Here is a 341975-nt window from a genome sequence, read left to right as displayed (position 1 = left end):
TATCGATAAGCGGATGACAACCGATTTGGTGTGCAAAGTATTAATGAAAGCCTATAACCTGCGCCAACCGCCTAAAGGCCTTGTATTTCACAGTGATCGTGGCTCACAGTATACCAGCAAGCGATATTGTAAGCTGTTATAGTATCCGAGCTAGTATGGGCGATGTGGGGTCATGCTGTTGTAGAACGCTTCTTTGGTAGCTTGAAACACGATTGGCTTTTTAAGGTGAGTCAGCCAACGAGGAAATTTATGAAACAAGATGTGGCGGCTTATATGAAGTATTACAACATAGAGCAGACTGCATTCTGCCAATGGTGATTTGTCACCCATAGAGTTTGAAAATTCTCAACTAAATGTGTCCAATTTGGGTTGACCAGTACAGTCGCGACAGGTGCACTGGATGGCGATGGCTTAGGTGGCGCTTTCTCTGCAAGACAATCGGTTTCCATGGTGCTTCTTCTGAACCATTTGCGATGCAGGAAAAGGCTAACAGCAAGAGCTAGGGGGAGTCACGCACGCAGCCGAGGGGGGCATTGGCACAATCTATACTCATCACAAACTATTTTTATATGCAATTAACCTGAAGGACAATCGTTGAAGTATGCTATATTCGTTGTTTGTTATATTGGTAGCTAATTAAAAGAATAGACTTTTGCTAAGTTATGCTGAAAAAGATACTATATATCACCTTTACCTGTAATTGGTATAAAAAGTATAAGTGATTTATTTTTATACAGTGCTTAATTTACTTTTAGGAGAAAAGTATAAAATAGGCTTAGGGATTGAGCAGTAAGCCGCCTTGTGAACTATTTTGGTTAATCTAATCTGTAAAGTTAGTAGACTTTATCAGCTGATTTCAGTCAACACTCTGCTCATCAAAAAAGTATAGAAATATAAGTTAATTATAAGTGTGGGTTAAGATGTGTTAATCAAGATGCAGAAAGAGCAAAGAATTAAATATTATAGTATTAATAATTATGAGTGTATTCCTCAGGTACGCTTGCTGAGTGATGAGTTAAAGTATGCGATTAATGTAGTAGGAAAAGTACTGCCTTTTCGTATCAATAACTATGTCGTTGATGAGCTGATTGATTGGACAAAAGTACCTGATGATCCAATGTTTAAGCTGAGCTTTTTACAGCGCGATTTCCTTTCTCCAGAACAGTTTAAAAGCGTTGAAAATGCTATTAAGCGTAAGGCTCGTACAGCTGAGTTTAAATACTTGATTAACCAAATTCGACTACAACTTAACCCGCATCCATCAGGACAACTTGAACATAATACTCCTACGCTGGAAGGTATACCAATACCTGGAATCCAGCACAAGTATCAAGAAACGGTGTTAGTTTTTCCTGCTGCTGGTCAAACCTGCTTTACTTACTGTACCTTTTGCTTTCGTTGGCCGCAATTCACTGGAGATAACAGTTTAAAATTTGCAAGTAAACAGTCTCCAAGTTTCTTTGAGTATATAAGAAAACATAAGGAAGTTACTGATGTATTGATTACAGGGGGAGACCCTATGGTCATGAACTTTCGAAGAATTGAATCCATTATCAGACCTTTACTGGGTGTTGGGTTTGAGCATATCCAAAATATTCGTATTGGTAGCAAAGTGTTATCACTGTGGCCATATCGTTTTATTTCTGATCAGGATGCCGATAACTATTTAAAGTTGTTTGAAGATGTTAACCGCTCTGGCAAGCATTTAGCATTTATGGCTCATTTTAATCATTGGAAAGAGTTAAATACTGAGGCTACGCGCAAAGCAGTTCAACGTATTTTATCTACAGGCACGAATATTCGGTGTCAATCTCCAATGCTTAAGCATATTAATGATGATGCAGGTATATGGAAAAAAATGTGGCAAACACAAGTTCAACTTGGCATGATTCCTTATTATATGTTTATTGAACGAGATACCGGGCCTAAAGCCTATTTTGAAACACCTTTAGTAAAGGCTTTTGAAATATTTAGAGATGCTTATCAAGATGTTTCAGGACTTGCACGCACGGTGAGAGGTCCGTCGATGTCCGCGACGCCTGGTAAAATTACCATAGAAGGTATAGATGAAATTGCGGGTGAAAAAGTAATACAGCTAAAATTTCTCCAAAGTAGGACGCCTGACTGGTGCAATAAGATTTTTTTCGCTCAATATGATGAGCGAGCTTGCTGGTTTGATGAGTTAGTACCGGCCTTTGGGAAAAAGGAATTTTTTTTCGAATCGAATGCGTTTAAACCACTATCAAGTAAAAGGAAGCGTTTAGATGTTACCCCAGCTAGTTTGTCTTACTAAAGCATTAAATAATTTAAACATTCCATTCTCACAACTTGATTATGATGGCAACCTCATTAGAGTAGAGCTTCCAGGTCAGCACTATTTGTTCCAAAAAAGCTATACGCCATTTAATTCAGAGTCTGTAGGAAAAATTTGTTTGGACAAGGAACATACCTATCACATACTAAAAAATGTTATTGAAATGCCTAAAACACTGGGTTTTTTAGATTTTAGTGTGGCAGATAGTTATCCAGAGTACGTACGTTTTAAAAATTTAGATGAAATGGTTGAGTCTATTGAACAGCAGCTAGTTTACCCCATGGTAATAAAGAAAAATAGTGGTGCATTATCAAAGAATGTATTTCTTTGTAATGCTAAGCAAGAACTCGTTCTGGCTTTAGAAACTATTTTTGATAAAAAATCAAACTCATACGACTACGTTGCTTTAGCCCAAACATTTATCCATACTCAAGAGGAGTATAGAGCCGTTTTCTTTAACAAAAAACTGGTTTTAGCTTACGAACGTTATACAGACCAAAAAAACTTTAAAGCGGGTTATTGGAACTTGCCTGGTGGTTGTTCAAAACATATAACGGATCCATCTCTTTTAAAAGAACTACAGACGTTTATTGAGCCTATCTTTCAGCATATACCGGCCATTATGGTCGGAGTGGATATCATTAGAGATATAACGGGTAAACTTTTTCTGATTGAGTTAAATTCTGGTGCGCGTTTTAACCACTTTATTCAGTTTAATGGAGAGAATCCTGTTATACAAATGTATGAAAATATTTTCCAACAGTTGTTAGGGCCTGTTAACACTATTTGAATATCACTGTTATGACGGTAAAAGCGCTAATCTAGGCGCAAAGCGTGAAGTTTAGTTGTTCTAAATGAACTATAAATAAACGGTGTGACTCATAGATTCAATCCCACCATTATAGTCAAATCGATTTCATCAGTTGTTTATTTAAATGAAGGGGTTCAGCTCAGGTCTTTTAAGACCTGAGACTTTGAGTCTTATATTATTTTTCCCACTTATTCAATATTTCCTGTAGTTTGCCATTCAATCTCATTTTATCTATAGCACTGGAAATTTTTGTATTGATCTCAGTAGGGAAATGTAAGTTGGCGGCAATATATATCTTTCTTATGTCTCCAATAGGAATAAAGCTGAGATCATTTACATTATAACCAGACTGTTTCCAATTATAAATGTCTACATATTGAGACTCTGCGATAGCATCAATTCTATTAAACTTTAATAATCTTGAGTTGGTAATTGCATTTTTAACGTAAATAATATGTTTAAAACCTAATTGTTTTAAAAGTGGAATGTGAGCTGAAGCCGTAATAATGCCAACTTGTTTATTGAGTAGCTGCTCTAATGTGACTGTTTTAGAGGCTTTATATAATGAAATCCTGGTTTGGTAAGTAAAGAGCATAGCGATCCACGTATAATTTTTTTCTCGTTCTTGAGTACGTGTAAAGGGAATGATTGCAACTGGTGTATTGCCCGCTTTATGGATGAGATGCTGGGCCCTCTTCCATGGTAAGCCAAGTTTATAGTTAAACGTAGGTGCACCATGTTTGGTTGCTTCTTCTAATATTTCAAATGCCATTCCACTATTTTTATACTTTGTACCATTGCTGGTTTTGTCCAATATGAGTCCATTAAAAGGCATAGACTCGTTACCGACAACGGTCACTTCAGTGGCGTCAGATATTGAAGCGGTTAGTGCTACTATTAATAGAAACTTACTCTTCATGTGTTTATTTGTTACTTTTAGTAAGATAAACAGATTGCTTACAATAATTAGAATAGAACAAAATGCACCTACATCCATAACTAATGCTTCTTTTAATAACCAACTGACTAAAATAATTTTTTTAAGAGGGTAGCTGTATTTTATAGTTGTTCAAAAAATCTACTTTGTAGAACAACTTTATTTAAATGTTTTAAGAGGTTGATTTGAATCATAAAATGATGAAGGGATTATAAGTAAATTGGCTGTTTTTTACAGGTTAATTTAAGGTTATAGCTGTGACATTGTATGCTACAAAACTATCTGTACTGGCGTTTTTAATATTTTCCTCAAAGGTATTTGCAAATTGGACTAATGTGTTATGTGTAAAAGCATATGATGATCAGCATTACGTTTTAAAAAATGGTGATGGAACTAAAGAAACGATTTATGGTGAGTGGAAACTAATTGAACGAAATACTAAAGGTATTTTAACATTTGAAGTAACAGAGGATGATTACCTTGCAGTAGCAAGCCAGTGTAATAATGGATATTTACCTCAGCCTAAGCATGAGAATGGAGAATTTTACATTTTTAAGATAATAAAGAATGACGGAACATTCGGCTTAGCGAAAGGTAAGTATACAGGCACAAAGTTACCCTACAGGTGTTATTTGAGTCCTACATCGTGCTTTAAGTAATACCCATTAGGATTTACTTTTATATGATGTTCTATTCTTTGCGCTTAGCCTATAAAGTGTTAACAGGCCCTAGCAAAACTGTACTCATTTTTTATCCACATATTAATATGAAATGGTAGAATTTGTCTATCATGGTGGGTAGGGCAAAGGTTTCTATCAAACATACTTTAGGCATATTTGCCGCATCATTGCGGCAAATAGTTCAACGTATGTTATCCAGCCTTTTTCTTATCAAGATCATACATCAAAATATCATTATTGTTAATTTAAACGTGATTGGATTATTGTAAAAAGTAGGTTTGCAATGAATTTGTTTTTGAAACAGGTGCTGGGAACACTGCGAACTATAGAGGCTAAGGACGTTTTTCTACTGTGGAAAGAATAAATTAATTTATGCATTGGTACAATCGCTATTCACCACAAACTATTTTTAGATGCAATTGCCCTGACAGCGTTACCCTGTGGTTTCCTTTTTTGATAATACAATCAAAATCCTTCGGTGTGGGTATATACCCCTTTGTAAGTATGTTAAAAATAATTATTAAAGCTATTTTTTGTTGTTTAAATTTTTTTGTTTTCGGTTAATGAGTTTTGTTTGGTTATTATATGTTTGTTAAATCTGGTTTGTAATACTGCTTTATTTTGTCTGAAGAATGACAGTTTTTGTACATAAATTTAATGTGGTCCAAAAGAAAAATTTTTTAATAAACTTTGAATGAAATCTAATTTGACGACCATAAATTCACGGTGTTCTCTTTTGTATTGTTTTGTTAACTGACGAGTATTGCATTTGAGATTTTTAGCTAAATGCTCATGCTTAAACTATAACAATAAGTCTTATATGCCCTTTGCAAAAAATCAGCGTGGATTGTACGGCTTTATATAGGGAGTCTTCGATGAAAGAGGAAAATGGTAGCACATCACTCGAAATAAGGCCTCAAGCGCAAAATCGTCGTTTGTTTTATTTTCCTATTGTTCATACTGTTCAGGATATGGGTAGCTTGGCCTCTCATGTTAAGGAAAAACATAAATCTAAAGACAATCGTACCCATGTCGCATCGATAGCTCGTTTTTGGGATTTGGTGGAAGAGGAAGCATTGTCACTTTTACCGTGTAAATGCACGGTACGTATTTATCAGGATGCATTACCTATTTGTGACCATGAACTGCAGATCGTCAGTGACTTAGTTAAGCAGGGGAGCCGTAATCATACCATTGTACAGCACTTGATGGATAACGGAGCTCAAGTGATGGGAACAGAGTCTCCTGACTTATTGTTAGAGGAGTACCATTTGGCTAAGCGGGTGATGGAACAAGGTGGACAATCAATAACTGATGGTAAAGCTGCTGCAGAAATTTTACGAAAGCGTGATCAGTTTATTGCAGAAAGAATTAATAAAACCTTGGCTGCTGGAGAGGTTGGTATTGTTTTTTTAGGAATGATGCACTGTATTGAAGCAGAACTCAGCAGTGATATCGAGATTATCTATCCTATTGGCAGGCCCGAAGCAAGTCAGGGAACAGCAAAATGATGCAAAAGCCGATATTAATTGTGGATGATGACAGTGATCTATGCCAGATGTTGTCTATGGTCTTAAACCGAGAGGGGATGAAAACCTGCATTGTTCATAATGGTGACGCCGCTTTAAGCTGGTTGGCTAATCGTCAGGCTGCAGCCGTTTTACTGGATGTGAGATTACCCGACAAGAGTGGTTTAGATGTAATACGAGCCATAAAAAGTCTTCATTATGAAGTACCGGTCATTGTCATAAGTGCTTATGCCGGTGTGTTGGATGCTGTGGGTGCTTTTAAAGCGGGGGCTTTTGATTATTTACCGAAGCCTTTTGAAAATCAGCGACTTATTTTGGCGGTTAATCAGGCGTTATCCAGTTATAAGGCGTCAGTTGATGTAGAACGAGAAAATACAAAACAGTCTGTGCAGAGTGAACCTGGAGAGTCTTTATCTGAATTAATGGGTCCAAGCGCTGAAGTAAATGTACTTAGTCGAGAACTGGAACGGGTAGTAGCCACCGACTATTCTGTAATTATTCAGGGTGAGACTGGCACGGGTAAAGAGCTTATTGCCCGTTATCTTCATCATCATAGCTTACGTGCTGACGGACCTTTTGTTGCGGTAGATTGTGGAGCCATTTCAGAAAGCTTAATGGAGAATGAGTTTTTTGGGCATGAAAAGGGTGCTTATACTGGTGCGGACAGGCAGCAATGTGGACGCTTTGAAGCTGCTAATGGTGGTACGCTGTTTTTGGATGAAATTGCTAACCTTTCCTTCAATGCACAGGCTTTGTTATTGCGGGCATTGCAAGAACGGGTAATTCGCCGGGTTGGTGGGGTTAGAGATATACCTATCAATGTCCGGGTATTGGCTGCCAGCAATGTGGATTTAGAACAGGCCGAAAGGGAAGGCCATTTCCGAGAAGACCTGCTGTATCGTCTCAATGATTTTAGCTTGCGTTTGCCGAGCCTTCGTCAGCGTCGTGATGATATTCTATTTTTAGCTCACCGTTTTTTAAAAGAATGTAACCAAGAATTGAATAAATCCGTTAAAGGATTTACGCCAGAAGCAGAACAAAAATTGTTGGATTTTTCCTGGCCGGGCAACGTACGAGAGTTGCGCGGTGTAATCAGACGGGCTGTTTTGAATGTGACGCGAGAAGTGGGTGTGAGTGATATCAGGCTTCGAAAGGATGATCATTGCCTTGATGAGATGCAAGTGTCTCAGCACTTACCCATAGAGCTTGGGCAGCGATCACTCAGACAAATGGTTGCCGATTATAAACAACGACTTGAAGCTGCCATTCTTAGACAGGCGTTAAATCAAACAGGAGGTAATAAAGCAGAGGCAGCGCGTCTGCTTCATATCGACTATAAAACCATTCATACCAAACTCAAAAAGTTAGGTATTTGAGGGGAGAAAAGGAGATGAGTGATAAAAAACATAAGTCGGTTGGTGGCGTTGAGGGCATTCTACGCGGGTTGGGAGACTTAGTAGAAAAGTTAGGCGACTTGGCAGAAAAAGGTGAACAGTTAAAGCAAGGCGGTGAATTTGAAAGTAAAACCCATGATGGTCGAGATATTAAAGGATCCTATGGTGTTTCAGTCAAAGTAGGGCTCACCGAAGATGAACAACAGGTGACGCCTTTTGACAAGGAAGAAGACACATCGAGTATGAGTGAGTCAGCCGTGAGAGAAACCGCTGAGCCTTCTGTCGATGTGTTTGATGAAGGTGACATCATTCAGATTATTGCTGAGTTACCTGGTATTGGTCCAAATGATGTGACATTAAATCTTCATGGCGATGTACTGACGATCCATGCCGAAAGGGACAATAAAAAGTATTACAAGGAGTTGTTACTACCACATGAGTGCAGCAATGAGGGTATTAGCACCCAGTGTAATAACGGGGTTTTAGAGGTGTTATTGAAAAAACGGGTGGAAAGCAATGAGTGATGCAATAACCCTAAAAGTCGCAGAAGCACTCTCTAAAGATGTGGGAAGAGCCAATGCGCGAATTGATCCGTCGGACATTGAACGGCTTGGGGTAAAAATTGGCGATATTATTCAAGTGAAAGGCGACAGAGGTAGTGCTGTTGCCCGCGTGATGCCTGCGTATCCAGATATGCGTGGACAGGGTGTGATTCAGCTTGATGGTATTACTCGTGCTAATGCCAGTGTAGGGCTGGGTGAAAAAGTTCAGGTGGAATCTGTGGCGTGGGTGACAGCGGATAAAATTACGCTTACACCAACAACTGTAACGCCAAAACCAAAAGATATGGATTATATCGGCAGTTTATTAGATGGCTTACCTGTACGGCAGGGAGATCTTATTCGGGTGTCGCTGTTTGCCAGCCGTTCTGCTGATTTTCGTGTGCAAAAGGTTTCCCCAGGAAGAACTGTTGTTATTCACCCAACGACGACATTAATAGTGGGTCAAGCTGTTGATAAGAGTACAGATACTGCACAACGACTGTCTTATGAAGATGTGGGTGGACTTCGCCGTCAGGTTAATCGTATACGGGAAATGATAGAGTTACCGCTTCGTTACCCTGAAGCATTTGCCAGGCTTGGTATTGCTCCTCCTAAAGGTGTATTGATGCATGGACCTCCTGGCTGTGGTAAGACGTTAATTGCTCGTATTATTGCCCAGGAAAGTGATGCTCGTTTTTTCTCTGTCAGTGGTCCGGAAATTGTTCATAAGTTTTATGGTGAAAGTGAAGCGCATCTTCGTAAAATTTTTGAAGAAGCCAGCCGTAAAGGTCCCAGTATCATTTTTTTGGATGAAATTGATGCCATAGCACCACATCGGGAAAAAGTAGTAGGCGATGTAGAAAAGCGGGTCGTTGCGCAGTTATTAGCGTTAATGGATGGCTTAACCCGGCGTAACAATGTCATTGTGATTGCGGCCACGAACTTGCCCAATAACCTTGATCCTGCATTACGGCGACCAGGTCGGTTTGATCGGGAGATTAGCATTCCTATTCCTGATCGAGATGGACGACGAGAGATACTGGAAATCCACAGTCGTGGTATGCCATTAGCGGATGAAGTGGATTTAGATCACTTGGCAGATCTGACTCATGGCTTTGTAGGGGCAGATTTGGAAGCACTTTGTCGTGAGGCAGCCATGAGTGCGTTAAGAAAGCTGTTGCCTGATATTGACTTTAATCTGGCGGAATTACCCTACCGACAGCTCTCGCAAATGTTTGTCTCAATGGATGACTTTCTCTGTGCTTTGCGGGATGTTGAGCCTTCCGCTATTCGGGAGGTGTTTGTCGAGGTCCCCAATGTTTCATGGGACGATGTGGGTGGACTTAATTATGTGAAGCAGCGATTGGTCGAAGCGGTTGAGTGGCCATTGAAATACCCTGAATTGTTTAAAAAGGCGGGGGTGCAACCACCCAAGGGACTATTACTTGGAGGGCCTCCAGGTGTGGGTAAGACCTTAATTGCCAAGGCAGTAGCCAACGAGAGTGGCGTCAATGTCATTTCGGTGAAAGGCCCTGCGCTGATGTCGCGCTATGTGGGAGAGTCAGAGCGAGGGGTGCGGGAAGTTTTTCATACTGCTCGCCAAGCAGCACCTTGCATTATCTTTTTGGATGAAGTGGATGCTTTGATTCCTGCTCGTCATGCAGGAGGAGCAGATTCTAATGTCTCTGCTCGGGTATTGAGCCAGTTTTTAGCAGAAATGGATGGCCTGGAAGAACTGAAAGGTGTCTTCGTCATGGGGGCAACGAATCGGGTTGACCTGATTGATTCAGCGATGTTACGACCAGGACGTTTTGATGAAATTGTCTCGTTGCAGTTACCCAATCAAAAAGATCGGGAAGCCATTCTGGCGGTGCACTTGCGTAATAAACCTTTAGCGGCAGGTATTCAACCGGAAGCACTGGCAGCACGTACCCCTGGAGCCAGTGGTGCTGAGTTAGCAGCAGTATGTAATCGTGCAGCACTGTTTGCGATTCGACGAGCCGTGGAGAAGTCCTCAACAGGCAAAGTGGAGGATCTACAGGTAACGATTTCTGCTGAAGACTTTGAAACAGCCCTGGCAGAAGTGTTTCCTGCAAAAGAGGAAGAGTCGTTATCTTAGTAAGTAGCTAAACCTGCACCAGGAAAAGGAGTGCCTAATGCAGGCGATTCAACTTGCACCTGATGAAGCATTATACCTCTATGGTTTTCAATCAGGTGCTCACGCTGTCCCCGCCAATTTATTTGGGTTGAATGAATATCAACCCATAATGAGCTGTACACATGTTGGTTTAACCGCCTATGTCAGTAAAGTAAAAGCCCATGACTTTACCGGGCCTAAGGGCGAGGCCCAACTGCAAGATGTTCAGTGGCTGACACAAAATGCGCAGCGTCATGACGCCGTGCTGGAAGCCCTTATGTTGCAGGGTGATGTATTTCCCGTAACGTTTGGCTCATTATTTTCTTCCCCTCAAAAGCTGATGGACACGATGCTGGTTCAGCGCCGAATGATAGCCAATGGCCTAAAGCGGGTGGCGGGTTGTTGTGAGTGGGGCGTACAAGGGATCTTAGATCGTGCTGTTGCGCTGGATGCTCGTGTGGCAGAGGCTTTACAGCAAGCGCCCAGTCATCTTTCTGAGTCGCCTGGTCGTCGTCATTTACAGGTTCAGCGGTTAAGACGGGAACTGGAACGGAGTACTGATCGTTGGTTAGCTTCGCAAATGGATAGGGTAGTCACTGCGCTGACTGTTAATGTTCGTGACTTCTATGATCGTCAACGGCAAACGGTGGATCATCAAGTAGTGAACTGGGCTTTTTTAGTTTCTCGGCAGCATGAACAATCTTTTTTTACTGAGTTAGCAACGCAGCAGGAAGAAGCCAAAAAATATGGGTTAAATCTAATATGTAAAGGTCCCTGGCCTCCTTATAGTTTTTGCCGTGATGCAGGGGCGTAAATTGTGGCATTACTGCTTTATGGAGTCGTCAGTACTGAAGCCTGTCGTTTAGAGGCAATGCCTTTACCTGATCGTGCTGTTGAAAATAACGGTGTTATACAGCAACAGCCGTTATTTTGGGTTCAACACGGTCAACTCGCTGCTTTAGTCAGGGAGGTGAGTCAGTTACCAACAGATCAGCAAGCGGTATTGGATTATGGACGGGTCATTGCAGATATTCATCAGCAAAGAGACATTGTGCCCATTCGTTATGGCAGCTTACTCGCTAATGAAGATGTACTGCGAAATACACTGGAAAAGCAGGCTGGTCAGTATCAGACATGGTTAAGGCAGGTACAAGGCTGTGTCGAAATGGGGGTGAGTATTCCCATTGATGACATTCAGCAAAATACGCATCCTGTATCTGGTGCAGCCTATTTACAGTGGTGTCGACAAAAATATCGACCTGATCAGTTAGCACTGGCGGAAGCTGAGTTAGAAAATGTGGTAACAGGATGTTATCGACGCCGTTTTAGTGAAGTTTCTTCACGCTTTGTTCAGCGTACACTTTCCATTGCTTACTTGGTGCCAAGAAATCAATTATCACAATTTCAAATGGTTTTAAAAAAGGTCCTTGCGAATAATCCTGACTGGCAAGTAACAGGACCTTGGCCACCTTATAGTTTTGTTCATTGTTAGCTTCCTATTTTTTGCAATGAGTGACTCGAAAAAGACAGCATACGAATAGTGTCTTGTCGTGCTTAAAGCATTTATCTAACGTTTCAGAGTTGGAAAGGTAAAGACTGAAAAAAAGGAGTGTTATGAATAACGATTATAATAGTCTATTTTACCATGCTTTATTGGATGCTATTCAGGCGTCAGTGTTGGTTGTGGATGATAAACTCCGTATTCAGTCTGCAAACCGGAATTTTTTAGAAAAAGGGCGTCGTAGTGCCAGCAATACATTGGGGCGTCCACTTGCTGAAGTCATTCCTAGGGTTATTCTCGAAAATACGGATATTGAAGGCCGTATTCAGGATGTAGCTAAAAGTGGAGTTCCTCTTCATGGTCAACGGATGACCTATCGTGCGCCGGGAATACCCATGCGTATTTATTATTATTCATTACAACCGATTAAAGTGGCTGGTCACCGGCCACAAATTATGATTTTGCTTGAAGATATTACTGAGCAGGTTCGGTTATCTGAGGAAGTGAGACGAGTTGAACGTCACCTGGCTTCGGTGGTAAACAGTGCCAATGATATGGTGTTATCAATTGATATTGAAGGGCGAATATTGACTTGGAACCTGGCAGCTGAACAGTTAACGGGTTTTAGTTTTTTTTCGGTAAAAAATACGCAGTTTTTGGAACGGTGTGCTGAGACGCATCAGCCAGACGTACGAAAAATGTTGGCAGAAATGCTGACAGAAGACTCTTCTCGTACAGCTGAATGGCCGCTGATTAAAACGAATGGCAGTAGTATTTTAGTGTCTTGGGTATTATCTCCGATGAAGGATGATCACGGTAAAACGATTGGTGTTGTTGCAGTAGGGCGTGATTTAACTGAGCAAAAGAAAATGGAATTACAGTTACGCCAGTCGCAAAAGCTAGCAGCGCTTGGTGTAATGGCAGGTGGAATTGCACATGAAATTCGTAATCCGTTAGCCGTATGTTCTTCAGCTGCCCAGTTTTTGTTAGAAGATAATTTAGAAGAAACCTTTCGGAAAGAATGTGCTCATAAAATTTGTGTAGGTATTCAGCGTACATCAGCCATTATTGAAAATCTGTTGCGGTTTGCCCGCCCCTCCACTAAGACGGATATGGCAGAGGTCGCCTTAGTCGAAGTTATTTATCAAACATTAACGCTTATTGAAAATGAGTCCCGTCTAAAAAAAATTACAGTCAATAAACAGTTTGATGGTAAAGAAATTATGGTTCGAGGAGAGCCAACGCTTTTACAACAGGTTTTTATGAATTTATTTTTAAATGCCATCAATGCTATGCCTAATGGGGGGGAGTTAACCATTCGGGTTTATCATTCAGATACAGAAGTGTTTGTTGAGGTGAGTGATACAGGAATTGGTATTCCAAGTAATATGCTTGAAAGAATTTTTGATCCCTTTCATACAACATCTGTTGTGGGGGAGGGTACAGGATTAGGGTTATCGATCTGTTATTCGATTGTTCGGCAGCACCTGGGTTCAATTGATGTGGATAGCAGCCCTGACTGGGGAAGTCGTTTTACCATACGACTGCCAAAACTGTGAGTACCCTTACCCTTTGCTGTGAGTATAGAAAAGACATAAGGGAGTAAAAGGATGTTACCAGAAAATGCTTCTATTCTATTAATTGATGATGAAGCGGATATGTGCTGGGCAGTTAAGCGAATTCTTACGGGTAAAGGCTACCAGGTCACTATGGTGGATACGGGTCTACAAGCGATGGAACACGTTCAGTGTAAACATTATCCACTTATTTTTCTTGATGCTAAGTTACCTGATGTTGAAGGTTTACAGTTGGCTGAACGTATAAAACAGATATTTCCTGATACTCATATTATTTTTTTGACAGGATATTATTACCGCGATGACCCTGTGATTACTACTGCTTTATCGAAGGGTATTATTGATGGTTTTATTGCCAAACCATTTAAAAATGAAGATGTTTTAAATGTACTTATACCTCTCGCGAATCAATTTTATGCGCACAATCCATAGCGCTTATCCTCACAATCCAGACTTTTCTTAACAGACCCTAAAAACTACTTTGTCATTCTATTTATAATAGCGTACACATTTTGTATACCCACACGAGAATATATTTCAGATTATGGTGTGTATACCATAAATCACTATGGAGAAAACACCATAGTATGGCGTTGAGACCATACTTTTTAGAGGTATGATTAACGAGTTAACTAGATTATAACTTTGGGATTTAAATATTTTCTTTTATTTTTAAAGAGTTAAATTTCATCTCTAGTAGATTTTATTGTTGGCGTCACAGTTGCACAAGAGAAGGAGGTTCTTATGAACCTTTCACCTACTCATAATAAGGAGATGTATAATGGCTAATGTTGCAAAATCTACTGATTCTTCAGGCTTGGCAGAAGTCGTAGACCGCATCCTTGATAAAGGTATTGTGGTTGATGCTTGGGTAAAAGTATCACTCGTTGGCATTGAATTGCTATCTGTTGAGGCTCGTGTAGTGATTGCTTCTGTTGAAACTTATCTTAAATATGCTGAAGCGATTGGCTTAACTGCCAGTGCAGCCGCACCAGCATAATAAAATGACTTATATAGCGAGCGTCCCCCTCTGGTATACGCCAGAAGGGGACGCTCGCCTTTGCTCATAACTCAATTTGGATTGTAGCAAGTGCTAAGGAGCGGTGTGATATGGGTGCGATTGCAAATGACATGACCAAGCTGAAGCATGATATTGCAGTGCTGCGGCAGCAACGTCAGGAAATACTAAAAAAAATACGAAATCAAAGTCTTGAACTCAGTGCTCAGGTAAACCAGAGCATGCAACAGGTCAAGAATCAGCGGCTGAGTAAAAGTGGTCGTGAGGCCCGGGACAGGTTGCAGTATGTCACTACGCTGGCCTCTGATGTATCAAGAATGTTGAGACATTTTCAACAGCAGCGGGTTGAGGGTAGTCGTGCACGTACAACAGATCGTGCTGAATATCTTGCCAATATGCGTGAGGGGATTCACCAGCAACTCAATCAGTTTCGTCAATTTCGTTTAAACGAAGAAGCAAAAAGACATCAGTCAGGTGCTTACAAGCATAAGCCTGTACCGCATAAAGCAAGTGTTTCACGACAAGAAAACATTACTAAGGATTACATTGCTGAGCAGTTAAAGCAAGAAGTCACTGAAGCTCGGGATCAGCTGCAGGAAGAGTTAGCAACGACGAAGTCAATTTTAACAGGCGTTGCTGATAATGTTAGAAATACGTTGCAATCTGCGACAGAAGATGTAAATGCAGAACCTGCTGAAAGTGCTCGTCGCTCTCAAAGTTCCACAATTCGAAACAAGAAAAATAATAAACCTGAGACCGAATAAGGAGTGGCGGACATGAGTTTGATAAACGGTGTATCTACTGAAATGTCTTCAGACAGTGACCAAGTGGTACCCGAAGCCAGTGATTCTTATGTGTCCACACCTTATATTGATGCCATTGTTGAGCGTGCCTTGATGTATCTTCACAGTGGTTATCCCGTCCATATTGCGGGGCCCTCAGGTACAGGTAAGACGACACTCGCCTTTCATTTGGCAGCCCTTTGGGGACAACCTGTCACATTGATTCATGGCAATGCTGAGTTTGATACCTCGGATCTGATAGGTTCGGATAATAGTGGTTTTAATCGCAGTAAACTGGTGGATAATTATATTCACTCAGTAGTGAAAACCCAGGAAGAAATGCGTAAGGTCTGGGTTGATAATCGGCTGACCACAGCGTGTCGGAATGGTGATACGTTAGTGTATGACGAATTTAATCGTTCTCGGCCTGAAACAAATAATGTGCTGTTATCTATTCTGTCTGAGGGTATTCTCAATCTTCCAGGGTTAAGGTCTACGGGTGAGGGCTATTTAACGGTTAACCCAAATTTTCGGGCCATTTTTACCTCGAATCCAGAGGAATATGCGGGAACACATAAGACACAAGATGCATTGATGGATAGGTTGATCACCTTGCGTTTGGATCATCCTGACCGTAACACAGAACTGAAAGTGATTTGTGCAAAATCAGGACTGGAAGAAAAAGAAGCGATGTATATCGTGGATACTGTGCGTGAGCTTCGAAGTTATCATGATCACCAAGTGCGACCCTCACTGAGGGCTGGCATTGCGATCGCACGAATTCTCCATCAAGCAGGACATAAGCCGCGTAGTGGTGACCACTTTTTTCATCATGTGTGTTATGACGTACTTAGTATGGAAACGGCTAAAATCCAGCATGAAAACTGTTCTGTTTTTAACAAAATGGTAGACCAAATCATTACTCAGGTATGTCCTCCTTTATCGGTAAGAACAAATAGAAGTAAACAAGGAGGGACTTCGTCGACCAAAAAGACGTTGACTACTCAAGTTAAAAAAGTAATGGGGGATTCATAGTGGTCATAAAAACAAGTCGACCGCCCAAGACATTGTCAAATTTAAAATCGGCTACTCATCATAAAGGATGTGATGGTCGCCATTATATCAACTATTTTCAAGTAGGTGCTTTAGAATTGGAGCGGTGGCGTCGAGAAATGGAGCGTGAAGCTGCGTTAAAAAAAGTGGCTGAAATTGACCAGCGTTTAGCAAAGATTAATGTTGAAATTAATGAGCTGTTAGAGGCGGTAGATGTTGTTCCACAATCAAAAGTTGCCAAAGCAGCCACTACTCGAACCGCTAAGAAAAAGGGTTTCAACATTAAATACTGAATTACTCGAATACAATTAAGCCATTAACGATAGGTCAAGCATAACAAAATCATTGACAGGGATGGGTGTTAAAAATGAGTACACAATCCAGCAATAAAAATAAATTTATCTATGCGCTGGTTGATTCAACTGACTTGAGTATTTTCAATGTTAGAGGGGTGAACAAAAGTACGGTATATAGCTTGGCTTGTAATGATATCGCCGCTATCGTCAGTGATTTGGATAAAAGCCGAGTGAGGCCTGACCGCCGTAATATTATGGCTCACAGAGAAGTTCTTGAGCAGCTAATGCGTCAATGCAATGGTGTGTTGCCGATGCGCTTTGGTATTGTCGCGCAAAATAGTATGGCAGTTAAAGCGCTAATGTCGGCAAATATAATGTTAATCAAAGAACAAATGCAGCGTGTTTGGGGACAAGTAGAAATGGGGCTGCGTGTCACCTGGGATGTAGATAATATCTATGAATATTTTGTGGCAACGCATCCATTATTACGGGAAGCAAGAGATAGTATTATGGTCGGTGGCAGAGAGGCTTCTCGTGCAGAAAAAATTGAGTTAGGACGAATTTTTGATCAGCTACTGATGGAAGAGCGAAAGCAATACACAGATACTGTTGTTGATGTATTGCAGGATTATTGCACTGAAATTAGTGTGGGTACACCAAAGGTAAATAATGAGGTCATGAATATCTCATGTCTTGTTAAAAAAGATGAGCAAGATGATTTTGAAAAAGGAATTTTTGAAGCATCAAAATTATTTAACAATGATTATCTCTTTAATTACACTGGTCCATGGGCACCCCATAGCTTTGTCGATTTAGAGTTGCAAACTCCCCAGAAGCAGACTGTACTTTAAAGAGCATCTTTAAAAATAGTAATTTTTTTATGAGAGCAAGGAAGCACTGCGCGGAGGACCACAATGTATAAGGAATACATGAGGATCCGAGTACAGCGCTGACACAGCTTTCACGGAAAAAGTGCATTTTTAGAGGTGCCCGAAAGTAGGACACAGGAGGTGCACTATATGTTACTTCTGGATGACATTTTATTATCCCCTGCAAAAGGGGTTATGTGGATTTTTCGCGAAATTCATAAAAAAGCGGTAGAGGAACAAGGTGAAGAGAGTGAACGTATTCGTGATGCACTCGCAGAGCTTTATCGCCAGTTAGAGACCCATCGCATCACTGAGGATGAATTTGATAAACAGGAAGAGTTGTTGCTCAATCGTCTAGATGAATTGGAAGCTGAAGAAGAAAATGAACAAATTGATGACGACGAGCTGCAAAAAACAAATGAGCAAGTAGACTCGGCTCAACAGGCTTTAACTAAAGAGAAGGAAGAAGAGCTGGTTGATTAAGTGTATGGTTTATCCAGCGTGTTCGGAATAAGCGGAGTAGGGAATGGCTCGTTTTCAGACTGAAGCAGAACAGCAGCATATTTCATTATGTGAGGCGTTGGATAGAATTCTAAATAAAGGTGCTGTTGTTGTGGCTGATATTAGTATTTCAGTGGCTAATGTTGATTTAATTTATATTAGTTTACAGGCACTGATTACCTCAGTCGAAACAGGACGTGTCTTTGCAAACCAAACACGAAATGATCATCAGGTAATTTCTGAGAGAACAGGAAGTCAGTATGACGAGGCTATCTGAGTTACCAGGTGATTTTACTTCTGCTCAGCGAGACAGCGTTACACCCAGCCCTGATGTTAAGGTGACGTTGGGAGGAGAACCTTTACAAAATGGTTTAGCACAGCTGGCATTGACGCTGATTAAATTGCTGCATGAATTAATGGAGCAACAAGCCATTCGGCGTATGGATGCGGGGTCGCTAACAGAAGAAGAGATTGAGCGCTTAGGTATGACACTGATGCAACAGCAGGAGGAAATTGATCGATTAAAGCAGGTGTTTAATCTGAATGATGATGACCTCAATTTAGATTTAGGGCCATTAGGTAAGCTTTTCTAATTTTCAAAGGTAGGTAAAATGAGCGGTCAACAATCGCTGACTCATTCAACGGATAGCACAACAGTCGCTGACTTGTTAGAGCGGGTATTGGATAAAGGTTTGGTCATCAGCGGTGATATTCGTATTAAGCTGGTGGATGTCGAATTATTGACCATTGAAATTCGGCTGCTGATTTGTTCCGTGGATAAGGCTGTGGAAATGGGACTGGATTGGTGGCGCGGTAACCCTGTATTTGCCCCTGGAACGCTTGAAAATAAAGATTCCTCGCCACTGGAAAAAAGGCTTGAAAAACTCGAACAGCAACTGGCTAGTCAGTCATCAAATTAAATCGATAATTTGTCACTGCTTCAGTAAAGAAATTTCTTTCAGCCCTGCTAATACCTCCTGACCTCGACCTTCTTTAGGCCAGCCAATAATTTGTTTTTTTAACTCGCCATTATTATAAAAATATAAGGTAGGAGTACCCCAATATGTAATTTCTGGCCAGTCTGAGCTGGAATATGTATATTTAATGTGAATGGGCTTATTTCGTCTATTACTTTTCTGCATTTCTTCTATATTAAAATAGCCATCCACTGGTGTTATCCAGATTGAATGCTTGGCAAAAATATTGAACAGGCTGGGCTGATTACGTAGCCATTCCATAAAATGGCGTGAAAAACCACACATGGGTGAACTTACGACAACCACATAACCACCTTTAGGAAAACTAAAAGTCTCTTGTACCAGTTTTTTGCCATTGTCGGCCAGTCTCAGTAGTGTTCGCTCGTGCGTTTCGAGTAACTCAATACTCGGCGTGATGGGTAGCCCTATATCAGAAAATGTATATTCAAGTTGTCTTGCTTGCTCGAATTGACGCACACTTATATAGGCGCTATGCATTCTTTCAATGGCATCCTTATTTCGATCACCACGCGTTAATTTCTCATCAAAAACAGATCGCATGTAGTCCACGTGATTTTTATTTTCAGTATAAAAAGCAATGGATATCATACTGCGAAAAAGGCTATCCAACGCTTTATTATTTAATGATTTAATCGGTTGGCGGTTCTGAACGCAACGTTCAAATAAACGCTGGTAGTGTATTGATACTGTGGAGGGTGATGACATCATTTCTTGCGTATCAATGATTTTGATGTATTCTGCTATTTTTCCTGCATCAATGTTTTTAGTATCGTTGCAGTTAAACTGTATTTTGGCGGAAGCGGTGTTGGCTATAACGAGTAAAATTAAAGTGGAAATACGCATGTTTTAATCCAGGCTTGTCCGTGCCAATACTTGTAGGTTATCATAAAATGCAAAAGGTTTGAAGCAAAGCAAAGAATAGATAGTTCTACTGAGATTATTTATTCTTTGTCTGTTGCAATCCCATAGTAAAGTAACCACAAAATAAAGCAAAAATAAATTAAAAGCAGCCGTTATTGTGCTTACTTCTTGGCTCAAGACTTGAAATGCTTTCCTAAAATACCATTGTTCAAAGGCTGGATAACGCTCATCGAACACGCCGTGAATCCTTCCCTGGAGGCTTGGTTGCCGCATCCTTGCGGCAAACAGTTTGACGAGCATTATCCAGCCTTTGTCTCCCACCGGCCTACATCGAAATACAACAAGTGTTCATTTGGGCATCCCCCTTTCCTTAAAAAACATCACCCAAAGCAAAATGCTGGCAAAACGACGGATGAGGTTGTTTGCGAAGCAACTGCCGGGAGCAGTGTGAGTGGCAGAGGCCATGGATGGCCTTCTGACACGGGCGGAGTAAATAGCCTTATTCGTCGTGTTTTCCCTCATACCCATCGTGAAGTGCTCTGGACATTCGTTGTCTTCATTTAGTGTTATATTTAATCAAACTTTATCAGCAGTATCTTTCACCTTATAAAGGATTCCGCTGTGCTCATGCGGTACTTAATAAGCGTGATTCTTGTTCTGTTGCTGTAAGTAAAATCATTGCCCGGCGAGGGTTTTTGAGAGGTTATCAAGACATAAAAAAACAGTTTTTACGTTGTGCTATGGCTAGCCAGCATTTAGAAGATAGCAAAAGAAAAGATAAACAACCAAGGAAAAAAGACAATCCTTATTATTGCTGTTTAGATATGCCCGTTGTTGATTGCTGTATTTCGATGGGGGGCGATGGTAATGGATAACGTACGTTGGAATAGTTTGCCGCAAAGATGCGGCAAACAAGCTGCTTGGGAAGAGTTCATGGTGTGTTTTTAGAGGTCACTTCAGTTTATGCTTCGACCTTATGTAGCTTTTCAATTTCGATTGATTTGAGTTTTTGTTCAGTATTTTTAATAAACGCTTTTAAGTGCTCCTGTTTTTCATGCTCTTCCAATAATGCTTCACTCTCCCAAATTTCATAAAATACAAATTGACATGGGTTATTAATATTTTGGTGTAAATCATATTGAATAACACCAGTATCTTGTCTTGATGCTTTAACCAGCTTCAATAGCTCATCTTGGATATAATCTTGGTGTTCTGGTAAAGATTCCACTTTTGCTATGACAATAATATTTTTCATTATTTTCCCTTTATTAGTTGTAATCAAAGGTTAAACATCTGTTTAAAACTATATAATCAATCTATTGGTGTTTGGATTTTGCTGATCTACTTTACTTAACAGTACCCAAAATAACAAATTACGGACGAGATGAAAGATTAACTATTTTTAATAAAGCGACAAGCTTACAAAGGCAACTGACCAAAGTGACTCAATAAGCCCATAAACAGCTGTTTAGCGGGTGAGGGGGTTGATTAACAATTATTAATTATCAGGTAACTTGTAACGTGCTTGCGGAAATTACTTATAAGGAATGGAATCATGATTGGTTATGATTCAATCGAATCTTGTGATGGCGTTCACTGTTTTGTGGCTTCATCACTTGGCGGCCGTCCCTTTGTGCTATGGGGGGGATAAAAACCCTTCGTTATGTATATAGCATAACCAATGGTTGAGTATTAGAAAGCACAAGATTTTTAGTGTGACATTTATTATAGCTTTATCCTTTGAGAAGGATTGAAAATATAAATTTCACTTTGCCGTTAAATCATAGTGTTATTCCTGTCGCGATTGAGTTTGTAACCGTTACCCATACCAAAGCGTTTTAGGGTTTGTTATCTGATGAGTGAAATGAAAGAGATTTGTAGTATTATCAATCAACGATTATTACTTGTGTTAGATGTGGCTTTATACAAAATTCATCATAATCAGCCTATTGAAGATATTCTACAAGAAAAGCGAATACTCGTGCACAGTAAATATGTTGCTTATAAGCACGGATTAAATGAAGAATCATTAGCCAATTTTTTTAATATGTTAATGGTTGCCGCTAAGTTAGTTCAATATAGATATTTTGCACAAACGCTGATTTGTCAGGATGTAGTCGATGTTCAGTTAGTGAGAGATTTAAACGGAAACGTACGTCCAGCATTAAATAAACTGGGACAACAGCTTATTAATTTAATAAAACAAAAGCTTGAAACCAGTGGACCATTTACAGAAAATGAGTGGGACCAATTTATTCGGATGACTTCAAACGACAGTTTATCTGATGCCGAGAAGCGCTATCTTTTTGAAAGTCTGAAACAGATCAGACTGAATGATGAAGAGTAAGTCTGATCGCTGTTTATTTTTATAGGTGTTTAGTGCTATGAAAAAAATTATTTTTTTTATGTCTTTGTTATGTGCAGTTAATGGCTATGGTGATGATTGGTCAATGGTGAAGGAAAGAGGAATACTTCGTGTTGGAACAACGGGAGATTATGCGCCTATTAGCTTTACTAATAATGAAGGTAAGCTCCAAGGGTTTGCTATTGATATGGCTGAGTCATTGGGTAAAGCATTAAGTTTGAAGGTGGTCTTTATAAAAACTTCATGGCCAACGTTATCTCAAGACCTCGAAAATAATAAGTTTGATATTGCTATGGGGGGGATCACTTATACTAAAGAACGTGCTAATGCATTTTTATTGACATCAAAAGTGATCGAAAATGGTAAAATTGCTTTGGTTCGGTGTGAAGATTCTATGCACTATACATCAGAAAAAGTGATTAACAATGCTTCTGTGAAAGTGGTTGTTAATCCTGGTGGAACAAACGAACGATTTGTAAAATCCCGGTTGTTAAATTCAACCGTTATTAATGCAAAAGATAATTTTGTGCCCTTTGGTATGTTACTGAACAAACAAGCGGATGTAATGGTAACAGACTTAATTGAAGGTCGTTATCAAAGTCGCTTGCATCAAAACAAGCTTTGTGTAGCGAATGCGCAACCATTTGTGGGTACAGATAGTTACAAAGTTTATATGGTACAAAAAGATAGCAAAGTGCTATTAACAAAGGTAAATGATTGGTTATCGGCTATGAATATTGATACATTAAAACATAAATGGAAAATAGATCCCTAGCCACTTTTTGCAATCATTTAAAACTTGATTTAACCGTCTGTTAGAGACCATCCCATGAAGATACTGGTTATAGAAGATGATCCAAAAATAGCAGGTAATATTGTTGATTATTTAACAAATGCTGGACATCAAGTTGATTCTGCGGATACGGGACCATCAGGTTTGATTCAGTGTGCTTCTACGCAATACGACTTGTTAATTGTTGATCGTATGTTGCCAGGATTGGACGGGATTGCGCTCATAAAATCAATTCGTCAACAAGAAATTCATACACCCGTTTTGATGGTGACGGCATTGACGGATGTTAATCAACGGGTCGAAGGACTTGAAGTGGGTGCAGATGATTATTTATGTAAACCATTTGCGTTTGCTGAATTATTGGCTCGTGCTGAGGCTTTATATCGTCGTTATAAGACAAATACTGTCGACGAGCCATTTTTGCAAGTACATGATTTGACATTAAATCAGATTACTCATGAGGTTGAGCGTGCGGGTGAGAAGATTCAACTAAAACCGAGAGAGTATCGGTTGCTAGAATATCTGGTCAGAAATGTTAATCAGGTTGTGACCCGCTCAATGCTGCTAGAAAAGGTTTGGGATTACTACTTTGATCCCCAGACTAATATTATTGATGTACATATTAGCCGACTTAGACAAAAAATTGATAAAAACCATAAGGTAAAACTCATTCTTACCATTAGGGGGGCTGGTTATGCCATCAAAGCACCCCGTTAGTTTTATGCGACACTTTCTTTTTCGTCTGCCATTATTTGCCTGTTTGGGTTTATGGTTTGTTATAACGGTGGCCTGGTGTTTATTATATCCACAGGTCAATAATGCTATTCTGGCTGAGTTGGCAGAACGGGTTATGGACCTGGCTGATCCGGTTATTGATGAACTGCTTTACGATAAAAAAAGTAATAAAGTCGTGCGACTTTCCTCTCGTGAGTTCGTTGAGAAATTAGTTGAAAATTTAAATCAATCATTTAATGAAAAATACTTGATTAGTAATATCTATGTTCAGGTTATAGATAACAATAAGCAAGTACTCTATTTTAATCTACATCAGTTTACCTCAAAACCAGTTATTCAGCCCGTATGGAAAGGTTTTGAAATGATTGACGTAGCCGATACGAATTTTTTTGTCTATATATTTAAGCTTTCTGATGGAGGTATTTTTAAAATAGGTACCAATGCGAATGACGCGATTGAGTTTGTAGAACATATAGAAACCTTAATTTATTATATTGTTATCTGTACTTTTATTGTGGCGTTGATACTGGGTATATTTCTACAATATCGTCAGTCAAGAAAGGTTAATGATATACTCCGGTATTGCGATTTAGCGAAAGAGTCTCCGCATATACAGCTTCATTTTGCCATGGCGACTGGGGAATTTAAGCAAGTCTTCCAAAGAATTAATGAATTACTACTATCGGCTAATTCTAAAATCAACGATTTGCAGGATTTTTCGGCTAAAATAGCCCATGACATGCGAAGCCCGTTGACTCGGTTGAGAGGGCAGCTTGAGTTTCTGCTTAATCAAAAAAAGATTGAACATAAAGATATTGAATTACTATTAAGTGAAATTGAACGACTAGAAAAAAACTTTTCATCACTAATGACCATTTCGCAATTGGAATCAAAGTCTTTTGAACAAAGAGACATAAAATTTGATTACCGACAATTGATGGTTGATTTGAAAGAAATGTATCAGCCTGTGTGTGAAGATCATAAGATAAAGTGTCACTGGCAGCTCTGTGATAAACCAGTATGGCAGGCCGGTAATCCCAATTTATGGTTCCAGGCTTTATCTAATCTTATTGATAATGCACTTAAGTTTACCCCAACACGTGGTCGTATAACGATTTCGTTAGATGATCATTATCAACCCACAGTGAGTATCGCTGATAGTGGATCAGGCATTCCAGAGCATGAACGTGAAAATGTGTTCAAACGTTTTTATCGTATGGAAAAGCATTATCGTGTTCAGGGTAGTGGGTTAGGGCTGAGTATGGTAAAAGCAATCTGCAAATACCATAATGCGCAAATTTTGCTAGAAGGGGATCATGGTTTAACAGTGAAAATAAAGTTGGACTCACAGGTTTGATTGTATTGGAATCACGTACTGGTTTGATTTTGATACAAATTTTTAGATATGAGTTTGGATGGCGTATTTGTCTAATGTTTGACAATATGACTGTTACACTGTGTTAGCGTGTTGTATATGTTTTAATGTATATCAAGTATTCCTACCTCAAAAATGCCAAGTTTTTTGTTATGATATCCCCATCGGAAGGGGGACCCTTCACAGATAGTTTTAAGGGGAACCATTAACGTTCTACCTTGCCTGCTGCGACTAGCATGTCTTAAGTATATAGAGTAATAGTGCTTATTTATAAACTTGCTATTGTGTCATAAAGCCCCTCTTTGGCGTCAGTTTTATGGGTATACTTAGTGGTCATTAAGTGTACTTTTTAAGAATAGTCGTATCACAAATGCTGTAATTGACTAGGTATTGCACATGTTTTCTGCTTTAACACGGTCATTCAAAAATGAACGTTCATGGGGAAGTATTCAGTCTAACCTGATTGCAGGCTTAACTGTAGGTGTTATCGCACTCCCATTATCAATGGCATTAGCGATTGCGATTGGAGTGCCGCCACAGCATGGTTTATATACGGCAATCGTTGCCGGTATTATTACTTCACTGACGGGTGGTTCAAAAGTTAATATTTCTGGCCCAACAGCGGCATTTGTAGTGGTGTTATTACCCATAGTACATTCTTATGGTCTAGGCGGGTTACTCGTAAGTGGTTTTATGGCGGGGATCATTTTAGTTTTAATGGGGAGCACGAAATTAGGGCGTCTCATTGAAATTGTACCTTATCCCGTGACGGTTGGTTTTACTGCAGGGATAGGGGTTGTTATCGCAACATTACAGATCAAAGACTTTTTGGGGTTACAGCTTGACTCATTAGAAGGACATTACCTACATAAGTTGGCGCAAATTGGTCAAGCATTACCCAGTGTTCACTGGCAGGAAGCGCTAATTGGTGGAATAACGTTGGCTGTATTAATTGTTTGGCCTAAGTTGAAGTCAAAAATACCTGGGCATTTGGTAGCACTATTTGTGGGAGCTATCTCTGCTTGGCTGCTCAGTCAGTTTACAGCAGCATTTTCTGTTGAAACAGTAGGTACACGTTTTCATTATGTGATTGATGGGCAGATGGGGTTTGGTATTCCTCCTATACTTCCTGCGTTTAATTGGCCTTGGCATTTACCTGCCGCTGATGGTCAACCAATAGGGATAAGCTTTGACTTAGTGCATGAGCTGTTATCTGCAGCATTTACAATTGCAGTATTAGGTGCGTTGGAATCTTTGTTGTGTGCTGTCGTCGCGGATGGTATGTCAGGGAAAAAACATAATCCTAATGATGAGCTGATTGGCCAAGGTATTGGCAATATGATTGCACCATTATTTGGTGGTATTCCTGCCACGGCGGCTATCGCCAGAACAACGGCTAATGTAAAAGCAGGGGGTAGCTCTCCATTGGCATCAGTGGTTCATGGGCTTTTTATTTTAGTGTCTATTTTATCGCTTGCGCCTCTACTGGCTTATATTCCTATGGCATCGATGGCGGCATTATTGCTTATGGTGGCTTGGAACATGAGTGAAGCACGACACTTTATACGGATTGTTCGAATTGCGCCGAGAGATGATATTATCACCTTATTAACGTGCTTTGCCTTGACCGTTTTATTTGATATGACAATCGCCGTCGCTGTAGGGATGTGTTTGGCGGTTATGTTTTTTGTCCGTAAAAGTATGCGTACAGCAGAAGCGAAGCCGTTACTTTTTGAGCATGATCATATTGAAAATCTTACTAAAGAAATATCAATTTACGATATTAATGGACCGTTATTTTTCGGTTCAGCTCAAAAGGCATTAAATAACCTGATGTATATTACACCTGAAGTGAAAGTAGTTATTCTTGATATGACTGAAGTCTCAATGATTGATATGAGTGCAATTGTTGCGATGGAGTCTATTGCGAAGAATTTGTCAGATCACCAGGTTGGTTTAATTATTAATAATTTACAACCTAGAATGATTTTGAAGCTTAGACGTGCTGGTATTCGCACCAAAGAGGGCAGGGTTGCATTTTCTCGTAAAATAGAGGATGCGGTCGAAAAAGCAAAAGGTATGCTGTTACATACTAATACGTAACTATTCGTCGCTGTGGGGTAGCTTCACTGTCTGATTAATTACAATCAGACAGTGATTTTATGGTCTACCGTTCTTCAGGGTTATAGTCACTGCTTAACAATGAGTTGAAAAGGTCTGACTCAGACTCGCGATTCATTGCTGTAGGATTGTAATGTTGGTCAATAAGTGGGTCTTCGCAGTTGAGCAGGGCACGTAATATCTCATAGGCGTCTTCAAAAGTAGGGCTTGTCCCTTTAAATGTTAACTCCCAAGCAACTGCATCGCCCTCTGATGTATCATCTATTGTTGCAGTGAGCTGATAGTCTTCTGTTACTTCATCAAGCTCTTCTTCTCCATTATCAAGTGCATTAGCTTCAGCTTCACTGGCGGATAGATTATGCTCATCTTCAAAAATAGCATCTTCTTCAATAATGCCTTTGCCTTTGGCGATGAGTCGCTGACGAGGAATTTGCTGATCAGGAATATTAAGTTCAGTAAACTGATGACTTTCTAATTCACAATGGTCAAAGCTTAGAAAACGTTTTTGATAGAGAATTTGATCTTGACCTGACATATTACGATTACCTTTTAAGTTATCTATACCTTACGCCAAGGATATAATAGAGCTATTTACGCATAAGCTGTTTTAAATGTCATGGTGAAGTGTCTATATCATTTAGCTAACATGTAATATCGTGATTTTTCTCTAAGTAGTAGCGTAAATAATTAAGTTGATTGTGGGTTAACTCAATACCTGCTTTAGTTCGTCGCCAGATAATATCTTCCAGTGAGTTGGCCCATTCATGGGTTATCAGGTAGTCGACTTCTTTTCCATAAAGTCCTGCGCCAAAATACGGGCCTAGATCTTCGACCTGCTTAATATTGTCTAACAATGTTATGGCGTGCGTACCATAATTAGTACAGTACCGAGTAATAATTGATTTTTCTAACCAAGGATAATTGGCATACATTTTCTCGCAAAATTGCTCAAAGCCGTGAGTAAACTGTCCACCAGGCATTGGTGTATAGGCTGTCCAACTATCAGACATTTTAGGATAGTAGGGACGTAAGTTTTCCATTGCGGCATTGGCCAGCTTACGATAGGTGGTTAGTTTTCCACCAAAAATATTAAGTAAGGGCGCCTTTCCATCTTCATCATCAACGGTAATGGTATAATCGCGGGTGACGGCTGAAGGGTTAGGTGACTCATCATCACACAATGGTCTGACACCGGAATAACTATAGATAATATCCGCTGGAGAGATATGTCGCTTAAAGTGAGTGTTGGTGATGGATATTAAATAATCCACTTCTTGAGCTGAAATCTGGATATCGCGGGGATTACCATGGTACTCAACATCGGTGGTACCAATAAGTGAATAATTATCGAGATAGGGAATAACAAAAATAATACGCTGATCTTCGTTTTGTAGAATATAGGCTTCATCTCCTTCATAGATTTTAGGTACTACGATGTGACTGCCTTTAATGAGTCTTACCCCATATTGTGATTGGGTATGTGTGGTGCCTTTGATAAAGTCAACGACCCATGGTCCAGTGGCATTAACAAGGCCTTTACTGAACACCTGTTGTGTTTGTTGATTAGAATCGGTTAACTCAATATGCCATAAGTCGTTTTCTCGTTTTGCTGAAGTACAACCTGTGTTGTTTTTGATGATAGCGCCATGTTCAGCCGCTGCGAGTACGTTATGGATAACTAATCGAGCATCATCGACCCAGCAGTCTGCATACTCAAATCCTTGTTTGATTTTATCATCTAACGCTGAGTTACCGTTGAATTTTACACCTCGAGATCCGGGTAATGTTTCTCGTTTGCCCAGGTGGTCATATAAAAATAGTCCTGTTCGTATCATCCACGCGGGTCGTAAATGCGGTTGGTGAGGTAAAACAAAGCGCATTGGTTTTACAAGATGCGGCGCTATTTTTAAGAGAACTTCCCTTTCCTGTAATGCTTCTTTTACTAAACGAAACTCGTAGTGTTCTAGATAACGTAATCCACCATGTATTAATTTACTACTTGCTGAGGAAGTGGCTGAAGCAAAGTCTTTTTGTTCACACAGTAATACTTTGAGCCCTCTACCTGCTGCATCAGCAGCTACACCCGCACCATTAATACCGCCACCAACAACAACTAAATCCAAAGGGGTTTCTGGTGAAGTGCCTGTGTTTTGCTGTATTTGAGTCATAGATGCATTCCATGTTAAGCCATATCCATGGTCATTATGGGTTATTCGAATTCGAACATTTATGTTGTATTTTAAACATTAAGTGTCGTATAGCAAGCTTCTTAGGCTTAACATTGAGCAGGGGCTTTAGGGTAAATTTTTGTTAAGGTGTGGTTAACGTATTATGCAAAATAAGCTGTCAGACAATGTGCAGAAAGCTTTCTTTTTTAAGAAAGAAACATGCTGCTAAAAATGAGTAGAAGAGCAACATGTTTGTTAAATAAGAATTTTCGAATACGAAAATCTAGGCTATAACAAGCTCAGTGTCAGCTTGCTCGGTGAGCACCAAGTACTGTTCAGGTGGACAGGTGTTGGTATATAGCCGATCAATTTCACGTAACTGAGCAAGCTTGACTAAGGCATTGCGGCCAAACTTGGATACATCTGTGGCAAGAAATACTTGTCTTGAGTGTTTAATGATTGCTTGTGCTACACGCACTTCCTGATAGTCGTAATCGAGTAACTGTCCTTCCTGGTCGATACCGCTAATACCAATAATGCCATAATCCACAGTAAACTGGCTGATAAAGTCTACGGTTGCCTGGCCGATTATACCTCCATCACGATTTCGCACCTGTCCCCCACTGAGTAAAATATTAAAATCCTCTTTATTTTTTAAAATGCTGGCGACATGAAGGTTATTGGTAATAACGGTGAGCCCCTGATGTTGTAATAGTGCTTCTGCAATAGCTTCAGTGGTGGTGCCAATGTTAATAAATAACGAACTGTTATTGGGAATATCTTTAGCCACACGCTGCGCAATTTTTTGTTTAGCAGACAACTGCATTATTTTTCGTTGTGCATAAGCTGTATTCGTTATGCTTGAAGTTGGAATGCCTGCTCCGCCATGGTATCGCTTTAACTGACATGTTTCTGCAAGCTGATTAAGATCTCTGCGAATTGTCTGAGGGGTTACTGTGAAGCGTTGTACTAGTTCATCAATACTGACAAATCCCTTCTGTTGAACCAGTTGCAGAATTTGCTCATGACGGTGTGTTTGGCTCATATATGCTGAAATCTATTGCCTGGCTAAAATATAATATGTTCGTTTTCGAAAATGTACTATACCATAAACCTTCAGTGAGCGTGAATGCCTTATAGTTAGCTCAACAGTGCAGGTGGTAACTTAAATCGTATTAATCGACCCTCGTTTAATATTGCAGGCTTGTTAAAATTTTCAAAAAAAACTTAACACGCTGTCATTTTCGTTTCACCATACACATAGCGAACTACACACTTGGGAGTCGCTGATGATGCCTTAAGGAGTGGTTATTTATTGACCAAAAGACTGCTCTTGAAGGGTATAATAACAACAAAAAGGAGTAATTATGGCCGGCTATATAATGGCTATCGACCAAGGAACAACAAGTTCCAGAGCAATTATTTTTAACCACCAAGGTGTACCAGTACAACAGCATCAGCAGGAAATTACCCAATTTTACCCTCAAGATGGTTGGGTTGAGCATGATCCTGAGGAAATTTGGCAAAGTGTACTGGCGACTTGTCGTGGTGCATTGGCGCTAGCTAAATTAAACGCTGAAGATATCACCGCAATTGGAATTACTAATCAACGGGAAACAACCGTTGTTTGGGATCGTGATACTGGCTTGCCTATTCATAAGGCAATTGTTTGGCAAGATCGTCGTACCGCTAATTATTGCGAGCAATTAAAACAGCAAGGTCAGGAAGAACGTGTTTCTGCTAAAACGGGACTATTGATTGATCCCTATTTTTCTGCAACCAAAATACGATGGTTGTTAGAGAATGTTGAAGGTGCTCGCGAAAAAGCAGAGCAGGGTAAGCTGGCTTTTGGCACAATTGATACTTTTTTACTCTGGCGGTTAACGGGTGGCGCGAGTCATAAGACAGATGCTACCAATGCCTCTCGAACAATGTTGTTTAATATCCATACTCAACGATGGGACCAGGAATTACTTCAACTATTTAATATTCCAGCACAGATGTTGCCTGAAGTAATGGACTGTAGTGCGGATTTTGGTGAGTGTGACCGTTCATTATTTGGCGCAACGATACCTGTGACGGCTATTGCAGGGGACCAGCAGGCTGCACTTTTTGGGCAGGCATGTTTCCATTCTGGTATGGCAAAAAGTACCTATGGCACAGGCTGCTTTCTTATCCAAAACACAGGAAATCAGGCTGTTAAGTCTAAGCATCGGTTATTAACAACGGTAGGGTATAGGCTTAATGGGGAAGTTACCTATGCCATTGAAGGCAGTATATTTATAGCGGGTGCAGCCATTCAATGGCTACGCGACGGTATTCGTTTAATTCCTCATGCGAGCGTAACAGAAGCTTTAGCGAAAGAAGCCGAGGAAAGCCATGGTGTATTTATGGTACCTGCATTTACTGGATTGGGAGCACCATACTGGGATCCAAATGCACGCGGTGCGATTATGGGGCTGACACGGGATACAGGTATAGCTGAAATTGTCGCAGCAGGATTACAGTCGGTATGTTATCAAACCAGGGATTTACTAGAAGCAATGACGGCTGATGGTGCAGAAAAACCATCCGCTATTCGTGTTGATGGTGGCATGGTTGTGAATAATTGGTTAATGCAGTTTTTAGCCAATATTTTAGATGTACAAGTGGACCGCGCGGCTGTTCCAGAAACTACGGCTTTAGGCGTAGCATATTTAGCTGGATTGTACACAGGTTTATTCAAGGATCTTGAGCAGCTTGAGTCGTTATGGCGAACTGATAAAGCATTTGAAGTACAAATGCAGAGAGAGCGCCGAGAAGAGCTTTATAAAGGCTGGTTAGATGCCGTTGAGCGTGTAAAAACACCTGCGCTAAAATGAGAATAGCTTTTTACGCTTATCAATTTATACCCAAAACGAAGGGTTTTTATACCCCTAGGGTACAAGGGTGCGGCCGTCAAGCGATGAAGCCCCCGGAGCTTATATTAATAAGTGACTGGGGTGAGGAGTGCTGACAACAAACCCTAAAAATGATTCGTGAAGGGTATATATGCATAAAAATGAGTTAGCGGGTATTATAAGTAAAATGCTGTATAAATTGTTTTATGAGTGTATATACTCATACTGAAGAGTGTTTTGAGGCTGGGCTACCAGCCTTTTTTATTTCGGGTTAAGAGGTACCGAATAATGAATTTAAAACCAATAATTTCTGTCATTTTTAGTAGACAGTTAAACGCTAGGTTTTTACCGTTGATAAATAAGCTAATTATAGCAACACTGTTTTTGTTATTAGTCGGTTGTACTGAACAAAATAGTCAGCCTGCTTTTCCTAATAATGCAAAAGGTAAGCATGTACAGTCGTTTTCTCAGGCTAAGCGAATATTAAAAGACGTTTATCATGATAATACCTATTCACTGTACTGTAACTGTCGCTATCTTCAGCGCGGAAAAAAATTAATACCTGACTTGAACAGTTGTGGTTATCAGGCACGTAAAAATGCTAAGCGGGCTGCACGTATTGAGTGGGAACATATAATGCCTGCATCGTATTTTGGGCAGAGAATGAGCTGTTGGCAGCAGGGGGGACGGAAAAACTGCCGACGAGAAAGTGAGCTGTTTCGCCGTATGGAGGCAGACTTACATAACCTGGCGCCTGCGATAGGTGAAATTAATGGTGATCGATCTAATTTCGGCTTTGGTAACATTCGAGGTGAACCTCGTCGCTACGGGCAATGTGATATGGAAATTGATTTTAAAAAGGATCTTGCAGAGCCGCCTGTGCGTGTTCGTGGGGATATTGCTCGGGTGTATCTGTATATGGCTCGTAAATATCATATATCACTAAGTAAAAACGAGCAGGAGCAGTTCATTCAGTGGGCCAAGCGTGACCCAGTAAGTCGATGGGAACGTGAAAAAGCAAAACGAGTAGCACGCTTTCAGGATGGTCCAACCCCTGTTGATAAACAATAGTCAACAGAACGTTTTTTGAATATGTTGTGAACCCTCTGGACAATCGTATATGATTTTACCGTTGCAAAAGCCACTTTTTAAATTACCTTTGTCCAAAGTCAGCATAACACTCATCGAACACGCCGTGAATCCATCCCTGGAGGCTTGGTTGCCGCGTCCTGCGGCAAACAGTTCGATGTGCGTTATCCTGCTTTTGTTTGCCGCAAAAAAAGTATTACTGGGAAATACCACAGGTGAGCCTTTAATTGAGATTGAGATATAGCAAAAAGTGGTTTTGCAATGCTTGAAGTTGCTTGAAAAACAGGAGTAGGGAGCGCCATTAGACTAGACTTTCCTGTTTGTTGTCGACGGCCGATAAGAAATAATATTCTAAATTATGTAGTCTAATAAATACGACTAAAGTCTTATATGATGAGTTTACTGGATCACTTAGTATTTGCTTCCCAATATATTAAGTAAGGAAGTAGATAATGAAAAATAAAGTAGCTGCAGTATTGAGCTTAAGCCTCAGTTTAGTCGCTGGGCAGGCATTCAGTGCAAATGAAAGAACATTTAGCTGGTATTCAGCTAGTCTTGGCAATCAGTTGGAGATAAATTCAACATTTGGTTGTATTGATAAAAAAATGATGTATGAAAAGCATATTATTAAGGCTATGGGTGATCTTGGAGAGTGGTCTTTTAGCGATGGTGTGTATTTATTTCAATTTTATCCAGAAAATAATGCCTACAATAACAACTTACCAGTTCATCATGTAGACACTAAGCTGGTTCATGATACTTATGGTAAGACTACTAACGCATTAGGCAAGCCAATCACAACGACAATCTATAAACTACGTCCATACTCTGTTATTGGTGGTATACGTGATAATAATCAAGCCAAGATAGATTATGCTCGCGAGAGAGGGGGGGCAGAAAGTTGGGGTATTTTTCACCAAATATCTTTGGATTTGAAATGTGGTAATTTGTAAAAATTAATAGTAGCAGCATAATCGCTACCTTCTTGTCCCTTCTAACTTCCTTTGAGGGGGGGGCATTAAATTCTGAGTTTTCATTTGTTTCCTCTAACGGCATGCTAAGAAGGGGGAGATCAAAAAATAGCCGATTCGCAGGGTTGTCGGCTATTTTGGTGGATTGCGCGATCAAGAATATTGTTGGTTAGATACTAGCTCTTACCCAATTATATTTTTATTCATTGCACTCTACTAAGTACATTTTTGCACCAACTTCAATATCACCTTTTTTAATTGAGGGATCTACTGAGAATGGTGCATGATTCATTGGCTTACCGCGATTAATCATTTCCAAGCCTTGCAAGGTAGCTGTAACAATACTGCCGCTGGGATTATTAAACTGCAGCTTTGCACCAACACGCACTGAAGGCTCGAAATCATAAGGGATGCCAGGAACCACAACGCAGCCTCTACCACTCTAGCATAATAAGTGGAAAAGGCTGTCATGACGAGTCAAACTTTTCGACAGAGCCACAAAATATTTTATAGCCTTTTTATAACTCATCTAATTCAATATATAGGGATTTTAAAGTGCTATGGTGTTAAATAGCCTTAAATAATTTTTGATAATAGCACTGCTAACACTATAGTTAATGATGTTTACCTAATTTTAATTGCCATATTAGAATAAAGTTATTGAGCTATTATTAACGATTGGTAGAAAGAAATGTCGCCAGCCATAGCTAGTTTTTGCATTATATTTTTAAGCTTAGTATCAGTAGCTACTTTCAGCGCTGAAAGTAAAAATCTAATTATTGCAACAGGTGACTATCCACCCTGGACGTCTGAAGAAAGTAAGGGAAATGGCTTTGTTAATCATGTCATTACGGCAGCCTTTGCACGCCAAGGCTATATGGTTTACTACCATTTTTTACCATGGGCAAGAAGTTATAGTGACACTGAAAGAGGCGAGTTTTCTGCACTTTCGTACTGGGCTTGCTCAGAGAAAGTTCAAAGATCATTTTACTGTAGTGATCCTATGCACACAGAATCTTATGTGTTCTTTCATGAAAAGACGAAAGCTTTTCCTAACTGGCAGAAGTTATCTGATTTAAAAACGCTTCGAATTGGTGCAACCCGAGGGTATACCTATACAAAGGCATTCTGGCAAGCCCATCAAGATAAAACACTCAATATTATTGTTAATAATGATGATGAAACGAGCTTTAGGATGCTGCTTAAAGGTCGTTTAGATACAGTAATTGTGTCATCAATCACTGGTTTTTTAATACTTAATACAAAATTTAGCCCAACAATCGCTCAAACCATAACGTTTAATAAGCCACTTGTCGAAAATACAGCACACCTATTATTTCCTAAAAGTAAAAAAAATTCGCAGCGCATTTTAAAGGAATTTAATCAAGGGTTGTCAATAATTAAAGAAGATGGAACTTATGATCACTATTTCGATGATCTTATTACAGGTAAGTATTAACGAAAAATTTGTTTTCATCGTGTCCCTTCTGCAAGCGTCCGAGTCAAAAGATTTGATGTTTATCGAGAGGACATGCTTTTATAGCCGTTAGTGCCCTTAATACTCCTTCCTTCCCCCGAATCCGCCCCCTCGAAAAAATTTCCGGTAATCGCAGTTATCGGAAATTTTTGTGGCTGAAATGTTGCAAAATGGCCGATATCACGGAGCAAGAAGACTCAGTTGATATTTAGCTAAGTCTGAGCTAAGCTAATTGTATTATCAATAGTGAGATATGAATGATGGATGTCATCTCAATGCACCAGGCTAAAAGCTCTTTGTCCCAACTCGTTGCACGAGCAGAGAAAGGGGAAACTATCCTTATTGGAGCCTATGGCAAGGTACAAGCTAAGATCGTTGCTAAGGACTACAGCGATGCTCCTAAAAAGAAAATTGGTGTGTTAGCGGGTAAGCTTCACATACCCGAAGACTTTGATCAGTCTCTCTCTGACGATGTTCTGGCAGAGTTTGAGGGTAAAGAATGAGAATACTGTTAGATACTCATATTGCCCTTTGGGTTTTTGCGGGTGATAAGCGCATTAACTCAGTCAGTAATGTGATTCTATCCAATGAGACAGAGATTTATATAAGTGCTGCATCTTGGTGGGAGTTTGCCATAAAGATAGGACTAGGCAAGCTTGAAGCCGATTTAAAAGAGTTACGCTGGGCTGCAAGGGAAAGTGGATTTATAGAGCTAGCCGTTAAGGGAGAGCATACAGAAGCTCTTCTACAACTGCCTCCTATCCATAAAGATCCATTTGATAGGTTGCTGGTTGCTCAAGCTATTACTGAACCAATGAAGTTGATGACAGCTAATAATAAACTAGATGACTATAGCGAGCTGATTTGGAAAATATAATCTAGTTGACTTATTTTACCTGACCACAAATACATAGCCGATATGCAGGGTTGCCGGCTATTTTGGTGGAGTGAACGCTAAAAAATATGGTTGACTATACACTAATTCTTACCAGATAAGCAGTTGTTATTAAAAAACAATATTGATTCTATTCAATGAAATATTCTCTTTGAATTTTATCAAAGACACCATTCTTTTTAATGGTACGTAACCCATCTTGAAACTTGCGCACCAATGCAATATCAGATGTTTTACTAAAGGCCATATATAGATCATCAGATAGTTCTTCCAATCGATAGATCCGTTCAAACTTAGATATATCCAAACCTTTTTGATTAACCTTGTATACAAAAGATGCCTCGTCATATGCAATTACATCTACTCGTCCATGTAGAAGTTTTTGAAGATTTTGAGCATCATTTGATACTTGATCTAAGAGGATGAATCCCTTTTTTTGAAGATATATGGTGATTACATCAGCAAAAGAGCAACCAATGGTATACTTTTTTGCTTCCTCTAAGGAGTTTATTTTAATATCTTTCCTGGATTTCAACTTATATAAGGAAGTTTTGTATGGAGCAATGGTTCCCACCCAATAAAACAAATGCTCACGCTCAGGAATTCTTGCAATGGAATATATTAAATGATTCTTAAGAGTGGTTGCATATAAATATGCTCTTGCCCAAGGATAAAACTTAATTTCAGCTTTAATATTTATTTCTTTGAGGACCGCCATAACGATTTGAGAAGAAAGGCCTTTAATAGTATTGTCCTCCACGTAATTATAAGGAGGGAAATCTTCAGTTACAATTGTAACCTCTTGGCAATATGCAGACGCTGATAAAATAGAAAAAAGGGCTATAATTATCAATTGTTTCAATGAGTTTGCCTTTCTTGCTAACTATTAATGAAGGTCACCCTTACACAAACCATAACATCATTGTAGGCCTTATGGTTACTTGCATCCAGCGAAGTATACAGGTTAGTAGTAGCTTAGGGTATTACTATACAAGATTGTTTCTAGATAGCTTAGCGCTTATTATGAAATTAGAACGCTCATTAATAATTTAATGAAGTTTTTGTTATGAGCAAAGAATATACTTTCAATTTACCTATAAAGGGACACTCTAGTGATAGAGTATTAGAAAGATATACGGTGGTCTATCATATTATTTTACTAATTAGTAATGTCAAAATTAATTTTCTTATTTATTTAAATAATTATCACTTTTTTATCTTCATGTTTACTACGATTGCTATTACTCCTACCCCCTCTGACTATCAAAGCCACCCTTTTAATTTAAGCATGAGCTAAACCATTAAACACTTTATCCTTCTTCAATTAATGCTTAAACTACTGTTAAAATAACAGGCTACTTTGGACGTCAGTTGAAATCTATTATGGTCATTTCCCCGTTATCTGATAGTCGTTATCGACATTTATTTTCTGCGCAGGTTATTGCCCTGTTTGGAACAGGCTTAACAACTGTAGCTCTAGCATTATTGGCTCATGATCTAGCGGGAGGTGAGGCTGGTAAAGTGTTGGGTTTTGCTTTAGCTCTAAAAATGGTTGCTTATGTTGTTATTTCCCCATTTATAAGTGCGTTCATTCAACATTTACCTCGTCGCACAGTATTGGTCTTACTTGATGTGCTTAGAGCGGCTGTAGTTCTAGTTTTGCCTTGGGTTACAGAAGTTTGGCAAATCTATCTATTGGTTTTTTTACTCAATGTTTTTTCGGCTGGGTTTACACCCGTTTTCCAGGCAACGATTCCAGATATTATTAAAAATAAGGATCAATATACAAAGGCTCTTTCGCTTTCTCGTTTAGCTTATGATTTAGAAAATTTACTTAGCCCTATGGCAGCAGCAGCACTGATCGCACTGATGAACTTCAATATGCTGTTTCTGTTAAACACTGCCGCATTTTTAATATCTGCAGCATTGGTAGTAACTGTTATTTTACCAAACAAAGCGCAACACAGTGGGGATGTAAGCTTTTGGGTCAGAGCGAGCCAAGGCATTAAAATTTATCTTAAAACACCTCGGCTCAGAGGCTTATTGGTTTTGTGTATGGTGGTGGCGGCTGCTGGAGCTATGCAAATAGTGAATACTGTTGTCTATGTTCGTACTGAACTCGGTCTTGGGGAGTCTTGGGTTGCACTAGCTTTTGCTGCTGTGGGAGGTGGCTCAATGTTGGCTGCCTTTTCTATACCTTTTATTTTAAGAAAGCTGACAGAACGCCACACTATGCTGATTGGTGGAGGGATAATAAGTATTAGCGTGCTACTTGGCTTAATGCAGCCTGAAGTAAGTATGCTTTTGGTTCTTTGGTGGCTTATTGGTGTGGGGACATCCATGATTTTGACGCCTGTAGGGCAGCTGCTAACACACTCATGCCAAGAAGTTGATCGCCCTGCTGTATTTGCAGCCCAATTTTCATTATCTCATGCTTGCTGGTTAATAGCTTACCCTTTAGCTGGGTGGTTGGGCGCTCAGTTTGGTATGCCTACGGCTTTTGGTGTACTTGGCTTAATTGCACTCTTTTCGGTAACTATGGCTGCGCTAATTTGGCCTACACATGATCAATACAAGCTTGAGCATACTCATGAAGCTCTTCAGCATAACCATTGGCATATTCATGATGAACATCATCAGCATGAGCATGAGGGCTGGGAAGGTCCAGAGCCTCATAGCCATCCACACAGGCATACGGCATTAAAACATGTTCACCCCTTTGTGATTGATGATCATCATCCAAGGTGGCCATAATATAAAAAACGGTGAGTAATACTTCGTATCATTCACCGTTAATATTTATTAGCTCTTATGTTTTTGTAAGATAATTAAAATTCACCAGTGTAATTAGCTGTAATCACATTACCTAATTCGTCAAGAAAAACATAAAGTGTCTTATTTGTAGGATTAGCCGCATTAGGATCATCATATTTTACAACCCAAAATTTGCCACCTTCTACCTCCTTTTGAGAGACACTACCGTCTTTAATTTTTTGCCATGAATCAGCCACTTGTTTTGTACTTACAAGTTGGGCTTTAACCATGTCAGCACGCTCTGAGGCTTGCGTTTCTGTGATAGGTGTTCCAAACCCATGATTTGAGTGTGCATGAGCAGGGCTTGTTAATACAGCAGATAGCATTGCTATACAAAGTAAACGTAATACAGACATAAAACTCTCCACTTATGTGTGATTAATGGGAATTAATTAGGGACGATACAAGGTTTTATAGAAACCACTGGTTTTTACTGTAACGGTGACGGGCTTAGATCCACTATTTTGCCAATACCAACCGTGGGTGCCGTCAAAAGGCGCTTCAAAAGAGCCACTCGCCTTTGATTGATCTCGACCTATCCAATAACTCGTAAACTCATCACCCGCATTAACGCGCTCTCCATGCATATCAACATTTACCTTTCCACCTTCAACTTGCCAGTTAAAGACAAAACGCTCTCCAGCAACCATTTTGGCTTTGATTTCAGCGCCTTCATTAGGTCCAAGTGTGACTGACATCGTGTCATTACGTGGAGCAAAATTGCTTTTCCAGACACTACTCACGGGTGTAAGTAAAGTTGATGATGTTTCAGGATTACTTGCAGATGAGGCATGAGAAGGATTTAAGGCAGTTAACCCTAATTGCTTACCAATACCTGTTGGATCTAGGCCATACTCTGCTGGTAATACTGTGGTAATGAGCAATAGTATTCCCACAACAAAGGCAACGACTGTAGCTTTTAAATAGTATTCCCACAACAAAGGCAACGACTGTAGCTTTTAACAAGCTCTTATGAGATGGCAGGCCATCTTTATCCATATTTGATATGTCTTGCATATTGGCCTCCTCAAGAAACAGTTAATAAGCCAGTAATTTGATATCCCATCAGCATAAAACCTGCAGCCATCAAAATGACATTGGCTGCAAAAGCCTGTTTAAAAAAAGCATCAGTATGTCGCCAGAAATTCATAATGATGAGAATGGCGCTTAAGGCGACAAGCTGACCAATTTCTACCCCAACATTAAAGGCCAAAATATTGGACACTAGTCCATCTTCGGATAACGTAAAATCCTGCAACTTCGTGGCAAGGCCAAATCCATGAAAGAACCCAAAGATGAGCACTGCAGCCTTTGTATTAGGTTGGATACCAAACCAACGGCGAAATGCTCCTAGGTTATCCATCGCTTTATAAACCACTGACAAACCAATAATGGCATCAACAATGTAAGGGTTGACGTGAGTTTCACTGAGGACGCCATACAGCAAGGTTATACTATGCCCTACAGCAAATAGCGTGACGTAAATACCCACATCTTTCATTCGGTATAGGAAAAAAATAACCCCAACCAAAAAAAGAAGATGGTCATAACCTGTGACCATATGTTTGGCACCAAGATAAATAAATGGCAGTAGTTGAACGCCAGATGCTTGCTCAATAAAGAGCGCATCGCTTTCTTCAACACCATGGGCGAACGCTTGAGATGTCAGACCTACGGTTACAACCAAAAAGGTTAGCAACATCCAACACAAGCCTCTGCCAGAGTTCCATCGTAAAAATGATGAAAACAGAGACATCAGTTTTTTCTCCAAAATCTGAAGTGTAATTAATAGGGTAAATAGCGCTGAAAAAGGCTATTACACCAATTATTTTGAGTTAAGCAATGAGGTGCGTTTTTGGAGGCCGGTACAAATAAAATGGCTCACTTTGTAACGGTGAGGGAGGCTTAGGCTTTATGGAAATATTAAATGATCCATCAATCAAAGAGAGTGAGATGGGTATAAATGTTGGATTATCACTTGCGTCTAATATGTGTAGCAAGTGGTGGTTGATATCTGTAACTTCTGTTGTAGCTGTATGATGGACGTGATCAAGTGTTGGAGTGATCACTGTTATATACGACTTTAAGCTTTAAAGGACTTATACTTTGGTGTAAACACTGGTCAGCTACTGATAACCCACGGCAAAACATCATAAACACAGTCATGATTATGAGAAATGCTGGAGTGTAGTGTGATCTATGTAACTGATTAAGCATTAATTAGAAAGCTCTTTCAGAGAAATTCTCGTAAGCATCCATACAGTAAAACTGGGTGCATAGTACTCAATGATGATCATAAACTCAAACGTTCAGTTCTCACCATAGGCTTAACTTTAATCTTGGAACTCTTGTTTTTTCTCATAATAAGATTTTCGTATTATTAAGTAAGATGACAATAACTCAACTTATGAAACATAAAATTAAAAAAACTGTATTTTTTTATTAGCAATAATATCTTTACTTATATTTGATTTAAATTTCAATGAATTGAAAATAGTATAGAAAACTTAATTAAAATAATTAAGGCTGTTTCGTTAAAGCAAACAATAATTTTATTGCATATAATTTTCTGTGTTTTTAAGTGATACCTAATCAATATTTTATAAGTCATTTGTTTTGTATTAAGGAGTAAGTAAGCTTCACTCATTTCTACCTTACTCACCCGCTAGTGCCCTTAGAGCTCCCTCCTCACCCCAAATACCAAACCCTTTCGAAAAAATTTCCAGTAACCCTAGTTATCGACTATTTTGACGATTTTCGTGTAAAATAGTATCGTTTTTGGTATTAAGTATTACTAATATCAAGTAATTTGATTGTAAGCATCACCCAGATATTTTTCTCATGGCAATGACAGCAGTAGTATAGATGATGGATTTATAAAACAGATGGACTAAGGCTGTACCACGTGCTCTTTGTAGTAAACTGCGCTCAAGTGTCATACTCCTTGTGACAATAATAAGCGGTTAAGTTGCTTTTTTAATAATAGTTTCGAATATAGCTTGGAGGAGTTAATACATGGTCAGGGCGACGGCTTACTCTAAAAGCTCGTTTACTTAAACACCTTTATACAACATTTGCATAACTCCCATTGAACACGTCGTGAATCCTTCCCTGGAAGCTTGGTTGCCATTTCCTTGTTAATGGCTTGGTGCAGGAAATACGACAACATGTTGTGCATCGATTCTAATACCGATTTCTTCATCTACGTCATAGTCATGATGGCTGGATAATACCGACTCAATAATGCTGCCCGTTTTTAGACGTAAAGTGTATTGCGTTGTCGCTCCCATAAATGTTTTATAAATAATATCAGCACGGATAGTGCTGGTGGTATCAATAATAATGTCATCTGGACGAAGAAGTACCTCAATTGGAGAGCCTTCTGGCCAGCGGTGAGGGGTTGGGTTATTGATAAGTCCTAACTCGGTTGATAAGTGTTTTCCTTGTACTTGCCCAGGTAGAAAGTGTCCTTGTCCAATAAAGTTGGCAACAAACTGCGTCGCAGGTTCATGATAAATATGATAGGGCGTATTCCATTGCAGTAGCTGCCCTTGTTGCATAACACCTATTTGATCTGCAAATGCAAAAGCTTCTTCTTGATCGTGAGTTACCAGAATTGCACTAATATTTTGGTCTTTTAAAATTTGTCTTACTTCAAAGCTCAACCGACGCCGTAGATCTGTGTCGAGATTGGAAAAGGGTTCATCTAATAGCAGGAGCTTGGGTTCTGTCGCCATGGCTCTTGCCAAAGCAACACGTTGTTGCTGACCACCAGAAAGCTCATGGGGGTAACGGTGTTCAAATGCCGTCATGTTTGTCATTTCGAGAAGTCGGGTTATACGCTGTTGGCGCTGAGGGTGTTTGACTATACCAAAGCCAATATTTTGTCTAACGGTCAAATGCGGAAAAAGAGCGTAATCCTGAAATACCATGCCAATTTGACGTTGCTCAGGTGGCTTAACTGAAGTGGGTGTTGATAGAGGTTTGCCACATAATGAAATAACACCTGTAGTAATACTTTCAAATCCTGCAATCGCTCTAAGCACGGTGGTTTTCCCACAGCCACTTGGTCCCAGTAAACTGCAGATTTCCCCTGGCTGCATGGTGAAACCAAAATCTTGAACAACAGGTTGTTCATCATAGGCACAGCAAACATTTTGTAATGACAGTAACGTGGACATGTAGCAATACGCCTTAGAGACTAGCATGATTAAAAACAAGTCTATTATTTCAGACCTACACTTGCTTTGCATCACTCTAAATGTAAGGAAGGAGAGTCGGTATGGGTAATATAAAACCACTTTTTTTAAAGGGTTAATTTGTGGTGAGTAACGTATACAATAGTGAGAGTGACAGCATTTACTATTTAAATACGTTAAACTATCTCAAATAATTTGAGATAAGTGAGGTTACCTGATGGATGTAATGGAGCAAATTAAACAGCAAATTTCAACTCACTCTATTTTGCTGTATATGAAAGGCTCTCCTAAAATGCCGCAATGTGGTTTTTCTTCAAGAGCGGCACAGGTTCTAATGGAATGTGGCGAAAAATTTGCCTATGTAGATATTCTGCAAAATCCTGAGATACGTTCTAACTTACCTGTATATGCTAACTGGCCTACGTTTCCACAACTTTGGATCAGTGGTGAGTTAATTGGTGGAAGTGACATTATTTTGGAAATGCATGAAAAAGGTGAGCTGTTGCCACTGTTACAGGAAGCGAATAAAAACGCTCCACAAGAATCTGCAGATGCTTAAAGCTCATTATGTTGATGACCTGTTTTAAAGCAGGTCATTACTTTCCTCTCTTTTCATTTTCCTCGCAGTATTACCCTTAATAAAAAGCAATGTCGGTATAAAGCGCTATTTTTAGTATCAAACTTGTCGAAAAAATAGGTGCCCTATATAGAATAATTTTGCTTTTTATTCGAAACTGTGAATAACCTCGTTGGGGTTAAAATTTTTTATTTCGATTTGTTACGTTAATATACCAAGTCACATCAATAAATGACTTGGCAAATTAACACAGTTAAAGAAGGGGTAATCTTATTAGAAAGGGCTACAAAGATCCCATTGCAGATTGCAGATAATTTTCTAAACCAACTTTATCAATAAGTGATAGTTGGGTTTCTAACCAGTCAACATGCTCTTCTTCTGATTCGAGAATTTTTTCAAGCAGCTCTCTACTACCATAGTCGCCAACACTTTCGCAGTAGGCAATACCTTCACGTAAATCAGGAATAGCCTGCTGAACTTCTAAATCCAGGTCACATTGGAGCATTTCTTTGGTATTTTCGCCAATTCGTAAGCGTCCTAAATCTTGTAGATTAGGCAGCCCTTCCAGAAATAAAATACGTTCAATGAGCCAGTCTGCATGTTTCATTTCATCAATGGACTCTTCATACTCTTTTTTTCCTAGTTCCTGGAGTCCCCAGTCTTTGTACATTCGAGCATGTAAAAAATACTGGTTGATGGCGACTAACTCGTTACCAAGCGCTTTATTGAGGTGCTCAATAACTTTTGGATCACCTTTCATGTCAGGTCCTCATCAGCTTATATAATAGGATAAAAAGTGGGGATTTAAGGCGGTGCAAGCCTTCTTTAGTATCGCTAGCGGTAAGTCTAGTGTCAAACTTAAGTGACTGATTTAAAATGAGTTTTTGCGAATGTTAATTACTATCATTACGTTCTGCGTTTATAGGTGAACGCTTACTTATTAAATGATACTAGGGAGGGGAAAGATCTATGAGGCGAAAAGGATGATAATAGGGTTAATAAGAGAGGCGTATTGATGATTGGACGCCGTATAAAATAAGGTTGTCCCATCATTGATGAAATGCTTTGGTAGATTAAGCGGGTAAGTACTCTAACAACTGCTGTCGTTCTTGCTTAGCCTCTTTAACAATTTGTTTGGCATCTTTAGCGCATTTGCCACATTGTGTAGCTACACCTAAGCAACGACTAACCTCTCGCAGGTTATCGGCACCGTCATGAACGCACTGCCTTATTTCATGGCATTTCACATTCTTACATAGGCAAACGTACATAATGCTTAATCTACCCTATAGATTAGTATTCTTATTAATGATATTAATGTTAATGATAATGATTGTCAATTAGATTAATTACTCAAAAAGAGAGTACTTTCTAATAGATTTTTTCTATGACTATGTAAAAAAAATTCAATCGGAAAGGCGGTAGGCTTGCAACTTACTGAGGTGTATTATTAGTTCAAACAATGTAGTTTTACATTAGCAAGACAGGTTAAGTATATTTATCTTGCTTTATTTTAGAATGATGGCAGGGATGGATCTCTCTCTGTGATCATACATAGTCTATAAAACTAACGACATGTGGAGAATATAAATGGGCGTTCTAGTAAGTAAGCGTGCTCCAGACTTTACGGCTCCAGCTGTATTGGGTAATGGTGAAATTGTTGAGCAATATAACTTTTCTGAAGCAACTAAAGGAAAGTATGCACTCGTTTTCTTTTATCCATTGGACTTCACTTTTGTTTGTCCTTCTGAGTTGATTGCACTTGATCACCGTATGGACGCCTTCAAAGAGCGCAATGTAGAAGTGATTGGTGTCTCTATTGACTCTCACTTTACTCACAATGCTTGGCGTAATACACCTGTTGGTGAAGGTGGTATTGGTCCAGTTAAGTACACATTAGTTGCAGACATGACTCATGAAATCGCCAAAGCATTTGATGTTGAGTCTGCCGGTGGTGTAGCTTTCCGTGGCGCTTTCTTGATTGATAAGGAAGGGGTTGTTCGCTCTCAATTGGTTAATGATCTGCCTTTAGGTCGTAATATTGATGAGCTGGTTCGTTTGGTTGATGCATTACAATTCCATGAAGAGCATGGTGAAGTTTGCCCCGCTGGCTGGAAAAAAGGTGAAAAAGGTATGCAGGCTTCTCCACAAGGTGTAGCTAAGTATCTTTCTGAAAATTCTGAGCAACTATAAGCTTCTAATAAGAAGCAACTAAGCACTTTATTTAATTATGTTTACATAACGTTATATTTAAATCGTGCTGTTGCTAATAAAAAACCCTGCTTTTGCAGGGTTTTTTGTTGAAGGTTATTTTATTTAACGAAAGACTTTATTTTAAGGCATTCACTGGCCAACCACCCAGTGCTTGCCAACGGTTTACAATACTGCAAAAGAGTTCAGCGGTTTTATTCGCATCATAGGCTGCTGAGTGAGCTTCTTTGGCGTCAAAATTGATATCGGCTGCTTCACACGCTTTTGCAAGTACGGTTTGACCAAATGCCAGTCCTGCTAACGTGGCAGTATCAAAACTGGAAAATGGATGAAAAGGATTGCGTTTAAGATTATTTCGGGTAACCGCTGCATTTAAAAAGTTCAAGTCAAACATCGCATTATGCCCAACTAAAATGGCTCGGTTACAGCCTCCCGACTTAATAGTCTTACGAATACGTTTGAAAAGCTGCTTCAGGGCATCAGCTTCATCAAATGCTTTGCGCTCAGAACAAAATGGGTTGATACCCGTAAACTCTAGAGCTGCAGGCTCAATATTGGCGTCTGGAAAAGGGGTGATGGCAAAGTCAATGGTGTCTTCAGGTACCATTTGACCTGTTGCATCTATAGTGAGTGTGACCGCAGCAATTTCCAATAACGCATCAGTTGTTGCGTTAAATCCTCCTGTTTCAACATCAACAACGACAGGTAAAAAGCCTCGAAATCGTTCTGCTATAAGGGGTTTCAGTGGTGCTTCATGTGTCACGCTACAGCCTTAATTTTCATGAAAGGATACGCCAGTTGATTATTTCTCCTGCACGTAATGGTACTACGCGGTCGCTACCGAATGCCAGCGTCTCAGGAACTTGCCAAGGTTGCTTAACAAGAGTCACTGTGTCGGTATTGGGAATAAGGCCATAAAAGTCTGCACCGTTAAAGCTGGAAAATGCTTCTAGTTTATCTAATGCACCCATTTCTTCAAAGACTTCAGCATAAAGCTCCAGAGCCGCAAATGCACTGTAACAACCTGCACAACCACAAGCATTTTCTTTACGCTGTTGGGTATGAGGCGCTGAGTCTGTACCCATAAAGAATTTTGGGTTGCCACTGGTGGCCACTGCTCTGAGACGTTCCTGATGTTGCCTTCGTTTTAAGATGGGTAAACAGTAAAAGTGGGGTTTAATGCCTCCCACCAGCATGTGATTACGATTATAAAGCAGGTGTTGTGGGGTAATGGTTGCGCCAACATTGTCATTATGAGCTAAGACAAAATCGACCGCATCTGTTGTTGTTATATGTTCAACAACCACTTTTAACTGAGGAAATTGTGCGCAGAGTGGTGAGAGTTGTTCTGCTAAAAAACGTTGTTCCCGATCGAAAATATCAACATCAGGCGTAGTGACTTCCCCGTGGACGAGTAGGGGGAGACCAGCTTCCTCCATCGCAGCAAAAGCAGGATACAGTGGTGTGAGGTCATGTACACCCGCATCAGAGTTAGTGGTTGCGCCTGCGGGGTAAAGTTTAACACCATAAATAATGCCAGACTGAGCGGCTTGCTGAATAAGTGCAGGTGTCGTTTGGTCTGTTAAGTACAGCGTTAATAAGGGTTGCCATTGGCTATTGGCTGGAATGGCTCGCTGTATACGAGTTAGGTAACCTTGGGCATCATCAATGGATTGAATCGGAGGTGTTAAGTTAGGCATGACAATGGCGCGTCCACAATAACGTGCAGCATCGGCCACAGTATTCGTTAAAACTGCACCATCTCGTAAATGGATATGCCAGTCATCAGGACGAGTGATTGTTAACATCTGTTCCATTGAAAGTTGCCTTGCCAAATTATTTGCTTTGGGCATCCTACCTAACTGTACTTAGAGTTACTAGGTTTTGTTTGTTAGACACCTAGTCGCGACTAATAAGACTATTCAGAACTGATGTACAGCTTTGCTGTACTGAAAACAGAATAACGCTAAAGATCACCACAGGTTAGCCGCTATTTTAAGAAGTAACTGCTGAGAAGCGACCTATGATCTTTACTAAAACAACTGTTTTAATTAAGTGCTGTCTTGTGTTGTTGTTTTGTGGCGCGATGCCTGTAAGTGCCATTATTTATCAGGCACCCGTTGATCGGTCAGAATGGCGGATGGAAGGCTCTATTTTTGAGTGCAATCTTTATCACCCGATACCTGAATTTGGTGAGGCCGTTTTTCGTCGTCGAGCGGGTGAGCGGGTAGGCTTTCGTTTACTGAGTTGGCAAAGTCCTATACAGAAAGGGAAGGCGGTACTGGTTGCTTCATTACCTTCCTGGCGACATGATCGTAGTGCTCAAGTGATGGGGGAGATACAAGTAGATCCAGGCAAAGAGGCTATTTTTATGACAGGGCCTTTACCTAGCTGGATGTTGACTCAGCTTAAACAAGGCATGGCCCCTGCGTTTGAGCGAATAGCTTGGTACAGTGATAAAGAAACCATCACGGTTGCGTTATCAAATGTCAATTTTCAAAAGGTTTACAGCAACTATTTAGGCTGTTTATCAAAACTGTTGCCAGTGAATTTTGATCAAATCAGGCGCTCTTTTGTTTTGTTTGATTCAGGCAAAACAACGTTAAATGAGCAGGCTAAAGAAAAACTCAATAATATTGCCATTTATGTCAAAGCTGATCCTAAAGTACAGTCAATTTTTATTGATGGGCATACTGATGATATAGGTCGTCGTTTGGACAATCGAGAATTATCCAAACAAAGAGCTGAATCGGTGGAGAAATATTTAGTGGCAAGGGGTGTTAAATCTGAAATTATGAAAGTTCGCTTTCATGGTGAGCGTTATCCCATTGTTAAAAATGCTTCCACTAAAGATCGTGCGCGTAATCGACGCGCAACCATCCGTCTTGAAAAGAAACCATTACCTTCAGAAAATGTAACTGTTCCGGCAACAACGAATATTTTAGACGAAGAAAAAGGAACGGAATAAAACTTCCCAGTAACTGACATAAACATCTAGCCAACTCATATGGATGTGTACGCTCGTCAGACAATAATTCCCTTTTTTGCTCCTCGGTTAATCCCTGGCTACATAATGACACAAAAAAATGCTGTGATTGTGCCTATTGCTCTAGGCGAAGTAATTCACAGTCGTTAGAATAATTATTCATTTGGCACGAACATAACTTTAGTAATTTGGGAATATACAAGTAGTTTTTGGAGCAAACGAATGAAAGACATCAATAAGGTTGTCTTGGCATACTCGGGGGGATTAGATACCTCGGTCATTGCCAAGTGGCTGGAAGACACGTACCAATGTGATGTGGTGACCTTTACCGCTGACTTAGGTCAGGGTGAAGAAGTTGAGCCAGCCCGAGCAAAAGCAGAAGCACTAGGTATTAAAGAAATCTATATTGATGATTTGCGAGAAGAGTTTGTCCGAGACTTCGTTTTCCCCATGTTCCGCGCCAATACTGTCTATGAAGGGGAGTACCTGTTAGGTACTTCAATTGCTCGACCACTGATCGCTAAACGCCTTGTTGAAATTGCTAATGAAACAGGGGCTGATGCCATTGCTCATGGTGCAACAGGTAAAGGTAATGACCAGGTTCGGTTTGAGCTGGGCGCCTATGCTTTAAAACCTGGAATACAAGTGATTGCACCTTGGCGGGATTGGGATCTTAGTTCCAGGGAGAGTTTATTGGACTACTGTCGTAAACATGATATCCCTGTAGAAACGCAAAAAGGTAAGTCTCCCTATTCAATGGATGCTAACTTATTGCATATTTCTTATGAAGGTGGTCTTTTGGAAGATCCATGGGCTGAGCCAGAAGAAGAAATGTGGCGTTGGTCGGTAGCAGCAGAACAAGCACCTGATACACCCACTTATTTGGAGTTGGATTATCAGAAAGGTGATATCGTTGCCATTGATGGGCAAGCAATGACCCCTGCAGAAGTGTTGACCTTTTTGAATAAAGTGGGTGGTATCAATGGTGTTGGTCGTACGGATATTGTTGAGAACCGCTATGTGGGCATGAAGTCTCGGGGGTGTTATGAAACACCGGGTGGAACGATTATGTTACGTGCCCATCGTGCTATAGAGTCGATTACGCTTGATCGAGAAGTAGCTCACTTAAAAGATGAGTTAATGCCGCGTTATGCGAAATTAATATACAACGGTTATTGGTGGTCCCCTGAGCGTAAGCTGATGCAGGATATGATTGATACCTCTCAGCTTCATGTGAATGGTCAAGTACGACTTAAGTTGTATAAAGGCAGTGTCACCGTGGTGGGACGTCAATCAGGTGAAAGCTTATTTGACCAGACAATTGCAACCTTTGAGGATGATGCGGGTGCTTATGATCAGGCCGATGCTGCAGGTTTTATTAAGTTAAATGCATTACGGCTTCGGATTGCGGCTAATAAAGGACGTAAGCTGCTCTAGTTAAAACAGCTTAGTTTAAATATCGCAATAAATGTATTCACATTTAATGTGTACATGAATAAAAAAACCCGCTTTTCAGCGGGTTTTTTTATTTAAGGTTTAACCTGATAACCCCTGACCTGCATGCTTACTATTAATCAATTCGATTGCATAGTTGTCAGGATCACGAACAAAGGCTATTTCAGTTGTACCACCTTTAACTGGTCCGGGCTCGCGGGTAATTACGCCACCTGCGGTACGAATTTTTTCGCAGGTTTTGTAGACATCATCCACTTCAATAGCAATATGTCCAAAGGCATTGCCTTGATCATATTGATCAACGCCCCAGTTGTAAGTTAATTCAATAACAGCACCAGCTGTCTCATCCTGATAACCTACAAAAGCCAGTGTATATTTGTACTCAGTATTTTCTGATTTTCGTAATAGCTTCATGCCCATTATACGTGTATAAAAATCAATTGATTTATCTAAATCAGCTACACGTAGCATGGTATGCAGTAAACGCATTTATCATCCTCATTGGCTGGTTTTATTTACCAACTGGTTTGCCATTAATGGATGCTTTCTGCAGGTAAATATCGTAAACCTTGCTTTCTTCAAGTTGTTGCAAGCGAACTAAAATATAATCCCATTCTTTTGCAAACCAGAGAGTTGTTTCGCGTTTTTTATTTTCGCGAACACGTTTCACTTTTACAGTTTTCAACTTGCCAAGTGGACTGTCAATAATTTCTTCACCAAGACGTTTGAAAGAGTATGTTTTTACTTCATCTTCATCAGCCACTTTGTAGGTGAGATCTTTTTTATTATTTGCCAGGTCAAGCCTTAATTGAAACTGGTAGCTTAGCGGGTCAAGGGTTTGTTTCGTAATGGCAAAAGGTTTAACGTCTTCGTCAGCCTGATTTTGTACTTGCATATTTTTCCAGTCAAATGACAGGCTGTCTTCTTTCGTTTTTGCAAACCCACCGCGTTTATAGTGGTAAGAGGCAGGAACGACATGGTTGTTTTGAATGCTGAATCTAGACTGTTCAGCAATATCAACGATAACGATGTCTGCACTAAAACTAAGGTGGTAAGAGCCATCTTTGGCTACCGTTAACTCCCGATTTGCAGAACCTTTGACAGGAATACTTGATACTTCAGCGCCATAGGTTGCTTTATAAGGTTGTAACGTATCAGCATTGAGATAGGCTGTATGAGTAAAGCAAGCCAGCCCAGCGGCTAATGCAAGTAAGCCTTTTGTTTTCATAGGCAAAAAACCTTTGTTGTCATCTAATGTCTGATTTGAACACCTTGTGGCGGTAAAAGTTCGCCATCAAGAAGACATTTATTGTGTTCCATTTTTAATTTTTGTTCCGAGAACCAGGCAACTGCTTTGGGATAAATAATGTGCTCTTGTTGCTGTACTTTTTGAGCAAGTGTAGTTGCGGTATCTTCTTTTGTGATCTGAATAACGGCTTGAATGATAATAGGTCCGCCATCTAGTTCTTCGGTTACAAAGTGTACCGTTGTGCCGTGTTCTTTATCACCGGCATCAATTACCCGTTGATGCGTATGCAGACCACGATACTTAGGAAGTAATGATGGATGAATATTCATCATTCTTCCGCTGTAGTGTCGTACAAAACTATCAGTCAGAATACGCATAAAGCCAGCAAGGACAACAAGCTCTGGCTGGTAACTATCAATATGAGTTTGTAGTGCTTGATCAAAGGCATCACGATCAGTGTATTGGCGATGATCAATAACCTTGATAGGAATATTGGCTTGCTGGGCACGTTGTAGACCATAGGCATCAGCTTTATTGCTTATAACTGCAGCAATACGGTAGTGATGATGCGGTTGCTGATCGATTAAGGCTTGTAAATTACTGCCATTGCCAGAAATTAATACAACTATATCCATAGAAAAAGTCCATCAGCGATGAGTCGGTTGTTGGGCCACAAGGTGGATATGGTGTGGATGGGCTAGTGTTGGTTAAGCACCAGCCCTGCTGAAAGGCTAAAACGACAGGTTTTGTACTTCTACCGCTTCATCTTGTTTCTCTTTCGTTTGGATTTCACCAATACGCCATACAGTTTCACCAGCAGCATCTAAATAGCGAATTGTGGCTTCAACCTTCTCGATAGGCACACATATCACCATACCTATACCACAGTTAAATGTCCTTAACATTTCTTGGCTAGTAATATTGCCTGCTTGTTGGAGCCACTTAAATACAGGAGGTAAATCCCAGCTGCCACCATCAATAACGGCTTTGCAGTTGTCGGGTAATACGCGGGGAATATTTTCGAGTAAACCACCACCGGTAATATGCGCCATCGCTAATACAGGGTGAGTTCGCCAAAGCATCTCCAGTGAGCGAACATAAATTTGTGTGGGAGCAAGTAAGCTGGCACCTAGCGTTGAATCGCCTAGTGGCATATTGAGGTCGGCATTACTATCTTTTAGCAGTTTGCGAATCAGTGAGTAGCCATTGGAATGAGGGCCTGATGAGGCTAGTGCTAAGAGTTGATTACCAGGTTGTACTTTACTGCCATCAATAATCTTGGACTTTTCGACAATACCGACACAAAAGCCTGCAAGATCATAGTCATCCTCCTGGTACATACCAGGCATTTCAGCCGTTTCACCACCAATCAGCGAAATGCCTGCAATTTCACAGCCTCGACCAATGCCTCCAATAACATCGGTGGCAACATCCACATTAAGCTGGCCTGTTGCATAGTAGTCTAAAAAGTAGAGAGGCTCTGCACCGCAGACAATGAGGTCATTAACACACATGGCTACCAGATCAATACCTATGGTGTCATGCTGATTGAGTTCCATCGCCAGGCGTAGTTTTGTGCCCACGCCATCTGTACCAGACACTAAAACGGGTTCTTGGTAGCCTTTAGGTAGTTCAAATAAAGCACCAAAGCCACCAAGCCCACCCAGGGCTTCCGGACGATGCGTTCTTCTGGCAATATGTTTTATGCGTTCAACTAAGCGGTTGCCTGCATCAATATCAACGCCTGCATCCTTGTAACTAACAGATGGCATTGAAGACGATGGTTTGCTGCGTTCAGTCATGGCTTAAGGCCCAGGTAATGAGTGAGTGGAATTAAGCGTAAAGATGAATTGTCTTAAAGTTGTGTCAATCTGTCTTGTTAATTAGACCACTTTTAAGTAACTTGCGCGGCACATTGCGGGTATTTTAGCAAGTGTTTGCTTGCCAGGCTATGTCACTATTTATTAAGCGATAGCTTATATAGATTATTAAACAGTCGCGAATGCATTTTGTTAAGTAATAGCTTAAGTAAGGTTGTTAAGCAGTACTTATATCAGGTGCTCGCTATATGCCAAGTGGTGTCATCAGCGGGTATTGAACTCGCTAGTTTGTACCTGTATAGATTTTGTTATCAAATAAAGGTACGACTCATGTTGTTTTTCTGTTACAAGGCTATTGGCATGCCAATGTAAAGCATCAAATGCCTGCTGATCGGGAAGGAAAGTAAGACTATGTTCTCACGACAACTAACGTTTATTTTGACTTCATTTTTGCTACTTATTTCACTGATAGCAACGACTGCTTCAGCGGCTTCTGACCTTTATCAAGCAAAAGTCTTGGTACGATCAACAGCCGAGCAAGATGAAGGTATGCGTGAAGGGTTTATCAAAGTTTTGCAGAAAGTGTCTGGCCAGGAAGATATTGCCAATAAGCCAGGTATTGCTGAGGTTGTTAACACACCCGATATGTATATTGTGCAGTTTGGCTTTGAGTCAACAGATGAAACGACGCTGTCGAGTGATGGAGTTGAAGTGCCTGCAAAACAGATGGTTATGCAGTTTGATAAAAAAGCGATAGAGCGCTTACTTAAAGATCATAATGTTTCGGTATGGCAACCCACTGAGCGGCCAAATACCTTGGTGTGGCTGATTCAATCCGCATCAGGGAGGAGGACACAGCTTGGAGAAAGTGACAGTCAACATCCGTTATTACAGGCGTTGACTAAAGAATCCAAGCAAAAGGCCATGCCATTGTTATGGCCTTTATTAGACTTGGAAGATGCGGCTGCTTTGGATGAAGTAGATATGTGGGGACTATATGCTGATACGATTCGCGCTGCCTCTCAGCGTTACAATCCTGGTGCGATATTAGCTGCACGTGTCTATGCAGAAGAGGATAAGACATTCAGTGGTCGGTGGTTGTTACTGGGAGATAATACGCAAAAAAGCAAGTCATTTAGTAAGCTATCCGCTGAAGATCTTGCTGCAATGGGCATTAAACTTGCCGCAAATTACTATACTGCAGATTTGCAAGACACTCTCAATGCCGATGAGACGTTAGCTAATGCTGAACAGTCTACAGCGGTCAGTAGCACAACAACGGAACAGCAAATACCGTCAACGGGGTTGGATAGTGAGGCTGCTTTAACTAATGGCAGTGAGCTATCTTCAACAGCATCTACATCATTGCCTGTGCCAATGGCAACAAGTCACGATGTTAGGCTGGCAGTTGATGGGGTTGAGGGTATAGATGCCTTTGCGGATATTAACCAACTACTGAAAAATTTAACGGAAGTAAAAGCGGTTCACCTGGTAAAAGTTTCTGGGGCTATGGTGGTATTTGATATCGACTTAAAGGAAAACCGTTCTAAAGACAAGTTGGTGGCTAGGTTAAACCGAGAAGCGAGGCTGAATATGTTACCTCCACAAGCTGGCGCTGATCGTTTTGTGCAGTATCAGTGGGTAGGGCAGTAGCCTCAGGTGTCAGGGAGCTGTTTATATCTGTTGTATGATGGTTGAGTGTAAAAAGCTTAAGCGTCATACAACCGTTATAAACTTGAAAAAAGCATAAACTGCCTTATATAGGCTTACCACGATGGTTGATTACATTTTAAAATCAAGTGGCATGATAAGATAAATCAAGTAAAAGTATTAAGGGAAAACAAGCACTTTAATGATATGGGCTGCTAGCGATAAACATGGCAGCTTGTTTTATACGTTTATTGTGAGCTGTAAAGTAATAAAGTTGACGGATACACTCTTGGCATTACGTTATCTTCCTAATTTATTAACCATTATCAGGTTGTTACTGATTTTTCCTATCAGCTACAGCTTGCTCAGTGAGCGCTATCATTTAGCGTTACTCTTATTTATGGTTGCTGCAGCATCTGATGGACTTGATGGTTTTTTAGCGCGAAGGTTTGGTTGGCATAGTCGTTTTGGCGCGATGATTGATCCGCTGGCAGATAAGTTAATGCTAATGGCGGCTTATATCATGCTCACAATCTTAGGGCATTTTCCGCTTTGGTTAACAGCGACTGTGATTATTCGTGATTTAGTGATTGTTTCTGGTGCTGTGAGTTATCACTTTTTAGTGGGGCAATATGAATTCAAGCCTTCAAGGATTGGTAAGCTAAGCACATTTTTACAAATTATGTTGGCCTTGCTGACAATATTGCATCTAACATTATTGACAATACCCGCCTATGCTTTCACTGCATTGATATTTTCGGTGGCTGTCGTGACAGTCATGAGTGGATTTGATTACGTGTGGGTTTGGACCCAAAAATACAGGCAGGAAACAAAGCATAAAACATGATGACTTACACGCAACGTTGGTTTTTGCTCAGTATGTTAGTACTTATTGGCATACTGATCTATTTGCTGCAACCTATTTTATCGCCTTTTTTAGTGGGTATGATCCTCGCCTATCTGGGTGATCCTATTGCTGATCGACTTGAAGTAAAGGGGATGTCCCGTACATTAGCAGTAATCACTGTATTCATTGTGCTTTCTTTAGTTTTTGCCATTCTTCTACTTATTCTTATACCACTGTTAGCGGGTCAGATTAAAACGCTAATTCATCAGTTACCAGTGTGGGCAACCTGGTTGGAAGAGAATGCTTTTCCCTGGGTTTATCAGCATTTAGGTGTCGACCCGGAAAGCTTAAAAGTAAATAATGTTACCCGACACATTGTGTCTAAATGGCAAACGGCGGGTAGCCTGCTTTCCCCTATTTTAAAGTCGGCCACGGATTCAGGTGTTGCAATCATTACCGCATTAACTAATTTATTTTTGATTCCTGTGGTGACTTTTTATTTATTGCGTGACTGGGATGTAATGACGGCTAAGGTAGGTACGCTGTTACCTCGTAACTTAGAGCCAGTAGTGGCTAAATTGGCCCGAGAGTGTGATGAAGTTTTGGGTGCCTTTTTAAAAGGGCAATTAGTGGTTATGCTTTGTTTGGGAATAATATATGCTGCGGGCCTATGGCTTGTTGGTTTACAATTTGCCATTATTATTGGATTAACCGCAGGGCTGGCTAGTATTGTGCCTTATATGGGCTTTATTGTTGGTATTGGTATAGCGCTAGTGGCTGCCGTGTTCCAGTTTGATACCTTGTTGCCTTTTGTTGGGGTTATTGTGGTATTTATGGTGGGACAGGCTTTGGAAGGAATGGTACTAACGCCTCTATTGGTGGGTGACAGGATTGGTCTACATCCAGTGGCGGTCATTTTTGCCATTCTTGCTGGTGGTCAGTTATTTGGCTTTGTGGGGGTGCTGCTGGCACTGCCGATTGCTGCAGTTATTATGGTGTTGCTACGACATTTAAAAGAAATTTATACGTTAAGCGCACTGTATCATGCTAATCAGCAACCCATAACCCCTGATGAATGAGTGTTTATGAGTTCGCCAATTCAGCTGCCTCTTGGAATACAGCTTAGAGATGATGCGACATTTGCTAATTATTACAGTGGCCGGAATCAGCCTGTAGTAATGGCATTGTCCCTTGATGCTGCAGAGCACGGGCAAGCGGAACCTTATGTATTTATTTATGGCTCGCCAGGTGTTGGTTGCAGCCATTTGTTGCAGGCTGCTTGTCATGAGGCAGATTTACATCAGTTGAAGAGTGTTTATTTACCGCTTGCAGAGCTTTTGCCTTATGGGCCTGGCGTGTTAGATAGCCTGGAAACACTGGATGTGATTTGTATCGATGAGTTACAGGCTGTAGCAGGTAATCGTCAATGGGAAGTAGCGTTATTCCATTTATTTAATCGGGTTAAGGACGCAAAACGACGTTTATTGATAGCCGCTTCATCGCCACCTAAAGATACAGGTATCCATCTACCAGACTTACTTTCTCGTTTATCATGGGGAGTCGTTTTCCAGGTTTTGCCTTTAACGGATGAGGAAAAGGTTACAGCACTTCAACTTCGTGCACATATGCGGGGTTTAGATGTTAGCGACGAAGTGGCTCGTTATATTTTATATCGCGCACCACGGAGTACACAGGCGTTGTTTAGTGCGCTTGACCAGTTAGATAAAGCATCCTTGCGTGCCAAGCGCAAATTAACTATCCCTTTTGTAAAGCAAGTGATGGATTGGTAACCAAGTTAACATTTACTATGGGTGAAAAGTACTTGTTTAAAGTACATCACTTACTTTTGTTCTGTTCTTTGTTATCTCCAGCATTTTTGTTTTCCTGATTTTTTTCAGGTGTCGTATTCGTCTGCGCCGCCTCAGCTTGCTCAGCATCTTCTTCAGTGTATAACGTTATTTGTGAAGCAGTTAGTGCATAACTGGCTTCTGCAATATCAGTATTAACTTGAGATATTGTTAACTTGCCTGTTATCCAGTAAGGCTCATACAGGGCATCAGCCTGAATGACGGCTTTATCTGAAGTCACATGGATGATTTGGTTGGGCGGCGGTGGGGGAACATGAATACATGCACCTAAAAAGGGTACGAGTAGAAACTCTTTAACAGTACCTTCTTTGCTCATATCCAAAGGTACGATATAGCCAGGTATTCGAATATCTTTCTGATTTAAATCCATTACGACAGGTGCAGAAAGTTTTACTTCTGTTTGCTTTTGCTCCTTTTCCAGCAGCGTTGATGATAGCTTGTCAATGGTGTCAATGTCTTGCTGCTCAAGATAAGCTTGGCGTAATTCCTCAGGAATAAGATCCATCCAGTCTAACGTTTTAACTTCTGCTGTTGCTGTTAAAGGTAGCAGGAGTAATAGATTTAGAGTTAGATGTTTTAATCGTTTTTTTAACATGAGTTAAACCCTTATTGTCATCCCATCTGCCAGTGAATTTTTATAAGCACGCCAAGCAGGGATTAACCCCATAATTAAAGCACTGCTAATAATTACCAGGATAAGAAGCCATTCGTAGTGAGTAAGAGGGGTAATAGCTAAGGCAACACCATAGTAGTTGCTAATGATAGGTTGGGTGATCAGCATGAGTAGATAGAGCAAACTAATACCGAGTACACAGCCAATAGTGGCGAGTAGACCTGCTTCTGTCATCATCAGTGAAAATATATGAACTGGACGAGCACCTACTGAGCGTAGAATAGCCATCTCCCGTCTTCGTTCATTTAACGACATTAAGATTGAAGTCAACATGCCAATAAGACCTGTCGCAACAACAAAGGCCGATATTATCAAAAGTGCATGTTCTGCTACCGATAAAAGACTCCATAGCTCGGCTAAGGCAACACCCGGCAGGACCGCAGTTAAAGGCTCATCTTTATATTCGTTGATTTCTCGCTGTAAGCGAAAGGTTGCTACTTTGCTCTTTAAGCCAACCAGGGCAGCAGTAATAGTTTTGGGTTCTAGGGTTTGCTGCCGAGCTTGTTTTGCAGAAATTTGTGGTTTTCCCATTGCGGGTACGCCATTTTCCCAGCCTAAGTGAATGGCTTCTATACCGGCGAGGGATACATGGATGGTTTGGTCTACGGGAGTACCCGTTGGTGCCAGTATACCTACAACCGTAAAAGGTTTGTCGGAGTGTTTCATAAAGCTGGTTTTACCTGCACCATGGGCAAGAACAATGGGTTCACCGATGGAGTAACCCAGCTTTTTCGCGACATCAGCACCAATCACCGCATCAAAAAGATCGCTAAATACTTTACCTTGCTTGATCTTTAGTGGTTGGTGGTCACCATATTGATAGTGGGTAAAATAACGTTGATCTGTTCCTAGGACGCGAAACCCTTGATGTGAGTCGCCCAGGGAGAGAGGAATCGTCCATTTCACGAGTGGATGCTGCTGTAAATGTTGATAGCTTTTCCAGTCGATGTTGTTTGTCGCATTACCCATACGAAATACGCTGTACAACATCAGTTGTACTGGACCTGTTCTAGCGCCAATGACTAAGTCAGTACCAGACAAAGTGCTGAGAAAGCTACGCTTGGTTTCGGTGCGGATTTTTTCAACACCTAATAGCAGCGTTACGCTGATGGCTATCGCTAAAACCGTTAATAGTGCGGTTATTTTGCGGTTGAGCAAACTTTGCCAGGCCAGTTTAAGTGTCGGCGTCATTAGCTCACCTCCTTGAGTTGGTGGATATTGCCTTGTCCATTTAGGTGGTGAGATGCGGCTTTGTTGATATCCATTAAAGAGATGGTATCGTCAAATAAATTTTCTAACGTTGGATCATGACTGACAAAAAGTAGCGTGGCTTGGTGAGCGTCACAGACTTCAAAGAGGAGTGATAAGAAGCTTTTTCGAGCATCGTAATCTAATGCCGAGGTAGGTTCATCGGCTATGATTATTTCTGGTCCACCAATCAGAGCACGTGCTGCAGCTACACGCTGCTGCTGACCAATACTGAGTTCTGTTACAGGATTAGACAACACATTTTCTGGTAAGCCTAATGTTGCTACCAGTTGCTTTGCTTCAGCCTGTGGGGTTGACTGTTTATCTTTGATACGTTGTTGTCGTTTTTGGGAGAAGCGGCAAGGGAGCGTAATATTATCCAAAACAGATAAGTAGGGCAGCAGATTAAACATTTGGAAAATAAAGCCAATATGTTCACTTCGAAAGTGGTCGCGCTGACTATCAGTTAACTGGGTAATGTCTTGCTCTAGTAAGGTTATTTGTCCTTGCTGAGGTTTTAAAATACCACCAAGTAGTGCCAGCAAAGTGGTTTTGCCACAGCCACTGGGTCCTTTTATAAACATCTTATGATGTTTGTTAATGGTTAACTCATCAATATGCAATATAGGCTGGTTTGGCTTCCAGGCGAACTGTAATGCTTGCAGCTGAATAATCACATCACTCATCATGGTTTGTTTCCGTTTGCTTAGGCGTAACTTCAGCACACCTAAGCATAATCATTTAAATTAAATAGTGTTGTTTACCTGTTCACTGACTGAGCGGAACAGTCTGTTGCTGACTATTTAACTGCAACTGGGTTTGAGCTCTGCTGGTAATCACTTGTGTGGTTACATGCTCTAAGCCTGGAAACTGTTTTATTAAACTGATGTTTAATTGACTGATGTCTTTACAGGGACCGAACTGATAGTGTGCATGAATATCACTGTGATGGTGTTCTTCCTCGTCATGGTCATGTTCATCTTTTGATTTGTGGTGGTCTTCATGTTCATGATGGTCATTTTTTGATGATTGCGCTAATGACTCAACTAATTCACCTTCAAAGTTAATATGTTTCAGCTTACAGGTGCTGGGTAAACCAAAGAGTTGGTGAGCTTGTTTAAGCTTACTTAGCGCACTATTAAGTTGTTTAAATTGCTCGTCATTTTCAGGCATATGCTCGAACCCTACCAGGTTCATAGCAGGGGATAGTAGTTCAACCTCTAACGTATTATCGACATAGGCAATATTTAACGTTGCACTACCATGCTCATGGGCGCCATGTTGACGAACTTCTGCTGTTGCTGGGAGTGCCAGAATAAACAACAGTGATGCAGAGGTGATTGCCTTGAAGGATGTTTGCATATTAATGCGCTCCAAATTTTTCGACTTAACCAGTGACAGCCCTGCTTTTAATGGGTGATGGGTTGTCTTGGATATAAAGCATGTGTGCACAATAAAAGAGAGCGACGAGGTTGCTCTTGTCATTTTTTCATCAGAGCCATGAGAAGGCTTGATTTAATTTGTGCGTAAGATAGTACTAAATGATTAATATGTGGTTATTGGAGGGGCACGAATAACGAAGGCATATAGTGTGGGATAAATGACTTGAGAGGCAAGAAATGGAGTATAGGTTTGATGTATGAGAGAGGGTTGATGCTTAATAGATTGAACTGGCACGCCAGCGGAACTATGAAACTGGCATAAAAAGCACGGACCACTCTCCTCATGATCAGAGTTGAGATGTATATGGCCCTGCCACGTGGCAATAACATAACATATTGCCAACCCAGCGACGACGAGCACTTTTATTCGCTCGAGGAAATGTTTCATTACATTATCAATATAACAATAGAGATTACTTGGGAAAGGAAAATCTACCCAGTACTTAAAATGTTATAGTATAACTTTTCATCTGACAATGGTGATTGTGTATGCTTGTGATCACTTAGGTATAAACGTGAGTGATGAAGCAGGGCCTTTAGTTGGCCCTGTAAAACCAGCGAATGTATAACATACTTGTAATAAATGCAGTGGCACTGGTTAATGTCAGAAACCAGTTTTCCCATAGCTCAGGTGTTTGCCATGTGGCGAGTACGCCTGCAGTGAAGTAGACCGTAAGAATGAAGCAAAGCCAGGCATACGAACGCGGTTTATCTTTGTAAATGCCAGGAATTAAAAGACACAAGGGAAGCACTTTAACCAAGGTGATAACACTGAGTGATACACCGTCTGGTGGACGTAAAAACCAGGTATCTAAAATTAAATAGATCAGTAATGCAATATATAGCGCCTTGGTAATTAGGCTCATGCTGTGGTGTTTTTTGGTTGTAGATTGTGATCTATTCATGTTAATGAAGCCAGTAAAGGCAGAACGTTTTCGGGAGGGCGTCCAATAACAGCCTGCGCTTCAGTGACAACAATCGGTCGTTCTAACAATTTGGGGTGTTCAGTAATGGCTGATAGGATGGCATCATCACTCAGGTTTTGGTCAGCTAAATTTAAGCTTTTATACTCATCTTCTTTTATTCGTAATATATCACGAGGCTGAATACCCAGTTTTTTTAGTATGTCACGCAACTCAACTACTGATGGTGGTGTTTTTAAGTATTCCACTATTTTTGGCGTATAACCCTGTTCTTCAATCAGTGCTAAGGTCGCACGCGACTTGGAGCAGCGTGGGTTGTGATAAATAACAAGTTCACTCATGGGATGCCCTATTAAGGAAATAAAGATTCTTTTTGGTTTGGGTAGAGTTTACCTTGACCATCAGTAAGGGGAAAGATAAGTGATACTATTAAGAAATATGCAGCGTAGGATATAAATATCTTACACTGTAATATCCATACTGCTTATAGGTATATGAAATTTCTGGAGCTACTGCATGGAATTGATGATGGTACTGCGTAAGCTTGCCGTATTTGCCCGTTATATTGCTCAACGTTTTGTCCAAGATGGCTGTTTGCAAAGTGCTGCAGCGTTGACGTATACAACACTTTTTGCGGTTGTACCATTGATGACGGTAACTTACAGCATGCTTGCTGCTATACCAACATTTCAGGGGGTAGGTGATCAAATTCAGAGTTTTATATTTAGTAATTTTGTGCCCTCTGCTGGTGCGACAGTTCAGTCATATCTAGCGGACTTTTCCACACAAGCAAGAAAGTTAACGTTTGTTGGAGTGGCCTTCCTGATTGTTACAGCACTGTTGATGTTAAAAACAATAGAGGAAGTATTAAATAAAATTTGGCGAGTTGAACAAGGACGAAAAGGGCTTGCCAGCTTTTTATTGTACTGGGCTATTTTGAGCTTGGGACCATTACTGCTTGGTTGTGGATTTGCACTGACATCTTACATTACGTCTGTAGAGCTTATTATGGATGCGACTGATTTAATTATTGGTCGTCAGTGGCTTTTACAAATAGTACCTCCATTACTCACAGCAGCCGCATTTTGTTTAATTTATATTGCTGTACCTAATCGCCCTGTCCGTTTTAAACATGCTTTATTAGGTGGACTTTTAGCCGCAACATTATTTGAGTTAGCCAAAAAAGGCTTTGCATTGTTTGTTTCTTTATCCCCTAGTTATGAGCTGGTTTATGGGGCTTTTGCGGCTGTTCCTTTGTTTTTATTATGGATTTACCTTTCCTGGAATATTATTTTGTTGGGGGCTGAGTTAGTGCGGGCATTGAATTTTTGGCATGATTTGCAAACGCGCGAACCTTTACCGACATCTCTTGCCGTTATTGTTGTTGCTGAAGTATTTCGTGAGCGGTTTCAGCAGGGGTTAACCACAAGCTATCAACATATGCACCAAGCAGATTGGCCAGTAAGTCAAGAACAGTGGGAACTATGTACCAAGTGGCTACAGGAGCAGGGAATTATAACAAAAGATGATAGTGGCGAGCTTATTCTTGGGCATGATTTAGCGTTGGTCAATTGCTGGACATTTTGTCGGTCTATTCCCTGGCAGCTCCCTGATAAGGAAACACTTAACCGTATTCAGCAGCAGTCATGGCCTGAGTGGTTGGTGTTTTTAGTGGCTCGAATTGCTCATATTCACCATTATGCAGAACAGCAGTTACCAATATCATTGACCCAGCTATTTGATTACCAGCAAGGGGATCAGCTAGGAGTAGAGGACACTCGTCATAATGCTGATTTATACCCCTCAAGCAACATAAGCTTTAAAGGAAAAACGGTCAACACATGATGTATGTTGCAATAGGTCATCAGCTTGAATGTCGTATTCCTTGCCTTGCTGAGGAACTTCAAGTTGTAGTCCTTTACCAGGAATATATACACCCGCACTGACCAGAACACTGTGTTGTTGGCGACCATTGACTTTATTGGTGACAAGTAAGCCATCTGTTGTACGGTGTGTTTTACTTTCACTGAGTGTTTTGAGTGTAATAGGCCGGACTAAGCCACGAATGTACTCCACACCCACAAGGCTTTCTTGTGCTTCTGAGTCTTGTTGCTGCCAGCGAATAATGCCTAATATCCAGCGGGGATGAGACTGTTTGTCGCTACGCATGGCAATAACCTGACCATTATGGAAGTCAGCATAGTTAACGTGGGTTAACTTCAGGCAAAACCCATTCTCACTTTCGTTGACCATACGGCCTGTTGTGCGGTGTAGTTGACTGTCTTGTAAAACTTCTTTTTGCTTTTCTGGTGATAGCAATTGGTGAATGGTATCAACACCCCAAACAATCGCTGTAAATGAATTACAGGGAATACGCAAGCCTAAGCGATGACGGCTTTGACGCCAGACTTCTTTCACATTACAGAGTAATTCAATGATTTGCTGTGTTTTAGTTGCTGTAGGAATGCCGATTTCAGCGGGACGATGACCTCCCGCTAAGGTGCTTACATGTTGATCAAGCAGGGTAACGAGCTTTTCCGGAAATAAATAGCGAATCGGGTCTTCACTACGTTGAGTATGGCTAAAAGCATTATGGGGACGTTGTTCACTATTAAGGTTTATTGAAAAGTATTGTGAGGGATCAGATTGTTCAGGGCTATCTGTTAGTCTGGCATAGTTGGCATGTTTACCCAGGTATGAGTAAAGGAACCACGCTTCACCTGGGGCTAAATGATAGGGATTGGCCATTTCAACCAGCATAATTTGTTTGTACAGTTCTTCAACATTTTCACCCGCTATGGGCTGAAACTGTCGTTTGACTGCAATTCTGTGAAATTTATGATCCTCTGCAAATTTAAATAAATGATTGACCTCTTTCCAAAGGTAAAGGCCTGGTTGAGTAAATGTATCATAATGCTGCATTAGACATTGGCAGAGATAGAACATCGCCATATAAACAATATCAGGCATAGGCTTATGATTCATGTCATCTCTGGTTAACGCTTCTTGCAAAATTATTTTATAGCCAAAAGCCATCTCCTCCTTTAATTCAGATAATTTATGCTGCTCAGTGGGCGTAATTTGTTGTATATATTGTTGGCTTTTGGAGTGGTAATAGTCATTAATATTGCGAAATGTGTTATCAAAACACTGCATTATTCCTAGGCGGGCAGAGTCACTGAATTTTGTTCGATTTATTAAAGAAAGTAATGCACAGGTTTGCCGCAAAGCAGCAGGCATATTAGCGAGTGGTAGCTCTTTTAACTCTTGTTTTATGGCCTTTGGGGAGCAATTGATTATTGCACTGCGGGTAATTTGCTGTCTTGGTATATACAATTCTAGGCTGCTCATTGGCATAAGCTCTCCTTACTGCTATCGCATGCAAAGGATATACGCGTTATTATCCACTTCGATTCAGTAAGTAATTAATCAATGCACTTATAATTCTCCATTCAATAACTAGTGACAGCCTTATGACGATTCTACATTTCAGAATAGTTCTGCTTCTGCTATTTTGTCTAAGTCTAATTGGTTGTAATCGCCCTGATTTTTATGACAGCCAAGGGAAACCACTTGATATCGCAGAGTATCAGGGTCAGTGGTTACTGATTAACTATTGGGCTATATGGTGTACACCCTGTATTAAAGAAATACCTGAACTTAATAAGATAGATTCTCAAACAAATGTGAGTGTACTTGGCATTAACTTTGACAATGTGGGAAACCTTACCGAGTTACAGCAGCAAGTTGCTCAATTAAATATTAAGTTTCCAGTTTTTAAGCAGGATCCAACAGCACAATTGAGCTGGACGAGACCTCAAGTGTTGCCTACAACACTGTTGATTAACCCAAAAGGAAAAATGGTGAAACAATTAATAGGTCCACAAACGCTGGAGTCAATAACACAGGCAATAGCAATGGCCCAAAAAAGTAGTTGAAAAGATAGGTGTGCTGCTTGCTAAGTGTTCACCAACGAGTGTTTCTTCAATAAAAGGATTTAACCACTTCGAATATCATGGAGTTTTTATGTCACAAATTTGTAAAAAAGTGTGGGTGACAGGGCGTGTTCAGGGAGTGTGGTTTAGAGGTTCAACTCAGCTCAAAGCTGTTCAGTTAGGAATTACCGGTTACGCATATAATTTGCCTGATGGGCGGGTAGAGGTAGTGATGTGTGGTGATAGCCATGCAGTACAAAAACTAGAAGCATGGCTATCCAAAGGCCCACCTATGGCGGATGTAAAGCATGTTGAAGTAAAGGAAATACCTTGGGAAAATTATCAAGAATTTGATGTGCGTTAAATACAGATCAAATTAGAAAAAATCATTATGTGATTATTGAGGATACCAATATTTATACATAGCCATCATCACTTTACGAGGGTACCAGGTTTTGCCAAGGCTGCCATTATATCGGGCTAAAGCACGAACCAGATCACCTCTTTCTTTTTTAATATAGTGACTCAAAATGGTACAGCCGTAGCGTAAATTGGTGGCTAAATCAATGAGGTTATCTTGAGGGCGGCCTATTTCATTTTTCCAAAAAGGCATAACTTGCATTATACCTTGTGCACCTACTGATGAAACAGCAAAGCGGTTAAATAAGCTTTCTACATGGATCACGGAGAGGACGAGTTCTGGTTTTAAGCCTGCACGGGTTGCTTCTTGGTGGACCATTTTTAACATAGCCAGTCGCTTGTCAGGGGCTTTGACAAAGCGAGAAAGCCTGGAATTCATATCCACCAGCCATACTTCTGCGTCATATTTATCATAAAAGCTGGACGATTCATTGACTGTTTTTTGGAGTAATGAGCGAATTTCTGCATCTGCAGGCTGTTGACGTCCCGCAAAACTTGATTGAATAAACAAACAAAAAAAGCAGATCGCTAGACGCAAGACGTTTTTTAAGTCTAATCGAAACACGACATAATGATTAACGTGATCTGATTTGATGTGGAATTGCTGCATAAGAATCAGACTATTACTAATGGGCCATCCTGCCAGTTTAATCTATACCTTACCTGTTGCATTGACTTTTAGAAACGCTAAATCGCGCTAAACCGCACGAGTAAGTGATGAAGTGTCTAAGTGAAGTGCCACATGGGGCACTTCATGATGAATGCGACAGATAAACTATTTGATTAAAGCGTAATTTGTTCTTTGAAAAAATCTACTATTTCAGCAACCGGAACGGTTGTAGAGTCTTTTGCTGACCGGTGTTTATATTCAATAACGCCTTCAGCTAATCCTCGGTCACCAATCACCAAGCGGTGTGGAATACCAATCAATTCCATTTCTGCAAACTTAACACCTGGACTGGTTTTTCGGTCACGATCATCAAGTAAAACATCGAAGCCTGCTTTAGTAAGTTGTTGATAGACTTGTTCTGTTATCGCTTTAACTTGCTCTGATTTATCCATTTTCAGAGGAACAATACCAATTTGAAAAGGCGCTATTGCATCAGGCCAGATAATGCCATGTTCATCATTTTTTTGTTCAATAGCCGCTGCCGCAATACGTGATACACCAATACCATAGCAGCCCATTAGCATAGTGACGGACTTACCGTGCTCATCCAGAACCGTTGCATTCAGTGCGTTGCTATATTTAGAGCCCAGTTGAAAAATATGTCCAACCTCAATACCGCGCTTGATAACCAGCTCGCCTTGACCGCAGGGGCTTGGATCACCTTCGACCACGTTACGGATATCGGCGACAGTCGTATATTGGCAATCCCGCTGCCAATTAGCACCTGTGTAATGGTAACCATCTTCGTTAGCACCACAGATAAAGTCTGCTAAATGCGCTGCAGAATGATCCACAACAATAGGAATGGATAAACCAACAGGTCCTATAGAGCCTGGCTGACAGTTGAGTTGTGCCTGTATTTCTGCGTCAGAGGCAAAGGTCAGCGGTTGAGCGACAGAATGAATATTTTCTGCTTTGATCTCATTAAGCTGGTGGTCACCTCGGATGATAAGTGCAACCAGTGTAGTATGACCTTGCTCATCAGGTTGACCATGTACGACAAGTGTTTTGAGCGTTTGTTTAGGTTCAACACTGAAAAAGGAGGCAATATCTGCGATAGTGTGTTGGTTAGGTGTTGCTACTTTAGTGAGTTCAGCACTAGGTGCTGGACACTCTGTCGTATCTGGTAAGGCTAAGGCTTTTTCAATATTAGCGGCGTACTGGCTGCTATTGCTAAAGGCAATTGCATCTTCTCCTGACTCAGCCAAGACATGAAACTCATGCGATGTACTGCCGCCAATGCTGCCACTATCCGCAACAACAGGTCGATAATGGAGACCTAGTCGGTCAAAAATATTGCAATAAGCAGTATGCATGCGTTCATAGGTTTTTTGCATACTGTCTTCATCTAAATGAAATGAGTAAGCATCTTTCATGACAAACTCACGAGCACGCATAATTCCAAAGCGAGGACGAATTTCGTCACGAAATTTCGTTTGAATCTGATAAAAATTTATAGGTAATTGCTTGTAACTACTGAGTTCATTACGGGCGATATCAGTAATAACTTCTTCATGGGTAGGCCCTACACAGAAGTCACGTTGATGGCGGTCTTTAATACGGAGTAATTCAGGCCCATATTGTTCCCAGCGTCCAGACTCTTGCCATAGTTCAGCAGGTTGAATGGCAGGCATTAATAGCTCGATGGCACCTGCTTTGTCCATTTCTTCACGAACAATACGTTCTATTTTGCGTAAGGTGCGTAATCCCAACGGTAACCATGTATACAACCCTGAAGCCAGTTTTCGTATCATTCCAGCACGCAGCATCAGTTGATGGCTGATAACTACGGCATCAGTAGGCGTTTCCTTTAAGGTGGGAATAAAGAATTCAGTTGTGCGCATAGTTGGCTACCAGTTGTATTCCAAAAAGCGGGTATTTTACGGCGCATTGCTGCGAATTGCTATGATCACGTATTATCAATATCAGTGAATAGTGTATTTTTACGAGATTGGTCAGAGGATAGCGTAAGATGGAAGCAATGAAAGATTTTAGTCTAGCTAAACAGTTACAACAAGACACAATAAAACTGGGCGATTTTTCATTATCATCATTGTTGTTAATGAATGATAAACGATACCCCTGGTTTATTTTAGTACCTCGTGTTCCTGGTATCGAAGAGGTTTACCAGCTTTCAGCGGAGGATCAACAACAGTTGTGGTGGGAAGTTAGCTATATTAGTGAAAAGCTTAAGGATATTTTTGCAGCAGACAAAATGAATATTGCCACGCTGGGGAACAAGGTGCGCCAGTTACATATTCACATTATTGCCCGGCAACAGTCGGATGATGCGTGGCCTGAGCCTGTGTGGGGCAAACTACCTCCCATCGCTTATGCTCCTGAGGCTGTGGAAGCGCTCAAGGAGCGTTTACACACAGTATTTACGACGTATTTAACTTACACTGCAGAGCGTTAAAGGAAGTTCGATGGATCAGATGCTTGTTGATTTACAGACCCAAATAGCTTTTCAAGAAGATTTGTTGCAGGCTCTAAATAAAGTGGTTGCAGAACAACAGAAGTCAATTGATGCATTACGACGAGAAGTGGATTATCTTAAAGATCAGTTACAAACATTGCCTGAGTTAATTCAAGCGTCGCAGCAGCCTGAGAAGCCTCCACACTATTAATCTAAATTATACCCTTTGTTGTGGCCATACCATTAATGGGATTGGTCGTTCCAAGAGGTGGTAGGAGGTCAGTGGGAAAGTAAAGCGCTATCTGCATAACCATTCCCTAAGCTGCGCAGATAGCGATATCACCATTAACAAAGTAGAAGCACTAGCGTTATTCAGTTTACTTTTTTATTGTTTCTCTCATTTATTTTGTGGGTTTCTCTAGGAGATGCCACGGGTTACTTGTCTTATTGATCGTTGTTATTTTGATACGGTGGAGAAGTATCTTCGTCATACTCCAGGTGAAACATATCAGGTGGAATACTCACTACATCCTCCGCCTGTAGACCTTTATCGCGAGCAGTAACAAGAAACTCGACTTGCTGGCCTTCTGCTAACGTTCGGTGTCCTTGGCCTCGTATTGCCTTAAAATGAACAAATACATCATCCCCGCGGGCACGAGAAATAAATCCAAATCCTTTACTGACATTAAACCATTTAACAGTTCCAGTTTCCCGTGCTGCCGTATCCCAGACAATGTTGGCATGCAGCCGGAAGTTATACCAGTGTGCACAGGCTGAAAATACGACACCAAACAACATAAGCCAGATTATATGAAGACTTTGAAAAATAGCGGACTCTGTAAGTGCTGCAATGATACTGCCTAACAGACTGATAAGTAACAGGGCCGAGCCAAGCAGTTGAAGCCACCATAAGCGTTGTGATAGTGGTAAGCTGAATAAGCTACCGACCAGTAGGTTAATGAGTGAAAGACTTAGCATATTCAAGGCTTCTGTTGAGGGAAGGGGCATATGTGCCTCGGGGAAAAAAATAGGCACACTGACTAGCGTTAATAAAAAGGCTAATAGCCCAAGATAACAATGTACGATACGGAGTAATTTGGCTAATTTCATATTGTTTAAATTTAGTTTTAGTGATGATTAAAAAAGTTAAGTAATGGCTTATTCATTGAGTAAAGTGGATTAACCTTAAAAGCGATTGAAAGCCATCAACAGTACACAAAGCAAAGGTTATATTGACACTACTACCATAAATGAAAGCACTATGCTTTACTTCCTAAGTGTAGTCTAAGACATTGAATTTGTAGGAAGATTCTCAGCTTACCTATAAAGTCATTCAGGCTAAATCTGTTGTTTATACCCTTCACGAATCATTTTTAGGGTTTGTTGTCGGCGTTCTTCACCCCAGTCACTTATGAATATAAGCTCTTGGGGCTTCATCACTTGACGGCCGCCCCTAAAAACCCTTCGTTATGGGTATATATAAAAAACAAAAGAAAATGCTGTTTTTCAGTATAAAAAGCGTGCGTCCTGGAAAGACTTGTATTATAGTTTCCTGCTAAGATGGTAAGCTTTTTAGGCTACAATCTAAGAGATTTTGTGTACGTTAAGTACTTCTGCGTATACAGGTTTTTACCAAATTGTATTGGCTAACAAATTAGCTCAATCGTTTGGTTTTGCTTACTTCCCAAGTACACTGCGCTGTCAGTCGTACTTAACGACAGTCGTTATCTATACCCATTGTTAAGACAAAGCGAACTTTATAGATTATTTTGTTTCAAACAATAGTTGATTTCTTATCAAGGGTAACTGACTGAAATCTAAAGTGTTTCCATAGCTATACGCTTTATTTGGGACGAAACTCATTTAGTGGGGTGAAACTCATTTAGAGAGTGCTAAGCCTGGGAGCATGGTTCGTTTAGTTAAAATATGTTTTAGTGTTGGAGTTAAATAGCAATGGCACAAGCAAAACGCAAAGCACCTGCAGCTATTAAAGAAAAATACAATAAAACTCAGTTACTGAATGAGTTGGTTGAGACTACTGGTTTAGCCAAAAAAGATGTACAGAATGTGTTGGACGAGCTTGCAAACGTAATTGAGCGTCATGTCAAAAAGCGTGCTTGTGGTGAGTTTACACTGCCTGGACTCCTCAAAATTACAACTAAGAAAAAACCTGCTGTTAAAGCTCGTAAAGGGGTGAATCCTTTTACGGGTGAGGAAATGATGTTTAAAGCCAAGCCTGCTTCAATGCAAGTAAAAGTACGTGCATTGAAAAAGTTGAAAGATATGGCAGAAAGCTAAGCTGTTTTTAAGGTGCTGATTGGCATCTTTTTTATAGTGGAAAGTAGAATGCACCCGTGATAGGGTGCATTTTTTTTCTGTCCAATAATAAAGTACTTAGCAAATTTCATTTTACGCATTAAAAAAGTAGTCATCATATTAATGGTAAGGTGTAATTAACAATAATACGAAATTCATCAAGGGCACCACCATTATCCATGCCTCGGTGTGAGCGGTAGGTTGCATGCCGAACCCGAATGTCCATACCTTCTAGCTGTCCGCTGGGTACTTGATACCTTAACTCAAGGTCTCGTTCCCACTCGGTATACTCTTCATTTGTACTGCTATCAAAGGTCTTTGCATCATTGGCATAACCATAACGAATGAGCCCTGTTAGACCGGGAAAACCAACCCCTGAAAAGTCATAATCAAAGCGAGTTTGCCAAGAAGTTTCATCTTCAAAGTTAAAGTCAGAGTATTGGATACTGTTGAACCACCAAGGATCACCTTCAGCAAAATAATCAAAACCACTATCGCCTGTCAGGTTTTGAGATATGATGGTAAATTTTGAATAATCACCCAGTCTAAAGGCCAAGCTAAAGCTAAATAAATCATTATCAATGCCTACTGAACCAGGATTATCGTCGTTAAAGTTTCCAGTGTCCTTTTGTCTTTCCCAGAGTCCTGCTACATCGATTTTTAGCCAATCACTCAATGGGAAGCTATAACTTGCTTCCAAATGATAGGCATTATAAGCATCCTTAGCTGTTAATGCTTGAGCGGCTAAATAAAGACCACTGTCATAGGTATAATCCATACTCAACGTGTATGCGTGCTCAATTTTATCTCGGCTAATGGCAAATCCGTATTCATAATGAATATCATCAAAACCACTATCATTTTTATCTTTTGCTTCGTATATACCCAGTAAATTTATGTTAAAACGGTCAGCTGGTTGACTATGAATATTTACTGCAGAGTAAGCAGACGGTTGAGATCGACTATCTGAATACATTGCAAGGGGTGTTTCAAATGTTTGACGACCGACTTTAATGCTGGTCTTCCAGTAATTTTCCAAGTTGAGTTTTATGAGTGCAACCCCTAAGGACGAGTAACTGACTTGTTTGGCATCTTCTTGAGTAATTGTTAAGGCATTTTTGCCTGTGCCTTTTCCGCCATCCAGTTTAAGCGTATTCCAGATAGAAAAGTCACCACCAATCAGGTTTTGCCAATAAGGCGATTGATAGTCAAAGAGTAGTGATTGGGTCCAGGCTTTACGTTTGCCATCCCTGTTGCCTGCTCTTACATCACCATTTTCATGGCGGTAATCTCGGTTAAAGTAGTAGTTTCTGAGTGTTAAATCAAATTTAGGAGCAGAGCTGTTTGCAAGGGTTGTACCACTGAAAAAGCTTAAAGTGGTACAAATCGAAGTGTAAAGAATCAGCGTTGGTGAAGCATCTTTTAATATGGATTTTGATAGCTGCATAAACAGCTCCTTATATTTATCAATGTATTTTCCCTTTTATAAACTCAGTAACATCCTTCGCTATGAATATAATGAGGAGCAAGGTTATTGTTTGCAGATCTCTATGAAATATAAATTAAAAAATTATTTACAAGACATAAATATACGTTACTCGTTGTAAAGTTGTAAAAAGATAGGGTGGATACGTAAGGTGATTGGAATCTATAGTCATCAGGAATTTTTTTTATGTAATTGCCCTATTTCTTTGAGCTTCTCTTTCTTAGTTTTTAGAGTTAAATAAAAGGTATATTTAGTAGTTTGGTTTATTGTAAAAGTTGTTATTGATTTAAATAAAAAAAACGCTGCAGATGCAGCGTTTTAGGAGGTTATACTATTTTTTAAATGGTATTAAAATAGCGCTATATCGTATCTGATTTTGATACGGTTGGTATCTTCATCTCCACCAACAGGATTATCAACACGGAAATGTTGCCATTCAACAGATAAGTCTTTCATGGGACCACTTTGTACGGTGTAGGTAATGTAGTGTCCCCATTCATGAGCGTTATCATCACTTGATGTTGCATTAACTCCAGCAGCAAGCGAAGCATCATCTATATCAGTACCATAAACATAATATGTATTTGCAACTAGACCAGGATAACCAATGTTGGCAAAGTCATAACCAATATCAACGATCCAAGCGCGTTCATCTTCGCGGTTGTAGCCTTGCCACTGGTCAAGTGTTGAGTTGTAAACACCTTCTTGTTGGTAGTTTGCATGCCATTCAGGATCCCAGTCACCATCAGAGGTTTTGTTATAACCTAGTCTCACATAGAAATCATTAACGGTAATGGTTCCAGACAGGTTCCAGTAGGTACTTTCATACCCTTGGGTCCCATAACCATTGCCATCTTCTTCTGCATCAGCCCAGCGGCCGTCAATTAGCAGGGTGATTCCGCTACCCAAATCAAAGGTATAATCAAATTTTAGGAACTGTTTCTCAAGGTAATCTTCAGAGTTACCCCACTCAGCATAAAGGCCAAGGCCATTATCAAACTTGTAAGCAGCACCTAAAAAGACAATATCATCAATCTCATCTCCCATCGCATCACGGAAATGTTTTGAAAAGAAGCTATTGTTACGAGAGTGTACTTGCGTCCAGCGAGCACCATATAATTTTAGGTTTTCAATATTACCTTCAATATAGGTGCCATAAGAGGTTGCTTCTAAAATACGAGATCCTGATGGGCAATATAATTCAGTACATGTGCGCTGTAAGCCAAATCTTATATTGGCATTCATTTTATCATCACCAAATTTAGCTTTTAAATTAGCGATGTTTGTACCTCCAATGTCGTTAGCATCGGCTGTGCTACTACCATCTTGAGGTAAGTTGGTAACACTGTAACCAATTCTATTAGCTGGGTTATCGAGTTTAAATGCAGCACCAGCGCCATAATCAAAGCCTATCATGTCCCATAAGTAGCCTGATGAATAACTAAATTGTAAACCTTGAACCCATTCTTTACGATCAAAGGTATTACCATTTACGCCATTTTCATTGAAATAGTAATTCCTTATACCCAAAGTAGCGCTACTGTCGTCTATAAAACCTGTTGCTTGAGAAATTGTTGGAATAAACGTACTTGCGGCAAGAATTGCTGCACTCAGTGAGGTTAGTTTAAATGTTCTCATTTGTGACCTACTCCTAGTCATATTGTGTTTATTGTGTGTGATTTAGCATTAAGTCCTGAATCACTGGTTAAGTGTAGGGGTTATTACGGAAACCAAAGCCAAAACTGCCTTAGTGCCACAGACTAAGAATAGTCATGTGAACTCCTTACACGTATTACTTGGTGTAATGTCACTGAAACGCAGAAGAGGCCCCGATAAAGCCGTGGAAAAGTTTTTTTCATACACAAGTCCATGTGTGTTTTTTTTGTTCCATTACCTTTCCTAGTATGGATCTTCCATGAGATTTTGCTAACAAATATAGACGGGATTTATTACAAGAATAAAAAAACGCCGCAGATGCGGCGTTTTTTTAGCAAGAAAAGTATGAACTTTTCGAGAGATTAGAAAATAGCCAAGTCGTACTGAAGATGTACAAGTGTATCGTCTTCATCACCACCAGTTGGGTTATCACCACGAGCATGCTCAACGTATACAGAGAAGTCTTTCATAGGACCTGTTTGAACAGTGTACTTAGCCCATTGAGTCCACTCATGTGCTTGGTCATCAGTTGTTAGTGGGTAGTCACCTGCAGCTAATGCATCCTTGCTAATGTTAGAGCTATGAGCATAGCGTGTACCTGCTTCAAGACCAGGTAAGCCAATGTTATCAAACTTGTAATTTACGCCCACAACCCAAGCGCGTTCGTCTTCACGATTATAACCCTGCCATAAGTCAAGGCTTGAGTTAAATGCACCCATGTGGTCGTAGTTGTTGTGCCACTCACCTTTCCAGTCACCGTCTTTAGTGACGTTATAGCCAACCCAAACATCCAAGTCTTGGATAGACAGTGTTGCAGTTAAGTTATAGTACTTGCTCTCATAGTTGCCATCGTAGCGAGATCCTTCGTCATTGAAGCCATCACCAGCATCTTTGGCTTTACCATAACGAGCATCTAATAACAGTGAAGTTTCATTGCCTAAGTCAATGGTGTAATCAACTTTAGCCAGGTATTTTTTCAGGTAGTCGTCTGACTTACCATATTCACCGTAAACACCTAAGCCATTGTCAAACTTGTAGGAAGCACCAACGATTTTGACATCATCAATACGGTTACCATAGTCATCTTTCATGTCATCATAAAAGAAACTTTGGCTACGGCTGTGTATTTTTGTCCAGCGAGCGCCGTATACTTTTAAGCTTTGTGCATTACCTTCCAGGTATGTACCGTAAGAAGACGCTGGTAATATACGAGAACCTGAAGGGCAGAATAGTTCTGTACAGGTTCTTTGTAAACCAAATTTCAAATTAGCATTCAGGTTTTCATCGCCAAACTTGGCTTTTAAGTAAGCTTGATTAGTACCTGCAATATCATTTACATCAGATCTATTTCCATCCTGGGGCAAGTTAGTAGTATTCCACTCGCCATCTCTGCTGTCATTAGCTGGTTGGTCCAATTTAAAAGCGGCACCCGCTGAGTAATCAAAGCCGATTATGTCCATAAAATAGCCAGATTTATAATCAAGCTGGAAGCCTTGTACCCACTCTTTACGGTCAAACGCATGTCCATTTACACCGCTTTCGTTACGGTATTGGTTACGAATGCTCAATGTAGCTGAGCTGTCGTCAATAAATCCTTCAGCTTGCGCTGTTACTGCTGTTGCAGAGGCAGCAGCAAAAACAGCTGCGCTCAATGCAGAAAGTTTAAACATCTTCATTGTGTGACCTACTCCTAAGGTGTTGTGTGTTATGAGTCGATTCGGCATGCCTATTTGACTCACTGCACTGTCAACATATGACAGATCTTACCTAATCAGTTCAAAGTTAGAACTGACGCATTGTTGTGTTTTTAATAAAAAACAACAATGAATGCAACGACATTTTCATGTGTTATTTCTAAAAGCTGTAATCTGTTTTATTCTCCATTTGTTTACCTAATCGTTATGGTTAAATTATGCTCAGGAGAATATAAACAGAGATCAGAAGCAGAAAAAGCCGGTAAGCTATGTGCTTTAGGAGAAAAACATAAGGAATTGGATGGTTGGGCTAGCAACTTACACTGCATAAGCTAAGTTCTACTTCTCTATTTTACTTAGTTACGTTTTTTTATTGACTTCTATTACTGCTCTTAAGATTGCTAGTGTGTGCATTAAACACAGTTAAATTAGTATTTTTTAAATTGCATTTGTTTGGTATCTAGTTTGGCCTATTATGTCTAGAACATAACGTTTTTACAAGAATGTAATGGTCATTTGTTGTGAAATTTTGTCATTAATATTACTAAATTTAAAGTCTCTACCATAGTCCTAACCAATACACTGTTGTTGTATAACATTGAAACCACCACTTTTGATATATTTTGCTATTTTTTGTTGTTTTGATGTTAAGTAAAGTTTGAACAGCTAATGAAAAAGATTGCCATTGTCATTTGTATTTTCATATTGGGTTTGTTTCTTGAAAAACACCAAGTGTTTATTACAAATATTAGTTTTATCTAATACTTATCTGAAGAGGTTAGAGAATGAAGTATAGTTTGATGTTTAGTGTCACTTTTTGAATTCAAATTCTAGCAAGGGCGTTCCTGAAGAGTTCGAGTGCTGGTTAAGTATCAATAAGCATTAAGGCTGTACTGAAAAGGCTGACCTTTTTTAGTAAGGTGCGGTATAATGCGCGGCTTTGTCTGAACTAGATAGAACACGATTAGTTGGCTGTTGTAGTCGAGGTGAAAAGTCAATGCCAATCTATGAGTATGAGTGTGGCCAGTGCCAACATGCTTTAGAAGTTATTCAAAAGGTAAGTGATGAACCATTAGTTACTTGCCCTCAGTGTAATACTGATGCCCTTCGTAAGAGAATAAGTGCGCCCGCTTTTCGATTGAAAGGTGGGGGCTGGTACGAGACTGATTTCAAAACAGGTAAGAAAAAGAATCTGGCTGAGAGCGATAGTAAAACGTCTGCCAGCAAGCGTAATGAATCAAATGCCAGCAATAAGAATGCCTCTTCTGGCGCAGCGAAAGCACCTGCAAAAGCATCCACAACCAGTAGCTAATCGTCTGATTATCGAATGTCAATTTAGTAAAACAGGGTACAACTATTATGCGCAGCCATTATTGCGGCGACTTAAGAGCATCTCACATTGGAGAGGAAGTAAAACTGTGCGGTTGGGTTCATCGCAGACGAGATCATGGTGGTGTGATCTTTCTAGATGTGCGTGATCGTGAGGGTATCGCTCAGGTCGTGTTTGATCCAGATGAACAAGCGGCTTTCCAGTTAGCTGATAAAGTCCGTAGTGAATATGTGATCTCAATTGTAGGTAAAGTAAGGGCGCGTCCAGAAGGTTCTAATAACCCTGAGATGGCTACTGGCGAAATAGAAGTATTGGGTAAACAAATTGAAATCCTCAATCAGGCAGAAACACCTCCCTTTCCTTTAGATGAATACTCTGCAGTGGGTGAAGATGTTCGGCTTAAATACCGCTTCCTCGATTTACGTCGACCAGAAATGCAAAATAAGCTGCGTTTCCGCTCCAAAGTAACTTCGATTATTCGAAATTTTTTGGATGAAAATGAATTTTTGGATATTGAAACGCCGATTTTAACCCGTGCTACACCTGAAGGTGCGCGGGATTATTTGGTGCCAAGCCGGGTTCATCCAGGGAGTTTCTACGCGCTTCCACAGTCTCCACAGCTGTTTAAACAGTTGTTAATGGTGTCAGGGTTTGACCGTTACTATCAAATTGCAAAGTGTTTTCGTGACGAAGACTTACGGGCTGATCGTCAGCCAGAGTTTACCCAAATAGACATTGAGACTTCTTTTATGAATGAAGAAGACATAATGTCCATGACTGAAAAAATGGTTCGTCAGCTGTTTACTAATCTGTTGGATATTGATTTGGGTGAATTCCCGCGCATGACCTATGCAGAAGCCATGGAGCGTTTTGGATCTGACCGTCCAGATTTACGTATTCCACTTGAGCTGACCAGCATAGACGACTTAATGCAGGGTGTTGAATTTAAGGTGTTTAATGGTCCGGCTAATGATCCAAAAGGGCGTGTTGTCGCGTTGAAAGTGCCTGGTGGTGCTTCACTGTCGCGTAAACAAATAGATGATTATGGTAAGTATGCCAGCATCTATGGCGCGAAAGGTTTAGCCTGGATTAAGGTGAATGCGATTAATGAAGGGGTTAGTGGTTTACAGTCTCCTATTGTAAAACATATTCCTGAAGAAACTGTCCAGGTTCTGATGAAACGCCTGGATGCAAAAGATGGAGATATTATTTTCTTTGGTGCAGATAAGACCAAAGTGGTGAATGAGTCCATTGGTGCGCTTCGTGTTAAGTTGGGTGAAGATTTAAATCTTATTGAGCGTCCATGGGCGCCATTGTGGGTCATTGATTTCCCCATGTTTGAAGAAAATGGTAAAGGTGGTTGGACTGCATTGCATCACCCATTTACGTCGCCAGCATGTTCACCTGATGAGTTAAAAGCTAATCCAGAAGCTGCGCTTTCTAGAGCTTACGATATGGTCTTGAATGGTACTGAGTTAGGTGGTGGTTCAATTCGTATTCATGATCAACAGATGCAGGAAGCTGTTTTTGAAGTGCTTGGGCTAGGTGAAGAAGAACTGAAAGATAAGTTTGGCTTCCTGTTGGATGCTTTGAAATATGGCTGCCCTCCACATGGTGGATTAGCATTTGGTTTGGATCGTTTGGTCATGCTAATGACCGGAACTTCTTCAATTAGAGAAGTGATTGCATTTCCAAAAACCCAAACGGCATCATGTGTAATGACACAGGCTCCAAGTGAGGTGGATACACAGCAGTTGCATGAGTTGAATATCCGTATTCGTAAGCATATTTAGTAATTAAATCTTATCTATGTCCAAACTGTGACTCAGCAATCGCTGAGTCACTTTTTAAGGCTCAGGAGTGTCCTCTTTTTTCTTTCAGGCTTGCTTATTATTGAGCCAAATCCAAGTGATGAATTCCAAAAGATGACAGTCTTGCTGTAAACGATTTAGGAGAAATAGTTATGGCTGGTCATAGTAAATGGGCCAATATTAAACACCGTAAAGCAGCACAAGATGCGAAACGAGGTAAAATTTTCACGAAGTTAATTCGTGAGCTAGTCGTTTCAGCTAAACAGGGTGGACCTATACCCGAAGATAACCCAAGGTTACGTGCAGCTGTTGATAAAGCCTTAAGCAATAATATGACGCGTGACACGATTGATCGTGCGATTGCTCGAGGGGCAGGTACTAATGACAATGATAATGTTGAGGAATTAACATACGAAGGTTATGGACCTGCAGGTGTTGCGGTTTATGTTGAGGTAATGACTGATAATCGCAATAGAACAGTGGCAGAGGTGCGTCATGCTTTTACCAAGCATGGTGGTAATTTAGGTACCGATGGTTCTGTTGCCTATCTGTTTGCCAAAAAAGGACAGATCTGCTTTTCTCCTGATATTGATGAAGAGTCAGTAATGGACGTAGCATTGGAAGCAGGCGCTGAAGATGTGATTAGTAATGATGATGGTTCTGTTGATGTGGTTACCGAGCCTGCTGATTTTTCAGAAGTAAAAGCAGCGTTGGTTGAGGCAGGATTAGCGCCAGTGAATGCTGAAGTCACCATGATTCCATCAACAACGGTTGCTTTATCTGATGAAGATGGTGAAAAGGTGTTTAAATTAATTGACCGCTTAGAAGATTTGGATGATGTGCAGAATGTTTATTCTAATGCAGATTTTCCAGATTCACTGCTTGAGTCTTTGTAAAGAACGGCTCCATCTAATTTGCTTTAATTATTTATTTTTATGTACCAAGGTACATCAAGTGTAAGCAGATTATTTTCTAAGTAAGTTAAAAAGCAGAGGCTTTAACCTCTGCTTTTTTTGTTAGCATGTTGCTATTCTGCAGCTGTTGTATTTTTTTGTTGCCAACCCTGACCACAGTTTTTGCCACGTTTTTTACCACGATGGCCTTTTTCCTTCATGGCTTGTTTACGCTGTTCATGATGAGCTTTAAATTTTTCGATCTGTTCAGGTGTTAGTACACTTTCGAGCTGACTTAATGTGCCTTGATAAACTTGATCCATTTCTGCTTGAATTTGATCACGGTATTTTTCATGTACCGCTTTGCGCTGTTGGTGTTGAGCTTTCATGATACTTTGGAATGATTGTTTCTGCTCAGTGGTTAACCCAAGTTCCTGAGCTGCACGCTCTCCTGGGTCGGGTCTTCCTTCATTTTGCTGACCCCAAGCGAGTCCGCCAAGTGCTAGAGGTAGTACCAGGGCGATAACGTTTAGCTTCAAACTTTTCTTCATGTTGATCACCTCGTAATCTGTTGTTTGGTGTATGAGGTGTAAGATACAAACTAATTAAGGAAGAAATGTGGATGAAAAAAGGAAGTTAATAAGTCTTTTTATGAATGCTCTGCTTGGGCATTATGTGTGATGAGAATACGTTAATTTAGTCTTCATACTTGTAGCCAGCACCATACACTGAATGAATGACTTCCTGACTGTCATTTATCGTTGCTAATTTTTTACGAATTTTTTTGATATGGCTGTCAATAGTACGTTCACTCACAATACGGTGGTCTTGATAGATCTTATCCATGAGTTGGCTACGGCTAAATATACGGTGAGGGTTATCAACAAGAATTGCTAATAGTTGGAATTCAATGGTCGTCAGTGGTACATATTCTCCAAAATATGTAGCGCGTAGTTGGTGCTTATCTAAATGAAGCAACTCATTTTCAGCAAAGGAAGGTTCATTTGTTCGACGGAGTACAGCTTTAACTCTTGCAACAACTTCGCGAGGGCTAAAAGGTTTACAAATATAGTCATCGGCTCCTAATTCCAGCCCTAATAAACGATCTATTTCATCAATACGTGCAGTGACCATGATAAGTGGTGTATTGGTAAATGTGCGTATTTGTTTGCAAATTTCAATACCATCTACACCCGGTAGCATCAAGTCCAGCAAAATAAGTTGTGGTTGATGTGTTTTTACCCATGAAACTGCATCTGTTCCCTCATTAAGAATATATGGACTAAAGCCTGCATGCTTTATGTAGTCAGCCATAAGCTGAGCAAGCTTTGTTTCATCTTCAACAATCAGTATTTGTTTTTCCATAGTGATACATTAATAACGTAAGTTTGCCACTTATAGCTTAAGTTTTATTGTTGGGTAGTAATGGAAAATTGATGCTTAATTTTAAACCTCCCAGAGAAGATTGTTGGGCTGTGATGTGAGCGTGGTGCGCATCACACACTGCTTTCACAATGGCTAAACCTAAGCCTGCTCCACCTTTCACACGTTGTCTGGACGAGTCGACACGATAAAGTCTATCGAACAAGTAAGGGAGTGAACCCTGTGGGACCTCCGGTGCTGAATCTTCCCAGGTTACCGTTAAATCATTATCGAGTGTTTGAAGCGTAACATGTATTTGTCCAGGACTATCTGTGTAGTGCAAAGAGTTGAACAGTAAATTGATAAACAACTGTTGTATACGATCAGCATCAAGATTTAAGTCAATTGGTTTTGTGCAGTGATCCTTGACGGTAATGGACAACTGGTGTTTTTCAAGAAGCGGTATATGGCGTTTAACTAACTTCTCTAAAATAGGTTGTAAGGGTTGAGCTGACAGATGATAGTCAATTGCGCCTGTATCTTCTTGGGCTAAGTGGTGAAGGTCATTAACTAAGCGTGTTAATCGTCCTAAGTCATCTTGTAGAGATTGAATACTGTTAAGGGTCAGGGGGCGGATGCCGTCTTCAATTGCTTCAAGTTCAGCTTGTAAAACACTGATGGGAGTACGAAGTTCATGTGCAATATCAGCTAACCATTGTCGTCTTAGGTGTTCCTGATGTTCCAAAATTTTACTTAATTGATTGAAGTCTGCTGCGAGTAAACCGATTTCATCATGTTGCTTAATATCTAAGGTTGTCGTTTGTTTTTGACTGGCCAAGGTATTCATTGCCGTTCGCAGTTTTTGAATAGGCTTGACTATCGAGCCTGCAAGGGGAATAGTCAGGAGAGCACTTAATCCAATGACGACCCCAGTAAAAATAAGTAAAAGTTGGCGTTGAGACTCAGCAAAAGCAATATCATTAAAGTCTGTAAGCTCCTTTCTTGGAATGACTCCAACATACCCTACAAGCTGGTTCTTTATCTCAATAGGGAGTGTTAGAGGGACAGCTTGCTGAGGAATATGGCCAATTAATATTTGTTGTTTTTCATCAAGTAATACATAGCGGCGCAGAAAGGATCTAAACCGAGGTCGGTGGGTTGGTAAGGGAAGATGAGACTCTCTTCTTATTGGCTTGAGCGCTTTTATCAGTAACTCAGCCCAGTGCTGTGGATGGTTAACTAATGGTTGCCAACTGTTACTTTGTTGATAGTACTTGGTCAGTTCTGGAATGATCTGTTCCAACTGGTTTTTATCTTGTTGATTAATATATGTTAAAAAGCCTCGATCAAAATTCCATTGAATGAGTCCCAACATAATTAAGGCAACTAAGCTGGTTGTAATAACGACGAGAATATACAGTTTCCAGCGTATGCTAAGAAAAATTGTGCCAGGATTTAATCGGTTTATATATTTTTTCATGGTTTGGTCATGATGTGCTTTTAGCGTATTACTTTTGAATGCAGCTAAGGGAGTAGGCGTATGCTTCTCTATGGAGTTCCTTTATCACCTTTTGTTCGTAAAGTTATAGTGTCATTGAAGTTATTGAAGATAAATTACGAACTTAAGCCCGTGGTACCTTTTGATCTACCAAAGGATTTTGATCGACTTAATCCACTCCGAAAAGTACCTGTATTAGTTGATGGTGATTTAACAATTCCGGACTCAACGATTATTTGTCTGTACTTAAATGATCAATATGGCCAACAATATGAATTGTATCCTGCTGATCCAAAACTCAAAGCGCAAGCTTTATGGTTTGAGGAATATGCTGACAGTCGAGTGATGGAAGTTTTAGGCCCACCTTTATTCTTGGAGCGTATTGTTAAACAAAAATTTAAAAAACAGCCCGTTGATGAGCAAAAGGTTGAAAAAGCCATTAATCAAGATATTCCACCAGTACTTGATTATTTAGAGTCTCATGTACCTGTTTCTGACTATGTATTTGATACATTTGGTATTGTTGAGATTGCACTAGGTAGTCAGTTTTTAAATGCTCATTATGCTAACTATGAAGTTGATCCATTACGTTGGCCAATCTTGGCTGCGTACTTGGAGCGTATATGGCAAGAACCAGTGTTTAAAGAGTGTATGCAGGTTGATGAAAAACTGCTTTCATCGTAGATATTGAATTTTCACATTGTCAGGCAATTCTATTTCCCGAAATGCTGCTGTTGAATTTGCTGGTAGAGTCCTTTTTGTTTAATGGCTTCAAGTCCATTTTTAAGGGCTTGTACGACAGCAGCATCTGTTTCCTTGTTGAACGCCATGTAATAACCTTCAGGCGAGAGTTCCTTTAAAAAAAAGGCTTTTTCTAGCGTTTTGTGAGGGTCATAGCCTGCTTTGCGGGCTATATAGTATGCTACTAGTTCATTCATAGCCCAAAGATCAATACGCTTGTTGACCAACAAGTTGAAACTCTTTTCATAGCTGTAGGTGCTGACTAAGTGAACGCCTTTCTCAAATCCTTTTCCGATTAGATACTGTTCTCGAACGCTTTCAGGAAAGGTGCCCATTAAATAAGGTTTTGCATCCTGAAGTGTGTTGATAGTGATGTCATTTCGGCTTTGTAGTTTAAACAAGAAAGATTTTGCGGGTGCAATGACTCCTATCCAATTGAATAGGTTTTCGCGTTTATGATTTCTACCAATAGAAAAGATGAGCGTGTTTGGTTCATTGAGTGCTGTTTGGTAGGCTCTTACCCAGGGATAAACCCTAATTTCTGGGTTTATTTTTAGCTCTTTGAATACTGCCTGGACAATATCTGTGCTGAGACCAACCAGTTTTTGATTTTGGGTATAGTTATAGGGGGGGAACTCCTCGGTTACCACGCGAATATTTAGTTCGAGGGCAAAACTTTTTATATATACCAGGCTGAGCACAAGCCATAGACTATATCTCACGAAAACCGCCATATTAGTTGAGAGGCCGCAGTACTGCTAACAGTATAGTCAAGGCTTGGCGAGACAGGAGTTTCAGTGAATATTAGGATCCATTAACACAAAGAATGTAACCAGAGATAAATTCTGGGTCCTGGGTATACCATGGGTGACACTCCGTTGAGTACTTTTTACTGCAGCGTTCAGCTAGCTGGTGAAAAGTAGAGCGGCCTGGATCTGCAAGTACAACTTGCTTAACACCTGCTTGCAAAGAGCGTCTAATGAGGTTGTATACCTTGTTGACTAACTCATCCCAAAAACAGATATCAGTGCCTAACACGGTGTGATGATGTGCTAGCTTTGTTTTGCTCAGCTTTTCAAGAGGTGCTTGCTCAGTATTAATGGTTACCTGATTGAAATCAGCCAATATTTGGAGATAAGGAAAGACGCTCGGGTCTAGGTCTACCCCTGTCGCTTTTGCATTAAAGCGTTTAGCGCAAAATATACTTGTCGTTCCCCAGCCACAGCCAACTTCTAATAAAGAAGCTTTATTAGGTAAAGGGTGAAAATTTAAATAGTCCATTAATAAAAAGCTTGAATGCCACAGCTTGTGGCCGTGTATTGACGGCTTGTGCTTTCTTTTTAGTGTTTTAATGGCGTGGTGTTTTTTTTCAAGCACTACAATGCCATGTGCTTGAAGCGTATTTGGTTCACAGTATTCGTTAAAGTAAGGCATAACCGGATAGTTCTACCTCCTTGAATGCAAGGGTAGTTGTGATGAAAAAAATATTTTGAAGTGTAAATAATAAGGTTTAAACGCGCAAGCGTATACAAAGATACTTTTTTATGAGTGTTAAGAGAGGGAAAAAAAACAGCTTGTGTCATGCAGTGAGAGGGTTTTGGAACGTTAAGCAGTAAGAGGAGATAACGATCTTGACACAAGCTGATACAAAGATGGCTTAAAACGTGTTGGTTTTGATCAAGTTGTTTCTGACCAAAACGAAATCATTTCTGAGACAGTGCTACCTCACCTCCTTTATGGAATGTAGGTTTAGTTTAAAAATGAATGTCTGAATAACTTATGTTGTAAAATTACTACAATTTTTTGGGTTTAGCAATGGTGAATTATCAGAAAGTTGAAATCTTTTGATAGTCATCATGCTTTTAATTAAAGGTTATGGAAAGTAACTACACTGTTACGGTTAATACTAAGGATTAATCATGCAATACAGAGTTGTTGTTATATTACCTATATTTTGTTGCAAAAAAGTTACAAGGGGCGGGCGGTTTAATGATTTTGGTTGAGTAGTTGTTAGTGTTGGGTCGTTGTCAGTAAAGACATGGGGCTTTTAAGTGCTTAACCGCACGGTAAGTTTTGTTGAGCTGTAACGCCAACAGTCAGGTATTTTGGTGATGACAGGAAAGGGGGAGTGTACTGGTAAGCAAGCTAACGAGATTAGCTAGGTTATGTTTACGTCATAGCAAATTGGCTGTTAACAATATAATGAACAGGCAGGAGACAATTGCTGAAATCGTAAGGATAGACTTTTGGGACTCAGACATAATCATCAGTTGTAATAGTTTTATTATTTGCGGCCAGCTAATGTTTCGCGAGCTACTCGTCCAAACAGAATAGTCCCTTGTCAGGAGAAGGAATACAGTGTTTTGGTAACAAAAGGAACTTGTTTGTAACAGGAGGTTTCTGATTCATCAAAGTGATGCTTAGATGAGTTATTTATGAAGGTGAGCGTCTTGGTATTTAAGGAAAAGTCTGGTGAGTTGGTTATAAATGGGCACTAGCATTATTTAGCTACTTGCTATCACTACAATAGATGTATAATTATACAGTAATTTGATTTGGGGTAGTGCATTAATTAACCATGGCAATTATTTTAGGTATTGACCCAGGCTCTAGAGTCACTGGTTATGGTTTGATCAGCCAGCTAGGGGCAAAAACTGACTATGTTGCAAGTGGCTGTATTCGAATGACAACAACAGATCTGCCTGATCGGTTGCAAGAAATATTTCAGGGTATAACCGCTGTTATTGAACGTTATATGCCCCAATCCGTTGGGATTGAACAGGTATTTATGGCGAGGAATGCAGACTCTGCATTAAAACTGGGACAGGCTCGAGGTGCAGCCATTGTCGCTGCTGTTGCTCAAGGGCTGCCAGTATCAGAGTATTCTGCCAGGCAAGTAAAGCAGTCTGTGGTGGGCAAAGGTGGAGCAGAAAAGTCTCAAGTTCAGCATATGGTGCAACATTTATTGAAGCTATCTCGTTGCCCCCCTGCTGATGCCGCAGATGCTTTGGCTGTGGCTTTGTGTCACGCACATACGCAACAAAGCTTAATCAAAATTGCAGGCGCTTCAAGTACACGGCGACGTCGGATACGTTGAAGCATTATTAGTTGATGTTTGAATATGTGAACTTAATTTTATGATTGGACGTTTGAAAGGGGTTTTGATCATAAAACAGCCTCCTGAGTTGATGATTGATGTGCAGGGGGTGGGTTATGAATTAGAGGCGCCAATGAGTAGCTTTTATCAGTTACCAGAAGTTGGCGGTGAGGTTACGCTTTTTACACACTTAGCAATAAGGGATGATGCCCATCAACTTTACGGGTTTGTCACTCAACAAGAGCGAATGTTATTCCGGGCCTTAATTAAGGTGAATGGGGTAGGTCCTAAACTGGCGCTAACCATTCTGTCTGGTATGGAAACTCAAGACTTTGTGCATAGTATACAGCGTCAAGACACAGCAACATTAGTTAAGCTGCCAGGCGTTGGTAAAAAAACGGCAGAGCGCTTGTTGATTGAAATGCGTGATCGATTAAAAGGCTGGGAAACTGACAGTGGGTCTTTATTCGCTATACCATCTGATCAGCCTGGTGAGCATGATGTGTTGCAGGATGCCGTCAGTGCATTGCAAGCACTAGGCTATAAGGCATCTGATGCAGAGAAAGCAATCAAGACTCACTACCAGGCAGGTGCAACACGAGAAGAGCTGATACGGCTTGCATTGAAAGGCATGGTGAAGTAAGGGGGTGCAGTGTGATTGAAGCTGATCGACTTGTAGCCCCAGCCGCGTCTGGGGGAGAAGACTCACAGGATCGTGCCATTCGTCCCAAGCTTTTACAAGACTATGTTGGACAACCTCAAGTTCGTGAGCAAATGGAAATTTTCATTAATGCGGCACGACAGCGAAATGAGGCGTTAGATCATACATTAATTTTTGGGCCACCAGGTCTTGGAAAAACAACACTGGCAAACATTCTGGCAACAGAAATGAATGTACAGCTGAAAACAACCTCTGGACCTGTTCTTGAGAAGGCGGGTGATATTGCCGCTTTGCTCACTAACTTAGAGCCAGGTGATGTGTTGTTTATTGATGAAATTCATCGCTTAAGCCCAATGGTTGAGGAAGTGCTTTATCCCGCAATGGAAGACTATCAATTGGATATTATGATTGGTGAAGGTCCTGCGGCACGCTCTATTAAACTGGATTTGCCGCCTTTTACCTTGGTGGGGGCAACCACCAGAGCGGGGTTGCTCACTTCACCATTGCGCGACCGTTTTGGCATTGTGCAGCGACTTGAGTTTTATAATGTCCCTGATTTAACCCACATTGTAACCCGTTCCGCCAATATTTTAGGTGTTGCTATTGAGTCTGAAGGTGCTACTGAAGTAGCAAAACGCTCTCGTGGAACACCACGAATTGCTAATCGGTTGCTGCGTAGGGTAAGAGATTATGCTGAGGTCAAAGGGGAAGGCATCATTACTCAACCCATGGCGGATCAGGCGCTGTCTATGTTAGCCATTGATCATATAGGATTTGATCAACAGGATAGAAGGCTGCTGTTAACAATGATTGAAAAGTTTAATGGTGGTCCTGTAGGAGTTGATAGCTTGGCTGCAGCGATTAGTGAGGAACGAGGCACCATTGAAGATGTGTTAGAACCTTACTTAATGCAACAAGGTTATATCCTGCGTACACCTCGTGGTCGTGTTGTTACCGATGCCGTTTATCATCATTTAGGCTTGTCTAAGCCAACCTGATTATAACTATTTCATGTGATCAGGATAACCTAACCAGCCTTTAATACGCATGACTTAATATTTTTACTGAGATTGCTTATGGAGTTATTGTGTCCATTTTTGCCTTAAATTTTCGTATTTATTATGAAGATACAGATGCGGGAGGTATTGTTTATTATGTTAACTACCTTAAGTTTATGGAGAGAGCCCGTACTGAATATTTAAGACAGTATGGGTATGAGCAGGCAAAGCTTCATGAACAAAATGTGATGTTTGTTGTCCATAGCGCTACAGTGGATTATAAAAAGCCTGCCAAGCTGGATGATAAAATAGATGTTAGCGTGTCATTATCCGAAGTTAAGCGCACATATTTAGTATTTCACCAGCAGGTGACACTCAGTGAGACGGGTGAGCTTTTGTGTGAGGCAAAGGTTAAAGTTGCTTGTGTCACATTTGATTCGTTAAGGCCTCAAGCTATTCCTCGTGATCTTATTTGTAAAATTGCATAAGTCTTCGTAAAACAACGACAAGTAACAATGTGCAGTGTTATGATTCGCCCTGCTTTTTATTAGGCAAGTATTTAGCAGGTGTCGTCTTTGATTGCTGATGTCTGCTGATAGGTAGGATGAAATGATGGAAACCAAAGTGGTCATTGATCTATCTAATCAGTATACCAGTGCTAAAAAATGTAATTTAGTTGCCGGCTAACGTTTTAATACTATTGCATTTACGGGTGCTCCGTTAGGGGGATGTAGTGACTGAGTCTTTGTCCATTTGGTCTTTGATTCTACAAGCTAGCTGGGTTGTACAGTTAGTGATGCTTATTTTAGTAGGCACATCGATTGTTTCATGGGTAATGATCATTCAACGTGCATTTTTGATAATAAATGCACGTCGTGCAGCGTCTGCATTTGAAGATCGATTTTGGTCTGGTATAGATTTATCAAAACTATTTAGACAAGTGACCAATGACCCTGATCCTGATAGTGGGATGGAGCATATTTTTCGCTCAGGTTTTAAAGAATTTACACGACTGAAGCAAGATTCTGGTGCTGATGCAGATGCAGTGATGGAAGGAACACAGCGTGCAATGCGTGTGGCAATGTCTCGTGAACAGGAACGTTTGGAAACGAACCTGCCTTTTTTAGCAACTGTAGGTTCAATTAGTCCTTATATTGGTTTATTTGGCACTGTAATAGGTATTATGGATTCTTTTAGAGGGCTCGCTAACCAGACGCAGGCAACTTTGGCAACCGTTGCCCCAGGTATTGCGGAAGCGTTAGTGGCAACAGCAATGGGTTTGTTAGCGGCAATTCCTGCTGTTGTAGCGTACAACCGATTTTCTGCACGTGTTGATACAGTACTTAATAGCTATGACACGTTCTCTGAAGAGTTTTCTAGCATATTACACCGTAATGTGCATAGCCGGCCGCGGCAGCAGCAGGGGTAAGTTATGGCAAGGCGCTCTTCACGCAAGCAGATGTCTGATATTAATGTAGTGCCTTACATCGATGTTATGTTGGTTCTGCTGATCGTATTTATGGTTACTGCACCTATGCTTACCCAAGGGGTTAATGTTGATTTACCCAAGACTGATGCTAAGCCGCTTGATGTAAAAGAAGACGAAGAAGCCATCATTGTCTCAGTAAAAGAAGATGGTACCTATTACATCAATATTGGTAAGCAGCAAGATCAACCTGTACCGTTGGAAGCAATTACAGAGCAGGTAAGTAAAATACTACGTGTTAAGCCTAATCGTATGGTTTTAATCAAAGGGGACGAAAAGGTTGACTATGGCATTGTTGTGACAGCTATGGCTGCTTTACAACAGGCAGGCGTGCCAAATGTTGGCTTAATTACAGACCCGCAAGATTTGACTCAATAGAAGTGGTTAGTTTGTGAGGCTTCCAAACGGTTATACATTACCTGCTGTATTAGCAGTGGGATTGCATTTGATCATGATTATAGCTGTATCTATAGCATGGCCATCTCCTACAGAGCGACATACAGTTAAACAACCTAAGTTGATTCAAGCGAGATTAGTAGGCTTAAAGTCAACCACAAAACAGCAGCAAAAAGCAGCAACACCTCAAAAAAACAAAGTTAATCAGCAGGCAAAACAAAAAGCTGAAGAAGCTAAGCGTAAAGCGGCTGAGGAGGCTAAGAAAAAAGCAGCGGAAGCAGCCAAGCGTAAGGCGGCAGAAGCCGCTAAACAGAAAGCAGCTGAAGCAGCTAAACGTAAAGCTCAAGAAAAAGTGCAGCAGGAGGCCGCTAGGAAAAAAGCGGAAGAAGTGAAGCGTAAAGCTGCGGCAGAAGCAAAACGTAAAGCAGCCGAAGAGGCTAAACAAAAAGCCGCGGCTGAAGCTAAACGTAAAGCTGCTGAGGCAGCTAAGCGTGCGCAACAAGAAAAACAGCGCAAGCAACGTGAGGCAAAAGCACGACAAGAGCGTGAGCGTAAAGCAAAAGAAGAAGCCTTACGTCGTCAGCAAGAGTCTGAGTTGGAAAAAATGTTGGCTGCAGAAGAAGCTGAAGAGCGTGCTCGACAGGATGCAGCGGCGAGTCAAAAACAAGTTGCGTCAATGTCTGCCTTAATTGAACAACTTGTAACGCAAAACTGGCGAAAACCTAGTTTTTTAACGAAAGGACTGAAAGTAAGGTTACAAATTCAATTAGTACCTACTGGAGAAGTGGTGAATGTATCTGTAATTCAGTCCAGTGGTAATGCACTATTTGATCGTTCTGCTGTACAAGCTGTGGAACGAGTGGGACGCATTCCTGAGTTAAGACAGCTCAAGCCGCGAGTGTTTGAAAGTAATTTTCGTCGATTTGCTATGAATTTTAGTAACCCGGAGGACTAAGCGCAGTGAAAAAAATTATTTCCACAATGCTGACGCTGTTGCTGGTAACATTCTATGGACAGCAGGCGTTAGCAGAGCTCACCATTGAAATTACTCAGGGTGTTGATAGTGCTGTTTCGGTGGCGGTGGTGCCTTTTGGTGGCAGTAGCCCTGAGGATGTATCCAACATTGTAAACAGTGACTTAAAACGGACAGGGCAATTTGATCCCTTTGATCCAAATAACATGTTAAGTATGCCACATACAGAAACTGATGTGGTTTTTGCTGACTGGCGTAAGTCAGATGTCGAGTATCTCGTAGTTGGCAATATTAACAGTGCGGGTGGTCGATATGAGGCAAGCTTCTCAATCCTTGATGTGGTTCGTCAACAAAGCTTAGCCGCAGGCAAAATTGCGAGTACGAATGTTCGTAAATTAGCGCACCGTATTAGTGATCAAGTCTATGAAAAAATAACTGGAATACGTGGTGCGTTTGATACGAAAATCATGTATGTTACCGCCGAACGGTTGGGTGGACAGCGTTCACGCTACCAATTGAACTACGCTGATGCAGATGGCTATAATGCACGAGCCATTTATACCTCGAGTGAGCCCATTCTTTCTCCTACTTGGTCACCCGATAATAAAAAGGTTGCTTTCGTCTCCTTTAAAGGAGGAAGACCTGGTATTTATATTCAGGATCTGGCAACAGGCAAACAGCGTCGTATAACAAATTATAAAGGTTTAAATAGCTCTCCCGCTTGGTCGCCAGATGGTCGGCAATTAGCGGTTGTGCTGTCTAAAGGTGGAAACCCTGATATTTACTTGGTTGATGTCAATTCGGGTGCTTTACGGCAAATAACCAAACACTTTGGAATTGATACTGAACCAAGTTGGATGCCAGATGGCTCAGCTATCGTGTTTACTTCAAACCGTGGTGGTTCACCACAAATATATAAGTCAACACTGGCAACTGGTAAAGCTGAGCGACTGACACATGAGGGTAGATATAATGCGAGAGCCAGGGTTTTCCCAGATGGCAAACAAATTGCCATGGTTCATAAAGGGCAGGGAGTTGCGCAATTTAATATTGCTGTTTTAGAGCTTGAAACGGGAAGAATGCGTCTACTGACGTCTACTTCATTGGATGAATCACCGAGTGTTGCGCCAAATGGCACAATGCTACTGTATGGCTCTATGCAAGGCCAGCGGGGTGTATTGTCTGCCGTTTCTGCAGATGGGGCTGTGAAACTTAACTTGCCTTCGAAGCAAGGGGATGTACGCGAACCTGCATGGTCAAACTTCACTTACTAATGTCACCATGTAGTGTTTGTTTTCTCTAAAGCATTTTTTAGCAAACCGGGAGTTATTTATGGATTTTTTGAAATTCGGTAAAGTTGTACTGCTTGCATCTTCCGTTGCCTGGCTGGCAGGTTGTAATACGACCGGTGGTGATAGTGCTAGCTCTGTAGGGGATGCAGATGTATCAGCCACCACGGGTGTTGCAACTGATGGTATTGATGGAAGTGTTGATGCACAAACACAAGCACTGTTAGATAAAAAGGTGTTTTTGTTTGGCTTTGATGACTCTAAAATTTTACCAGAAGACTACCCAGCACTTGATGCCCATGCAGCCAAGCTAGCATCTGACTCTAACAAAACTATTATTATTCAAGGTCACACGGATGAGCGTGGAACCCGCGAATATAACTTAGCACTTGGCGAGCGTCGTGCAAAAGCAGTTAAACGTTACTTGGTTTTAAAAGGTGTTGCACCTGAGCAAGTTGAAACAATCAGCTATGGTGAAGAGCAACCTGTTGCACTTGGACATGATGACCAGTCTTGGCAGCAAAACCGTCGCGCTGTGATTGTTTCCAATGGTGCTTACTAAGATAATTTTAGTTTGAACTGATTGGTAGCTTGGTAGCGAATACAACAAATTATGTTTATGAGTTGCCAAGTACCCGCAAACATTTTTATATTGTTTGCAATGCCATAGATGGGTGTCACACATCCATCTTTGGGTACAGCAATAAAGTGTTTAGGGTTCGATTAAGTCATGACTCATTCAACAGCTCGAACAGTGAAACATGTGTTGGCAAGCTTAAGCTTGACAGCGACAAGTCTACTTATAGTTTTACCTTCTTATGCTGAGGTTCCCGTTGTTGAGCCTACGCCTTATGGCCGCTCCAGTGGACAAGCAGCGCCTTCGCGTGGATACCAAGGAGGTAATAGTACAGCGTTGTTCGTGCAGTTAGAAGAATTACAGCAGGAAGTGTTGTCTTTACGCGGTTTAGTGGAGCAACAGGCATATCAGATCAAGCGTATGCAGCAAGAACAAAAAGATCGTTATATGGATCTTGATCGGCGAATTTCCGATCTTGCAGCGAGTGGTGCTGGTGCATCTGTCAGTGGCAGCCAAAATTCTGGTGCACAACAAATGACTGATGCTTCTGCCACTTCAGATAAAGAGAAAGAGGCATATAATTCAGCTTTCCAACTGATTCGTCAAAAGCGTTTTGACGACGCGCTTACCGCATTAAAGGCTTTTGTACAGTCGTACCCATCAGGTGCTTACACTGATAATGCTTATTACTGGCAAGGTGAAGTTTACTTGGCGCAAAATCAGCTTGAGCCTGCTAAAGAAGCGTTTACTCAAGTGATTAATAAGTTTCCACAAAGCGGTAAACTACCTGGTGCGATTTACAAGCTTGGCCGGGTTTATTTCCAGTTGGGCGATAAGAAACAAGCAAAACATTATCTAGAGAAAGTAACAAAAGAATTTCCCGATGCTGCTGCAGCTAACCTTGCAGCAGCCTTCCTTAAGCAGGTTAACTAGTAAATCTGCAGTTTTTAATTACGCCAGCAAGTAATACTTGCTGGTTTCTCCTCAACTTTATTTCCGCTATACTCTCGCCGCTTAATGAATCTTCTTGTTTAACAGGCTCAATAGTTCAAACGATCTTTTGATCATTGGCATGACGCCTCGTCTTTGTGCTTACAGTTTTTGCGTCTATTGTGATGTATTCTTAATAAGTATGCTGTGAGTGAATGGTTGCAGGTATTAAAAAATAATCCAGTTTTATGGCAGTAGAAAAAGATGAGTGAAAAGCAGCTTCGCTTAACAGAAATATTTTATTCACTGCAGGGTGAAACAAGAACTGCAGGCTTGCCTACTGTATTTATTCGGTTGACGGGGTGCCCATTAAGATGTGGTTATTGTGATACTGCCTATGCTTTCTCTGGTGGTCAAATTTGGACATTAGATGCGATTATGGCTGAAGTGCTACAGTATCAGCCACATTATGTGACAGTTACAGGTGGTGAACCTTTAGCGCAGCCAAATTGCCTACCATTACTGACAGCACTTGTAGATGCAGGCTATGAAGTTTCACTTGAAACTAGCGGCGCTTTGCCTATAGAGCATGTTGACCCGCGAATTGTTGTTGTTATGGATCTTAAGACTCCTAGCTCAGGTGAGCTACAGCGTAATTTATACAGCAATATTGAGCATTTAAAACAGCAGGACCAGGTCAAGTTTGTTATTGGTAGTCGGGAGGATTACCAATGGGCTGTGTTTAAAATGGATGAGTATGGTTTAACACGTCGGGTTTCAGAGGTTCTTTTTTCACCCGTTCACCATGAGCTGGAGCCTCGGCAGCTTGCAGAGTGGATACTTGCCGACCGATTAGCAGTCCGTATGCAGTTGCAGCTCCACAAATACTTATGGAATGATGAACCAGGGCACTGAGGTGCTGTTGCTGGAAATAAGTTCCCTTCTTTTTAGATTTTCCTTATTACATTTTCTAATGCCTTTTTAAAAAGAGTTATTAGAACCTATTCGCTAACAAGGCATTTCTTGAGGCAAATATGGTAGGATCTATTCCACAACATAATTTTCTCGTTAGCCTGATACTTGATGAAGTATGACTGCAGATATTAATAGACAAATTGTCAAAGACTACCTGGCAACAGAGCACTTGCAAAAGGATAAGTACAGTAGTGAGCAGGTACGTCAGCTAAAACAGCAGATAAAGCAGTTGTTGAAAGCTGAGGATGCTGTGCTGGTTGCACACTACTATACCGATGACATAATCCAAGAGCTTGCGGAAGAAACGGGAGGATGTGTCTCGGACTCACTGGAAATGGCACGTTTTGGTAGTCAGCACTCTGCTTCGACATTGTTAGTGGCAGGGGTTCGCTTTATGGGTGAAACCGCAAAAATTTTAAGCCCAGATAAGCGGGTGTTAATGCCGACCTTGGAAGCAACATGTTCACTGGATTTGGGTTGTCCTATTGATGAGTTTTCTGCTTTTTGTGACGCAAACCCTGACCGGTCTGTTGTTGTCTATGCAAATACTTCTGCTGCAGTAAAAGCCAGGGCTGACTGGGTTGTGACATCAAGTATTGCGCTTCCTATAGTTGAGCATTTGGTGGAACAGGATAAACCTATTATTTGGGCGCCAGATCGCCATTTAGGTAGTTATATTCAGCGTGAAACAGATGCTGACATGATATTGTGGCACTCTGAATGTATTGTACATGATGAGTTTAAAGCAAAGGGGATACTAGACCTGAAACAGATATACCCTGAAGCTGCAGTGTTGGTTCACCCAGAGTCCCCTGCTTCTGTTGTAGAGTTAGCTGATGCAGTAGGTTCAACATCTCAGTTAATAAAAGCGGCACAGTCTTTACCCAACCCTCAATTCATTGTGGCTACTGACCGAGGCATTTTTTATAAAATGCGACAAGCCGCACCAGGCAAAACCTTCTTGGAAGCCCCTACAGCAGGAACTGGTGCGACCTGTAAGAGTTGTGCGCATTGTCCGTGGATGGCTATGAATGGTCTAGAGAGTACGATTAGTACGCTTGAGCAAGGTAATAATGAAGTGTTTGTTGAGCCTGATCTAGCAAGGCGAGCGATGATTCCACTCAATCGAATGCTAGAGTTTGCGGCTGAATATCAGCTTAAAATTAAAGGTAATGCTTAGCCCTTGTCGTTTTATTTTCATTTATCAGTGATATAGACGTTAAAAAAGCCAACAGGATTTTGTTGGCTTTTTTATTGTTGTAAATCTGAACTCTTCCTTAAATAAATTTTTTAACCAAAGCCAAGGTCTTTTAACTCTTTTTTGTAGGCTCTGAGGTCTTCTATTTGTTTGTTTAACTTTGCAGTAATCGCAAACTTACCTTTTGCAAGTTTCAAAGCGTATTCAAGGTGCTCAATCGCTTTATCGACATTACCATTGAGACGGTAGTATTCAGCTCGGGCCTCATGTACACCCAAAATATTTTTATTTAAACCTCGTGCCTCTGCAAGTAAGTACCATACATAGGGGTCGGTCGCACGATTGCGCGAAAGACGACGTAAGGTTTGTTCAGCCTTTGCATATTGTTTTCCTGCTATCTGGTTTTCTGCCAGTTGCAACATTAATGCATGATTGTTTGGATAAATATCCAATAAGGTTGTCACTGTTTTGTTTGCTTGGGTTATATTTCCCATCGCTTTTTCCAGTCGCGCTTGTGCGAGTGCAAACTGGATATTATCAGGTGATTTTTCATAAAGTGGTTTGAGTGTGCTTTGGGCTTGTTTTAGTTGGCTACTTGCTATTTGTGCCAGTGAGAGACCATAACGTGCTGCGGTTTGTTTGGCGTTAGCTTTGAACTGTTTGGCTGCAGTTTGGGGTGTACTGGCATAATGGAGCTTAATTTTGGCTTTGATTAGTTCATAGCGAGGGTTATAAGTGTAGCTTTGTTTAGGAAATTGTGCTGCTCGGCTTTTCGAGTCAGCAATACGGTTTTGAGTGACTGGGTGAGTTAACAAAAATTCAGGTGGTTTTTGTCCAAGAAAGCGTGTTGCATGATTCATTTGTTCAAACATTGCAGGCATAGCTTGAGGGTTCATTCCCGCACGATAGAGGTTTTGAATACCAACATTGTCTGCTTCCCGTTCATTTTGACGGCTAAAACTGAGCATTTGGCTGCGCATGCCGGCCTGTGTGGTAGCTAGTGCCGCAAACCCAGCATCTCCTCCACCGGCAGCAAGAACGGCTATGCTGGCGAGTGTTGCTGCAATGTAAGGCAGTTTATTTCGTTCTGCATTTTCGACACCACGAGCATAGTGACGTTGACTTAAGTGTGCTAATTCATGGGCAATGACTGAGGCAAATTGATGTTCATTTTTGGCATAGAGAAAAAGACCGGCATTAATTCCAATGATGCCACCTGGTGCAGCAAAGGCATTAAGCTTAGGACTATCGATGACTACGATCTCTAAACGACGGTCTTTTACTTCACTGGTATTGATGAGTTTAAAAATCAGTTCCTCAACATAGTCCTGTACTTCTGCATCCTGCAGCATGGGGATCTGGCCGCGAAGGGAGGCGAGAAATGCTCGGCCAAGCTTATGTTCATGGGATGGAGAAACAATAGCTGAACTACTATCCCCTAGGTCAGGAAGTAAGAGTTCATTCCCTGCGACTGTCAATGAAAGAGCCAATGAACAGGTACTTAGTGTTGTGCAAATTTTTTTAAACATGATGAGATTTTTTTCGCCAGCGGATAAAAAAGATTCAAACTGTTCTTCTGACGGCTATCCGAAAGAGCGTTTATAAATGAAACCCTGATCCTATTGTGTCGTTAGTGACAGTCAATTGCCATCCTGTTAAGTTAAAATACATTAGCATGATGAGATTTAAACTGTCTGCTAAAAGCCTCAGTACTATCTCAGCACTATTTAGTGTTAGTGCATTACGTTTTAGTGCATTGCGTTTATGGATGCTAGCCGTAATAATGAGTTAGCATTATTCCTTATACTGCAATTATTTAGTTGATTCGAGTGCATTGAGCACACTTTTGTTCCTTGGCAAAGCTTTAACTTTAGGATAACAGCAAATTATTGAGCCACCATGACAACTACTGATATCGAACTGGATATGATTGGGCAGCGTTGTCCAATGCCATTGTTGAAGGCTAAACAAGCACTTGTATCAATGCAGCCGGGGCAGGTACTCAATGTCGCGGCCACAGACCCTGGCTCAGTCAGAGATTTTGCCGCATATTGTCAACTGAGTGGGCACAAGTTACTGTCAAGTGATTTGGTTGATGGGGTTTACTACCACAGGATTAAAAAAATATCTTAGTGGCTTTAAGGCAAGATGCCAAATCAAAACGTACATGGTATGAAAGGTACACAGCATGTTAGATGTTTTTAAAAGCTGGTTTCATCGCTATTTTTCTGACCAGGAAGCAGTAGTATTAACAGTGCTCTTGGTGGTGGGACTTGTTGTGATTCTTACCATGGGCGTTATGCTGGCTCCAGCATTGGCTGCATTGGTATTAGCATTTTTGCTTCAAGGTTTGGTTGCTTTATTAGAAAAATATAAAACACCTCATACACTTGCAGTAACCATTGTGTTTATTTTATTTGTTGCTGCATTAACTTTGATATGCTTTGTATTGTTACCCTTAATTTGGGACCAAATAACAGGTTTAGTTAATGAACTGCCTTCCATGATTAAAGATGGACGTCAGATTCTATTATTGCTACCAGAGAAATATCCTGAGTTTATTTCAGAGTCTCAAGTTAATTTATGGATCAGTTCTGCAAGTAAACAGTTAGCTGATCTAGGACAAACGGTGTTGTCCTTTTCGCTTTCTCAACTGCCTAATTTTGTGGGAATTATTGTTTATTTAATCCTTGTACCTATTCTTGTTTTTTTCTTTTTGAAGGATCGAAACGTTTTACTCAATTGGGTAACAGCTTTTTTACCAAGTGAACGTCCTTTGATTGATCGCGTTTCAGAGGAAATGAATGAGCAAATCGCAAATTATGTGCGTGGTAAGGTCATTGAAATTCTTATTGTAGGAACGGTTACTTATATTGCGTTTGCCTTTTTGAATGTTAATTATGCTGCCTTATTAGGTTTGCTCGTGGGGTTGTCTGTTATTGTACCTTATATTGGCGCAGCGGTTGTCACCATTCCTGTTGCATTAATTGGCTTCTTTCAGTGGGGCTGGGGTAATGACTTTATTATTTTAATGGTTGTATACGGCATTATTCAGGCGCTTGATGGGAATGTATTAGTACCCTTACTTTTCTCTGAAGCCGTTAACTTACATCCTGTTGCAATTATTGTTGCAGTGCTTGTGTTTGGAGGGCTTTGGGGTTTTTGGGGAGTATTTTTTGCTATACCGTTAGCAACGCTGCTCAAGGCGCTACTGTCAGCCTGGCCAAGAGTTTCGGATGGAGTATCTATTAAAACAGAAGGGTAAACCCGCATTATTCGCGGGTTTGACCAATAGTCATAAAGCTGCTTAAGGCAGAGACTCTGCCGCAGCGAGTACTTCTTTAACATGACCTGGAATGGATACTTTACGCCATTCTTGTCGAAGTACGCCTTCTTTATCAATCAAAAATGTACTGCGCTCAATGCCCATGACCTGTTTGCCGTACATATTTTTCATTTTGATGACATCAAATTGCTTGCACAGTTCTTCATCTGGATCTGAAATAAGTGCAAAGGGAAAGTTTTGTTTCTGCTTAAAGGCTTCGTGCGATTTTAGGGCGTCGCGGGATACGCCAAACACAACTGTTTTGCATGCTTTAAACTCGTCATAGTGGTCTCTGAAGTCTTGTCCTTCGGTTGTACAGCCTGGTGTACTGTCTTTAGGATAAAAATAAAGTACGACGTTATATCCTTTCAGGGCTGACAACAAGACATCTTTATTGTTAGTTGCTTGTGCTTGAAAGTCATTTACTGGTTCACCCACGGTTACACTCATTATGCCGTCCTTACTCTTTGTACAGTTGTTGCTGGATTACAGTCACAGTTAGTTAGATATGAGAAACCCAGAGTGGGGTTATGATGATCACTAGCGACTACCTGTGTACTGCTTATACAGGTATGAAGCCAGAAATATGTAATAATTTAACGGATTGCGGTGGAATTATTAGAGTATGATTTTATTAAGATTAGGTAAAGAGATAAAGCTATTTGCAGGAGAGGGTGGCGGTTGGCTAGCTGCAATTTGTTCACTTAGTCAATGTTATGTGACTTAAAACATACTCAAGCTGCAAAGTATTTTTTTTAGGCATGAATATTACCGGATTACTTGAGCAATTCAGCCAGCCTCAGTAACATAACCGCCAATTAAAGTGTGAATGGAGCAAGGCAATGATTTCAGGCAGCATTGTAGCCCTAGTAACCCCTATGCATAGTGGGGGTGGTATTGATTGGGAATGCTTGACGAGACTGGTTGACTTTCATTTGGAACAAGGTACTCATGCTATCGTTGCTGTGGGAACCACTGGCGAGTCTGCAACCCTGACTGTTCCTGAACACTTGAAAGTGATTAAACATGTTGTACAACAGGTGAAAGGAAGGATTCCTGTGATAGCGGGGACGGGGGCAAACTCAACAGCTGAAGCACTCATTCTTACCCAGGAGGCCAAAGATGCTGGTGCTGATGCCTGTTTATTAGTAACGCCTTACTATAACAAACCAACTCAGGAAGGGTTATTTCAGCACTTTAAAACGATAGCTGAGCAAATCGATATACCTCAAATTCTGTATAATGTGCCTGGCCGTACAGCCGTTGACCTGCTCCCTGAAACGGTAAAACGCTTGTCTGAACTCCCTAATATTATTGGTATCAAAGAAGCAACAGGTGATGTCTCTCGTGCTGTGGATATTATTGAGCAGTGTGGGAGCGAGTTTTTGGTATTGTCGGGGGATGATGCAACAGCAGTGGAGCTTATGCTGGCAGGAGGTAAGGGGAATATTTCTGTAACGGCAAATGTGGCGCCTGCTAAAATAGCTGAGTTATGTACCTTGGCTATCGCGGGTAAAACGGAAGAAGCTAGAGCATTGAATAATAGCCTTATGCCACTACATAAAGCATTATTTTGGGAGTCAAACCCCATCCCTGTTAAGTGGGCTTTGGTAGAAATGAAGTTAGTTGATAAAGGAATACGTTTACCGTTAACCCCCTTAAGTGAACAATTCCGAGCACCATTAGTTGATATTTTACGGGAACAAGGATTGCTATAATGGCGCCTAATTATGTTCAAACTGACCTTAACCCAGGTCGTCTGAAATGCCTGCTTGTGGCATTTTCTGTAACAGCCAGTGCTCTATTATCTGGGTGTAGTTTTTTTGGTGACGGGGGGTACATTAGAGACCGTTCCAATGATTATTTAAAAGCGGAAACCACGCCTCGCTTAAAGCTATCAGAACGATTAAAAGAGAATGCTATCGATGATGCTATGGCGATTCCTGAAATTAATCAGGATACAACGTTACCTGATGAGTTTCGGTTACCACGGCCTGAGCGTGTAGTAGTGAAGTCGGATAATGTCCATTATCAAATTATCAAGCGTGGACCTTTACGTTGGATGATTACCGATAAAACACCTGACTATGTTTGGCAGGAATTGCTGTCTTTTTGGAAGCAAAATAAAATTTCACTGGAAAAGCAAGATACATCAGCTGGCGTGATGGAAACAGGTTGGTTAACGCCTCGTGAGTACAGTAATGCTGACTTTATTGGTCACTTTATCTTGGACTTGATTGGCGATGACGATGAAGACTTGTTTAATGACAAGTTTCGGGTATTTGTAACGAAACGTGCAGAGACAGGAGAAACTCAGCTTTTTGTTATGCATGCTCGGCAAACAAAGTCACAACGTGATGATGATGAACAAATAGATTGGGAAAAGCATAAACAATCGACTGATGCTTATGCGGCAGGAATGGTGAACGAGCTCTTACTGTATTTTTCTCGAGGAGGAAGTGGTCAGCAGGCAGTAGATACCTCTCTTGACCTTAGTGAAACAGCGTTGCTTGATGAGGATGGTAATGGTAATCCTGCTCTACTGATCAAGGCACCTTTTGAGCGAAGCTGGGCAGCTACAGGCCAAGCGCTGGCTAATGCAAATATTAAGGTGGCAGATAAGAACAGGTCAGCAGGTTTGTACTATATTGCTGTTGGTGAGAACCAGGAGCCAGTGAAGGCTGAAGAGGAAAATCCTGGATTCTTTTCCCGTCTGTTTGGTGATGATGATAAAGAAAAAGGGGCTGTTAAACCAACACAATACCAAATTAGGGTCACGCCCTTTGGTAATAAAGTATATGTTTCTGTTGAGAAAGACATTAACACCATTGCTCCAAAAGACTTTAGTCAGGATTTGCTAAGGTTAATAAAGGATAACTTGCGATAGTGATGTTGAAAGACCAGGCCTAGCGCCTGGTTTTTTTTGTCTAAATTATTCTGTGTGCCGCAATAGTGATTTGTTCGTGGAGAAAATCAATGGAAAAGCGTAATGAGCTGTATTCGGGGAAAGCAAAGTCGGTTTATACGACAGATGATCCAAATCGACTGGTATTGCACTTTCGTGATGATACTTCTGCGTTTGATGGAAAGAAGAAAGAGGCATTAAATCGTAAAGGTGCTGTTAATAACCAGTTTAATGCTTTTATTATGGAAAAACTTGAGGCTGCAGGTATAGCAACTCACTTTGATAAAATGCTATCAACACAAGAGTCTTTGGTTAAATGCTTAAAGATGATTCCAGTAGAATGTGTGGTGAGAAACATTGCTGCAGGAAGTATCTGTCGTCGTTTAGGCGTTCAGGAAGGGATTACGCTTGAACAGCCTATTTTTGAATTTTTCTTAAAAAATGATGAGCTCGGCGACCCAATGATTAATGACTATCATATTGCGGCATTTGGCTGGGCTGAGGCCGAGCACGTTGAGCGAATGAAAGAACTTACGCTTGCGGTAAACGATGTGCTTAAGCCACTCTTTCTATCTGCAGGGCTCTTGTTAGTTGATTACAAGCTTGAATTTGGGCTTTATGAAGGTGAGCTAGTACTTGGCGATGAGTTTACCCCCGATGGTTGTCGTCTATGGGATGCTGAAACCAGAGCTAAGCTTGATAAAGACCGGTTTCGTCAAGGGCTAGGTAATGTGGTTGAAGCTTATGAAGAAGTAGGGCAGAGGTTAGGAATTACCTTTAATTACTAAGTATTTTTTCTAGTGTGGTGTCACTGTTTGTTAGCACATTAGCTAATGAGTGGTGACACGTTGGGCAGGATTGTACATTCAGTTTCTTATAAATTTATCGTTGGCTTGTTACTGATGAGTCACTAAAATGAAGTGTACATTTGCTGTGCAATTTAAAGAATAGGTCTATATTTATAGGATTTAGTCCTTGTTTATAAGGGTGATCCACAAACTTATCCACAGAAACTGTGAGTAACCCTCTTTCTGGCTTTAAATCACCATGCTTGAAATGCACAACTAAGAACACCATGTTCCTATATATAAGCTTACAAAGTTGAATAGTTTATTGTGCACTTTGATAGTAGCCTTTAGCATTTTTATTTGAGTTGCAACATTTAAAGTGTCAGATAACACGTCTATTTAAAAACATTGTTTGGAAGAGAGCATGTCAGACAACCCTTATATTGTTGATGTCACTGTTGATAACTTTCAGCAGGTGGTTGTTGAAAAGTCGCAGTCAGTACCCGTGTTGCTAGATTTTTGGGCAGATTGGTGTCAGCCCTGTAAAAACCAACTTCCTATTCTGGAAAAGCTGGCAACAGCCTATGGTGGTAAATTTATTGTTGCGAAAGTTAATGCTGATGAACAACCCATGTTGGCACAACATTTGGCCGTACGCTCTTTACCCACATTAAAAATAATTTTTCAAGGGCAAATTGCTCAAGAGTTTACGGGGTTAACCAGTGAGGCTGACATAAAGGCTGTATTGGATGAGCTGACGATGAGTCCTGCAGATCGGATTCAAATGCAAGTTGATGCTTTAGTTGAGGCTGGGCAGTTTGATCAAGCGCTATTGTTTGTTCAACAAATGTTACAAAGTGAGCCTGATAATCAGGCGCTAAAAGTTCAGTTAGCTAAATTACTGTTACAAACAGGGAAAATTGAAGATGCAAAGCAGGTAATGGCTGGCATTCCTGATGATGCACCAGGTATAGAACAGCCTAAAGCCAAAATTGCCTTTTATGAAATGGCTGCAGCGTTGCCTTCCACAAGTGAACTTGAGGCACAGGTAAGCAAACAGCCTAAGGATTTAGAAGCTTCTTACCAATTGGCAATCAGGCGAGTGGTAGATGATGAGTATGAGTCTGCATTGTCTCTACTTTTCACTATTGTGCAACAGGATCGAACCTTTAAAGAAGACGGTGCCAGATTATTGATGTTGCAAGTTTTTGATTTGCTGGGGTCTGCAGATGATCGTGTTAAGTTATTCCGTCGCAAGTTGTTTAGTCTAATGCACTAGTCTTAAAAGCCCTCAAGGAGGGCTTTATTCATCGTTAGAAAACCCTCCGAACTGTTCTCCTAGCTTATCAAGAAGTGCTAACAATGTTGTAGTCATGAGGGTAAAGTCTGCATCAAATTGTGCCGCTTTATTATCTGGATCATCAATAGAGGCTTGCTCTATCAATTCATCTGCAAACTTTAAGCGTTTAAGTGTGAAGTCATCTGCAAGGACAAAGGATAACTCTGCTTCTAGCTGTAAGGACAGTTTGCTAACTTGCTTGCCATTAGTAATCAGTGTGCAAATTTCATCATTAAGCAAGTCTTGACGCTTACAACGAATGATACTGCCATCCTCTGTTGGTTCTCTCAGTTCACATTCATCGCCAATAATAAAAGGTGTTGGTAACTCATTACCGTTAAGCCAGCTGGTCATAATAGTGTTTGGTGCATCATTAGGCATTAGTGGTACAACAGGTAGTGAGCCTATGGACTGCCGAAGAAAGCTTGTCAGTTCTTCCGCTTTCTTATGGCTTGCAGCATCCACTAGTAACCAACCTTGTTGTGGTGCTAAGCAAGCAAATGTTTTTTGAGAGCGGCTAAATGCTTTTGGTAAAAGCGCCTGAATAGTGTCTTCTTTTATTTGATCACGTTCTTTACGAGTGACTTTACGGAATTGGCTTTCTTCTATTTCAATAACTTTATCTTGAACAAAATCTTTGATAACTGATGAAGGGAGTATTTTGTCTTCTCGTTTGGCACATATAAGCAGAAGGCCGTGAGCTTGATGAACAAGTAAATCACTGTGTGAGTCCAGCGGGGGCACCCAGCCATAGGTGGAAGCTTGCTGTTTAGTACAGGGGGTAAATAAATGATCCTGGAGTTGTTGATCAAGTTGTTCACTATCAAAATCAATGGGTTTAGTTAAACGGTAAGCGATTAAGTTTTTAAACCACATACTTGCCTCACTTTGTTAAGAGGCCGCATGTTAGCAAAAGCTTACTTGGCACCTCAAAGCTTTTTGCTCTGGATGCTTCTCAATTAGCATATTGGTGTTAAATATTGCTGTCAGGATAATAATCACGTCAGAACAGTTTTTGTAGAATTACTCGTTAGTTTTTTGATTGGTAGGTAAGATTGTTTAAATGAGCTAGTTGGCTGAAATAGAGTGCTAAATAAGAAAAAACTTTACAGAAGGGTTGCATTGCTAGCAAAAGCGCTTATATAATTCGCTCCGTCCTGAATCGATGGGCAGATAGCTCAGCTGGGAGAGCATCGCCCTTACAAGGCGAGGGTCGGGGGTTCGATCCCCTCTCTGCCCACCATTTCTTACAGGATTCGGAGCGGTAGTTCAGTTGGTTAGAATACCGGCCTGTCACGCCGGGGGTCGCGGGTTCGAGTCCCGTCCGCTCCGCCATTCTCACTTCATAAAATTTCTAGTTTTCTTCTTGCTCTTATTCGTTGCAAAAACTACCCACAGTTAGTCGTGCTTTTATAAAGCTGAGTTATTTTAGAGCTTACTTTTATATTCTCGTTTAACTCCTACAGTAAGTGGAATTCATGGCTTGTGTTTAAGTGCTGGACCTTGGCTACTACCAGTGAAAAATATTAAAAGATAGTTGCAATCAATCATCTATAGTGCGTATAATGCGCTCCGTCCTGAAGCGATGGGCAGATAGCTCAGCTGGGAGAGCATCGCCCTTACAAGGCGAGGGTCGGGGGTTCGATCCCCTCTCTGCCCACCATTTCTTACAGGATTCGGAGCGGTAGTTCAGTTGGTTAGAATACCGGCCTGTCACGCCGGGGGTCGCGGGTTCGAGTCCCGTCCGCTCCGCCATTAATTCTAAAAATACACTTAGTATTTCTTCTTTTATTTCATTTCACATCACTCAATTAAGCATTTCTAACTTATCAGTTAGTCGTTTTTCTAGTACTAATAGTGCTTAATACTCAACCTTATTTGCTTGTTATCTTCTTCATAGCCTGCGAAATATAAGGCAGAACATGAGTTAGGTTTGCTTTGTTTTCTTAGTTGGGTTGTTAATGAGGGCTTTGGCTGTGGTAATGAAGTGCGGTCAGGAAGGAAAAATATTAAAGCTATTAGCCATTTCTGGCTAATAGCATGATACTAAGCGAATTCAACAATGTTTAGAAAACATTATCATTAGCAGCAATACGGTGCTTAAGTTGGATGTAATCAACTAATACATTACCAGCTTCAAATAGATAGGCATCATCCTCAACAGGAAGATCGTCTTGGTCCTTTTGACTTTCTTCCGCAGCTGTTTTTTCAAAGTCAGAATAGTCTTTGTAAACATTCTTACCTTTTGCTTTACGGAAGATGTTTTCTATTGAGAGTCTCTGCTCCTGACGCTGTTTAAGCTCTTCTTGTCGTTGTTTTTCATTTAAGGAGATCGTTGTTTGTTTTTCCAGTTCTCTTTGATAGTTCAGCTGATCCTGAATGTATATAAAATCAGGACTGGTTTGAATCCGTTGATTGTGCTTCTTTTGCAATAGCATCATTTCAGGAATATTGGCTTGGTAAGGCGTATGTCGGACAGGCTTAATAGTATCCCAGGGTAGGGCATCAGGTAATGAGCTTTCACCTATTTCTTCAGTATTGTAGACAGCAGGAAAATGTATGTCAGGCATAATGCCTTGATGCTGCGTGCTTTGCCCAGATATGCGATAAAATTTAGCCAGGGTGTATTTAAGCTGCCCATGATTTAGTGGCTGAATGCTTTGTACAGTGCCTTTACCAAAAGTTTGGCTGCCAACGACAAGTGCACGGCGATAGTCTTGCATAGCGCCAGCAAAAATCTCAGATGCAGAAGCACTTAAACGGTTAACAAGAACAGCCATAGGGCCATCATAGTAAATTGAGCTGTCAGGATCTTCCTGGGTGTCAACTCGACCAAAGCTGTCTTTAACAACAACGGTAGGACCTTGCTTTATAAATAATCCAGTAAGCTCATTGGCTTCTTGTAGTGAGCCACCACCGTTATTTCGCAGGTCAATAATCAGGCCATCAATTTTTTCTTTTTCCAGCTCTTTTAAAAGACGCTTAACATCTCGTGTTGTGCTTTTATAGTAGGGGTCGCCTGCTTGAGCGGATTTGAAGTCAATGTAAAACGTTGGAATCTGGATAATGCCAACTTTAAATGTTTTTCCTTTTTCTTTAATGCTGAACAGCTTTTTCTGAGCTGACTGTTCTTCAAGTTTAACAGTGTCACGCTTGATAGAATAAACTTTTCCTGGCCCTGTGCTGTCACTGCCAGAAGGAAGAACCTCTAATCTTACAATGGTGTCTTTTTTACCGCGTATCAACTCAACGACTTCATCTAGCCGCCAGCCGATTACATCAACTATCTCACCCTTTGTTCCCTGGCCTACACCAACAATCTTATCAGCTGGTTTTAGTTGACCAGCTTTATCGGCAGGTCCTTTATTTACTAGACGGACGACCTTTGTGTATTCGTCTTCAGACTGTAAAACAGCACCAATACCTTCAAGCTTAAGGCTCATATTGATATCAAAGTTTTCAGCTCTGCGAGGTGAAAAGTATTGCGTATGAGGGTCATAGATTTGTGTGAAGGCATTTACAAAAATTTGGTAAGCATCCTCATTATTGTTTTGATGCAGTCGATTGAGCTGGTTATTAAAGCGCTTAGTAAGCAGTTTGGTTATTTCTTTATCTTCCTTGCCAGCAAGCCTCAATCGTAGTATGCGGTCTTTCAATATTTTTCGCCATAAACTTTGTTGCTCTGTATGAGTCACTGGCCAGCGAGCATTTTTTCGATCAGTTTCAAGGGTTTCTTTGATAGCAAAATTAAAGCGGTTAACACCACGCTTCAACAGTTTAAGGTTGAAAAGCAAGTGTTGTTTAACATGGGCTTGATAACGATTAAATATTTCAAATGCATGACGAAGATTGCCTGTTTTCAAATCGTTATCTAGTTTATGGCGGTACTTTTCAAACTCATTAATATCTTGAACTAGGAAATAGCGTCGGTCAGGGTCAAGATTTTCGAGGTATCTGTCAAAAATTTTAACTGAGCTTTGGTCGTTAAGAGGGATCTTTTCATAATGACGACGCAATAATTGCACCATGTTTACAGTTGCCAGACGTTGATCTTCAGTAGGCGTTAATTCTTGCAAATTCAGCTGTTCTGCAGGAATAACCTTTGCCACTGTGGCAAGTGATATGCCAGTCAGGGTAGTAAATAATAGTGCATGTATTAGCTTGTTTTTACAGAGATTTAATGCCATTGGTTAATGCTCGATACCTTTCCGATGCTTATGGTCTTTTTATGCCCTATTTGGAGAGCCTGTATGCATTATTAGTTCCCAGTATCCTAATTCCAGGAGGGGGGATATTTGCAATCATAACCTGTTTTACGTGTTAAGTTTAGCCTATTTATGGTTGTATCAGCCTTGAACAACTGCATAAAACACGTTGGGAGGAATCTAGAACCTGTCAATATGTGAGCTGGAAAGCTAATGATGTGAGAGTGACCGCTTTCGGTGGCTAAAAAACTGTGTTGGATGAGTGTAATTAAGTTACGAAGGAAAGGTTATATATAATGAATTTGAAATTGCTAGATAATATAAAGCCACTTAACATGTAATATTAAGTGGCTTAAAGAAATCTTGGTCGTTAGCTAAGTTCAATCTAACAAAAGAAAACTAAATAGTGCTTCAGAGCTATTTGTTATTTAGTTATAGCCTCGCACAAAATTTGCGTTTGAATCGTTTTCAATATCAATTTTGGTTGTGAACTTAGACTTAAGAAGAGTAGCCGTTGAGTTTTGAGTATTTTTTACTGATCGTTTTCCAAAACGATGGCAGGCGATGTGGTCAGCAAAGCTTGCTCTTTTGGTTCTGGTAGGCATTTTGAGCTCCAAGCGTTGATCGTGCAAGTTCTGGCTGCTTCAGACTGAGGATTTGGCTTATCTCAATCCGTGATGGTTATTTTAGCACCAATTTAATGTGAACTAACTCCGTATGAATACGTAAATGTGGATGCTGCTGCGACTATATTTTCATAAAGTCGCAGTTTTTTTATTACGGAAAAGTTAGGGCTTTAGTGCTATTTGTGGTTGATTTATGAAGGAAGCTGAGATGTTTTAAAAAAGGCTTGTAATACATTATTTAATGTATAGCTATCTTGGCTCCCAGCCAATTCTCTTGGTGAGTGCATAGCGAAAGTAGGAACACCAATGTCTAATGTTTTAACCCCTAATTCTCCGGCACTAATTGGGCCGATGGTTGAGCCACAAGCCATATCAGTGCGAACAACAAATGATTGAAAGGGGGCATTTTGTTGCTGGCTTAACCATTTGTAAATAGCCGCTGTTTCACTGTTTGTTGCATAACGCTGATTACAGTTTTGTTTAATGACTGGACCTCGATTAAGTATGGGACCATGGTTAGCATCATGCCGGTCCGCATAGTTTGGGTGAATTCCATGAGCGTTATCGACAGAAATCATAAGTGAGTTTGTCATTGCTTTAGCGGCGGTAATAGGACTGCCCATGATTCGAGTTAATGTTTGTTGTAAAAAAGGTCCCTGAGCGCCACAGTGTGATTGACTACCGACCTCTTCATGATCGTTACAAACCAATAGACATGGTGCATCATTACTTTGATAGTCACTACTGACTAGAGCATGAAGTCCAATAAAGCAACTTAACAAATTATCCAGTCGAGCACTGGCAATAAACTCTTTTTTTAGGCCAACTAGAGCGGGAGGTTGTTTGTCATAGAAGCAAAGTTCGTAATCTAAAATTTCTTTAACATCTTGATGGTCCGTACTATTCAGTTGATCGATTAAAAGTTTATTGAGGGTAGGTTTTTCTGTGCAGTCCTCTGCTATTAAGCTTAAGATAGGAGGAATATCAGTTTGCGGATTGATTGAACGTTCTTTGTTAGCATTTCTATCTAAGTGAATGGCTAAACTTGGAATGATTGCTATAGGCTCTTCAAAATTAATTAAGGTGCTGCAAACCTGTTGTTGATTATTTAAAAAAGTAACGCGGCCAGCCAAGGATAGGTCTCGATCATACCAAGGGTTTAGTAATGCACCACCATAAACTTCCACACCTAATTGCCAATAATTTTGCTGATATAGATCGGCATTTGGTTTAACTTTAAGGCAGGGGCTATCTGTATGGGCGCCAACAAAACGCCAGCCATGTTTAGTGTATTGCTGATTGCCTGTTGTAAAAGCAATAATTGAAGAGTCATTCCTTGTGATAAAATATCCCTGAAAATCTTTGAGTGACCAATCTTCATTTTCTTTTAAAGGTGTAAACCCCGCGTTAATTAGCAGTTCTGTCATAGAAGAAACTGCATGAAACGGTGTAGGGGAGGTATTCAAAAACTGTAGAAGTTGATGATTGAAGTCTGACAATGTGCTCATACGTTACTCAAAATCCATAATGAAAGCTTTGTTTTATTTATATAGTGCCAAAGCTATGCCAGAAAACAATACACTCGTTAATTTCCCTAAACGTATTTTGCTTCTTTCACCTTATGATGCAGTGAGTCACCGTTATTGGCATACCGGACTAGTAAAAGCATTTCCTGAAATAGAGTGGACAGTATTGGCACTGCCTCCTCGTTATTTTTCTTGGCGAATCAGAGGGAATAGCCTGACACTGGGAATGGGTTATCGGGATATACTACTTAAACCGTATGATTTAATCATTGCGACATCCATGACAGATTTGTCCTCCCTTCGAGGACTGGTGCCTGAGTTAAGTAAAATACCAACAATTGTTTATTTTCATGAAAATCAATTCGTTTATCCAACTCAAGAAAACATAGTTGACTCAGTTGGGGCTCAAATTGTAACGCTTTATTCTGCATTAGCGGCTGACTGCGTGGTATTTAATACACGTTATAATCAAGAGACTTTTATTGTTGGAGCAAAAAAATTATTAAATCAATTGCCAGATGGTGTGCCAAAAAATGTGATATCTGAAATAGTAAGAAAGAGCAGAGTGGTACCAGTACCACTTCAAGCAGATCATTTATTTCAGGTCAAATCTACTGTATCAGAACCGAAGTTGCAGATCGTTTGGAATCATCGTTGGGAGTATGATAAAGCACCAGAGCGTTTTTTTTCAGCAATTGCTCAGTTAGCCGCTAAAACAACAAGTATGTGTATTCATGTGGTTGGACAACAATTTAGGAGTAAACCACCATGCTTTGCTGAGTTTTATCAGAAATACTCAGGTATAGTTGGGCAGTGGGGATTTATTGATAGCTGTAAAGACTATCATCAGTTGCTGGCGAACAGTGATGTTGTTGTTTCTACGGCACTACATGACTTTCAAGGAATAGCCATTCAAGAAGCTGTGGCATTTGGCTGTATTCCCGTTGTACCTGACCGGCTTGCTTACCCTTATTTATTTTCTAAAGAGTACTGTTATCAATCTAATGTTGATGACATTGAAAATGAGACAGATGGTTTGGTAAAAAGGCTATATCAACTTGTAGTTGCAAAACAGGAAAATAAATTTCCTCAAGCACCTGTAATGCAAAAGTGGTATTGGTCTTCGTTAAAAGAAGATTATGCCTCTTTATTTAGTCAAGTATGTTCGTCATTAACTAAGCGTGAGTTATAACGGTTTCTAAAAGGGAACAGGAGAAGAAAAAGACATAGATCTGGCATGAATTGGGTGATCAAACTTTAGGTATTTTGCATGAAGTAACATCCGTTCACTCAACTGTTGTACTTCGTTTGGTGCATACAGTGAATCACCAAGGATTGGATGTCCTAGCATCATCATGTGTACACGTAACTGATGAGAGCGACCTGTCACAGGTTTAAGCTCAACATTGGAGTACTGTTGCGTTTTGTGTATAACGTGCCAGTGAGTTAAAGCAGGTTTGCCTTGTTGATAGTCCACTTTTTGCTTTGGACGATTTGGCCAATCAACACAAAGAGGCCAAGTTGCTTTTCCATGACCTTCTTTTATTGCACCATGTACTACAGCTTCATAGCATTTATCAACTAAGCGATCATGAAACTGTTTTGATAAGTTTCGGTGCGATGTTTTATCTAAGGCAAGTACCATTAACCCTGAGGTTTCCCAGTCAAGGCGGTGCACGATCAAGGCATTAGGAAACAACTGTTGTGCTCGAGATGAAATGCTATCTTTATGCTCAGGTAAGCGGCCTGGAACCGCCAGCAAGCCACTAGGCTTATCGACAACCAAAATATGATTATCTTAAAAGATAATATCAAGTGCTGCTTGCTGGGGCATGAGGCTTAACCTGTGATACGGCAGGAACTGCTTTAGCTTCAGAAAGTCAATGAGCTATTCTTGTGCTGGAACATTTTCGGGTAGGGTCACATTGAGCTCCAAAATGGCATAGTCATCGAGGGTATCAAAATTAACGGCAACATCTTCTGGATTGATTGAAATATAACGACGTACGACCTCTAATATATCTCGCTGTAAAGCGGGTAAATAATCTGGTCCATCACGCGTGGCACGTTCATGTGCCACAATGATTTGCAGGCGTTCTTTAGCCATTGAAGCACTGGCGTCTTTTTTAGTATTTTTAAAAATCTCAAAAAAACTCATGATAGGTTAGCCTCCAAACATCCGCTTGAGCAGGCCTTTCTTTTGCACTTCAAGAAAGCGGTGGGGCAGATCTTTACCAAGAAATCGATCTACAGAATCAGCATAGGCTTGTCCTGCATCACTTTCAGCATCATGGATAACAGGAATTCCTTGGTTCGATGCCTTAAGGACGGCTTTTGACTCAGGAATAACTCCCAATAAAGGAATGGCAAGAATTTCTTCTACATCGCTTACGCTCAGCATTTCACCACGGTTTACTCGCTCAGGGTCATATCGGCTAAGCAGTAAATATTCTTTAACTGGCTCTAGATCTTGCTCAGCTCGAATAGACTTACTTTGTAAAATACCCAGGATTCTATCTGAGTCACGAACGGAAGAAATTTCAGGGTTAGTGACAATAATGGCTTCGTCTGCATAATAAAGCGCCATTAGAGCACCTTTTTCTATACCAGCAGGAGAGTCACAAACGATATAATCAAAGGATTGGCGAAGCTCTTCTAAAACACATCCTACGCCTTCTTTTGTTAATGCTTCTTTATCCCGCGTTTGCGAAGCAGGTAAAACAAATAAATTGGCGATTCGTTTATCTTTGATGAGAGCTTGTTTTAAGTTTGACTCTTCGTTAATAACATTAACAAAGTCGTACACCACGCGGCGTTCACAGCCCATGACTAAGTCAAGATTACGTAACCCTACATCAAAGTCGATGACAACTGTTTTATAACCACGCATTGCTAAACCTGTGGCAATAGCTGCACTGGTCGTGGTTTTGCCAACGCCACCTTTGCCTGAAGTGACAACAATTATTTTGGCCAACGTAGCACCCTATAAAAAAATTAGTTTCTAGCGTAATTTCTCAAAAAATTATTGTTTAAAGTGGAAGGATCTGCAAGTTTTCTCCTTCACGAAAAATATGAGCACCTTTTTGCCAGAAAGACTGGAAGGGGGTCATTTCTGTCATATAGTGCCCTGCGATTGCTACAAGCTCAGCTGCAAACTGTAAGCAAAAAATACCTGAATTTGTGTTGCCTTCTATGCCCGCAAGTGCTCGCCCTCTAAGAGGTCCATATACATGAATGTTACCTTTTGCCAATAACTCCGCACCTGCACTGACTGGCGCAAGAACGATAAGATCTCCTTCAGGCGCAATTACTTGTTGGCCTGAGCGTACAGGTTTATTCACGACAACATGCTTTGGGTGTATGGGCTTTGGTTCTGAGTTTGTTGTTTGCTCTACGGTTTGACGTTGAGGTTTGCTAATTGGTTCGTCGGACTGTGCAGAAAGTGTGGGTAAATAGGCAATTTCAGTTGTTTTTAGGTAAGGACGCCAGTGGGCAGGTGCTCGAATTGCTATTATTCTTAACCCCATTCGTTCACATTCGTGGATGATCGCGTTAATATTGCACGTTTTCTCTGGCAGAGCCGCTTTTTCTAAACTTAATATCACAGGCATGTCATGGAGTAAATTGGGTGCAAGCTTGGCCTGCTCTGTTAATTGAAGTCGAATTACTTCGAGCTCAAGGCTAAGCAGCTCAAGCGTGGTCAGCGTTAACCGGCTTCTTTTTAACTGGAAACCAGTGGCATTTTGGGGAAGAGAGGCATTCGCAGTCATTGTTTGCGCATCAGTTAGAGTTTATTGCTGAATTTTCCTGGGTCATTGGGTAATAGATTTTATGGCATGAGTTTATAAAGTGACTGTCATAGGTTTCAGTAGTCATTATTTATAATGGCAGCATGACTAACTGTAGTTGTTTTTAGCATCAATTGCTATTTTATTAAACGCGTATGTGTCAATGAGGCTAATCATTGAGCACTGATCGTCATTAGTATTTGAGTGTTTTTATGGAGCCTTTGAAATTTTCCAAACAATTTTTCCATCCTCGGTTTTGGTTAACCTGGCTGGGGTTAGGTGTAATGTGGTTGCTTTGTCAACTGCCCTATGCATGGATCCAATTTATAGGAAAAGGTTTAGGAAAAATTGCATATTATTTAGGAAAACAGCGTCGCCATATTGCGGAAACCAATATAAAGCTGTGTTTTCCTGAGCTATCATCAGATGACCAAGCTGCACTGGTGAAGCAGAGTTTTCAGTCTTTGGGTATTAGCATGCTGGAAACAGGGATGGCATGGTGGTGGCCAAAGTCACGGCTGGCAAAACATGTTGTATTTGAGGGTAAGGAGCATCTTGAAGCATTAAAAGGTGAGGGGGTGTTATTAGTTGCAATGCATTTCACAACGTTGGAAGTTGGTGCTGCATTGCTTGGTCTGCACTTTCCAATTGATGGTATGTACCGTAAACACAAAAACCCAGTATTTGATTATGTGCAAAGACAAGGTCGGGAGAATTATCATCCTTCTTCGCGCACGATTCCTAGAAAAGATATTCGAACAATGTTAAAGGCTCTACGTGATGGTCGCATAGTGTGGTATGCGCCTGATCAAGACTACGGTCCAAAACAAAGTGTTTTTGTGCCTTTTTTTGGTGTTCAAGCGGCTACTGTTACTGCAACGTCAAAGTTTGCTCGGATGGGTAAGGCAAAAGTTGTGGTGTTTTCACAGCAGCGGTTATCTGGCAATAAAGGTTATTTAGTTACCATTCACCCAGCACTGACAGATTTTCCTTCAACGGATGAGACTGCTGATGCCATTAGAGTTAATCAGTGCATTGAGCAAGAAATCCGCAAACAACCAGATCAGTATATGTGGTTACATCGCCGCTTTAAAACGCGTCCAGAGGGAGAGGCTAAATTATATTAGTTATTTGAATTAAAGCGCGATAATTGTGGTTAAGGACACCGTTAAAAAATATTTAAGAGGTGTTTTTAAAAAATTAAAGTGTAAAGCATTAGCAGGATGCTAATGCTTTCACTTGCTGACAGTTTTACCCCGCGAACATAACGCGTACAGCATCAAGTCGTAGTTGAGCTTGAGATAACCCGCTAAGCCCTGATGCGATAGTGTGTTGAAGATGTGTAATCTCTTCTTCCCGGATATTGGGATTTACCTCTTTTAGTGCTTGCAAACGCTCAAGCTCAGCTTCAAGCGTTGTCCTAAAAACTTGAGTCGCTGATTTGATAATATCTGGCATTTGTTGCATCGCAGCATTTTCAGCGTGCTTTAATGTTTGCATGATAGGTTCATGCTGTGCTTTGACCAGTTTTCGTGCTGTCTTTTTCTTTAAAGGATGTAACTGAGCATCGAGTGTATCAAAATTAACGCTGTTATTGAGGTCATTACCTTTCGGGTCGATTAAAGTACGAATACTGGTAGGGGGTAAAAAGCGATGTAATTGACGGTGCTCTACTGGTGGTACTACTACATAAATTGCTTCTACTAGCATTGTGCCAGGTTTAAGCGCTTTATTTTTTAGCAGAGCAACTGTTGTGTTTCCAAACTCACTATCGAGTAACATCTCCATACCGTTACGAATAATAGGGTGTTCCCAGGTGAGAAAGTGTATATCTTCACGACTAAGAGCCGTGTCCCGGCTAAAGGTCATTGTCATACCTTCTTCTTGCAAGCCAGGGAATGAGGGGACTAGCATTTGCTCACTGGGTCTGACGACAATACAGTCCTTTGAGTGATCTTCATGGTCAATACCAAAACAGCTAAACAATTTTTCAGTGTATTTGCGTAGCTTTTTGCTATTTCCTTCATTTTGTAAAGCGTTAATCAAGTCAAAGCTTTTAATGTTTCCTTGCGAATTAAGCTCAAGAAGGCGGTCTCGCCCTTCATGAAGGTTATGTGCAATTTGTTTAAGCTGCTGCTGGGTATTTTTGAGTAGGGTTGGCCATTTATTATCTTCAAGAGGCTTTTTTTGATGGCATAAAGCAATTATTTCTTCTTGAAAGAGTGAGTATAACTGAGTGCCAGCAGGACAGGTATCCAGAAAAGCATTTAAGCCGTCATGGTACCAGCTATAGATCATGGCTTGAGATGAACTCTCAAAATAAGGCACATGAATTCTAATAGCTTCTGTTTGTCCAATCCGGTCAAGACGACCAATGCGTTGTTCCAGCAGGTCGGGATTGAGAGGTAAGTCAAACAAAACCAAGTGGTGAGCAAATTGGAAATTGCGTCCCTCACTACCAATTTCTGAACAAATTAAAATTTGTGCCCCATATTCTTGATCTGCAAAATAAGCTGCTGCACGATCCCGCTCAATGATCGACATGCCTTCTTCAAATACAGCACTTGGTACCCCAGAGCGAACACGAATTGCTTCGTCAAGGTCGAGGGCCGTTGTTGCATTAGCACAAATCAGTAATATTTTTTCGCCTTTTAATGCTTTGAGTAGCGTAAGGAGCCAATCAACTCTTGGGTCGAACCGCCACCAAGGATCTTTATCGTCAATAGTAATTCGTTGCTGGTATGCAATTTCAGGAAAGAGAAACTCTTCTAGCTTTTCGCTATCTTCCCAGGCAAGTTTGTACAGTTCGGGTATTTGTTGTGGGTAAGGTTGTACCAGTCGCCCAGGAAAACCATGCACACCAGCACGCGTATTACGAAATAGAACACGACTGGTGCCGTGCCTATCAAGCAGTATATTGATGAGAGAAGATTTTGCTTGCTCTCGCTCGTCGTTATCTTTAGATGTTTGAATAACGGCTATTAAGTCTTGTGCTCTATGCTGCTCTGTAGAAGTAAACGTCAGAAGTAGTTTAGCGGTATCTTCACTAATTGAGTCAAGTTCAATTAGGTTTTGCACTGCTTTTGCTACAGGTGTGTAAGCGGCTTCTTCTTCAATAAAGGCTTCTAAGTTATGAAAACGTATAGGGTCTAACAGCCTTAGCCGAGCAAAATGACTCTCTTTACCCAGTTGTTCAGGCGTTGCGGTTAGTAGTAGCACGCCTGGCGTTGCATGCGCCAACTTTTCAATGCATACATACTGTTCGCTGGGTCGCTCTGCTGACCAGGTTAAGTGGTGAGCTTCATCGACAATCACTAAGTCCCAGCCAGCTGTGCAGCACTGCTCGTGGTAAATTGGGTGCTGAGAGATGAATTCCAGGCTTGTTAGTACAAGTTGTGCACTGTCAAAAGGATTTTCGTCAGGGTATTGCTGACAGCGTTCTAAATCAAACAGGCTAAAATGCAGATTAAATCGACGAAGAAGTTCAACTAGCCATTGGTGCTGAAGTGTTTCAGGGACGATAACTAAAACACGCTGAGCACGCATTGATAAAAGCTGTTGATAAATGATCAGCCCAGCCTCAATGGTTTTCCCAAGGCCTACCTCATCTGCAAGTAATACACGAGGTGCTGTACGTTGCCCTACCTCATAAGCAATATGTAGCTGATGGGGAATTAACGCTGTGCGTGAGCCTACTAAACCGAGTAGTTTAGAGCTGAGTAACTGGTGATTATGTTGTAATGTTTTATACCTAAGGGAAAAGTGCTGGTTTTGATCTAGCTGTCCAGCTAACAAACGCTCTTGAGGTTTATTAAAGGTGATAAAGTTACTCAAGCATGATTCGGGTACCTCAAGCGTTTCTCCTGTAGAATTGCTACCAGTGTAAGTGATTAACTCATTTTTAGTAGCAACGTCTGTGACCTGAACCTGCACACCTTCATGATTTTCAATTGTATCACCAATATTAAAAACCACCCGGGTCAAGGGAGCATTATGGATAGAGTAAATCCGTGTGTCGCCAGTGGAAGGAAATAATAGCGTGACCAGGCGGTTATCCAGCGTCAGAATGGTACCCAGACCCAGCTCTGTTTCGGTATCACTAATCCAACGTTGTCCTGGAACAAATGTTGTCATGCTTTACGCCTACTACCTCTGAAAAAAAGCCGCTATGGTAGCTGATCCTGACAGAATGACAATAGGGAGGTGAGACAAATAATAATTGTCAGACTGGCTTACACGGTTTATCAAGTGTAAGCCAGCAATGCAACATTATGCGTCTTTTTTCTCAGTTTTTTTACTGGAGGATGCAGCTGCTTTCTGGTCAGCCTGAGGCTCAATTTCTAAAATAAGCTCAGGCTTTCCTTTTATTGCTTTAGCGATTGTTTCTTTGTTTTGTGCGAAAAGCAAGCCAATGTCTTCCGCAAGTTCTTCATCAATTGTTGAATAATGACGTTCTAACATGTGAGTGATGTTAGCCGCCAGCTCCAGCATTTTATCGTGCTCTTCAGCAGCTTTTTTATCATCAAACATACTGCCATCCCTATCACATTTCCACATGGGTATTACCGGCATGGGTCACCTCGATTGAATTTACGCAGGATAAGGGTTGAGTTGGTATCCCTAGAGTAAAGCACATACTGTATAAAATATCAGTATTGATGTCTATTATTTACTGACGATTGCTGAAAGTTTTGAGTGTGAATTATTTTGGCGTTTGCTGGCTAGTAAGTTGGTGCTAGAAAAATTGCGGTAAATCAATAGAAGAATTGATGGTGATTAGTTATTTGTCCGTATTGACTAAAGTCAAATATCCTTTTTGTGCATCAATGCTAGCCTTACAAATAGTCAATGCAGTAGCACAAACCATCCAAGCAATTCAAGACAGTTAAGGTGAGGTTCGACCATGTTTGTTGATGGGACAGTTGTAGCTGGCTTACTTGTTGTAACAATGGTGATTGTGTTTATAGGTGGTTTTGCTTGGTTTATAAAACACGACAGTAAAAAGCATAAGGCACAATGAACTTAAATAGAAAAGCAGCATTAAGTGTATTTTAACAAGCAGATTTAAAAAACGTAGGATGTTTCGGTTTGGTAAGTGTTGTATCACTTTTTTTGACATTAAATAGTTTAATACACGCTAACAAACAAAAGGAGAGCCGGCGAAACTAGAGCGAACGCAAGGTAGGTTGAGAATTTCCAATAATTATTGCTTAGCTTCAGGCTGCATATAATAACAAAACGATAAGTGGGGTATCCCCGCGACAACATATCATGTTGATATGTGCTTAAAAGGCAGATGAGACAGGTAAAAGAGGTCAGGTCCTTTTAGCTGCTTTATCTGTCTTTTTCTTATCTGCAGTTTCCTGTCTAATAGCAGCTAGATGCCTGTGCCGTAGTATTTAACCCTAATCTCTATGTGTGTATGGTGTGAGCTAATTCTGTTAGGCTTGTACTAAGAATTTTTGGATTTTGAGGGTTAGTGTGTGACTGTGCAAGATGCCATTATTAGCAAGCTGAACGAGGGTTTGCAGCCAACATATTTAGATGTGCAGAATGAAAGTTATATGCACAATGTCCCACCTGACTCAAGCACACATTTTAAGGTTGTTATTGCTTCCAGTGTTTTTAATGATAAACGCAGTGTGGCACGTCATCAGCTGGTTTATCAACTGCTCGCCAATGAATTAGCGGGTCCAGTGCATGCCTTAGCACTTCATACTTATACGCCAGAAGAGTGGCAAGCGCGATCAGCCTCAGCACCACAATCACCTAACTGTCAGGGTGGTCATCATTAAATGTGTGGTGGAGTGACCTTCCAGCAAGAACAAGAGACGATTCGTACTTTTTTTCCCAATCCTAAGAGCTGTCTTCCTGTTCGCAGTAAGCGTGGACAGGTAGTACTTGTGCCCTGGGGTAGAAGAGAAAAACAACCAGGTTTTACGCCTTTAGGTGGGTGGGCACGCTTAGAGTCGATCCATATGGGGAAGTGGAATAACTATAATCCCAAGCCCGTTAAAATTATGGTTGATGGGTTCATGGAAAAAGACCAGCAGGGAAATAGCCATTGGTACGCCCTAGGAGAAGGTGAATTTATTCAGGGATTATTAACAGAGGATGCAGGCGTTACACGTGTCTATGTTGTCACAATAACAGATCCCCAGTCTCAACATAAAAGCGCACGTTGGCCTCGCGTTCTAAAACACCAGGAAAACAGCCTGGGTGAGTAGCTATATCTTTTAGCTTTTATGAGTGGGAAACAATTATGTCGTTTGTGGTGGCAGCATTATATAAGTTTGTTGAACTATCAGATTATTCGTTGCTGCAGGCTAGTTATAAGGCTGAGATGTTGAAATACGATATCAAAGGTACCTTGCTACTGGCAAAAGAGGGTATCAATGGCACGATAGCTGGTACGCGGTCAAATATGGACCACTTTTTGTCCTTTTTAAGGTCTGACAATCGTTTGGCAGACCTGATTCATAAAGAGTCATATAGTGAAAAAATGCCATTTTACCGTACTAAGGTAAAACTCAAAAAAGAGATTGTTACATTAGGGCAACCAGGAGTTGATCCAACAAAAAAGGTGGGTTCGTATGTTAAGCCTCAAGACTGGAATGCACTCATATCTGATCCTGAAGTGGTATTAATAGATACTCGAAATGATTATGAAGTCAAAATTGGCTCATTTCAGGGGGCGGTTAATCCTGAGACAAAAGCGTTTCGAGAGTTTCCTGATTATGTGAAACAGCTTGACCCTCAAAAGCATAAAAAAGTGGCAATGTTTTGTACGGGTGGAATTCGTTGTGAAAAAGCTTCTGCTTTTATGTTGGATAAGGGATTTGAAGAGGTATATCACTTAGAGGGTGGTATTTTGAAGTATTTGGAAGATGTACCTCAAGATGAAAGTTTGTGGCAGGGTGAGTGCTTTGTTTTTGATGGGCGAGTTGCGGTAAAGCATGATCTTTCTGAAGGTCGGTACGACATGTGCTTTGGGTGTCGAGAGCCAATAAGTGAGGAAGATAAGCGCTCACCTCACTATATGCCTGGTGTTTTTTGTCCTAATTGTTTTGATACTCAATCTGAGAAAACGCGACAAAGGGTAACGGCAAGACAAAAGCAGATTGATTTAGCTAAGCAGCGTCAGCAGCCTCATCCTATTGGGTCTATACAAACCAAAAAGAATAAATAGTTAGCCGCTATGTTACTAATGGAAGTTGTTTAAAGGATTAAACAACGCCGAAGTTTGCTTAAAGCCTCATGAATAAAAACCAAAAAGTCACATTTCATAGCAGGTTTCCTGTTTTAGCTTGGATACAATTCAAAAGCTGAGTTTTTTATGAGTTGGCTTAGGTAGGATTAGTGGTGAAGTCCAAGGAGTTGGTTTATGGCGTCATATCTTGAAATTGCTGCAATGCCTGTGGTCATAGATGCGACTGTAGAATGGGGACAGATGGATGCATTAGGGCATGTGAACAATACAACTTATTTTCGTTATTTTGAAAATGTACGCATTGCCTATTTTGAACGATTGATGCAGGGTAACTTGCTGGATTCACAACACCTTGTGCCTGTTTTGGCTGAAACCTCTTGTCGTTTTAAAATGCCCCTGATTTATCCTGATAAGTTGGCGATAGGTGCGAAAGTAACGGAAATACTTACTGATCGAATAATAATGCAGTATGTTGTTTTTAGCCAAAAGGCACAGCGTATTGCAGCAGAAGGAATGGGGACTGTAGTATGTTTTGATGTGTCAAAGCACACCAAAACTGCGTTGCCTGATCATGTGACTGAAGCTATTCGTAAACTAGAAGGGAGTCAGGTTTGAGCGAAAGCATGCTGATCGATCAACATGAATCTGTAGAGCAGTTTCCTGATGCAAAGCTAATCCAACAAAATGGTCAGCCTCGATTTGGGATAATAGATTACCCTATTTCTGAAATAAATTATCGTGATTGCCGGCTGTTGACGCCAATGGGGAAAGCGGCATCGCGTTGGCAACGTTGGTTTGGTTTTAATGCCTTTCAATATTACGGCATTATTTCACCTGAAATTGTTTTAGGTTGTGCATTGGTCGATACCAAGTTGGTAGGGTTGGCATTTTGTTATTTATATCATCCACCTTCTAAACAGAGATGGGCATTAACATTCCATGATTTATTGAGCCAAAACTGTCATTTGAGCTTAAGTCCAGATGAGGGGGGGAGCTATTTTAAGCGTGGGAATCACGTTATTGTCATGAAGTATGATCGGTTAACACGAACTAAGTCGCTTCGTATTGAGTTACCCAACCTGAATGTAAACTGTGTCTTTGATGAAGCAATTCAACCCATGCAGCCATTACGCATCTGTACACGATGTGGTCCAACGGGCTGGGTTTATGCGCAAAAAGTGGCAGGGCTAGCAGCTCAAGGTGAAATTCATTGTAAGTGGGGGCATTTTGATTTATCCAGGGTAAAGGCTTCTGCTCACCATGATTTTTCCGCAGGCTATATGCGTCGGGAAACCTTTTGGAACTGGGCATGTTTAGGCGGCCGGTTAAATTCAGGTGAATGGCTGGGTTTGAATTTATCAGCAGGTGTGAATGAAACGAGTTTTACTGAAAACTGTTATTGGTTGGATGGCCAGTTAGGAAAAATTGATCATATTCACTTTGACTATCATGTTGATGATATCTATTTACCTTGGCATATCACATCTTATGACAAGTCTCTTAATTTAACATTTACACCGCTTGGTGCTCACCGTGAATGTTTAAATTTGTGGTTAATGGCGACCAATTTCCATCAACTCTATGGTTATTTTTCAGGAACGATAGAGACTGGGCAGCGGACAATTCAAGTCGATAATATTTTAGGATTTGTTGAAGAGCATTATGCCAAGTGGTAGGGATGCAGTAAGCCTATGGAAAAGGGGTGCTTTGAATGAAAGTAAAAGTCCCTCGCTATAGTTTTGCCTCGCTTCTGGTTGCACTTGTTTTAGCGGGTATTATCTTTCCTTTAATTCCTGAGCTTATTACTCGTAGTGTTATGTTGAAAGCCAGTTTAACGTTGTTACTGGTCTGCTCTATTTATGTTTTTAGTCATGATCGACGGACATTAATTTCAACGATGATTTTAGCAATTCCTACAGTTGTTACTGGTTGGATCTCTGTAAGCAGAGGAACACCAACCTTTGCAATGTTGGACACGTTTTTGTATATCATTTTTTTTGCGTACATCATTATTCGTATTATTAAACTGGTATTTGCTAATTCGGTTATTACGCGAGACACCCTTTATGGTGCTATGTGTGTTTATCTGCTGTTTGGTATTTGGTGGGCGTTATGCTACAGCTTTATTGAGTTAGTTCATCCAAACTCATTCCATGGCATTAATGCTGTAGATGGTTATGATTTGTGGGGCTTTATCTATTTTAGTTATGTTTCTTTAACCACGTTAGGGCTGGGTGATATGGTACCTGTTACCCGAGCAGCGCAGTCATTGACTGCACTGGAAGCTGTTGTTGGACAGTTTTATTTAGCAGTTTCTGTTGCCAGGTTGGTGGGGATGCATATTTCTCAAAAAATTGCTTAACACTTACGTATGATATTCACACCATCGCGAATGCTAAGTAAGACATTTTCAAGTGTTTCACTTTCAGCAACATAACGGTTTAACTCAGCAACGGCTTGATCTCTTTCATCATTAGGTGCAAGTACATTTCCCTGCCAAAGTGCATTGTCAACAATAATGAGTCCGCCTGATTTCACGAGCGGTAATGTTGCATGCAAGTAATGAGTGTAATTTTTTTTGTCAGCATCAATAAATACTAAGTCAAAAGTGGTGTCCGCTAAGGATTGGATCGTGTCTAGTGCTTTTCCAAAGCGAATATCGATTTTATGACCGTGAGGCGATTGCTCAAAAAACTGTTTAGCAAATTCAATCGCACGCGGGTTGGTTTCGCAACAGATGATTTTACCGTCTTCAGGTAATGCTTCTGCCATTGATAGTGCTGAGTAGCCTGTGAACATACCAATTTCAAGAATAGTCTTGGTTTGACTAATACTGACAATCAGTTTTAATAAGCGTCCTACTTGTCTGCCCGATAACTTGACGGGATACCCCATATTTTGGTTGGTTTCGTCAATGAGAGAGAGGAGTAAGTCTGACTCTTTTGAGGTGTATTGGTGGCAATAATCTTCTATTTCAGGGTTAACAAGATAGTCCAACATAATAATGATCGTGTATGAAGTAATGATGGCCGGCTAGTTTAACGTGTCCATTCTTGAATAGCTATTTGCTTCAGCAGTCATAAAGCTATTGAAATAAATAGTGTATTACTTGCTTTTCAGCCAGAATAAAAGTTAACAACAATGCCAGGTCATCAGTGACTGTGGTTAGAGCATGTTGAGGTTATTATGACAAAGAAACCATTGGTAACGATTGAGTACTGTTGTCAGTGTCAATGGTTGCTTAGATCCGCTTGGTTGGCTCAAGAACTTTTAAGCTCATTTACTGAGGATCTTGCTGGTGTCACCCTTAAACCTTCGCATGGTGGGCGATTTTATATCTATGCGGATGACGTTTTACTTTGGGAGCGTAAGCGTGATGGAGGTTTTCCCGAGGCAAAAATACTCAAACAACGCTTACGTAATTATTTTCAGCCAGATAGAGATTTAGGCCATATTGATCGTTAAAGCCATTCACTTTGTTTACGACGAAGCCTAATTCGTGGCAAAACCAAGCCTAAAGTAATGCCAAGAATCATAGTACCTGCGCCATACAAAAACCATTTTAAGTAGGCCATTTGGGATAGCTCATTGTTTTCTGATTGTAATATATTGATTTGTTCAGTGAGCTGAGTGTGAGTATCACTGAGTGTTTTATTGCGAGCCACAATTTGCTGTGTATTTTTAGTCATTGTTTCAAGTGTTTGAAGACGTTCCTGAATGGCTTGTTTCTCTTTTTTTAATTGGTCATTTAGAGACAGGATATCTTGGTGCTCGTTTTTATAATCAGTAATAAGTTCTTCTAGCCTGGTTTTTTCCGCAGTTAGGGACGACATATCATTTTGTAACTCTACAAGCTGGATTTTGGCAACAGGCTCTTCAACCAAGTATTGGTTTTCAATGTACCCTTCTAAATCAGAAGGTGTTTTAACCAAGCTGTAACCTTTTTCAAGGTCATAGGCGAGAATCTCAAGTTGAGTACCAGTTTTAAGGCCTGAATGGACAATACGATAGCTACTGGCTGGCCCGGCACGAAGGGGTACATAGATTTCATCACCGACGTATCCAATACGGGCAGCTTGAGCTGATGAGGAAAGTGAAAAAAAGACTGCAATAAAAAAAGTCACAATGCTTCGCATTCGGCCCAACTCCCTGTCTCAGCAAAAATACGTAGTTTTTTGTGTTGTTCAGAACAAGTTATTCAGCTTTAAAGGTGTGAGTAAAATACCATTAACACTATTTATTAATGAACAAACAAAGGAAAGGTTAAGAGAATAACACAAATTTTTTATGAACTTGAATGGATAAAAAACGATATTACATCGTTGGGGTAGGAAGCCTGACCTTTCACTTAGAGTTATTAGTGTATCAGTACACAAATCTGAGTGAGGCAGGCAACGCTAGGAAACGATTAGGGAAAAACTTTCTTGAAAGGTTTTACGGTTGTTTGGGCATACACACCAGCTTTTATGTAAGGGTCATCATTTGCCCAATGTTTAGCTTCTTCTAATGAGCTAAATTCAGCAATAATAACACTTCCTGTAAAACCAGCTTCTCCAGGGTCACTATTATCGATAGCAGGGTTAGGGCCTGCTATCACCAGCCTGCCTTCTTCTTTAAGTTGTTCCAGTCGCACAAGGTGTTGTGGACGCGCCTGTTGACGAAGGGGCAGACTATTTGGGACATCTTCAGCAATGATGATATATAGCATGAGGCTCTGTTATTCTTGGTCTTCGTTAATTATTGCGGGCTCAGTTTTTTGTTCAGATTCCATATAGCGAGACAGTGGCATAATTAACGCAACCATGAAAACAAGTGTGATGCCAGTTAAGCCAAATAGCTTAAAGTTGACCCAGGCTGATTCGCTAAACTGGAAAGCAACATAAAGGTTAGCAACACCAATGGCAGCCAGAAACCCAAAAACGCTTAAATTAAGTCTATTCCAGGTAGTATTCGGTACTGCCTGAAGTTGAACATTTGAGCTCTTTAGTAGCCCTTCAAGACTTCGCTGGGTAAGGTTTTTCTTTCCCCAAAACTGAGAAACAAGCACCGCCACACCCATTACCCAGTAGAGGATAGTAGGCTTCCATTGTAAAAAGGCGGAGTTATCAAAAAGCAGGGTCATACCACCAAGTACGGCAAGTAATCCTGCTGAAATAAGATGGATACGTTCAATCTTGCGGTGACGAATCCAGCTATAAGCCATTTGCAGACCTGTTGCAGCCAGAATACTGATGGTTGCCAGTAAAAAATCACCTGTAAGTTTGTATACCGTGAAGAAAACGATGATTGGGAGTAGATCAACAAAGAATTTCATTGCGTTTCTGTCACCCTGGGCAGTAAGTAAGCGTTTATAATACGTTATTTTGTCGGCAATCTAAATAAAAAGTCTCCCTACCCTAATGGTAGAGGTCAGGCTAAAGCTATTATTAGGTTGGTACTAAGAGGTATTACTGCTGTTTTTTGAGTGCTTAAGTATTAGTTTAGTTCAATTAAGCGAGCTAGGATGGTTCGATGACATTAACACACATCAATAAAAACTGTTACTATGGGCTGATGTAAGTAAAAATAGAGAGTTAACGTGCTGTACGATTTGCACACTCATACAACAGCCTCTGATGGCCTATTATCCCCTCTAGCACTGATTGACCGCGCAAAAATGCAACAAGTTGATGTTCTTGCCATCACTGATCATGACAGTGTTGCTGGCATTAACTGGTTGAATCATTCTTGTGGATCAGAACTGCAAACACAACCTTTAGTCATTATTCCTGGCGTGGAGTTTTCCTGTGTTTGGCGAGGGATCACATTACATGTATTAGGCTTAAATATTAATCTGCAAGCGCCAGGTTTGCAGCAAGCACTTGCTTTTCAGCATCAGGCCAGGGAAGCACGTGCTGTCAAAATTGCAGAGCGTTTAGCTAAAATTGGTGTTCCTGATCCATTGGCGGGTGCACTAGAAGTTGTTCGGAAACAAACAGAAGGTATTTTTGCAGATCAAGAGTTACAACTAGGGCGGCCCCATTTTGCGGAACATATGGTTCGTTCAGGCTTTGTGGAAACACGTGATCAGGCATTTAAGCGGTGGCTGGGTGCTGGCAAGATGGGGGATGTAAAAAGTCAGTGGCCAGAGTTACAGCAAGTTATCACTTGGATTAGTGAAGCAGACGGTCAAGCTGTTTTAGCGCATCCCGCTCGATATAAGTTGACCAATACTAAGTTGCGTCGTCTGTTACAGCAGTTTAAAACATGTGGTGGTCATGGGATGGAAGTCGCTACGGCTGGTACTACTCCAGACCGGCTAGCGTATTTAGCTCAATTAAGCTGTGATTATGAGTTACTGGCATCCTGTGGTAGTGACTTCCATGGACCTGCGACCCATTGGGCGGATGTTGGCAAAGTACCTCCATTACCCAAACAGTGTCGACCAGTCTGGTCTGCCTGGTCGCTTTGAATATAAAACAGTAGGTAAATACTGTGAGTCAATTTTTTCAAATTCATTGTGAAAATCCCCAGCAGCGTTTAATACGACAAGCTGCAGATATTATTCACCAAGGGGGGGTGGTCGTTTATCCAACAGATTCAGCCTATGCTTTAGGCTGTCATATTGGAGATAAAAAAGCGGTTGACCGTATTCGTCGTATTCGAAATTTAGATGAGCGCCATAATTTCACATTGATGTGCCGAGACTTGTCTGAACTTGCGATTTATGCCCGTGTTGAGAATACCGCCTATCGTTTACTAAAGGCATACACACCAGGGCCTTATACGTTTATTTTGCAGGCTACCCGTGAGGTCCCACGACGTTTAATGCATCCAAAACGGCGAACAATAGGCTTACGTGTACCTGATTTTGCAATTACTCAGGCGCTGTTAGCTGATTTGGGAGAGCCTTTAATGAGTACAACGCTGATAATGCCTGGGGACGAATATCCACTTATCGATCCTTATGATATGCGTGACTTATTAGAACATCATGTTGACCTTATCATTGATGGTGGATTTTGCGGAATGGAACCTACAACCGTGATCAATATGGTTGATGAAGTGCCTAGTGTCATTCGTGAAGGCAAAGGCGATCCTGCCCCTTTTTTACAGGGATAAAACTTTCCTCTTTAGCATTTGGGCTTTTGGGTTAACTATTTTCTTCTAAGCTGATTATAGTGTGGTTATTTATTGCTCCTTAATATTGCCGCATAGAATATAAATGGTCAGCTTTTCCTGGAAACCAGATAAATGCTCAGTCTGGAACTTTTATCAAGATTTATTCAGATATATCCGTACAAAAATGGGTGCAGGATAGGTGTTGTTTTGCGAAAATAGACCGTTTAGACAACTGAAACTGTATTGCTATGGAGGTTGATATCCTCTTTGTCAAAATAGTTATTGTCAATGCGTTAGAAAGTACCTGTGATATTGATTGAGGTTTACGCTAGACGAGTCAGCTTTTTGCAGGATTTGAGTAAGCCCAGCAAACATTTGAAAACGCACGTTTAACTATGCGCTTGCTCTATCGTTAGGAATACATGTATGTCAGAACCTGTGTCTCAACCGGAAAATTCTACAGTCGAAGATGCGGTGGATCACCGAACTGACTTGCTATCTGAAAACCAGATTTATCAGCGTCGCTTTCGGCAAACACCTGAGCAGGCTGAGCTGCCTTTTGCGATTGTACAAGGTGAACCTGTCACTGAAATACCGCAGGACTTGTACATTCCTCCAGAAGCATTGGAAGTCTTTCTTGAAGCTTTTGAAGGCCCTTTGGATTTACTTTTGTATTTAATTCGACGACAGAATGTGGATGTTCTGGAAATATGTGTTGCAGATATTACGCTGCAGTATATGGAGTATGTCGAATTAATGAAGGCTGTCCACTTTGAATTGGCGGCAGAGTATTTGGTGATGGCTGCCATGTTAGCAGAAATTAAGTCTCGTATGCTCTTACCCAGAACAACTGAGGAATCTGAAGAAGAAGAGGAAGATCCTCGAGCAGAGTTAATAAGACGTTTGTTGGAGTATGAAAGGTTTAAAAAGGCGGCTGAATCTATTGATGAAATACCACGGCAAGGGCGTGATATTCATTTAGCAAGAGCATTACCGCCTCACATTGTGCATGATAAACCTCAGCCGGATGTGGAGCTAAAAGAGGTACTGGTTGCATTTGCAGGTGTTTTAAAGCGTGCAGAGATGTTTGAAAGCCATCAAGTGGAACAGGAAGCCCTGTCGACCAGGGAACGAATGTCTCAAGTATTAGGAGCATTATCTGCTGATCACTTTACGCCTTTTATAGCACTTTTTTCACTTGAAGAAGGGCGGTTAGGGGTGGTGGTGACATTCTTAGCGGTTTTGGAATTAATAAAAGAGTCCCTTATAGAGCTAGTACAAGCTGAGCCATTTGGGGCTATTCATGTAAAAGCACGAGCCTCATGACAGATTTTGACGTTACTTTAAGTGTGATTTTGGAGGGGGCGTTACTGGCGTCACCAAAGCCATTAAGCATAGAGCAAATGCGGCTGCTGTTTTCTGAAAGTAGTCGTCCTGAACCTGAAGTCATCAAGCAAGCATTAGATGTAATTGGTGAGCAGTGTGAAGGACGTGGTTTTGAACTCAAAGAAGTCGCTTCAGGTTATCGCTTTCAGGTTCGTAGCCAATTAAGTGAATGGGTGGGCAAGCTGTGGGAAGAGCGTCCCCCTCGCTATACGCGGGCCTTGTTAGAAACACTGGCGCTGATTGCTTATCGGCAACCTATTACACGTGGTGAAATTGAAGATATTCGAGGGGTTAGTGTCAGTTCTTCCATCATTAAGACATTACAGGAACGAGAGTGGGTCCGGGTGGTAGGGCATCGTGATGTGCCTGGCAGGCCCGCGATGTATGCAACGACACGTCAATTTTTAGATTACTTCAATTTGCAAAGTTTAGATCAGTTGCCGCCACTTGCTGAAATTAAAGAAATGGCGGCGAATGAAGAGCTTGCCCTGGATGAGCCTGGAGGAGAGCAAGTAGGCTCAAGTGAAGGGCCTCAGGATAAACCAATGTCGGCAGATGAGCTATTTGCTGAGCTTGATGACATGGAACAGCATTTACCTGAACATTTTGATCAGCTGCTATCGGGCAAATTTGAGCCAGAAGTTGGCGAAGAAGACGCTGCAAGTGAAGAAACAACTGAAAACACTGACCAGGATGCGTCTTTGCATGACGCATCTTTAGCCATGACTGAAACTGAAGAAACAGAAAAAATGACGCTGGCAGAAGAAACGGCTAGAGCACAAGAGCGTGCAGTAGCGCTCTTGGATAAGCGGCTTCATGAAGAACATGTACAACATAACACTGATGAAACTAACCCAAGTGCTGAAGCAATATCTGATGGAAGTACTTTAAATGAGCCATCTCCTCTGCAAGATGACTCTGCTTCTTAATAAGATTTCTTTACTTTGGAAAACTGGAAGCCCAATACCTGAAATGGGTAGTAAGCTTTAATTATTAGAAACGATTGTGAGTAAAAACGAAGTGGAAACGGTTAAGTTACAAAAAGCTTTGGCTCAAACAGGCCTAGCTTCCAGGCGTGAAATTGAGCGATGGATTGCTGAAGGTCGTGTTCAGGTAAATGGGCAAACAGCAGCTTTAGGTGCAAGAGTTTCTAGTGTTGATCAAGTAAAAGTAGATGATCGATTAGTGACCATTAGTTGTGGTGCTGAACACCGTCGTGTATTGGTTTATAACAAGCCTGAAGGAGAAGTTTGCTCAAGAAAAGATAATGAGGGACGTCCTACCGTCTTCGATCGGTTACCAAAGCTTAAAGGAGAGCGCTGGATAAATATCGGGCGTCTGGATATAAACACATCAGGACTATTGTTGTTTACCAGTGATGGTGAGTTGGCAAATCGTCTGATGCATCCTTCATATCAGATTGAGCGGGAATATGCTGTTCGAGTTATGGGTGAAGTAACAACAGAAATGACTGAACGCTTATTTAAGGGGGTCACTCTGGAAGATGGGCCTGCACGCTTTACCGATATTGTTGATTCCGGCGGTGATGGCATTAATCACTGGTTTCATGTTGTTATCATGGAAGGTCGAAACAGAGAAGTTCGTCGTCTTTGGGAGTCTCAAGGGGTAAAAGTAAGCCGCCTAAAACGCGTGCGTTATGGCAATGTTATTTTATCGAGTCGAGTTAAGGTGGGTGCTTGGGAAGAGCTTCCACAGCGAGAGGTTGACGAATTAGCTAGACAGGTAGGTTTAAGTGTCAAACCTGTGCCCACCCATAGTAAACAAGGTAAGACTGATTTACAGCGTCAGCAGCGAAAGCATACCCATACCACTAAGCCTAGAAAAAAGAAGCCAGCTGGTCCTCAGCGTTAATTAGCATGTCTAACTATTAACGACCCTATTTCGACCTGATGCTTTTGCACGGTACAAGGCTTGATCTGCTCTATTAAACAAGTCTTGTATCGTATCTTTTGCCTGAAGTGTTGATGTGCCCAAGCTAACAGTGAGTGGAATGGCTACGTTATTAAATTGACATTGCATGTCTTCAATACTTTTACGCAAACGTTCAGCAACAACCGTTGCGGCTTTTTTACTGGTTTTAGAGAGCAGGACAATAAATTCCTCGCCACCATACCGAAAAACCATATCCACATTTCTTAAGCTGTTATGCAAACAGGCTACAGTTTGCTTAAGTACATAGTCTCCAGCACTATGGCCGTAATTATCATTAATTTGCTTAAAATGATCTAAATCTAACACCAGCAAGGAGAGAGGTTGTTTCTCCCGCTTACAAACCTGTAACTCTCTATGAAGTGCATTATCAAGTGCAATACGGTTGCCTGCACCCGTTAACGGATCATAAAGAGCAGCCTGAATAGCAGAACGATACTGTAATGCATTACGAAGTGGACAAACAACATACTGCAGTAACTCTTCCAAACAGGCCAGTTCGTCTTCAGTAAAACGGCGTTGGCGATAGCTGATTATTTCTCCGAGTTGGTCCGTTTCGGTAATCATTCGATAACTACAACTGTGGTGCTTGGTTTTTCCACAGTGAATACTCAGACCGTACTCTTTATGAAGATAAGTAAGGCCATCCAGCTCAATCAGTCCATCAATACTCGTAAAAAGTTGCTGAATGAGTGTTTCTATTTCTAGTGAGGCTTGCAGTCGTTGAATAAACTGCAAACGCTGTGTTACTGAAAGGTTATCCGCTTGAATTGTGTGTAGTGGTTGTCTCTTAACCTTTGCGTTGGGTGAGGCTTGTCCATTGACTGCGGTGAGCTTTCTTAACTTACTCATATGAGATTGCTGCACAGGTTGATTCATAACGACCAAAGCCTTCTGTAAATAGTTCCGTCTTGTTCGCTAAATCTTTGCGAATTTTATGCCACTTAATTAATTTTTTATTATTTAAATATATCTGCGGCTTTACAGTCCCGTAACACGCTAAGGCGGCAAACCGGTTCCGCCCGAATGGCTATTGTTTGAGTTAGCAACTAATAATAACGGATAGAGTAGGGGGAGCGTCAAATAAGTGACGAAAAAAATCGTGCTTGTTATAAGTGTTTTTTTGATGAGTAGGAGAGGTTAATCATTAGCTCAGGAACGGCTTTTTAACGCTCAATAGAGGAACAGGTAACTCTCTTTTTGAGCGTTTTGTGGAGTGATTTTAGATTAGTGGACCATACATTACGACTCACCAGTGCTTATTGAGCGTTAAATGCTTGACCATTGACGGATTGACTATCAGGCCCCATTAAATAGAGATAGACATTCATGATATCTTCTGGTCCAGCTAATTTAGCTTGATCTTCTGCTGGATAAGCCTGTGCTCGCATGGCTGTTCTGGTAGCACCAGGATTTACTGAGTTGAAGCGGATGTGGCTAATTTCTTCCTCTTCATCGGCAAGTACCTGCATTAGACCTTCTGTGGCAAATTTGGATACAGCGTAGGCGCCCCAATGTGCTCTGCCTTTACGCCCAACGGATGATGACGTGAAAATGACAGAGGCATCACTTGATTTGCGAAGGAGTGGTAATAGTGCTTGCGTCATCATAAAGGCAGCATTAACGTTAACTTGCATGACCTGATGCCAAGTATCGATATTATATTGGCTAATGGACGTCAGAGTTCCCAAACTGCCTGCATTATGAAGCAGGCCATCTAACTGACCAAATTCTTGGTCAATACGTAATGCTAAATCGTCATAATCTTTGGGGCTTGCTCCCTCTAAGTTCATTGGATAAATGGCGGGTTGAGGATAGCCTTTTTGCTCAATTTCATCATAAACAGCTTCTAGTTTTTTGGTGGTACGACCTAGCAAAATTACAGTAGCGCCGTAACGGGCAAAACTTAGGGCTGCTGCCTTGCCAATGCCATCACCAGCACCTGTTACTAAAACAACACGATCAGCTAACAGGTTGTCGTGTGCTTGATATTCAAACATGATGTTCGCCCAATTAGTAAAGTTAAGCTCGTAAAGTCCAATTGTTATCGTCAAGCCAATCAAGAATATCCATGACAGAGTCTGCATGAAAATCAGCAGGCCAAGACAATGGATTACTGTCATTGTCAATATAGCCATAGCATGCTGCAACCGTCACCATACCTGCACGCTGGCCTGCCTCAATATCCCGTTCATGATCACCAATATAAATACACTGCTGAGGTAGGCAATTAAGCTGGTTGCAGGCAGTGAGTAGTGCTTCTGGGTGAGGTTTGCGCTGCTGAACATGATCTGGACAAATAGTCACTGCACTGCGTTTACTGAGTGCAAGCGAGTCCATAATTGGAAAAGTATATTGACTGGGTTTATTGGTCACGACACCCCAAGGGAGCTGGCGAGATTCAATAGCTTGCAGTAAATGATCTATGCCTGGGAATAAGATTGTTTCGTTGACAAGTTGTTCCTCATAAAAGGCTAACAGTTGCTGGTGTAATCCAGTAAAACGCTCATCATCTTCTGTTGTCGAAAAAGCCAATTTGACTAAGGCTTTTGCACCATTAGAGACACAGTTGCGTACCACATCGTAGTCAAGGCTGCTTTCACCATGTGTGTGGCGCAGACGATTTACCGCAGCAACTAAGTCGGGTGCGGTGTCGAGTAGAGTGCCATCTAAGTCAAATAAAATGGCTTGGATTGGAGACGTTTGCATGAGGGTTTCTGCTTCTCAACTGAACCGGTGTTACTCATTACGCTTGGTTTAGCTCAGGCAACTAAACCTGAACGATGCCAACTACAGTATTCATTCTGGTTTTACAGTGTGCAGCAAATAGTTGACGCTGACATCGTGTTTATCCAGTTTATAGTGTTTGGTGATGGGGTTATAGGTCATCCCTGTCATAGTTTGTGGCTGTAAACCTGCAGCACGTACCCAACGAGCAAGTTCTGCTGGGCGTAAAAACTTACTCCAGTCATGTGTGCCTTTAGGAAGTATTTTCAGTACGTACTCAGCTCCGACAATCGCAAATAAATAAGACTTGGGGTTGCGGTTAATCGTTGAAAAGAAGACATGTCCCCCTGGTTTAACCAGCTGACTGCATGCCTTAATGACTGATGATGGATCAGGGACATGTTCCAGCATTTCAAGGCAAGTGACGACATCAAAGTAACCAGGCTTCTCTTGAGCTAAAGCTTCTGCTGTGGTTTGTGTGTATTCAACATTTGCCCCTGATTCCAAACAGTGAAGCTTAGCGACTGTTAGCGGTGCTTCCCCCATATCGATGCCTTGCACTTGAGCACCTCGCAAGGCCATCGATTCAGAAAGAATGCCACCACCGCAACCTACGTCGAGTACTTTCTTTCCTGCTAGGGATGCTCGCTCATCAATAAAATTAAGCCTAAGTGGGTTGATATCATGGAGAGGCTTAAACTCACTGTTACGATCCCACCAGCGGCTAGCTAATGCCTCAAACTTAGCGATTTCATCGGCATCAACGTTGTTATCTGTATTAACGCTGTTGCCAGGGGTATTAACGTTGCTGTTAGGGGATTGTTCCATTGCGAGCATTTCCCGTTTAAAAGTACCCTGTTGGTATAGGTTTATTGGCCAGTAATGATATGCTCTTTCCAACGTAAAGCGTTGGCTTTGAGATAATCAATATCTAATGTAGTGAGTTCTCGGTTATTTAACACTAAATTACCGTCAACCCAAACATGCGTTACTTGTCGTGAACTTGCGGTATACACAATTTGTGAAACGGGATGGTACATGGGCAGATTTTCCAACTCATCAAGATTGATAGCCGTAATGTCTGCAGCTTTATTAACTTCTAAACTACCCGTAATGTCATCAATACCTAATGTTTTTGCACCATTTATTGTCGCCATGGCGAGTGCTTCATGGGCAGACAAAGCAGCGGCATCTTCGGCAACCGCTTTAGCAAGCAAGGCTGCTGTGCGCATTTCTCCCAACATATCCAGATCATTATTACTGGCTGCACCATCCGTACCCAAAGAAACATTAACGCCAGCTTTCAGTAGTTGATCTACAGGACTAAAGCCGCTGGCTAGTTTTAAGTTGGATTCAGGGCAATGAACAACATGAGCTCCTGTTTGCAGGAGTAGCTGAATATCTGCTTCAGTGATTTGGGTCATATGCACACACTGTAGACGTGGGCTGAGTAAACCTAAATCATGGAGGCGTTGTAAAGGACGTTTTCCTGTTTTAGCCAGTCCTTCATCGACCTCTGTGGGTGTTTCATGAATATGCATTTGGACTGCGGCATCTAATTGCTCAGACAGTGTTGCGATACGTTTTAGTGGTTCATCTGACACAGTATAAGGAGCATGAGGGCCAAACATAATGCGCGTCATAGACTGATGACGGAACTGATCAAAAACTTCTAGCCCTTTGTGAATATATTCGTCAGGATCTTTTGCCCAGGGGGTGGGGAAGTCCATGATAGGAAAGCTGATTTGGCTACGAATCTTAGCATCTAAAGCAACTCTGGCGGCTACTTCTGGGAAAAAGTACATATCACTGAAAGTAGTAGTACCACAACGAAGCATTTCAGCAATCGCAAGCTGGGTGCCATCGTGAACAAATTCAGCGCTTACCCATTGAGATTCAGCGGGCCAAATATGTTCATTTAACCAAGTCATTAAAGGTAGGTCGTCAGCTTTCCCTCGGAAAAAAGACATTGCTGCATGACAGTGTGTATTAATAAAGCCAGGAATAAGTGCATGGTTTGGTAATTGTTGATGATTTGCTGGCTGAAACTGATTTAATGCTTGATCATTAGGCAGTATGGCAATAATTGTTCCATCATTTATAACAAGCGCATGATTTTTGAGTACTTCTTTATCAGCATTGACAGGGATGACCCAGCCAGCCTCAATAATAGTATCGACAGCTTTTTTTTCACTCATAGCGGCTTCCACAGACTGATTAAAAATACAACAGCATTAGTTAGTAGGCTTATTCTAGTAATAAGTGATCAGCACGTGTTCATGCATCCTGCACTAACCGGCTGTATCCAGAGATCAGTCGGCAGTATATAGTTTTGTGTTGTCTATTTCGAGTTTGATATTCATCGTATGTCGTGTAGCTGGTCTTGATCATATGAATAGGCGAATACATTAATATACGACAACTAATTTATTTATGGCGTTATTAAAATATCAGAGTGTTTAGACAATGGCCTGACTCAAAGGTAAAAGACTTTATAAATATACAGATTTTTACACGGTAAACTAACAGGTAACTGTGCTGAGTGAGTTTATTAAGTGAATGTCAAAGGATATAAAAAATATGCAGTCTTCATTTTCAAAAATAGAAGCGATTAGCTGGACAGGGACACAGTTAAAGTTGCTGGATCAACAAGTGTTACCTAATCAAATACAGTATGTACTGTGCTCAACAGCAGAGGATGTCGCTAAAGCAATACAACAAATGGTTGTTCGTGGCGCTCCTGCTATTGGTGTTAGCGCAGCTTATGGCGTTGTGCTTGCTGCAGCAGTGGGGCAATCAATAAATTCACTCATGGCTACACTTGATATGCTGTCAGCAGCAAGACCCACAGCGGTTAATCTTCGCTGGGCAATAGAGCGAATGCGTGAACTCATCAATGCACATATATCCTCTTCAGCAGATGAGCAAGTTACCACATTACTGAAAAATAAGCTTATGACTGAAGCAGTCGCTATTCATCAGGAGGATATCGTAGCCAATAAAACCATGGGGCAATACGGTAAACAGGCTATTTTAGCGTCATTATCTGAGGCACGTAAGGTCAGTGTGATGACCCACTGCAATACTGGAGCACTTGCAACCAGTGGTTATGGGACAGCACTGGGCGTAATTCGTGCGTTGGCTGAAGCAGATGAACTAAGTCAGGTTTGGGTTAATGAAACACGCCCCTGGTTACAAGGTGCTCGGTTAACGGCGTGGGAGTTAACTCAGGAAAAAATTCCTTTTGTTTTAGGTGTGGATGGTGCGGCAGCCTACCATATGGCAACGAATAAAATAGACTGGGTCATCGTAGGTGCTGACCGTATTACCGCAAATGGTGATACAGCTAATAAGATTGGCACTTATGGTTTGGCGCTGCTGGCACATCATCATGGATGCAAATTTATGGTTGTCGCTCCTTCATCAACAGTCGATATGAGCTTGACTTCAGGAGAAGAGATTGACATTGAGTACCGAGAGAGTAATGAGTTAATCATGCTGGGTGATAAAATGCTGGCACCTGAAAACACTTCTGTGAGTAACCCTGTGTTTGATGTGACGCCTGCGAGTTTAATCGATATGATCGTCACAGAGCGTGGCGTGATAGAAAATCCAACACAGGCAAAAATGCAACAACTGTTTTGCTGAAAATGATGCTGATAGTCGTAATGTGACGACTTAAATGTATTGTTGGAATAGCTTAAGTCAGATGCATTGATTAAATATACACCTTTGCGGTAATTGGTTATAATTACTCATCTTTTTGCTGGGTGACCGGAACTTCACGGAATATTACCCAGCCCAACTAACAGTAACTGGTTGTATAAAGCTGGCTAAGCGTTACCAGTGGTGAATAGATTAATTGTGCATTGAGCATGGTAAAACCCATACCCCTTTACATTAATCATTAACGTAATCCATGTTGAGAATACGTTCCTATTGGTTTTTGAGCGTTTCTAGTAGAGGTGATGGGGCTTTAGTATATGTTTGGAGATGTCGATAAATAGTGTTACTTCAAACTGTAAGTAGTACGGGCATCTTAATAAAAGCGCTATGAGTTGTCAGAGTGATTCAAGTTGACTCTATGTTAGAAGACAAATGCTCAATACGTTTTTTCATGTAGATAGCTTCACTTGGTGCAGTTACTTAATGCATAGGTGTTATCGGTTTTTGACTCATTGATGCTGGCATCAGTCAGAACCCACAGCATAAGGAAACATATCCGTAATGGGTGATTTAGCTAAAGAAATACTTCCGATTAATATCGAAGATGAGCTGAAACAGTCGTATCTTGATTATGCTATGAGCGTGATTGTTGGGCGTGCTTTGCCTGATGTCCGCGATGGTTTGAAGCCAGTACATCGTCGTGTACTGTTTGCGATGAGTGAGCTTGGTAATGATTGGAACAAAGCTTACAAAAAGTCGGCACGTGTTGTTGGTGACGTAATCGGTAAATACCACCCGCATGGTGACTCAGCTGTATACGATACTATTGTCCGCATGGCTCAGCCTTTTGCGATGCGCTATGTGTTGGTTGACGGACAAGGTAACTTTGGATCTGTTGATGGTGACTCTGCTGCAGCTATGCGTTATACCGAAGTACGCATGGCAAAAATTGCCCATTCTATTTTGGCAGATTTAGAAAAAGAAACAGTCGATTTTACGCCCAACTACGATGGTACAGAGCAAATCCCTGTAGTATTGCCTACGCGTATACCTAATCTGTTGGTGAATGGCTCTTCTGGTATTGCGGTGGGGATGGCAACCAATATTCCACCACACAACCTAAGAGAAGTGGTCAATGGCTGTTTAGCTTTGCTGGATGACTCGTCTCTCACTATTGATCAGCTGATGGAATATATCCCCGGCCCTGACTTCCCTACAGCCGCAATCATTAATGGGCGAGCGGGAATTCTTCAGGCTTATCGTACTGGCCGTGGTCGTATCTATCTTAGAGCGAAAGCTGATATTGAAGAAGACCCAAAGACCGGTAAGCAAACCATTATCGTTTCTGAGCTCCCCTACCAGCTTAATAAAGCGAAGTTGATTGAAAAAATTGCTGAGCTGGTAAAAGATCGAAAAATTGAAGGCATTACTGAGCTTCGCGACGAGTCTGATAAAGACGGGATGCGAGTTGTTATTGAGCTGCGCCGTGGCGAATCAGGAGACGTTGTACTCAATAACCTTTACTCACAGACTCAGCTCGAAAGTGTTTTTGGTATTAATATGGTGGCGTTGGTTGATGGTCAACCTAAGCTACTTAACCTTAAAGAGTTAATTGAAGCCTTCATTCGCCACCGTCGAGAAGTTGTTACTCGCCGTACCGTTTATGAACTTCGTAAAGCCAGAGAGCGCGGCCATATTTTAGAAGGCCAGGCAGTTGCTCTGTCCAATATTGACCCTGTAATTCAACTCATCAAAGAATCTCCCACGCCAGCAGAGGCTAAAGAGAAGTTGATTAATACTCCCTGGCAGCCTGGCCATGTATTAAACATGATTGACCGTGCTGGTGCAGTATCATGTCGCCCAGATGGCTTAGCTGAGGAATATGGCTTACGCGATGGGAAGTATTATTTATCACCAGAACAGGCCCAAGCTATCCTTGAGTTACGCCTACACAGACTGACGGGTCTTGAGCATGACAAGCTGTTGAATGAGTATCAGGAATTACTCAAGAAAATTGCTGAATTGATGCTTATTTTGTCAGACTCAAACCAGCTCAAAGCAGTTATTCGTGAAGAGTTAGAGCAAGTACGGGAAGAATATGGCGATGAGCGTCGTTCAGAGATTGTCAGCTCTCGTGTTGATTTAACCGTTGAAGACTTGATCACTGAAGAAGATATGGTGGTTACGATTTCACGGAGTGGTTATGCCAAGACAACGCCTCTGGATACCTATCAGGCTCAGCGTCGTGGTGGTCGTGGTAAGTCTGCAAGCTCTTTGAAAGATGAAGACTATATTGAGCACTTATTAGTCGCCAATACTCATACTCAAATTCTTTGTTTCTCGTCTGTGGGTAAGGTGTACTGGTTAAAGGTTTATGAAATTCCTGCGGCTGGTCGAACATCCCGTGGTCGTCCGATTAATAACTTATTATCGCTACAAGCTGATGAGTATATTACCGCTATATTGCCAGTAACTGAGTTTACGGAAGGGCATTTTGTCTTTATGGCGACTGCCAATGGTACTGTGAAGAAAACACCCCTAGAACAGTTTTCACGTCCACGTAATGCAGGCCTCCGCGCATTGGAACTTGATGAGGCTGATCACCTTGTGGGTGTTGCTATTACAGATGGTGAACAGGACGTCATGCTGGTGAGCAGTTCTGGTAAAGCGATTCGTTTTAAAGAGTCAGATGTACGTGCAATGGGGCGGACTGCTAAAGGGGTCCGAGGCATTCGTCTGCAAGAACAGCAAAAAGTCATTTCATTAATTATTCCCGATAATGATGGCTTTATTCTTACTGCAAGTGAAAATGGATATGGTAAGCGTTCCCAGGTTGCTGAGTTTCCGATTTATGGACGTGGTGGTCAGGGCGTGATTGGTATGCAAAGCAGTGAGCGTAATGGCGCTATAATTGGTGCTATTCAAGTCTGGGATAATGATGAAATGATGTTGATTTCTGATCAGGGTACGTTGGTCAGAACAAGAATTGATGAAATCTCAGTACTGGGACGAAATACTCAGGGTGTGCGTCTAATTAAACTCAGTAATGGTGAACGTCTAGTCAGTATTGAGCGAGTTGCAGAGCCTGAAGATGCTGATGATCTTGAGGGTGATCTAGCTGATTTTGATGAATCTGTAGATGAAGATACTGAAATTTCTCCAGAAGCATCTACTACTGATACAGATGAGCCAGATGTTGATACTGAGGACCCTGGTATTCAGGATGGAGAAGAACCAGGTGAGGACTGACGGACGGCAACGAAAGAACGAACGGTTAGCTGGTCAAGCTGACCAGAAGCCGCTAAGTTGTTAACAAAACGGCCAATATCCTTACCAGGATATTGGCCGTTTTATTGTCTATGGTGTTGGTTGGTACGGTATTGCTTATGACACGAGCCTTTAATTTTTGTGCAGGACCTGCTGCTTTGCCTGATGAAGTGTTGCAACAAGCTCAGGCTGAGCTGCTCGATTGGCAGCAGATGGGTATTTCTGTGATGGAGATCAGTCACCGTCATGCCGCTTTTGAAACGATGGCGGCTGAGGCAGAGCAAGATTTACGTGATCTGCTGCAAGTGCCTGATGACTATGCCGTATTGTTTATGCAAGGGGGCGCGACAGCCCAATTTTCGCTTATCCCTATGAACCTTTTAGGTAAAGAGGCTGATCCTCTGGTTGCTTGTGTTAATACAGGTATTTGGTCACAAAAAGCCACAGCTGAAGCAGCTCGCTATGCAAAAACGCACATCGTGGCAGATGCTCAAGCTTTCCAAAATACAACAATCCCGCCATTGGCTGAGTGGGATATTCCAGAACAGGCTTCTTATTTGCACTACACCCCAAATGAGACGATTGGTGGACTTGAATTTCATTTTGTACCTGAAGTGGAATCAATACCACTAGTCGTGGATATGTCTTCTACGCTACTTTCTCGTCCCATTGATGTAAGCAAATTTGCGTTGATTTATGCTGGAGCACAAAAAAATATTGGGCCAGCAGGGGTTACCTTGGTTATTGTACGTAAAGACTTGCTTGATCGTGCTATGCCATCAACACCGTCAGTGTTTAATTACCAGCGTATTGCTGATAATGGTTCGATGTTAAATACACCACCCACATTTGCCTGGTATTTGTCTGGCCTCGTGTTTAAGTGGCTAAAACGTCAGGGTGGGCTTTCAGCGGTGGCAGAAATTAATGAGCGAAAAGCCACTAAACTGTACCGCTTTGTTGATGAAAGTGATTTTTATCATAACCCAATTGATCCTGATTGCCGTTCTTGGATGAATGTACCATTCACTTTAAAAGATGACGCTTTAAATGCTCGCTTTCTGCAGGAAGCTGAAGCAAATAAGCTGATGAATTTGAAAGGTCATCGCTCTGTGGGGGGAATGCGTGCTTCTATCTACAATGCGGTTCCAGAGCGGGCAGTAGATGCACTGATTGATTTTATGAAAGATTTTGAGAAACGCCGTGGTTAAGAAAAGTATGTCGGAAACTGAGCAAAAATTAAAAGAGTTACGTAAGCGTATTGATACTATCGATAGCAAATTGCTGACGTTGATTAGTGAACGTGCTGATTGTGCGAAAAGTGTTGCACAAGTAAAGCAGCTTGAGGGCAATAGCTTTTACTATCGGCCTGAGCGAGAAGCACAGGTGTTGCGAAGTATCATGCAGAATAATCAAGGTCCACTGGATGATGAGGAAGTGGCCCGTCTGTTTCGTGAGATTATGTCTGCGTGTTTAGCTTTGGAGCAGCCCATTCATGTGGCCTACCTGGGACCAGAAGGTACATTTACGCAAGCGGCTTCAATAAAGCACTTTGGGCACTCTGCGGTTTGTGTACCCATGGCGACGATTGATGAAGTATTTAGAGAAGTGCTTGCAGGTGCCGTTAATTATGGTGTTGTGCCAGTAGAGAACTCAACAGAAGGTGTTATTAATCACACCCTTGATTCATTTATGGAGTCGCCATTAAAGATTTGTGGTGAGGTTGAGCTTCGTATTCATCATCATTTATTGGTTTCAGAGCATACTCGCCGAGATAAAATTTCTCGTATTTACTCTCATGCTCAGTCATTAGCACAATGTCGCAAATGGCTGGACTCATACTATCCTGGTGCTGAGCGAGTTGCGGTGAATAGCAATGCTGAAGCTGCAAAGCGTATTAGAAGTGAATGGCATTCAGCTGCTATTGCGGGTGATATGGCTGCTGAACTTTATGAGTTGGAAAAAGTAGCAGAGAAAATTGAAGATCGCCCTGATAATTCAACACGGTTTTTAATTATTGGCACCCAGGAAGCGTTACCAAGTGGACAGGATAAAACATCAATCATGGTTTCAATGCGTAACCAGCCAGGTGCTTTACATGAGTTGTTGGAGCCATTTCATAAAGGAAAAATTGATTTAACGCGTGTGGAAACACGCCCTTCAAATACTGGTACATGGAATTATGTGTTCTTTATTGACTTCTTAGGACATGTTCATGACCCTAAAATTGCTGAAGTGATGAAAAATGTTGCCGTTAAAGCTTCTGATTTGAAAATTTTAGGCTCTTATCCGAAAGGGGTTCTTTAAAAACACACTAATAATAATTAGGGAGTGGCTATGTCAGTGGATTATACAAAGTTGGCTGTGCAGGGGGTTAGACAGTTACAGCCTTATGTACCAGGAAAACCTATTGAGGAAGTGGCTAGAGAACTGGGTTTAGCTCCAGAAAATATTGTAAAACTGGCCAGTAATGAGAACCCTTTAGGGCCTTCTTCAAAGGTTTTAGAGGCTATTGCCAAAGCTCAAAGTGAGTTAACACGTTATCCTGACAGCAATGGTTATAGTTTAAAAAATGCACTTTGTGCTCATCTTAACGTAGCGTTTGACCAGATTACATTGGGTAATGGTTCTAATGATGTGCTTGATCTTTTAGCTCGGGCATTTGTTGTGCCTGGTACAGAAGTCGTATTTTCCCAGTATGCGTTTATTGTTTACCCTATTGTTACGCAAGCTGTTGGGGGTAAGGCTGTAGTAGTTCCTGCGCTAGAGTGGGGACATGACCTTGATGCGATGGCGAAGGCGGTTACAGAAAGGACTGCTATGGTGTTTTTAGCTAACCCAAATAATCCCACTGGGACTTGCTTTTCACGTAGCCAGTTAGTGAAGTTTCTTGAGCAGTTGCCTGAACATGTCATTGTGGTGCTTGATGAAGCCTATTTTGAATATGTTGATGAAGCAGAATATCCCAATGGACTATTGCTTCAAAACGACTTTCCTAACTTAGTTGTGTGTCGTACCTTTTCTAAAGCCTATGGGCTTGCAGGTTTACGAGTGGGTTATGCGGTTGCATCACCTGAAATAACAGATATGTTGAACAGGGTACGACAGCCTTTCAATGTAAGTAGCATGGCGCTCGCTGCGGCTGAGGCTGCTTTGCATGATCAACCCTATTTAACAAAAGCCTGTCAGATAAATCATGAAGGTATGGTGCAAATTACCTCTGCATTCAACACTCTTAGTGTTAACTATATTCCTTCAAAGGGGAATTTTGTGACCGCTGACTTTGGTGAGAAGGCGGCCGATATTAATCAACAGCTGCTTCAGCAGGGAGTAATTGTTCGTCCTGTTGCAAACTATGGTATGGCTCGTCATCTGCGTATATCCATAGGTTTGCCTGAAGAAAATGAACGATTTATTGAGGCACTTAAGCAGATTCTTTAGCTTTTAAGCGACATTCATATTACCTATTATTGCTAGTTGAAATGAGTTGAGCGAAATTTGTGGACCATGAGCAGTAAAATATTATGAGCAGTACTGAGCCAAGTGGCTTTGTTATGAAACCGCTATCAAAGCAAACACTGGTTGTTATTGGGTTAGGCTTGATCGGTGGCTCTGTGGCGACGGCTGTAAAACAGCGATCGCTTTGTCGCCGTGTGTTAGGCGTCGATCTTGATCAACAGGCATTGAAAATAGCCAAAGCGATACAGGTAATTGATGATTATTTACCGTTTGCAGATGCAGTAAAAGCAGCTGATATCATTGTGTTAGCAGTACCGATGTTGCGAATGCAGCAAGTATTGCAGTCAGTGGCTGATGTTGAAGGTTGGCAAGATAAAGTCATCACTGATGTAGGCAGTGCTAAGGGGTGTTTAATTGATGCGACTGAAGCAGTATTTGGTGAGTGGCCTCAAAATTTTATTCCTGGACACCCTATTGCTGGCTCAGAAAAAAGTGGCGTTACTGCTGCAAATCCAGACCTCTTTGTTAACCATAAAGTGATTTTGACTCCTCACGCGATGGTGAATCGTCAGGCGCTGTTATCTGTACGTCAGTTGTGGCAGGGGATAGGTGCTGACGTACTACAAATGGATATTCAGCGACATGATGAAGTACTTGCAGTAACAAGTCATTTACCCCATCTCCTTGCTTTTTCTCTGGTTGATACGCTGGCAACTGAGCGTGATAATCAGGATATTTTTCGCTATGCGGCAGGCGGCTTTCGTGACTTCACGCGGATTGCTGCCAGTGATCCTACTATGTGGCATGATATTTTTGTAGCCAATAAAGGTGCTGTGTTGCGAGCACTTAATGATTTTACAGCCGATTTAGTCAAATTGCAGAAGGCTGTGGAAACAGAAGATAGCCAGTATATGCTGGGCGTTTTTACGCGAGCCAAAGTGGCTCGTGAACACTTTAGTAAAATGTTGGCCCGTCGTGCCTATGTGGAGCCTATGAAACAGCAAGAAATACGTTATATCAGTCGTCAGGCAGGTCCGTTGTCTGGAGAAATTCGAGTTCCTGGAGATAAGTCTATTTCTCATCGTTCGATTATGCTGGGATCGTTAGCAGACGGTGTGACTGAAATAGAAGGCTTTTTGGAAGGTGAAGATAGTCTGGCCACATTGCAAGCATTCCGAGATATGGGCGTCGTGATTGAAGGCCCTCATCAAGGGAAAGTCACTATTTATGGTGTAGGTTTACATGGGCTTAAGCAGCCACCAGGGCCACTCTATCTTGGTAATTCAGGTACGGCGATGCGCCTGTTTGCTGGGTTGTTGGCGGCTCAGAAATTTGATGTCACCTTGACGGGAGATGCCTCGTTGTCTGGAAGACCCATGAGCCGAGTTGCAGTGCCTTTACAGCAAATGGGTGCAGTCATTAACACTGAGGCTGAAGGTCGACCACCACTAAGAATTGAGGGTGGGCATCAGTTAACAGGCATAAATTACACCCTACCGATGGCCAGTGCTCAAGTTAAATCCTGCTTGTTGCTTGCGGGTATGTATGCTCAGGGCAAGACGACAGTGACTGAGCCTGCACCAACGCGTGATCACACCGAACGTATGCTAACAGGGTTTGGTTATCCAGTAGAGGTTGATGGCAATACAGCGACTATTCAGGGGGGAGGCGAACTCTCTGCATGCAAAATTGAAGTGCCAGCAGATATTTCTTCCGCAGCATTTTTTATGGTTGCGGCTTCTGTTGTGCCTGGGTCTGAGTTGTTGATTAAGCATGTAGGGATTAATCCAACACGAGTAGGCGTGATTAATATCTTGCGTTTAATGGGCGGCGATATCACCCTTGAAAACGAGCGAGAAGTAGGTGGAGAGCCTGTTGCTGATGTTCGTGTGCGTTCTGCTCAGCTCCAAGGTATTGAGGTGCCTGAAGATCAGGTTCCGTTAGCCATTGATGAGTTTCCAGTACTTTGTATCGCTGCAGCCAATGCTCAGGGCACGACTACCGTCCGTGGAGCAAGTGAACTACGGGTCAAAGAAAGCGATCGTATTCAAGCCATGGCTGATGGTCTGGATGCGCTGGGGGCCCATGTCGAAACAACATTGGATGGCATTATTATTAAAGGTGGTCAGGCACTGCAGGGCGGTAAGGTTGATAGTTTAGGTGATCACCGCATAGCAATGGCATTCGCAGTTGCAGGTTTACGCGCAAGTGGCCCTATAGAAATAGCAAATTGTGCCAACGTGGCGACCTCATTCCCGAACTTCATAGAACTTGCAAAAGTAACAGGATTTAATCTTGTAGTGGAGTCCGCAGCGTAATGAATGAAGTACCTGTAGTTACCATTGATGGGCCGAGTGGTTCAGGAAAAGGAACCGTGAGTAGTCTTTTGGCTCAGCAGCTCGGTTGGCATTTACTGGATAGTGGAGCACTTTACCGTTTAACAGCACTTGCAGCACTAAAGGCTCAGGTTGAGCTTGATGATATTGATGCATTATCCGAATTAGCTAAAGAATTAGATGTGTCTTTTCGTACTTGTGATAATTCATCACAACGGCAGATTTTTCTTAATGAGGAAGACGTTAGCCTCCAAATACGAACAGAAGAAGTGAGCTTGTCTGCGTCAAAAGTAGCAGCAATAACTGAGGTTCGTGATAGCTTATTTGCCAGGCAACAGGCTTTTGCGCAGTTACCTGGGTTAGTTGCCGATGGTCGTGATATGGGTACAGTGGTATTTCCAAATGCGACCATGAAATTTTATATCACAGCTTCTGCTGAAGAGCGTGCCCAGAGAAGGCTTAAACAATTGCAAGCACAGGGTATTGATGCTAATATCCAGCGCATTTTTGAGGATATCGTGGCTCGAGACAAGCGAGACAGTGAGCGCGCTATCTCACCTTTGCTTCCTGCGGCAGATGCAATCATTATTGATACAACACCTTTGAGTATTGAAGAGGTTATTGTTGAAATAAAAATGCACCTAAAGCGCAAAGGTCTGCTATAACAAGTTTATTTATGTGAAAAGGTAAGCAGCACACTGTTGAGCCAGCGGCGCGGTGTGCTGTTTGATTATTGGGCAACCCGTAGAGGCTGGTTCTACGGCCATTGTAGTGTATCATCCGCTCAACAGATAAAAGGGTGCTCTATGCTACTCAGTCAACTAGTAGGTATGTGTAATGAGCGAAAGCTTTGCTGAATTATTTGAAGAAAGTTTAAAAGAATTAGACATGCAACCAGGCTCTATTATCAGTGGAGTGGTGGTTGATATTGATCAGGACTGGGTTACTGTCCATGCTGGCTTGAAGTCTGAAGGTGTGATTCCTCGTGAGCAGTTCCTGAGCGAAAGCGGTGAGCTTACTATTCAAGTAGGTGATGAAGTTCAGGTTGCTCTGGACACTGTAGAAGACGGCTTTGGTGAAACCCGCTTGTCTCGTGAAAAAGCGAAACGTGCAGAAGCTTGGAAAGAGCTTGAAGCTGCGTTTGAAGCAGATGAAGTGGTTAAAGGTATTATCAATGGTAAAGTTAAAGGTGGCTTTACAGTTGATATTAACTCTATTCGTGCATTCCTACCTGGTTCACTAGTTGACGTTAGACCAGTCCGTGATACAACTCACCTTGAAGGCAAAGAGCTTGACTTCAAGGTGATCAAACTGGATCAAAAACGTAACAACGTTGTTGTTTCTCGCCGTAGCGTACTTGAAGCTGAAAACAGTGCTGAGCGTGAAGCATTGTTGGCAACACTGCAAGAAGGTCAAGAAGTTAAAGGTATCGTTAAGAACCTGACTGATTACGGTGCGTTCGTTGACTTGGGTGGTGTTGACGGTCTGCTACACATCACTGATATGGCCTGGAAGCGTATTAAGCATCCAAGTGAAATTGTGAATGTTGGTGATGAAATCAACGTTAAAGTACTGAAATTCGATCGTGATCGTAACCGTGTATCTCTTGGTCTGAAGCAATTGGGTGAAGATCCATGGGTTGCAGTTAAAGCTCGTTTCCCTGAAGGTACACGTACTTCTGGTCGTGTAACTAACCTAACTGACTACGGCTGTTTTGTTGAGCTGGAAGAAGGTGTTGAAGGTCTGGTTCACGTTTCAGAAATGGACTGGACTAATAAGAACATTCATCCTTCTAAAGTGGTTTCTTTGGGTGATGAAGTTGAAGTTCAAGTACTGGATATCGATGAAGAACGTCGTCGTATTTCCCTAGGTATCAAACAGTGTAAAGTGAATCCTTGGGAAGAGTTCTCAACTAAGTACAACAAAGGCGATAAAGTTTCTGGAACTATTAAGTCAATTACTGACTTTGGTATCTTTATTGGTCTTGATGGTGCTATCGACGGTTTGGTTCACTTGTCTGACATTTCTTGGAGTGAAACTGGCGAACAAGCTGTTCGTAAGTACAAGAAAGGTGAAGAGCTTGAAACTGTTATCTTGTCTATCGATCCAGAGCGTGAGCGTATCTCGCTAGGCATTAAGCAGCTTCAAGATGATCCATTTGCAGCGTATGCTTCTAAGCATGAAAAAGGTGCGATTGTTAATGGTATGATTAAAGAAGTGACTGCTAAAGCAGCCACTATTCAGCTTGCTGATGATGTTGAAGGTACATTGAAAGCTTCTGAAATCAGCCGTGATCGTGTTGAAGATGCTTCCAACGCTTTGAAAGAAGGTGAGGCTATTGAGGCTAAAATTATTAGCATCGATCGCAAAAACCGTGTAATCAGTCTTTCTATTAAAGCAAAAGATGAGGCTGACGAGAAAGCAGCATTAAAAGAGCTGCGTAAGCAAGAAATGGAAGCTGCAGGACCTACTACTATTGGTGACTTAATCAAAGCACAAATGGATAGCAAGGAATAAGTTCTCTTACTGTTTATTTAAGAGAGCATAAAAGGGGTGATCAATTGGTCACCCCTTTTTTATTGGGAGAGAATAAATATTTAATACAGGCGTTGTACTTCTATTGTGCTGTACTTTGGATATGATATATCCTTTATAATCAGATAGTTACTTGAATTAAATTGATTTCTTGGCTATGTTAGTGGTGGTGCCATATGACCAAGGTGAGGATGCCTGCATGACCAAGTCAGAATTAATCGAACGCATTGCTGAGCAACAACCGCAATTGTCTCTCAAGGACGTTGAATTGGCGGTTAAAACAATGTTAGAGCAAATGTCATATGCGTTAGCAAATGGTGATCGTATTGAAATACGCGGCTTTGGTAGCTTTTCTCTACATTTTCGTGAGCCTCGTGTTGGTCGAAATCCCAAAACAGGTGAGGCTGTTATGTTGGAAGGAAAATATGTACCTCATTTCAAACCTGGTAAAGAGCTAAGAGACCGGGTAAATAAAGGATTAACGACTGGTTATTAAGCATCCATTAAAAATTCATTATGAAACGGTATGATCTTTTGATGGTACCGTTTTTTTTATCTGCTATTTAACCCTATAATGCCTTGCATAGTGTAACTAACCAGTGAGTTTTTTTCATGTTGAAACGGTTTGTATCTTGGTTTAAGTGGATTGGAGCAGGTCTTGTCGCATTGCTGTTAGCGCTAGTGATGGCTGATTTTATTAGTAGTAATACATTGCTTGTTGATTTAAACCTTGTGGGTTTTTCATTTCCAGGGCTCTCTTTACCTTGGCTAATGATTGTTTCGTTTGTAGTAGGAGGCATTTTAGGCCTTTTATCTGCATTGATGATCATTATATTAGCTAAGCATAAAATTCACCGGCTAGAGAAGAAGCTCAAAAGTCGAGATGAAGAATTACAAAAAATTAGGACAAGCACACTGTAAGGTGCAAGTGAATGTCTGAATCGCTGTTATTTGGAATGGTATTAACAGCTATTGCTGTTGGTTATGTATTGGGCCGTTGGGACCGTAAGAAAAGACAACAACGTGTCAAGGATCGGCTTTCAAAGGAATATTTTATTGGGTTAAATTATTTGCTTAATGAGCAAACAGATGAAGCGATTGATATTTTTATTAAAGCACTAGAGATTAATCCCGATAGTCACGAAGCTTTTGAAACATGTATTGCCCTAGGTCGATTGTTTTGCCGACGTGGAGAGGTTCAACGAGCTATTCAGATTCATCAAAGTTTGTTAGCCCGACCAAGTTTAAATCGTAGGCAGTCATTACAGGTACAACTTGAGTTGGCTCGGGACTATTTGTCAGCAGGAGTACTTGATCGAGCTGAGTCTTTATTTTTAGAGGTTACAAAGTCGGGTCATGATTTAAAGTTCACAGCATTACAGGCTCTGGTTGAAATTTACCAACAGGAAAAAGAGTGGGAAGAAGCAATTAATATCGCTGATCAATTAGTATCCTATGATAGCCCTCGCTATATTCCCCTTTTAGCCCATTTTTGCTGTGAACAAGCTGAGCATTGTATTAGTAAGCAAGACTATAGTGCTGCTAGGCAAGCAATAAAGCGTGCAATGAAATACGATAAATGTTGTGCGCGTGCATATTTAATTTTAGGTCGCCTAGAGTTTGAGCAGGAAAACTACAAAGAAGCAATTAAAATATTGCAACAAATTTTTCATCAAGACCCTGATTTTGTTTCTGAATCTGTACCCTTATTAATAGAATGTGATCGTAAAGCAAAAACACTCTTTGGTATTAATGGATATTTATCAAAATGTCTCAAAGAGTATCCTTCAATCTCAGTCGTTTTAGCATTGGCACAAAGTATTCGAGAAAAAGAGGGGGATAAAGCAGCTGGAAAGTTTATTGCTGAACAACTCGTACAGCGCCCATCGTTGCGGGGACTAAATGCGCTTATTGACTTGCATATAGCGAATACAGAAGGAAAAGCCAAAAAGAACTTGGGTTTACTTCGTGAGTTGACTGGACGGTTGGTTGAAAATAAACCTATTTATCGTTGTCATCACTGTGGTTTTGCTGGGAAGGAGCTTCATTGGTTGTGTCCAAGTTGTCATCAATGGGGGAAAGTTAAACCCATTAGAGGTATTGAAGGGCAATGAAGTTGTATTAAATTGTAATGAATATATAGCCGTTACTTATTAGGTACTAATTTAGGTTTATTGTTTTTAATTTAACCTTGACTGTAAATCCATTTAGAATTGTGCACTACTTGGTACATTAGGCAGTATGTATTTTATCTATTTTGCACTTTCGTAAGAGAAGACTTGCAAAGTGAATTCTGATATTATCTCGCAGCTTAATTTCTTAGTGTTGACTTAAAACTGCAGGCAAATGGGTTTAAGTATGTCTCCAATCATTGTTGCGTTGGATTATCCGACAAAGCAAGCTGCTTTACATATGGCTAAGCAGCTTGATCCCCAAATCTGTCGTGTAAAAGTAGGTAAAGAACTGTTTACTGCCTGTGGGCCTACTATTGTTGAAGCACTTCAAAAGGAAGGCTTTGAAGTTTTCTTAGATTTAAAATTTCATGATATTCCTACAACGACAGCAAAAGCAGTCAGTGCTGCAGCTCAATTAGGTGTATGGATGGTGAATATTCATGCTTCTGGTGGTCAGCGAATGCTAGCTGCTTGTAGAGATGCTATAGATAAATGTCAGCATAAACCACTACTGATAGCGGTGACTGTTTTAACCAGTATGGATAGCGCAGACTTTAAAACGCTTGGCTACACAATTACCCCTGAAGAGTATGCATTAGCACTTGCCAGATTATCCTATAAATGTGGTGTTGATGGTGTTGTTTGCTCGGCCTTTGAAGCAACAGATATTAAGAATCATACTCATAAAGATTTTCTAACAGTAACCCCTGGAATCCGCTTAAATGAGAATCGTTTAGACGATCAACGTCGAATTATGACACCTGCTGAGGCCGTAAAGAATAATGCGGATTATTTAGTGATAGGTAGGCCAGTAACACAGGCAGAATCACCATCTGTTGTTATTCAGGATATTGTAAAACGCCTTTCCTCCTTCTAAGACAAGGATTGTTGAGTATGTGGTATTTACTGAAAACAAAACCACGTGAAGAGGTGCGTGCTGTTACTCATTTAGAAAATCAAGATTTTACTGTATATTGCCCTTGGATTGATAAGCTTGATAAGGCTGGAAAAATAAAAAAAGAGCCTTTATTTCCAGGTTATGTTTTTTTAAATAATGAAAATATTGAAGGCTTAAATTATTCGAAAGTACGTTCAACTAGGGGGGTAGCGAACTTTGTTCGCTTCGGCACAAATCATGCGGAAGCTAGTAATGAGTTAATTGAGTATATAAAGTGCCAAGAGGTTTTATTTCGCACAAAAAGTGGAAAGTTTAAGGAAAACCAATTAATAGAATTTACAGAAGGTCCCTTTAAATATTTACAGGGAATTTATTTAAGCAAGTCAGGTGATGAGCGCTGCATAATATTGCTCAATATTTTGAGCCGAAAACAAATTGTTAGTGTAAATCAAAAATTAATAAAAGCAGTTTTATAGTGTTGTATTAAATATAAATGAATTGTCAGCGTAGAGTTTTGAGGGTATAACTGTAAATCTCTGGGCGGTAGCGTGGGCTGAGGTTTAATGGATATTAAGATGAATAATCTAAGAGTAAAAGAAACTAATACATATGATTTAACCTTGCATGAAATATTTTTCATTGTAACAAAAAGATTTAAATTTGTATTAGGAGTAACTCTAATTTGTGTTTTTATTTCTTCTGTATACATTATTTTTAGAGTTCCTGTATATGAAGTTAAAGTTGCTCTTGGAAAACCTTTAGAAAGTCAAATAATGGAACTAAAAAAAAGTGGAATCTTTCCTATAAGCGTTGACAAGGTATTTAAAGATACAAAAAAATATTTAATTAATAATGTTTTTTTAGATGAATTTTATAATAACAACAAAAGTTTATTTTTGGATTTAAAAGGTGATGATGAAATTGGAATAAATTTTGATGTATTAATGAGTGTTGCAAAAAATATAAAAATAGATGATTTGTCAAATGAGAAAGAAGCTTTAGACGCTCTTAGTGTAAAATTTATTCATGATGAAAAAATAAATGGAAGTCTTTTGTTAAATAATTATATTGATTTTATAATTGATAAGCAAAAAAATATATATGTAAGAGAGTTTGAAGAGCTTAAAAAATTTAAGTTAAATGAAATAAAAAATGATTTTTATGCGAAAACAAAAAAATATTTTGTTGATAAGGCAGCAAGTTTAGAACGCTTAAGTGAAGCAATAAAAGTAGCAAAAAAAGTAGGAATAAAAGATCCATACGATAATACAATGAGTGAGTATTCCAAAGAAAAGAATACAATTTTGAAAGCAGAAATTAATAATCAAAATAAACCGCTTTATTTTAGAGGTTACAGAGCTCTGGCTGCAGAAAAAAAAGCTATGACTCAAAGATCAAAGGAGTCTCTATTTATACCTGGAGTCAGTGAATACGAAGAAAAAATTAATTATTATAATAAAACAGAAATTAATCAAAGTAAAATACAGCTTATAGGGTGGAAAAAGAAAGCAGTTGAAAGTAAAAATCCAATTAATATAAGTAATACGCTTATTTACATCTTAACTGTTGTGTTAGGAATTTGTGTTGGAGTATGTTTGGCCGTACTATCATATTTAAGAAAAAACAATTCTAATCTACAATAAACATAAAAAAATTCAAAAGCTAGCGAATAAAATGGATATATGTAAAAATTTAATTGATATAGCTTTAGTAAAAGCATTTAGTAATATTGGGATAATTTTTGATTGGTTTCATTGATTGTTTGGATTAATTAAGATTAATGACATCTTTAAATAGTAGGTTTTTTAATTTTATTATCAAAAGTATCAAGATATGAAAGTACTTGTAACTGGAGGAGCAGGCTTTATTGGGTCTGCAGTTGTTCGTTATTTAATCGGAAAACCCGAGAATGTAGTAATTAATATTGATAAATTAACTTATGCAGGTAATCTTGAATCACTTGAAAATGTAAAAGACAATAGCCGGTATTATTTTGAAAAAGTTGATATTTGCAATTATAAAAAGGTAAGCGAAGTACTTAAAAAATACCAACCAGAAATGATTATGCATCTTGCAGCAGAATCACATGTAGATCGTTCAATTGAAGGGCCAGAAGTATTTATTCAAAATAATATAATTGGAACATATAAATTACTAGAAGCGACAAGGAAGTATTGGTCGAGTTTGGCTGATGATGAAAAAAAAAGGTTTCGCTTTCACCATGTTTCAACAGATGAAGTGTATGGTGACTTAGAAAACAACAATGAGTTATTTACTGAAACAACTTCTTACTCACCTAGTAGTCCATATTCTGCTTCTAAAGCTTCAAGCGATCACTTAGTACGTGCATGGCATAGAACATTTGATCTACCTATAATAGTTACAAACTGCTCAAATAATTATGGGCCTTATCATTTTCCAGAAAAGCTTATTCCTTTGATGATTATAAATGCTCTTAAAGGTAATCCAATGCCTGTTTATGGTAATGGAAAACAAATTAGAGATTGGCTATATGTTGAAGATCATGCATCAGCACTCTATAGAGTTTTGACAACAGGAAAAATAGGTGAAACCTACAATATAGGTGGACATAATGAAAAAACGAACATTGAAGTAGTAAATATAATTTGTGATATCCTTGATGAATTAGTTCTAGATAAGCCAAGAGGAATACAATCATTTAAAGATTTAATTACATATGTTAAGGATCGTCCTGGCCATGATAAGCGTTATGCAATTGATGCCTCAAAAATTGAGCAAGAGTTGGGATGGACTCCGATTGAAACATTTGAGTCAGGTATTCGTAAAACTGTTAAGTGGTATTTGAATAATCGAGAGTGGTGGACTCGAATACATGATAAATCTTTTATGCAAAAATGATTAGATATTGAGGTATTTTAGAATGAAAGGTATTATTTTAGCTGGAGGTTCAGGTACACGACTATACCCGATTACAAGAGGAGTTTCTAAACAGTTATTAGCTGTTTATGATAAGCCAATGATTTATTACCCGCTTTCTACATTAATGCTAGCTGGTATACGCGAGATCCTAATTATTACGACACCAGAGGATAATATTTATTTTAAGAGATTGCTTGGTGATGGATCAGACTTTGGTATAAATCTGGTTTATACGATACAAGAAAGTCCAGAAGGACTTGCCCAAGCATTTATTTTGGGTGAGAAGTTTATTGAAGACGAAAGTTGTTGTTTAGTTTTAGGCGATAACATTTTTTATGGACAGTCGTTTAGCTATATTCTTAAAAAAGCAGCGTGTAAAAAAATGGGCGCGACAATTTTTGGTTATCAAGTAAAAGATCCAGAAAGGTTTGGTGTTGTTGAATTTGATTCAAGGATGAAAGCTATTTCTATTGAAGAAAAACCAAAAGTACCAAAGTCAAATTATGCTGTTACAGGTCTATATTTTTATGATAACCAAGTTGTAGAGTTTGCAAAGAATGTGAAGCCATCTAGTCGCGGTGAGTTAGAAATTACAAGTATAAACCAGATGTATCTAGAAGAAGGTTCTTTGGATGTTGAATTATTAGGAAGAGGTTTTGCTTGGTTAGATACTGGTACACATCAAAGTTTACATGAAGCTTCATCATTTGTTCAAACAATAGAAAATGTTCAAGGTTTAAAAGTTGCTTGCCTTGAAGAGATTGCGTGGAGAAATGGTTGGCTTTCGAATGATGATATCAAGGTGTTAGCTGAACCAATGATGAAAAATGAATATGGTCAGTATTTAATTTCGTTAATCTAGAATAAGATAAAGTATTACCGTTATTTTTAAATACAAGCAATAGCATAGTATATACATATACCTTTTATGATTTTTTTGTATGCAATATATAAAAAAAGTATATATTAACTCAGTATCATTTCATATCTTGTCTTTTAACAACAATATCAGTGTGTTATACATTCTAATTTAAAGCCGGTTTAATAGTTTATAAATGCGATGATTTGACTGTGCTCATGAAGAGTTTCAACTATTAAGTTCAGCTTACAAATCATATAAGCAAAACAGACGTTTATGATACTTATTCCGTTATATTTCAAAAAAATAATTAGATGATTGTATCAGTTGAAAAACAAGTCGATTTTGTGAAAAAGTAATTTTCGCCTATTAAAGATATTGCATAAAGTTAATCTGTGTCATTAATCCAATAGGCAAATAACTCAGTTATGCAAGGATTTAAATAATCGAGTAGATTATAGTACGAAAAAATCCATAAAAATGTAAAGTCATGTTTGAAATACACAACTCAGTAAATAGCATAATAAACATTCATAAACATAGACAATGCTTATAAAAATCTGAATTGGTAACCGTAAATTTAGATACTACAAGAACTGTTTATTAGGAAATTTTGTCAATTTATGGTGGTTCAGACGAAGATAAAGCCAGTAACAGTTTATGAGTGAATAAAAAACATAAAATAAACTAAAAGCTTAGTAATGATGGATTAAGGTTCTATATCAATGAAATTATGATTAGCAATAAGTATATCTATAATATTTAAAGTACCTATGATTAAGTTTTTAAATATGTGTAACTATAAGGAAAAGATATACATCGATGGAATGTATAAATTAATTGAGGTACTCATTCACCGAATGAGTAATTAAAAAAAGAAATCAAAAAAAACTGTATAAAATTAATGAGATAGTAATTTGATAATAATGGTAACCTATTAGCAAAAATCAAAAAATAGTTATAACTTACTTTATTTTGTCAATTAAATAAATTTTTTATAGTTAAATTAATAAAGTATGCTTTATAATACTGGTTAAATGATAAAATTGCTGGCAAAATCTAAACTACAAATTAATAGATGAGGAAACTATTTTGAAGTTTTATAACTTGTTTAGAAAAAAGTCATTAAGGTCAAATCATCTTCAAGATTATTAACAAACATTAAAATTAAAATGTGTGCAACTTCGATGTGATATATTCACTCAATTATTTCGATAAAGAATCAGTCCTATACTTGCAATGCATCATTGTTTTAAGTGTTTAAAAACAAATATTAAAATTGACAATTCTTGTAGTAATTAAAATTATCTCTACAAATTAACAAAAAATACTCAGGTTTACCATTTGCAGAATAATGAAGAGCGTTACTGACTATGTGCGTGTTGAAAAGCCAGAAGATCAAATTAGGCAGAAAATGAAGCTGTTTCTTTATAACTGAAGATGTGAGAAATTTTAATATGAATGATAAATAAAATTAAATAATCATGCTATGAATAGTATTCACCCTAAATTTGTAAATTATTATTTACCAAAGAAGTCAAATGTTAATTAATGTTCTTTTGATCGAAGTTGAAATATCTGGTCGATAAAAAATCATCTTTATAATCACTAATTGATAGGCGACGCTTGAAAAAAATATAATAAAGCAATAAATGATTAGATTTTGAATCCTTAACCCTATTTTATCCATTGTTTCGCATTAATGTACGAATCTTTTCGTAATTAGATACAATCTCTTATAAGCTGGTTTTTTACTAACTAGTAGCAAGCAATAAATTGTATTTTTAGCTATATGTGACATTATGAAAGTAATTAATACAAAAATACCTGATCTAAAAATCATTGAACCAACAATATATGAAGATAATAGAGGGATTTTCTTTGAAGCTTGGAATCAGAATAAATTTGAGAGTCAAGTCTCGAAGTGTAAGTTGGTACAAGATAATCATTTAAAATCGAGAAAAGGAGTTCTTAGAGGATTGCATTACCAGTTGTCACCTTATGAACAAGGCCAACTAGTAAGAGTCGTGGAAGGATCAATTTATGATGTTGCTGTTGATATACGTAGAGACTCTCCGACATATGGAAAGCATGTGTCTGTAGAATTAACTGGTGAGAATAAAAAAATGTTGTGGATTCCAGAGGGATTTGCACATGGTTTTGTCACTTTAGAGGATAATACTCATGTAAGTTATAAAACAACAAACTATTATAATAAAGAGAGTGAAGCTTCAATATTTTGGAATTCACCTGAGCTTGATATAAATTGGCCTATAACTAGTGATTTGATTACAAGCGATAAAGATAGAAATGCTCCTCTGTTCTCTGATGCAAAGCTAGATATTAATTCATACATTATAAAGCCAAAAGGAAATTATTATAAATATGATTTTCCTGTAATAGGTGATGATAGAGGAAGTCTTATCGCTCTAGAAAAAAGGAAAGAAATACCTTTTGATATAAAACGAGTTTATTATATTTATGATACGAAAAAAGGAGTGTCAAGAGGATTTCATGCACATAGAAAATTAGAGCAAGTTATTATTTGTTTGTCTGGAAAATGTAGTTTAATTTTGGATGATGGCATTAAACGCAAAAAAGTTGATCTTGAGTCACCTAATGTTGGATTGTATATTAGAAACATGATTTGGCGTGAAATGCATGATTTTAGCAGTGATTGTGTTTTAATGGTATTAGCAAGTGAACATTACAATGAATCTGATTACATTAGAGATTATTCATGCTTTATAAAGGAAATCAAAGATGAACAAAAATAAAAAGTTAGTAATAGTTGGTGCTGGTGAGTTTGCAATGATCGCGTTCGAATACTTTACACATGATTCGGATTATGAAGTTGTTGCTTTTTGTGTTGAAAATAAATATATAGATGCCGGTGACCCTGAAAAAAAAGCAAATATTGTTTATAATAAACCATTAATATCTTTTGAGTATTTAGAAAAAGAGTTTCCTCCTAATTATTATGACACTTTTGTTGCTATACCTGCGTCTAAGTTAAATAAAGTAAGAACGAGGCTGTATAAAGAACTCAAAAATAAAGGGTATACTTGTGCAACTTATATAAGTTCACATTCTTTTGTCTGGAAAAATGCAAAAATAGGTGAAAACTGTTTTATTTTTGAAAATAATACAATTCAACCATTTGTAGAAATAGGAAATAACGTTATTTTATGGAGTGGAAATCATATAGGTCATAGATCGATTATTCAAGATAATTGTTTTATTTCATCTCACGTTGTGATTTCAGGTTACTGTAGGATTAACTGTTCTTGCTTTTTAGGAGTTAACTCAACATTTAATGATCATACAAGTATAGCAAAAGATTGTATATTGGCATCAGGTAGTTTAGTAACAAAAAATCTTACTGAGCCGGAGAAAATATATTATGGCAATCCTGCAAAGGCCTTGCCAAAGAAAAGTAGTTTAAGTGTTGAATTTTGAGGTGATCCATGAAATGGAAAAAGATAGGCCATGTTTTTAAAAATAGTTTATTGCCAAATTGGGCGATAAACTCAGCTTTAACGCCTACTCCAATTTTAATAAATTCTAACACTATTAGAGTTTATGCCGGATTTAGATATTCTCAAGGAATTAGTAGAATTGGTTATGTTGATGTTAATGCAAATAATCCAAAAGAAATAATACATATTTCAGAGAAACCCTCTCTTGATGTTGGACGTAATGGTTGTTTTGATGATAATGGTGTAATACTTGGAGATGTCATTAAACATAATAATAAGTTTAGGATGTATTATGTTGGATTTCAAAAAGTTGAAAAAGCAAAGTTCCTTGCGTTTACAGGATTAGCTGAAAGTGAAGATGGAAAGAATTTTTATAGAGTTTCCGAAGCACCAGTTTTAGACCGTTATCAAGGAGCTTGTACTATTAGAGCAATACATACCTGTTTTTTTGAAAACAATGTTTGGAAAATTTGGTATGCAGTTGGGAATGACTGGGAAAAAATAAACGAGTGCGATTATCCGAAATATAATATTTGGTATAATGAATCATCCGATGGAATTAGTTTTAAGGGTGAGGGTAAGCTCTGTGTTGACGTACAAGGAAATGAATATCGTATAGGTCGACCATCTGTAATTAGGCTTAAAGATAAATATATGATGTTTTATACAAAAGGTAGTTTAAATGGAAATGATTACTTTCCTGGAGTAGCATTCTCTTGTGATGGTATCAACTGGACTCGAAAAGATAGTGCGTTGGGTCTTGAGTTATCTCAATCTGGATTTGACTCAAAACACTTGTGTTACCCACGATTAATTGATACAGGAAATAAATTGTATGCTTTTTATAATGGAAATGATATGGGTAAAGAGGGATTTGGAGTAGCGGAGTTAATTGAATGTTAATGATTGAAAAATATACTCAAGACAAAAAGGATGAATGGGATGAGTTTGTAAAAAAAGCAAAAAATTACTTATTTATGTTTGAAAGAGATTTCATTGAATACCATGCGGATAGATTTATAGATTACTCAATAATAATTAGAGAAAAAAATGAAATTATAGCAGTTTTACCAGCTAATGCAGTTGGTACTACACTAATATCTCATGGAGGCTTAACTTATGGTGGTTTAATCATTGGTGATAAAATTAAAACGTCGAAAATAAATGATATCTTCGTATCTTTTAAAAAAAATATGGTGCAATTTGGATTTGAGAAACTTATTTATAAAGTTATACCTTATATTTTTCATGTGCAACCAGCACAAGAAGATTTATATTTACTTTATTTAAATGATGCAAAATTGATTAGAAGGGATGTTTCAACTGTTATTTATTCTAATAAACGACCTAAACTGTCAAAAGGAAAAAAGTGGATCATAAATAAAGGAAAAAAATCTGGTTTATCAGTAAGTGAGTCTACTTCATGGGAGGCTTTTTTTGAGTTATTGCATCGAGTGCTGGCCCATCATAATACTCGACCAGTTCATAGTGTTGATGAAATTGTAAAACTGCATGAAAAATTCAATGATAATATTAAATTAATAGTTGTTGAAGTTAATGCTGAGATTGTTGCTGGAACAGTAATTTTTGATTTTGGAAATGTTGTTCATACGCAATACATTGCGACATCAGATGTTGGTAAGCAAATTGGGGCACTTGACTTTTTGCTAGAGGAATTGATTGTTAAAGCAATGTCAGAGGGTAAGCTATTCAGTTTTGGGATCTCTACTGAAAATAATGGTAAGTTTTTAAATAATGGATTGATCTCACAAAAAGAAAACTGTGGTGGACGAGCAATAGTACTAGATCATTATGAGGTTAACTTAAATGGTTAATTTTTTAAATCTAAAGTCAATAAATGCTGAGTTAAGAAGTGAATTAGTCGAAGCTGTTACTTCTGTCATTGACTCTGGATGGTATATTCTTGGTGAAAATGTAACATTATTTGAAAATGAATTTGCAGACTATTGTGGTGTTGAGTTTTGCATTGGTGTGTCTAATGGACTAGATGCATTAAAGTTAGTATTGCGTGCTTGGAAGGAGCTTGGATATCTAAAAGATGGTGATGAAGTTATTGTACCCGCAAATACATATATTGCGAGTATATTTGCGATCACAGAAAATAATTTAAAGCCTGTTTTAGCTGAGCCAGATGAAAAAACATATAATATTAATCCTGAAGTTATTGAAAATTTAATTACATCCAAAACTAGGGTAATCCTACCTGTTCATCTCTATGGATATATGGCTGAAATGCCAAAGATAATAGAAATAGCAAATAAATATAACCTATTAGTTTTGGAGGACTCTGCACAAGCACATGGTGCTAGTATTGATGGAAGAAAATGTGGTAACTGGGGTAATGCTTCTGGTTTTAGCTTTTATCCAGGGAAAAACTTGGGTGCCCTTGGTGATGCTGGTGCAATAACAACAAATGATAGTGAGTTAGCAGAAGTACTAAGAGTATTGAGGAATTATGGTTCAAGAGAAAAGTATAATAATATTTATCAAGGTGTAAATAGTAGGCTTGATGAGATTCAAGCAGCAGTTTTACGCGTTAAATTAAGATATTTGAACAAAAATATAGAGCAAAGAAGAACCGTTGCGAATTGTTATTTTGATAATATCAAAAACAAAGAAATTATAATGCCTGAATTAAAAAATGAAGAGCGACATGTTTGGCATCTCTTTGTGATTCGAAGTAATAAACGGAAAAACTTGTACGAAACACTCATGAAATCTGGTATTGAAACATTGATTCATTACCCCATCCCTCCGCACAAACAATTAGCATATAAATCAATGAATAGAGTTAGTTTACCTTTAACAGAGAAAATTCACAATGAGGTACTAAGTTTACCTATGTCACCAAATCTAACTAAAGATGAAGTTATGGCAGTGGTAAAAGAGGTTAATAAGTTCATTTTATGACATTGTTTCGAACATCAATTTTATCTGCTATAGAGACCATAATTAAATTATCTGCTGGTTTAGTGGTAATTAAATTTATAGCAATGCGGACTGGTCCTGATGGAGTTGCAATTTTTGGACAATTTCAAAACTTTGTTTCATTAGTTATCCTTTTATCTAGTGGAGTATTTGCTAATGGGTTAGTAAAATATACAGCAGAATTTTTGGGGAATGATGAGGAAAGCCAAAAATTTTATCAAAACTCAATAGGATTAGGTCTGGTTTTAAGTGTTATTATCGGAGGAGGTGTATATATTTTATCAGAAGAGCTAGCAGAGTTTGTTCTTGATGAGCATAAATATGCTTGGATTGTTAAATTATTTAGTTTTGTGATTATATTTATAACCTTATATCAAATATTTATTGCTATACTAAATGGAAGGAATGAGTTAAAAAAACTAATTGTAGGTAAAATTAGTAGTAGCTGTATACTATTAACTCTAGCTGTGTTTTTGGTGTTTTTTTTGGGAATTGATGGAGCCTTACTCAGTATAAGCCTAGTTCAAGCTCTAGCTTGTTTTATTGTTTTTATGTTTTTAATTAAGGTGAAAAAATTTAATAAGCAATGGTTAATACCAAAATTTGAATTAAGAATCATAAAAAAATTCATACCATATTGGATTGTTTCTTTTACAACAGTGATATCTACTCCTATTGTTTTTATAGGAATTAGAATGCACTTGGTTGATAGTTTAGGTTGGGAGTTTGCAGGATATTGGGAAGCTACAACTAAGATTTCTGAGTTATATTTGTTGGTTATAACAACTGCTCTTGTAACGTATTATTTGCCTAAATTAAGTGCAGCAAATAACTATGATGATGAAAATAAAATAATTAATCAGGTTTTGGTATATGCAATTGGTACAAGTGTCATGCTGGCATTGATTGTGTATTTTTTCAAAGGAATAATTGTAAATTTGCTATATACAAGTGACTTTGATCAAGTTAAAGAGTTACTAGGTATTCAGTTGTTAGGTAGTGTTGTTAAAATATTTTCGTGGGTTTTTTCATATTATATGATAGCAAAAAAGAAAATATATGCTTTTCTTCTATCTGAATTGTTTTTTGGTTTAACATTTTTTTGTCTTAATATTATTTTTATCAATTGGTTTGGTTTGGTTGGAACCACTTATGCTTTTTTAACTAATTATATTTTTTATGGCTTATTTTGTTTTGGGTATTATAAGTACAGTACAGGTATTAATAAATGGGGCGGAGAGGTTAAAACTTTAAGTAAGTTTTAACGTGTTAAATTTGCTAATTGCTTTTAACAAGTGCCAATTAAATAATAGTTTTTTGTTGGCGTATTAATGAAAAGGCATATTGCAAGATTTTGTTTTATTATATTAAAAGTAACTTTTAGATTTATATTTAGGAACTAGGTTATGCATTTATATGAAGGCAATCAAAAAAGCATTAATGCTATGCCTCTTGTTTCAATAGTAATACCAACATATAATCAAGAAGACTATGTGCTTGATGCAATAGAGTCAGCTCGTCAGCAGACGTATAAAAATATTGAAATTATTATATCTGATGATTGTTCAACAGATGGTACAATAAAAATAATAGATGAATATATAAAAAAAAATAATGACTATAGAATTAAACTAATAAAAAATGAAATTAATTTGGGGATTACAGGTAATGTTAATAAGCTTATTGAGTATTCAAAGGGTAAGTTTATAGCATTATTTGCTGGCGATGATATAATGTATCCAAAAAAGATTGAAAAGCAAATGCAGTTAATGGAATCTGATCCAAATTGTTATATTTGTTATCATGATTTGGATGTGTTTTATGTAAATAATACCAAAAATAATTATTTATATAGCTCTCGCCATAAGCCAAGAGAAGGAGATGCCTCTGTTTTAGTTAGATATTTATCATTTAATGGTGGTTGTTCTTGCTTGGTTAGAATGGAAAATAAAATATACTGTAATGAGAAAATCAAGTATGCATCAGATTGGTTCCATCATATTGAAATACTTGCTCAGAATTCAGGCTACATCCGTTACATTGATGATGTTTTAGGAAAATATCGACGACATGAAAGTAATATTACAAATATAAATGTTTTAAGTGGATTTAATGAGGTGTTTGATATGCTTGATATGATTATTGAAAAATATCCACATCTTCGTAAATTTGCAAGCAATACTAAAAGTGAAAGAATGATGGTCTACGGTGCTAAGTTGATTTTATCTAAAATTTATATGAAAGGTATAAAATATATGTTAAAAGGGTTTTTCACTAATCCAATTTGTTTTATATCTTTTATTTATAATGCTCGCAAATATGTTATGATATCTGGTGTGAGATGAGATATTTTTTATTAAATCCTTTGTGGCTGTTTTTGTTTTTTTGGAGTGGTATATTACTTGTTGATTTTTTTTATGTGGATTACACCGATTCATTCTATTCATTAGGACTGGAAACATATACGTCGATTTTTATTTGTTTTATTTGCTGGTGGACAGGTTATTTGTTAGGGAAATTAGTCCCGAAACAACTTTTTTTCATTAAAGTAGGTGTTTTTAAATCAATTAATTCTGTCGTTAATTGGTTTTTATTTTTTATGATTTTGTATATTGTTTTTATGATGATTGATCATTATCTAATTGTTGGAGGTGATTTTTATACAAGCCTGGGTCTTTCATTGTATAGACTATATTTGACAGAAGAAGGTGGAAGTGTTAACTTTCCATTGTTGTCGTTGTTGAATTATTTTTTTTTCTTTTGTCCTACATTGTTGGTTGCTTTGATTTTTTTTGAAAATAAGGTTGCAAATTATAAAAAGATTTTATTAATTATTTTTTATATACTGTTTGTTTATTTTAGTACTGCGCGTTCGTCTTTTTTTGTTTCTATGCTAATAGCTTTCTTTTTTCTGCTTCATATTAAGTTTGAGATAAGATATATAATTATAATGTTTTTATCGTTATTTTTGTTTTTTGGATTGATTGGTGAACTTGTTGGAAAACCTGGATTTGATAAATTTTGGTTTTATCTATTATCTCCTTTACATGCATTCGACTTGATATGTAGGGAGAGAGAAATAATTGATATTGGTTTATTGTCATGGCGGTTTTTACATTTTATTTTGGTGAAACTTGAAGTAATTGATCATGCTTTAACAAAAATACCATATATATTAACACCAAAACCTACAAATGTTTTTACTGTTTTTGGAGTTTATTATTTAGACTATGGTTTTTTAGGTTTGTGTGTATCTATGGTAACTATTTCATTTTTTTCTTCCGTATTCTATTTTTCTGCACTGTATCGAAATACTTTAAGATCAAATCTTTTTTCTTCGCTTTCATTATCATTAATTGTTCTCAGCGTTTTTTATGACTATTATACCTCAAGTGCGTTTGTGTATCTTTTTTTTGTATATGTGTTTTTTTTCTTTCCATCAGGTAAGTGCAAGTAACCTTAGAGAGTTATACGCGTTTTATGTGATGAATCAAAAAAGGGGGGGTAGATAAAGCTTTTTCTGTATTACAAGAAGTTGATACTATTACTATCCAGTTTGATTTTGTGTCGCTTGATAGCACGATAATATAGGTATTTCCTTGAAGGTACAGATGTATTAAAAAAACGCCCCACAAGCTATTGGCAAATCAATATGGGGATGGTCAGCTAAAATTCACCAGATTGAAGCAGGTGATCAAATGGCTGTCACTTTTTCGTTATCTCTAGGTCAGGTAGGTGATGACTCGGGAGATAGAAAACTACTAAAAGCTTGAAAACTGTAGCTGGGAAGAAGCCCACGTCTGTATGGATAAAGCCTACAAAGCTGACGAAACCAGACAACTCGTATTTAATTTAAATATGGAGCCGGCGGTTCAGTCAAAAGTAATCGATTATTGCCTTGGGAATAAGATCGTGAAATGTACAAGAAACGTAATGAAGTTGAGCACTTATTTCGTCAGAAAAAGGCTTTAGACATATATCATCTCGATTTGAAAATTTAGAAGCTATTATTCGTTTCATTTATTCATTTTGCATTAATCGTTAATAAATTAATTGATGTTGACAGGATCTAGTAAAAATTGGGTTTCATTAAAATGAAATTATAGAGAGAATGGCAAGATCCATCTTCTATCTCATGTGGCTTGAATCGTGATAAAGATATTCGAGACCATAGACCAAAACAAGTACTAGAACTGAGTAATCATAGGAAAAGGTTTGAAATAAGCTTATTTGACAAAGATTTTACTGGCAAAGTTTTAATTGTTAATAACATTTTTTAAAAAGAGTAAATATGTGTGGTTTTGCAGGCTTTTTTTCACGGTCCAATTTGTTTGGAGCACAACAAATATTAACTGATATGGGTAATGTTATTTACCATCGTGGTCCTGATGATTATGGGGTTTGGTTCGATACTGAGGCAGGAGTTGGGTTGTCCCATCGGCGCTTATCCATTGTTGATTTAACTCCAGCTGGCCACCAACCAATGTTTTCTTCAACAGGACGCTTTGTTATTGTTTTTAATGGTGAAATATATAATCACTTAAATTTGCGAGATGAATTAAATTCGTTATGTGTATCTCCTGCTTGGCGTGGTCATTCTGATACAGAAACGCTTTTAGCTGGGTTTGAAGCTTGGGGGATAAAAAAAACAATTGAAAAATCTATTGGTATGTTTGCTTTTGCTGTTTGGGATAGTCAACAGAAAAAATTAATTTTAGGGCGGGATCGTATTGGAGAGAAACCTCTTTACTACGGATTACTTGGTGATACTTTCTTGTTTGGGTCTGAGTTGAAGGCACTTAAAGCACATCCATTATTTAATGGGGAAATTAATCGTGATGCTTTGTCGTTACTGCTAAAACATAGTTATATACCTGCCCCTTACTCAATATACAAAAATATTTATAAACTTAAACCAGGTAATTTATTAACTTACAACACTTCTAATGCTGATATTAAAATTGATGAATATTGGTCAGTAAGTAAAGCTGCTATTTTTGGAGCGCAAAATCCTCATATTGGTTCAGCAAATGATGTGGTTGAAGAGCTTGAAAAACTTTTAAAATGTTCAATCCAACAACAAATGATTGCTGATGTCCCAATAGGAGCTTTTTTATCTGGTGGTATTGATTCATCTACTATAGTTGCTTTAATGCAAAGTATGTCTCATTATCCAGTTAAAACTTTTTCTATTGGATTTAATGAAGATAGTTTTAACGAGGCATTATATGCTAAAGCAGTAGCTAAACACTTAAAAACTGATCATACAGAGTTATATGTTCCTCCAAAGATTGCGATGGGAGTGATTCCTTCTTTGTCGAACATTTATGATGAACCATTTGCTGACTCATCTCAAATTCCAACATACTTGGTTTCTCAACTCGCAAGAGAAAATGTAACCGTTTCATTATCCGGAGACGCTGGAGATGAGCTTTTTTCTGGTTATAATAGATATTTATTAACTGAAAAAATTTGGCATAAAATATCTTTTATGCCAAATTTCATACGAAGAAATATCTCAAAAATTATTCTTAGTATCTCTCCTAGTCATTGGGATACTATAATAAGTCTTTTGCCTAGTGTAAAAGTTGCGCAAGGAGGAGATAAAATACATAAAGCTGCTTCAGTTTTAACAAGTAGTTCCATTGAGTCGCTTTACAATCGTTTAGTGTCACATCATAGACACCCATGTAGTTTGGTTATCGATGCGATTGAACCTGATACAGTATTAAATGGTTTGAAACCAGTTCTTCCAAAGTTTAGCGATATAGAAGTAATGATGGCACTTGATATGATTAGCTATTTACCCGATGATATTTTAGTTAAGGTTGATAGAGCTGCTATGGCTGCTTCTTTGGAAACTAGAGTGCCTTTTCTTGATCATCGGATAGTGGAATTTTCTTGGAGAGTACCATTATCTGTAAAAATGTGTAATGGACAAACGAAATGGCCTTTACGTCAAATATTACATCGTTATGTTCCACAAAATCTAATTGAACGTCCAAAAATGGGCTTTGGAATTCCTTTGCACGATTGGTTAAGAGGTCCACTTCGTGAATGGAGTGAGTCCTTATTAGCCGAGGACCGTTTACATAGGGAGGGTTTTTTTTATCCTCATCAAATAAGAAAATTATGGAATGAGCATATATCAGGAAAATATAATAGAGCTTATTTACTTTGGAATATATTAATGTTTCAGTCTTGGTATGAACAACAATGATTTTTTTGTGATTTACTATATACCAAAAAGTGAAGATTTTTGTATTAGACTTTTATATTTCCTTGGACTTGTTTTATTTTCCATTATTAACCAGAACAACGTTGAAGATATCCAATCGAGCTTTTTATGTTGAATAAGAAATTGTTGTTTATAGTAAATGATCCTTGCTTCTTTATATCTCATAGGTTATCAATTGCATTAGAAGCAAAAAAGCACGGTTACGATGTTCATATTGCAACAGGATATGGTAGTGCGATCAATAAAATAGTTAAAAGTGGATTTACTTATCATAGTTTACCAATAACACGAAGTGGTAAGAATCTTTTTACAGAAATAAAAACTTTTGTAGCTATTCTTTTATTGTTTAGGGAGATTAGGCCTCAATTAGTTCATTTAGTTACTATTAAGCCTGTTTTGTATGGTGCCATTGCTGCTAGGGTTACACGGATTCCTGCTGTAGTGGCTGCGGTTTCTGGACTTGGTTTTATATTTACTAACGTAGAATTTAAAACTTTGGTTTTGAAAAAAATTGTTGCACTTGGTTATTATTTTGCTTTTGGACACCCAAATATACGTGTAATTGTTCAAAATTCAGATGATCTTTATGTTCTCCAAGACTTAATAGGATTGGATGATAATAAAACTATTATTATTCGTGGGTCAGGCGTTGACTTGAAATGTTTTTATCCTGTTCCTGAGCCTGAAGGGACACCTACAGTAATACTTGCATCACGTATGCTTAAAGATAAAGGTGTTATTGAGTTTATAGATGCAGCTAGAAGAGTAATTGAAAAAGGTTTTCTAGTTAATTTTTATCTCATTGGTGATCCTGATATAGGTAATCCTAGCTCAATTTCTGCAGAAGATCTTAAGGAGTGGGGTGAAGATGGGGTGATTAAGTGGAAAGGGTTTCGACCTGATATAAGAGCTGAGATTGCAATGGCAAATATTGTGGTACTCCCATCATACCGGGAGGGTTTGCCTAAGGTTTTGATTGAAGCTGCTGCATGTGGGCGTGCAGTAATTACTACAAATGTTCCTGGTTGTCGTGATGCGATTGAAGAAAATATAACTGGGCTATTAGTACCAGTTAAAGATTCTGTTGCTCTTGCTGATGCTATTACTAAACTGATTTTGAACGATAGTGCAAGAAATGAGATGGGTAAACAAGGAAGATATTTAGCTGAACGAGAGTTTGATATTAATTCTGTTGTAGAGAAGCATATCAGAATATATAAGGAGTTGTGCATAACATGATTCAAAAAAAATATCCTTCAGTTTTAGTAACAGGTGCTAGTGGCTTTTTAGGAAAAAATATTTGTAGTAATTTAGAGGCAAGCAGCTGTTATGTACGTAGTGTTTTTAGACATGAAAATTCTATACCTAATGATGTGAGTTTTGCGGATAGTATTATAGTCGGTGAAATTGATTCACAAACTAATTGGAGGAATGTATTGAGAGGAATAGAGGTTATTATTCATACTGCTGCACGTGTACATATAATGAATGATAATAATCCTGACCCTTATCAAGAATATTATGAAATAAATGTAGAAGGTACTTTAAACTTAGCTCAACAAGCAGTACAAGCAGGAATTAAGCGATTTATATTTATAAGTTCAATAAAAGTAAATGGAGAAGAAACTATTTATAAGAGTCATTTTACTCCAGAAGATAATCCACATCCTTCTGACCCCTATAGTGTTTCAAAATATGAAGCTGAAAAGGAATTATTAAAGATTTCACAGAAGACTGGTATAGATGTAGTTATTATTCGTGCTCCATTGATTTATGGGCCAGGGGTTAAAGGAAATTTTTTAAAACTTATGAATATTTTATATAAAAAGACTCCACTTCCTTTGGGATTAATAAAGGATAATGCCCGCAGTTTAGTAGCATTAGATAACTTGGTTGATTTAATTAAAGTATGTTTGGATCATCCAAAGGCTGCTAATGAAATATTTTTAGTTTCAGATGATCTAGATATGTCAACTACTGAGCTTTTGTCAAAAATGTCAAAGGCATTAGGAGTGAATCTATATTTATTACCTATTCCTGATAAAGTATTAAGGGTATTTGCAAGTCTTTTAGGTAAAAGTGACATTTATCATAGATTATGTGGCTCTTTACGTGTAGATATTAGTAAAACAAAAGAGTTACTTGGATGGAAACCACCATATACTGTAGATGAGGTTTTAGTAAATACAGCGAATTATTATCTAAAATAGATCACTGTTTTTTGTTTTTCTGTTGCGCTGCGTCACCAGCCCCTTGACCTATTATTGTTTTTAAGATAAGTGAAAAATAGTAGCAAATATTAAGGTTTTTATGCATTGTTGCGTCAATTTTTGCCAGTTTTTTTGGGGTTGACATATCAATATTATTGATTTGTGCTAGTCCAGTAATCCCTGGTTTATGATTATAAACGCCATGTTTAGTTCTTACTTTTATCAGGTCAGATTGGTTGGGCAAACATGGTCTTGCTCCTACAAGACTCATAGTCCCTAGTAATACATTAATAAGTTGTGGCAATTCATCCAGTTTTGTTTTTCGCAAAAATGAGCCTAACGGTGTGATTGCATTTGAATCAACTAAGTGAGTACCTACAGAGGCAGTATTTGGCTTCATTGTTCTGAATTTGATTAAAGTAAAGGGTTTTCGGTGTTGTCCTACTCGTTGTTGGTAAAAAATAGGCTTTCCTGTATCAATGATGCCAAGAATGACAATGACAATGAACACTGGACTTAAAAAGCTAAGTCCTATAATTGCAAATAGAATATCGAAGAGTCTAATGATGAGTAATTGCATACTTAAAATCTGGTTGAAGTTTGTCTGATCAATTAGTGTGACCAGTAATTGTAAAATATTTTTACAATTTGTCTATAAAAAGGTTAATGAAACTTTATTTTACTGTTGAATAGACAATATTCGAGCATGCGTTAAGTGATTTGGTAAGTGGATTTTCAATGAATATTAAACTATATCTGATAAGTTTAAATAGGCGGCATAAAAGACTTACAGCATTATTCCTTGATGTAATGTTTGTTTGGGCGTCATTGTGGTTTGCTTATTTTATACGTTTGGGTACTGATCAAATAATCAACCCATTTGAGCAGGATTATTACATAATCTTTATTTCAGCACCTTTTATCGCCTTGCCTGTATTTATTCGTATGGGGCTTTACCGTGCTGTATTGCGGTATATGGGACGTGATGCCTTCTTGTCAATATTTAAAGCGGTAACACTTTCTTCTTTGATTCTTGCACTGGCTGTATTTTGGGCAAAAGATGAAGTGTTTGTTCCTCGCTCGGTTATCTTGAACTATTGGGCATTGAGCTTGCTGTTTATTGGTGGGTTCCGCTGGCTTATTCGTTCCTGGTTAGGATCCTATTTGCACAGTACTGTGGTTGAAGACGCTAAGTATAAGTTACAAAAGACACCAGTTGCTATCTATGGCGCTGGTCAGGCGGGCTTTGAGTTGCTGGGTGCATTAGAACGTGGGCGTCAGTTGCAGCCAGTCGCTTTTGTGGATGATGATCGGTCTATTGCTAACAGAATGATTGGTGGGCTTAAAGTTTATACACCTAAACATATCATTCAGATGATTAATGAGACGGGGGCTCAGGAAATTTTACTGGCTATGCCTACTTTAAAACGTGCTGAAAAAAAGCAAATTTTGGAGAATTTGCAAGGTTATCCTTTGCACGTTCGTACCGTTCCAAGTGTTACAGAGTTAGCACAAGGTAAAGTAAAAGTTCAGGATATTCGTGAGGTTGAAGTAGCTGATGTGTTGGGGCGAGATGTTGTTAAGCCAGATAAAGCATTATTAGCACGATGCATTCGTGGAAAGGTTGTTTTGGTGACAGGGGCTGGTGGATCAATTGGTGCTGAGCTATGCCGACAAATTATCAGTCAAAAGCCTGAACTCCTTATTCTTTATGAACACTCTGAGTTTAACTTATATGCGATTCATGATGAGTTAAAACGTCATGAAATAGTTGTAAGTGATCAAGTGTCTATTGTGCCTTTGCTTGGTTCTGTGCTGGATATTTGCCGTTTGATGAGTGTCTTGTCTAGGTATCAAGTTGATACCGTTTATCATGCAGCTGCTTATAAACATGTGCCTATTGTTGAGCATAATCCAGTTGAAGGCTTTCGTAATAATGTATTGGGAACAACGTATACGGCACTTGCAGCGATTGCAGGACAAGTTAAACACTTTGTGTTGATTTCGACTGATAAAGCGGTACGTCCAACCAATATTATGGGGGCCACTAAAAGGGCTGCTGAACTGGTGCTACAAGCGCTTGCTGATGAAAAGCAGGTAGTGATAAGTGATGTAATCGATAACAGCTTGTATAAAACACCCTACAAGAATCAGACGTGCTTTACGATGGTTCGTTTTGGCAATGTGTTGGGATCCTCAGGCTCGGTTATTCCCCGATTTAGAGAACAATTAACAAGTGGTGGACCCATTACTGTCACTCATCCAGAAATCACTCGTTATTTTATGACGATTCCTGAAGCGTCTCAGTTGGTTATCCAAGCCGGGGCCATGGGTGTTGGAGGTGAGGTCTTTGTGTTAGATATGGGGGAGCCCGTTAAAATTAATGATTTAGCGGTTAAAATGATCAACCTTTCTGGATTAACCGTTAAGTCTGAAAGTAATCCCGAAGGGGATATTGAAGTTGTTTATACAGGCTTACGTCCTGGTGAGAAACTTTATGAAGAGCTGTTGATTGGCGATGAAAACTCGCCTACTGATCATTCAATGATAATGAAAGCAAATGAGCACAAGTACAACTGGCTTGAGTTAACACGCTTTCTTAAAGCGTTAAATAAACAGTTAGTTGAGGGTGATATACCTGCTTTCCGGGACCATTTGGAAAAGTTAGTGCTAGGTTATCAGCCTGGACCGATTGTTGATTATTTGTACCAAATGGGGCAGGAAGAATCAGCTCCTGCAGCGTTGGAAAATGTTGGGTAGTTTATAGTACGACGTAAAGAGTATTATGATACACATAATTAAAAAGGGCAGCTTACGCTGCCTTTTTTGTTTTAGGAAGTTATTGAGCTATTCTCTGCTAAATTTCTATGTTAGGGCAGAAGCTTAGCCCATAAGTCATATTCATCAGCATCAATAACTTTTGCCTGGATAATACTTCCTGGCTGCAAGTTTGTGGCTCCTTCAAGATACACACAGCCATCTATTTCGGGGGCATCAGCTTTGCTTCGACCTACCGCACCATCATCACCTACATCATCAATAATAATATCGAGTGTTTGTCCAATTTTTTGCTGTAGTTTTTTGGCACTGATTTTTTGCTGGGTAGCCATAAATAGTTCCCAGCGTTCCTGCTGAAGTTTTGTATTAATAGGATTTGGCAAACTATTAGCGGTAGCACCTTCAACAGGTGAGTATTTAAAACAGCCCACGCGATCTAACTGAGCTTCTTCTAAAAAGTCTAAAAGGTACTGAAACTCCGCTTCAGTTTCACCAGGAAAACCAACAATAAAGGTACTGCGTAAAGTGATATTAGGGCATTCAGTGCGCCATTGCTGGATACGTTTCAGTGTGTTTTCAGTATGTGCAGGACGTTTCATGCGCTTGAGCACATCAGGGTGGGCATGTTGGAAGGGTATATCCAGGTATGGCAGTATCTTACCTTCACTCATTAGAGGGATAATGTCATTTACATGAGGATAGGGATATACATAGTGAAGTCTTGTCCATATACCCATGTCACTCAGTGCACTACACAAGTCGTACATTTTGGTTTTAACTGGGCGACCTTGCCAGAAACCAGTACGGTACTTGATATCAACACCATAGGCGCTGGTATCTTGAGAAATGACCAAAAGCTCTTTGACACCAGCGTTGACCAGACGCTCTGCTTCATCAAGCACATTGCCAATAGGACGACTATCCAGCTTGCCCCGCATTGAGGGAATAATGCAGAAAGTACAGCTGTGGTTACAGCCCTCTGAAATTTTTAGATAGGCATAATGACGAGGTGTTAGTTTAATGCCTTGGGGAGGGATCAAGTCGATATATGGGTCATGCTCTTTCAGTGGTGGCAGGTGGTTATGCACGGCACTGACAACCGCCTCGTACTGCTGTGGGCCAGAGACACTGAGCACTTGAGGATGTGTTTGTTGAATTGTTTCTGCATCTACGCCCATACAGCCAGTGACAATGACTTTACCATTCTCACTAATGGCTTCACCTATGGTATCAAGTGATTCTTGTTTTGCTTCATCAATAAAGCCACAGGTATTGACGACTACAATATCAGCATCTTCATAGGTAGGAACAATATCATACCCATCAGTCCGTAATTGCGTCAGGATGCGCTCTGAGTCAACAAGGGCTTTGGGACAACCCAGGCTGACAAAACCAACTTTAGGATTAGTCATTCAGTTACCACACGTGCTATTCCGGCTAATCAAAAAGAGCCAATTTTACTCTAAGCGTATGCATTATGCTATGTGGTGGTTGATGACTTGGCTTGAGATAACCGCTGTGGTTTGGAAAAGCGTTGTTGGATTAATATTCCACTAATAATGAGGGCGAGACCACTGTAAACCGAGTTATGGATAGGTTCATTGAGTATCGTGGCAATAAAATACAGGGACATAAATGGGGAAAGAAAAATTAAATTGCTGATTTTAGCTGTTTGCTTGGCATAACGAAGTGCAAATAACCACAATACATAGGTAATCCCCATTTCAAAAAAACCAATGTACAGTGTGCCAGCGATCCCTTGCCATGTCAGATTAAATGTGGGGTCAAAACTGAAGGTGGTGATGATGGTTAAAGGTAAACTCCCTATAAAACAGGCCAGTAAGTTAGCAATAGGGTCTGCTGTCTGCTTGGTATTAATAATCCAGTAAAGTGACCAGATAAGTGTGCTGACTAAGATATAGCATAACCCCAGCGGGTTAGTGTTATTGAAGTCAATAAGGCTACCTTGAGTACAAATAACAATAACTCCCAAATAACAAACAATCATAGCAATTGCATCAGCAAGATAGAGACGTTGTTTTAAAAAAGGAACTGCCAGCAAAGTTAATGTGATGGCCCATGTATAATTTATCGGTTGAGCCTGCTGGGCGGGTAGTAAACTGTACCCAGCAAAAAGTAATAAATAATAAGCAAATGGGTTTAAGGAACCAAGCAAAAGGTAATACAGCGGGCGTCGTCTAAGTAATTGAACAACGAGTAAGCATTTTTGTTGGATGAGGAGTATAGTGGAAAGACAAATAATACAGCTAAGGCATGAAAAGAATACCAGTTGAAGTGGCGAAAAGTATGCCAGTGACAATTTAAATGCAGTGGCTACCGTTGCCCATAGAGTAACGGCCATTAGGCCTAAGCCAGTCGCTAAACGTTGATTTTTAGTCATACAACAATAAAAGCCTTTTTAAAGTAGAGTATGGCTTACGGATCCATGTCACTGATTTTAAGGTCAAATTACAGTTAATGTGAATAGTCTTTCGTGTGAGCAAATGGTCACTTGTTGTTTATAATTAAGTGGAAGTAACGCTAAGGGTTAATTTTATTTGTAGGTAGATAAGGCTAAGGGGAACACTGAATGAGCAAACGGGCTTTAGTTGCTATCGCTGATGGCACGGAAGAAATTGAGGCTGTCACTGTTATTGATGTGCTACGTCGTGCTGCAGTTGATGTTTCTGTTGCGAGTTGTCAATTGACCCGAGAGCTGCAGGTTAAGGCTTCTCGTGGAGTGAAGTTAGTTGCAGATAGCCATATTGATGAGTGTGTTGATTACTCGTTTGATTTGATTGTATTACCAGGAGGAATGCCTGGAGCAGAACACTTGCGGGACTGTCCAACCTTAACATCAATGTTGACATGTCAGCAAAAGGCAGAACGCTGGATTGCGGCCATTTGTGCGGCACCTGCAGTTGTACTTTCTGCTCATGACTTGATCACTGATGCGAAAGCGACATGTCATCCTGCATTCTGTCAACAACTTAAAGCTAAGCAAGTGATTACAGATATGCCTGTCGTGGTGGATGATGATCATTTTCTGATCACTAGTCAAGGACCAGGAACAGCAATGACGTTTGCTTTGAGACTGGTTGAGATTTTAATGGGAGAAAACAAAGCCAGAGAAATTGGACAACCGATGGTAATTTTAAGCTAAACGTTTAAATTAAAATTAATAATATGATTTTTCATCATATAAGATATGTTTTAGCTGAAATTCATAATTATATCAAATAGTTACAAATATGTTGGGAAGTGGTATCGGATGGTTTGTACTAATTAATTAAGGTAAACTACAGGCTAACAGTATTACCTGTTCCTTATCAGTTAATTCCGCTCTTAACGTTTCTCTACTTAAGATGAGTTAATTATATATGCCTTCAGTATAGCCTTGAGTATAGAAGGTATCGCAAGTGCTTTTATGTACAGATAGACAAGGTAAAAAGCCTGAAAAGTGCTGTTTATACTTATTAAATAAGTCTTTTTAGTCGTTTTTTTAAACGTTTTATTGGTAAGAGTAACACCTTTGCGATGCTTTTTGAGGATGAGGGGTATAAAAGATTTATTACAACTGAGCTATTTTTATACGTTAAGGGAGAGGAAAAATAGGAGGTGTTAGCTATGAATTCATTTAGTTCTTCTCATCATGGTGTTGATCACTTTGATTGGGCTTATCAAAAGAAACTAATTCACACTTTAATTTGCTCTCTGATAACACAAATGATGTTATTGCTCATTAATGTATCTGTGACAACAGATCAAGGTTATGTGGCTATTTTGCGCAGTTTATCATCATCTTATGCGCTATCAATGAGTTTAATGTTAGGCTTTGCAGCGGGTTTATCCGTTATTATTGCCGCATTGCCTTATGATCGGAAAGGGACTTTTTATTTTGTTGTCGTTATTGTAAATATTATTTTAGCAAAAGCATTGCTTCCCTAATTAGCTGTATATGCTAGTTTTTCCGAATTTTTTGGGGTTTGAAGTAAGAGGGAAAATAATTTTCCCTCTTATTGATTTAACCATTCATCACTGACAAAAAAAGTGACTCTTACCTTTCTATCAAGTGCCTGCTGGTCACTGGCTGAACTATTTTGAGCCATTTTGTCGCCATGGGCAATACTATTTATGCGTTGATCATCAATGCCTGATTCAAGAAGCATTTGGTGGATTGCATTTACCCGAGCCAGTGATAACTGATAATTGCGATCATCTTTCCCTCGTATATCTGCAAAACCTTCTAGTTGGATGTCAAGTTGAGGGTTAGCATTTAATGTATTAATCAGGTAGCCAATTTTATCAATTTCCTGCTGTGGTATATCATTTTTTCCAGTAAAAAAATGAATATCAATTGCTAATTTATCCGTGGCGGGCAGTTGTAGATACTCTGCATCCTCTGGCATTGTAATGGTTTCATCTGGGTTGATCTGAGTACGTAATAATTGAAGCTCTTGTTCAGCTTTTGAAAGTGCTTGAGCATTTTGCTCGGCTTGATCCGCTAATGCCAGGCGTTCACTGATAAAGTCACCCGCTGCTGCACCCAACACCACACCAAAAGGACCTGCAGCCAATCCACCTATAACCATTCCTGAACCACTCATTAGTAGTTTATCTTCAACTTCTGCGACAGGTTCGTCTGCATGAAGAGTAGAAATGGGTAAGTTAATTAATAGACAAAATGCTGAAGCAAGCAGTTGTTGTTTCATCACTGTAATCCTTGAATAAGCTTGAAAACGAATAATGTGTATTATTAAAAACTGACAAAGCGACATACCCTGGTAAAGAAAAAGGAATTGTTAAGATTGATTCTGACGAAATATGGCATTTGTAAAAATTGCGGTGGTATGCCTAAGCTTGAATGAGTGAGGATAAAAGTTCAGTAGTACTTTTTTCAGAAGAATCGCCATGGTTGCAGTGCATCCCAGGTCAGGAGGCCAAGAGGCATCCCTGACATTAACAGCGAACCAATCGATGAGTTGGCAGCAAAATATTATGCTATTTGGTTGTGTAGCATTGTTCAGCTTGATGATGACGGTCGTGTTGGTTTTGTCAGGCGCCTGGTTAGTGGTTCCCTTTGTTGGACTTGAGTTAGCCGCATTAGGAATAGGCCTTTATATTACCTCACTACAGGCGAGTCGTTGGCAGCATATTCACTTTAATCGAGATACTATCGGTGTTGATTCTGGGCGATATCGATTAGAGCATTCAGTGCAAGTATCCCGAGCGTGGGCACTTGTTACCGCAATACAACCTTCAAAGCCAGGTAGTACAGGTCAAGTTTGGTTATGTTGTCATGATCAGCAAGTCAGACTCGGTGCATTCTTGAACCATGATGACCTACAACAGCTTATGCACCACTTAGACGCTAAAGGGTTAATGATTCATATACAAGCAATGTAATACACATTGTTTCAGTTGAAAGGTAATTCTTCTTCAATAGCCCGTAAGCTCTACATAACCTTTACCTTTATGTGATCCCGACAGCATAACGGACCCTTCCCAGTAATGTAGGGCCAATCTCACTTCTTGATCATTAATAGTAGGTTTTACTGCTAGGTCTATTGCATAGCGAGAAATCTTGATTCGCCATAGACTAGGGTATCGTCTGCCCGTTTTGCTACTTGTCCAGTATTGCTGTGTACTAATCATGACATCAGATTTTTTTATAGGAAGACGCACACCATTTTCATTAATCAGTGCGATATCTGCCCAGCGAATGCCTCCTTGTTTATCTCTTATCTGATAAAGCATGAGTTCATAATTATTATTTAGCTGTAAAGCAAACCAGTTCCAGCCAACTTGGTCTGTATCCAGTGAGCTGCTACTCCATTCATGATCAAACCATGCTTGCCCTTTAACAGGAATATTTTGGTTTTGCCAATAAAGTGATCCCCAGGCTTTTAACCTTGTATAGGAGTAATACATGGATGCGTTATCTGGGTTCTTACTTTTTTGGCTATAACCTAAAGAGCCTTGTAACGTAATTGGCTTGAGAGGGAATAGGTGCAGGTTTATGCCAATCTGTTGCTTTTGATCGCGAGCACTAATGCGAACTGGCCACCAGCTATTGGGCGTCGGCTGAATTTGCCAGTCCAGCACATGCAAGTAGTCAGCGTTATCGCTCAACCCTGCGAGTCCAGGGCCTTTCCGACTAAAGCGTTGTGCTGCTCGGTGGGTATTTGCTTGATGATGAGAGATAGCAAGATGTCCCATATAAATCTGTGGTATTTGCCATCCATTGTTTACTACAGAGTTATTAATAGGCGGTAAAGCACGCTTACGAAAGAGAGTAAACTGAAAGCCTAACGATAGTGGTTTAGATGATATTCCAGCGGTACTGTTAGAGCTTGATGTCATGTGTCCAGTGAAATACCACCACTCAGACTGGTAGTCAGGGTGAGTATAGTGATCGGCTGGCCACTCAAGAGGGATTGGTGAGGTAATTTTTGGATAAAAAACACTCAAGGTGTTTGAGCTTGTTTGCAGTAAATCCTGCACACTTAATGTGGGAGCAGGATGATTTTGAGTAGACTCCTGCTGGCACCCATAAAGTAGCAAACACATTATCGTTAGTAATACAGCTGAAGCTAACACATTGGGTGTGAAAAGCCGTTTGCTATTAGCAGTTAGCCACCTCACGGCTCTACTCCCAACCAGCTTGTCTTGCCGGTGTGTGGAGTGTTTTCCAAGTAGGGTAAAGACTTCCAAGTACAGCTGCTACGAGTGATAAGCCTAAAATTTGGCCTATTAAGAGAAGGTTGGGGGTGAGAGGAATACTCCAGCCAAACGATCTAACATTAACTACCTCTGTTAGTAGCCACCCTTGAAGCAGGGTGGCAGGAATTGCAAACAAACCTGTCACTATACCAAGGAAAATAGGTTGGCCCATTAATAAGCCTGCTCTCAGCCAGCCATTGCAGCCTAAAGCATGCAGTAAGCGCATTTCTGGCAATCTGGCTAATTGCGTTGCCATTAACGCTGCTGTAATAGCGCATAAGGCAATACCTAACGCGATGCCATTAAGCACATCTGTGATGACAAATGTTTGCTTGAAAATATGTGTAGCACGCTCAATGATTTGCTGTTGATGGGTTATGACAAAGGTATGTTGTGGCCATTGTTTATTTATGGTTTGTATAAATGTGTCAATATTGGTATCTGCTCGTAGGTATAGAGCAATTCCTTTTGTTTTGGTTTTAGCGAAAAAACGTTGGTAGTCAAAAGGCTGCATCCACAGTTGACCTTGTGGACTGCCATAATCATAAAAAACACCCGCGATGGTGAATATTGCTGTATGTCCCGCCCAGTCCAGCTTGATTTCATCCCCCCACGTTAGCTGGTGCCGTCTGGCAAGCGGCTCATTAATTAAAATATGGTTTTTTGCTATAACATCATGCCAGACTAACTTAGAAGGCCGTTTTAGAAACTGCATGCTGTCCTGAGTCTTTTGACTCCACTGACCACTTTGGATTTTAACCTGCTCATTTCGCCAAAGTATTTGCTGACTCATATAAGTACTCTGGCTAGCGACTTGTTTATTCGAAGCTAACTGCTCATAAAGCGCTTGTAGTCCTGTGGATGGCTGGCTGTGCTCTGCTAGGCGGATGTATAAATCGGCGCTAACACGTTGTTGTAGCCAGTGTTGAAACGCATTATGAAAGCTTGAAACCATTAGGTTGATACCACCGCTGGCAGATATTGCGATTAAAAGTGCCATCAAAGCATAAGCCGTATGGTGTAACTGACGCTGGCTATCACGCAGCAGCATTTTGAAAAAAATAGGCTGGTTGGAAGTTTTGGAGGAGCGATTAAATTTGCTGATCGCTGTGACTAATTGTGGAAGGCACAATGCAAAACCAAGCAGCCCTGTAGCCGTGGCTATAAATCCACCGATAATGCCAGTGGGCAGCAAAATCATACTAATGGTAACGACTAGGCATGTGGTAGCAATACGCTGCCAGTAAGGAAATAAGTGTTGATGAATATGGGCGAGCTGGTGACTTGTTCGTACTAACTGCAGAGGAGGGCGTTTGGCAATATGAGTGATTGACCACCCGCTACAGCCAACTGCAATGAATACTGTTGAAGCCCAACACAGTAAAAGCTGAATGGGTGAGTACTGAAGTTGAGTGTGAGAAAGTGCGTAGTAAAACTGATTAATAGACTGGGTAATCATGATCAGCAGTGGGTTAGCCAATAGCCAGCCTAGTAAAAGACCTGCAGCGCTGGCAATACTTGCAATCAAGAAGACTTCACAAAGTAAGTGAACTTGAATTGTTTTGCTAGGAATGCCTAAGCTCCTCAACTGTGATATGAGCCGCTCTCTCTGCTGTAAGCTAAAGCGTAACGCATTAAACATCAGAAATAGGCCAATAATGAACGCAAGAAGGCTGAGTGCATGGAGATTTAAATGAAACGCATTAGCCAGATTATCCAGAGCCTGCCGTTCGTCATTGACTGGAACTAAGGCATAGGGTTTGGGAAGCCAGTCTTTGACCAAGTCTATTTGTTTATCATGAGTGAGTACCAAATTGATGGCTGTGAGCTGGCCTTGCATATTAAGTACTTGTTGCCCATTTCCAATATCCACTAGCAGAAGGTCAACGCCTAATGTGCCTGGATTGTGTTGAGGCTGATTTGGATGTAAGTGAGTGACGTTTAAGTGAAAGGGCGAGTTTTGATAAATAAACGGTTGTGAAGATGCTTGTAGACTGGTCGAGAGCGTTGACTCTGATGAAAAAAGTAATGCGTTAGGTGGCATACTTGAAAAAATAAACTGCGTTAAAGGTATGTTAAGTGCTGTTAGCGATAATCCTAATGTTGAGGTTATTGCATCATCAATAAGTAAATCTGTCGCCAGGAGCTGATAGCTTTGACGCTTGGCATTATCCCACACCGTTGCTTGTAGCTGGGGCGTTGCGGGCACATTGAAGCGTTGTTTAAGCTCAACGTAGAGTTGCTCATCAACCACGGGTTGTCCGCGAATTTGGTGCGTTGCTTTGCCAATAAACAGGTTGCTGGCACTAATGAAGTTTTGATGTGCACTATAGCTTGCAAGATAAATAGCAACCACCACCGTTACACTGGCTGTTAGCCCAGCCCACATCAATATGAGTTGCCAAGGGTGCTGGTAAAAGTGCCCCAGGCTAATAGCCTTTAACAATAAATAGTGACGACTCACAGCAGTGCTTGCTCGGTGATTTTGCCTGAAGCCAGGCGACATACACGATCAGTCTGGTTTGCTAGCTGTAGGTTATGGGTTGCGATGATAAGCGTTTGCTGCTCCTGATGAGCAATATTAAGTAACAGGGTAAAGACCTGGTCAGCGGTTTCATTATCTAAACTTCCTGTGGGCTCATCGGCTAACACTAAGCGTGGCCGGTGAATCAATGCGCGGCAAAGTGCTACCCGTTGCTGTTCACCACCTGATAAATCATCTGGATATCGGTCCAAGAGTTGCTCAATCAGGGTGCTGCTAACTAATAAATCAAAAAAAGCCTGGTCGATGGTTAACTGATTTAACTGCAGTGGAAGCAGGATATTTTCGCTGACTGAGAGTGTGGGTAGCAGATTGAAAAACTGAAAGATAAAGCCCACTTGTTGGCGACGAAAACGAGTCCTACCTGCCTCAGGAAGTTGATTTAATACAGTGTGTTCTACGGTGACACGTCCTGTATCAGGTAACTCAATACCTGCAATGATATTGAGTAAGGTACTTTTGCCTGAGCCACTGGCCCCTATCAGTGCAATGACTTCACCTTGATTCACACTGATGGATAAATCTTTGAGTAAAGGATGTTGCTGGTGATGTTCAGCAAATGATTTATTGATATGGGTGAGTGTGAGTAGGTGTGAAGACATGAGAATTAAGCTATTCCATTAACCACAAGGTGTTAGATCCTGCTAATCAACTTTACAGACCATCATGTTACATGATGCAGCTAAGGTGAAATCTCCATCGTCTTAAAGCGTAGCTTAAAAAGTGAGTGTGAATGTCATAGTGCCACTATGAATTTATCGTTGCACAGGGTTGTGTTGACTGAACGCTTAGGTGCTATTTTTACCTTCAATTTCTGACTATCTCTAAGTGTTTATATCGCTCAAGGGTGATTAACTATTAGAGCTCTAATTGATTTGTTGAGAATATTGAGTTTTCAGTAAATTATTAATACAGGCTGTTTATTAGTGTGTGAGGATGGAAAGCTCAGCTAACGGTTGACTTTGCAGTTTTTTATTAGGATTTGTTGTAAAGGAATACAATTATTAGCATATTGTCAAAGCTTGTGTAACTAAATAGCATTAGCCGCCATTGTTAACTAATTTTGAATTCTAAATATTAGGTGTGTTAATGTATGCTTGCTTTTTGAGCAGTATTTGATGATTGCTCGACAAGTTCATTCTGTTGGGTAAAAGAGGAGTTTCATGTGAGTGATCGACATGTAGGTCATAAACCTTCATCTTTAAGAGATTTTCTAGAGATTGATGTACACCCACAAGTGTTTGGGTTTTCTGCGATAGCAATCTTAGCTTTTGTCTTTTTATCACTGACTAACCTGGAGCAAGCCAGTGAGTTATTCAGTCATACTAAATCATTAATTACCGACAATTTTGGTTGGTTATTTATACTACTGGTTCAAGTATTCTTGGTTTTTGCGCTGTATTTAGCCTTTAGTCGATTTGGTTATGTTCGCCTAGGTGGTGCACAGGCAAAACCCAAGTATTCTTTTCCAGGCTGGTTTGCCATGCTGTTCAGTGCGGGGATGGGGATTGGACTCGTATTTTGGAGTGTTGCAGAACCCATCTATCACTATGCTTCGCCACCCGTGGGTGAGGGGCATACAGTCAATGCTGCGAAAAACGCCATGGACATCACCTTTCTTCACTGGGGATTCCACGCTTGGGGTGTTTATGCCGTGGTTGGCTTATCATTAGCGTATTTTACGTTTAACAAAAAGTTGCCATTGACCATTCGCTCAGCTTTTTATCCCCTCATTGGCGAAAAAATACATGGTCCTATTGGCCACGCAATAGATGTGCTGGCGGTAATTGCCACAATGTTTGGTGTTGCAACCTCACTCGGGTTAGGTGTTAACCAAGTTGCTGCAGGCTTGGAGTTTTTGTTTGATATTGAAGCTACTACAGGGGTTAAGCTGGCATTGATTGCCGGGATTACCTTATTAGCCACAATTTCGGTGGTAAAAGGGCTTGATAAAGGTATTAAACGTTTAAGTGAAATCAACTTATGGGCTGCGGCTGGCATGTTGTTATTTGTCATCATTGTAGGCCCTACACTGTTTGTGCTGAGTGGTTTTGTACAGAATATGGGCCACTATATGCAGAACTTGTTGATGCTTAGCTCCTGGACTGAGACTTACCAACAAAACTCGCAATGGCAAAGTAGCTGGACCGTATTCTATTGGGCATGGTGGATTGCCTGGTCTCCTTTTGTAGGAATGTTTATTGCCCGCATTTCTTATGGACGTACGATACGCCAGTTTGTCTTTGGTGTGTTGTTAGTGCCTAGCTTGCTTACTTTTCTTTGGATCAGTGTCTTTGGTGGTTCCGCAATACATAATGAGCTATTTGGTTTAGCAAATATCGAAACAGCAGTAAAAGCAGATCTCTCTACTTCGTTATTTGTATTGCTTGAAGGGTTCCCTCTAGCCAGTATTACCACAGTGTTAGCTGTCTTTTTGATTGTTATTTTCTTTGTAACGTCTTCAGACTCAGGTTCGCTAGTGATAGATATCATTACTTCTGGTGGGAATTTGAATCCTCCTGTTGCGCAAAGGGTTTTCTGGGCGACTACAGAAGGTGTTGTTGCTGCAGTGCTGTTACTCGGTGGAGGGTTAACAGCCTTACAAACTGCATCTATCACAACCGGTCTGCCGTTTGCGATAGTCTTATTTATGATGTGCTTTGGCTTATTAAAGTCACTGCATGAGGAGTTTGATGTTAAAAACCCCATAGTTCGTAAATAGTAAATAAAGGAAGCGTTCTAAGGGGTTGATAATGTCGGAACTCGTTGAATGATTAAATATATGATTTGATAATCAAGATAATATGTTTAGTGTGATAAAAAGGCCCTATATGGGCCTTTTTTACGTTTGGTATTTATTTGTGAAATTTTTCATTAAAGAATACGGTCTGTAGAGCAATGTTAAACTAAAACGTTGCTTTTCAATAGCCTGTGGGTATAGCTTTAATAGACTCATAATAAGGGAGAAAATAATAAATGATGTATTTGTTGAGGGGTGTTAATCACTTAGTTGTTTTTTTATTATTTTTTACTGCTCATAATGTTATTGCACAACAACAGCAACAATCACGCTGGAATAATACCGTTAAAAATGCAAATAAACAGGTAGTGTATTTTAATGCCTGGGGTGGGAGCCATGAAGTTAATCGCTATATTTTTTGGGTGGGGCAACAGGTAAAACGACAGTATGGAATAACACTGAAGCACGTTAAAGTCGATGATATTAGCCAGGTTGTTAGTCGCTTGCTGATTGAAAAAACAGCAGGAAGAAATACCGAAGGAAAAATCGATTTATTATGGGTGAATGGTGAAAATTTTGCTACTTTAAAAAATAATAATTTATTATATGGGCCCTTTACGCAAACTTTACCTAATTATCATTGGGTGGATAGGTCTAAGCCTTCCGTTATAAAAGACTTTTCTATTCCTGTGGACTTTATGGAAGCGCCTTGGGGCATGGCTCACTTGGTTTTTTACTATGATAGTAGTGTGTTGAAGCAACCACCTACATCAATGAAGGCGCTACTGGATTATGCAAAGCGACATCCTGGGCGTATTACTTACCCTAATCCTCCCCATTTTTTAGGAACAACGTTTCTTAAGCAAGCACTTTTAGAGTTAACATCAACGCCTGAGTCGTTACAAGAACCAGTGAGCGAAGTGGATTTTGCAAAAGTAACTGCACCACTTTGGGCGTTTCTTGATGCGTTACATCCTGTCAGTTGGCGTCAAGGTAAAGCATTTCCTACAAACTCCTCTCAAATGCGGCAAATGCTGGATAGTGGTGAGTTACATGTCAGTTTTAGCTTTACCCCCAGTGAAGCTACAAATGCGATACATGCCGGGTTGTTACCAGATACAGTAAAATCCTATGTTCATCAAGGCGGTACATTGGGTAATACACACTTTTTAGCGATTCCTTTTAATGCTAAAGCTAATGCAGCCGCTCAGGTGGTGATCAATTTTATGTTGTCAGCAGAGGCTCAAAGTCAAAAAATGGATCCCGAAATTTGGGGAGATCCAACGGTGTTGGCCATTGACCGGCTACCAGAAGATCAGCAAGCTATGTTTGCTCGCTTTGAGAAGTTACCTGGTATGCTAACACCTGACCAACAAGGCAAGCCTTTGCCTGAGCCTCATTATAGTTGGACAGACGCTTTAGAAAAGGCTTGGTTAGTGCGTTATCAGCAGTAATAATGAATAGGTTATGTCTATACCACTGATCAGTTACAGGGTAACGCAGTTATTGTGTTTGTTGCCAGTAATTCTTGGCGTAGTAGGAACTGTGCTGCCCAGCTTTGGTTATTTTCCTGTGGCAGGTTTTCACAACCTGAATATTGATTATTACATTATACTCTGGCAAGAGCCTGGTTTTTCTACAATGGTGGTAGCAACCCTCATTAGTGGTTGTCTTGCTACCAGTATTGCCTTACTGCTGACTGTAACCATATTCTCTGTTTTCTATTCAACATCATACTGGAAAATATGGCATAGCCTTTTATCTCCGATGTTAGCATTTCCTCATGCTGCATTTGCGTTAGGTATGATGTTTTTAGTGACGCCTAGTGGCTGGTATGCACGTTTTTTAGCATCTTTTACTCAAGAATTAACATCACCTCCGACCTGGCATACAGTGCATGATGCTTATGGTGTGACATTAGGTATTGCTTTAGGGTTAAAAGAGCTGCCTTTTTTAATACTAATGACACTGTCAGCCTGTAATCAGGTAAATATTTCTCAGTTACTAAAAGTGGGTCAAAGTCTAGGCTATCATCCGGTTTATGTCTGGTTAAAAATAATTTGGCCTCAGCTTTTACCACAAATGCGTTTACCCATTATTGCCGTGATTGCCTATTCATTTTCTGTGGTGGATATTGCGCAAATACTGGGGCCAACAACACCTCCAACTATGGCAGTGGCTATTATGCAGTGGTTTGGGAGTGAACAATTAGAGCACCGATTACTTGGTAGTGCTGGTGCTATTTGTTTGCTGCTGTTAACTGGATTATTAATGTTGGGATGGCTAGTGCTTGAAAGGCTATTAATAGGTAAAGATAGTCAATGGTTAACTAATGGTTTGCGTCATCGTTTACGCTTAGGTTGGCAATGGCTAGGTCATGTCTCTCAGTGGATAGTGTGGGGTGTGTGGGTAACAGCGATAATTTCTATTGTGTTATGGGCCGTAAGCTGGCGTTGGCGTTACCCGGATATTCTTCCCAGTGAGTACTCATTAAAGATATGGTCTCGTTACAGTGATAAATTGCTTACTTTATTAGGAACAACCTGGTTTTTGGCGTTAGGTTCAGCAGTTATTGGTTTACTTTTAGTGCTGGGGCTATTAGAAGCAAAAAAAGCACAACAACGCTATGCATTGAGTTGGTTATACCTACCTTTATTGATACCTCAAATCAGCTTTATCTTCGGTTTTCAATGGTTGCTAGTCAGCTTGAATTTGGATGGCACTTGGGGTGGTGTTGTTTGGAGTCATCTGATTTATGTCATCCCCTATATATGTTTAGCACTGGTTGGTTATTTTAAGCACTTTGATAAGCGTTATTTAACCGTGGCTGTTTTGCTATCTGGACGACCTCAGTACAGCTATTGGCGTATAAAAATAGCGATGTTGCTACGGCCTGTTTTATTTGCAATCGCTGTTGGGGTTGCAGTTAGTGTTGCTCAGTATTTACCAACTTTGTTTGCAGGCGCGGGGCGTGTAAGCACATTGACAACTGAAGCCGTAAGTTTAGCTCAAGGTGCTGATTATCGGGTGACGGGGGTTTTTGCATTGGCCCTGCTTGTTGTTCCTCTGGCAACTTATGGCTGTGCATTTCTCATACCCTATTTTATTTACCGGCGTTTTTCTATGATGCGGATTTAAGGATTTCATGAATAAGAAAGGTATCCTTCAGTTACAGTCTATATCGTTGTACTTTGGTCATGAGCCTATTATTCAGTCATTAAATCTAACCATATTGCCCGGTGAGATTGTAGTACTCATGGGGCAGAGTGGATGTGGTAAGTCGACATTTCTGAGTGCATTGTGCGGTATCATCCCTGAGCCGTTTCAGTTCTCGGGAAAAGTATTATTAGATCAGCAAGATCTTACATGTTTACCATTAGCGAAGCGTAAGATTGGGATGTTATTTCAAGATGATTTATTGTTCCCGCATTTGTCTGTGAAGGGCAATTTAGCTTTTGCATTACCCCAAGGAATAAATCGTCAAGAACGCCATAATCAGGTGATAGCACTTCTCGCTGAAGTGGGAATGGAAACTCTGGCTGATCGTGATCCTGCCACGCTATCAGGTGGGCAGCGGGCTAGAATTAGTTTGTTACGGACATTATTAGCTCAGCCACGAGTTTTATTTTTAGATGAACCTTTTAGTAAACTTGATCAAGACACACGTAGCCAGTTTAGGCAGCTTGTGTGGTCATATACAGAGCTCTATCAATTACCAACGTTGTTAGTGACTCATGATATGGCTGATATTCCAGATCATTGTGTGCAGGTATTACAGCTTCCGTATGAGGAGTCAACTTCATGTTAGATCGGTGGACTTCTTGCTGGGTGCAGTCTCCATTAAAAAAAACGGCTCACATTATTGCTCCTTACTGTACGGCGAATCAGGTAACAGTAGTTGGGTTTTTATTGGGTATGTTGGCGTTGCCATTATTAGCCTATGAGCAATATTGGGGAGCATTAGTTTTTATCATATTGAACCGTTGTCTTGATGGTTTGGATGGTGCATTGGCTCGCCTTAGTTGCCAAACAGATAGTGGGAGTTTTTTAGATATCACGCTGGATTTTATTTTTTATGCAGGGGTTGTTTTTGGGTTTGCACTGGCTCGGCCAGATGATAATGCACTGTATGCGTCTTTATTACTATTTAGCTTTATGGGGACGGGCGCGAGCTTTTTAGCATTTGCTGTTCTTGCGAAAAAGTACCAGCTTACCAATCCGCATTTTCCCCATAAGTCGCTTTTTTATTTAAATGGTCTGACCGAAGGCACCGAGACAATTCTATTTTTTGTGATTTTTTGTATGCTTCCTAAGTATTTCGCTATGCTTGCAAGTATTTTTGCGGTGTTATGTTTATTGACTGCAGTAAATAGAGTTGTCGTGGGCTACCTTACCTTAAAACGATGTGAGCAATAAACTACTTATGGGCTATTTATCTTGCGTCATTGGTTGTAGTGAAGCCTGTTGGTTATCTCTTAGTGCTTGTATTAAACGGGGTGATATTTTTTCGGGTAGAGACAGCTGATTTTGCTTGCTGTATTTATCTATAGCATGTTGTGTTTGTTTACCCCAAATACCATCCACGTGTTTAAGTGGGTAACCTAACTGCTTTAGTCTAAACTGAACAAACTGTACTGCAGCAAAATCTTTATGGGCCTGGTTTTTCAGTGCATGTTGATAACGGTGTACTTGAGGTGTTGCTTTTAGTTGTTTTTGTAAAGAGGCCAAGGCCTGTTTAGCCTGTGGGTGGTTTTGCTGATGAGCCATCATTAACCAGTGATAGGCATCACCTAGGTGTTTAGGTACCCCTTTACCGGCTAAATGTAATAACCCCAACTGATATTGTGCTGCAGAGTGTCCTGCGAGTGCTGCTTTTGACAGCCAGTAAGCCCCCCAAGCAGGATCAGCGAGTTTATTTGTTGATTTGTCTTCTAAAAATATCATACCCACAATGTACTGCGCTTGTAGATTACCTTGTTCAGCGAGTGGCTCTAACCAGTGACAGGCTTCTTCTGACTGTTTAGGTACACCTTTACCTTCGTAATAACCTGTGCCCAGCAAATACTGGGCTTGTTGGTGGCCTTGCTCAGCGGCTTTTCGAAAATAGTCATAGGCAGCAGGATAATTGTGTGGAACTTCCAGTCCATGATAAAAGCGCAAGCCCAACCTAAACTGACTGTCTACATCACCCTGCTGTGCTTGAGCATGGAGTGCTTGCAGATCTGGCCCAGCCTGCTGGATTTGCCAAAGTGTACACCCTGAGAGCAGGATGCCTGAGAGTAGGCAGGTTATACCTATCTGCAAGGGGGCTGCCATTGTATGCTTTCTGTTATTTTCTAAGGAAAAAACACGGCATATAACGGCAATAAAATTACTTATCATCATGCTGGATTACCATTAGGTTAAAACCTAAAGTTTGCTTCATGTAGTTCAACTGACCCGCTGCATGTAGCCGTTGGAATTATTGGTTATTGTTAGGTGAGAACGTATCCTCAATGGCACCTACTTCTAACATTGGTGCTGCATCAATTTTCTCAGCATCCATCATTGTGGCTATGCGTTGAACAGAGGAAACTAATAGTGATTGTTCCCAGTCTTGTAATTGCTGAAACTGGTAAATGAATTCTTGCTGAAGAGGTTTAGGCGCTTTTGAAATTAAGGCCTGTCCTTTCTCAGTTAAGTAGGTGTATACCTTGCGTTTATCATTAACACTACGCTTTCGAGAGGCTAAGTCACGCTTTTCTAACCTATCCATGATTGTGGTGACTGTCGCCTGGCTGAGATTAACATGACGAGCAACTTCACCAATGGTGACTTCACCTAAGTTGTTGATAGAACGCATAATCAGCAACTGAGGACCCGTTAATCCTGACTCTTTGCTCAGCTTTCGTGAATGCAAATCTATGGCACGGATAATGCGCCTCAGCGCAATTAACACTTCTTCATACTTTTCCATGTCAGATTCAGCAAACCTCATTAAAATTGATAGCCGGTTTATACAACACTGTGGCAAAAAAAGTTGGCAAGTGTTGAATGAAATGGCTGTTTATATCATGTTGTGAACGATACAGCCACAGCAAACAAAATGTGATGTTTGAAATGGCATGCTACTGAGTAGTTAGTGTAGCTAAAGTACTGTGAGCAGCTTCATCAAAATGACGGTTGCAATATAAAAAGTGCCGTGCCACAGTGGGCTATTAACCATTCTGACTCAACTACTAGTGTCTTATTTGACGGTCAAATTATGAGTGATTCTGTGTTACTTCCGCGTTGCCTTAAACAGCGTATCGGGCTTACAGGCTTGTTCAAAAGTATTCTACTATTGTCGCTATTCTTGCCACTTTCTGCAACACATGCCAAATTGCTTTCACTAAAAGGTGATAGAACCCAGGGCAGCTTATTACTAGGAAAAGTATCTCTGGGAAGTCAAGTAAAATATAAAGGAAAAACCATTTCAGTTAATGATGGTGGATTTTTTGTTATTGGTTTTGGACGCGATGCTGCACTAGATCAACAGTTTGCAGTGATAAGCCCTGATGGCCAACAACAATCACATAAACTGAAGTTAAAAAAACGTCAGTATAATATCCAGCGTATAAAAGGGGTTCCTCAAAAAATGGTAACTCCTCCAGAGTCCTTCCTTAAACGAATAAGAAGAGAAAGTAAACTGGTTGCAGATTCAAGGGCGGTGGAAAGTAATTACCCCTATTTTGCAACGCCCTTTATTTGGCCACTGACAGGACGTATTAGTGGTGTTTATGGAAGCCAGCGAGTTTTTAATGGGGAACCTCGTCGTCCACATTTTGGTGTTGATGTTGCTGCACCTGTTGGCACGAAAGTAATCTCTCCTGCAGGAGGCACCGTTGTTTTGGCAGAACCTGACTTATACTTTTCGGGAGGAACGCTGATCATTGATCATGGTCATGGGGTTTTTTCAAGTTTTTTACACCTTAGTAAAGTGTTGGTTAAGGTGGGTACAAAAGTTAAACAAGGGGATGTCATTGCCAAAGTAGGCGCTACTGGTCGGGTAACTGGACCCCATTTAGATTGGCGGATGAATTGGTTTACAACGCGAGTTGACCCTGCACTCTGGGTTGGGCCAATGCCTAAAAAATAAGATATGTACACCTTCTTGTGGGTGGTTCTACTACCCACTGGCTGAATAGTTTGCTGGCGTTTTGTATTGCAAGAAAAGTTGCATTTAGCTGGCGAGTTTGTATCATTGGAGCCTCGTCTAAAGTCCCTGTAGCTCAGTAGGATAGAGCAAGCGCCTCCTAAGCGCTAGGTCGGAGGTTCGATTCCTCTCAGGGACGCTCTTCTCACTTAATATTCTGTAACACACCTTTGTTGTATTCTAATGATTGACAAAAAACTATTTTTTTAGTTATGTCAGTACGCAATTATTATCATTTCTGCTCGGTCTCTATAACAACTATTTCTTAGGTTTTTGGCGCTGAAGGCTATTCAACTTTGTTGAGGCAAAGTAAAAATATGACTTTTGCAAGGAAAAGTGAGTGAGCATGTACCAGTGAAGCTTTCAATTATTGTACCTACATTAAACGAAGCCAAAGGGATTCAATTTTTTTTGACGACATTACAGCCCTTACGGGATAGAGGGCATGAAGTCATTTTGGTTGATGGAGGGAGTAATGATCAAACCGCTGATGTTGCAAGAACGATGGTTGACTGTTTAGCTTCTTGTGCTATTGGTCGGGCAAGGCAGATGCAATATGGTGCTGAGCTGGCGACAGGTGAAGTATTACTGTTTTTGCATGCAGATACGCTTTTACCGGATCAGGCGGATGAACTTATTGAGCAGGCCTTTGATAAAAGTGATAGCCATTGGGGGCGTTTTGACGTCAGCTTTTCTGGTTCGCATTGGTTATTTCACTGTATTGCTTACATGATGAATAAGCGCTCTCAGATAACAGGGATTGCAACGGGGGACCAAGCCATTTTTGTTAAGCGCGAACATTTTGAAGCAATAGGAGGCTTTTTAGCCATTCCTCTTATGGAGGATATTGATTTATGTCGTCGTTTACGACAGCAAGGAAAGCCAATTTGTATTTCTGTAGCTGTAATAACGTCCAGTCGTCGCTGGGAACAGAATGGTATTTTTCGCACTATATTATTAATGTGGTGGATTCGGGGGTGTTTTTATTTTGGTATGGCACCAGAAAAACTCTGGCGTAAATATTACATGGGAGACAGTCATTACATGAAAAACAGCGGTTATGCGTCAAAAAAGAATATTGTCAATAAAAATGACCATTAAAAGTTATGCAACAGTTGGTTATTTTATTTGCCAAACCACCTCAAGCCGGCGCTGTTAAAACACGACTCATTCCTGCGTTAGGTGAGCAAGGGGCATTATCGGTCCACCAAAGGTTACTTGATAGAACACTGGCGATCATGCAGCAATTGCCGGCTTCACTTAATATTCAACTGTGTCTGGCAGAGCCTATAGTTAAACCTGATGTAATGAGTGATTATTTTTTTGGACAATGGCCGGTATGTTTACAGCAGGGAGATAACTTAGGTGAACGACTGGCAAATGCATTTAAGTCAAATTTTGCATGGGCTGATCAGATTGTGATTATTGGCAGTGATTGTCCTGTACTAACAGCAGATTATATTTTACAGGCATTTACTGCACTGACTAAAAAGAATGACGTAGTGATTGGCCCTGCAGAAGATGGTGGCTATGTTTTAATTGGTTTAAGCCGATTTATTCAAGCACTTTTTCTTAATATGCCATGGAGTACACCTCAACTTTTTAATGAAACCATTACTCAGTTAAACAATCAACAAGTGTCTTATCATTTGCTCACTGAGCTATGGGATGTAGATGTACCTGCAGATGTTAAGCGTCTGGATCGGTTGCGTCATCACGGTTAGCCACGCGTTGAAGTAGATTCACATATAATTGCAGATAGCGTTGGTTAATACCTGATAATTGCAAGAACTTTATACCGATATTAATGTGTTGTTGTTTTGAAGTATGTATTTGTCTGATTTCTCCCTGACAGTCAATAGAATGATCTGTTGGGGTGATAAATTGCACATGGTCAAGTATATCACCAACGGTAAGTGTTGGTTGACCTGATGGAGGAGGTAACAGTTGTAGTTGGCAGCCGGTTATCGATAAATCCAGTAACTGACCACTTAATAAGACTGGTTCAGGTTTTTGAGTAATAAGGGTAACTCTAATAAATGTATGAGCAGGAATAACGGCTCGATAAGCATTTCGTCGTTGCAAATAACGTATTTTCTCAGGAAATGGAATAAGAAAATCCTGTGCTGTTGTCGCTGGCATAAGCGAGGAGGGCAAGGTTGACAGGTGAGGACAAATAACTTCAATACCATGGTACGTACACTTTAAGTTAAATGTCATATTATTTTTTATCAGGCTTTCACCCCGTGGGGGAGTGATGTTTGATAAGGTAAAGTGACAGGTTTCATGATCGATAGCACTGATTGTTGCGGAAAATGAGCTATTTTCTGAAGGAAAATCAAGGTGTACTTTTTTCTTGCTTTCATAGATTGCAAGTAACTGGCGATAAATTTCCTGTGGTGTCTGTAGGATTTGATACTTCTCGCTTGAATCCCAATCTGAAAAACTGATCATGCAGCCTACATCCCTGAAAATTTTTTATTATTAAAATACGTTTTAAAGTAAACCAAACAAATATTGCTTTTTTATATCGCTAATAAACTGCCTACCTTATCTTTCAGCATCCACTATAAGTATATACCTTTCATGTTCAGTAGTAACAGCTAGGCTAAAGGGACGTTAGGCTAAAGGGAGTAGCTAGAGTCTGACTTGGTGGGTCAGCTCTAGAGAATCTGTCATTATGATCTTTGGTGAGGAGTTAAGCCGTACCGATTAGCCGGCCAGTCGCATCACTAATAGGCTGGCCTTGCTTGGCATAGAGGGCTTTTGGCGCTAAGGGTTGTCCTCGATAAATGCGGAGAAAGCGTTCTACGACCAGTTGAGTACGGTTAATAATACGGTGGTTGGTTTCATTACAACGTTTACTTTCTTGTAACTTTTTTTGCAAAGAATGCCAAAGTGACTCAAAGTGCTCTTTTTGAGCTTGGTCACAGAGAGTAAGTAACTGTTTAAAACCTGTTGTATCAGGAATTAAACCAAGTGAGGCAAATAGTTTGGAGCGCTGATTAGCATTTTGGCTAATAGATGTCAGGTAAGATTGCTTGCGGCTAATGAGTGTTTCAAGGCTGGCATAGTCGCGCTCTTTTAGCGATTGACGCTCAGCCTTGAGTGTGGTGATTAAATGCTCAAGAAGCTGCAGGTCAGCAAGCAACAATGCTTCAAATTGTTTAAGTGAGGTAGTAGTGGGCATAATGGTCATTCCAGTGGTAGAGATCTAGCTCAAGTAGTGAGTTTAAAAGCCTTCGAAGTCTAAAAGCTTATTCGCTAGTTGCTCTGCATTAACCTGGTAACGTCCAGCGGCAATATCTGCTTTAATTTGCTGAACACGCTCTGAGTCAACACCATCCTGCTGAGAAACTTGCGCTTGCAATTTCTTTAAGTCCTGCGCTTGTTGACTCAGTTCAACAGAAACAGGCTTTTTCTCTGCAGAACTTTGCTCAACAGCCGGCGGGTTGGCAGACTGCTCTAAAGACTTGTTTTCAGACCGCTGCTGAGCTCGCTTTTGGGAGCTTATGAGGTCTGATGAAGACGTATTGGGACCATTGATATCATTAACCATGATGACTACCTTACCCTTAGAATGACCACTCACTATGAATATTAGCGGCCATCATTAAAATTACTTTAATAGACATTTGGCAAAAATTCTCAGAAGAGAACCTGCACTGTGTTTTTATCCTTGACGATGCCTTCTATAACCCTTTGGCTCCTGGCATTGCGCACTTTAATCCGTTCACCTGGTTTACCATTTGTGAGTGCTGTACCAAATGACCGTACGGCAAAATGATCTGTTGAAGCGACTATCGCAACTTTTGTGCCTTTAGTGATAACCGTGGCTGTGTCAATATGCTGACGACTAATAATTTGTCCGATGGTAATTGTCCTTGTGGCAACTTTACCGATCACCAGCTCCTGCTCAGTGAAGTACCCATTTCGTAATCGGCTGACATCAACTGTTTGCCACATTAAATCAGCGTCAGTTATTCGTCGTTTATTTGGAATTGTGCGTTTGCTGGCAAGTACTTGCCGGAAAATACTCACCTCTGATGTGACAAAAACTTGCCAGCTACTAGGACAGTCAATGGCCAATGTTATGCGCCCAAAAGACTTACTGTGTCTATTTCGGCTGACTTGTAATGGGGCTTGGCATAATGGCAGCCTTAAACGATCATCTAAGGGGTTTATACGAATTTTATACGTTATTGAAGATGATTGTGTTAGCAGCGGTTGGAGTTTGTTCAGGAGATATTGATGGGCTGCTTGATGCACTTGGTCATTGAGAGGACTGGCAACACTAACAACTGAAAACAGGCAGAGCAGCCAGCCTAATGCAAAATACTGACGTGGGTGACTAAATTGTCCTATGCTATTTGTATAGTTCATAAGCAGCAATAGGCCTTAGTGAAATTAGTTGGTATACAGCGGTTTATCACTTTAAAAAGCAACTGTTATGCCGGTTTTAGGTTTAAAGTGTTTGTTAATCATGTAGGAGTGGCTTCATGGCTGGTGTATTAGACAGTGTTAACCAGCGAACTCAACTGGTAGGACAGAACCGACTTGAATTACTGTTATTCAGGCTCAATGGTGGCCAGCTCTATGGAATAAATGTATTTAAAGTTAAGGAAGTGTTGCAATGTCCTAAGATGACCATTATGCCGAAAAGCAGCCCTATTGTAAGAGGTGTTGCCAATATCAGGGGAGGTACCATCCCCATATTGGATATGAATATGGCTACAGGTCGAAGTGCTCTGGATGATGTAGAGAATTGTTTTGTAATCATTACTGAATACAACATGAAAGTTCAGGGTTTTTTAGTACGGATGGTCGACAGAATTGTCAATATGAATTGGGAAGAAATACATCCACCGCCCAAAGGCACAGGACGAGATCATTACCTAACTGCTGTAACCAAAGTGGATGATAAACTGGTTGAAATCATAGATGTTGAAAAGATCCTTGCAGAAGTTTCTCCGATGAATGAAGAGCTTTCAGAGGATGTTGTTCGTCATGAACCAACCGATGACTTAGCGAATAAGAAGATATTAATTGTTGATGACTCAGCAATCGCGCGTAAACAAGTACAGCGCTGTATTGAGTCATTAGGTATTGAGGTAGTGGCCAAAAATGATGGTCGTGAAGCCTTAGAATACCTTATGGAGTTGATTGAGCATGGGGTTAGTCCTAAGGATGAACTCCTTATGATTGTCTCTGATATAGAAATGCCTGAAATGGATGGCTACACACTAACATCTGCGATTAGAAATGATCCACGGATTAATGATATGCATATTGTGCTTCATACATCATTGAGTGGCGTTTTCAATAAAGCGATGGTGGAAAAAGTAGGAGCAAATGATTTTATTGCTAAGTTTAACCCCGATTTATTAGCGGGTGCTGTAATGGAACGAATCCAAATACTAACGGGTTAATTACAGGTTAGCATCGATATGGGGTAATTTCTGTGGCCGAATTTGGTTCTCAACCGAAGCGAACAGTCCCAACCAATGACTTTGAAGTCTTTAGTCTTTTTTTGGAGAAAAGCAGTGGTATTGTTTTAGGTAAAAATAAGGAGTACTTAGTCAAAAGCCGTTTAAGAAAAATTCTAGCGGAAAACAATATTAATTCTCTCACGGAGTTGGTGTCTCAGATAGAAAAAAATCCTCGTGGTGACTTGCGTGGTAAAGTTATAGATGCGATGACGACAAATGAGACATTATGGTTTCGGGATAATTATCCTTATGATGTTTTAAAAAACAGAATTTTACCTGAACTAGTAAAAGAAAGGCGTCAGCAAAATATTCGCATTTGGTCCGCCGCCTGCTCTACTGGACAAGAGCCTTACTCGATTGCAATGGCGATTGATGAGTTTGAACGAAATAATCTAGGCATGTTAAAAGGTGATGTTAAAATTGTTGCAACTGATTTGTCTAGTAAAGTCATGGCTGAAGCGATGGCTGGAGAATATGATTCTCTTGCGTTAGGCAGGGGACTATCGGATGAACGTTTACAGCGTTACTTTACGGCCTTACAAGGAAAGCGCTGGGTGGTTAAACCCCACATAAAACAGCGTGTTGAATTTCGTATTATTAACCTGCAAGAAAGTTATGCTAGTTTAGGTAAATTTGATATTGTTTTTTGCCGCAATGTATTAATCTATTTCTCTGCAGAACTGAAGTTAGATATTCTAAGCCGAATTTATAAGACACTTAAACCAGGTGGTTTTTTATTTTTAGGTGCATCTGAAGCATTAAATGGTTTATCTGACTTATATGAAATGGTTCAGTGTCGACCTGGTATAATGTACATGGCAAAACCTAATAATGCGGATGTATTTGCTCGTGCAGGCAAATCAACGAGTCGGGCAAAACCATCCACACCTGAAACGAGAATGCCAAGAGCAACAGGTTCGGCAACAGCATCTGTACCAACGCGAAAACCAACCAGTACATCTTCCTCTACAACAAGACCCACTACTTCTTCGATTAAGCCTTCCTCAAATAAACCAGAACCATTTAAGCGGTAAGTTTACGTCTCAAGAGAAAGGAAATTGATTGCCGTCTCCTGGGTGTTGGTTTTGTTGGTCTTACTTAACTTACTGAAAATTATGTAAAAATTTTAATGGCATGGGCTTTGCCTTAAAGCTAAGTAGAAAACTACTCGGTTTATTTGGCAAGGGAGTTTTTATGGCCATCAGTTTTGATAATGCGTTAGGCGTGCATCCTTATGCACTGCAAGTTAGAGCCGCAAGAGCAGAAATTATTGCTAATAACTTTGCCAATGCTGATACCCCTGGGTTTAAGGCTAGGGATATTGATTTTAAGCAAGCACTAAAACAAGCTGTTGATAATACACCTAGGGGCAATCAATTGCCGCTTAATGTTACCAATGAACAACATATACAAACGGCGCCTACAGAATACAGTGGACCTGAAGTGCTTTATCGTACGCCGATTCAACCTGCGATTGATGGCAATACAGTGGATACCCAACAGGAGCACTCACTCTTTGCCCGTAATGCAATGGATTTTCAGGCCGGCTTTGAGTTTTTAAATGGTAGTTTTAAGTCATTAAAAACTGCGATTAAGGGTAATTAATTATGTCTTTGACCAATATTTTCAATATATCAGGAAGTGGTATGTCAGCGCAGTCGGTACGTTTAAATACGGTTGCCAGTAATGTTGCTAACGCAGAAACTGCCAGTAGTAGTATCAATGAGGTGTATAAAGGACGAAAGCCATTTTTTAAAGTGATGGAAACCCGCGTTAACGAAGATCCTTTTTGGCAGGACTCTGTTTTTAGTGATGAAAGTACTGTGTATCAGGAGCAGGGAAGAGGGGTGATGGTGCAAGCGATAGTTGAAGATAATGCAACACCTCAGGCACGTTACGAACCTGATCATCCGATGGCCGATGAAAAGGGATATGTGTATTACCCGAACATCAATGTTGTTGAGGAAATGACGGATATGATTTCAGCTTCCCGTTCATTTCAAGTGAATGTTGAGATTATGAATACAGCAAAAACGATGTTGCAAAAGGTACTGACATTGGGTCAGTAATATGGCTGATAGTTTTGTGGTTAGCACTAAGGTGAGCGAGGTGCTCTCATGAGTACAATTAATCAGACCCCAAATACGACAGCAAATGCTGTTGTAGATAAGTATACGCTAGAGGAGCCCTCTTCCGCGAAAGGCAATCAGGAACTGGGTCAGGATCAATTTTTAAAGCTGATGATTGAACAATTAAAAAATCAGGATCCGTTAAACCCTCAAAAAAATGAAGAATTTATCGCACAGTTGGCACAATTTAGTACGGTAGAAGGGATTACCAATTTAAATCAAACTGTGACAAGTATGTCTTCAGCATTTACGTCGAGTCAGGCATTACAAGCGTCAGCGTTGGTCGGTCGTTCTGTTTTAGTTCAGACATCTCGCACACAACTTAATGCGGGAAGTGAAGTACAAGGTGTGGTTGACTTGCCTGCATCCAGTCCGGTAAGAGTGGATGTATTTAATAGCTCAGGTGTACTGGTCAGGCAGATTGATTTAGGTTTACAGCCTGCAGGTGCTGTAGATTTTAAATGGGATGGTAAAGACAGTAATGGTCAGGCCATGCCTACCGGCGTATACAGTTTTCGAGCGTCAGGGGTATTAGATAATCAAGGCGTGGCTTTATCAACAATGATGAGTACGAATGTGGATAGCGTAACCCTTGGTACGTTCAATGACTTAACACTAAATTTAGCGGGCGTTGGCTCTGTTAAATTAAGTGATGTTAAACGTATACTTTAAATATTATTAATGTCTGATTTTTTTGTCACAGAATTTGATTTTGAATTTTGGGTATCGCTATATCGTTAGGTAAAGCTTATAAAAAAATTATGTGGTGATAATCTGTTAGTTTGAGAAATAAAAAAATATTTATCCATTTTTATTCACTGGTTATTTAAAAGATTGCCAATTGTCTGGAAGAAAATTGGAACAGCTTGGCTGACCCGTTAGGATTGGTGCTAAGGAGAGTGCGCATAACATGAATCATAAAAGATTTATGGTTCTTGAAAGATTCATTATGCATCCTTGACGGAATTAATGAATAAAGGAGCGCAATATGTCGTTTAATACTGGCTTAAGCGGACTGAAAGCCGCTTCCACTGATCTGGATGTAATTGGTAATAACATTGCGAACTCTGCGACAATAGGCTTTAAATCGTCACGTGCTGAATTTCATGATGTTTATGCACGTGAAATATTAGGCGGAAGTAGTCGCTCAGCAGGTAATGGTGTATTAGTACAAACCATTGCCCAGCAATTTAATCAGGGTAATATTAAACCAACGGAACGAAATTTAGATTTGGCGATTGATGGCACGGGTTTTTTTATCATGCGGGATAATACTGGGCAAACTTATACGCGTCAGGGTATTATTGGCATCGATAAAAACGGAAATCTGGTGAATAATCGAGGGGCTTTTTTACAAGGATTTTCCGCTGATTCGCAAGGGAATATTATTCCTGGCATTTTGTCGGATTTGCAAGTAGGTGATCAATTTCAGGATCCAAGGCAAACCAGTAATATTGATATTAGTTTTAATGTGGATTCCCGTGAACCTGTTTTGGAGCGAAGAGGCAGTACCAGTACCGCGAATGGCGCGATTATTGGTAATGCTCAAGCAGGTACAACCAATGGTTATACCGCAGGTTCTTTGGATATTCAGGATATATCGACAACACCTGCCACCACTATTTCAACAGAAGCTATTCCTTCAGCGGCTAATCGGTCGGCTCGGGCAATTGCTGCAGAATTAAGTAATTTATCTCAAGTCATTACAGCCAGTGCCAGCACTCGCGTTAAAGTTGATGTAAGCACTTTACCCTTTGGCGGGGCTGCACCTGCAGGTGCATCAATTACCATTAATGGTCAGGCAGTCAGCCTTGCCAGTGTGAATGATGCCAGTGAATTAGCTACAGCCATTGCCAACCTGACAGATATTAGTGCTTCATTTGTCGCACCCAGTGAAATAAGGGTATTTAATAACCTGGGAGATGACATCTCAGTCGCTATTAGTAGCACAGGCACCAATGTCTCTGTACAAGGTGCTACAGGCACAACGTTTACAAATGCTGGAGCACCTGTTGTTGTTGCGGATGGCGCCAGTGCCACAGTCGGGGGAGAAATTGAATTTCAGACTGAAGAAAACTTCGAGTTAGTGACGCCAACACTGCCTGCAACAGCATCTAATATTTTCACCTTTCCACTGGCGTATGTGCCCTTTGTAGAAAATTCTTTTGACCCTATTGATCCGGACACCTACAACCATGCAACCCAAGTGGAAGTATTTGATAGCCTGGGCAATGCGCATAACTCCACACTTTATTATGTTAAAGAACGTGCAAGCACGGTAAATCCTAATGTTTCTGAGTGGAGTCTGTATGTTCAGGTTGATGGTGAAGATGTGGGTGATCCAGTCGTGCCAGGTGGAGCAGCAACACGTGCCAGGTATTCTGTTCAGTTTGACCGTGAAGGCAACCTCATTGACCCTCCACCGAATATTGTGGTGACGAATTGGACACCACTTGATGAAGATGGTAATCCAATTACAGCGTTAGGGCCCATTAATGCCTCTGCAGGCGGTGATGTATTACCGCTGCCGGACCCACCCACCAGTTCTAACTTTGTCATTGATATTGAAAATTCGACTCAGTTTGGTAATGCATTTGCCGTTGACAGCTTAACGCAGAATGGTTTTGCGGTGGGTAATATTACTGAGTTGGATGTGGATGATGAGGGGATCGTTTTTGCCCGTTACAGTAATGGGCAAACGTCATTATTGGGTCAAGTCGCACTCGCTAACTTTGCGAATAACCAAGGACTATCGCCAATAGGGAATACATCCTGGTCGCAGTCTTTTGCTTCAGGAGAGCCCGTCATTGGTTCGCCGCAAGCAGGTGTCTTTGGTGGTATTCGCTCTGGTACGTTGGAAGAAGCGAACGTTGATATTGCTGAGGAGCTGGTTAATTTGATTATTGCGCAACGTAACTATCAAGCGAATGCAAAAACCATTGAAACCGAGGATGCTATTACACAGACGATTATCAACCTCCGTTAATACGTATTACTAAAAGATACATCTTAACTCGTTTCCTTCTAGCGAAAATGGATGAGGCATATGTTTGCCTCATCTGTCCCATCTTGTTGGTTTAAGCTGTCTGCTTAGCCTGTTTCCCTTATAAAAACTAATCATTGAGGGCTAGGCATGCCCCTTGCAGGTAATGCGTTAACGTGAACAAATGTGAAACGAGTTGCCGCTGGAGGAGCCAATGGATAAAGCCCTTTATGTATCCATGACTGGAGCTGTACAGAATATGCTTGGTCAGCGGATTCATGCCAATAATCTCGCCAATATTACGACAACAGGTTTTCGCAGAGATTTTGAGCAGGCGCGCTCTATGCCTGTGTTTGGTGAATTCTATCCCAGCCGTGCTTATGCCATGACCGAAAACCCTGGTCAATCATTTGACCAGGGAACAATGATGGAAACAGGTAATGATCTGGACGTCGCTATTCGGGGTGATGGTTGGATAGCTGTGCAGGGACCTGAGGGACAGGAACGTTATACCCGTGCCGGTAATTTGACCATTGGTACTAATGGGGAGCTGTTTACAGGATCAGGGTTGCCAGTCCTGGGAGAGAATGGACCCATTGTGATCCCTGAGTTTGAAAAAATTGAAATGGGTTTGGATGGCACGATTAGTATCCGGCCAGTGGGACAGCCGCCGAATGAGCTGGCTGAGGTAAACCGTATCAAGCTGGTGAACCCCGATGTTACCCAGCTTACGAAAGGAACTGATGGTTTGTTTAGACTCAAGGATGGGGGGGCTTTACCCGCAGATGCCAATGTTCAGCTAGTACCTGGTTTTTTAGAGGGTAGCAATGTCAACGGCGTGGCAGAAATGATCAGCCTGCTGGCGTTAACACGTCAGTATGAAGTCAACGTCAAGATGATGCGTTCATTAGAAGAAAATAGTGAATCAATGGAAAGTGTATTACGTATTAATTAAAACACGTTAGCACTGTATTTATTGTGTGTGGAGGTTGTTATGCATCCAGGGTTATGGGTTGGTAAAACGGGGATGAGTGCCCAAGATCACCAGCTAACAGTAGTAGCCAATAATTTAGCTAATGTTGCTACCGTTGGTTTTAAGCGTGATCGTGCCGAGTTTGAAGATTTATTTTACCAAATAAAACGTCAACCAGGAGGGCAGGCAACACAAGATAATGTATTACCTTCTGGTTTGCAGTTGGGTACAGGAGTGCGTGTTCATAGTACGCAAAAGGTGTTTACCACAACTGGCTTCCAAACCACGGAGCAGCCGTTAGATGTCGCCATTAATGGTCGCGGTTTTTTTCAGATATTATTGCCTGATGGCACGATTTCTTATACCCGTAATGGTGAATTTCATTTAAATGCAGATGGTGATGTCGTTAATGGCAATGGCTTACCGTTAGAACCCGCCATCAATGTTCCTCAAGATGCAACGTCTATTACGATTGGTGAGGATGGCACGGTCAGTGTGACCATTGCTGGTCAGGCAGAGCCTCAGCAGCAAGGACAAATTACTTTAGTGGATTTTATTAATCCCCCTGGACTTCAAGCGATTGGTGGGAATTTATTTTTGGCAACGGGAGCCAGTGGTGATCCTGTTGAAGGCAATGCCGGGGAAGATGGGCTGGGTTTTATTAAACAACACACCTTGGAAAGTTCTAATGTGAGTATTGTGGAAGAAATGGTGAATATGATAACCACCCAGCGTGCATATGAAATGAATTCCAAAGTGATCTCAACAGCAGATCAAATGCTGCAGTTTGTGACGCAGAATTTATAGACGGCAAGAGGTGTAAGGTCATGAATGTATTACGATTAGGCCTGACAACCCTGATTTTTTTAGTGTATGTTTTTTTATCGGGCTGTGTTTCATTACCAGCAGAACCTAATGACCCTGCTTATGCGCCTGTTTATCCGCCATCCCCCGTTCCTGTCGAATTTACCAATGGTGCTATTTATCAAGAAAATTTCGCCATGAGTTTATACGAAGATCGTCGAGCAAATCGAGTTGGAGATATTTTGACAGTTAGACTGGATGAAGAAACTGAGGCGAAAAAAGATGCGGATACAAAAATTGATAAAGATAGTAGTGCAACCATTGCTGATCCAACGATTTTGGGTAAAACGGTTAAAGGTTTATTTGGCCATAACTTAAGTTTAAGTTCGCAATTATCATCGACCCGATCGTTTGATGGTGAGTCTGAATCGAATCAAAGTAATAGTCTTTCTGGCGATATCACCGTCACTGTAGCAGAGGTTTTACCCAATGGTGTCATGAAAATTCGGGGTGAAAAATGGTTAACCCTTAATACCGGCGATGAATATATTCGTATTACAGGGTTAGTTCGTCCTGAGGATGTTACACCTGATAATATCGTGTCATCGCAAAAAGTGGCTGATGCACGTATTACCTATAGTGGTAGAGGTGAGGTAGCTGATGCAGGTAAAGCGGGATGGCTTGTCCGGTTTTTACTGAGTACATTTTTCCCATTCTGAACCTGGAATTACCCATGCATCAGAGTAAGGAGTTTGTCATGTTAAATCTAAGACTCTTAATGTTTAGTTGTTTAATATCATTAGGTATTGCTGGCCATGCAGAGCGGTTAAAAGATATTGCGACAATTTCTGGTGTACGTACTAACCAGTTAGTAGGGTATGGTTTGGTGGTTGGATTGGATGGCACTGGCGATAAAACCAGTCAAACAAACTTTACCATTCAGTCATTTAACAGCATGTTAAAACAGTTTGGCATTAATTTACCTCCAGGCTCAGATCCTAAATTAAAAAATATAGCGGCAGTTGCAATTCATGCTGAATTACCTCCTTTTGCTAAGCCAGGGCAAAAGATTGATATTACCGTGTCATCCATTGGTAATGCTAAAAGTTTAAGAGGGGGTAGTTTATTAATTACACCTTTGAAAGGTTTGGATGGACGTGTTTATGCGATTGCCCAAGGTAATTTAGTGGTGGGTGGATTGGGTGTTGAAGGTAGGGATGGCTCTAAAATTACGATTAATGTGCCCAGTGTTGGACGAATAGCCAATGGGGCAACAGTTGAGCGAGCTTCTCCAAGTGGCTTTAGTCACAGTAATAAAATTGTGTTGAATTTAAATCGTTTTGATTTTACGACAGCAAAACGGGTAACCGATACTGTCAATCAGGTGCTAGGACCTGATATTGCTCAAGCAGTAGATGGAGGAACGATTGAAATACAAGCCCCCCTGCGTAGCAGTCAGCGTGTCACCTATATGTCTGTTTTAGAAAATTTAGAAATTGCACCAGGAGAAGCGCCTGCACGTGTGGTCATTAATTCTCGGACGGGCACTATTGTGATTGGTAAAAATGTCCGTGTATCTCCTGCTGCTATTACTCATGGTAACTTGGTGGTTTCTATTTCTGAAAATACCGATGTTAGTCAACCCAATCAGTTTGGTGCGGGTGACACGGTGCAGGTACCGCAAAGTAATATCGATGTTTCTCAGGAAAAAAACAAAATGTTCTTATTTTCTCCAGGCGTAACGCTGGATGAAATTGTTCAAGCGGTTAATCAAGTAGGGGCAGCACCGGGTGATTTGATGGCCATTTTAGAAGCATTAAAACAGGCTGGAGCATTAAAAGCTGAGTTAGTTATCATTTAGTAAGGAGTTAAGTGATGAAATCAGATTTATCATCAGCACAGTTTTATACTCAGTTAGATGGATTAGGAAAAATTAAAGCGAAGGCTAATAAAAATCCTGAACAGGCATTGACTGAAGCGGCCAAGCAATTTGAGTCTGTATTCTTAAGCATGATGCTTAAAAATATGCGAAAAGCCAATGATATGATTGCAGAGGGCAATTATTTAAATAGCCGAGAGGAAAAGTTTTTTAGAGATATGCTGGATAGCCAGCTGGCAATAGAAATGGCTGAAAGTAAAGGAGTAGGCTTAGCGGATCAAATTATTAAGCAAATGAAACCATTGCTTCAAACGCAACAAGATATAGAGAAAAAAGAAACTGAAGCGGTGCTTCCTTCAGGGAAAAAACCAACAACCATTGATAAAGCTGAAGATATTAAACCATCTAAAAATAGTCATATAGAAAAAGCAGTAAAGAATGATAAAACGTCAACTTTAGATAAAGCTATGAAGGAAAAAGAAATTACAAAAGAAGAAACCGTATCTGCAAAATTAATGTTCATTCCTGAAATGTTTGACTCTCCTGCCACTTTTATTAAATCTTTATATCCTATTGCGGAAAAAGTGGCCTCAGCGGTAGGGATTGATCCCCGTTTTATGTTAGCGCAGGCTGCGCTGGAAACAGGCTGGGGTAAACGAATGATTCGTCAGGCTGATGGTAGTAATAGTTTTAATTTGTTTGGTATTAAAGCCAATAAACGCTGGCAGGGTGATAAAGCCAATATTGCTACTACAGAATACCGGCAAGGTGTTGCCGTACGTGAGCGGGCTGATTTTCGCTCTTATGAATCCTATGAAGCGAGTATGCGAGATTATGTGGATTTTTTACAGCAAAATCCACGTTATAAACAGGCGCTGTCCGTTAAAGAAAATCCGGAACAGTTTTTGCTGGAGTTACAGAGAGCAGGTTATGCCACTGATCCGCGTTATGCAAAAAAGATTATTAATATCGCTAATAGTCAGGTGATGAATCAAGCTTCACTTCAAGGATGATGGCTGTTGGCACTAGGAATGAAGGTCAACCACAATGGCAGGCAATTTACTACAAATTGGTACTAGTGGATTACAAGCTTATCAACGTGCGTTGAATACCACTGGGCATAATATTGCCAATGTTAATACACCTGGTTATTCTCGGCAGGAAGCTGTTTTTACTACAGCGCAGGAACAACGAATTGCTAATTATTACCAGGGAAGCGGTGTTCTGGTAGATGATATCCGTCGGTTTGCCAGCCAGTTTGTAATCAATCAATTACGTCAAGATACATCTACTCATTCCCAGTTAAGCTCTTTTGATCTTAATATTCGACAGCTGGATTCATTATTAGCTGATGAAACTACCGGATTAAATGTCGGGCTAGATAAGTTTTTTAATGCGCTACAAGCTGCTTCAGAAAATCCAACCTCAATCCCGGCACGACAGTTAGTGCTTACAGAAGCGAGTGGGTTAGCCAGTCGTTTTACAACGGTTCAAAGTACAATGGAATCGCAAAATAGAGCGATAAACCAGGAAATTGAAGCGTTGGTTGAACAAGTTAATTCTCTGGCATCAGGCATTGCCGAGTTAAACCGACAAATTGTGACGCAAAAAGGCAGTGGTGGCGACCCTAATGATTTGCTGGATAAACGGGATGAGCTTTTAAGACAGTTATCAGAAATTGTCTCAGTTCAGGTTGTAGAGCAGGATGACAGCACCCTTAATGTATTTATTGGTAAAGGTCAATCGCTGGTGGTTGGCGTTAGTGCAAATGGCCTATCAACACTACCCGCAAAAACAGAAAGTGGTGGAGTCAATATTGTTTTACAGGGTACTGAACAAGTACTGGATAATCAGATAACCGGTGGTATGTTAGGCGGTTTGTTAGATTACCGTGATAATATTTTACAGCCTGCTTTTAATAATTTAGGGCTGGTGGCATTAGCCGTAGGGAAAACGGTGAATGACCAGCAACGCATGGGATTGGATTTATCCAGTAGCTTTGGGGGTGAATTATTTAATGATGTAAATGAACGACAGGCGACGTTAGATCGGGTGACAGCAAGCCCTAATAATACGCCTCCCGTTGACCGGGTTATCAGCATTAGTATTGATGATGTTCAGGACTTAAAAGCGACTAATTACACCGTAGAGTTTATTAATAACTCGACGTTTACCATTCGACGAGACAGTGATAATTCCATTGCACTTCAAGCGTCTTTAAGTGGTTTATTTCCTGAAACCGTTGAAGTGGATGGTATGCGTATTACCTTTGAATCGGGTAGCTTTCAACAGGGAGATGAGTTCTTTTTAGAGCCTACCCGCAATGCTGCTAGTGAGTTTGCAGTAGAAATGGAAGATCCTCGTGAATTAGCCTTTGCTGCCGCGATCAGAACACAGTCAACGACGACTAACCAAGGTACGGGGTCAATTTCGCAAGGTGATGTATTTCAGGTGTATGATACAGAGACTGGTAATTTTTTGCCTGCTTTTGCAACAGATGGCCAATTAACGCCGCCGCTTATTATCCGTTTTACCACCCCTACGACTTATGATGTATTGGATAATTCTGATCCCAGCAACCCAAAACAATTGGACCCACCGATTCGAAATCAACTGTTTGTACCTGGTTCACCCAAAGATGTGTTTACCTTAGATTCAGGACAGACTATTGCAACCAGTCAAGCGCGGGGGACTGGTGATGTTGGTTTAGTGAGTGCCCCTGTGACTGTGGCATTGCCCGCTATACCTAACCCCGTGAATGGTTATAGTGCACAAACAATCACAGTTACTAATCGTGATCCTGATACAGGTATTGTTACGACATCAACAGTCAACACCTTGGCCAATGCCAGTGCTCAGGAAATTGCAAACCAACTGAATCAAGTCAGTGGTGTTTCGGCTAATGCATTTAACCAAGTGGAAATTACTAATATTATTGGTGGTTCCGGCACCGCGATTGAGTTAAGTATTAATGGTGAAAGTCTAACGAATGCTGCATTAGGAACAGTGCCAGTTCCTGATGTCGATCCTTTAAAAAATGAAGCTTATATACAGGTTTTGGCTGATCGCATTAATAATAATGGTAATTTAACTAATCAGGGTGTTTATGCGGTTGTTTCAGAAACACCAGGAGCGCCTCCAGTACCTACCTTAAAAGTCTATGCTACCACCGGCGTTGATTTGGATGTGCAAATGACAGCCGATGCTGCTGATAGCTTTGTGGTAAGCAATGGACAGACAGGCGCTGCATTATCAACGCAAACATTAACAGGTTCAGGCCCTGCCAATGCAACAGCCGTGACGATTGGCGGAAGTTTGGATGTTACCATGGATGATGGCGTGTCATTCAGGACGACACCTTTTGTTAGCAGTATTTTTGGTGATACATCCAGTTTTGGCTTTGCGAAGTCTTCATTCAAAGGTTTTCAGGTGACGCTGCAAGGACGTCCAGAAGCAAACGATACATTTACCATTGATTTTAATGAGAATGGTACGTCAGATAACCGTAATGGTTTTAAAATGGCTAACCTAGCCACCCAGAAAACTATTTTAGGTGGAACTGCCAGTTATGCAGAAGGGTATGGTCAGCTTGTTGAGTTTATTGGCGTTAATGCCAGTCAGTCTCGAATCGATTTGGATGCGAGTGACGCGTTATTAAGCCAAACGGTTAGCTTACGAAACTCTGAGTCTGGCGTGAATATGGATGAGGAAGCGGCTAATTTAATTCGCTTTCAGCAGGCTTATAATGCTTCTGCACAGGTTATAAATGTGGCTCGAGAAATATTTGATACCTTGTTAAATGCGTTTTAGAAATGCCATGTTGCGTTATGCCGAGTAAAGAGAAAAGCACATCACTAAGGGAATTTAAACTAAGTGGTCTAAGCGTGAGAGTAAAACAATGAGAATTTCAAATATTGATATTTTTAAAGCGGGCTTGGATCAAATCCTCAAAAATAATGAGCGAGTTGTTAATACACAACAACAAGTGGCTTCGGGACGACGCATAGTCACTCCTGGTGATGACCCCGTTGCGACAACAAAAGTATTGGCGGTTAATCAGGAACTAGCCATTTTAGATCAGTATAAGCGAAATTTAGATGGTGCTGAAAATAATTTAAAACTGGAAGAAGCGGTATTGACCGGTACGGTTAATATTATGCAGCGAGTACGGGAACTCACTATACAAGCGGGTGATGGTATTCTCACGGAAGAAGACAAACGTGCAATTGCTGATGAAGTTGAAGTACGTTTAAAGGAGTTACAAGACAGTTTAAACCGCAAAGATGCATCAGGGGTTTATATCTTTGCGGGTTTTCAGGCTGATCAACCTCCTTTTGTTGAAAAAGCAGGCGGGGGATTTGAATTTACCGGCGATGAGGGGCAACGTTTTTTGCAAATAGCGGCGAGCACTACCGTTGCTATTAATGACTCGGGCAAAGGTATTTTTGTTGATATACCCAGTGCACAAAAAACTTTTTTAACGTCTGCCAGTGATTCAAATACAGCGAATCCTCCGGCCAAAATCAGTGTTGGGCAAATTGTTGATCAAGATGCGTTAGATGCATTTTATCCCGAAGATATCGTTATTACCTTCAACCCTGAAACGGACATTGTACCTAATGGCCCGAATTATACGATTAAAACGGCCAATGGTGGGATAACACTGGCCTCCAATCAGCCCTTTGCTTCTGGTGATAGCATTGCGATTAAAGGAATGAATGTGACCATTGATGGTGTACCTAACCAGGGAGATAGTTTTTTCCTGAAAACCAGTGATAAGCAAGATGCTTTAACCACAGTAAAACGACTTCAGGATGCGTTAAATAATTCAAGTAATGATGAGCAGGGGAGACAGTTATTAGCTCAACTGGTGTCAGATACTTTAGTTAATATTGATAACACTCTTGATAGTATCACTGAAACACAAGCAAAAATTGGTGGGCGTTTAAATACCATTGAGTCAACACGTAACTTGCAAGAGGATGTAGTCATAGTCAGTGAAGAACTGCTGTCTGAATTGCTTTATGTGGATGAGGCAGAAGCAATTAGTCGACTTTCATTTGAAAACTATCTATTACAAGCTGCTCAGCAGAGTTATGTAGCGATTACTAACTTGTCACTATTCAATCAGCTATAAATAAGTATGTCTATAATGTAGGGTTTTTATATCCCGCGTGTTTTTGGAGTATAAATTGATTTGTGAAGGATACAGAAAGGTTTTTTTGAAAAGGAGGAAAATATCATAAAAGTGCAATCAACTAGGCAGAAAAACTAAATGTTGTCTATTCTGATTAGGTAGTTCCTATGTTATATACCCAAAATGAAGGGTATAAGTATATCTAAATATTTTTTATGGTTCATTATTACCGCAGTGCAAAGCATATTTGTTATGAGTGAACTGAGAGGGAATTAATAATATGATCAATGTTACACGATCACACCTTCCTTCTAGAGAAAAACTCGATACTTATATAAGTCAGTTATATGACTCTGCCTATTTAACGAATTTTGGCCCTTTAGAACAACAGTTAACAAAAGCACTGGAACAATACTTAAACATTAACCATCTTGTATTAATGGCGAATGGTACCCTTGCCTTAATGTTATTAATACGAGGACTGGGGTTAAAAGGTGAAGTGATCACAACCAGCTATACATTTCCAGCAACGGCTGCAGCTATTTGCTGGAGTGGTTTAGAGCCGAAATTTGCAGACATTAATGCTTCAGATTGGACGATTGATCCGAATAAAATTGAAGATTTAATTACGCCGCAAACGGCAGCTATTCTAGCTACCCATGTCTATGGTAATCCTTGTGATATTGAAGCGCTAACAACATTAGGTGAACAATATAAGTTACCTGTTTTGTATGATGGAGCCCATGGTTTTGGCATTCAGTATGCTGAGCAAAGCCTGTTAGGTATGGGGGTTGGTACTGCGGTGAGTTTTCATGCGACAAAGCTATTTCATACTGTTGAGGGGGGAGGCGTTATTGTAGCAGATTCCGATTTGGCTGCACGACTGAAACGGTTAATCAACTTTGGTATAGCTGGGCCAGAACAAGTCTCTGAAGTTGGCATTAATGCAAAAATGTCTGAGCTACACGCTGCTGTGGGGCTTGCTAACTTGCAGGAGATTAATGATTGCATCCGGTTGCGTCAAAGTCATTTGTATTATTATCAGCAACGATTAGATCATTCTGGTATTCAATGGCAGCAATGGCGTATGAATAGTACAACAAATGGTGCTTATGCACCTGTGAACCTGCCAAGTGAACAGAGTTTACTTAACGTTAAGCAGCAATTAGAAGTGAATAATATTTTTCCTCGGCGTTATTTTTATCCAAGTTTGGATGTATTACCCTGTCATGGTGCCCCCAAAAACACGCCGAATGCACAACACATTGCCGCTACGACATTATGCTTGCCTTTATATGCTGAGTTAACTCAAGCCCAGTTAGATCTTATTTGTGACACTGTTTTGTCATCACTTTAAAACCTCAGTTATTGATAATGCATTTGCCTTTTAACGTTCTCTGAGACTGTTTAAAAAGTAATATGGATAATTCAGATTTAGATAAACTGACGGAAAATAATCAGGAACGAGATTATTTTTATCAGTTTGACCGTCATATGCATGGTTTTATGTTGCAAAAGTTCTTACCCCACTTTCCTGATAAGCCAAATAAAGCGTTAGAGTTAGGTTGTTTTGAAGGTGCTTTTTCTACTTTGATACAGCCATACTTTAGTGAGCTAACGTTAGTGGAAGGTGCAAATCAGGCTGCCGAAAAAACCCGTCATTTATTTTCTTCATATTGCTTAACATCATCTGTTGAAGTTATTTGTGAGCGTTTTGAGCGCCTACAACTAAACCAGCGGTTCGACTGTATATTCCTACTCCATGTATTAGAACACATTGAAGCGCCCAATAAGTTATTACAAGGAATAAAGCATTGGTTAGCGCCAGAGGGGAAATTATTTTTGGCTTGCCCTAATGCTATGGCTGCATCCCGACAAATTGCTGTTAAGATGGGGTTAATTTCAGCACCCGAGGCTGTTACTGAAGGCGAAAGGCTACACGGTCATTATCGAACTTATGCGCTTGATACGCTTTCTACTGAAGTTAACAATGCAGGCTTAGCCATTGTTGAACGTGGTGGTATTTGCTTTAAACCGTTAGCTAACTTCCAATTAGACAAGGCCTTTGAGCAAAAAATAATTGACGACGCTTTTTTGGAAGGTTGCTTTCAGTTAGGCGATGAGTACCCTGAGTTATGTGCTTCGGTTTTTGTGATTGCTACATAACCTAAATAAACATGCCCATAAAGTAAATGGGGTTAGATATTTAGGAAGCGTAGCAACCAAGGTATTTACATAGAAGGTGGTTTTACGGCATAGAGCAAACAGTCTTCTACTGCAATGGTCGGGTTGCGAGTAATCATAAATAACTTGAGTGTTTGTGTTGGGTAAAGTGTATGATCCTTTATACAAAAATAGTCATGAAAAGCATCTTTGCCTGCCGCATTGAGCAGCTTGAAAGATTCTCGATTGTTATGTTTGGTCCAACCAAGTGGCATATCTGGAGTAATAATGCCAAAGTTAAATTGTTCAATATCTTCTCGTAATGTCAAGTCAGTGTAAGAGCAATATTGATTGGCATAATTGATAATAGTACTTTCCTTTACCTGTAGGCGGACAGGGTGATACAAGAGTTCCAGTGTTTTTGGAATAGCTGTACTATAAATATTTTCTTCTTGTAGGTAACGAAGCAAACCTTGATAAGCTATAGCATGAGATGTATTACTGTTTGCGCCACCACACTCAATGGTAACAGAAGGAACACTGTGTTCACTTAATTCCATGAGTGCTCCTAACTTAATTTCTGTAATAATCATTTGATTTGTGAATAGGGATACCAGTTGTTGGTGCTGGTTATCTGCAGAAATTGATACAGAAAAATCGGGGCCTTTGCCAGAAGTATTATGTATATCGATGATAGCCTCAGGCTGATAGTGATTTAGTTGGGTTAAAATACTTTCCGCTAAAAAACCAGGTAGATCATCGTAGGGACCATTAAAACAGCGATTAAGATCTCTTAAGTGAGGCAGATGTCGGTAGCTAAAGCGTGGTGATGTCAGTGCTGTTTGCACAGCTGCAATAATAATGATGGTATTAACAGCCGGAGTAAAGAATGAGTGGGTTAGCCATTTATGAATGGCAATCAACCCAGAGGGTTCATTGCCATGAAGTAGCGTAACAATTGCCCGGTGACGTGAAGTATCTTTACCTTGAACCCAAAAAAGGGTGGGGTAAGATAACTGTTCTAAAAATAATTCAGGTGTTGAGGGCCACTGCTGTGCTTGTGGGTTTTCAATTATATGTAATAGACGACGGTTTACTGGCATAGTTTTTCAGGCCAATCTACGATAGAAGTATAAGTATTAAAGTTTTGGATATACTGTTCAGTTAAATATTTTAGTGCATCATCCGTATGATATTTTTGTTTTAGCTGGTTGAGCATTTTTAATTGCCATGAAGCGCCATTCGTTTTTTGCGTTAGTCGTTTATCAATATTATTGAGTAGCCAGCGTATTTCATCTTCTGCAATACCCATTTGATAAAGTCCTTTCTCGGCAATAGGTAATAACTCTGTTGCTAATTCAACGACAGGTATTTCCTGTAAATGGTGGTGCTGGATATCGGGCCAAATTAATGAAGCATCGAGCCCTTGTTTTGAGGCTTCGTAAAAATTGTATTTTGCATAGTTAAATGGCAAACCGATAATAAATTGCTCTATTGAATCACTTAGTCCCTCGGCCAGGCCGATTAAAAATGCGGCATTGGCAACCATATCGTCTATGGTTGGCCCGGCAGGCAGTGCTCGCATTTCGATGCGTAAATGGCCATTGGCGGAAGGATCGTAAACGGGCCTATTCCAAGGCCATACGGAACTTTGGTGTAACCGAAGTTCGTCTAAAGCAGGTGTTATGCCTTGGTTTAATTGCTCCTGGCTATTTTGTAGGCTGGCAATAGGTAATATGGGGGTATACAGATATACAGCTTCTGCAAATAATTCAAATGCACCTTCTCTGACCCAGCCAGTGCCAAAGTTAACTCGTGGAGGGTGGTGCCATTTATGATGATTTCTATTTTCAACTGAATGCTTAAATAACGCGATACGTGTTTCCTGCCAGAGCGCATGTCCAAAGAGCGTAGGTGAGTTTGCGCCCAATGCTAAAACAATAGGCGTCACCAGTTGTACTGCGTTAAAGCGTTTAGCAAACACTTCAGGAGATACCCGATAATGAATCTGAAAGGAAGTATTTGCACCTTCCATTGTAATATCGGGACTCATCATTTGTAGTGGGTGGGGACCATCAATGTTGATTTGGAATGGCATATCGCCAATTGAGCGTAACGCTTTGGATAATGCATGATACCGAGGAATATCTGTCATTGCTTCAGCGCTGATATCCTTCTTTTCGAGCGTTGGTAAAATTCCAATCGGTAAAACTCGGGCATTCAGTGTTTGGCTGCAAAGATTAAGGCGTTTGATCACACAGCTTATTTCTTTGGCAATATGCTTAAAAGGTTGTTGTTCAATCAAGACAGGGGAAAGATTATATTCAAGGTTAAATTGATTAAGTTCTAGAGTAAGTTGTGGGTCATTAATCAGGTGTGCAATGCGTTGGTTGAGATGGATTGGACGACATTTATCATCCACAATATACATTTCCAGTTCTGCGCCAATGGAGCCAGGTCCTAGCCCAAAATCTGGAGCTTGAAGTAGTTTTTGAAAAGTCGATAGATTAGCATGCAGCCGTTCTGTGAAAAGAAGGTAGTCATTTGCAGTAAAATGATCATGGTTGATAGATAGTCCCATGAGGTGATTTCCATATAATATTATTGTGATTTTAATGGCTCTACTGCTACTAACCTAAGTATATACTGATTTGCTAAGGATTTTTAACCCCGTTGAGTGTTAATGTGTCTTTTTCCTTTAAAGGGAACGAAAAATTTTTGAATTTTCACAAGGTCACTTTCAAAATTACCTGTAGGCCAGACTAATGGGCCAAACCCACCCCGCTTGTTGGGGAAGTCCAAATAAGCTAGCTGTAAAGGTACGCCAGCGCCTACAGCAATATGATAGAACCCCGATTTCCAGTGTGATACTTGGGCGCGCGTGCCTTCAGGAGCAATTGTAAGGACAAGGTTTTCTGAGGTATTAAATAGTTCTACGAGTTGTTGAACACGATTATTACGCTGGGTACGATTGATAGGGATACCTCCAAGCCAGCGCATAAAAGGACCAAAGGGGCCTTTAAATAAAGAGTGTTTACCAAGCCAGTATACTTTAGCTCGAAAAAGAAAAGCCATAGCAATGAAATAGAAAAAGTCCCAGTTACTGGTATGAGGGGCACCTATGAGAACATATTTAGCTAATTGTGGAGGCTGGCCTTCAAACTGCCAGCCTGCTAGTCGTAATATTAGTTTAGAGAGCTGGTGAAAAAACCAGCTTAAAATTGGGGTGTCAAATATTGTAAAACGGTTCAATGCTTGTTACTACTTTGATAAAGGTTACTACTAATTCTTGAAATGCTACCACCGTACATTATAAGTAACAATGAATATTCATGTGGGTATTTACACTTTTATTTATAAGTGATTGTCGTTGTAGCGACAATTTTTTTACTTAATCATGAGATTCATTGAATTTATTGTAAAGTCTAACATACGTTTACTTGAATTTTACGGTAATCAACGTTTTTTAATGGACAGAACATCACTGCACTATACTGATAAACATTTTGCCCTCAAATATTATTTAAACTTTTTTTATAACTTGTGTGTCTGAGGTTTATAATGTGCAAAAACCTTTTAGCATGCTAGTTATCCATATTGTTTTAACGTTTATCATTTACTTTGGAATGGTAGTACTAAAGTAAAAAATAAGTTTTATATTCCAAATAGCTATATCAAATATAAAACATGTTGCATTAATTTATTTCAAAGTGTGACGTGATTAACGTTTGGGTGCTGGCCGTTAGGGGGGCAAATGTGAAAAAATATGAACAAATGTGCAATTTGAAGGCAGCCCATCTATGCAGCAGTATCATGTACTTGTAGTTGAAGATGAGCCTGTAACTCGGGCTAAACTCGTTGATTATTTCCTTCAAGAAGGCTATCGCATTAGTGAAGCTGCTGATGGAAATGAAATGAGGTCGATTCTTCAGAACGAAAAAGTTGATCTCATTATGCTGGATATTAATTTGCCAGGTGAAGATGGGCTTTTATTAACCAGGGATATTCGTAGTACTTCTGATGTGGGCATCATACTCGTTACTGGGCGTACAGATCGGGTTGACCGAATCGTAGGTTTGGAAATGGGGGCTGATGACTATGTAACGAAACCCTTTGAGCTACGTGAGCTGCGTGTCCGAGTCAAGAATCTATTGTGGCGCATTAGTAAAGTTGATCAGGTTAAACAACAATTAAGACAAGAGTTTTCTGAAGAAAAACAAGCTGATCGTGTCGTTCAGTTTGGGCCATGGACCTTTGATATTCCACGACGCATGCTTTCTAAAGATGATTCTCCTGTTAAGCTAACAAAAGCTGAATATGAAGTATTACTGGCGTTTGTTACTAATCCAAATAATGTTTTGGGGCGGGATCAGTTGCTGAGTTTAATCAGTCATCGAGTTGAGCAGCCTAATGATAGAACCATTGATGTATTAGTACGTCGGTTACGTAGTAAAATTGAAGATAACCCTCGTAACCCTCGATATTTTGTGACTATTCACGGAGAGGGTTATTTGTTTGCAGGTGATATTGAAAAATAATTGAGCGTTTATAATTTAGTATTGCTTAATAAAAGTAATGCTAAATTATAATGATTTGCTTGCCCTGTGTTGGGCACAACTTGCTAAATTAATTTTGAATGTCTTTTAACGCAGACAAGATTATATTACACAACATTGACCCGCGTTAATCACCTAAATACAAGTCCACACATAGCCGAAGTATATAGGTGCACTATTATTTATTATGTATTCTTAATGAGAGAAGGTGGTAATGAGAGCCTGCTCGTTAGGATGATTAATCTGCTCGTTTGACTTGTTATATTCATCAAAACTTATGAAGCAACAAAGCAGTATAGGCGTTCAATTATGGTGGGCTTTTGGCTGTATGATTACCTTATTGGTATTAGCAGCTGTAATAAGTTTTTATGGTTTTTACCGGGTTAGCAAGCATGAACATATTGTTATAGAACACTCGTTACCAACCATGACGGCTATGCATCAATTAGCCCAGTCAACCTCTCGTTTAGTATTTGCTGCGGGTACTTTATCTGATGTTACTGATCAACAAAGCTGGCAAGAACAAACAGATAGTTTATTTCAGCAAGCTGAAGACCTTAACGTTCTTCTTTTAAAGTTATTGGATGTAATGTCTGAGTCTGATGAACTAAGACAGGTACAAGAAAAAGTTGCAGAGATTGTTATAAATATGGAGCAGCAAAGTCAGTGGGTTGCTGCAAGATTAAATCTAACCAGTTTGGTTAACAAAAATCAGGAACAGTTGATGCATATTGCCAGGGAAATTGGTGATTTGGCATCTGAAAAAGTAAATGATACTTCACTCAAAACATCCAATGATATTATGTCTTTGTATAAGCTGGTGGAGCAAAATAAGCCAAAAAAGCAGATTTATTTATCTTTGGATAATCTCCTTAAAGGCGACCTTCAACAACTGAATCGAATGAGTGAGTTGAGGTTGCAGGAGGCTCAACTAAGTCGGTTATTAATCAAATTAGAACTAAGCACGGATGAAGAGGAAGTAACATCGCTTGAAAAACAATATAAGGTTATTTTAGCTTCAATAAAACAGTTATTATCGAGTTTGCGAGACCCTAAGCATCGTAATACGCTGACTGAGCATATACAGTTACTGGAAGCTTCTAATAATTTATTTGCTCGATACCGACAGTTATTAAAAGTAAGAAAGCATATTGATGAGTTAACGATTAACAACATGGTTTTGTCAGGTGTTTTAGCCATGTTGGTTGCAGATCTTGTTGATGAAGCATCTGAAGCTCAAGAACAGTCCATACAACAGGTTAAGGATTCACTGCAAATTAGCCGGCTTATGCTGATTGTTGTTACCTTGTTAGGAAGTGTTATCTTAAGCTGGGTAATGTGGCGGATTGTTTATGGTCGAATAGTATGGCGTATTAATCAACATATAAGTGCATTAAATGCTTTGGCTGCTGGTGATTTAAATATTCAATTAACCCCACAGGGAAATGATGAGCTTGCTGTGATGGCTCATGCGATTAATATTTTTAGGGATCAAGCCATTGAACGGAACCGCTTAGCGTCTGCTGAACAGGTTGCGAAGGAAGAGTTGGAAAAGCATAAAAATAATCTTGAGTTGTTAGTTGCTGACCGGACTGAGCAGCTGACAAAAGCTAATCAGCAATTAAATCAGGCTGTGCAAAATCATGCACGTGCGAGACAGGATGCAGAAGCGGCTAATCGAGCTAAAACGGTGTTTTTAGCAACGATGAGCCATGAAATCCGGACCCCAATGAATGGTATTTTAGGCACATTACAACTTTTGTCTGATACCGCCTTAAATGAGCAACAGCAACATTATATAAATGTTTTAAGGCGAAGTAGTGAAACATTGTTAGCGATATTAAATGATATTCTGGATTACTCAAAAATTGAAGCTGGACATATTGAGCTTAATCCACAACATTTTTATTTGCCTGATTTGATATCATCTGTAGTCGACTTGTTACAGGCAAAAATTTCAGAAAAAAAACTAAATATAAATATTGAAATAGCAGAAAAATGTTACTGTTGGTATTTTTCAGATTTAGGGAAAATGCGACAAATATTAATTAATTTATTAGCTAATGCGGTAAAATTTACTTCATTTGGCTCAATTACTATTCAAGTGATTTATTTAGATAAGGATACTCGACATAAAACCAATAGATTACGTTTTAATATTATAGATTCAGGGGTTGGTGTTCCAGTTTTCAAACAAGCAGAGCTATTTTCACCTTTCAAGCAAGTGCATGATTCCTCAGGGGGAACAGGATTAGGTTTAGCGATAAGTAAACGACTTGTAGAAGCCATGTCAGGCACTATTGGTGTAGAAAGTGAGTCCGGAAAAGGTAGTTGCTTTTGGTTTGAAATGGAGCTGGCTACAGGTAAAGAAGTTAGAGCTTTAGTTAAGGCTCAGAAGGCTCAGGTTCCTCCACAACCCATTTTATTAGTTGAAGATAATGAAATTAATAGAATGGTAGCAGAAGAGTTATTACAAAAACTAGGACACAAAGTGACTGCTGCGCGTGATGGCCAACAAGCTGAAAAAGCTGTGCGGGAACAAAAGTTCACCATTGCACTCGTAGACATTAATCTTCCTGATACTGAGGGTACTGTATTAGCAAAACGTTTAAACAGTATTGCACTGATGGTACATCAGCAGCCCTTATACACCATTGCAGTCTCTGCACACGTTTTTAGAGAAGAGGTGTCCCATTACCTTTCTGCAGGTATGAATGACTTTGTTGCTAAACCATTAAAAATGACTGATTTGCAGCTGGCAATTTCTCGGTTTGTTGAATTTGAAGAAAATACTGGTGTGGTTGAAATACCTCGTGAGTCTCAGGAGAAGGAATCGAATTTTGAGTCAATAAAGGAGCATCCATTATTTTCTTTAGCAAGTATTCAAGAGGATATTGATGTGCTGGGTGTTGGTACATTACAGCGTATGGCTGGTATTTTTTTGACGGCTTCGGTGGAAACTTGGGAGCAGTTAGTTGAGGCTATAAAAAAACACGAAATATCATTAATTACTCAGCTCTCTCATCGGTTAAAAGGTAGTGCTCAGAGTTTGGGGTTACTTCGCTTAGCAATGGTTTGTGAGACACTGGAAATACAAAGCCGACAACAGATAAATACTGATTACTCACTAGCTTATTTGCAAGAAGTCTGGGACAAAAGTGTTAAAGCATTAGAAAGTATTGACTGGCAGGAAATCATCAAAACGGACTCTTCGCAATAAAAAAATTGCTTAAAAACTTATTTCGGATGGTTTTTGACTCGTTGAAAAAGGCTGCAAAAGCAGCCTTTATAGGATGTATCTTTCAAGGATAGTAAAAAATAGGTTCTCGGTAGGGCATGCCACCAATCACCATCCACCCTGAGCATTTGTCGGCTTGCCAGTTTTTATGGCGAGCGTACATTGGGTCCCAGGTACAGAAGTCAGCGACAAGCTGATCTACATGTTGACCATTAGTATTAATACGAAAATGAGCTTTATAGAGTTTAGTGGTTTGACTCATCATGGGGTCTAGCAGCTGCTCATTATCAATGAGCACTTCGTGGTAGGGGAAGTTTGCATTAACATGTGTACCATAATGTGGTTTATTGAATGTATATACTAATAAACCATTTTTGTAATCATAACAAGCATGAAAAATGACGCCACCTTCTGCAAAGTCCAGACAGTTATTCTCTTCTTCAGCGAAAACATGGTTGCTTGAAAGGGCAACAATTAAGATAAGAAGCCGTACGTTTACCATCGTCATTTACTCCTAGACTGCCAAATATTCTTAGTGTAGGAGTAGGTGAATGAATATCAAATAAATAAACCTTTTATTTTAAATTATATAATCATTTTTTTATTGATATTAGTAGTTAATAATTATGCTTATTTGAGATGTAGGGTATTATTTATGTATGTTATAGCTTTTAAGTTATAATCGCGGACTAGGACAAAGAATCTGTGAATAAACACTCAAATATATGCTCACTATATATGGTATAGATTCTGATAATTTAATATTTGTTAGTGAGTACTGGTTCAAGATGCTTGTTGAGTAATCTTTCTAAAATACCTTCTGATTTAAGTTGCTTAAGTTTATGGTTGAAAAAATCTCTGAGCTTTTTTCCTTGACTCGTTTTTGGGAAAAGCATATGGAACGACATGGGGGCTGTATTGGGTAAAGGTGCGTAACCAATTTCATTATTTTCTAGAAAATTTTCACCCAGTGCGGCGAATCCAGCAATTATTTCAATTCGCTCAAGATAAAGATCGGCTCGATTATGTAGTAGCATATTAAAAATTTTCCTTTGACTGTTTTTGTATATGCTGATATCAGACTCATTGAGACCATATGTTGCGTAATTATAACCTTGCATGCCTGCTAAACGATATTGTTTGAGATCTTTAAAAGAAGAAATATGAATACCATTTGGGTGATGAGCCTTGGCGTAGAAATAGTAAGTGTGTGTGTCATAGTAGCTATCACTGTATAGAAAATTATTTCTACGCTGTTTGTTTAATGAAGAATCAACCAACATATGATATTTTTTGCTATTTTTTACCTCGTATTTACAACGATTCCAGTTAATCATGTCAATTTGATAGGGCTGTTTTATGGGTTTTAAGATAGTGGCTAATACTTCAATAGAGTAACCTTTAAGTTTTGACTTCTCGCCAGGTGTTCTTGAAAAGTAGGCAAAGGGTGGCCATTCTGCATCATCATCACAGATACGTAATAAAGAGGGCAGTACTTGTTTTTCCTCAGCTAAAGCAACGTTTGATAGTGTGCATAAACACATTAAAATAATAAGTTTGGACATAACCTCCATTTTCCAGAAACTATTTGAGCTCATTTTTTAAGGGTATTAGTTGAGTCGTTTTTATAATGAATTATTAAATATCTTTTTATGATGAGATAAGAATGCTGTATATAGTGTAGCCTGATATCAGGCTACACTGTGAGTTTACGCTTTATCTTTTATTTATACCAATGACTATGCATGCTGCAAAAGGAGTGTTTATGGAAGGTACGTTCCTTGTATGTAGTTGAGCTCAGTGAGTTAAATTAACTTGCTTGATAAAGAGCCATGATTTTTTTTACATAGTTAAGCGTTTCTTTAAAAGGTGGAACTTTATAGCCATACTTTTGAACATTACCATAACCGGCATTATAGGCTGCTAGAGCGAGTGCCACATTGCCGTTTATACCTCGTCGAGTCAGCATTTTTTTCAAATAACCAGAACCACCTTTCACATTCTGTCTAGGGTTAAAGGCATTCCTTACGCCCATTTCTTTAGCTGTGGCAGGCATCAACTGCATTAATCCTTTTGCACCTACGTGTGATACTGCTCGAGGATTATAGTTTGACTCTGTTTTAACAACGGCATGAATGAGAACAGGGTTTAGTTTGTGTTCTACGGCTGTTTTACCAATAATCTTCCGGAATGGAACGTTATACTTTTTCTCTGCATAAGTTGAAGACTTAAGTAGTTTCTTAGGTAAAGTATAATTGTTAGCCGCAAATGGATTAGGGCCTTTACCACCCAGCTTCGTTAGTTGTTGATAATGTCGATAGGCTTTCTTTTGTGACGACTGTTTAGGTTTGTTGTGAATTGACCATTGAACAGGCTGCCATTCCTGAGTTGATAAACGACAACTGGTACCAAACTGCTTTGGTTGTGGTTTGCCATTAATTTCTAGCATGGTGAAATAGTCACGACAGATTTGGTTTGCTTGTGAATAAGTAATAAAAACGGCTAAATAACGCTCAATATTAGGCTCATCTTTATCGTGCCAGTTGGCAATTTCCCCATCTAATAGTTGTTCCTCTAGCAGGGTATTTACGTCAGATGTTAGACGTTGTTCTTTGGTAAGTGGAATACAGCCTACCATCAATAAGTAAGCACTGACTAGCATGATGTGTTTAAACACAAGTATGCCCCCGCTGTTTATTAAGCTTTGAACTGCCTTTTTGACGGCCATAAATAATATAGTCGCGACAAATTTGATTTCCTTGTCGCGTCTTATTGAGTGGTTTAATAGTGAAGCGGTTTCCAGTTCTGCTGTTTGTCCAGTTGTAGTTTTTCTTATTAGGGGTTGAGCGAAGACCTTTTACGGCTCGGTTTTGATCAGAGGAGTCCATATAAGAGCCAATGTAGCCACCAATGATACCGCCAATGATGCCTCCACCTATCATACACGCATTACGTTTACTTGATTTTTTATCTTTACAGGCGGCATATCCTAGACCAGCCCCAACGCCTGCACCAGCAACGGCTCCCCAAAAGCTGTTGGACTGATAGTAGCCATCATTACAACCGGTAGTGAGAGCCATCGTTAAGAGCAGCGTACAACATCGCCAACATGTAGACACAGAGACTGTCTCCTTAAAAGCATGAGAATATATTCTTCTGAGTGGTGGAAAATCATGTTATCAGGCTGAGAAAAGCGTTTTTTGTAATAGGTTGATGGATCTACCAGCAGACATACAAAATTGATTTAATCGACCCTCATAAGGTGTCTAGACCTTGTTGTTGCTTGAGATCAGACTGATGATGGGAATTATACTTCACCACTTCACCGAGCTTGTCATAGCCTACTGCTGTTAATATGAGCATAAATAACGTTATGTATAAGTGGGTTATGATATGCGCGGTCTAATGTGTTTTTACCTGTAAAACAGTTGTTTTGAAAGGGATTACATGTTGCAAATGTAATCAATGTCTCTTTTAATGGCCTGTCATTATTTATTTTTTTTGAGTGTATAACAGGCCAACTGTAGCTTAAATCACACGGCTAAGGGCACTATTTGAAGAGAGTGATGTCTATTATTGCATTGTCATCATGTGAAATGTTTGGCATTAAGTGTATTTTACTTAACATGTCACTCACTTTGGGCCTATATGAGTGGAAGTAGCAACGTTTAACCTTTTACTAAGAACAGTATTGATTTGTAAAACAGGGTATGTAGGAGGTCATTGAATGAAAGTAAAGTGTTGGCAGTCGCTCATGGTTATCATGGCAGCCATACTCATGTTGCCAAATTTATCGGCAGCAGCTTTACCTGCAACGGATAGCCAGGGACAGCAGTTACCTACGTTAGCGCCACTGGTTAAAAAAGTAACACCTGCAGTAGTCAATATATCGACTTTTGCGAAAACAACTGTGCAAAATCCATTATTGAGTGATCCATTCTTTCGGCATTTTTTTAATGTCCCACCCTCTCAACCCAGACAGCAAAGGCAAACCCAAAGTGCTGGATCAGGTGTCATTATTGATGCTAAAGAAGGAACGGTGATCACTAATTATCACGTTATTAAAGGCGCTGATGAAGTGAGGGTGACATTAGAAGATGGGCGTACCATTAAGGCTAAAGTAGTGGGTAGCGACCCTGATGTGGATATTGCCGTGCTGGATATTGATGCGGATAATCTTAAAGCACTACCAATAGCAAATTCTGATAAGTTGGCCGTGGGTGACTTTGTGATTGCGGTGGGTAATCCTTTTGGCTTGGGTCAAACCGTTACAACAGGTGTCGTAAGTGCTTTAGGACGTTCTGGTTTGGGTATTGAGGGGTACGAAAACTTTATTCAAACAGATGCGTCTATTAACCCCGGTAACTCTGGTGGTGCATTAGTTAACCTGCAAGGAGAATTAGTTGGGGTTAATACCGCTATCCTGGCTCCATCAGGAGGAAATGTAGGAATTGGTTTTGCTATACCTACTAACATGGCGAAATCAAGTGTTCAGCAAATACTTGATCACGGTGAAGTGAAGCGAGGCCAGATTGGTGTTTATATTCAAGATCTAACAGCAGATCTTGCTGAAGCATTTAATCTAGATGAGCAACAACGTGGCGTATTGATTAATGATGTTCAGCCAGGTTCTACGGCAGAAAAATCAGGGCTACGTGATGGCGATATTATTATTGCGGTAGAAGGAAAATCGATTAGTAATGCAGCACAGTTACGTAACCAAATTGGACTTAGACGTATTGGTGAGGAAGTTCAGGTAACAATATTACGTGATAAAAAAGCAAAAGAACTGACTGTTAAAATTGGTGGAGAAAAGCTTGCTGGCGCCAGTAAAATTCATAAGATTTTTGAAGGTGCTATTTTGCAAAACTCTCAAAGTGAAGATGGCGTGATTGTCCGAGACATTCAGGGTGGAAGTGCTGCTGCTTATACAGGGCTAAGACCTGGAGATAGAATTATTGCCGCCAACCGTCACTCAGTGAAAAACTTGCATGATTTGCAACAAGCATTAAGCAAAGGAAGTAGTAAAATTTTACTGAGAATAGTGCGTGGTAATGCGGCATTATTTCTTGTTATTCAGTGATTTTTTGTGAGTTAACATGTGTTAAGGCTTGTTGTTTAAGCACGTTTAAACAACAAGCCTTTTAATTGTTTATTAGGCGTTTTTGGTAATTAACGGCGTTATATTGGAAAACTTATCTTTAATAGCGCTGCCAATGTCGTTTTTTTCAAAGTTACTCTGATCAGTTAATCCGCGTGTGTCGAGTCGATGCAAGTGTAGATAGGGTGTTTTTGCGGCAAATTCCCGTAAGTCCCCATTAACAAGTACAGGAAGAAACTCTATACCTATTTTTTTTTGGTAAATACGATTTAAAAAATTTATCGCCGTTGTAAAACTAAGATGACGCATACGTTTTTCATTACCTAAGGGAATTCCAATAAGAAGCCCATTTTGGTTAATGGCTGCACCTGGGTAAAGTATGACACCTGTTTTTTTTATTGCCGCTTCATTTATATGACTAAATGTATCGTGAAATGCATAAGGATCAGGTAGTACAATAATCCCTTCTCGTTCTGATCCTGCTAGAAGTACTTCAAAATTGGAATATACTTTTTTTACCGTTGGGCTGTATACACAAAAAGCTTTTGCTACACGCTTGAAAAACTCGGCAGCTTTATTTTTATTAATGATCGATGACAAATCCCAAAATAGGTCTGGATTATCAGGGTAGTCAGCAAGCTTTATAGGTGTTTTCACACAATAGCCTTACATTATTTATAGTTAATTATTCCTTCGTTGAACTGTCAGGTATCTTTCATGTTAATGATTAAAGCGCTGAGCTTATTTCCTGACATATCCTTATTGATTTAGCAGACATGTGAGTTGAGCAACAAAATCACTATTTTTAGAGGTGCCCGTAAATCGCATCGTTGATTGAAGAAAAATCGTCATAAAGTTTTAATTTTTTTATGAATAATTATTATGGACTTTAAGTTGTTATAGGCATGCGAAGCAATTCTGTCAATGGTTATAAACTGAGAAAATATGGACAGTGCTTTGCTTGAGATAAAATAAATTAGGGATGGAGGTTTGCTGTTTGATGTAGTTTAAGAGGAACAATGTCCATAACTGTTTTATAACCCATTTGAAAAAGACATATTTTGTCATCGTTTGTTAAACTAAACTCAACAGGGGAGTAACTTCCCGTATTAACAATGACTGTTGACTGCCAAAATGAATCGTTAATATATTCTCTTGAAAGTGTTGTCATGAATGTTCTGATGAGCATTGACAAGTAATCTTTTATGGGTAGAAAGGACGGATTACTGGAAATTTTCTTATGATAGGTTTGACTTCTTAAACGAAAACACACAACAGGTGTGCCATCTCCAGCCCAATCACGATAGAGTGCGTCTTCTGAAAGAATACTCCCATCGACTAAAATATGTTCATCAAAGTGTTGAAAGCTGAAAATAAGGGGGATGGATATTGAAAATAAGACAGCTTTGGATACTTTTAAATCAGGTGTTGTTTGGGCATTAAAAATAACTGGTTGGGAAGTGACTACATCAGTAGCCACTATATGTAAGTCAGTGGTTAAGTCCCTAAAGTAAACGCCATTAAGTTCATTATCTAACCATTTTTCAAAGATTGAGCCATTGGATAATCCACCTGAACGAATTAAGTTCATCAGGGATTGTCCTTTAAACTGCTGAAAGTCTACATTAAGCACAAGCTTTTTTAACTCACTGACAGACTTACCCAAAGCATATAAGGCGGCAACAATGCTTCCACCAGAAACACCTACAATACTGGTGAAGCTAAGTCCCAGCTCGTTCAGCCCCGTAAGGATTCCAACATGGGCTGGCAGGCGCGTACCTCCACCCGCTAGAATGGGTACAATTTTCCCCCCCTGGGTTGAAGGAGGAATGGGAGCTGGTTCAGCCATTGCTGTCATGATGGTTAAATAGTCTAGTCATAATAGATTAGTGTAAAAGAAGAATAAAGTTTTGTTATTTTCAAAAACTATTAAAATAGTTGTATAGATTATCTATAACTATTTATGTTGTTGAATATCACAAAAAACACCCTTGCAAATTGTTACTAAATCAGAGAGAATGCGCACCACGCTTGAGACGGGGTTTCCCCGTAAGCTATTGTTATGGAGGCCCTTGTTGGTCCCCTCGCAATGAATATCTGCAAACCCCGCCAGGCCCGGAAGGGAGCAACGGTAGCAGTGACTTCATGTGCCGAGGTGTGGCTGATAAGGGCCGCCGCCATTATCTGCATAGTGATAGTATTTTCTTCCCTGTGAATCTCTCCAAGCACTTCGTTTAAATCGCACTTATTTTAAGCAATCCAACTTATTTCAATAACTCAGTTGCCAGATAACTTTAGTGTGTTTTGGGTTATCACTAGTGAGAAATTCCAATGTTTGTAAAGGTGGGTACAGTGTAAATCGAGCCGCATCCATGCGGTGAAGTGAAGGCTGGAATTCCGTTCAAATACAGTGCAAACATTTTGTAATGTAAGTATTATTTTTCTCGATACTCATCAATAATGGCATCAATTCTGCCTTCATTTCTGAGACTACTTAAAGCGCTATTGAGAAGTTTAATGGTATCATCGCTTGTAGCTTTATTCATGGCGAGCCAAAGACCACTTTTGCTAAACGTAAAAATGCGTTCTATGTCGTCCATTTTTTGGCGCTGTGCTATAAAAGGTCCGGATAAAGAACTTGTGGCCCATAAGTCAACTTTATCGATTTTCAGTTTCATTGCATTTACAACATCATTTTGGGCTTTGATAACATTAATTTTTTTCTCTACTAAATAGTCTGTTATAGCATCATCCTCATAGCTACCTACTGAATACTTATTCAAGTCTGCAAGTTGGTTGATGCTAATATTGCGACTTTTCTTGGCGAGGATAATCCACTCTTCCTCAAATAATGGTCCTACCCATTTAAACTTATTTTCTCTTTCTGCAGTCCTAAAGGCTGAGTAGATTCCTTTCCCTGGTTCATTAAGAGCCATGTTTAACGCTCTATCCCATGAGGCATAGAGGGTAAGCTCAAGATCTAACCCTGCGCGTTGAAATGTTTCTCTAACAATATCCGTGGCAAAGCCAGTTACCTTGTCATTACGACCATAGGTGCTATAGAGCACTGTCATATTGAGTGGTGGGAAGGGTTCCGTAACCAAATGGAAGGTTTGTGCTTCAGCATTTAGCCAAAACAGCATGGTTAAAGCAATCATAACCTTACGCAGCATGGTAAATCCTCAACGAATAAAAAATAGTAATACTAAAATGCGTGTATACTGGCTGTAACAATAGTTACCACAACACAGTAAGGGGCTTCTTTAAGCCTAGAGCATGGTCTTTTGTAATGTTTATTCTATGGATGAGTAGCATGGAGTATGTTGTTTTCTAACAATAAAAAGAGCTTGTCTTACCTTATAGTGTAGTAGCCTGTATGTACCCGACAAATGTTCTGTAAATTAAAGCGTACCAACCTTGTCATCAATGATAAATAATTAATATACAAGGCTGGCTGGTGTCACAATGTGCGTTGGCTTCTGAAACGTAGCCTATTATTGAATAGCGATTATTTATCTGTGGCGACTTTGTCATCGCTAATGAGCGTAACTTGTTTAATCACAATGGGATTTACAGGAACATTTTGCATATTGTTGATGTTGTGAGTAGGTACATTGACTATTTTATCAATGACATCCATGCCTTGAGTAACACGGCCAAAAACAGCATAGCCATCACCTCGAACACCATGATTTAGAAATGTGTTATTGCTGACATTAATAAAAAACTGAGATGTAGCTGTATTAGGGGCGGGTAATCTTGCCATTGCTATTGTGCCACGCTCATTCTTTAAACCATTTTGAGCTTCATTTTTAATAGGGGAGCCTGTTGGTTTACGTTGCATATCTGTGTTGAACCCGCCACCTTGTGCCATAAAGCCAGGAATCACACGGTGAAAAACAGTACCGTTGTAGAACTTTTGATCAATATAGCTTAGAAAATTTTTAACGGTAATAGGTGCTTTTTGCGGGTAAAGCTCCAGCTCAACGTTTCCCACTGATGTTTCCATTCGTATATGAGGGTTGGCAGCCCAACTCGTCGAGCTTAAAACTAGCAACCCCAGAATAAGAAGATTCAAGCCAGGTAGCTTCATTTTTATCATAATGATTAACCTTTGATATTCCGTTTTATTTAATACCACAGAATAACTATTTTATTATTGTGTATACAACAGTTGTGAAGTTGAAGTGGTTTATGTTTTTATCCCTTATTATCAGTCAAGGAGGCTGGGGAGAGCCAGCCTATCTTGATTTTCATGTTTCATCAGGGCTGAGTGATAAATTACTGATATCGGGTGTGATGGGCTTCGGTTTGGGGATTTCTTCAGGAGTGACTAAATAGCCTTCCATGGGCTTCAAGGTAATATCACTCACATCTGGGGCAGGAGGCGGTTGCGTCTTGTCTAGTTGCCCCAAGTCCGCCCCAACAGGGGCTAGGGTCCAACTTTCATCATCATTTGTTACTGGACCACTTGCTATTGGTTGAGGGACACTTGTTGTATCAACAGGCTCCGTAACAGATGTTGATGAATCAGTGGTAGTTGATGTTTGGGGTGATACTTGCTCAGTTTGCCAGGGTTCCTTTGTGTTGGAGTCAACGATCTGGCAGATGAGTCCTGCCTTTAACAGGGTGCGTTCATATTTTTGAGCGGTGGTAATGTCTAGCTGATTTTTGATAATGACCGGACGGCCAGAGAAGAAGGCATCAATCTGAGCCGATGAGGCTTTGAATAACTTCGCTATGTTTGCCTTGGCCGTATCCTTGGGGGTTTCTGGGGTGAGATTCCCAGTGAATATAATTTCATACATAGTCATTGTCATAACAAAGAAAGTTGATCTTATTAAAGGCTATGAACTTGAGACACTATTGTCCAGATTGAATAGGGCAAATGGTTGATTTCTTGCGCTCATGGACATGGATTAAGTGATTACTAGAAAATGTCGAAAAAGCTACCCATAGCTATACTGATGATAATCTCCTGATATGTGGGTTAACAGGGTATGAAGAAAATGATTAGCTTCCTGTTTAGTGATGGTTGTCATACGACGGTTAATGTAAGTGTGTGATCAGCTTCCACCATGTGTCATGTCACTCTAAAAGTATGATAGGTTAACAATAAAAAGTGATCAGTTATCATTAAGGGGGTTTCTTTGTTTAGCTATCTTCAGCGCACTGGTTTTATGCCATTGGTGGTACGTGGCATCATGGCTGGGATTTGCTGTTTGTCAATGACGGCGAAGGGGCTTGAGCCTTTTACACGTTTAAGTGGTTCAGGGGCAGACGCTAACCTATTTAATATGGCTGGTTCAAATACCATTGGGGCTGAGCTTGGTCCGGAACTGGTGAAAGCTTATTTACAAGCTAAGCAGGCTCAACAAATTAAAGTTGAAGAAACTGGGCTTAATGAAGTGAAGGTAACGGGAAGCATACCCTCACTTAAAAGAACCGTCAGTATCGCTATTTCAGCGCATGGTAGTTCGAATGGGTTTCGTCAGCTTGAGGCGGGGAGTGTTCAGATTGGTGCAGCCTCAAGGCCTATTAAAAATTCTGAAGTGCGTAAGCTGGGTGGAGAGGCTATCCGTAGTGCTGACCATGAATTTATTCTTGCCTTAGATGGAATTGCTGTCATTGTTAACCAAACAAACCCACTTAAGCAGCTGCAAGTAGAACAAGTGGCTAATGTGTTCAGTGGACGGTTTTCTCAATGGACTCAACTAGGATGGGGGGTTGATCCCATAAAGTTATTAGCAAGGGATCCTCAATCTGGTACATGGGATACGTTTAACAACTTAGTTTTGAATGGCAGGGGAGAGTTAGCTACCTCAGCAGAGCGTTTGGAAAGTAATGATGACCTGTCAAGAAAGGTCGCCAATAACCCCAATACGATTGGCTTTGTAAGTCTAAACACGATTGGCCGTGCAAAAGCATTGGCGATTGCTGATGGCGGTGATCATTACATTAAGCCCAGTGCAGCTTCAGTTGCTACTGAAGACTACCCTTTAAGTCGCCGATTATATATGTACAGCTTGAGTGATGATGCTTTTGTGAAAGAGTTTTTAGCCTATACGCAAAGCCCTGAAGGACAGGCTGTTGTTGAAAAGTCTGGGTTTATATCTCAGAAAGTAGTTCGTCTTCCACAAACTGATCTTTCAACCATGCCAAAAGATTATCAGGATATGGTCAAAGGACATCAGCGCCTTTCAGTGAACTTCCGCTTTGTAGCGGGCAAAGCGGATTTGGATAATAAAGCTATTCGAGATCTTAAACGTTTAGGTGATTTCTATGCACAGCAGGGTGGGAATAAAAAACTATTATTAATTGGTTTTGCTGATGCAGATGTGAGAGCGTCTAAACAGTCTCTTCTGGCTAAGCTGCGTGCGAAAGTTGTATCCCGTGAATTGATTAAGACAGGTATGTCTCATGATACTTTTAAGGCTGAAGGTTATGGTGTGCTAGAGCTTGCATCTGGAGAAAGTCTGGCGGGTAAAACCAAAAATCGTCGGGTTGAAGTGTGGATAGAAAAGTAACTCTTTGAGTTGTGTTTTTAATTGGCTGTAGCGCCAACGTAATAATTGTTGGCGCAATGAAGAGGCTCTTACCAGCAGCCAATGATCAGTAGAATAAGTATTTAGTGTTTTTTGGGTTTGTGTTGTTTTGCCGAGTTAGACTTAGCTGAAGGCTTATTAGCTTGGTCTTTTTTATCTTCTGGGCATTTATAAAATAAATAGAGCTCAGTGAGAAGCTCTGGTAATTGTTCGCACATATCGGCAATGAGGTCTTGGTCCTCGGCCATTTCTACAAACTCAGGTGCATCAGTAAACAGTCCTGAAAGTACCATTATAGGTAACAGTAACTCACTGGATTCCTGTTCATCAGCATCAAACCAGGCGCCCTCATCCAAAAATACAGCACTCATAAAGCCAATACACCAAGCCTCTATATCTGAGTCTTCTAAATCTTCATCTTCATCCCACTCGTAAGGGAGCTCCAGTCCTTCACCTAAAAATAAGGCCTGATCAAGCTGGTGTTGTGCTTGCTGGATTGCATTTTTGAGTATTTGGAGATCTTCTGCTGATAAGTCAGGAGTACCATCAAATATACACGCTATGATTTGGTCAATAGTAGGTTGCCGAGGGCTAATAGCCGCTGCCGTTAGCAAGCCATGGGTGGCAATGATATCTAAAATATCTTCATTCGTTGGGTCTGCTTCGAGTATGGAGGAGAGTGTGGACCAAGGTTCATTCATGTAATTTGCCATTTGATTGCTACAAAAATAAATGAATTTTAGCTTGTCCTGAAACGGATGGCGAGGAGGGTTTAAGTCATAAGTTGTCTAATTGTTTAATAAGATAATGAGCGCGTTGTTTGATTGCAGTGATTTCGGCGTCTGACTTACGGTGTAAAGCGTTGAGGACTAACTTCATTCTAGGGTTGTGCTGAAGCTTGTCATAGTGTGTTATCAGAAAGAACCAATACAGCGCATTAAAGGGGCAGCTATCCGTTTCATATTGTGTTTTTACGTTATAGTGGCAGCCTTTACAGTAGTCTGACATCCTATCGATGTATTTGCCACTGGCCGCATAGGGTTTTGAACCCAGTAAACCATCATCAGCATGCATTACCATACCCAGTGTGTTGGGTAATTCCACCCACTCAAAGGCATCTGCATAAACCGCCAAATACCATTCGCAGATTTCACTGGGAGTAATGCCTGCCAGTAAGGCAAAGTTACCCGTGACCATCAAGCGCTGGATATGGTGAGCGTAAGCATGCTCATAGGTACTCTTTAAACACTGATGCATGCATTGCATTTTGGTCTGGGTTGTCCAGTAAAAAGAGGGAAGACATCGTTTATTATTGAATGCATTTTCTTTTGCATAAGCAGGCATTTTGAGCCAGTAAATACCTCTTACGTATTCCCGCCAACCAATGATTTGTCTGATAAACCCTTCGACAGCATTCAGTGGAGCCTTGCCTTGTCGGTAGGCTTGCTCGACCATTTTGCATGTTGTTATTGGATCCAGTAGGCCAATATTCAAATAGATGGAGATAATAGAGTGAAATAAAAAATCATGCTGGTGACTCATTGCATCTTGAAAATCACCAAAATAAGCCAGTTTGTGCTCAATAAAGTGTGTTAACGCTGCAGTAGCTTGCTCTGCAGTGACTGCAAACCAGAAAGGTTTAAGTTGGCCAAAATGGTTGGGAAAGTAATGAGTAACGTCATTCAGGACATTTTGAGTGATTTTATCAGGTTTACACTGATAAGTCGGTGGAACTGGAGGATCATTGCGATAAGACTTTCGGTTTTTCTTATCAAAATTCCATTGTTCCCCTATAGGATTGTTATTCTCCATTAACAAACCAGTTTTTTGGCGAATGTAACGGTAAAAATACTCCATTCGTAATTGTTTTCGCCCAGCAGCCCACTTTTTAAACTCAGTAATACTGCATACAAAACGGTCATCTTCAAGGATATGTACAGGTACGGCTAAGGATTTGGACCATGTTTGCATTACATGGTGTAAACGCCATTCACCACATTGGGTTACGAGAAGCTGTTGTGGTGAGTATTGATTTACGGCGTCTTTTAATACATCGAGAAGGGAGTGATAGGGACTGTCGGGGTGGTACTGATGGTAGTGAACAGGCCATTTTTGTTTTTTAAGTTGTTGAGCAAAGTGGCGCATTGCTGAAAAAATTAAAGCTATTTTTTTTTGGTGATGAAGTACATAGTGAGTTTCTTCCCAGACCTCAGCCATGACAATTTGATCTAACTGAGGATCAAAGTTCATTAGACTACTAATACTTGGATTGAGCTGGTCCCCTAGGATTAGAATTAAGCTACGCGTTTTAGCCATGGTGTTCTGATTGAAGTTTATGCTGAAACTGCAGTGTAGCTCGACATTTTTGACAAAGGTATGTTGTGCCACGTAAGGTGCGTTTATGGCGTATGGCACTTAAAAAATGTTGATGCTTGCAAGCACAGGCGTAAACATAGGGATATCGGCCTGTTGCAGAAATATCATATCGATGGCAGCGGTTAGCGGTTACTCCAAAAACAGTTTCCATGACAAATCGCCACTCTCGGCCATGGGGTTTAATGGTATGCCCATAGACTTTTGGCGCTACTAAGTGAGCAACCTCGTGAGCAACGGTATGTTTGAGAAAGTGCTCTGTGTGTTGTTTGAGTAGCGCGGGATTAAAACGTAGCTGATTAGTGTGCCAATTGGCTTGCCCTGCAACACTTCCACGCAAATCTAAAATAAATTCAGGAAAAGTAAAGTAACACTGATAATGTGCTTCTGCTTGTTTCAATAATAAGTTAATTCGCTGGGCTAGGGCTTGGTAGGGCATAGAGTTAAAAACAATATAATGTTATTACCTCGCGAATCATTTTTAAGTTTCGTTATCATTGTTCTTCACTCTAATCACCCATTATTTGTGGAATCATGGGGTGTATCAGTCGATGGCCTCAACTTAAAAACTTTCGCATTGGATATATTTAAGACATTTTAATAAAGCATTACATGTATAAATATCACTATATCGTTTTTTACGTACCCTAGCCAACGGATTCTTAAGGGTTCCCGTTATCTGCAAATATATCCTTTGCTAGCATTTTAGTAGATAACGGGTAACGCAAATTTGCTTAGAAGCTTATTTTTTTGGAAAAGGACACTGGTTTTATAACATGAGACTTGCTCCTGGCCCAAGACCTGTTGCTAACAGTAAAACCGCAATAACAAGGAGTGATACAAAAGCGACTAGACCTACACAGAGAACTGAGCTGGCAAAGAAAAAACCCTGCTCTTTAGGGATATTCATCACAATGGGTAGGCCAGCATAGAGTAAATAGGTAGTGTAGGCTGCTGCAGTAATACCTGCAATCAGATATACCCAAATAGCTGGATATAAGCCAGTAACACCTAATACAAATAAAGGGGTTGCTGTATAGGCAGAAAAAACCACACACTGGGCAAGTGATGTTGCGGCACTATAGGTTTGTGATAGCCAATGAATAAGAAGCCCAACGACAAAGACTCCACCAAGTAAGGCAAAGTAGCCCATGATGGCTATCATAGCGGCATTGTTTGCACTTAGCTTAATGACTTTATCCTGATTGAAATACCAGCCAATTTGAGTAGTACCTATGTAGTTACAGAGGATAGGTATTGCAGCAAGTAAAATGATATACGTAAGGTAGATACGAGGAATCGATGTCGACTCTTGTCGTATTTTTAGCCATTCTTGTTGTGGGTGAATAATTAATCCAAAGACATGCATTATTCTCATAAGGTTCCTCCTTGAACACATTGCTTAAGCAGGTAATGCGTGATGCTTTTCCTTGATGTATCGACATCGCACCGTTTTTAGCCTGTTAGCAACTGTTATTATTATTTCCTTATTTTTATTGTGGTTTTTTGAGCGTATAAAGTATAAGGAGAAACAATTGAAGGTTATATGATAATTTCAAAAATAAAATAACGTATGAATTGTGTTTTTAGTCTCTATCGCTGACGCGAATGTTTCTTATTTTTACTCAGTAATTGTCATACTGGATATGAAGGAGAATACTATTTAGCTCATGCCCGTTATAGTGGACGAGAGTTAAAAACACCTTATTCAAAGGACTGTAAATTGGGTAATGAGAGTTAACAACATTATGTCTGTAATACGTTTATTGATAACGCTGTTAAGTTTTTGGGTAATACCTGCTGTGTATGCTGCTCCTAAAGCTACGTATTGGGCATTTTGGGATAAAGCCACTCAAAGTAGCCATCAAATTGATCACCAATTGTGGCAGAGGTTTCTTGATCAGTATCTTGTACTTGATAAGCAAAAGAATATTTACTTGGTGAATTATCACGCAGTATCTAACAAGGGAGACTTATTGCTTTCTGATTATATTAATCAGCTAAAGGCGATAGATCCGCGCCAATATAGCCGTCAAGAACAGTTTGCCTATTGGGTTAATTTGTATAATGCGCTGACAGTGCAGTTAGTATTGAAACATTACCCCGTTTCTTCAATAACAAAGCTTGGTGAAGGACTGTTTAGTTTCGGCCCCTGGGATGACCCTATTGTCACTATTGCTAATCAGTCACTTACACTAAATGATATCGAGCACCGAATTATAAGGCCAATTTGGCAAGACCCACGCATACACTATGTGGTTAATTGCGCCAGTATCGGTTGTCCTGATTTACAGCCTAAAGCACTTACAGCACAGCTTGCAGAACAGCAATTAGAAGGTGCAGCGAAACGTTTTATCAATCAGCGTAAGGGGGTTAGCTGGCAACAAGGTGAATTACTTTTATCAAAGATTTATGACTGGTATAGCGATGATTTTGGAAAGAGTGAAGCAAAGATTATCGTTCACTTACAACGTTATGCAGAAAAAAACCTAGCGGATAAATTAAGGCAGTATCAGGGTGATATTAACTATCAGTATGACTGGCAGCTTAATGCAGTACATTAAGCTGCGATACTTATAAAATAGCTAGCCATATTCAGTCATGGCGAATAGAGTACCTTTTGGTGACTCATGCTTTAGCCAGGATGAATGAGTTTAACTGCTTCTACAGACGTATCATTGTCTGTTTTGCTTTGGTGAAAGGGGTTAACCTGTGGTGGATCAAACGCCTGATCACCATCTTCTCGTGGTGTGCCATCAGCGGTAATGTGCTTAAAGGGATATAAATTAGTGTCTGCTAAATGTGAGGGTACTGCATTCTGTAAAGCGCTGAACATGCTTTCAATACGACCAGGGAACTGTTTGTCCCATTGCCTTAACATCGCTTTAATATTTTTACGTTGAAGGTTTTCCTGTGAACCACAAAGGTTGCAGGGGATTATTGGAAAGTCCATCGCAGATGCGTATTTTTCAATATCTTTTTCTCGACAGTAAGCTAATGGGCGAATAACCATATGCTGTCCATCATCACTTACTAACTTAGGAGGCATGCCTTTTAACTTTCCTCCATAAAACATATTTAACAGCATGGTTTCTAGAATATCATCACGGTGATGTCCTAATGCTATTTTGGTTGCACCGACTTCTTTTGCTGTTCGGTATAAAATACCACGACGTAAACGAGAACAAAGTGCACAGGTTGTTTTTCCTTCGGGCACTTTTTCTTTGACAATGCTGTAAGTGTCTTCTTCCACAATTTGAAAGTTTATTCCTAAACTAGCTAGGTAATCGGGTAGAACATGCTCAGGAAAACCTGGCTGCTTTTGGTCCAGGTTGACGGCAATGACTTCAAAGCTAACAGGTGCATATTTTTTCAGGTTTAGTAAGATATCAAGCATGGTATAACTGTCTTTACCCCCAGACAGGCAACACATAATTACGTCACCATCTTCAATCATATTGAAATCAGCGATAGCACGCCCGACCTCGCGCCGGATACGCTTTTGTAGTTTATTAAGATTGACTTGCTGATGGGGGTGAAGGTGTGTCATGGTGTTTACATTACTTCCAAGCTAACAAATAGCTGTGCATTATACCGAAACCCTTATGAGCTGATAAGTAGCCCTACAGGCTTTACGTGGTAGATGGTTATTACTTCTTTTTCAGTTGTTAGGGTAAGTAAATGACTTTAAGGAGAAAGTCAATGGATTATCATTCAGTAAAACAGCGCTTAAAAACAAGAGAAAAAGAATTGGTGCAGCGTATTGAGCGTATCAAGCAAAATATGCAAAAAAGTGCCAACAAGGACTGGTCTGAGCAGGCGCAAGAGCGAGAAAATGATGAGGTTATGGAAGCGCTGGGCCATGAGGCTGTTCAGGAGCTTCGCCAGGTAAAGCAGGCCATTCAGCGAATAGAAGAGGATGAATATGGTATATGTGAGCGCTGTGGTCAAACGATTCCTGAGGCTCGGTTAGAAGTTATGCCTTATACTGCACGCTGCATTCGCTGTGCTGATCAAAAGCAAGCACTTTCTCGTTAGCGCAAAAAATGACCCTTCAAATTTGTTTATAGCACGTTAATAGCAAGTCTTTTAGTGCTTCTATACCCTTCATAAATTGTTGTCAGCGCTTGACTACTATGGAAGGTGAGCAGGCAGTTTATGCAGGAACAATTATCATGTGTAAGGCTGTATCTAGTGAGCTGTTGCTATGATCAAGTAGTTTTGACCTTACACTTTTTCGACATGATAAGCTTTAACGAGGCGAAAAATTTCGCGCATGGTTTGGTGTAGAAGCTCATCAGCATGGGCTATTGCATGCTCAAGGGACATGGGTTGGTTGATGATACTAAAAATGCTAGTGATACCTTGTTCGTGAGTAAGTTCTGCACCTTTACCAATACTACCTACTAAAGCGATAACGGGTAAGTCGTACTGGCTGGCAAGTTTTGCGATTCCTACAGGAAGCTTGCCTTGAGAGGTTTGTTGATTAACCTGCCCTTCAGCGGTAATGACAAGGTCCAGGTGACCTTGTTTAAATAAATCAGTTAAGTTGAGATGTTCTGCGATAACTTCAAAACCAGAGTGAATAGAGGTATTGGGCAAACTTGTAAGTAGCCCAGCTCCCATACCTCCTGCGGCTCCAGCTCCAGACTGTTGTATGATTTCAAGTGCAGGTATATCAAAGTGTTTGGCGAGTAACTGGGTAAGGTTTTCAACCGCTTTATCCAGTGTGGGGATCATTTCGGGGGTAGCACCTTTTTGAGGTCCAAATACGCTAGCGGCACCATGATCTCCCAGTAGGGGATTTGTTACATCACTGGCAATGATAAATTCTGTATTTGCAACTCTGGGGTCTACGTTGCTGCTATTAATAGAAACTAATTTCAGCAGACCTTCAGCACCTGGAGGGATAGGCTGCTGTTGATCATCCAGAAACCGAAATCCTAACGCGTTTAAAGCACCCGCGCCTCCATCGTGAGTGGCACTGCCACCTAGCCCCAGTATTATTTTATTACATTGTCTATCAAAGGCATTAAGTATTAACTCACCAACACCTTTGGTGGTGGTAGAGAGTGGATTTTGCTGATCAGCTGTAAGCAAAGGTAAACCAGCACAACTGGCCATCTCAATAATGGCTGTTTTATTATCAGCCAGAATGCCATAAAAGGCTTCGACTGGTTGATTTAATGGGCCAGTAACCGTCAGATTAATTTTTTCTCCGCCTGCATTATGTAAAAACGCATCAACTGTTCCTTCTCCACCATCGGCAAGGGGAAAAGATGTAATTTGAGTATTAGGCGCTATTGAGTGAATTGCGGAGGTACATGTTTGACATATTTCTAAGGCTGTCAGCGATCCCTTAAATGAGTCCGGTGCAATTAAAATATGCATGGCTCGGTCCCTGTCATTGCAGTGAATATCTAAACAACTAGGCTGCTTCACTGTTATTTAAAATTAAAGTTTGATAGTGCCGTATAAATGATTCTAGATGTGCTTGGGGTCTTACATGGTAAAAACGTCGCCAACATTTGGCTAGCATATAAATATTACTGGGTTCAGACTCAATGAAGTTTTGATTACGTTTATAAATTAACCAAGCTATTGCTGTTGCATAGGATAAATTAGTAGCAAGTTCAGCATGTGGGTTCGCAAGAAACTCATGTTGACTGGCTAATCCGCGAATTTTACTCGCTAAATCAGAGTGTTTAACTAAGTAACGGTCCCATATATTTTTATGCATCATGGGTGTAATGCAGTAGATGCCTAATGAGCGCTGCTTCCGACGCTTCAAGTAAAAGCCTAATCCACTTTCTTGAGCTGCAGTCCCCAGTAGAAGGTTTTCTGCAAAAGGGGACCACATATCTATGTAGTCTAATGTGGGTTTAATTACATAGTGGCGAAGTTCATCTGGACAGATTCCCATGGTCTCACTCTCTTATCGCAGCCCTAAAATCTATATAGGAAGCCATGCATAATATTGACCAATCTACAGGTAGGGCTGTTTATGGAAAGTAATCACTTGTTTTTATAATTACCTTTCCCATTAACCTAGCCTATTTTTTACAAAAGTCACTGTAACTTGTTGAGTTAGTGTATTTAGTCCATGTAAAAAGCATAAATAGCCGTAGTTATTAATAATACAAATCGACTTAGGCTATTTTTTTTATGGCTCTTTTGAATGATGGTGTCAATTATTCAAACATGTATGTTGTTTTAAAGACAAAAGTATGACGGGGAAATGAAGATTTGTAAGGAGTAACGTTAAACTTGTTTTGAGTGATGGCATTTTAGCTATTTAATGCAGAAAAACAGCCTTCTGCCAGGTTGTTAACCTGGCAGAATGAACTATTGGTTGAAAGCTGTATTGATAAAGTCTAGAACGCGCAGAGGGTAAACGTTGGAATATTGGCATCTTGTAGCTTTGTGCTACCACCTAAGTCTGGTAAATCAATAATAGCGGCTGCTTCATATATGTGGGCACCTAACCGCCTTATCAGTGTAGCTGCAGCAAGTAGAGTTCCACCCGTTGCAATCAAATCATCAATGAGCAGGACGGAGTCATTTTCATTTAGCACTCCACGTTGTACCTCGATGGTGGCTTGCCCATATTCTAAGTCGTAGGTTTCTGTTTCTGTTTCGGCAGGGAGCTTGCCTTGCTTGCGAAGTAAAACTAACGGCTTGTTTAGCGCGTAGGCAATAACAGCACCAGGTAAAAAACCACGAGCATCAAGTGCTGCAATATGGGTAACTTCAGTGTCTACGTAGCGTTGGATCAGACTATCTATAACCATTCTGTGTGCTTTGGGGGATTGGAAGATGGGAGTAACATCCCGAAAGACAACACCAGGCGCTGGCCAATCATTAACACTGCGTATTAATGACTTAATATAATATTCGTCAAAAATCATAGAAAGCGGATTACTTATTGTTAGGTGTCAGTGCTGCCATTTTTCTTAACTTCAACAGGTTTACCCCCTGCTAAAGAACACAAGTTTATGGGGTCAACAACTTTGACTTCTTTACCATTAGCGACGATTAAGCCATTTTTTTGGAAACGGGTGAAAACACGGCTGACAGTTTCAACGGCAAGTCCCAAATAATTTCCCATTTCATTACGAGACATAGGAAGTCGGAAAGACTGCGATGAGTATCCGCGGCGTCTAAAGCGTGTTGCCAGGTTGACAAGGAAAGTAGCAATACGCTCATCAGCATTTTTCTTGCTTAATAAAAGCATCATTTGCTGATCCTCACGAATCTCTTTGCTCATGATCCGCATTAGTTGACGACGCAGTTCAGGCAAAGATTCTGCAAGTTCATCTAGGCGGTCAAAAGGAATTTCACAAACCGTTGTTGTTTCAATAGCTTGAGCGGAAACAGGGTAGGCATCGCTGTCGACACCACTCATTCCTACTAACTCACTAGGTAAGTGAAAACCAGTAATTTGTTCATCACCATCATTGGTTGAGGTGTAGGTTTTTAGTGCTCCAGAGCGGACAGCGTAAATGGAGGCAAATTTATCTCCTTCAAGAAACAGGTGCTCCCCCTTTCGCAAGGGTCGTCCCCGCTTAATAATTTTATCAAGTAAATCAATGTCTTCAGTATTTAAAGCGATAGGCAGGCAAAGAGGTTGCAATGCACACTCTTTACAGGCCACTTGATTGAACTGTTTTACAGTAGGTTTCGACGTCATGCTGTGAGGGCCTCTAATCAACTTCCGTCGTCATATATGTTTAATGCTAGTATCTGATTAGAGGCTATTGTAGGGGAAACTACTAAAAACTCCAACGGGAATTACTAAGATGGAGTCATATTACTTTTGAAAAGCGCGTTGCTTCATTATTTGCAGCCAAGTATTGGTCAAATACCATACATATATTACGAATCAGTAGTTGACCTTTAGGTTGTACCAGTAGGCTGTCCTTATTAATGATAAGCAAGCCATCATCTGCCATTGACTGTAATGCTTCTAACTCATAAGCAAAATGGTTATTAAAATCAATTTCAAACTGTTGCTCTATTTGATGAATGTTTAACTCAAAGTGGCAAATCAGTTGACTGATAACCTCTCTACGAAGAAGATCTTCTATCGATAAAACAAAACCACGTTGAAATGGGAAGACATTTTGACTTACTTGCTGACTGTATTCATTCAATTTTGACAGGTTTTGCCAGTAGGTATTACCAATCTGGCTAATAGCAGAGCAACCAAAACCCAGCAGGTCGCACTCTTTATGGGTGGTATAACCTTGAAAGTTACGGTGGAGCTGCCCTGTGACTTTTGCTTCTGTCAATTCATCTTCTGGTAGTGCAAAGTGATCCATCCCAATATACACATAACCTGCATCAATAAGGTGCTCAATAGTGTGCTTAAGAATGGAAAGTTTTTCAGCGGGTGATGGGAGGTCCTTTTCATTGATACGACGTTGAGGTTTAAACCGATCAGGGAGGTGTGCATAATTGAAGATTGATAGACGGTTTGGTGCCAGCTCAAGGACTTTATCCAGGCTAGTCAAAAAGCTTTGAGTGTTTTGATGAGGCAACCCATAAATCAAATCAACATTGATGGATTTGAAGCTTAGGGTTCGTGCAGCATCAATGACCGCTAATGTTTCTTCTTCAGTTTGAACACGGTTTACAGCCTGTTGTACGATGGGATTAAAATCTTGAATCCCCAGGCTGATACGATTGAAGCCTAACTGGCGCAAATGGCCCATTGTTGCCCAGTCAGCTTCTCTTGGATCTATTTCTATTGAGTAATCAGCACTCGCATCATCTACAAGTTGGAAATAATCGTTAGTTTTCTCCATTAACTGTTGCATTAATTCCAAGCTTAAATAAGTGGGTGTCCCACCGCCCCAATGTAGTTGTGTTACCTCTCGTTGACCAAAATATTCTGCATGAAAATGCATCTCACGGATAAGGTTTTTAATATAGCTCACCGCTTGGTTACGTTGCTTCGTAATAACCTTATTGCAAGCGCAGTAGTAGCAAATGTTAGAGCAAAATGGAATGTGAAAATAAAGTGAAAGAGGCGTATTTAACTGCTTACTTTGTTTAGCTGCATTTAAATAGGCTACTTCGGAAAATGGTGCAGTAAATTCAACGGCTGTTGGGTACGACGTGTACCTTGGACCGTTTACTGCGTAGCGGTGAATCAATTGACTGTCCCACTCAAGCGCTTGCACCATAATTAAAGTTGCCTCTCCTAATCATATTCAGGAGACCAGTTTATGTACGTTTGGTGTGGTTTGTCTTGATGTGCATCAAGCGCAATTTAGCTAGACACACGTTATAACGACTAATGCGACATATGATGTGTAACTGGGGTGTTAGTATTGGGTAATAATGATTGAGTCATTGACATGAGCCAAGCCTGATGAGGACCTGGTATGGTCCAACAGCCAAAAAGAATGACAGAAATTCCGAGTAGCTGGCGAATACCACGATTATTTAGCAGGCGATGTAATTGCTGGGCAAATAAACCTGAAGCAATCATAATGGGTAATGTTCCCAGCCCAAAGGTCGCCATTAAGGTCGCAGCTTTCCAAGTATTCCCTGTAGCTGCAGCCCAGGTAAGTGAGCTGTAAACTAATCCGCACGGTAACCATCCCCATAGTCCACCAAGAATAAGCGCATGTTTGAATGATTTAATAGGCATGAATTTTTGGGTTAACGGCCTAACATAGTGCCAAAGATGTCCACCTGCCTTTTCCAAGTAGGTCAATCCACGCCACCAATTGGCTAGGTATAGCCCCATCGCAATTAACAGTAGGCCTGCTAATGTTCTTAAGCCTGCTCCTAGTCCCAGTGACTGGATAGCCCAGCCAAATGAACCCAGTAATAAACCTGCAAGGGTATAACTAATAATTCGCCCTAGGTTAAAAAGCACAAGATAAAAGCTTGATAAACTTCCTGAAGGTGTCGAAAGGGTAAGTGCTCCCATGAGGCCGCCACACATGCCAAGGCAGTGTCCTGCCCCTAATAACCCCAACAGAAAGGCCGTGCCATAACTACTAAAATCAATCATTTGCTTTGTTTTCTGATGGCTGCGTAGAAGGTGTTGGTTGTTTTGATGAAGGCTCTTGATCAAAGAGAATACTGTGGCTTGGGCTTTCCAGATCATCATACTGCCCATTATCAACAGCCCAGAAGAATGCCCAAACGGCAACTGCAACAAAAACAAGGGCGAGTGGAATCAGTAAGTAGATAATGTCCATGAATACATAGTTTCTCTTGTCAGAGCACAGTCTCCAGAGATGTTATTTGAGAAGACTGAGTATGAAGGTCTTGTGTGGGTCGACAGCTGGCTTTGCTACGGCTTAAACGTAAAGCATTTGCAACGACAAGTAATGAGCTACTTGCCATGCCAATCGCGGCCATCCAGGGTTGAATAATACCACAAGCGGCTAAAGGTAGAGCGACAAGATTATAACTTAGAGCCCAGATTAAGTTGGTGCGAATGGTATTACGGGTTTGCTTAGCAATATCGAATACAGTAAGGAGGCTACTTAACTGGTTATTTAATAGAACAATATCTGCGGTATGTTTAGCTAAATCACTGCCACAGCCAAGTGATACGGATACATTAGCCGCAGCAAGAATAGGCACATCATTGATGCCATCCCCAACCATTAAGACATTTTTACCTTGTTGTTGCAGTGTTTTTAACTGCACAAGCTTATCTTCTGGCGTCATATTGGCTTGCCAGGATGAAATTGATAGCGACTCAGCAATGCGCTTGACGACATTAGGTTGGTCACCACTCAACAAACTAAGCTGCATATTTTGCTGTTGTAAGCCATGGATCGTGTGTGTGCTATCTTGCCTTAACGTATCAGCAAGTTTGATCCAGCCTAACACTTCTTGTTCATTGGCAAAGAGTAGCCATTGCCCTTCAGACTCCGGGGGATCAAGTAAGGGAATGTTTAACCATGTACAAATAAATGCAGGCTTACCCACTCGATATCGTTGCTCTTTTTTTAATGCTTCAAGTTTTAATGTTTCAAGGTTGTTTTTATCCGCGTTAACTGCCTGATAAGTGATATTGCCTTCAATACCATAACCTGGGTGATTAGTAACATTTTTTGCTATTAGAGGTGTTGCTCGTTCTGTAAATGTTTTGGCTATAGGATGTTCAGAATGGGCTTCAAGTGCTGCCACAAGGTCTAGAATTGCCTCTGGAGATAGCGTGGTATTTGTGGGTATCACTTGCTCCAGAGTGAGCTTTCCTTCCGTAAGTGTTCCTGTTTTATCAAAAATAATGTGGTTTATTTGAGTGAGTGATTCCAATACATGGCTGCCAGTAATAAGGAGACCTTGTTGATAGAGTCTTCCTGTGGCTGCTGTAAGTGTAGCTGGGGTGGCGAGTGAAAGTGCACAAGGGCAGGTGACAACCAACACAGCCAAGGTAATCCAAAAGGCATCGGTAGGGTTATGTTGAGACCAGTAGCTGTAAACCACTGCCGCTATTAGTATCACTGCAGTGACAAAATAACTGGCCACGCGATCAGCTAACTGGGCAATGAGGGGTTTTTCTTGCTGCGCCTGTTCCAGTAAAGAAACGATATGCGCTAAGCGTGTTGTTTGTCCTGTAGCGGTTACTTGGATATCAATAGCATGCTCGACATTGATTGTTCCTGCTAAAACGGTATCACTGACTTGCTTGGTAACCGGCAAGTATTCACCAGTGAGCATCGCTTCATTGCATGTAGTATGTCCTTGAATAATAACGCCATCAGCAGGTATTGGCTCACCAGGTTTGATACGCAGGGTGTAACCCATTTCAACCTCTATTGCCGCTATTATCTGCTCTTGTCCACTATCAATGCGTGTGGCTTTATCAGGTAGAAGCTTTAAAAGACCAGAACCTTGCTGGGTTGTATGATGCCGTGCCCGCATTTCAAGAAAACGGCTGATTAATAAGAAGAAAGTAAACATACACACAGAGTCAAAATAGACCTCACCCGAACCCGTGAGCATAGCCCAGGTACTGGCTGTATAGGCTGCACCAATAGCGGTAGCTACAGGAAAATCCATACTTAAGTGGCGTGCTTTTACATCTCGCCAAGCGGCTTTAAAAAAAGGTTGTGCCGCATAAAAAACGACAGGTGTTGCTAAGAGGAAGCTGACCCACCGAATAAAATCACGATAACTGTCTTCCATTCCTTGTAATGCACCAGCATACAGTGCAATGGCATACATCATAACCTGCATAGTACCTATCCCTGCAACGGCTAAGCGGCGAATCGATCTTCGGTACTCCTGTTGGGCAAGTTGTTGTTGTTTATCCATGGAGAAAGGGTGTGGCAGATAACCAATATAAGCGATATGCTGCATGATTTCGCTTAATTTAACGTGCTCAGACTGGTATTGAATAAAGGCACGATGTGTTGTGAGGTTAACTGAGGCTTGCTCAACACCCTTGAGTTGACTTAAGTGTTTTTCCAGCAGCCAAATGCAGGCGGCACAAGTGATTCCTTCAATGCTTAAGCTTACAGAGTATTGTCCATTAGGTTGTTGTCTAACGAGTTGAGTTTGAAGGGCTTTTCGGTCATAAACAGTATAATCAGCAGTGGGGGCTTTATCCTGGTCAGGCTTCAGCGCTTGCTGGGTTCGATACTGGTAATAGTGGGCCAGCCCTTCACCTTCAATGGCTTCTGCAACAAATTGACAACCTGGACAGCACATAGGATGAGATGTGCCATTAATAACGGCAAAGCAGGGTGCTTTACCCAAAATAGTTGCACCACAGTGGTAGCATGTTGACTGTGTTGTCATTGGGTTTGCCATACTACACTTGATAACCTATTCGTTTGCAATCTTCATTGTGGCAGATTGTAAAGCGATGGTGACAGAAGATGTATCAATATAACTACCACCAATTAAGCGCCAGCCTTCTCGGTGATTTTGTTCATCCACAGCTTTAGGCGTTTCAAGGTGAATATAACGCTTACCTGTTATTTCGTGAGGAAGAAAACCTTCATACTCGTTATCTAAGTTGAGTTGAACAGGAAGTGTCACATCTTCTTCAGGTAAGGTAGGCGAGATAAGGCTCAGTGTTAAAGCCCGAGGCATATTGGCTTGATCTGGCGACAATGTAATTCTTACCCGCTTTTGAGTATTATCCAAATATACTTTTGCGGTGAGTCCAAGTGCTTGAGCATGACGGTCTCGTTTTAGCTCTTTTTCTATAGCCAAGCCTTCTTTGTAATAGTCATCAACTACCAGTGAGTCGGCATTATGAACTGCAATAGCAATATATGAGCTACCCAGAATGATGGCTAAAAGAGGAATAGCCAATAAAAAGCATAGCCAAAAACGGCCATGCTTTTTATCTTCTGAGGAAATAGAGTGTTGTTGTGCCATGTCATTACTCTTTACTGCGAAGCGGGAGCGAGGAAGCGACTTTCTTGAGTCGTTTTGATTGCTTCATCATCCTTTGCCTGGACTGAAAAAACAAATGTATTATTAGGTTGTTTTATCACATCAGCTTTGACCTTGACGCGAATCGTCAGCTCTTCGACCAAGCCACTTCCAACCTGAATATGCGGTTTGGGGTCGATAATTGGACTGTTTAATCCCTCGATATTTAAAATATACTGATGGGGGTGAGTGTCCATATTAGCGACTTTGACTGTATATAAATTTTCAATAAAACCATCGGGTGTTTTATTGTATAGGCTGCTACGGTCGCGAATGACTTCTAGCCCAACAGGTATACGGTCAGTGATGGTGTAACTAAACAAGCCAATCATGACAAGCAATGCGATTAAGTAGCCCATTAGTCGAGGACGAAACAGCGCTGATTTTTCTCCCGCTAAAGTATTTTGTGTCGTATAACTAATGAGCCCTTTTGGATAACTCATGCGTTCCATTATATTATCACAGGCATCTATACAAGCAGCACAACCAATACACTCATACTGCAGTCCATCACGAATATCAATGCCCGTAGGACAGACTTGTACACACATCTGGCAGTCGATGCAATCACCTAAACCTTTCTGCTGGTAATCTGCACCTTTTTTACGAGGACCTCTTTTTTCTCCACGCTGTGAGTTGTAGGAAACAATCAGCGTATTACTGTCAAACATAACACTTTGGAAGCGAGCGTAAGGGCACATGTAAATACAGACCTGCTCTCGCATCCATCCGGCATTGCCGTAGGTTGCCAGTGTAAAAAAGGCAATCCAAAAGTAGGCCCAGCCACTGGCTTCTCCACTAAAGAAGGCTGGAATCAGTTCGCGAATTGGCGAAAAGTAACCTACAAAAGTAAAGCCAGTAGCGAGTGCGATAAGCACCCACAACATATGTTTGGCTGATTTTTTTAGAAATTTTTGACCAGTAAAAGGGGCTTTATCCAACTTCATTCGTTTATTGCGGTCACCTTCTGTGATTCGCTCAGCCCACATGAATACCCAAGTGAACACACTTTGTGGGCATGCGTAGCCACACCAAACCCGGCCTGCCCAAACAGTAATAAAGAATAAACCGAAGGCACAAATAATAAGCAGCCATGACAAAAGCATAAAATCTTGTGGCCAGAAAGTGATGCCAAGAATATGAAATTTTCGCTCAGGCAGATCAAACAGAATTGCCTGTCGGTCATTCCAGTTGAGCCAAGCTACACCAAAGTAGAGTAGGAATAACAACGTGCCGCCGATGATACGATAATTTCGAAAAACGCCTTTAAATGCTCGCGGGTAGATCTTGTCTTTTTTCTGGTACAGATCAACCACTTCAATCATTTCAGGTGTTTCACGGTCTTTTACACTATCTTGCGACATATCCTTGAGCCTGCTAAGAAACAACGTGAGTGTAGGATGGTTTTGGCCTTGTATGCTAACTGGCCAAGCTGCCTGGTGATAAAAAAACACCAGGCAACTGCAGGGAGGTTTTTTTACTTAGCTTGCGTAGTTTTTGTGGTGCTTTCAGCTTGTTTGGCTTTTTGACCCAAGCTGTAAATGTAAGTTGCTACCAGGTGAACTCGGTTTTCACCAAGTACGTCTTTCCAAGCAGGCATAGCACCATTTCGACCATTACGAATCGTGTACTCAACTTGATGTTGGGCACCACCATAAAGCCAGATGTCATCAGTCAGGTCGGGAGCGCCAATATCATTACTGATGTTGGCATTCAGGTAACTACCCTTACCATCGACTCCGTGACAAGCTGAACATTTGCCAATATAGTTTTCTTTGCCTTTAGCTAGCTGGTCTTCAGTTGCTTTGGTATCAACCCCACTTAATGAACGAACGTAAAGAGAAACGTTGGTGACTTCCTGGTTAGACATAAACTGGCCCCAAGCCGGCATTTGACCTCGGCGACCTTCTAGTAAAGTGGTTTTGATAGCCGTTGCCTCATGACCATACAACCAGTCATTATCACTCAAGTTAGGAAAGCCGAAACGACCTTGTGCTGCAGAGCCGTGGCAAATCGCACAGTTATTGGCAAATACACGTTTACCAATAGTGACAGCCGTTTCATTTTGAGCCAGCTCAGGGATGGGCGTTTTTGTATACTGGTCAAATATAGGGCCATACTGCTCATCAATATGTTTTACTTCATTTTTATACTGCATGGTTGATGACCAGCCATCAGGGTATTGGTCTTTTGCAACCAGCCCCAGAATGCCATTAAATTTTCCTGGCAGTATTCCTGGGAATAGTACCAGGTAGGCTGCTCCAAACACGATAGTGGCAACAAATAAGTAAAACCACCATTGAGGCAAAGGATTGTCATATTCCTCAATGCCATCAAAGCTATGACCCATCGTTTGTTCAGTGAGATTTGGCCGTTGTCTGCGGCGAGTAGCAAATAACAACCAAACAATTAGTCCTAAGCAAGTCAGGGTGAGCACAAAAACCCACCCAGTCCAGAAATTACTCATGATGTTTTAGCTCCTGGTTGGCAGCGTTTGGGCTAGCAAATTCATCCATAAAGGGTAAATTGGCGGCTTCATCAAATTGTTTTTTTCGTTTACTGCTATAAGCCCAAAAGCACACAGCTAAAAAGGCGATCATGGCAAATACTGTTGCCAAGCCGCGTAAGGTATTGATATCTATCATCATTCAGCCACCTCTGGGGTAGGGAGCGCTGAAGCGGGTTTGACCCCACGAATACCTCTTGGTACATATGTACCCAAGACTTGAAGGTAGGCAACCAGCGCATCAAGCTCAGTTTTCCCAGCAACGTTAGCGGCAGCTGAACTGATTTGTTCGTCAGTATAAGGAACGCCCACCTTACGTAATGCTTCCATCTTTATTGCAGTGTGTTTGCCATCCAGCACGTTTTCAGCCAGGAATGGATACGGAGGCATGACAGACTCTGGAACTACATCTCTTGGGTTGATTAGGTGCGCGCGGTGCCATTCATCTGAGTAACGCCCACCTACCCGTGCTAAATCAGGGCCCGTACGCTTAGAACCCCATAAAAATGGATGGTCGTAGACGCTTTCAGCACCTAATGAATAGTGTCCATAACGTTCGGTTTCAGCACGGAATGGACGAATCATTTGTGAGTGACAGCCTACGCAGCCTTCACGAATGTAGATATCACGACCTTCAAGCTGTAATGGGGTGTAAGGGTTTACAGTCAGTTGAACGACTTCCTGCTCATCACCACTCAGGCTTTGCTCATAGGCCATTTTGTTTTCAGTCAAGGCCTTATCAAAGAACAAAGGGACGATCTCAACCAGGCCACCAAAGCTAATGGCAACCACAATCAAAATCACCATCAGGCCAACATTTTTTTCAACAATGTCATGGTTTTTCATTGGTGTACTGCTCCCTTAAGCCATTTGTGCTGCAGCACGAACTTTTTCTGGATCAGACTCACTCACAGTGCGCCATGTGTTATAAGCCATAAAGAACATGCCTGTTAGGAAAAATAGACCGCCGATGGTTCTGACAATGTAGCCAAACTCACTGGCTGCAACAGACTCAACAAAGCTGTACATCAATGTGCCATCCTTATGGACTGCCCGCCACATGAGACCTTGCATAATGCCGTTAACCCACATTGAGGCGATGTACAATACGGTGCCAATGGTGGCTAACCAGAAGTGAACATTTATGAGGTCAGTGCTATACATCTTTTCTTTGCCAAACAGGCGAGGAATAAGGTGGTACACAGCACCAATTGAAATCATCGCAACCCAGCCCAGTGCGCCTGAGTGCACATGTCCAATTGTCCAGTCGGTGTAGTGAGACAATGCATTCACCGTTTTGATGGACATCATGGGGCCTTCGAACGTTGACATACCATAGAAGGAAAGCGATACCACCAGGAAGCGCAGAATGGGATCCGTTTGTAACTTATGCCACGCACCAGATAGCGTCATCATGCCGTTGATCATACCGCCCCAAGAAGGTGCTAACAGAATAAGTGACATGATCATACCCAGGGTTTGTGCCCAGTCGGGTAACGCGGTGTAGTGTAAGTGGTGAGGGCCAGCCCAGATATAGATCGCAATCAATGCCCAGAAATGCACAATAGAAAGACGGTAAGAATAAACAGGACGACCTGCTTGCTTGGGCACAAAGTAATACATCATGCCAAGGAAGCCTGCTGTAAGGAAAAAACCAACCGCGTTGTGACCATACCACCATTGAATCATGGCATCTTGGGCACCGGCATAGGCAGAGTAAGATTTCCACAAGGTCACAGGAATTTCCATATTATTCACAATATGGAGCAAGGCGATCGTGACTATGAATGCACCATAAAACCAGTTAGCAACATAGATATGCTTAGTGCGGCGTTTCATGATGGTGCCAAAAAAGACTATGGCATAACAGACCCAGACCACAGTAATTAAAATGTCGATGGGCCATTCCAGTTCTGCATATTCTTTTGACGTGGTAATTCCCAGGGGTAGTGTGATGGCGGCTGCGACAATAACCAGTTGCCAGCCCCAAAAGGTGAAAGCAGCAAGTGCGTTAGAAATCAAAGGCGCCTGACAGGTACGCTGTACGACATAATAGGAGGTTGCGAACAATGCGCATCCACCAAAAGCGAAGATAACAGCGTTGGTATGTAAGGGGCGCAATCGACCGAAACTTAACCAGGGAATTCCTGCTGACAAGTCTGGGAAAACCAGCTCGGCGGCAATGAATACACCCACGGCCATACCAACGATCCCCCAAATGACCGTCATAATGGCAAACTGGCGGACGACCTTATAGTTGTACTCTGTATGGTTGGTTGCTGTGCTCATGTTACGGTTCCATAAGTTGCGACTTCCGGAATAAATACGGTGAAGTGGTGGTAGGTTGGTGAAGCGAAGGCAATAGGGCGCACAGAAGTCAGCTGCGGGTGTGACTTCAAAGAGAAGTTGGCAATTGTTGACTTACAAAACAGGTACCTGAACAAACATATGCTCAGCGTATGTACCTCTACCAAAGCGCTCATCAGGTATATTATGTTATTTGTTCTTTGCTAATAGTTTAGCCGTTGTTTTTGTATACAGAGGGTCGACTGATAATCTAATGGGCAACAGGTTGTGTACGGTTACCGTTTTATTTCAGTGAGGTGACGCGTACGCTTGTTAGCAAGATTGTTGTTAACTGAGTTAATTCCTGCCATTCAAGAAACGTAAGTCACAATGCGAATAGGTTCGCTAATGGGTCTATAGATTAGACTACGTTCACAATTTTAGTTGTTGCTAATTTGTTTCAAACTTCCCCCGGCGAGGCGCGAGGATACGCGCTGAGTACATTATATGTCAATACGGTGACGTTATTGCGACATTTTTTAGTGAGGTTGACCTGTATTATATTGACTTAAATCAAGACATGACTATTGTGCCATAATTGCCGGCAGATGACAGTTTAACAAGAGAAAATATGTATAAAATATTTACATTAAATGATCTGTTACTGTTGCAGCTGTGTAATAGGCTTTAGTGTCGTATTACTGAAATAAAAATTTAAGACTATTGCTAAACAATCGGACGGACATCATGTTCTCTGAGTTACCTTTATGTTGGACCTATTCTCACCAGGAAAATGCGCCTTACTTTGTTTTCGCTCATGGTGCTGGTGCGCCTATGGATAGCCCTTTTATGTCTTATTTTGCTGAAGCGGTTGCTGGGCTTGGTGTCAATGTCATGCGTTTTGAATTCCCTTATATGGATCAGCGCCGACATTCAGGTAAAAAGCGTCCACCAGACCGGCAGCCAAAGCTGATTGCTTGTTGGGAATATATGGTGCAACAGTTGTCGGTACAGCAAAAGGTTATTATTGGTGGAAAATCAATGGGTGGCAGAATGGCGACGTTGTTAGCAGCCAATCAAACTTTACCACTTAATGTTCAGGGTGTTGTTTGTTTGGGATATCCATTTTATGCTGCAGGAAAGCGTGATAAACCTCGTATTGAGCATTTACAGACACTTAAGTTGCCTACTCGTATTATTCAGGGAACACGTGATTCGTTAGGTAATAAACAGTACGTACAAGACTACAGTTTAAGCGCTGCTGTAAAGATTCATTGGCTCGCTGAAGCTGATCATGATTTAGTCCCTAGTAAACGAAGTGGCTTCTCAAAGGAAGAATATTGGCAACAAGCCGCCAGTTGGGTAGCACACTTTTGTCATGAAATTTAATGTGTTCGTTGAAGCAATAATTGCAAGGTGTTATGAAGTCAAAATTATCTGAACCATTTACCCATCTAGTGTTGTATTGCCGGGCAGGCTTTGAAAAAGAGTGTGCTGCTGAGATTACCGCTGTGACAGCGTCATTAGGTGTGGCTGGTTATGTCCAGGCAAAACCGCAGCAAGGGTTTGTTGTCTTTCACTGCCTGGAAGGAACTGAAAAAGATGCTTGCTGGTTACAAACCAGAATCAGCTTAAGCTCCTTAGTATTTACCCGGCAGTGGTTGGCAGCAGGTCCTTTTTTGGATGACTTACCACCAACGGATCGTTTAACACCTATCCTGGAGGTGGTAGAGGGTTGGCCTCAAGTCGGCCAGTTATGGTTGGAATATCCTGATACCAATGAAGGAAAACAGTTACATCGTTTTTGTAAGAAATTAACTGTGCCACTTCGTAAGGCATTAAAAGCGAAAAAAGTACTCTCTGAGCAGGAAAATACCCAGCTTCCCAGTATGCATTTGTTCTTTTTAAATGGTCAGCAATGTTATGTGGGTATTAATTTGGCGGGGCGTGGGGCTCATTGGCTCAATGGGATTCCTAGACTGAAATTTCCTAGCCAGGCACCCAGCCGTTCTACCTTAAAATTAGCGGAAGCTTGGCACTGTTTACTCTCGAAAGAAGAAGCTGAGCGTCTGTTACAACCTGGGATGAAAGCGGTTGATCTTGGTGCTGCACCTGGTGGTTGGACGTGGCAGTTGGTCAGTCGTCATATCCGGGTGACGGCTGTTGATAATGGTCCAATGGACAAAGCGTTGATGGATTCAGGCCTGGTGGAACATAAGCGCGCTGATGGGTTTACTTATGAGCCTGCTAAACCCGTTGATTGGCTGGTGTGTGATATTGTCGACAAGCCAGCTCGGGTAACAGATATGGTTATCCGCTGGTTAACCCATGAGTGGACGCGTCATGCTGTTTTTAATTTGAAGTTACCTATGAAACAGCGTTATCAAGCTGTTACAGCAGCCCATGACCGATTACATGAGGCATTTCGAGAAGCTGGCTTTAACTATCGTATATTAACTAAACAGCTTTATCATGACCGAGAAGAAGTGACCGTCGTTGTTTTGCGAGATTAATCTTTTACGAGATTAATTAATTCTTCAAGGACAAAATTTACGCTTTTACTTCCTCTTCGGAAGCGCTTTAACACCACATTAATTTCATTAGCGATGTGGTGTTATGGAGGTTAATCCTGAGTGCCGCTCACTGTGTATATAAATATGCACATCTTCTTCAAAACAAAGCATTGGACGTATTTGCCCTACCAGATTCTGACGGGCTTCACTATAAAGCCACTTTTGCCATGATTGAATATCTGTCCAGTGACTAATAAGCAGCCGATGATTGGCGTCATTGATATCAACCAGTGATTCAGCAGAAATAAAACCGGGTGATATAACAACAGACTGCAATGTTTCCTTTAACAGTAATTCGTAGTTGGGCTCAACGCCTTCAGAGAGCTGGCGGCTCACAATTACCTTTATCATTTTTTCCCCATAGAATGTGTCAATCTAACATTGAAAGAGAAGTGCTTGTAAAGCGTTAGTGCTCAATGAAGCGGGTTGGTGTGTTTTCTTTTAGTTATGATATTCGGATTTACTTGAATTAGGCTTACATAGAGCAGTATAGCCAGTACTTTTTAGCAAGATCACTTACTAAATACTCATTAATGATTACCACTAAAAAATAGCCGCTGAAAAATAAAAAAATGACAATATGATGATTTTTTTTGCGAATTTTTATGACTTCTGCTAATCCTGAAGATAGGCCAATACCCATTGGGTGACGTAGGTTGTTGGTATTGGAGAGAGGTAGATCGATGGCTAAGTCTGTAAGCACTTCCGTGACTTCAATATACCCCTGGAATTATGCGCTACAGTTTTGGCACAGTCGGCAACAGCCTACTCGTCCGGTTATTGGTATGAGCTGGTATAACCAGCCAGTGCCTGCCTCTCAGTTAAGGGAATACTTAACCAGCTGTGGCTTAGATGTTGTGGAGGCTTTTCGGACAGCAGAGTGGAGTGGTTATTTCGAAAACCAGTTACCGCCTTTATTTCCTTTAGTGATGAGCTTTCCTCTTCACACGCAATTATTACTGAGCGATCATGCTAGTCAGTTAGCTATGTGGTTACGTATTGTATCGTGTCAGGTGCGTGTTTATCAGGCTCTGAGCCCACTGCATAACTTTGATTTTAGTATTCATTATTATTCTGCAGACGGTGAGTTGCCTTGGGTCAGAATATTGGGTTATCAATTAGAGCAACTGGTTTGGGAGTGCGAGTTAGCTTTTAGCAGTAGTCATAAAGAAGTTTATCCAAAAGATGCGGTTGGGCAGAAACAACAGGTTTTATGCCCTGTTACACAGCCAGTTCCATCCAGCTTTAATGTGGGACGCTGGTATTTACATGCTGCTCAAGCGAAGCAGTTTTCGCAGTTAGTACGTGACTTTCATCCAGCACATTTATCCAATGTAATGGCTAAATGTTTGGGGTATCAGCGCGCTACTGTGAATGCGGTGTGGTTATTGTCTGCAGCACTGAGTTACTTACCACTACCACGTTACCCCATACAAATTTTGTGTCATTTTCCCAGCCCTGCTTATGTAGACTCAGTGGTAGAGTTAAAAGCAAATCAAAGTCCTCATGGACATGATTTTCGAATTATATCTGCAGCCACGCCACGACTCGCTTTAGGGCATTTAATAGCATTATGATAGATCAGTGTTGTCTAATCTACTTAATACAGGTCTCGTTGTATAAAGAAAACGCATCATGAACGATGATGATTAGAGTCCATTGAGCGATTTTGTTAAAGTTGTGTTTTATTGACTTGATAAATCGTATTCACTATGAATCCACAAGCTGACCATATTCTTGATACCTGTGGCTTAATGTGCCCTGAGCCAGTTATGTTGTTACACAATAAAATTAGGGAGTTGCAGGCGGGTGAAGTATTACAAGTGGTGGCTACAGACCCATCCACAACACGTGATATTCCAAAGTTTTGTACTTTCTTACAGCATGAATTGATTGCTCAGGAGCAAAATGACACGCAGTATATTTACTATATTCGCAAAGGCGCTGAGGTCGGTTAATAGGGTAATATTTTTCGTTTTAGTGGGGCAAACCTAGCTGTCCCTCTTTACGACTAAGCAAAAGGGAACGCTAGGTTGTTGTGTCTGCCCTTAAATTTTGGGTATTTAAGGGTCAACTAATAAGGAAAAAGCAGCTATGGCATCTGGGTCGTTAGCTTTTATTTTATTAGCAATACGATGATGAAAAAAATATTTAAAGCCATCATGCTGCTGTGCTGGAAACAAGCAAGGGTCTCCTTTTAGCACAGGTGTGGATTTAACTTTATTTTTATCAATAATCATCGCAAAAACCATACCGTTGTTGAGTAACTGCCAGCTTATCACTTCTTCTAGGGAAAAAGAGGCGAAATTATCAGTGGTAATAATGGCATGGGTACCAATACTGTCAGGAATTTCATGGACAACATCATCTGGGCCTTGAAATGCTGTTTTATAGTACTCAGCAGCAGTTTCTAGCTCGACGACTTTGTGAATAGGTGCTTGATAAAAGATTTCATCAATGCCCTGGTCGTAGTAGCCTTCCCAGTGGCCATTTAAAGGATCCCGAAGCTCATCGCAGGCAACAATATCGTTCAGCCAAGGCACTAAGGCCACTACTTCCCCATTAGTACGTAAGGCCCAGCACAGGATCTTCATACTAAACAGCTTATTGGGATTTGCATCATTGCTGTAAAGCATTTCCAAGCCATCAAGCTCGGGAGACAAGCGAATGATACGTTTAGACTCTTCCGGTGAGATGGGCTTCCGTGTGAACATGTCAATGACATTGTCTGTGCGCTTACGAGCGTGCACATTACTCATAGCTAACCCCTCTCAGTTCGTGATGTCTAATTATTGTTTTTATATCCGGCCTAACTGACACCACAAAATAGTGACTTCACTTACTAGTATAGTTAGTGAGTTTTTACCAAAGCAAATCTGGATAGTCATTAAGGTTATAGATTGGCGTGTTGAAGAGAATTTACAGAGATAGCACATTGCTTGAGTATCTGTTTCCAATACGCGATATGTCGTGTAGTTTGCTGTTTAAGCATTGCGTGTAGCCCAGTATTTTCAGCTACTGTTTTTGCTATGAATTGATTCATCGTTGCAGGGATGTGCTCATCAGGTATTGTGTTGAGCAAATTTTGATGAGCTATTTGCCACTGATTTAGCTGCTGGCTGAGTTGGGCAAGGTAGGGTTGGATCTGTTGTAAGTAAAACTTCTGTAATACTTGGCTGAGTATACGTGATTTGGGGGTAGGGCGGTGTTGAGGGCAAATTTGCTGAGCAGACACTGTTGCCATCAACTGATTAGCTTTTTTTAACAGGGTATTCGCTAATACACTCGCACGAATGAGTTCTCCTCCTGTTGCACGTTGCTGAAGTTTTTGCAGGTGTTGATTGAGCTGTAAGGTTAACATCTGTACATCAGGTATAGGTGTGTCTCGTTGCTGACTAAAAGTGGTCAGGTAGCTCAGTGCTTGTAGTGTGGGGGTGAGACTAGGAGGCTGCTCAGCAAGCGGTGGTGTGGCCAGGCTGAAATGATGTAGCATTTCGCTGGAGTTATATAAGGCATTCCAATAAGTGGAAGGTAATTGTGCTTGCTTAACTGTCATCCATTGTCGCAGCGTTTCACGAAGCTCAGCAGAGGTGCTTTCTGGATGTTTAAGGCAGGCTGAGAGTTCTGGAAGTAATTGTCGTTCATAAATGGCTTGCTGAGTAATAGGCATTACTTTACCCAGCGCACTATTTCGTTCAGCAATGCGTTGGGTGAGTGAATGGCAGTGCTTGATTGAAAGAATAGCAAGAAAATTTAGCCGAATATCTTGTGGCGCTATCCAGCGTACTGACCGGCGAGGGTATTGCCACAATGTCCAATCAATGTTCAGGGACGGTGTAGGTTGTTCTAAAGCGCGTGCTAAGCGTGCTACATAGTTATCGAATTTTGCGGTGGGTGAGTTATTGTTACAGCCTGCTAACAGGAGCAGGCTGCACAGTAATAACAAGGAAAGGCAGGTTTGAGCATACTGTCGTTTTCCTGTCACTAAGTCACCTGATTGGCTGTGGCTATAGGGTTTGCAGAATTTATGTGTTGCTGACTAATATAAACAACGCGCGCCAATAGCATGATAGCTGCTGTAGTAAGTCCACAGACTAAGCCAATCCAAAAGCCTGCAGGCCCCATTGCAGGGGTTATTAAATCAGTTAAACCAAACAAGTAACCGGTAGGTAGACCAATACCCCAATAAGCAATGATAACGACCATCATGGGTATTTTCGTATCTTTATAACCACGCAAAATACCATTGGCTGCAACCTGTAAACCATCAGAAAACTGAAACACAGCGGCAAACCATAATAGTCCAACCGTTAATTCAATCACTTTGGTATCGCTGGTGTAGATCTCAGCAAGGAACTGAGGAAATGCCAGCATACAGCTTGCAGAAAAAATGGCATAACCTAGCGCAAGCATAATACCGAGTTGCCCTGCTTTTTTGGCGTTATGGGGTTGTTGTGCCCCTAGCCAGTGACCAATACGAATAGTGACGGCCATAGCAATACTAAAGGGCACCATAAAGGCAATGGAAGAAATATTGATGGCAATCTGGTGACTAGCTACGATCTCTGCACCAAGTCTACCCAGCAGTAGACTCACTAAAGAAAAAATACTGGCCTCTGCAAAAATAGAAATACCCATAGGCAAACCTAATGCAAGTAGTTCTTTAATCATGCCAAGCTTGGGAAGTGAAAAGTGGCGATAAAGCCCAAAATGCTTAAGCGATGGTACTAAGTGTGTATAAATAGCAATCAGTATCATCATGGTTGTTGCTACGGTTGCAGTTGCCCAGCCACAACCCACAGCACCTAAAGCAGGAAAACCAAAATTACCGTACATGAAGACATAGTTAGCAGGAACATTCAGCATTAAACCAACCAACATAAATATCATACCTGGTTTGGTTTTCCCTACACCTTCACAGTAGCTGGTAAAAACATTAAATAAACTTAAGGCGGGCATACCAAAAGCAAGTGCTGTTAAATATTGGCTGGAAAGTGGAATGATATCTGGGTCAACATCAAGCCAAATTAAGAGTGGTTTAATATTTGCCAATAAAGTCGCTAATAACAGACCACAGCCCAGACCAATCCAAAGTCCCTGCTGACCATAGCTACCTATTTCATCATTGCGTTTGGCACCAAACAAGTGGGCGACAGTGGGTGTCAATGCCATGTAAGTGCCTTTGGCAAGTAGATAAAGTGGTACCCAAACACCTGCACCAATGGCAACGCCTGCCAGGTCAAGGGCACCAAGCTGACCAGCCATAATAGTATCGGTTAACCCCATACCAGAAGCTGCCAGTTGGGTAATAATAATCGGGTAAGCCAAGTGCAGAATATGCCTTGCTTCCTGAAGTATCCCTTTGCTCATGAAACTCCTACTCATAAACTACTTGAAGCGAAATATCTCGGTAGCGGCCATAATAGACAGGCAGAAAACATTGCCAGAAATGGTATGTTGCGTAATGGTGGCCGGCTAAGGATAACGTAAGAAGCGCGTAAAAATGTAGAGCGGGTATTATATCATTTTTTAAAAGAAAGCCCAGTATTTAGCATCAGCAAAGCAAAAGGAAAACCGCTGTGGAAAAGAGCTTCTACAGCAGTTTTATAAGGGATAAATAATTAACAGTGTTCGGTCGAAAAGAACGTCAAATTAATCGTTTTTTCGGTTTGATAAAATTGACTGAGTGCTTGCCGAAATTTTTCTGCCCGCAAGGGTAACCCCTGCTGAGCATAAACTTTAACCTGTTGGTAAATGGCCTCTTTAAAGGGTTGAGGGTTAATAGCCTCGTTATTTAAATTATCAATACTTACCCTAAATGGATAATCTGCAGCAACGGATAAAATCCATTCAACAGCTTGGGGTTTGATTTCTACTTTCTCGAAAAGCTGTTGTTGGGCTTTAGTGCGTCCATCAGGTTCATACCAGTAGCCATAATCAACCTGTTGTCGTCGCTGGTTTCCCGCAATAAACCAGTGTGCGCATTCATGCAAAGCGCTGCTGAAATAGCCATGGGCAAAATAAATCCCATGGTGAGGGCATTGTTCATTGGCTGGCAAGTAAATGGGCTCATCATCACCTTTGATAAGATACGTATTATGCGTTTCGGCAAAACAGTGATTAAACAGGTTAATGAGGTCTTGGTAATGGTGCTGAGTACAGCTCAATTTTTTTCTCCAGCGGCCAACGAATGGCTTTAGGTCACCGCTAAAAAAGTGCATTTTTAGCGGTGACCTAAAGCCAAGATAAGTCAGTAATAAGCGTAATGATTATAAGTGAATGGAAAAATATCATCAAAATGTCATGGCGGTTTGGCAAGGGGCTACGTATTCTTTAACTGGTACACCACGTTGTTGTTTGCTGCGTTGACAGGGGGAATTAACGGGAAACGAAATATTATCTTTCATGACTTTCCGTTGAGTGTCACTTTTTAAAGACAACAATAATCAACCCGTAAGGAGCACAGGCTTTTTATGCTTGTCTAATCCTAATCTACTGTTGGTGATTGACCTTGTCTTTAGATAGGAAGGCACTTTGGGAATATGTTTTATGTGCTTCACAGTTAAAACGTGATTTAATTTATGTTTTTCAGTGTCTATAATCTGCGGTCATTGTTGTTGATAAAAATAGAAAGAGCGCATTATGTCGAATGATCATTTAGCCAAGTTAGAAGAAAAAGTACAACATGTGATTGATACGGTTGGTATCCAAAAAATGGAACTGGAAGAGCTACGTGAGCAGAAATCGAAATTAGAGGATGAAAATGCCACGTTAAGGGAGGAGTTAGCCAACTGGAGCGACCGTTTAGGTAGTTTGCTGGGACGTCTTGAAGGTGTTGCAGAAGAAGTCTAGGGCAGGTTCTGGCTAAACGGATTATGTTGTCTTTTGCGTTAATGCGATGCCAGCATGATGGAAAGCGAGGCTATTCATTTGCAACTTTAGTGGTTAGCAAATTTATCTCGCGTTTCTATACACATGTTAGGTAGTAGTGACTACCTAACATGTTTTGTGTATTTTCTGAATTATTTGCGGGTTTACCATAAACTACACCAGCGTGGGGATGTTCAGGGGATTAAAATTTAAAGCGGTTTATTTTTCCGCTTAACTCATCTGAAAGATGACTCAACTGCTCACTTTGCTTGCTTGAGTTGTCTGCACCTTCTGCTACTTCACCGGCCACATCACTAATGGTGGTGACATTTTTAGTAATATCCTCTGAGACAGCATGTTGTTGCTCGGCTGCACTCGCAATTTGTGTTGCCATATCGTTTATACGACTGATAGCGTGAACAACCTCTTCTAATCGTTTGGCCGCTTGTTGCGATTGTTCGACTGAAGTATGTGTCATTTCGCTACCTCGACTCATTGTTTGAACCGCTTGTTCTGTACGGTCTTGAAGAGCATTGATGGTTTGGCGAATTTCATCCGTTGAATTTTGAGTTCGGCTCGCTAGGGTTCTGACTTCATCGGCCACTACTGCAAACCCTCGTCCCTGTTCGCCTGCTCGTGCTGCTTCAATGGCCGCATTTAATGCCAGCAAATTCGTCTGCTCAGCAATAGAAATAATCACATCTAATATACTGCTAATATTTTCGCTATCCTCTTTTAGTTGCTCTATTACTTTAACAGCATGTTCTACTTCATCCGATAACTGTTGTATGGTCGATGCACTACGATTAACAATCTCCTGGCCTTCTAATACAGACTCATTAGCGGCACCCGCAGACTGTGCTGTTTCTGCTGCATTATTAGCTACTTCATTGGCAGCACATGACATTTCGTTGATTGCGGTGGCTACTTGATCAATTTCAGAACGTTGCCGTTGCACACCATTACTGGTTTCATAAGCAATTTTTGAACTTTCATCAGCCGATTGGTCAACTTGTTCAATGGTTTGAGCTACGTCTTTCACCATGTTTTGGATTTTTTCGATAAAGAGATTCACCCGGCTGGCCAGGCTTCCCACTTCATCACGACGGTTAATTTGAATACGACGTGTTAAGTCTCCATCCCGTTCTGCAAGATCATCGACAAGGCTGACCACTTCTTTAAGTGGCTTGGATATTGAAGTAGCGACTCGCCATAACACCAGTAACGCTAACGCTGTGATAAGTGCGCCTGTAATCAATTGTCCAATCAAACTTTCGTTGAACTGCTCAGAAACTTGAGCAGACATAGCTTGAACATCAGCAAAGGCAACACTTTTGGGGACTGATATGACCAGTGCCCAAGGTGTTTTGGTTTGGCCTACCGTAAAAATGGTGGTACTGGTAATGAGTTCCTCATTCTCTGTAACCACACTGTTGCCTTGTCGAATAGCCTCCATGATAGGTTTCCATTCATTTAAAGTACCGACAGGTTTACCTACCAGAGAAGGATCACCAGTATTAGCCACCATCACACCATTAAAGCTCACCAGGGCAACACTACCGCTGCCTTCGTACAATTGAGCATTAATTTCGGTGCTAATTTCCTGTAAAAAATTAAGTGAATAGTCAATTCCTGTCATGCCAATAAATTTACCATCATGCATGATGGGAGTAACAAATGAGGATAGCAATGTCATGACGCCTTGTACGTCATAAGCGGCGGGATCAATAATACATTCGTTGCCTGTTTCTTTTGGGCAAAGGTACCATTCACTGCGGCGTATTCCGGCATCATTTTTTTCTTGGGCGTAGAGTTTGCCCAGTGGGCGGCCGTCAACTTTGCCTGAAGCACTGCGATTCCAATAAACAGCGAGCTGACCTGTGGATGGTTGTGAATGAATGTATTCACCATTTTGATACATGGCATCATTGCCATCAAAAGCATTTGCCTCCCAGCCGGTATAAGCGCCTAAAAAGTCGCTATTGGCTTCAGTTAGGTGTTTTGCCATGCCACTGACAATTTCACGACTATTTGCAACTTGTGCTGGTGCTCCACTTTGATAATAAGCTTGTAGGTTTTGCGCATAGGTTCTGGCCGCCGTCATCGCTTTTTCCATTCGGCGTTGCATACGCTGTGCTTTACCTGAAGTGAGTGATGAGAGACTCTCTTTGATTTTCTCTGACATGAGCGTTTGTGAGGTTTCGCTGACATAACGTTGGGTGTTTAGTGAGGAGTAAAGTGCATAGCCCACAACAGCAAATAGCGAAATAACCAGACAAATGCTTGTGTAAACTAGAATACTCGTTTGAACTGAGCGAAACTGCATACTGACTGCTCCACATCATTAATGACGATTTGTACCTTTGGTGACATAACGTGTTGCTATGTTTTTTTGAAAAAATTATTGATCGTATGTATAAAAAAATATAAATAAGGGTACAGTTTTTCATTATGGCAGAAGATTTATAAAGTCACCTAAAAAACATACGTAAGGACGTATTATGGTTACTTGAATTATTCTCCAAAAATAATAAATTAGGTATAAATTAATAATTACTATAAATAAAGGGAAATAAAATGAGCAATCAATGGGGGCAGTGTGTTGCATCATCAGTGCTTGAAGGGTTTGCAAACTATCGATCAACATTTACTTATATTACTTTAGGTGCAAAGAGGCGTTTTGAATCCGCATGTTGGCTTGATGTCCAACAAGCTTCTATGGATCGTATTAATCTTTATGATGATGCGGTAGCCGCCGTGACGGACTGTCTGACACAGGAAGTTGCCCAAGGGTATACACAGCTTAGTGTATGGAAAGATGCTAAACGTTATTATACCGAATTAGTGCGTAGTCGAACGGATGGCGAGTTAGCCGAAACCTTTTTTAATTCTATTTTTTGTCGCATTTTTCGTCACCACGAAATAAAACCAGAAAATTTATTTGTTTTCTCTACTCAACCTAAGGTTAAAGCCGCTGATGAAGCTTCAATTATTATTAGCTACCGTCCAGCATTCGGTTTGGTGAAAATGGTTGATAGGATTTTGATGGATTTTAGTTTCGCTATTCCTTATGCCGATCGACGTCAGGATGTGGTTAATATTATTCGTACTGCTCAGCACCAGTTGGGTTTTGTCTTTGCGGATAGTAAAGACATGGAGATTGATATCATTCGTTCAGTTTTTTATCGTAATAAAGCGGCCTATTTGGTGGGAAGGGTACGCATTCGAGAAGATGTCAAACCTTTTATTATTGCATTGATGAATAATGAGAGGGGCGGAATATACGTTGATGCATTGATTACTGATCCCGATGAGGTCAGTATTATTTTTAGTTTTACCCGTTCTTACTTTATGGTTGATGCGCCTGTACCCGCTGCGTTTATCGCTTTTTTGCAAGACCTTTTACCGTGGAAACAACGCTATGAATTATATAATTCAATCGGTTTTTATAAACACGGAAAAACAGAATTTTATAGGGATTTTGTTCAGCATTTAGATAAAACAGATGATCAATTTATCATTGCACCAGGTGTAAGAGGAATGGTGATGATTGCCTTCACCCTGCCTTCTAGTCAGACGGTCTTTAAAGTGATTAAGGATAATATTGCACCGCAAAAAGAAGTGAATAAGGAAACCGTTAAAAAGAAATATTATTTAGTAAAAATGCATGACCGTGTTGGACGCATGGCAGACACTCAGGAATTTTCTCACTTTGCTTTTCCAAAAGACCGTTTTCATCCAGAATTATTAGCTGAGTTATTGACTGAAGCACATTCTGTAGTTCGGGTTGTTGATGACTTGGTTATTATTGATCATCTGTATACTGAACGACGGATGATACCCCTCAATTTATATATAAAAGATGCCTCTGAACAACAACTAGAATCGGTATTGGATGATTTTGGTAATGCGATAAAGCAACTTGCTGCCGCTAATATTTTCCCTGGAGATATGTTGTTGAAAAATTTTGGTGTTACCCGACATGGCCGTATTGTTTTTTATGATTATGATGAAATTTGTTATTTAACGGAGTGTAACTTTCGTCGGATACCACCGCCACGCTTTCCTGAAGATGAGATGGCGGCTGAGCCTTGGTATTCGGTTGGGGTTAATGATGTTTTTCCTGAAGAGTTTGCCATTTTTATTTTTGCGGATACGCGAATTCGCAAGTGTTTTACTGAACTGCATGGTGAATTGTTTGATGCAGGTTACTGGCAACGTATTCAGCAAGTCATACGTGAAAAAGAGGTTGTGGATGTATTTCCTTATCGGCGAAAGCGGCGTTTAGCTCGGCGAATGGATGAGCCAAAGGTGCAGGCACGTGAGAAGTAAAGCAAGATAGTATTCAAAAATGCTTAATCATTACGATTCACTGCAGTCTCCTTGAAGCAGCTAAACTTAGTAAAAACGATATCTGTATGGCTGTTTGATTGAGATGTGAGGCTATGCTGGAGCGACCCAGGCGTGTACTAAAGCATACTTACCGTTATATCACCCTCACAATGCTTTTTGGGCTGGGGGGGCTGTTAGTGAGTACACAACAGCTTTATGGGAGTGAACCGCCTGAGCTGTCGAGTGAAGGTACCTCGTTTCAAATACGACCTTCAACGGCAGTGGGGAGGGATTTGATTCCTAGTTTATCGCTCAGCTTGGTAGAGCAACAGTGGGTCGCACTCCATAAAACACTTAATGTGGGTATGTTATGGGTTCCTGAACCCTTTTTACTGGAGGAAAAAGGGGTTTTACGTGGACTAATCATTGATTATTTAACTGCCGCACAATCCAGTTTGGGTGTCTCGCAGTTGAATATCAGGCTTTACCCTGATGCTCAAACGTTACTTCAGGCAGTAGAGCAGAATAAGCTTCATATGGTATTGACCTCAACAGATCATCAACTGTTAGTCGAGGATGAAAGTCTGCTGACGACAATGCCGATGATTAATAGTTATCCTGTGTTAGTGGCTCCCCGGTTTAATCGAAATATCAGCGAGTTATCAGATCTTAACCATAAAACCATTGCTTTGTCCCAAGATTTTCCAGCGTTAACAAGTCTTCAACAACAGTTTCCTTTGATTAATATTCAGCAAGCACCAACCATAAAAGCGGCACTGGAAACAGTAAAACAAAATCAGGCTAATGCCTTTGTGGGAGAACTCATTCGTACTACCTACCAATTTGAAACGTTAGGGGTAGTTGATTTTAACGTGTTGGGTCCAGTAGACCTGAAGGCAGGACAGTATGTGTTTGCTGTTCGCCGAGACATGTCCATGTTGCACTTTTTACTAACACAGTGGCTACAACAACTAACAACAGATCACCATCAACGTTTTTTTAAACCCTGGGTTTCTTCAACTGTGGCTTTGGCTTTGGATAGCCCTCCACTGAATTTGACCGAGCAGGAGAAAGCCTGGTTACAAGCACATCCCGTGATAAAAGTGGGAGTGGATCGAAGTTGGAAACCGTTGGATTTTATTAATGATGATAATCAACATGTAGGCGTGAGTGCAGAGTACTTAAAACGATTGGCAAAACAGGTCAATGTACGATTTGAGGTCGTTGGCAGTGATAGCTGGCGACGACTATTGCAAGGTATTCAGTATGGTGAGGTAGACATGCTTTCTGCCGCTATGCTCACCGACGATAGAAAGCGCAATATGTTATTTAGTCAGGCATATTTACAAATGCCGTGGGCTATTGCTACTCGTGTTGATGCGCCTTTCATCAGTGATATTTCTGATTTAACAGGTCAAACTGTTGCAGTGGTTGCTGACTACGCGATACAGGAAAAACTGCAACATCAGTATCCTCTCGTTAACTTAATTATTACGGAAAATTTAGAAGAGAGCTTAGCCATTTTATTAGATGGAGAAGCGCACGCTATCGTTGGCAATCAAGCAATGCTGACTGACTATATTCAGCGACAGTTCCTGGGAAAGCTTAAGCTGGCAGCCTTACTCAAGGAAACACCTGCCTCCATCCATTTCGCGATACGGATGGATTGGCCTGAGTTACAGAGCATTATCAACAAGGCGTTGTCCAGTATGAGTCAACAGCAGCATTTACAAATTCGGGAGAAGTGGTTAGCTGATCGCTATCAAACGCAGGCATTAATGCCGCTATGGACGCTTTGGCTAGCGTTTATCATGCTTATTGCAGCTGCGTGTGGCTATTTGTTTTATAGGGTCCGTCAGCTACAGAAGGACCAAATAGCGGCGTGGCAACAGGTTGAGGACCACCAGCAGTCAATGTTGCAACTACTGGAGAGCTTACCATTGCCTGTTGCTTTAATTGATAAGCAAGGATACTGCTTACAAATGAACTATGCGTGGCGTCAGTTGCTGACTGATGACTCTGTAGAGGGGGATAAGGAGAAGTTCTCATCACAGTATGGTGAGGAGGGTGATACCAGCCAGTTTGATTCTCAAGCGCAACTGGCTTTTTTGCCTAGTTTACCGGATTTACAACCTTGGCCTGATGTTCGGAGGCTTATAGATCATCTTGCTGAATGTGAAAAAACATGCTTTGAGCTACAGGGCGTCAATAAAGCAGGACAACCCTGGCGCTGGCAGGTGTCTTTGCATGGTTGTTTTGTTAATGGGGTGTTAGAAGAAGCGGTGTTAGCGATTGAAATTTTTGATAAACAGGAACAAGCACGGCATCGTTATCATGAAGCTGAACTACTGTTAACACAGTTGACTGAGCATTGCCCAGTCGTATTGTTTCAATGCCAAATTGGCCAAGAAGGTCAGTGGTCGTTTTCTTTTATAAGCAATAATGTGTCAAAAGCCTATGGCGTTAACCGTCAGGCCATCCTACAAGACAGCACATCGCTTTTGCAGCATGTGCATGTAGAAGACCGTGAACCGCTGAAAGCCTCTTTTGAACTAGCAGGATTACGAATGACGCGTTGGCAGCATTGCTTTAGGTTGCAACTACCTGATGGGCATGTGCGCTGGATTGAAGGTCAGGCATTACCTCGGCAAGATAAAAATAAACAGTTAATCTGGGTGGGTTATTGGGCTGATATCACGGTTCGCTATCAAGCGGAACACACATTAAAGGAAAGTGAGGCTCGATATCGCTCTTTAGTGGATAACTTATCTTGCGTGGTTTATCGCTGTAAGCTGGATACGCATTGGACGATGGAATTTATCAGCGACAACATTAAGACCATTACAGGTTATTCTGCTGAAAGCATGCTAAAAAATGCTGAACAGAGCTTTAAAGAACTAATTTTTGAAAAAGACCGAGAGAAGGTTGACCATACGGTATGGCGTGCTGTGGCCATGAGAAAACCCTATGAAATTGAGTATCGACTCAAAACCACAATGGGTGAGCCTTGTTGGGTGTATGAACAAGGGCAGGCTATTTTTTCTGAGGAGGGGGAAGCCTTGCACCTTGATGGGGTGATTGTTGATATTGATCAGCGTAAGAAGCAAGAGTTGGCGCTATTTGCCGCAAAACAGGCAGCGGAAGAGGCTACTCAACATCAGCTTGAAGTCCTGGCTATGCTAACCCGAGAAATTGCCTGCCCAACAGACAGGCTTTATGGCTTGGCTGAAATGCTGCAACAGACCCAATTAAATGCTCGCCAACAAAATATTACCGATCGTTTGCTAAGTACGGTTAATGCACTTCAGAAAAATGTAAATGATATGCAAGACTTTGCAGCGCTAGAGACAGAACAAGTGGAAATTCAGCACAACCCACTTCGGTTACTCCCAGTGTTAGAAGCACTGATTGTTGAAACCTATGAAGCCTGTCAGCAAAAGGGCTTGCAACTTAAAACGTATATTGACCAAGGAATTGCCTTAGAACTATGGGGAGATCAGCAACATTTAGAGCAAATTTTACGAAATTTATTAAGTAATGCTATTAAATACACCAATCAGGGCCATGTATCTTTTTCGGTTAAGCGACTTTGGGCCAATGAAACGCAACAGCAGATTGGCTTTTCGATTAAAGATACTGGGCCTGGTATTCCTGATACTCTCCAACAAACCATTTCACGCCCTTACTTTTACTCACAGTTAGAAAACCAGGAATCCATTTCCGGTATTGGCTTGGGGCTGGCCGTCAGTTGCAAGCTTGCAAAACAAATGAAGGGTGAGCTGAGTATTCGAAATTATGCACCTGCGGGGTGCCAGGCAACTTATAGCCAAAGGTTTGATATTAAGCAGCCTAGTGTACTTCCCTTATTTTCGGGACAGGCCGTTGCTGCACTCTTGTGTCATGAACGTTGGTTTAGCCATACCTTATTAGATTATTGTCACTGCTGGGGATTACATCCTATACAGCCTGCACTTGTTGTGAATAAGGCTGAACAACTGGCAGACTTTTTGTCTTTGCAACAAGCATCGTTATTAATTGCTTCTAAAGAAACCATTGACTTATTAATAGGTTTGACTCCTTATGAACTGCATACCGTTTGCCAGTTATTAAAAGTGGGACTGATTGTGCTTGATGGACAGTCTGAAGCAGACGCAGCTATTTATGAAGTTCATCATAAAGCTGATTCTCCGCTTATCTTTGTGAATACCAAGCCTTTCTTATCCAGTAATCTGCTTGAAGCCTGTGAACAGGCATTAGGCATTAAGCCGCCAGATGAACTTAGTCAGGGTATCTTGCCTTCTCGCTTAGACTTGGCAAAAGTAACCACTATGCTGATTAACCCAATGGCATTGACCCGCTTATTTGGTACAGGGCAGCGCTTACAATTGGAGCTTTTTGAATTTCAGGAGTTAGGTGAGCTCTGTATGTTGGCCCTTGAAGATGCCATTGAGGCAGGTGATATAGCACAAATCAAACAGATGGCCGGAAAGTTTAAGGCTGCTGCTAATGTGGTTTCTGCTGGCCCTTTGGCTGAAGCTTGCCAAGCACTTATCGAATTGGCAGAGCATGATCCGCAAAAAATGGCAGGGGGGTGGGACGATTTACAACAAGTGTGGTTACGCACTCAAAAGGCCTTGAAGCGGTTATTAGATCAACCCTCACAACAGACAGGTTCCTAATCCTTTCTGCAGACAACTATCTTGATAAACCTCAGCCTCCAGTGAAGGATTCACAGCGTGTTCGAAGGTATTATGCAGATATTATTGGACAAGGGTGTTTTAGAAAGTAGCTTTTATAACGTTACGGGACCCTTGGGGCCTGCTAATTCTTGTCGCTAAAGATAGAAAGCAAAAGGTAATGAGAAAATCGAGATAAAAAAATGCAGCCCGGAGGCTGCAAAGGTTGGGTTTGTTCTTTTATTTAGAGCCTATGGTTTTGCTGTTTAGTTTATATTTTAAAGCGGCTCATCATGTCTCGAATATTATTGGCTAACGTTTCAACCTCACCACTTTTCTCGCCGGTTTCCTTAGCTCGCTCAGCTGTTTCTTCAGCAACCATTGAAATGTTGACGATGTTTTCATTGATTTCACTGATTACTGAGCTTTGCTCTTGAGAAGCTTCAGCAATGTGTGAGTTCATTTCAGCAATGGTATTAACGGCTTCCAGAATTTTATTGATGGCTTCACCGGCATCAGAGACTTTGGTGACGCCACTGGAAGCATGGTGTTCCAGATTGACAATGCCTTTTTCAACCGTTTCACTGCAAGAACGTAGGTTAAGGATGCTTTGGTGAATCTCGTCAGTGGATTCATTGGTTTTTTGAGCAAGGGTACGCACTTCATCCGCAACGACTGCAAAACCTCGTCCTGCTTCTCCTGCACGAGCTGCCTCAATAGCTGCATTCAGGGCTAATAAGTTGGTTTGTTCTGAAATACTTTTGATGACATCCAGCACTGTTCCGATGTTTTCACCTTCGGTAATGAGTTGTTGAGTCGCCTGGGTAACGGAAGTAATTTCATTCGCTAGAGACTGAATGACGGTAACGGCTTGATTAACGATATTATTGCCTTCTTCTGCCTTATGATTGGCATCTGAGGCCGACTCAGAGGCTGCATTTGCATTATTGGCCACGTTACCAATGGATTGGGACATTTCTGACGTTGCAGTCGCTACCATGTCAATTTTGGTTTGTTGATTAAGAACACCTTCAGAGGTTTCATCAATAATCTGGCGACTTTCTAAGGCCGTTGATTGGAGTTTTTCAGACAGGGAAAACAGCTCGGTAACTATGGTTTGTAAGTTTTCAACGAAACCGTTGAAACCTTCCGCTAACGCGCTGATCTCTGTCGCTGAGTTAGTGTCTAACCGTTGGGTGAGATCACCTTCACCACTGGCTATATCATTTATGGCTGTACCAATTTGATTGATTGGCTTAAGGACAATGCGCATGATGATAAAAAATATCAATAATGCAATCAGTACATCGAGAATGAGCGCCTGGATGATTTGGCGCATGAGGACACCTTGTAATATCTCCTGAATTTTTGAGTCATCCACGAATATTTCAACGGTTCCAACTTCTTGTAGTTCTCCATCATCATTGAAAAGTAGCGTTTCGGTTAGTTTCTCTGAAAACACTTTGGGTAAGGCTTTTGACTTAACGATTTCACTGGCTTCATCTTTGACGAACAAGGCCAAAACCTCAGTCTTGGACTTAACGCTAATACCGCTAATAAAGTCAGCCTGCATTTCAGACAAAACGTTTTTATCAATAAACTCGGGTTCATAGTTCCAAATAGGACCAGGTAAACTGACGGAGAGACGCTCAATCGTTGCTTTGGCTTGCTGGGTTAAGTTTTCTTCCAGCTGGGATGCAGTTCGGCTGTAGTTATAGTAACCAAAGAGGGCTAACACTACCGTCACTACGACAGTAAATTCTAAAATCAGGCGTGCACGAATACTTTTTGGATATATGGACATAGCCTACACCTAGCGAACATTGCCTCAAAATCAATTGTGGCTATTGGGGGTTATGTCCCTGTCCTTAGGTGAATCAAATGGCTGACTACCAATCCCCTGTTAAGCGTAATCCCCACGAGCACGATGGCTACTATTGCTCTTATCGTCAATCTAGCTAAATCGTTTGTTTTTACCATCATCACTGATGAGTGACTTTGTATTCCAGTCTAGTACAAAAACGCCTAAGTGAAATAAAAATAATACGAGGATGAAAACTAATGATAAAAAAGGCAGGAAGCCAAATGCCTGATAAGGCACTTGGCGGGTAATGGTTGGTGGGTAATGGAGAGTAAGTGTTAATACTTCTCAGCAATTTGAGTCATAATTGCGCTGTCTTCACGAATTCTAGCGATTTCACTCCAGATTTGATTCATTTCATCCAGGGTGAGTCGGCTTTGTTTAGAAAATGCTAAAAAATAGGACTTTGATTTAATAGGGGTTTTACTTATTTTTAGTTTTCCCGAAAAGGCCGGCGTTTTACTCAGGTGTTGTATAACATTAGGGATTGTCACAACCGAACCTTTTTGGTCGCGCAGCAGATTTTGTAAAGTTTGCTTATCCCCTAAGGCTGTTGCGCTGACAAAAAGTCCTGCTTCTTTTAAGTCATCTGCAATAGAGTACCCCTTTGGTGTTCTGACGGGTTGTGGAATCGTTTTCATATCACCATTGTACTCATAGTTGTTATCGGAGGTGGTGACGACGACATACTCTACTTGTGATACACGGAACTGCGATTTTACCGCTGTTTTAGCATCAGGGGGGTAAATCAGGAACTCGGCACGCTCGTCTTTATAAGATGCCGTTGCGACACCATCATAGCGTCCTTTTTTAGCGTCACGTAAACAGCGACTCCATGGCAAAGGGGTAATTTCCAGTTTAACGTCCATATTTTTCATGGCCATGCGGATAATATCAACATGCATGCCCTTCGCTTCACCACGCTCAGTTATCATGAACGGGTACCACAGGCCTCGATCTGAACAAATGCGTACTTTGCGAACAGCAGCCCACGCGTTATTGCAGGTGATCAAGATTAAGAAAATGGTGGCTAAAAACTTCATTGCCAATAATGCTCCAAAGGGTAAATTGTATGCCAAGCTTTCTTTGTTGCATCCCGCTGGTGGGGAGTCCTATCACCCTGATCCCTAACTCGCGTTGAGTTACTTCCTGAAGATACATGTTTGCGAAATAGTTAGAACGAAGATCCAGCTTCTTTCCTAAATTCCTTCGCTGAGCATGTAGCTTGATGAATTTAACCTATCGACAATAGTAGTGGATCAAGATAGTTCAGTGAAATGTGAACTATTTTGCAATACTTTTTGTGTAACACCAACAGTTCAAGCACTACTTAACAAAATACTCTGTGTTCTAGTTACAGCTTAGCTTATCTTCCTGGTGACGAGAGTAGTTGAGCTGGTTAACATGGCAGCGTCAAAGGCAGACATTAAGATTGTCAATAAAACTATGACTTCAACTTCATCAATGACCACTTCAACAAATTCAACATCGCCTACACCTGAACAGCTTCATCACTTATTTCAACAAGGTGCCTTACCTCGTCAAGTATACTATCAGGCTTTGGATATGGTCAGGCCAGAGGATTATTGGACGCGTTGGGCTGAACGACATTTAATGTTGATCGGTAGCATACTGTTACTGGTGGGTATTATGTTCTTTTTTGCGTACAACTGGCAGGATCTCCATCGGTTTGGCAAGTTGGGGGTGTTGGAAGCCGGTGTGTCTTTAACGGCATTGTTGTCTTTAGTTTCGCGATTTTCACATACCGTTCGACAAATATTACTTACATCAGCTGTTGTACTTACGGGTGTTTTATTCGCTGTCTTTGGCCAAATATACCAAATAGGTGCTGATGCTTATACCTTGTTTTTGTCATGGTCTGCCGTCACGTTACCCTGGGTTATTTTTGCACGATTAGCTGCACCGTGGGTGGTGTGGTTTGTGGTGAGTGAAATTGCCTGTTGGTTATTTTGGGAACAAGTGTTGTCTATTCAGTTTGATGGATGGAATGATTTTCGTTGGTTGAGTATGGCGGTATTGGCAGGTTTCTTAATGCTGGTGAATAACAGACAGTTACGGACGTCAGTACTCGCGGCAAAATTACATTGGTTTTATATGGCGGTGATGTTTAGTGTGATGGCTATTCCGGCCTTGAAAATCGTCATCGATGATTACCATGTTACTAGCCAAACGTGGTGGGTCGCGATAATTTGGCTGGTACTGTCGTGTATCATGATTATTTTTTACCGTTTTATCAGTAAACATATTTATGGACTAACCATAACATCATTGCAAATGACCGTGGTGGTGCTGATTTGGTTGCTACACCAAGTGTCGGATATGCAGCTAACAGATACATCAAAACTGTTTTTCTTTGGTTTGTTGATTGTGACGACTATTTCGCTGTTGGTTTTTATTTTACGTAGTCAGGCACGATTGATGCGCAAGGAGGCAAAAGCGTGAAAATCTACGAAAGTTATCAGGCGCTGTTTGCATCACCAGAACTTAGCTCACAGCTTTCAGAAGAGCAGCAACTGCATGCATTAAAAGTGCTTGAACAAAGCCAGCAGCCTCAGGACCCACTGATCTTTCGAATTTTGATTGCTGTGAGTGGGTGGATAGCCGCATTATTCTTTCTCTCTAGCTTGTTAGTTGCAGGTTTGTTTGACAAAGGCATGAATGCCGTGGGTTACGGCTTATTGCTGTTAATGGGAGCTATTTTTTGGATTAATTCTACCCATCGTATTTTTTTTCGTCATTTGGCTTTAGCATTGAGTATTGCGGGGAATGGACTTGTACTTTTTGGCATGGGTGAGTTTTGGGGAACTGAAACGTTATTACCTGTCATTGTTATGCAAGCCTTACTGACGGGGATGAGTTATCCTTTTGTGGCGAGTAATTCATTTCGCTTTATTCAGCCAATACTTCTGGGAATATTAGTTTTTATTTGGCTCTATGATGAGCCAAGTCATATGGCACTCATTGTCTGGACATGGTTGTTACTATTATTACAGTTACTTTTTTTTATTGGCTTAAGGCCGTTGCCCGCATTATTGCCGTTAGCCTATGCAGTATCGATATTACTGCCAGTGAGTGTACTTTTACCCATTTGGGTACCTAACTTTGATTCCAGCTTAGCGGTCATTGCTATAGCAATAGAACCGGCTTTTCGTATAGGAATGGCGGTTGGCTTGTTATTATTAGCATTGCATATCAGTACAGATACACCCTGGAACCAACCTTGGTTTTATATCGTGGTGATCTCGTGTGTTATTCTGGCGCTTTTTGCAAACTCAGGATTATTGCTTTCACTATTTATACTGATATTGGCTTATATCTTATCGGACAGGCTATTGAAAGTGATTGCTTATCTTTTTTTAGCAGTTTTTTTAAGTTTGTTTTATTACAACTTACAAGTTTCGTTGTTAAATAAATCCTATTTATTAATGGCCAGTGGCAGTGCAATGTTGTTAGTGTGTTGGCTATTAGGTCTTTTTTTCAAGGAGCATGATGTATGATCAGTCCGCTTCAGCGCTGGGGTATAGTGGCTGGCTGGTTGCTGGTCATGGTCGCAGTCAATTGGAGTATTTTCCAAAAGGAACAGGTACTTGCTGCTGGGCTACAGGTCCGATTAGCGCTAGCACCGGTTGATCCACGCTCACTGATGCAGGGTGACTACATGCGTTTGCGATATGCATTACTCAGTGAAGTGCCTATAAAGCAATTAGCTTCAGAAGGGCAATTGGTTATTCGCCTGGATAAACAACATGTGGCGTCTTTTGTCGGTATATACCAGCCAGGTCAGTCTCTACAGCAAGGTGAATTATTATTACACTACCGCCGTTATGGGCGACATGTAAAGTTGGGGGCTGAAAGTTATTTATTTGAGGAAGGTAAGGCAAGCTTGCTCAGTGAGGCTGCATATGGTGAATTACGCGTAGCAAGCGATGGTAAAAGTGTATTAGTGGGATTGCTTGATCAAAATTTTCACTATTTAGATAATTTATTTAAAAACCAGGAGTAAATTGCTTCCTGAGAGCAAGGTTAATACGTTCTTCATATTTTATTTCTAAGCACGCAACGTCAATTTTATACCCTCATTTTTAAATGATCATGATTACAGGTCAAAGAATAATCCTGACGTATTGTGGAGATCGTGAATGAAAGTGAGGGTATTAGTTGGCACTCGAAAAGGTGCATTTATATTAACATCAAATGACGCCCGTCAACGCTGGGAAATTCAAGGCCCTTTGTTTGGTGGTTGGGAAATCTATCACCTGAAAGGTTCTTCAGTGGACCCAAATCGACTTTACGCTTCACAAACCAGTAGTTGGTTTGGACAGGTTATTCAACGCTCAAGTGACGGAGGTAAAACCTGGGAGCAGCCAGGTACACCACCAGGTGAGTCTATGATTACTGAAGAAGGAATGCCAAAAGGCGAGAGCAATAAATTTGCTTATGACACCTCATCAGTTACAGGCAAACCATTGACGACACATCAGTGGTATGATGGTACCCAGCATCCTTGGGAATTTAAGCGTGTATGGCACTTAGAGCCTTCTCTCACTGACCCTGATACGATTTATGCGGGAGTGGAAGATGCGGCATTATTTAAATCGACTGATGGCGGACAGACCTGGCAGGAACTTGCAGGACTAAGAGCATGTTCAGGGGCAAACTGGTCACCTGGGGCGGGTGGTATGTGTCTTCATACTATTTTACTAGACCCTAACAATGACAAACGGATTTTTGTGGCCATTTCTGCAGCAGGTGTATTTCGCACAGATGATGGTGGTATTAGCTGGAAGCCTATTAATCAAGGACTTAAGTCAGACTATATTCCTGATCCAGACGCGGAAGTAGGGCATTGTGTTCATCGTATTGCCTTTCATACTTCGCAAGCTGACGTATTATTTATGCAAAAACATTGGGATGTTATGCGCAGTGATAATGCGGGTGATTCTTGGTATGAGGTCAGTGGCGATTTACCCTCAGATTTTGGTTTTCCCATTGTGGTGCATGCCCATGAACCCGAAACGATTTTTGTCATTCCCATAAAAAGTGATTCAGAACATTATCCCCCTGAAGGTAAGCTTCGTGTTTATAGAAGTCGCACTGGCGGTAACCAGTGGGAAGCACTGACTGATGGTTTGCCACAACAACACTGCTATGTGAATGTATTACGTGATGCGATGGCTGTAGACTCGCTTCAGCAGTGTGGAATTTATTTTGGTACGACGGGAGGACAAGTTTATGTTTCAGCCGATGCCGGTGATAGTTGGCAGCCTATTGTACGAGATTTGCCTGCAGTACTTTCAGTGGAAGTACAAACAATAGCATAAACAAGCAACGTGTCAGTGAGCATACTTTTTTATGGCGAAAGTCTGTGTCGCATTACCTCATCATTTACAGTTATTGGCGCACTGTGATTCTAACGTGTATTTAGATATGGTGGGAGAGGTTACTCAGCATACTATTTTAAGCGCTTTAGAAAAAAATTATCCTATGCTGAGTGGTACAATCCGAGATCATGTGACGTTACAACGAAGGCCGAGAGTTCGCTTTTTTGCTTGTGGAATCGATATATCACATCAACCACCAGACAAGCCACTTCCTGATGCAATCGCGCAGGGAAGAGAGCCTTTTTTAATTATTGGGGCTATTGCTGGCGGTTAATTTATATTTTTTGCTAAGGGTACAGTCATTTAATGGAAGTATCAGGTAACCACATGGTCTGATTTTCAAGGTGTTCTAATAAGTTAGGTAGAGCTGCGCCTGAAAAAGCAATGGTTATTTCGGGTTTGCCTGGTGTATACATAATGTCTTGAAATGTTGTGAGTAAAGGATCGACAATCAGGGGAATTTCACTGGGTAAACCAAAAGGACATAATGCCCCAGGAACGCAACCAGTGACGTCTGTCATTTCAGTGTCGCTACCAATGGCTGGACGTTTGCCAATGACATGCTTAATGAGTTTGGCATCAAGTCGTTGGTCTCTATGCGTTAAAAAAACACAATAGTTGCCACCTTTTAGCTTGAGAAATAAGCTTTTAGTCGGTGCTGCGCTCCAGCCAAGCGTTTTTGCAATACGGGCATCTGTTTCAAAATCTAAAATAGGCTCATGTTCCCATTGTTCAAACGGAATTTCTGCTTTATTGAGCAAGGTAAGGTTATATTGATAAATTTGTTCTAGCGACAACACTGTTTTAACTCCTTTATTTCTTACTTTATCACTGAGTAGCTAACAGTTTTTTGAAACGTAAGAAGATGATAAAAACGATCATATCAGACCTTGGAAGCTGCTGTTTGTCAAGATAGCTGACGTATCCTTGCGCTAAACAGTACGACGTGCATTCTCCCGCTTTTGTTTACCACTGGCGTACATCGAAATACCACAGGTGTTTATCTAATTATGATTGAGGTATAGCAAGTTCAAATAAAATTGTAATGCCTCGTATTGAACTGTTAATTTGATATAACACATCGTTACAAAATAGTGTTGCTGGTTTGTTTGTTGTATTTTTTGTGAAAATAAGAAGTTTTTTGTTGAAAGTGGATGTGTATTAAACGCAGCGAACACCTAATCACAGATTAAATCTGTAAAGCAGTGTTATGATTGATAAGCTTTTAATCTGCAGCTGTTAGTACAGTAAATAACTGTAGAAGGCTGATAACAACCCCCTCGTGCCCTATGGGTATAAAAATGATTCGTGAAGGATATAATCCTTTTTAGAGTATATTTTATGTTAGAAAATCAATCTTCACACTCGCAAGAAGAAAATCAAGCTGGTAAACAGGGTAAAGTTCCTATAACCGAATATGCCATTGAAAAACTGGATTTATGTAAAAATATACCCTCAGATTGGCAAGAAAACTTTTTAGAGGAACACCTTGTTGTTACCTGTAATAAGTGTGAAGGTGAATTTACAACGGAAGTAGATACTACTTCGCAAAACTGTCCCATTTGCGATAATAATATTGAGAGTGTAGCTCATTCTAGGAAACTCATTAAACCAGGTTCATTGTTGCCTTTTAAAATTAATAATGAAACGGCAAAAAAAAGATATACCTCTTGGCTAAAAGGATTATGGCTTGCGCCCAATTCACTCAAAAGAAAAGCGAAACTCGAAATGCCGATATCGGCTGTTTATATTCCTTATTGGACATATGATGCTGAAACGGTAACAAACTACAAGGGGCAGCGTGGAAAGTATTATTATACGACTTCAAGACATACAAGAACGAATTCAGACGGTAAACGAGAAACATATACCAAAAGACACCAACACACACGTTGGCATCCAGCTTCAGGAAAGATAGCCAACAGCTTTGATGATGTTTTGGTTTTGGCCAGTAGTTCATTACCTCGAGACATTGCTAATAAATTGGAACCCTGGGATTTAGAAAATTTGGTGCCTTATCAAGATGAGTATTTATTAGGGGTGAAAGCGCAGAGTTATCAATATGATTTAAAGGAAGGTTTTAAATGGGCGAAAATGAAAATAAAAGAAGAGCTACGCACTAAGATAGAAGAGGATATGGGGGGAGATACGCAACGTATAGCCTATATAAATACAGAGTATAGTAATATTTACTTTAAACATCTTTTATTACCGGTTTGGCTAAGTAGTTATCGATATAAAGATAAGATTTATCGCTTTTTGATTAATGCGCGTACAGGGGAAGTGCAGGGCGAGCGGCCTTATAGCAAAGTTAAAATGGTACTACTTCAGATACTGGGTGGAGTGTGTGTCATTGGTGGGGTTATCGTGTTTGAACTCGTTAGAGAGAAGTTGGGATTCCGTTAACGTCCAAATATCCCTCGCTGTGGGTATATATGCTCATCATGGAGCACATATCAATAATTATGAAAGATAGGTACATAGTATTACTCATGGTAATGGCATACTAAATAAAAGCTAGCTAATTGACACTGAACTGTCTGCCGCAAGGATGCGGCAGTCAAACGTCCAGGGAAGGATTCACAGAGGGTTCAGTGTGATTAGGTAGCTTTTATTAAAGGCTGTGCAGGCTTAGAGTAATTTACATCCTTGTTCTCACAAAAAAATCACTATTTTTAGAAGTGTCCAATAAGACTATGATAGTCGTGTATTGATGTTAACGAGCTTGATTTAGACATATTGCTTCCAGTAACTGTAATTATGTTACATCCTGCTTTATAAGCGCTTTCAATGCCTGCATCAGAGTCTTCAAAAACGATACACTTGCTAGGGTGAATATTGAGAATTTTTAATGCATTTAAATAGGGTTCAGGATGTGGTTTTCCTTGCTTACAATCTTCTGACGATATTAATAATTCAGGAATAGGTAAATTACAAGCCTTTAATTTTGAGAAGGCAAGTTTCTTTGTTGAAGACGTTACAATCCCCCAATTCATTGCTGGTAATGAAAGTAAGAAATGTTTTGCCCCAGCTATTTCGATAGCAAGTTGTGATAACGCTAATTCTTGATCCTCTAACCATTTAAGCTCTTTGTAAATATCCGCTTCAGGTAAAAATTGTCTTATTATGTCTTCACCTCTAACGCCATGACAGCATTCTTTAATAAGATGGTAGTTGATATTAACTTTTGTACACCATTTACACCAAACATTTTCTACAATTTTCGCAGTATCAACTAATGTTCCATCTAGGTCAAAGAGAAAGTATTCATACTGTAACTGCATTTTAACCTCTTAATAATTTTTTATTTTTTAATGCATTGGCTAGTTCTTCCCAGGTAAAACGGTTTATAAATGAGCGACGTGCATCTTCTGCATTATTTGCCTCTATCAACACCGGGGCGAGTATGAATCCTTGCTTGAATAAACTTGTTATAATTTCAGCAGTATCATTGCAAGAAATATCTTCTAATATCAATACGTTATCTTTAGATAAAACACAGAACTCCATCTTCCATATCCCTCACTTGATGATATATGCATAGCATTGTATCAAAAGGCGTGATAACGTATATTGAAGAATAGTTAATGGTGATAACTTTAGGTTATGAGATTAAATATCAAACACTTACTGGCTATAGAAGAACTTGCGAAAGCAGGTAATTTCAGAGTGGCTTCACAGAACCTATATATTTCACAGCCAGCACTTTCTAAACAAATTAAGTATTTTGAAGAACTTTACGATATCGAAATATTCATTAGGGGGGCTAAGGGAATAGAACTATCGGATGCTGGGAAGGCTATTATTCAAGAAATAATAAGCTTGAATAGGCATGCAGAGAAACTTGAAAAATATATTATCAATGCATCTAAAAATATAAGCAATTTACACATTGGGTTTGGTAAATCAAGCTATGACTTCCTTCCTGGCTTAATACGAGACTTCAAACAACATTATCCCTCTTTATGTATTTCACTCGTTGACCTTCCATCTTATGAACAGGAAGAGCAATTACTGACAGGCGTGATAGATGTTGGTTTTATGCGAGAACCAAAAACGAACGAACTAAAAAGCGTAAAAGTATCCAATGATGAGTTTGTTTTAGTGGTTTCAAAGCATATACACAAGAGTAATAGCATTGAATATTATTTACAGCAGTATGATTTATTAATGCTTAGTCTCTTTGATAAGTCTGAAATGAATAATCAGATATTGAAAATAATTAGTGGTCTAGATTATAAAATTAACAGCATTTCACAGGATATTCAGACAATAATTACTTTAGTTATGTCGAATGTAGGGGTGGCAATTTTACCTAAAAAGTCAATTTGTAAAGATTGTAGTGATATTGCTGTTATTCCACTTGGTAAAAATACACGTTGGGATATTTATATGGTGTGGGACCCCAATAGAATGTCTAAATCGATTAACTTGTTTGTAGACTACGTAAAAAACAAGTTAAATCTTTAATCTTTTAATTATTCTATGTATGCTATTCGCTGTGGTTATACCTTGTGCTGTGAACTTTGCGTCAGAATGATATATAAGCCTGTCTTTATTTGTGTGTTTGAACTTGATCATTGAGTAGAAGGTATATTAACCTAAAAGAAAATAAAAAAATGAAAAGGTCTGATGAAATGGATAAATATCTAGTCACAAAAGAAGAAATTGAAGACTTTGAAGGGATAGATAAAACGCATTTTCTGAATCCCAATGCTCGCAGAAGAAATAAGTCACTTGGGGATTTAACAGGACTGATGGGGTTTGGTTTTCATATTATAGAAGTTAAGCCTGGGTATGAGTCCACAGAATTACACAAACATTACCATGAGGATGAGTGTGTATATATTCTGGAAGGTGAAGCGACTGCCACTATTGGTGATCATGACTATAATGTTAAACCGGGTGACTTTATAGGTTATCGGAAGGGTGGTTTACCGCATAAGTTAACTAATACTGGGGGGACTACCTTAAAATGTATTGTTGTAGGACAGCGATTAGACCATGATGTGGGTGACTATCCAAATAAAAATAAACGAATTTATAGAAACAAAAATATGAAAACCAACTTGGTAGACTTAGAAAATATAGAAGAACCTGTTGTAGGAAAGAAATCATAACTTAACAGGTTGTTTGTTATAAAGAGGTTACGTTAGTATGTTAACAAAAGAGATGAAGGAAAGTCTTTTTTGTTAACATTAAATGCTGAAAACTCAATGATATCTGATTTATGGATGTGTTAACTTTGTGGTTAAAAGTTTATACTCTAACTGGTGTGCTTGTACGTTTAACGGCTTATTGAAAAAATTGGACTAACCTAAAAAGCTAAATGATTAACAAAAAGCTCACAGGGAAGTGTGAGTCTGGTAGTTTTCCTGCGTGAGTTTACTTGAGTAGGAGAACACTATGGTTATTGCAGAATGCGATAAAAGGAATTTTAAAGCAAAAAGCCTGCTTGAGTATGAAAATAGTTTTTCAGTTTTAGTAAAAACTATTGTTGATACGGTACTTGGTAAAATTGATGAACAAAAAGATATTACCTTGGGGGATGTTGAGCGACATTATCAGTTAGCATTACTTCTTTCTTATCTGGACATTGAAAATTTAAAACAAAGTTTAATTAAACAGATAATTCCCCAATTTGTTAAAGGTGAAAAAGTAACGCAATGGTACTATGCTCTAATGTATACCAATAGCATAAAAATACCTTTGACTGAAGATATTAGACCTGCCTTACTATCGTTATCAATAGATGTTAATGATACTTTTGAGTTAGCGGTTAATGATTGTATTGTTCGCCACCTTATGGTTGCGCTTAAAGAAATTATTAGGAAAAAACTGATAACAACAAGGGATGCTTTTGATATCTGTGATTATATTATTCGTATATTAAGTCCCAAAGTAGATGCAAAAGCAATGAGTTCACTGTGTAAAATGGTGGATGAACTTTATGCTAATGAAACTAAAGCATTAATCTATTTTTCTATTGGTTGTGGTGATGGTCAAGCAGATAGTCGATATATTAAGTGTTTAAAGGCTCGATATCCTCATTTAGATTTGCGTGTGGCTGGTTTGGAAAAATATATTTCATCTGAAAGGCATCCATTTGAGTATTTATTTGACGGAAAATTAATTTATATTTCAGGTAATGCGAAAAACGAAAGCTATCCTACATTAGCTCAGCAAGCGTTCGATGAAATAGAGGCAAATGTATTGTTGGTAGAACGCTTTACCTTACATCACTTAGGTATTTCTTTTGAGTGTTTTAAGCAGCGAGTTGATGGATGCCCGTTACTATCAATTGAAGAACCTGTAAATGTTTATGAAAGAACCCATTTATGGATGAGAGTGGCTCGTATTGCCTACGACTTATTGGTGAATTGGTGTTTTGATCAATATATTAATCAGGACTGGATTTCTTCGGCGTTAGCGTATACTAATCCCAAATCAGAACAATTTAATGTGCTATACCGTTGGGTTGAAAAAATTCCTGTGGAAAATACTCAGGTTAAAGGTATTTATCCAAGAACAGATGTGATTCCTTACCGCCAATTTGTACATTAAATGTAAAAGTATTTTTAATTAAATAAAAAAGGGGAGCGTTGCTCCCCTGTAAAACGGTGACGAGTATACCCATAGTGAAGGGTATATTTAAAACCATAAAGCTTTTAAAGACCCATAGCTGAGGAGGTACTACGGCGTGGGTCAGCGGCACCATAAAGTGTACCATCAGGCCCGACCAGGATACTTTGTATTGCCCCCATTGCAGGCTTTTCAGAGACGGTGTGTCCCATAGATTCTAATAATTTAACAGTATCAGGACTAATACCTTGCTCTACGCGAATTTCATCTGGTAACCACTGATGGTGGATGCGAGGAGAATTCACGGCTGTTTGAACATTTAACTTGTGGTCTATGACATTCATAATCACTTGTAGAGTTGTCGTGATAATTCGAGAGCCACCAGGACTACCAGTAATTAAAAAGTTTTTACCCTCTTTTTTTACAATAGTCGGTGACATTGAACTGAGCATACGTTTGTTGGGCTCTACTTTATTGGCATCACTACCAATTAAACCGTAAGCATTAGGTTCACCTGTTTTAGCGCTGAAGTCATCCATTTCGTTATTTAGCAAAAAGCCTGCGCCGTCTACGACAATACCAGAGCCATAACTAAAGTTGATTGTGTAGGTATTGGCAACGGCATTGCCCCACTGGTCAATAATCGAAAAGTGTGTGGTTTCATTACTCTCATAACCAGGAGGGGTTCCAGGTTTGAGGTCTTTACTTGGTGTCGCTTTATCCAGTGAAATTTGTTTTCTTAGGGTTTTTGCGTATTCTTTGTCGATTAACCCTTTGGTTGGAACATTAACAAAATCACTATCACCTAAATAAGTCGCTCGGTCAGCATAAGCACGTTTCATGGCTTCTGCCATTAAATGAATTGTTTTTGCTGAGTTTAAACCGTAAGAACCTATAGGATAACCTTCCAGAATATTCAAAATCTGTACGATGTGAATACCACCAGAGCTGGGCGTTGGCATAGAATAAATATCATAGCCACGGTACGTACCATGCACAGGCTTACGAATCGCTGGCTTGTAGTTTTTTAAGTCATCATGAGTAATTAAGCCATCATGACGCTGCATTTCTTCAACAATAAGGTCTGCTGTTTTTCCTTCATAAAAACCAGTGACACCTTCTTTAGCAATACGTTTGAGTGTTTCTGCTAGGTCTTTTTGAACAAAAAGCTCACCGGGTTGGTAAGGAGAACCATCCGCTTTATAAAATGTTTTAAGCGAAGCAGGCCATTTTTTAAGCATTTGTTCTGCATCTTGAGTACCTTTAGTGAAGCGAGGGGGTACTTTAAAGCCCTTTTCCGCCAGAGCTATGGCTGGAGCAAGTGCGCGTTCACGAGAGATTGTACCATGCCGTTCCAGGGCCATTAATAAGCCTGCTACTGTCCCTGGTACGCCAGCCGCTTTATGTGTAAACCGGCTACGGTTCTGTACCACATTGCCTTCTTTGTCTTGAAACATTTTTGGTGTTGCGGCTGCAGGTGCTTTTTCTCGGTAATCAATCGTTTCAATTGATTTTTCCTTATCCTTGGAGATAAGCATAAAGCCACCACCGCCAATATTGCCAGAACGGGGTTGGGTGACGGCAAGGGCAAAGGCTGCTGTGACGGCGGCATCAATGGCATTACCACCTTCGTTGAGTACATCGACAGCCACTTTTGTGGCTAACGTATGGCTGGTGACAACCATTGCCTTTGAGGCCTCAACAGGAAGACTACGGTCTCCCTCAAAAATATATTGTTCAGCAGTTGCTGCCCAAGTGTTTATACTGATGATTGATGCAGCTGTAAGGCTTAAACTACAAATGATGTGTTTATAATTTATTGTTTTTCGGCGTTGAAAGCGCGTGAGTATTCGCCAATTCATTTTTATTCCCTGAGTTGTTTATGTATTTTATACCCTTTACATAGGGTAACTGTTATTGCATTTGCGACAGAATTAACTCAGTTGAACCACCGTACTGCAAATGCTGTTTTAGTTTTTACGCATTAATAAAAAGGCGGAGTTTTAGGGCATTTCACTCTGCATATATCACTTTAAAAAGTGGATATAATTAATCGTTTTGAGGTAATCCTAAGAGGATACATCAGTTGGCGTAAACTTCCCGGTACACATCTTATGTTGCAGAGAGACTTGAGGCAAGAGGGATAAGTCCCCTTGTCTGAAAATGAATGGCAAGTGGGGACTCGTTTATTCAAAGAAGAACGTTGCAGGTTCAATTAAAGCGATAACTTTATGGGTTATTGAATAGCTCAATTTAGTTGAGTTTAGTGTGCTGTAAAAAAGCTTCAAACTCTTGACAACCACCAATATAGTCTTGCCCATGAAAAATTTGAGGTACAGTTTCTACTGGTTTTCCAATTGTTTTTTCTAAATCAGCTTTAGTGATATTTTCAGTGTGAATATCAATGTAATTGAAATTCAATTGTTTATCTTCGCACAGAAGTTTGGCTCTGCGACAAAACCCACATCCTTCACGACCGAAAATAGTAATACGTTGCATGTTAATGTCCTCAAGAAATGAATTTTGTTAATTCCCTGGCAGTATGGCAATAGTTTGAAGCCACTATTTCTGCTGTTTCTTAAGATTAATTGCACCATAGTTTCCAACATCAAGCTAATAACATTAAATAATGTCAATGATTGATGAAAACTATAGCCTAGTTGGCATCAACAGTATTAAGTGATGGCTGGCTATTCGTTTGTCAGGTATAACAGGGAAAAAATGTCGTCTGTTACTAAAGTTGACTATACCCCTTAATAGATCAATGTTTTTGATTCAGGGAATAGTTCAGACTGTTTGAATATTCAAATTACTTTGAACAAACAGTGGCTTTAGCAGTATTCGTGCTGTTGGGTTGTCGTATTAGCCCAACACCGTAAGCGTGCTGCCTAAACACTTTAGTTGTAGCCTGGCTTAGTGTTGTGTAGGTGGTAGGAAGGATAACAGGCCGCGTAGTATTGGTATTAGTAAAAGGTTATATAACAACCACTTAATTGGTATTCTACTGGGATTTCATCAGTAGTTTTGCGACAGCCTCATAGTGGGCTGGGTTGTTATATCCTTAAAAGAAGTAGTAGGTGGCAATGAAACGATTGTTAATTATGTTGGCAGGTACTGTTTCGTTATTACTGGGAGTTGCTTTCTGGTTGACTGACAGTGAACCAGGGGTCGCTATGACAGCAAAGCCGGCGCCTCTCCAAAATTTGCTGGAGAGGAATACCCCCACCTTTCTTCCTGTTGAAGGGGTGTATGAGATTGAAGCAACGGAAACAGACCTCAAGCAGCTTTTGGTTACCCTGGTCCATAAATATCCACAGTGGCACGTTACAGGTGTAGATATTGAGCTAATGGAGCAAAAAGCACTTATTCGCTCATCTTTACAAGTCGGTCCACGTTATTTGAATGTTACATCACTGATTGGTATACGGGGCGATAAACCCGAACTGATGGAAGTGCAATTGGCTGATCAGGTGCTACCTGACTGGTTGGTAAATCTGGTTATTGAGCATACCCAGCAAACTGCACGTTTTGAGCCCGTGTGGCAAATGTATCAGAATATCGAACGCGTTCGCATTGCTCCGCAGAAAGCGGTTCTGGCTTATCACTGGTCTGAAAGGATGGTGACTGCGCTAAATAAACAAGGTAAAGACTTTCTATTTTCGCCTGCAGATCAACAGCGTATCTCGATGTACTTAGTTGCAGCACATAAATATGCTGAGCAAAGTAAAGTGCAAAGAGAGCCTTTACCTAAATTATTCCAACAGCTTTTCCAGTTAGCCCAACAGCGCACGCAGACGGGTGAGTCGGCAGTGGACGAAAACCGCGCTTTACTGACAGCGTTAGCACTTTATCACTCAAATTTGGACTTATCTGATTATAAGGTGCCTAAGGCACTGCTGAAGCAGCGTAAGCGCTTTTATCTGAATAAAAGAAAAGACTTAGCCAGGCACTTTGTATTATCTGCAGCCATGTCGCTTTATGTAGGTGACCAACTAACAGATAGCGTGGGTTTGTTAAAAGAGATGGATGATTCGCGGAATGGATCAGGTTTTAGCTTTTATGATTTAGCCGCTGACCGGGCAGGTATTCGTTTTGCTCGACAAGCAACCAAGTCAGAAGCCGTTGCTAAACAGTTACAAGCGATGATGGCTGTTTCTGTTGACGAGGCTATGCTTGTACCTGCTTTTAATAAATTACCTGAGGGGATGACCACAAAACAGTTTGAAGCTGAGTTTAAAGATACGCAAAGTGCTGGCTTCAAGCAGTTAATACATTCTATTGATCGCCAGATTGAGGCAAGTCCTCTATACAGAAAGCCAAATGCCATAGCTGAGTAGTTACTTAGTCACGATATGACATTGAACAGGGTAGGATTGCCCTGTAAAAGGGGATTGGGTATCCTACGCGCCTCAAATGGAACGTATTCTGGTTATAAAGTGATGAGGTAATGACGAATGTATGTTGACGCATCTGTAGTAGCGAGTGTACTGGTGGTTGTGGGCGTTTGTGCCATAGTGGTGTTTGGTGGTCGATTTATTGCTAAGCGGATGCGTGAAGATGCTAGCTAAGGCCTGTTAACAGACCCTAGTAAAAACGTCTGAAAAGATCAAAAAACAGAGGAGTTGTGACCTCTGTTTTCCCTTCCCCCCATTAAAAAGCCCTCTTACTTATCGGTTCATCTTATTAATGATGGCTTGCAAGTGTTCAACATGTTGCTTAACGCCAGTAATGGTTTGTTGGGTTATGCCTTGGGGGTTCATATTTTTCCATTGTTGCCCAAAAAGCAGTTGTCCTTGTGCATTTAAAAACAATTTAACTTCGTGGAGTTCTATGCTGATTGGTCCATCATTGTTAAGTACTTTGTGTGTACTTTTTTCTGCGTAGTGAAATAGGCGACCTTGTGAAAAATAATACTTGTGACTTCCCTCTATACGTTTGCCATCTTTGCGCCGTTCTTGAATAAAGCGCAGTTGGCCTTGCTTAAGAAAGGCATCATAAGTTGAAAAAGAATCACCATCCTGCCAGGTGCCACTGATTTTATGCAAGCTGTCTTGTTGTGCCTCAATCAATAAGGCTTGCTTTTTGAGTGCGGCTAATTGAGTGTTATCTTGAATCGCGGCGACTTCTGGTTCTGGAGCATTCTGGTAAGGCTTGGCTTGTTCAACCAGACACCCAGTTAACAGTGGTAGTGTGCAACTTAGCACTATTGCAGACCGTGATAGCGTTAGCAATCCTTTCATTATATGTCTAACCTCATGATGCATTGTTGTCTGTTTTCTTGCAGATAGTTGCGAACAGAAACTATGCAGTTTAATAGTCCACTGCGTTTAACTCATGGTTTTATGTGTGGTCTGCTTCTCAATTACAAAATATACCCTTCGAGTTGTACATTAAACGTAGCATTATAACTTTGAGTTATAGTTGTATTAGTGGCTTACTTTGCTCCCCATTATTGGGTTTTATTTGCTTATGGATACCTCTAAAAATGCACTTTTTTAGAGGAGCCCTTATATTTAATTCATCAATGAAATTAATAACGACAGGTAAAATCAGTTGTTATTAATGATAGGCACTGTTGGTTTGGAGAGTGGTGTGCAGTCTAATTATCGTATAACACATGGCAGTTGGGATGAGGCTATGCAGGTTATTTCACAATTGCCAGAGTTTGAACGAGACTATTCTGTTGAGGTGCTTGCTCAGCGTGTGGCAAACCGGGAATATTTGTTGTTAATTGCCTGGTACGGTGAGCGGCCTGTTGCATTTAAATTAGGTTATGCCCTTGATGATGAGCGCTTTTATAGTTGGCTGGGAGGGGTAATTCCCGCTTATCGTGAATTAGGTATAGGGACGGACTTGCTTGTTCAACAAGAGGCTTGGATTTTAGGTCAAGGTTATGGCGTATTGGAAGTAAAATCCAGAAACTGCTTTCCAAAAATGCTGCGCTTATTATTGAAGCAAGGTTATCTTATCAGCCATGTTGAACCACAGGGACAAGTGGATCAGCATATCATTTATTTTTCTAAAACGTTTTCACGGCTTTGGCAAAGTACTTAACAGATGGTCGTTAACGAATAAGTCGAGGCTGACTGCATTTACTCCTCTTTAGCTGATACTCATCCTGTGGCGTTTCACCGCAGTCAGCCATTAATCTCTATGTAAAAAAGCGGGTACTATAGTGCTTATGGGTGGAGCTTTAAGTGTCGTGTAGGTGTATAGGCAATTCCACCTTACGTGTTTAAGATTTCAAGGAACTGAAGATAATGATAATTACAAATCGACTATTGGCTATAGATATCTTTCGAGGCCTGGCTGTTGCTTATATGATATTGGGAAATACGCCTGGTAGTTGGGATTACGTATTTCCAGTGTTACAACATGCTAAATGGCATGGTTGGACCCCCACAGATTTAGTGTTTCCTTTTTTTCTGTTTATTGTTGGTCTGGCAATGGCTTATTCCTTGTCACACTATTCTGATGCAGACCGAAATAAGAAAATAATTCGTCGTAGCGGTCTGATTTTTTTATTTGGTTTAATGCTGAATGGTTTTCCTTATACGCTGGAGGCATTTGAGCACTGGCGAATTTTGGGAGTATTACAGCGAATTGCTATTGTCTATGGTGTCGTTGCTCTGCTGGTTAACAACTTGACGCATCGCCAGATACTTTATTTTTTGGTGATTAACTGGTTGGTATATTGGGCTGTGTTAGTGTTGGGAGCTGCAGGGAATGAGCCATTTAGTCTGGAACATAATGTGGTGCGCCAATTCGACTTATGGTTTTTGGGAGCCAACCATATGTGGCAAGGGCACGGTATAGCATTTGATCCTGAAGGTGTATTAAGTACATGGCCTGCATTGACAACAACGCTGCTGGGGTATTGCGCTGGGGTGTGGTTAAAGCAGTTATTGCCTGCCCAACGTATACAGCGCACTCCACAAGCCGCTATGAGAGAGACAGGTTTAAAAATGCTAGGGGTTGGCGGTGCACTGATTTTGGCAGCCTATCTGCTAAGTGCTATGGGGTTACCGATTAATAAATCATTATGGACACCAAGCTTTGTGTTATTAAGTGGTGGCTGGGCATTTATTATTCTGGCCATTTTGATCAATTTATTTCCTGTATCACACACACCCAAAATACTCTCTCCAGTGCTGGCTTTTGGTTGTAATCCATTATTGGCTTATATTATTGCCGACTTATGGGTGAGAATATTGTACACCGTACACATCACACCTGCGCAGGATCAAACAGCCTATGAGTGGTTATTTAATCAGGTTTTTATTCACTGGGGAGGTCCCTGGTTAGGCTCTCTAAGCTTTGCCATTACGCATGTGTTAATTATTGGTCTAATTATGTATGGCCTATATCAAAAAAAAGTCTTGTTTAAAGTTTGATTAGGCAACACATTCAGCCAGTATTTGCCATACTTGTGAATAAGGTTTGTGCGTTCTCAGTGGATTACACCGTATTATTGAGCCTCTGTTTTTACATCGTGAGTGTATTATGTCGGTTAAGTCGTTTGGTATACCTTCAATACTGTTGTCATGTAGCCTATTTGCCGTATCTGCTTTTGCGGCCAGTAAGCCTTCAGCTCCCTGGCTTACATTAACGGTCCCCAATACAGGTAAATCGATGGCGATTGGTTCTTATGCCGCAGGTTGCCTCGCAGGAGGTGAGTCACTACCACCCAATGGAAAAGGGTTTCAGGTGATGCGTTTATCACGAGCGCGTTTTTATGGGCATCCTGAGCTTATTAGTTATATTAATGATCTGGGTGGAAAGGTTGCGGATAGACAGTTAGGCACCATACTTGTGGGGGACTTGGCAATGGCCAGAGGGGGACCCATGGAGGGCGGACACCATAGCCACCAGAATGGACTGGATGCTGATATTTGGTTTACGTTGGATAAAAAAAATCGTTTAGATTTATATCAGCGTGAAGCGTTGAGTGCTTTTTCAGTGATTGCAAAGAAACGCTATGCTCTGGACACGTCGCGCTGGACTCCCAAACATGATTCTGCATTGCAGTTAGCTGCTCAAGATGGTCGGGTAAATCGTATTTTTGTCGCACCGCTAATTAAAAAGCGTTTGTGCAGTTTTAGAAAAACCAAACAGGATGATATCTGGCTGCGAAAAATACGTCCTTGGTGGGGGCATGATGATCATTTTCATGTCCGTTTGAACTGCCCTAAAGAGAGTCCTTTTTGCCGACCACAAAAACCTATTCCTGCAGGTAATGGTTGTGATAATAAGTCGCTCAAATGGTGGTTGACTGTGACTGCACAGCAACATGCAAAAGCGCAAAAGGCTAAGGTAGTCACTAAGAAAAAAACGAAAAAAGCGGGCAAACCATTTTGGCAAAAAGTTAAGTTACCTGAAATGTGTCACAAAGTTTTTGCTGATAAAGCACGATATTTAAATTAATTGTTTGTTTGAAGATAAAAAGCTCATATTCATTATGGGCTTTTTTTTATGTAGGGAAAAGTAAGTGGCTAAAGAAGAGGGTGGTATAGCTGTAATTGCCACACAAAAAAAATGCCCGTAAAAACGGGCAAAATGCATTAGGGAAAAGAAGATTTACAAGCCGAAATAGCCCTGCAATGAGCTAATTCGAGTTTCATTATAAGTTTTCTGGCAAATTTTTAAATGGCTATTGTGATACTAATTTGCAACTTTAGTGTTAAAAATGTTAACCAACTGTTGTTGCCTGTTACGATATGCATGTGAAAGTGGTCATGTTTTGTTGACATAACAACAGCTTGTTAACAGTAGTTCTTTTAAATAGCCCCTTTTTTGATGAGATTTATTACATCTGATGTGTATTCGTCAAATGTAATAAATATCACATCTTTGTCGCAGTATTCTTTTTTGTTAACTGCGTTGATTTTTCTTGTGATTGACTATCCAAAATTTTTTCTTTAGCCAGTTCGTATAAAATAGTTGTGCTTTGTAAAAGCATTTCTAAAGGAACGGCTTCATTAATACCGTGATAATTTACGGGTGGTCCGGCAATTCCACCTAACATAGGTCCAGCAGCAATGAGTGGTAAGAAGCCTTTTGCATCAGTACCACCACCAATGGCGTGAGCAGGACAATCTTCCCCCATCACTTTGCGGTAGGCATTATTAACGAGCTGAAAGTTGGGGCTTTCTGTATCTCGAATATCTGGGGTAACGCGGGTTCCGGTATTAAAACTGATTTTGGACCCCTGGTGATGCTTATTAAATGCTTGTGTCAGTTGAGTAAAAACGGATTGAAACTGACTTTTACCTGGTAATAGGCCAAATGTTTTACCATCCCAGGGCTTGTCTTGATGACCAACGGCATAACGAATATCAACGGCGAGCGTTGCCTTGTTATTCATTGGGTCTGTTTGCAGCCGGGTAATCGCGTAGGTAGTCCCAGTGGTAAAGATTTCATCTTGCTTTTGCAGTAGGGCAGGGTGGTGTTCACCAAAAACCTTAGTACCCCAGGTCCAGGCTACAAACTGGCTAAGCTGGCTAAGACCATTTTTTTGTAATGCACCGTTGTCAGCCAAGTGAGCTAAAAAGTTAGTGATGGATACCAGCGGGTTGGCACCTTTTTCACGGTTGGCATAGGGCACTGAGCCATGTTGCGCACCAATGACCGTCGTTGTGAGTTTTAGCTGGGTTGGGCTGACTCGAGTGACCGTCATGGGGGCTCGACGGTATTCTGGGTCATCAAATGCATAGTGTTGGTAGTCAGATTGTATCTGGTTAGCAAGATCATCCAGTGCTTTAGAGTCATTACTTTGGAGGATGGTAATTGTTTCACTTGGAATTTGGTTGGTTGGACTGTCTCTTGGCGTATTAATGCTGTGTATCCAAATACCTTGCTTGGGAGTGGTGCCTAATGAGGTAAAAAACTGGGGACGTTCGATTCCTTTTTCAGCACGAATACACCAGGATGCATCAAAAACAATACCCAGGTCAGGTAACGCTTGCGGATTCTCAGCCAAAAACTTGGGGGTTGCCATGTCTGTTTCTTCAGAGGTATCAAACCAGACTTCCAGTGTCATGTTATTTAAGGTTTCAGGCGTTGCATCATAATCTTTTGCTAATTGCTGCAGAATATTCAGCGTCGCCATGGCAGGGCCTTTGTTATCAACTGCACCACGCCCGACCAGGAAGGGTTGCGAAGTTTGGTGAAGTTCACGTTGTTCAATACGAGGTTGAAAGGGTTGCCAGTCCATCCCACCTGGTGCCACGGTATCTAAGTGGGTGATAAAGGCTAACTTTTCTGGCCCATTACCCAGTCGATAGCCAAATAAACGATAGGGATCACCAGGCTGATTTGCACGATTTTTGCGCCACTCAAAATTTTGAATTTTCAGGTGCTGTTGTTGTTGGTTAAATCCTTCAATACGTTGGTCCAGAACAGATTTTATTTTGCTAAATGACTGCTGAACTTCATGGCTGGGGCGCCCCTCGCTACGGTAGCTGGGAATAGCAACCAACGCATTGGTATCTTTAATAATCGCTTCGGCCAGAGGGTTTTTTTTGAGCGTTTCTGGAAGGGTTTGCTGCTGTGTAGGAGATTGGCTGCAACTCGCAATAGCGGCAAGTGTCGCCGCTAAAAATGTTAGTTTTAATTGTCGTTTATTAAGCATTTATGACCATCCCTGGATGTGTGGTTATTATTTTTTAAGGATGACTACATATTTTGTCATCAGTTATAAATAATAAAGTTTACAAAACAAAAAGCGATATAAAATTTAACTTATATTTCTCTGGTGAAATCTTAAAATCATTTACGAACTGCTGAGCGTTTCGAGGCCAGCTTGTGCGGTTTTATGGGGCAACTTCGAAACCGTTCTTCCGCCATTTGGTTCGCAACGCGATTGGTTGAGGCTTGTTCATTATCCGCACGCTGGAATATTTCCAGCAACGTGTCGCCAATCCTTTCGACATGCTGCTTGACTTGGAGAGGGTCATAGCCTGTACGCTCATGAGCCACATCAATAATCCCCCCGGCGTTAATGACATAGTCTGGCGCATACAAAATGCCATGATGACGCAGCTTGTCTCCATGTAACTCATCCTGTAGCTGGTTATTGGCTGCACCTGCAATGACGGATGCTTGCAATAGCGGGATGGTTCTGTCATTGAGCACGGCGCCCAATGCACAGGGGGCAAAGACATCGACCGCTTGGCTGTAAATCGCATCAGGTTCAACAGCGACGGCATCAAGCTCATCCTGTGCGCGTTCAACTTGCTCGGGCTGAATGTCAGTTACCCATAGTTTGGCTCCAGCTTTGTGAAGATGTTCTGCCAGACGATAGCCCACATGCCCAAGGCCTTGGATTGCCACACGAAGCCCTTCCAAGTCTGAGCGATCAAGGAAGTATTTGGCACTGGTACTGAGGCCAACAAAAATTCCATAGGCGGTCATGGGGGATGGATCGCCACTTTTGATATTGCCTTGTGAGTCTTTTTTGGGGGCGATTCCCACTACGTGATCTGTTGTTTGGGCCATTATTTTTAGATCTTCAACACTGGTGCCCGCATCTTCGGCGGTAATATAACGACCACCCAGCCGGTTAATGAACTCAGCCATTGCCATAAATAACGCTGGACTTTTGTCTTGGCGAGGATCACCAATGATGACGGATTTACCCCCACCCAGAGGTAATCCCGCCAGTGCTGATTTGTAGGTCATACCACGAGATAAACGAAGTACATCGTAGAGTGCATCATCATCAGTAGCATAAGGCCACATACGGCAGCCACCCAAGGCTGGACCTAATTCTGTGTTGTGAATGGCAATAATCGCTTTCAGCCCTGAAATAGGGTCATGACAGAACAAAACGTTTTCATGTTGATCATATTCGTGGTGAGAAAATATGCTCATGTTGATCCTCTCTCTATTAGCAATCTCATTTTTTATTGTTTTACTGTGCCGCCTCTTTTTTTGACGTTTGTAACGTTCAAACGGTTTAAGTTCTGACCTCATAGTAGTTGATAGCATTTTCTTTATTGGCAGTTGTTTTTGCAGGCATAACAGGTTGTTGACCTATGTCTAGCGTGGCTGGTGCGGTGAATGATTCAAGTAAGGACGTAAGTGGTTTGGCTATGCGTTGATAGTTTGCCACTTTGATATGGCCATACCCCCGTATTTGAGGGATGAGTGCAGCCCATTTAAGTGCGACAGCATAGTTTTGTGTGGTGAGATGGGTGATGATCAGGCTGACTGAATGCTCAAACTGATGAATAAGTTGGCGTTCAAAACGGCGGTCCTTGGTCCAGCTGAATGGGTCAAATGGTGTGCCACGTAGACGCTTACCATGCTGAAGCAGTTTAAACGCGGATTTTAGCCAGCCACCATAGGCACGTTTTCGAGGCAAGCCTGTATAAGGATCACAACGGCTTAAGAAGGGCGGTGCAAAGTTAAACTCAAGGCTGTAGCTTCCTGTAAATTGCTCCTCAATCAGTTGCTGGAAGCTTGGCTGACTAAACAGGCGGGCTACTTCATACTCATCTTTATAGGCCAGTAGGTGGGCATAGTTTAATGCAATCTGCCGACTCAGTTGATCACCACTACTAAGGGCCTGCTCACGCTGTTGCACTCGACGTACAAGCTGCTCAAAACGGTCTGCATAACGTTGACTTTGGTAGGCCGTCAGCCGCTTTCGTTGTTCAGCAATAATCGTGTCCAGATCGCTGATCATCTGAATAGGCATAACCTCTTCCTGAGAATCTACCTGATTAGAAAGTAGCTTCATAACCTCTTCAGGCTGATAAGCATAGCGTCTTCCCCATAAAAAGGCTTGCTGATTGAGAGTGACAGCAACATTGTTCAACGCAATGGCTTTATTGATGGCCTCAGCCGAGACGGGCAATAAACCATGCTGGTAAGCAACACCTACAATAAACAAGTTGCAGGCGATAGCATCACCTAACAGCGTGCTGGCTACGGTGTGCGCATCCATAGCCCATTGTTGATCAGGCGCTAAAGCTTGTTGGACTGTATTAAGCATGTCAGTGGCAGGCAGACTGAAGTCAGCATCTCGGGTGAATGCTGCAGGCATGGTCAAGTAGTTATTGATAATTCCTGCTGTGTTCGTATTGAGCTTTTCTAATACGTCTGGTTGAGCGGCAACCATCAAATCGCAGGCAAGCAATAAGTCTGTGCTTTTGCTGGGGGTGCGAACACTGTTGATTTGACTTTGCTGGGGCGCAATGCGGATATGGCTGGTGACACCACCGTATTTTTGGGCAAGTCCCGTTTGATCCAGCACGGAGAAGCCTTTACCTTCGAGATGGGCAGCCATGCCGAGTAAGGCACCAATGGTCACAACCCCAGTTCCCCCAATGCCCGTCACCAGGATGTTATAAGGCTGTGCTAGTGGAAAAGGTGTGGGTTCAGGTAATGGCGTTGACCAATTTGTGCTGATTTGCTGCCCTTGACGCAACTGCCCACCTTTTACCGTGACAAAGCTTGGGCAAAATCCTTGGTTGCAACTGTAGTCTTTATTGCAGCTGGACTGTTCGATAGCACGTTTACGACCTAGAGGGGTCATTTTAGGTTGAATGGATAAACAACCACTTTGTTGACCACAATCTCCACACCCTTCACAAACTTCAGGATGAATAACTAAACGTTTGGCGGGATCAGGAAAAGCCTTTCGTTTTCTACGACGACGTTTTTCTGCGGCACAGGTCTGTGCATAGATTAAAACAGTTGTGCCTTCGGTTTCTCTCAATACTTTTTGTACATGATCTAATGCATCGCGGTTGAAGACCTCAACCCCTGGCGCAAAGTCTTTTGGGTTTTGGTAGGCTTCGGGGGTGTCAGTGACAACCACTGTTTTGGTGACACCTTCTGCAGCCACTTGCTGTGTGATTTGGCCGACGCTGAGGGGACCATCAACAGGTTGTCCTCCGGTCATGGCAACGGCATCGTTATAAAGAATTTTGTAGGTGATGTTGACGTTTGCCGCCACCGCCGCACGAATAGCCAGAATACCTGAGTGATAATAAGTCCCATCGCCCAGGTTCTGAAAAATATGTGAGGTTTCGGTAAAAGGTGCCTGGCCTATCCAGGTAACCCCTTCACCTCCCATTTGGGTGAAGGTGTCGGTGTTGCGGTTCATCCAGGTCACCATATAGTGACAGCCAATCCCACCTGTGGCACGGCTTCCTTCAGGGACTTTGGTTGAAGTATTGTGTGGGCAGCCAGAACAGTAGTGGGGGGCTCTTTGTGCTGCGGTGGAAGGGGGGACTGTGCTGGGAGATTGTTTGAGATACTCAAGTCGGCGTTTGAGCGTACTGTGCAGGGGTAAACATTGACATAACGCGTCGCCTAAGGCCTGAGCTATCAACCCAGCGCTTAACTCAAGCTTACTGGTCAAGCCTGCGTGGGTACTAAGATGAGAGGCTTTACCATAAATTTGGGGGCGCTGTGTATCTGGGAGGTGATAAAGCAGTTGGCGAAGCTGGTCTTCAAGCAAAGGGCGCTTTTCTTCAACCACCCAAAGGGTTGGATACTGTTTAGCAAACTCAGTGATTCGGGTGGGCTCCAGTGGCCAGACGAGGCCCGCTTTGTAAATTCCTATACCTGCTGCCGCTGCTTCTTTTGGCGTAACACCTAAAAGTTCTAGTGCTTGCAATGTGTCGTAGTAGCTTTTGCCAGACGTCACTATCCCTAAAGTAGGTGTATGCGTTGGCTTTAGTTTTACTTGATCAAGTTGGTGGTGATAGACAAAGGCATGGACGGCGGGGAGTTTAAAATCATGAAGGCGTGCTTCTTGTTGCGCGGGAGGGTCTGGCCAGCGAATATTAAGCCCATTCTCAGGGAGGATAAAATCAGGTGGAGGGCTTAGATCGATAGGTTGGCTTTCAATAGCCACGGCCATGGTTGAATCCATAATGTCGGCTAGCGCTTTGACACCAACCCAACAGCCACTAAACCGGGAAAGACCATAGCCAAATAGCCCGTAATCAATCAGCTCTTGCAAGTTGCCAGGGTAGAGTACAGGGATCATCGCATCAGCAAAGGCATAGTCACTCTGGTGAGGAAGTGTTGAAGACTTACACGCGTGGTCATCACCCGCCAATGCCAATACACCGCCAAAGTGGGAAGAACCTGCTGCATTGGCATGCTTAAAAACGTCACCTGTGCGGTCAACGCCTGGACCTTTGCCGTACCATAAGCCAAAAACACCTTGATATTGCGCACCTGGAAATAGCCCAACCTGCTGACTTCCCCAGACTGCGGTAGCACCTAAATCTTCGTTAATACCTGGTTGGAATCGAATATGCTGTGCTTTGAGGTGTTCTTTTGCCTGCCAAAATGCTTTATCCAGTCCACCTAGCGGTGAGCCGCGATAACCTGAAACAAAGCCCGCTGTGTGTAAACCTCGCACCTGATCATGCTGTTGTTGTAGCATCAATAACCGAGTTACGGCTTGCGCACCATTGACATGGATCTTGCCCGAGGCACGGGTATATTTGTCGTCGAGACTGACGTCAGCCAAGTTCATACACTTGCTCCTCATCCCTTATATGAGGCTGTTGTTAAATTACAGCGTCTGCCTGTTGCAACAGTCTCATGTGGGATTGGTTATAGAGGCCATCCGTTGACCTTGAAATTTATTATTGTTGAGCGCTGGATGCTTAATAATTGAGTCAATTTAGATGCTAGGTGTCACCTAAAGCGCTTAAGCACGTGCTCTTTATTTTCTTCACTGGTATTAGTTGTGAAGAGGCTATGAGGTGCGGTAATGGTGTTGAGGGTGAGGAGTGAAGTTATAGGTTGCGTTTAAACGAAGGTTATTGGCCAGGTATGTGAGCAAAGAGGGCTTAAGGACATTAATTAGTCGAGTCATTTTGCTTTTCTCCTCTTGCAGGATCACTGCAAATTTGGTGTTTGTTTTGTTGTTATTGTTAGTACTGTTTGCTTTGTCTGCTTAGCGTAAAGTGGCATCTGCCAAAAGCTGGTGTGCTTTCCCTTTAACCACTGCAAATGTGGTTGCTAGCTCACGTCGTTGTGAAAGGCAGCATATTATTTTTTTATCCAATGTGAACACTGCATGGGTAATGCGGTGTTGATTGGCTCCTTGTGGGAGCACTACACACAATGTTGTCGGAATATTGCGTGCTAAGCTCTAGCAAAGCAAGGCTTGAATAGTTTGTCAATAAAACTTCATTTGTAGTGCTTTGCAAGTTTGAATACTCAGTTTTGTTTGACAGGGATGTAACCTTGGCGTAACAGTCGTACTTTGTTTTTCTGTTAATGACTGGTTTTAACCATGCCAGTTTTCGTATAATCCCACTCTTTTAGACACTCAACTGATTAGGTAATCAAAGAATCTATGACTGTCCGTACGCGAATAGCTCCATCACCCACAGGTGATCCTCATGTGGGTACGGCCTATATTGCTCTATTTAACTACTGTTTTGCCCGTCAACATGGTGGTCAGTTTATCCTTCGTATTGAAGATACTGACCAGGCGCGCAGTACGCCTGAATCGGAACGAATGATTTTGGAATCACTGCGTTGGTTGGGTTTACAGTGGGATGAAGGACCCGATGTGGCAGGTGGCGCTGGGCCTTATCGTCAGAGTGAACGGATGGATATTTATGGCAAGTATGCAGAACAGTTAGTGGCTGATGGTCATGCTTTTTATTGTTTTGCCACTGCAGAAGAGCTGGACGAAATGCGTCAGCAGCAAATTGAGCGTGGCGAAACACCTAAGTATGATGGGCGTGGGTTAAAGCTCTCAAAAGCAGAGGTTGAGCAACGACTGGCAACTGGTGAGTCCTATGTTATTCGCATGAAGATACCTGAAGAAGGTGTTTGCCAGGTGCCTGATATGCTGCGTGATCCAATTGAAATTAATTGGAGTCAGGTTGATATGCAGGTTCTGCTGAAAGCGGATGGTATGCCTACCTACCATTTAGCCAATGTTGTTGATGATCATTTGATGGGAATAACCCATGTTATTCGCGGTGAAGAGTGGATTAACTCAGCCCCTAAACATATTTTGTTATACCAGTACTTCGGCTGGGACATGCCAACTTTATGTCATATGCCTTTGCTGCGAAACCCAGATAAAAGTAAGTTGAGTAAGCGAAAAAACCCAACATGCATCACCTATTATCAGCGCATGGGCTTTTTACCTGAAGCACTGCTGAACTATTTAGGTCGTATGGGGTGGTCTATGCCTGACGAGCGGGAAAAGTTCACCCTTGATGAAATGATTGAGCACTTTGATATCACTCGGGTATCGTTGGGCGGGCCGATTTTTGATCAGGAAAAACTAAGCTGGTTGAATGGTCAATGGTTGCGTGAACTTTCGGTTGAGGATTTTGCAAAAAGAATGCATACCTGGGCAGTTAATGCAGATTATATGATGCAAATTGCTCCACTACTGCAAACTCGGGTGGAGCGCTTATCTGATGCGGCTTCGCTAGGCAGTTTCTTTTTTGCGGGCCTACTTGATATTAAGGAAGAGCAGTTTAGCCATAATAAATTGGATGAAGAGGCCATTAAGCGAATTGTTCAGTTTGCTCTTTGGCGTCTAGAGGCCGTTCGTAACTGGGAAAAAGACACACTATTTGCTGAAATTAAGGCCTTGAGTAAGGCTATGGACGTTAAGCTAAAAGACTTTTTGTTCCCATTATTTGTGGCGGTGACAGGCTCACCTTCATCTGTATCAGTCTTTGATGCTATGGCTATTTTGGGCGCAGATATTACGCGTGCCAGACTTCGCCATGCTGTTACTGTGTTGGGTGGAGTTTCTAAGAAAGCTAGTAAGCGTTGGGAAAAAGAGTTTCAGCAGCTCATGGTTAAAATGTTAGAAGAAACCGCTGCGGCTGAGTAGTTTATACTAGCCTAATACAAACAGGGTAAGCTTTTTTGAAGGGCTTACCTTGTTTAAATGCGAGTGATAACAAACCGATATTCCAAAAAAATACAGTAATATACATCGGATGTTGTTTACTTAAGTTAAATCGCAGCTAAATGCTTGACAGCACGCAACAAGCGCCATAGAATGCGCACCACGTTTCGGGTGGCAACGCCACTGAAACAGGAAGTCCAAATATTTTGGCAGCTGGTGATCAGTAACTGGCAAATGGCTTAGTTGCGATCATTATGTTGTTGACGCTGCAAAGTGAAGTTAGAAAAGTTAGATTGGAATTTAAGAAGTATTTTTACTTCTATGTGGGGCTATAGCTCAGCTGGGAGAGCGCTACAATGGCATTGTAGAGGTCAGCGGTTCGATCCCGCTTAGCTCCACCAAAAATCGAAGGTTTACGTCCCCTTCGTCTAGTGGCCTAGGACACTGCCCTTTCACGGCAGTAACAGGGGTTCGAGTCCCCTAGGGGACGCCATATATGCGGGAATAGCTCAGTTGGTAGAGCACAACCTTGCCAAGGTTGGGGTCGCGAGTTCGAGTCTCGTTTCCCGCTCCAATTTCTAACGTTTTGTATTGTTGCGTCCCCTTCGTCTAGTGGCCTAGGACACTGCCCTTTCACGGCAGTAACAGGGGTTCGAGTCCCCTAGGGGACGCCATATTATCAAGTGTTCATTATCGAAGATGCTTGCGAGCAGTAAATTAATGAACCTTAGTTTGTTTTGAAAATATGTTTACCGCCATAAAAACCGACTCAATGTAGTCGGTTTTTTTATTGCCTGAATTTTTCTTTTAGTACATCTAAATAAGCAATACTCACGGTGTTTTGCGAGTATTAATGACTTAACGTTAATTGCACAACATTAATTTTATTAATATTGAAACCAGCTTCACAGTAATGCAAATAGTACTGCCATGTTCTCTGGAAGCGTTCATCGTATCCCATCGCGTGTAATGTATCTTTATGTTGATGAAAATTATCAGCCCAGCAGCGGAGTGTTTTAGCGTAATCTTGACCAAACAAAAAACAGTCATTAATTGTAAACTGATGCGCTTTAGCCAGCTGCTTAAGGTGAGTTAGCGTGGGTAAAACCCCACCAGGAAAAATGTATAACTGAATAAAATCCGGGTTTTGTTCGTAGTGTGAGAAAACAGCTTCATCAATAGTGATGACTTGAATAATTGCGCGCCCACCAGGCCTTAAGCAGTGTTTTAGTTTCTGAAAATAGGTTGGCCACCATTCTCGACCAACCGCTTCAAGCATTTCAATAGAGACAATATGATCATATTGACCAGATAGCGCTCGATAGTCGCAATAATGAAAAGCAGTAAAATCACTTAGGCGCGCATTCTTTAAACGTTGTTTTGCGTACTGTAGCTGCTCTTTGGAAAGGGTGATTCCTGTAACCTGTAAGCCAAGCCGTGCTGCTTGTTCGGCAAACCCTCCCCATCCACATCCAATTTCGAGAATATGTGCACCAGGGTGTGGACTCAGGTTGTCCAGTAAGCGTTGATATTTTTGTTGTTGAGCCTCGGCTAATGTCAATTCATATTGGGAAACGCCTTCGCCATATAAAGCACTAGAGTAAGTCATGCTTTTATCCAGCCAGTGCTGGTAAAAGGTGTTACTGATATCATAGTGGGTCGCTATATTACGCTTGCTTCCTTTTACCGTATTTTTATTAGATAAATGCTGTAAAGAATAGAGCCATTTAATGATATTTATTTTTTTTCCTAGCGCTTGATAGTAGGACTCATTAAGCGCAAAAAAAGTAAGTAATTTACCTAAATCAGTCGTTTGCCAATGATTATTTATATAGCTTTCTGCAAACCCTATATCTCCACGCCAAAATAAATGCCAAAGAAATTTTAATGGTGATTGCACTTCGATGTTTGCGGAAGGACCCGTTTTTGATCCATGAAAATTAAAATGCTGTTCACCAATTTTTAAGTGTAGATTGCCATAACAGGTTTGATTAAATGTTTTTATCAGAGGGGTTAGCCACCATCGGCTGGTTTGAGGTAGACGATTGGAGCTTACTAAAGTCTGCTGGTCAGCCATGAGATACACCTTTGTTATGCTGCTTGGGATGACTGAATATGGGCACTTTTTTGAGCCATAATTTCAAGGCATGCCAGTGAATCATTGTGATTACTTTCCAGGTCATAAGAGGAATAAATAAAAACAATTTAATGAGCTGTTGATTACTTGCTGGTATGCGCTGACTGTGTTGCGTGGCCAGCAACATGAGCTTTTGGTCTTGGTAGGTTTTAATGATGGTAAAAAGTTTGTCATTAAAAGGACTCAGCCGAAAGTCATAACTCATATCCATAGCCATAAAGGGGGAAACATGGAAGTCTTTTTCTCTTTTGGCATAAATGGTTGATTTAAAATGATCATGATTGGCAGATAAAACATAACAATGACTTTCGTTAAAGGTGTTGCTCACTTCTAATACAATTGCTTTTAACTCATTCTGGTCATCAAAACAGTACCAGTTTGCAAGTGGATTAAAGCCGTAACCTAATACTCTCGGAAAACAAAATAGGATGATACGTTGAGGCTGAAAAAATAATTGGTGTTTATGTAGGAGTGATTTTATCCATTCCGCTAGATTAGAACCATCACGGGGGCCTACATCTTTTGGATAAAAACTAAATAAATTAAATTTATTAACAGAAAAAAAACGACATTGATTGTGTGCACTTTCCAATTGTAGAACGTCAATAGCGATGTTAAACACAGCGTAATTAAATTTATAATTAACAGGGAAAAAACGTTGATGCATTACATTGCTTTTGAAGAGTTTTAAAGCAGAGGTACTTTTCATTGCTGTTTTACGCTTTGTGATTGTTCCCATGGGGCGTAGCAACCTAACTGATGAGCAACAGTTAATGCTGACTGGAGACCATCTTCATGAAATCCATAGCCACAGTAGCTACCACAAAACCAAGTGTTTTGTTTACCTTGAAGCGTTGGAAGTAGCAGTTGTGCCCTTAATGCTTCCACGGTAAAAACAGGATGATGATAAGTAATTTGACGAATTATTTGGGAATCTTTTGGTGGCACTAAAGGATTTAACGAGACGAAATAATTATTCTTGCATGTAAGTTGTTGTAGCAAATTCATCCAGTAGGTTACGGAAACCGAATTTTGAGCAGCATTATTGTGGCGCGACTTTAAATAATTCCACGCTGACCATACACGTTGCTGTTTGGGCATGAGTGCTTGGTCACTATGCAGATAGGCAATATTTTTTTGATAATTAAAAGCGCCTAAGATCTGTTGCTCTTCCTGAGTGGGATTCGTAAGAACAGGCAGTATTTCATCCGCATGGTTAGCAAAAATGACTTTATCACAACACAGTTGCTGTTTTGAGGTCGTTACAACAATATGTTGTGCGTGGCGATGTACCTTAGTGACAGGATTATTGGTAAGTACAGTGCCTTTAAAGCTTTGTAATAATGCTTTGATATACTGGTAGCTGCCATGAGTCACTGTACGCCATTGTGGCCGGTCATTAATGTTGAGCAAACCATGATTGGCAAAAAAGCGTAAAAAGCTACAGGCGGGAAAGGCTAGCATTGTTTCATCTGGGCAAGACCAAATGGCTGCGGCCATAGGAATTAAATACTGTTGTTGCAGCTCAAGTGAAAAGCGATGATATTCCAGATAATCATTAAGGGTAATATCAATTGGAATTTGTTTGTGTAGGTCTTGTTTTGCTTGTTGATTAAACCTGACAATTTCTCTCAGCATTCGCCAGTAAGAAAAGTTGATAATATTTTTTCGCTGGCCAAATAAGGTATTGAGGTTGGTACCCGAATACTCAAGTTCACCATCATTGATTGATGCTGCAAAGCTCATGGCAGTGGGTTGGGTCTGTACGTCTAGGTGGTGAAACAGTTGAGTCAGATGAGGGTAGTTTGGTTGGTTATACACTATAAAGCCGGTGTCTATAGCAAGTAGCTTATTATCTTCTTCAACTTCAATGGTATTGGTGTGACCACCTAGATAGTCATTTTTTTCAATGAGTGTCACTTTATAGCGTTGGCCTAGGAGCCAAGCCACAGCAAGCCCACTGATGCCGCTACCAATTATAATGATATGTTGATCTTGACTCATAGCTCACAAACCATCGTTTGTCTTAAGGTTTAATAAAATTGTGCGTGTATCCGTACATTGTGTTATACATAAAATATATTCTTGTACAAGAATATAGGTAAGTTTGTAAAAGAAAGCAAGCCTGTAAGTTGGGTTGCTGTTTACTACCTTAATAGCCAGAACAAAGGGTGAAAAAATGAATATTGCAGAAAAGACCTTTTGGTTAGTGGGGGCAAGCAGTGGTATTGGTCGCTCACTTGCGTTGGAGTTAGCAGCACAAGGTGGAAATGTGGCTGTCTCAGCGCGTAACACAGAAGCCTTGTCTGCGTTGCAAGAACAGGCAGAACCTATGCAAGGCAATATCTATACTTTTCCGCTGGATGCAACAGACCGTCATGCTTGTCATCAGGTTCTTGCAAAGATTAATAAGACGCTTGGTCCTATTCACATTAGTATTCTCAATGCTGGGGTCTATCAGCCAATGACGGTGAGTGATTTTGATGCACAGGCGTGTGAGCAGATCTTTACTATTAATGTCATGTCTGCAATTAACTGCCTGGAAGCGTTATTACATAAAGTAGATGGCTTAGAGCAAGTATTGATTACCGCTAGTGTGGCGGGTTATCGAGGATTACCGTTAGCAGGTGCTTATGGGGCGAGTAAGGCGGCACTGATTAATCTTGCTGAAGGTTTTAGGCCTGGTTTTTTACGGCGAGGTATCCAGTTGAGGGTAATAAATCCTGGGTTTGTCGAAACGCCAATGACGGCACAAAACACCTTTAAAATGCCAGCACTCATCAGCGCTGAAGAGGCCGCTGATGAAATTATTACCGGATTATCGCGAACAAGCTTTGAAATAACCTTTCCTAGACGCTTTACCTGGTGGCTTAAGTTGCTTCGAGTGCTGCCTTATTACTGTTACTTTCCTTTATTAAATCGACTTAAACCATAGATACCCTTCACGAATAATTTTATGCACGCTATCCATAACGCTGCTCCTTGTGATCTCTGAGGCAGAGAACGTGAAACTTGGTAAAACTATTGTAAATGTAAACTTATTTGTTTAATTAAGTCTGCATTATCTGTGGCGGTTATAGTTGATGTCGTTTGAAATTGTTGTTCGTGGATCATTGTACATTGTCCTGCCAGAATCAGAGGGACTGTGAGTAACTGTTGTAAATGTTGAAGTTCTTTTTGTAGTACCTGACGTTCTAGAGCCGATTGACTAAAAATGATGACGGCTTGACTTTGAAGTTTTTCAACGGCCAGGGAAACTTCATCGTAAGGCAGTTTTCCTGCAAGGAGTTGTACATGAAAATTATGCGCTGTCAGAGCCAGTGCAGTGAGTAACAAGTCAATCACTTCAAATTCAGTGTGGATTGTTGTGGCTAATTGGGTGAGCAATAAATTGGGGCCAGTTGTTGATTTATTGTTGTGGTAGAGACGAGTGGTTAATTTTGCACGTAGCTGAGTCAGTAAAAAACACTGTTCTGCAATTTGTCCAAATTGACCTTGCCAATTTTTCTTTAGTTGATAAATAACAGGTTTTATCAGGTTTTCACTGACTAAATCAACAGGATAAATGGCGAGTGCCTGGTTATAAATATCATCCAGTTTATCTTCATTAAAGGTTTTTACAGCGTTAATAAACTGTGCTTGTGATATTTGCCAGTTATTGATATCACTGTCAGATGCATCAAGTGGCTCTGGTGTGGCTACATTGGCTAATAAGGTTTTGACTTTACTAACAGCTACGCCACGATTGATCCACTCTAAAATGTTTTTTATCTGCGTTACATGTTCATGGTCATAAAGCCGATGTCCTTTAGCTGTTCGATAAGGTTTAATGAGCCCGTATCGTCTTTCCCAGGCGCGTAAGGTGACGGCATTTACACCTGTCTGTCGGGAAACTTCACGAATAGGAATTAAGCCTTCAGTGTTTTCAGAGACAACTAAATTGGTCATTGGCATTTCAACATAATGGTCATCATATGACGTTTATTTTAGCGTGCACCAAGTGTGAGGTATAGGATAACAACTTATAACCATTGTAAAGAGCTTCTACCAGGCCCTAAATAGCATTTCTTAATCCCAGTTCATCTGGGTAAGGTGACAAGTACTTCTGTTGTTGTATAAATGTATTACCATGCTGTTTAATAAAATGTTTTAGTAGGGTTATGGGTACAATAAGGGGTAGAAATCCCTGACGATATTGATGAATTACATGGAGGATTTCGCTGCGCTCTGCTTGGATCAAAGCGTGTTTTAGGTAACCTAAAATATGCATTAATACATTTGTGTGGGTTTTACGTGTCGCACGTTGCTGCAAGGCAGTCATGAAAATAGGCTGATAGGTGTGGGCGGTATCTGTCACATTGTTGGCTGATATATTGGCGACAAGCTGTCCTAGGCGTGAATAGTCTGCAGGAGAGTGAGCAAGTACGATGTATTTATAGCGAGTATGAAATTGAATCAGTGTATAAGGCGTTAAATTCAACATAAGTTGTTGCCAATTATGGTAAGCCATGACCCTATTAATAAAGTTTTCCCTGAGTATGGGGTCATGAAGACGACCTTCTTCTTCGACGGGGAGTAGTGGGAGATGCTTCATTATTTGCTGAGCATAAAGCCCCGTTCCTGAGTGACGATGGGGATAACCGTTGGCATGGTAGACTTTAACGCGTTCCATGCCACAGCTGGGTGACTTTTGCATAAAAATATAACCACTCAGTTGACGCAGTTGTTCAGCTTGTTTTGTGCCATATTCAATTAAGGCCTCTGTTACATCAAGACGGGGATTGACCGATCCAACTGCTCGGGGTTGTGAGGGATCACCGATGAGACGTATTGGCTCACGAGGAATACCCATTCCAATGCCCACTTCTGGACAAATGGGAACATAATTAACAATACCGCTGAGTTGGTTTAGGCAAAAAGCAGACCGTTTATGGCCACCATTGTATCGAACGTTATGACCCAGCAAACAAGCACTGATACCCACTTGGATTTGGGTTGCAGAGGAAAAGGTTGATGAGTGCATAGCGCGATTCCTTGGTGTACGTATTTGTACGATCACTAATTTCTTATACAAATATAGTTTTGTTGTACAATATTGTAAAGTCCGCTTGACGCATTATTTGCTTATAAAAACTTCACTGATTAGAGATAAGTTATTGATTGATCGTTATTCGGTAAAGTGGAACAGTCTGCTAGGGATATAGTTCATTATAAAAGTTAAGAATAGATGGGGATGAAGAGGAGACATTTGGTGATTACTGCTGAGTTAATGGAGCGATTGGTGAATGCTTCCAACGATGGTGTCGTTGTTGCTGAGCGTGAAGGCGATGAGAGCATCTTGATTTATGTAAACCCTGCTTTTGAACGCTTAACTGGGTATGCAGCGGATGAAATATTATATAAAGACTGTCGATTTTTGCAGGGCAATGACCGCCAACAAGAAGGGATTGAAAAGATACGAGAAGCGATTAAAAATAATCATTCCACCTGCCAGATTTTGCGTAATTATCGTAAAGATGGGTCTATGTTTTGGAATGAGCTGCGGTTAACCCCTGTGTTTGATAGTGAAGAACAACTGCAGTATTACATTGGTATTCAGCGTGACGTCACTGCAGAGGTGGAAGCAAAGCAAAGACTCCAACAGGTAAAACATGATCTTGACCTTTCGCTGGCGCTATTGGCTACTTATCAATCAAAATTTGGGATTCTTTAACGTGTCAATTGCTCATTGAAAAGTTGGACTCAAATATCAAGGTGTATTTACAAGATTTTGTTTAGTGAATAATTGAGCAAAGCTGAGTAAGAGTGGGAATAGACCGGCCCAGCAAATCCCAATAATGATTAAGCCTGTTGTATTGATCGTCACTGACGTTAACTTGTCTCCAGCAAAATAGCTTAGTGCTGCAATTGGAGGAGCAAGTAGCATACTTAATAAGCGTTTTGACTGCAGCCAGCTTAGGCAGTGGTTCAATAAAGTGGCGAAAAGAACCCATAAACAACTGAGCCACAATGGGATGAGTAATGAAGGAGTGGATAGTTGAATAATATTAAGCTGAACTAAAAAACTATCTAGCGCAGACCCTAATAACCAGGTCGTCAAAATAATATCGCGTTCAATTTGCCAACTACCAATCCACTTAAAGTGGATAAATAAAATAATTAATGTGGCGAAGAGTGCAGGTATTGAACCTGTTAGCACACAAATAAACCAGCCTACTTGAAAGAGCAGGGCGTTGGTTAGCCAAGCATAAGGTGCTTGTAACTTCATGCAGCAGCCTTTTTCTTTATAAAACGAATGAGTTTTCCCAACACAGGGAGCTGTTCATAAAGCAGAGCACCTAGGTCAAAAAAGTCCTGATGATGTGTGACTAAACCTGTCGTATTAAAGTGCAGAAGGCTGACGCCTTCCACACTGATTTGGCGCTGAGGTAAGCGTCGGTGTTTAAATGTCATTATCCAGGGCTGTGTCACATGGTTTGGAGGTGCCAGCCAAGCAGGTTTAAATTCAAAGTGCAGGTAAGTTATCTCATAATACATGCTTTGAAAATAAGCTGTTAGCTGGTCTATACCTAAGTGGGTGCCGAGAGGGTCAGAAAATACGACGTCTTCAGTATATAAGGATGATATAGGTGCTAGGTTGTTTGCATCCAACTGCTGAAAATGAGTTAAAAACTGTTGTAAATAGTTTTCAAGGTTCATGTACTTAGTTCCTTGAAGGCGGCAATCGTTTGTTCTCGCGCAATACTGTGATCAACAATAGGGCGAGGATAGCCAGGAATCGCTTCGTCAGAGGATAAACTTTTATAGGGGGCATGAATTTGTTTATGGGGTAAATCCGCGAGTGTGGGCAAAAACTGACGTATAAAAGTGCCTTCTGGGTCAAATCGCTCACCCTGTGTGGTAGGGTTAAATATACGAAAGTAAGGTGCTGCATCCGTGCCTGTTGAAGCTGACCACTGCCACCCACCATTATTTGCGGCCAAATCACCATCCACCAGATGTCGCATAAAAAATGCTTCACCCAGCCGCCAGTCAATAAATAAATCTTTGGTTAAAAACATGGCTGTGACCATCCGTAGCCGGTTGTGCATCCATCCTGTTTGTACCAGCTGTTTCATCGCAGCATCAACAATAGGGTAGCCCGTCTCTCCTTGACACCAGGCTCGAAAGAGGTCTTCATCATGCTGCCAGACTAAGTTGTCGGTTTCTGGCTTAAAGGGCTTATGTTTGCTAACCGTGGGATAGCCACACAAAATATGAATGTAAAACTCTCGCCAGATGAGCTCATTAATCCAGCAGTCAATGCCAGGATTATTACCCTCAATGTGGTTGTTATTATGTTGAAATGCAGCGATCAGGCATTGGCGCAGTGAAATAATACCTAACGTGAGATAAGCTGATAGTTGGCTGGTTCCGGCAATGGCTGGGAAGTCGCGGTCAGTTTTATAATCAACCGCTTTTTCACTGAGAAAATGGTTGAGTCGTTGCTGAGCCACTGACTCTCCTGGTGGCCAGTGTTGGAGAATATTATCGACAGCTGATTGAGTATACGTCACATCAAGTGAGTCACTCAGTACATTGATTGCTATGGGACGTTGGGACTGAGGCATCGGTAATAAGTGACAAGGAGAACGATAAAACTCAGCAAGGAAAGCGCGTCTAAACTGGCTATATACCTTATAAAATTCACCCTGTTTAGTCAGTAATGTACCGGGTTTACAGATTACTGCATCAGTATGTGCTTCAAACTGTAGCCCGTGGCTAATACACATTTGAGCCACTTGCTGATCTCGTTTGATTTCATTCGCCCCATATTCTTCATTACAGATAACAGCCTGGCATTTGAGTTGTAGTGCCAAGTGCATCAGGTAGGAGGCTGAATCTTCAAAGCGATTTAGCTGCTTAATAATAAGAGGAATATTCAGTAATTGTAATTGTTGTTGTAATTGCGCAACTGATGCTAAAGCGAGTTTGATTTTATTCGGGCTGTCATTGTGTTGTAGCCACTGATCTGGGTACAGGCAGTAAACGGCAATCACAGGCCCACGTAGTGAGGCTTGATAGAGCGCAGTATTGTCCTGAATTCTCAAATCGTTACGAAACCAAACCAATGATGTCATTTAGAATCCTTGTAAAATGTTGTTGATTACACTTTTATTGCTCGGAGATACTTAATGATGGATAACAACTCAGGTTTGGCTGTGTATTACCAAAGTAAAAACATGAGTCTGTATGTTAAACTTGTTCATTAGGCACTGTTGCAAATAAATAAATGATAAAGCGTTAAACTAAAGCGTCTTATACACGTAGTGTCTTCAATTCTATGTTGCTTGGTTGCAATATTTTGTTTTGAAACTGTTGCATTGAGACCAATGTCTTAGGATTATATATAATATTGTACATATTTTTAATTTTGTACAATTCTGGGTGGAGTGACTATGCATATTTTGATGACTGGAGGAACTGGGTTTATTGGACAAGGGCTGGTCAAACAGTGGTTAGCCAGAGGTTGGAGCTTGACTGTACTGACACGAAATACGTCACAATGGCAGCAGCAGTTACCTCAAGTAAGGTGGTTTAGCCACTGGGACGAGTTAGACAGAAACGAAAACTGGGATGCCATTATTAATTTAGCGGGTGAACCCATTCTTGATGCTCGCTGGACAGAACAGCGAAAAGCCTCCTTACTTGCCAGTCGAGTTGGTGTAACTCAACATTTATGTCAGTACGTTACATCCCTTGCTTATATGCCTAAGCGACTCATTAGTGGGTCTGCGATTGGTTACTATGGTTTTCACCCTCCTGAAGTTGAGCTAACTGAAGATTCTCAGCCTGGTCAGGATTTTGCTGCACAGCTATGTGTTGCCTGGGAGCAGGCGGCTGATGAGATTCGCCAGCTGGGGATCGCAACGTGTTGTGTAAGAACGGGGGTTGTATTGGGGCATGGTGGTGCACTGCAAAAAATGTTACCACCGTTTAAGTTAGGACTGGGAGGACCTATTGGTACAGGAAAGCAAATATTTTCATGGATTCACTACGATGATATGTTAGCTTGCATTGATTGGCTGCTACAAAATCCAAATATTTGCGGGGTGATTAATGCGACAGCACCCGAACCAGTGAGTAATGCAGAATTTGCAACACAACTGGGTAAAGTTCTCCACCGACCAGCTTTTTGCCGTGTTCCTGCTAAGGCGCTGGAGTTAATGTTAGGTCGTGAAGCTTCTGCGATGTTATTACAAGGTCAGCGAGTAATACCACAGCGATTAGTCGATGAAGGGTTTATGTTTAAGTATCCTGATATGACGAGTGCGTTAACTCGTTTATTAAAATAATACTAATAATTAAATAGTATTTATTCTACACAGTTTCGGATAATAAGTGTCCCTCAAAAAAAGTAATAATTTTTAGAGGCAGAAGGATGACATGTCTATTTTGGACTACGCTTCAGCTAAGAAGCTTGTGTGTCTAACTGGGTAGAGGAGGATGCCATGGAAATTATTGGTGGTATTTTGATATTAGCAGGTGGATTAGTCAGTTTGTTTTATGGAATTATTATTTTAATTAAAGCATTTCAAACATCTATATTATGGGGGCTGGGCAGCTTATTTATTCCCCTGGTAGGGCTGATTTTTATCATATTACACTGGCAAATAACTAAAGAACCCTTTCTACGCTCTTTACTTGCGATTCCTCTCATTATTGTTGGTGTGATACTGATGCCACAGCAAATGTAATATATTTTTCCCTTTTAACTAAAAAACTGTAATAGGGGGATTTATCTGTTTTCAAAACACTTACTTGAAAACAATTGGATTAAACGAAATAAAAGCCGATGATGTTGTCGCTTTTTATAAAAAGGAAAGGTTAATGAATGGTTATACATGACTAGGCTGTCTAATTAATGTTTATGTGTGAATTATCGTCCTTGTGTATATTAGGATTTGATTTAAGAGACTTTACGAGTGCCTGATGGTGAGCGTGGTGCATTGAGCTTATCTAACGTGCTTCTTAACACATTAAGCTCATGTTTAAGTTTGTTTAACTCTGTTTGAGGGTCACCGTTCAGACTACTTTGTACCAGGGTTGATACTTTATCTATAGTTTGCTTTTTAAGATTATGGCTAAAACGATCCAATCGTTCACGCTCCCGACGCTCAATGATTTCACCTTGATCAGCGAGATAATGGAAGAGTTTTATCCCTTCATTGAGTGCTTTCTCAAATAGCAAAATAGTACCAAGCCCTGCTAGCCAAAGCCGTTGAGGGGAAAGCGTCAGTTTTAACTGTGGAGTTTTATGGTTTGCCATAAGTGGTGCCTAACCTTGCACAGTTGTAGGGAGTATGTGGGGTATGTTACGCTGAATACGACACAGGAAGTGTAGTATGCTTAGTGGAAAACATAGTCAACAATTATGTTATCGACAAGCAAATTTTAAATTCTGGCATTAGCTTTCATTAAATTGCAACCGCCATGTTCTCACAATAGTCAGGCTGGGAGAAGAAATATACCTACTTTGCAGGGTATTATAACTTGGCAAGACGGGAGAGTCAGGCGCTCATCGTAGGCAAGGCTGTAAATAGGACATGAACTGACATGGATGCTCAAGCCGCAACAAATATTTCTGAGGATATCTCAAAAAAAATTGCAGATTTATCACAGGCAATTGACTATTTAGAGAATGATGACTCTCAGGCTGCAAAACGTTTTCGACGGCAGTTAAAAAATACTCTCGCTAATCATGAAGTGGATCAAGAAAGCTATATTGATTATGAAAATATGGCCGGTCCTAATCCCATTATTGGTATTCATAGCAAAGATGTGTTTGATACGCTCATGGTTATGTTTCAACAGGCCTTGTCGAATCCTCGCTCTATTTTTCAGCAAGCATTACGTTTAGGCGGAGACTGGCTTCAAGTGTTGCTGGGTAACTCCAGTTTGCGGCCTGATGCACGTGATCATCGTTTTCAAGATTCTGCCTGGTATGACAGTCCTTTTTTTCGCCGGTTAATGCAAGGGTATTTTGCCTGGCACCATCGCCTTCATCAGTGGATTGACGAAAGTGAATTAACAGAATGTGATCGGCGACGAGCGACCTTTATACTGTCGATTCTTACAGAAGCATGCTCACCGACAAATACGTTACTTAATCCTGAAGCACTTAAGCGCTGTGTTGAAACGTCGGGGTTAAGTTTAATTCAAGGTTTTCGACATTTTGCTCAAGACTGGTTACATAATGGTGGATTACCGTCTCAAGTAAATATGAAAGCATTCTGTGTGGGTGAAAATATTGCTGTTTCACCTGGCGTAGTGGTTTTTCGTAATGAGTTACTTGAGCTTTTGCAATACCAACCGACCACAACTGAAGTATGGCAGCGACCACTTTTTTTAATTCCCCCTCAAATAAATAAATATTACATTTTTGATCTTACGCCAGAGAAAAGTTTTATCCAACATGCGACCCAGCAAGGAATTCAAGTGTTTGTCTGTAGTTGGCGTAATCCCAAAATTGAGCATCGGGATTGGGGGTTAGAAAACTATATTGTGGCGTTGGAAGATGCCATGGATGCGGTGATTGAGATCACTGGTAGTCGTGATGTCAATGTCATGGGAGCCTGTTCAGGAGGTATTACTGCTGCAACATTACTAGGTTATTTGGCGGCGGCTAATAAAACGAAAGTGAATAGTTTTACCTTAATGGTCAGTGTGTTGGACCTTAATATTGACAATGATGTTGCACTATTTGCAACCGATCGTTCACTGGCTCAGGCAAAAAGTTACTCTCATCGGCGGGGCGTATTGGAAGGAAAAGATTTAGCGCGTGTATTTGCCTGGATGCGCCCCAATGATTTGATTTGGCATTACTGGGTTAATAATTACTTGCTTGGTTATGAACCACCCGCCAATGAAGTTTTGTATTGGAATAATGATACCACGCGCCTGCCGGCTGAACTTCATGGTGAGTTTATTGAAATGTATGAGGCGAATCCGCTACATAAACCGGGCTTATTAAAAATATGTCATAAACCTATTGACCTTAAACAGGTTACAGTTGATGCCTATGTTGTGGCGGGTATGACCGATCATATTACACCTTGGGAAGCCTGTTATCGCTCTTCTCATTTGCTGGGAGGTAAGTGTCAGTTTGTATTGAGTAACAGTGGCCATATACAAAGTATCTTGAATCCACTTGATAACAAAAAAAGCTATTACTTTTTAAATCATGAACATCCTAAAACCGCGAAAGAGTGGCGGTTAGGTGCACATCGAATTGGGGGGAGCTGGTGGGTGCACTGGACTGACTGGATAATTCAACGCTCTGCTGAGAAAATCCCAGCACCACAACAGCTCGGTAGCGCTTCATACCCTGCGTTAGATATAGCACCAGGCACTTATGTTCATGAATAGTGGTAGAGTCAGTTTTTATGAATAAAGCGGCTGCTGTGAGTTCTGTGATGGTGGATGAAACAGATAATCAGGCAAATAAAAGAGCATTCGAGATTGATTTTTTACAGTTAGGGGAATACAGCGTACGTGTAGGGATTGTACCTGGAAACCGTCAAAAAACACCTATGCTATTGTTTAATGGTATTGGCACCAGCTTAGAGTTTGCACAACCTTTTGCCAATGCTTTAGATGATGTAGAGTTGATTACCTTTGATATTCCTGGGGTGGGTGGTTCGCCAACACCCCTTATCCCGCCTCGATTTCCCCAATTGTCGTTTTTAACAGAGCAATTACTCGATGAGCTGAATTATGGGCAGGTGAATGTCATTGGCTACTCCTGGGGCGGCGCACTTGCACAACAGTTTACTTATGATCATCCGCAGCGGGTTAAACAACTTATACTCGCAGCAACAACAATGGGAATGATAGCGATACCTGGCTTACCGATGGAGTTGTTAAAATTATTGAAGCCTGGACCATTACTTCGTTCGTTGAAACGTTTATCCAGCCGTCAGCAGTGGGTGATTCCACAGCAAGGGCCACGAGGCTTTTGGTATCAACTAATAACGGGATGGGGGTGGACCAGTGCCTACTGGTTACACAAGATTAACACTAAAACACTTCTATTAGCCGGGGATGATGATCTCATGGTGCCTGCTATGAATTTGAAAGTCATGCAGCAGTTGATGCCCAATGCTCAGTTTCGTTCCATTAGCGGTGATCACTTTTTTATGGTGACGCAACCTCGCGCTTGTGCCCGTATGGTCGGTGAGTTTTGCGAGTATTATTAAGGCCTTATACCCTCCTGTAGTGTGAGTATAAGGCCATCAGACGGATTCTGTGGTATTTTAGCGTCTGTTATGTTAGTGCCAGTTAGTTAGTGCCTGTTTTGTTAATGATAATCACCTGGCGAAGTCGGCATTTGAGTAGGCTGTAATTGACTCACTTCATCATCCCAATCAAAACTGGCTTTAGCATCTTGAGCCGCAAAACGTTGCTCTTCTAGCATCTGAAACTTCTGAATTTCTTCGTCAGGCATAAAGTGAAGACAGTCACCACCTAATAACCACAGTAGGTCACGAGGTAATAGGGGCGTGAGCTGAGGGTAGTAGGTGATTAATTGGCTGATCGTCTCCTGGCCTAGAAACAACGCATCAGGTGTTTGGTCGGACAATGCCTGCTTAAACTCATCGAGGCGGGTAAGCCACTCAGTGTATTGATCGGTATTGGAAAATAATGTCTGTTGTTGTGACAAGCGTTGCTTAACATAGTCAATACGGTCTAATAAACGTTGTAGCTGTTCGGGTAGTTGAAAGTCAGTCACGCGGAACTCTTTCCTTTTTCTTTCATGGCTTTTAAAACAAGATTAGTGTGATTGTAGTGTAGGTGTAAAGCAGCTTGACAGCTGTGCTTTAATGGTTAAACCAATAATGAGGTGTTTTTTACAAAAAATATTGAACCTACGTAGTTTAAAATACCTTGTAAAATGAATGGTTAGTGTTTCAGGGTATGGGGTATACAATACCGACTTTTAATTGATTTTGCAGCAACCGGCTAAAGAGATGTTATGGCAACCGCACTTGAAATTACTGATTTACACAAAACATACAGCAATGGTCATCAGGCGCTGAAGGGAATCAGTTTTGCCGTGCAAGAGGGCGATTTTTTTGCATTATTAGGTCCTAATGGAGCAGGTAAGTCTACCACGATTGGGATTATATGTGCTTTGGTGAATAAGACATCAGGTCAGGTCAAGATCTTTGGCGATGATATGGATCTGAGTCCTAATAAAGTAAAGCAACACCTTGGCGTGGTGCCTCAAGAATTTAATTTTAACCAATTTGAAAAAACAGAAGATATCCTTATTACCCAGGCTGGGTATTATGGCATTCCCTATAAAGAGTCTGTAGAACGGGCAGAGCTATATTTACACAAGCTTGGGCTATGGGAAAAGCGTCATGATCAATCACGTTTGTTATCGGGGGGAATGAAGCGAAGGTTAATGATTGCTCGAGCGCTTATTCACCAACCTAAGTTACTTATTCTCGATGAACCAACCGCAGGTGTAGATATTGAACTGCGCCGCTCTATGTGGGATTTCCTGCAGGAAATCAATCAGCAGGGCATTACTATTATTCTTACCACTCACTATTTAGAAGAAGCAGAGCAACTATGTCGTAATATTGCCATTATTGATCATGGGCGTTTGGTACAAAATACCAGTATGAAAGCACTATTACGTACGTTACACATGCAAACCTTTATTTTTGATTCAACAACGTTGCTTCCTGATCAGTTAAGTTTGTCGGGTTATACCTATCGTCCTTTGGATGATCACTCGTTTGAAGTTGATGTGGACCATGAGCAGGACTTAAATGAGTTATTTAACCAGCTTTCTGCACATAAACTCTCCATTTCAAGCATGAGAAATAAAGCCAACCGCTTGGAAGAGCTATTTGTATCATTAGTTGATAAGAATTTGCAGCGTTAATTTTAGGAGTGTTAGCCATGATGTGGCAGCAATATTGGACAGCATTTGTCACAATTTATGTTCGAGAAGTACGACGTTTTTTGCGGATTTGGCCTCAAACCTTGCTACCTCCAGCTATTACGATGGTGTTGTACTTTATTATTTTTGGTTCTGTTATTGGCTCTCGCATTGGGCAAATGGAAGGCTACAGTTACATGGAGTATGTGGTACCAGGGCTGATCATGATGTCGGTGATTACGAATGCCTATAATAATGTGGCATCCTCATTTTTCAGTAATAAATTTCAGCGTAGTGTTGAAGAACTTTTAGTGGCACCTATCCCGAACTCCATTATATTAGCAGGATTTGTGCTTGGTGGTGTCACGCGCGGATTAGCAGTAGGTTTTATTGTTACGTTATTATCGTTAGCATTTACAACACTGCCAATCCATAATATTTGGATTACGATGTTAGCCGTACTATTAACAGCTATTGTCTTTTCACTCGGTGGTTTTATTAATGCGATTTATGCGGATAAATTTGATGACATTTCAATTATCCCAACCTTTATCCTAACACCTCTAACGTATTTAGGAGGGGTATTTTACTCGGTTAATATACTACCCGACTTTTGGGGGTATATTTCTTTAGCAAATCCAATTCTCTATATGGTGAATGCATTTCGTTATGGTATTTTGGGACACTCTGATGGCATCAGTATAGGGCTAGCGATGCTTATTCTTGCAGGTTTTGCTGCAGTACTCAGTTACTATTGCCTGTATTTATTACGAACCGGGAAAGGACTAAGGCATTGATATCGTGCTTATGTAATGCATCATTATAAAGTCACTACCGCAAAAATCTTGCGGTAGCAGACTTTCTCCTAGCCGTCATCACTTGATGGCTGCCTTTAAAGCCCTTCTTAGGGGAGGGAGTAGAACCTGCTAGTCAGTAAAGACTTTGCCCATAAACCAGTAATTATTTAAAGGATAATATTAAGCTTTCCTGTATTCGCCAGGGCTGACACCAACAACTCGCTTAAAAGTTCTTTCAAAATTACTAAAATCATTAAACCCTGAATCTAGACAAATATTAAGGATTTTTTTATTGGGATGGTAGGCAAGTGCTTTTTTTGCATGCTCTATCCTTATTTGAATTAAAAGTTGCTTGTAGGAACATCCAATGATTTTCTTAAATAAAAATGAAAGATGAGATGAACTAATGCATGCAGACTCTGCAATAGTACTAAGCGAAATGTTTCTCATATAATTATTTATAATGTATTTTACAGCTCTAGAAATGGCTGGGTGTTGATGAGAAAGTTCCAGTGGTTGGTCATAAAGTATATGGTTTATAATTGATTTAGATGATATGGGGTAGTTGAATCTAGCGTGATTAGTTGAGAGGAGGGGGGACGATTTGTCGCTAGAAGAATTATTATTGTTTGATTGGAGTGAGAGTGGACTTTGTAAGAATATGTTTTCATTAATGTTGGGTATTAACTTTAGTAAATCATCAGATGATATGTGAAATGAATCAGCTAATACTACAATTTTAGACAAAACACGTTCTAGTTGCTTTACATTATCTTGCCAGTGATATGAACATAATAAACTTATACATTCTTCTGACAGAGTAATTTGTTTTATATGTGAATATTTGGTGAGGAAAAAACGTATTAATCCTGGAATGTCATTTTTCCTGTCTCTTAGACAAGGTAATGTAATAAATAGATAGTCATAAGTAAACCAATTAAGAGTATTGTTATCAAATGAACTTGATAAAGAGGCTATAATTCTAACATTAACAGCATTATTGATGCTTAACGAAGCATTACTTTTCCACAGATTGTTTATAAGCTTTATATCTTTATCTGATAAGTGATCTAAGCCTCGAAGATACAGTGTTCCTCCATTTGCTTTATTAATTAAAAGTTGAAGTTCATTATAAGTATTTCGATCCCCCCACTCACAGCAATTTGATACAATAAAGGGCTTATTTGCTCGATTGCTCAAATAGTGAATGACATACGCGGTAATAATTTTACCCGTTCCAGTTTCTCCCATGATAAATACAGGTAAGTTTACTTTGGCTACTTTATGAGTGAATTCTTCAATGTTTACAAGTTGCTTACTGTTTCCAATCCAATAGTCAGTATTAGGTACTGAAATATTATTTTGCTTTTGGTGAATATGTTTGTAAATTGTATAATTAATACAAAATAATACACGGTGAGTAATGTCTTTTATACTGTTAATGGCTAAGGTGGGTTTTTGAAATGCCAGAATAAGGTGTCCAATGGTTTCATTGTTAAATAGTAGTATCGATGGTGAAAAAATAAACTGTTTTTTCTTGAGTAAGTTATGCTCAGTATCCGAATACATACTTTTATTAAGTTTAAGAGCAGTGTCTTTAATTTCATCCTTATTATGTATGAGGTCGTATTCGTTGAATGTATGTATGATGATAGATTGAGTAGAGTGAATATGCGAATGGATATCTATCATTGCGTATGAAATATTGAGCGTAGATAAGACAGCTGACATCAGGCTTTCGATATCATCAATTAAATTTTCATAGTTAATTTGATATTTGGTTATTGATTTGCAGTGTATCTGCATGGATGACATACTAAAATCCTTTTGATGCTGTATGTTTTTAATGAGATCTTGTTTGCGAAAAAAAATGTTAAGATTCAATACATTAAAAAAATTATAGTAACATCTTTGTGTAAAGTGAGAAAACTAACAGCTATGCAATATAAATCTAAATTGACTATTCGAAGTTTGTGTGATTGATCTATTATGTGTAGCACTGTTTCAGCGTTAAAAATAAATGTTGAGTTGGTTGATGATCATGTGAGAGAGTAAAGTGATTTTTAATTGACGGTAGAATAGAGGCAGTGTTCATAAGTGTACTTTGTGTTGGGTAAGAATTATTCATTGAATATGTTTGTTATTAAAGTAACTAACTAAGTATGCTAATTAAAGCCAACTCTATTCTATGATATTATCGACATCATGTTAAAAGTTACTAAAAATATTGTAAAAATAATGGTGTTTGTATTTTTTTGAACACTTCGATCTGGTATGGGTTCCCATGTGAATAGTGATCTTGTGACTACCCATTTCTACTATCTCTGTGTGAATGGCAATGGTTATAGTCGAAAGGTATTAAGTTATAAAGCATGAGTATATAAAATGAATGGTTATCATGAATTAAGCCATATATTAATAAAGAGGTTTATCCAACTGTTTAATAGTTTTATCCATGAAAGAATTATCAACTTTGCCTAAGCTGTCTATCAAATGTAGATAAAAATCGTTTTAGTACAGCCAGTAGCTTTAACTTTATAAAAGGAATAAGAAAATGGCTTTTCCAGGAGGGATAAATGACCAGATTACAAGTTCAATAGTTAATTTTAGTATGCTAAATCAAAGCATTTTGCCAGCAACTGTGATGACTAACTTAAATCAGTCTATCTCGATTGCGCTCGCTAATGCAGCCCAAAATGCCTCAGATACACAAATTCAAAGTAATATATCTGTTCAAGCAGTCAGTGTAATGAGTACGAAGAAGCTATTTATGGATGAACATGAAACGATTAACCATAAACTTGTACCCTAAACGAGCAGTTTTTTGAGAGGCAGTTAAAGGCTCCAGCGTAAACACCATTCCCGCCGTCTTTTTGTAGTCAAGCGTGCTGAGATCAAACCCCTTATGCCCTAAGGGTATAAAAAATGATTTGTGAAGGGAATATTTTATTTAAAATACAGGACAACTAGGAGGTTAAATGGCCTTTCCAACACTTGTTAACAGTCAAATTACTGATTCAGTAACACAAACCAGTGTGTGCGTTATTGGTGACTCAACAGCAATTGCTATGGGGAATTTATTATTATCAACGAGCTTGGCGCTTGCAAATGCCGCACATAATGCGACATCAATTCAACAACAGAATAATATATCAGCTCAAGCTGCTACGACAATGAGTGTTTCAAAGCTGTTTTCAATAAATCTTAAAGATAAGAATATTGTTGAAAACATTAATGTAAATCCATAGTTTTGGTAAAAAGTAACCTGGTGCTGTGTGAAATTTACACAGCAAGGTTGATGCTGTTCAGGTACATTCCTGAACGTTAACTCACAGTAGAAAGGAACTTAAATTATGTCATTCCCAACTTCAGTCAATAACCAAATTACTGATTCGGTCACTCAGGTTAATACAAAAGTATTAGGTGATGCTCCAGCAACGGCAATGGGTAATTTTATGATTGCTACCAGTCAAGCATTATCCAATGCTGCACATAATGCAACGACTGGACAACAGCAAGCTGCAGTAACGGCACAAGCAGCAACGACACAAGGTATTGCAACTTTATATGCGATTGACACAGCGGCTACAGGTACTTCTTCGAAGAAGATTTTTGCCTGATTAGAAAGTAATAGCCGTGGTTGATATTTAACCATTGGTATGCGTTATTGATAAGTTACTTTCAGTAACGTATACCTTTTATTATGTAATATACATACTCCTTGATTAAATTTATTGATAATTTTGTTTTTTTATCTAGTCACTTATCCAAAGTGTAACTCTAAGAGTTAAGGAATAATGATATATTTAGGGGTGCTATTGTGTCTGATAAAGATAATTGTTTTTCAAAATTAGATGAAAATTATGTGAATTCGCAAATTAGTGATTCAGTAAAACAGCTAAATAATTTTATACAAGAGAATACTACTTCTCAAACGGCTAGGTTATTGGATATTGTATCGGCTGAGACTTTAGGTATGGCCATGCATAATGCAATATCAGCACAGCAAAATGCCCAAATGTCTAATACCGCCTCAGCCACGGCAACGTGTGCTAAGCTGCTGGGTATTCCTTTGCATACTTCTTCAAGCTCAAAACCAACACCATCGAAAGACACATGCTCAAAATTTAAAAAGTCGAATGGCTTTACAGAACAAACGGGTAGTCAAACGACTAATAATGATCATGACCGAATGACAGGCGATGGAAATAACAGTCAGAGTAAACTTGGTGGAGAAAATAATGGTGGCAATGGCAAAGTTACACATGGAGAAAATGAGCATAGTACCGCAAAAAAAAGTATTTTGGATCGAATGAAACAGAATAAATAATTTAGAAAGATTGAGATAAAAAAATGGATAGCGAAAATCAAAATAATTCGAATGAGCATAATGGTTCAATTACTGACGGAAAAAATGATATTACTGTGGAGAAAGTACATCAATCTCTCTCACAGTCAGCGGCTATTGCTGTACAAGATGCAACGGATCAAATGAGAAATGTGAATACCATTAGTTTGACTGCTATTGGTATGGCAATGGCACAAATGTTATCAAGTGGTGATGTTGAAAAATATGAACCTATTATTGATAAAGTGAATGCATTATTAAAAAATAGCACGGATAACTTTAATAGTGTTGGTGATAGTGCATGTGAAATTATTAACAAATTAAATAATAAATGATTGTTGAATATGAAGAGAGGTCATTACTTCTATATTTTGTGAGAGTTAAGCTATGAGTATCTCAATAAACTCAGTGGTAATCAGCAAGGAAGACCTATCCAGTAATGCTGAAATTATTATCTCATGTATTCCTGAAGGAGAAGAATGGTTAAATGATACCATTTCATCAAATCATTTAATGCTTTCATTTAAAAATGAAATTGATTTGGTTAAAAGTATTTTGAAAGGGTTGCATGCTGTAGAACTACTGTTTATTAGTAAATTGGACTTGTTTGTCCATCCAACCCGACTGTTTCAAATTCCGATTAATGAGTTGAATGTGATTAATCAGAATGCTGAAGAATCTAAAGTGGTTGCTTTTTTAGATAAGCATGGTTTACTAAGTACAAAAAAATTCAGAAAGAATAATGAGTTTCTTGAGATGTATGGTTTAGAAAAACATGCTCTATTTCAGGTTTTGAATCTAGATGAAAAAACTAATTTATACAATTTTGTGGCTAGTCAAGAAACTATAGATGATGATACTAAGCGTTTAAATGAAGATGCAAGTCAATATGCACTGATGAAAGCTCAAACAGTGAGTGAATTTATCAGTCACTATAGGTTTTATCAGAAAACGATTGTACAACAGGAGCTTAAAGACAGTTCAACTGAAAACCGATACAAACAAGTATGTGACTATTATAAAGCTTTAGTGCCAATAGCTTTAACAAAATTAAACTGCCCTCAGCTAGTTGTTCCATTGAAAGAGGAAGAGTTATTTAATATTACCAAAAACTGGATTCAGCAAGGGAGCTATATTGGCTTTGCAGATCTAGCATTAGCAGTATATCAGCTATCATACGCTATTCAGGTAACTGATTTAGATAAAGACTCATTGAATGAGTCAGTCAACCATTATTTTAATGAAATGCAAGTATTGTTGGAATCAATGCCAGTACAGACTCAAACATTGTCGCAATCAGGTAGGAATTGGAGCTACTTTGTCGAAAGTACTAAGGCACATGCAGTGATGGTACTGAATGAATTGGGTGAACTTACTTTGCAAAGCTACAAGCCTAACCAATCATTAAGAATAGAAAATAATAGTAACTAGAAAATATTTTGTTGCAATTTTTTTTGTGCGGCTGTTCATTGCCTTCATGTAAATAATATTAAATTAAGAATTAATTTATGATATCGATTGATTTTCAGCCAGTTCAATTGCCAGAAGCTATAAAAAATAAACAAAAAGCTGCTGTTTATCAAATGCAACAATTAGTTGAAAAATTAAGTGTGGGTAATAAATTTAGTTTGCTCAGTAATTTTGATAGACACATTTTACAGATTAATGGCTATGCGCCAGACTTAGTGGATAATGTCATTTTTCTTACTCAAAGGCTACCAGCAACTCAAAATGGAACAGCCTATAAAGATAAAGTGATCGTTGGCTTCACTGCTGCAGCGTTTGACTCATCTTTATATGCCTGCGATGAATTGGTTCAGTCGTGTCAGGCCTTGACAGAAGGTAACTGTGCTTATTGTGAAACCCCTTTAATGGTATCAGGTAATGGTATTGTCAGTCATCATCGGCCAGTTTGGGGTTACTGTCAAACAGTGTTACCTCATCGTAAGCAAGAACCACACAAATGTACTGAACAGCAAAGTATACAACTTATCCGACCTGGATTTTATTGGCTGGCGTATGAGCAAAGTAACTTGATGTATACTTGCATAGAATGTAGTCATTACTATAAAGGGATACAGTACCCGCTATTAGAAAATAAAAAGAAGCAAAGCAGCGATGAAAAACTGTCTTCCTATGCCTATAACGAAGGTTTTGACAAGCGGGACTCTCAGTCATTACTGGTAAATCCTTATCACGATAACCCAAGGGATTGGATACGTTTTCATCCGATCAATGGTTGTGCATATCCATTTGATCAAGTCGCTCAGTTTTATAAAGATTGGAAGCAATACAGTAAAGATGATGTTCAGCAATTGATTTGGCGTAACCCAGAGTGGATTCCAGACCAACGTGATTGTCATGGGAATTCTATCTCTAATACTGATGTCGATAGCAATTTTAAGAAGTGGTGTGCTACTCATTTTGCCGGTGTAAATTTAAGCAAAGGCCGAGTGACGATTGATATCTTAGGTCTTAACAGGCCAGTATTAATAAATTCCAGATTGACTCATTTATATTCGTTGAATGCTCACTATCAATTAAATAAAGACAATGCAAATTATATCGGTAAATGGCTTGATGATTTAAGCTGTATAAAATCGAAAAGAAATCAAAAAAATAAATATCTGCCATTAATGACCTATCGTTCATTTTCTATTGATGTACTGAATCGTTGGATAGTACAAGATAAAATACTTAAAAATAAACATAATACAATAGAATGTAACGCTCATCGAAAGCAAGAAATAAAACAAGTAAATAGTATTGCAAGTAAAAGAAGAGAAAAGAGTCATGTTGTAACTGAACCAAATAATGAAGTGTCTTCTGTAACCGTTGTGAATAACGACTTCCCTGATTTTAATTACGTCAATCATATCGACCTATATACTCTTAAAGCCAAGATTCCCTTATGGGTAAAATCAAGTTTTATGTATATGGTATTAGAAAAGGACTTAATGTTGGTTAATAAGCGCCGTCTAGTTTGTTTACACTCATCTGACAAGGGTTATTGTAATGATTTGATCACCAGGGCGGTGTTTTTAGATGTTGATTGGCAGCAGGATTATGACAACCCTATTCAAATTTATGGTGAATACCTGACTTGGCAAAGTTCATTTAGTGAACTTTTGACCACTCAACCTTTGGCGCTAGTGGCGCTTTTTGCACGAAATGAAATCTGGGTTGAGGGAAAGTATAAAGCGCTTGGGTAATCTTTCTATTCAAAGCAGGTCTTTTAAAAAATAGACGATGATAAAAAATAAAATAAATGCTTCAATCAGTAAGCTTAATAATATACTTCAGTATATTGAAATAAAACTAGCCACATTGCTGGATGAACAAGAAACACGAGATGATGTGTTCTTTATTATACCCTTTAGTACTCTTGATAATAGTCATCAACGACTAAAAAAACGAATAGGGAAAAAAGCGTATAAAGAGATAAGTCAAACGCTTAAACCTGTCGTTAAATTTTACCAGCAATATACTATGAGCAATGCTTATTCTGAACTTTATTGTAAAGGCTGGCATTCATTACATTCAAATGAGTCAACGCATGCATTGTTACCCTGGCCTGTATTCAAGTACCAAGGTACTGATGTCGTCATGCCTTTTAACTCAGTGCAACAGGGGGTAATAGATTTAAGTCAAACCCAATCAGGATTTTCTCTGTATCAATGTCGGAATCAGTTAATGCTTTGTTATCAACACTGGCTGATACCATACCTTGAAGCAAGAGTTGGATTAGAAAATATTAATACTCACTATTATTCCCACACTTGGATGAATAATTATATTAAAAAGTTAGTTGAAGTCATCGTTATTTTTAACTGTTTATGTGATGTGCACCGTAGTCAAAGTGTATCTGGGCTTTCATCCAAAACCACGTTGAGTAATAAAACTATTATTAAAAGCATTATTGAAGGAATTAATCAACTTTTATTGCAATGTGTATATGGTAAGTTTAATGTTAATCACTATGTCCATAACATTAGTCGTACAGATCTGGTTGATTATTATAGGCTACTCAAAGACTGTATAATACAAGGTGCTTTTGAAGTTGGTCAAAAAAAACAGACGGTGGATAAGCAGGTTGAAAAAACAACAAAAAAGGAACTGTCGATTACTATACATGAGTGTATAAAAACAGTTTTTAATAAACTGTCATCAGTACCCATTTACAAAGAAAAAATGAGGAATTTATCGAGTAGCCTGATTTTTTTTCAAAAGTTAAATCACTTTACAAATAGCTTACATGACGTTGTTTTCTGCCCTCAGATGGTTGTAGGTAAACTACCTGTAAATGTTGTGGTGAAGAACAGTAAATATTATGAAATATGCCATTACATGCAACTAGGCATAAATGAATGTATGATAATCAATAAGCTCTTTTCCAATGATGGAGCTTATGGTAATACCTCATTCAATGGTGTCACTAGTGAAAAAGGAATACACGCTGAATATTATGAACTAAAACAGGTCGTTGATAACTTTAAAGTGAATGTCTTTCAACTGTTTCAGTTAAATGCAACAGTTAGTTTGCAAACGCATTCACTAAGTGAGTTAGTACCACCCAGGTTAGAAAATACACACATTGATATTACTGAATGTTCTGACCATTTGGATGTTATAGAACCGACTATAAATACAACGAGTAAGACGAACTCTCCCCCTAATCCTGATGAGACTAACGTTGAAGACAGTGCGGATCAAATATCCATTGATATTGATGTGACTGCTGAACAGACTGAAATGCCTGGTGTTGATTCAGTATTTGAAAAAGAACTATCGTTAGATGCCGAAGATGATTTAGAAGTAGACGAAAATGACATTTTTTATCTACCAGATGAGTTACACAATGAAACTGACGAAAGCATTAATACTATATCTAAAGAGGCGTTTGATAAAGAACTACGTTCATTAGAAGAATTGTTGAAAGAGGCAGAAATGGATGATGATTAATAGCTTTTACCATGAATTGTCCAGATAAAATCCATTATAAAAAATTGAGGTGGTGTAAGCTTTATATGTGTACCCAAATAAAATTATTTTTGGAAAGGGATATTTTTTATGTCTTACAGTACAAATAAGCTTTTGCTAGAGACTGGAAGTGAATTTCATGGTTTGTTATTGACATATCCAGTCGAATTGGATTTGCTTGATGCAGGGACATCCAGTGAGATAGTCCGAGTCAGTCTTTCATTAGTTATCAGTGGTGTAAAATATGGTAGCGTTGACGGCAAAGAATTTCCTGTTTGTTTTGGTATAAATGAACACAGCATCATTTATACCAAAAACTGTTTATTGAGTGAAAATGAGCCATTAACAATGTTATGGGAGGGTGAATTAAAAAAAGAATTAGGTAAGGTTAAGTTTTATAATGGCATAAAAGGTGTTAAAGAAAATTTTGTTAAACCTACAGGTAACAGTTACATCGAGTTTACTGCACAAATATAAAACGTTGTGATAATCCTTTTGTTGATCGATGTGTTTGGTTTTTTTCTTCCTGATACTCCGTGGTGAGCGTTGTTTAGCAGGACGCTCTGTCTTTAAGCTTGTTTCACAACAAGCTTTTTTTTTGCCCTCTTGTTGCATTATTTATTGATGGTGTTTATGACATTGAATGTATGAATAAATATTCTCACTATTCCTATGTTTTACCATCTAAACAGTTGTTTTTACCCGCTGTTTATTTTTAATGCGTATTAAACTAAAGACAACAAAGCAAGTAATTCACTCAATACAGGAAACAACTAAAATGGATTTGCGCTCAAAAATCAAACTAAACCACTATTTCAGATTAATACTGATGTTGTTTTTAATAGCAACGACACTCACGTTGGTTTTTAATACGTCACCCTTGTTTGCCGGTGGAGGGAATAAACTGATTCATGGTATTGATGTTTCCTATTATCAGGGTACGATTAATTGGAAAAAAGTAGCAAAAAATAATATTGATTTTGCCTTTGCTAAGGCTACGGGAGGCGTTTTTTTTACAGATCCTCAGTTTGAAAATAACTGGCATGGGATGCGTGCGGTAGGCATTAAGCGAGGGGCTTATCATTTCTTTTATGCCTCTGAAAGCGCACAGGAGCAAGCGCGACACTTTCTTAATACTATTCGCAAATTAACTCCCACGGATTTACCCCCTGTGTTGGATGTAGAAATATTGGATAATACTGAACCGGCATTACTACGACAAAGGGTGATCACATGGCTTAAAATTGTTGAAGAAAGAACACAAAAAACTCCAATTATTTACAGTGATTTATATTTTGCCAGACAATATTTAAATGACCCTCGCTTAAGCAAATACCCATTATGGGTGGCAGATTATAGTAAACAATTGGGAGCGTTACCTTCAGTTTGGCGTCAACAAGGTTGGTTATTTTGGCAGCACTCCGAAAATGGACGTGTTCCTGGCGTAAATGGTGCCGTGGATTTAGATATAGGGTCGAGCAAGCTATCCATTAACCATAGTCGATAAAAAATACTCGTTATTAATTAGTATAACCCCTCATGAAGCGTATAAAGCACTATGAAGCCTTTTGATAACGCAATACAACAAGTTGCTTATATCATTGATTCGGCATTTGCGCTGTTTCAACAACAAACCTCGGATCGTGTGGGGGCAGTACAGTTAACACCCGAACAGTGGGCTCAGCAACGGGATGAACTGGTCGATTCCATTGAACAGTTCCCTCCCGTGACATTACTGATGAGCCGGTTTGGACTTGATAACATTATGGTTGTTATCGTTTTAATGGTGGTATTAGCGAGCCAACAGCCGATATATCAACATATATTGGCAAAAATGCAAAAAAAATCGGCTGATGGTTTGCCTTGCCTTGATATTTTATTACGTTTGCTTTGTTCGTCTCATGAGCAGCAACAACATTACACAGTATTATTAGGTGCTGACTCGATTTTATTTGTCTGGCAATTGTTGCTTATAAACGATGATCACTTGCCCGTTATACATCGCGAGTTGACACCGAATAAAACACTGGCAGTATTATTTGATCAAAGTAGCGTGCCGTATCCGATACCACCGGCTCAAGACCGTAATTGGTGCTTGCAGCTCATTGCTTCACCCAGTAGAGACGATAATCCCTGTTGTGTATTGGATACCGCGATTATTGAGGCGTTAAACCTGCAACCTGTTAAATTGGTGCAATTACAAGGACAGTCAAACTATACACGGCAACTGCAGGCGATAGGTATTGCTCGAGAAAAACAACAGGCAATATATGAGCTTACGACAGATCGTTGGAGTGTGTATGAACAGCCCGTCCCATTACTGAAGGACTTACTGTGCTTTATCAGCTTTAATAATGCTATTTTATATTGGCCTGATGGTTTAGAGGCTTTACATAAATACCCACAAGCGGCCTATTTGATAGGGGAGTGGATAGCATTAGGTGATAATCGATTAATAGTGGGTAACGCAGATTTTACCCCCTGGCCAACTTGCCTGGCCCTTCATCAACCCTTGCGGTTTAGTCTAACCCCGCTCACGGTTAACCAGCAGGTGCAGTATTGGCAGCAATTGATCAAGGCTTACATACCCCCACAGGTTCAGCAAACTGATATTGATTGGCACAGTGTAGTTAACCATTATCATTTAACACCCGAAACCATGCTACAAGTCTGCATACAGCTGCAGCAAATACAACAAGAGACGAGTAACCCACCACCGCTTACCCAAGATAGCGTATTAACGGCCTGTCAGGATATGACCACTGCTAGCTTAGCTAATGTGGCAATACGTGTGGAGCCATGCTGGAATTTACAACAGCTCGTAGTGGCAGGCAGCACCCAACAGAATTTAATGGAATTAATTAAATTTTTTCAGTTACGCCAGCCGTTACGGCAAGCAGGCATTATAAAACACCGAGGGCTATTTGCGTTATTTTGGGGGCAACCTGGTACAGGTAAAACCATTGCTGCTGAAGCTGTGGCAAAAGAGTTAGCATTACCCCTTTATCAAGCCAATTTAGAAAGGATCGCGAGTAAGTGGATAGGTGAAACCGAAAAACATTTAGCGGCACTGTTTGATGAGGCTGAGCGTAACCCATGTGTATTATTGATTGACGAAGCTGATGCCTTATTTGCCAAGCGCACCCAGGTAGAAAGTCATCAAGATAAAAACAGTAATTTAGGGGTGAGCTTTTTATTACAACGCATCGAGACGTTTAATGGAGTATTACTGTTAGCCAGTAATTATCAAGAAAATATTGACCCTGCCTTTTTAAGGCGTATGCATTTTAGTATTCAGTTTAAAGTGCCCAATAGTGCCCAGCGGTTAACCCTATGGCAACAGTATTTAGGGAATAAAGTGCAATTGGATAATGCAATCAATCTGGAACAACTTGCCAATGATTTTGTGCTCACAGGTTCTAACATTAACAACATTGCTCTACACGTGTTACGTCAAGCCATCATGTTAACCGATTCGTCATTAATTAAATGTATGGCAACAGAATCAGCAGCAGAATTTCAGACCCAATCATTAACAATAAGCAAGGCACAATTAAAACAGGCCATGCTGCAGGAATATCAAAAAATAGAGCAAGACACGGCCGCCGTACAGTTTTTAAAGCGTTGGGAAAAATCACCTGCAAATCCAACAAGCCCTATTAATAGTAAACAACGGTTAATGGCCATGTAGCGAGGGAAAAAAATGTCTAATTACCGAACATCTACGCAGTGCCAACCGTCCAATGCACATAGCCAACCGGCAACTGAATTGCCCATTGCCAGTTTATGGCAAACATCAAGTCATGCCCAACAACAGGAGACATTATTACCCATGCCATTATGCCCTGTACCTGCCTCAACAGCGATTCCGGGGGCGGAGTATCATTCCTTTCACCAATCTCCTATATGGGCAATGCAACGGGCGTATTTTCAACAAATGGGTATCAATGCCTGGCGGCAAGGCGACGTGCCCCATTATATTACCAGCACACCCCTTTTAGCAGATCACTATGCAACTATTATCGTGAATTATTTAAAGGAAGGCTTAACTAATGATTTAATTAATTGTAGGGAGCCTATTTATTTGTTAGAGCTGGGGGCGGGCTGTGGCCGTTTTTCTTATTTATTATTAAAAAAACTGGCCAAAAAATGGAATGAAGTGGGGGTATACACAACCGACCGTCAATTGATTGATATAAATGATATACCACTGGTGTTATTAATCAGTGATTTTGTTGAAAATAATCGGGCGTTTTTAGCTAATCATCCTTATTTAACGCCTTATATTAAAAAAGGGCTGGCACAGGTGATCCCCTATGATGCGGCAAAAGGGGATGATCAATTAGTCCCGTGGTTAGCTAATACCACTAATCCACTGATTACCATCGCCAATTATTTTTATGATAGCTTGCCTCAAGCCTTGGTCTATTACCATTATGGGCAATGGTACAGTGGTGAAGTGGCATTAATCGATAAGCGGGATCAACCCGAAAATAATACTCATGAGGATAATCCCGAGGGCAAAGGCCCATTTGCTCAACAAGTGCCTCATTATCGCTGGCAACCTATCGACCATCTTGAGCAATGGTGTACTACATTAGCGGCACAAACAGCACTGACCGCCGAGACCATCAATGGGTTATTGCACTATTATCAAACCCGACTGATGAGTAATCCCTTATTAATTCCTGTAGGGGCATTGAGTGTTATGGCTCAACTGCGGCGATTAACCCAAGATAATCTGTTAGTGCTGAGCGCTGATCAAGGCGGGTATGATCGAGATTGGTTAACCCATATGCCCATTCCTTCGCTCACCGCTCATGGCAGTTTTTCGTTGCCTGTTAATTTTGATGTGATAACACGGTTTTTTAGCAGTGAAAAACCATCCTCGGATCATCGTATTTGGTGTTGTCAACAAAAACATCGGTTGGGTGGGCTAGTGTTACAAGCCATTTTAGTGAATCCCGGTGATTATGAGTGCACTCGCACCTACAACACCATCGAAAAAATCGTGAAAGGGTTTAATGGTGATGATTTTTTTGTGATTAAACGAGCCTTGCATGATCAACTGGAGCAACTCACTCCAGACCAAATGCTCAGTTATTGTCGGCTAAGCCAGTTTGATTATAAAGTGTTGGCCCTGTTTTTGCCTCGATTGTTAGAGCAAGGGGTGCCCATTAGCCAACGGCTCACCTGGTGTGAGGTATTAACCCGATGTTGGGAAAACTTCTTTCCACTGGGGAAAGAACAGCATAATTTTGCCTTTAATTTAGGGTTGTTCGCGGTGGATTTAAGCCATTGGCGCTTAGCCAAGCAACTGTTTAAGCATTGTATTGTATGGGAGGGTGAGTCTTTAGCCTTACACCACAACTTGGGGCTATGTTATTACAGCACCGGTTATACCACACAAGCGGTGGACTGCTTGCAACAAGCTTTGGCACTAGACCCTGATGATGCTCAAACCCAACAGCTATATGGGGAAGTAACGCGGTGGCAACAGCACTGTGCTCAATTAACTTGGTATTTTCCATCACAGGCCCAACAGGGCGATCTTAGGTTAGAGCCGTTAGGTATACAGCATGGTAGTGAGTTTTTGTTGCAGTACCGTAATCCCTCAATTGCTGCATTAACCCGGCTTTATACCCTTGATAGCTTTGCGGCGGTGCAACAATTTATTCACAAACAGCAACAAAACCCACAACGTGCACTATTTGCCGTATTGCATCAGGACTATGGGTTGGTGGGGGTGGTCAGCTATGAATGGTCGGCATCAGTGGGCTATTTTTACTTTTGGACCGGTACTGATTATCAACAGCAAGGGTTTGGGCGACAGGCGGCGGAATTGGCTTGTCGCCAGGCACAAGCGTTAGGCTTAACTCAATTATTTACGACAACGTGGCATTTTAATAACCCTTCTATCAAAACGCTAACCCTGGTGGGTTTTGAGTCCATGGGTTGTGTTAGCCACAATCAAGGGTATTTGGAATATTTCTATCAGAAGCGATTAATTGAGAATGAGAACATAACTCATGACCCCACACCAGATATTGAAATACTTAAACGATTATTAGCTGCAATGGGGTCGAATATGACGCTGGAAGTGAATAAAACAATCAGTAGTGAAGGACTAGGAAATACAATCAATGACACTGATTGAGCAAATCGCCCATGATGATACCTTAAATGAGGCATATGCCTGGGTGTGCCACAGTCGTAAAAAGAGTCATCCTAATAATTCGGTGTGGCATTTGCGCTTTCACTGGGATCACATTAAACCCCGTATTCAACAACAATTACGTCAAGGGAAGTATACTTTTTCACCCTGTAAAGCATGTAAAATCGATTGCCATTCCATTGGGGTTTGGCAGGCAGAAGATGCACTCGTGCAAAAAGCCATGTCGCTCGTGCTGGCGAAAGCTTTGCAGCCTTATTTGAGTAAACAGTGTTATCACCCCAAAGGTCATGGTGGTGTCAAACAAGCTGTCATGAAAGTCGCCCTTAACTGTGGTTGCTATGTGCATGTTGTAAAGTCTGATGTGAAATCTTATTACGCATCGATAAAACATGATTTATTAATAAAACAATTACAGTGTTTTATTAATGATGGCATGGTGTTGGATTTAATTAAGCAATTTTTACATCATTTAGATGATGTCAATGGCGAACTGTTTTTGACTGAGCAGGGTATTAGCAAAGGGTCGTCATTAAGCCCTTTATTAGGTGCCATTGCGTTATCAGATTTGGATAACAGGTTATCAGCCTTTGCTGAAAAACATCAGTTATTGTATATCAGATTCATGGATGATTGGGTGGTACTCACTCGAACTAAACGGCAGTTGAGAAAAGCCGTACGCTTAATGAATCAGGTGCTAAATACCCTGCACATGGAAAAAGCGCCAGATAAAACGTTTATTGGGCGAATTGCAAAACAGTTTGATTTTCTTGGCTATCGTCTAGGACCTTCCGCGGGTTTAGGCGTGTTATTGGCCAAAAACACCTTAATTAATCATCGTGACAAATGCCTTCGGCTTTATGAGCAAGCAGCCCCGGTTGAGGTTGTGGAGGCGTATGTTAAACGGTGGTGGATTTGGGTGCGGAGCGGGGTAGTTTTGAGGGATGGGTTGGCGGTGGGAGTGGGGTGCTTAGGCTAATTATAGGGTGTCCTTTTCTATTTTATTAGCAAATAATCATCATTAAACACTTTATTGGGAGCCATTGCGTGATTAAATAAGGCAAACATTCAATCAGCGTTTGTGAAACGCGTAAAGGAACGCGAAGACGATACATGGACGACAAAGTAAAACAACATGGAAAACTACAAAAAGTCAAACGCGCTAAAAAGAGAAAAAAACTAAACGGATGAAATGAAAAAATTCGGGAAAATGATACGCGAGTCAAAAAAAAAATAAAAAACAAATAGGTCTAGAGGGACGAAAGAAAAACAAGATTGAAACAGATATACAAAGAAAGAACGAAAAAGACGAAAAGAACGGACGCGAAAACAGAAACGAATATCCTCGACACCCACAAGTGTGAGACTGAAAATGAAATTCAAAAAACTTTACGAAAGTAGCGTAACTCGACCAGGGACGAACCGGAAATAGAAGGGAGTTAAAGATGGAAGCAATAACGAAGGGGCTGAGCCTGGAAGGTGGAGGAGCTAAGGGGCGGTCTTATGGAACGGCATTGAAACACCTAGACTTGAACCAGTATACAGTGGTGGGCGGTAGTTCCGCGGGAGCAATAACGGCAGTTCTCGTGGCAAGTCGGTTGAGTAATGATGAAATCGAAAGAGC

The 341975-nt window shown here is 40.4% G+C and carries 321 protein-coding genes, 9 tRNA genes, 1 other RNA gene and 2 pseudogenes (1 of these 333 running past the window's edge); 201 read left to right on the top strand and 132 right to left on the bottom strand.

Annotated elements, in window-relative coordinates; all coding sequences use genetic code 11:
* The 3 genes and pseudogenes from ACQ96U_RS09770 to ACQ96U_RS09760 form a co-directional block, all read left to right on the top strand.
* Positions 1 to 373: pseudogene (locus ACQ96U_RS09770) on the top strand (DDE-type integrase/transposase/recombinase); the annotation flags it as partial.
* A gap of 561 nt (positions 374 to 934) precedes the next feature.
* On the top strand, positions 935 to 2293 hold the full coding sequence (locus ACQ96U_RS09765) for a KamA family radical SAM protein (protein WP_431721057.1): 1359 nt from the start codon (positions 935 to 937) through the stop codon (positions 2291 to 2293).
* Positions 2265 to 3104, top strand: coding sequence for an ATP-grasp domain-containing protein (locus ACQ96U_RS09760; protein ID WP_431721056.1), 840 nt, complete (start codon positions 2265 to 2267; stop codon positions 3102 to 3104). The genes ACQ96U_RS09765 and ACQ96U_RS09760 overlap by 29 nt, the downstream gene beginning before the upstream one ends.
* 196 nt (positions 3105 to 3300) lie before the next feature.
* Here ACQ96U_RS09760 and ACQ96U_RS09755 read toward each other — a convergent pair whose 3' ends face one another.
* Complete coding sequence (locus ACQ96U_RS09755) at positions 3301 to 4122, bottom strand: substrate-binding periplasmic protein (protein ID WP_431721055.1); 822 nt, start codon at positions 4120 to 4122, stop codon at positions 3301 to 3303.
* A gap of 197 nt (positions 4123 to 4319) precedes the next feature.
* Here ACQ96U_RS09755 and ACQ96U_RS09750 point away from each other — a divergent pair, with 197 nt between their 5' ends.
* The 18 genes from ACQ96U_RS09750 to ACQ96U_RS09665 all read left to right on the top strand — a co-directional run bounded on the left by ACQ96U_RS09750 (position 4320) and on the right by ACQ96U_RS09665 (position 18861).
* Positions 4320 to 4721, top strand: a complete 402-nt coding sequence (locus tag ACQ96U_RS09750) for a hypothetical protein (protein ID WP_431721054.1) — start codon at positions 4320 to 4322, stop codon at positions 4719 to 4721.
* Positions 4722 to 5617: 896 nt separating this feature from the next.
* Positions 5618 to 6253 (top strand): hypothetical protein, encoded by a 636-nt coding sequence (locus tag ACQ96U_RS09745; protein WP_431721053.1) that lies wholly within the window; start codon positions 5618 to 5620, stop codon positions 6251 to 6253.
* Positions 6250 to 7647, top strand: a complete 1398-nt coding sequence (locus ACQ96U_RS09740; protein WP_431721052.1) for a sigma-54-dependent transcriptional regulator — start codon at positions 6250 to 6252, stop codon at positions 7645 to 7647. The genes ACQ96U_RS09745 and ACQ96U_RS09740 overlap by 4 nt, the downstream gene beginning before the upstream one ends.
* 14 nt (positions 7648 to 7661) lie before the next feature.
* Positions 7662 to 8189 carry an Hsp20/alpha crystallin family protein gene (locus ACQ96U_RS09735; RefSeq protein WP_431721051.1) on the top strand — a complete coding sequence of 176 codons (528 nt, stop codon included), beginning with the start codon at positions 7662 to 7664 and terminating at the stop codon, positions 8187 to 8189.
* On the top strand, positions 8182 to 10326 hold the full coding sequence (locus ACQ96U_RS09730) for a CDC48 family AAA ATPase (protein WP_431721050.1): 2145 nt from the start codon (positions 8182 to 8184) through the stop codon (positions 10324 to 10326). The genes ACQ96U_RS09735 and ACQ96U_RS09730 overlap by 8 nt, the downstream gene beginning before the upstream one ends.
* Positions 10327 to 10363: 37 nt before the next feature.
* Entirely contained in the window at positions 10364 to 11158 is a 795-nt protein-coding gene (locus ACQ96U_RS09725; protein ID WP_431721049.1) for a GvpL/GvpF family gas vesicle protein, read from the top strand.
* A gap of 3 nt (positions 11159 to 11161) precedes the next feature.
* Positions 11162 to 11836: a GvpL/GvpF family gas vesicle protein gene (locus ACQ96U_RS09720; protein ID WP_431721048.1), complete on the top strand. Its 675-nt coding sequence runs from the start codon at positions 11162 to 11164 to the stop codon at positions 11834 to 11836.
* A gap of 122 nt (positions 11837 to 11958) precedes the next feature.
* The gene (locus ACQ96U_RS09715) at positions 11959 to 13404 is read left to right on the top strand and encodes an ATP-binding protein (RefSeq protein ID WP_431721047.1); all 1446 of its coding nucleotides are present in this window, start codon (positions 11959 to 11961) and stop codon (positions 13402 to 13404) included.
* A 51-nt stretch (positions 13405 to 13455) separates the two neighbouring features.
* Entirely contained in the window at positions 13456 to 13854 is a 399-nt protein-coding gene (locus ACQ96U_RS09710; RefSeq protein ID WP_431721046.1) for a response regulator, read from the top strand.
* Between the two features lie 349 nt (positions 13855 to 14203).
* Positions 14204 to 14422 (top strand): gas vesicle structural protein GvpA, encoded by a 219-nt coding sequence (gvpA, locus tag ACQ96U_RS09705; RefSeq protein WP_215820231.1) that lies wholly within the window; start codon positions 14204 to 14206, stop codon positions 14420 to 14422.
* A 110-nt stretch (positions 14423 to 14532) separates the two neighbouring features.
* The gene (locus ACQ96U_RS09700) at positions 14533 to 15204 is read left to right on the top strand and encodes a hypothetical protein (protein WP_431721045.1); all 672 of its coding nucleotides are present in this window, start codon (positions 14533 to 14535) and stop codon (positions 15202 to 15204) included.
* A gap of 12 nt (positions 15205 to 15216) precedes the next feature.
* The gene (gene gvpN, locus ACQ96U_RS09695) at positions 15217 to 16257 is read left to right on the top strand and encodes a gas vesicle protein GvpN (protein ID WP_431721044.1); all 1041 of its coding nucleotides are present in this window, start codon (positions 15217 to 15219) and stop codon (positions 16255 to 16257) included.
* Positions 16257 to 16568 (top strand): hypothetical protein, encoded by a 312-nt coding sequence (locus tag ACQ96U_RS09690; protein ID WP_431721043.1) that lies wholly within the window; start codon positions 16257 to 16259, stop codon positions 16566 to 16568. The genes gvpN and ACQ96U_RS09690 overlap by 1 nt, the downstream gene beginning before the upstream one ends.
* A gap of 74 nt (positions 16569 to 16642) precedes the next feature.
* Entirely contained in the window at positions 16643 to 17422 is a 780-nt protein-coding gene (locus ACQ96U_RS09685) for a GvpL/GvpF family gas vesicle protein (RefSeq protein ID WP_431721042.1), read from the top strand.
* A gap of 168 nt (positions 17423 to 17590) precedes the next feature.
* Positions 17591 to 17923: a gas vesicle protein GvpG gene (locus ACQ96U_RS09680; protein ID WP_431721041.1), complete on the top strand. Its 333-nt coding sequence runs from the start codon at positions 17591 to 17593 to the stop codon at positions 17921 to 17923.
* A gap of 43 nt (positions 17924 to 17966) precedes the next feature.
* Positions 17967 to 18218, top strand: a complete 252-nt coding sequence (locus tag ACQ96U_RS09675) for a gas vesicle protein (protein ID WP_431721040.1) — start codon at positions 17967 to 17969, stop codon at positions 18216 to 18218.
* The gene (locus tag ACQ96U_RS09670; RefSeq protein WP_431721039.1) at positions 18202 to 18534 is read left to right on the top strand and encodes a gas vesicle protein K; all 333 of its coding nucleotides are present in this window, start codon (positions 18202 to 18204) and stop codon (positions 18532 to 18534) included. Before ACQ96U_RS09675 ends, ACQ96U_RS09670 begins: the two co-directional genes overlap by 17 nt.
* A gap of 18 nt (positions 18535 to 18552) precedes the next feature.
* A complete protein-coding gene (locus ACQ96U_RS09665) occupies positions 18553 to 18861 on the top strand; it encodes a gas vesicle protein (protein ID WP_431721038.1) in 309 nt (102 codons plus the stop codon).
* A 12-nt stretch (positions 18862 to 18873) separates the two neighbouring features.
* On the opposite strand, the gene ACQ96U_RS09660 is transcribed toward ACQ96U_RS09665, so the two are convergent.
* Positions 18874 to 19782 (bottom strand): hypothetical protein, encoded by a 909-nt coding sequence (locus ACQ96U_RS09660; RefSeq protein WP_431721037.1) that lies wholly within the window; start codon positions 19780 to 19782, stop codon positions 18874 to 18876.
* 3 nt (positions 19783 to 19785) lie between these two features.
* Complete coding sequence (locus tag ACQ96U_RS09655; RefSeq protein ID WP_431721036.1) at positions 19786 to 20037, bottom strand: hypothetical protein; 252 nt, start codon at positions 20035 to 20037, stop codon at positions 19786 to 19788.
* A gap of 3 nt (positions 20038 to 20040) precedes the next feature.
* Here ACQ96U_RS09655 and ACQ96U_RS09650 point away from each other — a divergent pair, with 3 nt between their 5' ends.
* Complete coding sequence (locus tag ACQ96U_RS09650) at positions 20041 to 20364, top strand: hypothetical protein (RefSeq protein WP_431721035.1); 324 nt, start codon at positions 20041 to 20043, stop codon at positions 20362 to 20364.
* Positions 20364 to 20675 (top strand): membrane protein insertion efficiency factor YidD, encoded by a 312-nt coding sequence (gene yidD, locus ACQ96U_RS09645; protein ID WP_431721034.1) that lies wholly within the window; start codon positions 20364 to 20366, stop codon positions 20673 to 20675. The genes ACQ96U_RS09650 and yidD overlap by 1 nt, the downstream gene beginning before the upstream one ends.
* Before the next feature lie 86 nt (positions 20676 to 20761).
* Here yidD and ACQ96U_RS09640 read toward each other — a convergent pair whose 3' ends face one another.
* Complete coding sequence (locus ACQ96U_RS09640; RefSeq protein ID WP_431721033.1) at positions 20762 to 21055, bottom strand: putative quinol monooxygenase; 294 nt, start codon at positions 21053 to 21055, stop codon at positions 20762 to 20764.
* Between the two features lie 600 nt (positions 21056 to 21655).
* Between ACQ96U_RS09640 and aroQ the strand changes: the two genes are divergently transcribed.
* The 5 genes from aroQ to dauA all read left to right on the top strand — a co-directional run bounded on the left by aroQ (position 21656) and on the right by dauA (position 27171).
* The gene (gene aroQ / locus ACQ96U_RS09635; RefSeq protein ID WP_431721032.1) at positions 21656 to 22147 is read left to right on the top strand and encodes a gamma subclass chorismate mutase AroQ; all 492 of its coding nucleotides are present in this window, start codon (positions 21656 to 21658) and stop codon (positions 22145 to 22147) included.
* 37 nt (positions 22148 to 22184) lie between these two features.
* Positions 22185 to 22940, top strand: a complete 756-nt coding sequence (locus ACQ96U_RS09630; RefSeq protein WP_431721031.1) for a transporter substrate-binding domain-containing protein — start codon at positions 22185 to 22187, stop codon at positions 22938 to 22940.
* A gap of 54 nt (positions 22941 to 22994) precedes the next feature.
* Entirely contained in the window at positions 22995 to 23675 is a 681-nt protein-coding gene (locus ACQ96U_RS09625; protein WP_431721030.1) for a response regulator transcription factor, read from the top strand.
* Positions 23653 to 25050 (top strand): sensor histidine kinase, encoded by a 1398-nt coding sequence (locus tag ACQ96U_RS09620; RefSeq protein WP_431721029.1) that lies wholly within the window; start codon positions 23653 to 23655, stop codon positions 25048 to 25050. The genes ACQ96U_RS09625 and ACQ96U_RS09620 overlap by 23 nt, the downstream gene beginning before the upstream one ends.
* Before the next feature lie 414 nt (positions 25051 to 25464).
* The gene (gene dauA / locus ACQ96U_RS09615) at positions 25465 to 27171 is read left to right on the top strand and encodes a C4-dicarboxylic acid transporter DauA (protein WP_431721028.1); all 1707 of its coding nucleotides are present in this window, start codon (positions 25465 to 25467) and stop codon (positions 27169 to 27171) included.
* 64 nt (positions 27172 to 27235) lie between these two features.
* Here the strand turns inward: dauA and ACQ96U_RS09610 are convergent, their stop codons facing one another.
* The 3 genes from ACQ96U_RS09610 to ACQ96U_RS09600 all read right to left on the bottom strand — a co-directional run bounded on the left by ACQ96U_RS09610 (position 27236) and on the right by ACQ96U_RS09600 (position 30402).
* Entirely contained in the window at positions 27236 to 27724 is a 489-nt protein-coding gene (locus ACQ96U_RS09610; protein WP_431721027.1) for a hypothetical protein, read from the bottom strand.
* A gap of 106 nt (positions 27725 to 27830) precedes the next feature.
* Positions 27831 to 29357: a glycerol-3-phosphate dehydrogenase gene (gene glpD / locus ACQ96U_RS09605; RefSeq protein ID WP_431721026.1), complete on the bottom strand. Its 1527-nt coding sequence runs from the start codon at positions 29355 to 29357 to the stop codon at positions 27831 to 27833.
* Between the two features lie 283 nt (positions 29358 to 29640).
* Positions 29641 to 30402: a DeoR/GlpR family transcriptional regulator gene (locus ACQ96U_RS09600; RefSeq protein ID WP_431721025.1), complete on the bottom strand. Its 762-nt coding sequence runs from the start codon at positions 30400 to 30402 to the stop codon at positions 29641 to 29643.
* 322 nt (positions 30403 to 30724) lie between these two features.
* Between ACQ96U_RS09600 and glpK the strand changes: the two genes are divergently transcribed.
* The 4 genes from glpK to ACQ96U_RS09580 all read left to right on the top strand — a co-directional run bounded on the left by glpK (position 30725) and on the right by ACQ96U_RS09580 (position 34278).
* On the top strand, positions 30725 to 32218 hold the full coding sequence (gene glpK, locus ACQ96U_RS09595; protein WP_431721024.1) for a glycerol kinase GlpK: 1494 nt from the start codon (positions 30725 to 30727) through the stop codon (positions 32216 to 32218).
* Between the two features lie 306 nt (positions 32219 to 32524).
* On the top strand, positions 32525 to 33307 hold the full coding sequence (locus ACQ96U_RS09590; protein ID WP_431721023.1) for an endonuclease: 783 nt from the start codon (positions 32525 to 32527) through the stop codon (positions 33305 to 33307).
* A 49-nt stretch (positions 33308 to 33356) separates the two neighbouring features.
* Positions 33357 to 33569, top strand: coding sequence for a hypothetical protein (locus ACQ96U_RS09585; RefSeq protein ID WP_431721022.1), 213 nt, complete (start codon positions 33357 to 33359; stop codon positions 33567 to 33569).
* A gap of 208 nt (positions 33570 to 33777) precedes the next feature.
* Positions 33778 to 34278 carry a hypothetical protein gene (locus ACQ96U_RS09580; protein WP_431721021.1) on the top strand — a complete coding sequence of 167 codons (501 nt, stop codon included), beginning with the start codon at positions 33778 to 33780 and terminating at the stop codon, positions 34276 to 34278.
* Between the two features lie 217 nt (positions 34279 to 34495).
* Here the strand turns inward: ACQ96U_RS09580 and ACQ96U_RS09575 are convergent, their stop codons facing one another.
* On the bottom strand, positions 34496 to 34720 hold the full coding sequence (locus ACQ96U_RS09575; protein ID WP_431721020.1) for a hypothetical protein: 225 nt from the start codon (positions 34718 to 34720) through the stop codon (positions 34496 to 34498).
* 267 nt (positions 34721 to 34987) lie between these two features.
* Here ACQ96U_RS09575 and ACQ96U_RS09570 point away from each other — a divergent pair, with 267 nt between their 5' ends.
* The 3 genes from ACQ96U_RS09570 to ACQ96U_RS09560 all read left to right on the top strand — a co-directional run bounded on the left by ACQ96U_RS09570 (position 34988) and on the right by ACQ96U_RS09560 (position 36650).
* Positions 34988 to 35755 carry a substrate-binding periplasmic protein gene (locus ACQ96U_RS09570; RefSeq protein WP_431721019.1) on the top strand — a complete coding sequence of 256 codons (768 nt, stop codon included), beginning with the start codon at positions 34988 to 34990 and terminating at the stop codon, positions 35753 to 35755.
* A gap of 275 nt (positions 35756 to 36030) precedes the next feature.
* Entirely contained in the window at positions 36031 to 36276 is a 246-nt protein-coding gene (locus ACQ96U_RS09565; RefSeq protein WP_431721018.1) for a type II toxin-antitoxin system Phd/YefM family antitoxin, read from the top strand.
* Complete coding sequence (locus ACQ96U_RS09560; protein WP_431721017.1) at positions 36273 to 36650, top strand: type II toxin-antitoxin system VapC family toxin; 378 nt, start codon at positions 36273 to 36275, stop codon at positions 36648 to 36650. Before ACQ96U_RS09565 ends, ACQ96U_RS09560 begins: the two co-directional genes overlap by 4 nt.
* A 148-nt stretch (positions 36651 to 36798) precedes the next feature.
* Here ACQ96U_RS09560 and ACQ96U_RS09555 read toward each other — a convergent pair whose 3' ends face one another.
* Positions 36799 to 37530, bottom strand: coding sequence for a substrate-binding periplasmic protein (locus ACQ96U_RS09555; protein ID WP_431721016.1), 732 nt, complete (start codon positions 37528 to 37530; stop codon positions 36799 to 36801).
* A gap of 521 nt (positions 37531 to 38051) precedes the next feature.
* On the opposite strand from ACQ96U_RS09555, the gene ACQ96U_RS09550 reads away from it, so the two are divergent.
* Positions 38052 to 39422, top strand: a complete 1371-nt coding sequence (locus tag ACQ96U_RS09550; RefSeq protein WP_431721015.1) for an MFS transporter — start codon at positions 38052 to 38054, stop codon at positions 39420 to 39422.
* A gap of 74 nt (positions 39423 to 39496) precedes the next feature.
* Here the strand turns inward: ACQ96U_RS09550 and ACQ96U_RS09545 are convergent, their stop codons facing one another.
* From ACQ96U_RS09545 to ACQ96U_RS09530, 4 genes are all read right to left on the bottom strand, one after another.
* Positions 39497 to 39838 (bottom strand): DUF6488 family protein, encoded by a 342-nt coding sequence (locus ACQ96U_RS09545; protein ID WP_431721014.1) that lies wholly within the window; start codon positions 39836 to 39838, stop codon positions 39497 to 39499.
* 36 nt (positions 39839 to 39874) lie between these two features.
* Complete coding sequence (locus tag ACQ96U_RS09540) at positions 39875 to 40429, bottom strand: hypothetical protein (RefSeq protein ID WP_431721013.1); 555 nt, start codon at positions 40427 to 40429, stop codon at positions 39875 to 39877.
* Positions 40430 to 40509: 80 nt separating this feature from the next.
* Entirely contained in the window at positions 40510 to 41184 is a 675-nt protein-coding gene (locus ACQ96U_RS09535) for a HupE/UreJ family protein (RefSeq protein ID WP_431721061.1), read from the bottom strand.
* Positions 41185 to 42619: 1435 nt separating this feature from the next.
* The gene (locus ACQ96U_RS09530; protein WP_431721012.1) at positions 42620 to 43663 is read right to left on the bottom strand and encodes an ABC transporter ATP-binding protein; all 1044 of its coding nucleotides are present in this window, start codon (positions 43661 to 43663) and stop codon (positions 42620 to 42622) included.
* A 235-nt stretch (positions 43664 to 43898) separates the two neighbouring features.
* On the opposite strand from ACQ96U_RS09530, the gene grxD reads away from it, so the two are divergent.
* Positions 43899 to 44240 (top strand): Grx4 family monothiol glutaredoxin, encoded by a 342-nt coding sequence (gene grxD, locus ACQ96U_RS09525; protein WP_431721011.1) that lies wholly within the window; start codon positions 43899 to 43901, stop codon positions 44238 to 44240.
* A 301-nt stretch (positions 44241 to 44541) separates the two neighbouring features.
* Here the strand turns inward: grxD and bfr are convergent, their stop codons facing one another.
* Together bfr and ACQ96U_RS09515 are read right to left on the bottom strand one after the other, a co-directional pair.
* Positions 44542 to 45018, bottom strand: coding sequence for a bacterioferritin (bfr, locus tag ACQ96U_RS09520; RefSeq protein WP_431721010.1), 477 nt, complete (start codon positions 45016 to 45018; stop codon positions 44542 to 44544).
* A gap of 313 nt (positions 45019 to 45331) precedes the next feature.
* Positions 45332 to 45529, bottom strand: a complete 198-nt coding sequence (locus ACQ96U_RS09515) for a (2Fe-2S)-binding protein (RefSeq protein ID WP_431721009.1) — start codon at positions 45527 to 45529, stop codon at positions 45332 to 45334.
* Positions 45530 to 45848: 319 nt separating this feature from the next.
* Here ACQ96U_RS09515 and ACQ96U_RS09510 point away from each other — a divergent pair, with 319 nt between their 5' ends.
* Complete coding sequence (locus ACQ96U_RS09510; RefSeq protein WP_431721008.1) at positions 45849 to 46451, top strand: peroxiredoxin; 603 nt, start codon at positions 45849 to 45851, stop codon at positions 46449 to 46451.
* A 136-nt stretch (positions 46452 to 46587) separates the two neighbouring features.
* Here ACQ96U_RS09510 and rnt read toward each other — a convergent pair whose 3' ends face one another.
* On the bottom strand, positions 46588 to 47232 hold the full coding sequence (rnt, locus tag ACQ96U_RS09505; RefSeq protein ID WP_431721007.1) for a ribonuclease T: 645 nt from the start codon (positions 47230 to 47232) through the stop codon (positions 46588 to 46590).
* A gap of 16 nt (positions 47233 to 47248) precedes the next feature.
* A complete protein-coding gene (gene pyrC, locus ACQ96U_RS09500; protein WP_431721006.1) occupies positions 47249 to 48286 on the bottom strand; it encodes a dihydroorotase in 1038 nt (345 codons plus the stop codon).
* 206 nt (positions 48287 to 48492) lie between these two features.
* Between pyrC and ACQ96U_RS09495 the strand changes: the two genes are divergently transcribed.
* Together ACQ96U_RS09495 and ACQ96U_RS09490 are read left to right on the top strand one after the other, a co-directional pair.
* Positions 48493 to 49437, top strand: a complete 945-nt coding sequence (locus ACQ96U_RS09495) for a flagellar protein MotY (protein ID WP_431721005.1) — start codon at positions 48493 to 48495, stop codon at positions 49435 to 49437.
* Positions 49438 to 49677: 240 nt separating this feature from the next.
* Positions 49678 to 50892, top strand: coding sequence for an argininosuccinate synthase (locus ACQ96U_RS09490; RefSeq protein WP_431721004.1), 1215 nt, complete (start codon positions 49678 to 49680; stop codon positions 50890 to 50892).
* 99 nt (positions 50893 to 50991) lie between these two features.
* Here the strand turns inward: ACQ96U_RS09490 and gloA are convergent, their stop codons facing one another.
* The 4 genes from gloA to purM form a co-directional block, all read right to left on the bottom strand.
* A complete protein-coding gene (gene gloA / locus ACQ96U_RS09485) occupies positions 50992 to 51399 on the bottom strand; it encodes a lactoylglutathione lyase (RefSeq protein ID WP_431721003.1) in 408 nt (135 codons plus the stop codon).
* Between the two features lie 22 nt (positions 51400 to 51421).
* Positions 51422 to 52138: a DUF3108 domain-containing protein gene (locus tag ACQ96U_RS09480; RefSeq protein ID WP_431721002.1), complete on the bottom strand. Its 717-nt coding sequence runs from the start codon at positions 52136 to 52138 to the stop codon at positions 51422 to 51424.
* A 23-nt stretch (positions 52139 to 52161) separates the two neighbouring features.
* A complete protein-coding gene (gene purN / locus ACQ96U_RS09475) occupies positions 52162 to 52794 on the bottom strand; it encodes a phosphoribosylglycinamide formyltransferase (protein WP_431721001.1) in 633 nt (210 codons plus the stop codon).
* Positions 52795 to 52890: 96 nt separating this feature from the next.
* A complete protein-coding gene (gene purM, locus ACQ96U_RS09470) occupies positions 52891 to 53961 on the bottom strand; it encodes a phosphoribosylformylglycinamidine cyclo-ligase (RefSeq protein ID WP_431721000.1) in 1071 nt (356 codons plus the stop codon).
* Positions 53962 to 54390: 429 nt separating this feature from the next.
* Here purM and ACQ96U_RS09465 point away from each other — a divergent pair, with 429 nt between their 5' ends.
* The 4 genes from ACQ96U_RS09465 to hda all read left to right on the top strand — a co-directional run bounded on the left by ACQ96U_RS09465 (position 54391) and on the right by hda (position 58266).
* Positions 54391 to 55632, top strand: coding sequence for a DUF2066 domain-containing protein (locus ACQ96U_RS09465; protein ID WP_431720999.1), 1242 nt, complete (start codon positions 54391 to 54393; stop codon positions 55630 to 55632).
* A gap of 199 nt (positions 55633 to 55831) precedes the next feature.
* Positions 55832 to 56476, top strand: coding sequence for a CDP-alcohol phosphatidyltransferase family protein (locus ACQ96U_RS09460; protein ID WP_431720998.1), 645 nt, complete (start codon positions 55832 to 55834; stop codon positions 56474 to 56476).
* On the top strand, positions 56473 to 57555 hold the full coding sequence (locus ACQ96U_RS09455; RefSeq protein ID WP_431720997.1) for an AI-2E family transporter: 1083 nt from the start codon (positions 56473 to 56475) through the stop codon (positions 57553 to 57555). Before ACQ96U_RS09460 ends, ACQ96U_RS09455 begins: the two co-directional genes overlap by 4 nt.
* Before the next feature lie 6 nt (positions 57556 to 57561).
* The gene (hda, locus tag ACQ96U_RS09450; protein ID WP_431720996.1) at positions 57562 to 58266 is read left to right on the top strand and encodes a DnaA regulatory inactivator Hda; all 705 of its coding nucleotides are present in this window, start codon (positions 57562 to 57564) and stop codon (positions 58264 to 58266) included.
* A 46-nt stretch (positions 58267 to 58312) separates the two neighbouring features.
* On the opposite strand, the gene ACQ96U_RS09445 is transcribed toward hda, so the two are convergent.
* The 6 genes from ACQ96U_RS09445 to arsC form a co-directional block, all read right to left on the bottom strand.
* Entirely contained in the window at positions 58313 to 58939 is a 627-nt protein-coding gene (locus ACQ96U_RS09445) for a DUF3299 domain-containing protein (RefSeq protein ID WP_431720995.1), read from the bottom strand.
* A 3-nt stretch (positions 58940 to 58942) separates the two neighbouring features.
* The gene (locus ACQ96U_RS09440; RefSeq protein WP_431720994.1) at positions 58943 to 60208 is read right to left on the bottom strand and encodes an ABC transporter permease; all 1266 of its coding nucleotides are present in this window, start codon (positions 60206 to 60208) and stop codon (positions 58943 to 58945) included.
* Positions 60208 to 60954: an ABC transporter ATP-binding protein gene (locus ACQ96U_RS09435; protein WP_431720993.1), complete on the bottom strand. Its 747-nt coding sequence runs from the start codon at positions 60952 to 60954 to the stop codon at positions 60208 to 60210. Before ACQ96U_RS09435 ends, ACQ96U_RS09440 begins: the two co-directional genes overlap by 1 nt.
* A gap of 79 nt (positions 60955 to 61033) precedes the next feature.
* Positions 61034 to 61627 carry a ZrgA family zinc uptake protein gene (locus tag ACQ96U_RS09430; protein WP_431720992.1) on the bottom strand — a complete coding sequence of 198 codons (594 nt, stop codon included), beginning with the start codon at positions 61625 to 61627 and terminating at the stop codon, positions 61034 to 61036.
* Positions 61628 to 62243: 616 nt separating this feature from the next.
* Complete coding sequence (locus ACQ96U_RS09425) at positions 62244 to 62612, bottom strand: DUF2069 domain-containing protein (protein ID WP_431720991.1); 369 nt, start codon at positions 62610 to 62612, stop codon at positions 62244 to 62246.
* Positions 62609 to 62971, bottom strand: a complete 363-nt coding sequence (gene arsC / locus ACQ96U_RS09420) for an arsenate reductase (glutaredoxin) (protein ID WP_431720990.1) — start codon at positions 62969 to 62971, stop codon at positions 62609 to 62611. Before arsC ends, ACQ96U_RS09425 begins: the two co-directional genes overlap by 4 nt.
* 175 nt (positions 62972 to 63146) lie before the next feature.
* Between arsC and ACQ96U_RS09415 the strand changes: the two genes are divergently transcribed.
* Positions 63147 to 64475: a YihY family inner membrane protein gene (locus ACQ96U_RS09415; RefSeq protein ID WP_431720989.1), complete on the top strand. Its 1329-nt coding sequence runs from the start codon at positions 63147 to 63149 to the stop codon at positions 64473 to 64475.
* Here ACQ96U_RS09415 and ACQ96U_RS09410 read toward each other — a convergent pair.
* On the bottom strand, positions 64434 to 65981 hold the full coding sequence (locus tag ACQ96U_RS09410) for a hypothetical protein (protein ID WP_431720988.1): 1548 nt from the start codon (positions 65979 to 65981) through the stop codon (positions 64434 to 64436). The genes ACQ96U_RS09415 and ACQ96U_RS09410 overlap by 42 nt on opposite strands.
* A 122-nt stretch (positions 65982 to 66103) precedes the next feature.
* Between ACQ96U_RS09410 and ACQ96U_RS09405 the strand changes: the two genes are divergently transcribed.
* Together ACQ96U_RS09405 and ACQ96U_RS09400 are read left to right on the top strand one after the other, a co-directional pair.
* Positions 66104 to 66568 carry a TlpA family protein disulfide reductase gene (locus ACQ96U_RS09405; protein ID WP_431720987.1) on the top strand — a complete coding sequence of 155 codons (465 nt, stop codon included), beginning with the start codon at positions 66104 to 66106 and terminating at the stop codon, positions 66566 to 66568.
* Between the two features lie 88 nt (positions 66569 to 66656).
* Entirely contained in the window at positions 66657 to 66929 is a 273-nt protein-coding gene (locus ACQ96U_RS09400; protein ID WP_431720986.1) for an acylphosphatase, read from the top strand.
* Between the two features lie 33 nt (positions 66930 to 66962).
* On the opposite strand, the gene ACQ96U_RS09395 is transcribed toward ACQ96U_RS09400, so the two are convergent.
* Together ACQ96U_RS09395 and ACQ96U_RS09390 are read right to left on the bottom strand one after the other, a co-directional pair.
* Positions 66963 to 67595 carry a lytic transglycosylase domain-containing protein gene (locus tag ACQ96U_RS09395; protein ID WP_431720985.1) on the bottom strand — a complete coding sequence of 211 codons (633 nt, stop codon included), beginning with the start codon at positions 67593 to 67595 and terminating at the stop codon, positions 66963 to 66965.
* Between the two features lie 173 nt (positions 67596 to 67768).
* A complete protein-coding gene (locus tag ACQ96U_RS09390; protein ID WP_431720984.1) occupies positions 67769 to 69499 on the bottom strand; it encodes a proline--tRNA ligase in 1731 nt (576 codons plus the stop codon).
* Between the two features lie 128 nt (positions 69500 to 69627).
* Between ACQ96U_RS09390 and ACQ96U_RS09385 the strand changes: the two genes are divergently transcribed.
* Entirely contained in the window at positions 69628 to 70071 is a 444-nt protein-coding gene (locus tag ACQ96U_RS09385; RefSeq protein ID WP_431720983.1) for an HIT domain-containing protein, read from the top strand.
* Positions 70072 to 70081: 10 nt separating this feature from the next.
* A complete protein-coding gene (locus ACQ96U_RS09380) occupies positions 70082 to 70282 on the top strand; it encodes a SlyX family protein (RefSeq protein WP_431720982.1) in 201 nt (66 codons plus the stop codon).
* Positions 70283 to 70596: 314 nt separating this feature from the next.
* On the opposite strand, the pseudogene ACQ96U_RS09375 reads toward ACQ96U_RS09380, so the two are convergent.
* Positions 70597 to 70968, bottom strand: a pseudogene (locus ACQ96U_RS09375) (cold shock domain-containing protein); the annotation flags it as partial.
* A gap of 1056 nt (positions 70969 to 72024) precedes the next feature.
* Between ACQ96U_RS09375 and ACQ96U_RS09370 the strand changes: the two are divergent.
* On the top strand, positions 72025 to 72369 hold the full coding sequence (locus ACQ96U_RS09370) for an HU family DNA-binding protein (protein ID WP_431720981.1): 345 nt from the start codon (positions 72025 to 72027) through the stop codon (positions 72367 to 72369).
* A 133-nt stretch (positions 72370 to 72502) separates the two neighbouring features.
* On the opposite strand, the gene ACQ96U_RS09365 is transcribed toward ACQ96U_RS09370, so the two are convergent.
* The 3 genes from ACQ96U_RS09365 to ACQ96U_RS09355 form a co-directional block, all read right to left on the bottom strand.
* A complete protein-coding gene (locus ACQ96U_RS09365; RefSeq protein ID WP_431720980.1) occupies positions 72503 to 73834 on the bottom strand; it encodes an OprD family outer membrane porin in 1332 nt (443 codons plus the stop codon).
* A gap of 387 nt (positions 73835 to 74221) precedes the next feature.
* The gene (locus ACQ96U_RS09360) at positions 74222 to 75511 is read right to left on the bottom strand and encodes an OprD family outer membrane porin (RefSeq protein WP_431720979.1); all 1290 of its coding nucleotides are present in this window, start codon (positions 75509 to 75511) and stop codon (positions 74222 to 74224) included.
* A 380-nt stretch (positions 75512 to 75891) separates the two neighbouring features.
* On the bottom strand, positions 75892 to 77205 hold the full coding sequence (locus tag ACQ96U_RS09355) for an OprD family outer membrane porin (RefSeq protein WP_431720978.1): 1314 nt from the start codon (positions 77203 to 77205) through the stop codon (positions 75892 to 75894).
* A gap of 958 nt (positions 77206 to 78163) precedes the next feature.
* Between ACQ96U_RS09355 and ACQ96U_RS09350 the strand changes: the two genes are divergently transcribed.
* From ACQ96U_RS09350 to ACQ96U_RS09340, 3 genes are all read left to right on the top strand, one after another.
* Positions 78164 to 78535, top strand: a complete 372-nt coding sequence (locus tag ACQ96U_RS09350; RefSeq protein WP_431720977.1) for an FmdB family zinc ribbon protein — start codon at positions 78164 to 78166, stop codon at positions 78533 to 78535.
* Between the two features lie 47 nt (positions 78536 to 78582).
* Positions 78583 to 80346 (top strand): aspartate--tRNA ligase, encoded by a 1764-nt coding sequence (aspS, locus tag ACQ96U_RS09345; RefSeq protein ID WP_431720976.1) that lies wholly within the window; start codon positions 78583 to 78585, stop codon positions 80344 to 80346.
* 170 nt (positions 80347 to 80516) lie between these two features.
* Complete coding sequence (locus tag ACQ96U_RS09340) at positions 80517 to 81260, top strand: YebC/PmpR family DNA-binding transcriptional regulator (protein ID WP_431720975.1); 744 nt, start codon at positions 80517 to 80519, stop codon at positions 81258 to 81260.
* Between the two features lie 131 nt (positions 81261 to 81391).
* Here the strand turns inward: ACQ96U_RS09340 and ACQ96U_RS09335 are convergent, their stop codons facing one another.
* The 3 genes from ACQ96U_RS09335 to ACQ96U_RS09325 form a co-directional block, all read right to left on the bottom strand.
* Entirely contained in the window at positions 81392 to 81808 is a 417-nt protein-coding gene (locus ACQ96U_RS09335; RefSeq protein ID WP_431720974.1) for a Spy/CpxP family protein refolding chaperone, read from the bottom strand.
* Between the two features lie 145 nt (positions 81809 to 81953).
* Positions 81954 to 82622, bottom strand: a complete 669-nt coding sequence (locus tag ACQ96U_RS09330) for a response regulator (RefSeq protein WP_431720973.1) — start codon at positions 82620 to 82622, stop codon at positions 81954 to 81956.
* Between the two features lie 37 nt (positions 82623 to 82659).
* Positions 82660 to 84099 (bottom strand): ATP-binding protein, encoded by a 1440-nt coding sequence (locus ACQ96U_RS09325; protein ID WP_431720972.1) that lies wholly within the window; start codon positions 84097 to 84099, stop codon positions 82660 to 82662.
* A 60-nt stretch (positions 84100 to 84159) separates the two neighbouring features.
* On the opposite strand from ACQ96U_RS09325, the gene ACQ96U_RS09320 reads away from it, so the two are divergent.
* A complete protein-coding gene (locus ACQ96U_RS09320) occupies positions 84160 to 84801 on the top strand; it encodes a glutathione S-transferase family protein (protein ID WP_431720971.1) in 642 nt (213 codons plus the stop codon).
* 29 nt (positions 84802 to 84830) lie between these two features.
* Here the strand turns inward: ACQ96U_RS09320 and ACQ96U_RS09315 are convergent, their stop codons facing one another.
* Positions 84831 to 85580 carry a substrate-binding periplasmic protein gene (locus ACQ96U_RS09315; protein WP_431720970.1) on the bottom strand — a complete coding sequence of 250 codons (750 nt, stop codon included), beginning with the start codon at positions 85578 to 85580 and terminating at the stop codon, positions 84831 to 84833.
* Between the two features lie 82 nt (positions 85581 to 85662).
* Positions 85663 to 86292, bottom strand: a complete 630-nt coding sequence (locus tag ACQ96U_RS09310) for a class I SAM-dependent methyltransferase (protein ID WP_431720969.1) — start codon at positions 86290 to 86292, stop codon at positions 85663 to 85665.
* 1144 nt (positions 86293 to 87436) lie between these two features.
* On the opposite strand from ACQ96U_RS09310, the gene ruvC reads away from it, so the two are divergent.
* The 12 genes from ruvC to nadA all read left to right on the top strand — a co-directional run bounded on the left by ruvC (position 87437) and on the right by nadA (position 97420).
* The gene (gene ruvC / locus ACQ96U_RS09305) at positions 87437 to 87955 is read left to right on the top strand and encodes a crossover junction endodeoxyribonuclease RuvC (protein WP_431720968.1); all 519 of its coding nucleotides are present in this window, start codon (positions 87437 to 87439) and stop codon (positions 87953 to 87955) included.
* Positions 87956 to 87995: 40 nt separating this feature from the next.
* The gene (gene ruvA, locus ACQ96U_RS09300) at positions 87996 to 88598 is read left to right on the top strand and encodes a Holliday junction branch migration protein RuvA (RefSeq protein WP_431720967.1); all 603 of its coding nucleotides are present in this window, start codon (positions 87996 to 87998) and stop codon (positions 88596 to 88598) included.
* A gap of 11 nt (positions 88599 to 88609) precedes the next feature.
* A complete protein-coding gene (ruvB, locus tag ACQ96U_RS09295; RefSeq protein ID WP_431720966.1) occupies positions 88610 to 89614 on the top strand; it encodes a Holliday junction branch migration DNA helicase RuvB in 1005 nt (334 codons plus the stop codon).
* Positions 89615 to 89703: 89 nt separating this feature from the next.
* The gene (gene ybgC / locus ACQ96U_RS09290) at positions 89704 to 90102 is read left to right on the top strand and encodes a tol-pal system-associated acyl-CoA thioesterase (RefSeq protein WP_431720965.1); all 399 of its coding nucleotides are present in this window, start codon (positions 89704 to 89706) and stop codon (positions 90100 to 90102) included.
* Between the two features lie 245 nt (positions 90103 to 90347).
* A complete protein-coding gene (gene tolQ, locus ACQ96U_RS09285) occupies positions 90348 to 91043 on the top strand; it encodes a protein TolQ (protein WP_431720964.1) in 696 nt (231 codons plus the stop codon).
* 3 nt (positions 91044 to 91046) lie between these two features.
* Entirely contained in the window at positions 91047 to 91478 is a 432-nt protein-coding gene (gene tolR / locus ACQ96U_RS09280) for a protein TolR (RefSeq protein ID WP_431720963.1), read from the top strand.
* 73 nt (positions 91479 to 91551) lie between these two features.
* Entirely contained in the window at positions 91552 to 92451 is a 900-nt protein-coding gene (tolA, locus tag ACQ96U_RS09275; protein ID WP_431720962.1) for a cell envelope integrity protein TolA, read from the top strand.
* A gap of 5 nt (positions 92452 to 92456) precedes the next feature.
* A complete protein-coding gene (tolB, locus tag ACQ96U_RS09270; RefSeq protein ID WP_431720961.1) occupies positions 92457 to 93743 on the top strand; it encodes a Tol-Pal system beta propeller repeat protein TolB in 1287 nt (428 codons plus the stop codon).
* 58 nt (positions 93744 to 93801) lie between these two features.
* Positions 93802 to 94320 carry a peptidoglycan-associated lipoprotein Pal gene (pal, locus tag ACQ96U_RS09265; RefSeq protein ID WP_431720960.1) on the top strand — a complete coding sequence of 173 codons (519 nt, stop codon included), beginning with the start codon at positions 93802 to 93804 and terminating at the stop codon, positions 94318 to 94320.
* A 168-nt stretch (positions 94321 to 94488) separates the two neighbouring features.
* Positions 94489 to 95268 (top strand): tol-pal system protein YbgF, encoded by a 780-nt coding sequence (gene ybgF, locus ACQ96U_RS09260; protein WP_431720959.1) that lies wholly within the window; start codon positions 94489 to 94491, stop codon positions 95266 to 95268.
* 261 nt (positions 95269 to 95529) lie between these two features.
* Complete coding sequence (queE, locus tag ACQ96U_RS09255; protein ID WP_431720958.1) at positions 95530 to 96180, top strand: 7-carboxy-7-deazaguanine synthase QueE; 651 nt, start codon at positions 95530 to 95532, stop codon at positions 96178 to 96180.
* Positions 96181 to 96355: 175 nt separating this feature from the next.
* The gene (nadA, locus tag ACQ96U_RS09250) at positions 96356 to 97420 is read left to right on the top strand and encodes a quinolinate synthase NadA (protein WP_431720957.1); all 1065 of its coding nucleotides are present in this window, start codon (positions 96356 to 96358) and stop codon (positions 97418 to 97420) included.
* A 110-nt stretch (positions 97421 to 97530) separates the two neighbouring features.
* Here nadA and ACQ96U_RS09245 read toward each other — a convergent pair whose 3' ends face one another.
* Positions 97531 to 98967 carry a M48 family metalloprotease gene (locus tag ACQ96U_RS09245; protein WP_431720956.1) on the bottom strand — a complete coding sequence of 479 codons (1437 nt, stop codon included), beginning with the start codon at positions 98965 to 98967 and terminating at the stop codon, positions 97531 to 97533.
* Positions 98968 to 99337: 370 nt separating this feature from the next.
* Between ACQ96U_RS09245 and ACQ96U_RS09240 the strand changes: the two genes are divergently transcribed.
* Together ACQ96U_RS09240 and ACQ96U_RS09235 are read left to right on the top strand one after the other, a co-directional pair.
* Positions 99338 to 99571 (top strand): sulfurtransferase TusA family protein, encoded by a 234-nt coding sequence (locus ACQ96U_RS09240; protein WP_431720955.1) that lies wholly within the window; start codon positions 99338 to 99340, stop codon positions 99569 to 99571.
* A 55-nt stretch (positions 99572 to 99626) separates the two neighbouring features.
* On the top strand, positions 99627 to 100703 hold the full coding sequence (locus tag ACQ96U_RS09235) for an AI-2E family transporter (RefSeq protein ID WP_431720954.1): 1077 nt from the start codon (positions 99627 to 99629) through the stop codon (positions 100701 to 100703).
* 42 nt (positions 100704 to 100745) lie between these two features.
* On the opposite strand, the gene ACQ96U_RS09230 is transcribed toward ACQ96U_RS09235, so the two are convergent.
* The gene (locus tag ACQ96U_RS09230) at positions 100746 to 101213 is read right to left on the bottom strand and encodes a peroxiredoxin (protein WP_431720953.1); all 468 of its coding nucleotides are present in this window, start codon (positions 101211 to 101213) and stop codon (positions 100746 to 100748) included.
* A gap of 392 nt (positions 101214 to 101605) precedes the next feature.
* Here ACQ96U_RS09230 and dapA point away from each other — a divergent pair, with 392 nt between their 5' ends.
* The 4 genes from dapA to ACQ96U_RS09210 all read left to right on the top strand — a co-directional run bounded on the left by dapA (position 101606) and on the right by ACQ96U_RS09210 (position 105735).
* Positions 101606 to 102481: a 4-hydroxy-tetrahydrodipicolinate synthase gene (dapA, locus tag ACQ96U_RS09225; protein ID WP_431720952.1), complete on the top strand. Its 876-nt coding sequence runs from the start codon at positions 101606 to 101608 to the stop codon at positions 102479 to 102481.
* A complete protein-coding gene (gene bamC, locus ACQ96U_RS09220) occupies positions 102481 to 103650 on the top strand; it encodes an outer membrane protein assembly factor BamC (protein WP_431720951.1) in 1170 nt (389 codons plus the stop codon). Before dapA ends, bamC begins: the two co-directional genes overlap by 1 nt.
* Before the next feature lie 89 nt (positions 103651 to 103739).
* Positions 103740 to 104456, top strand: coding sequence for a phosphoribosylaminoimidazolesuccinocarboxamide synthase (gene purC, locus ACQ96U_RS09215; RefSeq protein WP_431720950.1), 717 nt, complete (start codon positions 103740 to 103742; stop codon positions 104454 to 104456).
* A gap of 424 nt (positions 104457 to 104880) precedes the next feature.
* Entirely contained in the window at positions 104881 to 105735 is an 855-nt protein-coding gene (locus ACQ96U_RS09210) for a tetratricopeptide repeat protein (protein WP_431720949.1), read from the top strand.
* Between the two features lie 24 nt (positions 105736 to 105759).
* Here the strand turns inward: ACQ96U_RS09210 and rdgC are convergent, their stop codons facing one another.
* Entirely contained in the window at positions 105760 to 106671 is a 912-nt protein-coding gene (gene rdgC, locus ACQ96U_RS09205; protein ID WP_431720948.1) for a recombination-associated protein RdgC, read from the bottom strand.
* A 291-nt stretch (positions 106672 to 106962) separates the two neighbouring features.
* Here rdgC and ACQ96U_RS09200 point away from each other — a divergent pair.
* The 4 genes from ACQ96U_RS09200 to ACQ96U_RS09185 all read left to right on the top strand — a co-directional run bounded on the left by ACQ96U_RS09200 (position 106963) and on the right by ACQ96U_RS09185 (position 107550).
* Positions 106963 to 107038, top strand: a tRNA-Val gene (locus tag ACQ96U_RS09200).
* Positions 107039 to 107053: 15 nt separating this feature from the next.
* Positions 107054 to 107130, top strand: a tRNA-Asp gene (locus tag ACQ96U_RS09195).
* Between the two features lie 252 nt (positions 107131 to 107382).
* Positions 107383 to 107458, top strand: a tRNA-Val gene (locus ACQ96U_RS09190).
* Positions 107459 to 107473: 15 nt separating this feature from the next.
* Positions 107474 to 107550, top strand: a tRNA-Asp gene (locus ACQ96U_RS09185).
* Positions 107551 to 107861: 311 nt separating this feature from the next.
* Here ACQ96U_RS09185 and ACQ96U_RS09180 read toward each other — a convergent pair.
* The 3 genes from ACQ96U_RS09180 to ACQ96U_RS09170 form a co-directional block, all read right to left on the bottom strand.
* A complete protein-coding gene (locus ACQ96U_RS09180) occupies positions 107862 to 109982 on the bottom strand; it encodes a carboxy terminal-processing peptidase (RefSeq protein ID WP_431720947.1) in 2121 nt (706 codons plus the stop codon).
* 446 nt (positions 109983 to 110428) lie between these two features.
* Positions 110429 to 110605: a hypothetical protein gene (locus tag ACQ96U_RS09175; RefSeq protein ID WP_431720946.1), complete on the bottom strand. Its 177-nt coding sequence runs from the start codon at positions 110603 to 110605 to the stop codon at positions 110429 to 110431.
* 212 nt (positions 110606 to 110817) lie between these two features.
* Positions 110818 to 112134, bottom strand: a complete 1317-nt coding sequence (locus tag ACQ96U_RS09170; protein WP_431720945.1) for a M18 family aminopeptidase — start codon at positions 112132 to 112134, stop codon at positions 110818 to 110820.
* A 55-nt stretch (positions 112135 to 112189) separates the two neighbouring features.
* On the opposite strand from ACQ96U_RS09170, the gene ACQ96U_RS09165 reads away from it, so the two are divergent.
* Positions 112190 to 113344, top strand: a complete 1155-nt coding sequence (locus ACQ96U_RS09165; RefSeq protein ID WP_431720944.1) for a tRNA-queuosine alpha-mannosyltransferase domain-containing protein — start codon at positions 112190 to 112192, stop codon at positions 113342 to 113344.
* A gap of 6 nt (positions 113345 to 113350) precedes the next feature.
* Here the strand turns inward: ACQ96U_RS09165 and ACQ96U_RS09160 are convergent, their stop codons facing one another.
* From ACQ96U_RS09160 to minC, 4 genes are all read right to left on the bottom strand, one after another.
* Positions 113351 to 113938 carry a pseudouridine synthase gene (locus ACQ96U_RS09160; protein WP_431720943.1) on the bottom strand — a complete coding sequence of 196 codons (588 nt, stop codon included), beginning with the start codon at positions 113936 to 113938 and terminating at the stop codon, positions 113351 to 113353.
* 102 nt (positions 113939 to 114040) lie between these two features.
* Complete coding sequence (minE, locus tag ACQ96U_RS09155) at positions 114041 to 114310, bottom strand: cell division topological specificity factor MinE (RefSeq protein ID WP_431720942.1); 270 nt, start codon at positions 114308 to 114310, stop codon at positions 114041 to 114043.
* Positions 114311 to 114316: 6 nt separating this feature from the next.
* The gene (gene minD, locus ACQ96U_RS09150) at positions 114317 to 115126 is read right to left on the bottom strand and encodes a septum site-determining protein MinD (protein ID WP_431720941.1); all 810 of its coding nucleotides are present in this window, start codon (positions 115124 to 115126) and stop codon (positions 114317 to 114319) included.
* Positions 115127 to 115181: 55 nt separating this feature from the next.
* On the bottom strand, positions 115182 to 115922 hold the full coding sequence (gene minC, locus ACQ96U_RS09145; RefSeq protein WP_431720940.1) for a septum site-determining protein MinC: 741 nt from the start codon (positions 115920 to 115922) through the stop codon (positions 115182 to 115184).
* Between the two features lie 239 nt (positions 115923 to 116161).
* Here minC and lpxL point away from each other — a divergent pair, with 239 nt between their 5' ends.
* Positions 116162 to 117067, top strand: coding sequence for an LpxL/LpxP family Kdo(2)-lipid IV(A) lauroyl/palmitoleoyl acyltransferase (gene lpxL / locus ACQ96U_RS09140; protein ID WP_431720939.1), 906 nt, complete (start codon positions 116162 to 116164; stop codon positions 117065 to 117067).
* Positions 117068 to 117191: 124 nt separating this feature from the next.
* Here the strand turns inward: lpxL and rapA are convergent, their stop codons facing one another.
* Both rapA and ACQ96U_RS09130 read right to left on the bottom strand, forming a co-directional pair.
* On the bottom strand, positions 117192 to 120074 hold the full coding sequence (gene rapA, locus ACQ96U_RS09135; protein WP_431720938.1) for an RNA polymerase-associated protein RapA: 2883 nt from the start codon (positions 120072 to 120074) through the stop codon (positions 117192 to 117194).
* A 135-nt stretch (positions 120075 to 120209) separates the two neighbouring features.
* Positions 120210 to 120512 (bottom strand): YebG family protein, encoded by a 303-nt coding sequence (locus tag ACQ96U_RS09130; protein ID WP_431720937.1) that lies wholly within the window; start codon positions 120510 to 120512, stop codon positions 120210 to 120212.
* 331 nt (positions 120513 to 120843) lie between these two features.
* On the opposite strand from ACQ96U_RS09130, the gene ccoM reads away from it, so the two are divergent.
* The 7 genes from ccoM to ACQ96U_RS09095 all read left to right on the top strand — a co-directional run bounded on the left by ccoM (position 120844) and on the right by ACQ96U_RS09095 (position 125512).
* Positions 120844 to 120960 (top strand): cytochrome c oxidase subunit CcoM, encoded by a 117-nt coding sequence (gene ccoM / locus ACQ96U_RS09125; RefSeq protein ID WP_431720936.1) that lies wholly within the window; start codon positions 120844 to 120846, stop codon positions 120958 to 120960.
* 463 nt (positions 120961 to 121423) lie between these two features.
* Positions 121424 to 121735: a BolA family protein gene (locus ACQ96U_RS09120; RefSeq protein WP_431720935.1), complete on the top strand. Its 312-nt coding sequence runs from the start codon at positions 121424 to 121426 to the stop codon at positions 121733 to 121735.
* Entirely contained in the window at positions 121736 to 122167 is a 432-nt protein-coding gene (locus ACQ96U_RS09115; RefSeq protein ID WP_431720934.1) for a hypothetical protein, read from the top strand.
* 35 nt (positions 122168 to 122202) lie between these two features.
* Positions 122203 to 123129 (top strand): rhodanese-related sulfurtransferase, encoded by a 927-nt coding sequence (locus tag ACQ96U_RS09110; protein ID WP_431720933.1) that lies wholly within the window; start codon positions 122203 to 122205, stop codon positions 123127 to 123129.
* Positions 123130 to 123324: 195 nt separating this feature from the next.
* A complete protein-coding gene (locus ACQ96U_RS09105; protein ID WP_431720932.1) occupies positions 123325 to 123765 on the top strand; it encodes an acyl-CoA thioesterase in 441 nt (146 codons plus the stop codon).
* A complete protein-coding gene (locus ACQ96U_RS09100) occupies positions 123762 to 124826 on the top strand; it encodes a DUF2804 domain-containing protein (protein ID WP_431720931.1) in 1065 nt (354 codons plus the stop codon). The genes ACQ96U_RS09105 and ACQ96U_RS09100 overlap by 4 nt, the downstream gene beginning before the upstream one ends.
* A 35-nt stretch (positions 124827 to 124861) precedes the next feature.
* Complete coding sequence (locus tag ACQ96U_RS09095; RefSeq protein WP_431720930.1) at positions 124862 to 125512, top strand: ion channel; 651 nt, start codon at positions 124862 to 124864, stop codon at positions 125510 to 125512.
* Here the strand turns inward: ACQ96U_RS09095 and ACQ96U_RS09090 are convergent.
* Positions 125509 to 126150 carry an O-methyltransferase gene (locus ACQ96U_RS09090; protein ID WP_431720929.1) on the bottom strand — a complete coding sequence of 214 codons (642 nt, stop codon included), beginning with the start codon at positions 126148 to 126150 and terminating at the stop codon, positions 125509 to 125511. The genes ACQ96U_RS09095 and ACQ96U_RS09090 overlap by 4 nt on opposite strands.
* A 186-nt stretch (positions 126151 to 126336) precedes the next feature.
* Here ACQ96U_RS09090 and ACQ96U_RS09085 point away from each other — a divergent pair, with 186 nt between their 5' ends.
* Positions 126337 to 126615: a SelT/SelW/SelH family protein gene (locus ACQ96U_RS09085; RefSeq protein WP_431720928.1), complete on the top strand. Its 279-nt coding sequence runs from the start codon at positions 126337 to 126339 to the stop codon at positions 126613 to 126615.
* Here the strand turns inward: ACQ96U_RS09085 and ACQ96U_RS09080 are convergent.
* The 3 genes from ACQ96U_RS09080 to ACQ96U_RS09070 form a co-directional block, all read right to left on the bottom strand.
* Positions 126612 to 127286, bottom strand: a complete 675-nt coding sequence (locus ACQ96U_RS09080) for a TIGR04211 family SH3 domain-containing protein (protein WP_431720927.1) — start codon at positions 127284 to 127286, stop codon at positions 126612 to 126614. The two genes, ACQ96U_RS09085 and ACQ96U_RS09080, sit on opposite strands and share 4 nt — an antisense overlap.
* 272 nt (positions 127287 to 127558) lie before the next feature.
* Entirely contained in the window at positions 127559 to 127858 is a 300-nt protein-coding gene (locus ACQ96U_RS09075; RefSeq protein ID WP_431720926.1) for a YciI family protein, read from the bottom strand.
* A gap of 9 nt (positions 127859 to 127867) precedes the next feature.
* Positions 127868 to 128464: a septation protein A gene (locus tag ACQ96U_RS09070; protein WP_431720925.1), complete on the bottom strand. Its 597-nt coding sequence runs from the start codon at positions 128462 to 128464 to the stop codon at positions 127868 to 127870.
* Positions 128465 to 128728: 264 nt separating this feature from the next.
* Between ACQ96U_RS09070 and ACQ96U_RS09065 the strand changes: the two genes are divergently transcribed.
* The 5 genes from ACQ96U_RS09065 (at position 128729) to rluB (ending at position 133509) form a co-directional block, all read left to right on the top strand.
* On the top strand, positions 128729 to 129601 hold the full coding sequence (locus tag ACQ96U_RS09065; protein ID WP_431720924.1) for a PHP domain-containing protein: 873 nt from the start codon (positions 128729 to 128731) through the stop codon (positions 129599 to 129601).
* 23 nt (positions 129602 to 129624) lie between these two features.
* The gene (locus tag ACQ96U_RS09060; protein ID WP_431720923.1) at positions 129625 to 130251 is read left to right on the top strand and encodes an L-threonylcarbamoyladenylate synthase; all 627 of its coding nucleotides are present in this window, start codon (positions 129625 to 129627) and stop codon (positions 130249 to 130251) included.
* A gap of 426 nt (positions 130252 to 130677) precedes the next feature.
* A complete protein-coding gene (locus tag ACQ96U_RS09055; protein WP_431720922.1) occupies positions 130678 to 131577 on the top strand; it encodes a segregation and condensation protein A in 900 nt (299 codons plus the stop codon).
* Positions 131574 to 132566: an SMC-Scp complex subunit ScpB gene (scpB, locus tag ACQ96U_RS09050; protein WP_431720921.1), complete on the top strand. Its 993-nt coding sequence runs from the start codon at positions 131574 to 131576 to the stop codon at positions 132564 to 132566. Before ACQ96U_RS09055 ends, scpB begins: the two co-directional genes overlap by 4 nt.
* Before the next feature lie 73 nt (positions 132567 to 132639).
* Positions 132640 to 133509: a 23S rRNA pseudouridine(2605) synthase RluB gene (rluB, locus tag ACQ96U_RS09045; RefSeq protein WP_431721060.1), complete on the top strand. Its 870-nt coding sequence runs from the start codon at positions 132640 to 132642 to the stop codon at positions 133507 to 133509.
* Positions 133510 to 133518: 9 nt separating this feature from the next.
* Here the strand turns inward: rluB and ACQ96U_RS09040 are convergent, their stop codons facing one another.
* From ACQ96U_RS09040 to ACQ96U_RS09020, 5 genes are all read right to left on the bottom strand, one after another.
* Positions 133519 to 134466 (bottom strand): GGDEF domain-containing protein, encoded by a 948-nt coding sequence (locus tag ACQ96U_RS09040; protein WP_431720920.1) that lies wholly within the window; start codon positions 134464 to 134466, stop codon positions 133519 to 133521.
* 380 nt (positions 134467 to 134846) lie between these two features.
* Complete coding sequence (locus ACQ96U_RS09035) at positions 134847 to 135587, bottom strand: YciK family oxidoreductase (protein ID WP_431720919.1); 741 nt, start codon at positions 135585 to 135587, stop codon at positions 134847 to 134849.
* 22 nt (positions 135588 to 135609) lie between these two features.
* Positions 135610 to 136296 (bottom strand): HAD-IA family hydrolase, encoded by a 687-nt coding sequence (locus ACQ96U_RS09030; RefSeq protein ID WP_431720918.1) that lies wholly within the window; start codon positions 136294 to 136296, stop codon positions 135610 to 135612.
* Between the two features lie 90 nt (positions 136297 to 136386).
* Positions 136387 to 137142 carry a bifunctional 2-polyprenyl-6-hydroxyphenol methylase/3-demethylubiquinol 3-O-methyltransferase UbiG gene (gene ubiG, locus ACQ96U_RS09025; RefSeq protein WP_431720917.1) on the bottom strand — a complete coding sequence of 252 codons (756 nt, stop codon included), beginning with the start codon at positions 137140 to 137142 and terminating at the stop codon, positions 136387 to 136389.
* A gap of 41 nt (positions 137143 to 137183) precedes the next feature.
* Entirely contained in the window at positions 137184 to 138512 is a 1329-nt protein-coding gene (locus ACQ96U_RS09020; protein ID WP_431720916.1) for a TRZ/ATZ family hydrolase, read from the bottom strand.
* Between the two features lie 382 nt (positions 138513 to 138894).
* Here ACQ96U_RS09020 and mtnA point away from each other — a divergent pair, with 382 nt between their 5' ends.
* The 27 genes from mtnA to ACQ96U_RS08885 all read left to right on the top strand — a co-directional run bounded on the left by mtnA (position 138895) and on the right by ACQ96U_RS08885 (position 173282).
* The gene (gene mtnA / locus ACQ96U_RS09015) at positions 138895 to 139962 is read left to right on the top strand and encodes an S-methyl-5-thioribose-1-phosphate isomerase (RefSeq protein ID WP_431720915.1); all 1068 of its coding nucleotides are present in this window, start codon (positions 138895 to 138897) and stop codon (positions 139960 to 139962) included.
* A 579-nt stretch (positions 139963 to 140541) separates the two neighbouring features.
* The gene (gene gyrA, locus ACQ96U_RS09010; protein WP_431720914.1) at positions 140542 to 143229 is read left to right on the top strand and encodes a DNA gyrase subunit A; all 2688 of its coding nucleotides are present in this window, start codon (positions 140542 to 140544) and stop codon (positions 143227 to 143229) included.
* A gap of 137 nt (positions 143230 to 143366) precedes the next feature.
* Complete coding sequence (gene serC, locus ACQ96U_RS09005) at positions 143367 to 144455, top strand: 3-phosphoserine/phosphohydroxythreonine transaminase (RefSeq protein ID WP_431720913.1); 1089 nt, start codon at positions 143367 to 143369, stop codon at positions 144453 to 144455.
* Between the two features lie 7 nt (positions 144456 to 144462).
* Entirely contained in the window at positions 144463 to 145551 is a 1089-nt protein-coding gene (pheA, locus tag ACQ96U_RS09000; RefSeq protein ID WP_431720912.1) for a prephenate dehydratase, read from the top strand.
* Between the two features lie 30 nt (positions 145552 to 145581).
* Positions 145582 to 146685 (top strand): histidinol-phosphate transaminase, encoded by a 1104-nt coding sequence (hisC, locus tag ACQ96U_RS08995; RefSeq protein WP_431720911.1) that lies wholly within the window; start codon positions 145582 to 145584, stop codon positions 146683 to 146685.
* 83 nt (positions 146686 to 146768) lie between these two features.
* Positions 146769 to 149021: a bifunctional prephenate dehydrogenase/3-phosphoshikimate 1-carboxyvinyltransferase gene (locus ACQ96U_RS08990; RefSeq protein ID WP_431720910.1), complete on the top strand. Its 2253-nt coding sequence runs from the start codon at positions 146769 to 146771 to the stop codon at positions 149019 to 149021.
* A complete protein-coding gene (cmk, locus tag ACQ96U_RS08985) occupies positions 149021 to 149704 on the top strand; it encodes a (d)CMP kinase (protein WP_431720909.1) in 684 nt (227 codons plus the stop codon). The genes ACQ96U_RS08990 and cmk overlap by 1 nt, the downstream gene beginning before the upstream one ends.
* A 172-nt stretch (positions 149705 to 149876) precedes the next feature.
* Positions 149877 to 151556 (top strand): 30S ribosomal protein S1, encoded by a 1680-nt coding sequence (rpsA, locus tag ACQ96U_RS08980; protein WP_431720908.1) that lies wholly within the window; start codon positions 149877 to 149879, stop codon positions 151554 to 151556.
* 217 nt (positions 151557 to 151773) lie between these two features.
* Positions 151774 to 152070, top strand: a complete 297-nt coding sequence (gene ihfB / locus ACQ96U_RS08975) for an integration host factor subunit beta (protein ID WP_431720907.1) — start codon at positions 151774 to 151776, stop codon at positions 152068 to 152070.
* 116 nt (positions 152071 to 152186) lie between these two features.
* On the top strand, positions 152187 to 152495 hold the full coding sequence (locus ACQ96U_RS08970) for a LapA family protein (RefSeq protein ID WP_431720906.1): 309 nt from the start codon (positions 152187 to 152189) through the stop codon (positions 152493 to 152495).
* An 11-nt stretch (positions 152496 to 152506) separates the two neighbouring features.
* Positions 152507 to 153688 (top strand): lipopolysaccharide assembly protein LapB, encoded by a 1182-nt coding sequence (gene lapB / locus ACQ96U_RS08965; protein ID WP_431720905.1) that lies wholly within the window; start codon positions 152507 to 152509, stop codon positions 153686 to 153688.
* Between the two features lie 244 nt (positions 153689 to 153932).
* Positions 153933 to 154625, top strand: a complete 693-nt coding sequence (gene pyrF / locus ACQ96U_RS08960) for an orotidine-5'-phosphate decarboxylase (RefSeq protein ID WP_431720904.1) — start codon at positions 153933 to 153935, stop codon at positions 154623 to 154625.
* 17 nt (positions 154626 to 154642) lie between these two features.
* Positions 154643 to 155122, top strand: a complete 480-nt coding sequence (locus tag ACQ96U_RS08955) for a transcription termination/antitermination NusG family protein (protein WP_431720903.1) — start codon at positions 154643 to 154645, stop codon at positions 155120 to 155122.
* 99 nt (positions 155123 to 155221) lie between these two features.
* A complete protein-coding gene (locus tag ACQ96U_RS08950; protein WP_431720902.1) occupies positions 155222 to 156289 on the top strand; it encodes a hypothetical protein in 1068 nt (355 codons plus the stop codon).
* A 190-nt stretch (positions 156290 to 156479) separates the two neighbouring features.
* Complete coding sequence (rfbB, locus tag ACQ96U_RS08945) at positions 156480 to 157526, top strand: dTDP-glucose 4,6-dehydratase (protein ID WP_431720901.1); 1047 nt, start codon at positions 156480 to 156482, stop codon at positions 157524 to 157526.
* A 22-nt stretch (positions 157527 to 157548) separates the two neighbouring features.
* Complete coding sequence (gene rfbA / locus ACQ96U_RS08940) at positions 157549 to 158409, top strand: glucose-1-phosphate thymidylyltransferase RfbA (protein ID WP_431720900.1); 861 nt, start codon at positions 157549 to 157551, stop codon at positions 158407 to 158409.
* Positions 158410 to 160208: 1799 nt separating this feature from the next.
* Entirely contained in the window at positions 160209 to 161183 is a 975-nt protein-coding gene (gene rfbC / locus ACQ96U_RS08935) for a dTDP-4-dehydrorhamnose 3,5-epimerase (protein ID WP_431720899.1), read from the top strand.
* Positions 161170 to 161865, top strand: a complete 696-nt coding sequence (locus ACQ96U_RS08930; RefSeq protein ID WP_431720898.1) for an acetyltransferase — start codon at positions 161170 to 161172, stop codon at positions 161863 to 161865. Before rfbC ends, ACQ96U_RS08930 begins: the two co-directional genes overlap by 14 nt.
* A gap of 8 nt (positions 161866 to 161873) precedes the next feature.
* Positions 161874 to 162788, top strand: coding sequence for a hypothetical protein (locus tag ACQ96U_RS08925; RefSeq protein ID WP_431720897.1), 915 nt, complete (start codon positions 161874 to 161876; stop codon positions 162786 to 162788).
* Positions 162782 to 163720 carry a GNAT family N-acetyltransferase gene (locus tag ACQ96U_RS08920; RefSeq protein WP_431720896.1) on the top strand — a complete coding sequence of 313 codons (939 nt, stop codon included), beginning with the start codon at positions 162782 to 162784 and terminating at the stop codon, positions 163718 to 163720. The genes ACQ96U_RS08925 and ACQ96U_RS08920 overlap by 7 nt, the downstream gene beginning before the upstream one ends.
* Positions 163713 to 164816 carry a DegT/DnrJ/EryC1/StrS family aminotransferase gene (locus ACQ96U_RS08915; RefSeq protein ID WP_431720895.1) on the top strand — a complete coding sequence of 368 codons (1104 nt, stop codon included), beginning with the start codon at positions 163713 to 163715 and terminating at the stop codon, positions 164814 to 164816. Before ACQ96U_RS08920 ends, ACQ96U_RS08915 begins: the two co-directional genes overlap by 8 nt.
* Positions 164813 to 166099, top strand: a complete 1287-nt coding sequence (locus ACQ96U_RS08910) for an O-antigen translocase (RefSeq protein WP_431720894.1) — start codon at positions 164813 to 164815, stop codon at positions 166097 to 166099. Before ACQ96U_RS08915 ends, ACQ96U_RS08910 begins: the two co-directional genes overlap by 4 nt.
* Positions 166100 to 166240: 141 nt before the next feature.
* Positions 166241 to 167179, top strand: a complete 939-nt coding sequence (locus ACQ96U_RS08905; protein ID WP_431720893.1) for a glycosyltransferase — start codon at positions 166241 to 166243, stop codon at positions 167177 to 167179.
* Positions 167176 to 168291, top strand: a complete 1116-nt coding sequence (locus tag ACQ96U_RS08900) for an O-antigen polymerase (RefSeq protein WP_431720892.1) — start codon at positions 167176 to 167178, stop codon at positions 168289 to 168291. The genes ACQ96U_RS08905 and ACQ96U_RS08900 overlap by 4 nt, the downstream gene beginning before the upstream one ends.
* Before the next feature lie 834 nt (positions 168292 to 169125).
* Entirely contained in the window at positions 169126 to 171054 is a 1929-nt protein-coding gene (gene asnB / locus ACQ96U_RS08895) for an asparagine synthase (glutamine-hydrolyzing) (protein WP_431720891.1), read from the top strand.
* Between the two features lie 126 nt (positions 171055 to 171180).
* A complete protein-coding gene (locus tag ACQ96U_RS08890) occupies positions 171181 to 172311 on the top strand; it encodes a glycosyltransferase family 4 protein (protein ID WP_431720890.1) in 1131 nt (376 codons plus the stop codon).
* On the top strand, positions 172308 to 173282 hold the full coding sequence (locus ACQ96U_RS08885) for a UDP-glucose 4-epimerase family protein (protein ID WP_431720889.1): 975 nt from the start codon (positions 172308 to 172310) through the stop codon (positions 173280 to 173282). Before ACQ96U_RS08890 ends, ACQ96U_RS08885 begins: the two co-directional genes overlap by 4 nt.
* 1 nt (position 173283) lies before the next feature.
* Here ACQ96U_RS08885 and ACQ96U_RS08880 read toward each other — a convergent pair whose 3' ends face one another.
* Positions 173284 to 173862, bottom strand: coding sequence for a sugar transferase (locus ACQ96U_RS08880; RefSeq protein ID WP_431720888.1), 579 nt, complete (start codon positions 173860 to 173862; stop codon positions 173284 to 173286).
* Between the two features lie 158 nt (positions 173863 to 174020).
* On the opposite strand from ACQ96U_RS08880, the gene ACQ96U_RS08875 reads away from it, so the two are divergent.
* Positions 174021 to 176042 carry a polysaccharide biosynthesis protein gene (locus ACQ96U_RS08875; protein WP_431720887.1) on the top strand — a complete coding sequence of 674 codons (2022 nt, stop codon included), beginning with the start codon at positions 174021 to 174023 and terminating at the stop codon, positions 176040 to 176042.
* Positions 176043 to 176152: 110 nt separating this feature from the next.
* On the opposite strand, the gene rimO is transcribed toward ACQ96U_RS08875, so the two are convergent.
* On the bottom strand, positions 176153 to 177472 hold the full coding sequence (gene rimO / locus ACQ96U_RS08870) for a 30S ribosomal protein S12 methylthiotransferase RimO (RefSeq protein WP_431720886.1): 1320 nt from the start codon (positions 177470 to 177472) through the stop codon (positions 176153 to 176155).
* A 68-nt stretch (positions 177473 to 177540) separates the two neighbouring features.
* Positions 177541 to 178461 (bottom strand): DMT family transporter, encoded by a 921-nt coding sequence (locus tag ACQ96U_RS08865; protein ID WP_431720885.1) that lies wholly within the window; start codon positions 178459 to 178461, stop codon positions 177541 to 177543.
* 189 nt (positions 178462 to 178650) lie between these two features.
* Here ACQ96U_RS08865 and ACQ96U_RS08860 point away from each other — a divergent pair, with 189 nt between their 5' ends.
* Both ACQ96U_RS08860 and ACQ96U_RS08855 read left to right on the top strand, forming a co-directional pair.
* Positions 178651 to 179223 (top strand): DJ-1 family glyoxalase III, encoded by a 573-nt coding sequence (locus ACQ96U_RS08860; RefSeq protein ID WP_431720884.1) that lies wholly within the window; start codon positions 178651 to 178653, stop codon positions 179221 to 179223.
* 464 nt (positions 179224 to 179687) lie between these two features.
* Positions 179688 to 180008, top strand: a complete 321-nt coding sequence (locus ACQ96U_RS08855) for a hypothetical protein (protein ID WP_431720883.1) — start codon at positions 179688 to 179690, stop codon at positions 180006 to 180008.
* Between the two features lie 68 nt (positions 180009 to 180076).
* Here the strand turns inward: ACQ96U_RS08855 and ACQ96U_RS08850 are convergent, their stop codons facing one another.
* The gene (locus ACQ96U_RS08850) at positions 180077 to 180772 is read right to left on the bottom strand and encodes an OmpA family protein (RefSeq protein ID WP_431720882.1); all 696 of its coding nucleotides are present in this window, start codon (positions 180770 to 180772) and stop codon (positions 180077 to 180079) included.
* Positions 180773 to 180971: 199 nt separating this feature from the next.
* Here ACQ96U_RS08850 and ACQ96U_RS08845 point away from each other — a divergent pair, with 199 nt between their 5' ends.
* A complete protein-coding gene (locus ACQ96U_RS08845) occupies positions 180972 to 181466 on the top strand; it encodes a DUF2244 domain-containing protein (protein WP_431720881.1) in 495 nt (164 codons plus the stop codon).
* Between the two features lie 33 nt (positions 181467 to 181499).
* Here the strand turns inward: ACQ96U_RS08845 and ACQ96U_RS08840 are convergent, their stop codons facing one another.
* The 3 genes from ACQ96U_RS08840 to ACQ96U_RS08830 are packed head-to-tail and all read right to left on the bottom strand — an operon-like array spanning position 181500 to position 185927.
* Positions 181500 to 182705: a lipocalin-like domain-containing protein gene (locus tag ACQ96U_RS08840; protein ID WP_431720880.1), complete on the bottom strand. Its 1206-nt coding sequence runs from the start codon at positions 182703 to 182705 to the stop codon at positions 181500 to 181502.
* Between the two features lie 4 nt (positions 182706 to 182709).
* Entirely contained in the window at positions 182710 to 185247 is a 2538-nt protein-coding gene (locus ACQ96U_RS08835) for an ABC transporter permease (protein WP_431720879.1), read from the bottom strand.
* On the bottom strand, positions 185244 to 185927 hold the full coding sequence (locus tag ACQ96U_RS08830) for an ABC transporter ATP-binding protein (RefSeq protein WP_431720878.1): 684 nt from the start codon (positions 185925 to 185927) through the stop codon (positions 185244 to 185246). Before ACQ96U_RS08830 ends, ACQ96U_RS08835 begins: the two co-directional genes overlap by 4 nt.
* 563 nt (positions 185928 to 186490) lie before the next feature.
* On the opposite strand from ACQ96U_RS08830, the gene ACQ96U_RS08825 reads away from it, so the two are divergent.
* The 5 genes from ACQ96U_RS08825 to ACQ96U_RS08805 all read left to right on the top strand — a co-directional run bounded on the left by ACQ96U_RS08825 (position 186491) and on the right by ACQ96U_RS08805 (position 192481).
* Positions 186491 to 188047 (top strand): BCCT family transporter, encoded by a 1557-nt coding sequence (locus ACQ96U_RS08825; protein WP_431720877.1) that lies wholly within the window; start codon positions 186491 to 186493, stop codon positions 188045 to 188047.
* 254 nt (positions 188048 to 188301) lie between these two features.
* Positions 188302 to 189519 (top strand): ABC transporter substrate-binding protein, encoded by a 1218-nt coding sequence (locus tag ACQ96U_RS08820; protein ID WP_431720876.1) that lies wholly within the window; start codon positions 188302 to 188304, stop codon positions 189517 to 189519.
* A 13-nt stretch (positions 189520 to 189532) separates the two neighbouring features.
* Positions 189533 to 191203 carry an ABC transporter permease gene (locus ACQ96U_RS08815; protein ID WP_431720875.1) on the top strand — a complete coding sequence of 557 codons (1671 nt, stop codon included), beginning with the start codon at positions 189533 to 189535 and terminating at the stop codon, positions 191201 to 191203.
* Positions 191204 to 191210: 7 nt separating this feature from the next.
* The gene (locus ACQ96U_RS08810) at positions 191211 to 191873 is read left to right on the top strand and encodes an ATP-binding cassette domain-containing protein (RefSeq protein ID WP_431720874.1); all 663 of its coding nucleotides are present in this window, start codon (positions 191211 to 191213) and stop codon (positions 191871 to 191873) included.
* On the top strand, positions 191867 to 192481 hold the full coding sequence (locus tag ACQ96U_RS08805; RefSeq protein WP_431720873.1) for a CDP-alcohol phosphatidyltransferase family protein: 615 nt from the start codon (positions 191867 to 191869) through the stop codon (positions 192479 to 192481). Before ACQ96U_RS08810 ends, ACQ96U_RS08805 begins: the two co-directional genes overlap by 7 nt.
* 12 nt (positions 192482 to 192493) lie before the next feature.
* On the opposite strand, the gene ACQ96U_RS08800 is transcribed toward ACQ96U_RS08805, so the two are convergent.
* Both ACQ96U_RS08800 and ACQ96U_RS08795 read right to left on the bottom strand, forming a co-directional pair.
* Complete coding sequence (locus ACQ96U_RS08800; RefSeq protein WP_431720872.1) at positions 192494 to 193450, bottom strand: hypothetical protein; 957 nt, start codon at positions 193448 to 193450, stop codon at positions 192494 to 192496.
* A 76-nt stretch (positions 193451 to 193526) separates the two neighbouring features.
* Complete coding sequence (locus ACQ96U_RS08795; protein WP_431720871.1) at positions 193527 to 194021, bottom strand: MarR family winged helix-turn-helix transcriptional regulator; 495 nt, start codon at positions 194019 to 194021, stop codon at positions 193527 to 193529.
* A 288-nt stretch (positions 194022 to 194309) separates the two neighbouring features.
* Here ACQ96U_RS08795 and ACQ96U_RS08790 point away from each other — a divergent pair, with 288 nt between their 5' ends.
* The 4 genes from ACQ96U_RS08790 (at position 194310) to ACQ96U_RS08775 (ending at position 196963) form a co-directional block, all read left to right on the top strand.
* Positions 194310 to 195182, top strand: coding sequence for a M23 family metallopeptidase (locus ACQ96U_RS08790; protein ID WP_431720870.1), 873 nt, complete (start codon positions 194310 to 194312; stop codon positions 195180 to 195182).
* A gap of 122 nt (positions 195183 to 195304) precedes the next feature.
* Positions 195305 to 195378: transfer RNA gene (locus tag ACQ96U_RS08785), tRNA-Arg, on the top strand.
* Positions 195379 to 195593: 215 nt separating this feature from the next.
* Positions 195594 to 196340: a TIGR04283 family arsenosugar biosynthesis glycosyltransferase gene (locus ACQ96U_RS08780; RefSeq protein ID WP_431720869.1), complete on the top strand. Its 747-nt coding sequence runs from the start codon at positions 195594 to 195596 to the stop codon at positions 196338 to 196340.
* A 5-nt stretch (positions 196341 to 196345) separates the two neighbouring features.
* Entirely contained in the window at positions 196346 to 196963 is a 618-nt protein-coding gene (locus ACQ96U_RS08775) for a TIGR04282 family arsenosugar biosynthesis glycosyltransferase (RefSeq protein WP_431720868.1), read from the top strand.
* Here the strand turns inward: ACQ96U_RS08775 and ACQ96U_RS08770 are convergent.
* The 4 genes from ACQ96U_RS08770 to flgA all read right to left on the bottom strand — a co-directional run bounded on the left by ACQ96U_RS08770 (position 196929) and on the right by flgA (position 199622).
* Positions 196929 to 197693 carry a flagellar brake protein gene (locus ACQ96U_RS08770; RefSeq protein WP_431720867.1) on the bottom strand — a complete coding sequence of 255 codons (765 nt, stop codon included), beginning with the start codon at positions 197691 to 197693 and terminating at the stop codon, positions 196929 to 196931. The genes ACQ96U_RS08775 and ACQ96U_RS08770 overlap by 35 nt on opposite strands.
* Positions 197694 to 197937: 244 nt before the next feature.
* Positions 197938 to 198429: a flagella synthesis protein FlgN gene (locus ACQ96U_RS08765; protein WP_431720866.1), complete on the bottom strand. Its 492-nt coding sequence runs from the start codon at positions 198427 to 198429 to the stop codon at positions 197938 to 197940.
* 42 nt (positions 198430 to 198471) lie between these two features.
* The gene (flgM, locus tag ACQ96U_RS08760) at positions 198472 to 198798 is read right to left on the bottom strand and encodes a flagellar biosynthesis anti-sigma factor FlgM (RefSeq protein ID WP_431720865.1); all 327 of its coding nucleotides are present in this window, start codon (positions 198796 to 198798) and stop codon (positions 198472 to 198474) included.
* A gap of 89 nt (positions 198799 to 198887) precedes the next feature.
* A complete protein-coding gene (gene flgA / locus ACQ96U_RS08755) occupies positions 198888 to 199622 on the bottom strand; it encodes a flagellar basal body P-ring formation chaperone FlgA (protein WP_431720864.1) in 735 nt (244 codons plus the stop codon).
* A gap of 116 nt (positions 199623 to 199738) precedes the next feature.
* Here flgA and ACQ96U_RS08750 point away from each other — a divergent pair, with 116 nt between their 5' ends.
* The 15 genes from ACQ96U_RS08750 to ACQ96U_RS08680 all read left to right on the top strand — a co-directional run bounded on the left by ACQ96U_RS08750 (position 199739) and on the right by ACQ96U_RS08680 (position 216799).
* Positions 199739 to 200668: a chemotaxis protein CheV gene (locus tag ACQ96U_RS08750; RefSeq protein WP_431720863.1), complete on the top strand. Its 930-nt coding sequence runs from the start codon at positions 199739 to 199741 to the stop codon at positions 200666 to 200668.
* A gap of 32 nt (positions 200669 to 200700) precedes the next feature.
* On the top strand, positions 200701 to 201762 hold the full coding sequence (locus ACQ96U_RS08745) for a CheR family methyltransferase (protein WP_431720862.1): 1062 nt from the start codon (positions 200701 to 200703) through the stop codon (positions 201760 to 201762).
* Between the two features lie 160 nt (positions 201763 to 201922).
* On the top strand, positions 201923 to 202333 hold the full coding sequence (flgB, locus tag ACQ96U_RS08740; protein ID WP_431720861.1) for a flagellar basal body rod protein FlgB: 411 nt from the start codon (positions 201923 to 201925) through the stop codon (positions 202331 to 202333).
* Positions 202334 to 202335: 2 nt separating this feature from the next.
* The gene (flgC, locus tag ACQ96U_RS08735; protein WP_431720860.1) at positions 202336 to 202797 is read left to right on the top strand and encodes a flagellar basal body rod protein FlgC; all 462 of its coding nucleotides are present in this window, start codon (positions 202336 to 202338) and stop codon (positions 202795 to 202797) included.
* A 48-nt stretch (positions 202798 to 202845) separates the two neighbouring features.
* Complete coding sequence (locus ACQ96U_RS08730) at positions 202846 to 203529, top strand: flagellar hook assembly protein FlgD (protein WP_431720859.1); 684 nt, start codon at positions 202846 to 202848, stop codon at positions 203527 to 203529.
* Positions 203530 to 203845: 316 nt separating this feature from the next.
* Positions 203846 to 205843 (top strand): flagellar hook protein FlgE, encoded by a 1998-nt coding sequence (locus ACQ96U_RS08725; RefSeq protein ID WP_431720858.1) that lies wholly within the window; start codon positions 203846 to 203848, stop codon positions 205841 to 205843.
* A gap of 211 nt (positions 205844 to 206054) precedes the next feature.
* Positions 206055 to 206795, top strand: a complete 741-nt coding sequence (gene flgF, locus ACQ96U_RS08720) for a flagellar basal-body rod protein FlgF (protein ID WP_431720857.1) — start codon at positions 206055 to 206057, stop codon at positions 206793 to 206795.
* Positions 206796 to 206834: 39 nt separating this feature from the next.
* Positions 206835 to 207620, top strand: coding sequence for a flagellar basal-body rod protein FlgG (gene flgG / locus ACQ96U_RS08715; protein WP_431720856.1), 786 nt, complete (start codon positions 206835 to 206837; stop codon positions 207618 to 207620).
* Between the two features lie 20 nt (positions 207621 to 207640).
* Positions 207641 to 208336: a flagellar basal body L-ring protein FlgH gene (gene flgH / locus ACQ96U_RS08710; RefSeq protein WP_431720855.1), complete on the top strand. Its 696-nt coding sequence runs from the start codon at positions 207641 to 207643 to the stop codon at positions 208334 to 208336.
* A 38-nt stretch (positions 208337 to 208374) separates the two neighbouring features.
* A complete protein-coding gene (locus ACQ96U_RS08705) occupies positions 208375 to 209478 on the top strand; it encodes a flagellar basal body P-ring protein FlgI (RefSeq protein WP_431720854.1) in 1104 nt (367 codons plus the stop codon).
* Positions 209479 to 209492: 14 nt separating this feature from the next.
* Positions 209493 to 210509 (top strand): flagellar assembly peptidoglycan hydrolase FlgJ, encoded by a 1017-nt coding sequence (flgJ, locus tag ACQ96U_RS08700; RefSeq protein ID WP_431720853.1) that lies wholly within the window; start codon positions 209493 to 209495, stop codon positions 210507 to 210509.
* A 34-nt stretch (positions 210510 to 210543) separates the two neighbouring features.
* On the top strand, positions 210544 to 213306 hold the full coding sequence (gene flgK / locus ACQ96U_RS08695; RefSeq protein WP_431720852.1) for a flagellar hook-associated protein FlgK: 2763 nt from the start codon (positions 210544 to 210546) through the stop codon (positions 213304 to 213306).
* An 88-nt stretch (positions 213307 to 213394) separates the two neighbouring features.
* Positions 213395 to 214633: a flagellar hook-associated protein FlgL gene (gene flgL, locus ACQ96U_RS08690; RefSeq protein ID WP_431720851.1), complete on the top strand. Its 1239-nt coding sequence runs from the start codon at positions 213395 to 213397 to the stop codon at positions 214631 to 214633.
* A gap of 280 nt (positions 214634 to 214913) precedes the next feature.
* Complete coding sequence (locus ACQ96U_RS08685; protein WP_431720850.1) at positions 214914 to 215990, top strand: DegT/DnrJ/EryC1/StrS family aminotransferase; 1077 nt, start codon at positions 214914 to 214916, stop codon at positions 215988 to 215990.
* 62 nt (positions 215991 to 216052) lie between these two features.
* A complete protein-coding gene (locus ACQ96U_RS08680; protein WP_431720849.1) occupies positions 216053 to 216799 on the top strand; it encodes a class I SAM-dependent methyltransferase in 747 nt (248 codons plus the stop codon).
* A gap of 65 nt (positions 216800 to 216864) precedes the next feature.
* Here the strand turns inward: ACQ96U_RS08680 and ACQ96U_RS08675 are convergent, their stop codons facing one another.
* The 3 genes from ACQ96U_RS08675 to ACQ96U_RS08665 all read right to left on the bottom strand — a co-directional run bounded on the left by ACQ96U_RS08675 (position 216865) and on the right by ACQ96U_RS08665 (position 220048).
* Positions 216865 to 217899: a hypothetical protein gene (locus ACQ96U_RS08675; protein ID WP_431720848.1), complete on the bottom strand. Its 1035-nt coding sequence runs from the start codon at positions 217897 to 217899 to the stop codon at positions 216865 to 216867.
* A complete protein-coding gene (locus ACQ96U_RS08670; protein WP_431720847.1) occupies positions 217890 to 219377 on the bottom strand; it encodes a glutamate--cysteine ligase in 1488 nt (495 codons plus the stop codon). The genes ACQ96U_RS08675 and ACQ96U_RS08670 overlap by 10 nt, the downstream gene beginning before the upstream one ends.
* 83 nt (positions 219378 to 219460) lie before the next feature.
* Positions 219461 to 220048, bottom strand: a complete 588-nt coding sequence (locus tag ACQ96U_RS08665) for a lysophospholipid acyltransferase family protein (RefSeq protein WP_431720846.1) — start codon at positions 220046 to 220048, stop codon at positions 219461 to 219463.
* A 548-nt stretch (positions 220049 to 220596) separates the two neighbouring features.
* On the opposite strand from ACQ96U_RS08665, the gene torR reads away from it, so the two are divergent.
* Complete coding sequence (gene torR / locus ACQ96U_RS08660) at positions 220597 to 221334, top strand: two-component system response regulator TorR (protein ID WP_431720845.1); 738 nt, start codon at positions 220597 to 220599, stop codon at positions 221332 to 221334.
* A gap of 295 nt (positions 221335 to 221629) precedes the next feature.
* On the top strand, positions 221630 to 224572 hold the full coding sequence (torS, locus tag ACQ96U_RS08655; RefSeq protein ID WP_431720844.1) for a TMAO reductase system sensor histidine kinase/response regulator TorS: 2943 nt from the start codon (positions 221630 to 221632) through the stop codon (positions 224570 to 224572).
* Positions 224573 to 224654: 82 nt separating this feature from the next.
* Here torS and ACQ96U_RS08650 read toward each other — a convergent pair whose 3' ends face one another.
* The 4 genes from ACQ96U_RS08650 to ACQ96U_RS08635 all read right to left on the bottom strand — a co-directional run bounded on the left by ACQ96U_RS08650 (position 224655) and on the right by ACQ96U_RS08635 (position 227709).
* On the bottom strand, positions 224655 to 225092 hold the full coding sequence (locus ACQ96U_RS08650; protein ID WP_431720843.1) for a hypothetical protein: 438 nt from the start codon (positions 225090 to 225092) through the stop codon (positions 224655 to 224657).
* 256 nt (positions 225093 to 225348) lie between these two features.
* Positions 225349 to 226155, bottom strand: coding sequence for a substrate-binding periplasmic protein (locus tag ACQ96U_RS08645; protein ID WP_431720842.1), 807 nt, complete (start codon positions 226153 to 226155; stop codon positions 225349 to 225351).
* Positions 226156 to 226400: 245 nt separating this feature from the next.
* Positions 226401 to 227267 carry a transglycosylase SLT domain-containing protein gene (locus ACQ96U_RS08640; RefSeq protein ID WP_431720841.1) on the bottom strand — a complete coding sequence of 289 codons (867 nt, stop codon included), beginning with the start codon at positions 227265 to 227267 and terminating at the stop codon, positions 226401 to 226403.
* Positions 227260 to 227709 carry a hypothetical protein gene (locus ACQ96U_RS08635; RefSeq protein WP_431720840.1) on the bottom strand — a complete coding sequence of 150 codons (450 nt, stop codon included), beginning with the start codon at positions 227707 to 227709 and terminating at the stop codon, positions 227260 to 227262. Before ACQ96U_RS08635 ends, ACQ96U_RS08640 begins: the two co-directional genes overlap by 8 nt.
* 608 nt (positions 227710 to 228317) lie before the next feature.
* On the opposite strand from ACQ96U_RS08635, the gene ACQ96U_RS08630 reads away from it, so the two are divergent.
* On the top strand, positions 228318 to 229673 hold the full coding sequence (locus ACQ96U_RS08630; protein WP_431720839.1) for a DegQ family serine endoprotease: 1356 nt from the start codon (positions 228318 to 228320) through the stop codon (positions 229671 to 229673).
* A 72-nt stretch (positions 229674 to 229745) separates the two neighbouring features.
* Here the strand turns inward: ACQ96U_RS08630 and ACQ96U_RS08625 are convergent, their stop codons facing one another.
* Together ACQ96U_RS08625 and ACQ96U_RS08620 are read right to left on the bottom strand one after the other, a co-directional pair.
* Positions 229746 to 230348 carry a hypothetical protein gene (locus ACQ96U_RS08625; protein WP_431720838.1) on the bottom strand — a complete coding sequence of 201 codons (603 nt, stop codon included), beginning with the start codon at positions 230346 to 230348 and terminating at the stop codon, positions 229746 to 229748.
* 319 nt (positions 230349 to 230667) lie between these two features.
* Positions 230668 to 231540, bottom strand: coding sequence for a patatin-like phospholipase family protein (locus tag ACQ96U_RS08620; RefSeq protein ID WP_431720837.1), 873 nt, complete (start codon positions 231538 to 231540; stop codon positions 230668 to 230670).
* Between the two features lie 224 nt (positions 231541 to 231764).
* On the opposite strand from ACQ96U_RS08620, the gene ffs reads away from it, so the two are divergent.
* Positions 231765 to 231861, top strand: an RNA gene (gene ffs / locus ACQ96U_RS08615) — signal recognition particle sRNA small type.
* Positions 231862 to 232126: 265 nt separating this feature from the next.
* Here ffs and ACQ96U_RS08610 read toward each other — a convergent pair.
* The 3 genes from ACQ96U_RS08610 to ACQ96U_RS08600 form a co-directional block, all read right to left on the bottom strand.
* Positions 232127 to 232864 (bottom strand): substrate-binding periplasmic protein, encoded by a 738-nt coding sequence (locus tag ACQ96U_RS08610; protein WP_431720836.1) that lies wholly within the window; start codon positions 232862 to 232864, stop codon positions 232127 to 232129.
* A gap of 335 nt (positions 232865 to 233199) precedes the next feature.
* A complete protein-coding gene (locus ACQ96U_RS08605) occupies positions 233200 to 233793 on the bottom strand; it encodes a peptidylprolyl isomerase (RefSeq protein ID WP_431720835.1) in 594 nt (197 codons plus the stop codon).
* A gap of 151 nt (positions 233794 to 233944) precedes the next feature.
* Entirely contained in the window at positions 233945 to 234499 is a 555-nt protein-coding gene (locus tag ACQ96U_RS08600; protein WP_431720834.1) for a hypothetical protein, read from the bottom strand.
* Positions 234500 to 234841: 342 nt separating this feature from the next.
* On the opposite strand from ACQ96U_RS08600, the gene ACQ96U_RS08595 reads away from it, so the two are divergent.
* The gene (locus ACQ96U_RS08595; protein WP_431720833.1) at positions 234842 to 236218 is read left to right on the top strand and encodes a substrate-binding domain-containing protein; all 1377 of its coding nucleotides are present in this window, start codon (positions 234842 to 234844) and stop codon (positions 236216 to 236218) included.
* 101 nt (positions 236219 to 236319) lie between these two features.
* Here ACQ96U_RS08595 and ACQ96U_RS08590 read toward each other — a convergent pair whose 3' ends face one another.
* The 4 genes from ACQ96U_RS08590 to ACQ96U_RS08575 all read right to left on the bottom strand — a co-directional run bounded on the left by ACQ96U_RS08590 (position 236320) and on the right by ACQ96U_RS08575 (position 239987).
* Positions 236320 to 236937 (bottom strand): YecA family protein, encoded by a 618-nt coding sequence (locus ACQ96U_RS08590; protein ID WP_431720832.1) that lies wholly within the window; start codon positions 236935 to 236937, stop codon positions 236320 to 236322.
* A 76-nt stretch (positions 236938 to 237013) separates the two neighbouring features.
* Positions 237014 to 238552 (bottom strand): cryptochrome/photolyase family protein, encoded by a 1539-nt coding sequence (locus tag ACQ96U_RS08585; protein WP_431720831.1) that lies wholly within the window; start codon positions 238550 to 238552, stop codon positions 237014 to 237016.
* Positions 238545 to 239048 (bottom strand): SprT-like domain-containing protein, encoded by a 504-nt coding sequence (locus ACQ96U_RS08580; protein WP_431720830.1) that lies wholly within the window; start codon positions 239046 to 239048, stop codon positions 238545 to 238547. Before ACQ96U_RS08580 ends, ACQ96U_RS08585 begins: the two co-directional genes overlap by 8 nt.
* A gap of 330 nt (positions 239049 to 239378) precedes the next feature.
* Positions 239379 to 239987, bottom strand: coding sequence for a Yip1 family protein (locus ACQ96U_RS08575; protein ID WP_431720829.1), 609 nt, complete (start codon positions 239985 to 239987; stop codon positions 239379 to 239381).
* Between the two features lie 370 nt (positions 239988 to 240357).
* Between ACQ96U_RS08575 and ACQ96U_RS08570 the strand changes: the two genes are divergently transcribed.
* On the top strand, positions 240358 to 241173 hold the full coding sequence (locus tag ACQ96U_RS08570; protein WP_431720828.1) for a DUF547 domain-containing protein: 816 nt from the start codon (positions 240358 to 240360) through the stop codon (positions 241171 to 241173).
* Between the two features lie 71 nt (positions 241174 to 241244).
* Here the strand turns inward: ACQ96U_RS08570 and ttcA are convergent, their stop codons facing one another.
* A complete protein-coding gene (ttcA, locus tag ACQ96U_RS08565) occupies positions 241245 to 242159 on the bottom strand; it encodes a tRNA 2-thiocytidine(32) synthetase TtcA (RefSeq protein ID WP_431720827.1) in 915 nt (304 codons plus the stop codon).
* A gap of 152 nt (positions 242160 to 242311) precedes the next feature.
* On the opposite strand from ttcA, the gene ACQ96U_RS08560 reads away from it, so the two are divergent.
* Positions 242312 to 242647: a TraR/DksA family transcriptional regulator gene (locus ACQ96U_RS08560; protein ID WP_431720826.1), complete on the top strand. Its 336-nt coding sequence runs from the start codon at positions 242312 to 242314 to the stop codon at positions 242645 to 242647.
* Between the two features lie 189 nt (positions 242648 to 242836).
* Here ACQ96U_RS08560 and ACQ96U_RS08555 read toward each other — a convergent pair whose 3' ends face one another.
* From ACQ96U_RS08555 to ccoN, 14 genes are all read right to left on the bottom strand, one after another.
* The gene (locus ACQ96U_RS08555) at positions 242837 to 244000 is read right to left on the bottom strand and encodes a glycerate kinase (protein WP_431720825.1); all 1164 of its coding nucleotides are present in this window, start codon (positions 243998 to 244000) and stop codon (positions 242837 to 242839) included.
* Between the two features lie 37 nt (positions 244001 to 244037).
* On the bottom strand, positions 244038 to 244532 hold the full coding sequence (locus tag ACQ96U_RS08550; RefSeq protein WP_431720824.1) for a hypothetical protein: 495 nt from the start codon (positions 244530 to 244532) through the stop codon (positions 244038 to 244040).
* 451 nt (positions 244533 to 244983) lie between these two features.
* Positions 244984 to 245517 (bottom strand): adenine phosphoribosyltransferase, encoded by a 534-nt coding sequence (locus ACQ96U_RS08545; RefSeq protein ID WP_431720823.1) that lies wholly within the window; start codon positions 245515 to 245517, stop codon positions 244984 to 244986.
* A gap of 20 nt (positions 245518 to 245537) precedes the next feature.
* Entirely contained in the window at positions 245538 to 246299 is a 762-nt protein-coding gene (gene fnr / locus ACQ96U_RS08540; RefSeq protein WP_431720822.1) for a fumarate/nitrate reduction transcriptional regulator Fnr, read from the bottom strand.
* A gap of 115 nt (positions 246300 to 246414) precedes the next feature.
* Positions 246415 to 247797, bottom strand: a complete 1383-nt coding sequence (gene hemN / locus ACQ96U_RS08535) for an oxygen-independent coproporphyrinogen III oxidase (protein WP_431720821.1) — start codon at positions 247795 to 247797, stop codon at positions 246415 to 246417.
* Positions 247798 to 247907: 110 nt separating this feature from the next.
* The gene (locus tag ACQ96U_RS08530; protein ID WP_431720820.1) at positions 247908 to 248636 is read right to left on the bottom strand and encodes a sulfite exporter TauE/SafE family protein; all 729 of its coding nucleotides are present in this window, start codon (positions 248634 to 248636) and stop codon (positions 247908 to 247910) included.
* Positions 248629 to 248826, bottom strand: coding sequence for a cbb3-type cytochrome oxidase assembly protein CcoS (gene ccoS / locus ACQ96U_RS08525; protein WP_431720819.1), 198 nt, complete (start codon positions 248824 to 248826; stop codon positions 248629 to 248631). The genes ACQ96U_RS08530 and ccoS overlap by 8 nt, the downstream gene beginning before the upstream one ends.
* 19 nt (positions 248827 to 248845) lie before the next feature.
* The gene (locus ACQ96U_RS08520) at positions 248846 to 251386 is read right to left on the bottom strand and encodes a heavy metal translocating P-type ATPase (protein WP_431720818.1); all 2541 of its coding nucleotides are present in this window, start codon (positions 251384 to 251386) and stop codon (positions 248846 to 248848) included.
* Positions 251387 to 251413: 27 nt separating this feature from the next.
* Complete coding sequence (locus ACQ96U_RS08515) at positions 251414 to 251974, bottom strand: FixH family protein (protein WP_431720817.1); 561 nt, start codon at positions 251972 to 251974, stop codon at positions 251414 to 251416.
* Between the two features lie 11 nt (positions 251975 to 251985).
* Complete coding sequence (gene ccoG, locus ACQ96U_RS08510; RefSeq protein WP_431720816.1) at positions 251986 to 253395, bottom strand: cytochrome c oxidase accessory protein CcoG; 1410 nt, start codon at positions 253393 to 253395, stop codon at positions 251986 to 251988.
* Between the two features lie 113 nt (positions 253396 to 253508).
* The gene (ccoP, locus tag ACQ96U_RS08505) at positions 253509 to 254498 is read right to left on the bottom strand and encodes a cytochrome-c oxidase, cbb3-type subunit III (protein ID WP_431720815.1); all 990 of its coding nucleotides are present in this window, start codon (positions 254496 to 254498) and stop codon (positions 253509 to 253511) included.
* Complete coding sequence (locus ACQ96U_RS08500; protein ID WP_431720814.1) at positions 254491 to 254679, bottom strand: cbb3-type cytochrome oxidase subunit 3; 189 nt, start codon at positions 254677 to 254679, stop codon at positions 254491 to 254493. Before ACQ96U_RS08500 ends, ccoP begins: the two co-directional genes overlap by 8 nt.
* The gene (gene ccoO, locus ACQ96U_RS08495; protein ID WP_431720813.1) at positions 254676 to 255383 is read right to left on the bottom strand and encodes a cytochrome-c oxidase, cbb3-type subunit II; all 708 of its coding nucleotides are present in this window, start codon (positions 255381 to 255383) and stop codon (positions 254676 to 254678) included. Before ccoO ends, ACQ96U_RS08500 begins: the two co-directional genes overlap by 4 nt.
* A 15-nt stretch (positions 255384 to 255398) precedes the next feature.
* Positions 255399 to 256826 carry a cytochrome-c oxidase, cbb3-type subunit I gene (gene ccoN, locus ACQ96U_RS08490; protein ID WP_431720812.1) on the bottom strand — a complete coding sequence of 476 codons (1428 nt, stop codon included), beginning with the start codon at positions 256824 to 256826 and terminating at the stop codon, positions 255399 to 255401.
* A gap of 744 nt (positions 256827 to 257570) precedes the next feature.
* On the opposite strand from ccoN, the gene ACQ96U_RS08485 reads away from it, so the two are divergent.
* Positions 257571 to 258212, top strand: a complete 642-nt coding sequence (locus tag ACQ96U_RS08485) for an alpha/beta fold hydrolase (protein ID WP_431720811.1) — start codon at positions 257571 to 257573, stop codon at positions 258210 to 258212.
* A gap of 32 nt (positions 258213 to 258244) precedes the next feature.
* Positions 258245 to 259336, top strand: coding sequence for a 23S rRNA (cytidine(2498)-2'-O)-methyltransferase RlmM (rlmM, locus tag ACQ96U_RS08480; RefSeq protein WP_431720810.1), 1092 nt, complete (start codon positions 258245 to 258247; stop codon positions 259334 to 259336).
* Between the two features lie 87 nt (positions 259337 to 259423).
* On the opposite strand, the gene ACQ96U_RS08475 is transcribed toward rlmM, so the two are convergent.
* A complete protein-coding gene (locus tag ACQ96U_RS08475) occupies positions 259424 to 259747 on the bottom strand; it encodes an antibiotic biosynthesis monooxygenase family protein (RefSeq protein ID WP_431720809.1) in 324 nt (107 codons plus the stop codon).
* Positions 259748 to 260079: 332 nt separating this feature from the next.
* Here ACQ96U_RS08475 and ACQ96U_RS08470 point away from each other — a divergent pair, with 332 nt between their 5' ends.
* On the top strand, positions 260080 to 260973 hold the full coding sequence (locus ACQ96U_RS08470) for a hypothetical protein (RefSeq protein ID WP_431720808.1): 894 nt from the start codon (positions 260080 to 260082) through the stop codon (positions 260971 to 260973).
* A 135-nt stretch (positions 260974 to 261108) separates the two neighbouring features.
* Entirely contained in the window at positions 261109 to 261354 is a 246-nt protein-coding gene (gene tusA / locus ACQ96U_RS08465) for a sulfurtransferase TusA (RefSeq protein WP_431720807.1), read from the top strand.
* 105 nt (positions 261355 to 261459) lie between these two features.
* On the opposite strand, the gene ACQ96U_RS08460 is transcribed toward tusA, so the two are convergent.
* From ACQ96U_RS08460 to ACQ96U_RS08445, 4 genes are all read right to left on the bottom strand, one after another.
* Positions 261460 to 262155: a hypothetical protein gene (locus ACQ96U_RS08460; RefSeq protein ID WP_431720806.1), complete on the bottom strand. Its 696-nt coding sequence runs from the start codon at positions 262153 to 262155 to the stop codon at positions 261460 to 261462.
* Between the two features lie 134 nt (positions 262156 to 262289).
* Positions 262290 to 263381: a DUF3080 family protein gene (locus ACQ96U_RS08455; protein ID WP_431720805.1), complete on the bottom strand. Its 1092-nt coding sequence runs from the start codon at positions 263379 to 263381 to the stop codon at positions 262290 to 262292.
* Positions 263381 to 264766: an MATE family efflux transporter gene (locus tag ACQ96U_RS08450; protein WP_431720804.1), complete on the bottom strand. Its 1386-nt coding sequence runs from the start codon at positions 264764 to 264766 to the stop codon at positions 263381 to 263383. The genes ACQ96U_RS08455 and ACQ96U_RS08450 overlap by 1 nt, the downstream gene beginning before the upstream one ends.
* Before the next feature lie 251 nt (positions 264767 to 265017).
* Positions 265018 to 265617, bottom strand: a complete 600-nt coding sequence (locus ACQ96U_RS08445; protein ID WP_431720803.1) for an elongation factor P hydroxylase — start codon at positions 265615 to 265617, stop codon at positions 265018 to 265020.
* A gap of 421 nt (positions 265618 to 266038) precedes the next feature.
* Here ACQ96U_RS08445 and zapB point away from each other — a divergent pair, with 421 nt between their 5' ends.
* Positions 266039 to 266248 (top strand): cell division protein ZapB, encoded by a 210-nt coding sequence (gene zapB / locus ACQ96U_RS08440; RefSeq protein ID WP_431720802.1) that lies wholly within the window; start codon positions 266039 to 266041, stop codon positions 266246 to 266248.
* Between the two features lie 220 nt (positions 266249 to 266468).
* On the opposite strand, the gene ACQ96U_RS08435 is transcribed toward zapB, so the two are convergent.
* Complete coding sequence (locus tag ACQ96U_RS08435) at positions 266469 to 268592, bottom strand: methyl-accepting chemotaxis protein (protein ID WP_431720801.1); 2124 nt, start codon at positions 268590 to 268592, stop codon at positions 266469 to 266471.
* Positions 268593 to 268843: 251 nt separating this feature from the next.
* Between ACQ96U_RS08435 and aceK the strand changes: the two genes are divergently transcribed.
* A complete protein-coding gene (gene aceK / locus ACQ96U_RS08430; protein WP_431720800.1) occupies positions 268844 to 270598 on the top strand; it encodes a bifunctional isocitrate dehydrogenase kinase/phosphatase in 1755 nt (584 codons plus the stop codon).
* Positions 270599 to 270711: 113 nt separating this feature from the next.
* On the top strand, positions 270712 to 275277 hold the full coding sequence (locus ACQ96U_RS08425) for a PAS domain-containing protein (RefSeq protein ID WP_431720799.1): 4566 nt from the start codon (positions 270712 to 270714) through the stop codon (positions 275275 to 275277).
* 268 nt (positions 275278 to 275545) lie between these two features.
* Here the strand turns inward: ACQ96U_RS08425 and ACQ96U_RS08420 are convergent, their stop codons facing one another.
* Together ACQ96U_RS08420 and ACQ96U_RS08415 are read right to left on the bottom strand one after the other, a co-directional pair.
* Positions 275546 to 277078, bottom strand: a complete 1533-nt coding sequence (locus ACQ96U_RS08420) for a methyl-accepting chemotaxis protein (RefSeq protein WP_431720798.1) — start codon at positions 277076 to 277078, stop codon at positions 275546 to 275548.
* A 335-nt stretch (positions 277079 to 277413) separates the two neighbouring features.
* Positions 277414 to 278070 carry a substrate-binding periplasmic protein gene (locus ACQ96U_RS08415; protein ID WP_431720797.1) on the bottom strand — a complete coding sequence of 219 codons (657 nt, stop codon included), beginning with the start codon at positions 278068 to 278070 and terminating at the stop codon, positions 277414 to 277416.
* 31 nt (positions 278071 to 278101) lie between these two features.
* Here ACQ96U_RS08415 and ACQ96U_RS08410 point away from each other — a divergent pair, with 31 nt between their 5' ends.
* The 6 genes from ACQ96U_RS08410 to ACQ96U_RS08385 all read left to right on the top strand — a co-directional run bounded on the left by ACQ96U_RS08410 (position 278102) and on the right by ACQ96U_RS08385 (position 282811).
* On the top strand, positions 278102 to 278266 hold the full coding sequence (locus tag ACQ96U_RS08410) for a hypothetical protein (RefSeq protein ID WP_431720796.1): 165 nt from the start codon (positions 278102 to 278104) through the stop codon (positions 278264 to 278266).
* A gap of 273 nt (positions 278267 to 278539) precedes the next feature.
* Positions 278540 to 279598, top strand: coding sequence for a DUF2157 domain-containing protein (locus ACQ96U_RS08405; protein WP_431720795.1), 1059 nt, complete (start codon positions 278540 to 278542; stop codon positions 279596 to 279598).
* Entirely contained in the window at positions 279595 to 280653 is a 1059-nt protein-coding gene (locus ACQ96U_RS08400; RefSeq protein ID WP_431720794.1) for a DUF4401 domain-containing protein, read from the top strand. The genes ACQ96U_RS08405 and ACQ96U_RS08400 overlap by 4 nt, the downstream gene beginning before the upstream one ends.
* On the top strand, positions 280650 to 281159 hold the full coding sequence (locus ACQ96U_RS08395; RefSeq protein WP_431720793.1) for a GDYXXLXY domain-containing protein: 510 nt from the start codon (positions 280650 to 280652) through the stop codon (positions 281157 to 281159). Before ACQ96U_RS08400 ends, ACQ96U_RS08395 begins: the two co-directional genes overlap by 4 nt.
* 136 nt (positions 281160 to 281295) lie before the next feature.
* Positions 281296 to 282477: a hypothetical protein gene (locus ACQ96U_RS08390; protein ID WP_431720792.1), complete on the top strand. Its 1182-nt coding sequence runs from the start codon at positions 281296 to 281298 to the stop codon at positions 282475 to 282477.
* 31 nt (positions 282478 to 282508) lie between these two features.
* On the top strand, positions 282509 to 282811 hold the full coding sequence (locus ACQ96U_RS08385) for a hypothetical protein (protein WP_431720791.1): 303 nt from the start codon (positions 282509 to 282511) through the stop codon (positions 282809 to 282811).
* A gap of 25 nt (positions 282812 to 282836) precedes the next feature.
* Here the strand turns inward: ACQ96U_RS08385 and ACQ96U_RS08380 are convergent, their stop codons facing one another.
* Positions 282837 to 283337, bottom strand: a complete 501-nt coding sequence (locus tag ACQ96U_RS08380; RefSeq protein WP_431720790.1) for a YbaK/EbsC family protein — start codon at positions 283335 to 283337, stop codon at positions 282837 to 282839.
* 541 nt (positions 283338 to 283878) lie between these two features.
* Here ACQ96U_RS08380 and ACQ96U_RS08375 point away from each other — a divergent pair.
* Entirely contained in the window at positions 283879 to 284943 is a 1065-nt protein-coding gene (locus ACQ96U_RS08375) for a hypothetical protein (protein ID WP_431720789.1), read from the top strand.
* 269 nt (positions 284944 to 285212) lie between these two features.
* Here ACQ96U_RS08375 and ACQ96U_RS08370 read toward each other — a convergent pair whose 3' ends face one another.
* Positions 285213 to 285821: an HAD-IA family hydrolase gene (locus ACQ96U_RS08370; protein ID WP_431720788.1), complete on the bottom strand. Its 609-nt coding sequence runs from the start codon at positions 285819 to 285821 to the stop codon at positions 285213 to 285215.
* Between the two features lies 1 nt (position 285822).
* On the bottom strand, positions 285823 to 286047 hold the full coding sequence (locus ACQ96U_RS08365; protein WP_431720787.1) for a hypothetical protein: 225 nt from the start codon (positions 286045 to 286047) through the stop codon (positions 285823 to 285825).
* Positions 286048 to 286143: 96 nt separating this feature from the next.
* Between ACQ96U_RS08365 and ACQ96U_RS08360 the strand changes: the two genes are divergently transcribed.
* The 3 genes from ACQ96U_RS08360 to ACQ96U_RS08350 all read left to right on the top strand — a co-directional run bounded on the left by ACQ96U_RS08360 (position 286144) and on the right by ACQ96U_RS08350 (position 289101).
* Complete coding sequence (locus tag ACQ96U_RS08360; protein ID WP_431720786.1) at positions 286144 to 287007, top strand: LysR family transcriptional regulator; 864 nt, start codon at positions 286144 to 286146, stop codon at positions 287005 to 287007.
* Between the two features lie 167 nt (positions 287008 to 287174).
* The gene (locus ACQ96U_RS08355) at positions 287175 to 287657 is read left to right on the top strand and encodes a cupin domain-containing protein (RefSeq protein ID WP_431720785.1); all 483 of its coding nucleotides are present in this window, start codon (positions 287175 to 287177) and stop codon (positions 287655 to 287657) included.
* Positions 287658 to 287943: 286 nt separating this feature from the next.
* Complete coding sequence (locus tag ACQ96U_RS08350) at positions 287944 to 289101, top strand: hypothetical protein (protein WP_431720784.1); 1158 nt, start codon at positions 287944 to 287946, stop codon at positions 289099 to 289101.
* Positions 289102 to 289205: 104 nt separating this feature from the next.
* Here the strand turns inward: ACQ96U_RS08350 and ggt are convergent, their stop codons facing one another.
* Positions 289206 to 290981 carry a gamma-glutamyltransferase gene (ggt, locus tag ACQ96U_RS08345; RefSeq protein WP_431720783.1) on the bottom strand — a complete coding sequence of 592 codons (1776 nt, stop codon included), beginning with the start codon at positions 290979 to 290981 and terminating at the stop codon, positions 289206 to 289208.
* A gap of 391 nt (positions 290982 to 291372) precedes the next feature.
* A complete protein-coding gene (locus tag ACQ96U_RS08340; RefSeq protein ID WP_431720782.1) occupies positions 291373 to 291618 on the bottom strand; it encodes a GrxA family glutaredoxin in 246 nt (81 codons plus the stop codon).
* A gap of 584 nt (positions 291619 to 292202) precedes the next feature.
* Here ACQ96U_RS08340 and ACQ96U_RS08335 point away from each other — a divergent pair.
* Positions 292203 to 293456, top strand: a complete 1254-nt coding sequence (locus ACQ96U_RS08335; RefSeq protein WP_431720781.1) for a hypothetical protein — start codon at positions 292203 to 292205, stop codon at positions 293454 to 293456.
* A gap of 330 nt (positions 293457 to 293786) precedes the next feature.
* On the opposite strand, the gene ACQ96U_RS08330 is transcribed toward ACQ96U_RS08335, so the two are convergent.
* A complete protein-coding gene (locus ACQ96U_RS08330) occupies positions 293787 to 294359 on the bottom strand; it encodes a hypothetical protein (RefSeq protein WP_431720780.1) in 573 nt (190 codons plus the stop codon).
* A gap of 322 nt (positions 294360 to 294681) precedes the next feature.
* Here ACQ96U_RS08330 and ACQ96U_RS08325 point away from each other — a divergent pair, with 322 nt between their 5' ends.
* The 3 genes from ACQ96U_RS08325 to mepA all read left to right on the top strand — a co-directional run bounded on the left by ACQ96U_RS08325 (position 294682) and on the right by mepA (position 297543).
* A complete protein-coding gene (locus ACQ96U_RS08325; protein ID WP_431720779.1) occupies positions 294682 to 295173 on the top strand; it encodes a GNAT family N-acetyltransferase in 492 nt (163 codons plus the stop codon).
* 206 nt (positions 295174 to 295379) lie between these two features.
* On the top strand, positions 295380 to 296513 hold the full coding sequence (locus tag ACQ96U_RS08320) for an acyltransferase family protein (protein ID WP_431720778.1): 1134 nt from the start codon (positions 295380 to 295382) through the stop codon (positions 296511 to 296513).
* 109 nt (positions 296514 to 296622) lie between these two features.
* Entirely contained in the window at positions 296623 to 297543 is a 921-nt protein-coding gene (gene mepA, locus ACQ96U_RS08315) for a penicillin-insensitive murein endopeptidase (RefSeq protein WP_431720777.1), read from the top strand.
* A gap of 418 nt (positions 297544 to 297961) precedes the next feature.
* Here mepA and ACQ96U_RS08310 read toward each other — a convergent pair whose 3' ends face one another.
* The 3 genes from ACQ96U_RS08310 to ACQ96U_RS08300 all read right to left on the bottom strand — a co-directional run bounded on the left by ACQ96U_RS08310 (position 297962) and on the right by ACQ96U_RS08300 (position 304621).
* A complete protein-coding gene (locus tag ACQ96U_RS08310) occupies positions 297962 to 299749 on the bottom strand; it encodes a M20/M25/M40 family metallo-hydrolase (RefSeq protein ID WP_431720776.1) in 1788 nt (595 codons plus the stop codon).
* A gap of 137 nt (positions 299750 to 299886) precedes the next feature.
* Complete coding sequence (locus ACQ96U_RS08305; RefSeq protein WP_431720775.1) at positions 299887 to 300990, bottom strand: Glu/Leu/Phe/Val dehydrogenase dimerization domain-containing protein; 1104 nt, start codon at positions 300988 to 300990, stop codon at positions 299887 to 299889.
* Positions 300991 to 301075: 85 nt separating this feature from the next.
* The gene (locus ACQ96U_RS08300; protein ID WP_431720774.1) at positions 301076 to 304621 is read right to left on the bottom strand and encodes an indolepyruvate ferredoxin oxidoreductase family protein; all 3546 of its coding nucleotides are present in this window, start codon (positions 304619 to 304621) and stop codon (positions 301076 to 301078) included.
* 831 nt (positions 304622 to 305452) lie between these two features.
* Here ACQ96U_RS08300 and gltX point away from each other — a divergent pair.
* From gltX to ACQ96U_RS08275, 5 genes are all read left to right on the top strand, one after another.
* A complete protein-coding gene (gene gltX / locus ACQ96U_RS08295; protein WP_431720773.1) occupies positions 305453 to 306964 on the top strand; it encodes a glutamate--tRNA ligase in 1512 nt (503 codons plus the stop codon).
* A 343-nt stretch (positions 306965 to 307307) separates the two neighbouring features.
* Positions 307308 to 307383 (top strand) — tRNA-Ala (locus tag ACQ96U_RS08290).
* A 16-nt stretch (positions 307384 to 307399) separates the two neighbouring features.
* Positions 307400 to 307475, top strand: a tRNA-Glu gene (locus ACQ96U_RS08285).
* A 5-nt stretch (positions 307476 to 307480) separates the two neighbouring features.
* Positions 307481 to 307556 (top strand) — tRNA-Gly (locus ACQ96U_RS08280).
* A 24-nt stretch (positions 307557 to 307580) separates the two neighbouring features.
* Positions 307581 to 307656, top strand: a tRNA-Glu gene (locus ACQ96U_RS08275).
* 176 nt (positions 307657 to 307832) lie between these two features.
* Here the strand turns inward: ACQ96U_RS08275 and ACQ96U_RS08270 are convergent.
* The 3 genes from ACQ96U_RS08270 to ACQ96U_RS08260 are packed head-to-tail and all read right to left on the bottom strand — an operon-like array spanning position 307833 to position 311123.
* Positions 307833 to 309059 (bottom strand): class I SAM-dependent methyltransferase, encoded by a 1227-nt coding sequence (locus tag ACQ96U_RS08270; protein WP_431720772.1) that lies wholly within the window; start codon positions 309057 to 309059, stop codon positions 307833 to 307835.
* Positions 309052 to 309858, bottom strand: a complete 807-nt coding sequence (locus ACQ96U_RS08265) for a DUF1365 domain-containing protein (protein ID WP_431720771.1) — start codon at positions 309856 to 309858, stop codon at positions 309052 to 309054. Before ACQ96U_RS08265 ends, ACQ96U_RS08270 begins: the two co-directional genes overlap by 8 nt.
* Positions 309825 to 311123 (bottom strand): NAD(P)/FAD-dependent oxidoreductase, encoded by a 1299-nt coding sequence (locus tag ACQ96U_RS08260; RefSeq protein ID WP_431720770.1) that lies wholly within the window; start codon positions 311121 to 311123, stop codon positions 309825 to 309827. Before ACQ96U_RS08260 ends, ACQ96U_RS08265 begins: the two co-directional genes overlap by 34 nt.
* A gap of 175 nt (positions 311124 to 311298) precedes the next feature.
* Between ACQ96U_RS08260 and ACQ96U_RS08255 the strand changes: the two genes are divergently transcribed.
* The gene (locus tag ACQ96U_RS08255; protein ID WP_431720769.1) at positions 311299 to 312054 is read left to right on the top strand and encodes an SDR family NAD(P)-dependent oxidoreductase; all 756 of its coding nucleotides are present in this window, start codon (positions 311299 to 311301) and stop codon (positions 312052 to 312054) included.
* 86 nt (positions 312055 to 312140) lie between these two features.
* Here the strand turns inward: ACQ96U_RS08255 and ACQ96U_RS08250 are convergent, their stop codons facing one another.
* Positions 312141 to 313067, bottom strand: a complete 927-nt coding sequence (locus ACQ96U_RS08250) for a MerR family transcriptional regulator (RefSeq protein WP_431720768.1) — start codon at positions 313065 to 313067, stop codon at positions 312141 to 312143.
* A gap of 106 nt (positions 313068 to 313173) precedes the next feature.
* Positions 313174 to 314142, bottom strand: a complete 969-nt coding sequence (locus tag ACQ96U_RS08245; protein WP_431720767.1) for a YbgA family protein — start codon at positions 314140 to 314142, stop codon at positions 313174 to 313176.
* 210 nt (positions 314143 to 314352) lie between these two features.
* Here ACQ96U_RS08245 and ACQ96U_RS08240 point away from each other — a divergent pair, with 210 nt between their 5' ends.
* A complete protein-coding gene (locus ACQ96U_RS08240) occupies positions 314353 to 314832 on the top strand; it encodes a PAS domain-containing protein (protein WP_431720766.1) in 480 nt (159 codons plus the stop codon).
* A gap of 36 nt (positions 314833 to 314868) precedes the next feature.
* On the opposite strand, the gene ACQ96U_RS08235 is transcribed toward ACQ96U_RS08240, so the two are convergent.
* Genes ACQ96U_RS08235 through phrB form a run of 3 tightly spaced genes read right to left on the bottom strand, consistent with a single transcriptional unit; the run spans position 314869 to position 317239 of the window.
* A complete protein-coding gene (locus tag ACQ96U_RS08235) occupies positions 314869 to 315387 on the bottom strand; it encodes a DUF2878 domain-containing protein (protein WP_431720765.1) in 519 nt (172 codons plus the stop codon).
* Positions 315384 to 315818, bottom strand: a complete 435-nt coding sequence (locus ACQ96U_RS08230) for a nuclear transport factor 2 family protein (protein ID WP_431720764.1) — start codon at positions 315816 to 315818, stop codon at positions 315384 to 315386. Before ACQ96U_RS08230 ends, ACQ96U_RS08235 begins: the two co-directional genes overlap by 4 nt.
* On the bottom strand, positions 315815 to 317239 hold the full coding sequence (gene phrB, locus ACQ96U_RS08225) for a deoxyribodipyrimidine photo-lyase (protein ID WP_431720763.1): 1425 nt from the start codon (positions 317237 to 317239) through the stop codon (positions 315815 to 315817). Before phrB ends, ACQ96U_RS08230 begins: the two co-directional genes overlap by 4 nt.
* Positions 317240 to 317557: 318 nt before the next feature.
* On the opposite strand from phrB, the gene ACQ96U_RS08220 reads away from it, so the two are divergent.
* Positions 317558 to 318454: a TIGR01777 family oxidoreductase gene (locus ACQ96U_RS08220; RefSeq protein ID WP_431720762.1), complete on the top strand. Its 897-nt coding sequence runs from the start codon at positions 317558 to 317560 to the stop codon at positions 318452 to 318454.
* A 129-nt stretch (positions 318455 to 318583) separates the two neighbouring features.
* Positions 318584 to 318856: a hypothetical protein gene (locus tag ACQ96U_RS08215; protein WP_431720761.1), complete on the top strand. Its 273-nt coding sequence runs from the start codon at positions 318584 to 318586 to the stop codon at positions 318854 to 318856.
* 212 nt (positions 318857 to 319068) lie between these two features.
* Here the strand turns inward: ACQ96U_RS08215 and ACQ96U_RS08210 are convergent, their stop codons facing one another.
* A complete protein-coding gene (locus ACQ96U_RS08210; RefSeq protein WP_431720760.1) occupies positions 319069 to 319428 on the bottom strand; it encodes a phasin family protein in 360 nt (119 codons plus the stop codon).
* 287 nt (positions 319429 to 319715) lie between these two features.
* Here ACQ96U_RS08210 and ACQ96U_RS08205 point away from each other — a divergent pair, with 287 nt between their 5' ends.
* Both ACQ96U_RS08205 and ACQ96U_RS08200 read left to right on the top strand, forming a co-directional pair.
* Positions 319716 to 321527, top strand: a complete 1812-nt coding sequence (locus ACQ96U_RS08205) for an alpha/beta fold hydrolase (protein ID WP_431720759.1) — start codon at positions 319716 to 319718, stop codon at positions 321525 to 321527.
* Between the two features lie 17 nt (positions 321528 to 321544).
* On the top strand, positions 321545 to 322357 hold the full coding sequence (locus ACQ96U_RS08200) for an alpha/beta fold hydrolase (RefSeq protein ID WP_431720758.1): 813 nt from the start codon (positions 321545 to 321547) through the stop codon (positions 322355 to 322357).
* 101 nt (positions 322358 to 322458) lie between these two features.
* Here the strand turns inward: ACQ96U_RS08200 and ACQ96U_RS08195 are convergent, their stop codons facing one another.
* Positions 322459 to 322890, bottom strand: a complete 432-nt coding sequence (locus tag ACQ96U_RS08195; RefSeq protein WP_431720757.1) for a PA2817 family protein — start codon at positions 322888 to 322890, stop codon at positions 322459 to 322461.
* A gap of 243 nt (positions 322891 to 323133) precedes the next feature.
* Between ACQ96U_RS08195 and ACQ96U_RS08190 the strand changes: the two genes are divergently transcribed.
* A complete protein-coding gene (locus ACQ96U_RS08190) occupies positions 323134 to 324057 on the top strand; it encodes an ABC transporter ATP-binding protein (protein ID WP_431720756.1) in 924 nt (307 codons plus the stop codon).
* Positions 324058 to 324077: 20 nt separating this feature from the next.
* Positions 324078 to 324851 (top strand): ABC transporter permease, encoded by a 774-nt coding sequence (locus ACQ96U_RS08185; RefSeq protein WP_431721059.1) that lies wholly within the window; start codon positions 324078 to 324080, stop codon positions 324849 to 324851.
* 180 nt (positions 324852 to 325031) lie between these two features.
* On the opposite strand, the gene ACQ96U_RS08180 is transcribed toward ACQ96U_RS08185, so the two are convergent.
* Complete coding sequence (locus ACQ96U_RS08180) at positions 325032 to 326666, bottom strand: helix-turn-helix domain-containing protein (protein ID WP_431720755.1); 1635 nt, start codon at positions 326664 to 326666, stop codon at positions 325032 to 325034.
* Positions 326667 to 327405: 739 nt separating this feature from the next.
* On the opposite strand from ACQ96U_RS08180, the gene ACQ96U_RS08175 reads away from it, so the two are divergent.
* From ACQ96U_RS08175 to ACQ96U_RS08110, 14 genes are all read left to right on the top strand, one after another.
* Positions 327406 to 327663 (top strand): RebB family R body protein, encoded by a 258-nt coding sequence (locus ACQ96U_RS08175; RefSeq protein ID WP_431720754.1) that lies wholly within the window; start codon positions 327406 to 327408, stop codon positions 327661 to 327663.
* 166 nt (positions 327664 to 327829) lie between these two features.
* On the top strand, positions 327830 to 328099 hold the full coding sequence (locus ACQ96U_RS08170) for a RebB family R body protein (RefSeq protein WP_431720753.1): 270 nt from the start codon (positions 327830 to 327832) through the stop codon (positions 328097 to 328099).
* A 105-nt stretch (positions 328100 to 328204) separates the two neighbouring features.
* The gene (locus ACQ96U_RS08165; protein ID WP_431720752.1) at positions 328205 to 328471 is read left to right on the top strand and encodes a RebB family R body protein; all 267 of its coding nucleotides are present in this window, start codon (positions 328205 to 328207) and stop codon (positions 328469 to 328471) included.
* A gap of 200 nt (positions 328472 to 328671) precedes the next feature.
* On the top strand, positions 328672 to 329181 hold the full coding sequence (locus tag ACQ96U_RS08160; protein WP_431720751.1) for a RebB family R body protein: 510 nt from the start codon (positions 328672 to 328674) through the stop codon (positions 329179 to 329181).
* 23 nt (positions 329182 to 329204) lie between these two features.
* Positions 329205 to 329534: a hypothetical protein gene (locus ACQ96U_RS08155; protein ID WP_431720750.1), complete on the top strand. Its 330-nt coding sequence runs from the start codon at positions 329205 to 329207 to the stop codon at positions 329532 to 329534.
* Between the two features lie 73 nt (positions 329535 to 329607).
* Positions 329608 to 330630 carry a hypothetical protein gene (locus ACQ96U_RS08150; RefSeq protein ID WP_431720749.1) on the top strand — a complete coding sequence of 341 codons (1023 nt, stop codon included), beginning with the start codon at positions 329608 to 329610 and terminating at the stop codon, positions 330628 to 330630.
* A gap of 77 nt (positions 330631 to 330707) precedes the next feature.
* Positions 330708 to 332411, top strand: coding sequence for a hypothetical protein (locus tag ACQ96U_RS08145; RefSeq protein WP_431720748.1), 1704 nt, complete (start codon positions 330708 to 330710; stop codon positions 332409 to 332411).
* Between the two features lie 37 nt (positions 332412 to 332448).
* Complete coding sequence (locus ACQ96U_RS08140; protein ID WP_431720747.1) at positions 332449 to 334161, top strand: hypothetical protein; 1713 nt, start codon at positions 332449 to 332451, stop codon at positions 334159 to 334161.
* Positions 334162 to 334269: 108 nt separating this feature from the next.
* Positions 334270 to 334656 carry a hypothetical protein gene (locus ACQ96U_RS08135; RefSeq protein ID WP_431720746.1) on the top strand — a complete coding sequence of 129 codons (387 nt, stop codon included), beginning with the start codon at positions 334270 to 334272 and terminating at the stop codon, positions 334654 to 334656.
* Positions 334657 to 334957: 301 nt separating this feature from the next.
* Positions 334958 to 335686, top strand: a complete 729-nt coding sequence (locus ACQ96U_RS08130; protein ID WP_431720745.1) for a glycoside hydrolase family 25 protein — start codon at positions 334958 to 334960, stop codon at positions 335684 to 335686.
* Positions 335687 to 335737: 51 nt separating this feature from the next.
* Positions 335738 to 337870 (top strand): ATP-binding protein, encoded by a 2133-nt coding sequence (locus ACQ96U_RS08125; protein WP_431720744.1) that lies wholly within the window; start codon positions 335738 to 335740, stop codon positions 337868 to 337870.
* Between the two features lie 12 nt (positions 337871 to 337882).
* Complete coding sequence (locus ACQ96U_RS08120; RefSeq protein WP_431720743.1) at positions 337883 to 340336, top strand: GNAT family N-acetyltransferase; 2454 nt, start codon at positions 337883 to 337885, stop codon at positions 340334 to 340336.
* Entirely contained in the window at positions 340323 to 341330 is a 1008-nt protein-coding gene (locus ACQ96U_RS08115; RefSeq protein ID WP_431720742.1) for a reverse transcriptase domain-containing protein, read from the top strand. The genes ACQ96U_RS08120 and ACQ96U_RS08115 overlap by 14 nt, the downstream gene beginning before the upstream one ends.
* Before the next feature lie 466 nt (positions 341331 to 341796).
* Positions 341797 to 341975, top strand: partial view of a patatin-like phospholipase family protein gene (locus tag ACQ96U_RS08110; RefSeq protein ID WP_431720741.1) — the start only. The gene runs 940 nt beyond the window's last position; 179 of the gene's 1119 nt are visible here — the first part of the coding sequence; the start codon lies at positions 341797 to 341799; the stop codon falls past the right edge of the window.

It is taken from the genome of Zooshikella sp. RANM57 (genome assembly GCF_050749885.1).
GTDB lineage: Bacteria > Pseudomonadota > Gammaproteobacteria > Pseudomonadales > Zooshikellaceae > Zooshikella.
Note: the sequence above shows the minus strand (reverse complement) of the source record. Positions and strands in the feature narration are given on the sequence as shown.

Bases quoted from the DNA above. Each gene is read 5' to 3' on its own strand.
- ACQ96U_RS09715 (WP_431721047.1), top strand. From the start codon at position 11,959: ATGAATAACGATTATAATAGTCTATTTTACCATGCTTTATTGGATGCT.
- torR (WP_431720845.1), top strand. From the start codon at position 220,597: ATGCAGCAGTATCATGTACTTGTAGTTGAAGATGAGCCTGTAACTCGG.
- ACQ96U_RS09515 (WP_431721009.1), bottom strand. From the start codon at position 45,529: ATGTACGTTTGCCTATGTAAGAATGTGAAATGCCATGAAATAAGGCAG.
- ACQ96U_RS09685 (WP_431721042.1), top strand. From the start codon at position 16,643: ATGAGTACACAATCCAGCAATAAAAATAAATTTATCTATGCGCTGGTT.
- arsC (WP_431720990.1), bottom strand. From the start codon at position 62,971: ATGAGTGAACTTGTTATTTATCACAACCCACGCTGCTCCAAGTCGCGT.
- hemN (WP_431720821.1), bottom strand. From the start codon at position 247,797: ATGGTGCAAGCGCTTGAGTGGGACAGTCAATTGATTCACCGCTACGCA.
- ACQ96U_RS09465 (WP_431720999.1), top strand. From the start codon at position 54,391: ATGTTCTCACGACAACTAACGTTTATTTTGACTTCATTTTTGCTACTT.
- aroQ (WP_431721032.1), top strand. From the start codon at position 21,656: ATGAGTGAAATGAAAGAGATTTGTAGTATTATCAATCAACGATTATTA.
- ACQ96U_RS08410 (WP_431720796.1), top strand. From the start codon at position 278,102: ATGCGTACTTTGCGAACAGCAGCCCACGCGTTATTGCAGGTGATCAAG.
- ACQ96U_RS08600 (WP_431720834.1), bottom strand. From the start codon at position 234,499: ATGTATGAAATTATATTCACTGGGAATCTCACCCCAGAAACCCCCAAG.
- ACQ96U_RS09020 (WP_431720916.1), bottom strand. From the start codon at position 138,512: ATGAGTGAAAAAAAAGCTGTCGATACTATTATTGAGGCTGGCTGGGTC.
- ACQ96U_RS08580 (WP_431720830.1), bottom strand. From the start codon at position 239,048: ATGCCCTACCAAGCCCTAGCCCAGCGAATTAACTTATTATTGAAACAA.
- ACQ96U_RS08855 (WP_431720883.1), top strand. From the start codon at position 179,688: ATGAATTCATTTAGTTCTTCTCATCATGGTGTTGATCACTTTGATTGG.
- ACQ96U_RS08355 (WP_431720785.1), top strand. From the start codon at position 287,175: ATGGATAAATATCTAGTCACAAAAGAAGAAATTGAAGACTTTGAAGGG.
- ACQ96U_RS08145 (WP_431720748.1), top strand. From the start codon at position 330,708: ATGATATCGATTGATTTTCAGCCAGTTCAATTGCCAGAAGCTATAAAA.
- ybgF (WP_431720959.1), top strand. From the start codon at position 94,489: ATGACTCATTCAACAGCTCGAACAGTGAAACATGTGTTGGCAAGCTTA.
- ACQ96U_RS08115 (WP_431720742.1), top strand. From the start codon at position 340,323: ATGACACTGATTGAGCAAATCGCCCATGATGATACCTTAAATGAGGCA.
- ACQ96U_RS08885 (WP_431720889.1), top strand. From the start codon at position 172,308: ATGATTCAAAAAAAATATCCTTCAGTTTTAGTAACAGGTGCTAGTGGC.
- ACQ96U_RS09035 (WP_431720919.1), bottom strand. From the start codon at position 135,587: ATGTTTGAATATCAAGCACACGACAACCTGTTAGCTGATCGTGTTGTT.
- ACQ96U_RS08370 (WP_431720788.1), bottom strand. From the start codon at position 285,821: ATGCAGTTACAGTATGAATACTTTCTCTTTGACCTAGATGGAACATTA.
- ACQ96U_RS09455 (WP_431720997.1), top strand. From the start codon at position 56,473: ATGATGACTTACACGCAACGTTGGTTTTTGCTCAGTATGTTAGTACTT.
- glpD (WP_431721026.1), bottom strand. From the start codon at position 29,357: ATGACTCAAATACAGCAAAACACAGGCACTTCACCAGAAACCCCTTTG.
- ACQ96U_RS08310 (WP_431720776.1), bottom strand. From the start codon at position 299,749: ATGCTTAATAAACGACAATTAAAACTAACATTTTTAGCGGCGACACTT.
- ACQ96U_RS08325 (WP_431720779.1), top strand. From the start codon at position 294,682: ATGATAGGCACTGTTGGTTTGGAGAGTGGTGTGCAGTCTAATTATCGT.
- ACQ96U_RS08815 (WP_431720875.1), top strand. From the start codon at position 189,533: ATGTCTATACCACTGATCAGTTACAGGGTAACGCAGTTATTGTGTTTG.
- ACQ96U_RS08210 (WP_431720760.1), bottom strand. From the start codon at position 319,428: ATGGCAAACCATAAAACTCCACAGTTAAAACTGACGCTTTCCCCTCAA.
- ACQ96U_RS08575 (WP_431720829.1), bottom strand. From the start codon at position 239,987: ATGAGAATAATGCATGTCTTTGGATTAATTATTCACCCACAACAAGAA.
- ACQ96U_RS09210 (WP_431720949.1), top strand. From the start codon at position 104,881: ATGTCAGACAACCCTTATATTGTTGATGTCACTGTTGATAACTTTCAG.
- ACQ96U_RS08250 (WP_431720768.1), bottom strand. From the start codon at position 313,067: ATGACCAATTTAGTTGTCTCTGAAAACACTGAAGGCTTAATTCCTATT.
- ACQ96U_RS08485 (WP_431720811.1), top strand. From the start codon at position 257,571: ATGTTCTCTGAGTTACCTTTATGTTGGACCTATTCTCACCAGGAAAAT.
- ACQ96U_RS09360 (WP_431720979.1), bottom strand. From the start codon at position 75,511: ATGAGAACATTTAAACTAACCTCACTGAGTGCAGCAATTCTTGCCGCA.
- purM (WP_431721000.1), bottom strand. From the start codon at position 53,961: ATGACTGAACGCAGCAAACCATCGTCTTCAATGCCATCTGTTAGTTAC.
- ACQ96U_RS08260 (WP_431720770.1), bottom strand. From the start codon at position 311,123: ATGAGTCAAGATCAACATATCATTATAATTGGTAGCGGCATCAGTGGG.
- ACQ96U_RS09245 (WP_431720956.1), bottom strand. From the start codon at position 98,967: ATGTTTAAAAAAATTTGCACAACACTAAGTACCTGTTCATTGGCTCTT.
- mtnA (WP_431720915.1), top strand. From the start codon at position 138,895: ATGCAGTCTTCATTTTCAAAAATAGAAGCGATTAGCTGGACAGGGACA.
- ACQ96U_RS09080 (WP_431720927.1), bottom strand. From the start codon at position 127,286: ATGCGAAGCATTGTGACTTTTTTTATTGCAGTCTTTTTTTCACTTTCC.
- ACQ96U_RS09400 (WP_431720986.1), top strand. From the start codon at position 66,657: ATGTCACAAATTTGTAAAAAAGTGTGGGTGACAGGGCGTGTTCAGGGA.
- ACQ96U_RS08180 (WP_431720755.1), bottom strand. From the start codon at position 326,666: ATGTCATCCATGCAGATACACTGCAAATCAATAACCAAATATCAAATT.
- ACQ96U_RS08500 (WP_431720814.1), bottom strand. From the start codon at position 254,679: ATGATGATAGATATCAATACCTTACGCGGCTTGGCAACAGTATTTGCC.
- ACQ96U_RS09535 (WP_431721061.1), bottom strand. From the start codon at position 41,184: ATGTTGCTAACCTTTTTGGTTGTAACCGTAGGTCTGACATCTCAAGCG.
- ACQ96U_RS08140 (WP_431720747.1), top strand. From the start codon at position 332,449: ATGATAAAAAATAAAATAAATGCTTCAATCAGTAAGCTTAATAATATA.
- ACQ96U_RS09095 (WP_431720930.1), top strand. From the start codon at position 124,862: ATGAAAGTAAAAGTCCCTCGCTATAGTTTTGCCTCGCTTCTGGTTGCA.
- scpB (WP_431720921.1), top strand. From the start codon at position 131,574: ATGACAGATTTTGACGTTACTTTAAGTGTGATTTTGGAGGGGGCGTTA.
- ACQ96U_RS08955 (WP_431720903.1), top strand. From the start codon at position 154,643: ATGTGGTATTTACTGAAAACAAAACCACGTGAAGAGGTGCGTGCTGTT.
- ACQ96U_RS08650 (WP_431720843.1), bottom strand. From the start codon at position 225,092: ATGGTAAACGTACGGCTTCTTATCTTAATTGTTGCCCTTTCAAGCAAC.
- ACQ96U_RS08560 (WP_431720826.1), top strand. From the start codon at position 242,312: ATGGATTATCATTCAGTAAAACAGCGCTTAAAAACAAGAGAAAAAGAA.
- ACQ96U_RS09235 (WP_431720954.1), top strand. From the start codon at position 99,627: ATGTTAGATGTTTTTAAAAGCTGGTTTCATCGCTATTTTTCTGACCAG.
- ACQ96U_RS09550 (WP_431721015.1), top strand. From the start codon at position 38,052: ATGGTCATTTCCCCGTTATCTGATAGTCGTTATCGACATTTATTTTCT.
- ACQ96U_RS09740 (WP_431721052.1), top strand. From the start codon at position 6,250: ATGATGCAAAAGCCGATATTAATTGTGGATGATGACAGTGATCTATGC.
- ACQ96U_RS09630 (WP_431721031.1), top strand. From the start codon at position 22,185: ATGAAAAAAATTATTTTTTTTATGTCTTTGTTATGTGCAGTTAATGGC.
- ACQ96U_RS09665 (WP_431721038.1), top strand. From the start codon at position 18,553: ATGAGCGGTCAACAATCGCTGACTCATTCAACGGATAGCACAACAGTC.
- ACQ96U_RS08685 (WP_431720850.1), top strand. From the start codon at position 214,914: ATGATCAATGTTACACGATCACACCTTCCTTCTAGAGAAAAACTCGAT.
- ACQ96U_RS08555 (WP_431720825.1), bottom strand. From the start codon at position 244,000: ATGCATATTTTAATTGCACCGGACTCATTTAAGGGATCGCTGACAGCC.
- ttcA (WP_431720827.1), bottom strand. From the start codon at position 242,159: ATGACACACCTTCACCCCCATCAGCAAGTCAATCTTAATAAACTACAA.
- ACQ96U_RS08265 (WP_431720771.1), bottom strand. From the start codon at position 309,858: ATGGGAACAATCACAAAGCGTAAAACAGCAATGAAAAGTACCTCTGCT.
- ACQ96U_RS09105 (WP_431720932.1), top strand. From the start codon at position 123,325: ATGGCGTCATATCTTGAAATTGCTGCAATGCCTGTGGTCATAGATGCG.
- ACQ96U_RS08305 (WP_431720775.1), bottom strand. From the start codon at position 300,990: ATGAGCATATTTTCTCACCACGAATATGATCAACATGAAAACGTTTTG.
- ccoN (WP_431720812.1), bottom strand. From the start codon at position 256,826: ATGAGCACAGCAACCAACCATACAGAGTACAACTATAAGGTCGTCCGC.
- ACQ96U_RS09425 (WP_431720991.1), bottom strand. From the start codon at position 62,612: ATGAATAGATCACAATCTACAACCAAAAAACACCACAGCATGAGCCTA.
- ACQ96U_RS08865 (WP_431720885.1), bottom strand. From the start codon at position 178,461: ATGACTAAAAATCAACGTTTAGCGACTGGCTTAGGCCTAATGGCCGTT.
- ACQ96U_RS08450 (WP_431720804.1), bottom strand. From the start codon at position 264,766: ATGAGCAAAGGGATACTTCAGGAAGCAAGGCATATTCTGCACTTGGCT.
- ACQ96U_RS08830 (WP_431720878.1), bottom strand. From the start codon at position 185,927: ATGTCTTCACACCTACTCACACTCACCCATATCAATAAATCATTTGCT.
- ACQ96U_RS09735 (WP_431721051.1), top strand. From the start codon at position 7,662: ATGAGTGATAAAAAACATAAGTCGGTTGGTGGCGTTGAGGGCATTCTA.
- bfr (WP_431721010.1), bottom strand. From the start codon at position 45,018: ATGAAAGGTGATCCAAAAGTTATTGAGCACCTCAATAAAGCGCTTGGT.
- ACQ96U_RS08915 (WP_431720895.1), top strand. From the start codon at position 163,713: ATGGTTAATTTTTTAAATCTAAAGTCAATAAATGCTGAGTTAAGAAGT.
- ACQ96U_RS08795 (WP_431720871.1), bottom strand. From the start codon at position 194,021: ATGGAAAAGTATGAAGAAGTGTTAATTGCGCTGAGGCGCATTATCCGT.
- flgB (WP_431720861.1), top strand. From the start codon at position 201,923: ATGGCCATCAGTTTTGATAATGCGTTAGGCGTGCATCCTTATGCACTG.
- gltX (WP_431720773.1), top strand. From the start codon at position 305,453: ATGACTGTCCGTACGCGAATAGCTCCATCACCCACAGGTGATCCTCAT.
- purN (WP_431721001.1), bottom strand. From the start codon at position 52,794: ATGGATATAGTTGTATTAATTTCTGGCAATGGCAGTAATTTACAAGCC.
- phrB (WP_431720763.1), bottom strand. From the start codon at position 317,239: ATGACATCATTGGTTTGGTTTCGTAACGATTTGAGAATTCAGGACAAT.
- ACQ96U_RS08435 (WP_431720801.1), bottom strand. From the start codon at position 268,592: ATGCAGTTTCGCTCAGTTCAAACGAGTATTCTAGTTTACACAAGCATT.
- cmk (WP_431720909.1), top strand. From the start codon at position 149,021: ATGAATGAAGTACCTGTAGTTACCATTGATGGGCCGAGTGGTTCAGGA.
- ACQ96U_RS08470 (WP_431720808.1), top strand. From the start codon at position 260,080: ATGGCTAAGTCTGTAAGCACTTCCGTGACTTCAATATACCCCTGGAAT.
- purC (WP_431720950.1), top strand. From the start codon at position 103,740: ATGGAAAAGCGTAATGAGCTGTATTCGGGGAAAGCAAAGTCGGTTTAT.
- flgH (WP_431720855.1), top strand. From the start codon at position 207,641: ATGAATGTATTACGATTAGGCCTGACAACCCTGATTTTTTTAGTGTAT.
- ACQ96U_RS09725 (WP_431721049.1), top strand. From the start codon at position 10,364: ATGCAGGCGATTCAACTTGCACCTGATGAAGCATTATACCTCTATGGT.
- flgL (WP_431720851.1), top strand. From the start codon at position 213,395: ATGAGAATTTCAAATATTGATATTTTTAAAGCGGGCTTGGATCAAATC.
- ACQ96U_RS09675 (WP_431721040.1), top strand. From the start codon at position 17,967: ATGGCTCGTTTTCAGACTGAAGCAGAACAGCAGCATATTTCATTATGT.
- fnr (WP_431720822.1), bottom strand. From the start codon at position 246,299: ATGACGTCGAAACCTACTGTAAAACAGTTCAATCAAGTGGCCTGTAAA.
- ACQ96U_RS08930 (WP_431720898.1), top strand. From the start codon at position 161,170: ATGAACAAAAATAAAAAGTTAGTAATAGTTGGTGCTGGTGAGTTTGCA.
- ACQ96U_RS08680 (WP_431720849.1), top strand. From the start codon at position 216,053: ATGGATAATTCAGATTTAGATAAACTGACGGAAAATAATCAGGAACGA.
- ACQ96U_RS08330 (WP_431720780.1), bottom strand. From the start codon at position 294,359: ATGAAAGGATTGCTAACGCTATCACGGTCTGCAATAGTGCTAAGTTGC.
- ACQ96U_RS08135 (WP_431720746.1), top strand. From the start codon at position 334,270: ATGTCTTACAGTACAAATAAGCTTTTGCTAGAGACTGGAAGTGAATTT.
- ACQ96U_RS08730 (WP_431720859.1), top strand. From the start codon at position 202,846: ATGAGTACAATTAATCAGACCCCAAATACGACAGCAAATGCTGTTGTA.
- ACQ96U_RS09240 (WP_431720955.1), top strand. From the start codon at position 99,338: ATGACAACTACTGATATCGAACTGGATATGATTGGGCAGCGTTGTCCA.
- ACQ96U_RS08185 (WP_431721059.1), top strand. From the start codon at position 324,078: ATGTGGCAGCAATATTGGACAGCATTTGTCACAATTTATGTTCGAGAA.
- ACQ96U_RS08200 (WP_431720758.1), top strand. From the start codon at position 321,545: ATGAATAAAGCGGCTGCTGTGAGTTCTGTGATGGTGGATGAAACAGAT.
- ACQ96U_RS08340 (WP_431720782.1), bottom strand. From the start codon at position 291,618: ATGCAACGTATTACTATTTTCGGTCGTGAAGGATGTGGGTTTTGTCGC.
- ACQ96U_RS09700 (WP_431721045.1), top strand. From the start codon at position 14,533: ATGGGTGCGATTGCAAATGACATGACCAAGCTGAAGCATGATATTGCA.
- ACQ96U_RS09325 (WP_431720972.1), bottom strand. From the start codon at position 84,099: ATGAAAAAATATATAAACCGATTAAATCCTGGCACAATTTTTCTTAGC.
- ACQ96U_RS09710 (WP_431721046.1), top strand. From the start codon at position 13,456: ATGTTACCAGAAAATGCTTCTATTCTATTAATTGATGATGAAGCGGAT.
- flgJ (WP_431720853.1), top strand. From the start codon at position 209,493: ATGAAATCAGATTTATCATCAGCACAGTTTTATACTCAGTTAGATGGA.
- ACQ96U_RS08420 (WP_431720798.1), bottom strand. From the start codon at position 277,078: ATGTCCATATATCCAAAAAGTATTCGTGCACGCCTGATTTTAGAATTT.
- ACQ96U_RS08120 (WP_431720743.1), top strand. From the start codon at position 337,883: ATGTCTAATTACCGAACATCTACGCAGTGCCAACCGTCCAATGCACAT.
- hda (WP_431720996.1), top strand. From the start codon at position 57,562: ATGAGTTCGCCAATTCAGCTGCCTCTTGGAATACAGCTTAGAGATGAT.
- ACQ96U_RS09310 (WP_431720969.1), bottom strand. From the start codon at position 86,292: ATGCCTTACTTTAACGAATACTGTGAACCAAATACGCTTCAAGCACAT.
- dapA (WP_431720952.1), top strand. From the start codon at position 101,606: ATGATTTCAGGCAGCATTGTAGCCCTAGTAACCCCTATGCATAGTGGG.
- ACQ96U_RS08790 (WP_431720870.1), top strand. From the start codon at position 194,310: ATGAGTGATTCTGTGTTACTTCCGCGTTGCCTTAAACAGCGTATCGGG.
- ACQ96U_RS09395 (WP_431720985.1), bottom strand. From the start codon at position 67,595: ATGCAGCAATTCCACATCAAATCAGATCACGTTAATCATTATGTCGTG.
- ACQ96U_RS08990 (WP_431720910.1), top strand. From the start codon at position 146,769: ATGAGCAGTACTGAGCCAAGTGGCTTTGTTATGAAACCGCTATCAAAG.
- ACQ96U_RS09085 (WP_431720928.1), top strand. From the start codon at position 126,337: ATGACAAAGAAACCATTGGTAACGATTGAGTACTGTTGTCAGTGTCAA.
- nadA (WP_431720957.1), top strand. From the start codon at position 96,356: ATGACTGCAGATATTAATAGACAAATTGTCAAAGACTACCTGGCAACA.
- ACQ96U_RS08630 (WP_431720839.1), top strand. From the start codon at position 228,318: ATGAAAGTAAAGTGTTGGCAGTCGCTCATGGTTATCATGGCAGCCATA.
- ACQ96U_RS08240 (WP_431720766.1), top strand. From the start codon at position 314,353: ATGAAGAGGAGACATTTGGTGATTACTGCTGAGTTAATGGAGCGATTG.
- ruvA (WP_431720967.1), top strand. From the start codon at position 87,996: ATGATTGGACGTTTGAAAGGGGTTTTGATCATAAAACAGCCTCCTGAG.
- ACQ96U_RS09370 (WP_431720981.1), top strand. From the start codon at position 72,025: ATGGCACAAGCAAAACGCAAAGCACCTGCAGCTATTAAAGAAAAATAC.
- ACQ96U_RS08670 (WP_431720847.1), bottom strand. From the start codon at position 219,377: ATGGGACTATCTATCAACCATGATCATTTTACTGCAAATGACTACCTT.
- ACQ96U_RS09530 (WP_431721012.1), bottom strand. From the start codon at position 43,663: ATGTCCACGTTACTGTCATTACAAAATGTTTGCTGTGCCTATGATGAA.
- lapB (WP_431720905.1), top strand. From the start codon at position 152,507: ATGTCTGAATCGCTGTTATTTGGAATGGTATTAACAGCTATTGCTGTT.
- ACQ96U_RS08910 (WP_431720894.1), top strand. From the start codon at position 164,813: ATGACATTGTTTCGAACATCAATTTTATCTGCTATAGAGACCATAATT.
- ccoS (WP_431720819.1), bottom strand. From the start codon at position 248,826: ATGGACATTATCTACTTACTGATTCCACTCGCCCTTGTTTTTGTTGCA.
- ACQ96U_RS08190 (WP_431720756.1), top strand. From the start codon at position 323,134: ATGGCAACCGCACTTGAAATTACTGATTTACACAAAACATACAGCAAT.
- ACQ96U_RS08675 (WP_431720848.1), bottom strand. From the start codon at position 217,899: ATGCCAGTAAACCGTCGTCTATTACATATAATTGAAAACCCACAAGCA.
- gyrA (WP_431720914.1), top strand. From the start codon at position 140,542: ATGGGTGATTTAGCTAAAGAAATACTTCCGATTAATATCGAAGATGAG.
- asnB (WP_431720891.1), top strand. From the start codon at position 169,126: ATGTGTGGTTTTGCAGGCTTTTTTTCACGGTCCAATTTGTTTGGAGCA.
- dauA (WP_431721028.1), top strand. From the start codon at position 25,465: ATGTTTTCTGCTTTAACACGGTCATTCAAAAATGAACGTTCATGGGGA.
- grxD (WP_431721011.1), top strand. From the start codon at position 43,899: ATGGATGTAATGGAGCAAATTAAACAGCAAATTTCAACTCACTCTATT.
- flgA (WP_431720864.1), bottom strand. From the start codon at position 199,622: ATGAACTATACAAATAGCATAGGACAATTTAGTCACCCACGTCAGTAT.
- ACQ96U_RS08645 (WP_431720842.1), bottom strand. From the start codon at position 226,155: ATGTCCAAACTTATTATTTTAATGTGTTTATGCACACTATCAAACGTT.
- tusA (WP_431720807.1), top strand. From the start codon at position 261,109: ATGAATCCACAAGCTGACCATATTCTTGATACCTGTGGCTTAATGTGC.
- ACQ96U_RS08570 (WP_431720828.1), top strand. From the start codon at position 240,358: ATGTCTGTAATACGTTTATTGATAACGCTGTTAAGTTTTTGGGTAATA.
- ACQ96U_RS08705 (WP_431720854.1), top strand. From the start codon at position 208,375: ATGTTAAATCTAAGACTCTTAATGTTTAGTTGTTTAATATCATTAGGT.
- ACQ96U_RS09445 (WP_431720995.1), bottom strand. From the start codon at position 58,939: ATGTTAAAAAAACGATTAAAACATCTAACTCTAAATCTATTACTCCTG.
- ACQ96U_RS09320 (WP_431720971.1), top strand. From the start codon at position 84,160: ATGCTTCTCTATGGAGTTCCTTTATCACCTTTTGTTCGTAAAGTTATA.
- ACQ96U_RS09495 (WP_431721005.1), top strand. From the start codon at position 48,493: ATGATCTTTACTAAAACAACTGTTTTAATTAAGTGCTGTCTTGTGTTG.
- ACQ96U_RS08175 (WP_431720754.1), top strand. From the start codon at position 327,406: ATGGCTTTTCCAGGAGGGATAAATGACCAGATTACAAGTTCAATAGTT.
- ACQ96U_RS08845 (WP_431720881.1), top strand. From the start codon at position 180,972: ATGGTTGCAGTGCATCCCAGGTCAGGAGGCCAAGAGGCATCCCTGACA.
- ACQ96U_RS08230 (WP_431720764.1), bottom strand. From the start codon at position 315,818: ATGAACCTTGAAAACTATTTACAACAGTTTTTAACTCATTTTCAGCAG.
- ACQ96U_RS09355 (WP_431720978.1), bottom strand. From the start codon at position 77,205: ATGAAGATGTTTAAACTTTCTGCATTGAGCGCAGCTGTTTTTGCTGCT.
- ACQ96U_RS09565 (WP_431721018.1), top strand. From the start codon at position 36,031: ATGATGGATGTCATCTCAATGCACCAGGCTAAAAGCTCTTTGTCCCAA.
- ACQ96U_RS09660 (WP_431721037.1), bottom strand. From the start codon at position 19,782: ATGCGTATTTCCACTTTAATTTTACTCGTTATAGCCAACACCGCTTCC.
- ACQ96U_RS09415 (WP_431720989.1), top strand. From the start codon at position 63,147: ATGGAATTGATGATGGTACTGCGTAAGCTTGCCGTATTTGCCCGTTAT.
- ACQ96U_RS08395 (WP_431720793.1), top strand. From the start codon at position 280,650: ATGATCAGTCCGCTTCAGCGCTGGGGTATAGTGGCTGGCTGGTTGCTG.
- ccoG (WP_431720816.1), bottom strand. From the start codon at position 253,395: ATGTCGCAAGATAGTGTAAAAGACCGTGAAACACCTGAAATGATTGAA.
- aspS (WP_431720976.1), top strand. From the start codon at position 78,583: ATGCGCAGCCATTATTGCGGCGACTTAAGAGCATCTCACATTGGAGAG.
- hisC (WP_431720911.1), top strand. From the start codon at position 145,582: ATGTCAGTGGATTATACAAAGTTGGCTGTGCAGGGGGTTAGACAGTTA.
- ACQ96U_RS08605 (WP_431720835.1), bottom strand. From the start codon at position 233,793: ATGATAAAAATGAAGCTACCTGGCTTGAATCTTCTTATTCTGGGGTTG.
- ACQ96U_RS08545 (WP_431720823.1), bottom strand. From the start codon at position 245,517: ATGATTTTTGACGAATATTATATTAAGTCATTAATACGCAGTGTTAAT.
- ACQ96U_RS08270 (WP_431720772.1), bottom strand. From the start codon at position 309,059: ATGGCTGACCAGCAGACTTTAGTAAGCTCCAATCGTCTACCTCAAACC.
- ACQ96U_RS08255 (WP_431720769.1), top strand. From the start codon at position 311,299: ATGAATATTGCAGAAAAGACCTTTTGGTTAGTGGGGGCAAGCAGTGGT.
- ubiG (WP_431720917.1), bottom strand. From the start codon at position 137,142: ATGGAACAATCCCCTAACAGCAACGTTAATACCCCTGGCAACAGCGTT.
- ACQ96U_RS08905 (WP_431720893.1), top strand. From the start codon at position 166,241: ATGCATTTATATGAAGGCAATCAAAAAAGCATTAATGCTATGCCTCTT.
- ACQ96U_RS08165 (WP_431720752.1), top strand. From the start codon at position 328,205: ATGTCATTCCCAACTTCAGTCAATAACCAAATTACTGATTCGGTCACT.
- rfbC (WP_431720899.1), top strand. From the start codon at position 160,209: ATGAAAGTAATTAATACAAAAATACCTGATCTAAAAATCATTGAACCA.
- pal (WP_431720960.1), top strand. From the start codon at position 93,802: ATGGATTTTTTGAAATTCGGTAAAGTTGTACTGCTTGCATCTTCCGTT.
- ACQ96U_RS08155 (WP_431720750.1), top strand. From the start codon at position 329,205: ATGGATAGCGAAAATCAAAATAATTCGAATGAGCATAATGGTTCAATT.
- rdgC (WP_431720948.1), bottom strand. From the start codon at position 106,671: ATGTGGTTTAAAAACTTAATCGCTTACCGTTTAACTAAACCCATTGAT.
- ACQ96U_RS08850 (WP_431720882.1), bottom strand. From the start codon at position 180,772: ATGAAACAACAACTGCTTGCTTCAGCATTTTGTCTATTAATTAACTTA.
- ACQ96U_RS08320 (WP_431720778.1), top strand. From the start codon at position 295,380: ATGATAATTACAAATCGACTATTGGCTATAGATATCTTTCGAGGCCTG.
- ACQ96U_RS08550 (WP_431720824.1), bottom strand. From the start codon at position 244,532: ATGGGAATCTGTCCAGATGAACTTCGCCACTATGTAATTAAACCCACA.
- ACQ96U_RS08415 (WP_431720797.1), bottom strand. From the start codon at position 278,070: ATGATAACTGAGCGTGGTGAAGCGAAGGGCATGCATGTTGATATTATC.
- queE (WP_431720958.1), top strand. From the start codon at position 95,530: ATGAGTGAAAAGCAGCTTCGCTTAACAGAAATATTTTATTCACTGCAG.
- ACQ96U_RS08460 (WP_431720806.1), bottom strand. From the start codon at position 262,155: ATGAGTAATGTGCACGCTCGTAAGCGCACAGACAATGTCATTGACATG.
- ccoM (WP_431720936.1), top strand. From the start codon at position 120,844: ATGTTTGTTGATGGGACAGTTGTAGCTGGCTTACTTGTTGTAACAATG.
- ACQ96U_RS08875 (WP_431720887.1), top strand. From the start codon at position 174,021: ATGAATATTAAACTATATCTGATAAGTTTAAATAGGCGGCATAAAAGA.
- ggt (WP_431720783.1), bottom strand. From the start codon at position 290,981: ATGAATTGGCGAATACTCACGCGCTTTCAACGCCGAAAAACAATAAAT.
- gvpN (WP_431721044.1), top strand. From the start codon at position 15,217: ATGAGTTTGATAAACGGTGTATCTACTGAAATGTCTTCAGACAGTGAC.
- ACQ96U_RS08130 (WP_431720745.1), top strand. From the start codon at position 334,958: ATGGATTTGCGCTCAAAAATCAAACTAAACCACTATTTCAGATTAATA.
- torS (WP_431720844.1), top strand. From the start codon at position 221,630: ATGAAGCAACAAAGCAGTATAGGCGTTCAATTATGGTGGGCTTTTGGC.
- ACQ96U_RS08800 (WP_431720872.1), bottom strand. From the start codon at position 193,450: ATGATGATAAGTAATTTTATTGCCGTTATATGCCGTGTTTTTTCCTTA.
- ACQ96U_RS09390 (WP_431720984.1), bottom strand. From the start codon at position 69,499: ATGCGCACAACTGAATTCTTTATTCCCACCTTAAAGGAAACGCCTACT.
- ruvC (WP_431720968.1), top strand. From the start codon at position 87,437: ATGGCAATTATTTTAGGTATTGACCCAGGCTCTAGAGTCACTGGTTAT.
- gloA (WP_431721003.1), bottom strand. From the start codon at position 51,399: ATGCGTTTACTGCATACCATGCTACGTGTAGCTGATTTAGATAAATCA.
- ACQ96U_RS08365 (WP_431720787.1), bottom strand. From the start codon at position 286,047: ATGGAGTTCTGTGTTTTATCTAAAGATAACGTATTGATATTAGAAGAT.
- flgG (WP_431720856.1), top strand. From the start codon at position 206,835: ATGCATCCAGGGTTATGGGTTGGTAAAACGGGGATGAGTGCCCAAGAT.
- ACQ96U_RS09510 (WP_431721008.1), top strand. From the start codon at position 45,849: ATGGGCGTTCTAGTAAGTAAGCGTGCTCCAGACTTTACGGCTCCAGCT.
- ACQ96U_RS09480 (WP_431721002.1), bottom strand. From the start codon at position 52,138: ATGAAAACAAAAGGCTTACTTGCATTAGCCGCTGGGCTGGCTTGCTTT.
- ACQ96U_RS08445 (WP_431720803.1), bottom strand. From the start codon at position 265,617: ATGCACTTTTTTAGCGGTGACCTAAAGCCATTCGTTGGCCGCTGGAGA.
- ACQ96U_RS08970 (WP_431720906.1), top strand. From the start codon at position 152,187: ATGTTGAAACGGTTTGTATCTTGGTTTAAGTGGATTGGAGCAGGTCTT.
- ACQ96U_RS09570 (WP_431721019.1), top strand. From the start codon at position 34,988: ATGTCGCCAGCCATAGCTAGTTTTTGCATTATATTTTTAAGCTTAGTA.
- ACQ96U_RS09115 (WP_431720934.1), top strand. From the start codon at position 121,736: ATGTGTGGTGGAGTGACCTTCCAGCAAGAACAAGAGACGATTCGTACT.
- ACQ96U_RS08610 (WP_431720836.1), bottom strand. From the start codon at position 232,864: ATGCTGCGTAAGGTTATGATTGCTTTAACCATGCTGTTTTGGCTAAAT.
- ACQ96U_RS08335 (WP_431720781.1), top strand. From the start codon at position 292,203: ATGAAACGATTGTTAATTATGTTGGCAGGTACTGTTTCGTTATTACTG.
- ACQ96U_RS09670 (WP_431721039.1), top strand. From the start codon at position 18,202: ATGACGAGGCTATCTGAGTTACCAGGTGATTTTACTTCTGCTCAGCGA.
- ACQ96U_RS09620 (WP_431721029.1), top strand. From the start codon at position 23,653: ATGCCATCAAAGCACCCCGTTAGTTTTATGCGACACTTTCTTTTTCGT.
- ACQ96U_RS09040 (WP_431720920.1), bottom strand. From the start codon at position 134,466: ATGAATCAACCTGTGCAGCAATCTCATATGAGTAAGTTAAGAAAGCTC.
- mepA (WP_431720777.1), top strand. From the start codon at position 296,623: ATGTCGGTTAAGTCGTTTGGTATACCTTCAATACTGTTGTCATGTAGC.
- ACQ96U_RS08245 (WP_431720767.1), bottom strand. From the start codon at position 314,142: ATGCACTCATCAACCTTTTCCTCTGCAACCCAAATCCAAGTGGGTATC.
- flgF (WP_431720857.1), top strand. From the start codon at position 206,055: ATGGATAAAGCCCTTTATGTATCCATGACTGGAGCTGTACAGAATATG.
- ACQ96U_RS08900 (WP_431720892.1), top strand. From the start codon at position 167,176: ATGAGATATTTTTTATTAAATCCTTTGTGGCTGTTTTTGTTTTTTTGG.
- ACQ96U_RS09560 (WP_431721017.1), top strand. From the start codon at position 36,273: ATGAGAATACTGTTAGATACTCATATTGCCCTTTGGGTTTTTGCGGGT.
- ACQ96U_RS09070 (WP_431720925.1), bottom strand. From the start codon at position 128,464: ATGAAATTCTTTGTTGATCTACTCCCAATCATCGTTTTCTTCACGGTA.
- ACQ96U_RS08520 (WP_431720818.1), bottom strand. From the start codon at position 251,386: ATGACAACACAGTCAACATGCTACCACTGTGGTGCAACTATTTTGGGT.
- ACQ96U_RS08125 (WP_431720744.1), top strand. From the start codon at position 335,738: ATGAAGCCTTTTGATAACGCAATACAACAAGTTGCTTATATCATTGAT.
- ACQ96U_RS08375 (WP_431720789.1), top strand. From the start codon at position 283,879: ATGTTAGAAAATCAATCTTCACACTCGCAAGAAGAAAATCAAGCTGGT.
- ACQ96U_RS08805 (WP_431720873.1), top strand. From the start codon at position 191,867: ATGTTAGATCGGTGGACTTCTTGCTGGGTGCAGTCTCCATTAAAAAAA.
- ACQ96U_RS08585 (WP_431720831.1), bottom strand. From the start codon at position 238,552: ATGGCTAAAACGCGTAGCTTAATTCTAATCCTAGGGGACCAGCTCAAT.
- tolR (WP_431720963.1), top strand. From the start codon at position 91,047: ATGGCAAGGCGCTCTTCACGCAAGCAGATGTCTGATATTAATGTAGTG.
- ACQ96U_RS09545 (WP_431721014.1), bottom strand. From the start codon at position 39,838: ATGTCTGTATTACGTTTACTTTGTATAGCAATGCTATCTGCTGTATTA.
- ACQ96U_RS08775 (WP_431720868.1), top strand. From the start codon at position 196,346: ATGCAACAGTTGGTTATTTTATTTGCCAAACCACCTCAAGCCGGCGCT.
- rfbB (WP_431720901.1), top strand. From the start codon at position 156,480: ATGAAAGTACTTGTAACTGGAGGAGCAGGCTTTATTGGGTCTGCAGTT.
- rlmM (WP_431720810.1), top strand. From the start codon at position 258,245: ATGAAGTCAAAATTATCTGAACCATTTACCCATCTAGTGTTGTATTGC.
- ACQ96U_RS08530 (WP_431720820.1), bottom strand. From the start codon at position 248,636: ATGATTGATTTTAGTAGTTATGGCACGGCCTTTCTGTTGGGGTTATTA.
- minE (WP_431720942.1), bottom strand. From the start codon at position 114,310: ATGAGTTTTTTTGAGATTTTTAAAAATACTAAAAAAGACGCCAGTGCT.
- serC (WP_431720913.1), top strand. From the start codon at position 143,367: ATGACACGAGCCTTTAATTTTTGTGCAGGACCTGCTGCTTTGCCTGAT.
- ACQ96U_RS09340 (WP_431720975.1), top strand. From the start codon at position 80,517: ATGGCTGGTCATAGTAAATGGGCCAATATTAAACACCGTAAAGCAGCA.
- ACQ96U_RS08590 (WP_431720832.1), bottom strand. From the start codon at position 236,937: ATGAATGAACCTTGGTCCACACTCTCCTCCATACTCGAAGCAGACCCA.
- rfbA (WP_431720900.1), top strand. From the start codon at position 157,549: ATGAAAGGTATTATTTTAGCTGGAGGTTCAGGTACACGACTATACCCG.
- ACQ96U_RS09385 (WP_431720983.1), top strand. From the start codon at position 69,628: ATGGAAGCAATGAAAGATTTTAGTCTAGCTAAACAGTTACAACAAGAC.
- ACQ96U_RS08920 (WP_431720896.1), top strand. From the start codon at position 162,782: ATGTTAATGATTGAAAAATATACTCAAGACAAAAAGGATGAATGGGAT.
- ACQ96U_RS09430 (WP_431720992.1), bottom strand. From the start codon at position 61,627: ATGCAAACATCCTTCAAGGCAATCACCTCTGCATCACTGTTGTTTATT.
- ACQ96U_RS08300 (WP_431720774.1), bottom strand. From the start codon at position 304,621: ATGAACTTGGCTGACGTCAGTCTCGACGACAAATATACCCGTGCCTCG.
- aceK (WP_431720800.1), top strand. From the start codon at position 268,844: ATGAGCAATCAATGGGGGCAGTGTGTTGCATCATCAGTGCTTGAAGGG.
- ACQ96U_RS08205 (WP_431720759.1), top strand. From the start codon at position 319,716: ATGGATGCTCAAGCCGCAACAAATATTTCTGAGGATATCTCAAAAAAA.
- ACQ96U_RS09490 (WP_431721004.1), top strand. From the start codon at position 49,678: ATGAAAGACATCAATAAGGTTGTCTTGGCATACTCGGGGGGATTAGAT.
- ACQ96U_RS09625 (WP_431721030.1), top strand. From the start codon at position 22,995: ATGAAGATACTGGTTATAGAAGATGATCCAAAAATAGCAGGTAATATT.
- ACQ96U_RS08390 (WP_431720792.1), top strand. From the start codon at position 281,296: ATGAAAGTGAGGGTATTAGTTGGCACTCGAAAAGGTGCATTTATATTA.
- rimO (WP_431720886.1), bottom strand. From the start codon at position 177,472: ATGACTAATCCTAAAGTTGGTTTTGTCAGCCTGGGTTGTCCCAAAGCC.
- ACQ96U_RS09090 (WP_431720929.1), bottom strand. From the start codon at position 126,150: ATGTTGGACTATCTTGTTAACCCTGAAATAGAAGATTATTGCCACCAA.
- ACQ96U_RS08750 (WP_431720863.1), top strand. From the start codon at position 199,739: ATGGCTGGTGTATTAGACAGTGTTAACCAGCGAACTCAACTGGTAGGA.
- ACQ96U_RS09600 (WP_431721025.1), bottom strand. From the start codon at position 30,402: ATGAGCCAAACACACCGTCATGAGCAAATTCTGCAACTGGTTCAACAG.
- ACQ96U_RS09165 (WP_431720944.1), top strand. From the start codon at position 112,190: ATGCCAGAAAACAATACACTCGTTAATTTCCCTAAACGTATTTTGCTT.
- ACQ96U_RS08860 (WP_431720884.1), top strand. From the start codon at position 178,651: ATGAGCAAACGGGCTTTAGTTGCTATCGCTGATGGCACGGAAGAAATT.
- ACQ96U_RS09175 (WP_431720946.1), bottom strand. From the start codon at position 110,605: ATGCCTACCAGAACCAAAAGAGCAAGCTTTGCTGACCACATCGCCTGC.
- ACQ96U_RS09745 (WP_431721053.1), top strand. From the start codon at position 5,618: ATGAAAGAGGAAAATGGTAGCACATCACTCGAAATAAGGCCTCAAGCG.
- ACQ96U_RS09110 (WP_431720933.1), top strand. From the start codon at position 122,203: ATGTCGTTTGTGGTGGCAGCATTATATAAGTTTGTTGAACTATCAGAT.
- ACQ96U_RS08385 (WP_431720791.1), top strand. From the start codon at position 282,509: ATGGCGAAAGTCTGTGTCGCATTACCTCATCATTTACAGTTATTGGCG.
- rpsA (WP_431720908.1), top strand. From the start codon at position 149,877: ATGAGCGAAAGCTTTGCTGAATTATTTGAAGAAAGTTTAAAAGAATTA.
- minC (WP_431720940.1), bottom strand. From the start codon at position 115,922: ATGACTGCGAATGCCTCTCTTCCCCAAAATGCCACTGGTTTCCAGTTA.
- flgC (WP_431720860.1), top strand. From the start codon at position 202,336: ATGTCTTTGACCAATATTTTCAATATATCAGGAAGTGGTATGTCAGCG.
- ACQ96U_RS09030 (WP_431720918.1), bottom strand. From the start codon at position 136,296: ATGCAAACGTCTCCAATCCAAGCCATTTTATTTGACTTAGATGGCACT.
- ACQ96U_RS08425 (WP_431720799.1), top strand. From the start codon at position 270,712: ATGCTGGAGCGACCCAGGCGTGTACTAAAGCATACTTACCGTTATATC.
- ACQ96U_RS08950 (WP_431720902.1), top strand. From the start codon at position 155,222: ATGAATAATCTAAGAGTAAAAGAAACTAATACATATGATTTAACCTTG.
- ACQ96U_RS09380 (WP_431720982.1), top strand. From the start codon at position 70,082: ATGGATCAGATGCTTGTTGATTTACAGACCCAAATAGCTTTTCAAGAA.
- ccoP (WP_431720815.1), bottom strand. From the start codon at position 254,498: ATGAGTAATTTCTGGACTGGGTGGGTTTTTGTGCTCACCCTGACTTGC.
- ACQ96U_RS09055 (WP_431720922.1), top strand. From the start codon at position 130,678: ATGTCAGAACCTGTGTCTCAACCGGAAAATTCTACAGTCGAAGATGCG.
- ACQ96U_RS08880 (WP_431720888.1), bottom strand. From the start codon at position 173,862: ATGCAATTACTCATCATTAGACTCTTCGATATTCTATTTGCAATTATA.
- zapB (WP_431720802.1), top strand. From the start codon at position 266,039: ATGTCGAATGATCATTTAGCCAAGTTAGAAGAAAAAGTACAACATGTG.
- ACQ96U_RS08925 (WP_431720897.1), top strand. From the start codon at position 161,874: ATGAAATGGAAAAAGATAGGCCATGTTTTTAAAAATAGTTTATTGCCA.
- ihfB (WP_431720907.1), top strand. From the start codon at position 151,774: ATGACCAAGTCAGAATTAATCGAACGCATTGCTGAGCAACAACCGCAA.
- ccoO (WP_431720813.1), bottom strand. From the start codon at position 255,383: ATGAAAAACCATGACATTGTTGAAAAAAATGTTGGCCTGATGGTGATT.
- bamC (WP_431720951.1), top strand. From the start codon at position 102,481: ATGGCGCCTAATTATGTTCAAACTGACCTTAACCCAGGTCGTCTGAAA.
- ACQ96U_RS08515 (WP_431720817.1), bottom strand. From the start codon at position 251,974: ATGGCACAACAACACTCTATTTCCTCAGAAGATAAAAAGCATGGCCGT.
- pyrC (WP_431721006.1), bottom strand. From the start codon at position 48,286: ATGGAACAGATGTTAACAATCACTCGTCCTGATGACTGGCATATCCAT.
- ACQ96U_RS09760 (WP_431721056.1), top strand. From the start codon at position 2,265: ATGTTACCCCAGCTAGTTTGTCTTACTAAAGCATTAAATAATTTAAAC.
- ACQ96U_RS08170 (WP_431720753.1), top strand. From the start codon at position 327,830: ATGGCCTTTCCAACACTTGTTAACAGTCAAATTACTGATTCAGTAACA.
- flgM (WP_431720865.1), bottom strand. From the start codon at position 198,798: ATGGTTAATGATATCAATGGTCCCAATACGTCTTCATCAGACCTCATA.
- ACQ96U_RS08770 (WP_431720867.1), bottom strand. From the start codon at position 197,693: ATGATCAGTTTTTCAGATTGGGATTCAAGCGAGAAGTATCAAATCCTA.
- ACQ96U_RS09075 (WP_431720926.1), bottom strand. From the start codon at position 127,858: ATGCTATATATCATCATTGCTGAAGATGTCCCAAATAGTCTGCCCCTT.
- ACQ96U_RS09230 (WP_431720953.1), bottom strand. From the start codon at position 101,213: ATGAGTGTAACCGTGGGTGAACCAGTAAATGACTTTCAAGCACAAGCA.
- ACQ96U_RS08360 (WP_431720786.1), top strand. From the start codon at position 286,144: ATGAGATTAAATATCAAACACTTACTGGCTATAGAAGAACTTGCGAAA.
- glpK (WP_431721024.1), top strand. From the start codon at position 30,725: ATGGCCGGCTATATAATGGCTATCGACCAAGGAACAACAAGTTCCAGA.
- ACQ96U_RS08350 (WP_431720784.1), top strand. From the start codon at position 287,944: ATGGTTATTGCAGAATGCGATAAAAGGAATTTTAAAGCAAAAAGCCTG.
- ACQ96U_RS09170 (WP_431720945.1), bottom strand. From the start codon at position 112,134: ATGAGCACATTGTCAGACTTCAATCATCAACTTCTACAGTTTTTGAAT.
- flgK (WP_431720852.1), top strand. From the start codon at position 210,544: ATGGCAGGCAATTTACTACAAATTGGTACTAGTGGATTACAAGCTTAT.
- ACQ96U_RS09130 (WP_431720937.1), bottom strand. From the start codon at position 120,512: ATGCCGGTAATACCCATGTGGAAATGTGATAGGGATGGCAGTATGTTT.
- ACQ96U_RS08725 (WP_431720858.1), top strand. From the start codon at position 203,846: ATGTCGTTTAATACTGGCTTAAGCGGACTGAAAGCCGCTTCCACTGAT.
- ACQ96U_RS08405 (WP_431720795.1), top strand. From the start codon at position 278,540: ATGGCAGCGTCAAAGGCAGACATTAAGATTGTCAATAAAACTATGACT.
- ACQ96U_RS09460 (WP_431720998.1), top strand. From the start codon at position 55,832: ATGATATGGGCTGCTAGCGATAAACATGGCAGCTTGTTTTATACGTTT.
- tolA (WP_431720962.1), top strand. From the start codon at position 91,552: ATGATTATAGCTGTATCTATAGCATGGCCATCTCCTACAGAGCGACAT.
- ACQ96U_RS09680 (WP_431721041.1), top strand. From the start codon at position 17,591: ATGTTACTTCTGGATGACATTTTATTATCCCCTGCAAAAGGGGTTATG.
- ACQ96U_RS09580 (WP_431721021.1), top strand. From the start codon at position 33,778: ATGAAAAATAAAGTAGCTGCAGTATTGAGCTTAAGCCTCAGTTTAGTC.
- ACQ96U_RS09365 (WP_431720980.1), bottom strand. From the start codon at position 73,834: ATGCAGCTATCAAAATCCATATTAAAAGATGCTTCACCAACGCTGATT.
- ACQ96U_RS09755 (WP_431721055.1), bottom strand. From the start codon at position 4,122: ATGGATGTAGGTGCATTTTGTTCTATTCTAATTATTGTAAGCAATCTG.
- ACQ96U_RS08820 (WP_431720876.1), top strand. From the start codon at position 188,302: ATGATGTATTTGTTGAGGGGTGTTAATCACTTAGTTGTTTTTTTATTA.
- ACQ96U_RS09405 (WP_431720987.1), top strand. From the start codon at position 66,104: ATGACGATTCTACATTTCAGAATAGTTCTGCTTCTGCTATTTTGTCTA.
- ACQ96U_RS09440 (WP_431720994.1), bottom strand. From the start codon at position 60,208: ATGACGCCGACACTTAAACTGGCCTGGCAAAGTTTGCTCAACCGCAAA.
- ACQ96U_RS08235 (WP_431720765.1), bottom strand. From the start codon at position 315,387: ATGAAGTTACAAGCACCTTATGCTTGGCTAACCAACGCCCTGCTCTTT.
- gvpA (WP_215820231.1), top strand. From the start codon at position 14,204: ATGGCTAATGTTGCAAAATCTACTGATTCTTCAGGCTTGGCAGAAGTC.
- ACQ96U_RS08220 (WP_431720762.1), top strand. From the start codon at position 317,558: ATGCATATTTTGATGACTGGAGGAACTGGGTTTATTGGACAAGGGCTG.
- ACQ96U_RS09730 (WP_431721050.1), top strand. From the start codon at position 8,182: ATGAGTGATGCAATAACCCTAAAAGTCGCAGAAGCACTCTCTAAAGAT.
- ACQ96U_RS09180 (WP_431720947.1), bottom strand. From the start codon at position 109,982: ATGGCATTAAATCTCTGTAAAAACAAGCTAATACATGCACTATTATTT.
- ACQ96U_RS09610 (WP_431721027.1), bottom strand. From the start codon at position 27,724: ATGTCAGGTCAAGATCAAATTCTCTATCAAAAACGTTTTCTAAGCTTT.
- ACQ96U_RS09335 (WP_431720974.1), bottom strand. From the start codon at position 81,808: ATGAAGAAAAGTTTGAAGCTAAACGTTATCGCCCTGGTACTACCTCTA.
- ACQ96U_RS09640 (WP_431721033.1), bottom strand. From the start codon at position 21,055: ATGAAAAATATTATTGTCATAGCAAAAGTGGAATCTTTACCAGAACAC.
- ACQ96U_RS09410 (WP_431720988.1), bottom strand. From the start codon at position 65,981: ATGAGCAGCCTAGAATTGTATATACCAAGACAGCAAATTACCCGCAGT.
- pheA (WP_431720912.1), top strand. From the start codon at position 144,463: ATGTCGGAAACTGAGCAAAAATTAAAAGAGTTACGTAAGCGTATTGAT.
- ACQ96U_RS09590 (WP_431721023.1), top strand. From the start codon at position 32,525: ATGAATTTAAAACCAATAATTTCTGTCATTTTTAGTAGACAGTTAAAC.
- ACQ96U_RS09765 (WP_431721057.1), top strand. From the start codon at position 935: ATGCAGAAAGAGCAAAGAATTAAATATTATAGTATTAATAATTATGAG.
- ACQ96U_RS09585 (WP_431721022.1), top strand. From the start codon at position 33,357: ATGATTTTACCGTTGCAAAAGCCACTTTTTAAATTACCTTTGTCCAAA.
- ACQ96U_RS08475 (WP_431720809.1), bottom strand. From the start codon at position 259,747: ATGATAAAGGTAATTGTGAGCCGCCAGCTCTCTGAAGGCGTTGAGCCC.
- ACQ96U_RS08620 (WP_431720837.1), bottom strand. From the start codon at position 231,540: ATGGCTGAACCAGCTCCCATTCCTCCTTCAACCCAGGGGGGGAAAATT.
- rapA (WP_431720938.1), bottom strand. From the start codon at position 120,074: ATGACAACATTTGTTCCAGGACAACGTTGGATTAGTGATACCGAAACA.
- ACQ96U_RS08765 (WP_431720866.1), bottom strand. From the start codon at position 198,429: ATGCCCACTACTACCTCACTTAAACAATTTGAAGCATTGTTGCTTGCT.
- pyrF (WP_431720904.1), top strand. From the start codon at position 153,933: ATGTCTCCAATCATTGTTGCGTTGGATTATCCGACAAAGCAAGCTGCT.
- ACQ96U_RS08890 (WP_431720890.1), top strand. From the start codon at position 171,181: ATGTTGAATAAGAAATTGTTGTTTATAGTAAATGATCCTTGCTTCTTT.
- ACQ96U_RS09330 (WP_431720973.1), bottom strand. From the start codon at position 82,622: ATGGAAAAACAAATACTGATTGTTGAAGATGAAACAAAGCTTGCTCAG.
- ACQ96U_RS08810 (WP_431720874.1), top strand. From the start codon at position 191,211: ATGAATAAGAAAGGTATCCTTCAGTTACAGTCTATATCGTTGTACTTT.
- ACQ96U_RS09435 (WP_431720993.1), bottom strand. From the start codon at position 60,954: ATGATGAGTGATGTGATTATTCAGCTGCAAGCATTACAGTTCGCCTGG.